The organism is Flavihumibacter sp. ZG627 (assembly GCF_000814325.1).
Taxonomy (GTDB): domain Bacteria; phylum Bacteroidota; class Bacteroidia; order Chitinophagales; family Chitinophagaceae; genus Flavihumibacter.
Genome location: NZ_JPHF01000003.1, coordinates 1 through 461,373, shown reverse-complemented (window position 1 = coordinate 461,373; position 461,373 = coordinate 1). Strand labels below are relative to the sequence as shown.

The 461,373-nt window shown below is 44.2% G+C and carries 438 protein-coding genes, 2 tRNA genes and 1 pseudogene (1 of these 441 only partly in view); 187 read left to right on the top strand and 254 right to left on the bottom strand.

Annotated elements, in window-relative coordinates:
- Nucleotides 1-1,406, top strand: the 3' portion of a protein-coding gene (lysS, locus tag HY58_RS09005; protein WP_039130700.1) for a lysine--tRNA ligase. It extends 112 nt beyond the left edge of the window; only the last 1,406 of its 1,518 coding nucleotides appear in the window; its start codon lies beyond the left edge, outside the window; the stop codon is at nt 1,404-1,406.
- 50 nt (nt 1,407-1,456) lie between these two features.
- Here lysS and HY58_RS09000 read toward each other — a convergent pair whose 3' ends face one another.
- The 6 genes from HY58_RS09000 to HY58_RS08970 all read right to left on the bottom strand — a co-directional run bounded on the left by HY58_RS09000 (nt 1,457) and on the right by HY58_RS08970 (nt 7,395).
- The gene (locus HY58_RS09000; RefSeq protein WP_039130698.1) at nt 1,457-2,278 is read right to left on the bottom strand and encodes an NAD(P)-dependent oxidoreductase; all 822 of its coding nucleotides are present in this window, start codon (nt 2,276-2,278) and stop codon (nt 1,457-1,459) included.
- Between the two features lie 605 nt (nt 2,279-2,883).
- Nucleotides 2,884-3,870: an aldo/keto reductase gene (locus HY58_RS08990; RefSeq protein WP_039130691.1), complete on the bottom strand. Its 987-nt coding sequence runs from the start codon at nt 3,868-3,870 to the stop codon at nt 2,884-2,886.
- A gap of 107 nt (nt 3,871-3,977) precedes the next feature.
- Nucleotides 3,978-4,688: an LPS export ABC transporter periplasmic protein LptC gene (gene lptC, locus HY58_RS08985; protein ID WP_052323977.1), complete on the bottom strand. Its 711-nt coding sequence runs from the start codon at nt 4,686-4,688 to the stop codon at nt 3,978-3,980.
- Nucleotides 4,681-6,042, bottom strand: coding sequence for a hypothetical protein (locus HY58_RS08980; protein ID WP_039130690.1), 1,362 nt, complete (start codon nt 6,040-6,042; stop codon nt 4,681-4,683). Before HY58_RS08980 ends, lptC begins: the two co-directional genes overlap by 8 nt.
- Nucleotides 6,020-6,745: a type III pantothenate kinase gene (locus tag HY58_RS08975; RefSeq protein WP_039130688.1), complete on the bottom strand. Its 726-nt coding sequence runs from the start codon at nt 6,743-6,745 to the stop codon at nt 6,020-6,022. Before HY58_RS08975 ends, HY58_RS08980 begins: the two co-directional genes overlap by 23 nt.
- Before the next feature lie 5 nt (nt 6,746-6,750).
- The gene (locus HY58_RS08970; protein ID WP_039130685.1) at nt 6,751-7,395 is read right to left on the bottom strand and encodes an LON peptidase substrate-binding domain-containing protein; all 645 of its coding nucleotides are present in this window, start codon (nt 7,393-7,395) and stop codon (nt 6,751-6,753) included.
- A gap of 68 nt (nt 7,396-7,463) precedes the next feature.
- Between HY58_RS08970 and HY58_RS08965 the strand changes: the two genes are divergently transcribed.
- On the top strand, nt 7,464-8,327 hold the full coding sequence (locus HY58_RS08965) for a glycosyl transferase (RefSeq protein ID WP_039130682.1): 864 nt from the start codon (nt 7,464-7,466) through the stop codon (nt 8,325-8,327).
- A gap of 6 nt (nt 8,328-8,333) precedes the next feature.
- Here the strand turns inward: HY58_RS08965 and HY58_RS08960 are convergent, their stop codons facing one another.
- Nucleotides 8,334-9,227 (bottom strand): glycosyltransferase family 2 protein, encoded by an 894-nt coding sequence (locus HY58_RS08960; RefSeq protein WP_052323976.1) that lies wholly within the window; start codon nt 9,225-9,227, stop codon nt 8,334-8,336.
- 106 nt (nt 9,228-9,333) lie between these two features.
- Between HY58_RS08960 and meaB the strand changes: the two genes are divergently transcribed.
- A complete protein-coding gene (meaB, locus tag HY58_RS08955; protein ID WP_039130678.1) occupies nt 9,334-10,221 on the top strand; it encodes a methylmalonyl Co-A mutase-associated GTPase MeaB in 888 nt (295 codons plus the stop codon).
- A 179-nt stretch (nt 10,222-10,400) separates the two neighbouring features.
- On the opposite strand, the gene HY58_RS08950 is transcribed toward meaB, so the two are convergent.
- The 4 genes from HY58_RS08950 to HY58_RS08935 form a co-directional block, all read right to left on the bottom strand.
- The gene (locus HY58_RS08950; RefSeq protein ID WP_172644627.1) at nt 10,401-11,795 is read right to left on the bottom strand and encodes a TolC family protein; all 1,395 of its coding nucleotides are present in this window, start codon (nt 11,793-11,795) and stop codon (nt 10,401-10,403) included.
- A 38-nt stretch (nt 11,796-11,833) separates the two neighbouring features.
- Nucleotides 11,834-13,069, bottom strand: coding sequence for an HlyD family secretion protein (locus HY58_RS08945; protein ID WP_253271534.1), 1,236 nt, complete (start codon nt 13,067-13,069; stop codon nt 11,834-11,836).
- 154 nt (nt 13,070-13,223) lie between these two features.
- Nucleotides 13,224-14,909 carry a peptidase domain-containing ABC transporter gene (locus HY58_RS08940; protein ID WP_039130677.1) on the bottom strand — a complete coding sequence of 562 codons (1,686 nt, stop codon included), beginning with the start codon at nt 14,907-14,909 and terminating at the stop codon, nt 13,224-13,226.
- 206 nt (nt 14,910-15,115) lie between these two features.
- Nucleotides 15,116-15,334, bottom strand: a complete 219-nt coding sequence (locus HY58_RS08935) for a hypothetical protein (protein ID WP_039130675.1) — start codon at nt 15,332-15,334, stop codon at nt 15,116-15,118.
- Nucleotides 15,335-15,527: 193 nt separating this feature from the next.
- Between HY58_RS08935 and HY58_RS08930 the strand changes: the two genes are divergently transcribed.
- On the top strand, nt 15,528-16,124 hold the full coding sequence (locus tag HY58_RS08930) for an N-acetyltransferase (RefSeq protein WP_052323973.1): 597 nt from the start codon (nt 15,528-15,530) through the stop codon (nt 16,122-16,124).
- Between the two features lie 107 nt (nt 16,125-16,231).
- Here the strand turns inward: HY58_RS08930 and typA are convergent, their stop codons facing one another.
- Both typA and HY58_RS08920 read right to left on the bottom strand, forming a co-directional pair.
- Nucleotides 16,232-18,046 (bottom strand): translational GTPase TypA, encoded by a 1,815-nt coding sequence (gene typA, locus HY58_RS08925; RefSeq protein WP_039130672.1) that lies wholly within the window; start codon nt 18,044-18,046, stop codon nt 16,232-16,234.
- Between the two features lie 145 nt (nt 18,047-18,191).
- Nucleotides 18,192-19,319, bottom strand: coding sequence for an acyltransferase family protein (locus HY58_RS08920; RefSeq protein ID WP_039130670.1), 1,128 nt, complete (start codon nt 19,317-19,319; stop codon nt 18,192-18,194).
- A gap of 145 nt (nt 19,320-19,464) precedes the next feature.
- Here HY58_RS08920 and HY58_RS08915 point away from each other — a divergent pair, with 145 nt between their 5' ends.
- Nucleotides 19,465-20,454, top strand: a complete 990-nt coding sequence (locus HY58_RS08915) for a carboxylesterase (protein WP_039130667.1) — start codon at nt 19,465-19,467, stop codon at nt 20,452-20,454.
- Nucleotides 20,455-20,462: 8 nt separating this feature from the next.
- Here HY58_RS08915 and HY58_RS08910 read toward each other — a convergent pair whose 3' ends face one another.
- The gene (locus HY58_RS08910; RefSeq protein ID WP_039130664.1) at nt 20,463-20,807 is read right to left on the bottom strand and encodes an NINE protein; all 345 of its coding nucleotides are present in this window, start codon (nt 20,805-20,807) and stop codon (nt 20,463-20,465) included.
- Nucleotides 20,779-21,144, bottom strand: a complete 366-nt coding sequence (locus HY58_RS19190; protein WP_082022121.1) for a DUF2752 domain-containing protein — start codon at nt 21,142-21,144, stop codon at nt 20,779-20,781. Before HY58_RS19190 ends, HY58_RS08910 begins: the two co-directional genes overlap by 29 nt.
- Here HY58_RS19190 and HY58_RS08900 point away from each other — a divergent pair.
- Nucleotides 21,143-22,186, top strand: a complete 1,044-nt coding sequence (locus HY58_RS08900) for a 3-oxoacyl-ACP synthase III family protein (protein ID WP_039130660.1) — start codon at nt 21,143-21,145, stop codon at nt 22,184-22,186. The genes HY58_RS19190 and HY58_RS08900 overlap by 2 nt on opposite strands.
- Before the next feature lie 2 nt (nt 22,187-22,188).
- Here the strand turns inward: HY58_RS08900 and HY58_RS08895 are convergent, their stop codons facing one another.
- Entirely contained in the window at nt 22,189-24,600 is a 2,412-nt protein-coding gene (locus HY58_RS08895) for a glycoside hydrolase family 127 protein (protein WP_039130658.1), read from the bottom strand.
- A 128-nt stretch (nt 24,601-24,728) separates the two neighbouring features.
- Here HY58_RS08895 and HY58_RS08890 point away from each other — a divergent pair, with 128 nt between their 5' ends.
- Entirely contained in the window at nt 24,729-26,045 is a 1,317-nt protein-coding gene (locus tag HY58_RS08890) for a Gfo/Idh/MocA family protein (RefSeq protein WP_039130656.1), read from the top strand.
- Here HY58_RS08890 and HY58_RS08885 read toward each other — a convergent pair.
- On the bottom strand, nt 26,042-26,959 hold the full coding sequence (locus HY58_RS08885; RefSeq protein WP_039130653.1) for a dihydrodipicolinate synthase family protein: 918 nt from the start codon (nt 26,957-26,959) through the stop codon (nt 26,042-26,044). The two genes, HY58_RS08890 and HY58_RS08885, sit on opposite strands and share 4 nt — an antisense overlap.
- A gap of 93 nt (nt 26,960-27,052) precedes the next feature.
- On the opposite strand from HY58_RS08885, the gene HY58_RS08880 reads away from it, so the two are divergent.
- The 3 genes from HY58_RS08880 (at nt 27,053) to HY58_RS08870 (ending at nt 32,353) form a co-directional block, all read left to right on the top strand.
- Entirely contained in the window at nt 27,053-28,054 is a 1,002-nt protein-coding gene (locus tag HY58_RS08880) for a 4-hydroxyproline epimerase (RefSeq protein ID WP_039130650.1), read from the top strand.
- Nucleotides 28,055-28,145: 91 nt separating this feature from the next.
- On the top strand, nt 28,146-31,409 hold the full coding sequence (locus HY58_RS08875; RefSeq protein WP_082022106.1) for a beta-L-arabinofuranosidase domain-containing protein: 3,264 nt from the start codon (nt 28,146-28,148) through the stop codon (nt 31,407-31,409).
- A 26-nt stretch (nt 31,410-31,435) separates the two neighbouring features.
- Entirely contained in the window at nt 31,436-32,353 is a 918-nt protein-coding gene (locus tag HY58_RS08870; RefSeq protein ID WP_039130649.1) for a diacylglycerol kinase family protein, read from the top strand.
- 12 nt (nt 32,354-32,365) lie between these two features.
- Here the strand turns inward: HY58_RS08870 and HY58_RS08865 are convergent, their stop codons facing one another.
- The 13 genes from HY58_RS08865 to HY58_RS08805 all read right to left on the bottom strand — a co-directional run bounded on the left by HY58_RS08865 (nt 32,366) and on the right by HY58_RS08805 (nt 43,762).
- Nucleotides 32,366-34,624, bottom strand: a complete 2,259-nt coding sequence (locus HY58_RS08865; protein WP_039130646.1) for a patatin-like phospholipase family protein — start codon at nt 34,622-34,624, stop codon at nt 32,366-32,368.
- Nucleotides 34,625-34,666: 42 nt separating this feature from the next.
- Entirely contained in the window at nt 34,667-35,740 is a 1,074-nt protein-coding gene (locus tag HY58_RS08860) for a COX15/CtaA family protein (RefSeq protein ID WP_039130644.1), read from the bottom strand.
- Nucleotides 35,741-35,797: 57 nt separating this feature from the next.
- Complete coding sequence (locus tag HY58_RS08855) at nt 35,798-36,631, bottom strand: universal stress protein (RefSeq protein ID WP_039130641.1); 834 nt, start codon at nt 36,629-36,631, stop codon at nt 35,798-35,800.
- A 74-nt stretch (nt 36,632-36,705) separates the two neighbouring features.
- A complete protein-coding gene (locus tag HY58_RS08850) occupies nt 36,706-37,905 on the bottom strand; it encodes an FAD/NAD(P)-binding oxidoreductase (RefSeq protein ID WP_039130638.1) in 1,200 nt (399 codons plus the stop codon).
- Nucleotides 37,906-38,020: 115 nt separating this feature from the next.
- Nucleotides 38,021-39,268, bottom strand: coding sequence for an MFS transporter (locus HY58_RS08845; RefSeq protein ID WP_039130635.1), 1,248 nt, complete (start codon nt 39,266-39,268; stop codon nt 38,021-38,023).
- A gap of 2 nt (nt 39,269-39,270) precedes the next feature.
- A complete protein-coding gene (locus tag HY58_RS08840; RefSeq protein ID WP_039130633.1) occupies nt 39,271-39,789 on the bottom strand; it encodes a DUF6691 family protein in 519 nt (172 codons plus the stop codon).
- A 14-nt stretch (nt 39,790-39,803) separates the two neighbouring features.
- On the bottom strand, nt 39,804-40,373 hold the full coding sequence (locus tag HY58_RS08835; protein ID WP_039130631.1) for a YeeE/YedE family protein: 570 nt from the start codon (nt 40,371-40,373) through the stop codon (nt 39,804-39,806).
- A 52-nt stretch (nt 40,374-40,425) separates the two neighbouring features.
- Nucleotides 40,426-40,722 carry a thioredoxin gene (gene trxA, locus HY58_RS08830; RefSeq protein WP_039130630.1) on the bottom strand — a complete coding sequence of 99 codons (297 nt, stop codon included), beginning with the start codon at nt 40,720-40,722 and terminating at the stop codon, nt 40,426-40,428.
- 3 nt (nt 40,723-40,725) lie between these two features.
- Complete coding sequence (locus HY58_RS08825) at nt 40,726-40,974, bottom strand: hypothetical protein (RefSeq protein WP_039130627.1); 249 nt, start codon at nt 40,972-40,974, stop codon at nt 40,726-40,728.
- Between the two features lies 1 nt (nt 40,975).
- On the bottom strand, nt 40,976-41,281 hold the full coding sequence (locus tag HY58_RS08820; RefSeq protein ID WP_039130624.1) for a rhodanese-like domain-containing protein: 306 nt from the start codon (nt 41,279-41,281) through the stop codon (nt 40,976-40,978).
- 1 nt (nt 41,282) lies between these two features.
- Nucleotides 41,283-41,567: a rhodanese-like domain-containing protein gene (locus HY58_RS08815; RefSeq protein ID WP_039130623.1), complete on the bottom strand. Its 285-nt coding sequence runs from the start codon at nt 41,565-41,567 to the stop codon at nt 41,283-41,285.
- Nucleotides 41,568-41,588: 21 nt separating this feature from the next.
- Complete coding sequence (locus tag HY58_RS08810; RefSeq protein WP_039130621.1) at nt 41,589-43,004, bottom strand: rhodanese-like domain-containing protein; 1,416 nt, start codon at nt 43,002-43,004, stop codon at nt 41,589-41,591.
- Between the two features lie 116 nt (nt 43,005-43,120).
- Nucleotides 43,121-43,762 (bottom strand): Crp/Fnr family transcriptional regulator, encoded by a 642-nt coding sequence (locus HY58_RS08805; RefSeq protein WP_039130618.1) that lies wholly within the window; start codon nt 43,760-43,762, stop codon nt 43,121-43,123.
- Nucleotides 43,763-43,827: 65 nt separating this feature from the next.
- Between HY58_RS08805 and HY58_RS08800 the strand changes: the two genes are divergently transcribed.
- Nucleotides 43,828-44,445 (top strand): ribonuclease HII, encoded by a 618-nt coding sequence (locus HY58_RS08800; RefSeq protein WP_039130616.1) that lies wholly within the window; start codon nt 43,828-43,830, stop codon nt 44,443-44,445.
- Here the strand turns inward: HY58_RS08800 and HY58_RS08795 are convergent.
- The 3 genes from HY58_RS08795 to HY58_RS08785 all read right to left on the bottom strand — a co-directional run bounded on the left by HY58_RS08795 (nt 44,440) and on the right by HY58_RS08785 (nt 47,099).
- Nucleotides 44,440-45,036, bottom strand: a complete 597-nt coding sequence (locus HY58_RS08795; RefSeq protein ID WP_072037600.1) for a GNAT family N-acetyltransferase — start codon at nt 45,034-45,036, stop codon at nt 44,440-44,442. The genes HY58_RS08800 and HY58_RS08795 overlap by 6 nt on opposite strands.
- A gap of 3 nt (nt 45,037-45,039) precedes the next feature.
- A complete protein-coding gene (locus tag HY58_RS08790; RefSeq protein ID WP_039130613.1) occupies nt 45,040-45,654 on the bottom strand; it encodes an L-threonylcarbamoyladenylate synthase in 615 nt (204 codons plus the stop codon).
- A gap of 407 nt (nt 45,655-46,061) precedes the next feature.
- Nucleotides 46,062-47,099, bottom strand: coding sequence for a 2-oxoacid:ferredoxin oxidoreductase subunit beta (locus HY58_RS08785; protein ID WP_039130612.1), 1,038 nt, complete (start codon nt 47,097-47,099; stop codon nt 46,062-46,064).
- 93 nt (nt 47,100-47,192) lie between these two features.
- On the opposite strand from HY58_RS08785, the gene HY58_RS08780 reads away from it, so the two are divergent.
- Entirely contained in the window at nt 47,193-48,212 is a 1,020-nt protein-coding gene (locus HY58_RS08780) for a LacI family DNA-binding transcriptional regulator (protein ID WP_039130609.1), read from the top strand.
- Between the two features lies 1 nt (nt 48,213).
- Here the strand turns inward: HY58_RS08780 and HY58_RS08775 are convergent, their stop codons facing one another.
- Nucleotides 48,214-48,558: a carboxymuconolactone decarboxylase family protein gene (locus HY58_RS08775; RefSeq protein ID WP_039130607.1), complete on the bottom strand. Its 345-nt coding sequence runs from the start codon at nt 48,556-48,558 to the stop codon at nt 48,214-48,216.
- A gap of 72 nt (nt 48,559-48,630) precedes the next feature.
- On the opposite strand from HY58_RS08775, the gene HY58_RS08770 reads away from it, so the two are divergent.
- A complete protein-coding gene (locus tag HY58_RS08770; RefSeq protein ID WP_039130605.1) occupies nt 48,631-50,784 on the top strand; it encodes a S9 family peptidase in 2,154 nt (717 codons plus the stop codon).
- Nucleotides 50,785-50,863: 79 nt separating this feature from the next.
- Nucleotides 50,864-53,278 carry a hypothetical protein gene (locus HY58_RS08765; RefSeq protein ID WP_172644626.1) on the top strand — a complete coding sequence of 805 codons (2,415 nt, stop codon included), beginning with the start codon at nt 50,864-50,866 and terminating at the stop codon, nt 53,276-53,278.
- A gap of 72 nt (nt 53,279-53,350) precedes the next feature.
- Here HY58_RS08765 and HY58_RS08760 read toward each other — a convergent pair whose 3' ends face one another.
- Both HY58_RS08760 and HY58_RS08755 read right to left on the bottom strand, forming a co-directional pair.
- Nucleotides 53,351-53,668, bottom strand: a complete 318-nt coding sequence (locus HY58_RS08760) for an RNA-binding protein (protein WP_039130600.1) — start codon at nt 53,666-53,668, stop codon at nt 53,351-53,353.
- A gap of 188 nt (nt 53,669-53,856) precedes the next feature.
- Nucleotides 53,857-55,089, bottom strand: a complete 1,233-nt coding sequence (locus HY58_RS08755; protein ID WP_039130597.1) for a TCR/Tet family MFS transporter — start codon at nt 55,087-55,089, stop codon at nt 53,857-53,859.
- Nucleotides 55,090-55,221: 132 nt separating this feature from the next.
- Between HY58_RS08755 and HY58_RS08750 the strand changes: the two genes are divergently transcribed.
- The 4 genes from HY58_RS08750 to pgl all read left to right on the top strand — a co-directional run bounded on the left by HY58_RS08750 (nt 55,222) and on the right by pgl (nt 60,362).
- Nucleotides 55,222-56,514: a sugar MFS transporter gene (locus tag HY58_RS08750; RefSeq protein WP_039130595.1), complete on the top strand. Its 1,293-nt coding sequence runs from the start codon at nt 55,222-55,224 to the stop codon at nt 56,512-56,514.
- Between the two features lie 84 nt (nt 56,515-56,598).
- Nucleotides 56,599-58,026: an NADP-dependent phosphogluconate dehydrogenase gene (gene gndA / locus HY58_RS08745; RefSeq protein ID WP_039130593.1), complete on the top strand. Its 1,428-nt coding sequence runs from the start codon at nt 56,599-56,601 to the stop codon at nt 58,024-58,026.
- A 34-nt stretch (nt 58,027-58,060) separates the two neighbouring features.
- Entirely contained in the window at nt 58,061-59,584 is a 1,524-nt protein-coding gene (gene zwf, locus HY58_RS08740; RefSeq protein WP_082022105.1) for a glucose-6-phosphate dehydrogenase, read from the top strand.
- A 40-nt stretch (nt 59,585-59,624) separates the two neighbouring features.
- Complete coding sequence (gene pgl, locus HY58_RS08735; RefSeq protein WP_039130588.1) at nt 59,625-60,362, top strand: 6-phosphogluconolactonase; 738 nt, start codon at nt 59,625-59,627, stop codon at nt 60,360-60,362.
- On the opposite strand, the gene HY58_RS08730 is transcribed toward pgl, so the two are convergent.
- From HY58_RS08730 to HY58_RS08695, 8 genes are all read right to left on the bottom strand, one after another.
- Nucleotides 60,359-60,778, bottom strand: a complete 420-nt coding sequence (locus tag HY58_RS08730; RefSeq protein WP_039130586.1) for a Dabb family protein — start codon at nt 60,776-60,778, stop codon at nt 60,359-60,361. The two genes, pgl and HY58_RS08730, sit on opposite strands and share 4 nt — an antisense overlap.
- Before the next feature lie 38 nt (nt 60,779-60,816).
- Nucleotides 60,817-64,143 carry a VCBS repeat-containing protein gene (locus tag HY58_RS08725; protein ID WP_052323971.1) on the bottom strand — a complete coding sequence of 1,109 codons (3,327 nt, stop codon included), beginning with the start codon at nt 64,141-64,143 and terminating at the stop codon, nt 60,817-60,819.
- 52 nt (nt 64,144-64,195) lie between these two features.
- Nucleotides 64,196-65,542 carry a vanadium-dependent haloperoxidase gene (locus tag HY58_RS08720; RefSeq protein WP_052323970.1) on the bottom strand — a complete coding sequence of 449 codons (1,347 nt, stop codon included), beginning with the start codon at nt 65,540-65,542 and terminating at the stop codon, nt 64,196-64,198.
- On the bottom strand, nt 65,526-68,858 hold the full coding sequence (locus HY58_RS08715) for a VCBS repeat-containing protein (protein WP_039131128.1): 3,333 nt from the start codon (nt 68,856-68,858) through the stop codon (nt 65,526-65,528). The genes HY58_RS08720 and HY58_RS08715 overlap by 17 nt, the downstream gene beginning before the upstream one ends.
- 89 nt (nt 68,859-68,947) lie before the next feature.
- Nucleotides 68,948-70,828: a RagB/SusD family nutrient uptake outer membrane protein gene (locus HY58_RS08710; RefSeq protein WP_039130582.1), complete on the bottom strand. Its 1,881-nt coding sequence runs from the start codon at nt 70,826-70,828 to the stop codon at nt 68,948-68,950.
- A 9-nt stretch (nt 70,829-70,837) separates the two neighbouring features.
- Complete coding sequence (locus HY58_RS08705; protein WP_216593785.1) at nt 70,838-74,110, bottom strand: TonB-dependent receptor; 3,273 nt, start codon at nt 74,108-74,110, stop codon at nt 70,838-70,840.
- A 493-nt stretch (nt 74,111-74,603) separates the two neighbouring features.
- Nucleotides 74,604-76,400 (bottom strand): acyl-CoA dehydrogenase family protein, encoded by a 1,797-nt coding sequence (locus HY58_RS08700; RefSeq protein WP_039130580.1) that lies wholly within the window; start codon nt 76,398-76,400, stop codon nt 74,604-74,606.
- A 36-nt stretch (nt 76,401-76,436) separates the two neighbouring features.
- Nucleotides 76,437-76,877: a MarR family winged helix-turn-helix transcriptional regulator gene (locus tag HY58_RS08695; RefSeq protein ID WP_039130578.1), complete on the bottom strand. Its 441-nt coding sequence runs from the start codon at nt 76,875-76,877 to the stop codon at nt 76,437-76,439.
- Nucleotides 76,878-76,985: 108 nt separating this feature from the next.
- Between HY58_RS08695 and HY58_RS08690 the strand changes: the two genes are divergently transcribed.
- The 3 genes from HY58_RS08690 to HY58_RS08680 are packed head-to-tail and all read left to right on the top strand — an operon-like array spanning nt 76,986 to nt 80,058.
- Nucleotides 76,986-77,816 carry an alpha/beta fold hydrolase gene (locus tag HY58_RS08690; RefSeq protein WP_172644625.1) on the top strand — a complete coding sequence of 277 codons (831 nt, stop codon included), beginning with the start codon at nt 76,986-76,988 and terminating at the stop codon, nt 77,814-77,816.
- Nucleotides 77,813-78,961: a glycosyltransferase gene (locus HY58_RS08685; RefSeq protein ID WP_039130575.1), complete on the top strand. Its 1,149-nt coding sequence runs from the start codon at nt 77,813-77,815 to the stop codon at nt 78,959-78,961. Before HY58_RS08690 ends, HY58_RS08685 begins: the two co-directional genes overlap by 4 nt.
- 17 nt (nt 78,962-78,978) lie before the next feature.
- The gene (locus tag HY58_RS08680; RefSeq protein ID WP_039130572.1) at nt 78,979-80,058 is read left to right on the top strand and encodes an ABC transporter permease; all 1,080 of its coding nucleotides are present in this window, start codon (nt 78,979-78,981) and stop codon (nt 80,056-80,058) included.
- 14 nt (nt 80,059-80,072) lie between these two features.
- On the opposite strand, the gene HY58_RS08675 is transcribed toward HY58_RS08680, so the two are convergent.
- Together HY58_RS08675 and HY58_RS08670 are read right to left on the bottom strand one after the other, a co-directional pair.
- A complete protein-coding gene (locus HY58_RS08675; RefSeq protein WP_039130570.1) occupies nt 80,073-80,492 on the bottom strand; it encodes a hypothetical protein in 420 nt (139 codons plus the stop codon).
- 100 nt (nt 80,493-80,592) lie between these two features.
- Nucleotides 80,593-81,072 (bottom strand): Lrp/AsnC ligand binding domain-containing protein, encoded by a 480-nt coding sequence (locus HY58_RS08670; protein WP_039130567.1) that lies wholly within the window; start codon nt 81,070-81,072, stop codon nt 80,593-80,595.
- Between the two features lie 766 nt (nt 81,073-81,838).
- Between HY58_RS08670 and HY58_RS08660 the strand changes: the two genes are divergently transcribed.
- The 6 genes from HY58_RS08660 (at nt 81,839) to HY58_RS08635 (ending at nt 85,133) form a co-directional block, all read left to right on the top strand.
- Nucleotides 81,839-82,489 (top strand): porin family protein, encoded by a 651-nt coding sequence (locus tag HY58_RS08660; protein WP_052323968.1) that lies wholly within the window; start codon nt 81,839-81,841, stop codon nt 82,487-82,489.
- Nucleotides 82,490-82,508: 19 nt separating this feature from the next.
- Nucleotides 82,509-83,207: an OmpA family protein gene (locus tag HY58_RS08655; protein ID WP_052323967.1), complete on the top strand. Its 699-nt coding sequence runs from the start codon at nt 82,509-82,511 to the stop codon at nt 83,205-83,207.
- A 43-nt stretch (nt 83,208-83,250) separates the two neighbouring features.
- Nucleotides 83,251-83,589 (top strand): hypothetical protein, encoded by a 339-nt coding sequence (locus HY58_RS08650; RefSeq protein ID WP_039130563.1) that lies wholly within the window; start codon nt 83,251-83,253, stop codon nt 83,587-83,589.
- A gap of 285 nt (nt 83,590-83,874) precedes the next feature.
- Nucleotides 83,875-84,585 carry a tRNA (guanosine(46)-N7)-methyltransferase TrmB gene (gene trmB / locus HY58_RS08645; RefSeq protein ID WP_039130560.1) on the top strand — a complete coding sequence of 237 codons (711 nt, stop codon included), beginning with the start codon at nt 83,875-83,877 and terminating at the stop codon, nt 84,583-84,585.
- Nucleotides 84,566-84,778: a DUF5522 domain-containing protein gene (locus tag HY58_RS08640; RefSeq protein ID WP_039130559.1), complete on the top strand. Its 213-nt coding sequence runs from the start codon at nt 84,566-84,568 to the stop codon at nt 84,776-84,778. The genes trmB and HY58_RS08640 overlap by 20 nt, the downstream gene beginning before the upstream one ends.
- Nucleotides 84,753-85,133, top strand: a complete 381-nt coding sequence (locus tag HY58_RS08635) for an MGMT family protein (RefSeq protein ID WP_039130557.1) — start codon at nt 84,753-84,755, stop codon at nt 85,131-85,133. The genes HY58_RS08640 and HY58_RS08635 overlap by 26 nt, the downstream gene beginning before the upstream one ends.
- A gap of 7 nt (nt 85,134-85,140) precedes the next feature.
- On the opposite strand, the gene HY58_RS08630 is transcribed toward HY58_RS08635, so the two are convergent.
- From HY58_RS08630 to HY58_RS08560, 15 genes are all read right to left on the bottom strand, one after another.
- On the bottom strand, nt 85,141-85,608 hold the full coding sequence (locus HY58_RS08630; RefSeq protein ID WP_039130556.1) for a hypothetical protein: 468 nt from the start codon (nt 85,606-85,608) through the stop codon (nt 85,141-85,143).
- Nucleotides 85,609-85,646: 38 nt separating this feature from the next.
- Nucleotides 85,647-86,195, bottom strand: coding sequence for a DUF420 domain-containing protein (locus HY58_RS08625; RefSeq protein ID WP_039130555.1), 549 nt, complete (start codon nt 86,193-86,195; stop codon nt 85,647-85,649).
- A 10-nt stretch (nt 86,196-86,205) separates the two neighbouring features.
- Nucleotides 86,206-86,925, bottom strand: a complete 720-nt coding sequence (locus HY58_RS08620; protein WP_039130554.1) for an SCO family protein — start codon at nt 86,923-86,925, stop codon at nt 86,206-86,208.
- Nucleotides 86,926-87,007: 82 nt separating this feature from the next.
- The gene (locus tag HY58_RS08615) at nt 87,008-87,463 is read right to left on the bottom strand and encodes a cytochrome C oxidase subunit IV family protein (protein WP_052323966.1); all 456 of its coding nucleotides are present in this window, start codon (nt 87,461-87,463) and stop codon (nt 87,008-87,010) included.
- 21 nt (nt 87,464-87,484) lie between these two features.
- Nucleotides 87,485-88,156 carry a cytochrome c oxidase subunit 3 gene (locus HY58_RS08610; RefSeq protein WP_039130552.1) on the bottom strand — a complete coding sequence of 224 codons (672 nt, stop codon included), beginning with the start codon at nt 88,154-88,156 and terminating at the stop codon, nt 87,485-87,487.
- 50 nt (nt 88,157-88,206) lie between these two features.
- Nucleotides 88,207-88,776, bottom strand: a complete 570-nt coding sequence (locus HY58_RS08605; protein WP_039130550.1) for a cytochrome c oxidase subunit 3 — start codon at nt 88,774-88,776, stop codon at nt 88,207-88,209.
- 11 nt (nt 88,777-88,787) lie between these two features.
- Nucleotides 88,788-89,720, bottom strand: coding sequence for a heme o synthase (gene cyoE / locus HY58_RS08600; RefSeq protein WP_039130549.1), 933 nt, complete (start codon nt 89,718-89,720; stop codon nt 88,788-88,790).
- A 94-nt stretch (nt 89,721-89,814) separates the two neighbouring features.
- Nucleotides 89,815-91,647, bottom strand: a complete 1,833-nt coding sequence (locus HY58_RS08595) for a cbb3-type cytochrome c oxidase subunit I (protein WP_039130548.1) — start codon at nt 91,645-91,647, stop codon at nt 89,815-89,817.
- A gap of 29 nt (nt 91,648-91,676) precedes the next feature.
- Complete coding sequence (locus tag HY58_RS08590; protein ID WP_039130546.1) at nt 91,677-92,744, bottom strand: cytochrome c oxidase subunit II; 1,068 nt, start codon at nt 92,742-92,744, stop codon at nt 91,677-91,679.
- 76 nt (nt 92,745-92,820) lie between these two features.
- Nucleotides 92,821-94,038, bottom strand: a complete 1,218-nt coding sequence (locus HY58_RS08585; protein ID WP_039130543.1) for a hypothetical protein — start codon at nt 94,036-94,038, stop codon at nt 92,821-92,823.
- Nucleotides 94,039-94,081: 43 nt separating this feature from the next.
- Nucleotides 94,082-94,738, bottom strand: a complete 657-nt coding sequence (locus HY58_RS08580) for a cytochrome c (protein WP_039130541.1) — start codon at nt 94,736-94,738, stop codon at nt 94,082-94,084.
- Between the two features lie 21 nt (nt 94,739-94,759).
- Nucleotides 94,760-95,353 carry a DUF3341 domain-containing protein gene (locus HY58_RS08575; RefSeq protein WP_039130538.1) on the bottom strand — a complete coding sequence of 198 codons (594 nt, stop codon included), beginning with the start codon at nt 95,351-95,353 and terminating at the stop codon, nt 94,760-94,762.
- A gap of 42 nt (nt 95,354-95,395) precedes the next feature.
- Entirely contained in the window at nt 95,396-96,835 is a 1,440-nt protein-coding gene (gene nrfD, locus HY58_RS08570) for an NrfD/PsrC family molybdoenzyme membrane anchor subunit (protein WP_039130536.1), read from the bottom strand.
- Between the two features lie 114 nt (nt 96,836-96,949).
- Entirely contained in the window at nt 96,950-100,105 is a 3,156-nt protein-coding gene (locus HY58_RS08565) for a TAT-variant-translocated molybdopterin oxidoreductase (RefSeq protein ID WP_039130533.1), read from the bottom strand.
- A gap of 63 nt (nt 100,106-100,168) precedes the next feature.
- The gene (locus tag HY58_RS08560) at nt 100,169-101,398 is read right to left on the bottom strand and encodes a c-type cytochrome (RefSeq protein WP_253271533.1); all 1,230 of its coding nucleotides are present in this window, start codon (nt 101,396-101,398) and stop codon (nt 100,169-100,171) included.
- A gap of 222 nt (nt 101,399-101,620) precedes the next feature.
- On the opposite strand from HY58_RS08560, the gene HY58_RS08555 reads away from it, so the two are divergent.
- From HY58_RS08555 to HY58_RS08545, 3 genes are all read left to right on the top strand, one after another.
- Nucleotides 101,621-102,553, top strand: a complete 933-nt coding sequence (locus HY58_RS08555; protein ID WP_253271532.1) for a phosphoribosylglycinamide formyltransferase — start codon at nt 101,621-101,623, stop codon at nt 102,551-102,553.
- Between the two features lie 47 nt (nt 102,554-102,600).
- Complete coding sequence (locus HY58_RS08550; protein ID WP_052323965.1) at nt 102,601-103,368, top strand: hypothetical protein; 768 nt, start codon at nt 102,601-102,603, stop codon at nt 103,366-103,368.
- An 84-nt stretch (nt 103,369-103,452) separates the two neighbouring features.
- The gene (locus HY58_RS08545; protein ID WP_172644624.1) at nt 103,453-103,992 is read left to right on the top strand and encodes a hypothetical protein; all 540 of its coding nucleotides are present in this window, start codon (nt 103,453-103,455) and stop codon (nt 103,990-103,992) included.
- Here the strand turns inward: HY58_RS08545 and HY58_RS08540 are convergent, their stop codons facing one another.
- Nucleotides 103,993-104,202 carry a DUF2892 domain-containing protein gene (locus HY58_RS08540; RefSeq protein ID WP_039130528.1) on the bottom strand — a complete coding sequence of 70 codons (210 nt, stop codon included), beginning with the start codon at nt 104,200-104,202 and terminating at the stop codon, nt 103,993-103,995.
- 232 nt (nt 104,203-104,434) lie between these two features.
- On the opposite strand from HY58_RS08540, the gene HY58_RS08535 reads away from it, so the two are divergent.
- Together HY58_RS08535 and HY58_RS08530 are read left to right on the top strand one after the other, a co-directional pair.
- Nucleotides 104,435-105,634: a dipeptidase gene (locus HY58_RS08535; protein ID WP_039130526.1), complete on the top strand. Its 1,200-nt coding sequence runs from the start codon at nt 104,435-104,437 to the stop codon at nt 105,632-105,634.
- Nucleotides 105,631-107,448 (top strand): ABC transporter ATP-binding protein, encoded by a 1,818-nt coding sequence (locus HY58_RS08530; RefSeq protein WP_039130523.1) that lies wholly within the window; start codon nt 105,631-105,633, stop codon nt 107,446-107,448. The genes HY58_RS08535 and HY58_RS08530 overlap by 4 nt, the downstream gene beginning before the upstream one ends.
- Here HY58_RS08530 and HY58_RS08525 read toward each other — a convergent pair.
- The 6 genes from HY58_RS08525 to HY58_RS08500 are packed head-to-tail and all read right to left on the bottom strand — an operon-like array spanning nt 107,445 to nt 114,221.
- Nucleotides 107,445-109,451 carry a thiamine pyrophosphate-dependent enzyme gene (locus tag HY58_RS08525; RefSeq protein ID WP_039130520.1) on the bottom strand — a complete coding sequence of 669 codons (2,007 nt, stop codon included), beginning with the start codon at nt 109,449-109,451 and terminating at the stop codon, nt 107,445-107,447. The genes HY58_RS08530 and HY58_RS08525 overlap by 4 nt on opposite strands.
- A gap of 8 nt (nt 109,452-109,459) precedes the next feature.
- Nucleotides 109,460-109,801 carry a phage holin family protein gene (locus HY58_RS08520; protein WP_039130517.1) on the bottom strand — a complete coding sequence of 114 codons (342 nt, stop codon included), beginning with the start codon at nt 109,799-109,801 and terminating at the stop codon, nt 109,460-109,462.
- Between the two features lie 37 nt (nt 109,802-109,838).
- Nucleotides 109,839-110,342 (bottom strand): DUF4251 domain-containing protein, encoded by a 504-nt coding sequence (locus tag HY58_RS08515; protein WP_052323964.1) that lies wholly within the window; start codon nt 110,340-110,342, stop codon nt 109,839-109,841.
- 32 nt (nt 110,343-110,374) lie between these two features.
- Nucleotides 110,375-111,655 (bottom strand): pitrilysin family protein, encoded by a 1,281-nt coding sequence (locus tag HY58_RS08510; protein ID WP_039130515.1) that lies wholly within the window; start codon nt 111,653-111,655, stop codon nt 110,375-110,377.
- Between the two features lie 59 nt (nt 111,656-111,714).
- On the bottom strand, nt 111,715-112,953 hold the full coding sequence (locus HY58_RS08505) for a pitrilysin family protein (protein ID WP_039130512.1): 1,239 nt from the start codon (nt 112,951-112,953) through the stop codon (nt 111,715-111,717).
- Between the two features lie 53 nt (nt 112,954-113,006).
- Nucleotides 113,007-114,221, bottom strand: coding sequence for an aspartyl protease family protein (locus tag HY58_RS08500; RefSeq protein WP_253271531.1), 1,215 nt, complete (start codon nt 114,219-114,221; stop codon nt 113,007-113,009).
- A gap of 75 nt (nt 114,222-114,296) precedes the next feature.
- Between HY58_RS08500 and mqnC the strand changes: the two genes are divergently transcribed.
- Nucleotides 114,297-115,421 carry a cyclic dehypoxanthinyl futalosine synthase gene (gene mqnC / locus HY58_RS08495; protein WP_039130508.1) on the top strand — a complete coding sequence of 375 codons (1,125 nt, stop codon included), beginning with the start codon at nt 114,297-114,299 and terminating at the stop codon, nt 115,419-115,421.
- A 24-nt stretch (nt 115,422-115,445) separates the two neighbouring features.
- On the opposite strand, the gene HY58_RS08490 is transcribed toward mqnC, so the two are convergent.
- Genes HY58_RS08490 through HY58_RS08475 form a run of 4 tightly spaced genes read right to left on the bottom strand, consistent with a single transcriptional unit; the run spans nt 115,446 to nt 118,277 of the window.
- On the bottom strand, nt 115,446-116,642 hold the full coding sequence (locus HY58_RS08490; RefSeq protein ID WP_039130505.1) for a DUF3570 domain-containing protein: 1,197 nt from the start codon (nt 116,640-116,642) through the stop codon (nt 115,446-115,448).
- Between the two features lie 33 nt (nt 116,643-116,675).
- The gene (locus HY58_RS08485; RefSeq protein ID WP_039130504.1) at nt 116,676-116,897 is read right to left on the bottom strand and encodes a DUF4266 domain-containing protein; all 222 of its coding nucleotides are present in this window, start codon (nt 116,895-116,897) and stop codon (nt 116,676-116,678) included.
- The gene (locus tag HY58_RS08480; protein WP_253271530.1) at nt 116,894-117,850 is read right to left on the bottom strand and encodes an FAD:protein FMN transferase; all 957 of its coding nucleotides are present in this window, start codon (nt 117,848-117,850) and stop codon (nt 116,894-116,896) included. Before HY58_RS08480 ends, HY58_RS08485 begins: the two co-directional genes overlap by 4 nt.
- Nucleotides 117,837-118,277 carry a thioredoxin family protein gene (locus tag HY58_RS08475; RefSeq protein WP_039130503.1) on the bottom strand — a complete coding sequence of 147 codons (441 nt, stop codon included), beginning with the start codon at nt 118,275-118,277 and terminating at the stop codon, nt 117,837-117,839. Before HY58_RS08475 ends, HY58_RS08480 begins: the two co-directional genes overlap by 14 nt.
- Before the next feature lie 112 nt (nt 118,278-118,389).
- On the opposite strand from HY58_RS08475, the gene HY58_RS08470 reads away from it, so the two are divergent.
- A complete protein-coding gene (locus HY58_RS08470; RefSeq protein ID WP_253271529.1) occupies nt 118,390-118,692 on the top strand; it encodes a hypothetical protein in 303 nt (100 codons plus the stop codon).
- 43 nt (nt 118,693-118,735) lie between these two features.
- On the opposite strand, the gene HY58_RS08465 is transcribed toward HY58_RS08470, so the two are convergent.
- The 4 genes from HY58_RS08465 to HY58_RS08450 all read right to left on the bottom strand — a co-directional run bounded on the left by HY58_RS08465 (nt 118,736) and on the right by HY58_RS08450 (nt 126,168).
- Nucleotides 118,736-120,646: a SusD/RagB family nutrient-binding outer membrane lipoprotein gene (locus tag HY58_RS08465; RefSeq protein ID WP_039130502.1), complete on the bottom strand. Its 1,911-nt coding sequence runs from the start codon at nt 120,644-120,646 to the stop codon at nt 118,736-118,738.
- Nucleotides 120,647-120,676: 30 nt separating this feature from the next.
- Nucleotides 120,677-123,802 (bottom strand): SusC/RagA family TonB-linked outer membrane protein, encoded by a 3,126-nt coding sequence (locus tag HY58_RS08460; protein WP_039130499.1) that lies wholly within the window; start codon nt 123,800-123,802, stop codon nt 120,677-120,679.
- A 46-nt stretch (nt 123,803-123,848) separates the two neighbouring features.
- Nucleotides 123,849-125,060 (bottom strand): ROK family protein, encoded by a 1,212-nt coding sequence (locus tag HY58_RS08455; RefSeq protein WP_039130497.1) that lies wholly within the window; start codon nt 125,058-125,060, stop codon nt 123,849-123,851.
- 478 nt (nt 125,061-125,538) lie between these two features.
- Nucleotides 125,539-126,168, bottom strand: coding sequence for a T9SS type A sorting domain-containing protein (locus HY58_RS08450; RefSeq protein WP_039130495.1), 630 nt, complete (start codon nt 126,166-126,168; stop codon nt 125,539-125,541).
- A 102-nt stretch (nt 126,169-126,270) separates the two neighbouring features.
- On the opposite strand from HY58_RS08450, the gene HY58_RS08445 reads away from it, so the two are divergent.
- On the top strand, nt 126,271-126,729 hold the full coding sequence (locus tag HY58_RS08445; protein ID WP_039130493.1) for a methylglyoxal synthase: 459 nt from the start codon (nt 126,271-126,273) through the stop codon (nt 126,727-126,729).
- A 6-nt stretch (nt 126,730-126,735) separates the two neighbouring features.
- Here HY58_RS08445 and HY58_RS08440 read toward each other — a convergent pair whose 3' ends face one another.
- Nucleotides 126,736-127,077 carry a DUF3817 domain-containing protein gene (locus HY58_RS08440; RefSeq protein WP_039130490.1) on the bottom strand — a complete coding sequence of 114 codons (342 nt, stop codon included), beginning with the start codon at nt 127,075-127,077 and terminating at the stop codon, nt 126,736-126,738.
- 71 nt (nt 127,078-127,148) lie between these two features.
- On the opposite strand from HY58_RS08440, the gene uvrB reads away from it, so the two are divergent.
- Both uvrB and HY58_RS08430 read left to right on the top strand, forming a co-directional pair.
- Entirely contained in the window at nt 127,149-129,185 is a 2,037-nt protein-coding gene (gene uvrB / locus HY58_RS08435; protein WP_039130488.1) for an excinuclease ABC subunit UvrB, read from the top strand.
- Between the two features lie 14 nt (nt 129,186-129,199).
- Nucleotides 129,200-129,943 (top strand): ParA family protein, encoded by a 744-nt coding sequence (locus HY58_RS08430; RefSeq protein WP_039130485.1) that lies wholly within the window; start codon nt 129,200-129,202, stop codon nt 129,941-129,943.
- 31 nt (nt 129,944-129,974) lie between these two features.
- On the opposite strand, the gene HY58_RS08425 is transcribed toward HY58_RS08430, so the two are convergent.
- A complete protein-coding gene (locus tag HY58_RS08425) occupies nt 129,975-130,247 on the bottom strand; it encodes a DUF4242 domain-containing protein (protein WP_039130483.1) in 273 nt (90 codons plus the stop codon).
- Between the two features lie 69 nt (nt 130,248-130,316).
- Here HY58_RS08425 and HY58_RS08420 point away from each other — a divergent pair, with 69 nt between their 5' ends.
- Nucleotides 130,317-130,661, top strand: coding sequence for a hypothetical protein (locus HY58_RS08420; RefSeq protein ID WP_052323963.1), 345 nt, complete (start codon nt 130,317-130,319; stop codon nt 130,659-130,661).
- 3 nt (nt 130,662-130,664) lie between these two features.
- Here HY58_RS08420 and HY58_RS08415 read toward each other — a convergent pair whose 3' ends face one another.
- On the bottom strand, nt 130,665-131,228 hold the full coding sequence (locus tag HY58_RS08415) for a DUF4256 domain-containing protein (RefSeq protein WP_156123628.1): 564 nt from the start codon (nt 131,226-131,228) through the stop codon (nt 130,665-130,667).
- Nucleotides 131,229-131,500: 272 nt separating this feature from the next.
- Here HY58_RS08415 and HY58_RS08410 point away from each other — a divergent pair, with 272 nt between their 5' ends.
- Both HY58_RS08410 and katG read left to right on the top strand, forming a co-directional pair.
- Nucleotides 131,501-131,830, top strand: a complete 330-nt coding sequence (locus HY58_RS08410) for a hypothetical protein (protein WP_039130478.1) — start codon at nt 131,501-131,503, stop codon at nt 131,828-131,830.
- A 146-nt stretch (nt 131,831-131,976) separates the two neighbouring features.
- Nucleotides 131,977-134,223: a catalase/peroxidase HPI gene (gene katG / locus HY58_RS08405; protein WP_039130476.1), complete on the top strand. Its 2,247-nt coding sequence runs from the start codon at nt 131,977-131,979 to the stop codon at nt 134,221-134,223.
- Nucleotides 134,224-134,278: 55 nt separating this feature from the next.
- On the opposite strand, the gene HY58_RS08400 is transcribed toward katG, so the two are convergent.
- Entirely contained in the window at nt 134,279-135,352 is a 1,074-nt protein-coding gene (locus HY58_RS08400) for a serine hydrolase (RefSeq protein WP_039130474.1), read from the bottom strand.
- Nucleotides 135,353-135,455: 103 nt separating this feature from the next.
- Here HY58_RS08400 and HY58_RS08395 point away from each other — a divergent pair, with 103 nt between their 5' ends.
- Complete coding sequence (locus HY58_RS08395) at nt 135,456-136,139, top strand: GNAT family N-acetyltransferase (RefSeq protein WP_039130470.1); 684 nt, start codon at nt 135,456-135,458, stop codon at nt 136,137-136,139.
- Nucleotides 136,140-136,143: 4 nt separating this feature from the next.
- Here HY58_RS08395 and HY58_RS08390 read toward each other — a convergent pair whose 3' ends face one another.
- From HY58_RS08390 to HY58_RS08155, 50 genes are all read right to left on the bottom strand, one after another.
- On the bottom strand, nt 136,144-137,280 hold the full coding sequence (locus tag HY58_RS08390) for a M48 family metallopeptidase (protein WP_039130468.1): 1,137 nt from the start codon (nt 137,278-137,280) through the stop codon (nt 136,144-136,146).
- A gap of 87 nt (nt 137,281-137,367) precedes the next feature.
- Nucleotides 137,368-137,562, bottom strand: coding sequence for a hypothetical protein (locus tag HY58_RS08385; protein WP_039130465.1), 195 nt, complete (start codon nt 137,560-137,562; stop codon nt 137,368-137,370).
- 53 nt (nt 137,563-137,615) lie between these two features.
- Complete coding sequence (locus HY58_RS08380; protein ID WP_039130462.1) at nt 137,616-138,617, bottom strand: peptidyl-alpha-hydroxyglycine alpha-amidating lyase family protein; 1,002 nt, start codon at nt 138,615-138,617, stop codon at nt 137,616-137,618.
- Between the two features lie 29 nt (nt 138,618-138,646).
- Entirely contained in the window at nt 138,647-139,519 is an 873-nt protein-coding gene (locus tag HY58_RS08375) for an NmrA family NAD(P)-binding protein (RefSeq protein ID WP_052323961.1), read from the bottom strand.
- Nucleotides 139,520-139,591: 72 nt separating this feature from the next.
- Complete coding sequence (locus HY58_RS08370) at nt 139,592-139,951, bottom strand: cupin domain-containing protein (RefSeq protein WP_039130457.1); 360 nt, start codon at nt 139,949-139,951, stop codon at nt 139,592-139,594.
- A gap of 73 nt (nt 139,952-140,024) precedes the next feature.
- Nucleotides 140,025-140,435, bottom strand: coding sequence for an NAD(+)--rifampin ADP-ribosyltransferase (gene arr / locus HY58_RS08365; RefSeq protein WP_039130455.1), 411 nt, complete (start codon nt 140,433-140,435; stop codon nt 140,025-140,027).
- Between the two features lie 204 nt (nt 140,436-140,639).
- Nucleotides 140,640-141,005, bottom strand: coding sequence for a DUF2200 domain-containing protein (locus tag HY58_RS08360; protein WP_039130452.1), 366 nt, complete (start codon nt 141,003-141,005; stop codon nt 140,640-140,642).
- Between the two features lie 31 nt (nt 141,006-141,036).
- On the bottom strand, nt 141,037-141,426 hold the full coding sequence (locus tag HY58_RS08355) for a DUF1801 domain-containing protein (RefSeq protein WP_039130450.1): 390 nt from the start codon (nt 141,424-141,426) through the stop codon (nt 141,037-141,039).
- Nucleotides 141,427-141,447: 21 nt separating this feature from the next.
- Nucleotides 141,448-142,614 carry a P1 family peptidase gene (locus tag HY58_RS08350; RefSeq protein WP_039130448.1) on the bottom strand — a complete coding sequence of 389 codons (1,167 nt, stop codon included), beginning with the start codon at nt 142,612-142,614 and terminating at the stop codon, nt 141,448-141,450.
- Nucleotides 142,615-142,648: 34 nt separating this feature from the next.
- Nucleotides 142,649-143,425: an alpha/beta fold hydrolase gene (locus HY58_RS08345; protein WP_039130446.1), complete on the bottom strand. Its 777-nt coding sequence runs from the start codon at nt 143,423-143,425 to the stop codon at nt 142,649-142,651.
- An 11-nt stretch (nt 143,426-143,436) separates the two neighbouring features.
- Complete coding sequence (locus HY58_RS08340) at nt 143,437-145,263, bottom strand: sulfatase-like hydrolase/transferase (RefSeq protein WP_082022100.1); 1,827 nt, start codon at nt 145,261-145,263, stop codon at nt 143,437-143,439.
- Between the two features lie 10 nt (nt 145,264-145,273).
- Nucleotides 145,274-145,642, bottom strand: a complete 369-nt coding sequence (locus HY58_RS08335; protein ID WP_039130444.1) for a DinB family protein — start codon at nt 145,640-145,642, stop codon at nt 145,274-145,276.
- A 68-nt stretch (nt 145,643-145,710) separates the two neighbouring features.
- A complete protein-coding gene (locus HY58_RS08330; protein ID WP_039130442.1) occupies nt 145,711-146,163 on the bottom strand; it encodes a nuclear transport factor 2 family protein in 453 nt (150 codons plus the stop codon).
- Nucleotides 146,160-146,720, bottom strand: coding sequence for a dihydrofolate reductase family protein (locus HY58_RS08325; RefSeq protein ID WP_039130439.1), 561 nt, complete (start codon nt 146,718-146,720; stop codon nt 146,160-146,162). Before HY58_RS08325 ends, HY58_RS08330 begins: the two co-directional genes overlap by 4 nt.
- A 383-nt stretch (nt 146,721-147,103) precedes the next feature.
- Nucleotides 147,104-147,616, bottom strand: coding sequence for a hypothetical protein (locus HY58_RS08320; protein ID WP_052323959.1), 513 nt, complete (start codon nt 147,614-147,616; stop codon nt 147,104-147,106).
- 96 nt (nt 147,617-147,712) lie between these two features.
- Nucleotides 147,713-147,985, bottom strand: coding sequence for a hypothetical protein (locus tag HY58_RS08315; RefSeq protein WP_039130437.1), 273 nt, complete (start codon nt 147,983-147,985; stop codon nt 147,713-147,715).
- A gap of 84 nt (nt 147,986-148,069) precedes the next feature.
- Complete coding sequence (locus HY58_RS18835) at nt 148,070-148,315, bottom strand: hypothetical protein (RefSeq protein ID WP_052323958.1); 246 nt, start codon at nt 148,313-148,315, stop codon at nt 148,070-148,072.
- A 103-nt stretch (nt 148,316-148,418) separates the two neighbouring features.
- Nucleotides 148,419-148,898 (bottom strand): hypothetical protein, encoded by a 480-nt coding sequence (locus HY58_RS19475; RefSeq protein WP_156123627.1) that lies wholly within the window; start codon nt 148,896-148,898, stop codon nt 148,419-148,421.
- 449 nt (nt 148,899-149,347) lie between these two features.
- Nucleotides 149,348-150,112, bottom strand: coding sequence for a type I methionyl aminopeptidase (gene map, locus HY58_RS08305; protein ID WP_039130435.1), 765 nt, complete (start codon nt 150,110-150,112; stop codon nt 149,348-149,350).
- Nucleotides 150,113-150,151: 39 nt separating this feature from the next.
- Nucleotides 150,152-150,610 carry an SRPBCC domain-containing protein gene (locus HY58_RS08300; RefSeq protein ID WP_039130432.1) on the bottom strand — a complete coding sequence of 153 codons (459 nt, stop codon included), beginning with the start codon at nt 150,608-150,610 and terminating at the stop codon, nt 150,152-150,154.
- A gap of 12 nt (nt 150,611-150,622) precedes the next feature.
- Nucleotides 150,623-150,853 carry a DUF4287 domain-containing protein gene (locus tag HY58_RS08295; protein WP_039130429.1) on the bottom strand — a complete coding sequence of 77 codons (231 nt, stop codon included), beginning with the start codon at nt 150,851-150,853 and terminating at the stop codon, nt 150,623-150,625.
- A gap of 126 nt (nt 150,854-150,979) precedes the next feature.
- On the bottom strand, nt 150,980-151,324 hold the full coding sequence (locus HY58_RS08290; RefSeq protein WP_039130427.1) for a hypothetical protein: 345 nt from the start codon (nt 151,322-151,324) through the stop codon (nt 150,980-150,982).
- A 53-nt stretch (nt 151,325-151,377) separates the two neighbouring features.
- Nucleotides 151,378-151,554 (bottom strand): DUF5615 family PIN-like protein, encoded by a 177-nt coding sequence (locus HY58_RS20010; RefSeq protein ID WP_371197898.1) that lies wholly within the window; start codon nt 151,552-151,554, stop codon nt 151,378-151,380.
- Nucleotides 151,544-151,765, bottom strand: coding sequence for a DUF433 domain-containing protein (locus HY58_RS08285; RefSeq protein WP_039130424.1), 222 nt, complete (start codon nt 151,763-151,765; stop codon nt 151,544-151,546). Before HY58_RS08285 ends, HY58_RS20010 begins: the two co-directional genes overlap by 11 nt.
- 79 nt (nt 151,766-151,844) lie before the next feature.
- Nucleotides 151,845-152,333, bottom strand: coding sequence for a GNAT family N-acetyltransferase (locus HY58_RS08280; protein WP_039130422.1), 489 nt, complete (start codon nt 152,331-152,333; stop codon nt 151,845-151,847).
- 5 nt (nt 152,334-152,338) lie between these two features.
- The gene (locus HY58_RS08275; RefSeq protein WP_039130420.1) at nt 152,339-153,352 is read right to left on the bottom strand and encodes a methyltransferase; all 1,014 of its coding nucleotides are present in this window, start codon (nt 153,350-153,352) and stop codon (nt 152,339-152,341) included.
- Nucleotides 153,353-153,363: 11 nt separating this feature from the next.
- Nucleotides 153,364-154,176 (bottom strand): class I SAM-dependent methyltransferase, encoded by an 813-nt coding sequence (locus tag HY58_RS08270; RefSeq protein WP_039130417.1) that lies wholly within the window; start codon nt 154,174-154,176, stop codon nt 153,364-153,366.
- A 179-nt stretch (nt 154,177-154,355) separates the two neighbouring features.
- The gene (locus HY58_RS18820; RefSeq protein WP_052323955.1) at nt 154,356-154,904 is read right to left on the bottom strand and encodes a cupin domain-containing protein; all 549 of its coding nucleotides are present in this window, start codon (nt 154,902-154,904) and stop codon (nt 154,356-154,358) included.
- A 183-nt stretch (nt 154,905-155,087) separates the two neighbouring features.
- Nucleotides 155,088-155,645, bottom strand: a complete 558-nt coding sequence (locus tag HY58_RS08260; protein WP_156123626.1) for a protein-glutamine glutaminase family protein — start codon at nt 155,643-155,645, stop codon at nt 155,088-155,090.
- Between the two features lie 531 nt (nt 155,646-156,176).
- Nucleotides 156,177-156,437: a hypothetical protein gene (locus HY58_RS08255; protein WP_052323954.1), complete on the bottom strand. Its 261-nt coding sequence runs from the start codon at nt 156,435-156,437 to the stop codon at nt 156,177-156,179.
- A gap of 22 nt (nt 156,438-156,459) precedes the next feature.
- On the bottom strand, nt 156,460-157,032 hold the full coding sequence (locus HY58_RS08250; protein ID WP_039130412.1) for a dihydrofolate reductase family protein: 573 nt from the start codon (nt 157,030-157,032) through the stop codon (nt 156,460-156,462).
- Nucleotides 157,033-157,049: 17 nt separating this feature from the next.
- Complete coding sequence (locus HY58_RS08245; RefSeq protein ID WP_039130409.1) at nt 157,050-157,511, bottom strand: VOC family protein; 462 nt, start codon at nt 157,509-157,511, stop codon at nt 157,050-157,052.
- Between the two features lie 17 nt (nt 157,512-157,528).
- Nucleotides 157,529-157,975 carry a GNAT family N-acetyltransferase gene (locus tag HY58_RS08240; protein WP_039130406.1) on the bottom strand — a complete coding sequence of 149 codons (447 nt, stop codon included), beginning with the start codon at nt 157,973-157,975 and terminating at the stop codon, nt 157,529-157,531.
- A 35-nt stretch (nt 157,976-158,010) separates the two neighbouring features.
- Nucleotides 158,011-158,601: an HD family hydrolase gene (locus tag HY58_RS08235; RefSeq protein ID WP_039130403.1), complete on the bottom strand. Its 591-nt coding sequence runs from the start codon at nt 158,599-158,601 to the stop codon at nt 158,011-158,013.
- 39 nt (nt 158,602-158,640) lie between these two features.
- Entirely contained in the window at nt 158,641-159,150 is a 510-nt protein-coding gene (locus HY58_RS08230) for a nuclear transport factor 2 family protein (protein ID WP_082022099.1), read from the bottom strand.
- Nucleotides 159,151-159,290: 140 nt separating this feature from the next.
- On the bottom strand, nt 159,291-159,749 hold the full coding sequence (locus HY58_RS08225) for a hypothetical protein (protein ID WP_039130398.1): 459 nt from the start codon (nt 159,747-159,749) through the stop codon (nt 159,291-159,293).
- A 31-nt stretch (nt 159,750-159,780) separates the two neighbouring features.
- A complete protein-coding gene (locus tag HY58_RS08220; RefSeq protein ID WP_039130396.1) occupies nt 159,781-160,224 on the bottom strand; it encodes a VOC family protein in 444 nt (147 codons plus the stop codon).
- 313 nt (nt 160,225-160,537) lie between these two features.
- On the bottom strand, nt 160,538-160,894 hold the full coding sequence (locus HY58_RS08215; RefSeq protein ID WP_039130393.1) for a type II toxin-antitoxin system HigA family antitoxin: 357 nt from the start codon (nt 160,892-160,894) through the stop codon (nt 160,538-160,540).
- Between the two features lie 3 nt (nt 160,895-160,897).
- Nucleotides 160,898-161,191: a type II toxin-antitoxin system HigB family toxin gene (locus tag HY58_RS08210; protein ID WP_039130390.1), complete on the bottom strand. Its 294-nt coding sequence runs from the start codon at nt 161,189-161,191 to the stop codon at nt 160,898-160,900.
- 190 nt (nt 161,192-161,381) lie between these two features.
- On the bottom strand, nt 161,382-161,864 hold the full coding sequence (locus HY58_RS08205) for a DUF1772 domain-containing protein (RefSeq protein ID WP_039130388.1): 483 nt from the start codon (nt 161,862-161,864) through the stop codon (nt 161,382-161,384).
- A gap of 63 nt (nt 161,865-161,927) precedes the next feature.
- Complete coding sequence (locus HY58_RS08200) at nt 161,928-162,776, bottom strand: helix-turn-helix domain-containing protein (RefSeq protein ID WP_052323952.1); 849 nt, start codon at nt 162,774-162,776, stop codon at nt 161,928-161,930.
- 85 nt (nt 162,777-162,861) lie between these two features.
- A complete protein-coding gene (locus HY58_RS08195; RefSeq protein ID WP_039130386.1) occupies nt 162,862-163,128 on the bottom strand; it encodes a hypothetical protein in 267 nt (88 codons plus the stop codon).
- A 111-nt stretch (nt 163,129-163,239) separates the two neighbouring features.
- Nucleotides 163,240-163,743, bottom strand: coding sequence for a hypothetical protein (locus HY58_RS08190; protein ID WP_039130383.1), 504 nt, complete (start codon nt 163,741-163,743; stop codon nt 163,240-163,242).
- A gap of 171 nt (nt 163,744-163,914) precedes the next feature.
- On the bottom strand, nt 163,915-164,955 hold the full coding sequence (locus tag HY58_RS08185) for a serine hydrolase (protein WP_082022098.1): 1,041 nt from the start codon (nt 164,953-164,955) through the stop codon (nt 163,915-163,917).
- 17 nt (nt 164,956-164,972) lie between these two features.
- Complete coding sequence (locus HY58_RS08180; protein WP_072037598.1) at nt 164,973-166,292, bottom strand: serine hydrolase; 1,320 nt, start codon at nt 166,290-166,292, stop codon at nt 164,973-164,975.
- 446 nt (nt 166,293-166,738) lie between these two features.
- Entirely contained in the window at nt 166,739-167,824 is a 1,086-nt protein-coding gene (locus HY58_RS08175; protein WP_072037597.1) for a two-component regulator propeller domain-containing protein, read from the bottom strand.
- A 195-nt stretch (nt 167,825-168,019) separates the two neighbouring features.
- Nucleotides 168,020-168,844: a CPBP family intramembrane glutamic endopeptidase gene (locus HY58_RS08170; RefSeq protein ID WP_172644623.1), complete on the bottom strand. Its 825-nt coding sequence runs from the start codon at nt 168,842-168,844 to the stop codon at nt 168,020-168,022.
- A 180-nt stretch (nt 168,845-169,024) separates the two neighbouring features.
- Complete coding sequence (locus HY58_RS08165; protein ID WP_039130377.1) at nt 169,025-169,324, bottom strand: HigA family addiction module antitoxin; 300 nt, start codon at nt 169,322-169,324, stop codon at nt 169,025-169,027.
- 9 nt (nt 169,325-169,333) lie between these two features.
- Nucleotides 169,334-169,615, bottom strand: a complete 282-nt coding sequence (locus tag HY58_RS08160) for a type II toxin-antitoxin system RelE/ParE family toxin (protein WP_039130376.1) — start codon at nt 169,613-169,615, stop codon at nt 169,334-169,336.
- A 286-nt stretch (nt 169,616-169,901) separates the two neighbouring features.
- Entirely contained in the window at nt 169,902-170,591 is a 690-nt protein-coding gene (locus HY58_RS08155; protein ID WP_156123622.1) for a hypothetical protein, read from the bottom strand.
- Between the two features lie 163 nt (nt 170,592-170,754).
- Between HY58_RS08155 and HY58_RS08150 the strand changes: the two genes are divergently transcribed.
- Complete coding sequence (locus HY58_RS08150; protein ID WP_039130371.1) at nt 170,755-171,819, top strand: IS110 family transposase; 1,065 nt, start codon at nt 170,755-170,757, stop codon at nt 171,817-171,819.
- A 1,296-nt stretch (nt 171,820-173,115) separates the two neighbouring features.
- Here the strand turns inward: HY58_RS08150 and HY58_RS08140 are convergent.
- The 5 genes from HY58_RS08140 to HY58_RS08120 form a co-directional block, all read right to left on the bottom strand.
- Entirely contained in the window at nt 173,116-173,421 is a 306-nt protein-coding gene (locus HY58_RS08140; RefSeq protein WP_039130367.1) for a helix-turn-helix domain-containing protein, read from the bottom strand.
- 252 nt (nt 173,422-173,673) lie between these two features.
- Nucleotides 173,674-174,972 carry a site-specific integrase gene (locus HY58_RS08135; RefSeq protein WP_052323950.1) on the bottom strand — a complete coding sequence of 433 codons (1,299 nt, stop codon included), beginning with the start codon at nt 174,970-174,972 and terminating at the stop codon, nt 173,674-173,676.
- Nucleotides 174,973-175,336: 364 nt separating this feature from the next.
- Nucleotides 175,337-178,771 (bottom strand): FAD-binding and (Fe-S)-binding domain-containing protein, encoded by a 3,435-nt coding sequence (locus tag HY58_RS19865; RefSeq protein ID WP_253271527.1) that lies wholly within the window; start codon nt 178,769-178,771, stop codon nt 175,337-175,339.
- 6 nt (nt 178,772-178,777) lie between these two features.
- Complete coding sequence (locus HY58_RS08125; protein ID WP_039130364.1) at nt 178,778-179,227, bottom strand: cold-shock protein; 450 nt, start codon at nt 179,225-179,227, stop codon at nt 178,778-178,780.
- Nucleotides 179,228-179,294: 67 nt separating this feature from the next.
- Complete coding sequence (locus HY58_RS08120; protein ID WP_072037596.1) at nt 179,295-182,147, bottom strand: glycoside hydrolase N-terminal domain-containing protein; 2,853 nt, start codon at nt 182,145-182,147, stop codon at nt 179,295-179,297.
- Between the two features lie 964 nt (nt 182,148-183,111).
- On the opposite strand from HY58_RS08120, the gene HY58_RS08115 reads away from it, so the two are divergent.
- Together HY58_RS08115 and HY58_RS08110 are read left to right on the top strand one after the other, a co-directional pair.
- A complete protein-coding gene (locus HY58_RS08115; protein WP_156123621.1) occupies nt 183,112-183,621 on the top strand; it encodes a hypothetical protein in 510 nt (169 codons plus the stop codon).
- Between the two features lie 37 nt (nt 183,622-183,658).
- Nucleotides 183,659-184,057 carry a GreA/GreB family elongation factor gene (locus tag HY58_RS08110; protein ID WP_039130359.1) on the top strand — a complete coding sequence of 133 codons (399 nt, stop codon included), beginning with the start codon at nt 183,659-183,661 and terminating at the stop codon, nt 184,055-184,057.
- Between the two features lie 66 nt (nt 184,058-184,123).
- On the opposite strand, the gene HY58_RS08105 is transcribed toward HY58_RS08110, so the two are convergent.
- The 3 genes from HY58_RS08105 to HY58_RS08095 form a co-directional block, all read right to left on the bottom strand.
- Nucleotides 184,124-185,857, bottom strand: a complete 1,734-nt coding sequence (locus tag HY58_RS08105) for a glycoside hydrolase domain-containing protein (RefSeq protein WP_082022095.1) — start codon at nt 185,855-185,857, stop codon at nt 184,124-184,126.
- Between the two features lie 82 nt (nt 185,858-185,939).
- Nucleotides 185,940-186,257, bottom strand: coding sequence for a carboxypeptidase-like regulatory domain-containing protein (locus tag HY58_RS08100; protein ID WP_039131073.1), 318 nt, complete (start codon nt 186,255-186,257; stop codon nt 185,940-185,942).
- Nucleotides 186,258-186,462: 205 nt separating this feature from the next.
- The gene (locus tag HY58_RS08095) at nt 186,463-186,885 is read right to left on the bottom strand and encodes a carboxypeptidase-like regulatory domain-containing protein (protein WP_039130357.1); all 423 of its coding nucleotides are present in this window, start codon (nt 186,883-186,885) and stop codon (nt 186,463-186,465) included.
- Nucleotides 186,886-187,016: 131 nt separating this feature from the next.
- Here HY58_RS08095 and polA point away from each other — a divergent pair, with 131 nt between their 5' ends.
- Together polA and HY58_RS08085 are read left to right on the top strand one after the other, a co-directional pair.
- Nucleotides 187,017-189,848, top strand: coding sequence for a DNA polymerase I (gene polA / locus HY58_RS08090; RefSeq protein WP_039130354.1), 2,832 nt, complete (start codon nt 187,017-187,019; stop codon nt 189,846-189,848).
- Nucleotides 189,849-189,869: 21 nt separating this feature from the next.
- On the top strand, nt 189,870-190,478 hold the full coding sequence (locus HY58_RS08085; protein WP_039130350.1) for a YdeI family protein: 609 nt from the start codon (nt 189,870-189,872) through the stop codon (nt 190,476-190,478).
- Here the strand turns inward: HY58_RS08085 and HY58_RS08080 are convergent, their stop codons facing one another.
- Complete coding sequence (locus HY58_RS08080; protein WP_039130348.1) at nt 190,479-192,017, bottom strand: carbon-nitrogen hydrolase family protein; 1,539 nt, start codon at nt 192,015-192,017, stop codon at nt 190,479-190,481. It abuts the gene before it with no gap.
- 50 nt (nt 192,018-192,067) lie between these two features.
- Here HY58_RS08080 and HY58_RS08075 point away from each other — a divergent pair, with 50 nt between their 5' ends.
- Together HY58_RS08075 and HY58_RS08070 are read left to right on the top strand one after the other, a co-directional pair.
- Entirely contained in the window at nt 192,068-192,721 is a 654-nt protein-coding gene (locus HY58_RS08075; RefSeq protein WP_039130345.1) for a DsbA family protein, read from the top strand.
- A gap of 9 nt (nt 192,722-192,730) precedes the next feature.
- Nucleotides 192,731-193,657 (top strand): 1-phosphofructokinase family hexose kinase, encoded by a 927-nt coding sequence (locus HY58_RS08070; RefSeq protein WP_039130343.1) that lies wholly within the window; start codon nt 192,731-192,733, stop codon nt 193,655-193,657.
- A gap of 45 nt (nt 193,658-193,702) precedes the next feature.
- On the opposite strand, the gene HY58_RS08065 is transcribed toward HY58_RS08070, so the two are convergent.
- The 3 genes from HY58_RS08065 to HY58_RS08055 all read right to left on the bottom strand — a co-directional run bounded on the left by HY58_RS08065 (nt 193,703) and on the right by HY58_RS08055 (nt 198,861).
- Nucleotides 193,703-195,067: a vanadium-dependent haloperoxidase gene (locus HY58_RS08065; RefSeq protein ID WP_172644622.1), complete on the bottom strand. Its 1,365-nt coding sequence runs from the start codon at nt 195,065-195,067 to the stop codon at nt 193,703-193,705.
- A gap of 97 nt (nt 195,068-195,164) precedes the next feature.
- Nucleotides 195,165-195,812 carry a response regulator transcription factor gene (locus HY58_RS08060; protein ID WP_039130341.1) on the bottom strand — a complete coding sequence of 216 codons (648 nt, stop codon included), beginning with the start codon at nt 195,810-195,812 and terminating at the stop codon, nt 195,165-195,167.
- A 43-nt stretch (nt 195,813-195,855) separates the two neighbouring features.
- Nucleotides 195,856-198,861, bottom strand: coding sequence for a sensor histidine kinase (locus HY58_RS08055; RefSeq protein ID WP_039130338.1), 3,006 nt, complete (start codon nt 198,859-198,861; stop codon nt 195,856-195,858).
- A gap of 43 nt (nt 198,862-198,904) precedes the next feature.
- Here HY58_RS08055 and HY58_RS19460 point away from each other — a divergent pair, with 43 nt between their 5' ends.
- Entirely contained in the window at nt 198,905-199,108 is a 204-nt protein-coding gene (locus tag HY58_RS19460) for a hypothetical protein (protein WP_156123618.1), read from the top strand.
- A gap of 94 nt (nt 199,109-199,202) precedes the next feature.
- Here HY58_RS19460 and HY58_RS18815 read toward each other — a convergent pair whose 3' ends face one another.
- Genes HY58_RS18815 through HY58_RS08035 form a run of 3 tightly spaced genes read right to left on the bottom strand, consistent with a single transcriptional unit; the run spans nt 199,203 to nt 200,608 of the window.
- Nucleotides 199,203-199,688 (bottom strand): DUF6265 family protein, encoded by a 486-nt coding sequence (locus HY58_RS18815; RefSeq protein ID WP_052323947.1) that lies wholly within the window; start codon nt 199,686-199,688, stop codon nt 199,203-199,205.
- 2 nt (nt 199,689-199,690) lie between these two features.
- Entirely contained in the window at nt 199,691-200,191 is a 501-nt protein-coding gene (locus HY58_RS08040; protein ID WP_039130333.1) for an SRPBCC domain-containing protein, read from the bottom strand.
- Between the two features lie 12 nt (nt 200,192-200,203).
- Entirely contained in the window at nt 200,204-200,608 is a 405-nt protein-coding gene (locus HY58_RS08035; RefSeq protein WP_039131065.1) for a VOC family protein, read from the bottom strand.
- A gap of 135 nt (nt 200,609-200,743) precedes the next feature.
- Here HY58_RS08035 and HY58_RS20005 point away from each other — a divergent pair.
- The 3 genes and pseudogenes from HY58_RS20005 to HY58_RS08025 all read left to right on the top strand — a co-directional run.
- A pseudogene (locus tag HY58_RS20005) lies at nt 200,744-200,914 on the top strand (LytTR family transcriptional regulator DNA-binding domain-containing protein); the annotation flags it as partial.
- 37 nt (nt 200,915-200,951) lie between these two features.
- Nucleotides 200,952-201,584 carry a DUF5606 domain-containing protein gene (locus HY58_RS08030; protein WP_039130331.1) on the top strand — a complete coding sequence of 211 codons (633 nt, stop codon included), beginning with the start codon at nt 200,952-200,954 and terminating at the stop codon, nt 201,582-201,584.
- Nucleotides 201,585-201,603: 19 nt separating this feature from the next.
- On the top strand, nt 201,604-203,325 hold the full coding sequence (locus tag HY58_RS08025; protein ID WP_039130329.1) for a M3 family oligoendopeptidase: 1,722 nt from the start codon (nt 201,604-201,606) through the stop codon (nt 203,323-203,325).
- A gap of 216 nt (nt 203,326-203,541) precedes the next feature.
- Here the strand turns inward: HY58_RS08025 and HY58_RS08020 are convergent, their stop codons facing one another.
- The gene (locus tag HY58_RS08020; RefSeq protein ID WP_039130327.1) at nt 203,542-203,970 is read right to left on the bottom strand and encodes a Fur family transcriptional regulator; all 429 of its coding nucleotides are present in this window, start codon (nt 203,968-203,970) and stop codon (nt 203,542-203,544) included.
- 6 nt (nt 203,971-203,976) lie between these two features.
- Nucleotides 203,977-204,639, bottom strand: a complete 663-nt coding sequence (locus HY58_RS08015) for an SCO family protein (protein ID WP_039130324.1) — start codon at nt 204,637-204,639, stop codon at nt 203,977-203,979.
- Between the two features lie 101 nt (nt 204,640-204,740).
- On the opposite strand from HY58_RS08015, the gene HY58_RS08010 reads away from it, so the two are divergent.
- The 7 genes from HY58_RS08010 (at nt 204,741) to HY58_RS07980 (ending at nt 210,278) form a co-directional block, all read left to right on the top strand.
- Complete coding sequence (locus HY58_RS08010; RefSeq protein WP_039130322.1) at nt 204,741-205,133, top strand: MerC domain-containing protein; 393 nt, start codon at nt 204,741-204,743, stop codon at nt 205,131-205,133.
- Between the two features lie 66 nt (nt 205,134-205,199).
- Nucleotides 205,200-205,796, top strand: a complete 597-nt coding sequence (locus HY58_RS08005) for a NifU family protein (RefSeq protein WP_039130320.1) — start codon at nt 205,200-205,202, stop codon at nt 205,794-205,796.
- A 233-nt stretch (nt 205,797-206,029) separates the two neighbouring features.
- On the top strand, nt 206,030-206,536 hold the full coding sequence (locus HY58_RS08000) for a DinB family protein (protein WP_039130317.1): 507 nt from the start codon (nt 206,030-206,032) through the stop codon (nt 206,534-206,536).
- 122 nt (nt 206,537-206,658) lie between these two features.
- Nucleotides 206,659-207,399 (top strand): 5-oxoprolinase subunit PxpB, encoded by a 741-nt coding sequence (gene pxpB / locus HY58_RS07995; RefSeq protein ID WP_039130314.1) that lies wholly within the window; start codon nt 206,659-206,661, stop codon nt 207,397-207,399.
- Complete coding sequence (locus HY58_RS07990) at nt 207,386-208,363, top strand: biotin-dependent carboxyltransferase family protein (RefSeq protein ID WP_039130312.1); 978 nt, start codon at nt 207,386-207,388, stop codon at nt 208,361-208,363. Before pxpB ends, HY58_RS07990 begins: the two co-directional genes overlap by 14 nt.
- A complete protein-coding gene (locus tag HY58_RS07985; RefSeq protein ID WP_039130310.1) occupies nt 208,360-209,109 on the top strand; it encodes a 5-oxoprolinase subunit PxpA in 750 nt (249 codons plus the stop codon). Before HY58_RS07990 ends, HY58_RS07985 begins: the two co-directional genes overlap by 4 nt.
- Nucleotides 209,106-210,278, top strand: a complete 1,173-nt coding sequence (locus HY58_RS07980) for an NRAMP family divalent metal transporter (protein WP_253271526.1) — start codon at nt 209,106-209,108, stop codon at nt 210,276-210,278. The genes HY58_RS07985 and HY58_RS07980 overlap by 4 nt, the downstream gene beginning before the upstream one ends.
- Nucleotides 210,279-210,296: 18 nt before the next feature.
- Here the strand turns inward: HY58_RS07980 and HY58_RS07975 are convergent, their stop codons facing one another.
- Both HY58_RS07975 and HY58_RS07970 read right to left on the bottom strand, forming a co-directional pair.
- Nucleotides 210,297-210,707 (bottom strand): OsmC family protein, encoded by a 411-nt coding sequence (locus HY58_RS07975; protein WP_039130308.1) that lies wholly within the window; start codon nt 210,705-210,707, stop codon nt 210,297-210,299.
- 56 nt (nt 210,708-210,763) lie between these two features.
- A complete protein-coding gene (locus HY58_RS07970) occupies nt 210,764-211,885 on the bottom strand; it encodes a saccharopine dehydrogenase family protein (protein WP_039130304.1) in 1,122 nt (373 codons plus the stop codon).
- A gap of 45 nt (nt 211,886-211,930) precedes the next feature.
- Here HY58_RS07970 and pnuC point away from each other — a divergent pair, with 45 nt between their 5' ends.
- From pnuC to HY58_RS07955, 3 genes are all read left to right on the top strand, one after another.
- Nucleotides 211,931-212,554 carry a nicotinamide riboside transporter PnuC gene (pnuC, locus tag HY58_RS07965; protein ID WP_039130302.1) on the top strand — a complete coding sequence of 208 codons (624 nt, stop codon included), beginning with the start codon at nt 211,931-211,933 and terminating at the stop codon, nt 212,552-212,554.
- A gap of 110 nt (nt 212,555-212,664) precedes the next feature.
- A complete protein-coding gene (locus HY58_RS07960; RefSeq protein ID WP_039130299.1) occupies nt 212,665-213,234 on the top strand; it encodes an AAA family ATPase in 570 nt (189 codons plus the stop codon).
- Between the two features lie 36 nt (nt 213,235-213,270).
- On the top strand, nt 213,271-214,947 hold the full coding sequence (locus HY58_RS07955) for a glycosyltransferase family 39 protein (protein WP_052323946.1): 1,677 nt from the start codon (nt 213,271-213,273) through the stop codon (nt 214,945-214,947).
- Here the strand turns inward: HY58_RS07955 and mtgA are convergent, their stop codons facing one another.
- The 3 genes from mtgA to HY58_RS07940 are packed head-to-tail and all read right to left on the bottom strand — an operon-like array spanning nt 214,948 to nt 216,969.
- The gene (gene mtgA / locus HY58_RS07950; protein WP_082022092.1) at nt 214,948-215,646 is read right to left on the bottom strand and encodes a monofunctional biosynthetic peptidoglycan transglycosylase; all 699 of its coding nucleotides are present in this window, start codon (nt 215,644-215,646) and stop codon (nt 214,948-214,950) included. It lies immediately after the preceding gene.
- A gap of 59 nt (nt 215,647-215,705) precedes the next feature.
- Nucleotides 215,706-216,305: a hypothetical protein gene (locus tag HY58_RS07945; RefSeq protein WP_156123617.1), complete on the bottom strand. Its 600-nt coding sequence runs from the start codon at nt 216,303-216,305 to the stop codon at nt 215,706-215,708.
- A 22-nt stretch (nt 216,306-216,327) separates the two neighbouring features.
- Nucleotides 216,328-216,969 (bottom strand): LysE family translocator, encoded by a 642-nt coding sequence (locus HY58_RS07940; RefSeq protein ID WP_039130295.1) that lies wholly within the window; start codon nt 216,967-216,969, stop codon nt 216,328-216,330.
- 89 nt (nt 216,970-217,058) lie between these two features.
- Here HY58_RS07940 and corA point away from each other — a divergent pair, with 89 nt between their 5' ends.
- Complete coding sequence (gene corA / locus HY58_RS07935) at nt 217,059-218,189, top strand: magnesium/cobalt transporter CorA (protein WP_039130293.1); 1,131 nt, start codon at nt 217,059-217,061, stop codon at nt 218,187-218,189.
- 6 nt (nt 218,190-218,195) lie between these two features.
- Here the strand turns inward: corA and HY58_RS07930 are convergent, their stop codons facing one another.
- From HY58_RS07930 to HY58_RS18810, 3 genes are all read right to left on the bottom strand, one after another.
- A complete protein-coding gene (locus HY58_RS07930; RefSeq protein WP_052323945.1) occupies nt 218,196-218,651 on the bottom strand; it encodes a GNAT family N-acetyltransferase in 456 nt (151 codons plus the stop codon).
- Entirely contained in the window at nt 218,648-220,177 is a 1,530-nt protein-coding gene (locus HY58_RS07925; RefSeq protein WP_039130291.1) for a GH3 auxin-responsive promoter family protein, read from the bottom strand. Before HY58_RS07925 ends, HY58_RS07930 begins: the two co-directional genes overlap by 4 nt.
- Nucleotides 220,178-220,246: 69 nt before the next feature.
- A complete protein-coding gene (locus HY58_RS18810) occupies nt 220,247-221,458 on the bottom strand; it encodes a glycosyltransferase family 2 protein (RefSeq protein ID WP_052323944.1) in 1,212 nt (403 codons plus the stop codon).
- Nucleotides 221,459-221,509: 51 nt separating this feature from the next.
- On the opposite strand from HY58_RS18810, the gene HY58_RS07915 reads away from it, so the two are divergent.
- Genes HY58_RS07915 through HY58_RS07905 form a run of 3 tightly spaced genes read left to right on the top strand, consistent with a single transcriptional unit; the run spans nt 221,510 to nt 224,884 of the window.
- Complete coding sequence (locus HY58_RS07915) at nt 221,510-222,286, top strand: inositol monophosphatase family protein (protein ID WP_039130288.1); 777 nt, start codon at nt 221,510-221,512, stop codon at nt 222,284-222,286.
- 11 nt (nt 222,287-222,297) lie between these two features.
- Nucleotides 222,298-223,332 (top strand): thiamine-phosphate kinase, encoded by a 1,035-nt coding sequence (gene thiL, locus HY58_RS07910; protein ID WP_039130287.1) that lies wholly within the window; start codon nt 222,298-222,300, stop codon nt 223,330-223,332.
- A gap of 22 nt (nt 223,333-223,354) precedes the next feature.
- The gene (locus tag HY58_RS07905) at nt 223,355-224,884 is read left to right on the top strand and encodes a S41 family peptidase (RefSeq protein WP_039130285.1); all 1,530 of its coding nucleotides are present in this window, start codon (nt 223,355-223,357) and stop codon (nt 224,882-224,884) included.
- Here HY58_RS07905 and nagA read toward each other — a convergent pair.
- From nagA to HY58_RS07890, 3 genes are read right to left on the bottom strand one after another with little or no spacing between them, the layout of a single operon-like run.
- Nucleotides 224,870-225,940 carry an N-acetylglucosamine-6-phosphate deacetylase gene (nagA, locus tag HY58_RS07900; RefSeq protein WP_052323943.1) on the bottom strand — a complete coding sequence of 357 codons (1,071 nt, stop codon included), beginning with the start codon at nt 225,938-225,940 and terminating at the stop codon, nt 224,870-224,872. The two genes, HY58_RS07905 and nagA, sit on opposite strands and share 15 nt — an antisense overlap.
- Nucleotides 225,937-226,794 (bottom strand): nitrilase family protein, encoded by an 858-nt coding sequence (locus HY58_RS07895; protein WP_039130282.1) that lies wholly within the window; start codon nt 226,792-226,794, stop codon nt 225,937-225,939. The genes nagA and HY58_RS07895 overlap by 4 nt, the downstream gene beginning before the upstream one ends.
- Before the next feature lie 22 nt (nt 226,795-226,816).
- Entirely contained in the window at nt 226,817-227,293 is a 477-nt protein-coding gene (locus HY58_RS07890) for a regulatory protein RecX (RefSeq protein WP_039130279.1), read from the bottom strand.
- 118 nt (nt 227,294-227,411) lie between these two features.
- On the opposite strand from HY58_RS07890, the gene dnaN reads away from it, so the two are divergent.
- The 4 genes from dnaN to HY58_RS07870 all read left to right on the top strand — a co-directional run bounded on the left by dnaN (nt 227,412) and on the right by HY58_RS07870 (nt 230,596).
- Nucleotides 227,412-228,527, top strand: a complete 1,116-nt coding sequence (gene dnaN / locus HY58_RS07885; protein WP_039130277.1) for a DNA polymerase III subunit beta — start codon at nt 227,412-227,414, stop codon at nt 228,525-228,527.
- Between the two features lie 13 nt (nt 228,528-228,540).
- Entirely contained in the window at nt 228,541-228,942 is a 402-nt protein-coding gene (locus tag HY58_RS07880) for a putative signal transducing protein (RefSeq protein WP_052323942.1), read from the top strand.
- 73 nt (nt 228,943-229,015) lie between these two features.
- Nucleotides 229,016-229,834 carry a sterol desaturase family protein gene (locus tag HY58_RS07875; RefSeq protein WP_039130276.1) on the top strand — a complete coding sequence of 273 codons (819 nt, stop codon included), beginning with the start codon at nt 229,016-229,018 and terminating at the stop codon, nt 229,832-229,834.
- A gap of 42 nt (nt 229,835-229,876) precedes the next feature.
- Entirely contained in the window at nt 229,877-230,596 is a 720-nt protein-coding gene (locus HY58_RS07870) for a 3-deoxy-manno-octulosonate cytidylyltransferase (protein WP_039130274.1), read from the top strand.
- 18 nt (nt 230,597-230,614) lie between these two features.
- Here HY58_RS07870 and HY58_RS07865 read toward each other — a convergent pair whose 3' ends face one another.
- Together HY58_RS07865 and HY58_RS07860 are read right to left on the bottom strand one after the other, a co-directional pair.
- Nucleotides 230,615-231,124 carry a DUF2480 family protein gene (locus HY58_RS07865; protein WP_039130271.1) on the bottom strand — a complete coding sequence of 170 codons (510 nt, stop codon included), beginning with the start codon at nt 231,122-231,124 and terminating at the stop codon, nt 230,615-230,617.
- A 140-nt stretch (nt 231,125-231,264) separates the two neighbouring features.
- The gene (locus HY58_RS07860) at nt 231,265-233,379 is read right to left on the bottom strand and encodes a SurA N-terminal domain-containing protein (RefSeq protein ID WP_039130270.1); all 2,115 of its coding nucleotides are present in this window, start codon (nt 233,377-233,379) and stop codon (nt 231,265-231,267) included.
- Nucleotides 233,380-234,000: 621 nt separating this feature from the next.
- On the opposite strand from HY58_RS07860, the gene nadA reads away from it, so the two are divergent.
- Together nadA and HY58_RS07850 are read left to right on the top strand one after the other, a co-directional pair.
- Nucleotides 234,001-235,014, top strand: a complete 1,014-nt coding sequence (gene nadA / locus HY58_RS07855) for a quinolinate synthase NadA (protein WP_039130268.1) — start codon at nt 234,001-234,003, stop codon at nt 235,012-235,014.
- Between the two features lie 206 nt (nt 235,015-235,220).
- Nucleotides 235,221-236,363, top strand: a complete 1,143-nt coding sequence (locus HY58_RS07850) for a DEAD/DEAH box helicase (RefSeq protein WP_052323941.1) — start codon at nt 235,221-235,223, stop codon at nt 236,361-236,363.
- An 88-nt stretch (nt 236,364-236,451) separates the two neighbouring features.
- Here HY58_RS07850 and mnmG read toward each other — a convergent pair whose 3' ends face one another.
- Together mnmG and ybeY are read right to left on the bottom strand one after the other, a co-directional pair.
- Nucleotides 236,452-238,320 carry a tRNA uridine-5-carboxymethylaminomethyl(34) synthesis enzyme MnmG gene (mnmG, locus tag HY58_RS07845; protein ID WP_039130266.1) on the bottom strand — a complete coding sequence of 623 codons (1,869 nt, stop codon included), beginning with the start codon at nt 238,318-238,320 and terminating at the stop codon, nt 236,452-236,454.
- Between the two features lie 162 nt (nt 238,321-238,482).
- Complete coding sequence (gene ybeY / locus HY58_RS07840; protein WP_039130264.1) at nt 238,483-238,950, bottom strand: rRNA maturation RNase YbeY; 468 nt, start codon at nt 238,948-238,950, stop codon at nt 238,483-238,485.
- 28 nt (nt 238,951-238,978) lie between these two features.
- Between ybeY and HY58_RS07835 the strand changes: the two genes are divergently transcribed.
- From HY58_RS07835 to HY58_RS07825, 3 genes are read left to right on the top strand one after another with little or no spacing between them, the layout of a single operon-like run.
- The gene (locus HY58_RS07835; protein ID WP_253271525.1) at nt 238,979-239,236 is read left to right on the top strand and encodes a FeoA family protein; all 258 of its coding nucleotides are present in this window, start codon (nt 238,979-238,981) and stop codon (nt 239,234-239,236) included.
- 43 nt (nt 239,237-239,279) lie between these two features.
- Complete coding sequence (nadD, locus tag HY58_RS07830) at nt 239,280-239,849, top strand: nicotinate (nicotinamide) nucleotide adenylyltransferase (RefSeq protein WP_039130262.1); 570 nt, start codon at nt 239,280-239,282, stop codon at nt 239,847-239,849.
- Nucleotides 239,850-239,870: 21 nt separating this feature from the next.
- Nucleotides 239,871-240,851: a serine hydrolase gene (locus tag HY58_RS07825; RefSeq protein ID WP_253271524.1), complete on the top strand. Its 981-nt coding sequence runs from the start codon at nt 239,871-239,873 to the stop codon at nt 240,849-240,851.
- A gap of 15 nt (nt 240,852-240,866) precedes the next feature.
- On the opposite strand, the gene dgt is transcribed toward HY58_RS07825, so the two are convergent.
- On the bottom strand, nt 240,867-242,081 hold the full coding sequence (dgt, locus tag HY58_RS07820) for a dGTP triphosphohydrolase (RefSeq protein WP_216593784.1): 1,215 nt from the start codon (nt 242,079-242,081) through the stop codon (nt 240,867-240,869).
- Between the two features lie 219 nt (nt 242,082-242,300).
- Between dgt and HY58_RS07815 the strand changes: the two genes are divergently transcribed.
- From HY58_RS07815 to HY58_RS07805, 3 genes are read left to right on the top strand one after another with little or no spacing between them, the layout of a single operon-like run.
- A complete protein-coding gene (locus HY58_RS07815; protein ID WP_039130259.1) occupies nt 242,301-245,606 on the top strand; it encodes an exodeoxyribonuclease V subunit beta in 3,306 nt (1,101 codons plus the stop codon).
- A 17-nt stretch (nt 245,607-245,623) separates the two neighbouring features.
- On the top strand, nt 245,624-248,482 hold the full coding sequence (locus HY58_RS07810; RefSeq protein WP_172644621.1) for a PD-(D/E)XK nuclease family protein: 2,859 nt from the start codon (nt 245,624-245,626) through the stop codon (nt 248,480-248,482).
- A 44-nt stretch (nt 248,483-248,526) separates the two neighbouring features.
- Nucleotides 248,527-249,774 (top strand): chromate transporter, encoded by a 1,248-nt coding sequence (locus HY58_RS07805; RefSeq protein WP_039130254.1) that lies wholly within the window; start codon nt 248,527-248,529, stop codon nt 249,772-249,774.
- 69 nt (nt 249,775-249,843) lie between these two features.
- Here HY58_RS07805 and HY58_RS07800 read toward each other — a convergent pair whose 3' ends face one another.
- The 13 genes from HY58_RS07800 to HY58_RS07745 all read right to left on the bottom strand — a co-directional run bounded on the left by HY58_RS07800 (nt 249,844) and on the right by HY58_RS07745 (nt 263,719).
- On the bottom strand, nt 249,844-251,451 hold the full coding sequence (locus tag HY58_RS07800; RefSeq protein ID WP_082022090.1) for a lipopolysaccharide assembly protein LapB: 1,608 nt from the start codon (nt 251,449-251,451) through the stop codon (nt 249,844-249,846).
- Between the two features lie 17 nt (nt 251,452-251,468).
- A complete protein-coding gene (locus HY58_RS07795) occupies nt 251,469-252,305 on the bottom strand; it encodes a universal stress protein (protein WP_039130250.1) in 837 nt (278 codons plus the stop codon).
- 9 nt (nt 252,306-252,314) lie between these two features.
- Complete coding sequence (locus tag HY58_RS07790) at nt 252,315-253,694, bottom strand: HAD-IB family phosphatase (protein WP_039130247.1); 1,380 nt, start codon at nt 253,692-253,694, stop codon at nt 252,315-252,317.
- A gap of 89 nt (nt 253,695-253,783) precedes the next feature.
- Complete coding sequence (locus HY58_RS07785) at nt 253,784-255,166, bottom strand: HAMP domain-containing sensor histidine kinase (protein ID WP_039130245.1); 1,383 nt, start codon at nt 255,164-255,166, stop codon at nt 253,784-253,786.
- A gap of 1 nt (nt 255,167) precedes the next feature.
- Nucleotides 255,168-255,878 (bottom strand): response regulator transcription factor, encoded by a 711-nt coding sequence (locus HY58_RS07780; RefSeq protein WP_253271523.1) that lies wholly within the window; start codon nt 255,876-255,878, stop codon nt 255,168-255,170.
- A 66-nt stretch (nt 255,879-255,944) separates the two neighbouring features.
- Complete coding sequence (locus HY58_RS07775; protein WP_052323938.1) at nt 255,945-257,057, bottom strand: DUF389 domain-containing protein; 1,113 nt, start codon at nt 257,055-257,057, stop codon at nt 255,945-255,947.
- Complete coding sequence (locus HY58_RS19455) at nt 257,057-257,197, bottom strand: hypothetical protein (protein WP_156123616.1); 141 nt, start codon at nt 257,195-257,197, stop codon at nt 257,057-257,059. The genes HY58_RS07775 and HY58_RS19455 overlap by 1 nt, the downstream gene beginning before the upstream one ends.
- 8 nt (nt 257,198-257,205) lie before the next feature.
- Nucleotides 257,206-259,002: a chloride channel protein gene (locus tag HY58_RS07770; protein ID WP_039130240.1), complete on the bottom strand. Its 1,797-nt coding sequence runs from the start codon at nt 259,000-259,002 to the stop codon at nt 257,206-257,208.
- Between the two features lie 14 nt (nt 259,003-259,016).
- A complete protein-coding gene (locus HY58_RS07765) occupies nt 259,017-260,162 on the bottom strand; it encodes a methionine aminotransferase (protein WP_039130238.1) in 1,146 nt (381 codons plus the stop codon).
- A 23-nt stretch (nt 260,163-260,185) separates the two neighbouring features.
- On the bottom strand, nt 260,186-261,109 hold the full coding sequence (locus HY58_RS07760; RefSeq protein ID WP_039130235.1) for an AraC family transcriptional regulator: 924 nt from the start codon (nt 261,107-261,109) through the stop codon (nt 260,186-260,188).
- Between the two features lie 22 nt (nt 261,110-261,131).
- A complete protein-coding gene (locus HY58_RS07755; RefSeq protein WP_039130232.1) occupies nt 261,132-261,521 on the bottom strand; it encodes a RidA family protein in 390 nt (129 codons plus the stop codon).
- Between the two features lie 147 nt (nt 261,522-261,668).
- Complete coding sequence (locus HY58_RS07750) at nt 261,669-262,751, bottom strand: mannose-1-phosphate guanylyltransferase (RefSeq protein WP_039130230.1); 1,083 nt, start codon at nt 262,749-262,751, stop codon at nt 261,669-261,671.
- Complete coding sequence (locus tag HY58_RS07745) at nt 262,751-263,719, bottom strand: SIS domain-containing protein (protein ID WP_039130228.1); 969 nt, start codon at nt 263,717-263,719, stop codon at nt 262,751-262,753. The genes HY58_RS07750 and HY58_RS07745 overlap by 1 nt, the downstream gene beginning before the upstream one ends.
- A gap of 223 nt (nt 263,720-263,942) precedes the next feature.
- On the opposite strand from HY58_RS07745, the gene recQ reads away from it, so the two are divergent.
- Together recQ and HY58_RS07735 are read left to right on the top strand one after the other, a co-directional pair.
- A complete protein-coding gene (recQ, locus tag HY58_RS07740; protein WP_082022089.1) occupies nt 263,943-266,231 on the top strand; it encodes a DNA helicase RecQ in 2,289 nt (762 codons plus the stop codon).
- 104 nt (nt 266,232-266,335) lie between these two features.
- Nucleotides 266,336-266,408: transfer RNA gene (locus HY58_RS07735), tRNA-Phe, on the top strand.
- Between the two features lie 66 nt (nt 266,409-266,474).
- Here the strand turns inward: HY58_RS07735 and HY58_RS20000 are convergent.
- Nucleotides 266,475-266,636 (bottom strand): type II toxin-antitoxin system PemK/MazF family toxin, encoded by a 162-nt coding sequence (locus tag HY58_RS20000; RefSeq protein ID WP_172644620.1) that lies wholly within the window; start codon nt 266,634-266,636, stop codon nt 266,475-266,477.
- A gap of 429 nt (nt 266,637-267,065) precedes the next feature.
- On the opposite strand from HY58_RS20000, the gene HY58_RS18805 reads away from it, so the two are divergent.
- Complete coding sequence (locus HY58_RS18805) at nt 267,066-267,632, top strand: hypothetical protein (protein ID WP_052323937.1); 567 nt, start codon at nt 267,066-267,068, stop codon at nt 267,630-267,632.
- Between the two features lie 116 nt (nt 267,633-267,748).
- Here HY58_RS18805 and HY58_RS07725 read toward each other — a convergent pair whose 3' ends face one another.
- Nucleotides 267,749-269,113 carry a vanadium-dependent haloperoxidase gene (locus tag HY58_RS07725; RefSeq protein ID WP_039130225.1) on the bottom strand — a complete coding sequence of 455 codons (1,365 nt, stop codon included), beginning with the start codon at nt 269,111-269,113 and terminating at the stop codon, nt 267,749-267,751.
- Between the two features lie 236 nt (nt 269,114-269,349).
- On the opposite strand from HY58_RS07725, the gene HY58_RS18800 reads away from it, so the two are divergent.
- The 5 genes from HY58_RS18800 to HY58_RS07700 all read left to right on the top strand — a co-directional run bounded on the left by HY58_RS18800 (nt 269,350) and on the right by HY58_RS07700 (nt 274,366).
- Nucleotides 269,350-270,492, top strand: coding sequence for a sensor histidine kinase (locus HY58_RS18800; protein ID WP_082022088.1), 1,143 nt, complete (start codon nt 269,350-269,352; stop codon nt 270,490-270,492).
- 6 nt (nt 270,493-270,498) lie between these two features.
- Nucleotides 270,499-271,647, top strand: a complete 1,149-nt coding sequence (locus tag HY58_RS07715; protein ID WP_082022087.1) for a sensor histidine kinase — start codon at nt 270,499-270,501, stop codon at nt 271,645-271,647.
- Nucleotides 271,644-272,351 (top strand): LytTR family DNA-binding domain-containing protein, encoded by a 708-nt coding sequence (locus HY58_RS07710; RefSeq protein ID WP_039130221.1) that lies wholly within the window; start codon nt 271,644-271,646, stop codon nt 272,349-272,351. Before HY58_RS07715 ends, HY58_RS07710 begins: the two co-directional genes overlap by 4 nt.
- 539 nt (nt 272,352-272,890) lie before the next feature.
- Entirely contained in the window at nt 272,891-273,664 is a 774-nt protein-coding gene (locus HY58_RS07705; protein WP_039130218.1) for an AraC family transcriptional regulator, read from the top strand.
- Between the two features lie 75 nt (nt 273,665-273,739).
- Complete coding sequence (locus HY58_RS07700) at nt 273,740-274,366, top strand: NAD(P)-dependent oxidoreductase (RefSeq protein ID WP_039130216.1); 627 nt, start codon at nt 273,740-273,742, stop codon at nt 274,364-274,366.
- Between the two features lie 69 nt (nt 274,367-274,435).
- On the opposite strand, the gene HY58_RS07695 is transcribed toward HY58_RS07700, so the two are convergent.
- From HY58_RS07695 to HY58_RS07685, 3 genes are all read right to left on the bottom strand, one after another.
- Nucleotides 274,436-274,762, bottom strand: coding sequence for a YegP family protein (locus HY58_RS07695; RefSeq protein WP_039131027.1), 327 nt, complete (start codon nt 274,760-274,762; stop codon nt 274,436-274,438).
- 60 nt (nt 274,763-274,822) lie between these two features.
- Nucleotides 274,823-274,896, bottom strand: a tRNA-Val gene (locus HY58_RS07690).
- Nucleotides 274,897-274,916: 20 nt separating this feature from the next.
- Nucleotides 274,917-275,933 (bottom strand): LLM class flavin-dependent oxidoreductase, encoded by a 1,017-nt coding sequence (locus HY58_RS07685; protein WP_039130214.1) that lies wholly within the window; start codon nt 275,931-275,933, stop codon nt 274,917-274,919.
- 138 nt (nt 275,934-276,071) lie between these two features.
- On the opposite strand from HY58_RS07685, the gene HY58_RS07680 reads away from it, so the two are divergent.
- Together HY58_RS07680 and HY58_RS07675 are read left to right on the top strand one after the other, a co-directional pair.
- Complete coding sequence (locus HY58_RS07680; RefSeq protein WP_052323935.1) at nt 276,072-277,637, top strand: peptide ligase PGM1-related protein; 1,566 nt, start codon at nt 276,072-276,074, stop codon at nt 277,635-277,637.
- Between the two features lie 217 nt (nt 277,638-277,854).
- Entirely contained in the window at nt 277,855-279,246 is a 1,392-nt protein-coding gene (locus HY58_RS07675) for a multicopper oxidase family protein (protein WP_052323934.1), read from the top strand.
- On the opposite strand, the gene HY58_RS07670 is transcribed toward HY58_RS07675, so the two are convergent.
- Nucleotides 279,243-280,070, bottom strand: coding sequence for an aldo/keto reductase (locus tag HY58_RS07670; RefSeq protein ID WP_039130211.1), 828 nt, complete (start codon nt 280,068-280,070; stop codon nt 279,243-279,245). The genes HY58_RS07675 and HY58_RS07670 overlap by 4 nt on opposite strands.
- Nucleotides 280,064-281,047 carry a phytanoyl-CoA dioxygenase family protein gene (locus HY58_RS07665; RefSeq protein WP_039130210.1) on the bottom strand — a complete coding sequence of 328 codons (984 nt, stop codon included), beginning with the start codon at nt 281,045-281,047 and terminating at the stop codon, nt 280,064-280,066. Before HY58_RS07665 ends, HY58_RS07670 begins: the two co-directional genes overlap by 7 nt.
- A gap of 150 nt (nt 281,048-281,197) precedes the next feature.
- Here HY58_RS07665 and HY58_RS07660 point away from each other — a divergent pair, with 150 nt between their 5' ends.
- From HY58_RS07660 to HY58_RS07635, 5 genes are all read left to right on the top strand, one after another.
- The gene (locus HY58_RS07660; protein ID WP_039130208.1) at nt 281,198-282,058 is read left to right on the top strand and encodes an AraC family transcriptional regulator; all 861 of its coding nucleotides are present in this window, start codon (nt 281,198-281,200) and stop codon (nt 282,056-282,058) included.
- A 15-nt stretch (nt 282,059-282,073) separates the two neighbouring features.
- On the top strand, nt 282,074-282,697 hold the full coding sequence (locus HY58_RS07655) for a GNAT family N-acetyltransferase (RefSeq protein ID WP_052323933.1): 624 nt from the start codon (nt 282,074-282,076) through the stop codon (nt 282,695-282,697).
- A 12-nt stretch (nt 282,698-282,709) separates the two neighbouring features.
- A complete protein-coding gene (locus tag HY58_RS07650) occupies nt 282,710-283,921 on the top strand; it encodes a M48 family metalloprotease (RefSeq protein ID WP_039130204.1) in 1,212 nt (403 codons plus the stop codon).
- A 15-nt stretch (nt 283,922-283,936) separates the two neighbouring features.
- The gene (locus HY58_RS07645) at nt 283,937-289,384 is read left to right on the top strand and encodes an AAA domain-containing protein (RefSeq protein WP_039130201.1); all 5,448 of its coding nucleotides are present in this window, start codon (nt 283,937-283,939) and stop codon (nt 289,382-289,384) included.
- Between the two features lie 792 nt (nt 289,385-290,176).
- A complete protein-coding gene (locus HY58_RS07635) occupies nt 290,177-291,004 on the top strand; it encodes an AraC family transcriptional regulator (protein WP_039130198.1) in 828 nt (275 codons plus the stop codon).
- A 9-nt stretch (nt 291,005-291,013) separates the two neighbouring features.
- On the opposite strand, the gene HY58_RS07630 is transcribed toward HY58_RS07635, so the two are convergent.
- A complete protein-coding gene (locus HY58_RS07630) occupies nt 291,014-291,664 on the bottom strand; it encodes a metal-dependent hydrolase (RefSeq protein ID WP_039130194.1) in 651 nt (216 codons plus the stop codon).
- A 152-nt stretch (nt 291,665-291,816) separates the two neighbouring features.
- Here HY58_RS07630 and HY58_RS07625 point away from each other — a divergent pair, with 152 nt between their 5' ends.
- On the top strand, nt 291,817-293,130 hold the full coding sequence (locus HY58_RS07625) for a hypothetical protein (protein ID WP_156123614.1): 1,314 nt from the start codon (nt 291,817-291,819) through the stop codon (nt 293,128-293,130).
- A 54-nt stretch (nt 293,131-293,184) separates the two neighbouring features.
- Here the strand turns inward: HY58_RS07625 and HY58_RS07620 are convergent, their stop codons facing one another.
- The gene (locus HY58_RS07620) at nt 293,185-293,571 is read right to left on the bottom strand and encodes a hypothetical protein (RefSeq protein ID WP_039130189.1); all 387 of its coding nucleotides are present in this window, start codon (nt 293,569-293,571) and stop codon (nt 293,185-293,187) included.
- Between the two features lie 93 nt (nt 293,572-293,664).
- The gene (locus HY58_RS07615) at nt 293,665-294,714 is read right to left on the bottom strand and encodes a trans-acting enoyl reductase family protein (protein WP_039131019.1); all 1,050 of its coding nucleotides are present in this window, start codon (nt 294,712-294,714) and stop codon (nt 293,665-293,667) included.
- A 63-nt stretch (nt 294,715-294,777) separates the two neighbouring features.
- On the opposite strand from HY58_RS07615, the gene HY58_RS07610 reads away from it, so the two are divergent.
- Nucleotides 294,778-295,209 (top strand): hypothetical protein, encoded by a 432-nt coding sequence (locus tag HY58_RS07610; RefSeq protein WP_156123613.1) that lies wholly within the window; start codon nt 294,778-294,780, stop codon nt 295,207-295,209.
- A 6-nt stretch (nt 295,210-295,215) separates the two neighbouring features.
- Here HY58_RS07610 and HY58_RS07605 read toward each other — a convergent pair whose 3' ends face one another.
- Nucleotides 295,216-295,578: a hypothetical protein gene (locus tag HY58_RS07605; RefSeq protein ID WP_039130184.1), complete on the bottom strand. Its 363-nt coding sequence runs from the start codon at nt 295,576-295,578 to the stop codon at nt 295,216-295,218.
- Nucleotides 295,579-295,777: 199 nt separating this feature from the next.
- Here HY58_RS07605 and HY58_RS07600 point away from each other — a divergent pair, with 199 nt between their 5' ends.
- The 9 genes from HY58_RS07600 (at nt 295,778) to HY58_RS07560 (ending at nt 303,781) form a co-directional block, all read left to right on the top strand.
- Complete coding sequence (locus HY58_RS07600; protein WP_039130182.1) at nt 295,778-296,128, top strand: single-stranded DNA-binding protein; 351 nt, start codon at nt 295,778-295,780, stop codon at nt 296,126-296,128.
- Between the two features lie 71 nt (nt 296,129-296,199).
- The gene (locus tag HY58_RS07595) at nt 296,200-298,434 is read left to right on the top strand and encodes a helix-turn-helix domain-containing protein (RefSeq protein WP_039130180.1); all 2,235 of its coding nucleotides are present in this window, start codon (nt 296,200-296,202) and stop codon (nt 298,432-298,434) included.
- Between the two features lie 29 nt (nt 298,435-298,463).
- Nucleotides 298,464-299,801, top strand: a complete 1,338-nt coding sequence (locus HY58_RS07590; protein WP_039130176.1) for a M24 family metallopeptidase — start codon at nt 298,464-298,466, stop codon at nt 299,799-299,801.
- A gap of 128 nt (nt 299,802-299,929) precedes the next feature.
- Nucleotides 299,930-300,262 (top strand): helix-turn-helix transcriptional regulator, encoded by a 333-nt coding sequence (locus HY58_RS07585; RefSeq protein ID WP_039130173.1) that lies wholly within the window; start codon nt 299,930-299,932, stop codon nt 300,260-300,262.
- Nucleotides 300,263-300,305: 43 nt separating this feature from the next.
- Entirely contained in the window at nt 300,306-301,163 is an 858-nt protein-coding gene (locus tag HY58_RS07580; RefSeq protein ID WP_039130172.1) for an arsenite methyltransferase, read from the top strand.
- 10 nt (nt 301,164-301,173) lie between these two features.
- Nucleotides 301,174-301,614: an arsenic resistance N-acetyltransferase ArsN2 gene (gene arsN2, locus HY58_RS07575; RefSeq protein WP_052323931.1), complete on the top strand. Its 441-nt coding sequence runs from the start codon at nt 301,174-301,176 to the stop codon at nt 301,612-301,614.
- 27 nt (nt 301,615-301,641) lie between these two features.
- On the top strand, nt 301,642-302,697 hold the full coding sequence (gene arsB, locus HY58_RS07570; RefSeq protein WP_039130169.1) for an ACR3 family arsenite efflux transporter: 1,056 nt from the start codon (nt 301,642-301,644) through the stop codon (nt 302,695-302,697).
- A gap of 1 nt (nt 302,698) precedes the next feature.
- Nucleotides 302,699-303,094: an arsenate reductase ArsC gene (locus tag HY58_RS07565; RefSeq protein ID WP_039130166.1), complete on the top strand. Its 396-nt coding sequence runs from the start codon at nt 302,699-302,701 to the stop codon at nt 303,092-303,094.
- Between the two features lie 69 nt (nt 303,095-303,163).
- Nucleotides 303,164-303,781 (top strand): thioredoxin family protein, encoded by a 618-nt coding sequence (locus HY58_RS07560; protein ID WP_039130164.1) that lies wholly within the window; start codon nt 303,164-303,166, stop codon nt 303,779-303,781.
- A gap of 4 nt (nt 303,782-303,785) precedes the next feature.
- Here HY58_RS07560 and feoB read toward each other — a convergent pair whose 3' ends face one another.
- On the bottom strand, nt 303,786-305,897 hold the full coding sequence (gene feoB, locus HY58_RS07555) for a ferrous iron transport protein B (protein ID WP_039130162.1): 2,112 nt from the start codon (nt 305,895-305,897) through the stop codon (nt 303,786-303,788).
- Nucleotides 305,898-305,977: 80 nt separating this feature from the next.
- Here feoB and HY58_RS07550 point away from each other — a divergent pair, with 80 nt between their 5' ends.
- Nucleotides 305,978-306,562 (top strand): N-acetyltransferase, encoded by a 585-nt coding sequence (locus HY58_RS07550; RefSeq protein WP_039130159.1) that lies wholly within the window; start codon nt 305,978-305,980, stop codon nt 306,560-306,562.
- Here HY58_RS07550 and HY58_RS07545 read toward each other — a convergent pair.
- From HY58_RS07545 to gcvT, 5 genes are all read right to left on the bottom strand, one after another.
- Nucleotides 306,537-307,274 carry a 2-phosphosulfolactate phosphatase gene (locus tag HY58_RS07545; protein WP_039130157.1) on the bottom strand — a complete coding sequence of 246 codons (738 nt, stop codon included), beginning with the start codon at nt 307,272-307,274 and terminating at the stop codon, nt 306,537-306,539. The genes HY58_RS07550 and HY58_RS07545 overlap by 26 nt on opposite strands.
- A gap of 44 nt (nt 307,275-307,318) precedes the next feature.
- The gene (locus HY58_RS07540; protein WP_039130154.1) at nt 307,319-307,789 is read right to left on the bottom strand and encodes an SRPBCC family protein; all 471 of its coding nucleotides are present in this window, start codon (nt 307,787-307,789) and stop codon (nt 307,319-307,321) included.
- Between the two features lie 9 nt (nt 307,790-307,798).
- Nucleotides 307,799-308,803, bottom strand: a complete 1,005-nt coding sequence (locus HY58_RS07535; RefSeq protein WP_039130152.1) for a polysaccharide deacetylase family protein — start codon at nt 308,801-308,803, stop codon at nt 307,799-307,801.
- A gap of 38 nt (nt 308,804-308,841) precedes the next feature.
- A complete protein-coding gene (locus tag HY58_RS07530) occupies nt 308,842-309,927 on the bottom strand; it encodes a mechanosensitive ion channel family protein (protein ID WP_052323930.1) in 1,086 nt (361 codons plus the stop codon).
- 188 nt (nt 309,928-310,115) lie between these two features.
- Nucleotides 310,116-311,201 (bottom strand): glycine cleavage system aminomethyltransferase GcvT, encoded by a 1,086-nt coding sequence (gene gcvT, locus HY58_RS07525; protein ID WP_039130149.1) that lies wholly within the window; start codon nt 311,199-311,201, stop codon nt 310,116-310,118.
- A 168-nt stretch (nt 311,202-311,369) separates the two neighbouring features.
- Here gcvT and HY58_RS07520 point away from each other — a divergent pair, with 168 nt between their 5' ends.
- The 3 genes from HY58_RS07520 to HY58_RS07510 all read left to right on the top strand — a co-directional run bounded on the left by HY58_RS07520 (nt 311,370) and on the right by HY58_RS07510 (nt 315,486).
- Nucleotides 311,370-312,368: an NAD(P)H-dependent glycerol-3-phosphate dehydrogenase gene (locus tag HY58_RS07520; RefSeq protein WP_039130147.1), complete on the top strand. Its 999-nt coding sequence runs from the start codon at nt 311,370-311,372 to the stop codon at nt 312,366-312,368.
- 9 nt (nt 312,369-312,377) lie between these two features.
- Nucleotides 312,378-314,639, top strand: a complete 2,262-nt coding sequence (gene ggpS, locus HY58_RS07515) for a glucosylglycerol-phosphate synthase (RefSeq protein ID WP_039130143.1) — start codon at nt 312,378-312,380, stop codon at nt 314,637-314,639.
- A 133-nt stretch (nt 314,640-314,772) separates the two neighbouring features.
- Entirely contained in the window at nt 314,773-315,486 is a 714-nt protein-coding gene (locus tag HY58_RS07510; RefSeq protein WP_039130141.1) for an HAD-IIB family hydrolase, read from the top strand.
- Here the strand turns inward: HY58_RS07510 and HY58_RS07505 are convergent.
- From HY58_RS07505 to HY58_RS07495, 3 genes are all read right to left on the bottom strand, one after another.
- Entirely contained in the window at nt 315,458-316,144 is a 687-nt protein-coding gene (locus tag HY58_RS07505) for a response regulator transcription factor (protein ID WP_039130137.1), read from the bottom strand. The two genes, HY58_RS07510 and HY58_RS07505, sit on opposite strands and share 29 nt — an antisense overlap.
- Before the next feature lie 120 nt (nt 316,145-316,264).
- The gene (locus HY58_RS07500; protein WP_052323929.1) at nt 316,265-318,547 is read right to left on the bottom strand and encodes a PspC domain-containing protein; all 2,283 of its coding nucleotides are present in this window, start codon (nt 318,545-318,547) and stop codon (nt 316,265-316,267) included.
- A 28-nt stretch (nt 318,548-318,575) separates the two neighbouring features.
- On the bottom strand, nt 318,576-318,944 hold the full coding sequence (locus tag HY58_RS07495; protein ID WP_039130134.1) for a PadR family transcriptional regulator: 369 nt from the start codon (nt 318,942-318,944) through the stop codon (nt 318,576-318,578).
- 459 nt (nt 318,945-319,403) lie between these two features.
- Here HY58_RS07495 and HY58_RS07490 point away from each other — a divergent pair, with 459 nt between their 5' ends.
- The gene (locus HY58_RS07490; protein WP_039130131.1) at nt 319,404-320,696 is read left to right on the top strand and encodes an OmpP1/FadL family transporter; all 1,293 of its coding nucleotides are present in this window, start codon (nt 319,404-319,406) and stop codon (nt 320,694-320,696) included.
- An 18-nt stretch (nt 320,697-320,714) separates the two neighbouring features.
- Here the strand turns inward: HY58_RS07490 and HY58_RS07485 are convergent, their stop codons facing one another.
- Nucleotides 320,715-324,251, bottom strand: a complete 3,537-nt coding sequence (locus HY58_RS07485; protein ID WP_039130129.1) for an amidohydrolase family protein — start codon at nt 324,249-324,251, stop codon at nt 320,715-320,717.
- 40 nt (nt 324,252-324,291) lie between these two features.
- On the bottom strand, nt 324,292-325,236 hold the full coding sequence (locus tag HY58_RS07480; RefSeq protein WP_039131008.1) for an isopenicillin N synthase family oxygenase: 945 nt from the start codon (nt 325,234-325,236) through the stop codon (nt 324,292-324,294).
- 41 nt (nt 325,237-325,277) lie between these two features.
- Here HY58_RS07480 and HY58_RS07475 point away from each other — a divergent pair, with 41 nt between their 5' ends.
- Genes HY58_RS07475 through HY58_RS07450 form a run of 6 tightly spaced genes read left to right on the top strand, consistent with a single transcriptional unit; the run spans nt 325,278 to nt 331,766 of the window.
- Nucleotides 325,278-326,318, top strand: coding sequence for a DUF3089 domain-containing protein (locus HY58_RS07475; RefSeq protein ID WP_172644619.1), 1,041 nt, complete (start codon nt 325,278-325,280; stop codon nt 326,316-326,318).
- Entirely contained in the window at nt 326,315-327,964 is a 1,650-nt protein-coding gene (locus HY58_RS07470) for a glycosyltransferase family 39 protein (RefSeq protein WP_039130126.1), read from the top strand. Before HY58_RS07475 ends, HY58_RS07470 begins: the two co-directional genes overlap by 4 nt.
- Complete coding sequence (locus HY58_RS07465) at nt 327,957-328,634, top strand: glycosyltransferase family 2 protein (protein ID WP_039130124.1); 678 nt, start codon at nt 327,957-327,959, stop codon at nt 328,632-328,634. The genes HY58_RS07470 and HY58_RS07465 overlap by 8 nt, the downstream gene beginning before the upstream one ends.
- The gene (locus tag HY58_RS07460) at nt 328,631-328,987 is read left to right on the top strand and encodes a DUF2304 domain-containing protein (RefSeq protein ID WP_052323927.1); all 357 of its coding nucleotides are present in this window, start codon (nt 328,631-328,633) and stop codon (nt 328,985-328,987) included. The genes HY58_RS07465 and HY58_RS07460 overlap by 4 nt, the downstream gene beginning before the upstream one ends.
- Complete coding sequence (locus HY58_RS07455; protein ID WP_039130121.1) at nt 328,984-330,168, top strand: glycosyltransferase family 2 protein; 1,185 nt, start codon at nt 328,984-328,986, stop codon at nt 330,166-330,168. The genes HY58_RS07460 and HY58_RS07455 overlap by 4 nt, the downstream gene beginning before the upstream one ends.
- A complete protein-coding gene (locus HY58_RS07450; protein WP_039130119.1) occupies nt 330,165-331,766 on the top strand; it encodes a hypothetical protein in 1,602 nt (533 codons plus the stop codon). Before HY58_RS07455 ends, HY58_RS07450 begins: the two co-directional genes overlap by 4 nt.
- A gap of 30 nt (nt 331,767-331,796) precedes the next feature.
- Here HY58_RS07450 and asnS read toward each other — a convergent pair whose 3' ends face one another.
- On the bottom strand, nt 331,797-333,233 hold the full coding sequence (asnS, locus tag HY58_RS07445; RefSeq protein ID WP_039130115.1) for an asparagine--tRNA ligase: 1,437 nt from the start codon (nt 333,231-333,233) through the stop codon (nt 331,797-331,799).
- An 80-nt stretch (nt 333,234-333,313) separates the two neighbouring features.
- Between asnS and HY58_RS07440 the strand changes: the two genes are divergently transcribed.
- From HY58_RS07440 to selD, 4 genes are all read left to right on the top strand, one after another.
- Nucleotides 333,314-334,300 carry a 2-hydroxyacid dehydrogenase gene (locus HY58_RS07440; protein WP_039130111.1) on the top strand — a complete coding sequence of 329 codons (987 nt, stop codon included), beginning with the start codon at nt 333,314-333,316 and terminating at the stop codon, nt 334,298-334,300.
- 189 nt (nt 334,301-334,489) lie between these two features.
- Complete coding sequence (rho, locus tag HY58_RS07435) at nt 334,490-336,187, top strand: transcription termination factor Rho (protein ID WP_039130109.1); 1,698 nt, start codon at nt 334,490-334,492, stop codon at nt 336,185-336,187.
- 58 nt (nt 336,188-336,245) lie between these two features.
- Nucleotides 336,246-337,346, top strand: a complete 1,101-nt coding sequence (mnmH, locus tag HY58_RS07430) for a tRNA 2-selenouridine(34) synthase MnmH (RefSeq protein ID WP_039130107.1) — start codon at nt 336,246-336,248, stop codon at nt 337,344-337,346.
- Between the two features lies 1 nt (nt 337,347).
- Entirely contained in the window at nt 337,348-338,403 is a 1,056-nt protein-coding gene (selD, locus tag HY58_RS07425; RefSeq protein WP_039130104.1) for a selenide, water dikinase SelD, read from the top strand.
- Nucleotides 338,404-338,406: 3 nt separating this feature from the next.
- On the opposite strand, the gene HY58_RS07420 is transcribed toward selD, so the two are convergent.
- From HY58_RS07420 to HY58_RS18795, 4 genes are read right to left on the bottom strand one after another with little or no spacing between them, the layout of a single operon-like run.
- On the bottom strand, nt 338,407-338,646 hold the full coding sequence (locus tag HY58_RS07420; RefSeq protein ID WP_039130101.1) for a 4a-hydroxytetrahydrobiopterin dehydratase: 240 nt from the start codon (nt 338,644-338,646) through the stop codon (nt 338,407-338,409).
- 11 nt (nt 338,647-338,657) lie between these two features.
- Nucleotides 338,658-339,296: a GNAT family N-acetyltransferase gene (locus tag HY58_RS07415; protein ID WP_039130099.1), complete on the bottom strand. Its 639-nt coding sequence runs from the start codon at nt 339,294-339,296 to the stop codon at nt 338,658-338,660.
- Between the two features lie 27 nt (nt 339,297-339,323).
- Nucleotides 339,324-339,758, bottom strand: coding sequence for an IPExxxVDY family protein (locus tag HY58_RS07410; protein WP_039130096.1), 435 nt, complete (start codon nt 339,756-339,758; stop codon nt 339,324-339,326).
- A 14-nt stretch (nt 339,759-339,772) separates the two neighbouring features.
- Nucleotides 339,773-341,413, bottom strand: a complete 1,641-nt coding sequence (locus tag HY58_RS18795) for a M20/M25/M40 family metallo-hydrolase (protein WP_052323926.1) — start codon at nt 341,411-341,413, stop codon at nt 339,773-339,775.
- A gap of 154 nt (nt 341,414-341,567) precedes the next feature.
- On the opposite strand from HY58_RS18795, the gene HY58_RS07400 reads away from it, so the two are divergent.
- Nucleotides 341,568-345,329: a DEAD/DEAH box helicase gene (locus tag HY58_RS07400; RefSeq protein ID WP_039130094.1), complete on the top strand. Its 3,762-nt coding sequence runs from the start codon at nt 341,568-341,570 to the stop codon at nt 345,327-345,329.
- Between the two features lie 81 nt (nt 345,330-345,410).
- Here HY58_RS07400 and HY58_RS19445 read toward each other — a convergent pair whose 3' ends face one another.
- Nucleotides 345,411-345,584, bottom strand: coding sequence for a hypothetical protein (locus tag HY58_RS19445; protein WP_156123612.1), 174 nt, complete (start codon nt 345,582-345,584; stop codon nt 345,411-345,413).
- 86 nt (nt 345,585-345,670) lie between these two features.
- Here HY58_RS19445 and tatC point away from each other — a divergent pair, with 86 nt between their 5' ends.
- The 4 genes from tatC (at nt 345,671) to HY58_RS07380 (ending at nt 349,096) form a co-directional block, all read left to right on the top strand.
- The gene (gene tatC, locus HY58_RS07395) at nt 345,671-346,525 is read left to right on the top strand and encodes a twin-arginine translocase subunit TatC (protein WP_039130092.1); all 855 of its coding nucleotides are present in this window, start codon (nt 345,671-345,673) and stop codon (nt 346,523-346,525) included.
- A gap of 49 nt (nt 346,526-346,574) precedes the next feature.
- Nucleotides 346,575-347,027: a ribose 5-phosphate isomerase B gene (rpiB, locus tag HY58_RS07390; RefSeq protein WP_039131000.1), complete on the top strand. Its 453-nt coding sequence runs from the start codon at nt 346,575-346,577 to the stop codon at nt 347,025-347,027.
- Between the two features lie 33 nt (nt 347,028-347,060).
- The gene (locus HY58_RS07385; protein ID WP_039130089.1) at nt 347,061-348,617 is read left to right on the top strand and encodes a M28 family peptidase; all 1,557 of its coding nucleotides are present in this window, start codon (nt 347,061-347,063) and stop codon (nt 348,615-348,617) included.
- Nucleotides 348,618-348,715: 98 nt separating this feature from the next.
- The gene (locus HY58_RS07380; protein ID WP_156123611.1) at nt 348,716-349,096 is read left to right on the top strand and encodes a hypothetical protein; all 381 of its coding nucleotides are present in this window, start codon (nt 348,716-348,718) and stop codon (nt 349,094-349,096) included.
- A gap of 156 nt (nt 349,097-349,252) precedes the next feature.
- On the opposite strand, the gene HY58_RS07375 is transcribed toward HY58_RS07380, so the two are convergent.
- The 3 genes from HY58_RS07375 to HY58_RS07365 all read right to left on the bottom strand — a co-directional run bounded on the left by HY58_RS07375 (nt 349,253) and on the right by HY58_RS07365 (nt 351,283).
- Nucleotides 349,253-350,227 carry a deoxyhypusine synthase family protein gene (locus tag HY58_RS07375; protein WP_039130083.1) on the bottom strand — a complete coding sequence of 325 codons (975 nt, stop codon included), beginning with the start codon at nt 350,225-350,227 and terminating at the stop codon, nt 349,253-349,255.
- Between the two features lie 103 nt (nt 350,228-350,330).
- Nucleotides 350,331-350,783 carry a hypothetical protein gene (locus HY58_RS07370; RefSeq protein ID WP_156123610.1) on the bottom strand — a complete coding sequence of 151 codons (453 nt, stop codon included), beginning with the start codon at nt 350,781-350,783 and terminating at the stop codon, nt 350,331-350,333.
- A 53-nt stretch (nt 350,784-350,836) separates the two neighbouring features.
- Nucleotides 350,837-351,283 carry a hypothetical protein gene (locus tag HY58_RS07365; protein ID WP_039130079.1) on the bottom strand — a complete coding sequence of 149 codons (447 nt, stop codon included), beginning with the start codon at nt 351,281-351,283 and terminating at the stop codon, nt 350,837-350,839.
- 338 nt (nt 351,284-351,621) lie between these two features.
- On the opposite strand from HY58_RS07365, the gene HY58_RS07360 reads away from it, so the two are divergent.
- A complete protein-coding gene (locus HY58_RS07360; protein ID WP_039130076.1) occupies nt 351,622-352,233 on the top strand; it encodes an ACP phosphodiesterase in 612 nt (203 codons plus the stop codon).
- 1 nt (nt 352,234) lies between these two features.
- Here HY58_RS07360 and HY58_RS07355 read toward each other — a convergent pair whose 3' ends face one another.
- The gene (locus HY58_RS07355; protein WP_039130073.1) at nt 352,235-353,530 is read right to left on the bottom strand and encodes an acetyl-CoA hydrolase/transferase family protein; all 1,296 of its coding nucleotides are present in this window, start codon (nt 353,528-353,530) and stop codon (nt 352,235-352,237) included.
- A 119-nt stretch (nt 353,531-353,649) separates the two neighbouring features.
- Here HY58_RS07355 and HY58_RS07350 point away from each other — a divergent pair, with 119 nt between their 5' ends.
- The 5 genes from HY58_RS07350 to HY58_RS07330 all read left to right on the top strand — a co-directional run bounded on the left by HY58_RS07350 (nt 353,650) and on the right by HY58_RS07330 (nt 358,568).
- Nucleotides 353,650-354,213, top strand: a complete 564-nt coding sequence (locus HY58_RS07350; RefSeq protein WP_039130071.1) for a DUF2911 domain-containing protein — start codon at nt 353,650-353,652, stop codon at nt 354,211-354,213.
- A gap of 10 nt (nt 354,214-354,223) precedes the next feature.
- A complete protein-coding gene (gene asnB, locus HY58_RS07345) occupies nt 354,224-356,086 on the top strand; it encodes an asparagine synthase (glutamine-hydrolyzing) (RefSeq protein ID WP_039130069.1) in 1,863 nt (620 codons plus the stop codon).
- A gap of 81 nt (nt 356,087-356,167) precedes the next feature.
- Nucleotides 356,168-357,307 carry a cystathionine gamma-synthase gene (locus HY58_RS07340; protein ID WP_039130066.1) on the top strand — a complete coding sequence of 380 codons (1,140 nt, stop codon included), beginning with the start codon at nt 356,168-356,170 and terminating at the stop codon, nt 357,305-357,307.
- Nucleotides 357,288-358,127 (top strand): TIGR02757 family protein, encoded by an 840-nt coding sequence (locus HY58_RS07335; RefSeq protein ID WP_253271522.1) that lies wholly within the window; start codon nt 357,288-357,290, stop codon nt 358,125-358,127. The genes HY58_RS07340 and HY58_RS07335 overlap by 20 nt, the downstream gene beginning before the upstream one ends.
- Nucleotides 358,128-358,136: 9 nt before the next feature.
- Nucleotides 358,137-358,568 (top strand): hypothetical protein, encoded by a 432-nt coding sequence (locus HY58_RS07330; RefSeq protein WP_039130064.1) that lies wholly within the window; start codon nt 358,137-358,139, stop codon nt 358,566-358,568.
- Between the two features lie 4 nt (nt 358,569-358,572).
- On the opposite strand, the gene HY58_RS07325 is transcribed toward HY58_RS07330, so the two are convergent.
- Together HY58_RS07325 and paaZ are read right to left on the bottom strand one after the other, a co-directional pair.
- Nucleotides 358,573-359,352, bottom strand: a complete 780-nt coding sequence (locus HY58_RS07325; protein ID WP_039130061.1) for an enoyl-CoA hydratase/isomerase family protein — start codon at nt 359,350-359,352, stop codon at nt 358,573-358,575.
- 25 nt (nt 359,353-359,377) lie between these two features.
- On the bottom strand, nt 359,378-361,423 hold the full coding sequence (gene paaZ / locus HY58_RS07320; protein WP_039130059.1) for a phenylacetic acid degradation bifunctional protein PaaZ: 2,046 nt from the start codon (nt 361,421-361,423) through the stop codon (nt 359,378-359,380).
- A gap of 101 nt (nt 361,424-361,524) precedes the next feature.
- Here paaZ and HY58_RS07315 point away from each other — a divergent pair, with 101 nt between their 5' ends.
- Nucleotides 361,525-361,989: a hypothetical protein gene (locus HY58_RS07315; RefSeq protein ID WP_039130056.1), complete on the top strand. Its 465-nt coding sequence runs from the start codon at nt 361,525-361,527 to the stop codon at nt 361,987-361,989.
- 20 nt (nt 361,990-362,009) lie between these two features.
- Here the strand turns inward: HY58_RS07315 and HY58_RS07310 are convergent, their stop codons facing one another.
- Entirely contained in the window at nt 362,010-362,474 is a 465-nt protein-coding gene (locus HY58_RS07310; RefSeq protein WP_039130053.1) for a DinB family protein, read from the bottom strand.
- 5 nt (nt 362,475-362,479) lie between these two features.
- Nucleotides 362,480-363,061 (bottom strand): adenylate kinase, encoded by a 582-nt coding sequence (locus HY58_RS07305; protein WP_039130052.1) that lies wholly within the window; start codon nt 363,059-363,061, stop codon nt 362,480-362,482.
- A 134-nt stretch (nt 363,062-363,195) separates the two neighbouring features.
- Here HY58_RS07305 and msrB point away from each other — a divergent pair, with 134 nt between their 5' ends.
- Entirely contained in the window at nt 363,196-363,759 is a 564-nt protein-coding gene (gene msrB, locus HY58_RS07300; protein ID WP_253271521.1) for a peptide-methionine (R)-S-oxide reductase MsrB, read from the top strand.
- Between the two features lie 106 nt (nt 363,760-363,865).
- Nucleotides 363,866-365,797: an alpha/beta fold hydrolase gene (locus HY58_RS07295; protein WP_039130047.1), complete on the top strand. Its 1,932-nt coding sequence runs from the start codon at nt 363,866-363,868 to the stop codon at nt 365,795-365,797.
- Between the two features lie 308 nt (nt 365,798-366,105).
- Here the strand turns inward: HY58_RS07295 and HY58_RS07290 are convergent, their stop codons facing one another.
- Nucleotides 366,106-366,693: a YceI family protein gene (locus tag HY58_RS07290; protein ID WP_039130997.1), complete on the bottom strand. Its 588-nt coding sequence runs from the start codon at nt 366,691-366,693 to the stop codon at nt 366,106-366,108.
- A gap of 114 nt (nt 366,694-366,807) precedes the next feature.
- Here HY58_RS07290 and HY58_RS07285 point away from each other — a divergent pair, with 114 nt between their 5' ends.
- Entirely contained in the window at nt 366,808-369,990 is a 3,183-nt protein-coding gene (locus tag HY58_RS07285; RefSeq protein WP_216593782.1) for a hypothetical protein, read from the top strand.
- 53 nt (nt 369,991-370,043) lie between these two features.
- Here the strand turns inward: HY58_RS07285 and HY58_RS07280 are convergent, their stop codons facing one another.
- On the bottom strand, nt 370,044-370,382 hold the full coding sequence (locus HY58_RS07280; protein WP_172644618.1) for a response regulator: 339 nt from the start codon (nt 370,380-370,382) through the stop codon (nt 370,044-370,046).
- A 205-nt stretch (nt 370,383-370,587) separates the two neighbouring features.
- Between HY58_RS07280 and HY58_RS07275 the strand changes: the two genes are divergently transcribed.
- The 3 genes from HY58_RS07275 to HY58_RS07265 all read left to right on the top strand — a co-directional run bounded on the left by HY58_RS07275 (nt 370,588) and on the right by HY58_RS07265 (nt 371,631).
- On the top strand, nt 370,588-370,857 hold the full coding sequence (locus HY58_RS07275; protein WP_039130041.1) for a YtxH domain-containing protein: 270 nt from the start codon (nt 370,588-370,590) through the stop codon (nt 370,855-370,857).
- Between the two features lie 65 nt (nt 370,858-370,922).
- Nucleotides 370,923-371,264: a phage holin family protein gene (locus HY58_RS07270; protein WP_039130039.1), complete on the top strand. Its 342-nt coding sequence runs from the start codon at nt 370,923-370,925 to the stop codon at nt 371,262-371,264.
- The gene (locus HY58_RS07265; protein ID WP_039130036.1) at nt 371,257-371,631 is read left to right on the top strand and encodes a hypothetical protein; all 375 of its coding nucleotides are present in this window, start codon (nt 371,257-371,259) and stop codon (nt 371,629-371,631) included. The genes HY58_RS07270 and HY58_RS07265 overlap by 8 nt, the downstream gene beginning before the upstream one ends.
- Nucleotides 371,632-371,642: 11 nt before the next feature.
- On the opposite strand, the gene HY58_RS07260 is transcribed toward HY58_RS07265, so the two are convergent.
- Complete coding sequence (locus HY58_RS07260) at nt 371,643-372,080, bottom strand: response regulator (RefSeq protein WP_039130033.1); 438 nt, start codon at nt 372,078-372,080, stop codon at nt 371,643-371,645.
- An 81-nt stretch (nt 372,081-372,161) separates the two neighbouring features.
- The gene (locus tag HY58_RS19175; protein WP_039130031.1) at nt 372,162-372,326 is read right to left on the bottom strand and encodes a DUF1328 domain-containing protein; all 165 of its coding nucleotides are present in this window, start codon (nt 372,324-372,326) and stop codon (nt 372,162-372,164) included.
- A gap of 122 nt (nt 372,327-372,448) precedes the next feature.
- On the opposite strand from HY58_RS19175, the gene HY58_RS07250 reads away from it, so the two are divergent.
- The gene (locus HY58_RS07250) at nt 372,449-372,772 is read left to right on the top strand and encodes a hypothetical protein (protein ID WP_039130028.1); all 324 of its coding nucleotides are present in this window, start codon (nt 372,449-372,451) and stop codon (nt 372,770-372,772) included.
- Here HY58_RS07250 and HY58_RS07245 read toward each other — a convergent pair.
- On the bottom strand, nt 372,747-374,039 hold the full coding sequence (locus HY58_RS07245) for a CHASE3 domain-containing protein (RefSeq protein WP_256381575.1): 1,293 nt from the start codon (nt 374,037-374,039) through the stop codon (nt 372,747-372,749). The two genes, HY58_RS07250 and HY58_RS07245, sit on opposite strands and share 26 nt — an antisense overlap.
- 303 nt (nt 374,040-374,342) lie before the next feature.
- Between HY58_RS07245 and rpoN the strand changes: the two genes are divergently transcribed.
- The 4 genes from rpoN to HY58_RS07225 are packed head-to-tail and all read left to right on the top strand — an operon-like array spanning nt 374,343 to nt 380,706.
- Nucleotides 374,343-375,752, top strand: a complete 1,410-nt coding sequence (rpoN, locus tag HY58_RS07240; RefSeq protein WP_039130024.1) for an RNA polymerase factor sigma-54 — start codon at nt 374,343-374,345, stop codon at nt 375,750-375,752.
- A gap of 36 nt (nt 375,753-375,788) precedes the next feature.
- A complete protein-coding gene (locus tag HY58_RS07235; RefSeq protein WP_039130021.1) occupies nt 375,789-377,276 on the top strand; it encodes a sigma-54 dependent transcriptional regulator in 1,488 nt (495 codons plus the stop codon).
- On the top strand, nt 377,276-379,246 hold the full coding sequence (locus tag HY58_RS18790; RefSeq protein ID WP_052323925.1) for a PAS domain-containing protein: 1,971 nt from the start codon (nt 377,276-377,278) through the stop codon (nt 379,244-379,246). Before HY58_RS07235 ends, HY58_RS18790 begins: the two co-directional genes overlap by 1 nt.
- An 8-nt stretch (nt 379,247-379,254) precedes the next feature.
- Nucleotides 379,255-380,706, top strand: coding sequence for an ATP-binding protein (locus tag HY58_RS07225; RefSeq protein WP_039130019.1), 1,452 nt, complete (start codon nt 379,255-379,257; stop codon nt 380,704-380,706).
- Between the two features lie 3 nt (nt 380,707-380,709).
- On the opposite strand, the gene amyA is transcribed toward HY58_RS07225, so the two are convergent.
- Genes amyA through HY58_RS07210 form a run of 3 tightly spaced genes read right to left on the bottom strand, consistent with a single transcriptional unit; the run spans nt 380,710 to nt 384,316 of the window.
- Complete coding sequence (amyA, locus tag HY58_RS07220) at nt 380,710-382,188, bottom strand: alpha-amylase (protein ID WP_039130016.1); 1,479 nt, start codon at nt 382,186-382,188, stop codon at nt 380,710-380,712.
- Nucleotides 382,189-382,197: 9 nt separating this feature from the next.
- Nucleotides 382,198-383,400: an FAD-binding oxidoreductase gene (locus HY58_RS07215; RefSeq protein ID WP_039130013.1), complete on the bottom strand. Its 1,203-nt coding sequence runs from the start codon at nt 383,398-383,400 to the stop codon at nt 382,198-382,200.
- A gap of 4 nt (nt 383,401-383,404) precedes the next feature.
- Nucleotides 383,405-384,316, bottom strand: a complete 912-nt coding sequence (locus tag HY58_RS07210; protein ID WP_039130011.1) for a YihY/virulence factor BrkB family protein — start codon at nt 384,314-384,316, stop codon at nt 383,405-383,407.
- A 182-nt stretch (nt 384,317-384,498) separates the two neighbouring features.
- Here HY58_RS07210 and HY58_RS19440 point away from each other — a divergent pair, with 182 nt between their 5' ends.
- Complete coding sequence (locus tag HY58_RS19440; protein WP_156123609.1) at nt 384,499-384,648, top strand: lmo0937 family membrane protein; 150 nt, start codon at nt 384,499-384,501, stop codon at nt 384,646-384,648.
- A 72-nt stretch (nt 384,649-384,720) separates the two neighbouring features.
- Nucleotides 384,721-385,245 carry a lipocalin family protein gene (locus HY58_RS07205; RefSeq protein WP_052323923.1) on the top strand — a complete coding sequence of 175 codons (525 nt, stop codon included), beginning with the start codon at nt 384,721-384,723 and terminating at the stop codon, nt 385,243-385,245.
- Between the two features lie 53 nt (nt 385,246-385,298).
- On the opposite strand, the gene HY58_RS07200 is transcribed toward HY58_RS07205, so the two are convergent.
- Nucleotides 385,299-385,640, bottom strand: a complete 342-nt coding sequence (locus HY58_RS07200; protein WP_052323922.1) for a hypothetical protein — start codon at nt 385,638-385,640, stop codon at nt 385,299-385,301.
- 18 nt (nt 385,641-385,658) lie between these two features.
- On the bottom strand, nt 385,659-386,117 hold the full coding sequence (locus tag HY58_RS07195; RefSeq protein ID WP_039130008.1) for a PA2169 family four-helix-bundle protein: 459 nt from the start codon (nt 386,115-386,117) through the stop codon (nt 385,659-385,661).
- Nucleotides 386,118-386,307: 190 nt separating this feature from the next.
- On the opposite strand from HY58_RS07195, the gene HY58_RS07190 reads away from it, so the two are divergent.
- Together HY58_RS07190 and HY58_RS07185 are read left to right on the top strand one after the other, a co-directional pair.
- On the top strand, nt 386,308-386,799 hold the full coding sequence (locus tag HY58_RS07190) for a hypothetical protein (protein ID WP_039130006.1): 492 nt from the start codon (nt 386,308-386,310) through the stop codon (nt 386,797-386,799).
- 10 nt (nt 386,800-386,809) lie between these two features.
- Nucleotides 386,810-387,376 (top strand): hypothetical protein, encoded by a 567-nt coding sequence (locus HY58_RS07185; RefSeq protein WP_039130004.1) that lies wholly within the window; start codon nt 386,810-386,812, stop codon nt 387,374-387,376.
- A gap of 88 nt (nt 387,377-387,464) precedes the next feature.
- Here the strand turns inward: HY58_RS07185 and HY58_RS07180 are convergent, their stop codons facing one another.
- Nucleotides 387,465-388,178 carry a hypothetical protein gene (locus tag HY58_RS07180; protein WP_052323921.1) on the bottom strand — a complete coding sequence of 238 codons (714 nt, stop codon included), beginning with the start codon at nt 388,176-388,178 and terminating at the stop codon, nt 387,465-387,467.
- A gap of 96 nt (nt 388,179-388,274) precedes the next feature.
- Between HY58_RS07180 and HY58_RS07175 the strand changes: the two genes are divergently transcribed.
- On the top strand, nt 388,275-388,607 hold the full coding sequence (locus HY58_RS07175; protein ID WP_039130003.1) for a hypothetical protein: 333 nt from the start codon (nt 388,275-388,277) through the stop codon (nt 388,605-388,607).
- An 11-nt stretch (nt 388,608-388,618) separates the two neighbouring features.
- Here the strand turns inward: HY58_RS07175 and HY58_RS07170 are convergent, their stop codons facing one another.
- The gene (locus HY58_RS07170; RefSeq protein WP_039130002.1) at nt 388,619-388,960 is read right to left on the bottom strand and encodes a DUF3127 domain-containing protein; all 342 of its coding nucleotides are present in this window, start codon (nt 388,958-388,960) and stop codon (nt 388,619-388,621) included.
- A 128-nt stretch (nt 388,961-389,088) separates the two neighbouring features.
- On the opposite strand from HY58_RS07170, the gene HY58_RS07165 reads away from it, so the two are divergent.
- Nucleotides 389,089-389,556 carry a hypothetical protein gene (locus tag HY58_RS07165; RefSeq protein ID WP_156123608.1) on the top strand — a complete coding sequence of 156 codons (468 nt, stop codon included), beginning with the start codon at nt 389,089-389,091 and terminating at the stop codon, nt 389,554-389,556.
- A 48-nt stretch (nt 389,557-389,604) separates the two neighbouring features.
- Here HY58_RS07165 and HY58_RS07160 read toward each other — a convergent pair whose 3' ends face one another.
- Nucleotides 389,605-390,708, bottom strand: coding sequence for a hypothetical protein (locus HY58_RS07160; RefSeq protein WP_039129998.1), 1,104 nt, complete (start codon nt 390,706-390,708; stop codon nt 389,605-389,607).
- A 92-nt stretch (nt 390,709-390,800) separates the two neighbouring features.
- Between HY58_RS07160 and HY58_RS07155 the strand changes: the two genes are divergently transcribed.
- Nucleotides 390,801-392,648, top strand: coding sequence for an amidophosphoribosyltransferase (locus HY58_RS07155; protein ID WP_039129997.1), 1,848 nt, complete (start codon nt 390,801-390,803; stop codon nt 392,646-392,648).
- A 155-nt stretch (nt 392,649-392,803) separates the two neighbouring features.
- The gene (locus tag HY58_RS07150) at nt 392,804-393,301 is read left to right on the top strand and encodes a histidine phosphatase family protein (protein ID WP_039129995.1); all 498 of its coding nucleotides are present in this window, start codon (nt 392,804-392,806) and stop codon (nt 393,299-393,301) included.
- On the opposite strand, the gene HY58_RS07145 is transcribed toward HY58_RS07150, so the two are convergent.
- Both HY58_RS07145 and HY58_RS07140 read right to left on the bottom strand, forming a co-directional pair.
- Nucleotides 393,282-394,199: a DMT family transporter gene (locus HY58_RS07145; RefSeq protein WP_039129992.1), complete on the bottom strand. Its 918-nt coding sequence runs from the start codon at nt 394,197-394,199 to the stop codon at nt 393,282-393,284. The two genes, HY58_RS07150 and HY58_RS07145, sit on opposite strands and share 20 nt — an antisense overlap.
- A gap of 13 nt (nt 394,200-394,212) precedes the next feature.
- Nucleotides 394,213-395,253, bottom strand: a complete 1,041-nt coding sequence (locus tag HY58_RS07140) for a glycosyltransferase (protein ID WP_052323920.1) — start codon at nt 395,251-395,253, stop codon at nt 394,213-394,215.
- Nucleotides 395,254-395,445: 192 nt separating this feature from the next.
- On the opposite strand from HY58_RS07140, the gene HY58_RS07135 reads away from it, so the two are divergent.
- On the top strand, nt 395,446-395,691 hold the full coding sequence (locus HY58_RS07135) for a hypothetical protein (RefSeq protein ID WP_156123607.1): 246 nt from the start codon (nt 395,446-395,448) through the stop codon (nt 395,689-395,691).
- A 170-nt stretch (nt 395,692-395,861) separates the two neighbouring features.
- Nucleotides 395,862-397,043 carry an NADP-dependent malic enzyme gene (locus tag HY58_RS07130; RefSeq protein WP_039129988.1) on the top strand — a complete coding sequence of 394 codons (1,182 nt, stop codon included), beginning with the start codon at nt 395,862-395,864 and terminating at the stop codon, nt 397,041-397,043.
- A gap of 18 nt (nt 397,044-397,061) precedes the next feature.
- Here the strand turns inward: HY58_RS07130 and HY58_RS07125 are convergent, their stop codons facing one another.
- Nucleotides 397,062-398,327, bottom strand: coding sequence for a pyridoxal phosphate-dependent aminotransferase (locus HY58_RS07125; RefSeq protein WP_039129985.1), 1,266 nt, complete (start codon nt 398,325-398,327; stop codon nt 397,062-397,064).
- Between the two features lie 81 nt (nt 398,328-398,408).
- The gene (locus HY58_RS07120; protein ID WP_039129982.1) at nt 398,409-399,329 is read right to left on the bottom strand and encodes a pirin family protein; all 921 of its coding nucleotides are present in this window, start codon (nt 399,327-399,329) and stop codon (nt 398,409-398,411) included.
- Here HY58_RS07120 and HY58_RS07115 point away from each other — a divergent pair.
- Nucleotides 399,319-402,387, top strand: coding sequence for a DEAD/DEAH box helicase (locus tag HY58_RS07115; protein WP_082022085.1), 3,069 nt, complete (start codon nt 399,319-399,321; stop codon nt 402,385-402,387). The two genes, HY58_RS07120 and HY58_RS07115, sit on opposite strands and share 11 nt — an antisense overlap.
- A 158-nt stretch (nt 402,388-402,545) precedes the next feature.
- A complete protein-coding gene (locus HY58_RS07110; RefSeq protein WP_052323919.1) occupies nt 402,546-403,895 on the top strand; it encodes a cystathionine gamma-synthase family protein in 1,350 nt (449 codons plus the stop codon).
- A 161-nt stretch (nt 403,896-404,056) separates the two neighbouring features.
- On the opposite strand, the gene HY58_RS07105 is transcribed toward HY58_RS07110, so the two are convergent.
- The 4 genes from HY58_RS07105 to HY58_RS07090 are packed head-to-tail and all read right to left on the bottom strand — an operon-like array spanning nt 404,057 to nt 410,298.
- Nucleotides 404,057-407,185, bottom strand: coding sequence for an efflux RND transporter permease subunit (locus HY58_RS07105; protein WP_039129978.1), 3,129 nt, complete (start codon nt 407,183-407,185; stop codon nt 404,057-404,059).
- Between the two features lie 9 nt (nt 407,186-407,194).
- Nucleotides 407,195-408,262, bottom strand: a complete 1,068-nt coding sequence (locus HY58_RS07100) for an efflux RND transporter periplasmic adaptor subunit (RefSeq protein ID WP_039129976.1) — start codon at nt 408,260-408,262, stop codon at nt 407,195-407,197.
- Nucleotides 408,263-408,274: 12 nt separating this feature from the next.
- Nucleotides 408,275-409,639, bottom strand: a complete 1,365-nt coding sequence (locus HY58_RS07095; RefSeq protein WP_039129974.1) for a TolC family protein — start codon at nt 409,637-409,639, stop codon at nt 408,275-408,277.
- Nucleotides 409,636-410,298, bottom strand: a complete 663-nt coding sequence (locus HY58_RS07090; RefSeq protein WP_039129972.1) for a TetR/AcrR family transcriptional regulator — start codon at nt 410,296-410,298, stop codon at nt 409,636-409,638. The genes HY58_RS07095 and HY58_RS07090 overlap by 4 nt, the downstream gene beginning before the upstream one ends.
- 282 nt (nt 410,299-410,580) lie before the next feature.
- On the opposite strand from HY58_RS07090, the gene HY58_RS18785 reads away from it, so the two are divergent.
- Entirely contained in the window at nt 410,581-411,186 is a 606-nt protein-coding gene (locus HY58_RS18785) for a TetR/AcrR family transcriptional regulator (RefSeq protein WP_052323918.1), read from the top strand.
- Between the two features lie 67 nt (nt 411,187-411,253).
- The gene (trxA, locus tag HY58_RS07080) at nt 411,254-411,619 is read left to right on the top strand and encodes a thioredoxin (protein WP_039129971.1); all 366 of its coding nucleotides are present in this window, start codon (nt 411,254-411,256) and stop codon (nt 411,617-411,619) included.
- 15 nt (nt 411,620-411,634) lie between these two features.
- On the opposite strand, the gene HY58_RS07075 is transcribed toward trxA (HY58_RS07080), so the two are convergent.
- From HY58_RS07075 to HY58_RS07060, 5 genes are all read right to left on the bottom strand, one after another.
- On the bottom strand, nt 411,635-412,114 hold the full coding sequence (locus HY58_RS07075) for a GNAT family N-acetyltransferase (RefSeq protein WP_052323917.1): 480 nt from the start codon (nt 412,112-412,114) through the stop codon (nt 411,635-411,637).
- Between the two features lie 98 nt (nt 412,115-412,212).
- Nucleotides 412,213-412,470, bottom strand: a complete 258-nt coding sequence (locus HY58_RS07070; protein WP_039129970.1) for a hypothetical protein — start codon at nt 412,468-412,470, stop codon at nt 412,213-412,215.
- A 120-nt stretch (nt 412,471-412,590) separates the two neighbouring features.
- The gene (locus tag HY58_RS19435) at nt 412,591-412,851 is read right to left on the bottom strand and encodes a hypothetical protein (RefSeq protein ID WP_156123606.1); all 261 of its coding nucleotides are present in this window, start codon (nt 412,849-412,851) and stop codon (nt 412,591-412,593) included.
- Nucleotides 412,796-413,152: a hypothetical protein gene (locus HY58_RS07065; protein ID WP_039129968.1), complete on the bottom strand. Its 357-nt coding sequence runs from the start codon at nt 413,150-413,152 to the stop codon at nt 412,796-412,798. Before HY58_RS07065 ends, HY58_RS19435 begins: the two co-directional genes overlap by 56 nt.
- A gap of 71 nt (nt 413,153-413,223) precedes the next feature.
- On the bottom strand, nt 413,224-413,676 hold the full coding sequence (locus tag HY58_RS07060) for an Hsp20/alpha crystallin family protein (RefSeq protein ID WP_039129966.1): 453 nt from the start codon (nt 413,674-413,676) through the stop codon (nt 413,224-413,226).
- A 250-nt stretch (nt 413,677-413,926) separates the two neighbouring features.
- On the opposite strand from HY58_RS07060, the gene HY58_RS07055 reads away from it, so the two are divergent.
- From HY58_RS07055 to HY58_RS07045, 3 genes are read left to right on the top strand one after another with little or no spacing between them, the layout of a single operon-like run.
- On the top strand, nt 413,927-415,060 hold the full coding sequence (locus HY58_RS07055) for a lipase family protein (protein ID WP_052323916.1): 1,134 nt from the start codon (nt 413,927-413,929) through the stop codon (nt 415,058-415,060).
- Between the two features lie 9 nt (nt 415,061-415,069).
- A complete protein-coding gene (locus HY58_RS07050) occupies nt 415,070-415,702 on the top strand; it encodes a phosphoribosyltransferase (protein ID WP_039129963.1) in 633 nt (210 codons plus the stop codon).
- An 18-nt stretch (nt 415,703-415,720) separates the two neighbouring features.
- Nucleotides 415,721-416,626, top strand: a complete 906-nt coding sequence (locus tag HY58_RS07045; RefSeq protein WP_039129961.1) for a YafY family protein — start codon at nt 415,721-415,723, stop codon at nt 416,624-416,626.
- A gap of 38 nt (nt 416,627-416,664) precedes the next feature.
- On the opposite strand, the gene HY58_RS07040 is transcribed toward HY58_RS07045, so the two are convergent.
- Entirely contained in the window at nt 416,665-417,252 is a 588-nt protein-coding gene (locus tag HY58_RS07040; RefSeq protein ID WP_082022084.1) for an RteC domain-containing protein, read from the bottom strand.
- 256 nt (nt 417,253-417,508) lie between these two features.
- Here HY58_RS07040 and HY58_RS07035 point away from each other — a divergent pair, with 256 nt between their 5' ends.
- Entirely contained in the window at nt 417,509-417,685 is a 177-nt protein-coding gene (locus HY58_RS07035; RefSeq protein WP_156123605.1) for a hypothetical protein, read from the top strand.
- Nucleotides 417,686-417,791: 106 nt separating this feature from the next.
- Here HY58_RS07035 and HY58_RS07030 read toward each other — a convergent pair whose 3' ends face one another.
- The 3 genes from HY58_RS07030 to HY58_RS07020 all read right to left on the bottom strand — a co-directional run bounded on the left by HY58_RS07030 (nt 417,792) and on the right by HY58_RS07020 (nt 422,441).
- On the bottom strand, nt 417,792-418,901 hold the full coding sequence (locus HY58_RS07030) for an EamA family transporter (protein WP_072037595.1): 1,110 nt from the start codon (nt 418,899-418,901) through the stop codon (nt 417,792-417,794).
- Nucleotides 418,902-418,905: 4 nt separating this feature from the next.
- Complete coding sequence (locus HY58_RS07025; protein WP_172644616.1) at nt 418,906-419,376, bottom strand: Lrp/AsnC family transcriptional regulator; 471 nt, start codon at nt 419,374-419,376, stop codon at nt 418,906-418,908.
- 125 nt (nt 419,377-419,501) lie between these two features.
- Nucleotides 419,502-422,441 carry a gliding motility-associated C-terminal domain-containing protein gene (locus tag HY58_RS07020; protein ID WP_039129953.1) on the bottom strand — a complete coding sequence of 980 codons (2,940 nt, stop codon included), beginning with the start codon at nt 422,439-422,441 and terminating at the stop codon, nt 419,502-419,504.
- A 253-nt stretch (nt 422,442-422,694) separates the two neighbouring features.
- Between HY58_RS07020 and HY58_RS07015 the strand changes: the two genes are divergently transcribed.
- From HY58_RS07015 to HY58_RS07005, 3 genes are read left to right on the top strand one after another with little or no spacing between them, the layout of a single operon-like run.
- Nucleotides 422,695-423,429 (top strand): hypothetical protein, encoded by a 735-nt coding sequence (locus tag HY58_RS07015; protein WP_039129951.1) that lies wholly within the window; start codon nt 422,695-422,697, stop codon nt 423,427-423,429.
- Between the two features lie 20 nt (nt 423,430-423,449).
- On the top strand, nt 423,450-424,904 hold the full coding sequence (locus tag HY58_RS07010) for a S8 family serine peptidase (protein WP_052323915.1): 1,455 nt from the start codon (nt 423,450-423,452) through the stop codon (nt 424,902-424,904).
- Nucleotides 424,905-424,935: 31 nt separating this feature from the next.
- A complete protein-coding gene (locus HY58_RS07005) occupies nt 424,936-425,787 on the top strand; it encodes an alpha/beta fold hydrolase (RefSeq protein ID WP_039129948.1) in 852 nt (283 codons plus the stop codon).
- On the opposite strand, the gene HY58_RS18780 is transcribed toward HY58_RS07005, so the two are convergent.
- On the bottom strand, nt 425,765-426,559 hold the full coding sequence (locus HY58_RS18780; protein WP_052323914.1) for a LuxR C-terminal-related transcriptional regulator: 795 nt from the start codon (nt 426,557-426,559) through the stop codon (nt 425,765-425,767). The two genes, HY58_RS07005 and HY58_RS18780, sit on opposite strands and share 23 nt — an antisense overlap.
- 51 nt (nt 426,560-426,610) lie before the next feature.
- Nucleotides 426,611-426,778, bottom strand: a complete 168-nt coding sequence (locus HY58_RS19430; protein ID WP_156123604.1) for a hypothetical protein — start codon at nt 426,776-426,778, stop codon at nt 426,611-426,613.
- Between the two features lie 30 nt (nt 426,779-426,808).
- On the opposite strand from HY58_RS19430, the gene HY58_RS06995 reads away from it, so the two are divergent.
- The 6 genes from HY58_RS06995 (at nt 426,809) to HY58_RS06970 (ending at nt 431,266) form a co-directional block, all read left to right on the top strand.
- The gene (locus HY58_RS06995) at nt 426,809-427,384 is read left to right on the top strand and encodes an HD domain-containing protein (RefSeq protein ID WP_039129945.1); all 576 of its coding nucleotides are present in this window, start codon (nt 426,809-426,811) and stop codon (nt 427,382-427,384) included.
- A 79-nt stretch (nt 427,385-427,463) separates the two neighbouring features.
- Nucleotides 427,464-428,087 carry a class I SAM-dependent methyltransferase gene (locus HY58_RS06990; RefSeq protein ID WP_039129943.1) on the top strand — a complete coding sequence of 208 codons (624 nt, stop codon included), beginning with the start codon at nt 427,464-427,466 and terminating at the stop codon, nt 428,085-428,087.
- Between the two features lie 269 nt (nt 428,088-428,356).
- Nucleotides 428,357-429,022 carry a hypothetical protein gene (locus HY58_RS06985; RefSeq protein WP_156123603.1) on the top strand — a complete coding sequence of 222 codons (666 nt, stop codon included), beginning with the start codon at nt 428,357-428,359 and terminating at the stop codon, nt 429,020-429,022.
- 103 nt (nt 429,023-429,125) lie between these two features.
- Entirely contained in the window at nt 429,126-430,136 is a 1,011-nt protein-coding gene (locus tag HY58_RS06980; RefSeq protein WP_039129939.1) for a type IV toxin-antitoxin system AbiEi family antitoxin, read from the top strand.
- Between the two features lie 179 nt (nt 430,137-430,315).
- On the top strand, nt 430,316-430,840 hold the full coding sequence (locus HY58_RS06975; protein WP_052323913.1) for a CHRD domain-containing protein: 525 nt from the start codon (nt 430,316-430,318) through the stop codon (nt 430,838-430,840).
- Nucleotides 430,841-430,915: 75 nt separating this feature from the next.
- Complete coding sequence (locus tag HY58_RS06970; protein ID WP_039129937.1) at nt 430,916-431,266, top strand: hypothetical protein; 351 nt, start codon at nt 430,916-430,918, stop codon at nt 431,264-431,266.
- Here HY58_RS06970 and HY58_RS06965 read toward each other — a convergent pair.
- The 5 genes from HY58_RS06965 to HY58_RS06945 are packed head-to-tail and all read right to left on the bottom strand — an operon-like array spanning nt 431,256 to nt 434,121.
- A complete protein-coding gene (locus HY58_RS06965) occupies nt 431,256-431,603 on the bottom strand; it encodes a DUF3024 domain-containing protein (protein ID WP_052323989.1) in 348 nt (115 codons plus the stop codon). The two genes, HY58_RS06970 and HY58_RS06965, sit on opposite strands and share 11 nt — an antisense overlap.
- Nucleotides 431,604-431,613: 10 nt before the next feature.
- Complete coding sequence (locus HY58_RS06960; protein ID WP_039129935.1) at nt 431,614-432,273, bottom strand: response regulator transcription factor; 660 nt, start codon at nt 432,271-432,273, stop codon at nt 431,614-431,616.
- A complete protein-coding gene (locus HY58_RS06955; protein WP_039129932.1) occupies nt 432,270-433,049 on the bottom strand; it encodes a sensor histidine kinase in 780 nt (259 codons plus the stop codon). The genes HY58_RS06960 and HY58_RS06955 overlap by 4 nt, the downstream gene beginning before the upstream one ends.
- Complete coding sequence (locus HY58_RS06950) at nt 433,025-433,666, bottom strand: hypothetical protein (RefSeq protein ID WP_039129929.1); 642 nt, start codon at nt 433,664-433,666, stop codon at nt 433,025-433,027. Before HY58_RS06950 ends, HY58_RS06955 begins: the two co-directional genes overlap by 25 nt.
- Before the next feature lie 11 nt (nt 433,667-433,677).
- Entirely contained in the window at nt 433,678-434,121 is a 444-nt protein-coding gene (locus HY58_RS06945) for a hypothetical protein (protein WP_039129927.1), read from the bottom strand.
- 231 nt (nt 434,122-434,352) lie between these two features.
- Between HY58_RS06945 and HY58_RS06940 the strand changes: the two genes are divergently transcribed.
- A complete protein-coding gene (locus HY58_RS06940; RefSeq protein WP_039129925.1) occupies nt 434,353-435,600 on the top strand; it encodes a hypothetical protein in 1,248 nt (415 codons plus the stop codon).
- Between the two features lie 21 nt (nt 435,601-435,621).
- Here HY58_RS06940 and HY58_RS06935 read toward each other — a convergent pair whose 3' ends face one another.
- Nucleotides 435,622-437,013: a hypothetical protein gene (locus tag HY58_RS06935; RefSeq protein WP_039129921.1), complete on the bottom strand. Its 1,392-nt coding sequence runs from the start codon at nt 437,011-437,013 to the stop codon at nt 435,622-435,624.
- Nucleotides 437,014-437,165: 152 nt separating this feature from the next.
- Between HY58_RS06935 and HY58_RS06930 the strand changes: the two genes are divergently transcribed.
- The 14 genes from HY58_RS06930 to HY58_RS06865 all read left to right on the top strand — a co-directional run bounded on the left by HY58_RS06930 (nt 437,166) and on the right by HY58_RS06865 (nt 454,287).
- Nucleotides 437,166-438,158, top strand: a complete 993-nt coding sequence (locus HY58_RS06930; protein ID WP_082022081.1) for a LamG domain-containing protein — start codon at nt 437,166-437,168, stop codon at nt 438,156-438,158.
- Between the two features lie 62 nt (nt 438,159-438,220).
- Complete coding sequence (locus HY58_RS06925) at nt 438,221-439,006, top strand: hypothetical protein (RefSeq protein WP_039129916.1); 786 nt, start codon at nt 438,221-438,223, stop codon at nt 439,004-439,006.
- Nucleotides 439,007-439,077: 71 nt separating this feature from the next.
- Nucleotides 439,078-439,497: a hypothetical protein gene (locus HY58_RS06920; RefSeq protein WP_039129913.1), complete on the top strand. Its 420-nt coding sequence runs from the start codon at nt 439,078-439,080 to the stop codon at nt 439,495-439,497.
- A gap of 172 nt (nt 439,498-439,669) precedes the next feature.
- A complete protein-coding gene (locus tag HY58_RS06915) occupies nt 439,670-440,314 on the top strand; it encodes a vWA domain-containing protein (protein WP_039129910.1) in 645 nt (214 codons plus the stop codon).
- Nucleotides 440,315-440,386: 72 nt separating this feature from the next.
- A complete protein-coding gene (locus HY58_RS06910; protein WP_039129907.1) occupies nt 440,387-441,388 on the top strand; it encodes a YafY family protein in 1,002 nt (333 codons plus the stop codon).
- 13 nt (nt 441,389-441,401) lie between these two features.
- Nucleotides 441,402-441,929, top strand: coding sequence for a thermonuclease family protein (locus HY58_RS06905; protein WP_039129904.1), 528 nt, complete (start codon nt 441,402-441,404; stop codon nt 441,927-441,929).
- Between the two features lie 219 nt (nt 441,930-442,148).
- Nucleotides 442,149-443,186 (top strand): hypothetical protein, encoded by a 1,038-nt coding sequence (locus HY58_RS06900; protein ID WP_039129901.1) that lies wholly within the window; start codon nt 442,149-442,151, stop codon nt 443,184-443,186.
- A gap of 386 nt (nt 443,187-443,572) precedes the next feature.
- Nucleotides 443,573-445,027, top strand: a complete 1,455-nt coding sequence (locus HY58_RS06895; RefSeq protein ID WP_039129899.1) for an N-6 DNA methylase — start codon at nt 443,573-443,575, stop codon at nt 445,025-445,027.
- Nucleotides 445,024-446,262 carry a restriction endonuclease subunit S gene (locus HY58_RS18775; protein ID WP_052323912.1) on the top strand — a complete coding sequence of 413 codons (1,239 nt, stop codon included), beginning with the start codon at nt 445,024-445,026 and terminating at the stop codon, nt 446,260-446,262. Before HY58_RS06895 ends, HY58_RS18775 begins: the two co-directional genes overlap by 4 nt.
- A gap of 4 nt (nt 446,263-446,266) precedes the next feature.
- Complete coding sequence (hsdR, locus tag HY58_RS06885; RefSeq protein WP_039129897.1) at nt 446,267-448,720, top strand: EcoAI/FtnUII family type I restriction enzme subunit R; 2,454 nt, start codon at nt 446,267-446,269, stop codon at nt 448,718-448,720.
- 61 nt (nt 448,721-448,781) lie between these two features.
- Complete coding sequence (locus HY58_RS06880) at nt 448,782-450,101, top strand: SIR2 family protein (RefSeq protein ID WP_052323911.1); 1,320 nt, start codon at nt 448,782-448,784, stop codon at nt 450,099-450,101.
- Nucleotides 450,094-452,247: an ATP-binding protein gene (locus tag HY58_RS06875; protein WP_072037593.1), complete on the top strand. Its 2,154-nt coding sequence runs from the start codon at nt 450,094-450,096 to the stop codon at nt 452,245-452,247. Before HY58_RS06880 ends, HY58_RS06875 begins: the two co-directional genes overlap by 8 nt.
- 289 nt (nt 452,248-452,536) lie before the next feature.
- A complete protein-coding gene (locus HY58_RS18770; RefSeq protein ID WP_052323910.1) occupies nt 452,537-453,799 on the top strand; it encodes a PD-(D/E)XK nuclease family protein in 1,263 nt (420 codons plus the stop codon).
- A gap of 110 nt (nt 453,800-453,909) precedes the next feature.
- Entirely contained in the window at nt 453,910-454,287 is a 378-nt protein-coding gene (locus HY58_RS06865; protein WP_039129896.1) for a hypothetical protein, read from the top strand.
- 139 nt (nt 454,288-454,426) lie between these two features.
- On the opposite strand, the gene HY58_RS06860 is transcribed toward HY58_RS06865, so the two are convergent.
- Complete coding sequence (locus HY58_RS06860; protein WP_156123602.1) at nt 454,427-454,627, bottom strand: helix-turn-helix transcriptional regulator; 201 nt, start codon at nt 454,625-454,627, stop codon at nt 454,427-454,429.
- A gap of 132 nt (nt 454,628-454,759) precedes the next feature.
- Nucleotides 454,760-455,749: a YafY family protein gene (locus HY58_RS06855; protein ID WP_039129889.1), complete on the bottom strand. Its 990-nt coding sequence runs from the start codon at nt 455,747-455,749 to the stop codon at nt 454,760-454,762.
- A 72-nt stretch (nt 455,750-455,821) separates the two neighbouring features.
- On the opposite strand from HY58_RS06855, the gene HY58_RS18765 reads away from it, so the two are divergent.
- The 3 genes from HY58_RS18765 (at nt 455,822) to HY58_RS06840 (ending at nt 459,034) form a co-directional block, all read left to right on the top strand.
- Complete coding sequence (locus HY58_RS18765) at nt 455,822-456,487, top strand: ADP-ribosylglycohydrolase family protein (RefSeq protein WP_052323909.1); 666 nt, start codon at nt 455,822-455,824, stop codon at nt 456,485-456,487.
- Between the two features lie 2 nt (nt 456,488-456,489).
- Complete coding sequence (locus HY58_RS06845) at nt 456,490-456,921, top strand: ADP-ribosylglycohydrolase family protein (protein ID WP_039129886.1); 432 nt, start codon at nt 456,490-456,492, stop codon at nt 456,919-456,921.
- 583 nt (nt 456,922-457,504) lie between these two features.
- Complete coding sequence (locus HY58_RS06840; RefSeq protein WP_039129882.1) at nt 457,505-459,034, top strand: hypothetical protein; 1,530 nt, start codon at nt 457,505-457,507, stop codon at nt 459,032-459,034.
- A 79-nt stretch (nt 459,035-459,113) separates the two neighbouring features.
- Here HY58_RS06840 and HY58_RS06835 read toward each other — a convergent pair whose 3' ends face one another.
- Together HY58_RS06835 and HY58_RS19995 are read right to left on the bottom strand one after the other, a co-directional pair.
- Nucleotides 459,114-460,637, bottom strand: a complete 1,524-nt coding sequence (locus HY58_RS06835) for a DNA recombination protein RmuC (RefSeq protein WP_052323908.1) — start codon at nt 460,635-460,637, stop codon at nt 459,114-459,116.
- A gap of 425 nt (nt 460,638-461,062) precedes the next feature.
- Nucleotides 461,063-461,269 carry a type II toxin-antitoxin system HicA family toxin gene (locus HY58_RS19995; RefSeq protein WP_039129879.1) on the bottom strand — a complete coding sequence of 69 codons (207 nt, stop codon included), beginning with the start codon at nt 461,267-461,269 and terminating at the stop codon, nt 461,063-461,065.
- Between the last annotated feature and the right edge of the window lie 104 nt (nt 461,270-461,373).

The window sequence follows — 461,373 nt, the reverse complement described above, 5'->3', positions numbered from 1 at the left end:
ATATCAGGGAACACTATAAAGGAGAAGAGAATAAAGCTGATTTCACTGAGGTTTGCCTTGCAGGCCGCATCATGAGCATCCGCGACATGGGTAAGGCAAGCTTTGCCGTGCTGCAGGATAGCACAGGCCGCATCCAGATTTATGTTCGTCGCGATGATATATGCCCCGGCGAAGACAAGAGCTTATATGACAATGTTTGGAAACACCTCGCTGATATAGGCGACATTTTCGGGATAAAGGGTTTTGTATTTACAACAAAAACCGGTGAAACATCTGTTCACGTTCAGGAATTAACTCTCCTCACAAAAGCCCTGAAACCACTGCCGGTGGTGAAAGAAGCCGAGGGACAAACATTTGATGCCGTTACAGATCCGGAGTTCAAATACCGCCAGCGTTATGCCGACCTTGTCATCAATCCCCAGGTTCGTGAAACGTTTGTGAAGCGAACCAAAATGATCAATACTATCCGCGAGTTCCTTAATGAACGTGGTGCACTGGAAGTGGATACACCTGTTCTCCAGGCCATTCCAGGCGGTGCAGCGGCACGCCCTTTCGTTACCCATCATAATGCCCTGGATGTTCCATTCTATTTACGTATTGCCAATGAGCTCTATCTCAAACGTTGCATAGTTGGTGGGTTCGACTGGGTTTATGAGTTCAGCCGAAACTTCCGCAATGAGGGCATGGACCGCACACATAACCCTGAATTCACTGTGCTTGAGTGGTATACAGCCTATAAGGACTATTTCTGGATGATGGAAACAACTGAACAGTTGATGGAGAAATTGGCAATTGCACTGCATGGCACAACAGAACTTACTGTTGGCAGTAAGTCTATCAGCTTCAAAACGCCCTTCAAGCGCATATCTATATTTGATTCAGTAAAAGAAAATATAGGTATCGATATCAGCGAAATGGATGAAGCAGGATTACGTGATGTTTGTAAAGAACTCAAAATAGAAGTAGCACCTAATATCGGCAAAGGAAAATTAATAGACGAGATTTTTGGCGCTACCAGCGAACATACCTACATACAACCAACCTTTATAATGGACTATCCTGTTGAGATGAGTCCGCTTACCAAAAAACATAGAAGCAAAACCGGATTGGTAGAACGCTTCGAGCTGATGATCAATGGAAAGGAAATTGCTAATGCCTATTCTGAATTGAATGATCCCATTGACCAGCGTGAAAGATTTGAGGAGCAGGTGAAACTGATGGAGCGGGGTGATGATGAAGCCATGTTCATTGACCAGGATTTCCTGCGTGCCCTTGAATATGGCATGCCACCCACTGCAGGTATAGGGATTGGAATTGATCGTCTCTGCATGTTGCTAACCAACCAGCCGAGTATACAGGATGTATTACTCTTTCCTCAGATGAGACCTGAAAATTTTGAAGATTAATAAAAAGGGCGCCTCTGATTTAGGCGCCTTTTTATTGCTAACCGGGTTTTTTATACAAATAGGTCGTTCATCAGTTTGTGGTTGGGATTAACAGCATACTTGCTGAAATTATTCACACCTTCGGCCGAAAGCACTTCTTCATCAATGAAAAAATTGCCGCTGCATTCGTGTGATGGTCGCTGCAATATATACCAGGCCGCATCAGCCACTATCTCCGGGGTCCGGCTGCGTTGGATAAGAAAATCACCGCCCAGCAGGTTTTCCACAGCCGCAGTGGCAATGGTTGTTTTGGGCCATAGGGCGTTTGCAGCGATCCGGTGAGGCTTCAGTTCTTCCGCCAGGCCAAACACCACCATGCTCATCCCATATTTACTCATCGTATAAGCCAGGTGCGGCGCAAACCAGCGGGGATCCATATTAAGGGGCGGAGACAGGTTGAGTATATGCGGATTATGCGCATTTTTAAGGTGAGGGATACAAGCTTTAGACACCAGGAAGGTTCCCCTTACATTGATACCATGCATCAGATCCCATCTTTTGGCTTCAGTTTGTTCTGTTGGGGTAAGACTGATAGCACTTGCATTATTAATAAGGATATCAATCCCACCAAATTCCTTAACAGTTGCTTCCACCGCCTGCTGAATACTTTCTTCATAACGAATATCGGCCTGAAGGGGAAGTACTTTCCCTGCCCCTGCCTTTTTGATTTCTTCCGCGGCAGAATAGATCGTGCCGTCAAGTTTTGGATGTGGTTCCACGGTTTTTGCGGCTACAGCAATATTGGCTCCTCCCGCCGCCAGCCGAAGTGCTATTGCCTTCCCGATTCCCCGGCTACCACCTGTTATAAGTACGTTTTTGTTTTGAAACTCCATGTTTTACTGAGGTTTTTGAAGGTTTAACGGATTAATTTTATCTAAAAGCTAACGGAAGTTAGGCGAGTTCTACCAATTTTCACCTCGTAATTCTACGATTTTGCGGGTATTTACCGAAGAGAGAAGATTAAGCATTACTGCTCTTGTTACGTTAGGGTACTGTTAATACTTTTGTTATGTCAGTTGATCGATAACAAATCAACCAGATCCTAAGAAAAAACCATCCCGATGTAAATCGGAAATCCAAAAGATCCTAAACCGAAGAAAGAAGAACCAGATCCTTTAAAAAACCAAAAAGTCCAAGAGTCCGAAAAAAACCAAGTCCTAGTCCAAACCGTTTGTAACTTAAGTCCAAAAAGTTTCAAGTCCAAAGTCCAAAAGATCCAGATCCAAAGAAAAACCAAGAGTCCAAAAATCCGAAGAAAGACCAAATGATTGATTATCATTTAACTGACAGAACGTTTTTAAAATCCTATTTCACGCGATCCAATTCCTAAAGAATGACCGACCGTAAAATTTGTACCTATCGATGACCTAAACCAATGGCTCTGAATCGTACAAAAGCATTAAAGCCCCCGCAGCTCACGCCTTGGGGGCTTTTTAATTTATGCCAGGTTAAGGAAAGGCTTATTCTGAAGAATATCCTCAATTTTCTGCATTACCTCATCAGTAAGAAGCGGCAATATTTCAAGGGCCTTCAGGTTCTCTTCGAGTTGTGGAGCACTGGTTGCTCCCAGTATGGCAGTAGTCACATTTGGATTCCTGATAGTCCAGGCAATCGCCATTCCGCCTACAGATATGCCCAATTCTTTAGCCAGGCCATCCAGCTTACGAAGCTTACCGATCTTCTCTTCCTGTAGCCAGCGGTCCTTCAGCCATTCAAAGCCCTCCAGCCCAAGTCTTGACCCCTCAGGAAAACCAGATAGATATTTTCCCGTAAGAAATCCTGCCGCCAGCGGGCTCCAGATGGTAGTGCCCAATCCCACATTGCGGAATACGGGTAAATAGTCCATCTCCATTTTATAGCGTTCAAACATATTATACTGGGGCTGTTCCATCACCGGCCCTATCAGTCCATATTGCTGCGCCACCCGGTGGGCTTCCATGATCTCGGCTGCACTCCACATACTGGTTCCCCAATAGAGCACCTTGCCCTGGGTTATGAGATTGTGCATGGTCCACACCACCTCTTCAATAGGCACCGCAGGGTCGGGACGGTGGCAGAAATAGAGGTCAAGGTAATCTGTCTGCATCCGGCTAATAGCCTCATGGCAGGCTTCAATAATGTGCTTCCGGCTCAGCCCCGTCTGGTTAGGTTTGCTATCTTTCCGGCTGCCGAAGAAAACCTTAGAAGAGAGAATATAAGAGGTCCGGTCCCAGTTCTTTCCTTTCAGCACGCGACCCATCATTTTTTCACTTTCGCCATGCGCATAGCCCTCCGCGTTATCAAAAAAATTGATGCCTCTGTCATAGGCAATGCCCATCAGCTCATCGGCTTTGCTGTCATCAATTTGCTTATGGAAACTAACCCAGCTTCCAAAACTTAGAACACTTAATTGCAGGCCGGTACGGCCCATGTAACGGTATTGCATACATATTTTTTAGTTGCTGATAAAGTGATTAAAATCGGCGATTTGCAGGTATAAATCCGGAGGATGAATATACGAATGAAAATGAGTTCGCTGTGTGACGCTGATCACTATTGCCTGGCACTGTCCCTTGCGCGCCGTTGTGCTTCGCGGGCCGAATCAACCGGGGACCGCATCCTGGGAACCGGGCGGAACGGGGGTGGCGGAACATTTAGTTGAAGACTGTCAACCCCACCATCGCCAGGCGCTGTCATTGATGAGTCAATTACCGGCGTAGTTGCGAATCCTCCCTTGGGTACCAGCAACTCTCCTGTTACCTGGGTTATAACCCACCAGTTAAAAGCCTGGTCGGCTTCAAGACCGTTTCCAAAGATTATCTTATCGGGCTGGTGGATCTGGACCGGCTTATCGGTATAGAATTTCTCCAGATTCTGGTCCCACCATAACTCCTGGCATTTCAAAGTATCCTTCTTGTCATTAAAAACAATCACACTGTCTCGCAGGAAAACCTTGTTATCACTTTCTTTATAACGACCATATTTTGCATCCAGCTGGCTTTCCACCTTAAGCAGACTGTCCTTAAAGAAATCAACATGAAGCGTATTGGGAAATTCAATGTATGGACTGTCGGTCTGGTAGCGGTTCATAACAGGGGCGGTTAGCCGCGCACGCATCTTTCCCCCCTGGCTGAGATAACTCTCAATGAATTTTGCCTCCTCCACCGCAATGCGCTTGGTGGTTAGGGCATTGATCTCTTCTTCGCTGTTTTCACAGGCGACGATAAAAAGGAAGCACAGAATATAAGAGAGATATTTAATCATATTTACGCTTCACGAACCAGAGGTCACTCAGGGTGAAGCCTAATGATATCCTGAATGTATTCTCCTGGAGATAAGTGGATGTGTTTCCCCTTCTTCCATATTCAAGGGCGAGATTAAGATTGGTATACTGCTCGCTGAAACGGTTTGGCCTTACCGGAAATCCAAAACCAGCAGTTACTGCATATTGATTCAGGTCTTCATCACGCACCTTAATATAATCAGTTCCAAAATTGAAACCTGCCCGGTAGGTTACCCTTCCCCAGTAATTAGCGCCAAATGGATTGGGCGTTAGTTGTCCGCCTATCCTGATCATGTTATTAGAAACCACAGAGTCTTTTTCGCCATAGATCCTGAAATCATCCCAGGCCGTGGTAGTATACTCGGCTCCGATCATCCATTTGTCCTGGCGATCGAGTGTGAAACCAACAGAATAGGTTGCGGGAAAACTGACCTTACCTGCAACATCAGCTTCTTTATAAACACTATCAGTGGAAAAGGTTCCACCCGATCCATCGTATTCAAAAGTTTCATTGGTGATATCGCGGGTGGCGTTGAAATCCTGTTTCAGAGTTGCCGTTGCACCCAAAACCAACCTTGTTTTTTTGTCGAGTTTAGCAATGTACTGAACGCCACCATTCAGGAATACACCACCGAAATTGATCTTGGTCTGGTAGTTCCCTTTGCGGTAGAGGACTGAATCATTGAGGAAGCTTTTCCTGGTGCTGATATCCTTGGTGCCGAAATGGTATCCCACATTAGCCCCGATACTAAAATTGCCAAAGCCTTTTCCCAATCCGGCAAAGGCCTGGTATGAGCCACCTGTTCCTTCATTAAGGGTAAGGGTGGAATCAATCGGATTTCCGGTTTCAGGGTTGAATTCGCGGCCGGATGATGTAATCTTGTAGTTGATCCTGCTAACCGGACGCAATCCCAGTACCATCCCAAAATTATTCTTCCTGCTCAAGGGGATTCCCAACTGAATATAGGAGATATTGGCGAAACTTGCTTTGTACTTATCGGTCCGGTTCTGCTGGCGCAAACTCTGGTTATCTACCTGGAACCCAAGATCGAAAGAGGTGATCCTGAGTTTGCCATAACTGGCAGGGTTGAAAGTGTTCAGGGTCTGTGGCTTCGGGTAGCGAAGTTTGAGGTCAAAACGGGGGTCATAATCCACGAAGCCGGTAGTGATACCGCCCATTCCTCTTGTGGCAACAGGAGTGCCTGGAACCAGGTTACCCCAGCCATAACGGGAATAGGGAGAGTTCTCCTGTGCACCCGCCATAAGTCCGCTTAAAAGCAAAACAGTAAAAAACAGCTGGGAAATTGGTCTTTTAATTACACTCACTGATCGCATACAGTCCTTTAAATATTAAATTCTGGTCGGCAAATATCTTGTTTTTTAGATGCGGCACAAAATAGCCCGAATTACCCCCGGTTAACAGCACGTTAAAGTTCCCATACCTTTCTTTGTAGGCATCTATGAATCCGTCAATTTCCTTAGCCATCCCGAGGATCACCCCGCTGGTAATATTTGTGACAGTATCATAACCCACCAAAGGGAAATTCCAGTCTTCTTTCACCAGTGGCAATTTTGCCGTATAGTCGCTCAGACTGCGGAAACGCATATCCATACCCGGTGATATTCCTCCACCCAGGAATTCATGGTTACGGTTCACGAAATTGTAGGTGATGGCCGTTCCCAATGCTATCGCCAGGTTGTTCCGCTGCGGGAAAAGATTCACGGCAGCAGCAACGATGGCAAGCCGGTCGGCCCCAATGGTGGATGGTTTCCCAACCGGCGTAGTGAAAGGAAGCCGAGTAAGGTGGCTGAGTTTATGAAACCTCGACGCCCCTTCCAATTCCACTTCCACCTGCGGGTCATGATCCATTACCGACGACAAAATAGTTCTCTCTGGCTGGAAGCGCGCTAATGCCTGCCGGATCGTTTCCGCCCCGGTATTTTCCAGCAGGATAACTTCCTGCAGATCAGCCCCCTTAAATACAGCATATTTTTGGCGAGTATTTCCAAAATCAAAACAGAGCGTGGTAGCAGCCATTTGGTTTACACATCTAAATCGAGCGAAGATAGGTTTTTAAAATGGCCGTTGAGCTTCACTTTTTCTTTAAGCTGTTCCATTTCGGCAATCACCGGTAACACTTTCGCGAGGTGTCGCTTAAGATATTCCTGCCGCTGGAGCTCATGGAGTAATCCCAGCAACTCATATTCCTCTTCAATTGAAAGTCCGGCGTGATGTGCCACATCGTAGCTGATCAATTGGTCGTCGGGCTTTTTAAAATCCTTTTTGACTTCCAGCAGGCGGTGCAATTCGCGGATACCAGCCAACACCACTTCCATCAGCGGCCGTTTACCCTTACCCCCGATATTAGGAGGGTAATTGACAATAGCACCCGTGTAGAGTTTGTCAGGAATATCCTTCACCTGCTCGAGGATGCGGAATACCTTCACCCCTTCTGTGCGGATATCCATTTCGCCCGATTCATAAATTTTGGTCACTTCGGTTACCCGCATCAGTGTACCCACCTCCTGTACTTTCTTTTCTAGAACGGTGGGTATGCCGAAAAACTTCTTGCCGTCAACACATTCGTTTATAAGCTGCTTGTAGCGCGATTCAAAGATGTGGAGGTTAAGTTGCTCTCCGGGGTAAACAACGATGGCCAGGGGGAATATAGGAATGAAATTTGTCATGGATCAGCATTCACGGTTGGTCTTATCTTCGCCTTATAACAGGTAACTATTACGCCACAATAAAGTTTATGAAAATTACCGGATTTACTATCATCAAAAATGCGGTCATCAACGATTATCCCATTACGGAAGCCATCCGGTCGATCTTACCGATAGTGGATGAGATGATTGTTCTGGTAGGCGACAGCACAGATGATACCGAGGCCCTGATCCGCTCTATCAACTCCGATAAAATTCGCATTCATCATTCTGTTTGGGATAAGAGCCTTCAGAAAGGTGGTTTCGTGCTGGCCGATGAAACCAATAAAGCGTTTGATCTGGTGGGTGCCGACAGCGACTGGGCATTCTACATCCAGGGCGATGAATGCATCCATGAAAAATACCACGCTTCCATTCTGGATGCCGCCAAACGGCACCTGGCTGACCACCGCGTGGATGGACTGCTATTCAATTACCTTCATTTTTATGGCACCTATGACTATGTGGGAGACAGTAGAAAATGGTATGATAAAGAAGTGAGGCTGATCCGCAATGATAAATCGATCCGCGCCTACCGCGATGCCCAGGGTTTTAGACGAAACGGTGAAAAGATCAGGGTAAAACCCACTCAAGCCTGGGTATATCATTATGGATGGGTGAAGAGCGAGGAACAGATGAGGTCGAAAGTGGCGAATATGGTCCACTATTGGGAGGAAATGGGCAAAAAGGGAGGGGCACCAGAAGAATTATTCAACCCAAATGACTTCGAATCACTTGTCAGATTTGAAGGCACCCATCCTGCTGTGTATTTGGAAAGAATTAGAAACAAAAATTGGCAGGTGAACTTCGATATCAGTAAAAAGAAATTTTCTTTCAAAGACTGGCTTCTTTATAGGTTGGAGAAAATTACCGGTAAGCGACTTTTTGCCTTTCGGAATTACGAGATCATCTGATCGAGGCTAATATTCCCTGAAGAGCAAATCAATTCGCTTGAAGAAATTTTTGATTCTTAATGTAACAGGTAAGGCGTAATTCTTTAATGGCCCGTCAAACTTTTCTCCTCTTCTGAGTATATAGCGGGTAAGGGTACTCGAAGTAAAACCCCATTTGGCAATGAACTGATAGTAGCCCCGATTTTTTTTTACCTTTTTGGTCGAAACAGAACCGAAATGATATACCCTACTTGCAGCCACCCCCTTGAAATAACGAATTCCCGCATTCCATAGTTTCATTGAAAAATCGGGATCTGAATACATGCCCGGACTAAATTCCGTGCTGTAACCTCCCACTAAGTCCCAAAGGTCCCGATGTATGATATTAGGCGGCCAGGTGGCACCCTGCCAATCCTCCATCGGTAATTTGTCAAATTCCTTCAGCAAGGCCTCTTCCATGAAATCTTCTATACCCTCTCCGTAGTCACCCTTGATGGAGCAATTGCTCTGCGGATTGCGCTCAATGGCGGTTCCTGAAATAAAGTAAAGTTTCCCTTGCTGGCCCTGAACCTCTTGCATCAGGGCGGCATCCCAGCCCGGACATACATACATATCATCATTTAAATAGACAATATGTTCAGTTTCCACTAAGGTACGGGCAATGTTTAGGGCATAACAAACGCCAACATTTTCCTTAGTCAACAGATAGCTCAATTCTGGTTGAGACTGCACCCACTCAAGTGAACCATCCTTCCCCTCATTCAGGTGAATGATAATTTGCATTTTCAGGGAAGAGTTTTTTCGGATGCTCTCAATGCAGAGCTTCAGGAAAGGAAGGTTATTCCAAGAGGGTATGATCACCGAGTAAACGGCCTCGGAGATGACCACTTTCCTGGTCCTAAGAGAAGAATAGTTGAACATGTTCCCACTTTGATCTGGAGCAATATTAGAAATAATTTTCTAAGTTGGCAGTCCAGTCATCAGAATTGAATTCCTGGTCTTATCTTTCAAGCCAATCTGGCAGCTTATGTTGAAAGGAATTCTTACAGGCGATTTTAAACTGATAGCCCGAAGCATCTCCATGATTGAGAACGAAGTACCTGGATATGAGGACCTTATGCAATCGCTGCCGCATTTCAATACTCCGGTCATAGGCATTACCGGTCCACCGGGGGCTGGCAAAAGCACCCTTGTCAACGCTCTCATCAGCATAATGGTGGATGCAGGTAAGAAAGTTGCCGTTCTCTGCGTGGATCCATCATCCCCATTCAATATGGGCGCGTTGTTAGGTGATCGCATACGCATGAATGACTGGTACAATCACCCCTCCGTTTTTATTCGTTCACTCGCAACCCGTGGATCTTTGGGGGGATTGCATCCTCATATCATTGAGATCACTGAATTACTTAAAGTTGCGCCATTTGATTATATAATAGTGGAAACTGTTGGGGTGGGACAAAGCGAGGTAGAGATTGTTGGTCTGGCAGATGTTACAGCTGTGATATTGGTACCTGAAGCGGGAGATGAGATCCAAACGATGAAGGCGGGACTGATGGAGATCGCAGATCTGTTTGTAGTAAATAAGGCTGACCGTCCCGATGCCGATCAATTCGTCCGCAACCTTCGGAGCATGCTGGCACCCACATTCAGCCGCCATAAAAACGCAGTGGAGGTGATCAAAACCATTGCTTCTGAAAAAAAAGGAACGGAGCAAGTGCTGGCAGCAATTGAAGCTGTATTACTTCACCATGAGCAAACAGATAGAAAAGCCTGGCTGCTTGCCGAAAGGGCATACCACCTTATTGAGCGTAACCGGATGAAGGATATCAATAAGCAGCGGCTTAAGGAAGCAATTGAGGAGCTCCAGGAAAAGAACGCCTTTAATCTATACAAATTTGTGATGCAATTTCATTGAGGCAGACAGCTATTCGACCGCTAAAGAAGGCATTTAACCTTTACTTAGATTAATAGTGGTCGCCTCCTGGTCGCCTCTTTATCTCCATCCGGTCCCCATCTGATAAGTATATCCAACTCCGGATTTTTTGAACACTGGAGAACTCTAATATGCGGCGCCTGGTTGATTGTGGAAGTAGATTACTGCAACCCGCCCGCGGCCCAGTTTAATGCAGCGAAGGCCTGGTAAAACTTCACTTTAAGTTCCAGTAGCTTCTGCTTTGCTTCTAACAATTTGGTTTCGCGGGAGTTAAGTAAGAACAAGGTTGTTTCACCCAGGGAAAATTTCAGCTGCTCTGCCTCAAAAAGGCGTGAGTAGTTGCGGTAAGCATTTTCGTAAATGGCTATTTGCTTTTGCAGGTTGAGCACCTCACTGTAATGGAATCGGATCTTATTCTCAAGATTCAGTTCTGTGAAGCTGCGATCAAGTTCGGTGGATTTAATCTTGATCTTTGCAGCACGATAATTACCGATTCCACTTCTATTGGGAATGGGGATAATTGCATTTACCCCAAACTTGTAATTATTCACAAATAGATTAGCCTTAAAGGCATTAGTCACATTATATCCTTTTTGCAGAAAATTATACTTCAGGTCAACTTTTGGGAGAAGGCTTTGAAATTTTAATCTTCGTTCAACTTCCAGGGATTGCAATTTATAATTGATTTCCTGCAACTTAGGATGGCCAGTAAGCGCTTCTGCGATCCAGTTATTGAGTTGGTCCACTTCATATTTTGCAATAGGTTGCTTTGACCATAAGGTATCGGGAATAACCCGCTCGTTGAGGTAAACGGGTTTATCATCTTCCATCCATAAAAATGTTGACAATTCCAATGTTGATTTCCTGAATTTCAACCATGCTTCTTCCCGTTGTTGCTGAAAGGCCTGCAATTGCACTAGTGCTTCTGTAGTATCAACAGCTGCACGATCGCCCTGTTCAAATGAAACACGCACCAGCTGGTATCTGGCTTCATTCAATAAAATAGTGGTATCCAGTACCTTCAGTAACTGGTGATCGCGGGCCCAGGCCCAATAGGCATTATATGCATCCAATAAAAGATCGTTGATCAAAACACGTCGTTCAAAAGCTGACTGCTGAGTAAATAGTTTTCCCTGCTCAAGAGCGGCACGGCGCTTATCCAATACAAGGTCTTTTAATAATGGTAAACTGATGCCAGCATAACTCGTACGGGCAAGCGATACTTCAGGATTAGTAAAATCCCCCCTATTATTCTCCAGGCCGGCATAAACTTCTAGGCCAAACCAGGTAGGTATACCAAGCTCTGCATTAGAATAATTGTAATAGTTCTTTCCATCAAATGTTTTTTGATCGTTGCTTAGAAATACCTGCGGATCAAATTCTCCTCGTATAGCAACAAGTTGCGCTCTTGCAGCATCTACCAATAAGCCGGCCTGCTTAGCAACAGGATGATGCTCTTTCACAATATTGATAAAATCATCTTCCGACAATACAGGCAAAGAGTCCTGCGCCTGCAAGAGCTTGCCTGCAGTTGTGCAACAAACGAATAAAGTCAATAAGCCAGTTTTCAAATTATGTACTGCATCCTTAATCATCAATAATTATTTTCTTTCCCTTCTTTTGCGTTTGATGTTGTTTGAGGGCGATAATAATCAGGCGGGAAACCATTGATCTGCCGCCATAATTCATACCATACCGATACATCTTTCAAGAGTGTAAAGTTTACCGCACCTGTGCCGAGTTTCATGTTTGCGGGCCAGGGTCGGTCATTCTTATCTTCTGCTACCAAAACCCGAAACATACCATTGCTGCTAAGATTCGATTCAATGGCTACAATTTCACCACCATAGGTTCCATAAGAAGCTTCGGGCCATCCACTGAAAATAATTGCCGGAAATCCATCGAACATAAACCGTGTTTTTTGTCCAGGGGTAAGTAGTTGCAGATCCATTGGCTTCACCCACACCTCAACCGCCAGCTGATAATTTTTAGGGACTATTTCAACAATCATATCACCTTCCTTCAGCATTTCATTAATACCGGCCTTCATTGCTTTAATTACCTGTCCATCCTGCGGCGCAAGCACATAATACTGTCCATTACGGATCCTGTAATTATCATATTGATTTTGCAACTTCGCCACTTTCCCTTGACCACTGGAGATCTGAGATTGGGATTGAAACCGATCACCTGAAGCCTTTGCAATCTTCTCCGCATATTCCTGAATTGCTGCGCTACGCTCCAACTGTAAAATGAGCAGATCCTGTTTGCTATTGTTGAAATCGTTTTGTGCTCCAATCAATTTCGCATTCACATTCTGGTGCATCACTTTTCTTCGTTCAAACTCAGTTAATGGAATAACTCCCTGCTCATACATTTTCACTGCACCCTCCAGTTGGCGATCGGCAACATTCATTTCGTTCATTGCCGCGCTAACTTTCATACTATCGCTCTGTACTTTGCGGTTGGTCTGGATTATCTTATTATCAATTGAATTCAGTTTCAACTCTCTTTCATTCTCGAGTGCCTTAATCTGCTGATCTGTACTTTTTACTTTTCCTTCATAAAAATCAATGGTCATTCGCTCTGCAGATAATTGCTGTTCGGTACGCTGCAAAAGATTCGGATCGAGGTAATCATCCTTTATTTCTGCCAGCTGCACAATAGTATCCCCCTTATTAACAAAGTCGCCCTCCTTCACCCACCATTTTACAATACGTCCACCGATAATATTATTAATCTGTTGTGGTCTTTGTTCCTGCCTTAATGTTGTAACCGCTCCAGTACTGCGAATATTCTGCGTCCATGGCAAAAACAAGATTATGATCACGAATAGGATTATGAGAAAAAAGTAAAGCCGGATATTACTCACCTTGTTTTGCCGGTAAATTTTTCCAAAGGATTGTAAGGGCTTTCCAACCTTGGATTGTATATCAGGAGTTAATAATTGAAAGGCCATATTCTGCTATTATAACTGGTTAGTATTATGGTGTTGCTTTCTTAATAATTGTTCCATCCTGCATGGCAAGTACCTGATCACATTTCCTTGAAAAATCTTCATCATTGCTGATTACGATCACTGTGGTTCCAGGGATCTGGTGCAGTAAATAGTTTTCAACTTTTGCCTTGCTTTCTGCATCAAAGCCCAGCCAGGGCTCCTCCAGTAATAATAATTTAGGGTTGGATATGAGCGCTCTCAATAAAAGTACTTTTCGGATAACGGCACTGGACAATCGCTTTCCGGCAGCATCAATTGGGGTATCGTAACCTTTTTTCAGAGAGGAGATAAAATCACTGATTCCGAGTTGAGTTGCAAGTATTGTAATTTCAGACGTAGTAACTGCAGTATCACCCAGCGTTATATTCTCATAGAGCGTTCCCTGGAATATATCCTGCTGATGAAAAAGAATTCCTGTTTCTGCCCGCAAGAAGGCTGGGTTATAATTACCAATTGGAATATTGTTGATACTTATTCTCCCCCGAAAATCGTTATAAGCGCCGGTTAATAATTTCAGTATGGTTGACTTACCTGAACCATCGCCTCCTGTAATACAGACCTTTTCACCTGAATGAATATCAAATGATACCTGTTGCAAAATAGAGGTCTCATCGTTATAACTGAAACTGAGATCGCTGACTGAAACGGACATACCCTGCTGTAATTCGTCGGGTCTTAGTGACCCTTCAGCTTCCAATGGCTTATCAATCACCTTACCTAGTTTCTCAACGCTGGTGAGGATATCGTAAATTTTATCAAGGCTGCGGATAAGTTTTTCAACGGATGCCAGTACTAATAATATAACGATCTCAGCTGCCGCAAACTGACCAACGTTAATTTCATTACTTACCAACAGAAATGCGCCCACTATCAGCATACCAGCAGTGATAATAATTTTAAAACCGATAAGAGACCAATACTGCATCAACAAAATTCGGAAATGACTTGTGCGCGCATGGAGATAACCTGTTACCAAGGCGTCTGTTTTATCAACGGGCAATGATGACCCCCGTGAAAACTGGAATGATTTCAACACCCTGGCTATTTCTTCCAGCCATCCTGCTACCGCATATTTATTTTCGCTTTCATCGAGGCTTGTGGAAAGCCCTCTTGCGTAAGTGACCCGAATAATTATAAATAGAATTAGTAACACTAATAAGCTGAAAATGATAAAGACATTTGCATAAAGTGATAGAAGTATGAGACCAAAGATCACCTGGATCATGGCTGCGGGTATATCCAGAAGGATCCGGCTTAAACTTTTTTCGAGATTAATGGTGTCGAAGAAACGGTTAACAAATTCAGGGAGATAATACTGATCAATCCTTTTCAGATCGAGACGTGGAATGCGCCAGGCAAATTCAAATGAATAACGGGTAAAAATGCGTTGCTGGATCTTTTCTATGATCTTCATCTGGTTTACCTGTAATAAGCCAGTTAAAAACACACTGATCACAACAAGTACTATGAGCACAATAATAGAGGTAGACATCCGGCCGGCAAGAACAAAATTGATAATGGCCTGCACACCTAACGGAACGGCTAATTGCAAAAGTCCGGCGAGTATCGCATAAAAATAAATAGACCCTATTTCCTTTCTTTCCAGGTTTAGTACCTGCAATAAGCGTTGTAAAGGACGCTTTAGGTCCTTCTCAGCTAGATCATTTGCCATTTTGGTTTCCGTTATGTGAAAGAGAGTTAAATGCTGCAGCCTGATCCTTTGAACAGGCAATTAAGTGTTCCGATAAAACAGGGAAGCCCACAAAAAGTTCAAAACTACAGCTGATTTTGCTTGTTTTAACAAAATAATCCCAAGTCTTAATGCCCCTCAATTAGGCTTCATTTTGTAATTAAATTACAGCAGGAAGGCGGGGAAATCTAGAACATATCCCGGTTTGCCTTATACCAGCGAAAACCAAGTATACCAAGAATAGCGAGGGGCGTAGCAGCCAGGTAAATGATACCGCCATTAAGTGCTTTTGCCGGCTTCTCGCCAAGCTGTTGGGCTGTTTTAGTACATATAGAACATTGTGCCTGACTTTCAAGGCCAGTAGATAACAAAAAAATCATCAGGATGGAAACAACAGCACGTATCATTATCAGGGATTTGTACAAAATTACGGGTTGCCAGACAATAGTAATGCGATTGTTGAAGGCAACAGTCCCGGCCTGGCTTTATGAGGTAATGAATGCCGTATAGTTAATGCATAAATTTCATATATTACTATACTTAGTCGGCGAAAAGCCGTCTGACGCTTGTCCTGACAGGCGTCAGACGCATATATAAATTATGGACATTCGAAAAATTAAAGAAGAAGAATTGGATGCTGCATCGCTATCGTTGGCTAATGCATTCTTCATGGACCCATTACAACGGTATGTTTTTCCTGATGAAAATGATAACCGCGAAAAATCGCCGCTGCATTTCAAAGCAATTCTGAATTATGGCTTCCTGTTTGGAGATGTGTATACAACAGATGACATCGGAGGAGCCGTTGTTTGGTTGCGTCCCGGTGAAACGGATGGCAGTCCGGATATGGCGGTTGCTGCTGGCATCGATAAACTTCCTTATTTACTTGGGGCTGCCGAAATGGATCGCTTCTTTAACTCAATTGCATTTGTGGAAGCATTCCATAAAGAAGATATTTCTATCCCTCATTGGTACACGATGGTGGTGGGTGTTGACCCGGTTCACCAGGGCAAGGGTTATGGCCGGAAATTGCTTGATCCGGTTATAGAAAAAGCTGCTGCTGATGGCATTCCGGTTTATCTCGAAACTGCACAACCAACGAATGTCTCATTTTATCAACACCTTGGCTTCCGAATTCTCCGCGATCTTATTGAGCCGGTTAGCGGACTCAGACTTTGGACCTTTCAAAAAGATTAGCCGTCAATTAATTAAAAAAGTCGCTGCGATTGCTCGCAACGACTTCAATTATATAGATAATTCCTGTTCATGTTCGAACATCCTCCGAACATGTGTCAGACACCTAATTACCCAACTTCTTCCGTCTTCGCCATTTTCTGGATGCGGTTTCGATCATTCTCATCGAGATAGATCTTACGCATACGGATATTGATTGGCGTTACCTCGATGCACTCGTCATGCTGGATGTACTCCATGCATTCTTCAAGGCTGAGCTGTGTTTTGGGTGCAATTCTTGTTGCATCATCACTTCCGCTCGCACGGTGGTTGGTAAGCTTTTTAGGTTCCGTAACGTTAACTACAAGATCGCCGGGTTTGATATTCTCCGCAACAATCTGTCCAGCGTATACATCCTCTCCCGGATCAACGAAGAAAGTTCCGCGATCCTGAAGTTTATCAATGGAATAACCGGTTGTCTTTTCAGTATTCTTAGAGATCAAAACACCATTGTTACGACCAGGTATAGGTCCCTTCCATGGCTTATACTCAATGAAACGGTGGTTCATCACTGCCTCACCTGTTGTTGCTGTAAGCATCTGGGTACGAAGGCCGATTAGTCCGCGTGAAGGTATTTCAAACTCAAGGTGTTGCATATCACCCTTGGTTTCCATCACATGCATTTCGCCTTTACGACGGGTAACCAGGTCGATAACTTTGGAAGCAAATTCCTGCGGTACATCCACTACCAACATTTCATATGGCTCACATTTTTTGCCATCGATCATTTTCAGGATAACCTGGGGCTGACCAACGGTGAGTTCATATCCTTCACGACGCATGGTTTCGATCAATACACCAAGGTGAAGAATACCGCGACCATAAACCTGGAAGCTGTCTCCACTATCGGTATCGAACACACGCAATGCGAGGTTCTTTTCTGTTTCTTTCATCAGGCGGTCACGGAGGTGACGGGAGGTAACAAACTTACCATCCTTACCAAAGAAAGGTGAATTGTTGATGCTGAATAGCATGTTCATGGTTGGTTCATCCACGCTGATAACGGGCAATGCTTCCATTGTTTCCTGATCAGAAATGGTATCACCGATATTGAAATCTTCCAATCCCACAACAGCACAAAGATCACCGGCAAGAACCTCGGTTACCTTACGCTTGCCCATGCCTTCAAATACATAGAGTTCACGAACGCGTTGCTTCTTAAAGGTACCATCAGCCTGCATAAGGGCGATGGGCTGGTTTTCTTTTATGCTTCCACGTGCTACTTTTCCAATGGCGATCCTGCCAAGGAAAGAGGAATAATCGAGGGAAGTGATCTGCATCTGGAGCGGACCGGCCTCAACTTTTGGTTCTGGTACATATTTAAGTATACCATCCATGAGTGGGGTGATATCTTCACTCTGTGTAAGACTGTCGTTGAACCATCCGTTCTTACCGCTACCATAGAAGGTAGGGAAGTTAAGCTGCTCTTCTGTAGCATCGAGGTTAAAGAAAAGGTCGAATACTGCATCATGCACCTCATCGGGGCGACAGTTTGGCTTATCTACTTTGTTGATCACAACAATTGGGTGCAGGTTAAGCTGTAAGGCTTTCTGCAATACGAACCTGGTTTGTGGCATTGGTCCTTCAAAGGCATCTACGAGGAGAATAACCCCATCAGCCATTTTCAGAACACGTTCTACCTCACCGCCAAAGTCGGCGTGGCCCGGAGTGTCAATTACGTTGATTTTCACATCTTTATAAGTTACGGCTGCGTTCTTACTAAAGATGGTAATGCCTCTTTCACGCTCAAGGTCGTTACTATCCATGATCAGGTCACCTGTATCCTGGTTTTCGCGGAACACCTTGGTGGTGTGGAGGATGCGGTCAACCAGGGTAGTCTTACCGTGGTCAACGTGTGCAATGATTGCTATATTTCTGATGTCCATTTTCTAATTACTTGAAGATTAAATGGTTAGATGGGGCCACCATTCAACCAAAGCCCTAAGGGCGCGCAAAGGTAAGCCAAAATGACGGGCTGGCAAGCAGTATTGAATAAAGAATTTGTTATATAAGAGCGAATTATTACCCTTATTATACCCTCACATAAATCTTCCGCTTGTTCATCCACCAACCCACCAGCCAGCAGACCATCATGATGAACAGGGCAAAAGCAAGGGATCCGGTATAAGGACCTAAATAACTAAATAGCTTCTCGTATAAATGATTGTAATAGGGTTTGCCATCGCTGGTTTTAAAGAACCAGAGAAGAATCGCAATAACTTCTGAAAGTAGGTATATAAAGAGTGGGTTCTTGCCGAAGACAGTAAAAAAACTTGTCCAGCCCGCCATCTTCCTGAATTCAATAATATAAATAAGGACAGCAAGCAATGCCAGGTCGATCCCAACAGTTAACATCACATAGGAGCTGGTCCATAGTTTTTTATTGATGGGAAAGAAGGGATCCCAGCAATAGGCAACAAAGAGAAAAAGAGCAGCGGCCAGCAGCAGCATAGCTACTGTTTCCCACACCTGTCCTTTTTTCCTTACCAGTTCACCGGCCCAGTAACCAAAAACAACATTGGCGATTGAAGGCAAAGTTCCAAGTAATCCTTCCGGGTCAAAGGCAATGCCATCACCATGATACATATGCTTTTCGCCGATAAGCCACTTGTCAAGCCGCAATACAGCATTACCTTCCAGGCTGTAGGGGTCCGTTCCCGATCCGAATTGTACCATCAGAAACCAATAAAGCAATAATAAAATAATAGTGATGATGTATGTTGCTTTTGGTTTCAGGTAATAAATTAACAGGGCTGTGATACCATAGCAGAGTGCGATCCGCTGCAGTACACCAAATACCCTCGTTTCGGAAAAAGGAAAAGCAGAAAACTGATTGCCATCCCATCTCACAAAGGGAAACCAGTACATGAGATAACCAAGGAGAAAGATGATAGCAGTACGTTTGAGAATTTTTGTTAGAACAACGGATTGCGGCATTCCTTCCCATTTAGGAAAAACAAAGGCCATTGCATTGCCGACGGCAAAGAGGAATGATGGAAATACAAGGTCTGTAGGGGTGAATCCGTGCCAGTTTGCATGCAGCAGGGGTGCAAGTGTTGTTTCATAATTGCCTGGCGTATTGACAATGATCATGAAGCATACGGTCATACCCCTGAATACGTCAAGGGCGAGGAAACGGGGGGCAGCTATCTTGCTCATTTGGTTTTGGCGGTTTATCCGAATTTAACAAGTTTATTGCCGATAGGAGATTCATCGGCTGCCAACATCCTGCTTTATTTTTTTACAAAGCTATTTACCATGCATTTACAATTCGTAGTTTGGGGTACAAAACTGATTTCCTTCTATGAAAAAGAAATGGCTGCTTGCTTTACCCTTAGTAATTATTATTGGTTATATGGCTGGGCCATCTCCTTCAACACCTGAATACAAAACAACCTTACCTGTTATTCCTGGTGAAGCCGCAGACCTGGAGATGTATCTCAATGAACATGAAAGCCGCCATCGGTTGAAACCGGATAACCATGCAAGAATTATATGGAACAACGATTCGCTGAAACAGCCAACAGAATATGCGATGGTTTACTTGCATGGCTTTAGTGCCTCACAATTTGAAGGTGCTCCAACCCACACCAATATTGCCAGAAAGTTTGGGGCGAATCTATTTCTCGCCAGGCTTGCAGAACATGGAATAGATACTATTGATCCGCTTGTTAATCTCAATGCCGATAAATACTGGGAATCAGCCAAAGAAGCGCTGGCAATAGGGAAACACCTGGGCAGAAAGGTAATTCTTATGGGTACATCCACCGGTGGCACCAATGCCCTTCAGCTTGCAGCAACCTATCCCGGTGATGTTCATGCGCTGATACTATTATCCCCCAATATTGCCATCAATGATCCGAATGCTTGGCTGTTGAATAATCCCTGGGGATTAGAGCTGGCTACTGCAGTTACGGGTAGCCGCTACCGGGAGTCGTCTGATAAAAGGGAAGAGTATAAAAAATACTGGAACAGTCCCTACAGACTTGAGGCTACTGTAGCGCTGGAAGAGATGTTAGAAACCAGTATGACAAAAGAGACCTTTACAAAGATCAACCAGCCCCTGCTCCTTCTCTATTATTATAAAGATGAAGAAAACCAGGACCCGGTGGTAAAGGTCTCTGCAATGCGTGAAATGTTCCGGCAGGTATCAACTCCCAATTCCATGAAACGCGAGGTTCCAATGCCAGAAACCGGCGATCACGTAATTGCCTCTCCGTTCAAATCAAAAGATGCTGCGGGGGTAGAAAGAGAGATAGAAGATTTTATTAAGACAACTGTTATTAAAAACTGATCAATGTTTTACACTACCATTCTTGATGCTTCATACATCTGCTCCAGATTATAATCTGTTGCCAGCTTCTTATAATTGACAACATCAACGATGGTTCCTATCAAACAGAGGCCACCGGTAAACAAGTATAGTAAACCCATACCAACCTGGCCGATAACAAACCTTTGAACACCGGCAATAACGATGAAACCAAGGCAGGTAAGTAGCAAGATATCCTGGGGCTTTTTGCGCTTGCCCTGGTATAACATGAAGAACTGCTGTTGCTGTGATGCGGTCATGTTCTTGGTTAATTCATTTATACCTGCCATTTCTTCGGGCTGCAGGTCAGTCAGTCCCGCCAGATAATTTTGCATGAATAAGATTTTTTGTTGTTGGTTGTATTAGTGAATAAATGCGATGTAATATAATAATTAGCGCGGGAATGCCCATCCAGTGATAGTTCCATGAAACTTCCCATTGGAGGTGCATGGCTGCATGGATGCTACGGCCTATTCCACAACCGGGACAATTATCAAAGCCCAGCCAATGAAAGGGACAATAACCTGATTGTTGCTGACCGGGATCAACCATAAAATACAGCCATAACAAGGCACTGAGCCAGGCCAGTAACTCATTGTTTTTCCATATCTTCTGAATGATCATGATGCTATGAAAATACTCTATATTTTTGAACACTAAACCGCTTGCCATGTTGCGTTCAAAAATTTCAGGTATAGGGATGTATGTGCCTAAGAATATTGTCACTAATAATGATCTGAAAAAATATATGGATACCAGTGATGAATGGATCCAGGAAAGAACTGGAATTATTGAACGGCGTTATGCAGATCGAACGGGTGAAACAACCACTACAATGGCTGTAGAGGCAGCTTCCATCGCTATTGAACGTGCCGGCATCACCCCACAGGATATTGATTTCATAGTTTTTGCAACTCTCTCACCCGATTATTATTTCCCGGGCTGCGGTGTATTGTTACAAAGGGCCATGAAGATGAAAGAGATCGGGGCGCTTGATATACGCAACCAATGCAGTGGATTCGTTTATGCATTATCGGTAGCAGACCAGTTTATCCGTACAGGTACCTATAAAAATATACTTGTTATAGGAAGTGAGAAGCATTCTTTCGGGCTCGACTTCTCCACCCGTGGCCGGAATATCTCTGTCATTTTTGGTGATGGCGCAGGGGCAGTAGTATTGCAACCAACAGAAGAGGAAGGCCGTGGTATTCTCAGCACGCATTTGCATAGTGATGGCGAGGGCGCTGAGATACTTGCCATGTATAATCCAGGTACTCATGCCAATCATTGGGGACATTATGCCGATTTCAAGGATGCTCCCATCGCAGAAATGTTCATGAGCCATGAGATGATTGATAACGCGCAGAACTTTCCCTTTATGGATGGACCCTCAGTATTTAAAAAAGCGGTGGTAAAGTTTCCGGAAGTAATAATGGAATCACTTAGTGCCAATAAACTGAATGCGTCGGATATATCTATGCTGATACCTCACCAGGCCAACCTTCGAATTGCGCAATTTGTACAACAAAAACTAGGGCTCCGTGACCACCAGGTATATAATAATATCCAGCATTATGGCAATACCACAGCAGCTTCCGTTCCAATAGCACTTTGCGAGGCATGGGAAAAGGGTAAGATCAAAGAAGGCGACCTTGTTTGCCTGGCTGCCTTTGGCAGTGGGTTTACCTGGGCAAGTGCATTGCTCCGTTGGTAGTACTATTTAATGATCCATTCATGGATACCCGCTGAATGTGCTTCCGGTAATTGTATCTCCATTCGCAGGGCGTTGGTACGCACAGGTTTGAAGCGTATGCTGTTATAAATATCCTTACTGATCGAATCCATGCTTACCGTTTCAACAGGCAACCATTTTTCATTCTGCAGATATAGCAACTTATAAGATCTGGGGATTCTGCATCCGCCAAAAGGTTCATCATCAAACCAGTAAACAGTCGACTCGGCTATGGTATAGGTGCTGTCAAAATCATACTGAACCCATTCTGTTGTATTTTGCCGCGGCCACCAATGAAGGTATCCCCCATTATGATCCTGAGAGTTTTGGGGTTCATACTGATCATTCAGTGTGCGTAACATACGGGCATTACCTACTGAGCTGCTGGATCTGCTTTTAGTTGCTATGCTGGGTGCAGGCTTAGGTCTGGCAGCCGATTCATTGAAAGGGATCCATACCTGCATCTCCGTGGCACCCCGATTATTCCAGGCATAATAAGGTATTGCCATAACTGTTTGGGCAGATCGCAGCAGCTGGTATGAATCAACCTGTCGTTTTGTTGCTGTACCATTTGCTGTGAGAACCATAACACCATTCAGGAATTCTGGCTTGAATGCATTTTCAAAAGTTGCCTCCTTATCGATGACGATATTCAGCACAGAACTATCTTTATTATCCGTTCCCTCCAGACAATAAACCAATGGACCTCTTTGAAGGGCATAACGATTATTATCGTCTTTAACTGAGGGATGAGCCAGTACCTTTTCAATCTCCATTGGCAATAGCAGCTCAACCACATCACCTTTTCGCCATTCCCGATTGAGCTTCACATATCCATTTTCAATTTTATAGTCAACCAGCTTACCATTTATACGGAGGGGTATTGGGCGTTTCTGCTGGTTAAGAAATGTATATAGATTACCGGGCACAGCATCCTGGCTTGCCCAGCCGGGTATCCTTACAAAAAGAGCAAAGGAGCTTTTTTCCTTTTCGGGTTTAACCTTGATCTTCACCTGACCATCCCAGGGATAGTTGGTCTGCTGCTCTATTGAAACCTTGCCTGCAGGCAATTCAATGGTAGCTTTATTTGCAACATAGAGATTTACGTAGAGATCATTTTCCTTTTGTGCATATACATATCCGGGAATGGAAGGCATGAACCGGGTCATATTGGAAATGCAGCAGGCGCAGCTGAACCATTCACTCCGTTGGTGCTGGCCCATGGAAGCGAGTGGATTGGGATAAAAGAATCTATCTCCACTTAAGGACACTCCGGAAAGCAATCCATTGTACAATATTCTTTCAAGGACATCTATATATTTTGCGTCACCATTCATCAGGAACATCCTGCTGTTCCAGTATACATTGGCAATTGATGCACAGGTTTCTGCATAAGCCGACATATTGGGAAGATGGTATGCGTCGCCAAAAGCTTCACCATTACCTGTTGCACCTATTCCGCCAGTCAGATAGAGCTTATGGTCTATAACATCCTTCCAGATATCATTGATTGCATTAACATACTGCCGGTTGCCAGTAAGGGCCGCCACATCAGCCATACCAGTATACATATATGCTGCGCGTACGGCATGACCAACTGCCACATGCTGGTCGGTTACCATTTTGTGGCTCTGGCTATATTCAGCTCCCTTGATTTTTCCATCACCCCTAATATCCAGAAAAAACTTAGCCAGCTCGAGGTATTCTTTTTTCCCTGTAACACGGTAAAGTCGAGCAAGGCCCATTTCCACCACCTGGTGACCGGGGAAAAATGCAGCTTTGCCCTTACCGAAATCTTTAACCAGCAGATCAGCATTCCGGAGAGCAATTTGTAACAATGATCTTTTGCCTGTTGCAAGATAATGAGCTACTGCCGCTTCATACAAATGGCCTGAATTGTAGAGTTCGTGGCTCAGGTCAGGATCCTTCTCCCAGCGATTCTCGCTGATCCATGGATGCAGTTTTTCAGGCTTCATTGTCCTGAAAGTATAGAGATAACCGTCCGGCTCTTGGGCGTCGCCTATTATCTGGATAAGCGTGTCAAGAATTCTTTCGAGCGCCTCGTCAGGTCTTACCTGCAGCGAGTATGATGCTCCTTCAATTACTTTATAAAGATCAGTATCATCGAAGGGAAATTCGGTAATTTTTCCTACAGGCATTTTACCTGCGGCTTTGAGAAAATTATCGATTCTCCCTGTCTCATGAATTTTCTGCAAAGTATAAGGAATGGTAATAGTGCGGTTAACCTCAATCTTAGGTGCCCAGAACTGGTCGGTAAAATGAACACGGGTAAAGTCTACAGGCTGAATAAGATAATCACCAGTTTGTTGCTGCGCCGAAAGGTTATCTCCAATAAAAGACAACAACATCAATAATATCGTACACTGCTTCTTCATATGGCATGCTTGGTTAATTCAGAAATCGGTATAAATGTACGTATGACATTTATAAAAATCAGATACATTTTCAATCCTTATTGATATTGTATGTAAATTAAGTGTCAATTGGATAAATAAACCACACTATGCCAAATCAACGCCGCAACTTTCTGCGAAATTCTGGTGCACTACTTTTAGGAACAACTGCGCTCCCCGCTTTTGCTAATGATATATTTACGATAGGCCTTTCCAGAACCAGCCCTTCCGACCAACTGAATATCGGACTTATTGGTGCCAATGGAATGGGATGGAGTAATCTGACGGCTTTACTTAAGATCCCGGGAACAAAATGCGTAGCAATTTGTGATATTGATGAAAATGTGATCAGGCGAAGGGTGGCAGAACTCGAAAAACTCAATATGCAGGTGAAGACCTATTCTGATCACCGGAAGCTACTGGAAAATAAGGATGTACATATTGTAATTATTGGCACACCCGATCACTGGCATTGCATACAGATGGTTGATGCGTGTGCGGCAGGCAAATATGTATATGTTGAAAAACCATGTGGCAACTCAGTTGAGGAATGCCTGGTAATGGAGTCAGCCCAGCAAAGGTATAAATCCATAGTTCAGGTGGGTCAGTGGCAGCGTAGTGCGCCCCACTTCCAGGATGCCATTAAATTTGTTCATAGTGGTCAGCTGGGAAATATCAGAACAGTAAAGTCATGGGCTTATATGGGTTGGATGAAACCTGTTCCCATCAAACCTGATGGAACTGTACCTCCCGGGGTTGACTATACCCGTTGGCTTGGCCCCGCCACTCAAAGGCCTTTCAACAGCAACAGATTTCATTTCAACTTCAGGTGGTTCTGGGATTATGCAGGGGGACTTATGACTGACTGGGGCGTGCATATGGTTGATTATGCATTATTGGGAATGAAAGCAGGATTTCCGAACCAGGTTATGGCCTCAGGAGGTAAGATGGCCTACCCCGATGATGCATCCGAAACGCCTGATACCCTTGCTGCTGTTTTTGAATTTGATAAATTCAACATGGTATGGGAACATGCCACGGGAATTGATCTTGGTCCATACGGACTTACACACGGCACTGCTTTCATAGGAAATAACGGCACTTTAGTACTTAACAGGGAAGGATGGTATGTAAATGCAGAGAAAGGAAAAATGGAACCTGTTGTTTTACAAAAGGACCAGGGTGGTTCGCTCGAAAAACATATGCAGAATTTTGTCAGTGCCATTAAAGCTGGTGATCCAGGTTTGCTAAACACATCTATCCAGCAAGGTTCTCATACCGCACAGGTTTGCCAGTTGGGAAATATCGCTTTCCGCACAGGGGAAAAACTTCAATGGGATCACAAAAAACACAAGTTTGATTCTGCTTCAGCCAATAAATTATTGAAGGCACAATACCATAACGGGTATAAGCTCCCCTCCGCTTAAAGGTTCATGTAATCTGGAAGTAGAGGACGGTTGGCAAGTGCCTTATCTATGATATGCTGCACCCTTATCCGCTCATCGCCATGAAGTATTTGACGGGGTGCCCTCACATATTCCGAACCGATGCCGGTAGAGGCTGCGGCAAGCTTAATATATTGTACCAGCTTGGGATGAATGTCGAGCTCCAGCAATGGCATGAACCATCGATAAATATCGAGAGCTTCTTTAATTTTTCCCGCCTTCACCAACCGGAAAATAGCAACTGTTTCCCTTGGGAAAGCATCGGTTAATCCCGCTACCCATCCATCAGCACCTGACACCAGTGCTTCAAGTGCAATAGTATCTACACCACATAAAATACTGAAACGCTTATCAAAGCGGTTGATCATCCTTGTTATATTGGTAATATCACGGGTTGATTCTTTTACTGCCTGGATATTTTCATGGGCAGATAGCTCTTCAAACATATCAAGGGTTACATCGATCTTATAATCCACCGGATTATTATAGATCATTATGGGCAGGGAGGTACTGGCTGCCACAGCCCTGAAGAAGGCGACTGTTTCAGCATCATCAGACCGGTAACGCATAGGCGGAAGCAGCATAAGCCCGCTGGCACCGGAGGCTTCTGCATCTATGGCGAGATTTACGGCATCCCTGGTGCGTTGCTCTGCAATGTTCACCAGAACAGGAAAACCCGCGGGGGCTATATTTTTGGCATAGAGCAGCAATTCTTTCTTTTCATCATTCAATAAGGTACTTGCCTCACCCAGTGAGCCGCCAATGATAACACCATCTGCCCCGGCTGCAATCTGCGCCTCGAGGTTCGTTCCGAAAAGTGAGAGGTCAATATTTTCGTCTTTATCAAAAGGGGTTAGCAAAGCGGGAAATACACCAGACCATGAAAATGAAGCCATAGTTTTAATTTTTCAAAATTGAATAAAGAATATGCCCGGATATATTTAAACGGGCAGATTAAGGTAAATTAACTTCTGTTTATTCAAGCAATAATGAAAAAGACTTTTTTTTGTATAGATGCACACACTTGTGGAAATCCTGTTCGTCTTGTTGCCGGAGGAGGACCAATTCTTAAGGGAAATTCGATGAGTGAAAAGAGGCAGCATTTCTTAAGAGAGTTCGACTGGATCCGCAAGGGGCTTATGTTTGAACCACGTGGACATGACATGATGAGTGGATCGATACTCTATCCTCCACATGACCCCGATAATGATGTTGCCGTCCTTTTTATTGAAACCAGCGGTTGCCTGCCTATGTGTGGTCACGGTACCATCGGAACCATAACCATTGCTATGGAAGAGGGCCTTATCATTCCGAAGACACCTGGAATAATCAGGATGGAGGCTCCTGCAGGGTTGATAAATATTGAATATAAACAGGAAGGAAACAAGATCAGATCAGTTAAACTCACCAATGTACCTGCCTATCTTGCGGCCACTGAACTTATTGTTGATTGTCCAGGGCTGGGAGAACTTGTAATTGATGTTTCATACGGGGGGAATTTTTATGCAATTGTAGATACCCAGAAAAATTTTCCCGGTTTGGAACATTATTCTGCGGATAAACTAATATCGATGGCACGTACTTTACGGGAACGAGTAAACGAAAAATATGAATTTGTTCATCCTGAGGACCCAACCATCAATGGTTGCTCGCATATATTGTGGACCGGAGCCGTTTTAAACCCGGCTTCAACTGCTCGCAATGCAGTGTTTTATGGTGATAAGGCTATCGACCGCAGTCCCTGCGGAACAGGCACTTCAGCAAGAATGGCACAATGGTACACTAAAGGGAAACTGAAGAAAGGGGATCGGTTTGTACATGAAAGTATAATCGGATCAACTTTCACCGGAACCATTGAAGAAGAAACAAGTATAGGAGGGATGCCAGCTATCAGGCCTGGAATTGAAGGCTGGGCCCGAGTGTTTGGATACAATACCATAACCATCGACCCCTCCGATGATCCCTATGCTTTCGGCTTCCAGGTCCTCTGATTTTTACACAGTGTCTGACACATGTTCGTGATATGTTCGAACATATGTCCTAACGTCCTCCCAACATGTGTCAGACACCTATCAACATAGTATGAAAAAAATAATTTCTTCTATTGCTTTAATTTTTGTGGCAGCCAGCCTGCAGGCTCAGTCATATATACCCGTAAAGAATGATAGTCGCTATAAAGTGAAACCGGTAGTGCCGGTTAAAGCTTATGGATTCAACCTGGGAGATGTTCACCTAACGGAAGGAAGTCCTTTTTATCATGCCATGAAACAGGATGCGGGCTATCTTCTTTTCCTGGAGCCCGACAGGCTTTTACACCGATTCCATTTGAATGCTGGCCTCCCACCCAAGGCCGCGCTTTATGCAGGATGGGAGACTGAAGGTCTTTCGGGTCATACCCTTGGCCATTATCTCTCAGCCATCAGTATGATGTATGCATCAACAGGAAAGGAGGAATTCAGGAAGCGGGTAGACTATATCGTTAGTGAACTTGCACGTTGTCAGCAGGCGAGAGGCACGGGTTTTGTTGGCGCTATGCCCGGCGAAGACAGCGCCTGGAGTAAAGTTGCGGCAGGTGATATCCGCTCAGGGGGCTTTGATCTTAATGGACTCTGGGCTCCATGGTATGTTGTACATAAATTGATGAGTGGTCTGGTAGATGCATACCTCTATACCGGCAACAGAAGCGCATTAGCGATTGCTGAGGGGATGAGTGACTGGACTGGAAACATCCTATCCGGACTCAGTGAATCGCAATTGCAGAAAATGCTGCGTTGTGAATTTGGGGGAATGAACGATGTGCTTGCACAGCTCTATGGCATCACAGGAAATAAAAAACACCTGGAACGATCCTATAAATTCTATGACGATTTCGTTATGAAACCTCTTTCAAAAAAGATCGATCCAATGCCTGGCAAACACAGTAATACCAATGTGCCCAAAGCTATTGGCAGCGCTACGCAGTATATGTTGGGAGGCAGAAAAGCTGATAAGACCATCGCAAGCTTTTTCTGGAATACCATGGTGAATAATCATAGTTATGTAATTGGCGGAAATAGCAATTATGAGTATTGTGGAGAGGCAGGAAAACTCAATGACCGGCTTAGTGACAACACTTCTGAAACATGCAATACCTATAATATGCTGAAGCTCACCAGGAGCCTTTTCAGCATGCAACCATCAGCAGAGATGGGCGACTATTATGAACGCGCGCTTTATAATCATATACTGGCATCACAGAATCCGGAAACCGGCATGATGTGTTATTTCGTTCCACTGCGAATGGGAACTAAAAAACAATTCTCCGACTCTCTCCAATCCTTCACCTGCTGTGTGGGCAGTGGGATGGAAAACCATAGTAAATATGGAGAGGGTATTTACTATAACGGTGCTGATGGCAGCCTTTTTGTGAATCTATTCATCCCCTCAGAATTAAACTGGAGAGAGAAAAAGATAAAACTCAAACAGGAACACCATTTTCCTGAGTCAGACAGCCTGCAATTTATAATTGAAACAAAATCTGCTAAAAGTTTCGCTCTGCGAATCCGCAAACCATATTGGGCAAATAACGCAGTGCTTCGAATCAATAATATACCAACAGAAATCATTACTGATTCCAGCGGATTTATCACTATAAACCGCAAATGGAAAAATAAGGACCGGGTTACGCTCGGATTGCCAAAAAATCTTCATACCCAAAGCATGCCTGATAATAATAACAGGATCGCTCTTATGTATGGTCCGCTTGTTCTGGCAGGTAACCTGGGAACAGAAATGCCAGACCCTGTTTTTGGATCACCAGTTCTGCTAACCGCTGATAAAAATGTCAACAATTGGATACAACCTGTGGCCGGCAAGCCTTTGCATTTCAAACTCCAGGGCGTAGGTAAGCCAGGAGACGTAGAGCTGATTCCCTTTTACAAAATGTATAAAGAGTATTATTCAGTGTATTGGGATTTTTTCACGCCTGCCGATTGGACAGCCAGGCAGGTTGAATATGAAGCCGAAAAGAAAAGGCAACAAAATATTGCAGAGCGCACCATTGATGTTTTCCGCATTGGAGAGATGCAACCCGAGCGAGACCATAACCTTCAGGCGAGTGAAAAAAGTTATGTAAGTGATGCACTTGGAATAAATGGAAGGGAAGTTCGGGCCGGTGGATTTTTCTCTTTTGATATCAAAATTGATCCTGCCATTCCAAATAATTTAATGCTGACATATCTGGGTGATGACCGCGACAGGAAGTTTGATATACTTGCTGATGGTAAGCTTATTCATACTGAAACATTAACAGGTGGAACAACAGGTAAATTTTATGACCGGGAGTATACGCTTCCTATAGAGATAAAATCAAGTAAAAACTTAATAAATATTAGAATAGAATCCAATTATGGGAAAACTGCAGGGAGGGTATTTGGTGTACGCACGGTTAGAGGTCAGATGACACAACAGGATCTGTCTAAATTCAATCAATCGGACAGTGTATTGTTGTTTGCATATTTCAAAGGGAATGGTGAAGATGGTTTGCATCTTGCCGCAAGTGCTGATGGCTACCAATGGATAACGTTAAAGAACGACAGTTCTTTCCTGCAGCCAAAGGTTGCTGGTGATAAACTTATGCGCGATCCATGTATCACAAAGGGACCGGATGGACGCTATCATATGGTGTGGACAGTGAGCTGGAAGGACAAGGGGATTGGCTATGCCAGTTCAACTGATCTTCTGAACTGGTCAGAACAAAAGTTTATTCCTGTTATGGCTCATGAGCCGGCAGCAGAGAATTGCTGGGCGCCTGAAATACTCTTTGATGCAGATAAAAAGCATTATATGATTTACTGGTCAACAACCATCAAAGGCAGATTTCCGGAAACAGAAAAGCAGGGTGATCATAATCATCGTATATACCAGGTAAGCACCAAAGATTTTAAAACCTTCAGCAAGGCAAAACTTCTTTATGATAAAGGTTTTAATGTGATAGATGCTAGTATAGTGCGAAACAACAATGAATATGTGATGTTCCTGAAGGATGAAACCCTGAAGCCTGTTGCGCAAAAAAACATTCGTATTGCAAGGAGCACCCGGGCGGATGGAGGGTTTTCATCCCCTACTACACCAATAACCGGTAAATATTGGGCAGAAGGACCCACTGCAGTAAAATTTAACAACAGATGGCTACTTTACTTCGATAAATACACCCAGAAATCTTATGGCCTGCTTGAATCCATCAACATGATGAACTGGAGCGACAATTCAGGTAAATTACAATTCCCCGAAGGCGCGCGGCATGGTACTGTTTTTGCCATCAGCAAAGCAGAATTTAAACATATCATAGAAAACCGAATCCCCTAGCTTTGTTGGGGTCAATAAGAATGCCAATGCCAACAACCATTGCAGATAAAAAATTTATTTTTCTTGTCAATCCTATTTCAGGTACTAAGCCTAAAACTGATCTGGGTGACAAGATATTAAAGGGTGCTGCCATGGCAGGTGCGCATGCCATAATATTACCAACTGTAGAGGGTGGTGATTACCAGTTTGTACGGCAAAAGATTGAAGAAGAAAACTATACTGACGTGGTTATATGTGGTGGTGATGGAACGGTGAACCAGGTAGTGGATAATCTCAGAAATATGAATGTACGATTTGGTATCATTCCACTTGGGTCGGGAAATGGACTTGCTTATTCTGCTGGAATTCCAAAACCAACCAATAAAGCCATTGAACTTGCCTTTTCAGGCAAGGCCAGGTTCATTGATGCATTCATGGTGAATGATCAGTTTGCCTGTATGTTATGTGGACTTGGTTTTGATGCTAAAGTGGCACATGATTTTGCACAACAACCTTCCCGTGGACTATTAACCTATACACAGCAAACACTAAAGAATTTTTTTACCGCCAACTCCTATCATTTTGACCTGGTTGTGAATGACCATGTAATCCAAACCGATGCATTTTTCATAAGCATTGCCAATAGCAACCAGTTTGGAAACCAATTCACCATTGCTCCCAAGGCCAGCCTGAATGATGGGTTACTTGATATTGTTGTAGTTCCGAAAATGAATAAAGCCATACTTCCATTCGCACTCATACAACAGGTAAGCGCTGGACAATTTACGGGGGTAAAAGAAGAGACAGAAGGAACTATTCAGTATTTCCAGACACCAAAACTTCAACTCCGCAATCGTGATGGCGCGCCATTACATATTGATGGAGAGCCAAAAGAAACATGTGAATATTTGAATATTAAAGTTCTGCCCCGCTGTTTTTCGCTTATACAACCCGTCATAGGCTGAGCACAATAAAGATCACTTTTCTGATAACTGCATGTCAGCAGAATCATGCTTTAGAAGGCCCTGGAAGATTCGGAAACTATTCCTGTTATAGGTATTCTCCAGCGCGTTTCGTATGTCTTGTTTCTCCCGTTGAGTAAGGTGAAAATTAAGTGCTGCTTTCATGTCTTCCTTTTCTGGCAAATATTGGAACCTTACACGCTGCAGCTTCCCTCCCATCATTGCTGCAGTATAGCTTAGGTTATCGAATTGGTTATACTGTTGCATCTTGTACCAGTTATATTGTAAAAGAAGCATAGGTTTTGTAACGATTTCTGAAATGTCTTTCGACTCAAACGGATATTCCCAACCGCCGCCTTTTCTGTCATTGATCTGTAACAATACTACTCCCCTCGTATTATTTTGTATCCAGTCGCGGAATATATATGTGAACCTCAATGCCAGTTCCATTCCATAGTTATCTCTCAGGCCTGCATCCATTACGTCAATCTTTGGTTCGGTGGGCAACCATACGTTGGGGAGAACATAAGGAAATGTGGCATTCATCCTCAAGGCTGTGAGTAACCGAAGGTTCATGGGATCCTGTTTAGCAAACAGCGCGGCAAAATCAATGGCGTCCGGATCGGCTGCATCATGCATACTTGTATCGCCCCCGGGTCGCATCAAAAAACTAACCGGGAGTGTACTGAGAAGCATTTTCCTGCCATCGCGGGTGATTACGGAATTGAAGAGCATCAATGGGATACGGGCTTCTCGCTCATCCGGAGCCAGGTCACTTAATTCTTTATCGAGAAGAAAGCGGGTATTAATGTTAAGCTGTTGTTCAAAAGAATAAGCCCTGTCTTTGACATACTCATAATCGCCTACCCTGAATTTCTGTGCTGGAGCCGCCAGGTCGCGCGCTACAAAGGAAGAAAAAATAGGATTCAACAAGTCTTTAGAAATATCATCAACATATTTATTATCAAGCAGATCAATGGGCTTACCCAATGCCCTCTCATGCCATAAAGCTCTGAAATATGCAGCCCCCAGCATGCCGCCTGAAGCACCTGTTATCATAAAGGTTTGCTTCATGAATTGACCTCCGCTCAAACTATCCAGTTTCTGCATCACTTCCATGGTAAACGTCGCGCTTCTTGTTCCTCCGCCACTAACATTTACCAGGTAGAGATAGGGTTTTTCTATGCCCTGCTTTGCCTTCCATTTTTCAAGTACCGATAACATCACTGCTTTATCGTCATTTATTTTAGCAGGACTGGTTAGTTGACGGAGATTTTCAGGATCATACGCTGCACGTGGAATGGACCTGCGATAATCCAGACCATATGCTTTATTTGTTGGATCAATTATACCATTACGGTAGAGAAAGTTCAATACCAATATCAGTATAACGGCAAAGGGTACACTCCAGCTTTGAAGAAAATAGGAAAAGGCTCCCACTACTGCAACCAATATTGCCAGAAATAAGGTGATACTTGCTGCAGCAGGCAACTGGAACACTTCGTAATCAAGCAGAAATCCAACAACCATCAGGAAAACAAAAGCTATAAATATGGAGAGTACGGCTGCAAAATGGTGACGGTTAAAAATATTCTCCAGGAAGTCCTTACTATAGTGTGAAACATTTCTTACAGCCCGGGGTTCGAATCGGCCGCTTAAGTAGGTAGTCACTTTAATCAACCTGCTTCCTCCACTATTAAGAACGATATGTGGTTTCAGTCCCCTGTGAAAAGGAAGTGGAGACGGGTCGAGATTGATCATATTGCGGGCAATATGAATATCAGCACCAAAAAAATACCCGAAAGATATCAGCACTATTATGACCACTCCTATCAGAAAACCGGAAATGAGCATCAGTACTTCCCCCCAACCCAGAAGTTCTTTATTGATTTCAAAATCCACCGCCCGAACAAAATAAAAAACAAGGAAAAGAACTGGTATCACCGCATTATTAATACAGTATTTCAAAAATGGTCGGGTAGTAGTAGCAAGAAAACGAAAATGCCTGCTGAACAGTATGAAGGTGGTAATGTTCCAGCTCATAATGAAGATGCCAATAGTAACACCAACAATTCCTGCACTTACAGTATTGACCTTGCCAAGGTATTCGGGTGAGAGATAAAGGGAGTTGACGCCATATGCCGCCATAAAACTTCCATTCACAGCGCCAAACAATACCATCCAGAATAACAGCAAAACCTGGAACTTCTTAAAATGAAGCAGGATGAGCTGAACCGGGAAAGAATAAAATATGGCTTTCAGTCGCGGCTTCATACATGTCAAGTTACATCTATAAACGTGTAGACAAGACCGAAATTATGCCTGCTGCCTCTGTTTATGGAAAAGATAAAGAAGGCTTACCATGGAAAGCAATAATATCATGGCCACTATCTGGTGAAGTTGGGCCATCCATTCAAAATTACCCCAGTGATTTGGGATGATATCCTTACTGGTTAATACAGAAAATATGCCGAGCAATACCTGGATAACAGTAAGTATGAGCGGGAAACGTTTCCATCGCCCTATTAGTGGCGTGATCTCTGCCTGGCTCATTTTCCGGTACCATATGATTACCAGGATTACAATGAGGTATGCCAGGTTTCTATGAATGAAATGAATAGTAATCGGGTTATCTATGAGGTTTAGCAATAGAGGATTATCCTGCCAGAGAGTAGCAGGCAGCCAGTCTCCATTTATTGTTGGCCATGTTGGGGCCACGGTAGCTGCCCTATGACCTGCCATCAATGCACCATATATCAACTGAACCGTCATCAATACAAGTAATACTATGGTCAATTTTTTAATTGGTGGGGATAAAATTCTCTGTTGTGCAGGAATCAGTAATTGAAGTGCAAACCACCATGTGTAACAGAGTAATAACAAAGCCAGAATAAAGTGAAGTGCCAGCCTGGTTGGCTTAACATAAACAGCATCTCCGGTTAAACCACTAGCAACCATGATCCAACCTACCGCTCCCTGAACAGCGCCTAGAATAAAGAGTACCAGCAAAGGATTTACCATATCCTTGCGGAGGTACTTTTTTGCGGTCAGCCAAATGAAGCCCACAAGGAATACGATTCCTATTAGTCTTGCCCAAACACGGTGAAACCATTCCCAGAAATAGATAAACTTAAAATCCGAAAGAGTAAAATCGGTGTTTAGCAGGCGGTATTGAGGTGTTTCCTGGTATTTCCTGAACTCAGCCAACCAGTGTGCTTCATTCATAGGAGGAAAGCTACCGGTCACCACTTCCCATTCTGTGATCGACAAACCCGAGCCTGTAAGCCGCGTGATCCCACCTAATATCACCTGAACAATGATCATAACTACCCCAATAATCAACCAGGTAGCTACTGCCCGGTTACCCTTCCTGTACTGCTGCGTTTCCATAAGGATGCAAAAATAGGGAGATGTTTGAAGTTTGTAACCGGGTGTTGAAGCTGCGACTTACTTATGTTTTGTTGGAAGTGCCAACAAGGGAATACGGATGCCGTCAGCCACTTTGGAAGTGATGCTATAATTGAAAAGCTTTTCCAGCACAGTACGTTCATGTACAAACATCAGCAATGCGGCTTCTTTGCGTTCAGCTGTGAACTGCACCAGGTTTTTCCACATGGGCAGGTCATTCTTTTTTTCCACCAGGTGCGCCTTAATTCCAGGATATTCCTGTATGGCTTTATCGAGTTCTTCCTGGTCGGTTGAGGGGAGGGAAGTCATGGTCACTACTTCTGCTTCTGCATGTAACCAATCGGCCCATTTGATAATTTGAGAGGCAAGTGTTGCCAGCTCTTTCAGATTTACTGCTGCAATCAATTCCTTGAATCGTACCGGGTTCCAATGAGGGGGAACAGCCATAACAGGGAACAAGGCATGGTTGATCATGGTAGCTGTATTGGAACCCCAGAATCTTTCCATTGCATTAGTTGCACCATGGGTGCCCATTATAATAATGTCTGACCGCTCCAGCAACATATGGTTGATGATACCACCATTGATCATAACACTCTCTTTCACCAGGGTGGTTACTTCAAGTTTATTTCGACCTCCGCAACATGCTTCCATTTTATCAAATACCAGTTCTGACAAACGGGTATGTATTGCACCAAGGTCAACATGATGAGGATCTATATTCCACTCCTTCGGATAATCATGCGCCGCTTTAAAATTCAGGATATGCAAAACTTCTACATTCAGGCCTTTGCCATCAGCAATATAAAATGCCTGTTCCAATGCAGCAATCGCATTGGGGGAAAAATCAAACGGGACTAATATATTCGCCATAGTGCTGCTTTTAAAAATTCATCCCACAGTGGGTACTGCAGGATGAACTTAACAACAAGATACGCAAGAAATGCTTAAGCAGTTCCCTTTAAAATTTTATTCCAATACAACCAGGGAAGTATATAACGTTTAAGCACCCACATGCTCCAACGAGGCTTAGACTGGTCAAAAGGAAATGTTTCCATAACCTTATTATCATAACCGAATTCTGCAAGGATCAATTTACCATATCCCACTACCAGCGGGCAGCTGCCATAGCCACTGTATGCAGCAGGCATTTGTTGTCCATCTATTAACGCCAGAAGGTTTTTGACTACCACCGGAGCCTGTTTCCTGACAGCTGCACCAGTTTTGGAATTGGGTGCACTCATCGCATCACCTATTCCGAAAATATTCTTATAGCGTGTATGCTGAAGCGTGAATTTGTCAACATCAACCCATCCTCCTGCATCGGCAAGTGGACTTGCTTTCACGAAATCTGGCGCGCTCTGTGGCGGAACAACGTGGATCATATCAAAATGTTTTTCCACCATACTAACAACACCTTCCCCATCAACCACTTTAAAAGTCGCAGTTTTCTTGTCACCGTCTATTGCAACAAGATCATGTTTAAAGTTTAGTTTAATACCATATTCATTCACCTTCTTCATGAGTTCATCTGCGTACTTTTTTATGCCGAAAATCACACCACCTGCAGTAACGAATTCTACGTTCACCTTGCCCTGAAGGCCATGCTTACGCAGATAATCAGCCGCCAGGTACATGATCTTTTGTGGGGCTCCACCGCATTTCACAGCTGTACCCGGACTGGTAAATAGAGCTGTTTGGCCGGGCTTTAATTGTTGAAGACACTCATAGGTATAAGTGGCGTAGTCAACTGAATAGTTACTGGTAACACCATTTCGGCCGAGGGTCTGTTTCAGGCCCTCAATATCTTTCCAGTTGAGTTGGATTCCAGGGGCAACAATGAGGTAATCATAGGTGATTTCAGCCCCGCTTTTCGTAGTTACCTGGTTAATTTCCGGCTGGAAACTTTCTGCTGCATCACGGATCCATTTTACTTTATCCGGAATCACCGATGACTCTGAACGGATGGTATCATGAATATTAAATACTCCTCCCCCAACGAGGGTCCAGGCGGGCTGGTAATAATGTTTATCAGATGGCTCGATGAGGGCGATTTCCAGATTGGAACGCTTCCGCAGCAATTGGGCTGCAACTGAAATTCCGGCATTTCCGCCTCCAATTATAAGAACCTGATGATGCTGAGACATAACAATTAAATTTATATGTCAAAGGTAGTCCCGGAGCCAGGCGCCCTTCGTGATTACAGTCACTTAAGGGTATGATATTAACCATGATAAATATCAGCCGGTATGGCAACTAAGATCAGTATATTTCAAGACATGGCGTCTCCTTCCAGATCGTTTTGTTGGTGCAGCACATCCGGAAATGACTCATTAAGCCTGCAGCAGCAGTAATAATAGCCACCAAAATCAGGGTAGTGGGTATGCCAGCCACTGCAGCAGTAAATCCAGCAACCAATGCACCGAAAACATAGCCGCTATCGCGCCAGAACCGGAAAATGCTCAAGGAGGCAGCCCTTTGGGTAGGGTGGCTGTGGTTGGCGATCATTGATAGGAAATTAGGGTAAACGAGTGCTGTTCCCAGCCCCAGTAATATCATACTTAACGCAACAAGAACTGTAATTGGAGCGACCACTAATATAAGGATACCGGCAGCCTGCATCAACATGCCAGTGCTGATGAGTTGTTTTTTGCAATGCGTATCACCCAATTTGCCTGTGAAAAGTTGGGCCAATCCCCATACTGCCGGATATAATCCGGCAAGCATACCAGTTTCAGTAAGGCTGAATCCTTTATTGATTAGTAAGACAGGAAGCAAGCCCCATATTACCCCATCATTCATATTATTGACAAGACCATTTATGGTAACAGTCCCTATGGTCTTATGCCTGTAGCTGGTATCGATAAACACGTTCTCCAGCAATGGTATCCTGCTTTCTACCGACTCCTTTTTCACATGATGTCCCGTATCACGAATCCATATCAAGGTTATAAGCAGCCCAAGGAAAGAAAATATTATCCCCGGTATGAAGGGTGCAGTTTGATAGCCATATTCAGTAGCGAGCCAACTGGCCAGGTATGCAGCCAATCCTACTGATACATATCCCGCAAATTCATTGATACCCATTGCAAGGCCGCGGTTTTTCTCTCCCACCAGGTCAACTTTCATAATAACGGTAGAAGACCATGCCAGCCCCTGGTTTAGTCCCAGCAGGATATTTGCTACCACTACTATACTCCAGCTTTCAGCATAAATAAGCAGGAATGGTACCGGTATGGCCAGTATCCATCCCACCAGTAGCAGCATCTTTCGGCTATACTTTTTGCTTAGTGATGCCATCGCCAGATTGGCAAATGCTTTTGCTATTCCGAAGGCGCCAATAAATGAAAGCAAGACCACCTGGCCTTGCTTTTGAAAAACTGTTTCAGCGAAACCCGGCATCACGGCTCTCTCAAGACCAATCATGGCGCCTACAAATGCATTCACCAGAACCAGTAAACTGAATTGCTGCCAGTTTTGTCTTAAGCCATGCCGGATTTCAATTGACATAATTAGTGGGGTAATTTATCACGAAACTTTCCATAAATCCAGGTACCAGCAATTGCACTGATAAGTGTAACAATAATTACTGTTGCGCCTGTTCCGATCTGTGCAAATAGTGGTCCGGGACAAGCACCGGTTATTGCCCAGCCGAAACCAAAGATCAAGCCCCCATAGATCTGTCCCTTGTTGAATTTCTTATCATGAAACTCTATCTTTTCACCATGTATGGTTTTAATATTAAACCGCTTGATAATAAAGATGGAGAGCATACCAACGGCAATGGCAGATCCGATGACACCATACATATGAAAACTCTGCAGACGGAACATTTCCTGGATTCTAAACCATGAGATCACTTCAGCCTTTGTAAACACAATTCCGAAAATTACTCCAAGTACCAGATACTTAATATTGCTGTACCATGGTTCCTGCCTTTTCGTATCATTGACGCACATGGTATCAAGAGAACGAACTTCAAAATCAGTATTGGGTGTTTTTGCTTCTACAAATGTTGTATTAGTTGACATAATAATATGCTGGGTTATAGTGAAAGAATGAATGGAAGTACAAGGTTTGCCATGATAAATCCACCTGCCATAAAACAACAAGTGGCAATTAAGGAAGGCATTTGAAGGTTACTAATCCCCATGATTGCATGACCTGATGTACAACCACCTGCATACCTTGTTCCAAAGCCAACTAGTAGTCCACCTGCTACCATCATAATGAATCCTCTTAATGTAAATAGTGCCGGCCAGTTGAATACATCAACCGGTACCAGGCCGGTATAATTGGTGATACCATATCCTGATAATTCATTGGCAAGATTAGCATGCACTTGTATTGGCTCCGGGTTCCATAGGAATGCTGCTGTGAGAATGCCTCCCAGCAGGATGCCTACCACAAAAAACATATTCCAGAGTTCTTTCTTCCAGTCATACTGGAAGAATGGAATTTTGGAGGGGAAACATGCAGCACAAACATGGCGAAGAGAAGAGGAAATGCCAAATGATTTGTTACCCATGATCAGTAAGGTGGGAACTGTTAATCCAATGAGTGGCCCGGCTACATACCAGGGCCATGGCTGTTTGATCCATTCTATAAAATTCATATATTATCTGTTTTATGTTTGTTGTTGATGATATTATTCTGCTTATAAAGACTTACCTGTATTTCTCAAGTACCTGTTCAAGTTGTTTTGCAGGAACTACTCCACTCTGCCGCCATTTTACCTGCCCTTTTTGAAATACCATAAGAGTGGGTACGCCCTGAATTCCAAACTGCCTTGCAGCTTCAGGATTCTTGTCAACATCCACTTTAATGATGGTTACTGCACTGCCAACACTTTCTTTAACATTCTTCAGTATGGGTGCCATCATTTTACAGGGACCGCACCATTCTGCAAAGAAGTCAACCAGCACCGGCTTTTCTGATTGTATTATTTCCTGAAAGGTTGCCATTGATTATTGTTTATCGCTTTTTATTTCTTCATATTGAACAATCTCATCTTTTCCGCTTTTGATATTCCTGGGCGCAGCACATACGCCACCAGCACAGCAACCAATATTAAATATTGACATGCCCAGGAGGAATATCCCGGCAACAGCCAACAAGGGCTCCTTTTCTATTACCGATTGAACTAGTGCATAAGCACCTATGGCAAAACGCAGCCAACGCATCCAATTCCATCCCGTCAAAATTGTTTCTCTCATGCTAAATTTTTTGTTTAAGTGATATCCATGCTCCTCCATTATATGCTTCAATACCTGCCTGCTTTAATTGTGTAACAGCAACACCACTTCGTGCCCCTGATCTGCAAACAGTTATTATTGGCTGTGATTTCTTCTTCAGAACCGGGAGTTGAGATTTCAATGAGTCAAGCGGAATATTCACTGAATCTTCTAAATGTCCAGCCATGAATTCTCCGGGAGTGCGTACATCAATAATAACAGCACCCTTTGCTCTTAAAGCCTTAAAATCAGTTCCTGAACCGAATATCCTTTTTATAAAATCAAACATATCATTTCTTTAATGATTGAGCCATATCTTCCAATCCTCCTCCATTATACACTTCCAACACGCCGAGTTGTTTGAGTATAGCCTGTGCAATACCAGACCGGTTGCCCGAACGGCAATACAAGATCAATGGCTTTGACATAGACCCTAACTCATCTGCACGTTGCTGTACCTGGTCAAGAGGTATGTTGATGGCACCGGGATGATGTGACAAATTAAATTCCTCCTCGCTGCGTACATCAACAACAGTAGCATTCTGATCTCTTAATAATTCCTTTATTGTTTTCATTCCACTAATTCGATTTAATTTTTAAAGCAATGTTGAGGGGCATACATAATCAGTTACTGCAAACTTTCCCGTCTCTTTTAGTTGCTTGAATCCGCCTTTTACATCTATCAGGTTGTCATATCCACGAGCGCGAAGAATTGAATTAAAAATCATTGACCGATACCCTCCGGCACAATGAACATAGTACTGTTTGTTTTTGTCTACCTGCAGCATGCTTTCATTGACAAAATCAAGGGGTGCGTTTTCTGCATCAGCGAGGTGTTCGCTCTGGTACTCACTGTTTTTCCTGACATCAAGGATATTAATCTTCTCATGGCCTGCTATCTCCGCCAATTCTTCTGCTGTTACAGATTTTATACTATCATATTCCTTACCTGCTCTTAGCCATGTTTCAAATCCACCTTCGAGGTATCCTATAGTATAATCATATCCTACGCGTGCAAGTCTGGTAATCACTTCTTCAACACGGTCGGGCTCAGCCACAATCAATAGCTCCTGTTTTACATCCGGTATCAATGCACCTACCCAGGGAGCGAAATTGCCGTCAATTCCAATATTGATGGAATTGGGAACAAAGCCCTTCGCAAATACTTGTGGATCACGTGTATCAAGGATAAGAGCGCCGGTTTCATTGGCTGCAACTTCAAATCCCTCCGCGCTAAGCGCATGCTGTCCGCGTTTCAGCACCTCGTCTATGCTATCATAGCCCTGTTTATTCATCATCACGTTGAGCGGAAAATAGGCTGGAGGAGGCATTAGTCCGGTAGTAACCTCTTTAACAAATTCTTCCCTCGTCATATTCGCCCTGAGAGCATAATTACTTGCTTTCTGGTGACCAAGAGTATCTGTTGTTTCCTTACTCATATTCTTACCACATGCACTACCTGCGCCATGGGCGGGATAAACAATGATATCATCAGCAAGTGGCATGATCTTATTCCGCAATGAATCATAAAGGGTTTCCGCAAGTTGCTCCTGCGTCATATGTGCTGCCTTCTGGGCAAGATCGGGCCTTCCCACATCACCTATAAATAAAGTATCGCCGGAAAAAAGGCCAATATCTTTTCCCTGCTCGTCTCTTAAAAGATAAGAGCAGCTTTCCATCGTATGGCCTGGAGTATGAAGTACAACGAAACTAAGCTTCCCTACCTTGAACACTTCGCCGTCGTAAGCAATATGTGCATCAAAGCTAGGGCTTGCAGTTGGTCCATAAACAATTGTTGCTCCTGTTTTCCTTGAAAGATCAAGATGACCACTCACAAAATCAGCGTGAAAATGGGTCTCAAAAACATACTTGATCTTAGCGCCATCCTTGTCTGAACGATCAATATAGGGCTGCACTTCGCGAAGCGGGTCTATCACAACAGCTTCGCCATCGCTCTCCACGTAATACGCACCCTGTGCCAGACATCCGGTATAAATTTGTTCAATTTTCATACTGAAAGTGTTTTAGCCTTTGATATCGCAAAATTGCAGTGGATATACAGGGTTATCTATGACTTTTGTCACATACTATGGCGGAGGGGGCGGTAGAATGGATTGAAATCATCATATCATATCGATCCCAGGCTGATAATCTCAATAGCATTGCGGTGAAGACGCACCTTTCCCATTTGTTCCATTTTCTTGAGCAAGCGGGATATTACTTCTCTGGAAGAATTTAGCTCATCAGCAATTTCCTGATGGCTGAGCTGTACTATATTGTTTTTGAGTGTTTGCTGGTGTTTAATCAGGTAGAATTCCAGCCTTTCATCCATTGCCCGGAATGCTATGTGATCAATGGTAACCAGTAATTCCTCAAATCTGGATCTATAAGTCTCCAGCACAAAATGATACCATGACTTATATTTACTCATGAATTCATCCATGTAAGAAAGTGGTAGTGCAATTACTTCGGTATCCTTAACTGCCTTGGCCATTATCTCACTGGTTTCACGTTTAGCCGCACATACCATGCTGAGTGCGCAGGCTTGTCCCGGTTTAAGGTAATACATGAAATATTCATTACCCGCATCATCCTCCCGGTAAACTTTCACGAGTCCATCAATTATCAGCATGGTACTTCTGAAATACTGACCAGTCCTCATCAATTGCTCTCCTGCTCTGAAAGTACGGATCTCACTATTCTTCTCGATATCCTCCTTTAGTGCTTCTTCAAATTCAGGGAAGGTTTGGTCAATGGCGGTGTTGGACATATGTGGACAGTTTTTGCGTGACATTGAAATTACAACAAAAGATTCTTTCTACATTTGAGCGCAAGATGGCACTCAAAAAGTACTACCAGGATCAACTGCTTGAAGCGGGCTGCGATGAAGCAGGAAGAGGCTGTTATGCAGGCCCTGTTTTTGCCGCGGCGGTTATACTTCCCCGTAATTTCAGGCATCCCCTTCTAAATGATTCAAAGCAGGTGAAGGAAGATCAGCGATATATGCTCCGGGAAGTGATTGAAAAGAAAGCCATTGCATATTCTGTAGCGTCAGTGTGCGAAGAGGAAATTGACCGCATCAATATTCTGCAGGCCTCCTGGCTGGCCATGCACCGGGCTATTGAAGCATTACACCCCACACCCGGCCTTTTATTGATTGACGGTAATATGTTCAGGCCTTATGGCAGCCTTCCATATCATTGTATTGTAAAAGGGGATGCCACTTATACCTCCATTGCCGCAGCGAGCATTCTGGCCAAGACCTACCGCGATGACCATATGATACGGCTGCATGAGCAGTTCCCTTCTTACAATTGGAAACAGAATAAGGGATATGGAACACCAGAACATCGCATTGCAATTGAATCTCATGGCCTTTGTTCCTACCACCGCAGAAGTTTTAATATACTTCCGGTTCAGAAAGAATTTTGTTTTGAAGGATTATCATCATAACATTTCGAGCAACCTCCTACGCATAGCAGGCCATTCGGATTTTATCACACTATAATACACCGAATCACGTCTTCGCCCACCGGGCATACTCATGTGACTACGCAATGTTCCTTCTTCAATCAGTCCAAGTTTTTTCATAGCGGCCCTGGATCTTAGGTTTAATGCATCCGTTTTCAGTTCCACTCTTTCAAACTCCATAGAATCAAATGCATACTGCATCAACAGTAATTTACAATGAGTATTGATACCTGTTCCCCGGTAAGTGTCCCCATACCAGGTCCACCCGATTTCGACTCTTTTGTCGGGGAATGAAATATTCCCCAGGCTTGTACTCCCGCAAATAGTGTCTTTATCTTTTAAAGACACAACAAAGGGAAATCTTATTCTTTGCTGGTAATGGAACTTCGCCTCGTCTATCCAGCCATCCATTCCTTCCCTTTCATTAAGGTAACGGGTGAACCAGGTAAAAAGGGATGGTTCCTGTGCTATCGCAAAAAGTTTTTCAGCATCGTCATCTTCAAGTTTACGCAACAATACCCGCTCGGTCATTAGCATGAGGGAAGGTGGAAAGTATGTTTCGAAGTTTTGCATGTATTATTCTGTTTCTTCCCAAACACCTGCACCCTGCCTGAGCACTACAGGGGGCTCCTGGGTGCAATCAATAATAGTGGAAGGTATCCAGCCGCCAATTCCACCATCCACTACCAGGTCAACGAGGTTGCCAAAGTTTTCCTGCATAAGTTCAGGATCAGTATACTCCTCGATCATCTCACCCGGCAAAGAGGCACTAAGAATAGGCCTTCCCAATTCTTTTATGATAGTTCGGGCGATATTGTTTTCGGGTACCCGAAGGCCGATAGTATCTTTCTTGCTCTTCAAAAGCCTGGGCACTTCCTTACTTGCTGGTAAAATAAAAGTGTATGGACCTGGCAAATAGCTTTTTAATATGCGGTAAAGAGGTGTGGATATGCTTTTCGTATACTGGCTCATGTCACTTAAGTCATAACAAATGAACGATAGTTGGGCCTTCTGGGGCGCCACTTGCTTGATGCGGCATATTCTTTCGATGGCCTTAGGTTGAAAGATATCACAGCCAATTCCATAAATGGTATCAGTGGGATAGATGATCACCCCACCTGCCCTCAGCGTCTCTATAATAGTATTGATAGCCCTGGGTTGTGGATTATCAGGATGCACGTGAATAAGCATGCCCTAAGTTAAGCATAAACAGGAAGGTTGAGCAGCAGGGCTTTCTATATAGATTAGGTCAGGTTTTGTAACTATGCTAAAAAAAAGATAATTTATTTTTAATAACACTTGCAATATCAATAAACAGGTTATAAATTTACGCCATCACCTTTTCCTCTCCTGACCACTATCCAGTAAAAGCCATCCCGATCAAATTCTCCCTTTGAATTTTTCATTGATGTCCGCCTATGGCGTGATAAATTGTATTGATTAATTGAAAACCAATATATCACCTCTTTCTTTTTGTGGTTTCAGAGGTAAGCACAGGCCGGCGATCTCAATCGCTGGCATTTTTTTTGACTTTATAAGGCATAAAAAAGGGCAAACAGGTAACTAACCTATCTGCCCAACCGATTTATATCTACAAATTAGCTGATTGTCCAAACTTCCCTACCCCGGAGCAGTTTATCAAGGTCGCCCTTGCCTCTCTGGGCAATGGTATCGTCGATCTGCATAGCCATTACATCTTCATAACAGGCTCGCTCCGTTTCAAAAAATACCCCGAATGGCCTTGGCATATGTCCTTCAATTCTTGGATTATCAAACAGACGAACCAGCAATTGTGCTTTAAAGAAATCGCGTTCATCATGTATCCAGCAATCATCGGCACTTGCCCCCTGGGTAAGTTCTACAACTACCGGTTTCAATCCATCAAGCTTTATTCCCTTTTCTTTGTTAGCGCCAAAAAGCAGCGGTTTACCCTGTTCAAGGAAAAGACCATGTTCGGGTTTGGTTGATTTCTCGGTAAAGATCTCAAAGGCGCCATCATTGAATATGTTGCAGTTCTGGTAGATCTCCAGGAAAGACGACCCCCTGTGTTTATGACTTCTTACCAGCATATCCTGCAGGTGTTTAGGGTCTCTGTCCATGCTCCTTGCAATAAAGCTGGCATCGGCTCCCATGGCCAGTGCCAGCGGATTGAAAGGATGGTCAATAGACCCGAATGGAGTACTCTTGGTAACCTTTTGTTGTTCGGAGGTTGGGGAATATTGACCCTTGGTTAATCCATAAATCTGGTTATTGAAAAGCAGAATGTTTACATCAAAATTCCTGCGAAGCAGGTGTATGGTATGGTTACCACCGATGCTCAATCCGTCTCCATCACCCGTTACAATCCAAACGCTAAGTTCAGGGCGTGCAGCTTTTAATCCACTGGCAACCGCGGTAGCGCGGCCATGGATGGAATGCATTCCATACGTATTCATATAATAAGGAAAGCGGCTGCTGCAGCCGATCCCTGAAATGATCACAATATTTTCCCTGGGAACACCAATACCCGGCATGATCTTCTGAACCTGCGCAAGAATGGAGTAATCACCACAACCAGGGCACCAACGTACTTCCTGGTCAGTGGCAAAATCTTTGGCTGTCAGGGCCGGTGAGGGTGTTGCTTCAGTAGTACTCATAAAGTCAAATAATAAACAAAGGTAGGGAGAACCCCGGGTTCACGACGCAGCTGATTGGCCAATTATCTTTACATTTAATCGATCATTAATAGCATGATAAATAAGAAATTACCCACTATTAAAGAAATTGCCGAGCAACTGAACATTTCTGTTTCAACAGTTTCGAGGGCATTGCATGATCACCCCAGCATAGGTTTGCGTACACGCACAAGGGTTCAGCAGCTGGCCGCAGAACTAGGATATGAACCTAATCAGACGGCTATTTTCTTTAAACAGCGTAAAACATTTACCATTGGTGTTGTACTCCCCTTCCTGATTGAAGATTTCTTTGCCGGTGCTATTAGTGGTATCGAGGAGGTTGCCAACAGTCAAAAATATAATGTGCTTATTGGTCAGAGTCATGATGATGTGGAAAGAGAGAAGACAATAATCACGGCCATGAAAAACCAGCGGGTTGATGGTATCATCGTTTCACTTTCAAAACACACCCGCAATCTCGACCATTTCACTGCTCTCGAAAAGTACCAGATCCCGGTAGTATTTTTCGACAGGGTACCTGCTTCAAACCAATATAATAAAGTTGCCTTTGATATGCCACAAGGCACACACCAGGCAATTACCTACCTGATGGAAAAAGGCCATCGCCGCATCGGTATTATCAATGGTCCTGTTGAAATGAAATCCTCCAAAGAACGCACTGACACCTATATGGAGGTGATGCAGAAAAAAAGGCTGAAGATAGACCTGAGCCTGGTGGCATACTGTGATCTTACCAAGGAAGGAACCGCTGAAGCCATGGAATCCCTGTTAAGCCTCAAACAGCCCCCCACAGCCATTCTGGCTATCAATGACTATGTTGCACTGGATGCCATCCAGTATTGCAAAAAGAAGAAGATCCGGAATAACAAGGATATCTTTTTCGTAAGTTATGCTAACCTGCCAATTACGAACTACCTCGAGAATCCACCCATGGCTTCAATTGAGCAATACCCTAAAAAACAAGGCGCCAAAGCGGCTGAACTTTTATTGAATCAACTCAATAATACCGGTGATGAGCCCCTTCCCCCTGAAAATATTCAGATCCAGGGGGAGTTGGTGGTGCATAAGCGATAACTCAGGCTGTTTGCAACTCTTCCCAATATTCCGCTGCTCTCCTTGTATGCGGAATAACAATAGTTCCTCCTACTATATTAGCAACAGCGAAGATCTCATAAAGCTGTTCTGTGGTGATACCTAACTCATGACATTTGCCAACATGATATTTTATACAATCATCACAACGTAACACCATACTAGCCACCAGTCCAAGCATCTCCTTTGTTTTCTTATCAAGGGCGCCCTCATCATAAGTGTTTGTATCAAGGTTCCAAAGCCTTTTCATCACAAGGTTATTCTTGCTGAGGATCACCTCGTTCATCTTCTCGCGATATTCGTTGAATTCTTTTACCAGCTGACTCATGTTTCAATTTTTAACCCTGCAAATCTAAGGAACTGCAAGCTGCTGTTTCGTATATTAGACAAAAGCGCGAATATGAAATTCACCATCCTGCTATCATTTCTTTTCAGCTTAAGCTTTGCGTCGGCACAGAGCAGAAAGCCTGACAGTTCTGCTGTTCTGCTCACTGATATGCTTCGGATAAGCCAGCCCGCTAATATTCAGTTGTCACCTGATGGTAAACAAGCCTATTTCACGCTAACCAATATCGAATCGGAAGCTGATAAGAAATGGGAATATCAATATCGAACACAAGTATGGATGGTAAATACAGATGGCAGTGCTGCCCCCCGTCAGCTTACCGCGTCAAAAGAATCATCTTCCCAAATGGCAGTTAGTCCGGATGGGAAAAGGATCGTGTTTACCCGCCAGGTGGATGGAAAATCTCAACTATTCCTTTTACAAATGGATGGTGGAGAAGCTATTCAGCTTACCCATAACAGATATGGAGCATCCTCACCTGTTTGGAGCCCTGATAGTAAACAGATCGCATTTGTTTCATCGGCTAGCTTAACGGAACTGGCCACTGATTCTCTTTTCAATCCGGGTAAACAATCACCGGAATGGTCAATCGAAAAGCCGGGATTTAGCAATAATGATTTTCTGGTAGCGGGCAATAAAACTGCTGACCCTGATGGATCCTTCGAAGAGGTAAGAGCCTGGCTCAAAAAGAATGAACAGGACAAGAAAGCCAAGGTCATAAACCGCTTGCAATTTCAGGGCGAATCATCTACCAGCGGCGAAATGAACCGGTCGCATGTTTTTATTATTTCCGCCAGTGAAAATGCCCGTGAACAACAGCTCACCAAAGGTTTTAATTCATTTAATAATCCACAATTCCTGACAAATGTGAAGCTAATTGTGGAAGGTGGAATTGGTGGAAGCGCCCATCCCGACCGTTCCTTAGCCACAGCCATTTACCGGGTGAATTCAGATGGCAGTGGGTTCTCACCTCTTCTTGCAAAAAATGATTACCGTTTTACCGGTGCCCGGGTTTCCGCTACAGGTAAGTGGATCGCTCTTCAACATGGTGGTGTTGGCTATGTTACTATCCCGACGCTTGCCATCCTGCCTGCCGATGGGAGTGAAAAAGACCTCATAAATATTTCTGTTGACCGTAATGCCGGTGGCCTCGCCTGGAAAGGAGATGAATTGTTATTTGCTAATATTCCGGGCAACGGTGGCGTGCGCATATTGAGATACGACCTAAAAACCCGAACTCAACAATTCCTGGGAAGTAATGAGGAAGGCATAGGCTCATTTGATGTGGCAGGTAACCGGTTGGTTTATGTGAAGACCATGGTAAAAAATCCCTTTGATATTTATGTTGCTGACCAGGATGGCAAAAATGAGAAGAGGATAAGTAATTTCAACAGCAACTGGGTTAACAGGAAATCTATTTCAGAGCCGGTTAAACAAAGTTTTGTAAATGACAAAGGACTCACAGTTGAATACTGGATCATGAAACCGGCCAATTATATTGCAGGCAAAAAATATCCTCTCCTGCTACAGATCCATGGTGGGCCGGCTGCTATGTGGGGACCCGGCGAAAGTTCCATGTGGCATGAATTCCAGTACTGGAGTAGTAAGGGATATGGTGTTGTATACAGCAATCCCCGCGGATCAGGTGGTTATGGCCTTGACTTCCTGGTTGCCAATAAAAACGATTGGGGCAAAGGTCCAATGAGTGATGTACTTACGGCGCTCGACAAAACAGTTAGTGAAGGGTGGGCTGATACCAGTAACTTATATATTACTGGAGGATCCTATGCCGGATACCTGGTAGCATATATTATAGCCCACGACAAGAGGTTCAGGGCAGCCTGCAGCCAGCGCGGGGTTTATGACCTGGAAACTTTTTTTGGGGAAGGCAATGCATGGCGGCTGGTACCCAACTATTTTGACGGGTATCCCTGGGAGCCGAAGACAAGGGAAGTTCTTGAGCGCGAATCACCCATCAACTATGTGGGGAACATCACTACACCTTATATCATTTTCCATGGAGAGAATGACCTTCGTACCGGCGTTATTCAAAGCGAACAAATCTATAAAAGCCTTAAAGTTTTGGGGCGACCAGTGGAATATGTGCGGCATCCGGGTGCTACGCATGAGATCACCCGAAGCGGAAATAACCGGCAACGAATGGACCAACTATTGAGGACCTGGGAGTTTTTCGAAAGGTTTAGATAAAAATTACTTCTGCTGAAGGTGGGCCTCGCCGGTTGCGTAAAAATTTAGGATATTGCCGACTATGTTGAAGCGTACAGATATGAAAAGACGACAAATTCGGGCCACTGTTCTAATTACAATGTTGGTTCTCTCAGCAATATTGGGCCAGGCGCAAAAATATGATTCGGCATTGGCCCAACTCGACGCAAATTACCCTCAGGAAAAGCTATACCTGCATTTTGATAAATCAGCCTACAATCCCGGTGAAACCATCTGGTTCAAGGCCTATGTACAGGTAGGAAATAATGCTTCCCCCTTTAGCCGCAACCTCTATTCTGAATTACTGAATGAAAAGGGAGAGCTATTACAAAGGCATATTACGCCAATCATTAAGGCCGGGGCAGCATCTTCCTTTGAAATTCCGGCAAGTATCACCGACTCCATTGTATACGTTCGTGCTTATACCCGATGGATGCTGAATTTCGACTCTGCTTTCCTCTATACAAAAACAATTCCCGTTCTCTCAGTGAGGAATTCTTCCATTGCAGTAGCAAAAAAAACTGTTGCTGTTACAAAGCTCAACTTTTTCCCTGAAGGGGGCGATCTGGTGGCGGGCGTACAATCAAGAGTAGCGTTCAAAGCAACGGATGGAAATGGTATCCCTGTAACCATTGCCGGAGATATTACAGATTCAAAGGGAAAAAAGCATGCAAGCTTTACTACCCAGCATGATGGGATGGGCAAGTTCAGTATCACTCCTGATTTAGGGGAAACCTATACGGCATCCTTCAAAGACCCCACTGGAAAACTCCAGCAGGTAAAACTACCTGCGATACAGAAAACCGGGTTGGTACTTGAAATAAACAATGTTGATGGCGGACTTCAATTCACAGTGAGGCGAAATGCGGCTGCCACTGAAGTGCCTTCCGTGGTACTGGTTGCGCAGTCGCAACAGCAATTGCTTTACCAGGCCAAGGTAAATCTTACCCGCTCTGCAGAGGTGAAAGCAGTAATCCCCGGCGAGATACTTCCCACGGGCATAACACAGGTTACTGTTTTTAGTGAGGAAGGAAAACCACTGGCAGAAAGGATCGCTTTTGTGAATCACCAGGATTACTATTTCATCACCGACCTCAATATTCCATTAAAAGGAACAGATAAAAGGGCAAGGAATGTGATTCAGATCGATGTTCCGGATACTGTTGAATGCAATCTGAGCATATCAGTTACCGATGCAACTATCAATCCACCACATGAAAGTGACCAGGATATTTACTCTCACCTTCTGCTTGCCAGTGATATCAGGGGATATGTTCATAATCCGGGGTACTATTTTTCGAGTGAATCAGAATCGGTGTCACGAAACCTTGATCTTGTAATGATGACAAATGGCTGGAGGAGATTTAAATGGGAAGATATTCTTGCAGATAAATGGCCTGTCATTAAACATCCGGTAGAGGATTACCTTACTATTAATGGGGCGGTAATGGGGCTCTCGAAATCCGAATTAACCCAAAAGGAACTCACTGGAATTTTTACCCTTAAAAATGGCAGCCAGCAGGTGATGGTGATTCCGGTGAGCACCGAAGGTAAATTCAGTATTCCTGGTTTGATCTTTTATGATACAGCGAAAATGTACTACCAGTTCAATAATGACCAGAACAAAATTTTAAGCTCAAAGGCACTTATTAATATAAAAGGTGATTTTTTGCAGGTAGCACCTTCGTTCAAAGCAGCAGCAGCCTGGACCCCCAGTTGGGGAAGGCAGGACAGCAGCTTCTACCGCCTGAACCGCGACATGGCCCGCAAAAATATAATGCAGGAAGAAGAACGCCGCAAAGTGCAGACCCTGGCAGGGGTAACGGTTGTGGCCAGAACAAAATCGAAGAAGGAAAAGATGGATGAAGAATATGCAAGTGGATTTTTCAAAGGCCAGGATGGTTATACTTTTATCATGGAAGATGATCCCACAGCAAATTCGGCAATGTCTGTATTCCAATATCTGCAAGGAAAAGTAGCTGGATTACAGATCACCGGGGCCGGGCAAAATACCCAGCTAAGCTGGAGAGGAGGTTCGCCATCTTTATTCCTTAATGAAATGCAATCGCAGATGGATGTGCTTCAAAATACCTCGATGAGTGATGTTGCTATGATCAAAGTGTTCCGGCCACCATTTTTTGGGGGCACAGGCGGTGGTGGTGGCGCCATTGCGGTGTATACAAAAAAGGGCGCGGCGGCAAATGATAATGTTAAAGGATTGGATTTTACAAATGTGCCGGGCTACTTGCCGGAAAAACAATTCTATTCGCCCGATTACTCAAAGGTAGAACCGGAACATAGCAATGAGGATAATCGTCCTACCCTGTACTGGAATCCAAATGTTTTCACAGACAGGAATAACCGAAGAATTTTTTATGACGTTTACAACAATGATATCAGCAAGAGGTTGCGCATAGTTGTAGAAGGTGTGAATGCACAGGGGAAGCTTACAAGAATTGAGAAAATCATTGAATAAAAAAACAGGCCATTCCAAAAAAGGAATGGCCTGCTAAATTTTTGGGAGATGACCCTCAGGTCATCTTCGATCTTACCAACGGCTTCCGCTGTTGCTGAAAGAACGACGTTGACCGCCACCACCACCGTTACCAGTGTTGCTGCGCTCTTCGCGGGGCTTAGCAACTGATACGCGGATAGCGCGACCTTCAACCATACCACCATCCAGTTCAGCGATTGCTTTCTGGGCAGCTTCGTCATCAGACATTTCAACAAAACCGAAACCACGGCTCTTGTTGGTGAATTTGTCCATGATTACACGGGCAGAGGTTACTTCGCCATACTCAGCGAAAAACTCTCTAAGATCTTCGTCTTCAACATTGAAGCTCAGATTTGAAACGTAAATGTTCATACTAAAATAAAAAAATAAATAAAAAATGAGCGAAACGATTCGGGCGGGAAAATTACCAGATAGCAGAAAATGCGTAGCAGAATAACTCGATCCAAAGCCGGGATCCTTAACTCAATAACGACGCAAATGTACAGCTTTAATGTTGCGCCACAAATTTATTCCTGTTAATCAACTATTAAGTGTAAGTGCTACCTATGCTTTTTCTGTAACATAATGGTACTATGCAAACTTCTGTAGGCCAGCGCAGCGCTTATTAATACCAACAGGGCGGCCATGGCGAAGGGTGCTCCCGGAAAACGAAAGGACGTCCCCGGCCTGGTGAAATAGGAAAAGAGATTATTCATCAGTGGGGGTCCTACTATTGAGGTTGCACTCATCAGTGCGGTAAGCGCACCCTGTAACTCTCCTTGTTCATTGGCGGGCACGCTTGAAGAAATGATCCCCTGCATAGCTGGACCAAAAATACCTCCCAGGCAATAGACCACTGTAAAAACAAACATCATCCAGCTACTCCCGGCAAAAGCAAATAGCAGAAATCCAACACTATAAAATAAGAGACCAATATAGACACTTCGTTCATTACCCAGCCGGGGTATTGCAATTCTGATCAGACCGCCCTGTACAATGGCGATCATCAATCCGATCAACCCTAATGAATAACCGATTATCTTTTCGGTCCACCCAAACTTTTCAATGGTATAAAAGGTCCAGGTGCTCTGTACCGCATGAACAGCAATATAAATTAGCGTGAGCGAAGCCACCAGTCCGGAGATTGCCGGATATTTTTTTAACTGCCTGAAAGATCCTACCGGGTTAGCTCTTTTCCATTGAAAGGGCCGGCGCTTTTCAACGGGTAATGATTCAGGCAGTACAAAATAACCATAGATCACATTAAGCAGACTTAATGCAGCGGCGGCCAGAAAGGGAAGTCTTGCGCCATGCTCACCCAGTAAGCCTCCGATCACCGGGCCTATGATGAAGCCCATCCCAAAAGCCGCACCTATCATTCCGAAATTCTGTGCCCTGTTTTCCGAAGTACTAATATCTGCAACATAGGCAGAGGCCGTGGTAATGCTGGCACCAAAAATACCGGCAATGATACGCCCCAGAAATAGCCAGCCAATGGTTGGTGCAAATGCCACGAAAATATAATCGATTCCAAAACCCAATAAGGAAAGAAGGAGAACAGGTCTCCGTCCATATCTGTCACTCAGATTCCCCAGTACCGGGGCAAATACAAATTGCATGATGGCATAGGCAAAGCCCAGCCATCCGCCATACCTGGAGGCCTCACTCATATCACCCTTAATCAGGTTGGTGATCAGTTGAGGTACCACCGGTATAATGATACCAAGGCCTATCACATCGATAAGAATCGTTACAAAAATAAATCCCAGCGCCGCTTTCCTGTTACTTGCCATAAATCTTGTTAACCCCGCATATAATCATTCATATCCGGAGGCCCGCAAAAATATGCAATCGATTGACCCGCCTTCTTATCAATTTATGAACACCCGATTGCCTATTTTGGGAAAAGAATAAAACCAACACTGATGTCCAACACCAAATCAGCCTCTGCCAGCTATGCCATCGTAATCATAGGGATTCTGTTTTTCTCATTTGGCTTCATAACCTGGTTGAATGGTACGCTTATACCTTTTCTGAAGCTCGCATGCCAGCTGGAAAATGATATACAGGCCTTCTTTGTAACCTTCGCCTTTTATATGGCTTATTTTTTCCTGGCGCTCCCATCGGCAGCGATTTTAAAAATTTCGGGTTACAAAAAAGGTATGGCATTAGGGCTGGCGGTTATGGCAATTGGCTCCCTTATTTTTATCCCGGCAGCAAATAGCAGGAGCTTCCCCCTCTTTCTAACTGGCCTCTTTATCCAGGGTGCAGGACTAGCCTTATTGCAAACAGCGTCTAATCCTTATATCAGTATTATTGGACCCATTGAAAGTGCAGCCAGGAGAATCAGTATTATGGGGATCTGCAATAAGGTTGCCGGGGCATTGAGCCCTATCATACTGGGCGCCATTGTACTGAAGAATGCTCAGGCCATCGAAAACAAAGTTCTTACCGAAACAGATCCCATCCTGAAAGAGCAACTGCTCCAGGAGTTGGCTTCACGTATAATCACACCCTATATCATTATAGCCATTTGCCTGGTAGCCCTTTCCTTACTCATCTACTTCTCCCGTCTTCCGGAGATCGGAAAGGAAGCGACTGAACAAAATAGTTCTTCTACAGCACGAGCATCTGTGTTTTCCTATCCACACCTATTATTAGGAGTAGCCTGCCTCTTCCTTTATGTTGGCGTGGAGGTACTTGCTGGAGATGCCATTGGCACCTATGGGAAGTCCATGGGCATGAGCCTCGACCAGACCAAATATTTTACCACATTCACACTGCTTGCTATGTTGCTCGGATATATCATCGGCATTTTCACCATACCCCGTTATCTCAGCCAGCAGAAAGCGCTGCAGGCTTCAGCTTTATTGGGACTTATCATATGTGGCGGGATCTATTTTTCAGACGGCTACCTTTCAATTACACTGATCGCTTTACTTGGATTGGCCAATGCCCTGATGTGGCCAGCCATTTTTCCGCTTGCCATTGATGGCCTTGGTAAACATACACAGGTGGGATCTGCCCTGCTTATCATGGGTATTGCCGGGGGAGCGCTGCTCCCGTTATTGTATGGCTTCCTGAAGGATAGCCTCAAACTTCCCAATAACCTCTCCTTTTTTATGGTTTCCTTTCCCGCCTATGTATATATACTTTATTATGCCCTCGCTGGACACAAAGCCGGAAGGGGTTCGCTTGCTACCATTCCACGATCCTGAATAGAAAAGGGGAATAGGTAACGTAAATGCGCCACCTTAAATGGACGCGGCTTCTTACCTTTGCGGCCAATCCAACCAACTGCAATGGACCAACAATATGATTTCGGAATGGTGGGCCTTGGTGTAATGGGCCGCAATCTCCTGCTGAATGTTGCCGATCATGGCTTCAAAGCCATCGGCTTTGATAAAGACCCCGTTAAGACAGCTGATTTTGAAAAGGCCGCCACGGCCGGCACCATCGTGAAAGGTGTTAATACGCTGGAAGAGATGGTTAACCAACTGGCCACTCCCCGCCGGATTATGATACTTGTTCCTGCAGGAAAGCCTGTAGACGATGTTATCGAAAGTCTTCTTCCATTGGTTGATAAGGGGGATATAATAATTGATGGTGGAAACACTTATTATACGGATACACTTCGGCGTTACCAATACTTAGCCCCGAAAGGAATTCATTTTATCGGCATTGGGGTTTCCGGCGGTGAAGAGGGCGCGAGGTTTGGTCCTTCCATGATGCCGGGTGGGGATATTACAGCCTGGGAACATCTTAAGCCTATCCTACAATCCATTGCTGCAAAAGTGAATGGCGAACCCTGCGTGGATTATATGGGAAATGGTGCAGCCGGGCATTTTGTTAAGATGGTGCATAACGGAATCGAGTATGCGATCATGCAACTAATTTGCGAGATCTATGATATACTCCGCCGCGGGGCGGGTAAGAACAATGAAGAGTTACACCAGTTGTTCAGCAGCTGGAATGAAGCGGAGCTCAAGTCGTACCTTATAGAGATCACCGCTGATATTTTCTCCATGAAAGACCCGGAGACCGGTAACCATCTTGTTGATATGATTCTTGACAAGGCCGGATCTAAAGGAACCGGTAAGTGGACTTCACAGATTGCGATGAACATGGGTGTTGCCATCCCTACAATTGATATGGCTGTGACTATGCGAAATCTTTCAGCCCTTAAGTCGCAAAGAGTGGAAGCTGATAAGATACATGGCGACAAACAAGCTGGAATAACTTCCGACCCTTCTGAAATGCTTAATGCCGGCACTCTTGAAAATGATTGCAGGGGGGCACTATATACAGCCATCATTATGAGTTATGTTCAGGGAATGGCCATGTTACATACTGCTTCAACAGAACTGGAAATGCAAATTCCGCTTCACAATGCAGTTAAGGTTTGGCGGGGAGGATGCATCATACGCTCCACTTTACTGGAAACATTTTATGAAGCTTATCTCCGCAACCCGCAAATACCCAATTTGCTCCTTGATGAAACACTTGCAAAGCTTGTAACGGATAATATCCATGCACTAAGAAGGGTAGTATCACAAGCTGCACTGAATGGTTTTCCTGCTGGTGCACTTATGAATGCATTGACCTATTATGATGCCTATACAACAGGAAGATTACCGCTCAACCTGCTTCAGGCCCAGCGTGATTATTTTGGTGCACATACCTATGAAAGAACTGATAAGGAAGGCAAGTATCATACGCAATGGACCTGATCAGAAACCAAAAACGAAAACCAGAAATTAAATTATGTCTGCTGCTCATAAACGCCCGTCTGCTTCACTGATCTTCATTTTTGGAGGCAGCGGCGATCTTAACCACCGCAAGCTTTCCCCCGCGCTCTACAATCTTTTTATTGATGAGTGGATGCCTGAAAAATTTGACATCGTCGGAATTGGTCGCAGGCCCTATGACAACAGTTCCTACAGGAAACATCTCTTTAACGGGATACAACAATTCAGCAGGCGCAAGGACGACCAGGGCGGCAAATGGCAGGTATTTTCTGAATATGTTTCTTACCTGCAGATGGATGCGGAAGTGGAGGAAGATTATGAGAAGATTGCCGCAATTGTTAAAGAGAAAGAGGCTGCATACGGGGAGCATCCAAATGTGATTTTTTATCTGGCAGTAGCACCGCAGCTGGTACCTGGAATCGTAAGCAAGCTAGGGCCGCTCAATATATGTGCCGATACAAAGTGCACGCGTGTGGTGGTTGAAAAACCCTTCGGCCATGATATTGCTAGTGCGCTTGAGCTCAACCGGCTATTGGCAGGTATGTTCGATGAAAAACAGATCTACAGGATAGACCATTACCTTGGAAAAGAAACAGTTCAGAATATCCTTGCGCTCCGTTTTGCCAATGCCTTATTCGAACCCATATGGAACCGTAATTATATTGATCATATCCAGATCACGGCAGCTGAAACGGTTGGTGTTGAAGGAAGAGGAGATTTTTATGAGAGTTCAGGAGCCTTGCGTGATATGGTGCAGAATCATATCCTGCAACTATTGTGCATGGTTACCATGGAGGCACCTGTGAATTTCAATGCTGATGAGATTAGAAATAAGAAAGTGGATGTATTGCATGCGATGCGGAAAATAAGTCGGGAGGATGTACACCACTATGCAGTACGCGGTCAGTATTCGGGGGGGTGGATGAAAGGTGAACAGGTTTTAGGTTATCGTCAGGAGAAGAATGTTGCACCTGATTCAGCAGTGGATACATTCGCAGCTGTTAAATTTTATATCGATAACTGGCGTTGGCAGGATGTTCCCTTTTATGTTCGCACGGGCAAAAGGATGCAGGATAAAGAGACGATTATAACGGTACAATTCAAGGCGGCACCCAGTTATGCCTTCCCGCCTGAATCGGCCGAAACATGGCGTTCCAACCGGCTCACCATCAGTATAGCACCTGATATGGATATACGCCTTCGTTTCCAGGCCAAGCGTCCGGGGCAGGACCTTACGCTAAGCCCTGTAGATATGATCTTCAGCTATAATGATGCTTATGAAGAGCATGAGCCGGAAGCCTATGAAACACTTTTGTTAGACGTAATGGAAGGAAATGCCACGCTCTTCATGCGCGAGGACCAGGTTGAAGCTGCCTGGAAAGTGATCATGCCCATATTGGAAGCATGGCAACAAAGACCGCCGGTTGATTTTCCGAACTATGCCCCCGGGTCATGGGGACCGGAAGATGCCGAAGCGCTTATTGCGCGCGATGGACGGAATTGGGTGACATTGCCTCCGCCGCATCAGGAAAGCAGGTAACGCACTAAAAAAACAGAGGTAAATAACCAAAAGACAAGCCATGATTTCCCCAGCCCTGCATATACTCCCGGATGCCGAATCAGTAGCTCAGCATGCAGCACAGTTTATCACCGAACGGATCGAGCAAACATTGCGGAGCCGCGACCGGTTTACTATGGCGCTATCAGGAGGCAGTACACCAAAACGATTGCATGAAATATTGAGTACTGAGCCCTACCGTTCCCGGATCGATTGGAGCAAGATCCATATTTTCTGGGGTGATGAGCGCTACCTTCCTTTTGAAGATGAAAGGAACAATGCCCGAATGGCCTATGATACGCTTCTGAATAAAGTGAACATTCCTGCAGAACAGATCCATATAATGCGGACCGACCTGCCTGATCCCCGTGAATCATCCAGGCAGTATGAGGCGGTATTACATCAGTATTTTGACGGGAAAGAACAAAGCTTCGACTTATTGTTGCTGGGGATGGGGGATGATGGACACACTCTTTCACTTTTTCCTGGCACAGAGGTGGTGCATGAAACCGAAAAATGGTGTACCTCCTTTTTTCTCAATCAACAGGATATGTTCCGTATTACACTCACCAAAACCATCGCCAACAAATCAGCCTGCATATTATTTTTGACAACAGGCGCCAATAAGGCCATGGCATTGAAAGAGGTATTACAGGGCGATACTAATATAAACCTCTATCCATCACAAGTGATCCAACCGGAATACGGCGTAACACATTGGATGGTTGACAAGGCCGCTGCAAGCCAGCTGCAGGACTAAACTATGCTTTGTTCTACGGAATCGTACACGATTACCTTTTCCCAGAGCATACTACAATCTTCAATAAATTTCAGGTGAACAGGGTCGGTTTGGTAACTGGCCTGGTCTTCATTATTGTCGAATACCAGAAGCCAGGAAACAGCATAAGAACGATCAATAACTTCACGGTTGGTAGGTGCCGGAACGCCAATATGCGACATCGCTATTGTTTTAACCGATGAAAGTTTTTTCAATCCTTCCAGCAACTTCTTTTTATCATCGGCGCTGTCCGGATTTTTTAACCAGAAATAAACGTGGTGGATGAATTTGTGGCGAAGCTTGTTCTCCCACGATGCAGCAGAGAATGCTCCTATTCCACCCATTACAGTAGCCTTACCAGTTTCGGAAATAAATTCCCGCCTTGTTTGGGTTTCCATGTTGTTGCTTGCTTTTAGGGAAATTAAGCTACGAAAAATCAGTGGAAAACTCGAAGTGAGTCATTATTAATACCTACCAGGATGGAAATTTTTCCTGCCTGATTATGAATTTTCCTTATATGTTTAATATTACCATCCAGAATAAACCCCGATTTCACGGGGCTTATAGCCATAAGTTTGCCTTTCCCCAGGCCCTTCAGTAATAAACCATAAGAAGCATCGAAGCGTCCGGCACTCACTTCAGCCTGGTACTCATTACCGCCAATTAGCAAGTCGATATTTCCATCTTCATCAATATCCAGGCACTCAATAGTATTAATAGGTGCTATCTGTGCTTCAACGGGCAACTCATGACTTAAAAATTTCCCATTGCCGAGATTCTCTATCCACACACTCATTGCTGTTTCACTTATTAATTCAATCATTCCCTCCTTGTCAAGAGCCTCCAGAATTTCTTTCATATTTGCCCTGGCAAAGTCCTCATTCAGTAAATACTTCTTTTTAATGAAAAGCATTTCTTCAGCCAACTGGGTTCTGTCAATTCCAGGGTAGAGATCATATTGTCCTTTATCATTTTTTATATAGTAGGCAGGAATGAGATCAATTGAACCATTATGGTCAAAATCATTAGCATACAATTTCATAGGACGTTCCTTATTGAAGCGCCATTTATTATTCGAGCCAAGATTTCCTGCAACAAGGTCAATGTCGCCATCATTATCAAGGTCAACTGCCTTTAATGACCGCCACATACCATGCATAGTTGACAGACCTGTTATATCTTCTTTGACCTCGCTGAATTTTTCGTTTCTGTTCATAAAGAAGCGAACAGGCATCCAGTCACCGCAGATTATCAGATCTTCTCTTCCGTCCTTGTCGAGATCTGCCCATTGTGCTGCTGTTATTAGTCCTGGCTTAACCAGATCTTTACTAAGCGCTTCTGTTACATCCACAAATTTTCCCTTATCATTCCGAAGCAGGTATGAACGCGCAGGTGTTGGATATTGATCAGGTATCACCCTCCCTCCTATGAAAAGATCAATGTCGCCATCCAGATCAAAATCTGAAGCCTCAGCTACCTGGGAGAGGCTGGAAATATCTGGCGGGATTGCATTCTCCGAAAAACTGAAATCACCTTTTCCATTATTCAGGTAAAGCTTTGGAACATTTAATGAAGAGCTATGTCCATATTCAGAGCTCCCGGAAAGGAGCAGGAGATCAATGTCTTTATCGCCATCAGCATCAAAGAATATTGCAGCGGCATCCTCTCCGATCTTCTCTCCGGTTCCCAAATCTTTGCCTATATATTTTCCATCGCTACCCTGAATAAAGATACGTCCCCACTGATAAGCTCCCCCACCCGCGAATATATCATCAAGCCCATCACCATTTACATCGCCTACGGCAAGTGCTGGTCCAAGCTGAGAGAATTTCTGGGGGATTAATTTCTGTCGGCCAAAATCAAAAAAGGAATTTTCCTGGTGACGGAATGCAATAGCATATTTGTCTTCCTCAAAAATAGTTTGTGCAGGCATGCCCTGCTGCTCAACAAAATCCCGTGCATCCTTAATATTCAAGACAATGGTCTGATTAACCTTTAATTCTTTTAAAACCTGTTGTTTTTGATTAGGCCATACAATCTTAAGTGAATCAATCAGCTTTACAGAATTCACTCCGAAATGTAGTCGTTGGTCAACAGATGAAAGATATCCCCTTACCGGACTCTGTTCAAGCAGTTGAATATTTGATCCCGTATAGCAATAAACTTTGGCACCCAAGCCTGTTGTGTTGAGTTCATTTCCTTTCAACTTCAGAGTAATAAAATTTGATAATGAATCTGAAATAGAGTGCCTCGCCTCATTACGCCAAATAAATGCATGCTGATTCATATTGTTCACCACAAGATCAAGATCTCCATCATTGTCCAGATCAGCATATGCAGCACCATGGGAAATGGATGGACTGGCCATACCTGCAGTTTGTGTAATATCCCTGAAGCCAAGATTGCCTGTATTCCTGAATAGGTAATTATTAATTTTGACAGCACCATAGGAATCAAGTTCTTTTAATAACCTGGTAGTATCGTTATTCGGGCTTGCATCTTCTCCCGTCATTACCTGCTGACGACCGTGTCGGAAAAATAGAAAATCATTATTGGTCAGATCCTTTGAGAGCCCGTTGGTAATATGCACGTCTTTCAACCCATCGTTATCAAGATCAGCAAGCAATACGCTCCAACTCCAATCGGTTTCTGCAAGTCCGGTACTATTCCCTATCTCACTAAAAAACGGTTCTGGTATACTATCAGGCTTCCTGTTTCCATGATGGAGCTGTACCATATTCCTTGCAAATTGTGGCTGAAAACCTCCCATCTTCTGCTCCATTTCATATCGTTCTGGATTAGCACCAGCAAACATGGTCTTCTTGCGATAATTGGTTTCGGGCTGCATATCCAGCACTACCACTTCTGGAAGAAGATCGTTATTCAGATCAGCAATATCCACCCCCATGCTATTATAGCTTTGGTGACGCATTGAGCGGGATATTGTATTTGTAAAACCTCCTTTCTGATTGTTTAGCCAGAGGAGGTCATTGCTTATGAAATCATTGCCCACGTAAACATCCTGCCAGCCATCTCCATTCAGATCACTTATTGTCAATCCTAATCCATAAGCAACATCTTTCACCCCCGCTTCTTCCGATGCATCCTGGTATAAAGGATGGCTGCCACCAGGGGTTGTACCGATGTTCCGGTAAAACTTATCCGTTGCCATCCTGTTTCCTTTGGTATCCTGAATGAAATTATTGGGTTCATCATGAAACACATTGTGATTCATCAGGTACATATCAAGATCACCATCCTGGTCCTGGTCAAAAAAAGCTGCCTGTGTAGAATAACCAGGGTCATCCAGGCCGTAAGCCTTAGCCTCTTCGGAAAAGCGAAGAGAACCTTTATTTATATAAAGAAGATTCCTTCTGCTTTCGGCATTACTTGCATTGGTAACACACAGATAAATATCCTGCAGCCCATCATTGTTAATATCAACCACACTAACACCGGTACACCACTTCGAAGTTGTGAGCCCTGCTTTCTCCGTTACATCCTCAAACTCCATTCCTCCTTTATTGATATATAATTTCGAAGGCACCTGTGCACCAGCAAAAAATATATCTTCCAGTCCGTCATTATTGAAATCACCTATACCAACGCCAGAACCAATATAGATGTATTGGTTAATAATGAAATTTGTAGAATCATTCTCAACCAGCTTGTTATTGAAATTGATATTCGATTCAGATGACTTAACCTGTGAGAAATATATTCCATCTTTTGGTGCGCGTTCGCGCTGATCACATCCTCCCATGATGATACTTAGGCACAGTGAACCAAGTATCGAAAAAAAAATTAGCCTTCTATTAATTTGATGTACTTGCCTGTTCATTTTTGTTTTTCTCAGTTGCGATTTTTTTTATCACCCATTCCCCTACTCTTGCACCTTGGATATTCCCCTGCTCAATTGCGTCCATATAATGAATGCCACCATAAAACCTCGAAACACCAGCTTCCTCTGCAGCCTCTTTAAAAGAGCGAAAACTTCGGGCAGGTAGTCCATAAGGAATTTCCACGCTGTCTGTATAGGAAAAATTATCACCAAAGAAATTTGTTAGAATGACTGCAGAGGCCGTGGATATGGTGCTATGTCCACTAAGGTATTCTGGAAAAGGTGGTGTCTGAAGCAGCGGTTCCCAGGAGGGATCCAGATGTTTCCGGATCACTGTTTCTGGTCTTATCCGGTTGCTTCTGTATTTTTCATCCCAACAAGCCATAAAAGCATCCATCAGACCAATAGAAACGGTGGAAAGTACCTGAAGGGTTTCACTATAATCCATGGCTGCTTTCCGGCAGGCAATTCCACTAATGCCTAACCAATGCGCGCCGGGTGAAATTTTCTTAAACGCATACTGAAGATGCCCCTTATCATTCACCATGAACGGGTTACAGTCCCAGAAAGCAGCAATTGCCTGGTGTTCCTGATCAGCTTTTTTACTTTCAGTATATACAGCATTCATCAGGTTATAAAATTCGGAACCTGGTTTGGAATCATAATCTGCGGGTGGTACTGGTTTGAATTGTGATGCCGAATCGAGCGTAAAGGGTCTGACAGTATTAAAATTCGGTTCAACCGCTGCGATAAAAGCGGGCGGGGTAGGATACCAACTACCCTCCTTTTTTTGAGGAGTATATCTCGACAGGTTACTGATTTTATTATAACGGTCAGCCTTAGCATAGGCTAAAATTTGTTTGCTGATAACATTTGCATAGCCTGAGGAGTTAAGAATTATTTCTTCATCCCAACCTTCCGAACGACAAGAATCCAGGAACTTAAATTTATAGATTTCAATCTCCTTTCCGGATGGCTGCAACCGTTGCGCTGTTTCCATGATAGCAAGAATGGATGCAAGCTGGTGATTGATAGGCTTAAGTGAATCAGGATGTTCCATTGCCGGATAGTCATTTAGCCTACCCTGCATTTTTACCAATCGTTTATCATATTCTGACATTACCTCGTAACCGGATAGCAGGCTATAACTGAAAAATCTTGCAGCAAGGGGTGGATTGGTAATATCGCGCACCATAACATCTGTCATCTTACTGATCACCCTGCTGATTTCCTCTCCTTTTAATTCAGGTTGTTTTTTGCCGGAAGAACAGGATAATAGCAACAATATAAAAAATGAAAGGACTTTACTGTTTCTCAACATTTCTATTCAATTTATATGCCTTCATTTCTGATTGATTTATTCCAAAAAGAAAGCTGTCATTTACTTTCACAACTGATCTGACATCACCCCATAATTTAAGATTGGACTCGTGCTGGGGAATATATTTAAAGGCCGCGCCTTCTCCTTTCAGGAGTATTCCATAATTGGCGTCCATTTTACCAAACCGAAGCCTTGCTTTATTGATATTTCCACAGAGTAGTATATCCATGATGCCATCATTATTATAATCAAGTGTGTTAATTGTATTCACAGGTGAAAACTGTACCTGTACTGGAAGTTCTGTCAGATTTAAGGTACCCTTTTCATTACTTAAGAAACAGGTGGTAGCAAGATGATTGGCAGTTAGTTTCTTTACATCCTTCATTTCTTCCTTCGTGAATATATCGTTCATACCTGCATCGGCATAACTTTTATAATCAGGAAACCTTGTCCGCATCATGCTTATCTGATCGAGTAATTCATCCCTTGTAACATAGGGATAGCTTTTATGCTGAATGTAAAAATTCAATATTGGATCAATCGAACCATTATTATCGAAATCCTTATAATATAGCTCAGCAGGTTCATCATCTGAAACGCGGCATTGCATATTTAGTCCCGCATTACCTGCAACAATATCAGGTTTATTGTCATTATTCAGATCAGTTACCAACAATGTGTTCCACCAACCTTTAAATTCCTTACCCAGAATTTCTTTGGTCCTGTTCTCCAGTTTATTGTTGTTATTGATATAGATAGTCAGGGGCATCCATTCACCAGCCAATACAAGATCATTCTTACCATCTGCATTTATATCTGACCAAACAGCATCTGTAACCATGCCAATATTCTTCAATTCAGGGGCTATGGTGCTGGTCTGATCTGTGAATACACCTTTACCATCATTGATCAAAAGATAGCTGGAAGGAGTTTCAGGATAATTACCCGGAATATTTCGGCCCCCCAGAAAAATATCAGGCGATCCGTCTCCATTAAAGTCGGCTATCGCAGCACAGCTTTTTGATACAAGCATTTCAGGCAATACATTGGTCGCTTTCTTAAAGTTTCCTTTCCCGTCATTCAGATAGATCCTGTCCTGGAGTGCTGCATCTTTGGGTGAATAATTATGATAACCCCCGCTTACAACATAGAGATCTGCAAATCCATCCATATTCAGGTCTGCAATTACCGCATCAGCATCCTCACTATTCTTATCAACATCAAAAGCCGCCTGTTTGCTTGCACTGAATTCTCCCTTCCTGTTTTGCAGGTACAAGATTCCTGAATATCCGTTTCCGCCTCCTGCAAAAATATCTTCGAGCCCATCGCCGTTTACATCACCCACCGCCATAGATGGACCTGAATGAGATAATGGATTGGTCAATAAAGGCTGTCTTTTGAAATCATTTATATCGTTTGAGTGATGGGTGTAATTGAGGGGCGACTTAATCTCAGCAAATACTGGCTTAAGTGAAACCGGCTTGTCAATTTCCTGCACGGCATTTTTCTCTTCGAGCACAATTGTTTGACGGGATTTTACATTTGTCAGCTTTTGGGTTTTACCACCCAGCCAGATAATTTTTATTGAATCTACTGAACTGCTTTCAGCTAATCCAAAATGAAGCAGGGCACTATTGGTGGACTGGTAGCCACGGGCCGGCATTTGTTCCAGGTATTGCTTTATTCCCTTGTTATAAAGTACAACCTTTGCTCCAATACCATCCGTATTTCCAGGCTTCCCTTTTAGGCGGACAGAAAGATAATGTGAGCTGCTATCACTTGCTCCATTCCTGTAAATAGAAGCAGGAGTATTTACATTGTTAACAACAATATCAAGGTCACCGTCATTATCAAGGTCTGCATACGCTGCGCCATTACTGTTTGTTGCCTGGCTAAATCCCCAGTCTTTACCCATGTTCGAAAATCCAAGATTACCATTATTACGGAATGCATAATTGACAATATTTGAAGATGGCATTTGCTGCAATATCTTCAACACATCTTCCTTACTTAATCTTCCCTTTGCTGCAACATAATCATTCATGAACTTTAGAAAATCCATATTGGTATAATCCCTGAGATAGCCATTTGTAATAAACAGATCTTTCCAGCCATCATTATCAAAATCAGCAACCAGGGGTGCCCAGCTCCAGTCTGTGTTTGAAATACCAGCCAGCTGACCAATTTCACTGAAAGTACCATTCCCATTATTCAGTTGCAGAACATTGCGCATATACTGGTAGTGGAAACCCGAACGAACGATAAGGTCAAATTTCTCATAATTATCAGGTGACAATAAGAGTTTCTGCCGGCGATTATCCTCGGGTAACATATCCAATACCAGAATATCGGGAAAGCCATCATTATTTATATCGGCCACATTGTTACCCATGGAGGATTGCGAAGTATGTCCAAGCATGGAGAACTTTTTATCAGTAAAAGTTCCATTGCGGTTATTGATGTAAAGGAAATCCGGGACATTATAGTCATTCGCGATATATATATCCTGCCAACCATCTCCATCGATGTCAGCTATTGCGGCACCCAGACCGTAGGTCAATACCGAGCTGCTGATGCCAGCCTGCCGCGTTATATCAGTGAATTTGTTTTTTTCATTGCGGAACAACCTTACTCCAATGGAAGGATCTTCTTTTGCAAGGAGAGCTGCTGTACTTGACTCATCCAGCACAGGCATATTGTTTGGATTATGGTTAAGAGATAAGAGGTCAAGGTCACCATCTCTATCATGATCGAAGAAAAAAACCTGTGTTGTATAGGCTGTATCTGCCAACCCATATTGAAGCGCCTCTTCACTAAATTGCGGAATCCCTTTTGCATCATTGCCATTATTTATGAAAAGCTGGTTGGCCCTGTTGTCGGCCCTCACCTTTCCTGAATAACTAATGTGAATATCGGGTTTCCCGTCACCATTAACATCCGCAATTGTAACACCCGTTCTCCAGGGTGCCTGCCTTGTAACTACACCTGAAGGAAGAGTAATATCGTCAAATTGCATATTACCCCGATTAAGGTATAGTTTACCCGGTGTCATATTCCCATTGAAAAAAATGTCCTCCAGGCCATCGCTATTCAGATCACCCACAGCAACACCGCCACCATTATAAAAATACTCATAGAGTAATACATTTGTATTGCCAGCTTCGGTAAGGTTGTTACTGAACATGATGCCCGTGCTATCAGGCGACAGTAATGTAAACAGAGGATTACCTACCTTCTCATTGCCCTCCGGAGAATTATCGTTGGAACAGGAATTGAGAAAAAGGAGAACAATGCTTAATGGCAGAAGGTGTTTCAAAATGCAAAGGTTGTGACTTACAAAAAGTTTATGCCAGTATAAATATACTGGCATAAACTTTTTGATATGAACAGAAATCTTAAAAAATACTAGTCATTATACCCAGGGTTCTGAATAAGTTTATCATTCTTATTCATTTCGTCGCGGTGAATTGGGGTAAAATACATTTTATCGGCCCAGCTCCGGTTTTCATGGTTTATGTCTTCAACAGGTGTGTAGGAATAATCATAAATAGATTCATCATGTTTATAAGTACCGGTAAGTGATTTGCCTGGTTTGAATTTACCAACCACATTAATGAAATGTATTTTCCGGCCGAGTGTTGTGGGAGCTATCATCCACCTGCGAGCGTCATGATAACGTTGCTCCTCAAATAACATCTCGATCCTGCGCTCATTGCGGTAGCGATCCATCAGGGCAGTACCTGATTCAGTAACCGCTGGCATGCCAGCCCTGAATCGAATCTTATTCATCCAGTTACGGGCTTCTTCTTCTTCACCGAGTTCAAGGCATGCTTCCACATAATTAAAAACAGCTTCTGTATAACGGAAGAAAGGCCATGGGATAAATTGCTTGGTATTGTTTTCAACAATAGCCGGATCCGGATCAATGAACTTTCTCATATAATAGCCGGTACGGGTACCATTCCAGTCTTCGATTGAACTTCTCCTTGTATCAAGGCCCTGGAAAGTAATTGTTGCGCCACCAACTATGAGGTCATATTGCCCTGTCTGAATTTGGTTAGCGGGATCAACATCACCAGAGATAAGGTTACGTGGTTTCCAGTCTGAACCGTCAAACATGATACTTGCATAAAAACGAGGATCCCTGTTCTTGTAAGGGGCTGCTTTATGAGCAGGCGAACTCCAGGAAAATTTAGTGCCATCCATCATTTCATACTCATCAACCAGTTCGCCGATGGGTGTATTACCAGCCCAGTTATGGTAGCCGTTAGGTCCGTTGAACAAGCCTGCATAAGGCCCACCCCATTCGTCTTTATCAGGAACATTATAACGTGCAAACAGAAGTTCAGATGCTGCAGTACCATCAACCCCGGGGGCAGCACTTCCTCCGCCCATTGAAATGGATATATAGTTCATCCTTCCCTCCTCTGCTGAAACTGGGGCATCAAGATTGAACTTATAACCACTTGCTGCATCGATCACAGCCCTCGCAGCTACTTTGGCAGCCTGCCAGCGTGAAGCCTGGTCACCGCTTGTATAGCCAATTAATTCCTTGTTTGCAAAACCTGAAATGACGGAAGATTTTGCTGATGCAGTAGGTATATCATGAAGGTCACTCGCAGCATACAATAACACCCTTGATTTAAGTGCCATTGCAGCCACTGCAGTAGCACGACCTTTCTGCATACTCAAACCTGTAAGTTTACCAATTGCCAGTTCGCACTCACTAACTATGAAATCTATGGTTTCAGCATATGAGCTTCGGGCAATTGTATAATCTTCATCCAGCCCATACACTTGTGTAACCAGTGGAACGCCACCATAATACCTAGCCAACTGGTGGTAATAATAAGCACGCAAAAAATGGATCTCTCCCTGTAGTCGCTCATTGAGCGCTTCGTCGATGGTAGATGTTTCCAGGTTCTGAAGAGCAACGTTACAGGCCCTAATACGGGTATACATCGAGCTCCAGGCATATGTGCCGCTCAGTCGACCTGTATTACTCGCACTTGCGCTTCCTTCAGTAACGGTATTGATACCACGGCCGGTATGAGTGAATACTGCTTCATCAGTATAGGAGGCGAGCATTTCTTCTTCAAATCCTCCAGCCCCAAGTCCATTATAAATTTCATTTACAAAAGCAGTGGCCAATGGACCGTCATTCCAAACAGCAGATGAAGATACTTCGCCCAGCGGCTGGGTGTCAAGGAAATCCTTATTACAAGAGCTTATTGCTATCAACGAGGCAATTAAGCATGCATTAGTGATTTTATTTATGATTCTCATAGTTCTTATTTAAAAAGTTACGGAAGCACCAAGGTTTAATACCCTTGCCTGTGGATAATACTGACCACTGCCGCTTACTGCTTCAGGATCATAAATTTTCATCTGATCCCATGTGATCAGGTTAATACCATTCGCATATATGCGGAGGTTACTTATACCCACCTTATTAATGATGCCAGTTGTAACATTATAACCAAGTTCAAAATTCTTAAGACGTAAATAATCATTTTCCCGTAGCCAATAAGTGTTATTTCCTGCACCTGAACCCGAATAATAAGTATTATCCCTGTTATCGATCCTTGGATGAACACTGCTTGGATTTTCAATGCTCCAGCGATTGTCGAAGGTGTATTGCAGATAATTTCCGATATCACCAGATTCGGTGCCGATGAAGAGAAGTCCCCCTCTTGCACCCTGGAATAAAATGGAGAGGTCAAAATTCTTGTACTGCAACCCTGCATTGATACCATAAGTGAAACGTGGGTCACGATTCTTATCCAGCCTTACCTGGTCATCACCGGTGATCTTTCCATCATTATTAACATCCCTGAATTTCATATCCCCGGGACGAAGATTAGCTCCACCTACTGCACTATAATCAATATTGTTAGCTGCAAGATCCTTTTCATCGCGGAATACACCAGCATATTCATAAACAAGGAAAGCTGCTCCATTACTTCCAAAAGTGCTTCCTGTAGATCGCTGCCATTCAGGCACACCCGGCGCTTCACTCCAGAACACGATCTTGTTCTTCGCATATCCTCCATTCACACCAACATTATAACGCAGATCACCAATGGAGTTGTTATAACCAACTTTGAATTCCCAGCCTTTGTTATCAAGTTGACCGATATTTGTTGGTGGCAGAAGGTTTGAAATTCCGGATGTTCCCGGAACAGCACCGCTGGCGCGGATAAGCGCATTCTTACGCTGGTTCCTGAAAACATCGAACTCGATATTCAGCCTATTGTTGAATAAGGTTGCCTCCAATCCCACGTTGGTATTATTACCAACTTCCCAGGTAAAGTTTGGATTGGGCATTTTTGTTTCATATAGGGCTCGGGCAACCTCATCATCTATAATGAAGCTACTGAAACCATAAGTAGCAAGGAATTGATACTCTGCCAGCGATCCATTAATATAAGGTTCAGCACCCATTTGCCCCCAGGAAGCACGAAGCTTCAGGTTATCCACGAAACTAACATTCTCGCGGAAGAAATCTTCTTCAGAGATTCTCCATCCTACCATCACACCGGGGAAAAAACCAAAACGTTTATTTGGAGGGAAAATATAGGAACCATCATAACGCCATAAAAATTCTGCCAGGTATTTTTCCTGGTAGTTATAGCCTACACGTCCGAAATAGCTGAGACGGGCACGCTCATAGGCACCACCGCTCACATTTCTTTCTTCATCACCCCCCGCAAAGAGCTGGTCAACCGCTGTAGATATAAAATATCTCCGGTATGCATTGAAGAATTCTGAATTGATTGTTTCACGTTGTACTCCTGCAAGGAAATTAACGGTGTGATCACCGAAGACGCGATCATAGTTAAGGAGAGCTGAGAGGTTGATATTGAGGCTGTTCTCAGCATTCTGACGCAATCTTGGATCAGTAAAGGTAGAACGGAGTTCTTTGGTCAATTTAGGTGTTGTGCCATCATCTTCATAGGAAACTTTATCCCATGAATAGAGATACCATGGTGTTTGCCATCTTTTGCCACTCATAAGATATTTATCAATAGCTGCGGCACCGGTGAGTTTCAATCCCTCAACACCCGGAATCAATAATTCAAACTTTCCATTAGCCTGGAAATAATCACGTTTGTCTTTATCATAACCAGTAGCATTAGTAGTGATAACAATAGGGTTCTGGCCATTTTCAATATCACGACCAGGTAATCCATTAGGCCAGATCTCGGGCTCATTGGGTTTTCCCCGCATCAGCATCCGGAAAATAGAACCCGCACTTTCTGTTGGGAAAAAACGATATTCTTCCCTTGCAGTCACACCCAAAGTTGTGCTCAGGTATTTGTTGATTTTTGCATCCAGGTTGAAACGAAGATCATACTGCTGGTAACCTGTTGCGGAATTCTTATAATAACCATCCTGGTTCTGGTATCCTACGGATCCAAAATACCTTACGTTTTCATTTCCTCCATTAATTTGAAGGTTATGACGCGACTGTGGTGACCACTTTTTTAGGGCATCACCGAACCAATCCGTATTTGGATGTCCCCATGGATCAGATCCATCTCTATACTTGACAATGTCATCAGGGAAAAATCCTACCGGAGAAGTAACTGTTGCGTTATTATCTGTGCGTACATAAGTTCCTGTTGTATTCAGCGCCTGCCATGCTGCAGCCCACTGGCTGGGGGGAACATTCTCAAATACGGCAAGCTCATTCCGGAGTTCTCCATACTCAATGGCATCTGCCATTTCGGGAATTCTGGTTGCCTGCGCCCAGCCCTGGTTAAAATTATAGGTTAGCTGGGGCTTCCCTGATTTACCCCTTCGCGTTGTTATCAGGATAACACCGTTTGCAGCGCGGGATCCGTAAATGGCAGCAGAAGCATCTTTCAGAACTGATACGCTTTCAATATCAGCCGGGTTAAGACGCTCAAGACCACCTGCCCTGTCTGGCACCCCATCAATTACGATAAGTGCTGAAGTGTTACCTAATGAGTTGGTACCACGGATACGAATAGCCGATCCATCATACCCCGGTTCACCACTACTGTTAACAGCTGTGATGCCCGGCAGGCGGCCGGCAAGTGTATTGGACAGGTTCATAACCGGCGTCTTTGCCAGTTCGCTACCCCTTACCTGAGCTACCGCACCGGTTACCGTTACCTTTCTCTGCGTTCCATAACCTACAACTACCACATCCGATAACTGGGATGATTCAGGTGTTAAGGTAATGGCTACTGTATTTGAACTGTTAAGCGTATACTCCGTGGATTTGAAACCAACATAACTGATTAGCAAAACCGACTGACCATCGGGTACAGTAAGTTTGAAATTTCCATTATCATCAGTAGTAGTTCCAATGGTGGTTCCTTTTACCATTACGCTCACATTTGCCACAGGCGCCCCCTTATCATCAACTATTCTGCCACTTATCTCACGATCAGCATAATAGGGAGTCTCCATCGGAACCTCTGGAGTAGCATAATTAAATAATGGTGTGGCAATGGCCATACCGCAGAGCGCGATCATCATGTGAACGCTTCCTCTCTTTTTAACAAACAGGGGATGAAACAAAAAACTTTTGTTCATGAATGATAGTTGACTTGGTTAATAAATACTGGGGGAAGAGTTGGCACCTGCCCCGCAACAACTACGGTGTACTGTAAAATGAAATATGACCAGGGGAAATAGCAGATGGAGTTTTAAAGACATCACTCCTTATATGGCGGAGCCATTTAAGCAATCGTTTCATAATAGCAGTTTTTGGTCTTAAATTTTCCGGATTCCGCGCTTGACTTCAGAACCCGGCTTAAAGCTAGTAGAAATAGTTAGGGACAACCTCCCCAATTTTATCTCCAATTAACTCGAAATTAACATTATCGGTATTAGGTAATTTGCTTAACTAATGCAATTTCTTAAACATCACCTTTGATAAATACCCCTTCCTCCAATGTTAATGCTATCCCAATAATAACATATTTTTTTTAATAGTCAACTTTACACTTAAAAATATTTTTGGGTAATGGGTATAAAAAATCCCGGTGGGTCACACCGGGATCTGTCAGAAATGTAACTAAACCAACTACATGGGATATTTATTTTCTCCCAGGATTTTTGCTGATATCCGGCGACGCGCCTCCTTGCTGTTGAAAGAGGAAACTTTGGTAAATCGCTTCAGTCCAAGCAGCATCATTCTTTGTTCATCCCCATCGGCAAATGCATTGATAGCATCTTTGCCATGTTTATTGATACGGTCGGCGGCATCATAGAGATAGGTGCGCATGATATCCAATTCCAGCTGGCAGGCTGCTTCACCTCTTTGCTCTACAAGTTTCATGACCCTTAACAATGCACTTTCGGCATTAAATGTTTCAATGGCCATATCTGCAACCTGCATAAGCACTTCCTGCTCGTCCTCAATTTTCATCATCAGTTTCTGTACGGCAGCACCCGCTGTCATGAGAATTGCTTTCTTGAAATTATTGACCGCTTTTCTTTCTGCTTCAAAAGGCGCTTCTTCAGTTGATCCAAAATCAGGAATACTCATCAGTTCCTTCATCACATTCATAGCAGGGCCCATCAGATCAAGCTTTCCTTTCATGGCCCGCTTCAATACCATATCTACAGTAAGTAATCTGTTGATCTCATTTGTGCCTTCATAGATCCTGTTGATGCGGCTGTCGCGATAGGCCTTGGAGATCACATATTCATCACTGTAACCATTTCCTCCATGGATCTGCACGCCTTCATCCACAATGAAATCCAACATCTCACTTCCATATACTTTGAGCATGGCACACTCAATGGCATATTCTTCGGCAGCCCCAAGTAGTGCTTCATTGAAAGGCTTGCCACTATCCAGCAATTCATGTTCTTTATTATCGATCCATTTGCTGGTGCGGTATAATGCACTTTCAGCTACCCATATACGTACTGCCATTTCAGCGATCTTATGTTTGATTGCACCGAAATTGGCTATCGGCTGTTTAAACTGTTCGCGGGTATTGGCATATATAATAGAAACATTGAATGCTCTTTTGGCCCCACCTAATGCTGCCGCACAAAGTTTCAATCTGCCAATGTTCAGGATATTGAAGGCGATGATATGTCCTTTGCCGATTTCACCCAATACATTCTCCACCGGTACTTTACAATCCTGGAAATAGAGTTGTACGGTTGAGGAGCCTTTGATACCCATCTTATGCTCTTCCGGCCCCTGGGTGAATCCTTCCATGCCGCGCTCAACAATAAAGCCTGTGAACTTATCTCCATCCACTTTCGCAAATACAGTATAGATATCTGCAAAGCCGCCATTGGTGATCCAGCATTTCTGTCCATTGAGCAGGTAATGCTTTCCATCCTCACTGAGTCTTGCGGTTGTCTTGGCACTCAGGGCATCAGAGCCACTGTTGGGCTCAGTAAGTCCATAGGAACCCTTCCACTCACCCGAAGCAAGCTTGGGAATGTATTTTGCCTTTTGCTCAGGTGTGCCAAAATAAAGTATTGGCAAAGTGCCTATACCGGTATGGGCGGCAATAGCCACCGAAAATGAAAATCCACCCCCCAGGCCTTCGTTAACCAGCGTTGAGGTGATGAAATCCTTGCCGAGTCCGCCAAACTCTTCCGGAATGGAAGTGCCCAGCAAGCCCTGTTCCCCTGCTTTGTCAACCAGCGAAGGCATTAGCCCCGGCTCCAGTTTATCGATCCTGTCAAGAATGGGCATCACTTCCGAGTCAAGGAAACTAACGCACATCTCTTTCACCATCTGCTGCTCTTCGTTGTAATCCTCCGGAATGAAGGTCTCAAACGCTGCGCTTTCTTTGATCAGCCATTCTCCTCCCTTAAGGATGGTGGCTTGTTGTTGGGCGGCATTGCTCATTTTTGTTTTTTTATGTGGTTTGGTAAATTGGGAGATCTATTTCAGATTATCATACACGATCTGCAAAACCTGCTTACAAATTTCAACCTGGTCGGCCGGCACCCCCTCCAGCGCATCATTTAATGTCTCTTCCGCCAGTTCCATTGATTCTATCTCCAGCTTTCTCGCCTCGGCAGTGAGGAAGATCATGTTCATGCGCCTGTCTTCCTTGGAAGAAACCCTCTTTACAAGCTTCAGTTTCTCCAGGTTGTCGACCAACCGGGTGATACTCGGCTTATCCCTGAATGTTGCATTGCATAGCTCCTGCTGACTAATGCCATCCTGTTTCCATAAATGATACAAAACACTCCATTGCTCAATAGTAAGGTTCAGGTCGGCCGAATTGAATTTCTTCTGCAAACGCCTCGCTATGGCAGTGGATGCTTTACCCGTGATAAAACTGTATAACTCTCCCTTTTTGAATTGGTTGTTTGGCATATAGTTAGTTAAACAACTATTCAAATGTAATAGTTTAAATTCATATCTGCAAGTTCTTTTTGTTGCTTTTGATCACTGGGTTTCTCCGTCAAAATGGAGCTATATTGTATGGCAGATTTGCATCTCATGTACCTCAATCACCAGAATAATACCATTCATTATATCCGTTTCGGTAGCGGCGCAAAACTGCTTTTCTGTCTGCATGGCTATGGCGAAAACAGTGAAGAATTCAGGGCCCTTGCAGAGCAATTGGATAAGGCCTATACAGTTATAGGTATCGATCTGCCCCTGCATGGTAAAACTGTATGGCGGCAGGCCGAATTCCTGCCTCCCGACCTGCAACTGATCCTGCTTTCCATTGCAGAAAAGGAGATGCCCGGTACTTCCCAATGGGCCCTGGCAGGTTATAGTATGGGGGGAAGACTTGCGTTAACACTTGCCCAGCATTATACAAGCAGTATTACGAAACTGATATTACTGGCTCCTGATGGACTCAAGCTCAATTTCTGGTACTGGCTCACCACCCAAACCCGGGTAGGTAACCGGCTTTTCCGTCAAACGATGAATAACCCCACATGGCTTTTCCGCGCAATGAAATGGGCCCGTAAGGCTGGGCTACTGAACCAAAGCATCTTTAAATTCAGCCATCGCTACCTCGATGACCCCGAACAAAGAAATCAACTATATGAGCGATGGACGCTATTCCGGAATTTCCGCCCCGATACAACCCTGCTAAGCCATCTGTTGAAATCATCAAAACTGCCTGCCTTGTTTTTCTTCGGCAATTATGACCGCATCATTACAACCCGCCAGGGCGAGCGGTTCCTCCAAAAGAGCGGCACCCAGGCAAGGCTATACATTATTGAAGCAGGACATCGTTTGCTAAAGCCAGCTTTTGCTGCTACCATTGCAGAAAGAATTTATCAGCAACCGGCATGATGATTTTCGTATATATTACTGCGTTAGTACTCCTGGCTGCGTATGCCCTTCTGATTCAATTCTATTTCAGAAGCTGGAAAGATATGCAGGCAGAACCAGTGCCGCCAGCCCTAACCAGCTCACCACATACCAGGGTTTCCGTAATTGTTCCCGCCAGAAATGAAGAAAGGGATATTGCCTCCTGTATTCAGTCGATATTGCAGCAACGCTATCCATCCTCATTGATGGAATGCATTATTGTTGATGATCATTCAGAGGACAATACCGCCCGCATAGTAAAACAGTTCGACTCGCCTATTCTGCACCTGATCTCATTGCATGACCAGGGGATTTCACCATCCACTAATTCATACAAGAAAAAAGCACTGGAAACAGGAATTGCTGCTGCCGGGGGAGAACTTATCATTACCACCGATGCGGATTGTACCAGGGAGCAGGACTGGTTAAATCATATGGTTGCACATTATGAGCAAACCGGCGATCAGTTTATTGCTGCTCCGGTAAAAATCAGCCATAGTGGGGGATGGCTTTCCGTTTTCCAGGTACTTGATTTCACGAGTCTGCAGGGTATTACGGCAGCATCGGTTCACAGGGGTTTTCACAGTATGTGCAACGGCGCCAACCTGGCATACACAAAAAATGCATTTTATACTGTTGAGGGTTTCCGTGATATTGATCGAAAGGCTTCCGGTGATGATATGCTGCTTATGCACAAAATAACCAGGAAGTTCCCCGGGAAGGTTGGTTACCTGAAAAATAAGGCAGTTGTTGTTACTACAAATCCACAACCAACCCTTCGTGCGTTCTTCCAGCAACGCATCAGGTGGGCCAGTAAAGCACAGGATTACAAGGATAAAAATGTTTTTCGTGTATTGCTGCTCGTTTACACAATGAACCTGCTACTCCTCACAATTATGGTAGCTGGATTTTTTTCAATCGGCCAGGCAATGATCGCGGTTGGATTTTTATTACTGAAGACGCTGGTGGAATGGCGGTTCATGTATTCAGTTTCCAGTTTTTACCATCAACAAAATCTTATGATCTGGTTTCCGCTCTTCCAGCCAATCCATATTTTATATACTGTTATAGCAGGCAGCTTCGGCCAGTTCGGACAATACGAATGGAAAGGCAGGCGGGTCAGCTAATTCTTTATTTTTACCCAATGCAATCAAACAATGAAAATCATATTATCCGTAAACTGCTTAAGAACAAAGGAGCAGCATTTGGTATGGTTCTGATTGTTAATTCATTCTTCCTGGCCATTTTTGCTTATTGGCTGGCGCCCGATGGGAGTCCCGATGCCAATCGTATGATCGTTGAGATCGGTGGTCGTAAACCTGGATTCCGGCAAACATTTTTCCTGCAGCCTAAGGAAACAGACGAAAAACCAAACTGGTTCAGTAAAACAATTTATGGTGAGCCCGATAAACACCTATATATACCCATCGACTCTTTCACAGTTGCCACAAATAGTATTACACTACATAAATTCATTGATGAGGGATTATCAGAACCCATGGAGATCAGCCTGCAAAATTTAACCCAGCCTGTAGAAACATATATCATCACTAAAACCTTTCACCTCGGAACAGATAAATATGGACGTGATATAATGAGCAGGCTCCTGATTGGTGTTCGTGTAAGCCTGCTTGTGGGTGGCATTGCTATGCTGCTTTCCCTAACAATCGGGCTTATATTGGGGGCACTTGCCGGTTACTATGGAGGCAAGGTTGACAACTGGATCATGTGGTTCATCAACGTTATCTGGAGCATCCCCACGCTCTTGTTGGTTTTCGCTATTACACTATTGCTGGGGAAGGGTTTCTGGCAGGTGTTCATAGCAGTTGGACTCACCATGTGGGTGAATGTGGCGCGAATTGTTCGAGGGCAAATGCTGGCTATCCGGAACCTCGAATACGTTGAGGCGGCGCGGGCTTTAGGTTATAGTGATATGCGCATCATCATAAAACATATTCTTCCCAATATAATGGGACCGGTACTGGTGGTTGCGGCAGCAAATTTTGCCTCAGCAATTGTTATTGAGGCCGGACTCAGTTTCCTTGGGATGGGCGTTCAACCACCACAACCCAGCTGGGGCGGTATGATTAAAGAGAACTACAATTTCATCATAACAAATAACCCGATGCTTGCACTGGCACCGGGCTTTGCTATTATGTTACTGGTATTAGCATTTAACCTGCTGGGAAATGGCATCCGCGATGCACTGGATGTAAAAACCTAGCTCATTAACATGCATCAACTCTTCCTGGAATACAAATAAAATCCTGACACGCTATTACTTGGTTTAGACACCGAGGTAACAGTAACGGTTACCCGACAAGGAGTTGCAGCGGGCGTGTTCTTAATCTGGAATGTGGTTGTTTTGGAACTCGTTGTTTTTGTTTCCGTAAAAAACGCAGTCCCTGAACCATCCGGCCTTGCCGTTACTTCTATCCGCACTCCCTGGGGCGGCATCTTTGAATTAACGGTAACGGTCAGGGGAAAATCTGGTCCAACTCCCGGAGTTTCCAACTGGCCATTAATGGCCGGACTGGTTGTAATATTCAGGTTCTCCTCCGGCGTTGTGCCACCGCCTCCGCCGCCCTTACTGCAGGATGGTAATCCTAATAGAGCCAGACTTGCAACAATCAGTAAAAAAGGAAATATTCTTTTCATTCGATAGCATTATCGTTGTTCAATTTTAAAGATAACGGATATGTATTTTCTACACAATAATTGTTGAACAAGTCAACTGTATTCATAACCGTTGGCTCTTTTATATCTTAGTCTCACCCCTCACCTGAACATTCCGGTTCAGACTCTCATCAAGTGAAATAAATGTTTCGGTCCGTTCTATGCCCTTGATCTTCTGCAACTGGTCATGCAATACATTCCGGAGATGATTTATATCCTTGCAGATGATCTCCGCCAAAATACTGTAATTTCCTGTCGTATAATTCATGCGCACGATCTCCGGGATCTTTCCCAGCTCACGCGCAACCGTATCATACAAGGAGCTCTTTTCAAGATAAATACCAATAAAGGCAATTACATCATATCCCAGCAGTTTAAGGTCAACACTGAGTCGGGAGCCTTTGACCACGCCCATCTCCTGCAATTTTTTGATGCGTACATGGATGGTACCACCAGAAACAAAGAGCTTTTTACCGAGATCCGCATAAGAGGTCTCCGCATTCTCCATCATCTCATGGATGATCTGGTAATCCAGTTTATCTAAATTTAATTTCACAGCCATTTTCGGTCATTGTTTTTGATGATTTCTACCACAATATAGTAATTTTTAGATAATTTCGATAGTTTTCAATTATTGATTGAATTATTTGCAAGGAATACTCATTTCTCTGTATGTTTGCATTATCGAAGTTCTTATAGACACTGTGGGATGATGAAATTTTTCGGCAGACATGCCCTCTGGTCTCGGGGGTGGGGACAATCGGATAAAGTTTGCTTCGGCAAAACTAACGACCCCGTGGAGGTTCGACTCCTCCTCCTACAGCAACCGTGTACCTTTTTTGTTCTTAATACTGTGGGGTGATGAAATCTTTGGCAGACATGCCCTCTCGTCTCGGGGGTGGGGATTCCAGGATAAACTTAGCATAGAGCCGACTGGTATTGCTGTTCCGGGTAACCGGTACTGTAATAAAGCCGACCAGGGTTGACCACTAATCTTTGTGCTACGGCTAACTGCCTCGTGGAGGTTCGACTCCTCCCCCTACAGCAATTTTTCGCTTAAATCCCGCCCCTATGGTGGGATTTTTTTGTTTAAGCGCCAGGGTTTTTTTCTCATGTGTGTGTTTACAGCTGTTAGGTAGCCCCTCTTGTTAGGAGGGGCTTTTTTGTGCCTTAATAATTCATTTTCAACTAAATAGCGGGTCAGGATAACCCCATATTACATTTATTCTTATATGGGAACAGAATAATATTGACTATTAGCCGGTGAGAAGTTGAGGCTAGGATGGCATAGTTTTTTTCCCACTCCTGTATAACTAATTAATGACCACATGAAAATGAGTAAGATGATCAGGCCGGTAATTATAGGCATCACAGCGGCACTGACCCTTGGAACAACAGTAAAAGCACAGGACAATGTATCTCTCGGACCAACAGCCGGATTTGGCCATACATGGCTGAGTAACAGCACGAACAGCAAGTACCAGCCAGCCGGAAATGTTGGATTGGCACTGGTTGTTAGTACAGAAACGCGTTTCGGATTTGGTGCCGATGTTAAATGGTCCATTGAAGGGGGAAAAACTTCCACAGACAATTCAACAACCACCACCCGCCTCGATTATATCAGAGTTCCCATTAAAGCCATGTACTTTTTTGGAGAACTGGGTAACAGGGTAAGACCTAAAATTACCCTCGGACCATCTCTTGGTTTCCTGGTTGGTGGCAAGCAGAAATATGAGGTTAGTGATGCTCTTCAAACAGAAGTGGATTCAAAAGACATCGCCAATTCCTTTGATATCGGACTGAACGGATCTGTTGGTCTGAATTACCGCCTTGTGAATAAAACCTGGCTGAACCTCGACCTCAATTATTACCATGGTTTCTCTGATGTAATGAAAGCCGATAACCTGGATATGAAAAACAGGAATCTCGGACTAAACGTTGGCGTAACCTTTGGAATCGGTAAAGTAAGACCTGAATAATATTAATAAATCGAAACCCATGACAATCATTCAAACATGTATAAGCAGGAACCTGGGAAGGTTCACGCTTGGAATAGCCCTACTTGCTTCTGTAGCAACGGGTTGTAAATCAATGAATAAAACCCAGAAAGGGGCTGTAATAGGTGCTGCTGCCGGCGGTGCCGTTGGAGCTGGTGTTGGTAAGGCTGCAGGGAATACCGCAGTTGGTGCAATTATCGGTGCGGCAGTTGGTGGCGTAACGGGAGGAATTATTGGAAGGCAGATGGATAAGCAGGCCAAGGAAATTGAAACAATTCCAGGTGCTACAGTGGAACGGGTTGGTGAAGGTATTAATGTTACATTCGACTCGGGCGTTCTTTTTGGATATGATCAATCCTATCTGACAAATGCAGCTGAAGAGAAAGTTGGAGAACTTGCCAATATCCTTCACAAGTATCCAGATACATATATCCTGATAGAAGGGCATACAGATTCAAAAGGAGGAGCCAGCTATAATATGAATCTGTCAGAAAAAAGAGCCGCTGCCGTTTCTGCCTACCTGGAATCAAAAAAGATTACAGCTAGCCGACTAAAAACGGCCTGGTATGGAGAAAATCAACCAAAATTTCCAAATGATTCAGAGGCGAACCGTGCTAAGAACCGTCGTGTTGAATTCGCCATATATGCCACAGAAAAAATGGTGGAAGATGCTAAAAAGGAAGCAGGTACAGGACAATAGTTCTATACTCATCTAATTAACTGACAATAAAAATTGTACGATCATGAAAAAGATTGAAATGGACAAGATAAGCAGCAAACTGGGCGTATTCAGATTTGCATCTATCAAAGAAAAGATCGATAAGAGTTTTATCCGGCCACTCAGAACCATGATCCGTACAATACAGATGGGACCTGATGGCACCCTTAGTGCATGGTGCGAAGATGAGGATTTCATTATCCAGAATCAACAAAGACCGATCAACATCCTTGCCCGATTCGCTAATAAGGAAAGTGGCGACTTTATGGTAATTGAAGGCCATTCGCGCATAGCTGCATTAGCTCCGGGTAAAGGTGCTTTGCTCCATATCATCCCCTCTAATACCAATATTTTCGAAAGGTAGTTTATACCCTTTCTGATTGATATAAAACGGCCGTCTCATATCCTTGAGACGGCCGTTTTATTAATCAATATCTGAAAGATGTATGGAGTATTTACCTTCTTAGGGTTATTCTTGGGTCTTTCTGGGGTTATCCTAGGCTTTTGAAGGCTAAAAACCCTAGGATAACCCTAGGATAACCCTAGGATAACCCTAGGATAACCCTAGGATAGAACCAGACCATTATGAGGTTTACACTCCTTTTAATCAGCCCTGTTTCAGTATTTGCTTCTGCATATCTTTGCGCGCATGGGTCAAAAAAAATTACTGCGGTTTGAGGCGATCAAGGGATTCCCCAATGTTCTACAGAACCCTGAAGGAATGGGTGGCAACTGGCATAAACAATTCGGTAATCATCATCCTATAACCTTAGAACTTGCCTGTGGAAAAGCAGAATATACCGTTGGTTTAGCGGCAATGTATCCGGAGCGGAATTTTATAGGCGTTGATGTGAAGGGAAACAGGCTCTATGTAGGTGCTAAAAACTCGATTGCTGCCAATATCAGCAACTCAGCTTTTCTGCGTACGCAGATTGACCGCATAGCTACTTACTTCAATAAAAACGAGGTAAACGAAATATGGATAACATTTCCAGATCCCCAATTAAGGCGGTCAAGGGCTAAAAAACGGTTGACACACCCGAAATTTCTACGATTGTATCAACAATTTCTGTCGCCCGGCGGTTTAGTTCATCTAAAGACCGACTCTCCAGTATTATACCGATTTACCTTAATGGTCATCGACCTTCATCGGCTGGAGATGGTTGAACATCAGGATGATATCCATTCATGGGATGGCATCACTCCTGAATTGAAGATCAAGACGCATTATGAGGGCCTGGATATAGCGGGAAGTAATCGCATACATTATATTTCATTCCGGCTACCGGAACAGCCGCTGCAGGATCTGGATGATGAACTGCAGGAATTGGTTAAGAAACATGAAGAAGCAACTAGTTGAAGGAATAGATTTCTATTATAATGCTGAGGGATTTGTAGTGCTCACAGAAAAATATCACCTTGAGAAGGGATTTTGTTGTGGCAATGGTTGTATGCATTGTCCATATAACTATGACAACGTGGAAGAGCCCCGCCGAAGTCAGTTAATCCGCAAAAAAACAGAGAGACATGCCCAGGAAAAAGAAGGAGGTTAAAGCAGTTTTACCCTCCGGAAAAGCGGAAAGCTCTTTTTTTGAACAGGTATATGACCTGGTAGAACAGATCCCCCTGGGTCGTGTTACCACATACGGGGCCATTGCCAGGGCTTTGGGATCAGGGTTATCAGCCCGCATGGTTGGTTGGGCACTAAACGGATCATTCACCAGTACACGCAGGATACCCGCCCAACGTGTTGTGAACAGAAACGGGCAACTCAGCGGAAAGGCCCATTTCGCAACCTCCACTCAAATGCAGGAACTCCTCGAAAGTGAGGGTATAGTTGTTGAAGACGATACTGTTATGGATTTTAATGAAAGATTCTGGGATCCCACCAACCTGGCAGAGGACTGATGCTCTCCTAAATGCCCGCCACATCCTGGTCTGATAACCTCAGCTGCAACATCACCTTTTGTTTGAAGGGATTAAGTCCGCCGAAAATAGCAAGTATCATTATGGTCAATCCCAGGAATGACCAGTTAGCAGTTATGACATAAGATACCATACAGAAAACACTTGCACCAAGTAACAGGTACCATTGAAGCATAGCTGCACTTTTGTAGGCTGCCAGTTTTATCCTCACGGCATTATCATCAGAACGGATAGATTCAACCCTGCGGCGAAATAGCTGCATTCCAACTATAACTGCTGCAAAGGAATAAATAACAGTTATTACCTGCAGCATCCGGTCCACTGAAACAGAAGCAATGGGCTTAAGCAGGTTAAACTGAATCAGTGCAATCCCAAGGATACCAATCCCGATCTGGGCATAAAGAAGTATCCTGTATAGCTTTTGCAATTCATAAAATGGAGAAGACCGAACTGTCATCCCGTGAATTTATGTTAAATTAAAATATAAAACTGCGGTCAGGCATTGGCGTAGTAAGGGCTGATCATTAGATATACTATCACCCCTGTCAATGCAACATAGAACCATATAGGCCATGTTATCCTTGCAAGTTTGCGATGTGCAAGCCATTCCGCTGTTAGCGCACGATATGCTGTGAAAAGGATAAATGGCAATATGATTGCGGCAAGTATAATATGGGTGATAAGAATGAAATAATAAACCGGCCTTATCAGACCCTGCCCACCAAATTTAGTATCGCCGGCAAAAAGGTGATGCCCGATATAAGATACCAGGAACAATGCGGACAATACCATCGCGGTGAGCATTATCTTTTTATGCAGGGAATATTTTCTCTGTTTAACCGCCACCAGTCCGGCCACAAGTAAAACAGTTACCATTGAATTTATCACTGCATTTATTTTGGCGAACAGGTGCACGTCAAAGCCCAGATCTACTTTTAATTCTACCCTTCCAAGCATAACCACTGCTGCAAAAACTACAACGGAAACAATGCCGATAAGTATTCTGGCCTGTTTATCATTTTTCTCAATTAATGCCGGTAACATAGTATTACAATTAATTTCCAAATAATTTACGCTTCTTCTTTTTATCCTTTTCCAGCATGAGCTTTACTATATCTCCTGCAAGATCCTGCATGGCCATACTGTCGAGTCCATTGTAATAACCTCTTACCACGCGGTCTTTATCGAGCAAAACAAATCGTTCGGTATGGATAAAATTTGAATCCACGCCTTCTCCATCCAATGCGGATAATTTCACTTCATTCAGGGCGAAATCATAGATAGATTTCTTATCGCCGGTAAGCATCCACCATACATCATGGTTAACGCCATATTTATCGGCATACTTCTTAAGCTGGGGAACAGAATCGCGCTCAGGATCTACACTAAAAGAAAGGAATTGCACAAAGGTGGTATCAATTTTCCGGGTTACCTCTTTAAGTTGAAGGGTATTCTGGAGGCGCAGCATATTATGGGTGAGGATGGGACAAATGGAAGGGCAGCGGGTAAAGAAAAAATCAGCTACGATTACTTTGCCGTTTACATCGCTCAGACTAACAGTATCACCCAACTGGTTGACCAGTGACAAATCAGCCACTTTATGCCAGACGGTGTCGGTGATCTCCTTTCCTCCATCCACGCGTGTTAATACAGTATCAATATAATAACGACGGGGCATATCAATTGCACCCACACTATAATAATCCACGATAAAGTAACAGATCACGGGAAGAACCAGCGCTATCAATATTCCCACTAATGCTTTCTTATTCAAGACCTTATTTTATTGATGATTGGATCCTATTAAAAAACCATCCGCAGGGCGGATGGTTCAATTCTGTTAAGAACATTAGCCCTTATTCAACTGAGCCTTCCTTCTTGGCATCCTTAGTTTCGCCAGCACCATGCGCAGGTTTCTCTGCCTTGGTCTTGCTTTGCTCATAGTGGTACGGATCATATGTATTCTTAAGATTCTTATATGAATTTCCATCGTAGAGGAACGCAACCAGGAACCACACAAACAGTAGTAGCGGCACCACGATCGTCATGATCATATTTCTCAACTCATGCTTGAGGTGCATAAAGTATGCAACAATGTAAAAAGCCTTTGCAAGCATCAGCACACATATAACTCCTTTGATGAGTAAGCGGAAGAATTCGCCGTCTATATACATCAGCCAGAAACCCAGGGCAAGTTCAATCAGGGTGATAACTGAGAGGATCACGGTAACGCGCATCACTTCTTTGCGGGATGCTTCCCGGTCAAATTCGTGGTGATGGGTTACTTCCTGAAGTTCGTGAAGATTATCCATGATATAATTGTCTTTATTGGGTTAAACAAGGTAAAATACAGTAAATACAAATACCCATACCAGGTCTACAAAGTGCCAGTACAGTCCGGCCTTCTCAATCATCAGGTAATGACCTCTCCGCTCAAATACATCATTCAGCGTCATGATCAGCATGATAATATTAATGATAACCCCGCTAAATACGTGGAAACCATGGAAGCCTGTGATAGTAAAGAAGAAGTTCGTAAAATTGGTTGATGCTTTGGTGCCATCAATGTTCAGGAAGGGATTACTACCCCACCATGCACCTTCATGGAACATATGCGTCCACTCCCATGCCTGGCAGCTAAGGAAAGCGATACCCCCGATAATTGTCAGAATCAGGTTTCTAACCACGGCTTTCTTATCCATAGCATGACCAGCCTGCACCGCTAATACCATAGTAACAGAACTGATGATCAGGATAAAGGTCATCAGGCTCACAAACATCAATGGAAGTCCTGAACCTAATCCAGGGAATGATTGGAAAACTTCATTGGGGTCGGGCCATGAGTTGCTGGAAAAACGGATGGTGCCATAAGAGATCAGGAATGCACCAAAGGTGAAAGCATCACTCATAAGGAAATACCACATCATCAGTTTACCATACTCCACGTTGAAGGGACTTTTACCGCCACTCCACCATTTTTGTTCTGCAGGTACTGCTTGTGCCATGTTCAGTGTTTAAGATTGGTTCGCAAATTTAATCGGATATACGGAATTAACTATTGCATTAGCATAAAAAATACCAGCAGGTAGAGCCATAAAAAGTCTACAAAATGCCAGTATGTGCTCATTACCTCTACCGGAACGGCATTATAATTTCGCATCCTTGTGCTAAATGCTTTAAAAAACATAATTATAAGTGCTATCACGCCGCCTAATACGTGAATTCCATGAAGGCCCGCGATGATATAAAGAAATTGTCCTGCCCCAGACCCTGCAAAGGTGATGCCCGTTGCCCAGATCTGGCTGAAGCCTATAACCTGCATTATTATAAATGCCACCCCAAGGATAGCTGTAAGCGTTAGTAAGGAACGATACTTCACCCGTTCACGCTGTTTAAAAGCCCTGAGAGCCATGAACATGGTTAAGCTGCTGATCACCATAACCGCAGTGGAATACCAGAAGATGTGTGGCATTTCGAAGGTGGTCCAGCTAGGCATGCTTCTCTTAACCACGTAGGCACTTGTAAGCCCGGCAAACATCATTATCATACTACCAATTGCCACCCATAGGGTGAACTTACTTGGATGTATCCTTTTTCTTTGTTCCATAGCTATATTAGTACTCATTCTCACTGTATTTATTGCCCTATCTTATCGGCCAGCAGTGCAAAAAACACTACCATTAAATAAAAATAACTTCCAAACATTACTCTGCGCGCAGCTTTCACTTCCATATCATAATAAAGCCGAACACTCAAGTAAACCATCCCCAGGTTAGCTACCAGCACTATCAGCAGGCTCACCCAACCGGTAAGTCCCGTGAAATAGGGTAACAATCCAACCGGTATCAGCAATACCGAATAAATGATCGATTGTATCGCTGAATACTTTGTAGGCCCTTCCACCGATGGCAGCAACTTAAATCCTGCAGCCTCATAATCGCGGTGTGCTATCCAGGCAATTGCCCAGAAGTGCGGGAACTGCCAGAAGAACTGTATCGCAAACATGGCCCAGCCACCGAGATCCCTTGTACCGTGCTCACCTATCCAGAGCGTATCATTGCCTGCTGCAAAGCCTATTAGGCAGGGCAATGCTCCGGGAAAAGCCCCCACCAGCACCGATATCGAATTCACCTTCTTTAAAGGCGTATAGATAAAAGCGTAGAGGAAGAGGCTGAAGGCTGCCATGCCGGCTGATAAGCCGTTGAAATAATACCAGAGCAAACCAACACCAACAACACCACTCAATACGGCAAAGATCCATCCTTCTGTTTCCGACATCCTGCCAGATGCAATAGGCCTTTTAGCAGTACGCTTCATCAGGGCATCAGTATCTTTCTCTACTACCTGGTTGATGGTATTGGCACTTCCTGTTACAAAGAAACCAGCCAGGAATAGGATACCTATCATGCTCCAGTCAAATGCCACCACTTTTGGTGCCAGCAGGTAACTGATCACTGCCGAAAACACCACCAATATTGTCAAAGAGAACTTCACCAGCAGCATATAATCACGCAACCGTGTACTAATACTGTACCTCTCATCTCGTTTCACCGGATCTGGCTGCTGCATCAATCTTTATTAAACAAACTATCCCTGCTCTAAAAAAAGGCCCCGATAAAACATCAGGGCATTTTATGTTGTTCTAATTTTTTATTTGACCCCTTTAGTGAGCACCCTCAGGGCTTTCAGTCTTTGAGACTGGTTCAGTTTGGGGGATGAAATCGCGACCATCCTTACCATAATCATAGGCCCAGCGATGAACTTCAGGAATCTCACCTTCCCAGTTACCGTGACCAGGGTTGATTGGTGTGGTCCATTCCAAAGTTGTTGCCTGCCATGGATTCTGTGTAGTTACCCTTCTTCCTTTAAACATGGAATAGAAGAAGTTGAATACGAAAAGTAACTGGATGGCGAATACAACAATAGTTACAATTGAGATAAACCTGTTCAATCCTTCAAACTGGTTGAATGACGCCCATCCGCTGAAATCGAGGTAACGACGTGGAACGCCTGCAAAGCCCTGGTAGTGCATGGGCCAGAAGATCAGGTATGCACCCACCAGCGTTATCCAGAAATGGATATAGGCCAGGGTATTATTCATATAACGCCCGAACATCTTGGGGAACCAATGGTACAATCCGGCAAACATTCCAAAAAATGCTGATACACCCATTACTATATGAAAGTGTGCGATAACAAAATAGGTATCGTGCAGGTGAATATCCAGTGTTGAGTTGCCAAGAAATATTCCGGTAAGTCCACCTGAAATGAACATGCTTACAAACCCAATGGCGAAAAGCATACCCGGAGTAAACCGCAGGTTACCTCGCCATAATGTTGTTAACCAGTTGAACACCTTGATGGCTGATGGCACGGCAATAAGCAGTGTAAGCAAAACGAACACGGAACCAAGGAATGGGTTCAATCCGGTTACAAACATGTGGTGTGCCCATACAAGGAAGGCGAGTACACAAATGGCGAACATGGAAGCCACCATCGCCATATAGCCGAAGATTGGCTTTCTTGCATTGGCCGACATAACATCTGAAACCAGTCCCATCGTTGGAAGGATGATGATATATACTTCAGGGTGACCCAGGAACCAGAACAAGTGCTGGTAAAGGATTGCACTTCCCCCTTCATTTGGCAGTGCTTTCTGGGTTGATGCCAGGAAGATATCAGAAAGGTAGAAGCTGGTACCCGCATGGCGGTCAAATAACAGGAGAATGAATCCTGAAAGCAACACCGGGAAAGAGAGCACACCCAATACGGCGGTAAAGAACAGCGCCCAGATGGTAAGCGGAACGCGCGTCATGCTCATTCCTTTAGTACGCATATTCAGGATAGTAGAAATATAGTTAAGGCTTCCGAGTAGTGAGTTTACAACGAAAAGTGCCATACTGATAAGCCATAGGTCCATACCGATCTTTGAACCTTCAGAAGCATCTCCAAGTGCGCTGAGTGGTGGATAGGAAGTCCATCCTCCACTAGCCGGACCGGTCTGAACAAAAAGGGATGAAACCATCAGTACACTGGCAGCGAAGAAGAACCAGTAACTCAACATGTTCATAAAGGGAGATGCCATATCGCGTGCACCCACCTGCAGAGGAATAAGAAAGTTGGAAAATGTTCCGCTCAGTCCGGCGGTCAATACAAAGAATACAAGCACTGTTCCGTGCATGGTGATGAGGGCATAATAGAACTCGGGTTGTATCTTACCACCAGCAGCCCACTTACCCAGGATTGTTTCCAGGAAAGGGAAGGATTCGTTGGGATAACCCAGCTGAAGGCGGAACAATACGGAGAATAATCCACCAATGATGGCCCAGATGATACCAGTTACCAGGAACTGTTTAGCGATCATTTTATGATCCTGGCTGAAGATGTATTTGGTGATGAAAGTTTCCTTATGATGATGACCATGGTGTTCGTCATGATGAACCTCATGGGTCGTGATCACCTCTGATTGTCCGTGCAAATTCACTTCTTGGCTCATGTTAATCAGTTTATGAAATCGGTACGATCTTAATTAGATAATGTTTTCTTTATTTCTGTGGCGGCCGTTACCGTGCTGTCAGACGCAGGAGCTGCCGGGGTGGCGGGTGCCGTTTCAGCAGGAGGGTTTGACATAACATAGTTAGGCTTCTGCTTGGCCAGCCAGAGCAGGTATTCTGCAGGCTCCACCACTTTAACGATACCCTTCATGGAATAGTGACCCTTACCACACATCTGGTCACAGGAGATCTCATATTCGAAATCAGGATTACCGGTTTTCTCTTTCATCTGTGCAGTTGTATACTTCGGCGTGAACCACATGGTAGTAGGTGTGCCGGGAACTGCGTCCATCTTCATACGGAAATGTACCAGACCAACATCATGTACTACATCGCGACTGTTGATCACCAGTTTCACCGGCCTTCCAACAATCATATACATTGCTTCATTGGTAACGATATCATCCTGCGCAGCCCTATCTTCCCAAAGCAGACCAAGCTGGTTGAGTTGACCTTCGTTGATATTCTTATAGTATTTCTTACCGAATACTTTGTCTTTTCCCGGGTAACGGTAGATCCAGCCAAACTGCTTACCTGTTATTTCGATCACGTTAGCCTCTTTTGGAGCATCACCAGTGATTTTGAACCAATAGAAAAGACCAAATCCAACCAGCACAGTCAATGCAATAGCCGGAACAACAGTCCAGATGATCTCCAGTTTGTTATCGTGGGGGAAGTAATAAGGTTTTCTCTTTTCAGAGTACTGGTACTTGTAAGAGAACCAGAAAAGAAGGATCTGCGTTATAATGAATACTACGCCTGTAATGGCAATAGTGATATAGAGCATCGTATCGATCTTCTCTCCATGGTCTGAAGCAGCTTCTCCAAGGATCTTGCCTTTGAAAAGTTCATTACACCAATACACCCCTATCAATCCAAGGATGAGAAAGGCCAGCAACAGGAAACCATTGATTTTATTATTCTGCTCAAAGGTTTTCTTCTCCCCCTTCAGCACGGATACATACTCGCTGGCTTTTGCGATCTGGAAGACCACGATAAAACCCAACAACAGGATCGCTATGATTAATAAAGTTGACATGTTTTATACCGTGTTTATACAAAGTTTTGAATGAATGCTTGTACTATCAGCTTTTGTTTAAAGTTAACCCTCTTAATCAGGTATGGTGAATTATGCTCTCCTTGAGGAAAGGGTGATTTTTTACCACCAGTGAACGTTTGGTAAGTGCATTTCCCGCACTCCACATGATCAGGCCGATGAATCCGGCTGCCACACCAAAATCAAAGAGGTTAAGCTCCACATGATCTTTTGAAATACTTCCGATCACCATCTGGTAAAAATCGATCCAGTGACCAAAGAGGATCAATACCGACATGAATACCAAAAGCGTATAGTTGCGTTTAGAACTTCTTCTCATTAGGATAAGGAGTGGCGCCAGGAAGTTGATGATCAGGTTAAGAAAGAAAATTCCCCTGTATGGTCCCTGCACCCTGTGTTTGAAATAAACAGTCTCTTCCGGAATGTTGGCATACCAGATCAGCATGAACTGGCTGAACCAGAGGTATGTCCAGAAGATTGAAAATGCAAACATGAATTTACCTAGGTCATGGAGGTGCTCCTGGTTTACCAGTTCGAGGTATCCATGGTTCTTCAGGTAAATCACGAAGAGGGTCATCAGGGCAATACCTGCTACAAATGATGATGCGAAAGTATACCAGCTATACATGGTGCTGTACCAGTGTGCGTCGATACTCATGAACCACAACCATGGAACAGTTGATGCCACTGTTAATGCAAACCATACGAGGTATAGTGAACCCCATACTGTAGTTTTATACACATAGCGTTTGCCTTCTTCTTTAGTAAGTGGGCCGCGCTCATCAAGTTCAGCGCTGATTTTTCTCATTCTCGCACCAAGGAGAATCCAACCGGCAATTGTCAATACAGTCCAGACAATAAAAAATGTAGGATTAAGGAATGCTTTTTTTCCAAGTATAAGTTTATCGTCACCCGGAGTAAGCCAGTGGTAAATATGATGTTGGTGACCAAGAACCAGTGCAATGAGGATTACAAAAGAAATAATTCCTATTGGTATAACGGCAACGGATATAGCCTCACTTACACGTCGGAAAGATAATTGCCATCCACCCATGGCGAGCGTTGTTGCGCAGATAAAAAACATCGCGGCGTTTACAACCAAAAGAAAGTAAACACTGTTGTAAAGCAGTACTCCCCAAAAACGGGCATTCTGGTGCTCATCACCCGCGCCATAAAGGAAGTAGCCTATGAGGATGGAAACCAATCCAACCGCCATGAGGATCATCGACCACATCTTGTACTTCGCGGGTATTTCAAACTGTTCTCTGAAAGACATTCTCAATAATTTATCGTTTGGTCAATTCGGTTGTCAGTATCAGTTATTTAGCTGCTGTAGCTGTTGAATCTGTTGCCGGGGCAGTTGCATCTGCCGGCGCGGTTGCCGGCGTTGCTTCGCCTTTTGCTTCACGTTGCTTTGCCTTGATATAATGAACTACTTCCCAACGCTGTTTAGGTGTAAGGTGTGTAGCATAAGATCCCATCAGGTTCCTTCCATAGGTAATGGAATAAAACATGGTACCTTCTGACATTGCTTCATAAAGCGGGTCACCAACAAGTGTTGCCGGCTTGGCTGCATAGGGACCATCACCGCCCTTGTACAATGGACCATTGCCATCAAGCTTGGTGCCATGGCAAATACCACAGTTGATAAGGTAAAGCCTTTCAGCCTCAACAGTCTGCAATGTATCAAGATAGGGAAGCGGGTTGCGAAGGGAGGAAGATGTAATATATCTTCCGGTGGTATCAGCAAGGTGCTGATAGATAACATCCGCACTTCGGCTAATTGTACCTGCTACGGGCCTTGCATTATAATTTATGCCTTCGGCCTGTAGTTCACGGGGATCAGAATATGTTTCTACTGCCCTGCTAAATTGCATATCAGGCATATAAGCCTTGCCCGGTGTGCGCTTTATATCGCTGCATGCAGAAAAGACCAGTGCCCCTAAACAAACAGCTATGATTGATATCTTATTCATCTCTGGTAAGTACTTTCTTTGTTATGCTAAACTTTTTTCCGCTTTATTCTCAAACAACTTCTCGTCCTTGTCATAGCGACCCAGCCACCAGTCAGCCTCGGCAACCTGCACATTAATTTCTTTCGCTCCTACTGAAGCCAGGAAGGCTTTAGCATCTTCTTCGTTGGTGCGGCTGGTACATTCAAGAACCATTACAAAAAGGTCATCGGTTGCTCTTTCATGGAAATGGTGCTTTTTCACGAATGGAGCTAGTTGGCAGAGATAACAGAATGTAAGTACCATACCCACGGCCGAAAACAAAACAGTCAATTCGAAAGTAATGGGAATGAATGCCGGCAGAGGGAAATTGGGCTTACCACCAATATTCAATGGCCAGTCGCGCGTGAATACCCATCCCATGAATGAAAGGGCAGTTGCCGTTCCGGTAATGCCATAGATAAATCCAGCGGTATGCAGGCTGGTATCCCGGAGGCCCATCACCTGGTCGAGGCCATGGATCGGGAAAGGCGTGTAAACGTCATGGATCTTGTATCCTGCCTTGCGAACTTTTTTCACCGCAGGAAACAGAACCGCTTCGTCATCGAAACTGCCTACTACAAATTTTTTTATTGCCATCTTGTAAAAATTCGTTGTTAATGTCTTTGAACTTACCTTCTCTTAGTGAGCATGCTCATGCGCAAATTTCTCTGGTGTTGCCCTCTCTTCTTCCACCATATTTTCCTTAAAGCTCTCACCATTCTTTTTCAATATATGCTTGATCTCTGCAATTGCGATTACAGGGAAATATTTAGCGAACAGGAAGAAACAGGTAAAGAACAATCCAAAGGTTCCGAGGTAGAAGCCAACCTCCCAGATAGTTGGTGCATAATAGGTACTCCAGCTACTTGGAATATAATCCCTGTATACAGAAGTAACGATGATCACGAAACGCTCAAACCACATACCCACGTTTACAATGATACTCATGAAGAATGTGAAGAGCAGGTTCCTTCTTAGTTTTCTGAACCAGAAGAACTGTGGTGCAAGAACGTTGCAACCCATCATGAGCCAGTAACTCCAGCCATATGGTGTGCTTAGATCCCAGCGGTTCTGGAAGGCAGCCATTTCATAAACGTTCTGACCATACCAAGAAATGAAGAGCTCTGTTATATAGGCAACACCTACAATTGATCCTGTAAGTACGATCACCTTGTTCATCACTTCGATGTGTTCCATGGTGATATAATCTTCCAGGTTCAGCACTTTGCGTGTTATGATAAGAAGTGTTTGTACCATCGCGAATCCAGAGAAGATCGCACCTGCCACGAAGTATGGTGGGAAGATGGTGGTATGCCATCCCGGGATTACAGAGGTGGCAAAGTCAAAGGATACGATTGTGTGTACAGAAAGTACAAGAGGTGTGCTTAGTCCGGCTAGTACCAGCGACAAGGCCTCGTGACGTTGCCAGTGCTTGGTAGAACCTGTCCAGCCAAAGGAAAGAACTCCGTACATATGTTTTCTCCATTTCTCACGGGCACGGTCACGTACTGTTGCGATATCGGGCAAGAGACCTGAGTACCAGAAAAGGAGTGAAACAGTGAAATAAGTTGAGATCGCAAATACGTCCCACAATAGTGGAGAACTGAAGTTTACCCATAATGGCCCGCGGGTGTTGGGATAAGGAAGAACAAAGAAGGCCATCCAAACACGACCCATGTGAAAAATAGGAAACTGACCCGCACACATAACCGCAAAAATGGTCATCGCTTCTGCTGCACGGTTCACCCCTGTACGCCATCCCTGGCGGAACAGGAGAAGGATCGCGGAGATCAATGTTCCTGCGTGACCAATACCAACCCACCATACAAAGTTGGTGATATCCCAACCCCAGCCAATTGTCTTATTCAGGTTCCACTCCCCGATACCATAAACAACTTCACGGTAAACAGAATACACCCCGAATAATAACAAGAGTACTGAAATGGTGAAGCCAACCTTCCATAGAAAAGATGGTTTCATCTCTATGGGGCGAACGATGTCTTGCGTAACATCATGATAGGTCTTAGTACCTGTCACCAGTGGTTCCCTTACCTGCGATTCGTATCTTAATGATGCCATATCGTATAAGCGTTTAGCTTCAAGGTTTTACCCTTTCTGCTTGTTGGTTTTAAAACTTCTTCTTTATATATAAGGTTGTTCGCCTTTTGACCCTTCAACCTCTGACTAATACTATTAGTGCGCTGCCTCCGGTTTGCTTCCTGCTGCAGGTGCTGCATGTGTTTCTGCAGCATGTTCGGCATGAACACTAAGCGTATCAGTGTTACGAACTTTTGCAAGGTAACTTACATTCGGCAAAACGTGGATCTGCTCAAGTACATAGAATAAGCGATTCTTGTTATCAGCACGCTCCTTTGAAATTGCACTATTCTTGTTGTTCACGTTTCCGAAAACAATTGCATCAGCAGAACATGCCTGCTGACAGGCAGTTTTTACATCCCTGTCTTCGAGTGGACGGCCGGCTTTCTTTGCTTCCAGTTTACCTTCCTGCAAACGCTGAACACAGAAAGAACATTTCTCTATCACACCACGACTTCTTACAGTTACATCCGGGTTCAGGACCATACGTGTAAGATCATCATTCATCATGTTGATAACGGTATTAGAACCGATGGCGCCATCCATATTGTCGCCAAAGCTATCAGCACCTGTATAATCAGCCCAGTTGAATCGACGAACTTTATATGGACAGTTGTTGGCGCAATACCTTGTTCCGATACAACGGTTATAGGTCATTTGGTTCAACCCTTCTGAACTGTGGTTGGTAGCCGCAACCGGACAAACGTTCTCACATGGAGCATTGTCACAGTGCTGGCAAAGCATCGGCTGGAAAACGGTCTGGATACTTTCCGCATCATTGATATTACCTGCAAAATAACGGTCGATCCTCAGCCAGTGCATATCATGTGCCCGCAGCACCTCCGGCTTTCCAACAACAGAAACGTTATTCTCGGCAGTACAGGCCACTACGCATGCGCCACAGCCATAGCAGCTGTTCATATCGATATTCATACCCCACTTGATACCCGGCTTATCAAAAACAGGATATAGGGTACCATCTTTTTCATAATTCTCCAGTCCACCCCATGGCTCAAGTTCCTTGGCACGGCCATCGAGGATCTTGGTTGGATTTTTCTTGAATTCATCAAGTGTAATTTCCTTCACCACTTCATGACGACCTTCATAGGAAGAGTGCGTCTGCGTGGTTGCCACTTTATATTTTGCAGCAGTTTTCTCAATTGCAGCATCTGCATAATTAATTACAGTTGTTCCATTGAAAGAGGCAAACTGAAATACATTTTTACCTACACCTGTGGCGGCCCTTCCAATTTTCTCACTGCGGCCATAACCTACTGCGATAGCAATGGTATCGGGATGCATACCTGGTATAAGGAGTACAGGCAATTCAACTTCTGTATTATTACCTACTTTAACCTTGAGAACGGGTTTCTCAGGGAATGCTTCGTACTGGTCGGCCTGCGTATTATTGGTGAGATCTATATCAAATAGTTCCTTTCCTTTAACCGGGCTCATCATCACATAGTTGTCCCATGTTGCACGGGTAATGGGATCCGGCATTTCCTGCAGCCATGGGTTATTGGCGTGACGGCCATCACCAATGGATGCTTTCTGATAAAGAACAACTTCAACTTTACCACCTTTTTTTGCACTTGCAATACTTGTTACTGCTGCAGCAACGCCACCGCCATTGAATCCACCACCACCAGCAGGAGCTGTTGCTGGTTCAATTACCCCATCCTGCATGGCTTTCAGGTAGGTCTCATTACTGCCAAGCTTCGTGGTCCAGAAATTTTTATGGTAATCGGCATAAGTGGTTGCATTTCCTGACCACTTCAGCAGGCTATCCTGCCACTGCCTTGTTTTGAATAAAGGAGAGATGGTTGGCTGCATCAGGCTGATATAACCAGCCTTTGGTTCAGCATCACCCCAGCTTTCGAGGTAATGGCTGGAGGGCAGAATATATTTACAGAGTTCAGTTGTTTCATCCATCTTCTCATTGAAGGAAACAGAAACACGAACTTTCTTTAATCCGCTGATGAACTTAGCCGCATCATAATAATCGTACGCAGGGTTCACGTCATAAATAAGAACAGCACCAATGGTACCGGAATTCATTTCGTTTACCAGTGTAGCCATTTCCGAATCGATCCCTGCCTTGTTCTGCATGGGAGCGCCCCAGTTTATAGTGGTTCCGTTGGCGCCGATAGCCTCATTGATGGCATTTACAATAACCTGAACATTTACATCATTACTACCACTTACAACAAGGGCCTGTCCGCGATTAGCTGCAAGATCTTTTGCAACCTTTGCAATACCCTGCTTCAGCTTATCGCCAGTAACTCCTGAAACAGATCCTCCATTCAGTAAAGCGAGGATGGAAGCAGCAACGGCACCTGTTTCTGAAGGGCGATGGGTGAAGCGCTCATCCGCATTGGCGCCTGTCATGCTAAGCATTCCCTCAAACTGGTAATGCTTGCTCATGGAGATATTCTTCTCATCGATCTTGCGCCCCTTTGTATAGGCACGTGCAAATTCAACAGGATTCAGCCATGTTCCAAGGAAGTCGGCACCCAGGCTAACGATAACTTTTGCCGTATCGAAATTATAAGAAGGGATAGCGCGTCTTCCATAGGATGCTTCGTTAGCCAGCAGCATTCCGCTGTAGGAAATCGCATCGTATTGTACATGACGACCACCAGGGTACTTAGCGAGGAATTCAGTAATGACCTGTTTTGAAGAGGGAGAATTAACTGTACTTGTAAGCAATACTAAAGGAGCAGCTCCTAATGAAGCCATTGCCTCCCCCACCATTTTATCAAAAGCATCAAGCGTACTAACTTCTTTGCCATTGGCCATCGGAAAACGCAGACGTGCTGTATCATACAGATCAAGTACAGATGCCTGTACCTGCGCTGATGTGCCGCCCTTGGTCCAGGTGCTCAATTCATTCCCTTCGATTTTGATTGGACGACCATCTCTCACTTTGGCCACCACAGGAATAGCATCACCTCCTGATACATAAGTGGTTGCGTAGTAGTTAGCGATGCCGGGAGTGATGTCCACAGGACGGTTCACGAAGGGGATCGCTTTCTTTACAGGCATTTCACAACTGGCTGCCAATGCTGCAGCTGCGGTGCTGAAACCCACGTATTTAAGGAAATCGCGACGGGGAGTCTTAGCATCTCCTAAGCCTTCAGCGTCAAAACTCTCAAAGGGTAATTCTTCCCTGAATTCGTCCTGTGCGCTCTTTTGATGGGCTTCTGAGTTATTTAACTCACCGAAACTTTGCCAGTACTTTTTTTGCTCCATATACCCAAACCCCTGAAGGGGCTCTGATTTTTTGGTGATGAAAAATGGTTTATTGCAATGCTCTTAATAATGACATTTCTGACATTCTGTACCGCCAATGCTCTCAACAGTAACACTGTCCATGCTTCCGTTCTTAAGGTCATTGTGGAACTTCTCGTAAATGCTGTAGAATTTGTTGTCGGTGAACTGCACCTTGGTTTCGCGGTGACAGTTAACACACCAACCCATACTAAGGTCTGTGAACTGATAAACTTCGCCCATTTCCTGAACCTCACCATGACATGTTTGGCAGGCAACTTTCCCTGCATTCACGTGCTGGGCGTGGTTGAAATAAACATGATCAGGGAGGTTGTGGATCTTTACCCATTCAATTGGTTTGGGCTCGTTTACATATTTTTTCTGGTCAGGGTCCCAACCAGTATAAGAATATAGCTTTTGGATCTCTTCGGTACCATTTACTTCGGTGCCGTCTTCGCGGTAGAGCTTCTCACCTGCATACTCATTGATTGCCATATGGCAGTTCATACAAGTATTGAGGGATGGGATATTGGCATGCTTACCTTCCTGTGCTCCACCATGACAGTATAAGCAGTTGATCTGGTTGGTACCGGCATGCACCTTGTGCGAGTAATAAATAGGCTGTTCAGGCTGGTAGTCTTTTGACCGGCCCAGCCCAATAGCACCCTGAATGGTATAATAACCGCCAACAATAAAGAGGATGACTGCAAACAGGGCGATATAGGCCTTGTTTCTGTAGAAAGGAACCGGCTCATACGAGGGAATGCCATCCTTCTCATCACTAAGGCGCTTCAGGTTAGAATTTACCTGCATTAAAACCAAAACAATGATTGCCAGGATCAATGTGAGTATGCCGAAAAGAAGGCTGTTATCCGATTGCTGGGCCTGTGTTGCGGCACTTGTATCACCCGGAGCAGGCTTTGCGGTAGCCTTGGCAGCTTCCGTGTTTACATAGGTAATCATTGCAGCGATCTCTTCATCGGTGAGGTTGGGGAAGAGGTTCATCGCTGTTTTGTTCCACTGGTTATAGAGGTCAGTGAAGTATTTATTACCCGTTGCCAGTACCGCCTGGTTGTTTCGGATCCAGGCATAAAGCAGCTTCTTATCGGGAACACGCTCTTCAATACCAGCCAGTTTAGGGCCGGTCAGGTCTTTTCCTACAGCGTGACAGGAAGCACAGTTCTGCTGAAACAGCGCTTTACCATCCTGGGCCAAAACTTGCTTATCAAAACAAACAACAGTGAGAAGAAGTACAGAGAGAATTATTTTCTTCACAATCGATCTATAGGCTATCATAAGCTGGAAATGTCGTTGGTAATGTTAAAATGCTGCGATTCGGTGGCAAAAATATGACACGTTATTGACAATATATCAACATCCCTCTTTTTTTTTTAGCCGCATAGGGCTTGCATTTCAGCGAATTGTGCAATTATACAGATACACATTTACTATCATCCGTAAACAGTTTTGTTCAAACATTTCTACTTAGTTTGCGACATGTTTCAAAAATTTCAAGAGAAGTGGAAGGTGGGCCCTGCCCAGCTATTCATCATCCTCCTGACCTTTGCCCTGGGTGGCACCCTAACCGGAATGATAGGCCGAAGAATAATGAACCTCATACCCGTTGATGGGATAGTTTGGGTCATTATATATATTATGGTGATGACGCTTATCTGGCCGTTAATGGTTATTGTGGTAAGCATACCCATGGGGCAGTTTGTCTTTTTCAGGAACTACCTGGCCCGTATAGCCGACCGGTTTACCAGGAAGCAAAATAACCTGCCTGTTTCTCCAAACTTAAATTCCCCCTCCACCCTAGTTCCCTCATCAACTGAAAAATCTTCCCCCGTTAACCTGGCTATTTTTGCCTCAGGCACCGGTACCAATGCACGAAAGATCATGGAGCACTTCGCCAACCATCCCTACATAAAAGTGGCGCTGGTTATCAGTAACAAGCCTGCGGCGGGGGTACTTGACGTAGCGAAAGACTTCGGGATCCCCACCTTCCTGATTGAAAAGGAAGAGTTCTTTCGCGGTCATTCTTATATTCCTTTGTTCAGGGAGATTGGGATCGACTTTATTGTTCTGGCAGGATTTCTCTGGAAGATACCGCCGGCACTTGTAGCGGCTTACCCATCCCGGATGATCAATATACATCCCGCCCTGCTTCCCAAATATGGTGGTAAGGGTATGTATGGAAGATTTGTTCATGAAGCGGTGATAGCAGCAGGTGAGAAAGAATCTGGTATCACCATCCATTTTGTGGATGAACAATATGACCATGGCAGCACCATCTACCAGGCCACCTGCCCGGTAGAGGCTGGCGATACCCCCGATAGCCTTGCCGGGAAAATACATTTGCTTGAACATGAGCATTTCCCACGGGTGGTAGAAGAGGCTATTCTTTCACAACTCGTTAAAAATCATTAACGCTGTTTGGAGTACCGCTAATTGGTCGTACCGTTGTAAACCCAATCATGAGACCCCTCTTCCGCATAACCCTGTTAATCATTCTGATGGCGGCTTTCAGTCCCATGCAGGCACAGGTTCGGGTGAGCGGTACCGTTTTTGAAATGAACAGGACCTTCCCCCTTCGCTCTGTGAGTGTTCTAAGCACAAAGGGTAGAGGTACCACCACTGATTCATTGGGGCGATATTCTATAGTGGTAGCCGAAGATGATTCTCTTTACTTCTCCTACCTTGGTAAGCCCACCCCCAAATATGCTGTCAACACGATTCCTGCTGTTCACCAGTTTGACATAGCCCTTCATGTGAATGTTACCACCCTGAAAGAGATCAGGGTTATGCCACGTGATTATAGACAGGATTCCATGCAAAACCGGCAGGACTATGCCAAGGTTTTCGATTTCAAAAAACCTGGGCTGGGGCTTAGTTCCTCCGCTCCCGCCTCTGGCAATTTCGGGGTGGGATTGGATCTTGAACAATTGATAAATGTGTTTCGATTCCGCCGCACCCGAAGCATAGCATCTTTCCAGCAGAGATTACTTAGGGAAGAACAGGATAAATATGTGGAATACCGATTCTCAAGAGCCAAGATTCGCAAGGTGACGGGATTGATGGGTACTGATATAGACACCTTTACCAGATATTATTCACCTCCTTACGACTTTGTAACAGAAGCTTCTGAATACGAATTGCTCGAGTATATGAAAAAGGCAGGTGAGCAATACAAAAGAATAAAAGCCATGGGCGGAAAAATCTATGGCCGCCGAGAAGAATGGTAATTCATCTTATTGCCTATTGACTATTCCTTATTGCCATTTGCCATTAGATTTCCGACCTTCATTCATAAACTATTCTTCCTCACTATGGACCAATTGACTCTCGGCATCGGCACACGGTTACAGCACACGCAGCAGGGACCTGGTGTTATTGTAGGCATCCGCTATGCGACCTATCTCATCTCCTTTATCCATCATGGTATTAAAGAAGTAGAAAAGAATGATCCCCATCTTGAAGAGATTATTCCTGAAAATGTGTCAGAAGAAATAGAGACCCACTCAGAGATTGAGCGATCCCTTCTAAAGATACTTCGGTTATGGAATGGCGTTGGAGAAGTGGTTCCACTTGGTGACAGATGGAAAGGAGGCACAATGGTACTTCAACCCGGTGACAACTCACTCAAGCCAAAGGATATTCCTATTGATGTATTCTTTCACAAGATCGTTATGCTCCGCGACCGGCTTAGGGTCATGGAACAGCAGATCAATGCCCACAAAATATTGAGCGATGAAGACAAGGTGAACCTGCAACAATATATCACCCGCATCTATGGCTCCCTAACCACTTTCAATGTACTTTTCCGTAACAAGGAACAATGGTTTGTGGGCGACAAAGGCAGTGAGTGACTAAACCTTACGTGTACCGCAGGTATTCATGCCAACCAGGGTATAAAGGGGGCAAAATCCTACCAGACTTGTGAGCACAAATACCACCCCAAGCACAAGCAATACTATACCCCAGGTACCGGTGACGATGCCTCCAAAATACAGGTATGCAAATACTGCTGCCAATACCAGGCGAATAATGCGATCCGTGTTTCCCATGTTCTTTTTCATGCTGTTTGATTTAGTTAAATAATCGGATGAGCAGGGCAATTGCAAGTGCAATTCCTAAACAGGCCAGGCATACAGCCAAAAGCTTTTTCCACATATCCGGTAATATTGCTTGTGAATGTACTGCTAATACATACCAAAAAAACTGATCTCCGTCATTTATCCATATGAACTATGCTCCACTCATGTTGTTCTCCATCAGTTGAATTAGGTAAATTGAAGTACAATCACCCATATGATCCCATCTAAAAAATATTGGATAGCAGCTCTTTTTTCATTCTGTACAATTAAGGTAATTGGCCAGAAGAATTTTCATGAGAAAAGCATTGTAATAGATACCCACAATGATGTTCTAAGTTCCGCCACGTTAAAAGGACTTAATATCGAAGATGACCTTTCAGGTAAAACTCATAGTGATATAGCGCGTTTTCACAAGGGAGGGGTTGACATCCAGATCTTCTCGATCTTTTGTGATGAAAGATATGGCAAGGGTACCGCCTTCAAAATGGCCCTGCGGGAAATTGATTCATTGGATGCAATCGTTGCCCGCAACCCGTCGAAACTGGTTGCAGTTAATAATAGTCGCGAGCTCCGGGAAGCCGTGAGGGCAAAAAAACTCGGCGTAATGAAAGGAGTGGAAGGCGGTCATATGATAGAAGATAACCTGCAATACCTTGATAGCCTCTTTAACAGGGGAGCCCGGTACCTCACCCTCACCTGGAACAATTCCACATCATGGGCCAGCTCTGCCTGGGATGAAACCAATCTGGATGCGGGCAAACCAACTACTATTACACAAAAAGGACTGACAGATTTCGGTCGACAGGTGGTTCGGCGAATGAATGAACTTGGTATGATGGTAGACCTCAGTCATGTTGGCATCAGAACATTTTACGATGCTCTTGAAACAACCACAAGGCCGGTTATCGTTTCCCACAGTTGTGTACATGCGCTTTGTCCTGTTCCCCGTAATCTCACTGATGAGCAGATCAAAGCAATCGCCCGGAACGGAGGTGTAATTCATCTGAACTTTTACAGCGGTTTTTTAGATAGCAACTATAACAGGAACAAAGATGCATTCCAGCAAAGGCATAAAAAACAACTGGATTCACTTAAAGCCCTTAATCTTCCGTCTTATCAGGTTGATGAGGAGATCAGTAAACTATTCCCAGTTGAAGCAGAAGAGTTACGCCCTTCCATGAATCTACTGATGGAGCATCTCGATCATATTGTAAAACTGGTGGGTGTAGATCATGTGGGATTGGGATCTGATTTTGATGGCATAGATTCTGCACCTCAGGATCTTGATGGTGTGGAGGACATGCCATTGATAACTTCTGCCCTTCTGGTAAGAGGTTATTCAAAAAAAGATATCAGAAAGATATTAGGTGGCAACTTTATCCGACTGCTTAAAAAAGCTGGTCCCGCATCATGAAAATATTATGGACATATCTAAAGCCTTACAGGGGGTGGGTGTTTTTGGCCCTGGGCCTTGCGGCTATTGCCCAGATACTTTCGTTATATGACCCTATCATCTTTGGTAAGGTGATTGATATCTATGCCCTCAATCCCACTAATCTTCCGGAAAAGGAAAGGATCAGTGGAGTCACCTGGCTGCTGGTGATTGCTGTAGGAGTGGCGTTGCTCGCGAGGATAGCCTCTACCTTCAAGGATTATGTGGTAAGATTAGTAGTGCAGAAATTCGGGATGCAGATCTTCAATGATGGCCTTCGCCAAACATTGCGGTTACCTTACCAGGGATTTGAGGACCAGAGCAGTGGCGAAACACTTTCCAAACTTCAGAAGGTGCGCAATGACACAGAACGTTTCATTAATTCCTTCATCAACATCCTGTTCTCTTCTTTTGTAGGCATTGCCTTTCTTATCTGGTATGCTATTACAAAACACTGGGCTCTAATCCCGGTTTTTCTTATAGGTGTGGTATTATTAGGAGGGCTCACGAGCCTGCTTAGCCGAAAAATAAAAACCATCCAAAGGGCAGTGGTGAAACAGACCAATATGATGAGTGGAAGCATCACAGAATCGCTCCTTAATATTGAGCTGGTGAAAAGCCTTGGACTCACGTATTCAGAGATCCGTCGCCTCCGTGAAAAGACACAGCGAATCTTTGATCTGGAAATGGAAAAGACGAGGAAAGTGCGGACTTTATCTTTCCTGCAAGGCACCACACTGAACCTGCTTAAACAGTCCATTCTCTTTATTCTCCTATGGCTGATCTTCCGCAATGTTCTGACAACAGGCGAACTCATATCCATGCAGTTTATCTCCACTGGTATAATCGGCCCTTTGCAGGACCTGGGTAATATTATACTTCAATACCGTGAAGCAGAAGCCTCGCTCCAGGTGTTCAATAACCTGATGATGAAGGAGCCGGAGTACAGGCCGGAGGAACCCATCGATGTTGATGCCATGGAAAGCCTCCGCTTCGAAAACGTAACCTTCCGACACAAAAACGCTTCACAGAATGCAGTGGAAAATATTTCTTTCTCCATCAAATTGGGTGAAACCATTGCATTCGTGGGGCCCTCCGGTTCGGGGAAATCCACACTTGTTAAATTGCTGGTTGGATTATACTCACCGGTTGAAGGAGATATCAGGATCGATGATATATCGGTGAGGAATATACGCTATAACAGGGTAACGCGTCAACTTGGATTCGTTACACAGGAAACACAAATGTTTTCAGGAACCATCCGCGACAATATGCTCTTTGTAAAACCGGATGCCACTGATGAACAGATACTAGCTGCCATGGATAAAGCTTCCTGCACAAACCTCATCACAAATACAGAAAGGGGACTCAGTTCGGTACTTGGTGAGGGGGGTAAAAGGGTATCTGGCGGGGAGAAACAAAGGCTTGCCATTGCGCGCGCATTACTTAGAGAACCACGCCTGCTCATCTTTGATGAGGCCACCTCAGCACTCGATTCCATAACTGAAGAGGAGATCACCGCAACCATCCGCGAAATATCTGCGGAGAAAAAACAGATGACAATCCTCATTACACATCGGCTATCCACCATCATGCATGCCGATACTATCTTTGTACTTGAAAAAGGCCGGATCACTGAACAGGGACGGCATTCAGAATTACTGGAACAAAAGGGATTATATTATGCCATGTGGCGTCAGCAGATCGGCGAACGAGCGCCTTTACCAATTGAAGAACAGCATGTAATTGAAACAGAAGCAGACATTCCGGTTCCGGGCGAATCGGTGGAAGGTTAATAATTCAGCAACTTTTCCACCACCTTCCCCAGCCGCGATTTTGCAAGGAATGATTTTTCCAGCTCAAGGTTGAAAGGCACCGGCGTATCCAGTGAAGCACAGCGCATAACGGGTGCATCCAGTTGTTCAAAACAATGCTCACTTATCCAGGCGCTGATCTCACCTCCAATGCCACCGGTAAGTGTATCTTCATGTAGAATGACCACCTTACCTGTACGACCAACCGAATAGGAGATGGCTTCATAATCAAGTGGTAGTAGTGTGCGCAGATCAAGTATGTCATAACTTATTTCAGGATGCAGCAGTGCATATTCCATGGCCCAATGAACACCTGCACCATAAGTGATGATACTAATTTCTGTTCCTTCCTGTACAAGTCTTGCTTTTCCAATTGGTGTTTCATAATAACCTGTTGGCACTGGTCCGCTGATACTCCTGTACAATACTTTATGTTCAAAGAACATAACGGGATTGGGGTCATTAATAGCAGCAATCATCAGACCTTTAGCGTCTTCAGGGGTGGAAGGATATACAACTTTTAATCCGGGGGTATGAACGAACCAGGCTTCATTGCTCTGGCTATGAAAGGGACCTGCACCCACTCCCGCACCTGTAGGCATCCTCACAACCACATCGGCATGCTGGCCCCAGCGATAATGCAACTTGGCAAAATTATTAACGATCTGGTTCAATCCTACACTTACGAAATCGGCAAACTGCATCTCCACCATGCTCTTATATCCTTCCAGTGATAACCCTAATGCAGTACCGAGGATGGCGCTTTCACAAAGGGGTGTATTTCTTACCCTGGCCTTGCCAAATTCCTGTACAAAACCATCCGTGATTTTGAATGCACCGCCATATTCAGCAATATCCTGCCCCATCAGCACCAGATTCTCATGGCGTTTCATAGATAAATACAATCCTTCTTTTATGGCATCAATAAAACGCAGGTCCTTTGAATCCTTTTCTTCACCGGGACTTTGACTAACCGATGCTTCTTGAATGTCATTCTCAATTCCTTCATCCGAATAAACATCCCTCAGTTCTTCATCCGCATCAGGAATCAATACGGGTGCAGATGCTGCTGTTGCCAGCTCCTTATCGATAGAATCCTTGATTTCGGCTTTCATAGATTCGATAGCTGAATAAGTAAGGATATTCTGCAATATCAGCCACTCTTCAAAATTCTTCACGGGGTCACGCGATGCCCATTCTTCAAACAAATGAGAGGGAACATATTTTGTACCACTTGCTTCCTCATGCCCACGCATACGGAAGGTCATACACTCAACCAGGTAAGGCTTCTGTTCACGGATGCAATAATCACGAATGCCGGAGATGGTATCATATACTTCCAACAGGTTATTGCCATCTATACGAACTCCCTCCATTCCATAACCTTTGGCTCTACTTACCAGGGTCTCACATTTATATTGCTCATTAACCGGCGTACTTAATCCATAACCATTATTCTCAATTATAAAAATTACTGGCAGGTCCCATACAGCAGCTACATTCAAAGCCTCATGGAAGTCGCCTTCACTTGTTCCGCCATCGCCTGTAAACGCGAGGCTTACCTTCTCCTGCTCTCTTAACTTATAGGAAAGTGCAACGCCATCAGCGATGGCCAATTGTGGCCCCAGATGGGAGATCATTCCACAGATATGATGCGACCTGCTTCCAAAATGAAAACTCCTCTCCCTCCCTTTGCTATAGCCCTCTTTGTTTCCCTGCCATTGCATGAAGAGTTTACCCAATGGCATATTGCGGGTGGTAAAAACGCCAAGGTTTCTATGCAGCGGCATTATCCATTCATCAGGCTGGAGGGCAAGTGTAGCACCAACAGAAATAGCTTCCTGCCCAATACCACTGAACCATTTGCTGATCTTACCCTGTCGAAGCAATAAAAGCATTTTCTCTTCGATCATCCGTGGAAGCAGAATGCTTTTATAAAAGCGGACAAGTGTATCGCTGCTGAGATCCTTTCTATCAAAAATCATGATGCTGATCAGTCTTTGGTGCTCATGGAAGTAATAAGTGATGTTGTAACGGAAAGAACAATGCTAAAGAGCAGGGCTGTCCAGAAGCCATCGGTATGGAATCCGTCAACCAGTTTATCGGCCAGGAGAATGATCAGTGCATTGATAACAAGCAGAAATATACCCAGCGTTATAATGGTAATAGGAAGCGTAAGTAATACCAGCAAGGGTTTTATCAATGTGTTGAGAATGGCGAGAACAATGGCAAGTATAATGGCGGTAACAAACGAATCCATTTGTATGCCAGGCAACAAGTAAGATAATCCGAATGCAACGATGGCTGTAATCAGCAGGCGAATCAGAAAATTCATGGTGGTTGTTTTGCCTAAGTTAAGGCTTAAATAACATTCATTTCACAATAGGAATGGTGGATAGTTCTCCTATATATGAAATAGCCTGCCGGCTAACAGAAACTATGCGCAGATCAGCTGATCCATTTGGAAAAACTGTCAGGTATATATCCTGGATATCATTGGCACTGGCGTCTTTGGGCTTTATGATTATTTTAATGCTTTCCCGTTTTCCTTTTTCCGTTGAATAATTGAATTCTGTTGTTTTGAATTTCATTCCCACATCACCACTACCTATTGGTGCCTGGTAGGCGCGGCCGAAATAGGGAAGATCTGCTTCTACCTTATCTTTTGTAACATCGAGCGTGTAGGTACCCGTTATGATCCGGGAACGGCCTCCCGCTGGTTGTACATAACGTGCATTGAATCGGTAGTTCTGTGCATCCAGCATTTCTTTCACCTCCGCCTCCGACAACGCACTGGCCGCCTGTTTGCCTGTAGAGCATGCAATAGAAAAGACCCCCATCGCAAGCAGGAAAATCAACAGATGTATTCGCTTCATATAATGATGTTTAGATAACAACAAGTTACACCCTAAACTACCACCAGCTCATAAAAATCCTTTGGATCTAGATATTTATTGGCCAATACCTGCAGCTCAGTAGCAGGAATAGTTTTGATGGTCTCAATGGTTTTATAGAAAAAGCTTTCATCAAGATCATTAAGAATAATATTCTTCCATCTTCCAATTATATGGAAGGGGCCATCAAGGTCACCCAGTATAGTACCCATAAGATAATTGCGCACCAGCATCAGTTCATCGTCCTCAACCAGTTCATTTCGCAACAATTCCATCTCTTTATATACTTCGGTGATGGTTGCTTCTGATACATCCCGGCCAGCTTCAGTTGAAACCATCCATGCTCCCTGCTGTATATGGTTTTGCAGGTAACTATAGATGCCATAAGTATAGCCTTTGTCCTCCCGGATATTATTCATCAGCCTTGCTCCAAAAAAACCTCCAAACAAAGCATTCAGCACCTGTACACCAAAGAAATCCGGATGATGACGGTTAGGGAAATCCCTGGCTAATCGGATTGCACCCTGCACGCCGTTGGGGTCATTGATGATGCGATACTTTTTTTCTTCGGCAGGCTTGCTTGTATGAATGCGCTTCAGCGTTTCATTATTATGAAGCGGAAGATCTCCGAAGCTGGCATCCAGCAACTCGAAAATATTTGGTGGAAGTCGACCCGCAACGAAAATGATGCATTTCCCATTCTTATAATACTTGTCATAGAATGCCTGTAACGAATTACGGTCCAATGCTGCAAGGTCTTCAAATCGACTATACCTTCCATATGGATGATCAAATCCAAAGAGATATTCATCAATCAGTCGATTTGCTACGAAATCATTCTTCTTAAGGTTCACTTCCAGCCGCTGGCGGTTGTTTTGCTGGTATAAGGCAAGTTCTTCCTGGGGAAAAACAGCATCTGTTACGAGCTCCCTTACAACAGGTAATAACTTGTCGAGATGCCGGGTTAAACTATGCAGGTTAATGGTGGCTGTTTCATTATAACAGGCCCGACTAAGCGCAGCACCATAATAATCAAAATGCTCATTGATCTCAAAAGCTGTTTTCTTACTTGTCCCGTTCTTAAGTAGAAAATTGGTGGCAGGAGCAACCAGATTCTGTTCCTCATACCAGTTGCCGGCCCAGAATACCCACTCAACCTGTATCACTTCTTCTGCACCTGCATTCACTGCATATACTTCCACACCATTCCGTAACACATATTTATCATAAGGCTTTAAACGCAGGTCAAATTCTACGGCATCTTTAATCGGTGGTGCTATTTTGCGATTGATCATTTTCTTGTTTTAAACTTCTGAATTCTCTCTCCATCCCTCCATCCCTCCATCCCTCCACATCATCCTTTCGCCCTGTAGTACAGTGTATGGCTGTTTGTTTCTTCAAATATTTTCCTGCTCTCCTGCAGGATGTCATCGGCTGTTACCGCAAAGTATTGCTCCAACTCTGTATTCATCAGATTGGCATCTCCCAATAATTCATAATAGGCAAGACTAGCAGCACGGTTCATTACCGTCATGTCTTCAAAAGCCATCGTGCTTTCCGTTTTGTTCTTGACCTTCTCCAGTTCAGCAACCGTAACACCAACCTGCTGCAACTTCTGCAGTTGTTCCATCACGGCCGCTTCCGCTTTCTCGGGTGCTACCCCTTTTACCAGCTTCCCATCAATACAAAGCAACCCACCATCCGATGACCCGAAATGATAGCAATCCACATTCGTGAAGAGCTGCTGTTCCTTAACGAGCGATTGGTACAATCTCGATGATGCCCCACTTCCCAGAATATCCGTGATCAGATCTACCGGGTAATATCTTGGGTCCATTCGTGAAGGCATATGCCATGTCTTTAAAAATGCATCCACAGGAACTTCTGCTGTTATATCCATGCGACGAGCCTCGCGCTGCTCGGGCTCAACCGGCACATTGCGCTCATATCGCTGGCCTGCGGGTATATCGCCAAACCACTTCACCGCCAGTTCATAAACCTGCTCGGTAACTATATTACCTGCAACAACAAGTATCGCATTAGCAGGTGTATAGTGCTTGAAGAAAAACTTTTTCACATCATCGAGACTTGCCTGCTCTATATGTTTTAGTTCTTTCCCAATCGTCATCCATTTATACGGATGCTGTTCATAGGCCATCTCGCGCATCTTGAACCACACATCACCATAGGGTTTATTTATATAGTGTTCCTTGAACTCTTCACAAACTACCTTGCGTTGCACATCCAGACTTTTTTTACTGAAGGCCAGGCTAAGCATGCGATCACTCTCCAGCCAGAAAGCCGTTTCAATATTTGCCGCCGGCAACTGGCAATAATAATTGGTGAGATCATTTGTGGTATATGCATTGTTCTCTCCGCCAGCCTTCTGCAACTCATCATCATACTCGGCAACATTAATACTGCCGCCAAACATCAGGTGTTCGAATAGATGCGCAAAACCGGTCTTTGAAGGATCCTCATCCCTTGAACCAACATCATATAAAACGTTCAGCACTGCCATTGGAGTAGAGGGGTCTTCATGCACCAAAACCTTTAACCCGTTAGGCAATACAAATCTTGAAAACTGGATCATATTCTAATGATGCGCTGTTTGAAGCGCGACTGCAAATTTACAGGGGAACTGGCTCACTTCTTCTTCAAAATATTACCTACCCTCATAAAGAGTTCCTCGAGATCGCCATCCTTCTTGCGAACCACCAGGAATTTAAGGCGAACACCCGGCTGCTGTAACATATTACGATATACCTGGATATTCCTCGACATATTATTCTCAATGGCTATAATGATATCTCCCTCCATAAAACCCGCCGCCTCGGCAGGAGACCCTTTCATGATATCTGTTACTGTAACCTGTCCATCTATATAATAGAAGCCCAGTCCGGTATACGCGTAATCAAAAGGCTCGCGGAAATGCTTGTTGGGCATGAGGTAGATATCGCGTCTTTCATAATTGAGGATCACATTAAACCTACGCAACAGGTCATTACCGATCAACCCTCCCAGGTAGGGATAGGAGGTGACATTAAACTCATCTTCGAAGATAAAAGTGGGAATCTTTCTAAACCGGTAAGGTCCGATCCTGAACTCTTTAAGGGTTGTTAATTTCATGGTAGTCTTACCCCCGAGCCCTTCCGCCTGTGTAGTCAGTACCCTCTTTTTCTTGCTGAAAAGACTACTGTCATTTACAAAGTCTTCCGTGAAAAGCAGGCAGAGCCCCGCTCCTGTATCAAAAAAAAACCTCGAAGTGACATCCCTTTCTTCCTTCAGGCGATTGGTCACCACTGGTATAGTTGCCAAAGTTGGCTTTATCAGGTGGCCGCCTTTCGGATATTTCATATACCCCTTGGTATAAATAAACAAACGGGTGGTGTCATAGTCAACTTTTACAATATATCTGGAGAGGAAACTATATCCAATAATACCATCGATCCGCTCTCCATATACGCTTGTAAGGATATCATAATCATTGATATGAAAATTAAGGCTGTCTACCTGCAACCCGGGAAAATGTAGCGTATGGTTGTTGGCAAAACGAACAGTTTTTAATCCGGCTATTCCCCTGATCGTGCGGTCGCTGGCCTCTGTCGGGATATTCAACTCCCGCACAGTGGTGGAATCAAGGGAAATGCCCCCACTACCGGTATCCAGGATAAAATTCAACGAGTCGGGATAATTGTCAAGCTTTGCGCGGAGCATGACCACCCCACCACTATACTGGCGGAAAGGGAAGCTTGTAATTAATTTGGATGGTGGCTGCGAAAAATACTCCTGCGCAGCCGCTGGCTGGCCTCCGGTACAGAATAGGATCAGGTGGCAAAATATGGCAAGTAAATAACGCACTATATGAATTTACAATCTTAAACCACGTTTTGTGCGCCACTGGTCATAAATTTGTGCCTCAATCACACCAGCACCATGGAATTATCCGAGCTCTACCGCAAAGCACTCAATTTTGAATTTCTTTCTGTTGAAGAAGGTGTACATCTTTTCCATCATGCTCCATTGGCAGAACTGATGCACGTGGCGGATGAGCTCAGAAAGTTACAAGTGCCCCATGGTAAGGTGACGTGGATCATCGACCGCAATATGAACACCACCAATGTTTGTATCGCCAACTGTAAATTCTGCAATTTCTACAGGGTTCCCGGCCATCCTGAAGCTTATATTACTGATATCGAGACCTATAAAACCAAGATCGCAGAAACCTTCCGCTACGGTGGAGAACAATTGCTGCTGCAGGGAGGCCACCACCCTGACCTGGGACTTGATTATTATGTGAATCTCTTCCGCCAGCTGAAAGAGCTTTTTCCTGATCTTAAGCTTCACACGCTTGGACCACCAGAGGTGGCGCATATAGCCAAAATATCAAAAAAATCACATGCTGAAGTGCTTACCGCTTTGAAAGAAGCGGGGATGGACTCACTCCCTGGCCCGGGTGCGGAAATCCTTATTGACAGAGTTCGCAGGCTTATCAGCAAAGGGAAATGTGGCGCGCAGGAATGGCTTGATATCATGCATGAAGCGCATAAGATCGATCTCACTACTTCAGCCACCATGATGTTCGGACATGTGGAAACAATTGAAGAGCGAATGGAACACCTGGTTAAACTCCGCGAAGTGCAATCACGTAAACCTGCGCACGTAAAGGGTTTCGTGGCCTTCATACCATGGACCTTCCAGGATGTTGATACCCTGTTGGCTCGCATCCGCGGCGTCCAGAATCTTACCACTGCAGAAGAATATATCAGGATGATAGCGATCAGTCGCATCATGCTTCCAAATGTGAAAAATATCCAGGCCAGCTGGCTCACTGTCGGTAAAGATGTTGCACAGTTATGCCTGCACGCAGGAGCCAATGATTTCGGTAGCATCATGATTGAAGAGAATGTAGTAAGTGCTGCAGGGGCACCACACCGCTTTACCTATAAGAGTATTCAGGAAGCTATCCGTGAAGCCGGATTTGAACCCCAGCTCCGTAACCAGCAATATGAATTCAGGGAACTCCCCGAAATGATCGAAGAACAAATCATTAACTACTAAATCTTACCTCTTACCTCTTACTTCTTACTTGTAGCGCAGGTGTAACGAAACTATATTCGCCTGCAACGTATTGCTTCTGGTATAATGGCCATATCTCAGCTCCAGCATATTGAAGTGCTGCCACCCGAATAATCCCCCCGGAGGTGAAAGCCTTATCCCGGCACCATAGAAATGACTATTGAATGCAGACAGGTCAGGGTTGCTGGTGAAGAACTCCGATCCCACTTTATGCTCCCGGTATGGCTTGTAATAATCTACTTCCGTCTGACGGTAATAACGGTAAAACGGACTCAAAGAAAAGAAGTTGTTGAGCTTGATAGCCGTTTCAATATTGGCCGTATGTGCCTTAAGTCCCCAGTCATCAAAATAATACCGGTAATAGCTTCGAATAATTAACTTATCACCAAAAAAGTAATTAGCCCTGGCTCCTATCGGTACCTTAAACCGACTCGAGGGTAAATGCTCTACTTGCACAGCGCCACCTTCTGTATATACGCGGTTGAATGGCAGGGAGAGAAAACCATCCTGCTGAACCAGGTCCAGCAAAAAAGCCAGTTGCAGGCGCTGGTTCACGATCTGCGACCACGACAATGCAACACTATAACTATTACGTGCAGCCGAACCACGCTTTTGGGCATTGGGATCCTCGCTTCCCCTTAACTCAACCGGGTATATCAGGCTGACACGGTCCATATAGGCCTGACCTTTAGCATTGAATTCACCCATCCTGTCTTTAGTCTTTTTAGTTACATGCGCATTTAGGCCAATTGAGAAATAATCATATTCGGAAGAAGCAGAAACACCGACGCCAAATTCTGTACCCTTCTTTTCATTCTCCCTGCTGAATGAAAAAGATGGATATACCCTGTTGTCGGCATATGAAGCAGAGGATATCGTCTTTGGATCTATCTTATCGGATGATGCCGAAGTATAGTTATCAATTCCGACTTCGCCTGTCCACACCTGCTTACGATCTTTTCTGTCGTAACGGATTAGTTTTATATCTAAGGTATTGGAGATATCAGTAAGCTTCTGTGAACCAATGCCGCCGGTAACCGCAGCCCTTTCACCATCCTGGTGGTAATAACTGGATACCAGATTGATTTCATCAATTTTTAGTTTTCGGGAACGGTACGATGAATCATTTGCAGGACCCTGTTGCGAAAATGCAGCCAGCAAACCAAGATATAATCCAATAACGGTGAGACAGATCTTCTTCATAAATGTTTTGCTTGAACGTGATACCAGGGATGATTAATTACAGCCACAGCCACCACCCGACTTACCGGCATTTGCTCCGGATGCACCTTCACGGTAAGACTGGAAGCTGAGTTCCGTTCGCTCGATCTTACGATTTGCCAGTATCATTTCAGCGTCATTAAGCCTGCTTTTCTGGTATTCCTTTACTGCTGAACAACTCGTGAACAATGAAAGGGTAATAGCCATTGAAAGTGTAAAAATGATTTTCGGTTTCATATAACGGTTATGTTCTTTGAGGTGTATACTTTTTGCTGCTCATCAATGATGATACAGGCCATCTGATTCATCTGGTTAATAAGATCAAGTCCAACCTTGATACCCATCACCATCACGGGAGTGGCCATTGCATCCGCCAGCTCGGCAATCGGACTGATTATGGTTACACTTTTTATTCCGGTTACCGGGTATCCTGTTCGGGGATCTATGGTATGAGAATAGCGTTTACCCCCAATAGTTATAAACTTTTCATAGTTGCCTGAAGTTGCTACAGACATGTCCGTGATGTTAATATAGGAGAATGGATTACCGGCACTGTCAGGATCTGCGATACCAATGGTCCATGGATTTCCATTTGGTTGGTTTCCCCAGGTAGTGAGATCACCGGATGCATTAACAATACCGCTTGTTACCCCAGCGTCTGCCAGTACACGCTTAGCACTGTCAGCAGCATAACCTTTCCCAATACCGCCGAAGCCTATCCGCATACCTTTTTCTTTAAGAAATATTGTTCCCGCAACATCATCCAGGATTATGTTATGGTAACTTATAAGACGCACCATTTCTTTTGCTGTATCCCGATCTGGAAGCTCCTTAAGGCTGGTATCAAAATTCCATAACCGCTTGTCTATTGATCCATAGCTTAAATCAAATGCTCCCTGCGTAAGTACGGAAATCCTCTGAGCCCTTTGCACCAGTTGAAATAATTCTTCATTTACTATTACCGGTGCAATACCCGCCATTTCATTTACCTGGTTGGTCAGGCTATTCTCATCGAAAGTTGTTAGCAGCTTTTCAATCCGACGGATCTCAGATACAGCCAGCTCGATGAGTTCTTCTGCCACCGCTCTGTTTCTGGCTTCAACGCTAATATCAAACCTGTTCCCCATGAGTTTCAGGGAACGCCTGAAGAGGTTCCTGTCAATTGCCTGGAAAGTATCAGTGAGCTGCAAGGCAAGCCTGGTTTAACTCTGCAACAAAAGATTTCGCATCACCTTGGGGAAGGCCCTCCCATTTCTTCAGGACCTTTCCATCCGCAGACAATAACAGTGTAAGTGGAAAGTCTCCTTCAGTATTGTACTTCTCAGCAAGATTATTATTATGCTCCTGCTGGTCTTTTGGCAACTGGAACTTCTTTCCCCTTGGAAAATCTGCATTCACCAGGACCAGCTTTTCATCTGCAAATTTTTTAAACCTATCATCCGCGAAAATCTGTTTCTTCAAACGGATGCAGGGAGCACACCAGTCTGAGCCGGAAAAATTCAGCAGGATCAGTTTATTTTCCTGCCTCGCCTTCACCTGCGCCTTATCCATATCATGACCCCAATCTGTAAAGGAATAAAGGCCTGCCATTAAAGCTAACAATATGATCAGTCTCATCGGATACAATTTGGTATAAAATTGGAGGAATTATAGGTACAACCGATGTGATAAATATCACGTCTATAAGCGGAGCGGCCAATAAAATATAAAATCCCGCATATTTAACACGATGCCAACAATGAAACTTACCCAACCCTCACTGGCGCTTTGCCTGCTGCTGGATGCAGTGGGATATTTCACTTACGCGATGCCCTTCCTGGGCGAGTTTGGTGACCTGGTATGGGCGCCCATATCCGGACTGATCTATTATAAACTCTTTGGGGGATGGAGAGGTGCACTTGGGGGATTTTTCTCCTTTGCAGAAGAGATACTTCCTTTCACTGATTTCATCCCGACATTCACACTGGGTTATATCGCACAACGACTGGGCAAGAAAAAACCACAGTCGGGGATGGTAACTGTGGCGAAATAATACATAAAAAAGAAACCCGGCGATCTGCCGGGTTTCTTTTTTATTAAGGTTGTTTAGCCCACCATAATGGTGTCAGCACTTCGTCGGGTCCGCCCAGGAATCCTACTGCCTGTGCATAGCCGGCAGCATTGCTTGCCGGAAGGCTGGAAGGATACTTAAGACGTTGCGGGAAGAAACGCTTGTTGGATGTCATATAATTAGCAGCCGTAAGATCAGGCATATTCACCAACGGATTCTCTATTGCCGGGTTCTCAAAGAACGGCAAACCTAAACGACGGTGATCACTCCATGTTTCCAACGGCAACCATGGCGTCTGGGCAATGAACTTCTGCGTAATGATCTTTGTCAGCAGGTCATTCCTCACCGTACCATTCTTATACAGATTGTTTACAGGATACTTGATCTCAACTGTACCAGGCGTATTAGTATACCCATCTGTAAATTTCATGGTATGGGTAGCCGGAGGCTCAACAGTATGTGCCCAGCTTACAGATGTACCAGCATTGTTATAATCGGTAGAAGCTTTATAGGTAGAAGCAAAACCGGATACACCCCAATATGCAAAACTTGCATCAATACCGGCTTCATAAGCTTCCTGGCCGCCCATTGGAACCGTCCAGCCCCTTACAGCTCCTTCAGCAAGCAGGAAATAGGTTTCCCATGGAGCAAAGAAGATACGCTTGTTGGTACTGTTTCTGAATTTGTTGGCGTGACGTGGAACAGCACCTGTATATGCCCTGATCTGGTTCTTCGAACCTTTCACACCCCAGTCGCCATTAACAGGAGCATTCCAGGTATACTTGGCATCCAGGGTTTTCACAACCGCACCCGCTGCATCAACAAGGTTACGTACTGTTGTTTCAGCAGTATTATCCCATTCAGGGTAACCGTTGAATTCAGGATTAGTAAAATCACCCGGAATGATATAAGCCTTATATGCACGGGGATCAATAGTGTTTGGTAAACCATCCAGCCAATATCCTGCTGTAGGATCATTGGTCATCATCGTGAAATGATCCTGGAATTTTAAACCCACATAATCAGCAGGTTTAATATTAGCATGCATCGCTGCCGGAACCTGGTCTGCAGTTTTCACTCCACCCAAGCCCTTTACCAGGTTATTCATGGTAGCGGAAAGCATAAAGGAGTTCCACTGCCTTGTCATCACACCTGTTAGGGCATTCCAGCTATTTGGCATTTCTGCAACCTGAAATGTTTCCCCACTAGCTGTAAGTAATGGTAAAGCTGCTGCTGCTTCAAACTCTGCTTTTGCTTTCGCCGGATCCGCCTCCGAAAGGCGCATAGCAAGACGAAGGCGCATGGAGTTTGCATACTTTTGCCATTTCGTATAATCAAAACCGTAAGCCTGATCAAACTTGCTTTCCGGCTTCGCTGCTTCCAGATCAAGCTTTGAAGAAGCATCCTTTAATTCCTCCAGCATAAAATAATACACGGTCTTTACATCAGAGAATTCGGGGTTAACTCCCTGGAAGGCATTAATGGGAATTGGCCCAAAATTATCAGTAAGCTCACTCATAAGGTAAGCTCTCCAAATCCTGGAAATCTGTAGCAGATTATTTGTATATGGCTTAATATTACCATCCGCAATTTGCTTCTCAGCAACCTGCACGCCTGAGTTGATGGCATTCAACCAGCCACCCATGTATCCGCCCCCATAATAATCACTTGACCAGCCATCATTGTAGCCACCAGACGATATTCCTCCGCCAAATTGCTGCCTTCCCGCTATCTTCCAGTATAAAACGAAAATACGTTCAGCAATATGCGGATCCATCTGGCTTCCTATCAGCGCATTGTTGATAAAATATTCCACCTGTACCTGGTCTTCCGTTACCAGTTGAGGATCCGTATTGACCTCTTCAAACTTGCTGCACCCGCTGAAAAGGGTAGCACCAAGCAGGAGGCCTGCGGTATATTTAATAAATCTTTTCATATCAATTTTTTGAATAATTATTGTCAAATTTTAAAACCCGAGTGATAAAGTGAACAGGAATGAACGCATCGTTGGGAATGCTCCGCTTTCAAAACCAACAGCATTAGTGCCGGTTGCAAAAACAGATTCCGGATCGATACCATTCAAATGACTCGTGATCATCCATACATTATTACATGAAGCCTGAATCTTTGCCGATTGCAAAGGCGACTTACCAAGCAAACTCTTGGGCAGACTATAACTCAACTGTACATTTCTAAGGCGCACATTGGTTGCATCATAAAGATATGCTTCTCCAACACCCAGATTGTTCAGGGTTGCCAGCGTTCTCCAATAAAGCTGCTGTGAAACACTGACAGTGTTTTTTGAAGGTGCACCATTAGCATCCAGAATCACACCATCAGCGACGAAATCTTCTCTTTTCCCCCCGGGTGCAGTAACAGCTGAAACACCACTTGACTGCAGACTAACATTGGAAGCAGAAAATATCTCACCGCCAATACGCGCATCAATCAGGAAGCTGAACCCAAAATTCTTGTAGCTGAAAGTGTTTGTAACACCCAACAACCCTTTCGCCTGCTGGTTACCCAGTTTAACGATCTGAGGATCACGCTGTGGAAGACCAGCAGCAGTTAAGATCGGCTGACCAAAAAATGGACTTGCCTCATCTTTAACCCTCAACAAACGGGTGCCAAAAATATCACCATATAATCCACCTGCTTCTGCCCTGATAAACAGATCATCAAAAGCCCCGAGTGCATATGTATTCACCCCTTTATCTCCGGCAATATCAATGATCTTGTTTTCATTCTTGGAATAGTTGGCCATGATGGTCCACATGAGCGACTTGCTATTGGTAAGTATCCTGAAGTCAGCCATTAATTCAATACCCTTATTTTGGATATCACCGGCATTCACCATCATATTATTATAACCACTCAAAGGATCCATTGGGATCGCGATCAACTGGTTGGTAGCATTGGACTTGTACCAGGAGAAATCTAATCCTAAGCGATTATTAAAGAATCTCGCTTCAGCACCGAATTCCAGTGATTTTATCAATTCACTCACTACATTCGGATCGCGGAGTGTTCCGTTTCTCCATGCCGTGGTGTGAGAAAGAGGACTTTGCCCGATTACATATCCATTATACAAGCTATAGGGCTCAAGGTCATTACCCACTTCTGCATAGGATCCGCGAAGCTTAACATAACTCAGCCAGGAAGGAATATTTGATCCCATCTTTTCCATCATGTCGGTAAGCACATAGGAAAGACTGAATGATGGGTAGAAATAAGAACGGTTTGCCTTGATCATAGCAGAAGACCAGTCATTCCGGAATGTCGCATCCAGGTATAGATAACCATCATAATTCACACCTACAGAACCATACAGTGAGTTGATCTTTTTATGATAAACACTTTGTCCGACACCTGGAGCACTGCTGCCATTTCCAAGTGAGAACACATCAGGTACAGCAAGTGATCCCACGTTTACATTTATGGAATTTGATTGTCTGTCCATCAGGTTACCACCCAGCGTTACAACGCCACCAAATTTACCAAACACATCATCTTTTCTTGCATTAACAAGGAAGCTGTAGTTGGTTTCTTTAAAGGTCTGTTTACCTTCTGAATAAGCATTTGCCCTGTTACTTCCTGCATACACTTTTGATTGTGTACTGGTGGTATAAATATCTGCACCACCCTTAACTTCCATATCCAGCCAGTCAGTGAATGCATATTTTACAGACCCGTTGAGGAGGAAACGATCACGTGCATCTCTGTTAAGATTATATGCTGAGTTCCAGTATGGGTTATTCTGCCATCCTGGTGCACCGGGATACCAGATCATCTTACCAAACTCATCTTTGGCTGCATTGAAATCACGGATATCCAGACTGCGCGGAAGTGTGTAGAGGGTAAAGATATTGCTCACATCCCGGCCATTGATCGGCCTGTTAATACCAGTAGTATTATTGTAGGCAATCTTCATGTCTGTTGTCCAGCGATTATCCTTTCCAAACCTGCTAACAGCACGTGTTGTAAGATTTGTTCTTTCGAGTTTGTTATTAGGAATAATACTCTTATCATCCCAACGGCTGATGGAAGAATAAACAGATGTAGCACCAAATTGCTGCTGGAAAGAAAGATTATAATTCTGCGTTGTTCCGTTTCTCAGGAAATTATCAACGTTATCATGACCAATGGTGAGAGGTGCCTGTGAGCCATCCCATTTTGTAACTGACTGTCCTTCTGCTTTCGGTCCCCAGCTTAGTGTGCTTGTAGGATCAAAAATGCCATCCAGACCCTGTCCATAGGTGTCCTGCATTTCGGGACGAATGAATATGCTTTCAATGCCCTGAGTGGTAGAGAACATAATTCCCAGACCATTCTGTTTTTTACCAGACTTGGTCGTAATAAGAATAACACCATTACCTGCGCGTGAACCATAAAGCGCCGCGGCAGATGGTCCTTTCAAAACAGACATGCTTTCAATATCATCTGCACTGATATCCCCCAGACCGTTACCACGATCATAGCCCGCGCTCCAATATCCATTCTCGTTAGTACCAGTAAAGTTGTCAATGGGAATACCATCTACAACAATCAAAGGCTGGTTTGTTCCGGTAAGAGAATTATTACCCCTCAGTACGATCTTGGAAGATCCACCGGCACCATTGCTTGAACGCACAACCTGCAAACCGGCAACCTTTCCGGATAAAGCATTGGCAAGGTTTGTTTCCTTGGTATCGGCAAGCGTTGACCCCTTGATCTCCTGCACCGCATAGCCAAGGGATTTTTTCTGACGCTTAATACCAAGTGCTGTTACTACAACCTCGTTCAGGTTGCCACTACCGGCTTCCAGCACAACGTTATAAACACTTTCAGCCCCAATAGCAATTTCCTTGTTACTGAAATTTACAGAGCTGATCAACAGAACAGCATTAGACCTCGATATGGCGATCGTGAAATTACCATTATCATCAGTTGAGGTTCCATTGGAGGTTCCCTTTTCAAGAATAGAAGCGCCTGCTACAGGGGCTCCCTGGTTGTCTCGGACTGTCCCGCTAACAGTTTTTTGCTGCGCCATTGTTACGGCCGCGCAAAAACTCAACATCAGGAACAACAACAACCGTTGAGTCGTTCTTTTCATTTGCAGATCATTTTGATTTTATAATTAGTAAGTGGTCACTTTTTTTTTACTGGTTTATTACATGATCAGCCAGTATGTTTTCAGTTGGGTCTTTCTCAAAATTCTCAACTACTAATGCGGCAGCGCCAATAAGCTCTGCCTCGGTATTGAAATTGGACACTGTTATTGTTGTATATGCTGCAAGCCTTGGAATACAATAGCGGTTCACTGCCTGCTGAACAGGTGCCAGCCAGAGATGCCCTGCCGATGCACCCCTTCCACTTAATACTATCAACTCCGGATTGAGTATGTGAATTAAGATGGCAATCCCTCTTCCTATGTTATAAGCTATCTCTGATAATAGCTCTACAGCAAACTGGTCTCCTTTTACTGCCGCACCAATGATGACACTGCATGCCTCTTCATAATCATCCGGAATTTTTTTCAGGATGGACACCCTGCCATTCTTAAGACCCTGTTTCATTTTTTCGATCACCTCAAGTAAGGAGGCCTCTGTTTCGAGACATCCGCTTTTTCCGCAACTGCAGAGCTTATTATTATTAAATAACGGCATATGGCTGAATTCTCCTGCAAAGCCATTATATCCACGGAACAATTCGCCATTGATGATCATGCCTAATCCCACACCCCAGTTAGTATTAATGACCATCGCATTATTCTTTCCGCGTGCAGCCCCCAGCTTAAATTCTGCAAGAGCAATCAAACTTGAATCATTGTCGATGAATACCGGCAATCCTAACTCCTCTTCTAAATGTTTAACAATGCTCTTTCCCTTATTATCGAGATAGGAATAATTAATGCCCTTTCTTACATCAACAAAACCAGGCATACCAATTCCTACCCCGATTATTTTATTATAGGAAATGCCGGAGGCATCGCAATAGGATTTTATATAGCGAGTGAGTTCTGCAAGGGAATCGGCGTGCTGCTTGAGGTCTATCGGAAATTTATCTGCCTTAACTATCTGTGCATTCTGTAAATCAACCAAACCAATCTTCGTGATCAACTGGTCCATGGCAACGGACACAACATACATCTTACCTGCCACCAGAGAATACATCAGTGGCCTGCGTCCTCCGGTTGAAGGTGCATATCCTTTCTCTTCTACAATCCCCTCCTCTACCAGCTCTGTCAAAATCCTCAGCGTCAGGGGCAGACTTCGTTCAATCCTGGTACTGATCTCCGTTCCCGACAATACGCTGCCAAAACAAAGCTCCTTGAGGATCTTTTTCTTGTAATAATCGGTTTTACTGGCCATGCAATCGTTTGAATTCTACATCAATGTTACATAAACTTTTTAAATATTTTAATTAGTTAGCGAATTAATGTTAAAATTTCATGAACTTTTCAAGCAAACGATAAGAAGTGGGGCAATAATGTTGAAACAGCGAGGGAAGTCTGGTAGATTTACAATAGAGCATCCGGGATTTTGTTAAATGAGAGGAGAATAATTATTTGAGGTTAAATCGCCTGATAATGCAGAAAAGTCTTTATGCATAAAATTGCCCTTTCAAGCCAGGATGTTTGCAGATAACTGAATAGGAAAATAAAAAAGGGAGTGGATAGATAGCTCATACCTTAACCAGTTTGGGTTATGGGCATAAAAAAAGGGGTCAGAATAGAAATTCAACCCCGTTTTTAAAATCCAATATCCTATGAAAAACCAATACAATAATAGAGGTTTTCACTTATATACGCAAGTTTTTTTAAAAATTGCGTAAAACCACGCATTACGCTTAATTTTTTACCAGCTTTTCTGTCAATACTCTTCCACTTTCTTTTTGGGTAAGGGTAATAATATACATGCCTTTTTCAATATTTGACATATCCACTGTTTGTAAACCAGCCTGTAATTGTGTATTGATCCTTACCTTACCTCCCGCATCCGTTATCAGGAGATCGAGCGGCTGCTCCGATCGCACGATCAGCATATTATCAACAGGATTGGGATAAAACCTGCAGGTCATATCTCCTGCAAACATTGCCGTCACAGCTTTTGAATACTGATGTAAACCAGATTCCATCAACCACTTTACCCGATAGGTATTTCGACCCCGATGCGGCTGCTCATCAATAAAACGTCCATAGCTCGTCTCACTTTTCAACACAGCCAATACTTCAAATTTATTCATAGTGGGAGACATCCTCTCGATGCTATAAAAACCTCCTTTATCAGCATGATTAATTGTCCATTGTAATTGAACTTTGCCAGAACCAGCGGCAATGGGCTCATCCAGACGTACCACCACTTGTCCCGCTGCCGCTGAAAGCAACGCTGGTGTTGGTGTACCAATATTGGTCTGGGCAGCCAGCCAGCCACCAGGGCATAGCAAAGCCGCCAGGAGAAAATGGGTTAGTAATCGCATATTCTGTTCTGGCCTGTGAAGATGTGGAAAAAATGTGAACAATTATTGTGCCGAATGCCATTTTAACAAGATCTTTATCGCAAACCCTAAATTGGTTGCTCAATGATGCAAAACAGGAAGTTCACCAGCCGCAAGCGGATCGCCATGGTGGCACATGACAAAAAGAAAAAGGAAATGATGGATTGGGCGGAATTCAATAAGGTCATCCTAGCCCGGCATGAACTGATGGCAACAGGAACAACAGGCAGATTGCTGGAAGACAGCCTCGATCGCCCGGTAAAGAAATTACTAAGCGGGCCGCTGGGTGGCGATCAGCAGATCGGCGCGATGATCGCAGCGGGAGATATTGATATCCTGATTTTTTTCTGGGATCCCATGGAGGCACAACCACACGACAGTGATGTAAAGGCACTGCTTCGGGTAGCCATAGCCTGGAACTGCGTAGTGGCCTGCGACCCAGCCACAGCAGATTTTGTACTCAGCTCGCCACTCATGCAAACTGATTATGAAGCCGTGATCCCCGATTATTCCGGTTACCTCACACGGCAGATTGAAAAATGACCCCCATCAATCTTCCGTCATCCTGATTCCGTCCTCAGTTTTAATGTCGCCACTTTTCGTTTTGCGCAAAAACACCTTATCGAATACAAAGGGACCAAATGGAAGCAGCGCCGCCAGGAAACTCAGGAAGCTTATCTTGAACGACCACTTGTTTTCCTGTCCCGCCATAAAGGCCAGGTAGCAATACCAAACAAACAACACCCCATGGATCCAACCCGTGTAGGTCACGGCTTTGGGAATGCCCATCATGTATTTCATCGGCATGGCAATGCCCAACAATAATAAAAAGGAGATCCCCTCCGCAATGCCCACCTTCCTGAACATTTCCAGTGTACTGCTTTTAGCCATCGGTAAAATTTGTGAGCGCAAAGATAGGCAGCCCAATTCCGATTCCCTTCTCCCTCCCCTATCTTTGTAAAATGCCTTTCCGCCTCCACGCACCATATGAACCTGCGGGCGACCAGCCCGATGCTATCCGAAAACTTACTGAGGGACTAATTGAAGGGGAAGAACACCAAACCCTTCTTGGCGTCACCGGCAGCGGTAAGACCTATACCATTGCCAACGTTATCCAGAATGTTCAACGCCCCACCCTTGTGCTGACGCATAACAAAACCCTTGTTGCCCAGCTATATGGTGAGTTCAAACAATTCTTCCCCGATAATGCCGTCGGATACTTTGTTTCTTACTATGATTACTACCAGCCCGAAGCATATATGCCGGTGTCTGATACTTATATCGAAAAGGATCTCGCTATCAACGAAGAACTGGATAAACTTCGCCTGCAGGCTACTTCACAATTGCTCAGCGGCCGGCGTGACATAATTGTGGTGGCATCAGTGAGCTGTATATATGGTATGGGAAACCCAACTGAATTTGAGAACGGCATCGTCCGAATTCATGAGGGACAAACAATTTCCCGCCAGGGCTTCCTCCATAGCCTCGTTAACTCCCTCTACACCAGGACGCTGACGGATTTTACCCGCGGAACATTTAGGGTTAAGGGGGACACAATTGATATCAACTTACCCTACCTCGATATCGGCTACCGCATCGCATTCTTTGGCGATGATATTGAAACCATCGAGAGCTTTGAGATACAGACAGGCAAACGAATTGGCAGACTCGAGAACGCTGCAATCTTCCCCGCCAATCTTTACCTCGCACCCAAAGACCAGATGCAACAGGTGCTCTATGAGATACAGGATGAAATGACGGCACAGGTAGATTATTTTAAATCGCAGGGTAAATTCATAGAAGCGCAGCGTATAAGCGAGCGCGTTAACTATGACCTTGAAATGATCCGCGAACTTGGATACTGTAACGGGGTGGAGAACTATTCAAGATTCTTCGACCGTCGGCACCCGGGAACAAGACCTTTCTGCCTGCTTGACTATTTCCCCAAAGACTTCCTCTGCGTGATCGATGAAAGCCACCAGACCATCCCTCAGGTGAGTGGTATGTATGGGGGAGACAGAAGCCGCAAACTCAACCTGGTGGAATTCGGATTCCGCCTGCCATCGGCACTGGATAACAGGCCGCTGAATTTTCACGAGTTCGAATCACTGCTCAACCAGACAATCTATGTTTCGGCTACTCCCGGTGATTATGAACTTGAAAAGACAGGAGGCGTTGTAGTGGAGCAGGTAGTTAGACCAACCGGATTGCTCGATCCGCCCATCGAGATCCGCCCCAGTATCAACCAGATCGATGATCTTCTCAATGAAATCGATCTCCGCATCAAAAAAGGTGACCGTGTATTGGTGACAACACTCACAAAGCGGATGGCAGAAGAAATGGATAAATACCTGCATCGGCTTAACATTAAATCAAAGTATATCCACAGCGAAGTGGATACCCTTGACCGCGTTGAGATCCTTCGCCAATTGAGGCTTGGCGAGATCGATGTACTTGTGGGTGTAAACCTCTTAAGGGAAGGCCTTGACCTTCCGGAAGTTTCTCTCGTGGCAATCCTTGATGCCGATAAAGAAGGCTTTCTGCGAAACGAAAGATCCCTCACACAAACGGCAGGGCGGGCTGCACGTAACGTAGATGGACTGGTGATCTTTTATGCCGATACCATGACGGAAAGCATGCAGAAGACGATCGATGAAACAACACGCCGTCGGGAAAAACAAGTGAACTATAACCTCGAACATGGCATCACCCCACGAACCGTGATCAAATCAATTGAACAGGTTATGGCACAAACCTCAGTACTTGATATCAAGGGATACGACGTGAAGAACCCTTATGCGCTTGCGCCAGATGGCGAGTTGGTGGCTGTTGCGGAAGAGCAGGAGCAGTATAAAACAATCCCACAGTGGGAAAAAGCTATTGCGAAAACGAAGAAGACCATGGAGAAAGCAGCACGCGATCTTGATTTCATGGAGGCGGCAAGACTTCGTGATGAGATGTTCCGGATGCAGAAGGAGTTGGAAGAAATGAGGAAATAATATATATTTCAAATATGATCTCCATTGCACTCTACAACCTGAAAGGCGGTGTGGGTAAGACCGCAACCTGCGTTAACTTATCTTATCTCGCAGCACAAGATGGCTATAAAGTATTGCTATGGGACCTCGATCCGCAAGGCTCTACCTCTTTCTACTATAATGTACAACCGAAAGTAAAAAGTGGAACACAAAAACTGTTTAATGAACAGCTCGACCTTGGAGACCTGATCATGACAACCGATTATGAAAATATCGAGATCATTCCGGCCGACCTCACAGCCCGCAATCTGGAAATTATCATGGAAGAAATGCGCAGCTCAAAGCGCCGTTTCAAAACTATCCTATCACAACTCGAAAAGGAATATGATTTTGTATTCATTGATTGTCCGCCCGGATTTTCCGTGTTATCCGAAAACATTTTCCATGCAGCCGAGATTATCCTGATGCCAACTATCCCAACAACTTTGTCTGTGCGGACCTATGAATTTGTAAAAGAATATTTCAAGGAAAAATCATTGGATGAAAGTAAGCTGATGTGCTGCTTCACCATGGTGGACATTCGAAAGAATATGCACAATGAGATCATGGAAGAACTTGTGCGCGACAAAAAATTCTTCAGCAACTATATTCCCTATCTCTCAGATGTTGAAAAAATGGGCAGCTACCAGGCCCCATTACACGCCTTCTCTCCTTCCTCCTATGCTGCTAAATGTTATTCGGACCTATGGGAAGAATTGAAAGAAGGCGTGATTGCCTGAGCCGCATTATGTGGCAATATACCACGGGAAATTACTCAGCTGTAGTTGGATCAATGATTGAGAAAACCTGGCTCACAGAATTTGCAGGAAAGCCTCCCTGTTTCGCATGTTCCCTCACCATCTCTTCATTGGGTGCATTGTAAATACAATAGATCTTATCTGTGGTCACATAACTATGCACCCACTGGATCTGTGGACCCAGGTTGCTTAAAACTCCGCAGGATGTTTGGGAAATTGATTTCAATTGTTCCGGGGAAAGCTTACCGGCACCGGGTATTTCCCTTTCAATTACATATTTAGGCATGTGGTATATTTTTCCTAATTTAACCAATTATTCGCATGTTTTATTTCTTTAATCCGACTTATTTATTCGGTGCAGCGTATAACTGAAATCTTCAATATCGAATGTCGGCCACTCAGAAATGCAGGCCTGCGAGATGACCTTCAACTGAACAAATTCACAACCGACCTTTTCAGGCAATACAAAAAACAACTCGGTGCCTTACGATATTTCCTGCTTATTGAAACACAGAAATTAGTTGTTCCGGAAAGAGTGAGAGAATTACTAAAGACCAGTAATCTAACTCTTCTCACACCCCTGATCCCTTTGTATAAAATAACCAGGCAGCTTAAACTGGATCTCCTGCTAAAATCTTTCCTGTATCCCTCTGCCTACAGAAGCCAGATCAATGAATTGGATATGGCTCCGGAAATTTAAAGCCTAAACTTTCAAACTCCCGCGGAATCCTCTCGCTGCATAATAAGAAGAAGCTCCGTTATGGTATACAAACACAGTAGCATAGCGATAATCACAAAAGAGAGCACCACCCAATTTCCTGATCGTCTGAGGCGTTTTGATCCAGCTCGATGTCTTGGCATCAAAAGTTCCAAACTTCTGCAAGGCACGGTATTCTTCCTCCGTTAAAATTTCAATGCCCATTGATTCGGCCATTTCCATTGCGCTACCTTCAGGCTTGTTTTCCTTCCTTGCCGCCAGCGCCTCATCATCATAACAAAGACTCCTCCTATCCTTTGGCGTTTCAGGTGAACAATCATAAAAAATAAATTCGCCCGTCCCTTTATCCTCTCCAACCACATCGGGTTCACCACCCGTCCTTTCCATTTCATTGAGCGACCAGAGTTTATCGGGATGAGCCGCCAACTTAGTCTGGACCTTAGTCCAGTCAAACCCCGCATGCCTATTCACATTTTTCTGAAAGCGAGCCTTCAATAATTTAAGCAGCTCTTCACTTTCCTTTGCTGATAACTTTTTACTTTTCCCCATATGCAAAAATTGATTGAGACAGAAACTAACGTATTGCAATGAACGAAATCATTCTGGCAATAGGATGATTTATTTTGCTGACAATACAATGATCTTCTCCAATACTTTCAGATCAACATCAGCAAGCTTATTAATATAAAGACACTCAACACCAGTCTTATGCTTCCCTAATTTTGTGAGCAGGTCGGCGTGCTGCTGAATATCAATAAATTCATAATAACAGGGTTTGATGCAAGGTAGGAATTACTTAATTTCCCTGCAATATCGCTCCAATGTCACCCTCACCCGCAATAGACAATACCGTTCTCCGCCAATGGGTGGAACAAAAACTACCTGCTGAAACCGTCAGGACCATGCTCGAGGAAAGCGGAATGGATGAAGAGACCATCTCCCAATATCTCCACCAATTCAAAAAACTGCGCGGCGAAAAAAGACAATTCACCGGCTTTATTATCCTGGGTATCGGAAGTTTTCTGGGTTTACTTAGCACAATCATCTCCCTCATCAATCCTATCCCAGAATTATTCAACGTTGTTCTTTACGGATTTACTTCGGTGGCATTGGCAGTTATCTTCCTGGGCCTCTATTTCATATTCGAATGAATTTTAATTGAACCTCCTCCCCATAAAAACTTTAGACTTTTCCTTCCGTACAGTGAACAAAATCAGGAGGCCAATCATTAAGAATCATATTATTTAACCTCTTAGGGTTGTACTTTTGCACAGAAAACAACTAATAATAAATATATATGGAAAGTTACGCAGCTGATAACACAACAGCCTTGCAGGTGAATGATGAAACCCCTAAATGTCCCTTCCTGGCCGGAGCACCTAAGCAAACTGCTGGTAATGGAACCCGCAACCGCGATTGGTGGCCTAACCAACTAAAATTGAATATTCTCCGACAGAATTCTTCACTGTCGAACCCAATGGGTGAATCTTTCAACTATGCAAAAGAGTTCCAGGAGCTGGACCTCGCCGCCGTTAAGAATGACCTATATGCACTCATGACAAATTCACAGGACTGGTGGCCGGCCGACTATGGCCACTACGGCCCATTCTTTATCAGGATGGCCTGGCATAGCGCGGGCACCTATCGTATCCACGACGGTCGTGGTGGTGGCGGCGCCGGTTTACAGCGCTTCGCTCCACTCAATAGCTGGCCCGATAACGCCAATCTCGATAAAGCACGCCTCCTTCTTTGGCCCATCAAAAAGAAGTATGGTAAAAAACTTTCCTGGGCCGACCTCATGATCCTCGCCGGTAACTGTGCCCTCGAATCAATGGGCTTCAAAACATTTGGCTTCGGCGGTGGCCGCCAGGATGTTTGGGAACCCGCAGAAGATGTTTACTGGGGATCTGAAAAAGAGTGGCTGGGCGATACCCGTTACAGCGGCGACCGCGAGCTGGAGAACCCGCTGGCAGCTGTTCAGATGGGATTGATCTATGTGAACCCCGAAGGCCCTAATGGCAATCCTGATCCCCTTGCAGCAGCCCGCGACATACGTGAGACATTTGGCCGAATGGCAATGAATGATGAAGAAACTGTAGCGCTTATTGCCGGTGGACATAGTTTCGGTAAGACACATGGTGCTGCCGATCCCAGCAAATATGTAAGTAAGGAACCCGCCGCGGCAAGCATTGAAGAGCAAGGGCTTGGATGGAAAAATAGTTTCGGTAAAGGATCCGGTGGCGATACCATCACCAGCGGACTGGAAGGCGCCTGGACTACCACACCTACCCGTTGGAGCAATAACTTTTTCGAGAACCTTTTTGGATTTGAATGGGAACTGACTAAGAGCCCTGCAGGTGCTCACCAGTGGAAACCCCAGGGCAATGCCGGTGCAGGTACTGTTCCTGATGCGCATGACCCAGCCAAACGCCACGCACCATTCATGCTGACCACTGACCTGGCGCTGAGAGTAGATCCCGTGTACGAGCAAATTTCAAGACGCTTCCTCGCAAACCCGGAAGATTTTGCTGATGCCTTTGCACGTGCATGGTTTAAACTTACTCACCGCGATATGGGTCCACGCGCACGCTACCTCGGACCAGAAGTTCCTGAAGAAGTGCTTATCTGGCAGGATCCCGTTCCGGCAGTAAATTTTGACCTTGTTGATGATGCAGATATCGCCTCACTCAAGCAGCAGGTACTCGCTTCGGGACTCACCATTTCACAACTTGTATCAACAGCCTGGGCCTCTGCATCCACCTTCCGCGGATCAGATAAGCGCGGTGGTGCAAATGGTGCCCGCATTCGCCTCGCCCCACAGAAATACTGGGAAGTTAATAACCCGGCGCAGCTTACAAAAGTGCTCGAAGTACTGGAAGGAATCCAGCAGTCTTTCAATAATTCCCAATCAGGAAATAAGCGCATATCCCTTGCCGACCTCATCGTGCTGGCAGGATCTGCCGCCATTGAAAAAGCTGCACAGGATGGCGGCCATGCCCTGACTGTTCCTTTCACTCCCGGCCGTACCGATGCCAGCCAGGAACAAACTGACGTGGAATCTTTCTCCATCATGGAGCCGGAAGCAGATGGTTTCCGCAACTACCTGCGCGCTCGTAAAACCGCTTCGGCAGAAGAATTGCTGGTGGATAAAGCACAGTTGCTGACCCTTACAGCACCTGAAATGACAGTATTGTTGGGCGGACTTCGTGTTCTCAATACCAACTACAATCTTTCTCCACATGGAGTTCTTACCAGCCAACCAGAGGTACTGACCAATGATTTTTTCGTGAACCTGCTCGATATGGGAACAACCTGGAGCTCCATTTCAGACGCCCAGCAATTGTTTGAAGGCCGCAACCGTTCAACTGGAGAAGTTAAGTGGACTGCAACACGCGTAGACCTGATTTTCGGATCCAATTCTGAACTGAGGGCCCTGGCAGAAGTTTATGCATGCGAAGATTCCAAAGAGAAATTCGTGCACGACTTTGTTGCTGTATGGAATAAAGTAATGAACCTCGATCGCTTTGATCTTGCAGTAAATTAATAAATACAAGTAAAAAATGCCGTCCCAAAATTTTGGGACGGCATTTTTAATTCTATTACTTCCTTTTGTATGTTTCAAGGGCCAATTCAGCAATATCCCTCGTAAGCTGGGTGGGCGAATTACAATCGCAGTTGCTAAATCCTATTACATAAATATCCTCTCCTGGTATATAAACCCCCATGGATTTAAATCCAAATATACTGCCACCATGTTCTCTCGTTGGTGCCCCCTTTATTTCTTTAATATGCCATCCATAACCATAGGTGAATTCTTCACCATTGTTAAGCTTGTATGTTCTAAATGCCTTAATAGAATAGGCTGAATCGAGAAGTTCATTTCTGTTTAATGCATTTTGCCACTTCAACATATCAGTTGATGTTGACATCAATGATCCGGATGAAAAAGGAACACTATAACTTATGATAGTCTTATTTACATAACCATAGGTTTTCTTGTGATACCCGAAAGCTCTTTTCTTTATCAATTGCCTGTCAGTTGCGTAAAACGATTGCGTCATCCCCACTTTTTCAAATATCCTTTTCTCAATAAAATCTTCAAACGTTTCCCCCGAAACCAATTCTATAATGTGGCCAAGGATAACATAACCGGAATTATTATATTCAAACTTCTCCCCCGGTGCAAAATCTGAGGGTTCATTCTTAAAAAAATCGACCAGCATTTTTGGTGACATTTCCTTTTGAGCAATATCTGATATGGATTTCATCTTCGTAAAATCCTTAATTCCGGAAGTATGCGTTAACAAATGATGCAGCGTTAATTTTTCGCCTGAGGGATAATCTGCTATGTATTTTGAAACCGGGTCCTGCAGCTCCAATTTATTACTCTCTGCTAACATCAATATAGCAATAGCTGTAAACTGCTTTGTCATAGACCCTAACTGAAATACATACTCCGGATTTAAATCAACATCAAGCTCCAGGTTGGCTTTTCCGAAAGCTTTTTGATAAACAGGTTTTCCATCTTTTGCGACCAAGAATACGCCCCCAGGTCCGTTTTTATCGTTGAATACATTTAGAATTAAACTATCTACTGCCGACTCAAAATTTTGCGCATATCCTTGCTTAAACAATATTAGAAATACTATCGCCAGTGTGATTATTTTCTTCATGTGAACAATGATGTTGGTAGTTGATTAGACGCATGGATATCATCCTGGTTACAGCTTGCTCCCCAAAATCTTTAAATGAACAAGGAGAAGTATATTTGGGGGGATGAAGGAGTTCCTCGATAACCCCGTTTACTATGCTTTGCTTTCCGGTGATGCAGGCAAAGCCTTGGGTGAGGGACAGGTAAAATATTTTGATAAAGAAGTTTCTCCTTTTGTGGGTTTTCCTGAATCCTATACAGATGGCTTCAAAGACTTGCACCAGCAATTGCCTTCAGACCGGAAAATACTTTATGCAACCCGCAATGAAATATCTACACCAAAGGGCTGGGAATTGATTCAATTTGTTCACGGTGCCCAGTTTTTATACCTGTCTGAAAAGGGATTTGATGATATCTTTTCTGAACTGGTCGCCCTTGGGCAACAACATGTGGATCAAATGGTAAATCTTGCAACACTTACCAAACCGGGTCCTTTTGGCAAAAGAACCATTGAGTTTGGCAACTACTTTGGAATAATCCATCATGATGAGCTGGTGGCTATGACAGGCAGACGACTTCATGTTTATGATCATATAGAAATAAGTGCAGTATGCACCAACCCCGATTATGGTGGTAGGGGATATGCACAGCAACTGATAAAACACCAGGTCAATAGCATACTTATTGAAAACAGGGTTCCGTTTTTACATGTTCGTGCTGATAACAAAAGAGCTATCGACCTATATGAAAGATTGGGGTTTACAAGAAATGGTGTTATGAATTTTTACTTCTTGCGAAGAATTCCATGAGAAACTATCGGCTATCATTAATTTTTAATTGATCAATTTTATCCTTGATCATCGTGTTACCGGGGCTTCTTAACAAAGCATCTTCATAACTTTTAATTGCCTTTCCCTTTTCATCATTAGCCAGATAAGCATCACCCAGACCTAAATATGGATTGAACTTGTCGGGATACTCGCGAACAGCCAACTTGAAAGCTCCGATTGATTTCTTAATTTCTTTCTTTTTCAAATAAAAATAACCTACATAATTCAGGACATCCATTCTGTTCGCTTCAGGAATCATTCTTTTCAGCGGTATATATAAAGAATTAATAGAATTGATGTTTTCATTTTCCATTGCCTTTGCAAAGGGAATAAATTCCTCCGATCCCAGAATCTTATAAAAATATAATCGCACTCTGTAGGGAGGGATATTAACTAACTGCTCCCGCCTGATTAATTCATTCAGATAAACTGTATCCGCATATAAATCATCAGGTCTTGGAGCCAGGTAATTTTGTTCTTCCCAGCTTCCCCTGTAAATGATATAGTCAACAATATGCTTCATTGTCATTTGTATATGCCTGGATGTATCAATATCCCTTCCAATATTATCAGTTCGATACTGGGTTGGATATGGATAGAACACCCTGAAATCAACGTCTCCCAGCCTAGAATCAGACGTACGAACCAATGATCCTACACGAATATTCTCTCTTTCAAGGATCTGCTTTGTGAGCGAGTCGTTAGTGTTGATACTTCCCCATATACTTATTGCCATATTCGGATAATCTATATCCAATAGTTGAATTACATTAAGAAATTCCTTGTTTAATTCTCCAGCAGGTGCGTAGTTGGTGAAGACATCCCTTTTGACAAAATGTAAATCTCCGAAGATCAGCAAGGCAGTTTGGTTTTTTTCCAGAACCTCATGCCTGATGATATTAAAACAATGTTCATCGTTGTTCTCTTTACTCCCAAAAGAACGATCCCCAAGGAGCACACGGATTCTTTTATTTTCCGGGAGTCCACTGTTTCGTTGTCTTACTTGTCTGAAAAACGCTTCATATATCGGGTTGTCCCACACGAGGATCTGGGTTGTTTCACGCCAGCATTTTTTAAGTAGACTATCAGGTACATCCTTATTATTTACAAAATCATCCATTACCTGCTGGTATTCTGATGCCCCAAACTCAACAACAATATTATTTACAACATCGGGGAACTGCTTTTCATTTAAGAGCGTATATAACTACTGAAAAGTTAATGCACTGTTATGTTGTCCTTCGCCAATCGCAACAATGGGTTTATCTTTATAGAGCTGAAGGACTGCTGAGTTAACCGCATCAAATTCATATTCTGCCTTGTGAATAGTATTTTGTGAATCAGCCTTTGAAACAACTAGCACAAAGAAAAGTAGCAGCGTACTTAATTTTACGTTAAGCATATGCAGTTATTTTAAATAACCCTATACTGAAATTTAAATATTTCCTCTGGTAATTAAAACAAATCCTTTCTCCTGAATTTCAAAACCTTTGACGCACGAATATCTCCCACGTAAATATTGCCCTTGCTATCTATTGCTATATCATGAAACCATGAACTTGTTCTTCCACCTGACCCCTTTGCTCCAAAATGAGTACTGACTTTTTGCGCTGAGTCAAACATAAATATAGTGGAGCCTTTCACAGTGCTGTCCTCCATTATAGTTGGATCATAGTCAATAACATAAAGGTTACCTTTATAGTCAAGAGTAAGAGAGGGAAGTTGCTCCACATCCTCATCATTTTTCAACTCTTTTAAAAAATTACCCGAGCTGTCAAATAATTGTACTCGGTTATTCTGCCTGTCGGCAACATAAATAATATTCTTCTCACCAATTGTTATACCATGCGGTATGTTGAATTCCCCCTCGCATGTTCCGTATCTACCCCATGATTTGATATATTTTCCAGTGGGAGAAAATTTGACTACCCTACTGTTACCATAGCCATCGCTAACATAGAAATAACCATCATCAGCAACAGCTATATCAGTGGGAAGATTGAAATGCAAAGAATCATTGCCCGGTTGTTTCACGACACCTAATTTCATAAGCAATCTTCCTTCCTTAGTAAACTTGAAAACCTGGTGCAGGCCAACATCCGTTACCCAGATATTATTCTCTTTGTCAACCGTTAAACCATGGGGCATAATAAAATAGTTGCCACCCCATGTGTTGACAACCTTGCCGGACTTATCCAACTCCATGATTGTATTGGCTGAAATAACGGAATCGGGGAAGGGTTCGGTCCATTTACGACCAGCACGGTGAAAGATAAAAAGATGATCGTTCTTTCCCACACCGATACCGGTAGGTTGACCAAGCTGGATATCTCCTGCTTCCGACCAGTTCTCCACCAATTCGAATCTTTCAGATCCAACAACATCTTTAATCGTATCTGATTTCCCTCTGCAGGATACTACTGCAAGCAATACCAATAAAAAGAAAACATACTTCATAATGTTTTAATTGCAGTGATAACCAGCTATTACCTTTTAGCCAATACTTCCTGAACAGTAGTCCACCGAATACCCTGGTACCGATCATTATCCAAAGCTGAAAATTTAGGCTTGCCGGAAAGCATATTGTGTAAGTATTGCATGCCCTGCCAGGGAGGAAAGACCTCTTCCTTTTTGGGAATAATTGTTCGGGTAATATTAATCATTGTCTTAAGGCCACCCAAACCTCCTACCCTTAATAATTTAAATCCATTTCCAGTTGCCGCTGTTACTGCATCCTTCAATCCTTCTGCATTAACTACATCACCGGCAATACGAAGATAACGTGGTGTTGCCTCATCAACAGCAGCACGTCCAGTGTATTCAGCAGTATTTTCCAAAGTGGTAAAATCAAGGTTCTGGTTGGCATCACCCCAGTATATAACGCGCTTAAGTCCAAACAGAATTAATGGAGCCTCACCAGTAAGCAGATCGGTGAACATGCCATTCAGAATAGATGTTGCCTCAATCGGTGTTTTGTCCAGTTGCTCATTGAACTTTCTCCGCAAATCCAGGTTACGGTTACTCCCGTCAGGTAATTTTGTATAATTAATACAATAATCAGAAGGAATAAAACGAGGAACGCCTGCATCAATAGCGGCATGAAGAAGATTCATTTGCAAATCAATCATTACATCCTCCAATCCGTTTAAAGCTGAAACAATGCAATGCGCACCTGTGCATGCTCTAACTAATTGAGATGGATCATTAAAGTCCACCTCACATAAAACAACACCCTGCTTTTCTAACTGGGATGCGCTAGTTGAATTAGTTTCTTTTCTTACCAATGCAATTACCCGATGATTGGAATTTAATAAATGATGGGCTATTCTTTGACCTAATTGTCCTGTAGCGCCGGCAATTATGATAGTCTTTGTTTGCGGAAGAGAACTTTTTGTTTATTTTCCGGAACCAATGAGTGTTGCATACATCCATTAAATTGAATCCAGCTTCTCCCTTGTCAGATTGGATATTTGATCACCGGTGTTTATTGTGGTACCAGGTTCAAACAACATTATCGAAACTTCGCTCTCAGCTACGGGTCTGTGTTCTACTCCTCTCGGCACTACCAGGAATTCATTTTCATTGATCTCAATAGTCTTGTCTCGATACTCCATTCTAAAGCTTCCCTTCAACACATAGAATAATTCATCCTCATTATCATGCTTATGCCAAACAAACTCGCCTTTAAATTTCACAAGCTTCACATGCTGACCATTCAGTTCTCCAACGATCCTTGGGTTCCAATGATCCTGAAACAGGGATAGCTTCTCTGCAATATTTACTTTATCCATCTTGCACTTGTGAATGTTTTAGTATCAAATATCAAAATACCTTCCTCATTTTCGTTCATTTGTCCAGCTTGTATTAATCAATTGCCTCAATTCCCAATTCCTTAAGCCGATCAAGATGATCTTTCATAGCCTTAAGCTGCTCCGGCGGGTGCCCTTGCCAACCATTTACCTCACCTATAACCCGAAGCGGATCCCTTGATCTGTAGGATTTAGTTGGATTTCCCGGGAACTTTTTGTCCGTCAAATTGGGATCATCCTCAATAGGACCGGTAGGCTCAACAATATAGATTCTTCCGGCACCTTCACCGATACTAAGTTCTGCTCCCCAGATAGCAGCATCCAATGTGGCAGTTAAGTAAATAAAAGAGGCCTTTTTTCTCGTTCCATAGTTTGAATTAAACCCAGGTTCGATCAGGTCCCCAATATTCAGGTTTGCCTTCGTTCCATGATAGAACTTCTCATCATTCATTTCTCCAGTCTTCATAACGCATTTCAAACTTTATTTCATCTTTACTCTCTTTGATAAACGTACTCATGTCTTTTGATCCAATTTTGTTCCCCAACAAAACGGATCTCTATCTTTCCCTAGATATTTACCATCTTCAGAAACCATTACTGTGTCTGCGGAGTTTGCATTGGTTTCTTTGGGGAAATGTGTCTCATATTAAAAGTAAGCTGACTTTATTCATTAAACTTTTCGCAGGATCTTCTCCATCTTTCTTCCTTTCGCCAGTTCATCCACCAGCTTATCAAGGTAGCGTGCTTTTTGTGTTAAAGGATTCTCGATTTCCTCTACCCGGTACCCGCAGATCACACCAGTAATTAGGCTGGCACCCGGATTTATTTTTGCTTTTTGAAAGAAGGTCTCAAAACTAACTTTCTCATCAATCAACTCCTGTATCATTTTGTCATTGAAACCCGTCAACCACTCTATTACCTGGTGCAATTCTTCCTTCGTTCTGCCCTTCCGCTCAACCTTTGTAACATAATGGGGATACACCGAAGCGAAACTCATTTTCGCAATGCGCTCATCATGTTCGGGAGTTGTTTTCATATATTACTGGTTAACTTTAGTTTATTGACAATTAAAGCCTTTCAAGTCTTCCCTTCCTCTTGACGATGTTTTTATAGTCCCACTGTATAACCCTAGACTTTTCTAACCATCGTTTCAAATCGCTCTCCATTATTTCTGAAACCTTATTATAAAATATGGAGGCGTCTTTAAATTTCTCTCCCCTTACATCAAGGTTCTCTTCGTCAAAGTCGGCGCCACTCCAGAACATCAGCCTTACCCCACCTTTCTGTTTGCTATAACCAACAATAGGATTACCCTCTAAAAACCAGACAGGATGGGCATGCCAGATCTTATTCTCCGTACCAACCAGTTCCTTATCTATAATATTTGCCAGCTTATCACAAATATCCTTATCTGCCGGAGTTTGCTGCTCGTTATACGCTGAAATTTCCTGCCTCATTATATGCTGATTTTGGAGTTTCTACTTTATCCTTTTATACTTCCTTAATAAATCAATAACCAGTTTATGGGGAAGCGCATGAGATTTATTGCCGTTGATTCCCTCCATTGTCTCCGCTGCAACCATTGCGTTAATAATTGACTCTTCCACCGACTGTATCGTTGCTTCAAAAAAAGGATCCATGGCATCATTTGGCAGTACTTCAAGTTTTGCATAGTCGAATCTGTTGAACGCCGCTGGGTTCGCAGTAGAGAATGCAATAAATATATCTCCCGATCCATTCGTTCCATACCCTCCCACATTTCCTATGCCCAGCGGAACCCTTTGTGCCAGACGCTTTAACTGGTGAGGAAGAAAGGGCGCATCCGTAGCAACTACCACAATAATTGAACCATCTCCTTCCTGCCTGTAAGATTGAGGAGGTAAATTGAATTCGTTATTCAAGGTGTCCATTAACTCCCTGCCTACAGGAACACCAGTAATTACCAATGATGATTTTCTTCCAAAATTGGCTTGTACCAATACACCAATTGTGTAGGTTGAGTCTCCAAGTTTTATAATGCGGGAAGCAGTTCCGGTGCCACCCTTGAACCCAAGACACATCATTCCGGTTCCACCACCAACATTTCCCTCTTTAACTAGACCTGCAGAAGCAGTATTCAAAGCCTCATAAGCGTGACTTTCCTTTACCTGGAAACCATAGATATCATTTAAAAACCCGTCGTATGTTTCTGCCACCACAGGGTAAGTGTACCAGAAATCCTCTTTATACCAATGATTCTCAACAAACCATTTCAACACAGCATCCCTTACTACACCAACACTGTTAGTGTTTGTGATCATGATGGGCGTTTCTAAAAATCCTGATTCTGTGATCCATGTTGTTCCCGTCATTTCCCCATTTCCGTTCAACGAATACCAGTTAGCGTAAACAGGATTATTATTTCTGCCTCTTGGTAATATGGCTGTAACACCCGTCCTCACCGGGCCCTTGCCAAGTATATTCTTCCCCTGCCCGGATATAATAGTACTATAGCCCACTTCAATTCCCTTTACATCAGTAATTGCATTGTACTTTCCAGTGGTACCATTAAAAGGGATTCCAATATCTCTTGCCCTTGGTTTTTGTGCATTGAGGGATGCGTGAACAAGTAGCAGAAGGCAAAATGATGGTAATAATCTTATCATTCTTTTAGGATTCATTGCAATTAATTTTCTCCTGCTATTTATCCAGGAACTTTTCAATCATCGGTATAACAAGGTCGCTTTCTTTAAAGTCAGGTTTTAATGTTGTTATTTCCCCAATGTATTCTCCATGACCACCTGGAATTATTGCCAATGCTGAATTCGCAATTTGCCGGTGCAGCTCAATAGCATGCTCGGGTTTAATAATATCTTTATCGCCTGTAATGATAAGGGTTGCTGCTTTAATGGATTTTATTTCTTCCTCTGGTATATCTTTAAAATTGACCATTCGCTTTACGTCCCTGTCATGCATAATTTGTAAGCCACTCGGATCAGTAGCAACAGCGAGGTACCCTTCTTTAAGCTGCTCCGGCATATTCTCCAGCTTTGCCTGTTCCATAAATTCCCAAAACCATTCTGGAACGCCGTTTCTTTTTGCCAACGCTGAACCTACAATTAAATGATCAACTACTTCAGGGTGGCGAATAGCTATTTGTAAGGTTGTGGTTCCCCCATTGCTGAAACCAAAAATATCTGCCTTGCTTATGTTCATGTTTTTGAGAAACCTGGCAACATCATCGGCATCCTGCTCAAAAGAAAGATCTGCATTTCTATCACTTGTTCGTCCGTGAGCCTGTAATTCCACCGCTATCAGTTGCCGGCTTTTAGCAAGTAATGGTATGATTTTACCAAAATTTGTCTGGATGGTGGAGCCGCCGCCATGTATCAAAACAAGGGGTTTCCCCTGGCCATAAATCTCATAATACATTCTTATTCCATGCACATCAGTATAACCATTCATAAAACCATCCATTATCCAACTATTTATTTTGTCCTCTTCTTATTGTTTGTGTATTCGCCGAAGCCTTTAATCATTCCTAACACACAATCACAAGGCGTGAGCTCTTTATCTGTGCTGCTATTACATTGTTTCTTAACCAAATCCGGCCTGTTCTTGTTTACCCATTCCCTTGCCTTATAGTATTCCGGAAGGTCATTTGATGATGTTGTCACAGAAACAATTTGGTCATTCCTGAATACAACATGAAATGTATCGGTAACATTAAAATCAATAGCAAGAGCACCCATTAAATCATCTTTCACCATAACCGGAAATACAACTGTACTATCATTTCTGACAAAAAAATGTGAACGCTCTAAAACCTTATAATTGGCACATGCTGCCCATTTCTGGTAAAATAATATCCCTGATCTCGATTTCTTCGCAGCGGAAAGCAGGGACCCTAAACTGTCCTGATTAAATGAATAGAAAGCATCTATGAATTTATTTCCAAGTGCCAGGTTAGTTGGCCTGGATTGGATTTGCAAACTTTCTCCTGGAGGAAGTACCGTTTTTTCCCACTCACCATATTGTATTTTCAACCGATCAAAAACATCCTTATACTTTTCTTTCAGATCATTTTTTTCAGCCTGGTCTTTTGAAACATCAAAAAGATATTCCCCCTTCTCATCTTGTATATACTTCCAATTGCCATCCCGAATGGCTTTCTGCTTCCTTCGCTGCGATGTTCGCCAATAAAAGGTTCTATCCTTAACCTCTGCCTTTCCTAAACAAATTGGCATCAGGTCAATCCCATCTAATGGAAAAGCTTCCGTAGCCTTTGCACCACCGGCAGCTAAAATGGTCGCTGTCCAATCCATTGTAATTGCTGCCTGCTCCGTAATCGTCCCGGCCTTGATCTTTCCCGGCCACCTTACAAAAGCAGGCACCCGGATCCCTCCTTCCCATAATGACATCTTGGATTGGGAAAGCCCTCCATTATCAGAAAATCTTTCGCCGCCATTATCATTGGTAAAGATTACAATGGATTTATCAGCCAATTTTGCATCCTCAAGACTCTTCATCAGGATGCCAATGCCATCATCCAGACTCTTCATCATGGCGGCATATTTTGCCGGGGAGCCATTGCTGGTAAAGTCTACCGAATCTTCATAAGCTTTATCTCCAGGGCCCTGCCATGGCCAATGCGAAGCATTAAAATGAACTGCAAGGAAAAAGGGTTTACTGTGCGATTTCTCCAAAAATGCTACAGCTTTTTGCGTAAACAGATCGGTCAGATAGCCTTCCATATGAACAGGTTGATCATTTTCATAAAGATCATGTGCACGTTGACCGGTGTGACCACTTTTATGGGAGATATAATCCGCCGCTCCTGCAAGGAAACCGAAAAAGTAATCAAACCCATTCCTGCCTGGACTATGTTGCGGTTGAAAACCAAGATGCCATTTGCCGATTAATGCAGTTTCATAGCCTGCGCTTTTCATTAAAGATGCAATTGATGGAGTTTCCGCAGTTAGCCCTACAGCACTATCTTCCCTGCTTTTAACCAATGGTTCTTTTAATCCAACAGGAATTCTTGCGGGATAACGTCCTGTCATAAACGCAGTTCTCGTTGGCGTGCAAACGGGCGCGGCTGAATATGCATTCACAAATTTGATCCCCTGCCCCGCCAGCTTGTCGAGATTTGGCGTTGCATAGTCTTTGCGTCCATAGCCACTTAAATCTCCATATCCCAGGTCGTCCGTCATTATATAAATGATATTCGGTCTTTGGGAATATGATACTATCGGTACTATAATTAAAGGGAGCAGAATAGCCTTACGCACAAAATAATAAGTCTCCTTAAACATAGATTACCATTTAAAATGTCTTTTCATCTGCTGAAGGACCATATATAGATGGAACCGCAATATTATTCAACCGCATATAAACAATCAATTGACCCCGATGATGCACCCAATGATTCAGGGTAGAACTAATATTTTCAATCAGGGGGAGCTGATCAGAATTTGTTCCCCATTTCTGGAAATTTATTTCCCGCGTTTTTATCATCTCCGTGATCCACATAGGAATTTCAGCAACTAACAAACTTAGGTATCCAAGTGTCATGGATTTCTCATGTGGCTTCCAGTCAAAAAGCCTCTCTGGAATTCTTTCAAGACATTTCCTGGTGGCAGGAACTTCAGTATTAAATTCTGAAATGAACTGACTGATTATTGTGTTGCTCATGTTAATAGATTAATTGTTCTAAATCATGATGCAGGATCGGTTTATTATCACCAATAAGATACTAATAATTACTGGCAAATTATGGAAGCATGCCTTGCTATCTGCTGCCAGCTCCCACTCTTCTTCATCCAAATGTTCGTGAACCGTCTTTTGTAATGCTGTCCCGCCTTTGCACCGGGAATGTCATTTCTGGAAACAAATGTTTTATACCCCATTGTAATAGTGATGTTGTCCTGAAACTGAATTCTCTCAATAACTCTTTCAAAGGAACTATAGTTGATCATCCCTGCTTTCTGGATCATTAAAACAGTATCCCTGTTTCCTGAAATATCATTTCTTGGATTGTTAACTAAAAATTCGGGAGCCCAAACTTGTTTGAGTGTATTTGTATCTGCATTTAGAATGGCTGACACTACTTTCTGCTCCAATCTCCGGATCTCAGCTTCAGTGCTATCGGTTTTTTGTGCGTTGCATAATACTGTAAAAGCAGTAATCACGATGAGAAGGATAAGCTTTTTCATAATACAACCTTATCAGGTTTATAATAAAGAAATACTACCCCCGATCCAATTGCCTTGGTTCTTAATAGCTTAAGCTTAATACGGTCTTTTATATCTTGAAACAATTGCAAGCCACTCCCTGCAATAACCGGATGAACAGCAAGCTGGTATTCATCAATTAAGTCGAGATGCATGAAAGCGTTTATCAGGCCGGGACTGCCAACAAAAATATCCTTACCTTCTTGTAGTTTAAGACCAACAATTTCTTCCCGAATAATTTCATTTTTAAGCATGGTGTTTTTCCAATCAACTTGTTGTAGCGTGCTGGAGAACACAATCTTTGGTATATTATCAATCAGTACCGCAAAATCATCTGTAGGTTTATTACCGGTTGGTTCCTTTACTACGGATGGCCAGTAACTTTCCATAAGCTGGTAAGTGATCCTTCCATATATAAGGATGCCTGCATTTCTTAAAAGGTTATTATAATGCTCATGCAATTCATCATCCGCAACCATCCCGGTATGGTCGCAAAACCCGTCAAGGCTCATATTGATTGCTGCAATGATCTTTCGCATAAAATTATTTTGAATAATGATGCTTAGCAGAAATAGCAATCGGGACCCCAACGCAGAAATAAAGAATGAGGATCGAAACAATCGCTTTATTTAAATCAAATGCAGGCGGCTGGATCTTGCTTAGGGGGATTACAATCCTGGTAGTAACTAACCAGGCAATGACTGCGATGATCAAGGAACTAAACCAAATGCTTTTTTGCAGGAACCTGATTCTTGTATAACAAAGGAAGTAAGTAACCACACAGGCAAACACGATCAAAAAATGAAATGCCAGGCCAAATCAGGCAGCAGCTATATCAAGACATCCTGCAATAATGGTTGCTATAATAATCTGTTTCCACATCCTGAAAAATTTGGTTTTCCAAAAGATGCATTAAAAATATTCACTTCATCGCCCTCCAATCTTCCCAATTAATTTCTCTTCCCGGATAAGCAACTTTTTTGAAAGGCCAATCTTTCGCAATCCATTGTTTAACTGAATTAAAGAGTATTGCATCAAGCCCCTTATCAAGCATGCTTGTCCTCGCCCACATGGTTATGTTAGCGTCATAATCACCCTTTGTTGTCGGATTAATATAAAGACATCCGATCACCTGGCTCTCATCCAAACTGACTATTGTATAGGCAAACGACCTTCTGATCTGAAACTCTTTCTGGTGCCATCCCAGGTCAATCAGGTTTTGCTCAAGCGTTAATTGATGCGTGGGCCATGTTGTGGACGCATAGCTTTTCTGCAAATGCTCAACACTGGTCATTACAGCTTCATAATCTTTTACGACATCATTTACGGTAAGCATCCTCGCCCGGAAATGAGCGGTTTCCAGTTTTTCAGGAACTTTAAAGTCTGCTGGAACAAATGGCTTTGGTTGTGATTTCACAGTTGTAGATAATCCCATTAAAAGGAAGATTAAAAATAAAGGTCTACTTATCATTAATATTCATTTAAAATCGATTCAACCTTCTAATCCCCAAAGCACCAGTCTTAAATGCCTTTATAAACTCTTCACCTCATGCGCAACAAATTCTTCTATCTCATCAAAGAGATTGCGCTCTCTTTTCTTATCTTTCGTTTGCTCCTCGTACTTGTTGGTTAGCTTAAGTGCCAGATTGTACATTTCATCAGTGGCAGTCCGATCTAAAAATTCAGCAAATTTCTTAGGCTGTTTATCTTCCTCAAGGTCTCTCAGATAGCATAAAGCCTCTACAACTTCAAAGTGCGTCTTCTGCCAGCTCTCAAATCCATTTGGAAAATCAGGAATTGCCATAATCGTTAATTTTTATCTGAATAAGATAAATTTAATCCTTTTTAGGAAGAATAGCATGCAGCAACCCCACGTTATCGTTAGATTTTAATTCCCGCGCATTTGTGCGAGGAAGAATTTAATAACAGCTAAATTGATATCAGATGTAGTCCAGTGCCCTACATTCTCGTAAGTGTTAAAAATCGCATTTAGGTTCTTCTCCGAATATATCTGCTGACATTTAATATATCTTTCCTGCACACTCTTACCAAGATTCTCATTAATGATCTTTCTTTCTTCTTCGTTGTATGCGTCATCAAACTGAACGGCATCATTGTCATCCAATTTCCCCATGTAAATGAATTGAGGGATTTGCTTATATGCATCAAGGTAAAAACCATACCCTGATATAGAAGAAAAATCGTTTGTCCCAATAGGGTAGTTGAGCTTAACTCCATTAATATCGTTTTTGAGGGAGCATTAGCTTTCCATTAAATCCACCGATAGCCAATGCTTTTACCTTATCCGGATGTATAAGCGAAAACCGATTGGTAAAAGTACCAGAGGCCGAAAACCCATTCATAAATATTTTGCTATCAACAGGTATATCCATAGTGCTTAATACCTTCTGCGCATCAGCAATCATTCCCAATAATTGTAAGTCGAGGCGCTTTAAATCCGTTGCTTCTTCCAGCATTGCGTCTCTGTCCAATGCATGGGTATACATTAATGGCTGGGATGCTGGTCGGGGGAAAATAGGAACCAGCAAGGGTATGCGTAATTCAGTAGAAAAATTATTTCCAACAGAACTCACCGATGCTAAATCAATGGCGTATTTTTTATGTACTTCTACGCTGTCAGAAATTTTCCCGGTGTTATTGGGTTCCACGAGTAGAATGGTCTTCTTATTTAGCTGCGTTCCTTTCGGGATAAACAATATATATCATGATGAAATCCCTTTGCAGGATTTTTCGTTATCATTATTATACTGTCACTTTTAATACTGGTTGTTTCTGCATTTTGAGCAAGGGAAATAAAATGCAAAAATGTCAATGTGAATAGGAATATACATCGCATAAAGATTAAGGATTCATCCTGCAACCAATGGGTATGCATTACTGGGCCCTTCCCTGGTACCACATAATTTTCAACCAGTAATCGCTCCCCATCAGGTTCTGCAACCAGCTCTTTAAAGATCAATGTTTCCCCAATACAATTCTGGATCTTGGGCGGGTAGGTGATATTCATACGTTCCAATTTAACTATGGAAACGAAAATAATTACCATGCGCTACAGGCTGAAGCAAATAGCGTTGATCCGTTATATGTATGTAATGTATTGCTTGAAATCCTATTTCAATTGCTAATCGATTGGACTTGGATCACGCTAATTCCAAATCTCATTCATCTCAGTAAGAATAATGGGACTTCCATCAGTAACAACAATCGTATGTTCATGCTGCGCCATAAAACCCCCTTTGTCACCAACCAGTGTCCAACCGTCTTTAAGAGTAGCAGTATAGGTTGAAATGGTGGATATAAATGTCTCTATGGCTACAACAGAATTCTTCTTAAATCTTGTTTTATTAAAACGATCCCTGTAATTGGCTATTTCGCCCGGCGCTTCATGAAGGCTTTTTCCTATTCCATGCCCTGTCAGATCCTTAATTACTTTAAATCCATGTTTCTTAGCTTCTGTTTCAATGAGATGACCTATATCCGATATGCGCACCCCGCCTTTGATATTGTTAATCGCTTTATACAAAATTTGCTTAGATGCGTCAATAAGCTTCTGATGTCCGTTAACATCTTCACCCAGTACAAACGATCCTCCATTGTCTGACCAATAACCATTAAGCTCAGCCGAAACATCAATATTTATCAGGTCGCCCTCTTTCAGTATTCTTTTGTCAGATGGGATGCCATGGCAAAATTCGTTGTTCACGCTTATGCATGTCCAGCCCGGAAACTTATAGGTTAAAAACGGAGCGGAATTTGCCCCGTAATCGGAAAGTATCTTTGCCCCATAATTGTCTAACTCCTTAGTCGTCATACCCGGTTGGGCATAGTTCCTCATTTCCTTTAACGTATATGCAACTGCTTCGCTGGCATTTTGCATTCCGATAAGTTCAGCTTCTTTTGTTATAGACATACTCCAAAGATAACCATTTGACTTACCTGAACCATTTTATCAATTCCAGTTATCGATCTTAATATCATCGGGGGACGGCTTGCCTTTGCCTGTTTCAACTAGCTCCTTCAGACTCAACATGAAAACGCCCCATTTCATACTGCAGTGTGCCATAAATTCAACTTCCTCCTTCCAGTTTCTGTGGGCAAAAAGAACAATGGTATACTCGCCTTCCTCATGCAGATCGAATATCACATCGGTGCCGATCCACTCTTCCGGACCGGCAGTGAAATTCCAGTGCACTTTCTTCCCGGGGGCCAGCGCTTTAACTACCATGTTCATACTACCAAGTTCTATTCCTTCGGGGGAAACAAATCGTACTACAATTGTTTCACCTGGCTGTGATATACCCGAAGTATCTTTTGTCCACCAGCCCGCAATACCTTCTACAGTTGATAATGCCTTGTACACTTCCTGGAGTGGGGCCTTAATGCCTACACGATGAATGATGCCTGCCATTGTATGTAGTTTTTATTTACTGCTTTCTTTCTTCATTCCTTTAAGCAATGCATAGATCGCCATTGAATGACCATGCCCTAATTCAAAGTCCTCTTTAAGCCATGATACAATTTCGGTTGCCTTTAATCCGGGCTTTAATTCTCCATTCCTAGTGAAGCCCTTCTTCTCTGCTAATTTTTTGAAATCTTCAGGACCTTTACCAGTCTTTTCTTTAATGTTATTAAGGTATGCTTGAAATGACATGGCAGTTTCTGTTTTGAATATTTAGAAATCTATTTCATGTCAAATCTAAAATATGCCCGAAAAATCTATGAGGTGTGATTAAGACATTGTGCGAGGTGTTTTGCGACTTGTGATAACGTTATGCAATCAATGTATTTTCTCCAGTAATACTACTGGTCTGTGGGCGTAGGAAGTCCACTTACTTGCGATATAGGCATAGTTGCCCGGATAGTTTTCAAGATTGATTTTGTCCAGATTGGTTGCAACATGTTTATGAATTTCTGATTTCCAAAATTCGTAGCATTCAGCAGGTTGAATCCAAAGTAGCTTTTGGCCAACATCGGCAACAATAAAATAAACTTCTCCCTGTTTTAATAAGTCCCTGATAATAGTAGGAGTCAAATAATCAATCCGCTGCGATTCCAGTTCATTCTCGGATGTCCATAATATTTCTAAGGGAATTTTGGTAACAATTCTGTCGCAAAGATTCATAATTCAAAATGTGGCTCTATAAATTTTATGAATATGCCCGGTCGTTGAATAAATCACTCAATAATTTCTAAACACGAAATGTTGTTGTTGTTCTTATCATATATGAATGAGAAAATTAATTGCGCTTTCTCTTGTAGTAAATTACTCAATTTGGACGTCCTTCTATTGCCAGTTTTTAATAAGATTACTTTGGGAGGGTGTCCATGAAGGGTTGCAATTTCACGAAGCAATTCTAAGTACGTGTTCTCGTTCAGCTGCAAAAGATAAGGCTGCTTTTATATGCTCCTCATTAATTTCAGGATAATCTTCAATAATCTCGTTAAATGACATTCCAGAAGCCAACCAGGTTAAGATATCAAATACAGTAATGCGTGTATTTATAATACAAGGTTGACCGAAACGTTTTTCTGCCTTGATCTCTATGTATTGTTGATAGCTCATTATATAAAAGTAACATATTGACTGCAATAGGCAAATTCTGGAGTTAATTGGACTGCCTGGGTACTTTCTGCTATATTCCTTAATGATCAGAAAGCCTATAAATGAATTCCTCTATCTCCTCCTGCCGCGCATTAGCAAATCCCTTATCCATTCCCACTTTTACAAAACCGCATTTCTCCAGAACTCTTTGTGATCCATAATTGTCAAATGCAACTCGACCATAAATGGGCCTGGACTGTTCAATTTTCAAAAATTCCTTTAGTGCATATGTTGCAACTCCCTGTCCCCAGAATCTTCTGTCGATCCAGTACGTTATCTCCGCCTCGTTATCCATTATAAACTTGGCCAGACTACCGGCGATCACCCCATCTACTTTTATGGTGCGCATATTAATAGTTGGGTCTGCCAAATGCCTGGTATGCTTCTCTATGTAAGCTGTTTTGTCGTGGGAATCCTTTGGCATGAAGGCAGCTAAATAATTTGCTTCTTCGTCAAGCTGGAATTCAAAGAATGCATGTAAATCATCCTTTTCTGTTTCATGCAATGTGATATTGTTCCGGCTCTCCATCAATATTATTTTCTAACTCCTTCAATAATACTGAACGGAGACATAGTAGGTATTATTCGCGTTACCTTTAGTCCGGCTTTATCAAACAACGCTATGTATTCCTTTTCTGTTCTTTCACAGCCTGGCAAAAACTGTAACATTTGTAAATCCAGAAATTTTGAAAGGGATGGCTCATTTCCTTCTGGTACTACCATCTCTACAACCAACACCTTACTGCCCTCAGCCATTGCATTACAGCAATTCTGGAGAATGGTTATACATTGTTCATCATCCCAGTCGTGAATAATATGTTTCATTATATAAGCATCACCACCTGCAGGTACAGTCTCGAAAAAATTTCCTCCTTCTATTTCACACCTGTCCCTGACGCCATGCTGCTGTAATAGCTTTTCCGCCTCTGCCACTATTGCAGGCATATCATACAGCAGGCCTTTTAACTTCTCATGTTTGCCCAGGATAGTTGCTAATAAAAATCCATGTCCTCCACCTATATCTATCAATTTTGTAAAGGAAGAAAAATCATAGGCATTCAAAACCGCAACACTCGAAAATGAACTATTACTGGTCATGGCATCATTGAATACCTTTCCCGCTTTCTCATTGCTCCAGAAATAATCAAAGGACGACATCCCGAAAACTTTTTCAAAAGAAGGTTTGCCTGTTCTCACACTGTATGGAAGCTCCGCCCAGGTCTGAAATTGCCAATCACAGTTTATCATTTCAGCAAAAGCACGTAAACTACCTGGTGCATCACTAAGCAATGGTTCGGCTAATGGTGTTAGTGAAAATTTTTTATTGCAGTCTTCACTAAAAACACCAATGCTTGCACATGCTCTCATTACGCGGTAAAGCGAACGGGCATGAACACCTCTTTCCTGCGCCAACTCCTCCGCGGTTTTTGGCCCCTCCTTTAACAGGTCAGCAATTCTTAACTCGGCAGTAACGCCTATTGCACGCGAGGCTGCAAAACCAAAAAGGATTTGCAGCAATTGGGCGGGAGGGGGAAGCTCATTTGTCATGGCTTTAATTCTTATACCTGTACAGTTACTTTTAAGTATGTAGCCGGAATAGAGGTTAGATTTTTGTCTTCGCTTTTGTTCTGGCTGTTGAATAATGTTTCCAATTCTTCCTGTAACTGGGAAGCAAGCCCATTTTTTTCAGCAGCTTCAAATGCATTCATGGTGGGACCATAATATGTCTTAAAAATATTCACGAATGCCGATGGTGAATACGGTGCTTCAAATGTGAAAGTATCTTTTACGCAGCTAATATTTTCTTTTGGTACACCTGCCTGTTCAAAACGTTTAATAACCTCCTCTTCCTTGCCCCATAACATTGGACTGATAAATCCTTCCGGCGGCGGAGGTGTATAGGAAGAGCTGATCTTTAATATTTGCGCCACCAGTGTGGGATCTCCCGGGATCCAGTTGCCCATCACTATTTTGCCTCCAGGCTTGGTTACCCTTACCATTTCCTTTGCCACATCATATGGCTTTGGGGCGAACATGGCACCAAAGATGCTTACGACCATATCAAAGCACTGATCATCAAGATCCACCAGGGCAATAGCATCACCTTCCTGGAATACGCAATTGTTCAATCCCTCCTTCTCTGCCCTGCGGTTTCCTGCATCTACAAGATTTCTCGCGATATCAACCCCTAAAACATTCGCCCCCAATTTTGCTTCCGGGATGGCCGTTGTGCCATCGCCACAACCCAGGTCAAGGATTCTTAGATCTTTAGTAACACCTAATGATGCTACCAGGGCTTCTCCACTTCCGCGCATTGTTTCAGCAAGCTTGGTGAAATCACCTTTTTCCCAAAGCATTTTGTTTGGATTCATAATTGACTATTTTATTGGGGGTTAGATAAGGCCGGGATTCAGATTTGCCCTGAAGATATGCATTTTTTCAATTATATATTTCGTGGTAGCTAACTAATCTTACCCATCGCAAAAATTAGCGTATGTTTTGCCCGGAAAGGGAATCTGGAATGTGAATTTCATGACTGAATTAATTAAATCTAATCCTTATAAATCATCCCCCATTTTTTTGCAATTGATCTGCGCTCTTCCATTGTTTTTCTAATAAAGGGTTGTCCGATAGGTGTTCCTACTTCTCTGAAAAAGCCTTCAAATCCGGATGGAGTATAACCAAAGCGCATTTCAATAATTTCATGACCGTTATTTTGCAAACCATGCCAAACCCCTTTTGGCACAAATGCGATAGCGCCTTCTTTAACTTGATACTGCCTTTCGCCAAGGGTGAACAATCCCGTCCCCCTGTGTATAAAGATCAATTCATCTTCATTTAAATGTTTATGAACAGGTAATGCATCCCCAGGCTTGAAGGATTCTGAAAGGAAAGAAATAGATTTGGCGCCATGTGTCCTTGCTATTTTTATTTTCACGATTGCTGTGCCGTCCCTCATCTGAATGGCTTCTCCCTCCTCCTCGTTTACAATGAGACCATTAACGTTGGGACTGTCTGATGCAATTGATTGTAGGGGAAGTAGTAAGGAAAATAGAACGCCATAGCTTCCCTGCTCTAAAAATTGTCTTCTTGAATTCATAAAATGTCATTTAGAAGAATTATTATGAGTTCTATGCTCTAATACATCACCCGGCTGGCAATCCAATGCCTTACCACAAAGTTAAATCCACTTTTTCTGACAGCGCATTGTTCACGTAACTGATATTTGTAATCCGGTTGGCAACATCACTGTTATAGAACAGGTATGCCTATATGCGAAACATTAAAACGGCCTTTGCTTCTTTAATTTCTCAAACGCCCGTTCCGTGTTCTTTAAGCGCGACTTATTGAATATTAATGCTGCACGACCATTAGGCCTCAGGCTATTTATGCCGGCAAGACATTGAATCATCCATTTCCTGTTTTGCCTGTTTCGGCTATTCCATTTCGACTCTCTTATATTACTGGATGGGAAAATATACCACGAAGATTGACGGGTAAAATAATAGCTATGCGGTACTAACGTAATCGACGCCGCCCAGTCATCAATAGGCCTCAAAAAGCTGGCAGTTGCCGGATCAAGAACAAAGTCCTTTACTACTCCCTCATGCTCTATTGCCAGTACCGTGGCAACATGATACTTCCAGTTTTGCTTTAACTCACCGATATGCTTCCTTAAATAGGCGCCGCTAAATGCCCAACCCTTATAGTTCGGAATTCCCCATTCATCCAATAAAACACATACGGCATCTGCTCTTCCCTCACATCCATTATTCGCATCGCCCCAACGGAACAGCGGGTGCTGTTGAAAAAAAGAAAATAACTCCTCCGCCTGTTTCATATCAACAGTTTCCCGGATCAAAACATCCGAATATCTATAATCAGAGAGCGCGGGAATTATTGTTTCTCCTATCAATCTTTGTTGGGTTTCTCGGTAATACAATATGAGTGAATGAAGACTATCATATTTTGTTTATCAAATTCATACTCATCACAGGAAGAAACAAATGCAACCCGCTTTCCATCCCGCTTAAACTCCGCCGTACCAAAAATAGCAACACAATTGTCGTTTTTGATCAACTGAAGTTGCCTGAATTCTGTTGTAACACTTTCAAAATAAGCAGATACTCCTTTACAAAAAACTGTATTGCAATCATTGATGTGTTTCTTTCATCATTACTATGCCATTTCCAGATTATATTTCCATTCTTTTCTTTAACCCTCCATCACCCCCTCATGGACCAGTTCGCTCACGATAAGAGTCCGGGTCTGAGATTGAGCAGTGGTCGCCGAACCATAATCGAAGGATACGCCCAAACGCAATACCACATTAGATTTTAGTCCATATTGTCAGGTAAAATCGATGTTTTTACTAAACAGGGCGGATATAAAAAATGTCATTGTCCTTATCTTCTGTCCAATTATACTCTATATGAAAGGCTACCTGCCTTGCGAATTCTATTCCATGTGTATCGCTTAAAAATCCTAAGGTCATATCCATTCCTGCGCTTACTCCCGAGGAGGTATAATACTTATCATCTACTGTCCAACGCGATTTTCTGATCCAATTAACAACCGGCCCGAATACATCTAATGTTTCAAAGTCGTCAAAGAGTAATACGCCTACTTTCATGATATCCGTTTATTAAAATAAATTACTCCCTGTCAACAGTATAATTCAGCTCCGTTACCCCGCAGGCAAATTGTTTGGTATTCAGGAGATTCAGTTTTATTCTGTCCTTGATACCTGTAAACAATGGAATGCCTTCACCAAGTATTATCGGATTTACAAATAGCCAATAGCCGTCAATTAAGTTCAGCTGAATAAGTGCATGTGTGGCGGTGGGACTGCCAAATAGCAGGATATCTTCACCTGCCTCTTGCTTTATTTCATTTATTTTTTCCACGAGGTTATCACTAATAATTGTGGTGTTTGCCAAATCCGCATCCTTCATCGTTCTGGATAAAACAACTTTATGAACCTGGCTATACCACCTCGAATGTTCAATGTCGTGCCTGCTAGCATTGGGCTTATCTGCTGCAGTAGGCCAGTAACCCTCCATCATCTGAAAAGTTACACGGCCATATAAAGAAGTGTCACCCCCACTTATCCGCTTTCCCACATAAGAAAATATTTCTTCGTCAGCTTTTATCCAGTCCATTTCTCCGTTAGGTCCTGCAACAAAGCCGTCAAGCGATATGTGCATAAAAGAAATTAGTTTTCTCATATGGCGTAGGTTTTACTTTAAAATTCCGCAATGATAAGTTTTTTCATCCCCATCATTCTCTTGAATGCTCCGGGCTTTTTGGTGAGTTCTTCCCAGTTTTCAGGACACACCTGCCAGCTCAATCCATATTTGTCTTTAAGCCACCCACAAACACTTTCTTCACCGCCATTTGCTGTTAATGTATTCCAGTAATAGTCAATTTCTTCCTGGTCTTTACAAGGGATCATAAATGAAACAGATTCATTGAACTTGAATTCTGGTCCGGCATTGATGCCAATAAATCGCATCCCCAGGATCTGAAACTCAACTGTAAGGACTTTCCCTGCAAATTCCTTCTGAAACTCAGCGAGCCCTTCAGCTTCCGTCAAAGGATAATAAGTTGTGTTAATGATTTTCCCGTCTTTGAAAACCGACAGATAGTATTCAGCGGCTTCTTTTGCAATGCCATCAAACCAGAGGTTCGGAATTATATTCTGCATACTATTTAGTTTTATGTCTATTTAGAATAAACATTCTTATTGTGAAGTTCCATCCATTTTGTGGGATCAGCAATTTCAGTCCATCCAAACTTTCGATATAATTCATGTGCGTCCCCGGTGAGTAAGATCCATCTTCTTAAATCCTGTAATGTTGGATAGCTCATTATAACTTCCATCAGCCATTTTGAAAGCCCCAGACCCCTATACTCTTCCAGCACATACACGTCACCCAAATAGGCAATGGTTGAATAATCTGAAATTATTCTGGCAAACCCAATCTGTTTATCATCCAGGTAAACGCCAAAACACAATGAGTTCATTATGGCATGCTCAACTTTGTTCCTGGGAATGTTGAGGCACCAATATGCTTTGGTCGATAGGAACTCATGGATTGCATCAATATCCAGCTTTTCCTTTTGGGTTGAGATGCAGAAATTGTCTTTGCAAATAGTAAGTTCATCCATATGAAATTGTCAAACCGGTTATTGCTGGTAGTTAGTTATTTTTTCAGAATTCCTTTTGAAACACTTTCATTAAGCAGATTCTCTGCATAGCTCCAAATGGTTGACGACCCCTCTTTGATTGCACTTTTTTTGTCGTAAACTTTCTGATATGGTACGTTGAATTCCTTCCATGTACCCCCATTATTTGAAATGTTCTGTAATAATGGTTCAAATCTGTCCATTGATCTTGCAAATTTTGCCTCCTTACTCAACCCTTCTTCAAACTCTTTCCAGATTGCAATATATTCCTCGCCTTGTTCTGTTGGTAAAAGCCCAAATATTCGTTTTGCTGCAACAAGTTCTTCTTCAGAATTTGTGTGGCTCTTTGTGTTATCATAAATAAAAGTATCGCCAGCATCAATTTCCACAATGTCGTGGATTAAAACCATTTTCAAAACTTTAAGGATGTCAATGGGTCTATCAGAATGCTCTGCCAGCACAATCGTCATCACGGCTAAGTGCCAGCTATGTTCTGCATCATTTTCTGGTCTTTCACTATTAAACAATCTCGTCTTTCTTTGAATGTATTTTAACTTATCAATTTCCTTTATAAATCTTACTTGCTTTAATAAATTGTCTGTCTGCATTGTTCCGTAAATTTTGAGAGAATTTGATCATGGAATCTCTTATTCTAAATTTTCCCGATGACCATAACTGATGATTCTCGTGATCTTCCACACTCCATTTCTGCTCTGCCAGAGATTAACAAATTTTGCTTCGCTGCTCAACTTTTCCTGTTGACCTTTTTCCGTAACATAGAACCGATGAACGCCCGTTTGAACAGCTCCAAAATCCTTTATCGGGTACACTTCCATACTCCCGGCTACCAGCGCTCTCCTTAATTTCCGATCACTTGTAAAGGCTTTCTTAAAGGCCTCGATGTTTTGAGAATAGTTTGTTATGCCACCAAGATCATGGTAAAATTCTAACTCTTCGGATAGAAAGGATTGTAAAACGATAAAATCCCTATTATTAAATGCGTCAAACATTGCCCGATCCAAAGATGCTATGGTGTTATACAATTCCGATGGTAAGGGAGAAGCTATATTTTCTCTACTGTTTTTTTTGCTGGTGCTACAAGAAATTGTCAATAGTAGCAATAAACAAAAGCAACGAAATGTTCTGAGATCTTTCATAAATCCATTAAATAATTTCCTACTGTTCCCCCACTTTTGGTCGAATTAAAATAACTCTGCATTTGCTATTTACTTGACCACCATCGCGAACGTTCTTTATTTTTTACTCAGTAAAATATTCACCCGCAAAATAGCATGACTTATTTTTCACAAATTTCTTTCAGCTTCTCCAGTGCTTTTGGATATGTCTGGTTCATATAATCTAAAAAATCCTCTGTGGTATCTAAATCAACAGTAACGGTTGTAGTGCCATTGTTCTCTTCGAAGGTATAGTTCTCAAATCCGTTTGCCCATTTTTCCACTTCCGGGCCTTCCGTAACTTCCTTGCCATCCTTCATAAGACCATAATGCTGGATGGAAACAAATCTGTTGGGAATGTTTTCAGCTATCCGGGAAACCATGCCTCCCTTTTCTCCCTTATCATCTACGCCAATAAACAACATTTTATTTCCTTTGTCCCAACTTCCTTCATAGGTAGATGTCGGGTTAAACAATGCGGTCCATTGCTCATAAGTTGATTTACTGTTAATGCCAAGCATAGAATCATATGCTTTGGTAACAGGCGCATTGATGCTTACTTTGTATTGTAACTTTTTCATGGTCACTTAGTTTAAAGTTTATACCTTTTTTCTACTGTACTTGCCCTTTATACTTTGGATCATAGTCCACCATCCATTCGATACCATATTTATCTCTAAACATACCAAAATATGACCCCCATGGACTATCTGCAATAGGAACCTCTACCGATCCGCCTGCCGAAAGCCCATTAAATAATTTATCAGCCTCGTCTTTACTTTCTGCACTTATTGAAATTTTACTTCTGTTCTCATTCTCGTTTACTTTTCCCATAATTTCAGGCACATCGTTTCCCATCAACACATTGCTTTTACCGATAGGCAAAGCAATATGCATTAGTTTATTTTCTTCTTCTTTTGCTATAGGGAATTCAGGGCTTGAAAAATCTTTGAAGCGGACAATCTGTTTAAACTCTCCACCAAACACTGATTTGTAAAATGTAAATGCTTCTTCTGCATTTCCATTGAAGTTAATGTGAGGATTGATAAGTGCCATGGGTCTACTTTTTTAGTTACAATCCAAATGTACTTCTTAGCTGGAAAACAGATAGGCTATGAAAGCGTCAAAAAAGAGGTAATCTGCGTCAGGAGGCTCTACACAATTAGCCTTAGCGGGAAGGGATTGACGAAAGAATTTCGTTAAGATACTCAATGGGATTCAAATAATACATTTTCTTCCAACCCTGAACACTCTTATCAATTCTCCATGGATAGGGTACTAATGTATTGATGGTATAATGTAGGTGGGGGGGCTTACCTGCTGCATTTTCTTGTCGCTCCATTCACAGGCATGGCGTTCCTACTATTCACTAGTAAGGCTGTATTAATACTTCGGTCGGAATATGCAATTTGTCATGAAGCTGACGTATCATTTCCAGCGATAATTTTCTCTTTTTGTTTAAGATTTCACTCGCTCGACTCTTAAGTCCAACCACTTTGGCTAAGTCCGCCTGATTATATCCCAATTGCTCCATGCGAAATTTGATGGCTTCTATAGGGTCTGGTAGTCCAATCGGAAAATGCTCATCCTCGTATTTTTCAATCAAAATACTCAACACTTCCAGTTCGTCTCCCTCTGTGGTATTTTTTTTTGCGTCAAATAGCATTTCCAGTCGCTCCATTGCCTGAGCATAATCCTTTTTGGTTTTTATTGGTTTAACTGTCATTGCTTAAAATTTAGTGGCGTCGATTTTGTCATACTCGGCATGTGTCCCGATGAAACGTATCCACACCATTTGATAATCATAGTTTATTTTCACAATTAGCCGGTAGTGATTGCCTTTGATGTTGAAAACCACCCGGTTGTCCGCTACAAAGCTGGCAGAAGGATATTCGGCCTTGATAACTTTCGTGTTTTTCCATTCCGCTTTGCTCGCCTCCAGGTACCATACTTTTAACTGCTGCTCACAGTCAGAATGCTTTTCCCAGAACTTCCGTAGAATTTTCTTGGCAATAACTCTCAACCTTTAGCTTTTGTCAAAGATACACAATGTTCCCATATTGGGATATATGTATTTGAAAACATCAAAAATTGTGAAGTCAAAGCGCTTGATGCCCAACATTTCGGGTATTCTAACGGCTATTAAGGTAATCGCATGTTAATAGCATGTTTTCCGTTTCAGATACTAATAGTAATCTGATCTCTTTCTGTAATTAACCAAGTTTTTGTGGTCTTGAACTGGCTTTATCCAACGCTATGAAAGTACAGACAAGGCCAGCCAACGTTAACAAACACCTTACCCAACCCATTCTTCCCCATTCTGATGCTGCTTTTTTGAGTGTTTCCGCATCGGGAAGGGGTTTTGAAAGAAACATAATTTCATTGCGGGGATAAAAATAGGTAAAGGTTAAAACCATTGATGAAACATAACAAATTAAAGCAATCCCCAAAAACAACCGAATGGAAGGAAAATTCCAGAATAAGATCAATGCCAACACATTCAAAAGCATGTTTGCTGGGTCTACCACCTGAAAGAAAGTCCCCGGATTGGCAACAACAAAAAAGTCCCTCGTCGCTGTTATGGATTGTGGGATATTGCTTTCCCAGTTGGCTGCATTAACTATGGAATTATAGATAAGGGTAAAAAACAATCCGCTTGAAAATGCAACGCATGCGTATAGAACTTTTTTTCTCATATTTTGTCATTTCTACAAAGCTATCTAGGAGAAAAGAGCCCTGATAGTAGAAAAACGACAAAATCAAATACTGTCCCAATCCAGTTGAAACTGTAAATGTTCGTCAGATAATTCTCTTTGTAAGATCGTAGGTGTGACCCTGGCAAATTCCTTAAAATCTTTGATAAAGTGTGTTTGATCGTAATATCCTAATCCATATGTCAGATCTGTCCAGGAGATGATCGGGCTGCTTTCGAGAATTTTATATGCATTATGAAATCTGGCTATTCGTGCATACATCTTGGCAGGCATACCTAATCGTTCTTTGCATTTCCGCTCAAAACTACGGATACTCATACAAGCCATTCCTGCAATCTTGTCCATATTCGTATTGTAGTTTGCCAGGAGATGTTGCAGGGCAAAGTCAATGGGTAACGCTTCTTTTACCCGGGATAGTTTCCGGAGAAAATATGATTGTATAATACTATCCAATTCGTTTAAAGAAATAGTATCGTGAGACTTATCTAAAAGTTCTTCTATCTCCCTGCCTACAACTTCTCTGGCACTGTAACCATTGTCAAATATTTCCGTCATCGGGATATTCAAAAACCGGTTTAGTCCTCCAGGCTGAAAAATAATTGATACCGTTTTATGGCTTTCTTCAACCAATAATTTGAAGGGAGTGATTTGTGCTCCTATCAATGTACAAGAGGTAACAGTATTGAAATTGTTCTCGCCTGATCTTTTGGATTTAAGCCGGGTATAAAGATTGATGAACATTGCCTGGTCGGGCGAGGGCATATAATTACCCTCAATACTAACCGGACTATCGCCAAAATCAGCTTCTATAATAACGATATTCCGGATCAGCGAACGTAATGCTGGATGAATAATGCATTGTTCTGTACGGATAGTTGGCGTTTGGTTGTTCATCTTTTGCTGTCGATACTTGCACCGAATTGTCGCCACAAACTTTCCTGTACTGTATTAAACATGCTCACTGTTTTCTGGTCTTTGCTTATATATCTACAGGCATAGACATTGTAATCGGGTCTATCACGGTGTGACTGGCTTTCAAGTGAGCATTGGCTGGATCATTTATTATGGCACCAAGTTTTTCAATGTCAGTTACTTCAATTACTAAAACCACTGAATTAGGATCATCTGCATCCTGAAAGGTTTTAAAACTTGAAATTGCTGGAGCAAATATGTTTACTCTGTCTTGATGGCCTTTAAGCCATGTGTCAAAATTACCTACTTTGTGACGAGCTACTATAGTTGGCATAATATCGATTTAATATGATAGAATTATTAAAGTAGAATGTTTTACACCCTCTATTAAAATAGACAATTTGCCTGAATAATGCAAGTAAAACGACGTTCAGGCCTGCTATTCTCAGCAACCGTCTTTGCGAGGGGCACGTTTGTAAATTATTTTACCATCTCGTTCCACATAGTCGCCCGATATTATTGAATATGAATACTTGGGTGCGTACGATACATTATTGCTCCTTATAATTATCTTGTCGTTAACTTTCAGGCTACGTAATTGCAGAAATTCATTAGTCTCTTCCAGCCCGAAACTAATTATATAATCCTCACCATTGATCCTGGCCATCACTCCGAAGCCTAATCGTGAGCCCGGCGGAAGAGAAAGAGAGGTTACAACAGCCTCCATATTGGTGAAAGCGTTTATATGCTTACTTATTTTAGCCGCATCGGCAAGCACTTTTTTACCTTTACGAGACGCTTCCCACTTTTTGAACCTGATACCATCAGGGGTTGCCTCCCATTTGCTCAATTCGGATTTCATTTCAGCAGCAGGGAGTGGCTTGGGCGCAAATACTAGTCCGCTTACCACAACCAGTAGTAAGATCAGCGCATAAATTAGTTTTTTCATATTTTTTAAGTTGGTGCCTCAAAAATACTTTGATTAATTCCTGGATATGTTCATATCAAAACTTAGGAAAAAACTGGAATTTGATCCGAATATCAAGATTGTTGTTATACGCGGCAAAGGGTATAAGCTTGAAATCAGTGCTTAAGAAAACAATGGCGGATAATATAATGCCTATTTTCTGAAATAATACGCTGACAAAGCCCCTACAATAGCTCCCGGATTGGCCTCTTCCGTATTGGTTAATATAATGATGGATAAATCATCATTTACAAAACGGGCATAATTGGATCTGAACCCAGCATTAGCACCACCATGCCAAATGACCTTGTGTCCGTTGCGTTCATCAATATACCATCCGAATCCATAGTGAGCCTTAGATTCAAGGCTGCCAGATGCTTTTATAAATGGCTGCCAAAGCAATTCCCAGTTTTCTTTTTTCAATATCTTATTTTTATCCCTCAATACTTTATCCCATAGTATCATATCGGTGCTGGTAGAAAGAAAACCACCGCTGGGCCGAATGGCAACCATGGCTGTGGCATTAACCAATGTGTCTTTCTTATGCATATACCCATTAGCCCGGTTAGGAATAATTTGATAAAAATCAGTGAGGTAACTATTACCCATTCCTGCTGGAATAAATAACGCAGAATGAATATAATCCTGCCAGGGCATTCCACTTACTTGCTTTATGATTTCTGCCAACATATAATATCCTGTATTACAATATTGGAATTTTTCGCCTGTTTTAAAATCGAGCGGTAAGTTATATGCCGACTTTATAAGGTCTAAATCAGGTTGTATTTTAAAATTGTCATACGCAGGTGGTTCACGTTTCAAGCCTGATGTGTGCGTCATCAGGTTCTTTATCGTAATAGGCCTCCATGTTTCAGGTGCATCTGGAAAATACTTATGTACGCCATCATCAATATCTAGTTTTCCTTCTTCCATCAATTTCATGATAGCTGTTGTGAAAAACTGTTTACTAATTGAACTAATTCTTATTACACTTTCGGAGTTTACCGGCACGTTTAATTCAACATTGGCTAATCCATAACCTTTGTTTGTTACTGTCTCTCCGTTTTTTATGATAGCCAGGGAAAGTCCAACAATTTTTTGCTTCTTCATCATTTGCGTAACAATTATATCAGTACTGTCAACTTGTGCAAATGATAGACAAGGTAAGAGGAGAAAAAGCAGCAGTTTGTTCATTTCAGAATTTTTTATATTTATTCACTCGTTCGCAGATCAACGATCTTGTTTTCTTTGTTGAACTGTATCATTAACCCTAATATCTCTTTACTAAATAATAGCCTGTAACGATACTCTCTGGAATCATTACCCAATTCTTTCCTGGATAGCAACTCGGATTTTAAGAATTTACCCTTTGATTTGAAATAATCCGAACCTCTTTCCTGCATTGTGCTATCCATGATCTCCCGTGCTAGTTCTGCCGCGAGCTGATCTGCACGCAATTTTTTTTCTGTCACATTTATTATAAACTCGTTTACCCGTTTTGTGACACCAGGCTCTGTATCCCTTATTGTTTTTAAACTGGCAATGCTTAACTCAGGTTGATATATACGTAATACTCTTGTTGCGATTTTATAGGTACTGGCACGTTTAAGATTTGCAAATACCACCACTGCTATTTTCTGTTCGGGATAGCGTTTGATAGTGCATTCAAATCCCTGCCAGCTACCATTGTGTTCCAATATTCGTTTGTTATTTACAGAATCAATTGACCAGCCAAACCCATAATTTTCATTTGTTCCATCATTGAGTTTGGTAGGCGCCCACATCATATTGTAATATTCTTTCTTCAGTAGTTTCTCCGCATTTAAAGCTGCTTCCCATTTAGCCATATCCAATGCTGTTACATACATTGAACCATCTGCGGTGGTATTGAGGGTAGGAGATACCCACTCCTGGTTTTTTAAGCTATCATTCAACAACCGATACCCCGCAGCCCTGTTTGGTACAATATCCTCTTCGGTGATGATCCTGGCGGTCGTCATACCCAATGGCGTAAACACCCGTTCCTTTAAATATTCACCATAAAATTTACCTGCCGCTTTACCGATAATGATACCAAGGGTGGCATAACCCATATTACTGTATTGCTGTTTTTCACCTGCTTTAAAGATTAATGGTCTTTTTCTAAACTCCTGATACAAACTATCCTCGGTATAGTTAGCCCAGTAATGCAAATTATTGGTATAGTCGCCAAAGCCGCTGGTATGATTTAGCAGGTTGCGAACGGTAATAGAATCCCATCCTGAAGGTGCATCCGGAAAATATTTAGTGAGCTTATCGTCGAGGCTAATTTTACCATCCTGTACCAGGAGCATTACAGCAAATGCCGTGAACTGTTTGCCTACAGAGCCCGCCTGAAAAATTGTTTCAGCTTTTACAGGCACTTTATGTTCCAGATTAGAATAGCCATAGCCTTTTACAAAATCAATTTTTCCATCACGTACTACAATAAGTGAAAGTCCCGGGATGCGTTGACTTTTCATTTCTGCATTTACCAGCGAATCAACTCGCATGTTTGATTTTGATGGTATTTTGTTTTGTGCAAAGCTGTTGACGCATTGCAAAAAGAAGAAAATGAGAAATAGTCTATTTTTCATTCGTTAAAGTTATTGGTTATTAAATATTTCTTGATTTGGGTGTAGGTAACAATGTCCAAATGTTTGGGGCTCCTGAAATTCTTTTGAATTCGGCTAAGCAAAGCATGTATTTGAGCTAACGCGGAATAATCGACCCGCGGAGATTGTTCGCCGGGAGTGATGGTTTGAATTACCAGGTAACGTTTGCGCAATGTGCAGTTTTCAATGTGTATCATCTAACGGTTTGCGTATTAGTGATAGTGGGGGAATTTGAAAAATGCCAGCCTAATATTTGCACAAAAGTTCAATAGGATTACAAATGTTTAATATACAACTTTTAGCGCCAATATTGACAATACGATGTTGTGCGTTCGTACTTGGCCTTAATATATTCTATCAAAAGACTTGCCATTGAAGCGGTAAACACCATTCCCTCCGAACCACAATTCTCCTTGTTTGTTTTTATATATGGTAGAAATGAATGTAGGTCCAAGCCCATCCTTTTCAGTAAAATTTGTAATTGAGGTGCCATCATATTTCCAGACTCCAGAATCTACTGTACCGATCCAGATAATTCCCTCAGCATCCTCTCCAATAGAATAAGCTCTCTCAAGTGAATTTCCTTTGGTGTCTTCCTTTGTCAGTTTGTGTTTCGTTGTGAAATTGATAGCTTCTTTCCCATCATATACCAAAACACCGCTTCCATTATTCGCCATCCAAAGATTTCCTTTGCGGTCTTCTATGAAGCCCCGGATATGCAGACCTCTTTCTTCTTTGGTCAATCCGAAAAATTCATCATTTAATATTTTAAAATCTTTGCCATTGTATCCAATCAATGCTTTGTAGGTTCCAAACCAGATCGTACCATTTTTACCTCTTACGAAAGGCGTCGAAATTGAATACTGAAACCCATGCACATCGTCGGATCCTGGTATTACAGGGAATGTGCGATAGGATAGTTTTTTTCCGTCATACTGGTACACGCCGGAGGCTCTTTCAAGATCGTTGTAGCCGGATCCTATTTGGTCAGCTTTAAACCAAATATCTTTATCGCCTATTTTCCATTCTCCTGTTGAATCGTAATTTCTTTCTTTGTAAACAGATATTTTCTGTCCATCATAAACACTTAATCCTTCACCACATTCAAACCATATTAAACCATTCTTATCTTCATAAATATTTCTTACCTGGTTGTGACTTAACCCGTCTTGTGTTGTGAAATATTGGAACATGCCGTTATGAAGTAAACACACGCCTTCTTTGTCACTACCAAACCAAATGTTTCCTCTACTATCCTCTAAAAAGGACCGAACTCCCGTTGTGTATTTCAACCGTTCGATGTTAGTCTTAGCCTGCACTTTTTGATTTTCTTTATTTGGTTGACTTTGACTATTGCACGAGATTGTTACAGCTATTAAAAATGTCCAACCAAGGATAAAGATGTTTTGATTTCGTGATTTCACTTTCATAGTCACGGTTTATTTAGTATGACGCACAACGTTAAGGTTTTGGCGAAGGCAGGGAGCTTCTTATTCGACTGCCCATACAAATGTTGATTAAAAATAAAATGTTCATTGATAATTCTAAAGCTGAATAGATAACGTCCAGTCGACAACTGATGCTAATTAGCGGTTTGAAGACGATAATACTTGCGTCAACACTGCTTATGCCAATGCATTGTTAGTGGTAGTTTTTCGTCTCAAGTATACTTCCATTGTTAACAACCCAAGAACGAGAATTGCTATAGATGGAAGTATGATTGTTAAGTCCATACCATAAAAGGTCGTTGTCACTGTGTCTGTAGGTGTAATCGTCCATATGGAAGTAGGATTGTCTTTTGCACCAAAAGCGGAAGTCGTCAAATTTGCTGCATAATGAATTCCAGTGGACATAGCAATACCTTTTGAATAGATAGCTGCTATTCCGAATATTAAGCCCCAAACTGCTGGTCCTAAGAAAGAACTGGCTATAGTCCATCCGTTTACGATGTGATACAAAGCAAAGAGAATAGAAGTTATTACGATAGAAAGTCTTATGCTTGTCTTATCTTCTAGAATTTGAAGTGGATAAGCCCTAAATCCTAATTCTTCCATGAACGCTAAAGGGATTAATGGGGTGGTGACTACCAGAAAATACCAAATATTACTATTCTGATTAAGCTTAATTCCAACATTTGTAAAGTACATCACACCTGCTGCTAAAAGTCCCATGATAGAAACACCAACCAGAACTCCAACTAAAAACCGAATGATGGTCTTTCTATCAAAATAGAGCTCTATTGCTGAAAACTTTTTCTTGTCAAATGTCAAAAACAACCAAGTCGCTACAAAAGCAGCAAGTGTCCCGATTATTCCGTGAGAAAGTCTTTCAGCGGACGATGGAAGAAAATTTTTGAAAAAGGAAAGAACAACGAAAAGCGCTGTAAATACTAAACAAAATAAGGTCGCCTTAAATATAGCTTTTGCTTTACTTGATAGTCTGTTTTGCATGTTCTGGTGTCTCGCTAAATTACCGCTAACGTTCCGGGGTTTGGCGAAGGCAGGGGAATAAAATTCCATCTGCCTGCACTTGGTCGTATCTTTTTCTTTATTACGGCCAATGTACGAAAGCACAATAGAATTACAAAAGCCTAAGGCTTATTCCCAAACCCAACTTTACCAAAGCCCTTGTTATGCGGCCTTAGTTTTCGCTGATGGAATGGATTTCAATTGTTCTTTTAGTGCGAGTTGTTCTTCTTCTATGTCGAAATCATCTTGAAGACCTAACCAAAATTTTGGAGAATTACCAAAATATTTGCTGAAACGTAAAGCTGTATCAGCGGTAACACGTCTTTGACCTTTGATGATTTGGGAAATACGAGTTTGAGGAATGGAAATGTCTTTAGATAAACGATAGGCTGTAATTCCTAAAGGAGTCAAAAACTCTTCTTGAAGAACTTCACCCGGATGAATATTTTTAAGTCTGGCCATGATATTACTTTAATGATAATCCAAAATTTCTACTTCAAATGCATTTCCACTTTGCCACTTAAAAATGATACGCCATTGATCATTTATTCGGATGCTATAAAATTCTTTCATGCGTCCAGAAAGTTTCTCCAGGCGATTGCTAGGAGGTACTTTCAAGTCAATGAGATTTGTTGAGTTATTCAACATTCTCAATTTTCGGCGTCCAGTTTCTTGAATTTCTCCAGGTAATCCCCGTACTCTACGTCCATTCCATATTTTCTCTGTATCTGTATTACCAAATGAAACTATCATAATGACTTATGGCGATAGTGTCGCCAAAGATAAGTAAATAAAATGATCTGTAAGAAATTTTGCTGAGAGGGTTCTAATGCCGCATAACGTTAAAGCATTTGTGTTTCTGGCGGAATTTGAAATCTGTTTCCTCGGTACAAATGCCGATGTAAAATACAAATGTTCATTGTTTATTCTATTGCTCAATTTATAACGTCCGGCTGGGGCAGAAGCGGATAGTAGCACACAGTTGAAGCGGCGTTATCAGTCCGCCGACATAACACAAATGCAATGTTATGTGCTGTATTTACTCTGCCCATAAAAGAAAATTTATTATTTGGTACTTCCTTTTTTCTTCTTGGTTTTGGGAACCCTGAAACAAAGGCGAGAAGCCGCTATTCTTTAGTTTGTCATTGTCGGAAAGAACGGATGTCGTAATAACATCCAAACGTTTATACAAGTCTGGATGTATAGATTTTGAAATCTTGTCGACTAGTTTGATATAAATATTTAAGTTGGAAATGGATGTCTTTGGTGACAGTTGTAAATGAATGTCATTAAGTAGAATGGCATAAATGTCAGGATAGAATTTAAATGTCTGCAACGATAGAAGCGATGACAAATATGCCTTAGGTTGTACATATTTTTGATTTTTGTCCATTTCAATTAAAAATGTCGAAAGCTTCGTATTTAAAACTGTGTCGTAAGTTGCTTTAAGTTGTCGTAATGAATTTTGTAGTTCATTGGAAAGTCTAAGTTCTCTTCTAAGATTACGGTACTTAGGTAATAAGTCAGTTTTTAGATTCGTTATGTAGTTTGTCGCTAAAATGATGTCTGCATTCAAGGCTGTGTCAGCCAGACATTTTTTAAACTCCTCTTTTGTCAGTATTGTACTGTCACATGAATTTGCTACAAAAATTTGTCCGTATGAGTTAACACTGAGGATAGTGAAGAATAGAATAAATAAAAATAGTAAGTGTCTCATGATATAGCGCATAACGTTAAGGGATTGGCGAAGGCGGGCGCCAGTTACTTTTTTTATTCATTTGAGTGTTAGCAGCCCGCTTTTGCCAAGCATCTATGTAAAAGCGATAATCTAAGCTGCTCGATATTTGATGTGGTTTAATTGACATTATTCCTTAACCACTAAAATTAGAACCATGCAGTCTCAAATTATCGCTACTCCAAAGTTATTCATTGGAGTAGATGTACACAAGAAAACCTGGAGTGTTCACATGAGAACTGATATCAGTGATCATAAGGGATTTTCCATGCCTGCTAATCCTGACATACTTATCGATTATGTTCTCAAACATTTCTCTAACCATGAAGTTGCGATCACCTACGAAGCTGGTTGTTGTGGGTTTAGTGCCGCCAGAGCATTTCTAAACCTCGGTTGGTCCGTTACCGTTGTTAATCCAGCAGATATTCCCCGAATGGACAAACAATGCTACCAGAAAACTGACAAGATCGATTGTCGTAATCTTTCCAAACAACTTCAACAACAGCAACTTAAAGCAATCTATATTCCTACTGAGGCTGAGGAGCAACTCAGAAGCTTACTCCGGCAACGTAACCAAATTGTGCAATTACTTCGGAAAACTAAAAACCAAATAAAAGCATTGTTATTATTTCATGGCACCAAGGTGCCGGATGAATTTGACAACCCAAACTGGAGCAAGGCTTTTATACTATGGATGCAGCAACTTCCTTGGGTGCATATTACTGGTTTGCAAACAATGCAAAGTAAACTTAGGGTATTGAAAATTTTACAGCAAGAGTATCTGCAAACCAGTAATGAACTCAGGGCATACTGCAGGAAAATCCATACTAAAGATTATTACCTGCTGAAATCCATTCCTGGCATCGGTGGACTACTGGCTGCTGCTATACTTGCAGAACTGGGCGATATCCGCAGATTCAACAATGAACGACAGTTTGCAAATTGTATTGGCATAGTACCTGGCATCCATCAAAGCAGTGAAACAAATAGTACAATGGGTATTACACCGAGGTGTAAACCACTTTTACGATCCTACCTGATTGAAGCAGCCTGGGTCGCCATCAGAACTGATCCCTCGATCCAGACGTATTACCGCAAACATGCCGCCCGAAACTCAAAATCCGTAATTGTTAAGGTAGCACATAAAATGTGTCGCCGTATTCTCTCCGTAATCAAAACTGAAACCCCGTACCAAATAAGTTATAAACCAGAATATAAATAATTAATAACCCTAATTCTTTAAAGCTAATTCAATCTTGTGGGTCGACTACAAAACATGGTTGGTAGCGCATATTTAGTAACTACATTGCCAAGCAGGTAGCGGCCCATATATTCTTTACAACCAAAAAGATGTCGGTAGTCTCGAAATTTTCGGGAACTACATATAGGAGGCGGAGCTTAAAGAATAAAATCTTGTCGCACAATTGTGCTCATGTATTTTTGGAGCATTTAAATAACTCCATGCAGCTTCAGAAAAATCCATGAACTCAATTGTGCCTAAAATACTATTATGCAGTAACTTTATTACCATACAAGCAGTTTCAGAACGCTTTACATAGGATACCATGTTATGCGCCGGCCGCTTAATCTTTTACCGCTTTGTTTTATTTGCCGGTTTCCGGTCGGGGGCTGGCCACTCGGAGTATCCAACCGTGTACACCCAACCGAGATTGCGGAAATCCCATTTCCGCGATCGGTGCATCATATCAGTATTTCAAATCCAGGGCAACCTTGTTTATTCATTTTTATTTCAGGTGTATTCACCATCTATAAACCGTGATTTGTGGATCGTGAAGCTGCCAATTTCCTTGTAGCTTTGACTAGCCTGCGGGCCTCGCCGCTTTGCGAGCAAGCTCACAGTCGCTCCACCCGCAGGCTAGCTCACCTCACTAATTATTTACCAGTTTTTCTCTTCCTTATCCCTGGTATTGAACACTGATAGGAACTGGAAGATCTTTGCAATACTTAACGCTTTTTATTGTTACACTGGAGGACTGTTCCAAGGACAGCCCCACGACTGGCGCATAACGTTTGTATTTGTGCATTAGGCGAATTTGAAATCTTTTAATTTATTCGCAAATGCGAATCCAAGGTATTGCGATTTGCGCAATAAAATTGCAGGTTTTGGTTTTGAAAAAATCTGGATGGAGCAGTGTTATTTTAGTTGCATTCATTGATCTCCCCCCTTTCCTAAAACCCGTTACAGGGAGCCAAAACCTTAACCAGGGAGCGGTAAAATCACCCATTTTTGCTCACTCCATTTGTACTACCCCCTTTTTTTGCTTTGTCAAAATACAGCCCGCGCTCGTTTTGATACCTCCTGCGCACTAATTTCTACCTCCTGCGAATTTTATTTGGATTCCTTGCTGCCACAGGGTATTGTTGTTATTGTCAAATAACATTCAATTATTCTGAATCATTTTTTATGCAAAAACAATTCTTTACCGTCACCAGTTTCTAAGCGGTGGACTGTCACGAATGGACAAAATCACATTCTTCTGGCTTGACGTAACTATCGTCAAAGTTTGATAGATAACTTTATTGTTCCACCCAAACCTATTTCAACAATTTTTTGAAGCGTCGAAATACGAACTTCCTTCACATCGTTTTCAATTTTTGAAATATAAGATTTTGTCGTACCGACTTTCTCAGCTAGTTCTTCCTGTGTCATTCCTTTTTCAAGTCTAGCTTCGTGAAGTAACGCGCCGATTTTAAAGTTTTCATAACCGGCCTCAAGATTTTCACGTTTGGCAGTTCCACGTTTACCGTACTGTTTATCCTTGAACTGGTCAAGGGTAGTGATGTTACTTTTTTTCGCTTTCATACTCTCTCTTTCTAAAAAAATAGGGTCCGACGTTTCTGCCTTTGTCCACTATGCAAAGTTACTAAAATGTTGTACTAAAGTGAAACATAATATTTTCTTCCGGGATGCTGAGGTTTTTTGTTAATGGCAATGAAATTGAAGCATTTGCGCAGGAAAAGCGGTGTTTGCGCTTTTTAGATTTTGGTTATTCAAGCGTTAATGTGTTGCACAATCCGGATTGAGAAATTGCGACAATGCAGAGAATGGCGGGGGCTAGTCTTTCCACTCCTTGCCCTTGAATAATTCATCCAGCGGATTGATCATCGTTACCAGGTCACGCCGGCGTACATGCAGATAACGCTCCGTCGTCTTGATGCTGAAATGGCCCAGCAATTCCTTGATATACCTGATGTCAATTCCCTTCTCTAATAAATGCGTCGCAAAACTATGGCGCAGTACATGAAAACTGACATCCTTGCGAATGCCGGCCCGCTCCTTCGCTTTTTGAAATATCATCTGCGCCGATCTCGTCGAGTAGGGCTGCCCGGGTCTTTCGCCCTCAAATAAATATACCCCGGGCCGCGGATCGGCCTGCTGCAGGTAGGCCCTTAATACATCCAGCAATAACACACTTAATCCTACATAACGATCCTTCTTGCCCTTCGACTGCTCAATTCTTATCTGCATCCGGCCACTATCTATATCCGAAAGCCGCAAACTAACTACCTCGCTTACCCGCAAACCCGCACTGTAGGCGGTAAATAGTAAGGCCTTATGTTTCAGATTGGTTACCGACGAAAACATCCGCTCTAACTCGCCTTCGCCCAACACATTTGGCAACTGATCCGGCTTCTGCGGCCGCGGGATCTCCCAGAAAAACTTCTCCCGGCCTAATACCTGTTCATAATAAAACTTCAATGCATTTAGTCGGCTATGCGCAGTATGCTCACTTAATCCCTGCTTCTCTAACAACTCTACCATATATGACTTTATGCCCTCCTCATTCACCTCCTGCACCGTGCGGTCTCCCAGGTATTTCATGAAGATCCGCAGCTCATTCATGTAGGTCCTGATGGTGTTGGCACTATAAGCTTTTAATATTAGTAATTGCTGGAATTTAGCAAGTTGCTCCTGGTTCCCTGGATTGATATGAACCGGTAGAGGTGCCGCCTGCCGCAGGGGTAACTGGACTGCTTCACTTTTAGTATTGTTCTTCTGTTCCCCCGCATCCTCCTTTTCCTTTTTCTCCCCCCGATGCATGAAACCTCTTGTTGCTTCGGCAATGGCATTGTCCTTATTTACCAGCACTGGCTCTTCGGGAATCCTGCCGATCTTGTCGCGGATGAATCGCTTTAAGATACTGTTGTCGATCTGCGCCTTCCCCTCCAGCTGCTCCAGGAGCTGCTCATAATTTGCCCGGCACAGTGGAATGCAATTGCATCGATGCTCCTTACTCCATAACACGCCCTCCAACGCCCAAACCAACTGATTCAATGTTTCACTCTTGCGGTAATACAAACCCACACATAAATAACCACCATGCCCCAATGGCCTTAACTGTACCTTCTCCATAACGCACATTTTCCTGTTCACACTTCAGATACCTTCATTGCTTCGCCACCCCGGTCACATTCTTCTTAAAAAAAGGATTCAGGTTAGCACGAGCACAGCCCAAAATAGACAACTGATTCCAATTAAACAATAACCAGTTTGTGGTATTTCTGCACATCATTCTTGGCAGCCGCTTCCATTTCAGATTGGGTGAAAACACGGGATAAAAAAAGCGACTGCCCACTAACGTTAGTGGAACAGTCGCTCAAGTATCTGATTTAGGGTTAAGATTATTCGGGGGACTATATTACCTGGAATTTACCCGCGTTGAGTCGAAGTATGCATATTTGAAACGCTTAGCTATGCCTGGATCTCTTCACTTCCATCACAACAACGCATCATACAATACCTCAACAGGATGTAATGCCTTCCTTCCCGTGCCGTCCTTGATCTGGTGGCGGCAACTGGTGCCGGGCGCGGCTATGATGGTATCGGCCGATGAACTGCGTACCGCCGGCAATAATACCAGCTCGCCTACCTTCATCGATAATTCATAATGCTCTTTCTCATATCCGAAACTTCCTGCCATGCCGCAGCAGCCCGATGGAATGGTCTCCACTGTATAGTTCGCCGGTAAGCCCAACAACTGCACCGAGGCCGCTACCGTTGATAACGACTTCTGCTGGCAATGCCCATGCAACTTCACAGATCGCGGCTCTTTGGTGAACAACTCCGACCTGATATTTCCCTTGCCGATCTCCCGCGCAATGAACTCATCTATCAACAGGCAATTGGCCGATAATCGCTTCGACGCCTCCAGCAATTCATCATCCACCAAATCAGGATACTCATCCCTGAAGGTCAGTATCGCAGATGGCTCCACACCTATCAACGGCGCTTCCTCCGTTACCAGCCCTTCCAGCATCCGCACATTCTTATTGGCGATCTTCTTTGCATGCCGCAACAACCCTTTCGATAACCAGGCCCTCCCACTTTCTTCATGCTCAGGCAATATAACCTCATAGCCTAAACGCTCCAGCAACAATATCGCCTTGATGCCTATCGCCGTATCATTGTAATTCGTGAACTCATCACAGAAAAAATATACTCTTCTCGGTTCGCCCGATGGTGTGGCGGGGGAAGAAATACTGTTATTGGAATTTGCTCCGGCATTGGAACTTGGCCCTGAATGGGAACCTGCTACTTCATTTGCTGCTGTACCTGAATTAGCCCCCATGCCCGAATCGGCCGCTGTACCCGGATTGGCAGCCGTCTGGCTCGCAGCAGCAAGATCACCCGCCGCTGAGGCCGGGTTTGCTGTTGTTGCCTCATCAGGTGTAGTGCTGTCATTGGCCGTTATTGCATCAACCGGAACGGTCGCATGATCTGGCGATTCCGCCTCTATCAGCGAGGCCGCATCTGCTCCTTTATGGAGATCATTTTTTACTGACGCGGTTTGAACTGTACTATAACCTTTATCCTCAACTGCCTGCTCTCGCAGTATCTCTGTTTCCTCAGCCGTCTGCCCTTGCTGTATCTCCTTTTTATCTACCGCATGGGGACTCCCCTTCATAAACGTCATCCCGCCCGGTGCCTGGTTGGCCAATGCAGCCTCCTTAATGGTAGACGCAAAATCGATCTCCAGCTCGCGGTTCCGCAGATGCTTGCGATGCCAGCGCCGAAGCGTAAAAGAATGCAGCGTAGGCATAGATCGCGCCACCGCAAAACCCGAGAGCTGCTTAACCCAACCCGAGATCAGCCCATTGGTCATGATGAAATTATAGACCCGCGGTACCAACGCACCCAACATAGCCGATCGCGTGAAATTGGCTATCAGCCTCGATCGCATCGGCACGCCATTGGCATCATAATACTGTTGCAGGAACTCGGCCTTCAGCTTCGCCATATCCACATTGGAGGGACATTCACTTTTGCAGGCCTTGCAACTCAAACACAGATCCATCACCTCCTTGATCTCCGCATGATCAAAACGGTTAGGCTTATCCGAATGCGTCAGGAACTCCCTTAATATATTCGCCCTCGCCCTCGTCGTATCTTTTTCATTTCGGGTAGCCATATACGATGGACACATGGTTCCGCCCGATAAATGACTCTTCCTGCAATCGCCCGATCCATTGCACTGTTCCGCATGCTGCAATACATCCTGGTTATGATAACGGAACACCGTCTTGAAGGCCGGCGTCTTCTGCCCCGGCTCATAACGTAGCATCGTATCCATCGGTGGCGTATCAACGATCTTGTTCGGATTGAAAATATTCTCCGGATCCCAGCTCCTCTTGATCTCTTTCAACAACCCGTAATTCTTTTCACCCACCATCTGCCTTATGAACTCGCCCCTCAATCTTCCATCTCCATGCTCACCACTCAGCGAGCCATTGTATTTTTTCACCAGCGTGGCGATCTCTTCCGCGATCACCCTGAACAACCGGTTTCCTTCTTTCGTCTTCAGGTTTATGATGGGTCGCAGATGCAACTCACCCGAACCCGCATGCGCATAATGCACCGAGTACAATCCATGCTTCTTCAGTATCTCATTGAAATCCCTGATATAGGCGGGCAGGTCCTGCACATCCACCGCCGTATCCTCAATTACCGGCACCGCCTTATCATCACCGGGCAGGTTGCTGAGCAGTCCCAGTCCCGCTTTGCGCAGGGTCCAGATCTTCTTGGTATCAGCGCCGAATAATAGGGGGAAATGATACCCTAAGCCCGCAGCACGCATTTCCTGCTCCACCTTCTCCGCGATGTCAACAACCTCCTCGCGCGATTGTCGCGCAAATTCTACCACCAGTATCGCGCCGGGATCACCCTTCACGAAGAAGCGGTTCTTCATCTGCTCGCGGTTATTTTTGGTGCAGTCCAGTATATAATGGTCGATCAGCTCACTGGCACTGGGATTATATTTTAACGCGATAAGATTTGCATGCAGCGATTCATCTATACTATTGAAATGTACACATAGCAATCCCACTTCTTTGGGAGGCAGGGGTACAACATTTAATTTTATCTCTGTGAGGAAGGCAAGGGTGCCCTCCGAGCCTGCTATGAGCTGGCAGAAATTGAAATCAGCCTCTCCCGCAGTAAAGGGGGCAGTATCTAAAAGCATGTCAACGGCATAACCCGTATTCCTGCGTTCTACTGATTTCCTGGGAAACTCTTTTCTTATCTCTACCTGGTTATCGTAATTGCTTAACAGCGTTCTCACGGTCCGGTATATCCGATTTTCTAAAGCATCGCCTTCACATTTCTGGTGGAACTCGTCAAGATTCATCGCACCAAAAACTGCTTCACTCCCATCACTCAGCAATGCCTTCACTTCTAACAGGTGCTCACGCGTACTGCGGTATACAACCGAGTTGGAGCCACAGGAATTATTTCCCACCATGCCGCCGATCATCGCGCGGTTGGCAGTGGAGGTCTCGGGACCAAAAAACAACCCATGGGGATGCAGGTACATATTGAGCTCATCACGCACCACACCGGGTTGCACGCGCACCCAGTTTTCGGCAGTGTTAAGCTCCAGGATCTTGTTGAAATATTTGGAAACATCCACCACGATACCGCTCCCAACCACCTGCCCTGCCAGCGATGTGCCGGCGGTGCGGGGGATCAGGGAGGTCTTGTGGAGCCGGGCAAATTGAATGAGCGCCCGGATATCATCTTCAGTTTTGGGAATGGCAACGGCCAGTGGCATCTCACGGTAAGCAGAGGCATCCGTAGCGAAGAGGGTCCGCATCGCTACATCATGATACAACTCTCCCGCTAACTGGCGGCCCAGCTGCTCCAGTGCTTGGTTCATATCACCCTATACCTTTTTTACGTTGATGGCAACGGGACCTTTCTGCCCCATTTCAACCTCAAACATTACCTTATCGTTCTCGGAGATTCTTGTTTTCAGGCTGTTGATGTGAACAAAAACCGATTCACCGGTCTCTGAATCCTTGATGAAACCAAAACCCTTCGCGTCATTGAAAAAAGCCACCGTGCCGGTTCTTTCTCCATTGATCTCAACATCTTCATGTTTGGGTACACCGATCTGGATATCTTCTGCATTATACACCCGCTTCTTATTGGGATCGGGGGGTGAATTGGAGATATTTCCGTTCTCATCGATATAGGCCATCATATCATCCAGGCTTTTGCCCTTTGATGTGTTGGCTTTGCGCTCAGCGCTTTTCTCGGCTTTTTCCTGCCGCTGTTTTAGTCTTTTCTTTTCTTTTTCTTTTTTACTAAATGAATCCTGGGATCTAGCCATATTTTATTTTCTGATTATGTGATTTCTATAAAGGTCGGTTTCCATTTTGACTAAATCGCCTAAAAAATCAGATAATCCGGTATTTCTTTCCGTTTTTAACAATAAAACCGACCTCCCGCGCTCCCTTTTCCGCGCCAGCAACCAGTTTCCCCTTTTCATCCACGATCTTCATCCCCCCCGGCAAAATCAACCTGCAAAGCGAACCCTTCACCCCACCAGCTCTTCCTCCCACCCCAACACTTGCCCCAACACCAACCCCTCCTGCTCCACCGGCACTCCCCTCCCCACTCCTCGCTGCCCGCTTTCCAGACTTCTTCTTTTCCCCATTGCCTATTGCCTGCTCTTTCCGAACTGCCTCACTATCAGCCTTTCCAACCTTACTACTCGCTGTCCGCTCCCCAACCCCCATCTTTTCCCTATTGCCTATTGCCTTCACCGCCTTCCTGACTTCCCCCCTCACCAGCTTCCCCTCCCTCCAGTCCATATCCACTTCAAATCCACCCCTTGCTTTTAATCCTTTTATGCTTCCATTCACCCAGTCGGCCCCTTTGGGTAATGCCGGCAGGAAACGTATAACTTCTTCAGTACCATGACTTTGCAGCAGCATCTCTGCGATCCCCGCCACCGCCCCAAAGTTCCCGTCTATCTGGAACGGCGGATGCGCACAGAACAGGTTGGCATAGGTTCCCCCCCCGCCGCTCATCTCGATTCCCAGTCCCTTCGTGGGTTTCAGCAGTCCCCTTACCAGCGCCGCCGCATGGTCACCATCTCCAAGTCGGGCCCAGAAACTGATCTTCCAGGCCTTACTCCAGCCGGTGCCATCATCACCCCGTTGCAGAAGCGTTTGCCTGGCCGCCGCTGCCAGGGCCGGAGATTCCCATGGCGTGATCTCATCATAGGGATGCAATCCATAGAGATGCGACACATGGCGGTGCCGCGGTTCCGCGTCAGCATAATCCTCCAGCCACTCATTGAGGTCGCCCTTCGCCCCAACCTGGTTGGGCGCCAGCCGGGGGACCAATGCTTTCAGCTCCGATCTCCAGGCACTATCCACCGCCAAAATCTTACTGGCCCTGATGCAGGAATTGAAAAGCTCGCGGCTGATCTGCATATCCATGGTTGGACCCATAGCTGTTTGTCCGCGGAAGCCATCGGGCAATATATAAGTGTTCTCCGGCGAATTGGACGGCGCCGTCACCAGCCAGCCATTTTTGGGCTCTTTAATCAGGATCCCCTGCAGAAATCGGGCGGCTCCTCTCAGTACCGGGTAATATTTGCGCAGGAAAGCAGTATCGCGATTGAAGCGCCAGTGCTCCCAGATATGCTCGCATAGCCATGCGCCACCCGTTAGCGTAGAGCCCCATTCGGCTCCCTCGCCGGGTGATGTGTATTTCCAGGGATTGCTGATCACATGTGCCACCCATCCCTCCGCGCCATAATAGGCCCTGGCGGTTTTTTGCCCATTTTCCACCAGTTCCGCAGTGAATCGGTGCAGCGGTTCGGCCAGTTCACCCAGATTGGTGGTTTCCGCAAGCCAGTAGTTCATCTGGATATTTATATTGAGATGATAATCGCCATTCCATGGCGTCTGGTATTCCGTGGCCCAGAGCCCCTGCAGGTTGGCCGGCAGCAATCCCGGCCGGGAAGATGATATCAAAAGGTATCGCCCGAAATTATAATAGAGCACCGGCAACTGCCTGTCCGATCCCCCGCCGGCATACCGCACTAAACGTTCCTGCGTAGTAATTTTGCTTAATCCTCCAAAACGCCCACTCACTTTTTTACTTTCAGTTCTGCTCTCTATTCCATTCTCCATTCTATTCACTGTTAGATTCTCCTTACTATTAACTATTCCATTCTCTTTTCTATTAACTCTTCTATTCTCTTCTCTATTCTCTCTTCTATTCTCTGATCCATCCCTTGCATTATTCCTAACCTCCTCCAGCATCTTCCAACGATTACGGTTGAATAAATTCTGGTAAAAAGAAGTACTATTTTTTATCGCCCGATCATAACCGTTTGAAATCGCTTGTAGACTCTTCTCAATTATTTGGTTACCGGAATCTTTATTCTGCTTTACTTCGCCACTATTCAAATATCGCGTAGCCATTTTCATCGGATCCTCTGCCGATAACAAGCCCGTTTCATTATAAAAATTTGTAGCCGCCGAAATCCGGATCCAGCATTCACTCGCATTCTCTATTACAAGCCCACTTTCTTCCTGCCTGATACTTCCATCCCGAACCGTGGGCACCGCAATGGCGGCAAAACGCATACCCGCGTCTTTACCTGCCGGCAATTGTCCCTCCACCAGGAGTCGATTGTCCTTTGCCGTAACCCTTGCATTTTCAGCGCGATACATCGATAACCGGAAATTCAATGCGCCTTTTCGCGAACTGCTCAGCTTCATCCATATTATATCATTCACAAAATCAGTGAACAGCTCTTCTTTGATGGTTGCGCCGTTTCGTGTATAGGTGGTAGTTGCAATCGCCGTTTCGATATTCAGTACCCGCTCATATCCCGAAACTGGCAAAAGGCTATCGCGCCAGTCAATAAACAGGTCACCCAGCGCCTGGTAGCATCCATATTTTTCCTTCGCCCCGCTTCCATAACCCGATCCCACGCCCTTCGATACAAAATGTTTTTGTAAAAGCGCTTGTGCCTCACGGTTATTACCCGCAAGCAGCAGGTCCTGTATGGGCTTCAGATAAAACCTTGCACTATCGTTATCGGCATCCTGCGGCCCACCCGACCAAAGGGAGATTTCATTCAGCGCGATCCGCTCCCTTCTCGTTCCGCCATACATCATCGCGCCCAGCCGGCCATTGCCCAGTGGCAGACTCTCCGTGAATCCCGCCGCCGCCGTATCAAAGCGGATAAGAATATCCTCTTGCTGCGCCGATAAGTTTACACTCATCAAAAAACAGGCAACTAAAAAAAAGCATCTCATACTTGAAACACTGTTCCCGCATATTGAAGTAAAAACAGATTTAAACAAATCGTTAGTCTGCATGAATCCTAAAAATTAGATGTGCTTCTAAGTTAGGGATTGGTGTCCGTGCAGGCTGTCAATATAATACCTGTTATAGAGCCAATCTTAACATAATACCTATGTTACCAATCTGAGAATCACCGTTAAGTTGCCAAACATAACATCACGCTTATGTTGCTAAACTAAGAGTCACCGTTAAGTTCCCAAACATAACATCACGCTTGTGTTGCTAATCCCAACACCATAGGCAAACTTATCATCCCACTGTGCACCCGCCAGAACCTTCCGCAGTTATACTATTGAATTATCACACAATTTATATTGCCCAATATATGGATCAGAAAATGTACTTATTGCATCCTATATGCGTCAGTTTATATCAGATTATATTGATCTATATATAGAATATTAACTGCACATATTGCATCATATATGAGTCAATATAAAATTGACCTTTTTCGAATATACACTCCCGGATAATTACGATTTGTAAGCAGCTCAGGAAAAACCCCGCAGCAACCACAGCAGTGAACCACAGCAGTAAACCACAGCAGTAAACCACAGCCGCAACCACAGCAGCAAACCCCTAATTTCATCAGTAATCACTCCCGACCCCAAGCAACCCGGCAACCCAATAGAAAAACCAATCTTAACAATACTGAAATGAATCCATTCAGTTAATTGACTATGTTTGCCATAGTGAAAAAAATCTTCCACATATCACTTCCTCTTTATTACATGTCCAACTTCAAGGACTTTAATACTATTACCCCGGCATGCTAATGCATTGACCCGGGGCTCGTCATTTTATTTCAACATCACAAGATTTTAAAGGCATCCGATTGCGGTATCTCCACGAGATAGCCAACATACTTTAATTCCATTCATCATGACAATGCTATTCATGCTGGCAGGACCGGTTATTGCCATTATTATCGTGCTTACAATTATCCAGAGAAAGAAAGCACGTCATAAGGCAGCGTTCGCAGCAAAACTAAAAGCACTCACTTCAAGCCACGGTCTTGAGCTTGACCTCTTTGAACAATTCAACAACCGACTGATCGGTCTCGATCACCAGCAGGGTAAACTCCTGTTCATCGAATTCCATGGCAGCAACTGGAACTTCAATATGTTTCATGTAGACCAGATCAAAGCCTGTGCAGTATTGCGTTCGGCGGCATCAATTTCAAGTGAGGGCACAGCAACAGCAAACAACTATTCTATTCCCCCCATAGGCCTTCAATGCCATATGGAAGACGGCTCCATAGTAACCCTGCCTTTCTATTCAACACATACCGATACATTCCATGACGCAACAGCGCTCACCAGGAAAGCTGCCTACTGGAGAAGAAAGATCAACGGCATGCTCACCAAACACGGGGAACCTGAATTTTTTTAACACATCCCCCAATCAATTCATAACAAAAAATACAATCATGAAACAAGAACAAAACGACACCATCATCATGCTCAAAGAAGATGTAGCAGTACTTAACAGCTTACTGGAAAAAAATAGCCAGCTGCCTGAAGCTGAAATCATTCGCGAAAAGATAGCTAAGGCAACGATCCTCGACAACTATAATTTCCCGCGCGACGTAGCTCGATTAAACACCGTCCTCACTATCCGCGATAAAGTAGTGCGCCAGAATTTCCAGTACGCTCTCACCGTTCCGGAACCCGGCACTGTACACTATTCATCCGACAGTATCTTCCGCCCACTCGGCGCAGCACTACTGGGAATGAGAACAGGCGATGAACTCGCCTTCCCAACACAAAAAGGAACCCGCTATTTCTTCGTTATGGAAATGGAAAACCCGGTAGAGTCAATTTATTAAGTCATTGCGAAACCACGCAAACAAAAGATTTAATGCATAATAGAGCCGATATGAGCACCATCAATATCAGGGACCCTGTATTTTCAACAGATCCCTCCTCGCCTCCTTCAACATCGAAGCAGCAGGAACCGTAGCCAGCGCTTCAATCTTGAAGCGCTTCAATATCGAATCCAGCATCTCGATCTTTCCCTTCTTCCCCTCCCGCGTCCAACGCTCACGAAGAATACGCATCTTCTCGAAATCCTGTATCCCCTCGCGAAGTTTTTCAAATCGTACAGAAGTCTGCGGACCCGGATATACCTGGTAAGTATCACCCGCGGGCCATGAACCGAAACGGCTGTCGCGCAAAGGATCGGCAGGCCAGCTATTATAAGCCCAGCGCAGGTATCCGGTGAATCCCTTCGCCGCCGCATACCACCCGATCCACGACTGCTCCGCCGCAGGTGAAAATGTAAAATTATTGGGATACTGCTCCACACAGCAGGTATAATACGTAGATGGTTTACCCGCCGCAATGCGCGCACGCAACACTTCCTCAGGGAAATCCCAACGGGAAGCCAGACAGTAATCAAAAAGATCTTTCTCGATCTCCGCATGATAATCCCCCGCCAGCGCAATTTTCCACGAAGGATCTATTTCCTTCAGCATGTTGATCGCCTGCTGCATATCTTTCAGCGGCCGCTCATCCATCGCAATACTCGTAATAGAAAACCATCCCTTCTCCTTGAGATGACGCGTAAAATCTTTTAACATCGGCCGCCATGTTGCAACATATGCCTCACTCCCTATCGGAGTGGTCACACTGCTATCCTTTCCACTCGCCTCATCATAATAGCGAACCACCATCTTCCAAGGTATCATCGAATAACAATTGATCCGCTTATCAATGCCAGCATCCATTACAAACTGAACATACTTATCAAAAAGACTATAATCAAACTGCCAGCTGCCATCGGTTTTCTTTATCCACTTTATCAGCGATGGATAATCATCATAGGTCTGGTGCCCCCATGGCTCCTCAACTATACTCGCAGTAATATTTTTTTGTCCCGCTTCCGCCAGCATCCTGAAATATGGTCGCAACAAATCAAAATGTTTATCACTCCAAAGTTCCACATCATGCACTCTCGCCACCGCAGCAGGATGTTGCCATAGGTCGAGATCAAAACTCCAGTCGCTGGCTGGTGGAAGAATGCCATCCATCACTTCCAGGCTTATGCGAAGTTTCTGCTTCATCACCTTCACCGTGCCGGTATAAATACCAGGCTCAGCGCCCAACGGCACATCCAGTGAAACCCATACCACCTGAAGCTTTCCGTTCAGCTTATCCAACCCGCTTTCATAATCTATCCTATCGCGTGCAAGAGAAGAATCTTTCGCTTCCGGCAATGGTGCACCACATCCCCCGGCATACTCATCTGTCATCACCGGCTGCACCATTCCAAACCTGAAATTCTCTGAAGAAATATTCGATTGTCCCGTCCTTATCAGATCACTGAAACGCAGCTTCAGTCCACCATTCGTTTTACCCGATTGCACCAGCACCTGCACATGCACCCTTTCACCCCTCCATGCTGCTACCGACCAGCGCTGCTCCGGAATGGATTGCAGTATTGTATCAACGCCATAACGTATATCGCTGTCACCAAATCCAACCATTAATTTTTTGGGTGCGGATTGCGAAACAGAAGTCCCCTGCGAATTTGAACCCAATTGCGAAACAGCATTACCTTGCGCAAAAACTCCCGGCGCAAATAAATTAGTACAGCAAACAACAATTATTAAAAGTGATCGGATCATAATCTTGCATTATAACCCTTGAATGTAGCACAAAAAAAAGCAGCACTCACGTGCTGCTCTTTATTTTTTCATAGCGGAAATACTATTGATCAAGTTTGATCTCGCCAACATCTGTAGGCTGTGCATCTTTTACACTAACACCATCCTTAGCAGTGCTCTTGTAAGGAGCCTTTGCTTCAATGATAAGACGGTAATCTCCCGGCTTAACATTCACGATCTCAAAAGCACCATTCATGATATCTGCTTTCAATGTATCAGTAGCAGAAAGTGCCCACGCCTTAACCGCACCATCAGCAGGTGTAACTGTTCCTTTGATAGAACCTGTCTCCAGACCCTTAAAGGCAAATAATCCTGCTGTCATAACACCCAGTGCAAGCACTGTCATTTTCATGTTTTTCATATGTTCTCTTTTTGTGGTTGAAAGAGCGATTGCATAGGTACTAAAATCACAAGCCCTATGCAATCGCATTTTATAAGCTCAGCTAATTGCTGATATAAAAACTTCTAATACTTGTGTGCTCTTCTCTATTCACCGTTGCCTATTATCTTATCTATTACTATCTATTTTTCTCTTCCCTTCTATTCCCTATTGCCTATTGCCTTCCTTACTGCTTCGCCGTCTCTTTCTTCAGCGTATCAACTACAGGCTTCTTCATCACACTATCCTGAACCGGCTGACCTGAAACACTGTCCGGAACTGGCTTTGTTGCTGCCTCCAGAAGCGCAATCATACCAACATCCACAGGCTGCGCATCAACAACACTAACGCTGTCTTTGATCGTATGCCTGTATGGAGCCTTAGCCTCGATCACTAACTTGTAATCTCCTGGCTTCAGATCATTGATCGTAAAGTTTCCGTTCTCAAGAATTGAACGTACTGTATCGGTACTTGAAACTGCCCATACATTAGCTACATTTTCAGCCGGCGTTACTGTCCCTTTGATAGATCCGCCTTCTATATTTGCGAATGCAAATAATCCCGCGGCCATTACACCAAAAGCCAATGCCGTTGCCTGCATCTTTTTCATAAACTATTTTTTTTGTTGGTAGAATATTGTTGCTATACCCCCATATCCAATGACCGTGCCAGTAATGTCTTAGAGAAATGTTAATGCATCGATTTATATTTAAGGAGCCTTTGGGCACTATCTTTGCAACTATGGATAAAAGACTGTTTCTGCTAGACGCCATGGCACTGATTTTCAGAGCATATTATGCTCTGATCAGGAGCCCTCGTATTACCTCCCAGGGTAAGAATACAAATGCACAGTTTGGTTTTACCAACGCTCTCCTCGAACTAATTAATAATCGTCATCCTTCTCATATGGCCGTCTGTTTTGATACACAGGCACCAACAGAAAGACATACTGATTTCACCGAATACAAAGCAAACAGACAAGAGGCTCCCGAAGATCTTCTTCTCGCTATCCCCGATATCAAACGCATCATCAAAGGTTTCAATATTCCCTGCATCGAAATGGATGGATTTGAAGCCGATGATGTTGTTGGTACGCTCAGCAAACAGGCCGCCGCGGCAGGTTACGAAGTATTCATGGTTACACCCGATAAAGACTATGGCCAACTTGTTTCTGATAAAATAAAAATTTATAAACCCGGTTACCAGGGCGGTGATATAGAGATCATGGGGCCCGAAGAAGTGTGCGCTAAATGGAATATTAAATCGGTCGACCAGGTGATCGATGTACTTGGATTAATGGGTGATGCTGTTGATAATATTCCCGGTATCCCCGGCGTTGGTGAAAAGACCGCCGCTAAATTATTGGCTGAATACGGAACCCTCGAAAACATTCTCGCCAACGCTGATTCTATCAAAGGCGCACTGGGCGAAAAGATCCGCAACGGAAGGGAATCCGCAATCGTTTCAAAAAAACTCGCCACCATCATCACGAATGTTCCTGTTGAATTTCATGAAGGCGATTTTAAACTGAAAGAATGGAATCGTGATGGACTGCGTGAGATCTTCACCGAACTTGAATTCCGCACCGTCGCGAAAAGAATTCTCGGTGAAGAAATATTAACCAGCACACCATCTGCACCACAAGGTGTTCAGACCGATCTTTTCGGAAATGCTGTTGCTTCTAATAATAATGGACCGCAAAATGTTGCTGCCAATACGGATGAACTCGCAGAGGAGATGGCACTGAAGATCGATAAGAACATAAATAATACGCCACATAATTATGAACTGGTTCAGGGCGCTGATGCTATTAACGCCTTAGTGAAAAAACTTTCCGCATTCTCTGAAATTTGCTTCGATACGGAAACTACAAATATTGATGCGAATGATGCTGAACTGGTTGGAGTCTCATTCTCCGTTAAACCGCATGAAGGTTATTATATTCCCTGTCCACCCGATATGCAGGCTACAAAACTTATCCTCACGCAACTCATGCCGCTGTTTCATGATAGCAGCAAGGTTTGGGTGGGACAAAACATTAAATACGATCTGCTGGTATTGAAATGGTATGGCGTTGAGCTTAGTGGAAATCTTTTTGATACCATGCTGGCGCATTATGTTATTGAACCCGAAGGCAAACGTGGCATGGATCTCCTCAGTGCCAAATACCTCGGTTATGAACCCGTTCATATTGAAGAGCTGATCGGTAAAAAAGGTAAGGGCCAGGGTAACATGCGTGATGTTGAACTGGAGAAAATTAAAGAATATGCTACCGAAGATGCAGACATCACCCTGCAGCTCAAACAAAAGTTCATGCCCCTCCTCAAAGAACTGGAAGTGCAGAAGGTTTTTGAGAAAGTAGAGAACCCTCTTGTGAAAGTGCTCACCGATATGGAGTTTGAAGGCATCCGCGTTGATACCGATTTCCTCAACGAATACTCCAAAGAACTGGAGCGCGATGCAAAGCAGGCTGAAGAACGTGTTTACCAGCAGGCAGGCATCCGCTTCAACCTCGCTTCTCCCAAACAATTGGGTGAAGTGCTTTTTGAAAAACTGAAGATCGATCCCAAAGCAAAGAAGACAAAAACAGGTCAGTATGCTACGGGTGAAGATGTGCTCACCAAACTCGCATTGCAGAACCCCATCGTTGATGATATCCTCGCCTTCCGCGAACTCACCAAGCTTCGCTCCACCTATGTGGATGCACTACCGTTGATGATTAACCGCAAAACAGGAAGGGTGCATACTTCATATGCCCAGGCAGTGGCGGTAACGGGTCGTCTCTCAAGCAATAATCCCAACCTGCAGAATATCCCCGTGCGTACCGACCGTGGCCGGGAGATCCGCAAAGCCTTCATCCCACGCGATGAAAATCATATCCTGCTCTCGGCCGATTACTCGCAGATCGAACTGCGCATCGTGGCAGCAATAAGTGGCGATACCAATATGTGCGAGGCCTTCCGCCAGGGTAAGGATATCCATACCGCCACCGCCGCCAAGGTATTCGGGATTGATGAATCCGAAGTGACCAAAGACCAACGTCGTAAAGCCAAGAGTGTAAACTTTGGTATCATCTATGGACAGGGGGCTTTCGGCCTTGCCGATAACCTCGGCATCAGCAGAACCGAAGCAAAGGAGATCATCGATAATTATAAAAAAGAATTCAGTGGCCTCACCCGCTATATGGATGAAACGGTGAACTTTGCAAAAGAGCATGGTTATGTCCAAACCCTGATGGGTCGTAAACGGTGGTTGCGGGATATCAACTCCTCCAATTTTACCGTCCGTGGATTTGCTGAACGCAACGCCATCAATAGTCCCATCCAGGGCACTGCGGCCGACATGATCAAACTGGCGATGACGGCTATGCACGCTGCCATCAAAAGAGAGCGACTGAAAAGCCGCATGATTCTTCAGGTGCATGATGAACTTGTTTTCGATGCCCGAAAGGAAGAAGCTGATATGCTGATGCCGCTGGTCATTGAGTGCATGCAGAACGCGCTGCCTCTCCCCAACGAGGTGCCCGTTGTTGCAGAAGTTGGTAAAGGCTATAACTGGTTGGAAGCACATTAGGAAGCATTTAAAACCGTCCATATGGTTACAACCGATCCTCGCATTGATGCCTATATAGAGCAGGCGCAGCCTTTTGCCAGGCCCATCCTGCAACATCTGCGCTCGCTGGTGCACAAGGCCTGTCCGGATACTGTCGAAACCATTAAATGGGGCTTCCCGCACTTCCTCTATAAAAAAGAGATCCTTTGCAGCATGGCTTCCTTCAAAAAACATTGCGCCTTTATTTTCGGGAAAGCCTCTCTCATGAAAGATCCTATCCTTATAGAAAATGCCCGTGCCGAAACCGCCATGGGTCATCTCGGTAAGATCATGTCACTGAAAGATCTTCCCGCCAACAAGCAAATGATCGCTTATCTCCACGAAGCAATGGAGCTCAATGATAAAGGCATCAAACTCCCGAAAAAATCTACCGTCCCAAAAAAGGAACTGATGGTGCCTAAAGAACTTAAAGAGGCTCTTTCAAAAAATAAAAAAGCCTTTGACGTATTCGACAAAGCCAGCTACAGCCACCGCAAGGAATTCATTGAATGGATCTGTGAAGCCAAAACAGAAGCAACCCGCAATAAGCGCATTAGCAAGACCATCGAAATGCTTGCTGAAGGCAAATTGCACAACGAAGATTATAAGTAGTTACTCTTTTTTGCTCTCCCCTTTTATCAGCTTGAGCTCATACAGATCAAGTCGCCTGTCTTTCATGGTGGTCACACTTCCATACTCATGCAATTCTGCCAGCAGCGTAAGATCCACATCTGATATTACGATCATCTCTGTATTGGGTGTAGCCTCTGCTTTAATTCCATTCACAGGAAACGCAAAGTCGGAGGGCGTTAGTACCGCGGATTGTGCAAACTGCAGATCCATATTATGCACCTTGGGAAGATTACCCACCGTACCGGCTATCGCAACAAAGCATTCATTCTCGATAGCCCTCGCTGCGGCACAATAACGGACGCGGTTATACGCATTTTGAGTATCGGTAAGAAAGGGTACAAACAATATCTGCATACCCTGCTCCGCCAGTAACCGCGCCAGCTCCGGAAACTCCACATCATAACAGATCAGCACGCCAACCTTGCCCGCATCGGTTTCTATCACCTGCACTTTATCTCCTCCCTTAATGGCCCACTCATATTCTTCTGATGGGGTGGGATGGATCTTATCATACTTGTCGATCTTTCCATTACGATGCAAAAAATAAGAAGTGTTATAGAGATCTCCCTCCCGCTCCTCGGGCATACTTCCGCCGATGATGTTTACATTATAGGAGATGGCAAACTTCGACAACGCCGCAACTATATCGGGTGTATACTTGGCAAGCTCACGGATGGCGGCATGCCCCGGAAGGTGATTGAATGGTTCCATCAGCGGCGCATTGAAGAACTCGGGCAGCACCACGAAATCAGAACTGTAATCACTTACCGCATCAACAAAATATTCTACCTGTCCCAGCAGATCCTCCAGCGTTTTGTACTGCCGCATCTGCCACTGTACCACACCTATCCGAACAAAATCTTTACGCAGACCTATCTTCCCGCTATTGGGTTCATAGAATACATTGTACCATACTAACAGGGTGGCATAACCGCGGGACTCATTGTCTTCCGGAAGATAATCGCGAAGCACTTTCTTGATCTGGAAATCATTCGCAAGCTGGAAACTCAATGTGCTGTCATGAAGCTTTCGCGTCCTCACTTTTTCTATATACTCCCGCGGACTCATACTGTCTGCATGCTTGCCATAACCCGGTATTCTTCCCCCTGCTACAATGGCCCGAAGATTCAGCTTTTCACAAAGTGTCTTTCTCGCATCATATAACCTGCGTGCCAGTCGCAGCCCCCTCGATTCGGGATTGATGAACATCTCTATTCCATACAACACATCGCCCTGCGGATCATGTGTATCAAAGGTGAAATTTCCTGTCACCTGCCGGTAGCTATGGTTATCGCCAAATCGGTTGAAATTCACGATCAGCGTCAGCGCACAGCCCACCACCTTTCCATTGAGGGTAACACAGATCTGCCCCTCCGGAAATTTCTTCAGCAGCTTCTCCAGTGAAGACTCTCCCCAATACTGTCCCCCCATACTTGCATAGGCCTCTATCATCGAATCTTTCAGCTCCTGGAAATCAGCGATCGTTAGCGCCCTTACTTCTATTGTTGGATTATCCATTATGCAAACCTAAGCATATTAGAATTTGATTATTACTGTTAATTTGCACTATGACTCCTACGATCTACTACTGTTATGATGCGTATTGTGGCTGGTGCTATGGTTTCAGTCCCGTGATGAAAAAAATGGCAGAACTTTATTCCGACCAGATAGCTTTTGAAGTATTGTCGGGTGGGATGATACTCCCCGAAGAGCCTCGCCACATCAGCGTTGTAGCGGGCTATATAAGCGAGGCCTATAAGGGCATTGAAGAGCTTACCGGTGTGCGTTTCGGTGAAGATTATCTCTGGCATATCTTTAACCCATCTGAAAGCGATTGGTATCCCAACTCAGAGAAGCCGGCAATTGCTCTCTGCATTCTTAAGGAATATTTCCCCGACAGGCAGGTTGAATTTGCTGCCGACCTCCAGTATGCGCTGCACTTTGAGGGCCGTGATCTGTGCGACAATGAAGCTTACCGTCACCTGATAGAAAAATACAATTTCGAGGCGGAGGATTTCTTTAGCCGCCTCAACAGCGAAGAATACCGCGAGAAGGCCTATTATGAATTCCAGCTCGTAAAGCAACTTCAGGTGAACGGCTATCCCAGCGTGCTGGTGCAGGTGAGTGAGAGCAAGTTCTTCCTCATAGCCAGAGGCTATACCGACCAAACCACCATGATCCAACGAATCGAGGCGGTGATGGCGGACCTTAATAAAAATTAAGTAACCGCCATGATCCTCACCATTACCGTTAATCCCGCGGTTGATAAAAGTACCTCCACTGAAAAGCTGGTGGCGGAAAAGAAAATGCGCTGTACGGAAATGGTGGTGGAGGCTGGCGGTGGTGGCATCAATGTAAGCAAGGCCCTCTCGCGGCTTGGCGCTCCCAATAAGGCCATCATCACCAGTGGTGGCATCAATGGCATGCAGTTAGAGAAATGTCTGCAGGAGGCGGGTATTCAATATTTCGCCGTTCCCATCCATGGCGATACAAGAGAAAATGTGGTGCTCCTGGAAACCAGCAGTAACAGCCAGTACCGGCTTGTACTACCCGGACCAACCCTTTCAGCCAAAGTGGAAGACGCTATCCTCGATGCACTGGCATCCATTCAAGAAAAGCCGGAGATGATCATTGCCAGCGGTAGTCTTCCTCCCGGATTTGCTCCCGGCTTCTATGCACGTGTAGCCAGCTATTCACAGCGAAATGGAATCAGGTGCATCATTGATTGTTCCGGTGAGCCCTTATTGCTGGCTGCAAGGGCGGGCGTTTATCTCCTTAAGCCCAATCTAAACGAACTCAGCCAACTTGCGGGCCGCGATCATCTTGAAACCGACCAGGTGCTGGGTGCCGCAAAACAATTGCTGCATGAAGGCCGCTGTGAAGTGGTGGTGGTATCCATGGGTCCACAGGGTGCACTGATGGTAACCCCCGGCAGTCATTTATTGGTACCGGCTCCCACGGTGAAAAAGATCAGCACTGTGGGAGCCGGTGATAGTATGGTGGCGGGAATGGCCTACCAGCTCATGAAAAATGAATCACTCGAAAATATGATCCGATTTGGCATCGCCTGTGGAACAGCCGCTACCATGCAGCCCGGTACAAAACTGTTTGACCCCGCCGATGCATATCGCCTCTATGGATGGCTGCAACAACAATAGTAGCCGCCCGCCTTTACAATATCCCGTTTCTGAATCAATCTTCATCTACTTCATGAACTGAAGCGTGTTCAGAACATTCTGAGCAACCTTCATTCCCTGTAGCCGACCTTCAACACAGGAACTGGTGTAATGTATACCCGCATATACCCTTGCCTTGCCAATTTCAACAGCCATATCCGTGAAATTATCATAGTGCCTTGGAGCAAATCCTTTATAATCGTAGGTATGATTGGAAAACGCAAAATCATGACCAAACAGGTCGCTGAACATCACCTCTACAGCACCCCCGTTAGTTGAATGGCCCGATAAATAATCCGGATGGCCAGGTGTATTGAATAATGGATTCCATCCTGTATGACCAAGCACCTCCCTGATATACCTGATAGGACGTTCTACATTGTATTGATACTTTGCGTGCCAGCATCCCACCTGCGCATCGGCAGAAGCTATCCCTGATTTCGCATAGGCCAGCGCAGCCTTGTCGAGAGCAGAGCCATCAAGATCTAACAACTGCATCAGAATAGCTATATAATGCGATCCGCCCACATAACCGGGAACATCAGCATAATACCATCCTATGGCAGTTTGTTCCTCAGTTAGTGATTGTGAGATATCATAAACTTCTTTCACCATGGCATAGTATTCTGATGAGGGATCTTCTGAATAGGCAGGTGGAGGTGGTGGTGCTGATCCGGCGAGGCTGCCCGGCACAAGCACACGGAATAGCCCCCAATAGGGACCAATAGCCCCAGGGAAATTTGGTGGCGTTGGCGCCCACAGTCCCGGGCCCACAGGTGGCTGATAGGGATCACGTGGTGTAAAACTTCCATCTGTAACCGCCCAGTCCAATACTTCTTTGGCTACCGCACGGCCAAAAGCTACTGACCTGGCAAGTATATCCGGATGCACATCTGAAAAACCGGCTGCGATTGAATTCTCCAGCGCTGTTATAGCATTCTGCTGGGCTGGCGTTGCATTGGTGAAGATATTCCTGTTCATATAGGCCAGTGCCGCATTGGCTGAACTCGGCCAATGATAGGCCTTACCCGGTTCTGCTTCCGGCATATCAGGATTAAAATCAGTGAGCTGCCCAACCAGGCTCTGGTAGGCTGGCATGCCGGGAACAACTGCCTCATACAGGGCAATGCCGCAATAGGCAAAATTTGAAGCGGGACGAGGAAATCCGGTTGCCCCTCCTGGTACCCGAACAAGGTCAAGCTGCATCTGAATCCAGCTTTGTACCACCTCAGAAGAGTAGGTTTTGGTTTGCTTTAAATGGCCAGAGAGGTCACTGTTCTTGCCAAGCTCCTTTTGCGAGGCCTCAACATCAAACTGGTCTTTCTTACAACTGCTTATCATTAATAAGAAGAACAGAATGGGGAGAAGAGAAAAGAAGGAATACTTTTTCATGTTGATAGGTTTAGAATGAACAATAGGAAGGGCAGTCACCACACAAAGTGTGAAATTGTCCTCTTTATTACCATCACCCATTGGGTGAATTCTTATGTCAGGAGAGCCCTTGTTGTATCGCTTTCATAATGGCTTCTGTTCTGCCGGCAACATGTAGTTTCTTGTAGATCTGCTTAACATGACTTCTTACCGTTTCATAGCTTATATAAGCAAGGGCGGCAATTGATTTGAAATCATGCCCCTCTATCATAAGGTGGAGAATATATTTCTCTCTTTCACTGAGGTGATAATTTATTCCATCAGGTGAAACGAGGATAACATTGTGATGGGTGAAAAAGCGCAGCACTTTGCTCGCTACCGATGAACTCATGGGAGCACCTCCATTATAAACTTCATTGATAGCTTCCAGGTATTTCTGCGGTGGATCTGTTTTGAGCAGGTACCCGCTTGCCCCTGCACATATTGCCCGGAAGATCTTATCACTGTCATTGAACACTGTCTGGATAAGCACCTTCACCTCAGGAAACCGCTCCCTGATCCTGCGTGTGAGCTCCACCCCGTTTATTCCCGGTAGCTCTATATCCATCAACACCACATCAGGCTTTATACCATTGAGATCACGCTCCCAGTGATTGCCATCGGCATAAGCACCACAACAGCAGTACCCTGCCGAACCATTCAAAATGATCTGCATGGCATCACGTACCATCTTGTTGTCTTCGTATATGAGAACGCGGATTTCCATGGTTAATAATTTCCAGCTTATAATTTCAATTCGCAATACCCCATCAGGTGATTCTCAAATGAAGTGTAATGGTTGTTCCTTTTCCCGAACCAGAATTTATCATTAATTCTGCACCCATCTCCTCTGCCCTCTTCTCCATATTATTCAAACCGTTGCCTTTTATCACTTCAATCTCATTAAATCCTTCACCGTCATCTTCCAGTACAAACTCCAGTTCCTTGTTTTGCATGCCCACCATAAAATGAAGCGAATGACAATTGCTGTATTTTACCGCATTGTTTATCGCTTCCTTAAAAAGAAGATAAATATTCTTCCGCGCCAGCATACTGAGTTTGATCTTCTCAACCTCCGTATCAAGTTTCATCACCGTGGTGATCTGCTTCACCGTTGCTATCCCCACTGTATACTCCTTTAACCGTTTCATTAATTTAGACAGGTCATCATTATCGGGATTCACTACCCACACTATATCATTTAACCGGTCGGCCATTTCCAGCGATGACTCCTGTATGGTTTTAAGTGATGCTTCTGCCTCAACCTGCTGACTGTTCCTGATTTGTTGGTGCGTTAGATGACTATAGAGATATATGCCGCTGAGCGTGGCACCGATATCATCATGCAGGTCGCGCGAGATCCTTGTTCGCATTGCCATCAGTTGCTTCATCTGTTGCATCCTGAATGCATAGAACCTATACCCCAGTATTGCCACAAATAAAAGTATGCTGGTTATGAACCACCATTCCTGCCAGACCGGCCGCATGATCTGGAAACTACACTGTGCCACCTCACTCCATGGCGCCGCACCATCACGCGCGCGTACACTGAAAGTATAACTGCCCGCGCCAAGGTCTACAAATGTCACTGATTCATTGTTGCTGCCTGTTGTCCAGTTGGCATGGATCGGCTCCAGTTTATAGGAATATTTTATATCAGGATTATCGGTATAGGCCAATCCCGCAAAATTGATTTTTATCGTGTTATCTCCATACCGCAACGAGGGTTTGTTGGGGAGATCAAAATAGCCCGCGCCGCCAGTTCCCAGCGCCTGCAGTTTTCTTCCATCAGCACCGGCATAAATGGCCTCAATAACTACCGATACCGGCATAATATTCATCTCTACGGTTGCCGCCTCAATCATTAATAGATTATTCAATGTTGAAGACCATATCAGCCCATCACCATCAGCTAATACTTTTCCGAGGTCCCAGCTATTTGATCGCAACCCCCTGGCCTTGCTGTAATTATAAACTGTCCATCGTCCCGCTTCATTTTTCCATAACAGGTCAAGCCCCGATGGCGTCTGCACCCAATGCCTGCCCTTCCTGTCGGTTGCCATGGAAGTCACCAGGTTTCCCTGCAAACCCTCCTTCCTGCTCACACTGTCAACCAATTTCAGCGTTCCCTTTTCATTGAATAGGTACTCCTTTAATCCCCTCCCCTGCACCGCCATCCAGATGCTGCCATCCATGCCCGCATTGCTATATATGGATACATATTCCCGCTGTGGGTATGAAAGTAAAAGTCTGAAACTATTGTCAGGCATTAATTCAAATAAACCCTGCTGTGGTATGAATAAAAGATTTCTCCCGCCTCCTGCCTGGCTGAGCTGCATATTCATTGGACCACTCACAAGTTTAGATGGCAATGGTATCTTTCTGAATCCTGTTTCATCTCCTTCCACCAATATCGAATCAAGCGTGATGAGCAGCTTTCCATGCAGGCTGTCATAGATACAACTATTGAAATAATTGGGTGCAAAACTTTCCAATAAATTACTATGATCTTCAACGCGGCCATCTTTATATTGGAGCAATAATACATTTCGTGTGAGCATCCATGTTGTATTCTTTTTATCATATGCAACATGATCCACCAGGTCGCCTCGCTCGGGGAGAAGGCTCGTCTTCAGCGTGCCGCGATCCAACAGCCGGTAGCGACGGCCATCTGATAACAATATATTTCCTGTATGCAACAGCGTGGCCGAAGCAGTAATATCAACCACCGAATCCTGCTCCCTAAAAACCTCCCTGTATGATGTTTCCTGCAGCTTAAGCAGTCCATGTTGCGTGGCCATCCAGATATTGCCCGATCTGTCTTCCATGATCCCATTCACCTGCCCATAAACAGCGGGCAGACTGCTTTGCTCCTGCTCCCAGTTCCACGGCGTTGATATCCTTATGACATTTTCCTGACCCTTACTCGTATTCCAGAGCCGGTTCTGCGAATCAATAAAATAATTGAAATGACCTACGCCGTTAGCATGGTTCACGATGCTTACCAGGCCGTCTTCTTTTACCTGGTAAAGTGATCGTCTCGTATTTACATATACCTTCCCACCATGTTGAACAAGGCGGTTATAATAGGGGTCGCCAAAGGGCTTTCGCTCTATCATCTTCCAGCTCCTGTCTTTCCGGCTCAGTACAATACAGTCGGGATAACATAAAACAAGTCCTGATGTTGTTTCCACCGCCATACGGCAATGCCGGTCGTGATAACCGGGAAATAAGCTCAGCTTTATCCAGCTGCTGTCATGAAATCGATATACCCCTACATCGGTATGTGCCCATATCTCTCCCTCCGAAGTTTCCCAGATCGCTGAAACAAAATTGATGACCGCACCATCATTGGTACTATATACTTTAAACCGCTCTCCCAATAGTTGCGCCATGCCATATCGCGTGCCTACCCAGAGCCGGTGCCGACTATCCTGGAATACACAATCCACCCTTAAAGAGGGTAGTCCATGCGACATATCATAATTCACAAAACGCCTTCCATCGAAGCGGCTCAGCCCATTAGGTGTACCCGCCCAGATAAATCCATAGTGATCCTGGTAAATGCAAAAAACATAGGTAACCGGCAGACCTTCATTAACTGTATATAAAGTGGAATGGAATTGCCTGGCAGCCGCATCCTGCGCCCAGGCCAGGAAGAAAAAACAAAGCATAGCCCGGAAAATCCTTTTCAGGATCACTGAAAATAGCGGCTTCTGGGGATAAGGTCTTTTCAAGGCCAGGGGTTGTTGTTGAATATATGAAATTTTATTCACATATCAGGTTCATCACTTCGAACCTTTCCCAAAACTTTGGAATATGAAAAAGCTTCTTTTTTGCTGTATTTCTCTTCTCTTCTTTTCAGCATTCCTGCTTGCACAAACACCTTCTCAGGATGACCAGATGAAAGCTTTCCGCGACTATATGACACCGGGAGAATGGCATAAAAGCTGGCTAAAGATGATGGTGAATGGAACCCGGCCAACCCCCTCTAAGAGTAACGCATTAAGACCATGGAGATAAAACTCACCCGTTCATAAATAAATTATTTGGGTGCACATGACATTCTGATCTGACTTTGCATGGCGTCGTTGACGGGATCTGTTGACATATGGCGCTATTTTAATCGTTTGAAATAATAGTTGACTCGCTTGCCGGGATCCTGCTCTCCACCATCCACCCATGCATGGAGTGAATCAATGCTGATGAATTCATACACAATTCTTTTCGGGTAATCATGGGTGGGATTCTCGAATACGTATTTATTTTTTTCAGCCCTGGTGAGGAAAAATGCAACAGGTTTCTTTTCATTCTGGTCTTCTACCGTTGCCACATAAACGATCTGCTGCTGCTTCCTTCCCAGGTTGATGCGTTCGCTTACAATTGTATCGCCTCCCTTAATGCTGTAGACGTTGCCCATCAGGTTTTCTGCACCGGTTTTTTTCCACTCTTCATAACGCTCCCCCTTGGCAGTACTCCTTGCCCATAAGCCTTCAAGATTCAGTAAACGCGTGATATCCTTTTTTGTCTGCCTGACCCCTTCGCTTTCTAGTATATTAAATGATGCAAAAAAAAGGCAAGTCAAAATAAGGATCGTTTTCATATTCAGGAGTTGAGCATATTCTGCAGGTTCACATCACGGTTCCTGAGGTCAAGGCCTCCCTCTAAAATGCTTTTAAGGTTGGTCAGGTAAAAGGTCCATCCCAAAGAACACCCCTCATGGTACATAAACTTCGAATCTTCATCAGTTGGAATATTATCCTGCTCCAGTTCCACGATCTGCTCATCACCCGCAAGCAAAATGCGGACGGTGCAGTTGCCCGCCTTGCCAAAACTGAACCGGAATATATCATGGCCATTAGCTTCCAGAACAGTTCCCCTTTCAACAGCTTCATCTGAATAACCATGCCATAAGAAAGTATAACGATCACCAGTACCTGCTGCAATATGAGGCTCAAGGGCTACACCCTCCTTATTAACGTATTCGCATAAACGAAGAAACCAGCTTTCTATTCCAGCCCTGGTTGCCCAGGCGGCATAGATCTGCTGGCGTGTTGATCTTACATTAATGCGCACAATGAACCGGCTCCAATCCTTTGCAATCATATGGCTTCGTTTTTATGGCTGGGACTGACCTACAGGTATCGAATGTAAAGCTACCCTATTCCCTTCAGAATCGATGAAAACAGCCATATAACCGATCTCCGGACTCACCTCGGTTTTTGGCACCACGATCTTGCCTCCCGCCGCTTCTATCCTGTCTAGCACCAGCTGTACATCAGGATTGGCATTGAGATAAACCAGCACCCCATTTTGCTGGGGCTGGTAAAATTCAGGCGCATGCGTGAGTGCACCACTAATACCTCCACCCATCGGATCCTGCACAGGAAACATCCGCATCTGCATGCTCGGAAAATTCATTGGCACCATCTCAATATCCAGGATGGTTTCATAAAACTTCTGCGCCCGATTGATATCAGTGGTCGGAATCTCAAACCAACTGACGGAATGTTGTTGTACCATATTTTTATTTTGAAGTTGCACAAGTTTTTTGATACTACCTCCATAACCCAATGATGGCCCCCATCAATACCAACATGGCCAGGTTAGCTGCCATCAACAATGAAAAAAGGGCCGTGAAACCGAGAACTTGACCCGGCACAGTTTTTTAGACTGATTCGTAAATACCTGGCCAGTATCAATGCTATCCGGAAACTCAGATCACAAGGCAAAGGCAAACTCCTCGTGGAGGCGGAGCCCAACGCCCCTGAAGAAGTTATCGTGAGCAGCCAACAGACCGCCGGGTTCAAGGAATGGATGGATGCCTGATTTGCATTATCTTGCACCTCCCCAATAATTTTCATTTATGGAATACAACAGAATCATTGCCGTTACCGGGTTGCCCGGATTATTTGAACTTGTTGCCAGCAAAACCGATGGCGCCATCGTTCGTTCCCTTGACGATAAGTCTACCAAATTCGTTTCTTCCCGTGTACACAACTTCTCTCACCTGGAGAGTATCGAGATATATACCGTTCGTGATAACGTGAACCTGGTGGAAATTTTCCAGGCGATGGAAAAAAGCAAAACAAAGCTTCCTGATGGAAAAGATGCAGGCGCTCTTAAAGACTATTTCGGCGAAGTATATCCCGATATGGATTTCGAGCGCGTATACTCCAGCGACATGAAAAAGATGGTTAAATGGTTTGAGTCGCTCCAGAAATCTGGTGTGGAGATCAAGCTGAGTGAGCGTTCTGAAGAAGAGGCAGAAGAGGAAGCAGAATCTGAAGAAGAAGTTGCTGAAGTAACAGAGGCAAAGCCTAAGGCAGCTAAGAAGAAAGCAGCTCCTAAAGCTGAGGCTGCCACAAAAGAGAAAGCTCCTGCAAAAGAAACTGCTGCAGCAAAAGAGAAAGCTCCTGCAAAGAAAGCTGACGCTGAAGACACAGAAACAGAAGATACTGCATCTGCCAGGCCGAAGAAGGCCGCTAAAAAGAAGTGAGAAGTATAACAACGGATATATGAATCCTACCGCCCAATTAACACCCCCCGAGAGGCATTTCCTGCCTTCGGATTTCTCTATAACCACATGGGAGGCGCTGGAACCTTATTTCCGTGACCTCGCAGAAAGGCCAATCCTTTCCGGCGCTGAGCTTGAGCAATGGATGAAAGATTGTAGTGAACTGGAAGCCGTGGTGAGTGAAGACGCCTGCTGGCGTCAAATTCGCATGACCTGTGATACAGAAAACAAAACCCTCGAAGACGCTTTCACCTATTTCGTGATGGAGATCCAGCCTAAGATCCAGCCCTATGCCGACCAGCTGAATCGCAAACTGATCGACAGTCCATATAGTAAAGAACTCGACCCCCATCAGTATTTCACTTACCTGCGTAGTGTAAAGAAATCGATCGACCTTTTCAGGGAAGATAATATTCCCCTCCAGGCCGACCTCAGCGTTATGGCACAGCAGTATGGGGTGATCTCTGGTAAGATGTCGGTTACCATCCAGGGTAAGGAATACACCCTTCAACAGGCTAGTAAATTTCTTGAAAACCCTGATCGGAAAATCCGTGAAGAGGCATACCGCCTGATACAGGATCGCCGTTATGCCGATCGTGAACAGCTTAATGAACTCTATACTACCCTGATTCAGAAAAGGCACCAGGTTGCGCTGAATGCAGGATTCGCCAACTACCGCGATTATAAATTCGCGGAGATGGGTCGCTTTGATTATACCAAGGAAGATTGTTTCGCCTTCCATGAAGCAGTGAAACAACATGTTGTTCCACTCGTTGCCGCCATCTACGAAAAGAAAAAAGCTAAGCTGGGCCTCGATACGCTCCGCCCCTGGGATACAGAAGCCGAACCGGAAGGCATAACACCATTGCGGCCCTTCAATACCGGCGAAGAACTGTTGGAAAAAACCATCAGCTGTTTCCGGAAGCTCAGACCTTTCTTTGCCGATTGCCTCGTCACCATGCAGAAAATGGGTCGCCTCGATCTGGAAAGCCGCAAGGGAAAAGCACCAGGTGGATATAATTGTCCGCTCGCTGAAACCGGCGCACCTTTCATCTTTATGAATGCCGCCGGACAAATGCATGATGTTACTACCATGGTACATGAAGGTGGTCATGCCGTCCACTCCTTCCTCGCGCACCCACTTGAACTAAGCGCCTTCAAGGAGTACCCCATGGAAATTGCTGAGGTCGCCAGTATGAGTATGGAACTTTTCAGCATGGACCAGTGGCATAGCTTCTTCGATGATGAAAAAGAACTCCTGCGCGCAAAGGAGCACCAACTGGAAAGAGTCATTACCATCTTCCCATGGATCGCTATCATCGATAAGTTCCAGCATTGGGTATACGAATTCCCCAATCATACACTTGAAGAAAGAGCTGAACGCTGGGTGGCTATCAATGATGAATTTGCTACAGGGGTTATTGATCTGTCGGGACTGGAAGAATACCGCAAATACAGTTGGCAAAGGCAGTTGCACCTCTTTGAAGTTCCATTCTATTATATCGAATATGGTATTGCACAGTTAGGTGCAATCGCCATGTGGATGCAGTACAAGGAAAACAAGGAGCTGGCGCTTGACAATTATATGAAGGCATTATCACTTGGTGGAACCCGAACCTTACCCGAATTATACCAGGCAGCCGGAATTTCTTTTGACCTTAGTCCCGACCGTGTTAAAACATTGATGGATTTTGTGGGCCAGGAGATGAACAAACTGCCATAAAACTTCGAAAAATACCCAGTTTAGGGTATGTATAAAAGTTGCTGGATTTAATTATTCGCAATATATTTGTACAGGAAAACACTTAGAAGCTCAGCCGATCAAAAGCAGCTTCTTTTAAAATAGCTACTAATCAGAGCCTTAACCAAAAGTCCCGGTGTGTCTACATCGGGGCTTTATTTTTCCCCAAATCTTACCTCTTACCTTACCTCTCACCTCTTACCTCTTACCTGTTTCACATTTCTTACAGACCCCCGACACAATCACCTCCACCTGCCTGGTTTCGTAGCCCTTAGGCAATGAGATCTCAGGAATGGTAACCTCATCGAGGCAAACTGTATTCTCACATTTCTCACAAACAAAATGCACATGATTATCGTGGTGATGACCTTCTTCACATTCGTCCTTACATAGCGCATAACGGATACTGTTATCGGTAGTGGGAATAGTATGGATAATTCCCTTGTTCAGAAATACCTGAAGCGTGCGGTAAACCGTTACCCGGTCAAACTTCTCACCGGTTCGTTTCTCAATATCACCGTGAGCAAGCGCGCCCTGCTGACCAAAAAAAAGCTCCAGGATCCTTTGCCTGCTGCCGGTTACACTCAGCTGGTTACGTTTGAGAATATTCAATATGGCTTCTTCCATATAGGTTTATTGCGGATTGTTATTGAATAGGCTATTGGTGAACCTTGGACCGGTTGCTGCCGGTTCCTCCAAAAGTTCCGGTATATCTTTTATCAGTGCTTCCACTTCTTCAGATTTAAGTCCATCATAAATACGCCTCACCCGTCCTGTTTTATCTACCAGCGCGAAGAACTGTGTATGGATGAACTGGTCTTCTATCTTTTCATTATTATTCTCCGGATCATCAAGGAGGTAGCTCACCCTGGCAGCATAATACAGACTGTCCTTTCTTCCTGTCAGGAAATGCCAGTTTCCTCCATTCACTCCCAAACTATCGGCATACACCCGCATCCTCCCAACCGAGTCTGTTTCAGGGTCAACTGAGTGGGATAATATCATGAAACCCGCATCCCCCTTGTATTTATCAAAAACCTGTTTCATGTTATTGTTCATCTTGGGGCAGATACCCGTACAGGTGGTAAAGAAGTATTCAGCTACATACACCTTCCCCTCTACATCGCGCTGGCTGAACTCCTTGCCGTTCTGGTCGAGGAACCTGAAAGGCTGCACATAACTCAGAACGGGCATCTTCACATCGCCAAAACCGGGGATAAACCGGGTCATGGCATACATAAATCCAACACTAAGCAGAACAAAAAAAGCTACGTAAAACAGGGTTCTCTTATTCATGATATACAAATTTACACCTGGCGGGGCTATTTAGTTCCAATACTCTGCAAAAGAAGAAATATTTTGCAACAAAGTTGCATCTTATTATTTTTGCACTCCTCATGTCATTTAAAATCAATTGGGACGCCCTTGGAATAACCGCCTCTCTGGCCTGCGCCATTCACTGCGCGGTACTGCCTTTGGTGCTGTCCAGCCTGCCTGTTTTTGGCATCAATATCATAGATAACCTGGCTTTTGAATACCTGATGATCGTGCTGGCATTCGCCGTGGGCAGCCATTCGCTCTATCATGGCTACAAAAAACACCATCACCGGCTTGCCCCCTCAATTCTCTTCTCCCTGGGCATTCTTTTACTGCTCGCCAAACAAACCTGGCATGAGCTCCAGCTCTGGTTCCTGGTTCCGGCGGTCATACTTATCGTTTATGCCCATTACCGCAATTTCAGGCTCTGCAGAATGGCAAATCATTGCCATGAGGGCGACTGTAACCACTAAGTTTTCCTTAATTCACAAACATTAGCTGCTACGAATCGTTATTTTTGCATGTAAATCAGTTGAATTATGATTAAGACCGGAAATCCTGTTATCAGTATCTATACAGAAATGACGCCTAACCCGGAGACCATGAAGTTTGTTGCCAACAAGCTTCTCTATCCAGGTAAAAGCATCGACCTCCCCGATATGGAAAGCGCTAAACCTTCACCTCTGGCAACAGAGTTGTTTGGTTTCCCCTTTATCAGGAGTGTATTCATCGCCAGCAACTTCGTGACACTTACCAAAACAAGTGAAACAGAATGGAATGATGTGATCCCTTCCATCCGCCAGTTCCTCAAAGATTATCTCGAAGAGGGTAAGGCTGTGGTGAACGAAGAAGAAATTGCCAATATGAAACCCCAGGGCAGCAACGAAGTGCTGGCCGATGATGATGATGTGGTAAAGCGTATCAAGGAATTACTAGAGAACTATGTTAAGCCGGCAGTTGAAATGGACGGCGGCGCTATCCAGTTCAAGAGCTATAATGATGGTGTTGTAAACCTGATGCTCATGGGTAGCTGCAGTGGATGCCCTTCCAGTATGATCACCCTCAAGGCCGGCATCGAAGGCATGATGAAGCGCATGATCCCTGAAGTGAAAGAAGTGGTTGCAGAGGCGGAATGAGCCAGGGGAATGGTCAATAGAGAATAGATAGTAGAGAAGTACTTATGCGTGAATGATTATATAGTGGATGGCCACCCTTTTGGGTGGCTTTCTCTTTGTACAATACAAGCGCCGTTCATGTGTGAACCATGCTAAAACAGCCCGTTTTACACAGGAACCACACATACTTCACACATGGTTTAGACTTAGACCGGGCTCCCACCACCTTAATTTTTCCCACTTATCTTTAGGTTATGGAAAGTCAGAACTTACCGGAACGCTGGCTGCGCGGACCAGTAGAAAATATCATCCCTTTGCTTCAACCTGTAGCCCATGCCCTTCTTCAGGCGCAGGATGAGATCAATGCCATGATCGCTGGCTTGCCGGAGGATATGCTCTGGAAAACGCCGGGAGGAAAAGCATCCATAGCTTTTCACCTGAAACATATAGCAGGTGTGCATGACCGTTTGCTTACCTATGCCGGCGGAAACCAGCTCTCTGACCAACAGATGCGGTTCCTGAAATCAGAAGGAATCTCTGACCCCACCATCACATTGTCAACGCTGCTTTCAGATTTGAACAAACAGTTTGACACATCACTCCAGGCCCTGACAAACTTTACCACCGAATCACTTACCGAACCAAGAGGTGTAGGCAGAAAACAATTCCCCTCCACGGTAATCGGGCTTCTCTTTCATATTGCTGAACACACCATGCGCCACACCGGCCAGCTCCTCGTCACCATCGCCGTTTTAAAGTAGTTCCCTTCCATCCCTCCATCCCTCCATCTCTCCATCCCCCTCCATCTCTCCATAATCTTTTGTACCTTAATTCCCCGTAACCCAATCTATTCACTATTGCCTATTGCCTAGCAACGTCCCCATTGAACCATTTCTCACTATACCCCCTTTCCGAATCTGCCATCACCCTGCAGTATGGTGAAGAAATTGCCATTAACCGGCACCGTGAGCTGCTGCATCTTATGCAACAGATCCAGGACGATCCATTCCCCGGATTCAGGGAGGTTTCTATAGCCTTTCACACGCTTACCATTTTCTTTGATCCCTTTACTGTTTTTGAAAATGTAAAGCAATCACCTATAAATTATATCAGTGACTGGCTTAATAAAAAAGCCTCCTGGCTGGGGAATGATATACCTGACGCCAAAGCATCGGCCACCATCACCATCGCCAGCAGAGAGCAGCTTATTCCGGTGTGCTATGAAGAGCCCTTTGCCTTTGATCTCGATACGCTCGCTGCCTACCATGGCATCGATCCCGAAACGGTCATCAGTATGCATACCAACCAGAGCTTTTATGTTTTCATGGTAGGCTTCACCCCTGGATTTCCTTATATGGGTATCCTGCCACCTGCGCTCGATACTCCCCGGAAAGCAACCCCCTCGCTAATGGTGCCGGCCGGATCTGTTGGTATCGCAGGGCAGCAAACCGGTATTTATCCCTTCACCTCCCCCGGTGGCTGGAATATCATCGGCAGAACACCTATCAAACTTTTTGACATCAATGATAATGATCCCTGTCTGCTGAAAGCAGGCGACCGCGTGCGTTTCAGCAGGATCGACAGGAACACCTTCAACTACCTGAATCAATATGAGGATAGTTAAGTCTGGCATTGCCACCTTGCAGGACCTGGGCCGTTTCGGCTACAGGAATTTCGGCGTCAGCCATGGCGGAGTCATGGACAGTAGCGCTGCAAGGCTTACCAACATGCTTGTTGCCAACCCTGTTGACGCAACTCTGGTGGAGGTTCTGGCCGGCGCCTTCAGCATGAGCAGCACTAAAAGCCAGCTCATCGCCCTTGGCGGAAGAGGTTTCAATGCCTTCGCAGGTGAACAGACTCTCCCTTTCTGGCAGCCACTTATGCTGCCTGCGGGTGAAACGCTCCGGCTTATTCCGGCCGGCGGTGGCATAGCTTATATTGCCATCCATGGTGGTATCAGGACAACGCCCGTTCTTGGAAGCAGAAATACCAACCTCGTTGCCGGTTTTGGTGGTATAGAAGGCCGGCCACTCCGCGCGGGTGATATGTTGCCGGTTGCTGTGATGAAAACAGAAGTAGGCGAAAAGATCATCCGCCAACTGTCCGAACCTGCACAACATTCACATCTTCGCTTATCGGGTAACGTTATACCGGATTATTCAATTAATACCATCCGTTTCTTTACCGGGCATCATTATTCCTCCTTCACCCCTGCTGCCCGAATACTTTTGGAGTCTGATACCTTCGAATTAACGGGGATGAGTAACCGCATGGGATACCGGTTCAACGGTGCCGCTCTTCAGAATATGTTCCATAATGAACTGATCTCTGCCGCAGTGGTTCCGGGAACCATGCAGGTGAGTCCCGACGGTCAATTACTGATCCTCATGGCCGACGCTCAAACCACCGGTGGCTATCCCTGCATCGGTCAGGTTATCGGTGCCGATATACCCCTCCTTGCTCAGCATGGTGCCGGTAGCCGCCTGCAGTTCAAATGCATCTCCCTCAATGAAGCGGAACGAATTCTTCTTGAAAGGGAAGCAAATTTCCGAACCCTCCAGAATGACTATGAAATGCATTTTGCATGAGTAACAATTCTATTGATATCAATTGCGACCTCGGCGAGGGAACAGGTAATGAAGCAGCCATCCTTCCCTTTATCAGTTCAGTCAATATTGCTTGTGGGTTTCATGCCGGCAATGCCATTACGATGCTGGAAGTTGTGAGGCTGGCAAAAAAACACGGCGTGGCCATCGGCGCACATCCCTCCTGGGATGATCGTGAACATTTTGGTCGCCGCAATATGCAGCTCCCGGCAAGAGAGCTCTATGCCATCCTCCTTTACCAGCTTGGTGCCCTCGCCGCTATCTGCCATTCAGAATCTATTCCACTTCATCATGTAAAACCGCATGGTGCGCTGTATAACCAGGCCGCAACTGATGCGGAACTGGCAAAAGTCATCACTACCGCTATCCGTGACTTCAATCCCTCCCTCATTCTTTATGGCCTCTCGGGAAGCGTACTGAATGCTATCGCCGAAAAGGCCGGGCTACGTGTTGCTGCAGAAGTATTTGCCGACCGCACTTATACTAGGGAAGGATTGCTTACGCCGCGTACCATGCACAATGCCGTGATCACAGAAACCGCCAAAGCCACTGCCCAGGCGCTCCAGCTGGTGACACAACAAGAAGTGACAACAATCGACCATACCCTCATCCACCTCAAAGCCGGTACCATCTGTATTCACGGTGACGGCGCCCATGCGCCCGAATTCGCCCGTGCTCTCCACCAGGCAATGGAATCAGCATCAATAAGCATCAAACCGCCCGCATGATGAATAGCCGGAAAAGATCAGGCGTCTTCTGGGGCGCGGCAATGCTGATGGCTACTTCGGCTATTGGTCCGGGTTTCCTTACACAAACAACAGTTTTCACCCAACAGCTTCTCGGCAGTTTTGGATTCGTGATACTGGTGTCAATACTCCTTGATATTGGCGTACAACTCAATGTTTGGCGAATCATCACCATGGCCAATAAGCCCGCACAGGAAATTGCCGAGTCCGTTATTCCCGGTATGGGAAAGCTTTTGACAGCGTTGATTATTTTCGGTGGACTCGCATTCAATGTTGGCAATATTGCCGGTACAGGACTGGGGCTTGAGGTAATAACAGGAATGGATACCCGCATTGGAGCTGTACTGAGTGCAGTCATTTCTATTCTTCTCCTTACCAGTACCAATGCATCCCGCATCATGGACCGCTTTGTGCAGGTGATCGGATTCGGGATGATAGCCCTCACGCTTTATGTTGCCCTTGTTGCTGCACCTCCCTATGCCGAAGCGCTTCACCATAGTTTTCAACCAGAAACTACCAGCTTCACCGCTATCATCACTATTGTTGGTGGCACCGTGGGTGGATATATCTGCTTTGCCGGCGCTCACCGCCTGCTGGAAGAAAAGATCCCCGAAGAGAATAAAGTAGCAGCGGTAAGCAGCGCGGCAACAAGAGGAATACTGGCGGCATCTGCCATGCGTATCATCCTCTTCCTGGCTGCTTTCGGCATAGTGTCAAAAGGAATAATACTTGACCCCTCCAACCCCGCCGCAGATGTTTTCAGGCAGGCTGCAGGTACTGCGGGATATCGCCTATTCGGTATCGTTATGTGGAGTGCTGCAATCACTTCCGTGATCGGCTCTGCCTATACTTCCATCTCCTTCCTTAAAACATGGAGCCCATGGCTGCAAAAAAATCATCGGTCACTGGTAGCCATTTTTATCGCCACCAGCACCCTCATCTTCCTGCTGGCAGGAAAGCCCGTGAAGTTGTTGGTGATGGCAGGTACCATCAACGGATTCATACTCCCCGTTTCATTACTCATATTGCTGGCAGCAGCACATAAATATAAAAATGCCAACGGCTACCAACACCCGAAATGGCTTACCATCATCGGGGTGCTGATTGCGTTGGCATTATCGGCCATGGCCCTCAGGGTTATCTTCGAATGAAGACCGGCACAAAAATTATTACAACAGTGTTGCTTCCGAACTGATCGCTGTATTCAACAGCTTGGAAATAGGACAGTTTTCTTCGGCATTCTTCACCGCCGCATCAAACTGTTCCTTGCTCATTCCAGGTACTTTTCCCTGAACAGTCAGATGTGATTTTGTTACTGCGCCATTCTCAAAAGTGATCTCACATTTTGTTTCAAGCTTCTGCGGTGTAAATCCCGCTTCGCCAATTACAAAACTGAGCTTCATGGTAAAACAGCCCGAGTGTGCTGCTGCTACCAACTCTTCCGGGTTAGTGCCTATTCCACTTTCAAAACGTGAACTGAATGAATATTGTGTTTCACTCAAAACACCACTCTGCGTTGTGAGATGACCATCACCTTCTTTTCCGGTGCCGTTCCAAACGGCAGTTGCATTACGAATCATAGTATTAATTTAATTGATAAAATTTTTTCGGGCGGGGCATTAAAGATAATCCATCCTCACCACTTAGTCCACATCACACCCCGCTGCTTCAGGTAGTTAAGCACAAAATCAAAACAGGCCTCCTGCTTACCCACCAGTTCAGGCGGAAATACGCCCTTCTCAACAAATAATCCTCCGGCTACCAGCTCCGCCGCCGCCGTACAGGTATAGCCAGTGGTTCTGCTCATAGAAGAGGTTTTGGTAGCAGCATCATAACGGTCCAGCATATTATATTCTACCCTTTCTGGCTTACCGCCTTTCATGCCCTCAACAATCACCCGCATAATGGTGAACTCTTCTTCTTCCTCGCCAAGTTTCCACTCCCTGAAAAGGATCTTCGACGAAAAATCGATCGGGCGCATACTCACACCATTGATATCAACAGGCGTTTCATCAAAGAATCCTCCCTGCTGCAGTGCAATAATAAGATCCACATGGCCGGGATAGCGCAGGGTCTGCTCTTTCAGGTTGGGGATATGTGGCATCGTGAAGAGCAGGCTTCTCAAACCATCTGTATTGAAGGCTTCCAGGGTTCCTATCTCCCCGAAATCCATATAGCTCCTTTCCGACAACGCCGGCCTCACCACTATATGCCCGTTCTCCTTTAACCTTGCAGGCCTGGTATACTCCTCAATAACATCAATGGGCGAAAAGGGTGCCTTGTACTCAAATGGCTTACGCCTGATCTTTGGCAGTCCGCCAACATAACACTCAAACCGATCTACCTCCATCGTTTCATTATACCTGCCGACAATTAAATTACTCATGCCCGGCGCCACACCACAATCGGTGATGGCTGTTACACCCCTTTTCTTTGCAAGGAGGTCGAGCTGCAAGGCATCCTCGGGGAAAAAGGAAATATCCACAACGTTCTTACCACAGTCTATCACCGCCTCCAGCGCCCGGTAGCCCATGAACCCCGGCACTGCCAGCACTACCAGTTCAAAAGGTGAAAGCCAATCGCTATAACTGCTAAATGCAGAAAGATCCGCAATAGCCGTTTTGATCTCCCTGTTCCTTTCCTGCAACCGGTGCAGATTTACAGGAGAGAGGTCAAAAGAGGTCACATCGTGACGGGCAGAAAGGTCGAGGGCCATGGTCCTACCTACCATCCCGGCCCCAAGTACAGCGATTTTCATGGAAACAATTTCCGGCAATCTAAATTTTCTGTTGCATTTTTAAGAATGATCCTTTCCATTTGGCAACAATTTATTGAGGGACTCCAGCAAACAGGCTGGCTCGAATTCATCGCAGTAATCGCAGGTATCGCAAGTGTATGGTTCAGCAGGAAGGAGAATATCCTGGTTTACCCGGTTGGTCTCATTAATACCATCATCTATATATACCTCAGCATCAAAGGCCACCTTTATGGGGAAGCAAGTGTGAATCTCTATTACACCATCATGAGCTTTTATGGCTGGGCCCTCTGGGCCAAAAGAAATGAACAGAAAGAACATGTTTTACATATAACCTTCTCTTCAAAAAAAGAACTGTTGCATCAAGCACTCTTCTTCGCTGTTTTCTATGCCGGCATATTCCTGGCACTGAGCTGGCTCAAAAAAGCCTTTGCACCTGAAGCAATTCCATGGGCCGATGCACTCGCCAGCGCCAGCGCCTATACAGGCATGTGGCTTATGGCCCGCAAAAAAGTGGAGAGCTGGCATTGGTGGATCGTTACCAATATTGCCTCAATACCACTGTACTTTGTCAAAGGATATGTTTTCACCAGCTTCCAGTTTTTGGTATTGCTGATTCTTGCAGTAGCTGGACTGATCTCATGGCGTAAGAAGGCACAACAAGTGGCATGATATTTATATGATTGTTCGTCAGCCGTTTAAAATTGAATTTCTATGACAATAGTTATTAGAGATTTTCTCAATTTTACCCAACACGTCCTTCTCATATTCATTTTTCCGAAATGATTAAAAAAATCGTGATCATAGGACCTGAGTCAACTGGTAAAAGCTCACTCTGCAAAGCCCTTGCCGACCATTTTGCAGATAACTATCTTACAGACTGGTGCCCTGAATATGCCCGTGAGTATTTGATTGAGAATGGAATGGACTATACCTATGAGGACTTGCTCACTATTGCCAAAGGTCAGCTGGCATTGGAGGATGAACATGCCCATGCATTACAGACCGCATTGAATAAATCAGGAGATACCACCAAAGAAGCAATTCTTTTTGTAGATACGGACATGATGGTGATGAAGGTTTGGTCCGAATATGTTTTTGGAAAATGCCACTCCTTTATCCTCGACCAGATCGCAGAACGTAAGTATGATGGTTATCTGCTCGCGAATACAGAACTGCCCTGGACCCGCGATGCACTTCGTGAATATCCAAGTGAGGAAACACGTCAGAAGCTATTTTACATGTACCTCGATATGATGGTGAACCAAAACACTCCCTGGGATATTGTTGGCGGAATCAACCACGATCGTATCGCCAATGGTATTGCAGCAGTGAATCGCCTTCTTATTTGAGTTTCCACACTACTTTTGCTGCACATCATCTTCAACATGCTACAAGATATAAGGGATTCCATCCGGCAGCATCCAAAAACATGGTTCTATACATCATGGCTCCTGCTGAACCTGCTTCAAAGCTATGGCACCGAACTGCTGGATGATGAGGCCTATTACTGGGTTTTCTCCCGTTATCCTGATTGGGGATATTTTGATCATCCGCCCATGATCGCCATACTTATCAGGGCCGGTTATGCGCTTTTCCCCAACGAACTGGGTGTTCGTTTATTCATGGCCCTGATGAATACCGCCACACTCTTTCTTATTCACCAAATGCTGCTGAAGAACCAGCAGAAACTTTTCTATACCATCGCCTTCTCAATGGGCGTGCTGCAGATAGGAGGCATCCTCGCCGTTCCTGATATTCCGCTCACTTTTTTCACAGCCCTTTTCTTCTGGCAGTACCGGCGTTTTCTTGCAGTGGCATCCCTTGTCAATGCCCTACTTCTTGGATTGATCATGGCGCTTATGCTCTATAGCAAATACCATGGCGTCCTTATCATATTCTTTACCTTCCTGAGCAACCCGAAACTCTTTCTGCAATGGAAGGCCTGGGTTGCTGCCGTGGTAGGGGCACTGCTTTTCTCTCCCCACCTCTGGTGGCAATACACGCATGATTTCCCCTCGGTGATGTACCACCTCAAAGAAAGAAATGCACCTGAATACAGTTTCGCCTTCAGCCTCGATTATCTTACCGGACAAATATTGCTTGCGGGCCCACTTATCGGATGGCTCCTGCTCTATGCAGCAGGGCAATTTCGTTCTAAAGACCTGTTCGCAAGAGCATTGCAATTCAGCTTATGGGGCATCTATGGATTTTTCCTGGTCAGCACTTTAAAAGGCCGCGTGGAAGCTAACTGGACAGTTCCGGCACTTGTTCCACTCCTCATCATTTCCCATGCATGGCTTACTGATTCGGCTAAACATGCACGTTGGGTCTATAAACTGATGCCTCCGGCTCTTGCCCTTGTCATATTGGTAAGGCTCTATATGATAACGGATATAGAACCGCTGACCAGTGTTTTCAAAGATGAGATGCATGGTAATCCATCCTGGGCCACCACCATAAAAGAAAAAGCAGGCGGCCTGCCCGTGGTTTTTCTGAACAGCTATCAACGCCCCAGTAAATACTGGTTCTATACCGGGGATACCAGCTTCGGATTAAATACTACCCGCTACCGGCGTAACAATTATAATTTCTGGCCTATCGAAAAAGAATGGCAGGGAAAAACTGCCTATACTGTGGACCGGCTGCTGGAGAGACTTCCTGATGCAACTCCTATTGAAACAAGAAAGGGTCTCACTTACGGAAAAGCCATCCCCACCTTTCAAAGCAATTCCTGGTTACGCTTCCAGGCTATTTCAGATGATCTCAGTATAACAGATGGCAAACTTTCACCATTCAATTTTACTGTATTCCCCACCAGTAGTGCCGATTCACTGCTTACCGGAACAAGGCCTCTGGAAGTTGTGCTTGACGTATTTGGAAAGGATAGTATGATTGCCCGGCTTCCCCTCCGCTTCACCAATAAAGAAGGAAACTGGTATGGCAGCAGTAATGATTCTCTTTCTCTTGCCCCGGGTTTTTATCGCGCCAAGATCGGTGTTGGCACTGTACTGCCGCTTTTGTATAGCCAGAACAGTGCTTCGGTTAAGCTTAGGGTTAGATGATCAGTCAATCACTGATTTGATGCCCGCATCTGTTGATAAATTGCTCATATTACGCATGATGGCTAATCCTCGGGCAGTTACATAAGGAGTAGCGGGCTTCACACAGAACTTTTTTGGATTGGGAAGACAGGCTGCTATTCTCGAAGCCTCTGAGCGATTTAATGATTCCGCTGATTTCTTATAATAGGATTGAGCTGCTGCTTCAATGCCAAACACACCGGGGCCCATCTCTATCACATTGAGATACACTTCCAGGATTCTTCGCTTGCCCCATATTTTTTCTATCATGAAAGTAAAATAGGTTTCCATCGCCTTCCTTATCCAGCTTCTTCCCTGCCATAGAAAAACATTCTTTGCTGTCTGCTGGCTGATGGTGCTGCCCCCGCGGATCTTGTTGGGACGACGTTCATTATGGTCGAGAGCCTTCTCGATCTGCTTCCAGTCGAACCCCGAGTGCACCGGAAACTTCTGGTCTTCAGAAGCGATCACCGCCAGCTTTGCATGCCTTGATATTTCAGTGTAATCAACATAATCGCGCTTCATTCCATACCCGCCAAACCAGTTGCCGATCTGTGTGATCGTCAGTGGCGGGTCAATCCATTTAAGCACGATGATATAGAAGAATTGCCAGATGAAGAGGAAGAGCAATAATCTTTTTATGAATCGCCAGCTGCGTGGTATTATGCCTTTTGTTTTCACGTAGGATCCTGATGTTTAGAAGTGCGCAAGATAAAAAAACCAGTAGTAAATGAAAGCGCCTATTTGTCGGTCATTTTTACATACACGATCTTATACTGTTTACCCTTTCTCTGTTTGCTTTTATAAAGCCGGTTAAGTATGAACCCTCCGGCAAAAACCCCTACTGCGGTTCCCAGTGAACGCAGGTTAGCAGGGGCATCAATGGGTTCATCCAGATAGGCTCCGTTAATTATATTCAACAAAGCATAACCTCCTGCCCCGATCATGAAGATGCTCCCATTACGAACATAGCGGAAGCTTTCTTTCTTCATGGGAAATATGCTGAAGATCTCCTGGTAATGCAACTTATGAATATAGTATCCCGCAGTATCAACACGGGTTGTTCCCAATGAGGTCATATAGGTTTGCACCTGCCACTGCCTTACAAATACAGAATCATTTCTCATACTCTCAATGAAGCCGCTGATACGCTGTCCGTTCACATGTTGAAAATCTATCTTACTTCCCTTGAAGTAAGATCCCACATGCCGGCCATTAGGTCTTTTCAGTGATATGAAATCTTCCATCTTTCCAAGGCTTCCTTCCTTAGCAGGCTCCTGTGCAAACAACACGATGGTGCTGCCCATCATCAGCCATACTATCAATAATTTTTTGCTCATTGTATTGTTTTAACCCATATGCTCATCCTACTTTGTCAGAAAGAAAGGCTACTCCCCAGAGAAGTGCTACACCAAAGCCAACCAGTATCAGTCCCGATATTTTATTCACCAGCGAAAGATTGTGCAGGGTAAGCTTTTTGCGAAGCTTTCCCGCCATCAGCACTTTAAATATATCTGCCACTATATTAACACCCATGCAGGTAAAAAATATCACCAGCCTTTGTGCCCAGGTATGCGTCACCGCAAAAGCAGTGGCATTGATCAGCCAGAACAATATCACACTGGGATTGAGGGTATTGATCAGGAAACCCGAGGTAAATATCCTGGCAATGTCGCGCTTGCGGAATCTTTGCTCAATGCCCGCTGCCTCTGTGGCCAACTTCACACGCTTGAGAAAAACATAAAATAATCCCATTCCTATCAGGAAGAAGCTGCCTATATACCCTATCATCTGCTTATACTCCAGCAACGCCTTTACCCATTCTGAAAATGCATTGCTGATAAATACCAGTAATATATCACTCACCCATACGCCCGCAACAAAACTGATACCCCCCTCTTTCCCATTATTAAGGCTTTGTTTTATAATGGTAAAAATGACAGGGCCTACAGACAGGGCAAGTATGCAGCCCAATGCAAGTCCTTTGATAAATGCTTCAGTCATATCCTTTCGTAGCCGTAAAAATAAACCATACCAACAAACCACCGAACTTTATGCTGATACAGCAACAGCATAATTTGTAAATTCATCCCATGATCAGGGAAACAATTGAAGAAGTAATTACCAAACCAACAAAACGCTATCTGCGAAGGCTAGGCCTCAATACCTTATTTGGTACCACCAGAACTAAGGAAATTCTTCATGTTAATCCCACCATCATCCCCCACCGTGAAGAAGCCCGGGAGGTAAGGGCCTATGTTTATGATTTTGACGCCTCGCATTTTGAAGAACACGAGTTCAATGCTGTTGAACCCTGCTATCGTTTTCGCCATAGTAACAGAATCAGTTGGATCAATGTTGATGGTCTTCGAAAAGCAGACGTTGAATCGGTTTGTCTCCATTATGAAATTCACCCGCTTCTCATTGAAGATATTCTAAGCATCAACCAGCGTCCCAAAATGGATGAGGTGGAAGGCGTTCTGTTCTGCCTTTTGAATATGCTTTATTTTAATGATAATGCAGGCACGGTAGAACAGGAACAGATCAGCATTGTACTGGGAAAGGATTTTGTTATCTCCTTCCAGGAAGATGCCTCACGCGATGTATTCAATCCGCTTCGTGAAAAATTAAAACTTGCCAGCTCAAAAATCCGGCAGCGTTCTGCCGATTACCTCTGCTACAGTATGCTCGACCTGATCGTTGATAATTATTTCTCCGTGATGGAAAAACTGGGCGACCGCATTGAAGACCTGGAAGAACAGGTTATCCATAACAGCAATAGCAGGTCATTGGCGAGGATCAGCTCTCTCCGGAAAGAACTTATCGTACTAAGACGTAATATCATCCCGGTACGCGACCTTGTAAGTGGTATCATCCGCAGTGAAAGCGATCTGCTTGATGATCGTACTACTAAATATTTCAAGGATGTTTACGATCATATTATGCAGGCACAAGACCTTGTTGATAACTATCGTGATATCATGGTCACCATGCAGGACCTCCACATCAACAATGTAAACCTGCGTATGAATGAAGTGATGAAAGTAATGGCTATTGTTACCTGCGTGCTGGCGCCAGCCACTGTTATCGGGGGAATTTTCGGAATGAACTTCGACAAGATACCATACCTCCACAACGACAATGGATTCTATATCGCAGTACTGCTCATGCTTCTAATTCCAGTTTACATGCTATGGCTGTTCCGCAAAAGGGGATGGTTCTAAAATAGATTATTGCGGCTTTTGAGGCAGGTCAAACCGATAGAAATAATCAGACTCCCTAACCCATCCATTCTTTTCATACAAGGCCTGCGCTTCACTGTTCCAGTCACTGGTTTGAAGCATCAGCCATTTTGATTCTGTATTGATGCCAACATTTTTGGCCGCCTCCAGCAGCTTTGTGGCAACACCCTTTCCCCTTTGTGATTCAATCACAAACAGATCGTTCAGCAACCATGCCTTACTAAGAGAAACGGAAGAAAATATAGGATATAACTGGGTGAACCCTATCTGCTCGCCCTCTTCCATCGCAACCAGAATTACGGACTCTCCATTTTCAGTGCGTGATTGTAAAAAATCAATTGCCCCCTCCAGGTCTGCTGCCTGTTTATACCACTGACGGTATTTATCAAACAGGTACGCAACTGTTGGGATATCATCAATTGTTGCCTGGCGTATAGTGATCATGATATGGTTGTTTTGGAGAGAAAAGCTTTCCAGTCCTGCAGCATATTTCCTTTCAGCACCCGTGGAAATTTATGCTGACCGCCTATCTTTCCCTTTGACTCTAAAAAATCCATGAATGTTTGCTCGGGCAGAACATCGAGGTATACTTCTTTCAAAGCACTGGCGCGCTCCACTGCATAGTCATCATTGAGTTCTTTAAGGTGCTGGTCGATCTTATTACGCAATAATGCTGCATCAACATGGTCATCTGAAGCAACGTACCAGTGATGGGCGAAAAAACTGCCATGAGGAACGCCAGCCACAGTGAACTCAGGAATAGAAACATTCAGTTCCTCTGTTGCCAGTTGCAAAGCCTTGCTCATATTATCAACACTAAGATGTTCTCCTACAAGGCTCAGGAAATGTTTTGTTCTTCCCGTTATCACGATCTCGCATCTTTCTGCATCAACAAAACGCACGGTATCACCAATAAGGTAACGCCAGGCTCCTGCTGAAGTGCTGAGTAATATCGCATAATCACGACCCTCTTCCACTTCATGTATCATGTAGGTAGTAGGGTTCTCTACCAGGTTTCCATCAGAATCAAAATTCTTATCATCAAAAGGAACGAATTCAAAAAAGATATGATCATTGATGGAAAGCTTCATGCCCTTTGCATTCTGCCTTTCCTGGTAGGCAATAAATCCTTCTGAAGCAAGATAGGTTTCAATATAAGTGAGTGGCTTTGCAAGCAATTTTTCAAATCCCTTCTTATAAGGTTCAAAAGAAACGCCACCATGTACAAAAAAAGAAAGGTTAGGCCAGATATCATGGATTGTGGCCAGCTTATACCGCTCAACGATCTTCTCCATGCACATCTGTATCCATGCCGGTACACCCACAACAAAACTTATGTCCCAGTTGGGTGCCTGCTCCACGATCTCTTCGATCTTATCATTCCAGTCGCTCATCTTGGCGATCTTCTTTCCCGGCTTATAAAACGGCGTGAACCAGAAGGGCACTTTCTTGGCGGTGATGCCACTGAGGTCGCCCGCATAATATCCTTTGCCCTGCTGAAGCTCGGTGCTACCTCCCAGCATCAGCCAGCCCTTCCTTAAATTAGCAAAGGGGATATCATCATAATGACGAAGAGAAAATAATTGCTTGATCATAACCATTCGGTTACCACTCAGGAGGTCTTCTGTAACGGGAATATATTTACTGGCACTCTCTGAGGTTCCCGAAGAAAGCGCATAGTATTTGATCTTGCCCGGCCAGCAAACATCACGCTTGCCTTCCAGGGTCTTGTTCCACCACTGCTTGTAAATGGCGTTATAATCATGGGTAGGAACGAGCTGCTGGAATCTTTTCCCGATATGCTTACTCATAAGGATCTCATCAAACCGGTAGTGCTGACCGAATTCGGTTAATTTGGCCTTCTTCAACAATTTCTTCAGCACTTTCAACTGCTGGCGCCTTGGTGAACTGGCCGGAAGATGAAGTGCCTTGGCAATCGTTTTAGGCAGGGTAATCTCAATCAGCGTCATTACTCGTTTTTCGCTCTTTTTGGGTGAATGACAAAAGTAGTTAAACGGATGCCAATATTCTCAAATTGGTTATACGACCGGTTCCCTTTTTAATCCAATGGCGTGGCCGCTGCTGTTCCTGTCATCACTTCCCACCATACTGCCTGTTCCCATACAATGAAACCGAACAGGCATCCCTCCTGATAAGCGACGGAGATAATCTAACGCTGCCGACATAGGAAAGCGCATACCCGCGCATATCACCAATCCATAGGCAGCTTGTTGCTGAAGCCCATCCACAGAAGGCCGCTGATCACCGGGAACAGGCAATGCTGCTTTCACAGTACCCTCAGGTAAGCCATCTAACACTTCTTTAATACTGTCCGCATCTCCCACTAGCGTCCACTGCATCACCTCCTCTCTGATCTTTCTTGCCACCCCTTTTTTCAAAAGCCCCTTATGAATTCCGGCCCGGGCCATCAGCATCCGCATATTTATCGCCTGCTGTAACATCAATTGCCATAAGCGAGAATGCTTTCCATAATGCTTCTCCACAAATAATTGCATCGCACGGTAAAAATGCCGGATATAAGAAGGGTCCTTGCTACTGCTCTCTCCCTTGAAATGGATAATGCCCGGGTTGGGAAGGTAATAATTTATATAGCCGCCACTTAGGATGCGATAGCTCCAGTCAATGTCTTCGCCATACATGAAGAAGCGCTCATCAAGTGGCCCGATCTTTTCGAACACCTCGCGTCGCAACATCATATATGCTCCCGCCAATACTTCCACCTCCTGCACCGTTTCTGCAGATAGATGACCCTGGTAATAGCCTGAAAAAAAACTACTCCGCGGGAAGATCGTTGATAGTCCACTCAGCCTGAAAAAAGCATTCATGCTGGTGGGAAAACCCCGCTTTGACTCAGGAAGAAAATGACCCCTCCCATCAAACATCCGCATACCGATAGCTCCTGCATCGGGGTGACTCTCAAAAAAAGCAATACTCGTTCTGAAGGCCTTCTCTGTAACCAGCGTGTCCGGATTCAGGAGCAGCAGGTATTGGCCACACGCTATCTGCAAGGCCTGGTTATTGGCTTTCGCAAAGCCCTGGTTACCGGCATTTCGAATGAACTGAACACGGGGAAACTTTGCAGGCAGGTACTCCATACTACCATCAGTAGATGCATTGTCAACCACAATCACTTCCATCTCCAACGCCTCACCTGCAGCTTCTACCGTAGCGAGGCACTGCTCCAGGAAAAAACAGACATTATAATTAACGATGATAACGGAAAGCTGCATATACGAAATTATTGGAAATTTTATTTCGCCTGAGCTACTTAGCTTTGCCCGATGTTACAGGAAACTCTTATTAAAGCCACCAGGGCCGGCGCGGCTGTTCTGGAAAAATTTTTCAGCAATAAAGATCTTATTATTTCCAATAAAGAGGGCATCAATAACCTCGTAACGGAAGCCGACCATGCTGCCGAAAAAACAATCATCGAAACCATCCGCGAAGCCTTTCCCGATCATTATCTTCTCACAGAAGAAAGTGGTGAACTCCCCAGCGGTTCCAATTATAAATGGATCATCGATCCTATTGACGGAACGGTGAATTTTGCCCATGGCATTCCAATCTGCTGCGTAAGCATAGGGCTTGAAAAAGATGGGAAGATGATCATGGGGGCAGTATACAACCCGCTGTTCAATGAGTTTTACCTCGCCGAACGCGGCAAGGGCGCTACTCTCAATGGGAAACCTATTCATGTTAGTAGTATGGATGAAGTGATAAAGAGCTGCCTCGTCACCGGCTTTCCCTATACCTATCTCGATTTACCAAATGGTCCGCTTCAGTGTTTTGAGCGATTCATCCGCAAGGGTGTGCCGGTACGTCGACTGGGCTCTGCAGCCATCGACCTCTGCTGGGTGGCAGCCGGCAGGTTTGACGGATTCTATGAGCATAAACTTCAGGCCTGGGATAGCGCCGCGGGATTCCTGATGGTGGAAGAAGCGGGGGGGAAAGTGACCGATTTCACGGGCAAACATTATTCTCCTTACCAGCCCCATCTCCTTGCTACTAATGGAAAGATCCACGATGAAATGCTTAACTGGATAAACGATCGCCTCTAAAACCCCCTACCATGGAACAACGCACAGAAATATCCTCTCTCGGTGAATTCGGACTCATTGATCACCTCACAAAAAATATTGAATTCCAGAATGCCAGCTCCATCCTCGGTGTGGGTGATGACGCCGCCGTGATCGACCACTATGGCAAGCAAACCGTTATTACCACAGATATGCTGGTTGAAGGAGTTCATTTCGATCTCATGTACACACCCCTCAAGCACCTCGGCTATAAAAGTATCGTGGTGAACCTGAGTGATATCTACGCCATGAACGCGCATCCAACCCAGGTAACCCTGAGCATCGCCGTTAGCAACAAGTTCAGCGTGGAGGCCCTCGATGAATTCTATGAAGGCGTATATGCCGCCTGCGACAAATATGGGGTAGACCTTGTTGGTGGTGATACCAGCACATCAAGAGGCGGATTTGTTATCAGCGTTACCGCCCTTGGTGAAGTTGTTCCAGAACAGTTTGTGAAGAGATCCACCGCACAGAAGGGTGACCTGATCTGCGTTTCAGGCTTTCTGGGAGGCTCCTTCCTCGGACTCACCCTGCTGGAACGTGAAAAAAAGATATGGCTTGAAAACCCACAGATCCAACCCGACCTTGAGAATGAAGATTATATCGTGGGCCGTCTCCTGAAACCTGAGGCTCGTCGTGATATCATTGCCTTCTTCACCGACAAAGAGATCAAACCCACAGCCATGATGGATATTAGCGATGGACTGAGCTCCGACATATTGCATATCTGTACACAGAGCGGGCTGGGCTGTATGCTCTATGAAGAAAAGATACCCATCCATGAAGACGCGCGGCAGGCGGCTTTTAAATTTGGACTCGATCCAACTGCCTGCGCACTCAGTGGTGGCGAAGACTATGAACTGCTATTCACCCTCCCGCAATCTGAATATGATAAGTTGGTGCTGAATGAACAGATCAGCGTTATCGGCTACATGACCGAAGCGGAAGCCGGCTCTCATATTTTAACAAAAGGCGGTAACAAGTTTAAGATAACAGCGCAGGGATGGAATGCATTTAAAGAACAGTAGCTATTATCTTTATAACATGTTGATGAGAAGGATCGGCCTGGGAGGAGTTTTTTCCTGCTTGATTTTATTGACTTTATGTTGCGCCGGATGCGGAACCTTGCGGCCTGCGTTTTCACCAGAACAGAAGTATCCGGTGGAAGCGCTTGAACGCGATTATACCCTCTTCCGAAATATCCTCAATGAATCTCATCCCAGCGTAAGTTGGCATACACCCGCCGACAGTATGGAATATTATTTCAACTGGGGGAAAAGCCAGCTGAAGGATTCGATGACTGAACCGCAGTTCAGAGCAGTACTCACTTATGTGATCGCAAAAATTCGCTGCGGTCATACCAGCACCCGTTACTCCCGTCAATACCTTAAATGGCTCGATACCGCCCGCCTTCCCCTTTTTCCTATTTCTATCAAAATTCTCGACGATACGGTTTTGCTTAATAATACCCTGCAGCGCAGTAATATAAAATTACCTCGTGGCACCATCCTCACCGAATTTGACGGACAGCCTTTTCTGCAAGTTGTAGACAGCTTGCAGCAACACCTCTCCATTGATGGTTATAATAAAAGTTACCTCGACCAGACGATCAGTAACCGCGGTGCTTTTGGGGGATGGCTCAGACTGGTCCAGGGCTGGAAAAAAGAATACAGCATGGGCTATATTGATAGCCTTGGGCAGCAACAGTATACCAGCATCCGACTAGTGGACCCACCTAAAAAGGATACTACCAAAAAGCATGTGCTGCCTGCCATCAAAGAAAAACTTAAGAAACGCGAACGCCGTGAGGAAAGACTCTACTATGCCCGATCGATGCAGATCGATACCGGTCTGTCCACCGGCTATATGACCGTTAATACTTTTAATGGCCGGAATAAATTCAAGCCTTTCTTCAAAGAGAGCTTCAGGGAACTCAACCGTCGGAATATCCGGCACCTTGTAGTTGATATTCGTAGCAATGGCGGGGGAAATGTGAACCACTCCAACTTCCTTACACGAATGCTTATCAATAAACCTTTCCGGGTAGGAGATTCACTCTATGCCATTAACAAAAGAAGTAAATACGGTAACCATATCCGTTATAACGCCATCACCGGAATTTTCATGAGTGTCATCACACGGAAAAGAGCCGATGGCAAATATCATTTCGGATATTTTGAACGCCATGTTTTTAAGCCAAGAAAAAAGGATCATTATAACGGCAACGTGTATGTGTTAACGGGTCCAAATTCTTTTTCAGCTGCTGCATTGTTTGCCGGACAATTGAAAGGCCAATCCAATGTAAAGCTGATTGGTGAAGAAACTGGTGGTGGAGCCTACGGAAATACAGCATGGTTTATTCCTGATGTTACTCTTCCGGAAACCGGCATCCGATTCCGTTTACCCAGGTTCCGGCTGGTGATCAATAAAGATGCGGTTAATAGTGGCGGGGGAGTAATGCCTGATATTCTTGTTAAGCCAACACGCGAAACTATTCTGCAGAACCGCGATCCTAAAGTGGAGCGTGTAAGGCAAATGATTCTTCAATCCTCTCTCAGCAAAGCACTACAATATAAATAATGCATCGGCGCGGTAACCCGGCGCAATCCTTCCCCATTCCTTATCCATTCCCAACACTTTTGCCGGATAAAGCGATGCCATCCTCAATGCTTCTGAGACATCAATGCCAACCTTCTCAATACAATAATTTACAGCACTGGTCATGGTGAGTGCTGAGCCCGATAATGTTCCATCAGGCATTACATACCTGTTGCCATCAAGACGATGACGGTAATGCCCTTCCGGATTTTCGGTTACAGCATCCGTTATGATGAATAACCTGTCGCCCATAATTTTCTTTGCAAGCCTGATGGCAACAGGATCCACATGATATCCGTCGGTAACAATACTGCTCATCACCCGCGAATGATCCATGATAGCACCCACCAGTCCGGGAGCCCGGTGTTGAAGGGGCGACATGGCATTGAACAAATGGGTACAGGTACTCACCCCCTTCTCAAATGCAGCCATCGCTTCTTCATAGCTGGCATTACTGTGACCCGCAGAAATAATGATCTCCGCTTCCTTTAAAATTTCCAGTCCCTCTTCAGTAAACAATTCTGGTGCAATGGTCATAAACCGAACGATACCTCTTCCATATTCTGTAATGGTTCGGATATTGCTTACCGTGGGTTCCTGCATTTTATTTATATCATGCGCGCCACATTTTGCCGGATTCAGGAATGGACCCTCCAAATGCAATCCAGCCACCCCGCTTCCCCCACGGCCCCAATATTCACGAACAGCATCAATGGCTGCAAATACAATCTCATTGCTGTTGGTAGCAACAGTTGGTAATATTAGTTTGGCACCGCCCGCTCTTGAATAATCTACAGTTGCCTCCAACGATTCCACGGAGGGGTGTTCGCCGAACAACATGCCGTTACCCCCATAAAGCTGCAGGTCTATAAATGCGGGGACCAGACTATTGCCCTGCAAATCTTTTTCTGCAGCAGCCTCACCCTGCTCAGCAACAGAAACAATTCTGTCATAGTTTGTAGTGATCACCAGTTCATTATGCCAGCTATCGCCGGTGAAAATATTTCCATTAAAATATCTGATGCTGTGCAGGCTCATGGCTGTTCTTCGTTTTGAATGATGAACGCATCAGCATCCTGCAGAAAAGGAAGTTTAGTCCGGGTTTCATCAAGCTGCTGGCGCGAAAGCGTAATTGTGTGGATATGCTCCTCGTGTGATTTCTGATAGAGTACTTCACCCATTGGGTCTACCACCATACTGTCGCCGCTGTGGTAGATGCCATTCCCATCTTCGCCCACCCTGTTCAATCCCACAACATAACACTGGTTCTCAATGGCTCGGGCTGTCAGCAGCGTTTTCCAGGCATGGTTACGGCGCTCGGGCCAGTTGGCCACATTTATCAGTATATCATACTCCGGCACCCGCTGATCATTGCCCTCTTCCGCTATCTTATCGCCTTTTAGTGTTGGCATATGGGTTCTGTTCATCTGCTGGCGGGCCCATACCGGAAAGCGCAGATCATAACAGACCTGCAGGTTGATCTTCCATCCCTTTACGGAAGCAATCAGTCTACGGTGCCCCTGGCTGAAATGCTGGTCCTCCCCCGCAAAAGCAAACCGATGTCGTTTATCATAATGCCCATACCGGCCATTCGGTAACATCCAGACCAGCCGGTTATAATAATGACCTTCCTCCTCTATGATAAGGCTGCCGGTCAGGATGATCTTTCTCCGCTCCGCTACCCGCCTCATCCAACTAACGGTTTCGCCATCCATCGTTTCAGCCAGCTCCCCGGGCTTCATCGAAAACCCGGTTGAAAACATCTCGGGCAATACCACTATTTCCATTTTCTCCTTCACCCCGGCAATCTTCTCCTCAAACCGCGAAAGGTTGGCTGCCTTATCTTCCCAGGCAAGATTGGCCTGGATAGTCGTAATTGTTAGCGTGGACATACCCGAAATTAATTTATTGCCCTTATTTCCCCTGCAGACTTTTCATCACCCGACTAACCGTCTCCCATTCATATCCTTTGTACAACAAATAGTCCTGTGTTTTCTTAATCCTCGCAATATGCTCTTCTCCTGCAAGATTCTCCCATTTTGACAGGGAAAGCTTTTCAATCGCGGCGGCATAATCATCCTCACTGATCTCCTTCAACGCCTTCTTTATACAATAATCACTTACCTTCCTAAGCTTGAGCTCACTCTTGATGCGGTTCCTTCCCCATGATTTCATCCTGAACTTACCCCCCGCAAACTGAATAGCAAAGCGCTCCTCATTGAGATAATCTTCTTCTATAAGTTTTCCCAATAGCGCTTCCACATCATCTTTCCGAAGTCCGAAGCCATAAAGTTTCTCCTTTACTTCCTGGTGACTCCTCTCCTGGTAAGCGCAGTAATGCCGCGCCTTCTGTAGCGCCTCTTCAGCTGTCAGCGTTTTCTTAAATGCCATCACACAAAATTGAGGCTTATTATCATGTGGAAAACACCCTATTTTGTGGGTGGAATCTGCATTCAGCAATTTCCCTCATTTTCCTTAGTTTCGTCCCTATTAAATCAGAACCCGTTTTATGAAGTTCATCGTTTCCTCATCGGCCTTATTGAAGCAGCTGCAACAGATCAGTGGTGTTATCAACGCCAATACAGTTTTGCCTATCCTGGAAGATTTTCTTTTTGAGATCGATAAGAACAAAATGACGGTGGTTGCCACCGACCTCGAAACCGTTATGCGGGTTCAGATGGACATAGAAGCGAAGGAGAGCGGACGTGTTTGTATTCCCGCAAAGATCCTGATCGATTCACTGAAGAATATTGCTGATCAGCCACTGACCTTTACTATCGACAAGAATTTTGGTATCGAGATCACCAGTGATAATGGAAAGTATAAGGTGATGGGCGAAAACCCTGATAACTTCCCCAAGGAGCCTGCAGCTGATGATACTACTTCCTTCGAAATGATCAGCAGTGCACTGGTTACCGGCATCAATAAATCACTGTTTGCCGTTAGCAGCGATGACCTGCGCCCGGCTATGACAGGCGTTTATTTTGAACTCGATAAAAACTTCCTTCAGTTTGTTGCCACCGATGCGCATCGCCTGGTTCGTTATAAGCGCACCGATGTGAAATGCCCCAAGAGCGATTCTTTTATCGTTCCTAAGAAGCCGCTCAACATCCTGAAAAGTGCATTGCCTGATAATGATGACACCATCACCCTCAGTTATAATAGCAACCATCTCTTCGTTACCCATGGTAATACAGAGATGAGTTGTCGCCTCATAGACGCTCGCTTCCCTGATTATAAGGTTGTCATCCCGGCCGACAATCCTTACAAAATGGTGGTGACCAAAGCCGATTTCCAGGGTGCCCTTCGCCGTGTAAGTGTATTCAGTAACAAGAGCACCAACCAGGTAGTACTCAATATTACCGGTAGCGAACTGCAACTGGCAGCACAGGATATCGACTTCAGCTTCGAGGGTAATGAGCGCATGAAATGCCAGTATGATGGTGAAGATCTTCAGATCGCCTTCAATGCCCGCTTCCTGATTGAAATGCTGAATGCGGCTGATAGTGAAGAGGTTCGTATGGAGCTTTCTACCCCTACCAAGGCGGGTATCATTAAGCCAATGGAAGGAGACGAGAACGAAGAACTCCTGATGCTCGTTATGCCGCTGATGCTGAACGCCTGATTCTCCATTTAAAATGGAATTCCAGCAAGTCAGATCTTACGACAATTATATTGCAGCCAACCTGCAACTGAACCTGCTGAAAGAGCAGGGCATCTCCTGCTACCTGAAAGATGAGATGACCATCACCATTGATCCGTTGCTTAGTCCCGCTATAGGGGGTATGAAACTGATGGTGGCTTCTCCGGAGGCCGATCGCGCCCTTCAGTTGCTGGATGCTGCCGATGAAAACTACCTGCAGAATGTGGCTTGTCCCTCCTGCGGACAAACCGCGCTGGAAAAAATCACCCATGTGGTGAACCCGGCAGGGTTTTGGTCCCAGCTAAAAAATAAGCTGATCAATGGCTCCGTTGTTTCCCTTTCCACACGCTACCAGTGCAAGGCCTGTGGAGCTTCCTGGTCGTCTATCCCGGCATGATTGCGGTCAAGATTACCGGGCTTTAACAACTGGTTTCCGATTCCTTTGCTAAATTACTTTGCTATCTGACAATATGGAAAGATTCATGGCTTACTGGAGTACGATCTCAACTGCCGACCGTGTGATCATACTGATGGGCGGGATGATATTCTTCTGGTTGCTGGAAGGATATTATCCGCTGAAGCGTTTCCGTTTCAACCGCTGGAAACATGCTGGCGTTAACCTCGTCTTCCTCGGGACAACCCTTGTACTTAACCTGATCTTCGGGATCTTCACCATTAAAATCTGCGACCTGGTGGTGGCGAAACAATTTGGCCTCCTTCATTGGATGCAATTACCTCTATGGTCAGAAATATTGATCGGATTGATGATGATGGACCTCTTCGGCCAATACCTTCCGCACTGGCTCATGCACAAAGTCAAGTTCATGTGGAAATTTCATATGGTACATCATAGCGATACAAAAGTGGATGTTACAACCGGCACCCGCCATCACCCCGGTGAATGGGTATTCCGTGAAGCTTCCACCATTATAGGAATCCTCGTTCTGGGAACACCAGTAGGCTTGTATTTTCTTTATCGCGCATGTGCCGCCCTCTTCACACACTTCAACCATGCTAATATCCGCATACCACTGTGGATCGATAAACCCATCAGCTGGATCTTCGTTTCTCCCAATATGCATAAGGCACACCATCATTACCAGCGCCCTCTCACTGACACCAACTATAGTAATATATTTTCATTGTGGGACAGGCTATTCGGAACTTTCGCCTATGTTGATCCCCGTGAGTTGAAATATGGTCTCGATGTTCTGGAAGATAGTTCCGATGAAGATCTCGGCTTCCAGATCAAGATCCCCTTTAACAAGCATATCAAGACCGATTATTAAGCGCGGGCAATCTCTATCTTTGTTTATTTCAAAATCTTTAAGATGGGCAAAACCATTGCAATGATCCCTGCGCGTTATGCCGCTACCCGCTTTCCGGGTAAGCTGATGAAAATGCTGGGCGATAAAACCGTGATCCGCCGCGCCTATGAGAATACACTGGCAACCGGACTCTTTGACGAAGTATCGGTTGTAACTGACAGTGATATTATTTACGATGAGATAAGTAGTATCGGCGGGATGGTTCGACGAAGTACCAAAGAACATGAAAGTGGAAGCGACCGCATTGCCGAGATCATTATTGATATGGACGTTGATATCATCCTGAATGTACAGGGCGACATGCCCTTCGTGAAGAAAGAACCACTCGCTAAACTGCTTGATGTTTTCAGGGATCCGGCTGTGCAGGTGGGCTCCCTGATGCAGGAACTCCATGAAGAAGCATCCATAAATAACCCGAATGTGGTGAAGGTGGTTGTTGATAGAAATATGAACTCCCTCCTTTTCAGCAGGAGCCCCATACCCTATCCCCGAAGTGTTGACCCTCCCATCACCTGGTATGAACATGTTGGCGTTTATGCTTACCGGAAACAGGCGCTGCTGAATTTTACTCAATGGCCGATGACACCGCTTGAAGCCGCCGAAAAAATCGAATGCCTGCGCTACCTCGAATATGGTATCCCCCTAAAAATGGTGGTGACCGGCTATATGGGCGTCAACATAGATACCCCCGAAGATATGGAGCGCGCGCAATTACTCGTCTGACATCCGTCCTGACAGGCGTCAGACGGGTTTTTTAAAAACAGGTACCGTACTGCAAGGCTCTCCATACATGATGGTCTTCGCCACCGGGCGCAACAGGCGGGTGATCTCGAGGTAAGCAAAATCACCAATAGGTGTTTCGCCACATCCCTTGACCACAACTCTTTTGTCTGCAAATTCGGTCGCATCTATAGCGCGAAGATTTCTCAGGAAAAGTTCTTTGTGAAATTCGGCTGCCGTTCCCAGAAAAATATCTCTTGCATAGGCTCCGGCCGCGGCCGCAACCAGCATATAAGCCCAAACAGGAATAATTGCGTCTGCACTGCAGGTAACAGCAAGGTATTTGTCCTTGAACTGGGCCCAGTCATATTGTTTCATAGCCTCGCGAAAATCCTTCTCCTTCAGGATCAATCCCATGAAAAGATGATCCTTCATATCAAACACCGCGATCTCCTGCCTTGGATAATAGTTCTCCAGGTCAAGACTGATCAAACCGCTTTCAGCCACTTTATTCACGATCACTTCGCTCATACTTCTTGTTTTAATATTCTACATCGCGAAGTTACGACAAAACAAAAAAGCGAGCCCATGAGGCCCGCTATCAGGTTAAGTGTCTGACACATGTTCGCAACTTGTTCGAACGTCACCCGAACATGTGTCAGACACCTTTACTACAGGAATTTGGAACGCTGGTCTTTTACCTTAGCCGATTTACGAAGTGCCTCAACAGCGCGGAAACCGGATGCCTGACCCATTTGCTGCATCATCGCCTTGCGCTGCTCATCAGCATTCAGTCCGCCATCTGATACGGCACTGATATTTTCAGTTTTGATAACATAAACAGCAGCATTACCCGAAATGGGTGCAGAAGCCTTGGCCTGATTTGCTTTATTGAAAGCTGCACCAATCACTTTTGGCTCTTGTCCCACATTAGGAATAAAAGGGGATGCGAAACGAACACTATCTGAACGCATCACCATCTGCTGGGTACTGGTAGCCACAGCCTCCAGACTTGAAACGGATCCGATCTTTTTAGTAATAACATCTGCTTTTTTCTTATTGCGTAAAATGAACTCTACCTGTGGTCTTGCTTTGGCAACACTCATCAAACCTTCTTCATTAATTTCAGTTACCATGGCAACCACATACTTATCATCAATGTTGAATGGCTCTGATACCTCACCCACACCCGCCTCATTTACCCAACGAACAAGCTGACGGCTCGATCCAAGTCCGGCAACCATCATATCATTTGGTTTGATATCAGTTGCAGACATTTTAGTGAGTTTGCTTTTTGTAACAGACTCTTCAAATGCTTTTGCTGTGCGGCTTTCACCTGCAAACTGGTTGGCTGCTCCCGATGCTGTATTCTCTGTTTCCACACTCGGCAAAATAGAACGGCTAAGGTATGCAACCTTATAAGCCGGTTCAAAATTCTTCTGGTTGAGTATCTCAATATAATGATACCCGAATTCTGTTTTCACCACTTTTTTATCTCCGGTATTGCCATAAAAGATTGCTTCCGCAAATTCCCTTGCAAGCGTTCCGAATTGTTGCGAACCAAAATCATATTCACCACCCTTATCCCTGCTTCCCTGGTCATCACTCAGCTGGGCAGCAAGCGCAGCAAAACTTGCACCGGCGCGTATTGCCCCTTGTATACTATCGATCTTTACTTTAGCTATGCTGTCTGAAAGTCCGGCCTGAGTACTCACAAGTATATGGCGAACTTTCACACTGTCGGGCATATTGCGCTTTGCTATCATTTTTGCCAGCACCACATTTCCCCCATCTATATATGGACCATAAACAGATCCTTCAGAAAGGGAACGAATAGTATCAGCATTGGGAACCTGCATCTTGGAACGAAGAACATATCCATCATAAACAGGTATCTCACTATTATTCCTAACCAGGAAAGCGGCAGGATCGGTTGCTGTTTCAAATTCGCCTCTCAGGTTGGCAAGTGTTGTAAATACAGCTGCTGAATCAGCAGTGGTAGGAGCCGCACTGAAACTTACATAACTAATGCTGCGACTTGCTTCCTGTTTAAATTCTTCTTTGTGATCATTGAGGTAGGCGCTAATATCCGAATCCGAAACTTTTACTTCGGCCGTACTATCACTTATAGTAGTATATGGTATGGAAACATAACTGATGGCAGCCATCTGGCTATTGTCGGCGATCATTTTTTCACTCATCCACTTTGGAACATAATAGGTGTTGCCAATCAGGGATGCATATTTTTCGCGAAGGCGGGCATCTACGAGTGCAGGCAGATACTGGTTGCTGAAATTTTCCGCCATCGGGTTGTCTTTCTGCGAACGCAGGTTGGCAATGGCAGCCTTTGCAGCATTGGCATCATAGATACCCTGCTCATTAGTGAACTGCTGACGAAGGTCCTGCGGAGGATTAGCACCGAAGAGCATATCATCAAGTTCTTTTGGAGTAACCTTCAAACCCAGTTTCTTATATTCAGTTGAAAGAACATTTTCTTCGATCATCTGGTTCCAAACCTGCTCCTGGATATTCTGACGCATCATTTCGTTAAGGGGATACCCGCTTTGCTGGTATTGTGTCTCAACCTGGCTAATCCGCTTCTGGAATGCTACATAATCAACATCTTTCCCATTAACTGTCCCTATAGTGGTGCTGTTACCACCAAACATTCCACGGCCGCTGCCGCCAACAAATGCGTCCATAAGCAGGAATCCTAATAAACTCAGCGCAATTACAATAAATACCAGCCACGCTGCCTTGTCCCTGATAGTCTGAATGATCGACATGATTCTTCTTAATTAGTATATTATATAGTTATCCAAAAATGAGGAGCGAAAATAAGGAAATTCGCCATATGAACAAATTGTGGAAAAGCGGCTGTAATTCGCTGCATATCTGCATTTCAGGGAAAGCGTCCTAAGCTCGCGGTAGTTCCACGGCTTATACACATGCCAATATAAAAACATAAACTGCCGGCACACTCATTCACAGGCATTCGTTTTGCATTAGCTTGTTTTCTGTGAAACCTGTTTTCACAACGGTTTGTTAATACACCCTCTTTTTAGTGGATAAAGCCACTTTTTCTATTCCGATGCGGGGGAGAATATGCTAACAATTACCAACCAACCCTATTACCCTTCCAACTCGTCTTGACAACAGCCGGTTTATACCCGCTCCATTAACAGGAGGGTATCAAAAATTTTGTACAGTATGTTTTTCATCCACAGCTGTTGACAAGCATATAAAGTTCAATAGCATGGCGGAGTTTTATTGTTTGAATTTTGTGGATTACTGTGGATAAGCTATTACTTTTGGTATAACCAAGTGATTATTATTTTCTTATCCCCATATCCACAGCCCTAATAGTAATAGGTTTATTTTATAAATAATTTATTATAGTATTTATTATGTCAGTTATCAACATTGAAAATGCTAAAACAAATATTGGCCAGGTAGGATTTCTTGATGTTGAAATAGATCCCACAATGGATCTTTTCCACGAGATTGAGCGATTGAAAAAAGAAAAAAATGCAATCGTACTTGCACACTACTACCAGGAACCGGATATCCAGGATGTTGCCGATTATATCGGCGATAGTCTTGGTTTGGCTCAACAGGCGGAAAAAACAACTGCCGATATGATTGTTTTTGCCGGCGTTCACTTCATGGCCGAAACAGCGAAGATCCTCAACCCAACAAAAAAAGTTGTTCTGCCTGACCTGAAAGCAGGATGCTCTCTTGCAGATTCAGCCCCCGCCGATCTCTTCCGCGCTTTCAAAGAGAAACATCCGGATCATGTGGTGATCTCCTACATCAACTGCACCGCCGATATTAAAGCTCTTAGCGATATCATCTGCACCAGCAGTAATGCGCAGAAAATTATTGAGAGTTTACCCGCCGATCAGAAGATCATCTTTGCTCCCGATAAAAACCTCGGTGCCTGGCTGATAAAACAAACGGGGAGGGATATGCTTCTCTGGAACGGTGCCTGCATAGTGCATGAAATATTCAGCCTCGAAAAAATAACACGACTCAAAATAAGACACCCGGAAGCAAAACTGATTGCTCACCCGGAGTGTGAAGACCCTTTATTACGCATTGCGGACTTCATAGGGAGCACAACGCAGCTCCTGAAGTATACACAGCAGGATGATGCCCGATCGTACATTGTAGCCACGGAAACGGGCATTTTGCACCAGATGCAGAAATCAAGTCCAGATAAAACTTTTATTCCCGCTCCTCCCGATAATAGTTGCGCCTGCAATGATTGTCCATACATGAAACTCAACACCCTCGAAAAACTCTATCTCTGCATGGAATATGAAGTTCCTGAGATACTCATGGATGAATCCCTCCGCCTGGCTGCAAAGAAGCCGATCGATCGTATGCTGGAGATCAGCAGGGCGGCTGGACTTATATAAACTTTTCGGTTAGCCCGCGGCGTTAAGAGCCGCGGGTACCCTGTTAAGCTTATTTATAAATTATTTTTTGTAGGTTTGCAATTCTTAACATCGCTCCCGCTGTATCGCGAAACTCCTCCTTCGCATCTTTTGGTTCGTATGTAAGGCGGGTAAAGTAACATCCCAACTGTTAGCCTTACCGATTTATTAATTAAAATATTTTTGTCTTGAATTTTTCGCAATTAGCGGTCATAGAGCCCGTTTTAAAGGCTTTGACCGATGCTGGTTATACCCAGCCAACCCCTATCCAGGAGAAAGCTATCCCCGTCGTATTGAAACGTAAGGATCTCCTCGCCTGTGCCCAAACCGGCACCGGTAAAACAGCAGGTTTTGCAATCCCCGTTCTGCAGCTTCTGCTGGAGGACAAACAATCAGGAAAGAATTTTCGCGGTATCCAGGTGCTTGTACTCACTCCAACACGTGAACTCGCCATCCAGGTGGAAGAAAGTTTCCGAAATTATGGAAAATACCTAGGTTTCAGCAGCATGACCGTTTTCGGTGGTGTTTCACAGGTTCCACAGGTAGAAGCACTCCGCCGGGGTGTGGATATCCTTATTGCAACGCCAGGTCGTTTACTCGACCTTATAACGCAAAGGATTATTTCGCTTGAGCATCTCCGTTACTTCATTCTTGATGAGGCCGATCGTATGCTTGATATGGGCTTTATTCATGATGTTCGTAAAGTGATAAAAGTTATTCCACGGCATAGGCAAACCCTTTTCTTTTCGGCTACCATGCCAAAAGAGATCAGGCAGCTCGCAGATACTATCCTCACATCTCCCGAAAGCATTGCAGTTGATCCGGTTTCATCAACCGCCGACCTCATCATGCAGAAAGTTTTCCATGTTGAAAAAGACGATAAACGTGACCTGCTGATCAAGGTGATAGAAACAGAAAAGATACCTTCAGTTCTGGTTTTCACCCGTACAAAGTATGGAGCCGATAAAGTTGCCAAACACCTTTTAAGGTCTGGTATATCAGCTGCGGCTATCCATGGTGATAAATCACAGGGGGCACGCCAACAGGCACTTAATAATTTCAAGGAAGGCAGGATCCGTGCACTGGTTGCTACGGATATTGCTGCCCGTGGAATTGATATTGATTCCCTTGCATATGTTATCAATTTTGAAGTACCTAATATACCAGAATCCTATGTACATCGCATAGGCCGTACCGGTAGAGCGGGTGCAAGTGGAACTGCCTATTCTTTCTGCGACAGGGAAGAAAAAGCGTATATACGTGATATTGAGAAACTAATAGGTAAAAAGATACCCGTTCAACAGGCCGATCGTTCGCGCGTGATGGCATAATCTGTAGAACCAAGTAAAGCGGGCAGATCGAAAGACAGGAAACAGGAGATAATATCAAGTGATCCGGACTTTCTTTCTGTTCGTTTTTTTATCTTCCCATATACACCATCAGGATCTGTACATCACTGGGATTGATCCCGCTGATACGGCTTGCCTGGCCTAGTGTACGTGGACGGATCTTCTTAAGTTTTTCCCTTGCTTCATTGCTGATAGCAGCCACGCGAGTATAATCAAATGCATCAGGAATTTCCAATGATTCCATCTGGTTCATTCTTTCTACCAGCTCCTTTTCTTTTCCGATATATACATCGTATTTAAGTTGTACTTCGGCCTGTTCCAAAGCATCAGTTCGCTGGCCTTCCATAGCAGCGGCCAGGCGGGGAATGGATTTTATCATTTCCGTCAACCCTATATTTGGACGGAGAAGTAATTGGGATGCCCGCTGTTTTTGGGTGAGTGCAGCCGACTGGTTCCATTCGAGAAAGGCATTTGCTTCTTCAGGTTCTACAGCAAATTCCAGCAAGATCTTTTTAACGGCTTCCGTACCTTCTCTTTTGGCAATGACCCCATCCATTCTTTCCTGGGAGGCCAGACCCAAGCGGTAACTCATTTCTGTGAGGCGTAGGTCGGCATTGTCCTGCCTTAAGAGTGTACGGAACTCTGCCCTGCTCGTAAACATGCGGTAAGGTTCTTCTGTGCCCTTGCTGATCAGGTCATCTACCAGTACACCAATATATGCATCACTTCTCTTGAGAATGAAAGGAGCTTCTTCCCTCGATTTCAGGTGCGCATTCATTCCAGCTACGAGTCCCTGGCAGGCCGCTTCTTCATATCCGGTGGTGCCGTTTATTTGTCCCGCAAAAAACAGATTTGAAATCCTTTTGGTCTCCAGTGTATAAGTAAGTTGTGTTGGGGGGAAGAAATCATATTCGATGGCATAACCCGGGCGGAACATACGGGCGTTCTCAAATCCGGGTATAGAAGTTAGTGCCTTGTATTGTACATCTTCCGGAAGGGAGGTGGAAAATCCATTTACATAGATCTCAACCGTATTCCAACCTTCCGGTTCTACAAAGATCTGGTGCCTTTCACGATCGGCAAAACGATTGATCTTGTCCTCAATACTGGGACAATACCGTGGACCTACCCCTTCGATCCTGCCCGTAAACATAGGACTCCTGTCAAAACCCGTCTTCAGGAGTTCATGGGTTTTGTTATTCGTATAGGTAATATGGCAGCTTCGCTGTTGGGAGGGTTTAATGGTGTCTACATCCAGGTAAGAGAAGCCCACTATTGTATCATCCCCGGGCTGCTCTTCCATTCGTGAATAATCCAGGCTCCTGCCATCAATCCGTGGAGGAGTACCTGTTTTGAGACGATCTGCTTCAAAGCCAAGCTCAACCAATTGTTCTGTTATGCCGGTAGCTGCTTTCTCTGCTACCCTCCCGCCACCAAATGTTTTCTCGCCAATATGAATCACACCATTCAGAAAAGTTCCACTGGTAACGACTACTGCCCGGGAGGTAATTTCGTGTCCTAATCCCGTTATTACCCCTTGAGCCCTGCCATCACGAATAATAAGTCCCTTCACCATATCCTGGTAAAAATCAACATTACGGGTCTGTTCCAGCATTTCCCGCCATGTAGAGGCAAATAACATCCGGTCGTTCTGGGAGCGGGGACTCCACATTGCCGGTCCCTTTGAGCGATTCAACATCCTGAACTGGATCATGCTCTTATCGCTCACAATTCCGGAATACCCCCCTAGAGCGTCGATCTCCCGCACAATCTGGCCCTTGGCAATACCACCCATGGCCGGATTACAGCTCATCTGGGCAATGGTCTGCATATTCATGGTTACTAATAATACCTTACTACCCATGTTTGCCGCAGCCGCAGCCGCTTCACAGCCGGCATGACCAGCACCCACCACAATAACATCGTAAACTGGAAACATCCAAAAGATTTAAGCTGCAAAGGTAGGGAATGGTCAGCGTTACCTCTATTGATTAAAATAACAACCTCTATCACTAATGTTACCTCTTACCTCCTACCTCTTACCCTTCGGGGGTTCCACGTGAAACATTCCTAACTCGAACTAAGAACCAAATCTTACTTCTTACCTCTTGCTTGATCGGGTTTCACGTGGAACATCCATATATTCCTTCAAACACTCTTCCTCCTTCTTCCTCATTAAAGCCGCATCTTTAGCGGATTTATCCTTATACCCACAGAGATGGAGGGCTCCATGAAAAATTACCCTATGTAATTCCCTTTGGAAGGATTCATTATGGGTTCGTGCATTTTCTTTTACCCGGTCGATACTGATATAAATCTCTGCTGTAGTAGGTTCCCCGGGTGCTGAAAGGTCAAAACTGATGATATCGGTATAATAGTCGTGTTTAAGATGGGTGCGGTTTATCTCCAGCAGGTATTCGTCACTACAAAAAATATAACTAATTGACTCCAATGGTTGTTTCTCTTTACGGAAGAGTTGTTGGATGAAGGCCTTGCAATCAAGGCGACGGGTAAAGCGGAAATCGCTTACCAGGTAATGAAACTGAATAATATCGGTAGCTTTGTCCATTCTTTCCAAAAATCGTAAAACATTTCCAATGGCAGAGCATAGTTTTGAAGCAGTTATGATGAAACGATTGTCTGATATAGGAGTTGGTCGCACGGTGATCATCAAAAGCTTTGAGAATAATGATATTTTCCTGAAACTAATGGAAATGGGCTGTGTACCCGGGGAAAGAGTGAGGGTTGAACAAAAGGCCCCACTGGGTGACCCTATCGCTATTACGGTATCGGGTTATAACCTGAGCCTGCGGTTAGATGAAGCCCGGAATATATTCGTAGAAGAGGTCGCCTGACCTCTTTTTTTGTGCCTTTCGCGGAGCCTTGTTATATTGTCGTATGAAAATTGGTCTCTATTTCGGCTCCTTTAATCCCATCCATACCGGTCACTGTATCATTGCCAATCATATGGCAACCAATACCGACCTGCAGCAGGTATGGCTGGTGGTGTCACCCCAGAATCCCTTTAAGCCATCGGCTGGATTGCTCAATGAATACCACCGCTTACATCTTGTCCAGAAGGCAATTGATGGGGTGGAGTGCCTGAAAGCTTCCGATATTGAATTCCACCTTCCCCGCCCCTCCTACACCATTGATACCCTGACCTACCTGGCAGAAAAATTCCCCCAGCACCAATTTGCCGTGGTAATGGGAAGTGATGGACTTCAAAATTTACACAAATGGAAGAATGCCAGCACCCTTATGGCGGAAGTGGAATTCTATGTGTATCCCCGCCCCGGATTTTCGGTCAATACAGACCTTCCTGCCCGAATACACCATGTGCAGGCACCCATGCTCGATATCTCAGCAACCGCAATAAGGCAACAGATTAAGAGCCGTAAGGATATCCGCTTCCTGGTACCGGAGCCAGTGAGAGAAGAAATTGAAAAGAATGGATACTATAGATAAACGATTGCAAATCAACCGTAAATGAGAATAACGATGAGTAAACGATTAAAAACAGGCTGCTATTCTCCTGCCCTTAAGGTGATTATCCTCCATTTGATTCTGCTTGGGATCATTCTCCCGAATGGCGCTGCGGCACAGGTGGACCGGAAATTGCAGAAAGCCATTGAATCATTGGTTGAGGGTTTCAAGGGTACTGTCGGTATCTATGTAAAACATCTTCCATCAGGAAGGAGCGCCCAAATAAACGCCGATACCCTTTTCCCCACCGCAAGTATGGTCAAGATCCCGATCATGATCGGCATAATGGATAAGATCCACAAAAATGAGCTGCAATACCACCAACCCCTTGTTTATAATGACTCCCTCCTCTATGCAGGAGAAGATATCCTTGGCTCCTTCAAATCAGGAGAACCTATACAACTTGCCAAAGTCCTGATGCTAATGATGACAACCAGTGATAATACCGCAAGCCTTTGGCTTCAATCAATGGCAGGAACCGGAACCCGTATCAACCAACTCTTAGACTCAATGGGCTATTCCGCCACAAGGGTAAACTCCCGCACTGAAGGCCGGCGGGGGCACTGGGAGCAATACGGGTGGGGACAAACCAGCCCCCGGGAAATGGTCCGGCTCCTGGAACAGATTTATCAGCGCAAAATGATCAACGATACCCTTTCAGAACGAATGCTCCGGCTTATGGGAAGAAATTACTGGGATGAAGAAGCCATATCCATGATTCCACCCGAAATCTTTGTTGCGTCAAAAAATGGCGCAGTTGATGCTTCCCGCAGCATAACCATGCTGGTAATGGCTCCTCATGGTCCCTACCTCTTTTCTGTCATTACAAAAAACCAACCCGATACCAGCTGGAAATCAGACAACGAGGGCTGGGTGATGGAACGTAAACTTTCCTCTCTGCTCTGGAAACATTTCGAGCCACGTTCAAAATGGAAACCACTTATGGACGTAAAAGGTAATCCCGCCGAAGTGAGGAATGATTGATGCAGGCCAGATATATTATGTATGCGTAGGCAAGGATATACCCCGCAGGTTTTTATACAGCTCCATGGCATAGGAATCGGTCATCCCCGAAATGAAATCAATAACCGACAACGCTTTTTCATAGCCGCTGCCACCCGGCACTACATACTGTTGAGGCAGCAATCTGAGTAACTTTTTTTCGCGGTGACTGGCACTCTCATGCAGCACAGCCGGGATAAAAGATTCAAGCAGCGCACTCATCACCTCATAACCCGCCAGTTCAATTTTCACCACGGTCTCATGGTTATAGATCTTCTTCACTGTAACCTGGTTAATATCGTCCAAAGCCTTTGCTGCAGCGGGTTCTATCGCATCAATCAAAGATCGGTTATAGGTTCCTGTGAGTATCTCATTGCGGTTCGCAATGAAACTATCCACGCAACTTAACGCAAGGAAATTGATGCATTTAGCACGCAGGTAGGCCAGCTGCTCACGTGGATCATTTTCCAGTTCCAATAATGTTTTATGGATCCGCTCCATCTGGTTGGAAGCTGCCGTTTCCAGCAATGCTACAAACAATGAAATGGCAGTATTGCTGTCAATGATACCAAGACGATGAGCATCTTCCCAATCGATCACCCGGTAACAGATATCATCTGCCGCCTCCACCAGGTACACAAAGGGATGTCTCTTAAAAGCCAGAGGATCAATTGATTGTGTTAGCATTCCAACTGCCATAGCCACTTCTTCAAAAGCCTTGCGATCGGCCTGGAAAAAGCCATACTTTTTCATGTGTAACTGCTCTTTATTGCTTGCCAGTGATTCGCATGGATATTTGGCAATGGCCGCAAGGGTACTATAGGTGAGCTGGTAGCCTCCTTTTTGCCGGTTGGCATAATGGTGTGTCAATATCCGGAAAGCGTTGGCATTGCCCTCAAAATGCGTAAGGTCGCTCCATTCCGCTTCACTGAAATGTTGGTGAAGCGGTTTGTCATCTAACAAAGTTCCGCCATGCTGAATAAAATAAGAAGATATGGCGGCCTCACCCGAATGCCCGAAAGAAGGGTTGCCAATATCATGCGCCAGGCAGGCTGCGGCAATTACACTGGAGAGATCAGCTTCGTAGAAATGCTTTGCCGCCGCATCTAAATTTGTACCCTCAGCAGCCACCAAACCCTCTCCAACCAACTTGCCCAATGAACGACCAACACTGGCCACTTCAAGCGAATGTGTGAGGCGGTTATGTACCAACACTGCCCGGGTAAGGGAAACACCTGGGTCTTATCCTGCAAACGCCGGAAAGCAGCGGAAAAGATCAACCTGTCAAAATCACGTTCATATGGTGTGCGGGGTTGCGCTGATATATATCCCTGGCCGAACCGACCATGCGAAAAGCAATTATTCCAGTGCATCATTTCACAAAGGTATAGTTGCTGACAGCTTTTTAAATCAATAAGTTTGACCTGCATTATGAAAGAAGAAAGCTTCTCCCCACCACTCCATATTTATCGCGCATCCGCAGGCTCCGGCAAAACATTCCTGCTGGCATCCGAATACCTCTGCCTGCTATTTGAAAGGCCGGAAAAATACCGCGAGATCCTCGCCGTCACCTTCACCAACAAGGCAACCGAAGAAATGAAACACCGCATCCTCGGTGAATTGAAAAAGATCGCCCTCGGTGAAGAAACAGGATATGCCACCATTATAAAAGATCGCTTTCCCGCTTATAATTCAGGTCAGCAACTTGCCTTGCAGGCCGACCGGATTTACCGGACTATCTTACACGACTATGCGAAATTCTCCGTTAGTACCATCGATAGTTTCGTACAACAGGTGATACGGTCTTTCGCCTATGAAATCGGACTGGATGCAGGATTCGAATTGCAGTTGAACCAGGACCTCGTGAAAGAGGAACTTGCCGACCGACTCTTCGAATTACTGGAAACCAACGAAGAGCTGTTGCAATGGGTGCAGCAGATCGCAATTGACAGAATTGAAAATGGAGAAAGCTGGGATTTCCGTTCTACCCTGCTCGACTTTGCCAGTGAGATTTTCAAAGAGAGATTTCATCACTTTGAAGCCAATATGCAGCAACTCGAACAGCCTTCAAAAGCTTTCGAAACACTGAAGAAAAAACTACAGGCGGTTATCAAGGAAATGGAATCGCCCATGAAAGAGTTTGCCGCCCAAGCCAATGCCATACTATTGAATAGCGGATTGCAGGCAACTGATTTTTCTTATGGGAAAAACGGGTTTATTAATTATTTCAATCGCATAGAGAATAAAAAAGATTTCAACCCGGGTGCCCGCTGCCTGGAAGCAGTGGATGATCTTAAAAAATGGACCACAAAATCAACTCCTGCCTCTGTTCTTTCACGGGTGGAAGCTATCTACCCAGCCCTCAATGAATTGTTATCACAATGTATTCAACACTACCAGCAACACAATGTTGAATACCGTACAGCCCTTTCTGTATTGCGTCAATTGAATAATCTGAGCCTGCTACAAGTGCTCGCAGCGCAGCTTGCAGACTACCGGAGAGATAATAACCTCCTGCTGATTTCTGATACACAGCAATTGCTTCGCGAACTGGTTCGTGATAATGATGCCCCATTTATATACGAAAAAATTGGTAACCGCTACCAGCACTTCCTCCTCGATGAATTCCAGGATACCAGTACATTTCAGTGGGATAATTTCAGGCCACTGGTGGAACAGTCTGTATCAACAGGTCACTTCAACCTGGTAGTGGGCGACGTGAAACAGTCGATCTATCGGTGGCGCAGCGGCGACTGGCGATTATTGCAGGAACAGGTGAAAAAAGATATCGGCGCTGCTAATGTGAAGGATGCCAGCCTGAAAGAAAACTTTCGGAGCAGAGAGAATATTATCCATGTCAATAATTTCATTTTTCATATAGCCCCATTATTACTGCAGGAAAATTTCAATGTTGAAATGGCAGTTGTACAGGATAGCGCCATACTTGCCCGCCTGCATGTAAACGGATACTTCAATATTATCGCCGAGGCATATGCGGATGCGACCCAGCAAATTCCTTCGCCATCCAAGCCAGGTGGCAATATAGAGATCAGGTTCTTCCAGAAAGAAGACAGCCGCTCTCCCAATTCATGGAAGCCCACTGCCGATGAATGGCTATGCAAACATATTGACATACTGATAACCGACAAAGGAATAAGGCCAGAACAGATAACCATCCTTACCCGAAATAATAACGATGCGCGGCGACTGATAGATTTGTTACTGGTATACCAGCAATCAGCGGAAGCCCGTGCCCGTTATGGCCTCGTTTCTGCTGACGCGCTTTTGGTGAACGCATCCCCCGCCATCCAGTTATTGGTGGCCGCCCTTCGTTTCCTGGTCAATGAAAAGGATGAACTGGCCCGCGCCGAACTGGTGCAGGCCAATGCAATAAGGCTGGGACTTGACATTAGTAATACCGACTGGTACAGGAAAGATTTTAACCACGCGCTTCAGCAATTACCGGAAGCTTTCCGTCATAAGAAAAGATATCTTTTGCAAACAGCACTCTATGAGTGTGTGGAAGAACTTATCACTATTTTTAGTATTGACCATTGGACCAGCGAACAGGCCTATATACTTGCATTTCGGGATATGGTAAATAATGTAAGTGCAAGGGGCAAACCCGATATCCGTGAATTCCTTCAATGGTGGCAGGAAGAAGGTGAGCAAAAAGCATTGCCATTGTCAGCCGCGGCCAATGCTATCCAGGTGATGACGATCCATAAATCAAAAGGTCTCGCTTTTGATGTAGTTATTATTCCTTATGCCGATTGGAAACTCACGAATGATAAAGGTATGCTCTGGTCAGAATGGGGACCCGATGAATCGGGTATTGAATGGGTTCCTGTTCTTTTGAAAAAAGACCTCGATCAAACCCGGTTCGCCTATGATTATTTCGAAGAACAGTTGATGGCGAGAATGGATGCATTGAACATGTTGTATGTGGCGCTTACACGTACCCGTCAGGCCATGTATATTATGGCACCGGCACCTTCAGTAAAAAAAGACAATGAAGTTGGAATGAAAACTATTGCTGACCTGCTTTGGCAGTGCCTTCATCCCACTGAATATACCCTGCCTGCAACCCTTACAGATTACGCCAAACAATTCACAGCATCAGAACTGATCGTGGAAGGTATCGTGGAGCCTGTTGAGAAAAAAGACATCTCAACCGAAAGCATTCACATTGATCCGGTTACCATACACGCCTCTTTGCTGCAGGATTTTCGTGAGCCGGCAACACAGGAACTACTTCTTCATTCAGCAGTAACAGAACAACAACAGATCGGGCAACTTGCCCACCTCGCATTAGCAAGAGTAAAGACGCTGGATGAATTAGATATTACACTGGAAAAAATGCAACTGGATGGTGAACTAACCACACAGTTACTACCCGCCGTAAAAGAGAGGGTGGCGGTGGCATTGGAAAATGAACAACTCGCCCACTGGTTCGGCGCCGGTTACGAAGCGCTTAATGAAAAAGCCATCCTGCTTAAAGGAGGCGCAGTAAGAAGGCCCGATAAAGTGCTGGTAGGTGCCAATGAAACCATTCTGCTTGATTTTAAATTCACGCAAGAGGCTTCTCCTTCACACGGAAGGCAACTACAGCAATACCATGACCTCCTTGTGGAAATGGGCTATCCCTCCGTTCGATCCTTTATTTACTATGGGTATAACCGTTCCCTGGTACCCCTTGCGCAACTGGCAGTACAGCAGGGGCAACTATTCGGTTAATGATAAATGTTAGCAACATGTTTCTTCAGGAAGTAGCAACTGACCTATATAATAAATTCGGGAAAGACCTCAGTCGGCTTGCGCTGGTTTTTCCCAACAAGCGTCCCTCGGTTTATTTCCGGCAGCATCTGGGAAACCTCATCGACGGACCCATATGGAGCCCCGACCTCATGACCATTCACGAGTTTATCCAGCTTTCTACCCGCCAACTTACGGCCGACAGATTACTTCAGTCTTTCCTGTTGTATGAAGCTTATGCCACCGTTATGCTGGAAAGCGGCGACACGAACATTTCTACCTATGAAAAATTCTTCTCCCTTGGCGAAATTCTACTGAATGATTATACCGAGCTGGAGTCAAATGTGATCAGCCATAAAGATCTCTATACAACCATGGCAGATCTTGCTGCCATTGACCAGGGATTTGATTACCTCACCGAAGAACAGAAAGAATACCTGCAAAGATTCTGGAAGAATTTTTCCATGGAAAAACTTAGCCGCCAAAAAGAAAAGTTCTTACAGCTCTGGCAGCAGTTACCCGCCATCTTTGAAAAATTCGCTAGCCTTCTTGTAGAAAGAAATCTCACCACCACCGGAAACATCTATCGCAACCTCGTAAAGGATTCATACGATAATAAAGAGTTCCCCGGCAATTATGAGAAGCTTGTCTTTATAGGATTCAATGCACTTAACCGCGCCGAGCTTCAACTTTTCAAAAAGTGGAAGGACGAGGGCCTCGCGATTTTTTATTTCGACGCAGATGTCCATTATACAGAGGATCCTTTGCAGGAAGCGGGACTATTTCTTCGCCGAAACCTGCAGTTGTTTGGCAACGAATTAGCAACTTCAAACGGCATCAACAATTCAGTCCGACCCATTCATATTATTGCAGCAGAAGGTAATGCTGCACAGGTAAGGGTATTGCCCCAACTGCTTGAGTCAATCCCCGACATAAAGGAAAACCCGGAAAGAGTTGCCGTTTTCCTGGGTGATGAAAAACAGTTATTACCAGTACTTCATGCTTTACCCGCCTCAGTTCCGTTTATCAATATCACTATGGGATATGGGCTGGCACAATCACCCGTTTTTTCATTGGTGCATATCATCATCCGAGTACAGGAATCCCTCGCCCAGAACAAAGGCAAAAGGATTTATTATCAACCCTTGTTACAGTTGCTCCAGCACCCCTACCTCTATGAGGTAACTGATGCCATAAACCTGGCAGCGGAAATCAATGGCAGAAGCCTCGTTTCCATTCCCCGCGAAAAATGGATGCATATAGAAGAGAAGCGGCTTAAGCATATCCTGGAGGTGGTTGAAAAACCGATTGATATAATTGCGTTGATCAAACTGGTGCTCGAAATACAGGCAAAGGAAACCACTACCACAGTAATGGCGGCACTTGAAGCACAGCTGCTGACCGCAACATATCTGCAACTCAACCGCCTCCATGATCTACTCCTGCAATTCACCCATCCTCTTAGCCTATCCTTTATTGGTGAAACCCTGATGAATATACTGCGTGCGCAATCGGTACCACTAGAAGGCGAACCGCTCAAAGGTTTGCAGGTTATGGGATTGCTGGAAAGCCGGGGACTTGATTTCGACCATATAATAATGCTGAATGTAAATGAAGGTGCCCTTCCAAAAAAAGCAGTGGCACCAACATTTATTCCGGATAGTATAAGACGAGCATATGGGCTGAGCGTAATGGAGAAACAGGATGCTATTTTCGCCTACGTATTTTATAGACTCCTTCAGAGAAGCAAGTCGGTCCGCTGCCTTTACAACAATACAATAGACGATAAGGGTACGGGAGAGCAGAGCCGCTTTCTTACTCAACTGGAATATGAAACGAAAATCCCGATCATCAGATCTGTTGTTCAGCTTGATATAGCTCCGCGGGCCAAGGATCCCATCACTATACAAAAAGATGCAGCCATTTTGCAGAGCCTGCGTAAGTATACAGCAACGGCACTGAGCCCTTCTGCTATCAATACCTATCTCGAATGCCGGCTTCGGTTCTATTTCCAGAACCTCGTGGGCATCAAGGAGCCCGAAGATTTCCAGGATGAAATTGATGCACGTATGTTGGGAAATATCCTGCATAGCGCTATTGAATTTTTATATATCCGTTTACAGGAATCCAAAGCTGGCGATAAATGCGTGCTTCCAGCAGATATTGATACAATGCTTCAATGGGTGCCCTGGGCCATTGGAAGAGGCTTCGGTGAATGCCTCGCAGGTGATGCAGATTTTGAAGTGGAGTATTCCGGAAGTTATAAGGTGATCCGTGAAGTTGTGCGCATCTATGTACAAGAAGTATTGGCTAACGATAAACTATATGCGCCGTTCCAGATCTGGAATCTGGAGGAAAGATTCGATACCACCATCCCCATACTAATAAAGGGAGAAACCTGGAAAATAAAACTGGGAGGTATCATTGATCGGGTGGATATCAAAAATGGCATCTACCGTATAATAGATTATAAGACGGGAAAAGATACCAAGGACTTTAAAGGCGTATCCTCATTCTTTGACCGGGAGGGCCGGGATAGAAACAAAGCTGCCTTGCAAACTTTTCTTTACACATATGTTTTGAAGAAACAGTTCGATTCGGATATACCGGTAGTAGCTGGCCTTTATGATGTAAGGAATATGCGAAAGGATGCAGGAAAGTTTGACTGGCGTTTTCGCGACACCAGTTCAGGTAATGATCCCCTCGATCACGGCGCTGTGGCCACCATGGTTGCAGATACCATGGATGGACTGGTTCCTGTGATCGAAGAAATATTCAATGCAGATATTCCATTTGACCAAACGAACAAAATTGAAAAATGCCAGTATTGTTCCTATGCAACGCTTTGTGGCAGGTAATAAAACAGCAACATGCTAACATATAATTGAATATTTTTAATCCTATGGTCTTACTGAGGCATATCCCCTTTCTCAAAGCAGTGCTGCTGCATAGTCTTACCGCTTTCGGAGGACCACAGGGCCATTTTGGGATGATGCTTAAAACTTTTGTGAGCCAGAGAAAGGATGTTTCCAAAGAAGAGCTGATGGAATACAATGCCTTTTGCCAGATGCTCCCCGGCGCCTCATCCACACAGGTTCTTACACTGGTGGGATATAAAAGAGGGGGCGTGCCACTCGCCGTGCTAACCCTACTGGTATGGATCTTACCAGCCTCTGTGTTAATGGGGGCCCTTTCTTTTCTGGTTCGCTACTTTGATGAAGCTACCATGAAGCATGATATATTCAAGTACATCGCTCCAATGACAATTGGCTTTCTCGCATATGCCTCAGCGATAGCATTCAAGCTTTCGGTAAAAAACACCATCACACAAATCATAATGGTGATGAGCGCCATTCTTAGTTTCGTATTCTTTAAAGTTCCTGTCATTATTCCCTTGCTTATTGTAGTTGGGGGATTTGTTACCAATCTCAGCGACCGCCGGATTCCGCAGGTAGGCGAAAAACCACGCAAGATCAAATGGGGCAATATCTGGCTCTTCGCCTTTATTTTCCTGGCAGCAGGAGTACTCAGTGAACAAGCTCGTAAACACGACTGGCCCAACAGGCGCCCCATCAACCTCTTTGAGAACACCTATCGTTTCGGCAGCCTTGTATTTGGCGGAGGCCAGGTGTTGGTGGCCATGATGTATGAACAGTTCGTGGTGAGGCCACAGAATGAAAAACTCCTTCAACGCAATCCCAATGTCGTTAAGATTGAGCGGGCCGACTTTTATACCGGCGCCGGATTGGTTAGAGCGATGCCCGGCCCCGTCTTTTCTATTGCTTCCTTTATGGGCGGTATGGCCATGAGCGACCGGGGAACGCGCTGGCAGATAACAGGCTGTGTAATTGGTACAATTGCCATCTTCCTCCCCAGCGCCCTGCTGGTACTCTTCTTCTTTCCCGTATGGAACAACCTTAAAAAATACGCAATCTTCTTCCGGGCACTGGAAGGCATCAATGCAACAGTTGTCGGATTCCTGATCGCCTCCACCCTTTACATGTTCAAAGACATTACAACCACTGAATGGGCCGACCATGGTTGGATCAATATACTCGTTATAGCAGGCACCTGGCTGGCACTTTCTTTCTCGCGGATACCCTCCCCCGTTATAGTGATATTTTGCGTGGCACTTGGCGCAATTCTATAAAAAAATGCCCCTCCTGAACAAGAGGGGCCACACCCAAAAAACCAACCTTTCGGTTTGAGAAAACTAAGACTATTTTGGTCCCCCATCGCTGATCCACTTTTTCAGGATACCAGCAAAACGTTCTGCATCTGCATTATCTGGTTGTACTGCAAGAATCTTTTCAAACCATCCTAAAGCCGCAGGATAATCCTTTTTCACATTCGCCTCATAAGCTCCCAGGTAACCATAGGCCTGCAACAACAGGCTCTTATTCTTTTCTACATCCTTTTCAGCGATCTCTATCACCTTCAGGTAATCCTGAATGGCCAAACCCAGCTCCATAGTAGTGTCTATCTGTGCCCTGCTCTTTGCACGCCAGTAGAATCCATATACCTGGTCAGGATACTTCGCTGTATACAAGCCAAAGACACTGTCTGCTGCATTGTATTCTGCAGCAGCATAATGTGCCAGTCCCCAGTTATAGATATCCAGGTTATTCGGATCTTCTTTTGTTTCAAAGATCTTTCCCAGCCAGCGCGCTTCCCCACTCCGGTTCTCTTTCTCTTTATACCAGTTGGCGAGCTGCTGCATATATTCAAGTTTGTATTCAGTAACAGTGTCCATCGCAATGGCACGCTCCCAACTCTGAAGGGCTAGTGAATCATTGCCTGTTTTTGTCAGCAACTTTGCCTGCAGATCATAATCCTTAGCAACAAGATTGCTGTCAACTTCTTTACTGAAATAGGTCTGCAGATATTCCAGTGCCTTTGTAGAATCTCCACTCGCATCATAACTATAGGCAAGCAATTTATAAAGGCGTGGTTTTGTTTTTTCTCCTTCTTGTTGAAGGATAGCATTGGCGCCACTGATTGCTTCCGAATATTTTGATGACGCAAACATCAGGTCGGTGGTCATATACTGATGCTCAACGGTTTTGTCTGTATTCGCAACATAAAGATCAAGGTATTCTTTTGCCTTGTTCACATCACGGAAATAGTAGTAATAGTAAAGTTCATAATAAGCGGCTGCATATTTGGGATCAGCCTCAATGGCCTGGTTGAAATATTTCAGGAACATCTCTGTATTCTTCTGGGTCAGATAGATTTTGCCAAGTTTGAAAGCCGCCTCAGCATATTTATCATTTTTGATCAGTGCTTCCATATAAGCCTTGGCCGATTCACTTCCCTGCCCAAGTTTGCGATATGCATCACCTTTTATTGACAAAACTTCTGCATCTGTCTTTTTTTCTTTTATCTCATTCAGCACCTGCAATGCGTAAGCAGCATCACCTTTTTCGTTCTCCACCTGTGCCTTTGCAACAGCTTTAATAACGGCCTCATCCTTACGCTTGCTTTCCTTTAGTGCAGCATCAAATTGTGCCCTTGCCTCTGCAAGTTTATCCTGGTTCAACAGCAAACTTCCATATGCCACCCTGTTGAGTGGATGTGCCGCTGCAAGGCTTGTAGCATTAGGCTCCAGCAAAGACTTTGCTTTTTCAATATCATCATTCTCCAGGTATACCTCTGTAAGCCAGTAATAGGCTTGCTTTTCATCATCCTTTTGCTGGATCACCTGTTGGAGCACCTGCTCCGCACTCTGGTATCGATCGTAGTACAGCAATTGTTTTGCTTCTTCAATTGATTGTCCCATTGCTGTGATGGACAAAGTTGTTAATCCGAAAAAAAGTAGTTTTCTCATTTATATTCTGTTTTGTTTTATACCGCCATCACCGGGATTCGCGATGCGGAAAATAAAAAGCGTGAAAAAATATTATTTAAAAAGCCGGGTAGCTCTGCCTCCTTGCCAGGTTGAACCACAATAAGATCGGCCTTAACCTGCTCTGCATAATGTAACGTAGTATCCGCTATATTATCTCCATTCACAGGATGGCATTCTACTGATAGGTTGGTATTATCCCGCAAAAGCTGGTATGCTTTCATGAGATAATGATTTTCCTCATGGTTTGCTTCCTTATCTTCCTGCAATGCCACCAGGTGTATGCGTGCATCCTGGTATTTTGCCAGGTAGGAAGCGAACATGATCTTGCGAAGTGGTAACGCATTGGTTACTGGTAGCACGATGTTGTGGATAAAACGCAGGCTTTCAGGGTCGGGCATATTTAATACAGGACATTGTACCCTTCCTGCCAGCCGGTCAATATTTATCCTTGTAAGCAGTTTGCTCCAGGGATATGGTCGGTGATGCGTCAGCACAACAAGATCAATATGATGACGAAGCGCATACTCGCGGATCTGCTTCTCTTCATTTCCCTGTACACAATGAGTAAAGAGATAACGTCCTTTTTTTACCTGGCTTATAAAACTGGTCTGCCATTGCATCAGGGTATTGGAAGACTCGGCTACATAGTGACCACGTGTGGCAATTGTAAATTGTGAATTAACCAGTACAGGTAGTATCGATGGTTTCACAATATGCAACAGGTGAACATCACAATCCATCTCGTTGGCAATGGGAATGATATTCTCGATCACACTCCGGGACGTATCCGAAAAATCAATGACTACAAGTATTTGTTTTAAAAGTTTTTCCATTATAATTTTTTAAACAGCGTATCCCAGCATTTCTGCGAAAGCAGGTTCAGAAATCTCCCTGTCAGCAACATAACTGAGGAGCTCATTTGTTGAGCAGAACGCTATGCCCATTCCAGCTTGTTCAATCATGCACCTGTCTGCCTCACTATCACCAACAGCAATACAATTTTCGAGTGAAATGTCATAGCGCTTTGCGAGGTAACGCAATGCATTTGTTTTACAGATCGGGTGTGTACAGATGCTTTCATCTGTATGATAGAAATAGGATGGGATACGCACCTCGCCGGTAGCCACGCCTTCAAAGTATTCCAGTTGGTTGGAGAGTGAGAAATCCGCGCCTATTGTATTCTTCACATAGTCGGTGGCTATATGGAAACTATCACTTACTATTCCTACCAGGTAACCTCTTGCCTTCAACTCTTCCACCACTTTTATAATATCTGATACGATAGGAATTGATGAAGCTGTTTGTAACAGGTCCGCCATGCTGATACCATCCATTAACAATGAAGCGCGTTTAGTGAATGCCGATGCATCTGTTTCTTTTAGACGCAATTCATCAAGCTTTTTCCTGAAGCCAAACCTATCGGCACAGGTTTCCAGAAATGAACCGCGAAGGATAGTGTTATCCATATCGAATACAACCATTTTGCGGAGATTGCCCACCTCATCAACTACTACGGATTTCATTTCTGAGGAGATGAGGTTTACAAGTTCAAGCTGGTTGAGATTTACCATCTGATTATTATGACGTAGTGCCTTTACGATAATGGCTCGAGTCACCTCCCTGCTCATTTTGCCCAGCGCCTGCCATGGTTTGCTCTTGTTTTCAATATGCCCAATACAAACTTCTGTTATGCGAGCCTGCATCAGGAACATATCTATCAGTATACCGATATCAACTCCATAGTCACTAAAAAATTCAATTCGCTGGAAATGTTTTTTTCTGCCGGCGATCATACCGCTGAGGGGCTGACTGAAATGTGCAAGCCCGGGGTAAAAAATGCTGAGCAGGGGCTTGGCCACCAACTCCGTAACCCGACCTGCATTGCGCGAGAATGTTGCTTTCACAAAATCAGCCTGGTCTTTAATAATGGGTTCCGTGAGCAACGGTAGGGTCATATCAGGGTAAGGGTCGATATCACCATCCAAAAAAACCAGGATATCATTGGTAGCAGCCTGGATACCCTCCTTCATTGAAGTTCCCTTACCGCGCACAAGGCTATTGATAACAACCGCTCCAGCAGCTTTGGCCCTGGCCACCGTGTCATCAATTGAGTTGTCATCCACTACAATTACTTCAGAAACAGCGGGATGGCGAAAGCAGAATGATACCACATTGGCAATCGTTGCTGCTTCATTTAATACCGGGATGATAACTGTAACCATAGATGAACATATTTAGAATATCAAATATGGTTCAGGGTCATTAAGACCCGATTAAAGCCCCATTAAAACAGCATTAAAACAGCAGAATATCAGGTGAAACTTCCGGCGGCAGGCAGTTTTACACGGAAAACCGTACCCTCCTGGGAGGAAGACCTTACTTCTATATTTCCTTTATGGATACCGATAATTCTACGGGCAAGCGCCAGGCCCAGCCCAAATCCCTTTTGCATTCCCGAATTGGGTGACCGGTAAAATGGCAGGAAAATATTTTCTATTTCCTCCTCCTCTATCACATCTCCCTGGTTAATTACTTCTACCACCAGTTCGTTTTTCCCAAATAACAGATTGACCTTACTGGTATGGTCCGCAGAATATTTGCAACCATTTTCAACAATATTCTTCAGGGCACTGAACAGGAGGTCGGCATTACCAAACACGAGTCCGCTTTTTTCGTCATCAGGGAATTCGTCAAAATGCAGATGCACAACATATTCCGCAGAGATCTTCTGAACAGCACTTGTAACTTTCAAGAGCACTTCATCTATCCTCACATCATGTAATTCAATGCTACCCTCCTGCCCCGTTTTAGCAATCTCCAAAAGGCTCTTGGTCAGCTGCCGCATCTGCTGCACATCTTCCTGGACAGATTCAAGCACATCATGGTACTCTTCTTCTGAACGCTTCTTCTGAAGTGTAACTTCCAGTTGGGAAGAGATCGAGGTAAGCGGGGTAGATAATTCGTGCGAAGCGTTAGAAATAAATCGCCGCTGTATGGTAAAGGATTCCTGCAAACGGTTCAGCAAATCATTAAAGGTTTTCGCCAGTTGAAATAATTCATCCTGACCGCTTCCAGCATAAATACGGTGTGATAGATTGTGCGAAGAAATATTCGTAACCTCATCAATTATATTGGATATAGGTTTTACAAGTTGTCGCGAAAAAACATAACCAACCAACATACTCATTGCCATCCCTCCAAACAAACTTGCAAAGAGGATCTTCTGCAACTGGTTCAGCCACAACCTCCCGTCACTGTCAAAAGCAGCTACAACAATTATATATCGCTGCCTGCTATCTTTATGCACCTGTGCAAAAGCATCACGGTTGCCGATCGTAAATGAAAGTTCCTTTTTTTCTTTTATCTCATTCAGCATCGATTGAGGCAGATAAAAATCATCAGTGGCATCTGTATTGAAAACATATAGCCGCTTATGATCTTCAGAAAAAATATGGATCGATTTGGAGGTAAAGAATCGTGCATTGCTGCGGTCAATTCGCTGTAGAAGACTCTGGCTTGAATCGCCCAAAATGGAAAACAATTGTGATGCATTGTGAGCCCGTCCGGAAAGACGTTGCTTAAATACCGCCTTGCGTTGAACAGAAGAAAGATAATAAACCGTATAGGCCGTCAATAGTAACAATGCTGTTACAAGCACGGTAAAGAGTAATGTTATTTTTGTGCGGATAGTCAATTCAGCTGTTTTCTTTCAGCACATAACCCATGCCTACCTGTGTGTGGATCAGCTTCTGATCATAGTCGCGATCAATTTTTTTGCGAAGGAAGTTTACATACACATCAATTACGTTGGTTCCGGTATCAAAGTCAATATCCCACACATTCAATGCTATATCAGCTCTTGATACCACCCTGTTCTTGTTTTTGATCATATACTCAAGCAACTGGAACTCTTTAGCTGTAAGTTGTATTACGTTGCCGGCCCTTGAAACTTCCTTGCTGTCCATATTGATCACCAGGTCATTTACACGTATAGTGTTGCCAACAGGCGCCTGGTGCTGGCTCCTTTTGAGCAGCGCCCTGATCCTTACCACCAGTTCAGCAAAGTCAAATGGCTTTACAATATAATCATCTGCGCCGGTATTGAAACCCTCGATCTTGTCTTCGGTACTGCTGAGTGCTGTTAACATGAGAACCGGAACCCTTTGGTTCACTGCGCGGATATGGCGGAGTAATTCATAACCGTTCTTGCCGGGAAGATTGATATCTGCAATAACCAGTTCGTAAGTATGGGTATCAAATAATTTCTGACCGATGTTGCCATCGTAGGCAACATCAACCTGGTACTGTTGTTCCTCCAGGCCTTTTTTAAGGGTCTCGGCAATCTTCTTCTCATCTTCAACAAGAAGAATACTGATATCATGCATGCTTTCCGGGTGCTGGTTCAATGGTGAAATTAAGCCTAATCTCCCGTTGGAAGGAGTTCATTGAATTAGAAAACGATTAAAATGAATTTAGTTTTTTAATTGGGTAGTGATTTCTACATTATTGGTCTGTAACCGCGCTTTTAACCAGTTTTCCAATTGAGTGCTTTCCCCGTTGGTCAGTCTTTTATTGAGTGCTACCAATACGAGTGTAGTACTGTCCGTTTTTCCATCAACCCGCCTCAGGACTGTTGGCTCAACTGCTATTGCAGTTATTTGTGGTAATAAAGCATTTGCTTCTTTAACGATAGCCGTTTGTGCAAGGTCTTGTTCCCTGTATTTCATAAGCTCTTTTTCCAGTAACGCCATCTTCTCTAAGTTCTTCTCCTGCTCAGTGGCAGTGCTCTTGTTTATTGTAATGGCGCTTCGGAGCATATCGATCCGGAGACTATCTGTTATGCCTGTTTGCCTCAACTCCAGTGAAGCGCCCTGCAACTGGTATGCGGCAAGTTTTTCTTTTTTTAATCCGATCACACTATCAGGAACAAAAGATCCCACATATACAAGGCTGATCTTTTTTTGGGAAGGATCTACTTTTTGTCGCAGTAGTTGCGCATTATCAAAAACCATTTCTCTTTCAATAAATCGTAGCGCATTTTTTTGAAAGATATTTTTCTGCACCACCCGGTATGCGAAATAGATACTCGGAATAAGCGTGAGCATCGTAACCACCATTATTGAATTACGGACCCTGGTTCGTTCTTTCTGGTTGATATAGCGAACCGCGGGAAAGCTGAGGAAGCGAACAATTAAAATTGTAGATAAGCCAATAAAAACACTGTTTATTACGAAGAGATAAAAGGCTCCAAGGAAAAAGGTCCATTGACCATTCGCAATTCCATAACCCGCCGTGCATAAAGGTGGCATAAGCGCAGTGGCAATGGCCACACCCGGAATTACATTGCTTTTTTCTTTTCTCGTGCCCGCAACTACTCCTGCCAATCCGCCGAACAATGCAATCAATACATCATACACTGTAGGCTGCGTGCGTGCCAGAAGCTCTGACTGTGCATCGCTGATGGGACTAACAAGGAAATAGATCGTTGACGTTGCAATACTGATCACTGCTGCAACAGAAAGGTTCCTGATGGCACGTTTCACCAGCTGGAAATCATTGATGGCAATGCCAAGGCCAAAGCCCATTATTGGATCCAGAGATTGGTACCTTTTATGTCTACACCCTTCCTGAATGAATCAATAATATCCTGCGCATTCGCAGCATCACTATGGAGATTGAAGCGGTCCCAGATAAACCAACGCAGCGCTCTTGTTAACCTGTTCATTAAAATGATTATTGATGATCAGATTCTGACTCATATATATCAGCCTGGTTTGCCAGGGCCTCACGATATTTTTCAAATATCCTTGTTTTAGATAAGAAGCCCAGGAACTGCCGTTCTTTGTTGAGTACCGGCAGGTACCAGCTTTGCGTAATATCCATTTTTTCCATCACCTTTTTCATTGACTCCTCTTCCTGTATGGTGGCAGCCGCCTTCCTGACTATAGATTTTATTGCGATCTGCTGGTGATTTACGGGCTCAAATATTTTTTTCTTAATATCATTGAGTTCTATGATGCCCACATAGCGGTTGTCCTTATCCGTTACAGCAAAAATATTCCGGTCGCTTTTGTTTATAATAACAATCAGGTCGGCCAGGTTATTGTCAATGCCAATACTGTCATATTTATCCTGGATGAAAGAGCCGGCTGTGAACTGATTAAGGATATTGTCTTCTTTGCGGTGGGTAAAGATCTGTCCCTCTATCGCCAATTGCCTTGTTTCCATGGAATATGGTTCAAAATGTTTGACGATAAAAAAGGAAATCGCAGATACGATCATTAGGGGAATGAATAACTCATATCCGTTGGTGATCTCTGCAATCAAAAAGATTGCTGTGAGTGGACAATACATCACCCCACTCAGAACACCGGCCATACCTACCAAACTGAAATTACCTTCAGGCAATTGTAGCCATTTTGTATTATTGGCCATCCTCGAGAGAAAGAATCCGAGATAAGCCCCAACAAATAGGGATGGAGCAAAATTTCCACCATTTCCACCTGCCCCAAGGGTGATACCCGCAGCTACCGGCTTTAATAATATGATGGCGCCAACAAATGCGAGTAATGTCCAGTCGTTCAGATACTCTCTGGCGAAAAACTTTTCTGCAATCTGCGTTGCCTGATCATTGGCAAGCATAGATACCGTTGCATAGCCTTCGCCAAAAAGTGGGGGAAAAAGAAACAGGATAGCCGCGAGGAGTATTCCGGCCACCGCTGCACGCGCATAAGAGTTACGCGTCATATGATGAACCCCCTTCTCCGCCTTCTTGAATAGCCTTGAATAATAGAGGGAGATAAATCCTGCCGCAAAGCCCAGTAAAATGTAGAAGGGAACATTATTATAATCAAAAGCCTCACGCAGGCGAAAATTAAAAAGGAATGATTCCTGGAGAATGATGCGGCTGCATAAGGCACCAGTAACGGAGGCAATCATCAGTGGAATAAAATAGCTAACAATAGTTTCCGTGAGCAGAATTTCAATGGCGAATATAACACCCGCGATGGGGGCATTAAATACAGCCGCAATACCCGCTGCAGCGCCACATGCCAGCAACAGTGATCGCTCCCGGTACTCCATTCCATGGATACGCGCCGTGTTTGAGCCTATGGCCGAACCCGTAGCCACAATGGGCGCTTCGAGGCCCGCTGAACCACCCAGACCAACCGTAATGGAACTGGTGATGATATGCTTGTAGGTATCTGATAAAGGAATGAAAGCGCTTTTGCGGGCAATGGCACGTAACACCATTCCAACCCCTCTTTCGATATAGCCATTGAAGAACCTGTTGGTTATAAAAACAGTGATCAGCAATCCAATGATGGGGAAAACAAGATATATATAGTCGTGCTGAACAGGGCGGTTGATCCATGCCTGCAGAAAATGAACAATTGTTTTAAGCAATACCGCCCCCAGTCCCGCAATCAGTCCAGTGATCACTGCAGCATACATCATAAACTGTAACCTGTTGGTTTTCTGACGGAGCCTGTTCAGGAATTGCTGGTATAGGAGGACGATCTTTTTCAATGGAACATTTTTCGTTAAAGATTCCGCAATCTCTCTGCGGCTTTTTCAAGGGTAGATTCCTTTTTTGCAAAACAGAATCTCAGTAATTTCTGGCTAACCCTCTGCTGGTAGAATGCCGAAACCGGAATGGTGGCCACGCCATACTGTTCGGTCAACCTGATTGCAAAGGCAGCATCCTCTTCGTCAGTGATCTGTTCGTAGGAAGCCAGTATAAAATAACTGCCGTAAGAAGGTAGGAAACGAAACCGGGTATCTTTCATGCACTGCAGAAAATGATCGCGCTTCTGCTGGAGGAAACCGCCAAGCTCCTGGTAAGCATCACGATGTTGAAGATATTCGGCTATTCCTACCTGTGAGGGTGTATGGCAGCTGAAGCAATTGAACTGGTGTATCTTCCTGAACTCGCGGGTGAGTTCTGCCGGCGCAACACAATATCCCAGCTTCCACCCCGTACAATGGTATGTTTTTCCAAAGGAGAAACATACAAAACTTCTTTCCCTCAAATCAGGATACCTTAACATGGAGAGATGGCTCCTGCCATCAAAAATCAGGTGCTCATATACTTCATCACTGATTATGAAAAGATCCTTTTTGCGAATAAGTTTTTGTAGTTCAGTGATATCATTTTCTTTAAGTACTGCACCACTGGGGTTATGTGGCGAGTTAAGTATGATGGCCTTGGTGCTGGCACTGAGCGCTGCATTCACGGCTTCCCAGTTTATGGAGAAGTCAGCAGGATTCAGCGACACCAGTATTGGCTTCGCACCATTCACCACAATATTGGGAATATAACTGTCGTAGGCAGGCTCCAGAACAATCACTTCATCACCGGGAGAAAGAATAGCCGTGAGTGCCGAAAAGATCGCATAGGTGCCCCCTGGAGTAATGGTGATCTCCTGGTCAGGATCCACCCCTGCCCCGTAGAGGTATTGAATCTTTTCTGCAATTGCTTCGCGCAATGGCATCCATCCCGGCATCGGCGCATATTGGTTATAGTTATTCAGCATGGCCTTGCTCACAGCATCAACCAACTGCTGATTCATAGGGAAATCAGGAAAGCCCTGCCCAAGATTTATAGCATCATGTTTTGCAGCCAGTGCACTCATCGTGGTAAAGATGGTGGTGCCTACTTCCGGAAGTTTTGAATTTAACGCAAGCATGCGTCAAAGATAGCCTTCGACAGTTACATGCGGGTCAATTTGGCTTGCTCCCGATAGTCGGAAGGACTCACACTTGTTTGATGGCGGAAAAACTTGGCGAAATTACTGTTATCCTTAAAGTGCAGATAATAGGCGATTTCCGCAATGGTCATATCAGTGTTTTTCAGGAGTGATTGCGCCTCCAGGATCAACCGTTCCCGTACAAGCTGGGCGGCGGTTTTGCCGGTCTGCTGTTTCAACAGGTTGCTCAGGTAGGTGGGATGAAGGTGCATCTTGGTGGCAACGTATTTCAGCGTAAGGGGCTTGTCCATTTCGCCCTTGTTCAACTCCATGAAATAATTATTCAGCGTCTGCAGGAAATTATTCAGCGTGGTTTCCTTTCCACTAACCGGCAGGTTATTATCAATACCAAATGCAGCCTTGCATTCATATAGGAAGAGGTTAATGTGATGGAAAAGCATCTTCATCCGGTCAGGGTAATCACTGTGCAACAGCGCATACATTTTATCGAATTGCGTCTTCAATATATCTATGGTGCTTTCTTTAGGCGTTACCACCATTCCATTTTCGGTATGGAAAAATCTGAACTCCCTGAAAATATATTCTCCCTGCGGATACTGGAAAATATAATCGGGCGTAAAAAATAGTATATAGCCCTGCCAGTTTTCAATATTCGCATATTGCCTGATATGCCAGGGAGAGGTGAAATAGATAGAGTTCTTTTTCATCTCGTATACTTCATTGGAAATACTGAGATTAAATTTCCCACCCGTTACAAACCCGATCACAAAGGCATTCAGGCGGAAAGGATTTGAAGTGCCGTCCTGTATAGTGTTTGGAATATCTTCGAACCGCATCAGTTCAAAATGCGGGGAAATGGGATCAATATTACTTGTTCCAAGAAAGGATTCAACCAGATTTTCATAATAGGTAATCTGTTTCTGCATCTGATAAGGGTTTTGAAAAAAATTAGCTTGTGAGGATAGCGGAGGCTTCTATCTCAATGAGATACTCTGGTGCTATCAGGGCCTTCACCTCCACCATGGTGGTACAGGGCTTAATTACAGAAAAGAATTCGCCATGGGCACGGCCATATTCTTCCCATAAACTGATATCTGTAACGAACATCCGGGTCCTTACAACATCCTTAAGTCCCGAGCCAGCCTGTTCCAAAACCTTAGCGATCTTCTCGATAATGTGTTTAGTCTGCGCATAGGCGTTACCCACACCAACAATTTCATTGTGCTCGTTAACGGAAACAGTTCCCGTTACTTCAATGATGTTTCCAATTTTGACGGCCCGGCTGTAACCAACAATTTCTTCCCAGGGCGCCCCCGATGAGTAGTTATACCTTGTCATTACAATATATTTTTATCTGTTCAGCTTTTCCGACGGCTGGGGTGGGTTTCCGGCGCATTACCGGTATAATTACAATATTACTGGTAAAAATAAAATACCCCATGTTAAATCCATGAGGTATCCTTAAAAATTGATGAGTGGCAGCCGTCAGAGGAACTTTTCCCCTTTTTTGCGCTTCACCTCCGCCACATATTCTTTGATCTCCTGCTCCCGGTCTTTCTGACAGATCAGCAATACATCCCTTGTATCCACCACTATATAGTCTTCCAGTCCCTGCAGCAATACCAGCTTCTCATCAGGTACATGCACCATATTGTTGCGGGCTTCAATCACCATTACATTATTTCCCGCTACGGCGTTTTCGTTGGAATCTTTATTGATGTTCTCGTAGGCGCTGTTCCAGGTTCCAAGGTCACTCCAGCCAAAAGAGGAAGGAATAACATATACATTATTGGCCTTCTCCATGATGCCAAAATCGATGGAGATATTGGTGCACTGCGGATAGATCGCTTCCAGGGCCTTTTTCTCTTCCGGACCATTGAACTTGTCCTTATCAGCCGCAAATACTTCATGCATCTCAGGGAGGTAGTGTTCAAATGCGGTCAGGATATTTTTCACCTGCCACACGAAAATGCCTGCATTCCAAAGAAACTCACCACTGGCTACAAATGTTTTCGCCAGCTCCAGGTTAGGCTTTTCCGTGAAAGTCTTCACCTTATATACATTATCACTCACTGCATGCTGCTCAAACTGGATATAACCATAGCCCGTATTTGGCTGGGTAGGTTGAATGCCAAGGGTGATGAAGGCATTGTGCTTGTTCACAAAGCTCAGGGCCTCCATGCATACTTTACGGAACGCGATATTATCCAGGATCAGGTGGTCTGATGGCGCTACTATTAGTGATGCCAGTGGATCTTTCTGCATCAGCTTGAAGGAGATATAGGCAATACAGGGAGCAGTATTTTTGCGGGATGGCTCTCCTAAAATATTTTCAACCGGCAAACCAGGAAGCTGCTCGGCAACAATTCCGGAATACTCCTCAGAGGTAACCACGAAAATATTCTCCACGGGAATGAAATCGGCAAAGCGGTCAAAGGTCCACTGGATCAACGTTTTTCCGGTATTCAGGATATCGAGGAACTGTTTCGGGTAATGGGTACGGCTCATGGGCCAGAAACGGCTTCCGATGCCGCCGGCCATAATGGCCACATAGTGATGTTTATTCATTAGATAAGCCCTTCTTTTATTAGATCGTGCAAATGTATGATACCAAGGTATTGTTTATTGGTATCTGCTACCACCAGTTGGGTGATATCATGTTTTCTCAACAAATCAAGTGCGTCAATGGCCATCGCATCCCCAGCGATACTCTTTGGATTTGGGGTCATGATGTTTTCTGCCCGAATGGTCTTGAGGTCCGGATCTTTTTCCAGCATCCGCCTAAGGTCACCGTCGGTCACCACCCCAAGCACCTCATTTTCCGGTGTCAATACTGCTGTAACACCCAACCTGCTGCCCGAAATGGAAATGATTACCTCCTTAAGGTTGGCATCTGGTAAAACAGACGGTTTCTGGTTGTTAACATACAAATCGCGTACCCGCAGGTATAACTTTTTGCCGAGGTTGCCGCCGGGATGGAACTTGGCAAAATCCTGTCCATTGAAGCCCCTCAGTTCCATCAGGCAAACTGCCAGGGCATCGCCCATCACCATCTGCGCCGTTGTAGAACTGGTGGGCGCCAGGTTATTGGGACAAGCCTCCTGCGAAACAGTTGTATTCAGCACCATGGTGCTTTGCCGGGCAAGGAAACAATCTGCCCGACCCACCATTCCGATCAGGATATTGCCGAAATTTCTTATCAGCGGAACCAGCACCTTGATCTCCGGACTCTCCCCGCTTTTGCTGATCACCATCACAACATCAGCCTCCTGTACCATGCCAAGGTCGCCATGGATGGCATCGGCGGCATGCATATAAAGGGATGGGGTTCCGGTGGAGTTGAGGGTGGCAACGATCTTCTGTGCTACGATGGCGCTTTTGCCAATACCACTTACCACAAGACGGCCTTTGCTTTCATAAACGGCCTGCACCGCATTTACAAAGTCATCGTTCAGAAACTCCTGTAATCCCGCTACCGAGGCTGTTTCCAGTTCAATGGTGCGGCGGGCAATTGCTTTTATCTGTTGAGAATTCATATTGAAGCGGCACAAAAATAGGAGATTTGGCGAACCCCTGCCCGATATTAACAATTTCAGCCTGTTTTCCTGCTCCTATTTAAGTAATTTCGCGGTCCGTCAAAAAGTGGTTAGTTAGGCAACTAATAGGGAGCTGAACCGGGTTGGTTCATCACTCTTATTGCCGCTTTTTTTCGGTAACTTATGAGCGTTCTGCACTTATGTGAGTTAGAAAACAAATGCAATGGCAACAACAACAAGATCCCGGAAAACCGATGCAGTGAAGCCGGCACCAAAAAAAAGCACTGCTAAAACAAAATCCAAAGCCACCGCTAATACGGTTCCCCTCCAGGATTCCCTGCAGGAATATTTCGGATTCAATAAATTCAAAGGCGATCAGGAAGAGATCATCTCCTCCCTGCTGGCCGGTAAAGATACTTTCGTGATCATGCCCACCGGAGGAGGCAAAAGCCTCTGCTACCAGCTTCCCGCCATGATATTGCCGGGAGTGGCCATCATCGTTTCTCCCCTCATCGCTCTTATGAAGAACCAGGTTGACCTGGTCCGCGGATATAGTGATAATGACAACGTGGCGCATTTTCTGAACTCCACCCTCAATAAAAAAGAGATCCGCGAAGTACATGATGACCTCCTCAATGGTCATACGAAAATGTTATATGTAGCACCTGAAACCCTCACCAAACAGGAGAACCTCGAATTTTTCAGTGACCTCCCCATTTCATTTTTCGCCGTGGATGAGGCACACTGTATCTCCGAGTGGGGCCACGATTTCAGACCCGAATACCGCCGCCTCCGTGAAATGATGGACCAGATCAGTGAGTCTGTTCCCGTCATCGCACTAACAGCCACGGCTACCCCCAAAGTGCAGAGCGATATCGTCAAGAACCTCGGACTAAGAAAGCCCGAGATCTTCATATCCTCCTTTAACCGCGATAACCTCTATTACGAGATCCAGCCCAAGATCAATAAAGACCAGACCATCCGCAACATGGTCAAATACATTGTTCAGAACAAGGGCAAAAGTGGAATCATCTATACACTAAACCGTAAAACCACCGAGGAGCTGGCCGGCGTGCTGGTGGCCAACGGAGTGAAGGCGGTTGCATATCATGCGGGACTCGATTCAAAGCTCCGCGCACAGCGTCAGGATCTTTTCCTGAATGAAGACACCCAGGTGATTGTTGCCACTATTGCATTTGGAATGGGCATCGACAAACCTGATGTGCGTTTCGTTATGCATTATAATATTCCCAAGAGCATCGAAAACTATTACCAGGAAACCGGTCGAGCTGGCCGCGATGGACTGGAGGGTGTTTGTATCCTCTATTATTCGCATAAGGATGTTTCAAAACTCGAACACCTGATGCGCGATAAGCCACTCAGTGAAAGAGAAGTGGGTGCACAGCTCATCAATGAAACTGTTGCCTATGCCGAAACCGGCGTGTGCAGGAGAAGGGTGCTGCTGAATTATTTCGGCGAAGACTGGCAGGTGGAGAACTGCGGACATTGTGATAACTGCCGCAACCCCAAAGAATATGTAGAGGCGAAGGAAAATGCAGTGAAGGTGCTTAAGCTGGTGAAGACCCTCGACGAAAGATTTGCTACCGATTATACAGTGAATATTATAATTGGAAGATTGACACCGCAAAACCAGATGTACCGACATAACGGACTGGATGCGTTTGGAATTGGTAAAGACCAGCCCGATCATTACTGGGCTACCCTCATTCGCCAGTTATTACTTGCGGGATATCTTTCTAAGGATATTGAAGAGTATGGTGTATTGAAACTCACCAAAACCGGTGCAGCCTTTATTAAGAAGCCGACGAGCTTCAAGATCGTGATGAACAATCTCTTCGAAGATGCCAATGCCGATGATGAAGAAGGTGGCGATGCGGGTGGTGGAGCAGTGGCGGCAACCGATGAAAAATTGTTTGAGATGTTGAAAGAGCTTCGCCAGAAAGAAGCTAAGCGCAAGGGCCTGCCTCCCTTTGTTATTTTCCTGGAGAATTCATTACAGGATATGGCAACCCTTTACCCTACAACTGTTGCGGAACTCGACAAATGCCAGGGCGTTAGCAAAGGGAAAGCCCTTCGTTATGGCAAGCCCTTCGTGGAGCTGATAGCCAAATATGTTGAAGAGAATGATATTGAGAAGCCCGATGATTTCGTGATGAAAAGCGTGCTGAACAAAGGGGGACTTAAAGTATATATCATCCAGCAAACAGATAAGCGTATTCCGCTGGAAACCATTGCAAGAAATAAGGAACTGAAACTTGATAGTCTGTTGGAAGAAATGGAAACCATCGCTGCCAGTGGTACGCGGTTGAATCTGGATTACGCCATTGACGAGATGCTGGATGAATATGACCAGGAAGAGATCCTCGATTATTTCAAGGGATGTGAAACATCCTCCCTGCAGGTGGCGCAGGAAGAACTTGCAGACAGCAATTTCACCTGGGAGCAGCTTAAGATCATGCGGATCAAGTTTTTGGGGCAGTACGGTATGTAGACAAATAAAAATTTGTTGATAACCCGTGGTTTTTTGTTGAAATCCCCCTATTTTTGCGTCCCGATTGAGAAGTAAATCTTACTTCTTACATCTTAAATGTCTCCGGTGCGGTAGCTCAGTTGGTAGAGCAAAGGACTGAAAATCCTTGTGTCGCCGGTTCGATTCCGGCCCACACCACAGATAAAAGACTTACAGCAATGTGGGTCTTTTTTTATTCCCCAAACTTTCTTAATTATAATGGCTCTATTGAAACATTGTTTGCAAAACTTTGAGGATATCTGAGGCTGTTTTAGCATCAAGAGTACGCAGTTTCCTGTCCAGTCGAATTTTATCAACCGCCCGCAGCTGGTCCAGGGCTATATCTCCCTGTTGATTTTGAAATTGACTGGTGACGGCAAAAGGCAACCATCCCTTCGCATAATGCGGGAGGGCCCTTATGTGGAAGCCTTAAAAACCGGCAACTGAATATTCATGGCACAAACCTCGTTTTTGGGAATATTATTTCGCAGCCGCTTGCATCTGTAGAAAGTGTAAATTAATTACATATATTTAAATTGTTAAGGATTTTCAAGTTCCCACGTATCCCTCTTTTGCCGTTTCTCTCATATGGCAATCTCCCAATATCGGGACCACCAATCATAGGGATTAGACAGGGACCCACTTTCCATAGTTCACATGGCTATTAGAATGCCGTGATTAGCGGGTCTATGACCTTTCTATAGCGGATCTATGGCGGACCTTTAACGGTACCGTGACGATACCGTGACGATACCGTGATGTTACCATGGGAGGTTCTTTGTTGATTATTTTAAAACTATTTAAAAATGATTTTTTATGGCCTCAACCAAACACAACATTTTATTAAGGCACTTCACAGGCGGCATTAGTGATACCCATTACCTCATGAACAGGGGCGGTAAAGAAATATGGATCCGCAAACCTAACCGCAGCCTACAGGTGAAAACTCAAAAGCAAAAGCTTTCTCAAAGCAATTTTAAACGGGCCCAGCAATACGCCTCCGATGTCAATAAAGACCCTGTAAGAAAAAGTTTTTATACGCCCTTTCGCAAAGACGGCAAAACGGAGTATAACCTGGCCTTGTCCGATTTTTCAATAGCTCCCGTGATTCACTCCTATGATCTTCATGCATACAGAGGAAAGGAAGGTGATATCATTGAGGTGGACGCTTCCGATAATATAAAAGTGATCGCTGCCTGGTGTGTGATATATACTTTTGACGGCAGTATCATTGAAGAAGGAGCCGCACAACTGAACCCCTTTACAGGTCTGAATTGGGAATATACGGTGAAGAATACACATCAGCTGCAACCTGATAATATCATCCTTTTCAGCGTGTTCGACTTTGCCGGAAATGAAACCAAAAAAGTATTAAGGCAGTAGTAAAAAAAGGGCCATCTCAGAAATTATTTGAGACGGCCTTTTTTTTCGGGATCATTGCATCCCGGTTCAAGGCTAAGGTTTAGTGGTAATAAACTAAATGTTCAGAGGTAAGCAACTTATTTTCGGAACCGAAGTGTAGAGATAATATTATGTGCCACTTTTCTTCCCTGCCAGAAACCAGCTTCAATGGAAGGCCTGTAGTGGATTCCACCATAGAGTCTAGACCATCCTGCTTCTTCACCGGCCTCTCGGAATGAACTGAAATGGCGGGGTTCTAATGCTCCGCCCGGTGTAGCCATTCCATAAAATGTACTATCTGTAAAGGCATAATCTTCGCCGAAAATATGGGCCATTGCTTCCGCATTGGCAGCTGATAATGTTGCATGGGCCGCAGGGTATTCAGGATGTGGTGCCCCCAGTAAATTATTCGGCGCAATTCCAAGTACGGATACATAATTAAATGGTCGCGCAAGCAGGTACTTAAACTTGTCCTGCCAGCTGCTGATGGTGATATCCACATCAATTATTCCACCAAGCGCATAGGCGAGGGCCGCAACATCAAGCGATGGTTTTTCCCTTGAAAGCACCTGCCGCAATATGCTAACATAGTGCCCGGGGGTACTGGTGCCGGGAAAATCTCTCCACCAGAATGCCTTGAAATAATTGTCTGTTCCGATCTCCGGCCTTGCATTAACCACTTCCATGGTCATGGCGGGTAAATTGGCATAGTCTGGAGCTGGTAGTCCGGCTCCATCACCACTGCTGGCAACCATCCGCCGTAGGTCTCCTATATATTGCACCGTATGCACCGGTATGATGGCGGGTGGTGTCCAATAGATACCTCCAATCTTAGTGGGGTCCAAAGGAATATAGGGATTATTAATATTCTGATGACCATCGGTATTTGCCCAACTCATCACCGCCTCGGCAACTGCTTTTCCAAAGTTCACAGAGCGCTCAATGATAGCAGCATCTGTTTCTGCACTGTATTCCGCAAGCAGACTTTGTTCCAGACTGTCCATAGCAGGCTTATGCGCATCTGTGGCATTGGGGAACATACTCCGGTTGATATGCGCCAGGGCAGCATTGGCACTCGCTGCCCAATGATAGGCAGCGCCCGGTTCAGTGGTTGGCAGGCCATTTAACCCATTAAGCTGGGAAGCTATCGACTGGTGAGCCGGCATCCCCGGAACTACCGCCTCATAGAGCGCAATTCCACTGTAAGCATAATGACGTGAATAGGCCACATTTCCTACCAGCGGAGGATAGTACCTCATCTGCCTTACCTGCATGGTCATCCATTTAATGGCCACGTCAGAAGAAAATGTTTTGGTCTGCTTCAGGTGACCCATGAGTTCACCATTACGCGCAGAAAGTGAAGAGGCATTTTCTTTTACTGCCAGCCCATCTTCTTTCTGGCAGGAAAAAAGAAGAACAGTGAATCCGGTTATAAATGCCGCCTGGAGGAAATACTTTTTCATAATCAAAGATGTTAAGGTTAAACGATGAAGAATAACCAAGATAGAATCGTTTTTTCGCTCCATCCGGCTCCAATCGCTGAACGTGGCGATTTATAGAAATAAAGCAGAAGCCCTGTGGTGAGTGGCTTTTAGCTGTATAATGCGTCATTCGTCGGAAATATCCGCATTCTGTCTGTTTCCATCCCTGGCCTTAAAATCATTGTCCTAAATTGATTAAATTGTATCAGGCGAGAACCATGAATTCTTTTTTATATAATGAGTTTTTATTCTCCTCCCGCTACAGGGTATGGAGGCATCTCCTGTATTGGTCATTTCATATTTGTTTATGGGCCGCCTTCTGGATACTCATGGACGTGCCCTTGTCTTATGGAAGGCAACTCCTCAATATGGCCATGTGGGTGCCGGTGTTTATATTCTTTAGCTATCCCCTTGTTTATATCGCCGTTCCCTATTTATTACTCAAAGGAAAATTGCTGGAATTTTTCCTGGTGCTGCTGGCGTGGGGAGGAGCAGGACTCTTTATTGACTCGGGATACCGCGCTTATGTATTGATACCTGCACAGGAAGCAATGGGATTGGATAATATTCTTCCTCGCGGGCCGCTTGCTTTCTGTTACCTCTGTATGACAACATCCGCCGCCAGTCCGATGGTGATAAAGTTTTTCAAGATGCTGACGTTACAGCAACGCGAATGGTTATACGCAGAACAGGAAAAGGTAACCGCCGAACTGCAGTTACTGAAAGCCCAGGTTCATCCTCATTTCCTCTTTAATACGCTTAATAATATCTATTCCTTTTCGATGGAGCAATCTCCAAAAACCCCAACACTCATCGTTAAGCTTTCTTCGCTCATCAGCTATATGCTCTACGACTGTAATGCAGAAGAAGTAAAACTGGAAAAGGAAATAGCGATCATGAAGAATTATATTGACCTTGAAGCAGAGCGCTATGGCAGTAAAATAGAATTAAACTGGTATGTTAGGGATGACGGACACGATACCCGTATAGCCCCTTTGATGCTCCTGCCTTTTATTGAGAATGCCTTTAAGCACGGCACCTCCGAACAGTTGGAAAAATCATGGCTTAGCGTTGATATCAGGGTGCAGGATGGAATACTTCGATGCAGTATCGCCAATAGTAAAAATGAAGACCAGCCCTTCCGTCAAAATGGTATCGGGATCGCTAACGTAAAGAAAAGACTTGCAATTATTTATCCGGCTAACTATGAACTGGAACTGAATGATAAAGGAAATTCATTTGAAGTGTTCCTGCAGATCAATTTAACGGGTATGATACTGCCTGGAACAGAATCTGTAACATCAAAATTCACAGCACCGGAGAAACAATACAAAATGCCTGAACCGGCATGGTTGAATTAAAATGGTATGATGCATCTATTGCTCAAAAGAGTTAATACATTTCTTTATAACGATTTTGTTTTTTCAGATCGTTATCGGGTTTGGCGTCATGTCATTTATTGGAGCTTTCATATAATAATATGGGCTATTTTCTGGAAAATTATGATCCCACAGGATGGTCCTTTTTCTCAGCAGCTTTTTAAAATGCTTTTATGGCTTCCGATGTTTATCTTTTTCAGCTATCCGATGGTTTATTACGCCATACCCCGAATATTACTAAAGGGAAAATTATGGCAGTTCCTTTTATTGGTGCTTACCTGGGGCGCTCTTGGACTTTATATGAACGCTGTTTATCGCACCTATGTGGTTGTTCCCGTGCTGGAGCTTATGCAGATTCCGGTTAAATCACTAAGGGCTGCACTTCCCCAAAGTTTTCTTTGTATGACCACCTCAGCAGCCAGCCCCATGATCATTAAGTTTTTTAAATTATGGACAGCTAAACAACGCGACCGCATGCAGGTTCAACAGGAAAAGATCAGCACTGAGCTCCAGCTGCTGAAGGCACAGGTTCATCCGCATTTTCTGGTCAGTACGCTCAACAATATTTATACCTGCTCCATTAACAGGTCATCCGATACCCCAACACTGATCCTGAAACTGTCTTCTCTTTTAAGTTATATGTTATACGATTGTAAATCGGAAGAAGTAAGGCTTGAAAATGAGATCGCGATTATGCGAAATTATATTGACCTTGAATCAGAACGATTTAACAACAGGATAGAGATCTCCTGGAGTGTTGAAGGCAATATACGAGACCAGTTTATAGCTCCCTTACTTCTGATGCCATTCCTTGAAAACGCATTTAAATATTGTGCAGCACCATATATCCAAAAACCCTGGCTGGCTTTTGATGCTTCGGTAAAAAATGAAACCCTTCGATGTAAGATCGCCTATAGCAAAGACGAAAACATCAGGCAGCCAGAGGCTGACACCAGCATTCAGAATGTGAAGAAAAGACTTGGATTTATTTATTCTGACCGATATGAACTTAAGTTAAATGATGAAGGTTCTTTCTTTGTAGTATCACTTCTAATAAGGCTAACGGCCATCCAGCCTGCATATATGCCTTCGCCGATGCCAGAAGCAGCCGTAAACATTCAAATGCGTCCTGCATGAAACTCCGATGCCTGCTGATAGATGATGAGCCGCCGGCACTGCAGGTACTTTGCAGGTATATTTCCGCCATCAATGGGCTCGAAATTGCCGGACAATGCCGTAATGCCATCGAAGCATTGGAAGTATTACATCAACGCACCATTGACGTGATCTTTCTCGATATAAAAATGCCCAGTATCATTGGCACAGAATTCCTGAAAAATCTTACGCATCCGCCCAAGGTCATTTTTGTAACAGCCTATCGCGATTATGCCGTTGATGGCTTTGAACTGGATGCGGTAGATTACCTGGTTAAGCCTGTTTCTTTCGAGCGCTTTTTTAAAGCGATCACCAAACTGAACCGGATCATGGGTCTCGAAGCACCGCTGGCCACCCAGAGCGATGCGCCAAAAAATCCAGCCTTTGTTTACCTCAAAGTGGATAAGGATATGAAGAAGGTTTTCGTGAATGAAGTGACCTATATCGAAAGCCTGAAAGATTATGTGATGGTTTATATGGCAGGCAACAAACATTTCCTGGTGAAGCAGTCCATCACAGCCATGGAGAACCTGTTATCGGAACATAAGTTCATAAGGGTTCATCGCTCCTATATTGTTTCGCTCGATAAAATATCAGGATATAACGGCCTTTCCGTTCAACTGGGCGAAAAGGAAATTCCCATAGGCCGTTTATACAAACACGCGGTCATGGAAAGTCTTCAGTAAGTCTTTGCTCTACCCAAGCACTAACCTTGCTCCTGGTCCCCATCTGGTCCCCATCTCATCCCCACCTGGTTATCATCTGGCACCAGAAATAAATCCTTTTTTTTAAAAAAACTAATTTAGTACTACAGGGGATGGAGCTAGCCCCTTGATAAGGCAGGTTTCCACATAATAGAAGGCTCGTTGACGCTTTGAAGAATACTTATTGACTACTAAAAGACGCTTCAAAAGCGCTTCAAACACGCTTCCGCCACCGTTCAATCACCCTTTTGACGCGCTTCCCGCCCGATTTCATCCCGCTTGGAGACGGCTTAGAGTCGGCACTTCGTCGGCTTTTAGACGGAATCAAACTCCGCTCGCCAGCCGCTTCTCTGATCCTAAAAAAAATACAACTGCGAAGGTAAATACAGCTATACAAAACCTGTTATGACCCATTTTCCTAAACTTCGTAACTAACTTAAAATGCAGCGTAAATAGCACTAAAACTGGTGTTAATAGTTATAGCCTCCGATCAAAAAACCGCATATTTGCAAATTACCACCATGGATTTCCAAAGTATAATACCCGATAAGCGTATCTCATTATTTGTAAAGAATATCTGGGTTTTTGAAAGTGGTGACGACAGTCTAAAAACCAGCCTGCCTTTTTTTGCAGATGGTTATCCCGGATTGATGTTCCAGAACACAGCGCATGGGTTGACCGTAAGGCCACATAATAAAGAAATGCCTGAGATTTTTTTGTATGGACAAACAATTAAGCCGATTGAGCTTGAAATTTCTGGTGCATATAATCTCATTATTTTCCAGTTGTATCCTTTTGTGCCGAGAACATTTTTCAATATTGACCCCAGGAGTATAATTGACAATTGTTATTATCTCGAAGATGTGAAGAAAATCAATATAGCATTGCTTACCAGGAAACTTTTGGGAGCTAACAATAATGAGCAAAGGATTGAGATGATGTCAAAAATGTTGTTGTTATATTTTGAGGAGAGAAAGCAGAACCTCGATTATAAAATAAGGCAGGCCATAGAGATGATCATTGCAAGTAAAGGGCAGGAGAGTATTCAATCTGTTGCTGAGAAAATCAGGCTTGCGATCCGTACGTTTGAACGAAGATTTCTTATTGAAACGGGTTTATCACCAAAACAGTTTGCCCGGATAATACAGTTCCAGTCATCACTGAAACAGTTAACTGTTAAAGACTATAAGAGGCTTACTGATATAGTTTATGAGAACGGCTTTTCAGATCAGTCACATTTTATAAGGGTATTCAAAGCGTTCACTGGTAAAACTCCTAAAGCATTCCAGCTTTGAACAACTGACGCATTTGTTCTATTTTTTGCAACAAGCCGGTTTCAACTTTGCTGAATACATTTAAAACAAGTCAAAATGAAACTGGTAATTTTTGGTGCTACTGGCTCCGTAGGAAAGGAGCTGGTGAAACAGTCTTTATTTAATGGTCATACTATTACGGCGTTTGTACGCGATCCGGCAAAGCTCGAACATCTTCGCAACGAGAGATTAACAATTTACATGGGCGATGTACGCAAACCGGAAGAAGTAGAAAATGCTATTACGGGCCATGATGCTGTTCTTTGTGCGCTGGGTGATGGCAAGGCTGGAAAGATAAGGGCGGTGGGAACAAGCAATATCATTGAGGCCATGAAAAGTTCGGGAATAAGGCGGCTTGTATGCCAAACCACACTTGGGATGGGTGAGAGTTACGGCAACCTTAATTTTATCTGGAAACATATTATGTTCGGTATGCTGCTCCGGAAGGCATTTAAAGATCACAATCTGCAGGAAAACTATGTTTTGAAAAGCGGGCTTGATTATACCCTTGTAAGGCCCGCCGCATTAATGGATGGTGCCCTTACCAATTCCTATAAAATTGGCTTTGATGGCAAATACAAAGCGCTTAGCCTTAAAATTTCAAAGGCCGATGTAGCTGATTTTATGATACGCCAGTTGCTTGATAAGGCATATGTACGGAAGGCTGTTAGTATTTCAAACTAGGCATCTGCCCGCCGAAACTGGCCGTTAGGCCAGAGTAGGCGGGCAGATGCTGTTACGGGTAACTTTATATTACTCCATTTCTGTAGGTGCCTCAGCCGCATTCTTTTTCACTGATTCTATTCCGTTATCACGGCTCGATGCGGTTTCATACATTTCACTGTTTCCAATTACTTGTCCATTACCAGCCTTCAGTATGAAATAATGTTTGCCATTGGCGGCAGTTTTGCGTTCATAACGGGCATCATTAGATGCATTTGACTTAACTGATTCAATCCCGTTATTGCAAGCGGGTAGAGTGGTGTAACCTTCACTGCCGAGTATCCTTTCACCATTGCCTGCTTTCAGGCTGAAATAGAACTGATCGTCTTTTCCTTTTTTAATGACAAATTTTCCCATAGTGATATAAATTATTGAATAATTAAAATAAGGGAAAAGAATTGATCTTTCTAATTTAAGTGGAATGTGGCGGATTCGAACCGCCGACCCCTACCATGTCAAGGTAATACTCTAACCAGCTGAGCTAACATTCCGGGTATGCAAATTAATAAACTTATCCAGCACCTTGGCTGAAGATTGATGCCACCAGTTCCATCGACATTTTTCTTGCCCCCATATCATGTACATAGGTAGCCGCCATGATCTCATCCACACCGGTCTTATCAAGGAAAGCCTGCAATGATCCGGAAACAGTTGTTTTACTCCCTCTGAATGAATAAGTGAGCATATGCATCACGGCATTTCTTTCCGGCTCAGTCCAGATGCCTTCCATACTTCTGACAGGCGGCGCCAAAGGCCTGCGGTCATTACGGAATAATCCCAGTGCTAACTGGTAAAATGAGCTGGCGAGGAACTCTGCTTCTTCATCGGTTCCGGCCGCAATGATATTGACACAAGCCATTGCATAAGGCTCTTTAAGAAAGGTCGAGGGTTTGAAATGGCTGCGATAAACCTGAAGGGCGTCCATTAACTGGGCTGGCGCAAAATGGGAGGCAAAGGCAAATGGGAGGCCAAGCATACCTGCCAGCTGTGCGCTATAGGTGCTTGACCCCAGAAGCCATACCGGAACTTTTGTTCCCTGTCCGGGTATAGCCCTCACTTTTGCCTGGGGATCTGCATCACCGAGGTAATTGATCAGCTCAACCACATCCGACGGAAATTCATTGATATCCCCTTTTAGACTTCTTCTCAACGCATGAGAGGTTACCGGGTCAGTTCCCGGCGCACGGCCAATGCCGAGGTCAATTCGCCCGGGATATAATGTTTCGAGCGTTCCAAACTGCTCTGCAATAACCAAAGGTGAGTGGTTGGGCAACATGATACCCCCCGACCCCACCCTGATGCTGTTTGTTCTGCCTGCAACATACCCGATCAATACCGACGTAGCTGCCGAGGCTACACTTTCCATATTGTGGTGTTCCGCAAACCAATAGCGCGTATAACCCAGCAGCTCAGCCGTTTGCGCCATCTCCAGGCTTCTCCTGAAGGCATTACCGGCATTCATATCGCCCTGGTGTATAGTGGCAAGATCAAGTATTGAAAAAGGTATAGATGATAATTTCCTGTTCATTGTTTTGAAGGTTTCGAAGTACAGTCTTAAACAAGATATCCCTCACATTGTTTTCAGGCATTAAAACTTGACAATCACCTGTGGAGTTCGTAATGTGGAATGCGCTCTTTTTTGTAACTTCTAGGCAAACTAACGCATATGTCGCCTTCTGCCGGTCACCTGGGTAAAACCTTTGTTAAATGCGATGACTGCCCTCCTCCCGGAACACCGGAAGAGAATGCCGCGTTCTCCGATATCCAGCAAAAATTCGGCAAGCAATTCGAAAGCATTTTTCCCGATAAACTTGCGCCACGAACCGTAATCATCATCCCATCACTCACACTCGACCAGGACATCCTTTCAAAGATCAAAGGTGTGGTGCATTATGAGGAACGCATGTTATGCCTTCTGATGTTATTGCGCATGCCTAATACAAATCTTATATATGTAACCAGCATGCCGGTTGCCGATACTATTGTAGACTATTACCTGCACTTGCTTCCGGGTATTACAGGTCACCATGCTAAGAAGCGGCTTACCATGCTGAGTTGTTATGACGCGTCCATTAAACCACTCACACAAAAAATTCTAGAAAGACCAAGATTGCTGGAAAGGATAAAGAAGTTGGTTCCAGATAAAGAAGTGGCACATCTAACTTGTTACAATGTAACTAACCTCGAAAAATCTCTTTCAGTACAACTCGGTGTTCCATTGTTTGGAACTGATCCTGATAAATTATACGAAGGCTCCAAATCGGGCAGCAGGAAGAGTTTCAGGGCGGCCGGTGTTCTGTTACCTGAAGGTTATGAAGACCTTCATACCAGGCAGGATATTGCTGAAGCACTTGCTAAACTTAAACGCAGAAATCCATCACTTCGCAAAGCGGTGATCAAAATGAATGATGGATTTAGCGGTGATGGCAATGCGGTTTTTAAATATGCTGATCTCGTTATTGATGATGCTTTGGAAAAAAATATCGAATCAGTGCTCACAAAGCAGATGAGTACAGTTGCCAAAGATCTAAGCCAGGCTATGTTTTTTGAAAAGTTCCAGGAGATGGGCGGCATCGTGGAAGAGTTCCTGGAAGGCGAGATCAAAATGTCGCCATCCGTGCAATGCGTTATCAATCCCACCCGCGAAATAAATATTGTGAGCACGCACGACCAGGTTCTTGGTGGTGATGATGGACAGATTTTTATTGGTGCAATCTTCCCTGCCGATGAAACCTATAACGTTACGCTTGCAGAAGAAGGATTGAAGATTGCAGTTGTTCTGGAAAAGAAAGGAACCCTTGGAAGATTCGCTATTGATTTTATTTCGGTGAAACAGGCAGATGGATCGTGGAAACATTATGCCATCGAAATAAATCTGAGAAAAGGCGGCACCACCCACCCTTACCTGATGCTACAATTTTTAACCGGAGGCAAATATGATGCAAAGAGAGGAGCATATATAACCGCCAGCAATAGCAAGCGCTACTATTTCGCATCCGATAATGTAAGCAGCGAAAAATACAAAGGACTAACACCTGATGACCTCATTGATATCGCCATGTACCACGAACTCATGTATGATGGCGCCGCCCAGGAGGGTGTGATGTTTCACCTGGTTGGTGCTCTTTCTGAATTTGGAAAACTTGGACTTGTATGCGTTGGAAGCTCACCCGAGCGAGCAAAAGCTTTCTATGATAAAACACTGGCCATTCTGGATCATGAATGTTGCTGAACTATTTTTTGAGCTTGTGTTTTGACATATGATCTAAACAGTTCTACTTAATAAACAATGACTTTTGTCACATAAGAATAATATAACGCTCATTAATTTTAGAAAATTATATATATATCTTTAGGATAATTGTCCCGATATCCTGTCAGATACACTCTCCAATTCCTGCTTTATATCAGCCCATTAGAAAACATTTAATAACCCTAAACTTTGTTTTATGAAAAGGAGAGATTTCGTTTCATTACTTTCTGCCGCTGCAGGATCTTCAATATTATGGGGTTGCCGTAAAGAGCAATTGGGCATCCAGGAAGCTGGGATTGACATGATGTCCGCCAGGGGAGGTGGAACAATTGCAACTCGCTATCCCTTAAAATTTCCAACAACAGTAACGCCTTCTGCGCTTACATTAGAATCCAAACTTGCCACCAGTGACCTTGGAGGTGGGATGATCTCTAATGTGTGGGCATATAATGGCCAATTTCCAGGGCCGCTGATAAGAGCCAATAAGGGTGATAATGTAAATATCCAGCTGAAGAATTCACTGCCGGAAGAGACCATAACCCATTGGCATGGAATGATCGTTGATCATCATAATGATGGCCAGCCGATGAGTTCTATAATTCCTGGTTTTACCTATAATTATAGTTTTACTATCAACCAGCGGGCAGCATTGAATTTTTATCATCCCCATCCGCATATGCTTACCGGTAAACAGGTTTACCTTGGACAAAGCGGAGGGTTCATCATTAATGATGCAGAAGAAGCAGCATTGAATTTACCCTCAGGGCCTTATGAATTGCCGTTGATTATCAGAGATGCTACGCTTGACGGAAATAATAACCTAACCTATAAACCATCCAGTGGTGGAATGATAGGAAAGATCCCCTTGGTGAATGGCACACGTAGCCCATACTTAAATGTTGAACGATCAGTTTACAGGTTCCGCGTTTTAAATGGAGCCAATGCAAGAATATTTGGTTTGGTACTCAGTAATAATGCCACCATGCGACTGATTGGTAACGATGGCGGGCTACTGGCCGCGTCTGTTGATTTGAACAGGATTGATATGGCCAATGGTGAGAGAACTGATATTCTGATAGATTTCAGGAATTATCCCAACGGAACTACAATTATGTTACGCGATTTAAGAAGCGGATGGGACTTGCTTGAATTCAGGATCAATAGTATAACAATATCGGGGGAACTTCCTGTAACCTCTTCTGTGATAACAGCTTTAACCAACCCGGTTACAACCAGGCAGTTCAGTTTTGATGGTATGAGTAAGATTAATGGTAGGGAATATGATATGGAGCGCATTGACTGGTCAGTACCATTTGGTGTAACCGAAAAATGGATATTTAAAACCAGTGGAAATGCTCCCCATCCTGTTCATGTTCACGGAGCATCGTTCCAGGTCGTTTCAAGAACCGGTGGAAGAAATCAATTGTTTCCATGGGAATCAGGATGGAAAGACACCGTTTTGCTTGAAGACCGGGAGACAGTAGAAGTACTTGTGAGGTTTGATGCATTTAAAGGTGTATACCTGATGCATTGTCATAAACTTGAACATGAGGACATGGGTATGATGGCAAACTTCGAAGTAATCTAAAACATATCCATAGGGTTGTCACATATCCGGAAGTTTTCATTGAAACCGTCCATGAGTGCAACATCGTCTTCAGAGATTTTGAATGCAAGCGACTCAAAGTTTTCTTTGAGTCGCTTTTTGCTTACAGATTTTGGAATCGTGGATATTCCATGTTCAAAATTCCATCTCAATACTATTTGTGCGGGTGTACGATCATATTTTTCGGCCAGCGCAATAAGCCTGGGGTCCCCAAGTTTAAGACCTCTTGTAAGAGGTGAATAAGATTGCAACTGTATGTTTCTGTTTTGGCAGTATTGCAGGAGTTCACCCTGGAATAACCATGGTGTAAATTCAACCTGGTTGAGCATGGGAGTGATAGTGGCGTATGTTTCCAGTTCATCCAAAAATTCTATAGAGTAGTTGGCGACACCTATGGCCCTTACCCGTTTATCATTGTATAGTTTCTCCAACGCCTTCCAGCTTTCTTTTCTTTGACCCTTTACCGGCCAGTGTACCAGGTACAGATCTACATAATCCATTTGCAATTTTACCAGGCTCTTTTCAAAAGCCCGGAGGGCAGCATCATAACCATGATCATCATTACCGAGTTTTGTTGTCACAAAAATATCTTCCCGAGGAATGCTGCTGTTCCGCAATGCATTCCCGATTTCATTTTCATTGTCATATAATGATGCTGTATCAAAAAGCCGGTAACCAATTTCCAAAGCATCCTGAACAGCCTGCTCCGCTTCATGGCCATGCATATCATAAACACCAAGGCCCAGCAACGGCATTCCAATGCCATTGCTGAGCGTGGTGTATGGTTGGTTTGTATTGCTTACCATTTTTCTATTCCCAATAGTTTCTTTCCCAGCCCCGTCAATTCTGCCGTACCATATTTTGTTTGTTCCCAATTACGTGGATCACCAGGGAAGGCATAACCCTCGGGTGCGATCCTGTCTCTCCAGGAGGCTATCCTCCACTGAAGTAATGCTTCATTATCTTCTTCGGCCGGCATCATGGAAATGTATTGTGCAATCCGAACTTTGTTCTCACTGTTATTGGGCCTGATGCCATGTGGTTGCAGGCTATTGAATATCAGCAGATCACCGGCCTGCATTTTTACCTTTACGGGTTCAAAGCCTGTTGTATCGGGCCTGAAGCGATTCCTGTCTTCCGGTTGGCTAAGCTTCCATGTATCATAGGTTCGGAACAGCTCCGGTATGCACTGAAAGCCTCCCATATTCTCATCATCCTGGTCGGCCAATGCCAGCACCCCCTGCACATTCACCGGCTTTGTTTCCGGATCATAATCCCAATGGATAAAGCCCTTGTATTCAAACCCCGGACGAATAGGAAAATTCAGGTTTGCCCTGTCGATAGTGACCCATAATTTTTCTGTTCCCCATATATCAACGAAGGCATCATAAACCCGCTGCATCTGTCGGTTATTCCAGAGTGCCTGGTTATTATATACTTCCACCATACCCGTATTGGTGAGCTCTTTCATTTGCATCTCTGCCCGGGGGGCTGTATACCAGGTTGAAGGGTCATCAGCTTTCTTCTCTTCAAACTCCCAAAGAAACGCTGCTGTTGCCAATGCCTGCTCTCTCGGAACCGCATTTTTGATAACGATATAGCCATTGTGGATCCAGAAATTCCAATCGTCCTCACTCATCACCCGCAGTGGTTTTCCATTGCTCCGGTCGTTCAGTTTTACCGCACTGCTTTTGGCGGTGGATGGATTGCCGGGTATGTCCTTATGGGCATTACCTGCTGCCATGGTGGGCGCCATGGTTGGTGTCATTGTTTGTTCTTGCATATGGCAATTTTTAGTTGGTTAAATACAGATCAAAAGTACTTTCCTTCAGAAGCCATTTTCAACCATTCCAATGGCCGGTTTTTGCACTGTATTGATATAATTATTGTAATTTGATCAATGCGCATGCATACCGGTACCAAAACCAGTTAAATGAAAGTTCGGCTTGAAGCCATAAAACCTGATGAGGACAGTTCCTTCAAAATTCTCCTGACCCCCCGGCTGAATGAACTTTTCTACTGGCATTTCCATCGCGAATACGAGATAGTATATGTAGAGGCCGAAAGCGGGATCAGGCATATAGGTGATCATATTTCACGTTACCAGGAAAGTGACCTCGCGCTTATTGGTCCGGATATCCCCCATCTCAATTTCGACTATGGCGTAAAGGCTACGGTGGAAACAGTAGTAGTGCAGATGAAAGAGAATTTCCTGGGAGAAGCATTTTTTTCACTCCCGGAGATGAGTGCTGTGAATGCACTTTTTGAGAGAGCAAGGTCGGGACTTGCATTTTATGGCAATACAAAAAAACTTGCGGGAGAAAAGCTGAAAGGGATCAGTACGTTATCTCATTTTGATCAGCTTATTACTTTATTACAGGTCTGTCAAATTCTTGCTTCCAGTGAAGAGTACATTGATCTTGGGGCCAGGCCTATTGCAAAGGCATCGGTATTAAAAGAGCAGCAACGCCTTCATCGTATATACCATTATATCGAAACACATTACCAGGAACCGATCGATGTTAATGAAGTGGCTAAACTGTCAAACCTTACCACCGCCGCGTTCTGCCGCTATTTTAAAAAATCAACCCATCTCACCTTCACAGATTTTATCAATCGCTACCGGATAAACCAGGCAAAAAAAATTCTGCTCCAACAGCAATCAGTAACCGAAGCTTGCTATGCGAGCGGATTTGAGAATCTGTCTTATTTCAACCGTACTTTCCGGAAGTTTGCAGGAGAAAATCCAAGCGCTTTCCGCAAACAACAAGCCAGCCGTATCAACACATTATAAAAGCAGCACAAACTATTGTATTCAATTAAAGCATATCGCATAGAAACAGACCGTCTGGTACTCCGACCCTATAGGATTGCTGATGCCGCCATGGCTGATCAGGCCATCCGTGCCAGTCTCCCTGAATTAAAACAATGGCTGCCCTGGTCAGTGAAAGAACCCATTTCAATGCCCGAGCGCGAGGCTCTGTTAAAAAAATTTCATCTTGATTTTGAAGAAGGAAAAGATTTTGTCTTTGGCATTTTCGATAAGGATGAAAAAACGCTGATTGGCTCAACGGGCCTGCATACCAGGCTGGATGCAGATTCGAGGGAGATCGGTTACTGGATCAATAGTCTTCACCACGGTAAGGGCTATGCTACAGAAGCCGTGAGGGCATTGGTGAAAGTGGCGTTTATGGTGGAAGACTTATCACGGATCGTCATCAAGTGTGCGGATAGTAATCTGGCCAGTGCTGCCATCCCCCCAAAGCTGGGCTTTAAAATGATTGAAAGAACAAAGGGTGGCGCGGCAGCAACCAGCGGTCACCCCTTATTGATATGGGAAATGCGAAAGGATGATTTTAGTAACGGCTCCTTTGCAGAAATGGAAATTCTTGCATTTAACAGGAAAGGAATTAATTTGTTCCTTCATCCATAATCCAGGCCTAATATGTTATCTGCCTTATCCTATCACCAGAAGGTCAAAGACCATTTCAAAGCTCAGCAAAAGACATGGGATTATTTCGCCGGTGCAACCAACAAGGAAGAGCAACTGCAGCAGTTCAAAACAGCGTTACTCAGGAATACCTATAAGTTCGATCCTTCCAGTGAGCCATTCATATATGACAAGGTCAATATCATAAAAGATAAACTTGGCTTGCAGCAGCTCCCGGTAACAGTATACCAGGCAGCGAATACTGATGAACTCAATGCAAGTATTGTTTATCTCAACAACGAAGCCCATATCGTTTTCAGCGGCTCAATTATTAAGCTGCTTGATGATGAAGAGTTGCTCGCTGTTCTGGCACATGAGCTAACCCATATCAAACTCTTTACGCTACAGGATGGTCAGCTTGAAGTGGCTGATCGTATCATCACCGCCATAGCAAACCACCAACAGAGTGAACCCGCCTATTATGAAACAGCCAGGCTCTACCGTTTGTACACTGAAATATTCTGCGACAGGGGCTCCTGTATGGTGCTCGGGAAAACCGGGCCGGTGATCAGCTCACTGGTGAAAACATCTACCGGTCTCGATAAAGTGAACCCCGAAAATTATCTTAAACAGGCCGACGAAATTTTCTCTGCCGATAACAATACCAAAACAACTGGTATCAGTCACCCCGAAAATTTTATCCGTGCCCGCGCAGTGCAGTACTGGCATGAAAAAGGTGATGCAGCAGAAGCTGTTATCAACAGTATGATCGAAGGAATGAGTGAGCTCGACCAGCTTGATATCTTCCGCCAGAAAGAACTCTCCCAGCTCACCAGGAAAATATTGCAGCTATTCCTGAAACCAAACTGGTTTCGTACCACAATGGTGAGCAGCCTCGCCCGGCAATACTTCTCGGATTTTTCATGGGATGATGCTGTATTAATTGATGAAGCCCTCATTGAAAGAATCAGTAATGATCACAGCAGTATTAAAGAATACCTGGCCTATCTCCTCCTTGATTTCGCTTTGGCCGACCCTTCCCTTGAAGAGATCCCACCCGGCAGGGCGCTTCAGTTTGCGGAAGAGATCAGGATCGTTGACCAGTTCAATACTATCCTGAGTAAGGAATTGAAGCTCAGTGATAAGAAATTGCAGCAATACAGGGAGAAGGCACTAATGGCATATAACCGCCTGAAAGAAAACGAAGGTGAACATATTTACCATTAATTATCCAGTACCGCTATGGAATTACAAAGACTACCATTTCGAAAATTCCTGGAAACAGCATTTGACCAGGGCATCTATGCTACCGATGATGTGATCGCTTTTGTGATGCCACTCTTCCGTGAGGTGCTGGCAATTCATGAAGCCGGACTTGTGGCGCCATTTGGCCACGAAGATTCATTTTTCATTTCCGGTAATGCCATTGATGTTGACGAATCCTATTGCCATAAGCCGTTACGGGCTTTGAATAAAGTAAAAGCAGTTTTCGCAGAACTGCAATCTCATAAGTTTGATATTGTTGGTCATAAAACCGTAGAAACAAATATCAATGATGGTGAGATTAGGGTTGGTAATAGCGAAGTGCATTTTAATATTAACGAGCCACTTTGTAACCCGGCCTATATTCCAGGTTACAAATGCTTTGAACATTTACTCGGGCATCATGATGAGATGACTGATATTTTCTGCCTCGGACTTGTATTGGGAAGTATGGCCCTTGGGCTTGATCTCCATGATAAGGATGACCTCGAAACCTTTGCCAGCTACCGCAATAATCCTGTTTACCACAATCAAAGGATCCATCCCACCATCTCTGCGCTTATCACGGAAATGACGGCACTCGACAGGCAGAAGCGCGCCGCCGATCTTTATGATATAATCCACCGGCTTCATCATTACCGCGACTTTGATCCCGAAAAGCAAACCGACCTCAGCACCGTGGCCGGATGGATCAGCAAAGACCTCTCTGAAAGAAGCCAGTTCATTTTGGGCAAACTTCGTAACCGTCTTTTTGATAACAGCAGGCGTAACCGGTTGCTTTATTATAAACCCAATGCACGGTTTGTAAACCTTACGGTAAGCAGCGTTCCCATGGTGCTGCATTACCAGAGCATCCGTGCCGATCTCCTCTTTACCTGGAACAGTGAGCTCTCTTCAAAAGTTGCCGGAATGAAGGAGATCATCCTCAATAAATACCTGCGCTTTGAAGACCATGCTTACCTGCCCTCCGCGCTTGATAAGATAAGGGTGGAAAGCCAGCGCGATGTGCAGGAATATGGATTCAGCCAGCTTAAAATGGTGATCGCTTTTTTAAACTGGCATAACCTGAAGGACGATATTAACGAAAGAATCCAGAGTCCCCTTTTGCTTGTTCCTGTTGAACTGAAGAAAGTAAAACGCATAAAGGAAGATCATTTCGTTATGAAAGTCCTTGACAGCGAGGCGGAGGTGAACCCCGTTCTGGCAAATCAATTGAAAGAACTCTATGGTATCAGTCTCCCTGATTTTATTGACCTGGAAGAAATGAGCCTCGATACTTTTTACCAGATCCTTAAGACCCAGATCGATGCCGCCAACCAGGGCATTCAATTACGCTATATCGATAAACCAAGGATAAAACTGGTGCACAGCATAGCCAGGCAAACTATCAGTAATTACAGGAAAAAATTACGACGCCAGGGTTCTACTATGGATGGATACAGGAATATGTCTTACAGCTACCAGCAGGAAGATTATAAACCACTTGGACTGGAAATATTCCGCAATAAGATCGAACACCGGGCAAGCTTCCTTGAGTTCCTTGTTAATGAGGATATCAGTTTAAGATCACAGCAACTCACGGGTAGCAATACCCGCGAAAGAACACTCTTCGAAATGACCGATAGTGAGAGTAATCCTTATAGCTGGGATTTTGATACCTGTAATATGGTACTCGGTAATTTCAACTATAAGAAGATGAGCCTGGTTCGCGATTACAACCATGTGATCGATAATAAAGTGGAGCATCATGTTTTTGAATCACTTTTCAGCAACCAGCCCAGGCCGATCAATGATCATTCTTTTGATCCGAATGATCCTTCCCTTTGGCACCATGTGATCACCGCTGATCCAACCCAAACAAGGGCCATCATACAAAGCAGGTCTGGCAAAAGCTATATCATCCAGGGCCCTCCGGGTACGGGGAAGAGCCAGACCATCACCAATCTGATTGCTGATTTCGTGGCAAGAGGTAAGAGTGTATTGTTTGTGTGTGAAAAGCGCGCTGCACTTGATGTGGTCTATCATCGCCTCAAGCAAAACGGCCTCGATGAACTCTGCTGCTATATACATGACAGCCAGGGTGATAAAAGGGAATTCATTCGCAGCCTGAAGAGCACTTACGATGACTTCAGCAAAAACAGGATGGATCTGAAAACTGTTAAAGCAAACAGGCAATTATTGCTTGGTAAATTGCAGGACCAGTTGCAGGTGCTCCGTCAGTTTCACCAGGCAAGCACAACCGAACCAACCGCTGCCGGCCTTGAAGTAAGGAAACTTATTGAAAGATTGATCCAACTGCAACGATCCATTATACCTCTTGACGCCAAACAGCAGGAGCTGCTTCCCTCCTATAACGACTGGCTACAATTTGGCAATACCATCCAGGAGTTGGGAAGCACTATGGAAGAGGCGGGTGCTGAAGGTTCTTTTGCTGCTCACCCATTGAGTAAATTGAAAGATGTGGTTTTCCTCCACCAGCAACCGATGCACCTGCTCGATACCGTACTCGGCCACACGAAGAACTTGCTTGGAGAAATCAACACAGTACTCAGTAATTGCAACATTTCTCCTGAACATAGTGCCAACCTGAATCAGGTTAAGAACCTCGTGCAGGATGCTATCCTGCTCTATCCGCTTGCGGAACATAATAATCTTTCATTGGTTGATGCCACAACTCCTGAGGCAAAAGCCTTTGAGGCCCGGATAAATGAGTATGAAGAACTTAAAAAGCAATTCGTGGGCATTAGCTCACAAAATGAAAACTGGATTAATAAATTTTCTGAACAGGATGCCATTAACGCCATACCGATCGCAGAAAAGAATGAAGATTCATTCTTTGGTTTCCTCAATGGCAGTTGGCGAAAACTAAAAAAGCAGCTCGCACAGAGCTATGATTTTTCGAAGCACCAGGTTAAGCCCTCCCTGTCATCTATTCTTAAGTTGCTGCAATCGGAATATGAACTTTCCAAAGCTGTTTCGGATACAAGCACACGCATCAGGCAGGATTATCATCTCCACAGTATTGAAACCACATGGCTTGGTATTGATATTCTGCGCAATAAAAAAGGAGATAAGGAAATTGATTACCTGCTTGCGCATCCCGATGCAAATACTATTGTAAGCAGGCTGCATAAACTAAACAATACAATCCACCAGCTGGAACTGCAGTTGCAATATTTGAATGCCGATATGTCCGGATCAACCATAGCTGCTATTGAAGATGACCTGGAGAATATATCACTGAATGCTGCACAGTTACAAGACCTGTTGCCGGTTCTCAAACAATTCACTACGCTACCGGATTCAGTTAAGAAATTTCTTCGCACTGTTCCGCTTTCACCGGTGCAGGCTGAGGCTGCTATAGCGCACCAGTGCCTGCAACAGTTTTACCAGCAGCATCGTGGCTTTGCAGATACAGATGTAAAGGTGATTGAACAGTGTGTACAACAGATCCGTCAGCTCTACAGGCAATTACTGAAGAGCAATGCCGACCTTATTCGTGCTTCCATACGGCAGCGGTTTTTTGACCATATGGAACTGAGTAGTACTTCTGTTACACAACTCAGTGCTGAACAGAAACAATTCAAAAAGAATTATAACGAAGGCCGGAAAATACTCGAGAATGAATTCGCTAAAAGCATGCGATACAAAAGTATTCGCGAACTCAGTGCAAGGGAGAGCGGGCTGGTATTGAAAGATCTGAAACCGGTATGGCTTATGAGTCCGTTGAGTGTTAGTGACAGCCTCCCTCTTGATACCGCATACTTTGATGTTGTGATCTTTGATGAAGCAAGCCAGATCACCCTTGAGGAAGGGATACCTGCATTATACCGTTCGGCACAAACAATTATTGTGGGCGATGACAAACAGATGCCACCAACAAACTTCTTTACAGCTAAGGCGGAAGACCCTGATGATCTGGGATCGTTTGAAGAGGAAGAGGATGAATTGCTCAGTGCCGATGCCGACAGTCTGCTGGTTCAGGCCACCCGAAAACTTCCGGGAACAATGCTGAGCTGGCATTACCGAAGTCATTATGAAACATTGATCAGTTATAGTAACCATGCTTTTTATGAAGCCGGACTACTCACCATTCCAGACCGCACTATCCACCACAATGATAAAACAGCCATTGAAGTGGCCTCGGCAAATGAGGCTGCGGCCAATGTTGATCGTTTATATGACCGAAGTATCAGCTTCCATTTTCAGATAAATGGTATTTATGAAAAAAGGACCAACCAACAGGAAGCATCTTATATCGCCCAACTGGTGAGGGAGTTGTTAAAGAGAGGATCCAAAGAGAGTATCGGTATTGTTGCTTTCAGCCAGGAGCAACAACATGCCATTGAAGATGCACTTACAGCGCTTGCACAGGAAGACAAGGATTTTGAACGGCAGCTTGAAGAAGCATATATAAGAACAGAAGACGACCAGTTTGTGGGACTCATCATCAAGAACCTTGAGAATATCCAGGGCGATGAACGTGATATCATTATCATGAGTGTTTGCTATGGATATGATGCGAGGAAAAAAATGTTGATGAATTTTGGTCCCATTAATAAGAAAGGCGGAGAGAAAAGATTGAATGTAATATTTAGCAGGGCAAAAAAACATATGGCTGTTGTGAGCAGTATACGGCATCACGATATAACCAATGAGTATAATGAAGGTGCGAATTATTTTCGTCGCTTCCTGCACTATGCAGAAAATGTAAGCAGCGGAAATATGCAGGCAGCAAGATCTATTCTTGACGGATTGGTGGTCAATAAAAATGACGCCCCTGCTAGCATTGAAACAAGTGTTGTGCTGCGTGAACTAAAGCTGTCACTGGAGCAATATGGTTATACTGTGGATGAGCAGGTTGGACAATCGGATTTCAAATGTTCCCTTGCCATAAAAGTTGATCCCGCAGATGCGGCTTACACGCTGGGAATTTTGGTTGATGATGACCGGCATTATGCCAACAGTAATTTAATTGAACAGTATTTCCAGCGGCCGGAGATCTTGCGAGCATTTGGGTGGCATTATGTACAGGTTTTTGCCAAGGACTGGTTAAGACAAAAAGAGAGAGTGTTGTCACAGATATTGAGGATCATCCGCGAAGCACCTATGGATGCGGCAGAGGCAACGCCAATTGACCCATCCGCCCTATCTGTGCCAGTGTTGGAAGAAGAAGCACATGCTACAATGGCCGTTGGTCTGCCGGGTTTTGAAGACATTCAATTTGAACGATGGTTGTTTTCCGATGTTACCAGCAATAAATTCTGGGAAGTTGGTACTCGTAGTAACAAGTTGGTGATCCGTTATGGAAGAATCGATACAAAGGGGCAGGTACTGGTAAAAACTTTACCAGATGCAGAAAAAGCATTGGCAGAAAAGCAAAGACTTATAAAGGAAAAAACCAGCAAAGGATATAGTCCCGCATAAAAAAGGGCAGATGATCACTCATCTGCCCTAGGTTGGCGTCCACGGATATATCACAAAGTGGCAATATCAATCCATCCTTCCAAAGGCTTGATTGATATCTTTCATCTCGATAAGTTTTATAGCTGGAGTGATATTCTTTTCAGCGCAATAGTCGTTTAATTCCTGCTCAATGATCTCGGGCATAAGAATTCTTGTTTAATGGTTTGAAAAATTCGGGAAACGGAAGCCGTTTTAGAAGGGGGGGATGGTGTTTAAAGATAGCAAAAAACAATTGATCCGCCTATAATTACGATCCGTGTATGGAGAACTTGCCGAAGGTTTCAACCTTCCGCAAATTTGCTGGTATCCCTGGCGACTATCAAGCTAATGTGGACGCAAATCTTTCGCGGCTGTTTCCATTTTTCCTTAGTGCAAATTATGGCTGGGAAAAGGAAATTATTATTACAACCTGCGGCAGGAAAGGACTGACCAAAATCCTTTATCACCAGCTAACCATTTGCCGATGTTGTTTCAAAGACCATACGCAACGGAAGCCTGCTAAACCAATTGACAAAAGGAACATGGGTGCATAAAATGCCCACTGGCTATTGGGCCATGGGCTTTAATGGCAAGCCACATGACCGCGCTGGCTGTAAAGTTTAATCGCATCGGGGTTATCATAGGAGAGCCAACTGGTGAACGAATTGATTTCACAGGTGAAACCATTGGCTTTTCCCCATCCGGTTCTTGCCTACCTGAAGGAACTGGTTAAAATATTCAACTAAAGTTTTGTACTTTTTCGGAAAAGGTTAGCTGAAAACAAGAAACTATATACCACACCCTGCTTTGCAGGATATTGTAAGCACCATCAGGATCGTTCATGCGAATGTTCCCGATGAGCAGGTTGGTATTGCTTGTCCCTATCCACCCACACCGCAACACTGCCTTTTTTTCTATATTGATGACCTGGTGGAGATGCAGAAGGAAGGCGAACAGGGTTTTCTGTTACAACCCCGCAGTGTGATAGTAGGGCCACAGATCACCCGTGTAAATCTGATCGTGGGAAAAAGCCATAAAGCTGTTGCGGTGGGCTTTCATCCGGGTGGACTATACCGGCTGCTTGGATTACCGATGACGGAACTTTATGATGATGGATTTAATGCAGAAGAAATATTAGGTGCTGATGTTCGTATTGTAAATGATAAACTAAGAGAAGCTGCCGGCTTCGATGAGATCAAAGATATTATTGAAAACTTTCTTTTAAAAAGACTGCATTGGCTGAAAGAGGCCCTTCCCTTTGACCTTGCGATGCAGGAACTGTTGCTGCACAATGGTAACCAGGGGATGGATAGTATCGCATCCCTTTCCTGTTTAAGCCTCCGCCAGTTTGAAAGAAAGTGCAAGGAGAGGATCGGCCTCTCCCCAAAATTCTTTGGCCGCCTTGCCAGGTTCTCCAAAGCATACCGGCTAAGAGAAATGCAACCAGACCTTAGCTGGACGAATATCACCTATGAATGCGGCTACTTTGACCAGATGCACCTGATCCGTGATTTCAAACAATTTGCAGGTGTTACTCCCCGCTTCATCGAAGACACCCTCGCGCATACGCCCATTCGCATGCAGGCTAATATTAAAATTTAATTGTCTCCCTCAGATAGCTTTTCGATTTCTGTCGGCCCAATAAGCCCAGGCAACCAACAGCCACTGGCTCAATCCCACAATGGCAATGGGTTGCACATCTGTTGGAGGAGGTCCGAATATATTCAGGAGATGTACGAGAACAAGAAAGATAACCAGGCTATAAAATGCTATGGCGCCTGTTTTATTTATGGCACGGCTAGCCCGGGTATATAATAAAACACCCACTCCGAAAAAGATCAGCTCGATGGAAAGTACAAGCCATTTCTGGTGCCATAGTCCCAGCCCGGTTTTATAATCGCTACCCGGTATGAGGGGAAGGTCGGGAATATGTACAAACCAGTCGAGCACCCAGTGGCTTATTACCAACGCAGCAAGCAGAACTGCCACCTTTAGATTCTTATTAAAAAGATAACTCACCACTGCAAAAAGCAGGGCCCATCCGGCAACCGCCAGGAGGCTATGTGAAATGGGATAATGGGTGAACGAGAGGGGAATGGGACTATTGGGATTGGTAGCGAGCTCAACTTTTTCAAGTCCGGTTAATAGCAGCAGCGGCCATATAAGGTCAAGCCATTGTGCTGCCAGGAAATAGGTGCCAAGACCGGGTTTGGATTCAATTTTTTTAGCGGCGAAAGCTGCTGCGAAGTGGCCTATGAACATATAATTGAGTTTATGGGTTCCCTCAAATTCCGTGTTTCAATATACCCCTTTATGGGTATTTTTTAAGGTGATCAGCGTATTTGGATAGCCGTTACTTCCTGATTTGGAAGATTTTTTTAATATTGCGCCCTCATCCTAAACCCTTCGAACTTATGAATCGTATAACACTGCTATTGTGTGCAGTACTACTCTCTATGACCCTCACCGCCCAAAAGCGGATCGTAGTAAATGTGCTGCCGGCTGATGCCACTATTTCTGAAGTTGGTCCGGGCGGCGTTGAAAAACCCCTTGGAAGTGGAACTGCACAGATCAAGACCGAAAAAGACGAACCAATTAAACTCGTATTTCGCAAGCCGGGTTTCAATCCCATTGTAAAAACCTATATCAAAAGAAAAGGAGTTGATCTTCCTAAAACAGAAACATTTGTTCTAAAGGATCGCCTGGTTAAAATAATGGCGCAGCCCTATGATGCAAAAATTATCCTGAATGGTATTGAGATGGGATCAGGTCAGGTGAATGCCATCATCCCAGAGAACGGATCGGTTACTGTTGAGATAAAGAAGCCTGGATTCTTCACTAAAACAAAAACCTATTTTAACAAATCTGGGATGGATCTTCCTCCTGCTGATGAAGTTTTTGTTCTGGCTGATCGAGCTCTCCAGGTGAAATTGACGCCAGCGGATGCACAGATATTTGTGGATGGAAAAAAAGTTGCTGATGGTAGTGGTGAGATTGTGATTCCTGCAAAAGCATGTGTTTCTGTTGAGTTTATCAAAGAGGGATTTGCCACCATTCAAAGGAGCTATTGTAATAAAGAAGGAATGCCTGAATCGCCACTTTATGATAATATTGTTATGAAGGATCGCGTGGTTCAGATCAATACTACTCCAAATGATGCAACTATAAAAATGGATGGCCGCCAGGTTGGAGCGGGTGAGTATGGTATTAAGATCCTTGAAGGCGCCTGTGTAGAGGTGATTGTAGAAAAGGCAGGATATGTTGCCATCACCAAAAATTTCTGCAACCAGCGTAATATGCAGAGTCCACCGGTGAATGAACACGTTGTTCTGAAAGAAGATGAGGCTTATAGCTCTTCAATTCAGAGTGACCAGGCTAATGTGAACTTTAGTATCAGTGTGGGATCTGGCCGGTCAGAAGAAGATGCATGGAAAGTAATGAACCAGATCGTTACCAATTATTTCGATGTTATCGAAATGTCTGATAAGGAAACAGGATATGTTCGTACTGCCTGGAACATGAAGAATTTTCCTAACAATACTATTCGCACCCGCATCATAGTGAAGCCTGGAAATACGGGAAGTTCACAGTATGTTGTGAAGATCCAAAGTGAGGCATCCGGTGCTGCCAATACTGCCGCCAAGGATGATGAAAAATTTCGCGAATGGGGTCGTATCCTGAATACATACAAGGATATAATCAGTGAAATGCAATCAAGATTAAGATAGATTTTGAATGATATAAAAAAACAAGCGCGTTAAGGCTTGCTTTTTTTATGGTGATTATTTTACTCTTACACTCCTGAATGTTCCGTTCAGAACTTTCTTCGTGATAGTGGGATCATCAAATTCATCCTGGGGAAATTCAAGGTTTTCTATCTGCCCGCTAATAGTTTTATCCGATGCGTTGTAATTGAGCACCAGTCTGCCGGCAGATGGCAGCAGGTGGATAACCGTATTATCATCACCTGTTTCAATTCTCAGGGCTGTCCTGATAAGTTCGTTTGATGCGGGGAAGTTGTAGATACCTGACACTGCTGTAAAATTTTCGGCATCCTTAAAGGCAAAACTTATTCCGAATGGCACCGTATGCACAGGATTGTCACTGCTTTTGGAGCAGGCCATTGTTCCCAGCATGATAGCCGAGGGTGTTACGAGTTTTACTTGCATGAATAAGGTATTTAGTGGGCGCAAAAATGCTTTACCCCTATCGGTTATGCGGTACCGTTGGCATTTATTAACCAGCTTTTAACGCATATTACCCTATAACCAGGCGCTGCCCGGTATTTCATCAATGAGGCCTGATCCATAACACCCGGCAGGTGTTTGATAGCCGTTTGAGAAATTTCCTTCCAATACTTTTTTTGCAATGATAAGACTGCTATGGGCAGTGAGCGTATAACCATCAGCACAGGTAAGCATTGCCGTGCTGGAAGAACCCTGGCTGTTGCGAACCTGTCCCCATACATAACTCCTGCTGTTGCTCCGTGTTTCGGGTGATGGCCCTGCAGGTTTTTTATCTATCCATTGCTGCGCTTTCTTTCTTGCCCATCCGGTACGCAATGCCCAGTTGTATAATTTCTGCAACTTAAGGATCCGGTGAATGCGTGGAGGGATGCCTGTGTACACAATGATATTGGGAATGCCGGTAGTATGGTAGGCAGTTGATACATCGCCCCATGGAATACTCATGACAAGTTGTGGTCCTTTCCCAAAATCAATATGACGTGAATGATTGCCCAGTGGATCAGAAATGATCTTGCCGTTGCTACGGATGGCTCCACCTTCTCCGAGCGACCTTGCCATAGTGGTAGCTGTACCATGGGAGATGCCCCCTCCGATGCTGGTAAAGGCGAGCTCAAGATGGGTGGCATCAGAAAGCTGGTCGCGCAGGCGCTTTGCCATACAGTCGGTGGGAACTACATCAAAGCCGGTTCCGGGCATTATCATGATGCCGGCTCCCCTGGCTTTTCCGTCGAGCGACCTGGCATATTCAAAAACGGGGATTTCGCCTGTTATATCGAGGTAGTGGATGCTATTTCGCAGGCAGGCCTCAACCATGGGCCTGGCTGTTTCGCTGAAAGGACCAGCAACATGGAGCACAACACTGATATCTTTGAGGAGATTATCCATCTCATCAGCATTTGTAAGACTACCGGTTCTATATGGGAGGTCATATTGTGAGGAAAGTTCACGTATGGCCGATTCGTTACGGCCGGCTAAAATTGGACTCAGGCCATGGCGTTCGGCATATTCCAGAATCAATCGCCCGGTATAGCCGTTGGCTCCATAAAGCAATAAGTTTCCTGTCATTCCTGTAAGGTACAACAGCCCTGTATTTTTCGTACCTTTTATGACCGGTAAAATATGATTGTTATGAAAAAGAAAAACACGAATTGCCTTAAATATGCGATCTGGATTGATCTCCAGAAAGCCATCATCGCCTGCTTAGACGAAGAAGGAAACCTTACAACAGAATCAGTGCAATCTGAAATTGAGAAGCAGATCAGATTTGCCGGGGAGAGTTCCAATAAAAGTCGCCTATTCGGCGCCACTCTTAATAATGAGAAGCATGCCCAGAATAAACTTAATCAACAACGAAAAAGTTACCTGAAAAGCGTTGCCGCTAAAATTACCAAAGCAGAATCAGTGATCATACTCGGTCCGGCTGATACCAAGTATGAACTTCATAAAGAAATTGAAAAACGCAAACCGCTTGCCAATGCCCGTGTTGAACTTAAGAGTGCCGACAAGATGAAGATCCATGAGATCAAGGCGATATTAAAACCCCTGAAGCCAAGGTCATGATCTTTCTTATTTCTTACGCACCACAAGGTAGTATTCATCAGGAAGGGGTATATAACCATAATCATAGCAAAAGCATAGGGGCCCCAGGGGGTCATTCGATAAGTATTGTGTAAAGTATTTGAACTGGAATCCTTGTTCCAGGAGAATTTCGCGGCTAACTTTCTTAGAGTCTTCGCCTGATGCAAGCGTGGTGGCAAGTATTCTCCTGTTGCGTACCAGGGCGTGATTGATATTACGCACCTGGTTGTATTCATCTCCTGTCCGACGGTTATTGAAGGCGTTTCGGCAACTGTCGTCGCAGAACTTTTTGTCGATCCTGCCTTTCAACAGGGCATTGCACCAGAGGCAATATCTTTTGTCTGTTTCCATCTTTTATTTTTCCTGAAAACTAGGATTCTCCTATTTTCACCACAAGCGTTTTTCAACGGTTTATTAGCGGTTATAATCACTTATTTTCCGGCAATGCTTTCTCCTGCTCTCCATCTTTACATTGTTCAACTGGCGCCGGGTGAACAACAATTAATAGTTAACCGGCCTTGTATTTTACCAGGCCCAAAAGAAAGGAGTTATGAGTGAGAATAAAAACAAAGTGTTGCTGGTGGGCAACCTGGGATCAGATCCCGAGATTAAAATGACTGCTACCGGAAAAAAAGTAGCCAGGTTCAATATGGCAACCAGTGAGTCATACCTGAATGCACAGGGTGAAAAAGTTACAGAAACACAATGGCATCACCTGGTAGCTTGGGGCAAGATGGCAGATAAAGCTGAGCATGAACTGCATAAAGGTTGCGAGGTTACGCTGGATGGTAAGCTTATCTACCGGAATTATGTTGATAAGGACGGGGCCAAGCGATACATTACAGAGATCTATGTGTATGAAATGGTGGTATTGCAGGATCGCAGCAAGGCAGAAATCTGAAAAACCGGAGAGGTATGTCTGTGCCCTGTGGTGCAGCATACCTTTCATAATCCGTAGCTTTACAGAACCTCATGCAAAAGGATCCTGCCAATATATATTTCGAGCTGGCCAGCCGCTTTGTGCTGCATACCGATAAACATATCTTTCTTACGGGGAAGGCAGGAACAGGTAAAACAACCTTCCTTAAATATATTAGGGCTAACTGTTCGAAGAAGATGGCTATTGTTGCTCCAACAGGTGTGGCGGCAATTAATGCAGGTGGTGTAACCCTTCATACATTTTTTCAGTTGCCCCTTGGCGCTTATGTTCCACAGGGAGGCATACCTGATAGCGGCGATCAGCTTTTTAATAATCGTCAAACGCTGTTACGAAACCTTCGATTGTCACAACAAAAGAAGGAGCTCATACGCGAGCTTGAGTTACTGGTGATTGATGAGGTGAGTATGATGCGGGCTGATATTCTCGATGCCATTGATGCAGTGCTCCGGCATGTGCGTAAAAAGCCCTACCAGGCTTTTGGTGGTGTTCAGGTTTTATTTATTGGCGACCTCTTCCAGTTACCACCAGTTATAGCCGATCGGGAGTGGCATTATCTGAAACAACATTATGCCAGTCCATTCTTTTTTGACGCCCAGGTAATGCAATCCGCTGAACCGGTTTACCTGGAACTGAAGAAAATATACCGACAGAGCGAACAGGCTTTTATCAGCCTGTTAAATATGGTCCGTAATAACAGGCTCGATAAGGAAGGCATGGAATATTTGAACAGTCGCTATCGTCCCGGCTTTGAACCTTCTCACGAAGAGCAATTCATTACCCTTACTACGCATAATGCAAGAGCGGATGCCATTAACCAGCAGGCCCTCCAGAGACTTGGCGGAGCGGCTATTTCATTCAGAGCGGAGATCAGTGGTGAATTTTCAGAAAAGGCCTACCCCGCTGACCTAGACCTCCACCTGAAGCCAGGAGCGCAGATCATGTTTATCAAAAATGATAAAGGAGAGGAGCGCCGCTATTACAATGGAAGGATCGGAAAAGTGCATGATATCACCGATGAGCGTATCCGGGTTTCTTTCGCCGATGATGGAAGCATAATTGACCTTGAAAAAGAGGTATGGAGAAATATCCGCTACCAGTACGATAAGGCAAAGGATAATATTGATGAGGAAGAGCTGGGAACTTTCTCACAATATCCAATACGGCTGGCATGGGCTATAACCATCCATAAAAGCCAGGGACTAAGTTTTGACAAAGCTATCATTGATGCGGGTGCTGCTTTTGCGCCAGGGCAGGTTTACGTTGCATTGAGCAGGCTAACTAATATGGAAGGACTGGTACTCCGGTCAAGGGTACCATACGGGGCTATCAATACCGACCCCCGTGTACTTGCCTTCTCATCAAGTGAAAAAGCGACTGATGCCTTGGAGGAAGAACTGGCCCGATCCGAAAAACATTATATAAGGCTATCACTACTAAAGGCATTTCACCTTGAATCACTCCAGGAGATGGCAGATAATTGGGTTCAGGAGGCAGGCAGGAAAAGTTTCACTACCAAAACCGGTGCATTAGAATGGGCACTCCACTTCCACAACCAGGTAAATGAACTTATGCCGGTAGCTGCTAAAACAGTTGGGCATCTTGAATCTCATCTGCAGCTAGGGCATACCGTTGGTTATAATGAATTGGTTGAAAGAACCCGCGCCGCATCAGGCTATTTTGTTACTGCTTTGATGAAGATCATTGAGAATCTCCGAAGCCATATAGAAGGTGCTAATAAAGCCTCACGTGCCACTAAGTATCTGAAAGAATTAGGCATTATGGAAGCCGCTTTATTGTTGCGTGTTGAACAATTGAAAAAATCGGCCGAAATAACCGCCGCACTTGCCTCAGGCGCCTCTGATAATAGTCTGTTAGGAATGATCTCATCAAAGCCCGAACCCGTAAAGGTTACCGCTACGAGGACAAAACAGGTTAAAGGAGGAACCCAGCGAATCAGCCTGGAAATGTTCATGGCTGGTAATAGTATTTCAGAAATTGCAGAAAGCCGGCAGCTTGCATACTCCACCATCCATGGCCATCTATCACGATTCGTGGCACAGGGCGAGCTCCCGGTGGAGCTGCTGATTGAAAAGGAAAAACTGGCCACCATATTGCAGGCTGTTGAAAAGGTGGAGAGCCGTCAATGGGCACCGCTCCGCGAAGTTTTAGGAGATGAATTCAGCTACCCTGATATACAGGCTGTGCTGGCTCATCTGAATTATCTGGATACTGTAAAGGGAAATCAAACTACCGAAGCTTCCTTATGAAGACTTATTTTTAGGAATAACTAACTGCTATGCGTACATGCATTCTTGCCCTTTTCAGCTTTTTACATTTACAGGCACATAGCCAGGTGATACCACTGCGCGAACAGGCTAATGTGATAAATGAGATCCTGGGAGAAAGACTTAATAACCTGCTCCCTTCCCTTATGCTGGAAACGGGTATTGATATGTGGGTGCTGGTTTCGCGTGAATACAATGAAGATCCCGTATTGGAAACAATGCTGCCGGCAGAGTGGATGTCGGCCCGCAGACGTACTATCCTGGTATTTTACCGAAATGCACAAAAGGGTAGTTACGAGAAACTTGCTATTGCAAGGTATAATGTTGGAGAGCATATAAAGGCATCATGGGATATGCAGAAATTTCCTGACCAATGGGATGCACTGGCAGATATTATTCAAACAAGGAAGCCGGCTAAGATTGGTATCAATACCAGCAAGCATCACGCTCATGCCGATGGACTCGATCATACAGATCACCAGGAGATGATGGCTAAAATACCTGCAGCCTTCCGGAACAAAGTAGAGTCTGCGGAAGATCTTGCCATCCGCTGGCTCGAAACCAGAACAGAAAGGGAGATGTCGATATATCCGCAGCTGGTAGCCATAACCCATCGAATAATTGATGAAGGCTTTTCAGAAAATGTTATAACCCCCGGCATTACTACTACCGATGATGTTGTATGGTGGTTCCGCGAAAAGATCCGGGGCATGGGGCTGGAAACATGGTTTCAACCCTCCGTGGCTGTGCAAAGGAATGACCCTGAAAATTTTGAACACCTGCGTAGCTTTTCAAATCGACCCGCAGGAGAAATTATAAGGCCCGGTGATCTTCTTCATGTAGATATTGGCATCAGCTACCTGCGACTGAATACCGATATTCAGCAACATGCATATGTACTGAGGGCGGGGGAAACCAGTCTGCCCCCATACCTTAAAGCCGCCTTCGCTAAAAGCAATCGCTTACAGGATATACTGACCTCAAATTATGCAGAAGGAAAAACAGGAAACCTGGTGCTGGCAGCATCCCTGGAGCAGGCGAAGAAAGAAGGCATAACCGCGTCCATATATACCCATCCACTGGGCTATCATGGGCATGCGGCCGGTTCTACCATTGGCTTGTGGGACCAGCAGGGGGGCGTTCCCGGGGCGGGAGACTATCCCCTACACAATAGAACTGCCTGGTCTATTGAGCTGAATACGGCCACCGATATCCCGGAATGGAAAAAATCCATTCGCATCATGCTGGAAGAAGATGGTTATTTAGACAAACACGGGTTCCGATACATTAATGGTCGCCAGAAGGAAATCCATCTAATCCCAAAACCTAAAGATTCTCGCGGTAATTAAACTCCTTTGACATCTTATTGAAATGCCCGACAGCTGGGGCATTTTGTGTTCATTATATCCAGTTAAAAAAATGCCGGGAAACTTGCTCTGTATCTACTTAATCGTATATTTACGATATAAAATTAAATATGGCAGTTCACAAGAAAGAGGCATTTTCCCAAGCAGAACAGGACCTGGCAGCATTTGCCAAAGCCCTTGCCCACCCGGCAAGAATCGCCATCCTTAAAGTACTTGCCGAAAAATGTGAATGTATCTGTGGCGAAATAGTGGAGATCCTGCCATTGGCTCAAAGCACTGTTTCACAACACCTGAAGGAATTGAAAGAAGCCGGACTGATAAGCGGTTCGATTGATGGCCCTCGCAGTTGTTATTGCATTAACTATGAAGCATTCAAAAAAATGGGATCATCCTTCCAGGGATTGATGGATGCCATGAAAGATCCTGGAACCAAATGCTGTTGATCGAATAATCAAACCTACATTTTAAACTATAAAGCCTTGACAAATGAAAAATGACCTTGAAATCAAATCCATCGTAAAAGAAAAATACGGTGTCATAGCAGAACAGCCTGCATCCCAGAATGCTGCCTCCTGCTGCGGTGCAACCTCATCCTGCTGTGGTGATGATGTATATCATATCATGGCCGATGATTATACAAAACTTGAAGGCTATCATGAAGGCGCCGACCTGGCGCTCGGTTGCGGATTGCCAACAGCATTTGCGAAGATAAAGGCCGGCGATACAGTTATCGATCTTGGAAGCGGTGCCGGCAACGATTGCTTTATTGCCCGCGCGGTAGTGGGTGATAGTGGAAAAGTTATTGGTATAGAGTTTACCGAAAAGATGATTGAAAAAGCAAGGGCAAATGCCGAGCAACTCAACTATAATAATGTTGAGTTCAGGTTGGGCGACATTGAGCAGATGCCCGTGGGCGCCAACAAAGCTGATGTTGTTGTTAGCAACTGTGTGTTGAACCTTGTTCCAAATAAACCCGCCGTTTTTAAAGAGATTTACCGGGTATTGAAACCAGGCGGACATTTTTCTATTTCTGATATCGTAATAAAAGGAAATATGCCTGAGAAGTGGAAAGCAATTGCTGAATTGTATGCAGGATGTATTTCAGGCGCCATTCAGAAAGATGAATATATAGATATCATTGATAAGGCGGGTTTTACCAACCGCACGGTACAAAAGGAAAAACTGATCTTTATTCCGGAGGATATACTTTCTCAATATCTTAGTCCCGATGAAGTGCTTGCCTACCAGTCAGGCGATGTGCAAATTTTAAGCATTACTGTATATGCTGAAAAACCGCTGGAAGCAAAGGCTCCCTCTTGTGAACCCGGATCAGGTTGTTGTTAAATTTTATTCAATGTCAACAGATATTAAAATCAGGACTGCAGTACCAGGTGATTACGATCCGGTCTGCAGTTTACTTAATAGCGAGCAATTACCCACCAGTGATTTGAGACCTGATCTTGATCATTTCTTAATTGCAGAATTAAATGACATTCCGGTTGCTGTTTTGGGCCTCGACCCTTATGGGAAAGACGGATTACTTCGATCTATGATCGTGAAGCGGGAATTCAGAAGGCATGGCATCGCTTCTAAACTGGTGACAGAGTTAGAGTCATACGCAAGGCATCAGGGTATTGAAATGCTATACCTGGTAACAAATACTGCTGAAGATTATTTCAGCAGGAAGGGATTCAACATCATTACCAGGACTGATGTTCCGGATACTGTGGCCGTATCGGCGGAGTTCAATGGCCTATGTCCGGCCTCATCTACCCTTATGCGTAAATCGATTTGACCCTGATCTAAATATTCTTTACTGCTTATGTCTAAACAGCTTTCTTATCTCGATAAAAATCTAACCCTCTGGATATTTCTGGCGATGGCTATTGGAGTGGGTATCGGATATTTCTTTCCATCCTCTACAAACTTCATTATTCAGCGTTTCCAGCAGGGCTCAACCAATATTCCCATTGCAATAGGCCTGGTGCTGATGATGTATCCGCCACTGGCTAAAGTAAAATACAGTGAGCTGCCGAAAGTATTCAGCCAGAAAAAAATCCTGACCCTTTCCCTGATCCAGAACTGGCTGATAGGTCCACTGCTGATGTTTGTGCTGGCGATCGTTTTCCTGCGTGATGAACCGGAGTATATGACCGGACTTATCCTCATCGGTATTGCGAGGTGTATTGCCATGGTAATTGTGTGGAATGATCTTGCCAATGGCGACCGACTTTATGCAGCCGGATTAGTTGCTTTCAATAGTATATTCCAGGTATTTTTTTACAGCGTTTATGCATGGGTGTTTATTACAAAACTCCCACCATTGTTCGGTTTAAAGGGATATGAAGTGAACATCACTATCGGCCAGGTAGCAGAAAGCGTATTTATATATTTAGGCATACCCTTTCTGCTGGGAATGTTTTCACGGATCCTCTTAACCAGGTGGAAGGGAGTGGACTGGTATGAAAATAAATACCTGCCTTTTATTAGTCCGATTACACTCGTGGCATTGCTTTTCACTATTGTTGTCATGTTTAGTCTCAAGGGTAACCTTATTGTTCAGATCCCTCTTGATGTGGTGAGGATCGCCATTCCGTTGACGATCTATTTTGCCATCATGTTCTTTTCTGCTTTTTATTTATCGAAGCGTGCGGGGGCGGATTATCCGCGATCAACATCATTGGCATTTACGGCGGCTGGAAATAATTTTGAGCTTGGTATTGCAGTAGCCATTGCTGTATTTGGTATAAACAGTGGTGCGGCATTTGCGGCAGTGATCGGACCGCTCATTGAAGTGCCTGTTCTGATTTTGATGGTAAGGTTTGCATTAAGGCAGCAACCAAAATTTATTGAACCTGTTTGCGAAAAAACCAACTGATATGGAGAAGAAAAAATTATTATTTGTTTGTGTTGAGAATTCAAACCGCAGCCAGATGAGCCAGGCTTTTGCCCGTATAATTGGCGGGGATGCAGTAGAGGCGTATAGTGCGGGTAGTAAACCCAGTGGCATCGTGAATCCCAAAGCCATCGCGGCAATGAAAGAACTTGGCTATGACCTGAGTACACATGATTCAAAATCATTGCAGGAAGTAGAGAAGCATGCACCATTTGATGCGGTTGTAACGATGGGCTGTGGTGATGCCTGCCCCTGGATGCCTGCCAGGCAGTTCATTGACTGGCAGATACCCGACCCCAAACACATGGAGCCGGAAGCATTTAACGAAGTGCGCGATTATATTGCTTCCAAAGTCCGCGAGCTGATAGCTAACCTTTGAACAATTAACAGTTGCTTGCTGTCATTTAAAAGCAATGAATTATCATTGCGATAATTGAAATGTAGAGATATGGCGGTAATTTCTGATGAGATCATTGATCTGTCCCTTGATTATAAAGAATATAAGTTGTTGTTAGATGGCCTGATGAAAGATGGAAAAACCACGGGAGAAAACCAGGATGAGTGGTTGGTGGATTATTCGAGACTGAATCTTCAGCGCATGACCCGGCTTGATAAAACATGGAAACCTTCGGATAAGATCGAGAAGAGGATGCTGGCGATGGAGACACCGCTGATATGGCTCACAATAACAGAGGGCTGGTGTGGTGATGCGGCACAGATCGTTCCAATTCTGGAAAAGATCGCGGCCATAAATCCACTTATCAGTCACCGCCTTATTTTGCGCGATGAAAACCCCGGCCTTATGGATCAGTTCCTTACAAATGGCACCCGGTCAATTCCCAAAACGGTAATTCTGGAACAGTCAACCCACCGTGTTCTGGGAAGTTGGGGTCCTCGCCCTGCAGGGGCGGTTGATCTGCTGAGAGACCTTAAACAGCAGAATGCACTTCCCAAAGAAGAGATGTATAGCCAGTTGCATGGCTGGTATGCAAAAGACAAAGGTTCACATACGGCAAAGGAATTCGTTGACAGCGTTGAGTTTGCGCTGGTAACTGCAGAAAGCTGAACGATTAGCTGGCAAGATTATATACGATCCAGCTCATGAGATAAGCCAGCACGGTCATGTAAACCAGTTGGATGATGGGCCATTTCCAGCTTCTTGTTTCGCGTTTCACAACTGCAAGCGTACTCATACATTGCATGGCCAGTACATAAAATACCATCAACGATAAGCCAGTTGCCAGTGTGTAAACCCGGCTCCCGTCTGCGTGCCTTGCCTGCTGCATTTTCTGACGAAGCAAGAGACCGCTTCCATCATCACCTTCACCCACACTATAGAGAGTAGCCATAGTGCCCACAAATACTTCGCGGGCAGCAAAAGAGGTTATAAGTGCAATGCCTATTTTCCAGTCATAGCCCAAAGGTGTTATAACTGGTTCAATACTTTTACCAAGAATGCCAGCATAAGAATTGGCAAGTCTTGCGGCGCCCTCTTCGCGGTTTAGTTCAGTGATACGATCCGGTTGCTGTTGTTTAAGCACTGCATATTCTTCGGATACTTTTTCCATGCGCTCTTCGGGACCATAACTACTGAGTGCCCATAAAAGAAGGCTGATGATCATGATCACTTTACCAGCATCGAAAACAAAGATTTTAGCTTTCTGGATCATCGTGGTGAAAATATTCTTCCAGCGTGGAGCCCGGTACATTGGTAACTCCAGTATGAAGAAACTCTTTTCCTGGATGCGGATAAACCATTTTGCAATATAGGAAACCAACATGGCCATCACTATCCCAAGCAGGTAAAGTCCCATCATCACCAAACCCTGCAACCCAATGACACCCCACACCATTTTTTGTGGAACCACAAGCGCGATCAATATTGTAAAGACCGGAAGCCTTGCACTGCAACTCATAAGTGGAGTTACCAGGATGGTCAGCAATCTTTCCTTTGTATTCTCAATATTCCTGGCACTCATGATAGCAGGTACCGCGCAGGCGAATGCACTGATCATAGGCATTACACTTTTACCGTTGAGTCCCACTTTGCGCATGAGCTTATCTGTGAGGAAACTTATCCGCGCCATATAGCCGGTATCTTCCAGGATTGTTATAAGTCCAAACAATATCATGATCTGTGGTACAAAAACCAGGATCCCGCTAAGACCAGCAATCAATCCATTAATGAGCAGGTCGCTCCACCATGCTTCAGGCAGAATATTTCCCACCCATTGGCCGAAGCTGCCAAATGCCCATTCAATGGCATCCATGGGATAAGTGGCTATTAGGAATACACTCTGGAAGAGGAGGAATAAAACGGCCAGCAGAATTACATAACCCCAAACCCGATGCAGTAGAATATTGTCAAGTTTTTCGGTGAACAGACTTTTTTGTAAGGGGTCTGGTTCCGACACCGTTTGCTGCATAATGCTTTTGATCCGGGAATAGCGTTGCAGGATTTCTTCTGCCTGTGTTTTCGTGGGATTAAACAGGTTATCGGTCTCTGCTTTTTCAACTTTTTGCTGCAGATCGGTGCTTAAACTGAAATGTTCATGGTTAATGAGATAATGAATGGCTTTATAATCGCTGAGACCCGATACCAGCTCCTTTACTTCAGCTACCGCCCTGAGATTCAGTTCCTGGTTGGGAATAAAATCGCGCAATGGTGCTTTATATTGCTGCTTTGCAGTAGCCGCCATAATTTTAAGTAGCGATGGAATGCCTTTGTTCTTTCGGGGATTCACCGCCACTACAGGCACGCCCAGTTCTCGCTCCAATCCATCTATATCTATATTTATTCCCTTACTGCGGGCCATGTCCATCATGGTAAGTGCCACCACAACCGGGATCTTTAGATCTATGATCTGGGAAACAAAAAGCAGGTTTCGTTTAAGATTGCTGGCATCTGCAAGCAATACGAGCATATCAGGCATTACTTCTTTGTCTTGCCCCATCAGCACCTTATAAGTCACCCATTCATCGCCCCGCCTTGGATAGAGGCTGTAAGTGCCGGGCAGGTCAATGATCCTGGCTTCGAGACCATCGCCAAGAGAGCATCTGCCGGTCTTTTTGTCGACCGTCACCCCCGGAAAATTACCTACTTTCTGGTCTAGTCCTGTCAGTGCGTTAAAGAGTGAGCTTTTTCCGCTGTTGGGGTTACCCACTAATCCGATTTGAATCATTCCTTTTCCTCTTGTAATGGACAAAAGTACCAAGCTTCGCGTGAAAGAGGTTACGATTTCCGGAACAGTATCTTTACAGTATGAACCTGATGCAATGCAGCCTGCTGCTTTCCAGTAATTTTTCAGAAGATCCCTTATTCCGGTATGCGTTTACTGGCACGACGGCACAACGATACAGGGGTATGGAAGCCTATTTTAGTGCCGCACTTGATTATTGTCTTGAATTTGGCGAACTAACCATGGCTCCTGGTAATTCAGCACTCCTGGCCTGGATACCAGGAACTGCATTTCCCGCCCATATTGATGACAATCGCATTAGCAGCCAGCCACCTTATGTTGGGGAAGCTTGGAGAAAATTTAACCTGCATGAAGAGACCCCTGAAAACATAATTGACAAGAATGCAAGGAATTTCGGGTATCTGTGGATACTGGCGGTTGATTTCTCTGTCAGGGAAAGGGGACTTGCATCGCAGCTCCTTTATTCCTGCTTTGATCAGATGCGGGAAGCGGGGCTGGATGAATGTTGGCTCAGTACAGAAAATGAAAGCAATATTTCCTTTTATACAAAAAAAGGGTTTGTACTTGTTGCAAGTGCGATAGCTAAAAGCGGATTGAAGACCTTTGTTTTCAAGAAAGAACTCAATCTTCCCGCGTCTCTACAATAAGACGGCCATCGCGATAGATGGGAAGGATATTGGCACCATCGGGCGTCAGGCAATAGCGGATATCCTTTTCCAGTCCAAACCCGGTGAGGCGATGATAGTGGGAAGCGTTCTTTTCTTTCATGAATTCATAGAGGTCGTCCTTGGCATCGTGGTAAAGGCTTTCTGCCATTTGCGATGAATCGCAATTGATGTCGAAATGCTCTTTAATGCGGGAGATGACTGCGCCTGCAAAAAGAGTGTCTTCAATATTGAAGCGGTCTTTCCAGGCAGCACAACCGAGAATTACGTTTTTCTTCTCTTTCACCAGGTAATCACATACCGCACTAAGGTTGGGGAAGGAGCCTGTAATGATTGAAGGAGCCCCGTTATTCAATGCCATATGGAGCAGCTTTGTGCCATTTGTAGTTGTAAGAACAAGGATTTTGTTCTGAATGAATTCCCGCGGATATTCAAAAGGCGAATTACCATAGGTGAGCCCAGGTGCTACTTTACCATCGCGTTCGCCTGCTGTGATGGCTCTAAGCTGTCCTCCGAGTTCTATGCAACGTGGAACCGAATCTACCGGTATCACGAAATTGGCGCCGTTGTAAAGTGCTGTAGCGATGGTTGATGTTGCGCGCAATACATCAATTATGACAACGATACTGTCTCGTACATCATATAGATGCAGTAGGGCGGGTGAAAGGGAAGTGTGTAAACTGGGCTGATTCATGGGTGGCAAAAATAGGAAGATTGTGCTGCCTTCAACACCAACTACTATAAATATTGCTTCCAGCCCTCTGACTCGGCTACTTTCCGGAGAGCATCATTGCGCGTTTCCAGGAGTCTCACCAGGTATTTATTCAGGTATACCCGGTCGGCAACCCTACCAATGATTCCATATGGCAGTTCATAGTGCATATAATCAATCATCAGGGTGCCATTGTCAATAGCTTTAAAATGGTGATCATGTTTAAGACTCCGGAAATCACCATCGGTCATCTCGTCGGTAAAATGCTCTGGTCTTTCCAATGCTGTTATTTTTGACCGGAGGACGCGGGTCTTTCCCAGGTGCCTTGCTTTCCAGGTGACGGTTTCACCTGAATTAATAAGCCCGGTGATTGTTCCCGATACGGCCTCCTCACGGGTATGTGCAAGTGTTTTTTTATGAAGGTCTATTGATCTCGCTAAGTCAAATACGCGTTCAAGAGGGGCCTTGATAAAAGTGGTAAGGTGTATGGTTGGCATCAGGATAGGTTATTTGGATTTTGATTTTTGCCGACGTTCCATTATTTCGCGCCAGGTTGTAATGATGATCCCTTTTTCTTTTATAAATTTCTTTACTTCAGGATCTGTCATAGCCAGCAGGTCAGCCTGCCTGGTTGGTCCGCTATCGCTGATATGTTTGAATACTTCGGATGGCTCTGTGCAGTGCATGATCATCATGGTGAGTCCGGGTTTGCACTCTTCCAATGCTTTGATATAATTTTTCCGCGCATGTATTTTCAGTGCTTCGGTGCTCTTTAATGCATCGGCACTGATATCCCAACCATAGCTGCTATTATGCAGATCATCCAATACGGGCAGTCCTGCGTTCCAGAGTGTTTGAGCAAGTTGTTTGATCTGTTGTTCCTGTTTAACGGCCATGGGATTTGTTTTACGGACCAGGGTATTGTGGCCTCCCGGAAGCATAACGGGTATATGTTCGCGTATACCCGTTTGTATATAAGCCAATAAGAATGAAGGAGTGGCAAAAAGAGTGCCCATATGGCTATCGAGATGTGTGGGTTCAAACCCCATCTGGCGTGCACGCTTTATCTGCGCATCCACTTCCTGGTTAACCTCTTTTACATTGGATTTTGTAACAACGGCTTCAACAGTAGGATGCATGGCACCGGTGGACGTATCAGTTAATCCGGGTACTGCAGGTGCACCACTAAGTGCCCCCCATTTATAATGTTCCCATTCAGAAGTTAGTGTGAGGTGCAATCCTGCATCTGTGTGTGGATTTTTCTTCAGCCACCCAACAAAATGAGGTACCCAGGGACATGGCATCATAATGCTCACAGAAGAAGCGACACCATCCGTGAGTGCTTTGATTGCGCCCTGGTTTGAATCAAAACTCATTCCTGCATCATCAACATGTAGTATGATCACTTTGGCACCCCGGGGGAATCCAAGTTTATCAGCATAGCTACTGTCATGTTGAGTAAAACCGGTACTACAGGCAAGTACCATAATAATGAGGAACAGTAATCTCATGGCTGCAAGGTTTCCTTAAAAATAAGGAAGGATTTGCATTATGAAAGCAGCTGTTCTTCAACAGATTGTTCTTTGGTTTGGTTTTCCAGGAATAGTGTTTGTGTGGGATAGGCAAACTGAATATTCTCCTTCTCAAAAGCCTCGAAAATATATTGTAATACCGCCTGCTGCGCATCCATATGAACCATATAATCAGCACTGTCAACAAAATAGACCGTTTCAAAGTTTATGCTGAAATCCCCAAAGGAGGCGAGGTGGGCCCTGTCAAAACTGAGTGTTTCCTGTCGGCGAACGGCCTCCTCCATGATGGAAGGGATTTTTTTAAGCTGTTCGGCACTGGTCTGGTATGTAACACCTGTTGAAAAGGCAATCCTCCTGCGCTGCATACGCTTGTAGTTGTGGAGCGCGTTTCCGGTGAGCTTTGTGTTGGATAATACCACCTCTTCCCCCGAAATACTCCTGATCCTTGTGGTGCGGATACCAATGTATTCCACAGTACCTGATTTACCTTCTGCATTAACAAAATCACCGATCTCAAAAGGTTTATCAAAGAAAATAACGAAATAACTGAAAAGGTCACCGAGTATATTCTGGGCAGCCAATGCAATAGCAATACCTCCGATACCCATACCAGCAAGAATGGTTGCAACATTATAGCCCATGTTGTCAAGCAATAATACAATTCCCATGAACCATACGATAGCTTTCAGTACAATGATCACACCACCCATCTGCCGGATCCTTTCAGGTGATTCCAGTTTGCGCTCCATGTACCTCTTCAGGGAAGCTGTAAGAATATGATTGATTATCCTGACAATATAATACACGCTTATCACTGCAATGGCTACCCGCAGTATGCTAGCCACCTTTGGGTGTAGTGTGAGCTGGTTGATTATATTGTAATTGATAAGAAGGTATACGAAGGGAAGGACAAATTTCTCTACCGCTTCAAATGCCATATCATCTAACTGGTTATCAGTGCCGGCAACAAGTTTCTGTATTTTTCGTATAACGAATTTTTTAAGAAGCCTGATAATGATCCAGGCAACAAGTATGCCGCCAAAGGCAATGATATATTGTAAATAGGTATTACCCCAAAATGATTGGTTCAGTATATCATTCATGGTCAGAATTTTTTTTACTACTTATAATTGTGCTGGATGAGCAGTTGTGCAGGTAAGAAAGCAGTGGTTGCAAAATTACGGAAAACCCTTTATACGGCTGCTTTTGAGCAGTGAGGGAACTATTAAATTTATATTAAAAAAGCCGCAGTTGATCATCACTGCGGCCTCCTCTGTAAGTGTTTGAGTGATTATTGAAAGGGAAGCTTTACAACTTTCGCTTTTAATTTTTTATCTCTGATTAAAATATAGATTTCATTATCTGTATGGGTGTTTTCTGTGGTTACATAACCCATACCGATGGCTTTTTGCAGTGAAGGTGCCTGGGTTCCGCTGGTTACCTTTCCGATGATATTTCCTTCAGCATCTGCAATTTGGTAATCGTGGCGCGGAATTCCTTTGTCTATCATTTCAAACCCAACAAGCTTTCTTTTTACGCCCTCTGATTTTTGCTTTTCCAGTATAGAACTCGCAGTGAAGTTCTTGGTGAAGCGAGTGATCCAGCCAAGGCCCGCTTCCAGGGGAGAAGTTGTATCATCTATATCATTGCCATATAAACAGAATCCCATTTCAAGGCGTAGTGTATCACGGGCTCCCAAACCGATCGGTTTAATACCCGCTGTTTTACCTGCTTCAAAAATGGCATCCCAGATAATATCGGCTGCACCATTAATGTCTTCAAAATAAATCTCCACACCCCCGGCACCAGTATAACCAGTTGCACTTATAAGAACATTATCAACACCGGCAAATTTTCCCTTTGTAAATGTGTAATATTTGAGATTTAGGATATCCATCTCAGTTAGTGGCTGTAGGATCTTTGTTGCATTAGGACCCTGAACCGCGAGGAGGCATGTTTTTTCGGAAATATTATGCATCTCCACCCCTGCAGTATTAAGAGCACTTATCCAATTCCAATCTTTTTGAATATTACCGGCATTCACTACCAGCATATATGATTTATTGGGTTCGAGGCAATATACCAGAAGGTCATCAACGATTCCGCCTTCATTGTTGGTAAGGGCGCTGTATTGAGCTTTACCGGCAGAGAGTTTCGATGCATCGTTTGTAGTGATCCGCTGGATCAGGTCAAGAGCGCCTTCTCCTTTCAGGATGAATTCGCCCATATGGCTCACATCAAATACACCCGCATTGTTGCGAACAGCTGCGTGTTCATCATTGATGCCAGTGTAGGATATAGGCATATTAAACCCCGCAAAAGGGGCCATTTTTGCACCTGCGGCGAGGTGCTTCTGCGTAAAAGCTGTGTTCTTCATATAGCTGCATTTGTAAGGCTGCAAAAGTAGCGCAAAGCGTTGGTATGAGACTGATGATATGAAAATACCATTAAAATATGCTTCATAACACACTGGTTACTGGTTAGTTATAGTATCTGTAGTTGAGGGGGGATTTTCTGACCCGTACATAGAAGTTACCTTTGTGCCATGCCCCATAAAAAACGTATTACCATAATCGGTAGCGGCAGTTGGGCAACAGCGTTAGTGAAGATCTTTTCTGAAAGTGGGTTCTATGTCACCTGGCAATTAAGGTCACAGGAAAACGTAGATTTTATCCTCGGCCATGGCAGGCCCCCACATTATCTCAGTTATGTTCAGTTAGAACTAGAACGCATCAATCCTGTAACGGATCTGATGGAGGCCCTTGAGGCCAGTGACAATATTTTATTTGCTGTTCCATCTGCCTTTCTGGAAAGCACCATCTCCGTGTGGGAAGGTGAATTTCCAAAACATAAACAATTGCTGGTTTCCATAAAAGGAGTTGTTCCTTCTACAGGAGATTTCCCATCGGTATACCTGGCACGCCGGTTCCAGTTATCGGTATCTGAAATCATCGTGCTCGGCGGTCCATGCCATGCCGAAGAGATTGCCATGGGCCGAAGAACGTTCCTGACCATCAGCGGTCGAAATGATAAAGCTGTTAGTGAACTGGCGGCAGAAATAACATGCCATTACCTGCGTGTTATCACCAATCCGGATCCGATGGGGGTAGAACTTGCAGCTATCATGAAGAATGTAGTTGGCATTGCAGCAGGACTGGTTCGGGGGATGAATTATGGTGATAATTTCCTGGCCGTTGTTATTAGCAATGCAATGAGGGAAACCAATATGCTGCTGGATGCACTGGATCCCGGCAATCGCGATCTTAACGATTCTGCGTACTTCGGCGACCTGCTTGTTACAGCATATTCACCCTTTAGCCGCAATGGCAATTTCGGACAGTTGATCGGCAGGGGTTATTCTGTAACAATGGCAAAAGCTCAGATGCAGATGACCGCCGAAGGCTATCCGGCAGCAGAAGGGTTGTACCGGCAGGCAATCGGAGCCGGACTGCAATTACCACTTTTATCAGCTGTGTATAGAATTCTGTATAAACAAGCGGCCCCTTTCAATGAGATAAAGCTGCTTGAACATTATTTACGTTAAAAAACTATTATGCTATTACTTGCAACAGACCTTGATGGAACATTTTTAGGAGGAAAGAGCGCTGACAAACAACAGCTATACCGGGTGATCCGTGAAAATCCCTCTATCCGCCTGGTATTTGTTACGGGAAGGGGACTGGAGACGGTAATCCCACTTCTCAATGATCCTGTTATACCCAATCCCGACTATATTATATGCGATGTGGGATCAACTATTGTTCATGGCCGAACACTTGAGCCCATTCAGCCCATCCAGGCAGAGATTGAAGGGCGCTGGCCCGGGTCTCTGAAGGTTGGCCATCGTATGAAAGATGTCAGGGGACTTAAGCGACAGGAAGTGCCGATGTCAAGAAGAAGTTCATATTATTTTGATTCAGAAACTGACCTGGAGACCATCCAGGATTCAGCAACAGATCTGGGCTGCGATGTTTTAATGTCTGGAGGTATATTCCTTGATATCCTTCCTCCTGGGGTGAACAAAGGATTTACACTCCAGCAGTTGATCAGGCTTCTCCATGTTCCCGAAGACCAGGTGCTGGTTGCCGGCGATACACTTAATGATCTTTCACTTTATGAGACAGGCTATAAGGGTGTTGTGGTTGGTGATGCGGAGCCAGCGCTGATAGAAGCTACCATGGGCAAAAGCCTTATCTACCATGCAAAAAGAACAGGATGTGGCGGAATACTGGAAGCCTTCAGAGCCTTCAGTGCCTTTAATCAATTTGATCCAGCCGCCGAAGAAGACAACCTTGTGCATGGAGAAGGAGAAAACCAGCTACTGATGGTATACCATCGCCTTCCATTTGAGACGCAGGTTATTAATGGGATAAGTCATCGTACCGCTCCCAAAAGCCCTAACGGAATCATTCCATCACTGATGGGCTTTTTTGATCAGGGCCGATCGGGAACATGGATCGCATGGGAAGAAGTTGAAAAGCAGGGGCAGGAACTAAGGAATATATATATTGATGAGGAGCGATATCCAAACCTGCTTGCTGGAAGGATAGGTCTTACGAAAAAGGAGGTGGAGCTATTTTATAAAGTGTTCTCTAAAGAAGCTTTCTGGCCAACCATTTTTTCCTTCATTGATAAAGCCAGCTTCAACCATGATCACTGGGATCATTACCTCAGAATCAACAGGCTCTTTGCTGAAAAAACAGCCATGGAAGCTGATCATGGCGCAACAGTATGGGTACATGATTATAACCTATGGATGGTGCCGGGTTACCTTCGCCAGTTGAGACCCGACCTGAAGATCGCATTCTTTCACCACACCAGTTTTCCCCCCGCTGATATTTTCAATATAATTCCCTGGCGGGGCGATATTATCGGTAGCCTGATGCAATGTGATTATATTGGATTTCACATACCGCGTTATGTAGAGAATTTTGTTGATGTGGCCAGAAGTATCCTGCCGGTAGAAGTTCTTGAGGAGCAGAACTGCACTGAAAGATTTCTTACCTACAGTTGCCCCCTGGGTGTTGAAAAGATGCCCCGCCTTATAGCTGCTGGTAACAGGGAGGTGAGGCTTGGAGCCCACCCGATTGGTGTGAACACTTCTTATATACGCGAATTATATGAAAGGCCCCAAAACCGCCTGCTGGTTGAACAGTTGCGTAAGCAGGTAGGTGATAATAAAAAGATTGTGCTGAGTGTAGAGCGGCTCGACTATGTAAAGGGTCCTCTGGAAAAGATCTATGCTTTTGAAGAATTCCTGGAACAATATCCTGAATTCCATGGAAAGGTTGAGCTGATCAATATTTGTACTCCTCCGGCAAGAGGTATGAAAATATATGATAAAGTACAACAGGAACTGGAGCAGGCAATTGGACGCATCAACGGTAAATATTCCAGGATAGGGTGGACGCCCATCCATTTTTTCTTTCGCGCCTTCCCCTTCGAAGAACTGGTTGCCTATTATGCCGTTTCCGATGTCGCCTGGATCACACCTTTACGGGACGGACTTAACCTGGTGGCAAAAGAATTTGTTGCCGTACAGGGATTAAAGAAAAAAGACAAAGCTGTGCTGGTCCTCTCGGAATTTGCTGGAGCCTCAGTGGAGATGGGTTATGCACTGCGAACAAATCCTTATGATAAACGTTCGTTGAAGGAGGTATTGTTACAGGCACTTCTTATGGAAGAAGGAGAACGTGAAATGAGGATGAGCAGGTTATTTGATTCGGTAAGCTATTATGATATTGAATTCTGGAGTAATGATTTCATGTCTGAATTGGCCACTGTTTCTAACCCCGAGCTTCAAAGAGCTTCTTAAAACCTTCTGAAAAGAAAGGCAGTATGAAAATCTGATTAAAATATATACTCTAAATCGTTGAAAACTAGCGCAATACAATAAATGAGGATTCAGGGCGTTAGTTTGCACGGGAATGAAATTTTAAATTTGCTACATGTTATTGCTCGCAACCGATCTCGATGGTACCCTTTTAGGAGGCCATGAGGATGAAAAACTTAAACTGTATAAGATCCTGAATGAAAACCCTGGTATTAAAGTGGTTTTTGTTACCGGAAGAGGGTTAGACTCCGTGAAACCCTTGTTGGATGATCCTATTATTCCAAATCCTGATTATATTATATGTGATGTGGGTGCAACAGTAGTTGATGGCGCCACACTCAAACCCGTTGAACCAATTCAGTCTGAGATAAATGACCGCTGGCCAGGCGCTCTTAAAGTAGACCTTTATATGAAGGAGGTTCCTGGATTAAGGAAACAGCTTGTGCCAATGGAAAGACGCTGTTCTTATTATTATGATGAGGCCGTAGACATGAAGATGCTGGAAGAAAATGCAAAAGAACTTGGATTGGATGTTATCGTTTCTGCAGGCAAATTCATTGATATTTTACCAGGTGGTATTAATAAAGGTTTCACTTTGAGGAAATTGATGGAAATGTTGAATGTACCCGAGGGTGAAATTATTGTGGCGGGCGATACTCTTAATGATCTTTCATTATTTCAGACAGGATATAACGGTGTTGTTGTTGGGGGTGCTGAGGATGTTCTTAAGGAAGCCACAGCCGATCAGAAATCAGTTTTTCATGCCACCAGCAATGGTTGTGGTGGAATCATTGAGGGATTCAGGTTCTTTGGTCATCTTGAGTATTAATATCTGCTATGCCATGTTGTATGGCGAAAATTACCAAGCCCACCCGGCTGATCACTCCAAGCTTATTGAATAATGCATCCCTGTAACCGTCTACAGTCCGGTAGCTGACAAACATCAGATCTGCAATTTCGCGGTAGGTTAACTCCTGGCAAACCAATTTCAGGAAAATGGTTTCGCGTTCGCTTAATTTGCTGATAAGGTCTCCCTCTAAAACATTATCACCCGGCTTCATCATCTTGGCTGCCATTTCGGGCGACACATGCTGATTCAGGCAATAGCCGATATCACGAATTTCAATCAGTGCCTGCCTGAATTGGTCGGGCCGGCTGTCTTTTAGAATGAATCCACGCGCGCCAAAATTGATCATTCGGATAATGGCCACATTCGAATCAACCATGGTGAGTACCATTGTACGTGTTTCCGGAAGATTTTTACGAATCCAGTCTGCAGTTTTAAAACCATCCATTACTGGCATATTGATATCAAGCAGAACAATATCAGGCTTTTCCGCATTTTCAAGTTGGGATATGAAGTCGGCGCCATTATCAGCTTGAAGATAAACCTCAAATCCATCAAATGTATTTATAAGCTGGGCCATGCCATCCCGCAGCAGGCGATGGTCATCGATCATGGCAATTTTTTGGCGGGGTCCTTGCATGATATTAAATTAGGTATTTCCCTTTCTACTTCAAAAAAAGATCCCCGGGCAAAAGCCCGGGGAGTTCCAACTTCAACCCCGCCTTCCTTCCAAAAGGATGCGGCGGCCGGGTTGATTGTATTAGCGAAGAAAAGTGCTGAGTACCAATAACGGTGAGGCATCAATGTCATCAGTTATGTTGCGGATCCTTTGAAGTTTACCGCCGAATGAACTACGGTTTTCTTCATCATCATTATTGATTCCGGAAATTCGTGTTTCCGTACGGATAACAGTTGTATCAACTTTTTCATTCTTTTTTTCAGGTCCCTTGTATTGATAAACACTATCCTTTTGACGGAATTTTCCTTGTCCCTCAATGATTACACCATCATCATCAATTTTCATTTTGAACTCACCTTCTTTAAGTTCTTTTTCGATCTCCTGTTCGGTAGGTTTATCAGTTCTTTCCAATCCTTCGCGGGTCATAATATATTCAACATCAGAGGTCCAGCCATATGAGTCATCCCAATTCTCGTCCCAGCTTACATTGAATCCACGGCGGCGGTTTGTGTTCACAGAGAACCACTCGTAATCTTCAAGACTTCCGTCAAGCTCTATCTTCTTACCTACAGGCACTTCAATAACTATCAAAACCTGTTGGTTACGGAACTTGTCCTTATTGGTGATGGCAAATCCCTTGGGCAGCTGGAGGATGCTATCCTGCTGGTTGATGGGGAACTCGATCTTTTCAGCCAGCTGTCTTGCTTTCATATTGGTATTGCTCCTGCTGAAACGGATTGAATACATGTGGAAGGCGGAGTCCTTGCTTTTTACCACGTTCACCCGAACAGTTTTCAGCATAAGGCTATCGCGACTGATTCCATAGAAAGGCGCATCATCATCCAGCTCAATACCAAACCAGTCATCTCCATAGTAACGAATATTGTTACCAACAGCTTCCACATGTAATTTATTGGCGGTAGGCTGCGTCATTGGGACAGGGTTTTCAACCCCAGCGCGGGTTTTGAAGTTGCGAGCAACCATTCCGGCCAGGAAAACAAAACTGAAGAGGCCTATGATCCAAAGACTTCCAAAAATATATCCCAGGTAATTGTTCGTGCTTTTAACACCCATCACACGGCGGATCAACCAGGTTAAAAGTGCTACTGCTGGTACCCCAAGGAAGAGAATCATACTGCTCCATGCAAGGGTATTCTGCCAGAATCCTTCAAGGAAGAAATCCTTAAGCGGATAAACTGCTATACCACTGAACATGATTCCCATTAGGGCAGCAAATAAAGAGATAGCGATGATTGCAGCTATGAACAGGAAGAAAGCTTTGAAGAGTATCCCGATCACATTTCCCAGGCCGCTGCCTGCCCTTCTTGCTACAGGGGTGGCTTCGGAGGCGAAACTGCGGGCACGCTCACCTGCTTCTGCAGAGAAACTGCGGCTTTTGCTGCTGAATTGTTGGGCAGTTTCCTTTACTTCAGCGCCCCAGTTTTGTGCCTTGCTCTTAAAATTTTCAAGGTCGCTTTTAACTGTATCACGGATCGAATTCAGGTCTATTCGTTCACCTTTCATTTCCAGCTTTTCAGCTGCAGTAGTTGCAAATGGAACAGCTATCCAAAGCACCAGGTATACAACAAACAGCGTACTTCCAAGTCCACCTGATATAAAGCGCGGGCCTTCCATGAAATCCCAATCCCAGAAGAAGGCGTTGAAACTTCCGCCTACAATACCTAATATAAGTGGAAGGGCGAAGATCAGACGGGGAATCCAGGGAGCAATGTTGAAATATACCGCCAGTCCACCTGCTACGCCGGCGATGACTTTATCATCGGGGTTACGGTAAAGGCGCTTGGTGATATTTGAGCTGAGCGACTGTGAGGGAACAATGATCCAGAGGAGAATATATACCCAGAACAGAGCCCCTGCAAGCAGAACAAAGATGATCCGCATAATTACCGGGTCAATACCCAGGTAGTTGGCAAGACCGCTACACACACCGCCGAGGATCTTGTCGTCAGCGTTGCGATAAAGGCGACCACGGGCCATAGCTGCCGTGCTTCCGGAATAACCTGCGCCCGCACTACCATGGCTGCTGGTTGATTCTGTTCTTGTATAAGAAGCGCTGCTTCCCAGGGTGTTGTCTGCATCGGCGGCCTCAAAATCTTCAGGACGTCCCATAGAGGCTATGATATTGTTCACATCCTCATCAGTGATACATACAGCACCTTTTTTCAGGCGGTCGGAGAAAAGTTCGGCAATACGACCTTCAATATCATTGATGATCTCATCGCGCCCATCTTCATTCGAAAAATAACTACGCAGGCTCTCGGTATAGTTCTTCAGCAGGTCGAAAGCGGTCTCCTCAATTGGGATCACCCGGCCATGGAAGTTTATATTGATGACCTTTTTCATAATTGATAAGTATTAGCAGGTTGAAGTTTTAGTTGGTTGTTGGGTTCTCGGGAACCGAGGGTAATGATTCGGATTTGGAAGTAAGTGCTTTCACGCCGTTTGCCAGTTCTTTCCAGGTGCTTTCGAGTTCCTGGTAGAATGACTCTCCCTTTTCTGTGAGGGAGAAATACTTGCGGGGTGGCCCCGAATTGCTTTCTACCCATCGGTAAGTTAACATGTCGGCATTCTTGAGGCGGGTTAGCAGTGGGTATAGGGTGCCTTCCAGAATCTGGAGATTGGCCGCCCTCATTTCGTCCACGATATCGCTCGGATAGGCTTCGCCGCGGCGGATAATGGAGAGGATACAGAATTCCAGTATCCCCTTCCGCATCTGGCTTTGTGTGTTTTCTATATTCATGGCGCTTTTGGGTTTTTTGGGCTGGTGGTCTGTCAGTGGTTTGATAAGGTTTAATGTTTGGATAAGGTGCCGCTGACTAAACCACCAGCCCGTTCTCTACCTTTGACAATACAAATATAAGAAAGGTTTTAGTACTATGCAAACTAAAGTACCTATTTAAGGAAGGTAATTTTCATAGAAAGATAATGGGTGATGGGTGAAATTCAATACCAGAGCGGATTATGATGTTTTTGTTGCTGACCAATTATTTTTTTGTCATTAGGATAAATGGTGTTTACAAATGATGATTGGTTTTGTTTTAAGGGATTTTGTTCGTGTTTAGACCTTGAATTCCTGAATTTTCTCATCCCTCTATATGATATCGACCCCATGTGATAACTATCACATCCAGCCCTCATATGTCAGAATAGCTTTATACACTGCCCGCATTTGGCAGCGTTCACTTAATATATTTTGGTTATGAAAAAGTTACTGGTATTAGTTATAACAGGCATTCTTCCCATTATTGCCATATCCCAGTCAGGGCATATTATGCAGGGCATTGGCGCCTTCAATATGTCAATGGGAGGTGCCGCTACAGCTCAGCCCCTAGATATCAATGGTGCCTTGCACTGGAACCCGGCCGCAATAGCTGCCTTTGATTCTAAGGTGTTTTCGGCCAATGCAGGACTATTCTTTTCTTCCCCCGAATTATCATCAACTGTTCCTACCCCTTCCGGACCCTTCAGCGGGGTTACAAAAGACGATAAAGGCATTTCCATTATGCCTGCCATTGCAATGGTATGGGGAAAGAAAGATAGCAGGCACACATTTGGCGTCCATGCATTTGGTGTTAGCGGGTTTGGTGTTACTTTTCCCGAAAACAACAGCAATCCTATTAATATGCCACAGAACAAGGGTGGCTTTGGGCGTATTGAATCAAACTATATGCTCATGCAGATCGGATTCACGTATGCCTATGAATTATCGGAGAAATTTTCTATAGGCCTTGCCCCAACATTTAATTATTCAGCGCTGGAACTTGCTCCCAATCCACTCGCTTCCCCCAATAGGGAAAAAGGATACCCTGCTGCTGATAATGCGTATGCTCTGGGATTTGGTGGTCAGGTAGGTGTTTTTTATAATTCCGGTATAGGTATAAAGTTGGGCGCTTCTTACAAGACCCAGCAATGGTTCAAGGAGTTTGAATTTGAAGACAGTTACCTGGATGGAACTGCGGCTCCAGGTGTAAACTTCAAAATGAACTATCCCGCGATCTTGTCGGCAGGAATAGGATATTCAAAGAAAGAAATTGATTTTGCGCTCGACTACAGATATGTAGATTACAAAAATACAGAAGGCTTTGAGGCCAGTGGCTGGACACAAACTGCATCGGTTGCTGGTTTTGGCTGGAAGAGCATGTCGATAGTTTCTGCGGGATTGCAATATAAGGGCATAAATAAGTTTCCGCTAAGGGTAGGATATACATATAGTTCGAACCCCATTGATGAGAAACTCGCGTTTTTCTCCACACCGGCCACTGCCATTATCAAGCATGGTTTCCAGCTCGGGTTTGGTGTTGAATTCAATCAACAGCTAACCCTTAATGCCGTTTACCATCATGGAACGAGCGGTGGTGCTACCAAAGGAATGTTACTCAGCCCTATGATGATTAGCGAATCGAATCAATATGGTGCCATCAACGGTAGTGAAGTTTCCTACAAAATGACAACAAACCTGCTGATGTTTGGCATTAACTATTCATTTAAATAATGCAGAACCCGCAATAGGCTATTCGTTTATTCCGGTATTGCTAACGGGCCTGGAATAATCAAACTCACGCCGGTCTAACTTACGTTGGGCCGGCATAATCTCATCTGCAGTATTTCCATCATAGAGGCGGCCATTCTTCATTACATATTTTACGGAATTTGAATGGCGGATATTTTCTAGCGGATTTTTATCAAGTATAACCAGGTCGGCAAGTTTTCCGGGTTCAACCGTGCCAAGGTTGTCGTCCAGACCAAGTGTTTTTGCACCCAGGATCGTTGCCGTTTTTAAGGCATCATGATTTTTCATTCCTCCACTTTGCATGGCCCAGAGTTCCCAGTGATAACCTAGTCCCTGGAATTCACCATGGCTGCCGATTCCTGCCAGTGCTCCCTGTTCCACCATCGCCTTCATATTCCGGGCATGTTTTGGAAACACATGTTCCTCGGGCATAAACCAACCCTGTACCCGACGCGTTTTGCCAGCAAGTTCTTCATAGGGCATGAAATGCTGCATCTTTTTTTCGTGGTAAGGGTTCTCAGTCTGGAAATAATAGTTTTCAGCAAAAGGCCCTCCATAGGAAACCAGTAGTGTAGGAGTAACAGCCATCTGCGCCTTCGCAATTGTTCCTGTTACATCTTTATACAAAGGGTAAACAGGAATTGCATGTTCATGACCCGGGTATCCGTCAAGAAGGTTGGTCATATTAAGCTTATAATTTAATCCACCTTCAGTTGTTGGATGGAGGCGCTGGTTTTTAGCGGCCATGATGATCCACTGACGCTGCTGGCGATTACCGGTTAAATACATCTTGATGTATTTGGTGTGGTAATATTTACTATACTGCTGCAGGATGCTTTCTGCCTGTGCAGAGTCTTTTACATTATAAGACCAGAATCCTACTCCAGGACCCGTTGAATAAACTCTTGGTCCGATCATATATCCTGCATCTACCATATCGCTGTATGTGAGCACATCGCTGGTGCTTGTTTGTGGGTCCATGGTAGTGGTTACGCCATAGGCCAGGTTGGCCGCATAAATCCAGATCTGGTTTTTATGGATACTCCAGTTGGGCCACATATGTGCATGCGTGTCTACAAATCCAGGCAAAATGGTCTTTCCACTGCAATCCACTTCTTTCACACCGGCAGGCAATTCCAATGTGCCTGTTTTTCCCACAGCTTTTATGCGGTTGTTCACTACCAGAATATCCCCCCCTTCAATGATCTCATCTCCTTTCATAGAAATTATACGGGCGTTTTTCAATACAATTGCACCAGCCGGCATATCGCGTTCAAAAAACAATTTTATGGGTATTTCATCCGGTTTATAAGAGGGATCTTCTCTTTTCTTTGCCATCATACTGTCGGCAAGCGGGCGGAGGGTATCTTTCTTTGCCGGGCTGCTATCCAGGAGTTCAGGCTGTACATTTTTAGCAAGAGCAGCCTTGAGATTTGATGTATCATTTTTTGCCCTCTCAAGTGAGTCGGCAATTCTTTTTGCCTCCGATTTTTTGAAAGCCTTTACACTGTCTTCAAAAAACTGTGCTTTATCTGTATCATAAACAAAATGGGTACTTCCGAGGCTCCAATGTATTTTTTTTCCATTGGCCGACCAGGTAGGGAATTCACCACCAATGGTGGTTATCTTCTTCGCCGGAAATTGTGCGTTGGCAGGATCGGCTACATTGATAGTTACTGTTTTTCCAGTTTGGGGAATATTCACAAGGTATAGCTCGTTGTTTATCTTGGCATATGCCTGTGCTCCTGCAGGTGCCATCTCAATAAACGCAGCACTGGAGGGCATGGTAAGCTCCATGGCTTCAGCCGCAGCTTCTGTAAGAATACATTTATCCAGTACCGGTAAACCATTCGTGAATTCACTCATTCCATAGGTAGTGATGCCGGTAATTTTTGCATGGATCTTTTCATCTGACCCATCCCACTGTATAGATAGAAGCTGTCCGCCCTGGTTTAGATAGATACGATTATCGCCTTTTACAAAATGTGGATTATATCGGCCGCCGGCCTGGTCAATTACTGTTAATTCGCCACCATTTGCTGGTATCCAGCAAAGATCATCCTCAGCGCCATTATAGAATGGTGAGATGGATTGTTTATAGCTCTCAGCGCTGCTGCGAAGGAATACGATTCGGTCGCCCGCCTGGTTGAATCGAACAAACTGGTACATTCCGGGTTGCTTTGTCAGTTGCTGAATGCTTCCTTTTCCAGTCATTGGAACCTTATATAAGTGACCACCCTCAGGGGTCCAGCTACTGAATACAATGCTTTTGCCATCGGGAGACCATCTGGGTTGAGCTTCTGTGAAATTATTACTGGTCACACGTTTAGGATTACCATTTGGATAATCCATTACATAGAGCCTGTTGAGTGCGGTGAATGCCAGTTTCTTCCCATCCGGAGATGGAACGGCATCACGTATCTGGGTAATCTGGGCATGCGAACTGTCTGAAATCGGGTATTGAAAATCGAGCTGGGCCCCCAATTCAAGCTCTGTGTCAACCCGAAATGGGATCTCGGAAATGGTGCCACCTTCGAGAGCAATCCGCTGGATCTTCCCCCCGAATGAAGCAATCAATGCTTTATTGTCTGGCGTAAAAGCCATTCCGGGCATAACCCCCATAGTGGCAATTGATTCCTGCTCATCTCGCTGCACCGGGTAGGCAAGCCATTTTTCATCACCTGATTTAAGGTCTCTTAACACAAGACCGGTCTTGTCTTCATAACGACTTCCATATACCATCCACTTACCATCTTTTGAGAGAACGGGGGTGAATGCCGACCCATATCTTGATGTTAATGTGTTGATTTTTCCATTGTTACGATCATAGACGCCAAGCTGGTATTGTGGCATCGGTGCATTATACGTCCAGGCGCCGGTACGTCGGGAAAAATATATAAAACGACCATCGGCACTCACCGCCGGATCAATTGTTTTAAGTGTTGGTGGCGCATCGATCAGTTGAACGCCTGCCCCGCCATCTTTGTGAACCATGAAAAGTTGCACATTCATTCTGCCTTTCGCATAGATGATATATTCACCATCAGGAGTCCAGGCGGCACTTGGGATATTCATATTCATATCCTTGGTAAGCTGCATGGTGTCTTCTTTAGAGGGGTCTATCCACCATACATTTTCGCCTCCATTGCGGTCGGAGGTAAATAGGATTTTTTGTCCGTCCGGACTATAGCGGGGATGCGTATCAAAGGCCATGCCTTTAGTAATGGCGGTGGCTTTTCCGCCGGCGATGGGAATGGTATAGAGATCACCGAGGAGGTCGAATACTATGGATTTTCCATCTGGACTAACATCCAGCGACATCCATGTTCCTTCATTTGTATTAAGCCTGATTTTCCGCGATGCTTTTAGTGGCAATCCCTTAAATAACGAATACCTGGCAGTGTCTTTTTTGGTGGTATCTGCAATCTGAGCAGTCTGCTGATAAAGCGGGCTATTCGTTTGTGAAAATATTGCAGGTGCGCTTAAAAGCGAACCCGATACGAGGCCAATGACTGCAAGGTTCTTCCGGCTGTACATAATGGTAAAGGTTTAGCCGAAGAAATTACGAAGAAAACCATTATTTTTTCAAACCTATCTCACGTAATCTTTCATCGAGGTATTCCCCGGCTGTAGCATCCGGAAAAGCTTTTGGGTGATCCTCATCTATGCAACCCTCCAGGCAGGCGAGGCTCATTTTGCTTTTTGGATGCAGGAAGAAGGGTATGGAGAACCGGCTGGTATGCCAGAATTCGCGTGGGGGGTTTACCACACGGTGAGTTGTGGAACGAAGGCGGTTATTAGTGAGTCGCTGTAACATATCCCCCACGTTTACTACTATCTGTTCAGGTAATGAAGTTACACCCACCCATTCATTTTGCTTCGTCAGTATCTGTAGTCCATCAGCGCTGGCACCAACCAGTAAGGTGATAAGATTTATATCCTCATGTTGCTCTGCGCGAATGGAAGATTTGGGCTCATTAAGTATTGGGGGATAGTGAATGGCACGGAGGATGGAATTTCCATTATGAATATGGTCATCAAAATAGTGCTCATCCAGTCCAAGATAGAGAGCAATTGCCTGCAGTAATGCCTTTCCTGATTTTTCGAATGCCCGGTAAGCCTTGTTAAAGGTTTCTGAGAATCCTGGAACCTCATCTATAAGAACATTATCGGGGTATTCTGCTTTTACAGGATCATCGTCAGGCACGGTTTGACCATGCTGGTAGAACTCTTTCAGATCAGGCGCCTCACTACCTTTTGCATGCTCCCTGCCGAATGATGTATAACCTCTTTGTCCGGCCAATTCCGGGATCTCATATTGTTTTTTCCTATCTATGGGAAGTGAAAAGAACTGTTGAACCTGTTTATACATTTCAGCGATAAGGTCATCAGGGATGCCATGGTTCTTCACTGCCACAAAGCCAACTTCTTCGTACGCTTTGCCCAGTTGCTGAACGAATTGCTGCTTTAATTGAGGGTCACCGCTGAGGAAATCAGCGAGGTTTACAACAGGAATGGCCATATGCATCGTTTTTACGGTTAGAAATGTGCTTATTTTGGGGAGTGAAAATAGTTAAATCCATTTTAAATACCGGCAAAGTAGTTGCGGCCATAATATTGTTGAATGGCTGCACACCAAGATTTAAAGTTGCAGAAACCGAACTCTCAGAAACCCGGTCGGAAGTAAATTATAGCAATCTTGATTCATGGGCTGCTCACCCTTCAAAAGCCGACCTATCAGATAGTGTACCCCAGCCCTTACGGGCAGGTTTTAATCGTGATACTACTGTGGATGTTTTTTTTGTTCATCCTACCTCCTATAGTGAAAAGAAATTAATGGGATGGAATGCAAATATTACTGATGGTGATTTGAATGAAAAAACTGACCGGAGTAGTATTCTTTACCAGGCATCGGTCTTCAACCGCTACAATGTTTATGCACCCCGCTATCGCCAGGCACATATATTCAGTTACTATACAAAAGATACCGTTAATGCGCGCATGGCGCTGGATCTGGCATATGAGGATGTGAAGAAGGCATTTGAGTATTTTCTGAAGTTTGAGAATAAAGGTAAGCCCCTGATCATAGCATCTCATAGCCAGGGTACCACCCATACAAAGCGGTTGCTGAAGGAGTTTTTTGAAGGGCAATTACTCCAGCATCAATTGGTGGCAGCTTATATCATTGGTATCCAGGTTGAGCCTGGTTATTTCAGTGAGCTAAAGCCCTGTGCCGATTCAATTGAAACGGGATGTTTTGTAACCTGGCGTACCTTCCGAAGGGGCTATGAACCCGACTATGCAGCCGCAGCCAGGAAGTCATTGGTAACCAATCCACTTACCTGGACTACCGATACCGCCTATGCGCCTGATACCTTGCACCGAGGAGCCGTGTTGTATAAGTTTAATGAAGTCTTCCCCCTCGTAAATGATGCACAGATCTATAAAGACCTGCTATGGGTAAGCTGGCCTGATTTTCCGGGAAGTCGCTTATTCCGTCGAAAAAATTATCATGTGGGGGATATTAACCTGTTCTATATGAATATCCGGACCAATATTGATCAGCGGGTGGAAGCATTTAAAAGACGCTTAAGTAAAAGATGAGAAACTCGATCAATACCCCATCCCGGTTTCAGGATTATTTTGATAATAAATGGCTGTTATGGACTTTATTCCTGCTTGCAGTTATATTGAAATCAGTTCTGCTCAGAAGCTATCTCTATATTGATGGTGACCGTGGCTTGCAGGTAGTTGCGGCCCTTGAACTTGCAAAGGGGAATGGTTATACTATTCCGCTGGTAGATCTGAATAATATAAACCAGGTTACGAATCGCGTGTTACTGGAGTGGCCGCCACTTTATAGTATTATTCTTGCGGCATTATTGACAATAACCGGTGGTGATCTGATAACCAGTTCAATGGTAATAGAAATAACCGGTGTGATTCTTTACCTGGGAGCAATATGGTGGCTGGCAAAATTCATTTGCCTTCCCCGAATGGTACAAATGATGCTTGTTTGGTTCAAAGCTACCGAAGTGTATGAAGGTATGTACTATTCCTTTCCCACCGATATCATTGCAACAGCCTGTCTTCTATGGGCAGTCTATTACTTTATGAAATGGCTTGATCAGCAATCTCTTCATTATATATTTATTGTGGCGGCCTTTCTTTCCGCTGCATTTCTTTTCAGGTACATCTACATCACTTCCTTATTTGTTTTACCTGTATTACTGATATGGAACGGCTGGAGAAAAAATGATAATACGTATGTTAGGGCGGGCCTTATGATGGCATTGTTGGTAAGCCTTTCTATCATAATATATCTTGGTTTCAATAAAATCAATACGGGTTCTTTTACTTATCTTGAAGAATGGAAGAAAGGGTTTTACCCGGCTAAAGCATTCAACCTGGTTCCATTATTCTGGCAGGCTATTACGCATGTAACATTTTTATGCATGCAGTTTTCAATACTATTTGATACCCCCTTTTCATTATTTCATTCCTTTCTTAAGAGGACCTCGGAAATTATTCTTGTTTTGATGATCATCACCTGGATAACCCGCACCAGAACTTACGACCTTTTGTTACAGAGAAGGAGGGAACAGCAATATTTTCTTTCATCCGGATTAATCTGCATCCCCTTTATGGTGGTACTGGTAATATTGAGTATCCATATTGATTTCAGTGATGAAGATGGCGGAGGTTGGTCATACCTGATAGAAGATCGTTATTTTCTTTTCCCGCTTACGCTAATACTATTTGCCATTGCCTGGAGGCTGTATATGCGCCAATGGAACCGCTCTGGAATGCAGCGGGTACTTAAGATTGCGTTTGTTTCTGCTCTTGCTTTTCAGGTAACACATACGATTTATATAGTTGCCAAAAGGGCAGTTCTGATTAAAACAGAAGACCCATTCTTACCAGACGGAGCAGTGGCTGGTTGGTCATCTTATAAGGCATTGATTGATGAGGGGTACAAAAATGGGAATGATGTTGTATTGTTCTCACTTGGGTATGGCGATGCCTTCTTCGCCGCTCAGGAGAAAGTGAAAGTATTCCGGCTTATTCGCGACCTGAGACCAGATTCCAGAATCAAACTAATGAGGCCAACAACTGTGGTATTATCATTGCCCTCAAGAGATATAAAATTCTTAGCCCCATTCCTTGATCGCTATGGCTTTCAGCCCAGGAAAGTGTTTTCCAATACTGTACATTTTATCACCCATCTTAAACCAGTGATAAATGATTAAGGTATTTATAGTCATACCAGCGTATAACGAACAGCAAACGCTGTCCGCGGTCATCGAAGGCATTATGGCCTCTGTTGAATACGAACTGGTTATAGTAGACGATGGATCAGATCCTCCGCTAGCCAACATAATTCATCAACCCGGATGCCATATAATAAGGCATGCGATAAATCTTGGACAGGGAGCAGCATTACAAACAGGAATATGTTATTCATTACAAAAGGGTGCAGACATTATTGTAAGTTTTGATGCGGATGGTCAACATGATCCCCTCGATATTAAACCACTGGTGTCAGCAGTATTGGAAGGAAAGGCAGATGTGGTGATGGGATCAAGATTTGCAGGTGAAGCACCTCAGATGCCATTCATGAGAAAAATCCTGATTCACTTTGCCAGGATATTCCATTTTTTGTTAACCGGACTTTGGATGAGTGATGCGCATAATGGTATCCGTGCGCTAAGCCGAAAGGCCGCTAGCAAGATTCAATTAAAAGAGAATAGGATGGCACACGCTACCGAGCTTATTCTTGAGATTAAAAGGCACAGTCTGAAATGGATGGAGTTGCCCGTAACAGTACACTATTCGGCATACAGCAGGAAAAAAGGCCAGTCATCCGCAAACAGCATACGTATCTTATTTGATGTAGTTTTACACAAACTATTCCGATGACGGGTATCCAGATTTTGTTGATCACAGGTGTGCTGATGATTACACTATATTTCTTTCAGCGTATGAAGAAAGCAGTATTTAGTGTGGTTCTGGTAACGCTGATGGGTGCATTGGCGATCTTGTTAATACTTCAACCGGAGCTTACAAATCAGATAGCCCACAAAATTGGTGTGGGAAGAGGAGCCGACCTTGTTTTCTATATATGCGTTCTCATATTCTGGTATGTGGTGATGCGTTTATATGCCAGGATAAGGAAACTTGAAGAACATATTACCGAGTTGATCAGGAACCAGGCTATTGCCAATGCAAAAGTTGAACCTACTGATTCTTTTGAAACAAATCAGGCTAGATGACACCAGTATCCCTATCCATTGTAATGCCATGCCTTAATGAAGCATTGACCCTGGCAACCTGTATACGAAGAGCTAAGGAATTTCTATCAACTTTACCGTTACCATCCGAAATAATCATTGCCGATAATGGCAGTACTGACGGATCTGTTGAGATATGCCGGGCGGAGGGTGTCAAATGCCTTCAGGTTTCGGTGAAAGGATATGGCGCCGCATTACACTATGGTATAATGGCATCATCAGGGTCGCATATAATTTTTGGTGATTCAGATGATAGCTATCATTTCGATGAGTGCAAACCTTTCTATGATAAGTTTATGGAAGGTGCCGACCTGGTTGTTGGAAACAGGTTCAGTGGCGGTGTTGAAAAGAATGCAATGCCATTTTTACACCGATACCTTGGCACTCCGGTTATTTCCTATATGGGAAGAAAATCTTTTGCCGTTCCTTTTCGCGACTTTAATTGCGGGCTCCGTGGCATTACACGTGCCGCCTATCTTTCCCTGGGCATGCAGGCCCGGGGTATGGATTTCATCACAGAAATGCTGGCAAGGGCGGGGTATCGGAAAATGAATATAGCAGAAGTTCCTGTGAAACTTTATAAAGATGGCAGAAACAGAGCCCCGCACCTTAAAACCTGGCAGGATGGATGGAGACAATTCAGGCAGATAATTATGCTGTCACCAAAATGGCTCATGCTAATGCCGGGACTTCTCTTTCTTGTGGCGGGAATATTTTTATTTTTCGCGCTTCTGTTTTCCAGAATTACTATTGCCTCAATCAACCTCGACATACACACATTCTTTTTCGGATCCGTTTTTATATTGCTGGGCTTACAACTCCTTCAGTTCTATCTCCTTCTTCGTTTTTATGGAAATCGAATGCAGTTTCATTATCTCTCCAGGCTCGAGGAGAAAATGATCAGGGCATTCCGGTTTGAAAGAGGACTAATAATAGGTGGATTGATTTTTTTGATTGGCCTGATACTTTCCCTTATTGCAGTTATTGAATGGGCCCGGCAGAACTATGGTGATCTTGATCCCATGCATACATTTCGGCTTATAATACCAGGCGGCCTCGGAATAATGGCTGGAATGCAGATAATGATATTTGCAATTCTCCTGAATGCGCTGGTTACGTTTAATGTAAAATTTGAAGATATCAAGCAAAACTGGATCCATTGAAGAAACTAAGTTTTCCAGATAGCATTCCCTTATACCTGAAATGGATACTTGCAGGTTACCTGTCAATCGCCATAATTTTCTTTTTCCCCCTCAGATACATGATGAACCTGGATGCGGTCTCCTATCTCAGCATCGCCAAAAGCTATGGGATGGGGCATTTTTATGATGCTGTTAATGCCTATTGGTCGCCCCTGCTTTCATGGGTACTTGCGCCATTCACACACTTAAAATTTGAACTCCTTTTTATCTTCAAAATCTATAATATACTGGTAGGATCCGCTGGCATAATTGCCTGCTGGATGCTATTGAACATTCTCAGCATACATGAAAGTACCAAGGCCGTCTTCCTTTCTGTTATTGCAACTATTATCCTTCGTTTTGTATATGATGTCACCTCCCCTGATCTGAGCTCTGCCGTCCTTTTATTGTTTTTTGCGTACTACTGGTTGAAAGGTTATACTCTTCAGAAACCTTTCATCACGGCTATTTGGTTAGGCGTACTGTACCTGGTGAAATCCTATAATTTTTATTTTATTAGTGGAGTGATTGTATGGTCATTATTGGAGTCCGTTTTTTCAGAGCCCAATAATTACCGGAATGCAATAAAAAAATATCTGCTTGTATATGTCTGTTTTTTCTTCCTTGTTTCACCATGGTTATATGCACTTTATTCCAAGTATGGGTATCTCATGCTTACCGGTTCCGGCGGATTTAATCATGGAGGGATGATGTACGACAATTGGCAGTTCTTACTGGAATTTGTACCACCCGTTAATAATAACGAAGCAGTAATAGCCTGGCAGGATCCTATACTGGCTTCGGGGTTCAGAGATTATAATGCTTTCGGCTCATGGAATAACTTTCTATTCCAGGTCAATGTAATATGGAAGAATCTTTTATCAATAATAATCACAAGATCCAGTACAAGGTTGGTATGCTTAGCTGGCGTAGTTTCATTATTGGTAGCATACTACCGCACTTATAGAATTCCCAGAATGAATTTTTTAGGAAGCAGTTTTTTGAAGCTCCTTTTCTTTTTTTCGTTAAATATTGCCGGCTACCTTTTTTTGTTCATTGAAGACCGGTATTTGTGGATCAACATTTTGATTTCTTTTATAGTATTTGCCCATTTGGGTGATCAAGTGATTTCCAAATGGTTGGAAAATACGAACCCATCAAAATTTAACTGGAAACTGGTTTTTACGGTAGTTGCAATTAATATTGTTTTCCTCAGGTATTTAAATCACGCGAACTTCTTTGTACCGCAGCCATATTACAAGTTTTACTCCATGAAGGAATATAAACTGGGCAAGGAGTTCTCAGCAGGGCATTATAAGAATAGCCGTATGGCAAAATGGCCCGATAGTTCCGATTATCAATTCTTCGGATCGGTTTATGTAGCCTATTTCGCAGAAGGGAAGCATTATTTGTCATTACCTGCCCAGGTAGAAATGGCGAACCAGCTGATCAGTCAAAATCAGATTACAATCGTATTTGTTCCATCTTCTGTGGCTGTTCCGGAGAGTCATGTTATTTCAAGTTGGAACAGACTCAGGGAGCCAATAATGGGTTGCGATGTTTACCTTAAGCCGCACTAATTTACCTTAATGACGCCTAACCTGGCAGTATTAAAACTCAGCACTCTTTGGCGTACGCGGGAAAGCGATTACATCCCGGATATTACCCATTCCAGTAACAAAGAGCACCATGCGTTCAAAACCAAGTCCGAAGCCCGCATGCGGCACTGTTCCGAATCGGCGTGTATCGAGATACCACCAGAGTTCATCCACAGGGATGTGCATCTCTTTCATGCGCGCCTCTAGCTTTTCCATCCGCTCCTCCCTTTGTGATCCGCCAACAATTTCACCAATGCCCGGCGCCAAAATATCCATTGCGGCTACCGTTTTGCCATCATCGTTCTGTCGCATATAAAATGCTTTGATATCCTTTGGATAATTGGTGACGATAACTGGTTTTTTGAAATGCTTTTCCACCAGGTAACGCTCATGCTCACTCTGCATATCAATACCCCATTTCACCTCATACTGAAATTTCTTCTTTTTATAAGCGGGCGATTGAAGCAGAATGTCAATTGCCTCTGTATAAGTGATGCGTTCGAAATTATTATTAAGAACAAATTCTAATTTCTCGAGAAGTGGCATGTCAGTACGCTTGTCGGCAGGAAGTTGTTTTTCTTCTTCAGCAAGTCGGTTGGCAAGAAACTCCAGATCTTCCCGGTTGTTCTCCATCACAAAGCCAATGATGTATTTGATAAATTCCTCAGCCAGATTCATGTTGTCTTCGAGATCAGAGAATGCCATTTCTGGTTCAACCATCCAGAATTCAGCCAGGTGACGCGTAGTATTTGAGTTTTCAGCACGGAATGTTGGTCCGAAAGTATAGATATCCCCAAAAGCTGTGGCACCAAGTTCTCCCTCCAACTGACCGCTGACAGTAAGGTTTGTGCTCTTTCCGAAAAAATCTTCCCGGAAATTAATGCTGCCATCATCATTGCGTGGTGGATTGTCAAATGGAAGAGTGCTCACCCGAAACATTTCACCAGCACCCTCAGCGTCACTGGCGGTAATTATAGGCGTGTGCAAATACAGAAAGCCTTTCTCATGAAAGAATTTATGTATGGCGAATGCTATTGAATGGCGAACCCGGAAAATGGATCCGAATGTATTGGTTCGGAAACGCAGGTGCGCCTTCTCACGTAAAAATTCCAGACTATGTTTTTTTGGCTGAAGGGGATACTTTTCAGGATCGCTATCACCAAGTATTTCAACTGCCGATGCCTTAAGCTCGAGCTTTTGTCCCTTGCCCTGTGATGGGATTACTGTGCCTGTAACCTTTAAAGAGGCACTGGTGGTAATGCGTTTCAGAATTTCATCATCAAATTGTCCGAGGGTGACCACTATCTGTAAATTAGTATTGGTTGAACCATCATTTAGTGCAATGAACTGGTTGTTGCGAAAGGTTCTTACCCATCCCATAACTGTAACTTCCTGACCTGAAGGATTCCAGGTAAGCAGCTCTTTTATCTTTACGCGCTTGTTGAACATAGCCTTTGTTTAAGGAGGGCAAAGATAAGCCGATTCGTAGTTTGGGCAGTTCATATGTATTTTTATAATCAACATTTATCATGAGAATAGCTTTTTTTTCAACCCAATCATATGACAGGCAGTTTTTCAATCGCTTCAATACCCTGCATGAAATAGTATACTTAGACGCACCCCTGAATGCCCAAACGGCTGCCCTGGCGGCGGGAACAGCTGCTGTATGTGTTTTCGTCAATGATAAACTTCAAGCCGATACCCTTGAAATGCTAAACCTCCATGGTATAAGACTTATCGCTTTACGCTGTGCCGGGTATAATAATATTGACCTTGAATCAGCTCAAAAATTAGGTATAACCATCGTACGGGTGCCAGCCTATTCACCGCATGCTGTTGCAGAACATGCCGTTGCACTTATAATGACACTTAACAGGAAAACGCATAAGGCATATAACAGGATCAGGGAGGGTAATTTTTCCCTGGAGAAGCTGGATGGTTTTGACCTTTACGGTAAAACAGTTGGTGTGATCGGAACTGGGCGAATAGGCGAGTCATTTGCCAAAATCATGCTCGGTTTTGGTTGCAGGGTGTTGGCTTTTGACATTATACCCCATAAAGATTTGCAAGCAAGGGGGGTGGAATACATGTCTCTTATTAACCTGCTTTCTGAAAGCAAGGTCATTTCTTTGCATTGTCCGCTTAATGACCAAACTCATCACCTTATTAACGCTGAAACCTTATCGGTAATGCAACGCGGCGCCATGCTCATCAATACCAGCCGCGGCGGCCTCATAAATACCGCCGATGTTATTGAAGCTTTAAAGAAAGGACATTTGGGCTATCTGGGCATTGACGTATATGAGCAGGAGGAAAATCTCTTTTTCTATGACCGCAGCGGAGAACTGATTGATGATGATGACATACTTCGATTGATAAGCTTTCCTAATGTATTGCTAACCTCACACCAGGGCTTTTTCACGGAGGAGGCACTCATCCAGATTGCGATTACCACACTGGGTAATATCACGGATTTTGAAGCAGGAAAGCCTTTGGAGAATGTGGTAAGTGGATAAGAGACCAAAAAAAAACAGGATTTTTTTTTGGATATGGCCTTTTTAGCCTAAAATTGCAATTGGAACCAAGCTGATCAGTTCATCTTCCAGCTCACCGACTCGTCACTTGTAGTACACCCAATCAATAATTCATTCCATTTTTCAAGAAGTAAGGCTGATTGAAATCTCACAAAACGCACAAGTCTTAGTATGTATGACATTCTGCAACTGAACGACATGCTCGTTCCTGAGTTGCTCGATATTGCGGAGCAACTTAAAATTCCAGGTGCAAAAAAACTCGATAAACAGGAACTCGTTTACAAGATCCTGGATAAGCAGGCAGTTACTGCCAGTGAAGGGAAAGGCACAGATTCCGGAGCTTCCAATAAGAGAAAACGTATCGTTAAAGCAACTACAGCTAATTCTACGGAAGAGGCAGAAGTTATGAGCGAAGAAGATCTCAAACCAAGGCCGGAAGCTAAAAAAGTAATAGCCAAAAAGGAAGAAGTTGTTGCTGATGCAGCCCCTGCACGCGCGGCGGAAAAACCCGCAGTTAAAAGAGGTCGTAAAAAGGCAGAAGAACCAACCCCGGAACCTGCATTCAATGAAAAGCAGGAATCGCGTGAAGCAGCTACTGTTGTTGCCGAACCTGAGGCGCCTGAGATAGCACCTAAAACTGATGAACCTGCCCCCGTGGCGGCTCCCGCTGAACAACAACAGAATCGTCCCCACCAGTCGCAGCCTCAGCAAATGCAGCAACAACGCCGCGACAGAGATTTCTTCAATATTGAATTCGATGGTGTGATACCAGCCGAAGGTGTATTAGAAATGATGCCGGACGGGTATGGTTTCCTTCGCAGCAGTGATTATAACTACCTCTCCTCTCCCGATGATATTTATGTATCACCCTCTCAGATAAAATTATTCGGGCTAAAAACAGGCGATACCGTAAATGGATCTGTTCGCCCACCGAAAGAAGGAGAGAAATATTTTGCCCTGTTAAAGGTTGAAACAATTAATGGACGCACGCCTGAAGAAGTGCGCGATCGCGTTCCGTTTGATTACCTCACACCACTATTTCCATTTGAAAAGATGAATCTTTTCACTGAACCAAATGGCTATAGTACAAGGATGATCGATCTTTTCACTCCAATTGGTAAAGGCCAGAGAGGACTTATTGTTGCACAACCCAAAACTGGTAAAACAGTTCTTCTCAAAGAAGTTGCCAACGCTATCTCCGCGAATCACCCCGAATGTTACCTGATGGTAGTTCTTATTGATGAACGACCAGAAGAAGTAACAGATATGGAACGAAGTGTAAAAGCGGAAGTAATAGCTTCAACATTTGATGAACCAGCTGAGAAGCACGTAAAAGTATCTACTATGGCATTGCAGAAGGCAAAGCGATTGGTAGAGTGCGGACATGATGTTGTGATTCTCCTTGATTCAATAACCCGTTTGGCGCGTGCACATAATACTGTAGCACCATCGTCCGGAAAAGTATTAAGTGGTGGCGTAGAAGCTAACGCTATGCAGAAGCCTAAGCAATTCTTTGGCGCGGCTCGTAAAATCGAGAATGGCGGATCACTCACTATTCTGGCAACAGCATTGATCGATACCGGTTCCAAGATGGATGAAGTGATTTTCGAAGAGTTTAAAGGTACCGGTAATATGGAACTTCAGCTTGATCGTCGCCTGTCCAACCGACGCGTTTACCCGGCAATTGACCTTGTAGCATCTTCAACCAGGAGAGACGATCTGCTTCTTGACCGCGATGTGCTGCAACGCATGAACCTGTTGCGGCTTTATCTCAATGATATGAATACAGAAGAAGCAATGTCGGAATTACTTAAACGTATGAGGGGAACAAAAAGCAATGAAGAATTCCTCGCGAGCATGAACAGATAATCATGATCTTTTAAATATTCAAAGCTGGCCTTCTGAAGGTCAGCTTTGTTGTTTAGCTATGGCAGTAAAACCTATTGTAATTGAATCGTTTCTTGAATTGGCAGCCAGCCATCCTGTTCTGGATGTACGCAGCCCATCAGAATTTAACCATGCTCATATACCGGGCGCTTATTCCTTACCGTTGTTTACAGATGAAGAGCGTAAGGTTGTTGGCACTGCCTATAAACAGCAGTGTCGCGAACAGGCAATAAAGATCGGGCTGGATTTTTTTGGCCCTAAGATGCGGCCCATGGTTGATGAAGTGGAGAAACTGCTTCAAGCTCATCATTTTCAGCAGGCAAATATCAATCCCATCAATAATTCAAATGATGTTCCTCAAACCGTACTTGTCCACTGCTGGCGGGGCGGAATGAGATCGGGCGGAGTAGCCTGGCTACTTGATCTTTATGGTTTCAGGGTTTATACCCTTATAGGTGGTTATAAATCATTCAGGCATCACATTCTTGAACAATTTGAATTAGAGGTTGATTTAAAAATTCTTGGCGGGTACACTGGTACTGGCAAAACAGAAATTCTTCAGAAATTGGAAAGGCTTGGAGAGCCCATTATAGATCTGGAGGCTCTCGCCATGCACAAGGGTTCTGCCTTCGGGCATTTGGGGCAACCCGAACAACCTTCCCAGGAAATGTTTGAAAACCTCCTGGGGATGAAATTGCTCCAATGGCATAATACAAACGAAACAGCGGGCAAAGCTATCTGGGCAGAGGATGAAAGCCTCAGGATCGGAAACCTTTTGATACCACAGCCTTTTTACAAACAAATGCGAAGCTCTCCCTGTTATTTTCTTGATGTTCCTTTTGAAGAACGACTTGATTTTATCGTTAAAGATTATGGCAAAGCAGATCGTGATAAACTTATAGGTGCAGTCCTGAGGATCCAGAAAAGACTTGGCGGACTGGAAACTAAAACTGCCATAAACAGCCTGATAGAAAATGATATCAGGTCCTCATTTGCCATCCTTCTGAAATACTACGACAAGTGGTACCTGAAAGGCCTCGATAGCCGCGAGCCGGGCACACCTGTAATAGCCCTTAAAGGATCTGCAGTGGATCATGTTCGCAATGCGCAATTATTATTGAATCAACTGAAACAGAATTGACATGTATGAAACCAGTTATTCTCTTACACAATATTCTCATGGTGCAGGCTGTGGATGTAAAATATCACCCCAGGTATTAGAGCAGATTCTTCATTCCGAACAACCTGATCAAAAATTCCCGGAATTACTTGTGGGTAATCATTCCAAAGATGATGCGGCTGTATATGACCTGGGAAATGACCAGGCATTGATATCGACCACCGATTTTTTTATGCCAATTGTTGATGATGCATTTGATTTTGGACGCATCGCTGCCGCAAATGCTATCAGTGATGTTTATGCGATGGGGGGAAAACCAATCATGGCCATTGCCATTCTTGGATGGCCGGTAGAAAAATTACCCGCTTCACTCGCGCAAAAGGTATTGGAAGGCGCAAGGTCGATATGTGCAGAAGCAGGAATACCATTGGCCGGGGGACATAGCATTGATTCACCCGAACCACTTTTTGGCTTATCTGTGAATGGACTTGCCAACCATAAAGATCTTAAGCAGAACAATTCTGCCCGTGTCGGAGATCTGTTATTCCTTACTAAAGCCCTGGGTACCGGTGTTCTTTCTACCGCAATGAAACGCAATCTGCTTGAGCCTGACCATTTCCAACCATTTATTGACCAGTTGGTATTACTGAACAAACTGGGTGCAACAATCGGGAAAATTGAAGGGGTTCATGCCATGACCGATGTTACTGGCTTTGGACTACTGGGTCACTTACTGGAAATGGCAGAAGGCAGTGGGCTGTCGGCAGAAATTTATTACGCTGCAATTCCCACCCTGCCTGGCGTTAAAGAATATATTTCCAAACGAATTATTCCGGATGCCACCTTCAGAAACTGGAACAGTTACAGTTCCCATGTAGGTTTTGCAAAAGGTGTGAATGTTATGGAAGCTTTCAGTCTGTTACCCGATCCGCAAACCAATGGGGGCTTACTCATTTCTGTTGATCCGAATATGGCTCACAAAGTTCGTGAACAGTTGTCAGAAGCCGGTCTCATTCAGTACCTGGAACCCATTGGGAGAATGGTATTAGCAGGAGATAAAAGGATTATGGTACAGTAATGATCATGACGACTTGTATATTTTATCAATTGCAGCAGCAAGCTTTTTGTCCTTTTCTGTTACAATATTCCCAGCACTATGGGTACGCAGCCATACTTCCACAATATTCCAAACATTTGTCCATTTTGGATGATGGTCCATTTTCTCTGCTTCAAGCGCAACCCTTGTCATAAAGGCGAATGCTTCTGAAAAATCTTTGAATTCAAATTTTCTATAGAGTTGATCATCTGTTTCGTTCCACATAAAAAAATTTATTAATTAAAAGAAATGACTGACTTCTGCAGCAGGTGTTGGTTATTCCCTATTCTTCGGAAAATTAATTTTCTTTCAGCCCGAAATCCGCTTTTAAGAATTGCTGTACGCGAAGAGAGGTTTTCTTTTCTTACTATGGTTATCACTTTCCCCTTCCCTTCCTGGTAAACCTTATTCATTCTCGCAGTCAGCAATACTTTCTGCAAACCATTGCCCCGGTGTTCCGGCAGGCAAAAGGCATCGAGGAGATAGGCTTCATCTTCATCAGGAACAAGCCCGTGGTTCTTTATAAAACCGGGTAATTCAATTGAGTCCATCGACATCCATGCAAAGGCAACCAGTTCGTCCCCTTTATATGCTCCAAAAACAGAATATCCACCGCTATTGATTCGGGCGGTAAACCTGCTGATATTATTATCGGTAAAATGCATGGAGGCAGCACTCTTCAAAGCTTCAAGGTCAATTTCGCGGATCAGGTAACCAGTGGGACTATTCAATGACCGGATGCTATTCAGCTTTTTTCCATAAACAATGAATGATTCAATATAAATGGAAAATTTCTGTAAGGCAGATTTCAACAATACTACCGGAAAGTTAAGTGCCCCGTATTGCTTAAAACTATTACGGAATTTTTGAAGCATCCCTCAATTTCGGCAAATAAAGTTGGACTAGAAAATCAGGTGTTCTTTGTGCTTGATCTTTTCATTGGTAAGTTCAGTTACCAGTTGTACTGCATTGATTGCACGGATATTCTGGATAATCTCCGCTATGAATGTTGCGCCCACCTCATCACCCTTTATCAGCCATAAAAAATCCAGGTGTCTGAACTCGGGCAATAAATACTCACCGTCATGATGATTCTTATATAGATAGTGGGTTAGATATTGGTTGGGTTCTGCATACTGGTAAATTGGAAAATAGTAATTGCGGTTCTTTTTGTTCATCTGGATCTCGATCTCATTGTTAACCCTGAACTGAAAACGAAACCGTTGGTTAAGTTGCCAGCAGAATTGATAGTCCCGGATCGGCGCAACGATTCCCAGCAAATGGGCATCGCAGAAAAAATCATCTGCCGCACCGGACATATCTAGTTTCAATTTCATATTTATCCCGGTTGTCAAAAACGAATATCGGCAGAAAGCTCGTTATCTCCCCTTTTATAACGCACACTGGTGCTGTCACCTTTTTTGAATTTGGAGAGAGCCTGCATATATGATTCCACACTGCTGGTTCGGTGTTCCCCTAATTGAAGAATAATATCCCCGGCTTGTATGCCCCCTTTAATTGCAGGTCGGCCATCGCTAACGCCATCAACCCTTACGCCATTTCCGCTATAACTGTAATCGGGCATTATGCCAAGGCTCACACTGAATCTTGTGGAAGTAACAGTTTGCTGTTCACGTGTTTTTGTAAATACAAGTTTGTTCTGGACAGGTGTTTTCTTCATTACATTTTCAACCAGCTGGAGAATTCTGTACTGCCCTTCATAGTTGATCCTTTCGGCATCATCTCCTGGCTTGTGGTAATCAGTATGTAATCCGGTGAAGAAAAATAAAACAGGAAGATCTTTTCTGTAGAACGAAGAATGATCGCTTGGGCCTGTACCACTACTGTCGAATTTGATCTGGAAATACCGGGTATCACTGATTGAACTAAATGTGGACGCCCAGGATGGAGAAGTGCCTATTCCTCCCACAGTAAGCGTCCTGGAGCTATCATTAAGCCGACCAACCATATCCATATTTATCATATAGCTGACCTGGCTTAATGGAATAGTAGCATTTTCGGTAAAAAATTTTGATCCAAAAAGTCCAAGCTCTTCGGCAGAAAAAGCAATGAATAAGTAATTCGCGCTGCTTTTCTTCTCCATTTTCAGCTTACGGGCAAGTTCAATAAGCGCTGCCGTTCCACTCGCATTATCATCGGCACCATTATGTATTAAACGCTCATTGGTGCGAAGCATAGAATTACCATCTTCTCCGTAACCAAGATGATCATAATGAGCTCCCACAATCACTGTATACGGAGCATTGTTGTTAATGAAGCCAATTACATTATTACCTGTGCGCTCTTTAATCCTGAAACCAGTCTTCATTTTGATTTCAAGCGTGGCAGTTTCATCGTCAAAATATTTCTTTGAAACATTCTCTGAAACATAGATCACGGGAAGGGGTAGTTGATCGCCTCTTTGCTTGGGATTGAAAACCTGGCTGCTGTCATTATAGAGCAATAATGCCGTAGCTCCTTTTTCTGCAGCATCCTTAGCCTTCAGGAGAATATTTGCCTCAGCGTCAAAATGAGGGTTATCCTTGTTAGCATCCCTTTCAGCACCAAGATCCAGAAACCATGGAACGCCTTCTTCTCTTAAAGCAATGGAAGGCATCGCTTCAATGATTTTTTCAGGTGATAATGCATAGGGGAAGTAATCTTTCTTGTTGATCTCATGTTCATCAATGAAGAGGTAACTATCACCTGAATAATCCTTCCCATCATTTATGGGGAATGGCTGAAACCAACCATCCTTATCTCCTTTTGGCATTAACCCGATTTTCTGGAATTCGTTGCTAATATATGTTCTTGCCAGCTCCTCTCCGGCAGTGCCGGCTCTGCGGCCTTCCAACCTGTCGTCTGACAGGTATTTAACATGTTTTTGTAAGTTACTAATGACAAGCTTATCTGATTTTTTCAGCTTCTGTGCCTGTACCTGGTAAGTGTTCAATATGCTTGCTGCAATCGCAACACGGAGAAAAAGATTCATAGAGATCAATTCTTTAGAAACAAAGGTATCATTGCGAAGGCGAATACCATGCCGTAAAAACAATAATTAATATGGTTATCTGCCACTCTTTCCGTTACTTTTGCAGATTGGCCTGCCCACAACCAAGCAGCAGTCCCGATAAAAGAATATACGAATGGCTTTACCGCACCTTATTAAATATGTTTATACCAATGGAACCGATGAAGTTATCAGGAGAGGAAAAAAAATCCATGCCATCGGCTATGTTGAACTGGTAGAATATGATGAATTACTGGGATCTGTTACCTTCAGGGTAAAGGATGACAGCTATGCTACATTCTATAAGGTGTATGTTCAGAAATTCTCAGACCCAAAGAGTTTATCCGTTAGATGCAGCTGCCCTTATAACCTTGGCGATATCTGTCGCCATGAAGCCGCAGCACTGATACAGTTACAGGAACTGCTTGATAAAAATCTCTTGTTGGCCGAGGAAGTTGTTTATGATCAGCGTCATACGGTTATTAAGATGAAGTCCATCGATCTGAAAACGATCCGACTCCTGAGTGGACAGGAAACATATAATGAAGCGGAACAGTATTTACGTACATCAAAGGCTAATATTGAATCTGCTGCCGATGAAGTGGTGAAGGCAACAGTTGATCTGGTAGGCCGCCAATATAAAGTGGTGATCCGTAAGAACGAAGAACGCAACTTTGATACCAGTTGTGATTATGTTGATACTAAACATCCACTTTGCCTGCCAAAGGTTATTGTTTTTCTTCAGTTACTAAACTCATTTGGCCCTAACTATTTTGATTCAATCAGGAATTGGGATAAAGAGAAGAATAAATTACTTGAAGCCTACGGATATAGCCTAAGTGATGACCTGAAGGGTAAATTTGAATTTGCATATAAAGAAGGCAAGCCTTTCCTTAGGGTGCTTGACAACTCCATTAAAAGGATCAATCCTTTACAGGCCAACAAACCTAAACCAGTGGAAGTTGCTGTTCTAACAGAAGAAGCCGAGCAGGAACAAAATGATAAGGAAGAAGCTACTGCCCAACGAATCGGCATTGTATTGAATCTCCATCCGCGTTCTTATCCCGGTTTTTTACTGGAAGCAGTACAGGGAGAAGCAGATGAACAACAGCAAAAGCTTCTCGGTAAAGTTGAAAAAATAGATCTGACCAAATATGTAAATGCTGAGATATACCCTGAGTCGGATCGTGCCCTTATTCCGGCGCTGCGCAGGATGCAGGAAACAGAACTCACCAAATATCTTAACAGGAATTCACCTTTTAGCGGTATCTGGGAAAATATTATTCATCATGAAAGTGATGACCTTCCCGCAGAAACAAAACACCTGGTTGTTGAGTATATGCAGCCGAAATTGCGGAAACTAATGAATGAGGTGGCCGATAGCCCATTTATTTATATGCTTCCGCCCAACAAGGTTTTCAAGACCGATAACCTGCAATCTATCGGAATAGTGACAGAACCCCTCATACCTTATTTCCGGGTTCAACAGAAGAAGACCCAATATGAGATAACCTGTTATGTAAAGATCAATGGGAAGGAACTGAAACTTACAGATAATCAGATCAACAGCAACCTTTTATTCCTGTATAATGAAAATCTTTACTGCTGGCGTAATGAGGAAGATGTGAATCGCGTGGAAACCTTTATGCCGAAGGGAAGTATCACTATTACAAAAAGCACCTGGCAGATGCAACTCAAACAGCTTGTTCTGCCGTTAGCAAAACATTATCAAGTTGAGTTTGATGCTGCTATCATATCTTCTTATAAGGACGGAGATCCTGAGCGTATCCTAATGCTCCAGGAAAAGGGCGATTACCTAGTTTTCCAGCCCATATTCTCCTATAAAGGCTTCGAGACCAAACCAGGCGATAAGGATGAGATCATTGTTCCGGACGGCGATAAGGTAATGATCGTACATAGAAACAAAGAAGTAGAATCACAATTTCTACAGAAGCTGGAGGCATTACACTCCAATTTTATCCGTCCGGATGGCTCACAGAACCTGGTCCTGAAGGGTGCAGATGTACTCCGCAATAACTGGTTTTTCTTGTTTGTGGACGCCATGAAAGACATGAAAGTGCCTGTATTCGGATTTGAAGCACTTCGGAATTTTCGATTTAATACAGCAAAGCCACAAACCAGGATACAGATCAGCAGCAATACTGATTGGTTTGATGCCAAAGTGGATATTGTTTTCGGCGACCTGAAAGTGACCGTTGCAGAAGTGAAGAGAGCGCTGGCCAACAAGCAGCAATTTGTTCAATTGGAGGACGGGTCTCTTGGAATTTTACCGGAAGAGTGGATCAAGAAATATTCCTTATTGTTTCGTATTGGTGAAGGAAAAGCACAGAGTCTGCGGCTATCCAAATACCATATGAGCGTCATTGATGAACTCTACAATGAGCGCAATGAAGAAGAGTTGTTCATACAACTGGAAGAGAAATATGATCGGCTGCGAGGCTTCAAAAGTATCCGCGAAGTGATGCCGCCAGAGCACTTGCTGCCCATTCTACGGCCTTACCAGGCCTTCGGTTTCCAGTGGATCAATTACCTAAGTGAAGTGAATTGGGGTGGAATCCTGGCTGATGATATGGGTCTTGGTAAAACGGTGCAGGCATTGAGCTTCCTGCAGCACTACCGCGATACACACCATGAATTGAAAGCTCTTGTTGTTTGTCCCACCACCCTTATGTTCAACTGGGAAAACGAAATCCGGAAATTTACCCCAACTCTTACCTATCATATACATCATGGTGGCGAGCGCTCTCGTAATAAAGCGATGCTCGCTGAAAAGAATGTTATTATCACCACCTATGGCACACTGAGAAGTGATATTAAAATGCTGGTGGAAATGGAATTTGATTATGTTGTTCTGGACGAATCACAGGCTATCAAGAACCCGGCAAGCAAGGTTACAAAAGCAGCTTCTCTGTTGAAAGCAAAACATCGTTTGTGCATGAGCGGTACTCCGTTACAGAATAATACGTTCGACATATACGCCCAGATGAATTTCCTGAATCCGGGTATGCTGGGTAGTATGGAGTTTTTCAGACAGGAATTTGCTATCCCCATTGATAAATTTGGCGAGCCCGACCGGAAGGACCATCTCCGTAAGATACTTTTCCCTTTTATTCTGCGCCGTACAAAGGAACAGGTGGCAAAAGACCTTCCAGAGAAAGTGGAAACCATCCTTTGGTGTGAAATGGAAGATGAGCAGCGTAAAATCTATGATGCCTACCGTAATGATTACCGCGATAAGATCCTTGGCACCATTGAAGCACAGGGAATGCAGAAATCTCAGCTTACCATTTTACAGGGATTAATGAAACTTCGCCAGATCTGTGATTCTCCCGCCATACTGAATGAACAGGATAAGTTTGAGAACCATTCTATCAAGCTGGAAGAGCTTGGTCGGGAGATCAGTGAGAATATCAGTAACCACAAGGCCCTCGTATTCTCACAGTTTCTGGGAATGCTGGCGCTTATCCGGAAGAAACTGGAGGAGCTTGGTGTGGATTATGAATACTTTGATGGCAGCACATCTGCCATCGATCGCGAAAAGGCCATCCAGCGGTTCCAGAAAGATGATAACTGCCGTGTATTCCTTATTTCATTAAAAGCTGGTGGGGTTGGCTTGAACCTTACGGCAGCAGATTACGTATATATTGTTGACCCATGGTGGAATCCTGCCGTTGAGCAGCAGGCTATCGACAGAACTCATCGTATAGGGCAAACGAAAAACATTTTTGCCTACAGGATGATATGTAAGGATACCATTGAGGATAAGATATTGCAATTGCAAGACAGGAAAAGAGTATTGGCACGAGACCTGATTGCCGATGACGAAGGATTTGTGAAGAACCTCACAAGAGAGGATGTAGAGTACCTGTTCAGCTAATAAAAAAGCCCCGCCGGTGCAGGCGGGGACGGGCACATACAAAAAGTGGTTTCAGAGGTAAGTGCCAGATATGTATTTGGGTTAGTATCTTGCCGACCGTCTGGCATAACCTGGCCTGTTCTCAATGGGTGATTCACCTTTGAATAGAACGCAACAGATGTATCTTATGAAATGGAAAAGATGTATGCCAGGTCGATAGCTATCCTTGTTGATCTTGATAGCGTGAGTATCGTAGTACATTGTATTACGTTTCATTGATACAGGTTTTTTGGTGTTGAATTACGATTAAAACGAATATACACTTATTTTATTGCTGATAATTAGTACAGAACACTTAAAGTATGGCCAAATCATTGTTCAGAAGAAAGTCGGGAACCGAAGCTGAGATGTCTTTTGTTGATCACCTGGAAGCGCTGCGCTGGCACATAATGCGCTCCTTACTTGCCATCATGGTGGGAGCAATTATCGTATTTGTTTATATGGATTTTTTCTTCGGGCGGGTTGTGATGGGCCCAACAAATAAAGATTTCATTACATACAAAGCTCTATGCTGGTTTAGCCACAAAGTGGGACTTGGAGATGCTATGTGCCTTGCTGATATTAATCTGAAGCTGATCAGTACAGAAATGAGCAGCCAGTTCATGATGAGCTTTACCATCGCTTTTGTTGGCGGACTTATAGTGGCTTTTCCATATGTATTCTGGGAGTTCTGGCGCTTTATCAGACCCGCGCTTACCGATAAGGAATTAAGTCGCACCCGCGGAGTTATCTTCTGGGTTTCATTTCTATTCTTCACAGGGGTTGCCTTCGGATATTTCCTGATTGCTCCTTACACCGTCAACTTTTTTGCCGCCTATACTTTAAGTCCTGATATCCAGAACACATTTACGGTTAGTAATTATATCGACAATATAGTATCCCTTGTTTTAGGCACCGGCATTGTATTTCAATTACCATTAGTTGTTTATTTCCTTGCCAAGGTGGGTATAGTAACAGCTTCATTCCTGCGTACATATCGCAAGTTTGCTGTGTTAATAATACTGATTATTGCCGCGGTAATTACCCCTCCTGATGTCATCAGCCAGCTGATAGTAACAGTTCCCCTCTGGTTTCTTTATGAAATAAGCATAAGCATTGCTGCAAGGGTCAACAAAGAAGATCTTGCTGAGCAAAACCTTCCCGAGGAATGGAGTTGAAAGGCCGGCAATAAATCCGAAATTTGAATTCACTAAAATATTCATCCTGATGTCAGATTTCTCTAAGCAGTTACCAGTTGCCATTGGAAGTGATCATGCCGGTTTCGAGTATAAGGAAGCCATTAAGAAGCATCTTGAATTGGCAGGCTGGCAGGTAAGGGACTTTGGTACCCGTAGTACTGATTCCGTTGATTATCCTGATTATGCACACCCCACTGCAGCCGCTGTTGAAGCCGGCGAAGTTACATTTGGAGTGCTGATCTGCGGTAGTGCAAATGGTGTTGCCATTACGGCAAATAAGCACCAGGGCGTGCGTGCAGGGCTTTGCTGGGATACTGAAGTTGCTAAACTCGTGCGCTTGCACAATGATGCTAATATAATTTGCCTTCCCGCTCGCTTCATTGCTTTGCAATATGCCATTCAAATGGTTGAAACTTTTGTCAATACCTCATTTGAAGGTGGCCGTCATGGAACAAGAGTTGGTAAGATGGCCTGCATGTAATCATTCCATAACAGATAATTCATTTTAAAACACATGAGAAATTTTTTTCTACTGCTGGCGCTGTTTCCGGCCACACTGGGCTTAGCTCAGAAAAAGGCAAAGTCACCTAAAAAGGTAAAGGTTGAGAAGATCGCAGCCTCCATAACAGAGGCAGAGCTTAAAGAACATCTTTACGTTATTGCCGGTGCAGAAATGGAAGGTCGCGAAACCGCCACTGAAGGCCAGCGTAAAGCAGCTTCATACATCGAGCAGCATTTTAAAAGCATAGGTCTGCTCCCTGGCAATAATGGAACTTATCAACAAACTTTTCCGGTATTTCGTGATTCACTTATTAATGCATCGCTAACTGTGAATGGCAAAGCATTTGATCTGAACAAGGATTTTCAGCCAACACTGCAACTTACAAGGCCTGGAAGCCAATATTTTTCTGAAGTTGTATTTGCGGGCCATGGCATCGTTGATCCCGATGCAGGTATCGATGATTACGGATCAATAGATGTAAAAGGGAAGGCAGTTCTTCTGCTTGACGGCGCACCCTCCAGTTACAAAACAACGAAGCGTGGATGGCGCGCTCCTAATGGTCTTTATGGAAAATATAATAGTGCCATGAGTAAAGGAGCCTCAGCTATCATCATTATTGGTAATGGTTTTCCGCGACAGGCATTACAGCCAAACGGCAATATGTACACGAATCTGTATGCTGACAAACAACCCGCAAGTCTCTTTACTGTTTCAACAGACCTTGCAACAGCAATTGTAGGCGAAAGCCTGAAAGATCTGATTGCCAGGGGAAAAGATGCAGCCATTGCGCCTGCTGTATTTAAGGCTAATACAATGCTCGAATTGCAAAAGAAGGTTAGCCAACTTGAAAGCACTAATGTGCTCGGTTATATTGAGGGCTCAGACAAAAAAGATGAATGGCTGATCCTTACGGCACATTATGATCATCTAGGTAAAAGAGGCGACGTCATTTACTATGGTGCCGACGACGATGGATCCGGTACTGTAGGGATAATGGAAATCGCCGAAGCTTTTGCCATGGCAAGGGCCGGGGGTAATGGTCCACGCAGGAATGTTCTGGTGATGGCAGTTAGTGGTGAGGAGAAGGGTCTCTGGGGTTCAGAATATTTCAGTGAAAATTCACCCGTGCCGATGGACAAAGTTACTGCTGACCTGAATATTGATATGATCGGTAGAGTTGATACCGAAAGAAAGTCAGCTGATACCCTGAACTATATCTATGTGGTTGGTGATGATAAGCTTAGTACTGAATTAAAGCCTATCAGCGAAATGGTGAATAAGAAGTATGTGAAACTAAGCCTTGATTACAAATACAATGATCCCGCCGATCCCAACCAGATCTATTTCAGAAGCGACCATTTCAACTTTGCAAGAAAAGGTGTACCGGTTATATTTTATTATGATGGAATGCTTCAGGCCGATTACCATAAACCAACTGATACACCAGACAAGATCAATTACAAATTATTGAAGAAGCGCGCAGATCTCGTTTTTTATACGGCATGGGAAATGGCTAATCGCGATAGTATGATCAAACGCGACCTTGAACTGCCTGCCATGGCGCGATAGTTCACTTTAACATTCTTTTGCCTTTTATTGGTTAAACCAGGTTCTTCAGGCATGGTCCTAGCATTGTATAAACATTCCATACTAAAAACACAATGACTATGACCAGAAAACCATTATTAAAAAGAATCATGCTGATGGGTTTAACCCTCGGTGCCCTGGTAATTGCCGGTTCCAGCTTTGCCCATGAAGGAAATGGTCCCGGTCATGATAAGTGGAAGAACGGAAAAGGAAAAAAGAAAGGTCATTATAAGGATAACCATAATGCCCGATATGAAGACGGCAGGTACGGGCGTGGCTCTTGTGATGGCCGTCACGATGATCGTCGTGATGATCGCCGATACGGAAAAAATGACCGCCGCTATGAACGTCGAGATGATGGCCGGTATGAGCGTCGTGGCGACCGTAGGGTTGACCAGCGAACAGACCGCAGAACTGACACCCGTCGCCCTTTTCCAGGCATTTTCGATAAAAGATCTTAAGTTGATCCGTACCCCAAAACAAAAGGCCGTCTCTAATGAATGAGACGGCCTTTTTAATTGCTGACTATTGCCGAATAACTTCCGAAGGATACTAAAACAATTGACGGCACCCTGACATCATCGTGACGGCACCGTATCGGCACCGTAAGACCATAATTACCATCCAAGTATATACGCAAAAATCAACGGAGCAACAATCGTTGCATCACTTTCAACAATATACTTAGGCGTATCAATGCTTAGTTTACCCCAGGTGATCTTTTCATTTGGAACAGCACCAGAGTAGGAACCATAAGAAGTTGTTGAATCACTAACCTGGCAGAAATAACTCCAGAATGGTACATCATGCCATTCCAGGTCCTGGTACATCATGGGAACAACACAGATCGGGAAATCTCCAGCAATTCCACCACCCAGCTGGAAAAAACCAACACCCTTTCCTCCGCTGTTATGCCTGTACCAATCGGCCAGCCAAACCATATATTCAATACCACTCTTCATGGTAGTTGCTTTCATTTCCTGCTTAATAATATAAGAAGCGAAAATATTTCCCATTGTACTGTCTTCCCATCCGCCCACAATAATGGGAAGATTTTTTTCTGCCGCAGCAATCATCCAGCTGTCCCTCGGATCAATTTCATAATCATCTTTCATCACGCCGCTGTTAAGAAGCTTGTACATGTATTCATGCGGAAAATATCGCTCTCCTGCTGCATCTGCATCTTTCCAAAGCTTAGCAACATGATGCTGTATCTTCCTGAAAGCTTCCTCTTCAGGAATGCAGGTGTCAGTTACCCTGTTCAGGCCCTTTTCCAGCAGCTCCCACTCTTGCTGCGGCGTGAGATCGCGGTAGTTGGGGATTCTCCTGTAATGAGAATGTGCTACCAGATTCATGATATCTTCTTCAAGGTTAGCACCTGTACATGATATTATATGGACTTTATCCTGGCGAATCATCTCAGCCAGTGAAACACCCAGCTCAGCAGTGCTCATCGCCCCCGCCAGCGTGATCATCATTTTCCCACCTTCCAACAGGTGTTGTTCATAGCCTTTCGCAGCATCTACAAGTGCCGCCGCATTGAAATGGCGATAATGATGCTGTATAAACTGCGAAACAGGACCTTTACTCATGATTATATATTTATGGAAAGCAAAGGTAAGGGAGATGGCACACAAAATGACCCCGCCTTACGGGGCGGGGCCAGACTTTCCAACAAAACCTCAGAGAAAAAAATTATTTCTTTATTCTTGAATATTCGGTCCATTCGCCTGCATTCTCACTTTTCAAGATCAACTGATGGGTCGCATTATGCATGGTAATGAAATAACGAGTTCCATCATTGGTAGCCATCTCAAACAGGCTGGTGATCCAATAGTCCGAATAGGAATTTTTGATTTCATTCATCAGCTGGATGGGCAGCTGGGTGGACAGGATGTTACGATATACTCCTATCAGTTCTCCCTCATCATTGAGATAGGCAAACATGACCTGACCATTGAGCGTGAATTGCGCTTTGTTAAGATCATTTGTCCGGGACCACGTAATCTGTTCTGCTCCTGAAAACTCTTTCTTAAAAGATTCTGTTACTCTCCAGTTTGTTTTCTTTACTGGATCTGAAATACTACCAGCAAAGCTGGTTGTTGCGATGATTAAGGTCAATACCACAACGGCTGTGATACGGTTCATTGTTATAAGGTTTAATAGTTTGTTACCTATGGGACGCAATGCCCATTAAAAGGTTACAATTTGTTTTTAATTTTTTTGGATACACTTAGATTTCCACTTCCATTAGCTGATATAATCATGCTTGATTTTTCACTGTTCAATGTTACATGATAAGTAGTGCTTCCGTTGGACATATGTTCAATTACATTTCCAACTACATGCTCAGGATAACGCTCGCCAATTGCTTTTGTTATCATGATTGGAAGATTCTCTTTGCTGATGTAACGCGCTGTGGCAACCAGTTCGCCATCAACATTGTAAAATGCACTGAGTTCGGTATCACGAAAGTTAAATGTTGCCTGGTACAAACCAGCCTCATCAAGTGATTTCCACTGAACGTTCTTTGCATCTGAAAATTCGGAACGAAATGCCTGGAGAACTTTTCCTGTAATAGGATCTACATTTGCAAAGCTTGAAAATGTAACGAAAGCAGTTGCTGCGATTACGATGATCTTTTTCATAACTTAAAAATTGAAAGGTTTAATGATTAATGTCGTTTGATTGTTTGACGATGTAAAAGTAATTAGGTTACACACTGAGGTCAAGCAAATAGTGATTGGTGGCATCCATCATCAAAGAATTCAAAAGAGCCTGATAAGATTAGCTGATTCAGGCAGCCCAAAATCTGTTTGAATCATTAGCATTTAAGCACACTGATAAAATTTGTTAAGTAAAAAATAAATCCCGGTTAAGCGATGGTTAAATTAGAGAAGTGGAAATCGTTTTTTAAAAATGACTACAATAGTTCAGGTTTTTACTTCCTCCATCTCATTAATTTGATTTTGTAAATTAGTTTTTAATGAACTTACTGGCGCATGCATATCTATCATTTCGTCAACCGGAATTACTGGTTGGCAATATGATCAGCGACTTTGTTAAGGGCCGGAAACGATTTGATTTCCCTGACGGAATACAAAAGGGGATAGCGCTTCACCGGGCGATTGACAGTTTCACCGATGAACACCTTGTTAATATCGAAGCGAAGAGAATATTCAAACCAGCAGTAGGTTTATACGGGGCAGCTTTTTTAGATGTTGCATATGACCATTTTCTTGCCGCCGATAATCTGGCCTTTCCAGCAGGTTCTCTTCCTGATTTTACGCAATGGGTTTACAAAACGATAGGCGGTTACCAGCACCATTTTCCCGAATCATTTGCCGGAATGTACCCCTATATGAGGGAACAGGATTGGCTTTCCAATTACCAATTCAGGTGGGGGATTGAAAAAAGTATGCAGGGGCTGGTGCGCCGGGCCCGTTACCTTGAGGATGCAAAACCTGCCTTTGATGCATTTGAAGCAAATATTGAACAACTGCAAAATGCCTATCACCGGTTTTTCCCTGAACTCCTGCTTTTTGTTACTAATTACTACAGAAATCATCTGATTAGTTCCCCGGGAATGCCTTCCTGATTTAGAAACCAGGAAACACCCGGAAACGTTCATGGCACGACCTTTCCAGAAATTCCCGGTCGTCGGGATGTGAAATACCAATAAGCGCTTCCGCCCGCTGCCGTAGGTTCTTCCCATATAAGTAAGCCACCCCGTACTCGGTCACTACATAATGTATATGTCCACGGGTAGTCACAACTCCCGCCCCCTGTTTAATGAAGGGAACAATTCTCGGCTCTCCGTGGGCCGTTCGCGAGGGAAGGGCTATAATGGGCTTACCCCCCTCGCTAAGCGCTGAGCCCCGCATGAAATCCATCTGTCCCCCTATCCCTGAATATTGATACGTGCCAATGGAGTCGGCACATACCTGGCCTGTAAGATCTATTTCAACAGCGCTGTTGATTGCTACCATTTTAGGATTACGCCTTATTACAGCAGTATCATTCACATAGTCGATATCGAGAAAGGCAAATGCTGGGTTGTCATCTATATAATCATATAGTCTCCTGGTTCCCAATGCAAAACCGGAAACCGATTTATTTGGATGGATAAGCTTATAACGGTTATTGACGATATCTTTCTCAATCAGGTCTATGATTCCATCACTACACATCTCAGTATGTATTCCAAGGTCGCGATGATTGCCTAGGCATTTCAGAACAGCATCGGGAATAGCCCCAATACCCATCTGCAAAGTGCTCCGGTCGTCAATCATTTCGGCTATATATTTCCCGATCTGCAGTTCTGCCTCTCCTCCTTTCTCCCCGAATATTGCCTCATGAAGCGGGTCCTCAGAATAAATCATCGCAGAAAAACGATTAACATGAATCATCCCGTCCCCATGTGTTCTGGGAACATTTGGATTCACTTGTGCTATCACATGCCTTGCAGTATTGACCGCCGATCGGGCTACATCTACCGAAGCGCCAAGGGAACAATAACCATGCTTGTCGGGCACCGAAACATGAACCATGGCCACATCAATAGGCAGGATGCCCTGTTTGAATAATTCAGGTATCTCACTCAGGAAAACAGGAACATAGTCTGCCCGGCCTTCTTTAACAGCTTCCCTTATACTCGCAGAAACAAAAAGTGAATTGATATGGAAATGCCCGCTGTATTCAGGCTTGTCAACCACCATATCGCCATAAACACTAATATTGACCAGCTCAACATTCCGCAGCCTTTCCTTTTGGGCGGCAAGCTCCCGCATCAGGAATGATGGTGTTTGCGCGCTTCCATGAACAAAAACACGGTGGCCCGATTGTATCACAGCTAAAGCCTCAGCAGCAGAAACAAAATGAATGGGAGGAAGCATTAAAAGTTTTGGACAAAATTAAACTTTAGCTTCCATCAACATTCTTGACTTATATCATGTGATGATATGCAGATTATTAGCTTACTGCTTTATTTTTGATACTCAATCAAGTTGTGAACATGAAAAGAATGATGCTGGTTTTAAGCCTTACTCTTATATCGATGACCATAATGGCACAGTCGCGTTTCCCTGCTGTTGACAAATCTCCTATGGATATGAGCTACTATCCGGCCAATTATCCCATCCTCAAAATACAAGACAAAGCCTCGGAGCCTCTGCTTGCAAGGGTGTTGTATAGCAGGCCGCAGAAAAATGGAAGGCAGGTTTTTGGGGAGCTCGTTGAAAATGGTTCAATATGGAGGCTGGGGGCAAATGAAGCCACCGAACTTGAGCTCTTCCGCGATGCCAGAATAGGCACACACCGCGTAAAGAAAGGCCGGTATACGCTTTACGCTATCCCCACGCAAAACAGGTGGACGCTTATCATCAATAAGGAAAATGATGTTTGGGGCGCTTTTAAATATGACCCTAAAAAAGATGTTGCAAGAGTAGATCTTCCCGTAGTTCGTAATGGTGATGTGCTGGAGTCTTTCAGCATGTATTTCGAAAAAGTCAGTAATAATATTAACCTTGTTATTGGCTGGGATGATGAATCGGTAAGAATGCCTATCAGCTTTTTCTGATATTTACAATATGTGTGGAATTGCTGGTATTATAACAATGGCAGATTCTCCCGGCTACCGGGCAGATCATTACCGTGATATCAGAAAAATGACCCTCTCATTGGAACACCGTGGCCCCGATGGCGAGTCTTACTGGACCGATACCTCCCAGCAGATCTGGCTCGGGCATCGTCGACTTGCAATTATCGACCGCACAGCGGCAGCCGCTCAGCCAATGCATTACGGCGGGCGCTATTCAATTGTCTATAATGGGGAACTGTATAATTACCTTGAACTGAAGAAGGATCTGCAGGGGGCGGGACAAACATTTAACGCGGCCTCAGATACAGAAGTCATACTTGCTGCCTTTGATCATTATGGCGAAGATTGCCTCAGGTATTTCGATGGTATGTTCGCTTTTGCCATCTGGGATGCAGTAGATCAGCATCTCTTCCTGGCTCGCGACCGTTTTGGGGAAAAACCGCTTTTCTTCTACCAGGCAACTGATGGAAGATTCCTTTTTGCTTCTGAAATGAAGGCGCTTTGGGCAATAGGAGTACCCAAAATACCGCGCGATGACCTGAGCATTCTATTCCTTGCAACCGGAATGAGCAGTTTTCCATTAGATAATTCCGGCAGTTTCTATAAAGAAATAAACCAGGTGCCCCCTGCACATTCTTTATCGGTAAAACTTGTTTCAGGCCATATATCTGGACCAGTAGCTACCCGCTATTGGGATATTGATACTACTCATAACTCAATACTATCTGAAGCAGATGCAATAGAAAAAGTAACAGAATTTCTCCGGCAATCAGTACAGATGCGACTTCGATCAGACGTTCCGGTTGGAACCTCTTTAAGTGGAGGCATCGATAGCAGTTCTATTGCCGCAATGGTGGTCAGTGTAAAAGGTCAGCACTTCAAATCGTTCTCAGCAGTTTTCCCCGGATTTGAAAAAGATGAAAAGAGCCTGATCGATCTTACCAGCAATTGTCTGCAAATCGAAAATTACCAGGTCTCCCCCCACGCCGGGTCACTATCAGACCTTTTTGAAAAACTCCTGTATCACCAGGAACAGCCGGTCTCTTCAGCAAGCGTGTTAGTACAGTACCAGGTTTTTGCTCTGGCAAAACAACGTGGTATAAAGGTTTTACTCGATGGGCAGGGAGCTGATGAACTTTTTGGTGGATATGAAAATTATATCCACTGGTTTCTGCAAGAACAGTTTAGAAACGGGAACTGGAAAAAAATGCGAAGAGAGCATTTATCATTCCGCAATCATGGATCAAAGCATGGATGGGGACTGGGAAATTATATCGCCGCTTTGTTTCCGCAAGCGGCGCAGTACCAGTTATTGGCTGCACAAAAAACAGACATACTTGGGATCAGAAACCTAAATCCCGATTTTGCCGACGCACATTTTTCTTCTGAGGAATTGTATAAACCACTGGCAACAAAGCTTGAGGATATTCTATATTTTGACATTACAATGGGTCGCCTTCCTGAACTGCTTAGATATGCTGACAGAAATAGTATGGCCAATGGTTGCGAGGTAAGACTGCCCTTTCTTCAACCCGCTCTTGTTGATTTTGTTTTTTCATTGCCGTCTGATTATAAACTCCGGAATGGATTTACAAAATGGATTCTTCGTTCAGCCATGAACGATAGACTGCCTGCCGATGTCTGCTGGCAAACAAAAAAGATCGGCTTTGAGCCACCGCAACACCAATGGATGCAGGATCCCCGGATGCAGGAAAAAGTACATGAGTCAAGGAAAAAGCTGGTGGCCATGGGTATCATGCAAAAAAAAATACTTACACAGCCACTGAATCCAACAGCCGCCAATGCAAGGAACGACCCCGATTGGCGGGGGCTGGTGCTGGCGTCTCTGTAACATTCAGGGTGCCCGCAATGATGGTTCTGGCTTTTGTTCTAACTTTCACGCCCATAGATTTACATTAATAACAACGATATTATGAAGATTGCCACAAAGTTCATTCATGCGGGTATGGAACCCGACCCTTCCACAGGCGCTATTATGACACCAATTTACCAGACCTCAACCTATGTTCAGGAATCTCCCGGCATCAATAAGGGATTTGAATATGCCCGCTCCCAAAACCCAACGCGTAAGGCATTGGAAGAGGCATATGCACAAATTGAAAATGGCCGCTTCGGACTCGCATTCAGTAGTGGAGTTGCTGCCACAGATGCCGTTTTAAAACTTTTGGTTCCGGGTGATGAAGTGATTGCAGGAAATGATATGTATGGTGGAACGTACCGTTTGTTTACAAAGATCTTTGAACCATTCGGCATCCGTTTCAGGTATATTGATATGAGTAACTTGCAAGAGGTGAAAAACAGCATCAGCGCAAGTACAAAACTGGTTTGGGTAGAAACGCCTACCAACCCACTGATGAATATTGCTGATATAGCTGCTATTGCAGAGATTTCTAAGAGGGCAAAGGCTCTTCTTTGTGTTGACAATACTTTTGCATCTCCATACCTTCAGAATCCACTTGACCTCGGTGCCGATATTGTAATGCATTCAGCCACAAAATACCTCGGTGGTCATAGCGATGTGATACAGGGAGCCCTGATGATGAATGATACGGCTTTGCGCGAACGGCTCTATTTTATTCAGAAAAGTTGTGGAGCGGTACCCGGACCGATGGACTGTTTTCTGGTGCTGCGAGGCATCAAAACCCTTCACCTTCGTATGCAACGTCATTGTGAAAATGGTGAAAAAATTGCTACCTGGTTACGCCAACACCCAAAGTTGGGAAAGGTTTTCTGGTGTGGATTTGAAGATCATCCCGGCTATGCAATAGCCAGTCGCCAAATGAGAGGCTTTGGTGGCATGATGAGTTTTGAATTAAAAGACGATAGCATGGAAGCCGCAAAGAAAGTTCTTTCCGGAACCCACCTGTTCTCTCTCGCTGAAAGCCTTGGTGGCGTTGAATCGTTAATTAATCACCCCGCATCAATGACACACGCCTCCATACCCAGGGAAGAACGTATTAAGAACGGGCTCTCCGATTCACTTATAAGACTCAGTGTAGGTGTAGAAGATGCAGATGACCTCATCGAAGACCTTGAAAAAGCAATCGGATAATAACAACCCGAACAATCCAGGAAACCCATCCGACGCCTGTCCTGACAGGCGTCGGATGGGTTTCCTGGATTTCCTTAACCGGAAGGTGGAAGAATACAACCAGCCAGCTTTTATTAAGGATGACCCCATTTCTGTGCCCCACATGTTCAGCAGCAAAGCTGATATTGAAATCGCAGGACTGTTTGCAGCAGTATTTGCCTGGGGAAACAGAACCACTATCATCAATAAGTCAAAAGAGCTGATGCGGCTCATGGATAATGCGCCACATGATTTTGTGCTGCACCATAAAGATGCTGACCTGAAAAGGCTGCTTTCCTTTAAACATCGCACCTTCAATGCTACAGATCTTTTGTATTTTATTGATTTCCTGCATAATCATTACAAGCAGCATGATTCGCTGGAGCCCGCATTCCTGAAAGGATTTTCTCCAACAGACAAAGACACAACCGGCGCGCTGAATGGATTCTATACCTATTTTTTCGGGGGAGCCGATGTGCCCCACCGAACCCGGAAACATATTGCAGCACCATTCCGGCATTCTTCCTGTAAACGAATTAGTATGTACCTGCGCTGGATGGTACGAAACGATAAAAAGGGTGTGGATTTTGGATTGTGGACGGGTATATCGCCAGCTGAACTTGTTTGCCCGATTGACCTTCATGTTGCACGGGTAGCATATAGGTTCGGGATTCTTTACCGGCAACAGATCGACTGGCAGGCTGCACTGGAACTAACAAACTGCCTGCGCAACTACGATCCTGAAGATCCTGTGAAATATGATTTCGCTCTTTTTGCACTGGGCGTAGTAGAGAAATTCTAACTTTAAGATATGATTGACGATCAGGATATGTTGGCCAAATTGGAACAGTTTTCAGACGAGAATTCAAATCGTAGGGAGTCTGATGGCTCAGAAGCTTTCCCAGCTGATTCTGAGGCACTTGCTGAAATATTACAGGAACTTGAACTCACCACCAATCACGAAGCGTTACAGTTGGAGAAAATCAAAACATGGTCCGATTTGAGAAATAGCCTTGCGATTTGGGTATCAGGAATGATCAACCGAAGTTTCGAGGAACTTATTTTTACGCTGTACCGGATAGATATAAACGAAAACAAATTAAAATTTCTGCTCAGCGAAAAAGTAGGAGAAGATACAGATTATATTATAGCAGATCTTATTATAGAGCGGCAGTTACAGAAATTGCAAACACGCAAACAATTCCGGCAACCGCCACCCGAAAATGAAGAAGATAGCTGGTAACCTTTTAGGCTTTTACCTTTGTTTTGAACTTTTCAATAGCCGTTCTTGAAAATTCTCCCAGTATGAGTCTGCCACTGATAGCTGCACGCTCAGTGAGCAATTGATCCCAATGGTCTGTCCCTTTCCAGAAGATTTTTTTCAATTCCTGCATTGCATCCGGTGAAGATGCAGCCAATGTAGATGCCAGTCGCGCAATGGACTCATCCATGCTCTCCAAATTAGGATGGAGTTCGGCATAAAGTCCTTTTCGCCTTGCCCAGTCTGCATTTCGCCACATGGTGGCATCAATCGCAAGCTGTGAAAAAGCAGAAGCCCCTATCTTTCTTTCTACAGCTGGACCAACCACAAATGGTCCTATTCCCACCGCAAGTTCACTAAGTTTTATTTCAGCACCTTCTGCAGCAATGGCATAGTCAACAGCTGCCGCTAATCCAACTCCGCCTCCCACACATTTTCCATGAATCCTTCCAATAACCAGTTTGGGACATTTGCGCAGTGTATTTATCACCTGGGCAAAGCCGCTGAAAAATGCGAATCCCTGCTCCGGTGTACTAATAGCATTAAGTTCATCAAAGGAAGCACCTGAACAGAAAACAGTATCGCCACCTGACCGCAACACAATTACGCGTGTACTATCGTCATTACCCGCCGCGTGTATCTCAAGGGCAAGTTCCTGTAATAATTTCCCCGGCATTGAATTGCTCTGGGGGTGATAAAACTCAATTGTTGTGATGTCTTTTCTTGTATCGCTTTTAACGTAACCGCCCTTTATTTCATGGATCATATAGCAATATTTAGGGGTTCTAAAGTTAATTTTTTTTCTGCACCATTGTTAGTATGGTAGCAATGGCAACCTGCTCACCGGTCTGGTCCATTACCTCTACTAACCATTTAACGATGCCTTTGGGTATATCAGTATCCAGTTTTTTTTCCTGTTCAATTTTTTCTTTACAGGTGAATCTAACCATGATTGTAGCCCCCGCATAAACAGGCTTCACAAAGCGCAGCTCATCCAGGCCATAATTCAATAATACCGGCCCCCGCGCACTGCTGTCAACAAATAATCCCGCAGCCGCACTAAGAATAAAATAACCATGTGCCACAGGCTTTTCAAAAAGCGTACCCTCAAGTGATGTATGATCTGTATGGGCATAAAAATGATCCCAGCTCAGGTTGGCAAAATTTGCGATATCCCCTTCAGTAATGGTTCGTCTCCCGGTTATCAATTGCTCTCCCACTTTCAGATCCTCAAAATACTTACGGAATGGATGCACATCGTCATGAAGCCCTGCAGCGCCCGCCTGATATTGATTGGTGATGGATGTTATCATATCGGGCGAGCCCTGTATAGCCACACGCTGCATATAATGCTTCACACCCCTGATACCACCCATTTCCTCTCCTCCTCCCGCGCGCCCCGGACCTCCATGAACCAGCAGGGGTAGCGGCGAACCATGTCCTGTAGACTCCTTTGCACAATTTTTATCAAGTACCAGAATCCGGCCATGCCAGGCTCCGGCACCCATAATATACTTACGGGCAAGAGCACTATCAGCGGTCACAATCGAACTTACCAGCGAACCTTTACCCATTCGCGAAAGTTCAATGGCCTCGTCATCATTTTTATATGGCATAATGGTGCTTACCGGACCAAAGGCTTCCACATCATGTGAGGCCGTGTTTTCAAATGGGTTCTCATTAATGATGAGTAAAGGGCTGATGAACGCGCCTTTAGTTGCATCTGCATCTACAACCTCCACACTGTCAAGCGATCCGTAAACAAGCTGTGAGCCCGCAAGTAATTTTGTTACCTGTTCAATTACCTCCTGCTTCTGTGTTTGTCCCGCCAAACTACCCATCCGAACGTTTTTGTTCAATGGGTTCCCAATTGTGGTTTGTTGTAATGCCGTGGCAATGCCTTTCCAAACATCTTCCATTTTATTCTCCGGCACAAATATGCGTCGGATGGCAGTGCATTTTTGTCCCGCCTTAACTGTCATCTCCTTTCGAACCTCCTTGATGAATATATCCCACTCAGGTGATCCTGGCATTACATCCTTACCCAGCACAATACAATTAAGTGAATCTGCTTCCATATTGAAAGGCACACTCTCTCTCAATATCGCGGGATGTGATCTCAACATTAATCCCGTTGACGCAGATCCTGTAAATGTTACGACATCCTGACTTTGAACATGATCCAGTAAATCACCAGCACTACCACAGATAAGCTGTAAAGCTCCATCAGGCAGAATACCGGAATTGATTATTTCCCTAACAACAGCTTCCGTAAGATAGGAGGTTACGGTTGCCGGCTTAACAATGGCGGGCATACCCGCCAGCCAATTGACAGCAACTTTTTCAAGCATCCCCCATACCGGAAAATTGAAGGCGTTGATATGTATTGCAACACCTTCTTTTGGAACAAGTATATGTGTTCCCATAAAACTGTTCTCTTTACTGAGATTATGTGATTCGCCATCCACCGCAAAGCTTTCATTGGGGAATCGCCTCCTTAAGGAAGCATAAGAAAACAGGTTTCCTATCCCCCCTTCAATATCTATCCAGCTATCGGCCTTGGTAGCGCCGGAGCGAAAACTGATATCATAAAATTCCGGTAAATGCTGCTGCAGGTGCAGAGCAACTGCTCTTAACATTCTTCCTCTTTCGTGAAAGCTCATCTTCCTTAAGGCTGGATTACCAACCTTGCGGGCATATTCTGTCATGGCTTTAAAATCCAGACCCTTGGAGCTGGCAGCAGCAAAGGGCTCGCCAGTAACTGCATTGTAAAGCAGCTGACCATCGCCATCGCCGGTGATCCAGTTGCCACCAACATAATTCCCCAGTTTATTCATATAGCAAGCATTTAATGGTGCAAATTAGCTGAAAAAGAATTTAGCCGTTGGTGGGTGAACACAAAACATCCCCCATATTTGCATTAACAAATAACCGGTATATGAAGCAATTAACCATTCTTTTAGCCTGTTGCTGCCTTATGGTAGCGTGTAATGATGGTGCAAACGAATCAGAGGAAAGAAAAGATGGTTTTTCAGAAACAGCAAAGACGCCTGAAGACAGCCTGTATAAATTGGTTATGGAAGGCCATGATATCGGAATGGCAAAAATGGGAAAGTTGAGAGGCCTTCAGCAACAGGCGCAACGCAGCCTTGATAGCCTTAATAAATTGTCATCTTCCGAAAATAAGGCACAGTGGCAACAAACGCTTATGGATATCCAGGAAGATCTCAACTATGCAGAATACAGTATGAATACATGGATGGAAGAATTCAACACCGACTCTGCAAAAGATAATCCTGAACTCCGGTTAGAGTACCTCAGGACCGAACAGGATAAAGTTGAAAAAGTAAAAAACAATATTCTCTCCAGCATTCAACGCGCCGACTCCATCTTCAAAAAATAGGTGAACTATTCAATGCGATTCTATGCATCAATCCCAAATTGCCGGAGATGATGCAGGGCATGTTTATGCAGCAGTTGTTGCTGGCCATTAAAATCAAGAGGCCCAAAAAACGGGTTGATAATTTCTTTTGCCGGATCCTCTTTATATGATTCAATAAATGCTTTGAATGCACGTCTTAACTCGCTTACAGCCGTTTCCATATCTGCCAGCCGGGGAGCAGGTGGCATATCTTTTATCAATGGGTTCTTAGTATTTTCCTGGAATGGCATATCACTGAACAGAAATGCTTTCATATTAGGAAGCTTTTCTTCCGGGGTCAGTTGGGGTACCGGGATCTTTCCCGCCGCCACCAGTACAGCATCAATAAAATGCTCCACCATCTGCTGTGCGTTCATAAGTCCCCATTTGCCAGGGGCATCAGGAGGCAACGTTAGCAACAGCCGGGGGAATTCCTCAATAAGGAATTGCAGTTTTGGATTATGCATATGCCTTAGGCTACTTTGCGTTTTTCTATCTCTTCGCATAATGCATCGAAGATCTCATCCACCGTGCCTTCTCCCTTCACACCAACAACCTTATCAAATTCACGGTAATGATCTGCCACAGAAGATGTCTTTTTATGATATTCGGCTATGCGGGCCCTGATCACCGATTCATTAACATCATCCGTTCTTCCACTCGTTAGTCCGCGGTTCAAAAGTCTTTTAATTAGCTCCTCCTCTGTTACCTCCAATGCCAGTACTACATTGATACCTTCCCCCTTTTCAGAAAGCAGGGTGTCTAATGCCACACTTTGAGCCTTTGTACGGGGGAAGCCATCAAAAAGAAATCCTTTAGCCTCCGGATTATTATCCAATGCCGACCTGATCATTCCTATCACCACTTCATCGGGCACCAGTTCACCGCGATCCATTAAAGTTTTAGCTTCCATTCCAAGCTTCGTTTGGTTGGCTATCTCACTACGCAGGATATCACCCGTTGAAAGGTGCTTCAATCCATAACGGGAGATCAGTCTTTCTGACTGTGTGCCCTTTCCACTTCCGGGAGGGCCAAATAGAATTAAGTTGAACATGCTTGCTTTGTCCTGATGAGGTTCAAATTTAAGGCTTGTGTGTTAAAAATACCCCATAAAATGATTTCAATCGATTGACAAACCAATCCGATGCAACTTTGCCTGCGTAGTTTTGTTACAAAAATATGTCAATTATGATGCGATATTGTGCCCTCTTATTATGCCTTGTTGTATTCCAGCAATGCAGCTTCTCGCAATCATCACCTAATAAAGAAAAAAAGTCTATGGATAGCGCCCGTAATAATCCTGTGTATGACAGGAACGCCACAGAAAAGTTGAATCTGAGCGAAGAGGAGTGGAAAAAAATCCTTCCACAGGAAGTATACCAGATTGCCCGCCAGAAAGGCACTGAAAGGCCCTGGACCAGCAAATTTGAAGACTCCAAAGAAGTTGGAACTTATTATTGTGCCGCTTGCGGTAATGCCCTGTTTAAGAGCGATACCAAATTTGACAGCGGCTGCGGATGGCCAAGTTTTTACCAGCCAATCTCCAAAACCAGTATCATCTATACTCCTGACAACTCACATGGAATGCAGCGCACAGAGGTCACCTGCGGACGTTGCAAAAGTCATCTGGGCCATGTGTTTGAAGACGGCCCTCCTCCTACAGGCCTCCGCTATTGTATAAATGGAGTTATTCTTGATTTTGAAAAAGCAAAAGACGCAGAGAAGACTTATAAAGGAAACAAAGGCGAGTAAAAAACCATTATCTTATATTATGACAACCGGCCTATTTAAATGATGGGTAAACTTAATATGATTAAGATTGTAGCGTAACTTAAGGGTCTTAAAAACACCTTAGCTTATGCGGAATTATATTTTACTTCCGGCACTGGTTGCGACACAGTTCTTCTGCGTTTCCCTTTCTGCCCAACAAAAGGCCTCCCGGTCTGCCAAAGTGAAACAGTATACTATTGAACAGTTTTACAAAACAGTCAATTATAACAGCGCCTCTTTCCATGATGATGAAAAACAAATAGTTCTTAGTGAAAACAGCACGGGAATTTTCAACGTTTACAAAATGGACCTGGCTGCTAAATCACTTAGTCCGGTGACCAAATCTGCAAAAGAATCTTATTTCTCACTCGGATTTGTTCCGGGTACAAATGATCTCCTTTATACTGCTGACCAGGGTGGAAATGAAAACAGTCATATTTATCTGCTTAAGGCCGATGGAACCACTAAAGACCTCACCCCCGGCGATAAAGTAAAAGCCGGCTTCAATGGCTGGAACAAAAGTCGGGATGCTTTTTACTTCAGCACCAACCAACGGGATCCTAAAACCTTTGATCTTTATAAAATGCAAAAGGGTAGCTGGGAACCCACTCTTATCTACAAGAATGACTCGGCACTTAACACAGGGGATATCAGTAAAGATGAAAAATGGCTCACGCTCGTAAAAGCAATTACCACCGACCAGTCCGAACTATACCTGGCAGAGCTCGCATCGGGTAAACTAACCAAAATTTCTGTCGATACCGGCGTTGCCAACTATTCTCCAACAGGATTTGATCCTGATAACAGTGCATTTTACTATTCTACCAACGATGGAAATGAATTCACTTACCTGGTAAAATATGACCTCGCAACAGGCAATCGTTCCAAACTCCTGACAACTAATTGGGATATCGAGGGAATGAATATCAGCCGTAATGGAAAATACCGGGCTGTTTACCTTAATGAGGATGGCCGGATGAATTGCCGTTTGTTCGATCATAGGTCCGGTAAGGAAATAAAACTTCCTAACGTACCAGATGGAGGTGTCCGCTACCTAAGCTTTTCACCATCTGAAGAAAGAATGCTGCTGGGAGTAGCCGGTGACCGCAATCCGCTCAATATATGGTTCTATGAACCGGCATCAAATAAACTTGAGCGACTCACCCGCTCGCTTAACCCTGAAATTGATCCTGCTGACCTGGTAGATGCCGAAGTTGTAAGGTTCAAGTCATTTGACGGACTTGATATCCCCGCCATATTTTACAAACCTCATGGTGCTTCTGCCACTAATAAAGTGCCGGCATTGGTTTGGGTTCATGGTGGGCCAGGTGGACAAAGCATGGCGGGTTATTCGCAATCAATCCAGTATTTCGTAAACCATGGTTATGCGATCCTCGCAGTCAACAACCGCGGCAGTAGTGGATATGGTAAATCATTTTTCGCGATGGATAATCAGAATCATGGTGACAAAGACCTCAAAGATGTGGTATGGGGTAAGAAATGGCTTGCCCAACAATCCTATATCGATCCCTCTAAGATCGGAATCTATGGTGGTAGCTATGGTGGCTTCATGACCCTGGCCGGATTGATCCAGTACCCCCAGGAGTTTGCTGTTGGAGTGAATCTTTATGGTGTTACCAACTGGATCAGAACCCTCCGCAGCATACCGCCTTATTGGGAAAGCTTCCGGAAAGCACTCTACCAGGAAATGGGTGATCCGTCAACGGCAGATAGTGTTCGTCTTCGTAATATTTCACCGCTTTTCAATACCGAAAAGATTAAAACACCCTTGTTGGTATTACAGGGATCCAATGACCCCAGGGTGTTACAGGTAGAAAGTGATGAGATCGTTGCAGGTGCAAGAAAGAATGGTCAACCCGTAGAATATATACTCTTCCCGGATGAGGGACACGGCTTTATGAAGAAAGCAAACCAGATGAAAGCAGCAGAGGTTACGCTTGATTTCCTCGAAAAACACCTCAATAAAAAAGGAAAGACGGGTGATAAAAAAGCGTTTTAATACTATTTATCGACAAATTAATCCGGTTGAGCGAATGCGTTCTTTTGCTTAAAAAAGAGTTTGCATATTTGTTTCAGCAAGCGGGCAACCAGCCGCCTGCAAGCTGAAAGAGGAAGCCCCTAACCCTAAATAAAGAGATTTTTCGTACGGTTGTTAATATTTGATTTGGACATTATCTGGAAAATTTTACGGTTCGCGTGAAAGAGAAAGCCCCTCCTGGACGAGGGGCTTTTCTTTGTCTGACACATGTTCGCATGATGTTCGAACACTTGTTAGGAAGTTGCCTTAACATGTGTCAGACACTTCGTTTACTTCACTTCATCAAGCTCCACCTTTACGCTTACTTCCACATCTTTCCCAACAACAAGTCCACCGGTTTCAGTTGCGCGATCCCATTTCAGACCATAATCAAAACGATTGATGGTAGTCGTGGCCTTGAAACCAGCCTTGGTTCCACGCGCGCCCGCAAGCTGTCCCCCATAGGTTACATCAAAAGTTACCGGCTTGGTAACATCGCGGATGGTAAGATTTCCGTTCAGTTTGTATTTGTTACCACTCACAAGTTGCATAGAAGTGCTTTCAAACTTAATGGTGGGAAACTTTTCTGCATTAAAAAAATCATCACTCTTCAAATGACCGTCGCGACGCTCATTATCCGTATTGATGGAATTCACATCAATTGAAAAATTAACCTTGGCATCAGTGAAATCAGGCTTGGTATGCTCAACAGTACCATCCCACATTTTAAAAGTGCCTTCCGCTTCGGCTACAACCATATGGCTAACCGAAAATCGAACTACAGAATGCCCTTTGTCGAGTTTCCACTTGGTTTGCGCCATTGAGCTGCTCACAAAAAATAAGCCGGCGATTGCCAGCAGTAAATTCATTTTCTTCATGTAAACGGGTTTTATTATTGTTTCAACACTAAGATATACCATTCATAAAAATTTGAGTGGTAAAAACCCAATATCAAGTAAATTTCCTCTTACAAAACTTTGCACATGACACTCATGAGAAAAACTCTACTGGCAGGATGCCTGCTGGTAGCAACCGCTTTTTCCGCCTCCGCACAGCGGAAAAAGACTTCTGAACCTGTTCAGCAGGCAGGATTCGATATAAACCAGTTTAAAAACTGGAAACCGCGAAATATCGGTCCGTCAGGAATGAGCGGTCGTATCACCGCCATTGATGCCGTCATTGATAACCCCTCAACTATTTATATCGGTGCTGCATCTGGTGGTGTTTGGAAAACTGATAACGGAGGGGCCGGATGGAAGCCGGTTTTTGATGAGCAGCCCATACTCAATATTGGATCAATTGCTATCCAGCAGAGCAACCCCAACGTGGTTTGGGTGGGCACTGGTGAGGGTAATCCGAGGAACTCCATTAATATAGGTGAAGGCATGTATAAAACCCTTGATGCTGGTAAAACCTGGCAGAAAATGGGACTGGAGAAAACGAGGAATATCCACCGTGTGATAATTGACCCGGTTAATCCCAATACCGTTTATGCAGGGGCAATTGGAAATCCTTATGCCCCTAACCCCGATCGGGGGGTTTTTAAAACTACCGATGGTGGTGCAAGCTGGAACAAAATCCTCTTTACCAATGATAGTACAGGTATCGGTGATATGATCATGGATCCTTCTAATCCCAATAAATTGTTTGCCGCCATGTGGCATCATTACCGCACACCATGGAGTTTTCATAGCGGCGGTAGCGGTAGCGGACTTTATATGACATTGGATGGTGGAGGCAAATGGAAAAAACTGGGTAAGGAGAATGGTCTTCCCGAAGGTGATTACGGACGAATTGGACTGGCTATATCACGCAGCAATCCCGACGTTGTTTATGCTTTGATTGAGGCTACCAAAAACGGATTGTATCGAAGCGATGATGGTGGTTACAATTGGAAACTTATTAATAGTAACCCCCAATGGGTTACAAACCGTCCTTTTTATTTCCAGGAAATTGCCGTAGATCCCCTGAATGAAAACAGGCTCTGGCTCATTTACCAGATGATCGGAGTTAGTGAAGATGGTGGTAAAGACTTCAAAGTGGTTATTCCTTATAATGGAATTCATCCTGACCACCATGCATTCTGGATCCACCCAAAAGATAATAAATTTATCATTGATGGGAATGACGGTGGAATAGGAATCAGTCGCGACCTCGGCAAGACCTGGATCTTTGATGAAAAGATTCCGGTGGGACAATTCTATCATATCAATGTTGACAACGAAATTCCTTACAATGTAATGGGCGGTATGCAGGACAATGGCTCCTGGCGTGGCCCCGCGTACACATGGATCAATGGGGGCATCCGAAATTATTACTGGGAAAGTATCTGGGGCGGTGATGGTTTTGATATGATGCCCGATCCTGACGACGCAAGCTGGGTTTATGCTATGAGCCAGGGTGGAAACGTGGGCCGGTACAACACCAAAACCGGAGAAAGCTGGTTTGTAAAACCTGCTAACCCTAACCTGCAGACGCAATTAAGGTTTAACTGGAATGCAGCAATTGCACAGGACCCATTCGATAATAACACGATCTATTTCGGTAGTCAATATCTGCATCGAAGTGCTAATAAAGGCAATACCTGGGAAACAATTTCGGGCGACCTCAGCACCAATGATTCAGCTAAGATCGACCAGAATAAAAACGGGGGATTAAGTCTTGATATAACCGGCGCTGAAAACCATTGTACTATTCTCACAATCGCTCCTTCCGCTAAAGAGAAAGGAATTATCTGGGTTGGAACCGATGATGGAAATGTTCAACTTACCAGAGATGGCGGGATAACCTGGACTAATTTCAGTAATAAGATCCCCGGCTTGCCCAAGGGAGCATGGATACCACAAATACAGGCAGGCCGGCATAATGCCGGCGAAGCTTTTGTTGTAGCCAATGATTACCGCCAGGGCGATTTCCGCCCTTATATATTCCGCACTACCGATTTTGGCAAAACCTGGACAAAACTGCTGGATGAAAAAAAAGTGATGGGTTATGCATTATGCGTTTTACAGGATCCAGTACAGCCAAACCTCATCTTTGCCGGTACCGAGCAGGGCCTTTGGGTAAGTCTAAATAATGGCAATACTTGGCAGCAATGGAAAAATGGATATCCCTCCGTGTCTACTTATGACCTTGCCATTCAGGAAAGAGAGGCCGACCTGGTAATCGCTACTTTTGGCCGGGCCCTCTGGGTGCTTGATGATATCAGGCCACTACGTTCTCTGGCAGCTGGTAATGGATTGCCGGTAAAAAAGGTGCTTACAGTATTTGAAGCCCCTCTGGCCTACCAGGCAGAATTCCGTAATGCTCCCGGCTATGAGTGGAGTACATGGGGACTATGGGACGCAGAAAACAGAAGGAGGGGAGCAGCCATAACATATCATGTTGATAAACGAATGCTTGATACAACAGCCCGCAAAAAGGCTGATACAGTGCAGGTTAAAATTTATGATGAGAATAATGAACTTATCCGAAATCTTAAATGGAAAGCCGATTCTGGGTATAACAGGAGCTACTGGGGTATGGAAAGAAAAGGCAGCCGCAGACCCGGTTCACTTAAACCAACAACCAATGCACCTGAACAGGGGGGCGACGACGTGCTTCCGGGAACATATAAGGTAGTTATAGAACTGGCCGGGCAAAAAGACAGCACAAGGGTGAGCGTAAACGCTGATCCGAGAATGGGAGACCGAAAAGAAATTTTGCTGGCACAACAAAATCTGAAACAAAGATTGCAACGAAGTGCCGATAAATTAATTGAAGGAATGGACAGACTAACGGAGGCAGAGGAAATTACCAAAAAAATGGATGCCCAATTAAAAGATATTACAGGAAAAGACGCCGACACCCTCAAAAAAGCAGGTAAAAAGATACAGGATGATATAAAGAAATTAAGGGAATTCGTAAATGGAAAGTCAATAGAAAGACAGGGATACGGTCGTCCGCAGCAGCCTCCAACCCCCATGTCGGTATATCAACAGGCAAACAGGTATATAAGTGCCAAAGCGTTGAAACCTGGAGCCGATGAAGAAAGAATGGTAACAGAAGCGGAGCAGGAAATCGGAAATGCAGTAGAAAAAATCAATCTGTTTTTCAACAATGATTGGAAAAACTACCGGAAACTGGCAGAAGATAATCCGGTTAAACTATTTAAAGATTACAGTGAGATAAAGTAAATGTTCTTGCGTTCAGGAAAAAGGGAGTGTCTGGTTGGCCAGGCACTTTTTTTTTAAAGATTCAGTGCGTTAAGTTGTTGCTGGGAAAAGGGCTTTTCAATAACTCTAAGACGATCCGGATGAGAATTGTCAGGTACAGTGGGGTGAAATGCGCTGATGAGGAGAATATTTAGATTAGGGTTCTCATCAAGAAGCATAGGAGCTTTCTCCCAACCCAATCCATCAGGTAAGTTATTATCAAGAAATAGAATATCAGGATTCCATATGTTCACCTTTAGCAGGCCCTCTGATAAAGTATTTGCAACAGAGACTTCATATTTTTTTTTGGTAAAATAGATCTTGAGTAACATGCACAGATCTTCCTCATCATCAACGATCAATATCTTTTTCAAAATATCCATATTTATTATAGACTAAATACAATGCCATCCATTTTTATGGGAAGATCCTGTAATTCAGCACCTTAATGGGAAATAAATTGCCCGCTAAGGTGCAGTTGCTGAAATTGTAATTTCTAAGATAATAACAATTACCGTGGCACGAAGTTTTTACCCGTACTGTAAAGGATTAAAATTTTCACTATTAAAATTTATCACTATGACTACTACATCAAAAATTGTACTTGGAGTATTGGGAGCTGCGGCTGCCGGAGTTGCTATCGGAATGCTCGTTGCACCTGAAAAAGGTTGTGACATGAGAGAGAAAATCGCTACAGGTGCCCGCGATTGGGCAAGCGAATTCACTGATTGGCTTACAGCACGTCAGAAAGACCTTAAGGACATAAAGAACACCGTTGCTGCCCACGCAGAAGATGTTGCTGACCAGGCTGGTGCAGAGTGGAATAAGGCGAAGAACACAATGAGCTGATAACATAATACCGCACGGAATAGCATAATTCTGTGCGGTACTTTTTCCATTCAAACATTATCGATATGGAAGCAATTAAATCCACTGCCGAAGATCTACTGGATCACGCTGGTAATCTATTAGAGTCTTATTATAAACTTACCGTCGTCAATGCCACAGAAAAAGCTACTAAAGCAGCTTCAGCAGGTTTCGTTGCGCTGGCAGTTGCATTTTTTGGCCTGATCATATTTTTTTTCCTTGGGATTGGATTAGCATGGTGGATTGGCGAAACCATGCAAAATATGAAAGCAGGGTTCTTTATAGTGGGTGGTGCATACGCACTCATCCTTATGATCTTTATCCTGTTACGTAAGCAAATGGTATTTCCCATGATACGAAACACTATCATAAGAAATGTATATGACTAATAATATTACAGACTATAATTCCCTGCAAGAGGAAAAACAAAGGCTTCAGGCACTTGTTTTACATCAGCGGGGCCAAATCAAAGCAGATCTTACAATGATTCGTGAACAGGCTCAGCCTGTTACCAATCTTTTCAGTTCCATTGCGTCTGTAACTAATAAACCCGCAGCTCAGCCCCTTCTTAAATTGGGAGTTGAAATGGGAATAGATGTGCTACTTAGGAAAACATTATTCAGAAATGCAGGCATGTTTAGTAAGTTACTAATGCCCATAGCAATGAGAGTTATGTCGTCAAACATCCTCTCGGGAAAAGCAAAAATTTGGGCCCAGGCAATTACTGACAAGATCTCAGAGAAATTCCGGAAATAATTCCGGAATTTTTATTGCGGCCTCCTGGCAGTCTTAAACCAATAAGTTCTTATGTCCTCAATGGTTTGAAGTAAAGATTCAAACCCCACTGGTTTTACCACATAGGTATTAGCTCCTAACTCATAGCATCGGCTGATCTCCTGCTCATTCTTGGTAGTTGTAAAAACGATAACAGGTATCTTCTTATAACGGGGATCCTCCTTGATCTCTTTCAAAACTTCTCTGCCATCTTTCTTGGGCATATTAAGATCCAGCATGATAAAACAAGGTAACGGGCCTTCAGTTGAACTAGCCCCCGGGTGTATACGCTTCAAATGATCCATCAGCTCCACACCGTTCTCTACAAATGTTAGCTTCTCCTTAAATCCCTTTTCTGTAAAAGCTGTCTCCAGCAGATAACGGTCATCTGCATCATCCTCAGCTACCAGTATATAAATCTTGTCTGTCATAAAATTTAAAAAAAGGCACCTGAGCGCCTTTTTATGTTAAAAACTTTATCCAGTGCAGGCGCAGCCTGAATTGGGTATAATTTACCCCTTTTTTAGCATTCCCATGATCAATGATACCAGGAAGATTACTATAAAAATATAGAACAGGATCTTAGCAATACCTGCAGCTCCGGCAGCAATTCCTGTAAATCCAAAAACAGCTGCTATCAAAGCGATTACGAGAAAAATAAGCGTCCAGCGTAACATAACTTATAGCTTTAAGGTGAATGAATAATTATTTTCTTATATGTTAAAGAACCGTGCCAGTTGGGAACTGGTAATAATGGTATGGTTTTTCTATTTGTAATACACACCTAAAAACAGTTGCAATGGAAAACAACATCCATGTGAAATTAGAATGCAGTATTACAGACCCTCGCGCACTTTGTTCCCTTATGGAATTAATGATTGAAAAAATGAAAATGATTCAATCACTTGCCAGTTCAGTTCAAAGAATGGAACTTAACCTTTTTGATGATAAGAATACGAATACACAGGAACCCGACAAGGTTGCAATGTTCCGTCTTGTTAGTAATGAAGGGCATATTACAGAGTCATCCAGGTCAGCGCGATGGGATGATGCTGTGTTGAATACAATCGACAAAATCAGGGAGAGGGTTTCGAAGCTCAGTCCCTGGGAAACAGCAAAGTAAAAGTTGCTCCTTCCCCTGGTTTCGCGTCTGCGAGGATAACACCATTGTGGTTGGCCATTACCCGCTGGCAAATGGCCAATCCAATGCCCTTGCCACTGAAACTTTCCTGGGTATGTAACCGTCTGAAAATTTGGAAAATTTTATCACGGAATTCATTATCAAAACCAATTCCATTATCCTTAATCGTTATTGCAGTATAGGTTTTATCAAGATGAGGAAAGGTATTACCCAGCCGGCGGCCTTCTATTTGTTCACTATAAATGATTATTGCAGGCGATTGACCCGTTTTTGAATATTTTAATGCGTTATCTATAAATGCCCTGAACATACTCCTGACCTGCGCGGGATAAACCCATAGTTCAGGCATATTCCCGATTGTTATCATTGCATTTTTTTGTGAAATACTATCCCTGAAATTATCCCTCACCTCCTCAATTATTTTCTTTACGGATACCAGTTTCTTTTCCTCTCTTGAATCTATCAGATTCATATAACCTGAAACATCTTCTAGCATTCCCTGTAACCTCCTCGCGGAAACATCTATCCGCTGTAGTATTTTTTTGCCATCTTCATCAAGCTTCTCTTTTTGTTTGTAGATTAGTCTGTCGGAGAATGTGCGGATTTTTCTTACAGGCTCCTGAAGGTCATGTGAAGCCGCAAAGGCCAGCTGGGTTAGTTCAGCATGACTTTGTTTCAATGCCATCAGCTGGAGTTGTAATTCTTCCTGGTATTTTAACCGCTTAAAAAATTCACGCAGCAGTAGAATGAACAGGATCAGAAAAGCCAACCCAACCAATCCGAAAACCCAACGGAACATAGTAGGTGCCATACGCTGGTAAATATCTTTTTGCTGGTAATTATCTACCAATTGTTTCTGCTCATATTCCATCATCTTGTTCATGCCCAGCTTAAAGCTCTCCATAAGATTGCGCCCCTGCATCATATGATCATTCTTAACTGAATCATAAGCTTCTGCATTCACCATATGAACTGATGATTCTAATACCTGGATCCTCATCCTTGCGGCATTTTGAATTAGCCCCATTCTCGTTCTTTGTACATCATTATCTGCAACTAATTTTTTTACCTCTTCAAAGGTGGCGGGAATTTCATTTTTGGCAATAGTAAGGGGCTCCAGGTAAATACTATCACGGGTTATAATATATCCGCGTACCGCCGTTTCAGCCTCTTTCATCAGGCTGTTTAAACCCTCCATCTTATTCATGACCCTAAAGGTTTTTTCTACCTGGTCTGAATAGGAAATCATAGTGTTCAGCCTTTCGTAACTGGAAATAGTAAAAAATATCAGTACTGTGAGGGTAAGAATAAACCCAATTAGAAGATATATAAAGCTCGGATTTTTCATTTTTTGACTAATAATCCCCGTATTGGGTAATTTATTTCACTTATTATTTATATTTATGTAGAATCAATTTGGAGTAAATTTTTAGTTTAATTTTTTATTTGCTGATATTCAGATAGTTATAATTTTTCTCAATTTGGGGAGCTTATTTCAGGTTTTTGGCGTCTGGATTGTTTTATATATCAGGTAACCTTCAAATGAACGTTTATGATCCGCCAGCAACAAAACCAGCATCAGACATTAAAGATATTGCCTCAGCAGATTCAACTGCTCAATCTTTTTCAATTAAATACCCAGGAGCTTCAGATGCATATTCGCCAGGAAATGGACCAGAATCCATACCTGGAGGAAACCCTTGATCATACCGATGAGCGGCTGGGTGATACATATGACAGGGACGCGGCACAGGATTATAAAGACTGGGATGAATATGCCTACAATGATGTTCCTGATTATAGCGTTGAGTACGCCAATTATTTCAATGCAGAAGCCATGCCCGAAAGGCCAATGGCAGATGTGGTTGATTTCAGGGAAGAAGCACGCAGACAATTATCTATGCGTGTGGTGGATGACAGATTGCTGAGCCTGGCCCATTACCTGATAGATTGCCTCGAAGAAACCGGATTACTCCAAAAAGACCTCGAAGCAATTGCAGATGATTTCAGCTTCTCCCATTTTATGACAACAGAAGAAGAAGTGGAAGCTGCCCTTAAGCTGATCCAAGCCCTCGAACCTGCAGGTATTGGTGCGCGTGATATAAGGGAATGCTGGCTGTTACAATTATCACGGATGAACCAGAAAAGACCCGACGTAAAAATTTCAACCGCGCTTTTAGAGCGTTTTTATGATGACTTTAAAGGTCGCCGTTTTGAAAAGATAATGGATGCACTTAACCTTGATGAAGAAGAGTTTCGCATGATCGTTCAATTCCTGGGGGCCCTCTCCATGCGGCCTGTAGCAGAAACTGTTACCTCCATTTCTCCTAAAGACAATATCGTTCCTGATATACAGATTAGTTTAGATGCCGATAGCTTCAACATTACTGTTTGCGGTATTACAGCAGAAAATTTCAGGGTGAGCGATGCGCTCCAGGAGACCATGCAGGCTACCAAAGACAAAGGCGCCCTCCAATACCTCCGCAGCAAACTCCAGTCAGCAAACTGGCTTCTGTATGCTATCAGGCAGCGCAACGAAAGCATGATGAAAATTACCAAAGCAATCATCCAATACCAGAAAGCATATTTCGAAGATGGCGATGTTAATAAGCTTCAGCCAATGATTCTAAAGAATATAGCTGACCAGGTTGGACTCGATATTTCAACTGTATCAAGGCTTACCAGCAATAAATATGCTGACACCCATTTTGGAACAATTCACCTGAAAGACCTGTTTACCGAAGGTATTATCAACAAAACCGGTGAAGTTATCAGTAACAGGGTTATTCGTCATGCCCTGGAAGAAGTGATAAGCAATGAAGACAAAAGCAATCCATATACCGACCAGCAATTGGTAGCAATCCTTATGAACAAAGGCTATAAAGTGGCCAGGAGAACTGTTGCCAAATACCGCGACCTGTTGCAGATCCCGGTAGCACAGGTTCGGGCCATGTGGGCATAAGATTCGCATTACCATCAGATAATATATAAATCAATCATGCAGAAAATATTGGTGATAGACGATGACCGGGATATGTGTATGTTGCTGAACAGATTTCTGACAAGGCAGCATTTCGAAGTAACGGAGATGTACAACGGCAAAAAAGCGCTTGAATTCATGAGCCAGCAGAAACCTGATCTCGTACTCTGCGATTTCAGGCTGGAAGACATGGATGGAAAACAGGTTCTCACCAAAACCCGGGAAATGTATCCGGGCATTCCCTTTATTGTTATCACCGGCTATAGTGATGTAAAACTGGCTGTAGAAATCCTGAAAATGGGAGCCTATGACTATGTCACTAAACCGGTTTTCCCAGATGAAATATTAATTACCATCCGCAAAGCCCTTGATGCGGCCTCAAGAAACCATGTTCCTCAGTCGTCAGAAGAGTCAAAACCATCAATACCAGGCGCGTTACCGCGTCGCCAGGGTATTGAACCGCCAAAAGAAAAATACATTTTCGGAAATACCCCGGAAATGAAAAATATATTGAAGCAGATAGAACTGGTATCGCCTACAAATTACAGCGTCATCATTTATGGAGAGAGCGGTAGTGGAAAGGAAGCCATCGCCAGTAAGATACACGAACAAAGCAAAAGAAAAGATAAACCCTTCATAGCAATAGACTGTGGTGCCATGTCTAAAGAATTGGCGGCAAGTGAATTATTCGGCCATGAAAAAGGCTCCTTTACAGGTGCATTAAACCAGAAAGTAGGAAGCCTTGAACTGGCAAATGGCGGAACAGTATTTCTTGACGAGATCGCCAATCTTCCCTATGATATCCAGGTTTCATTACTGAGGGTAGTACAGGAGAGAAAGATCCGTCGAGTTGGAGGAAATAAGGATATTGAACTTGACCTTCGTATAATTGTTGCGAGTAATGAAAAATTATGGGATGCTGCGCGTAACGGAAAATTCCGCGAAGATCTCTACCATCGTTTTAATGAATTTAGTATTAACCTGCCCCCACTTCGCGAGCGAGCAGAAGATATACTACTTTATGCCCGTCATTTTCTTGCACTCACTAATGCAGAACTTGGAAAAGGTATCTCTGATTTCAGCAGGGAAGTACAGCAGGTGTTTATTCAATATCCCTGGTTCGGAAATCTTCGCGAATTAAAGAATGTTGTAAAACGAGCAGCTTTGCTCACCGATGGTGAATTCGTTGAAGTGCAGGCACTGCCATTCGAAATTATCTATCACGATAAACTGAATTTCTCAACACAGGTGCCCGATAGCCCGTCTAATTTCAATATGTACCAGGCTGCACCCGAAGCGGTAGCCCCGGTACAGGCTGCTCCTTTAAAACCTGTACTGAATGATCTATCCCTTAAATCTGCGAGTATAGATGCTGAGTATGAAATGATCGTAGAAGCGTTGAAGCAATCCAACTTCAACAAAACCAAAGCTGCAAGATTGCTCAATATTGATAGGAAAACCCTTTACAATAAAATGAAGCAATACCAGCAATTCAACAATCTGTAATGCAAAATGAAAATGGCAATATCTCCATCAGGCAACTGAGAGATCTGCTTACAGCCGATGAAAACAGTGATGGATTGGTGCAACAGATAACAGACCTTTTTCCTGCACTTATATATGTTTTTGACGCTGAGAGCCGTAAACTCAGGTATATCAACAGGCATATCACTGACCTGCTGGGCTATGCATGGGAAGATATCAGCGAGTGGGATAATGATTTCACGAAGATGATCTTTGATGATGATCTCACCCTGGTGCAGGAGGAACTGGAGAAATATTATAAGCTGGAAGATAATTCCAGCTATTCTTATAATTGCCGGTTAAAGCATAAAGAAAGAAAATTTCGGTATTTCCGGACTGTCGGAACCGTGCTCCGTCGAAACGAAAAAGGTAGCCCTTCCTCCATGTTATTCATGGCTCAGGATATAACCGAACAAATGGAAATTGACCAGGAACGCGCCGCCGCTCGCAAACTTATTGAAGATGCAGAGCGCATGTTGAATGTTGGAACCTGGAGCTGGGATATCCAGACTGATAAAATGGAATGGTCAGAAGGGATGTATAACCTCTTGGGATACTCAAAAGAAGAGAGACCGGAAACTACAGGTGAGCTTCTTTATAGTCATATTTGTGAAAGGGATAGAGATGATATCCGCTCAAAAATTACTACCACCTCCAATCTTAAAGAAGAATTTAAACTGGAGTTTTCCCTTGGTCGAAAAGACGGGAAACGTATATTTATAACTTCTGTTGCCAAGCCAGTTGTGAATAATAAAGGCGAGGTCGAAAAACTTACTGGTTTTTTTCGTGACATCTCAGATCAATATTCCCAGAATATTGAAAGCAAAGCAAGCCTGGAATTGCAGAAACAAACGGAACTTCTTTTGAATTATGGCGTATTTGTTTGGGATCTGAAAACAAATAATGTTTCGCGGTCTGAAGGATTAAGAGCTGTTTATGAAGATGATAGCGATGGGAAAGATCTGAAATTTGAAGACTTCCTTAAATCAATTCATGATGAAGATCGTGAGAGAGTAGAAACGGTAATAAGGGATGCAATCGAAAATCGATCCGACTTCGAAATTGAATTTGCTACTTACACAAGAAAGGGGCACCTGATAACGGTAAATAGCCGGGGGCGGGTTGTTGTTGATAACGCCAATGTTCCCATTAAAATTATTGGCAAAACCCGTGATGTCACCCGGGTAAAGCATGTAGAGAATGAATTGCAGCGGAATGTTCGTGAATTGAACCGTTCTAATAAAGAGCTGGAAGAATTTGCCTATGCAGCTTCACACGATCTGCAGGAACCACTCCGGAAGATCACCACCTTTGGGTCACGGCTCCGCGAAAAATTCGGAGATATTCTAGGCACAGAAGGGCAAATGTATCTTGACAGGATGGAAGCAGCATCCGGCAATATGCGCAACCTCATTGAAAACCTCCTGGAACTTTCCCGTGTATCAAGAAGTAATCATGCATTTGAATATATCGATCTTTCACTGGTTGCACGTGAAGCTATCCTCGATCTGGAAATTCCTATAGAGGAATCAGGGGCCATAGTAAAAGTAGAAACCCTGCCAGAACTTGAAGCTATCCCATCGCTTATCCGGCAAATGTTTATAAACCTGCTGGGTAATGCACTGAAATTCCGTAAACCCGATGTAGTCCCCCAAATCAGAATCAGTGCTTTTAAGATAAGTCGAAAAGATAAAGAATTGCATCTTTTACCTACCGACAAAAATTATTACCAGATCGATGTAGAAGATAATGGTATTGGTTTTGACCAGGACTATGAACATCGTATCTTTCAGATATTTCAACGGCTGCATGGTAAATCAGAATACCCGGGATCTGGCATTGGTCTTTCCATTTGCAAAAGAATTGCAGAAAGACATAATGGTCAGATCTTCGCAACGGGAAGGCCAGGTGAAGGAGCCACCTTTAGTTTTATCATACCAGACAAACAATAAGTTTCTGAATGCCCTATACTAAGATGAACACCAGGATATTGATCGTGGATGATGATGAGGATGACTTTTTTATTACAAGTGATTATCTCAAGGGTATTCCGGAGGCCAGTTTGGAAATTAAATGGGCCAGTCAGTATAACATGGCCTTGGAGTTGATGGTGAATCATGAATACGACCTCTATTTTGTGGATTACAGGCTTGGTGCAAAAACCGGGGTAGATCTTTTAAAGGAGGCAATTGCAAGGAAATGCGAGGAACCTATCATCCTGCTTACAGGAAAGGGCAACCGCGATATCGACCGCGAAGCAATGCGGATAGGTGCTTTTGATTACCTGGTGAAATCTGAACTGAATAGCGAAAAACTGGAAAGAACAATTCGTTATGCGCTTGAAAGATATTCTTATATCAAAGCCATCAAGCGTAATGAACGAAAATTCAGAAATATTTTTGAGCAATCCATGGATGCCGTATTTATTGCAGGTATGGATCTGCGTTTCCGCGACGTCAACAAAGCCGCCACTGATCTCCTGGGATATTCCATGGAGAATCTGCTCAATACGCCATTGCAGGAGATGCTATACGAGCCGCAATCAGGTGAAAAAATCATCCAGTTGATACAGGCCGGCCATACCATTAATGGCCATGAAGTAGATATTGTAACGGGAACGGGCGACCGCAAAAGCTGCATTCTCTCCGCTTCTGTTGAAACTGATATCAATGAAGGAAAATATATTCATGGTATCCTGCATGACATAACCAATCTGAAAAAGGCAGAATGGCTCACGCTTCAGGCCGAAAAGCTTGCTGCCACCGGGCGCCTCATCAGAACCCTGGCGCATGAAGTGCGTAATCCCCTTAATAATATAGCGCTGTCTGCTGAACAACTTCAACAGGAAAACTGCGACGAAAGTTCTAAAATTTACCTTGATGTGATCAGGCGCAACAGTACAAGGATAAGCAATATTATTTCCGAATTACTCAACAGTTCAAGACCATCGGAGATTGATCTTCGCGTGGGAAGTTTGCAACTTTTGGTAGATGATGTGCTGACCGATGCTGCCGATACTATTAAATTAAAACAGGTACAGATAAGTTCCGAAATTGAAGAAAAGCCATTGCTTGTACTAACGGATAAGGATAAACTAAAGATCGCATTCATGAACATAATCGTTAACGCCATTGAAGCGATGGAAGAAAGAGCTGCCGACCGGCAAATATTTATCCGTATCTACCACAAGGATAAATATGTAATTACTGAGATCACTGATAACGGTTGCGGTATGTCACAGGAAAGCCTTAGCAGATTATTTGAACCTTACTATACATCAAAACGTAATGGCATGGGATTGGGCCTCGCCTCCACTATGAACATCATACAAAGTCATAAAGGATTTATTGAGGTCAAATCGGTTGAAGGAAGGGGAACAACCTTTGTTGTTAACCTTCCAATCCAGGATTAATACTTATACCCACACTGAAACAGATCCGGCCTGGCAATGAAACTCTGCACCTCCCTTTTCATTCAAAACCACTTCCTGCGTGCACTTCCCAAGCGCATCTTTCATCTTCCTTCCTGCATGCTGTTCGCCCATTTCCATATACTTATAACCATCGCTTCCATTAGAAAGAACTACTGCCAAACCTGAATTTTTATCGTCAGGAATTCCCGTCCGTATCCAACCAATACAATTTGGATGATCGAAATAATCACGCTGTTCTCCAAAAGCATTCTTCTCCCTTAAAGGTAGCATAAATTCCAACTCTTCAACACGGGCCAGCCATATCTCGTAATCATTGCCATCATCACCTTTATCAACATAATGCGCTCCAAAAAAAGCAGGGTAGAAAAGACAAGGAATACCATCTTTCCGTAACAGGATCAAAGCATATGCTATAGGTTTGAACCAGGCTTCCACGGGACTTTCCAGCTCCTGTAATGGTTGGGTATCATGATTGTCAACCAGCGTGATGGCAAGGTGTGGAATTTCCTTAACCAGCGTATTATCGAAGATATGACGCATGTCAAACTTATTTCCTAGTTGAGATGCCACGAAAAAATTATGATGCAATGGAGCATCAAACAACTGCACCTTACCATGCGTAGCATCAATATATTGTTTTAGTGCCTGTACATTATGAATATTCCAGTATTCACCAATCACCAGTAACTCCTTTGGACTTACCGTCTGTACATGGTCAACCCACTCGTTGATGATTTTGGGGGTCATATGCTTAACTGCATCCATTCTGAATCCATCTGCATGCGTCAGTTCCAGGAACCATTTACCCCAGTATTTTAATTCTTCGCGAACAGCGGGATTGCGGAATTCAATATCAGCACTCATCAGGTAATCATAATTCCCCAGTTCATTTTCTGTTAAGTCCTCCCAGCCCTCCCCATATTCATTCTGTATTGTATATACCCCATCCTCATTAATATCATGTGCCCAATCAATGCCAGTGAAGCAGGTATGATCCCAGATGAATTCAGAGTATTTGCCACCTCTTCCGGGAAAGGTGAATTTCGTCCAGGCTTCTATTTCAAAGGGGTCACTGATGAATTCTGTCCGATTGGCAGGATCCACTTTTCGTACTGTAAGTTTTTCCAGATGATCAGCTCCGGCCTTGTGGTTGAAAACGACATCTGCAATTACCGCAATGCCATTATCATGGCAAACCTTTATGGCATTAAGAAGTTCTTCTTTTGTTCCATACTTCGTTCTTACTGAGCCCTTCTGATCAAATTCTCCAAGGTCAAACAGGTCGTAAGTATCATATCCAACTGAGTAACCGCCAGAGGCACCCTTATAGGGTGGGGGTATCCAAACGGCATTAATTCCTTTTGCGCGAAGTTCGGGTGCCTGCTCAGCAAGATGATTCCAGAGTGATCCATCAGTGGGATAATACCAATGGAAATATTGTAGTAATGTTATGGGCTGCATGGTAGAGGTTTATCGGTTAAATGAAAAAATTGAAAGGTCGGGGTGTGGAGTGCCTTTAATTGCTGCTGTGATCTGTTCAGCAGCTATCTGGCTGAAAGTAATTCCATTTCCGCCAAATCCAAGGGCAAAATAGGTATGGGGCCGCTGACGTATACTCCCTATATAAGGCAGCCCGTCTTTGGTGGAAGCAAATGTGCCGGCCCACTGAAAATCCGGTACAATGGGTATAGCAGGAAATTTCTTGTTGAAATCTTTTACCAGCTTTTTTGTTTTTGCCGCAATTCGCGCATCTCTTTTATCAGGTGAATAAAAATCATCATCAAGGCCTCCTATAAGAATCCGGTTGTCAGTTGTTGTACGCATGTAGAGATAAGGCGTGGCCGTTTCCCATATCAGGCAGTTGCGATGCCAGAACTCCTGTCCCGGCATAGGCTCACTTACCATAGCATAGGTAGAATGAAGGGTCTCTACTTTCTGTGGAATGTATTGCTGCGATTCATATCCACAGGCTATTATTAAATGCCGGCATTCGATCTTATTTCCATTCTCCGTTTTCAGGGTCACCGTTTTCTTATGATGCACTATTGATTCAACCTTTGTATTATCATAAATGGCGGCCCCCTTCTTAATGCAATCTCCCAAAAGATGATGTGCCAATCGATAGGCATCCATTTCAGCACCCACACTTGAATACAATGCCGCAGGGGCTTTAAATCCCATGGTATCTTCTACTTTCTTCTCGTCCCAGTATTGTAAACGAAAACCATGGTCCTTTCTTAACCTATACTCGTTTTTTAGATCGCTTACATCTTTCTGTGCAGAAGCATACTGCAGGCTGGGTCTTTTTCTGAAGCCAGCTTTGCCCTCAAAACGATTGCATATATTTTCCAACGCATCAATTGCTTCAGAACAATATTCGTAACTCCTTACTGCATTCTTCTCACCCACTTTTTCTTTGAGTTCATAAAGTGGCGTATCAATCTCATATTGTAAAAGGGCAGTGCTGGCCGCGGTACTGCCCATGCCTGCATGGCGCTTATCGATGATGGTAACCCTGAAACCCGCCCGGCATAAATGCCATGCTACAAGTGCACCGGTAATTCCGGCACCCATTACCGCTATTTCTGTTTTTTCGTTTTGTTGCAGGGAGGGATAACTGCTTAACAGGCCATTCTTCATCAGCCAGTAAGCACTGTGTGATCGCAGATCCATCGGTTTAGGTTTTGTTGATCTCTTTGGTTTCGCTTTTTATAATAAATACCGCGGTTTCATCGGGTATTATACCGGAGCCATAATTCAACGCATATAATTTTGTGAACGTGGCACCGAAATACAAGATCATCGATGAATAATAAACCCATGCCAGGATGATCATGATGGATGCTGCAGTACCATAGGTGATCCCAAAATTTGAATTCCCCAGGTATAGCCCGATCAGTGATTTGCCTGCCAGGAATAATATTGCCGTAAATCCGGCTCCCAGAAGCGCATCCTTCCACGATATGGTTGCATCAGGCAGCACCCTGTATATGATGGCAAACATGGCACTTATCACCACAAAAATGGTAACGTTATTAAAAATGTAAAATACCACCAGCGCCGTCTCAGGAAATATCGAAGCAAGCTTTTCATTGAAAAGATCCAGTACTGCATTTACAATGAGGGCAACAAGTAGAATAAAACTCGTGGCTACCACTAATGAAAAAGATGTAAGACGGTTTATTAATATTCTTACCCAACCCTTTTTCGGTTTTGCCCTTATCGACCAGATATAATTGATAGATCCCTGTATCTCCGTAAATACACCGGTTGCCCCGAATATCAGTATCACAAATCCAATTATAGCTCCTGTTACACTATTATCATTCTTTTCAATACTGCTGATTATATGCTGGATCTGGTAAGCGGCCGAATTCCCCACCAACCCTTTGATCTCCCCGAATATCTTCCCCTGTACCGCTTCCTTGCCATAAAATATTCCCGCAAAGGAAATCACCAGTAATAACACAGGCCCCAGGGCAAATATGGTATAGTAGGAAAGAGATGCGCTCAATTTTAGTGCATCATCTTCAATAAATGACTTGCCCGATGAAACCAGAAGTTTGAAAAAATTGCGGATTCTTTTCATCAGAAATTGTTTAGAAGAAATTGTGCCGCCAATCCCATTATAATTTACACATTATATTTCCCCTTTATGGGGAAACTAATAACCAATAATGATCCGCTTTCGATAGTACCCCGATAGTTTATGGCAGGGCATTGTTTTTTTCATGAAAGGATAAACAATCTTTTCACCTAAATTTTTTTGTTATGAACAACATACTATATCTAATCGCTGTCATCCTAATCATTGGATGGTTACTTGGAATCTTTGTTTACAGTGCTACTGGTGTAATTCATATTTTGTTGGTACTGGCTGTAGTGTCAATCCTTCTGACGCTTATTCGCCGGGGAGCATAGCGCTCCGGCTCCATATATCACACGCATAAGGCCATTCTATGGCCTTTTTTTATTTAATCTCAATCAACATATATGAAAGCAATATTGATGATGGCTGGTATTCTTACTGCCGGAACCGAGCTGCATGCCCAGGGAAAACTACCCGTGGCAGATAGCATATCTCTTCATCGTTTAGAAGGCAAATGGTATGAACTGGCAAGCATTCCTAAAATTGGCAAAAAGGACTGTAGTTGCACCACTGCAGAATATACATATAGAAGCGGTGAACTTTTGATGACAAATACCTGCGTTGCCAAAGATGATGGTGAAGTGGAAAAGCGTGATCGTACTGCCCGACCCGTACGCGGATCTAATAACAGTAAACTGAGGATTAGGGGTGGACTTTTCGGAACCCGTCTCTGGGTTCTTGAAATGGATCCTGCCAATCAATGGGTGATGCTCGGCCAACCCAACAGAAAATCATTACAGATACTCACACGTGAACCATCAATCACTGAAAATGGTTACCAGGAATTGCTTAAAGGCCTGGCAGATAAATTCAGTTATGATACTTCCCGGATTAAAAGAACCACACTAACCTGCCCGCAAAATAAATAAACTAAAAGGCCGTCTCCTTAAAGACGGCCTTTTAGTTTTTAAAAGGTGACAATCTACTCTTCTGTAGCTGTCTTTTTCTGAATATCCTCAACCTTAGTAAAAAAGGCGCCGAATTCCTCACTGGCGTAAGTGCCATATGCGTCTGATATAGTGCCTTTCCGACCATCATTTGTTTCAATGATGTAAAGGATGGAATTGTCCTCGGGATCACTTACTCCCTCAAAACGAAAGAAGTTCACGATACGTACCTGCTCTGGTTCGTATGATTGTCCGCTGTCTGCATGTTGCAGTAATCCATCCACAACCTGGAAATTTGCGCTATATCCATCTTCTATGGCCTTCTCCATGCAGTAGCTAAGACTACGCATTGGAACTGAGGCTGAATCCGTTTTCATTTAGTTATGCTTTAATGATTAAGAAATAACCTTATGAAGGTCGCGGTACTTCTTGATCACATCATGTGAAGTACGTAGATTCTGCTGCTGGCTGGTGATCATCTGACGTATTTCTGTACTCATGTCAGCATCAGAGGCCAGGGCTTCTTCATAAGCCTTCTGTGCGGCATCTTCGCCAAATTCGCAAAGTTCCAGAACAGATTTACGCTCTTCTGTACTAAAGGCACTCTTTACATCCATCCATGCGCGGTATACCTTACCTGATACTGTAGTACCATCAGCAGGTGTTTCGCCCAATTGAGATACAGCAACGGTAAGTTCTCTTACATAATCGCGGCTCTGGTTGGCCATCTTTGTAAAGATCGCCTTAAGATCCACATCAATACCATCTGTTTCAGTCATTGCTTTTTCATATCCTTCCACCCTGTCATTGTTGATGAGGATCAGGTCATTTAATACTTCTGCTAAGTTTGCCATAATAACAATTTTAATAGTAATTGAATAGTAGTCAGTATATCTATAAAAAAGCCGTTCCACTGTGTATATGGTCGGTACAGCCACTTGTAGTTGGGGCGTATTTGAGGCGCATTTTCCACGATACAAAGCACTTATTAAAACAATCCCACATTGGTATTCTTTTTTTATGCAATCATCAAAATAAATCACGATGACCAACTATACTACTCTCCAGCAACTGATGAATAGTTTCCGCCAGGGACTCTTCTTCAATCTCAGTAATTCTGAGTGGAAACTTCCCAACGGTATTGCGCGGTTGCTGGAAGTGGATGAAACAGGTTGCTGCTGGTTTCTCTTTCATGTTAATGCTGAACAGGCAGTTAACTACGACCAGGAATTTCCCGCACGAATCCGCCTCTATGAAAAAGGTCGCGATTGTTATGTGGAAGCAAATGGCAAGGGCGTAATTCTCACTGATCCTGAAGATTGGGCTGCCTGCTCCAAAATATCTTATGGTATGGCACAGGCATTGCGTTACCATGGATTGATAGTACGGTTCAGGATCCAGCATGCCACAGTTACAGAAACAGGGAGAAGCTCAAGAAGGAATTTCCTTCAAAGGATTATGGACGACATCAATGTTTGGGCTTCAGGTAGAAGCATCGCTGAAAAAGTTTATCCAGCCTCTGTATTGTCGCATTAAAACCTAGCCCATGTCAGCAAATATTATCAAACACCTCGAATCGTATATGGGAACTGCTATTAGTAATGTAGACCCCAATACGCAAACGGTGAATAAAGAAAAGGTTGATAGTAATTTTGACCTCATCGCGCAGGCTGCAATTCCTGCAGTGCTGGCGGCTTTTTATAAATACAGCAGGAGTGAGGAAGGAGCTGAATACCTGGCTAAAGACAGAGCTATAACTCCATCCAGAATTTTTGCTGACCACGATGATGAAATTGCTTCAAGAATAGCTTCATTCTCTAAAATTGAAAACGGTTTTGCTGCGAGGATTGTGAATGATCTCACTGCAGAAACGGTTCGCTATTACCGTAGTGAAATGAAGGATGATATCAGTGCTGATAAGGTGCAGTTATTTTTCGGATCAATTCGGGAAAACATCTTAGGGGCATTGCCTGCAGACCTTCAACTGGGTAATCTTCTCAATGATGATACAATTGATGATAATACAAATAAAATGAAAGGTCCGGCAAGCGGACTTGCTCAATCTATTCAAAACGCATTTTCCTCCGTTGGAACTAAACGGGAGGAATCATAAAATTCATAAGGACGGTCGGTTTATATGGTTTGGTTGTTTGGTTGCGCTTAGGCGTATACAGCCCGGGGATGAACCGGGCTGTTATTTTTTAATCCTCCTTACTCCAAACTTCATAAATAGGATCTCCCTTTGAACTTTTACCTCTGTGGTGCCAGGCATTACCTTTTACCTCTCCTTCAAAACTAAGCTGCATTCCCACCCGGCTGCTGTCTCTTGAAAAGAATTCTATTGATTCTGTATACCTGCCATCTTTGAATGTATAGGTTCCACCTCCGGTACCAAAAAATTCACCTGTTGCAGTATTGATTGCCGCCCACTGAAATCTCGTTCCAGTCAAAATCTTGATGGTCTTGCGCGCACTAGGCGGAATATCATGTAGCTGTCCATTCTGCTCTCTTCCACTGATCCTCCAGGTGGCATTTAAAGCTCCTCCTCCTGCATCAATCCGCTGCCATGCAGCAGGCATAGAAGAACCGGTCAGTTGAAGTTTATCATCAGCAATTCCTACATTAATTTTTGAAACGCTACCTACACTTGCTTTATCTGTTGTATTGAATTCAGATTTTAACTCAACGTCATTTGTCCCACTCCAGGTTCCTCCATTCGACTGTATAAATTTCTTCCCTGCAAGATCATACTCCGTATGTGTGTAATGTTTATTGGTTATCAGCAGTATATGCGTTTTACCATTCAATTCTGCTTTCCAGGCTCCTCTCAGGGCGACGGTTTCCTGCGCTGCTGTGACTGCTACAATAAATATCATGCAAGCCAATGCCAGTAAGCTTTTTGTAAAAAGTTTCATGACAAACAATTTTATTAAATCTACGAATAATATAAAGACACTAACTTTATAACACTGACAACGGGATTGATTTTTTGCACCACAAATCAAAAAATTATGACGATAGAAATTCACACCCCACATGAGGGGTTGCAGGAAGCGATTGTGAAGCAGGCAAAGCAGGCCATGATTCGCTTATCCCACAAGTTTAAATCTATTGCCCGCATGGAGTGTGTGTGGAGAGAAGACAACCTGATTACCCCTCCCGATAATAAAGTTTGTGAGATCAGAGCAAGCGCATATGGCGAAAATCTTTTCACCCATGCGCGTGCTGATCAATATGAATTGGCTACAAATGAGGCTATGGAACATATTAGTCAGCAGGTGATTCTGCTGGCCTCCAAAGAGAATGAACTTCCTGATAAAATAACCACTACGGTTAAGGTTTAAAGGCCTGCTGATCAAAATGGAAGATCATCATCCGGCATTGGGTCAATGGTGCCGGTCAATGGCGGTGGTGCCGCATTGTTTTCCGAATTTCCCTGTCCAACAACTTTCCATGCTTTTACATCCGTATACCATTTCCCATTGTATTCTCGGCTTTCAACATCAAAGGATACCTGAACGGGGTCGCCTATGCGAAACTGGCTCATATCGATCTTATCACCCCATACAGCAATACATACTTTTTTAGGATATGTATCTCCTGTTTCAAGAATAAATTCCTGCTTCTTCCAGGGACCATTTTTCCCCTGCCCTGTTTGTGTTGCGAGTAGCTGTATTATTTTTCCGTTGAGATCCATCTTAATTTTTGGGCAAAGAAAAGGAAAAGTTCCATGATAACCCCGCCATAGAATTCCATCTGACGAATAAAATTACTCATGCCCTGCATCAGCGTAATTGTTGTAAATTCAAAGGAAGAACCTGCACCATGAACCGAGAATTGTTATTACAGCAATTGCTGGATGCAACCTACGAAAAAGGAAGTATTTCCTTATACGATTATATAGCAGGCAAATGGCCCGATGATACTGAGCTCTTTAAATCAGCAAAATCTTTCGGCGACCAACTCGTCACCGAAAAACTTGCACACTTCACCGATGAACAAAGAACCATCCTTGCCATTTCTAATTTCGGCAGATACTGGACCCTGATGGGGGGATACCCGGCCTTTCTGAAAGACAATGAACATAAATTAAAGGAACATCACCATCACCTCCACGATGGTATCCAAGAGCACGATGTTGAAAACGGCCACGATCTCAAAGAAGACCTTCGCATAGCCAGGCTGCGCTTTACCAAATACCGTATTATCACCTATTGGTGGAGCTTTGCCTTTTCTATTATTAGTTTTTTCCTCTCTGTAATCAGCCTTTACCTGATTTTATCCCGCACCTGAGTTTGCCCGGTAACCTCAAAACCCTTCCTGTATTGCAGGTACTATCAATCAATCTTTGCGTAAACCCTTAATGATAACATTTCCACTTCCTTCTACACTGCATGGGTAAAGAAAAGCCATTTCTGCCCTTTTGGGATTATCTATTACATTAAAGAATTGATCAATAAACCGGAGTGCGAATTTTCGGTAACCAGCCGACAAGCCGGGAAAATCCAGGTACAGTGCTTCGATCTCTTTTCGCCTGTTCCGGAAGAGTTCAAATACAGGTTCTAATGGCTCTAATGATGGGAGACAGGTACCCCGATAAATTCTGACCTTCACAGAACTCAAATTCAGCAGTTCGGGGGGTTCTGCATATGGGGCATCCACCATGCCGCTATGATCAAAATCATAGGCAATCGGAATAGGGGAGAGAGTGGGTGCCGCACTTACAAGTTCTATATTATGCCGATGCTGCACTCCCCAATCGGTATTGGAAGCGAAATACTGAAAAACGGCCATCAGGTTAAAATCGGATGGCATCAGGAATTGGGGGGATAACCCATTCTGCTCCACAAGCTTTAGCCCATTTCGATTGGCGGCTTGCTCGGCAGGCTCCAGTAGGAACCCCGTAAGCGGATTAGCCGGTTTCAGGAATTTGATTTTATCGTCCGGCCCCCTTAATGTTACCTTAACCAGCCGCGCCCTAAGGCTGAAAGGAGTCAGCAGATTATAAACCCGGTATAATAGGTATTCGCGCAGAATCAGTTCCTCACTGGTACAGGTTATTACCAGCTTCAGTTTGTTCTGTCCCGCCATCAATGTACCCCGGGTCTTGGTATCCTTGTCAATATTCAGCAGTAACGGAGGATTATAACAGATATTCTTCAATTTTCTGAAATGCCCCCGAACCCTTACCCGGGCTGGAAAACTTGCTGGCGGCTGTCCCGGAATCGCATATTTCAACATGATCTTATGATAGGCTGGCTCCTCGCCACGGTCGCGCCAAATGGCATCAATATCGCCGGTAATAACGAGGTCAAGTATAGAATCTGAGCGGAATAATTGTTTCGGTAGACTATCCTTTTGCTGACCGGCAGCAGCATACACTGGCAGCATGAAAAATACTGCCGCGAAAACAGCCAGGGTTGCCGTCAAAAGGTTGCGCCGCAAGGTAAAGGGTTGTTAAAGTAAGGTACAACAAAAGCATAAGATGCCCTGCCCCTCCCTTAAATTTCCCTAACTTTGCGGCCTCAAATCTTCCCATGAGCGATGCAATTAAACACGAGTGCGGATTAGCCTTCATTCGTTTGCGAAAGCCCTTCTCTTATTACCTTCAGCAGCACGGTACTGTGATGTATGGCCTTAACAAGCTCTACCTGCTGATGGAAAAACAGCATAACCGCGGTCAGGATGGTGCAGGTATCGCCGCGGTGAAGCTCAATGTGGAGCCGGGCTATCCATTTCTTCATCGCCTCCGCAGCAGCGCCACACAGGCTATCGCCGACCTCTTCCGTCAGATAGGCGAAGAAGTGGCCGACCTCGAAAAATACCAACCCGATATTCGCAAGCATCCCGGCCTCCTCAAAGGCCATGTCCGCTTCCTGGGCGAACTGATGCTGGGCCATCTACGTTACGGAACGCAGGGAAAGAACAATGTGGAATTCTGCCACCCCTTTATTAAGCGTCATACCATCCAGAGCAGAAACCTGGCCCTCGCCGGTAACTTCAACCTGGTTAATACAGAAGAACTTTTTGGATTGGTAAACATCGACCCGGGCGTATTCCAGAAACAGAGCGACCTGGCCGCCATGATGGAAGTGGTTCACCACTTCCTGGTACAGGAAGATGAACAAACTCCAGGCAACCCCGATATCAGCACCGTCCTCAAAAAAGCCACAAAATTATTTGATGGTGGCTACCATATCGGCGGACTGGTAGGCAATGGCGACAGTTTCGTTATGCGTGATGCACACGGTATCAGACCCTCTTATTATTATATTTCTGACGACCTCATCGTTGCCGCCTCCGAACGCGCAGCCATCCGGACCACTTTCAATGTTGCCGAGAATGAAGTGAAAGAACTGATGCCCGGACAGGCATTGATCGTGAAGTCAGACGGAAGCTATTCCATAGATCAAATCCTCGAACCTAAAGAACGCAAGGCCTGTAGCTTTGAACGTATTTATTTCTCCCGCGGTAACGACGAAAAGATCTACCGCGAACGCAGCCAGCTCGGCTATAACCTCAGCGATAAAGTACTTCACGCCATCGACCACGACCTCAAGAATACCATCTTCTCCTTCATCCCCAATACCGCCGAAGTTGCGTTCTATGGTATGGTGAAAGGAATGGAGCACTATCTCAACAAGATCAAAGTGCAGCGAATCATGTCGTGGGATAAAGACTTTGACGAGGACAAGCTCACGGAGATGATCAACCGTAAGATCCGGATGGAAAAGATCGCCATCAAGGATGTGAAAATGCGCACGTTCATCACCGAAGATTCTAACAGGAATGAAATGGTGCAGCACGTGTATGATATCACCTATGGAACAGTGCGACCTAATGAAGATACCCTTGTTGTAATTGATGACTCTATTGTAAGGGGTACTACTCTTAAAGAGAGTATTGTCAGGATGCTGGCAAGGCTGAAACCTAAAAAAATCATCGTGGTTTCTTCTTCGCCACAAATCCGGTACCCCGACTGTTACGGCATTGATATGAGTAAGCTGGGTGATTTTATTGCCTTCCGCGCTGCCATCGCACTGCTCAAAGACAGGGGAATGGAGGGATTACTGACACAGCTCCATGATGAAGCCCGCGAGCTGGCACGTACCGGCGAACTCCACACTAAGAATATCGTGAAGGAGATATACCACCCCTTCAGTGCAGAAGAGATCGCTGCCAAAGTTGCCCAACTGATCACCCCGCCGGAGATCGGGTTCCCGGTAGAAGTGATATTCCAGACAATTGAAAGCCTTCATGCAGCCTGCCCCACCAACACGGGCGACTGGTATTTCACGGGTAATTATCCCACCCCAGGAGGAAACAGGGTGGTTAATAAGGCATTTCTTAATTATATGGAAGGCAAAAACGAGAGGGGATATTGATTTACGTCAACGTTTAGACAAGATTGCTCTTTATTATTGAACTTACCATGACTCTGGCAATGTTTTTGTTGCTAAAATGCGACCAACCGTTTTTATTATCCAACCTATGACCAGCCAGGGCTTGTCCCAGTCACAAAACCCAGCTACTTTTGATTATGAAAACACTTTACGTAGTGCGCCATGCCAAAAGTAGTTGGGGTGACTTATCACTCTCTGATTTTAATCGTCCTTTGAATGATCGTGGGCAGCGTAATGCGCCGGAAATGGCGCAGCGCCTGCTTAAAAAAAAGATCCACATCGATGCATTTGTCACCTCTACTGCAAAACGCGCTCTCCAGACCGCATCCCATTTTATCAAGGCATATGGCCGCTCGGTTGAAGAGCTTCAGTTAGAAGAATCTTTATACCATGCTCCGGCCAGTCAATACTTTGCTGTGATATCGGCTGTTGATGATCGTTATGATTCAATTGCAGTGTTCGGTCACAATCCCGGTATCACCGAATTTGTGAACCAGCTCACTGATTCCCGTATTGACAATATGCCCACCTGCTCCATATTTGCTGTGGATATTGATACAAAACACTGGGCCGATTTTGAAGCGGCCAGGAAGAAATTCCTCTTCTTCGATTCGCCTAAGCAGGGCGAGGATTGAGAACAGGGCGCTTCTTTCCTACCAGCCAAACACCCGCAAATATTAATATCGCTGCTGCAATTTTGGTTGCAGTCAGTTGCTCTCCCATAAGCCATACAGAAAGTATAGTGGCGAATACCGGCTGCGTATAAATATAGGCTCCCGTAGCACCTGCCCCCAGTTGATTTATTCCGTACAAATTAAAGAGATAAGCCAGGAAGGTGGCGGCAACTACCACCATAATTATTGAGGCCCACTCCAACTCTCCGAATTGCTTCCAATCCACTTCTGTTAAGGAGCTCCACCCAAAGGCAAGCATGAAAGGCAAGCCGAGTGTGAAGATCCAGCGCAGTACATGCAGCGGCCTGTATTCTTTCATCAGCGGCTTCACCAGGCTGAAATAAAACGCATAGGAAATGGCATTGATGATCACCAGGATATTTCCCAGCACTATATCTTTTGCCTCTGCCGTTCCCTCTTTACCCGTTACCAGTATCAACGCCCCGCCAACACCCAACGCCAGACCTAAGATCTTTAATAAGGTGAGCGATTCTTTGTCGAGCCAGGCTGCCACAAAAGTTATAAATATCGGTGTGCCCAAAGCCAGCAGGGCTGCATGGATGGGAAGTGTTAACGAAAGCCCCTTAATGAAAAGTATCTGGTTGATCACCACCCCCGTGAGGGAACAGAGTAAAAATCGGGGGAGGTCCTTTTTCTTTATCCCGGCAAAAGAAGGTTTGAACAACAGCAGCATCCAGAATAATAATACACTGATTCCAACCCTGAGCAGGTTGATAGCTGCAGGAGCAATAAAACCATTGGTGAGATGGGGCACCGCAATGAAATTGATCGCGAAAAAAATATTGGCGGCCAGTACGGCCATGTGTGGTTGAATGCTTCGCGAAACTGATGCGGTCATGGTCGCAAAGATATTACCTGCCCGGCTGCAGGATACTGGCCAGGTCAAAATCTTTCTGCAACATCATTCGCACTCTTTCCGCGGAGGCGAGGAACCTGACGAGGTACTCCTGCTCTGTTTGTCCCGGCGTTGGTACCACCACACAATCCTTGCCCAGTGGAAGCAGGTCCATCATGGAACTATACCCACTCCGGCAAACTATCATGGAGGCATTGGCTACCAGTTGGGAAAGCGCGTCGCCGTTTACATGGTTGTAGATGGTAAGATTGTTTTGGTGGCTGATCCTTGTTTCGCCTCCCGGCAAACCCTGCACCATAACCATACACTCACCCGGGTTCTTCTCCCACTGCTCCCTGATTTTCTTTTCCAGCAGACTGCGCTGGGGCTCCGGACCTGAAAGTATAGCCAGCAATTCAATTTTTCCATCGGCCATAACTGGCTTTAGCCGGCTTAGCGGCCCCATGTAGCGGACAGGAATAGCCGGCATCTTTTTGGGGTGGGATAGCTTTCCACCTAGCGATGGCTCTGATTCATAATCGGGCACCCAGCATTCTGTAAAGCGATCGATCCATTTGTATAGGCGGCGCTGAACCAGCCTGTCAGCGATGGACCCGAATGCCGTTTTGACCAGTAGCTGATGGGTCAGAAGGTAGGATGGTATAGTGGGATGCCATAACCCATACCGGTTGTCACTGATGATGTGGTCAAAGGATTCATGACGCAGCAGGTCAGTCAGCCATTGCCGCTCCAGCTCAATGGTGCGCACAATGCGGGGTAATGAAAGCGCCAATCCGGCTATGGTTGCGGCTCGGTTTTTGTGATATTTTATTTGGTATCCGGGTATGGAAAGAAAGGGTAAAGAAGGAAAAGCTTCCTGGATCACAGCCCGCTGGGCACCTTCCGCCGCCACTGTAATTCGTGCATTATATCGGTTGATGAGGGCATCAATTAAAGGTATACACCGCGTTGCATGTCCCAACCCCCAATCCAGTGGGGAAACCAGGATCCGGGTATTTTGTGCAATATTTGAAGGGAAATTTGAAAATTGAGTCAATACAACATACTATTTTCTTTAGAAATTAGTTTAAATTGAAAATCTAAAATATGAAGAAGACGCTGTTTTACGTCGTTCTCGTTATTCTGATCAGTAGTGTTGCAGTAAGCTGCACCAGCGGAGCCAAGATAGGTGGTAAAGGCTGCGGTTGCAACATGAACAAAGGTTATGTTGGTTATTAAATCTGATGTAATGAAAACACCTAACCGTGATTTGCTTGTTTTGGTTAAGCATGCTCTCGATGACAACGAGGCCATGGAACGGGAATTGAACCGCCTGAATGGCTTATTGATGGATGTAGAGACTTCTGCAACATTTTCACGTGTTTTTGAAGTGATCGATTGTAATAAACTCAAAGTTTTTTGCGATACCAAACGCATCATGCAAACCATCTCCCAGGGTGAAAAAGGTTTTGTTTTTTTATGTAACAAGAATTGATTCCAGGCATGTGAAATATTTAGGCCGTCCTGCGACGGCCTTTTTTTATTGGCCCAATATCCCGCTTCCTCAAACTTCATCTTCACTTTCGGTATGCTTAAGTGAAGTATCATTTGCTTAACTACATTTGCAATGGCAGGCGTTCTTCATTGGCTCAAAAATGATTCATCATGAAAGATTATTTTGAAGCATCCCTCCAACTGCACCAACAACTAAAAGGCAAGATCGCTATCACAAACAAGATGGAAATTGAAACCATCGACCAGCTTTCGATGGCCTACTCGCCGGGTGTGGCACAACCCTGTCTTGCTATTGCGCGTAATCCTTCTGACGTTTATACCTATACGCTGAAAGGCAATATGGTAGCCGTTATCAGCGATGGTTCGGCTGTACTTGGATTAGGAAATATAGGCCCCCTGGCCGCCATTCCTGTTATGGAAGGGAAAGCAATGCTCTTTAAAAAATTCGCCGGCATCAATGCTTTTCCCATCTGCCTCAATACCCAGGATACAGAAGAGATCATTCGTACCATCCGCAATATCGCACCCGTGTTTGGTGCCATCAACCTCGAAGATATTTCAGCTCCCCGATGCTTTGAGATCGAAGAAAGTCTGCAGGACCTGGGCATTCCTGTTTTTCATGACGACCAACATGGAACGGCCATTGTTGTTCTGGCGGGATTGATAAATGCGGCTAAGCATATCGGTAAGAAATTCGAAGATCTTCGTGTAGTCATCAATGGGGCAGGAGCGGCAGGTACTGCCATCGGCAAAATGCTCAAATGTATTGGTTCGGGTGCCGGTGAAGATTGCTCGCCGGTAAGGGATGTTATCATTTGTGATAGCAAAGGAATCATCCATCGGTCAAGGCCCGATCTGAATAAAGAAAAAATGGCCCTTCTGCAGTTTTTCAATCTGGGCAACCTCAAAGGCGGCCTCCACGATGCGTTGCAGAAAGCTGATGTATTTATTGGTGTGAGTAAACCCGGACTCCTGCATGCCGATGATATCAGGATCATGGCGAAGGATCCTATCATCTTCGCGCTGGCTAATCCTACTCCCGAGATCTTCCCCGAAGAAGCCTTCCAGGGTGGCGCCGCTGTTGTTGCAACCGGCCGCAGCGATTTTCCCAACCAGGTGAATAATGTGCTTTGTTTCCCCGGAATATTCCGCGGCGCCCTCGATGCCGGCGCCTCGCGAATCACTATGGCGATGAAACTGGCTGCGGCGCATGCTATCGCCTCCTGCGTGGAAGACCCGATGCACGACGCCATCATCCCTTCCCCCCTCGATCCCTCCGTGGCCGCAAGGGTAGCCGAGGCCGTCAAAGCCGCCACCCCCTTACCCGTCTGACGTCTGTCAGGACAGACGTCAGACGGGTAAGGCCAGTTTACTTAACGCATCCTTCAGCAATCCCAGCATGCCGTCGATCTCTTCCTTGCGGCAGGTGCCTACACTGAGGCGGTACCATGGGGAGGTCTTGGCAGCACCGAAAGCATAAAAGGGTACCACCGCCAGCTTGGCTTCATTCAGCAGGTAATCGGATACATCAGCTTGCTTCTCAAGCAGCTTGCCCGTTGCCGTGGTCTTTCCCACCAGGTCTACCTTTATTGTGAGATAGATCGCCGCCTGCGGAGTGATGGCATCAACGCCAAAACCCTCCGCCTTCAGTGCCTGCAATCCATCGAAGATCCTTCTCAGGCGCTCTTCCACTTCCCCCTTGAAATGAGAAAGATACTGGTCGATCTCGGCAGACCTTCCCAGGAATTTCGCCATGGCTTTTTGCTCCGCCATCGGTGCCCAGGCACCCACATGGGTCAGGATAGCCTTCATTATAGAGATGACGGTAGCGGGACCGAAACTCCATCCCACCCTTACTCCCGTTGCGGCGAACACCTTTGAAATGGCATCGATATAGATGGTATAGTCGCGCATTTGAGGGCGCAGACCTACTGGATTATAATGTTGGATATCGCCATAAGTGAGATGCCAGTACATCTGGTCATACATCACATAAAGTTTTTTCTCTTCGGGCTTGCGGGAAGCATTTTCTGCCAGCACCAGGTCACAGATCTTTTCCAGTTCTTCTTTGCTGAAAACGGTTCCTGTAGGGTTCTGTGGCGAGCAGAGCGCCAGCAGGCTGGCACCCTTAAGGAGCGGCGCCAGAGATTCGGCCGTAGGCATAAAATTATTTTCAGGTCCGGCTTCCACCACCACATGCTCAGCTCCCACGAAATGCGTATAATGGTTGTTGTTCCAGGATGGAACCGCATAAACTACTTTATCGCCCTGGTCGAGGATTGCCCTGAAAAGCGCATAGATCAACGGCCTTCCACCCGCTGCCACCAAGTATTCTGCCGGCGTATAATCAAGTCCCTCTCTTTCTTTTGTGAATTGGGCGATGGCCTCCCTCAGGTCGAGGTTGCCTTCGGCGGCAGGGTAGTTGGTGAGATGAGCACGGTATGCTTCCACGATCTCGTCTTCCAGGGCCTTGGGAATAGGAAAAACCTGCGGGTCAAAATCTCCCACGGTAAAATTGAAGATCTTCTCTCCGAGGCGGATCTTCTCACGGATCTCACCACCAAGCTTCACGATCTCGGAGCCGATCAGGGTCTCCGACAGGTAACTAAGTTTCATTGCAGGCGTTTTTTATGCGCTGCGAAGGTAGGAACAGAAAACGGAAGAAATATGCCGCCACCCAGATTTTACAAACAACTGTTAGTCTGAATCAATAAGCGGTACATCGCCAAAGGCTCCGGCCTGGTAATCAAGATATGCCTGCCTGATCTCCTCGTCGGTATTCATTACAAAAGGACCCTGCGAAACAACCGGTTCATGCAGCGGCTCAGCGTGACCAAATATTACAACTGCCTCGGTTTCCCCATCAGGATTGCTAACCACCAGGTCCCTCCCCCCGTAATTGAATTCAACCAGGTGGCGGGCACTCGCTTCGGCTCCATTCACATTCACCCCACCACGAACTACATAAAAGAATATAGTATGCGTTTCGGGAACATCCAGCTCCAGCTTCCCGCCCGGCTTCATCCACCATGTTTGGAGGGTGATACCCCCGGGCGAGGCAAAGGCTGGCTGAAGCGGAACCTCCACATTTTCCTTGAGTGCCGGCATGGAGGTTTCAGGTTCCAATACCGGTCCGCTCACAAGCTGGATCCTCACCTTTCCATTATCATATAACTCTTCGGGGATCTCCTCCTTTTGTTTGCCTTCATACCATGGACTGGTCATTTTCCGCTTCGCGGGAAGATTAACCCAGAGCTGCAGAATCTCCAGCGGACCGCCATCGCGCTTGAAATCGCGGGATGATACCTCTGCATGGATCAGTCCCCTTCCCGCCGTCATCCACTGCACCCCGCCAGCATTGATAACACTCTCATGCCCCCCGCTATCATAATGGGTGATATCACCGTCTAGTATGAACGTTACTGTTTCCATGCCCCGGTGCGGATGCGGACCGAATGGTAGTCCGCGGTTATTGGGCTTATACACCTGCGGACCATGATGATTGAGGAATAAAAATGGATCGAGGTAATCGACGGCGGCTGTTGGCAGCGCCCGGAAAGTTATCAGGTCACCAATAGGCGATGTAACCGCCCGATGGATCTGTTTAATGCTTCTCATAAACCTTAAACAATTCCCCCCACAACTTGGTTCTCTCCATTCCTCCATCCCTCCACTCCATCTCTCCACCCCTCCATCTCTCCACTTCCCCTCCATCCCTCCATCTCTCCATCTCTCCACCTCCCTCCATCTCTCCACATCCCTTACCTTCGCGTTCCTTATGTCAAAACCGGATACCAGAACAGCACTATTCCTGAAGCCCCAACGGCTGCGGAACCGATGGTCGCCCCTGGAAGCTTTCCATATTACACGCACTGTTCGCGGGTCCGATTATGCCAAAGAAGGCCTTGATAAACAGGTAGTACAAAAGCATTTTACGGCCTTACCCTCAGCCCTCCGCGATGCACTAATTGCCCTCGGTGATGAATCCCTGAAACAAACCATCCAGGAGTATACACGTACCCATGCCCGGCAAAAAGCAGGCATGTCGCTGACAGCCTATATTGAACGAACCTTTATCAGGCATGTTCACCAGCTTTTTTCGGTGCTGCTTTCATCAGCGGAGCCACTTAAATATTATCACCAGATCATCAATCCCGATACTGGCAACCCACTAATCGTTTCCTGTTCTTTATCTACCCTGAAACCACAGCTTTCGTTTAGGGTTGACCGTGATAGCGATGACCGCCTTTCGCTGCACACCATAATTACGATCGGCGAAGAAACACTTAGCCTCGAAGATTTTTCACGCGAATATTTTTTCATCCTTAAAGAGAAAACATACTATCTCCTTTCCATGCAGGATTACCAGACCCTGCAATGGCTTGCTGCCAATGACCCATCCCTATATGCAGAAGATACGGCCTCCTTTTCCGAACATGTCTTGAAAAGATTACAGTCCGACTATAGCATTGAGATGGGATCGCTTCTCAACAAACACCTTGTAGAGACGGCACCAGTCAACGCGATCTACCTCAGCGAGATCAGCGGCAGCTTCCTCATGCTTACGCCCCGCTGGAACTATGAAGGTTTCTGGGTGGAGGGTCCATGGCAGCACAGTGAAGAATTCACCCGTAGCGGTGATGTATATGTGGTGATGCGGAACCGCGAAAAAGAACAGGCATTCCACGATAGCATCCAGGCCCTGCATCCTAATTTCAGTCGACAGCTCAACGGTGTTTTTAACCTGCCCTTCGCCGAGGCAAAGAAAAAACATTGGTTCCTCAAAGTCTATCATAAACTCCTCGAAGAGGACGTGACCTTATTGGGAATGGAACTGCTCCGCCACTTCCGCTATTCCCCTTTTGCAGTAGAAACGGATATTCGCATAAGCAGTACTGTTGGAACAACCCTTCATCTTGAAATGAAGGTCAGGTTTGGAAAGGAAGAAGTTCCGCTGGCTGAACTCCAGAAGCTACTTCTGTCGGGCGTTAAGAGCCTGCTCCTGAAGGACCATTCTATTGGCGTTCTCGACGACGAATGGATGAAACGATACAGCACCATTATCAAACATGGAAAGATAAACCGCAATGAACTGGTGGTGCCGCAATGGATCGTGTTGGGAATTGGCAACCCCCTTAATGATGCTGTTGATGACAACAACTCGAACCTGGCGCAGAAAGCAATTCCTGAAGCCTGGTGGAAGAAATGGCGGCAATGGCAGCAGTCCAACGATAATGTGTACACGCTGCCGGCAATTATCCGGGCATCCTTACGGCCTTACCAGCAGAAGGGATTTGAATGGATCTGCCTGCTCTCGGAGATCGGCGCCGGCGCCTGCCTGGCCGATGATATGGGACTGGGAAAAACACTGCAGACAATCTGCTTCTTGGCCTGGCGCGCAGCCTTGAACCCGCCCGCCAAGCCCGGAACGGTTTCACTCATCGTTTGTCCCGCAACCCTGCTTCACAACTGGCGCCTCGAGCTAGAAAAATTTGCCCCTGAATTAAGTTCCTACATATACCATGGGGGCAGCCGCAGCCTCGATGTGTTTTTTGAAAGCGGCGCAAAGGTCATGATCACTTCCTATGGCACGCTTAGGTCCGACAGTGAACGTTTTTCTGCCATCCAGTGGGATACCGTGGTTCTGGATGAAAGCCATACCATCAAGAACCCAACGGCGCAGGTTACACGAGCTGTTTACCAGCTACCTGCTGCCGCCCGCATTGCACTGAGCGGTACACCGGTGATGAACAACACCTTCGATCTCTATGCACAGTTGCATTTCCTGGTGCCCACACTTTTTGGCGCACAGGATTTCTTCCGGAAGGAATATGCGCATCCTATCGACAGAGACCACGACGAAGAAAAGATCAGGGCCCTGCAGCAGATCACCGCACCATTTATTCTACGCCGCACCAAACAGCAGGTGGCAACTGATCTGCCTCCCAAAACAGAATCAGTTCTATGGTGTACCATGGGGCCCGACCAGAAAGCTTTATATGAAGAAACATGTTCACAGATACGCGATAGCATATTCCTGAATATCAAATCTGAAGGGCTTGGTAAAAGCAAGTTGTCGATCCTTCAGGGTATGCAAAAACTTCGGCAGATATGCGCATCCCCACACCTGCTCAAGGATGAGCCAGGTAGTTCACAATTAAGCTCGGTGAAACTGGATCTGCTGATCGATGAACTGCAGTCTAATCTCCGGTCAAATAAAGTGCTGGTGTTTTCCCAGTTCAAAGGGATGCTCCACCTTATTGGTGATGCCTGCCGCAAAGCCGGCCTTTCATATTATCATTTTGATGGAGACACGCCGCCGGCAAAACGCAGTGATCTCGTAGCCCAATTCCAGGAAGAAGGCAATGAGGTCAATATTTTCCTGATCAGCCTCAAAGCCGGCAATACCGGACTCACACTTACGGCGGCCGATTATGTTTTCCTCGTGGACCCCTGGTGGAACACCGCAGTGGAGCAGCAGGCCGTTGACCGTGCATACCGGATAGGGCAAACAAAAAATGTATTCGCCTACCAGATGATCTGTAAAGACAGCATCGAAGAAAAGATCGTGGCCCTCCAGCAACGCAAACGCAGCTTGTCAAATGCACTCGTTACAGAAGAAGAAGGTTTCATCAAACAACTAACCGAAGAAGATCTCGCCTACCTCTTCTCCTAAATCTTACCTCTTACTTCTTAAATCTTCCCTCCAAATCTTACCTCTTAACTCTTACCTGTCTCCACCTCTTACTTCTTACCTCACTATCACTTCCCCGTGTGACCTAAGTCATCCTTTATCTCCCCTCAAAGAAAGAAGTTTGTAACAAATTCCCGATCATGGATCATAGAAGAATTCCGCCCGTTCAGGGCGAGGAAAATATGGCACCCGAAACAGCGATGCTTGGATATGGATATTACCCCGAATGGAGTGAAGGCGCCGTCAAATGCCCCAACTTCCAAACCTCCACCTTTGTATTCCCAACAGCAGAGGCGGGGAAGACCTATTTCGAAATGGCCATGGGAAAACCAGGCCATGAAAACGATACAATGGGACTCATTTACAGCAGGATCAACAACCCAACGGTCGAGATCCTGGAGAACAGGTTAAAACTGTGGGACAAAGCAGAAGCCGCTGCCGTCTTCTCCAGTGGCATGAGCGCCATCTCCACTACCTTATTGACCTTTCTTCGTCCCGGTGATCTGCTGCTCTACAGTAATCCTCTCTATGGCGGAACCCATAAATTCATACATAGCATATTACCCGCTTTTGGTGTGGAGATTTTGGGATTTCAGCCAAACCAGACCCGCGAAGAGATCATATCAATGATTGATGCTTCAGGCCTCGGCAAAAAGCTGCGAATGATCTATGTTGAAACGCCTGCCAATCCTACCAACCACCTAATCGATATTCGGATGGCTTCGGATATTGCTGCCAGTTATACTGCAAAAAATCTTGCCGATGCAAAAAGTCCTGAAATGGCAAGACGGGTTCTGACCGTGGTTGATAATACCTATATGGGACCAATATGGCAACACCCGCTCCAACTGGGCGCTGATATCGTTCTGTATTCTGCCACTAAATATATAGGGGGACATAGTGACCTGATTGCAGGTGCTGCAACAGGATCTGCATCCCTTATGACAGCAGTAAAAAGGATGCGAACCGTAATGGGTACCAATACCGATTCACATACTGCATGGCTATTACTGAGAAGCCTGGAAACGCTCATGATCCGAATGAATGCCGCAGAGGCAAATGCAAAGGAAGTGGCAGCATGGCTGGTGAAACATCCGGCTGTTGAAAAGGTCATTTACCTGGGCCATCTTAATGAATCTGACGGCAACCAATACGCGATTTATAAATCACAATGCAAAGGTGCTGGCGCCATGATCAGCTTTGTTGTGAAAGGCGGTGAAAAAGGAGCCTTCCGTTTCCTTAACCACCTTCATCATATTAAACTGGCGGTGAGTCTTGGCGGAACAGAAAGCCTTGCTGAACATCCCGGTACCATGACCCATTCTGATGTTCCCGAAGAGGAGAAGTTGTCACTGGGTATTGTACCCGGACTCGTCAGGCTTAGCGTTGGCGTTGAAAGGGCGGCTGATCTGATCGCCGACCTCCAGCAGGCTCTTGAACCGGAGCATGTTCATTTACATACAGACCCCGCTTTCGGACATATTCTATAAGGTCCCTACCCGATGGTTTATTAATGATAAGGTCGATTGATTGAAAAAGCCGTGCGTATTTCCATACGTCACGGCTTTTCAAATCTTACCTCTTAAATCTTACCTCTTACCTGTCTCCACCTCTTACCTGTCTCCACCTCTTACCTCTTAAATCTTACCTCTTACATCACCATGAGTTCCTCCACATTCTCTCTCTTCCTCCCCCTATTGATCCTTGCCATAAACCTATCCGCCATCAGGTAAACCACCGGCACCACAATAAGCGTCAGGAACATGGAACTTACCAGTCCACCGATGATCACCCAGGCCAGACCATTCTTAAAACTTGCTCCCGCACTGGCAGCCAGGGCCAGCGGCAACATCCCTATCACCATCGCAATGGTAGTCATCAGGATGGGTCTTAACCTTGCATTGTTCGCAAGGATAACAGCCTCTCGGGTACTATGTCCTTCCGCCTTGCTCTGGTTGATAAAGTCGACCAGTATAATAGCGTTCTTCGCCACCAGTCCGATCAACATGATGATACCCAGAATAGAAAATATATTCAGTGTATTGTTGGTGAGTGCAAGTGCAAGCAAGGCCCCAATGATGGATAATGGAATGGAGAACATCACCACCAGCGGGTAGATATAGTTGTCATACAATGCCACCATGATCAGGTATACCATGATAATAGAGATCAGCAATGCCACTCCCAGTGTGGAGAATGAATCACCCTGGTTCTCTACGTCACCACCCATTACATAGCTAACACCTGCAGGCCTTGGCAACGCTGCGATCTTTTCGGTGATCTCGGTTGCAACGGTTCCTACCGATTTACCAATTACCTGCCCCTGTACCGAGACAGAACTGTTCTTGTCGCGGCGCTCCAGCCTACTTGGACCAGATTTTTCCGAGATCGAAGCAAACTGGTAAAGCTTCACCTGCTGACCGCGGTTATTGATAAACGTGAGATTGGAAACATCATTGATATTCTTACGGTCAAAATCATCAAGTCCCACCCTGATATCATATTCATATGCACCCTTCCTGTATTTGCCATCATCATTTCCGGCAAAGGCCGTTTGCATGGTTATACCAACCTGGTCCAGACTCAATCCCAGTGCCGCCATCTTATCACGGTCAACCGATACATTGATCTCCGGGTTTCCATCTTCCACACTCAGCTTCACTTCCTTGGTTCCTTCTGTTGATTCCACTACAGTCCTGATAGATTTCGCATAGGCCATTACACTATCATAATCAGCGCCCAGCGCAATGATCTCCAACGGCGCTCTTTGTGCCGTACCTAATATGCTAACGGGAATGGTCTTTACTTTCACCCCCGGCACAACCTTTTCGAGTGCCAGTTTTGTTTTCGCTGCATATACATCAGAAGCATCTTCGCGCTGGTCAATCGGCACCAGTTTGATAGTGATCTCTGATTTGTAGGATGTTGCATTGCTCGCCCCAAAACCATCTTCACTGCTTTGTCCAACAGTAGTGATCAAAGATGTTATATCAGGATTCTTACTCAGATATTCTTCCGCTTTCTGTGTGGCATAGTTGCTCTGTTCTACAGATGCATCCTTGGGAAGTTCAAGCTGCACGATGAATTCGCCACGGTCGCCCTGCGGAATGAACTCGCCCCCAATATATCCTTTCCCCACCAGCATAAAGGAAGCCACCAGCATTGCAATCACTACAGATAGTGTGATGGCCTTATGGTCGAGCGACCAGTTTAGAATGCCCGTGATCCATTTGGTAAAATGTTCCAGTTGCTTCTCGAACCAGAGAATGAACCTTCCAAAAATATTCTTGCCGCTGATATGTTCCAGCTTACCAAAACGCGATGCCAGCCATGGCACCAATGTAAATGATGCGAGCAAACTCATTAGGGTGGAGATGATAACCACCACGGTAAATTCGCGGAGGATATTAGATACCAGTTCATTCGTTAAACTGATCGGGAAAAATACCACCACAATTACGAGGGTGATGGATGTAACGGTAAAGCCTATCTCCTTAACCCCTTCAAAGGCAGCACGCACGCGGTTCTTACCCATCTCCATATGTCGCTGAATATTCTCCAGCACCACGATGGCATCATCCACGAGGATACCCACCACCAGCGAGAGGCCCATCAATGACATCAGGTTCAGCGAGAAGCCCATGAGCTTCATCCCGATAAACGTTGCGATCAGTGATGCGGGGATAGAGATCATAACGATCAGGGCATTCCGGATGCTATGCAGGAATAATAGCATCACCAATGCCACCAGTATCACCGCCAGGAAGAGATCATGTATAACCGCATCGGCAGCTTCCAGTGTAAACAATGATGTATCATTCGCCACCTTCATATGCAGATCATTCGGCGCATATTCTTTTTCCAGCTGCGCAATGGTTGCCTTCACTTCTTCACTCACATTCACCGCATTGGCATCACTCTGTTTTTGAATCAGCATGGCCACAGCAGTTTGCTGGTCCACCCTTGCAAGCTGTGATGTTTCTTTTACGGCCTCCTGTATATCGGCAACATCTTTCAGGCGTATAGGTGCACCGGCAGAACTGGTTGCAACCACTGCCTCACGGAGTGATTCAATTGATTCATATTTTCCCGCAAGGCGTATCAGCACCTGGTTCTCTTCTGTTTTTACCTTACCTGTTGGGAAGTCGAGATTCGATTGCATGATGGCCTGCTGCACCTGCAACAACGATAGATTATAGGCTGCCAGTTTATCGGAACTGATATCAACTTTCACTTCCCTTTCCTGTCCGCCGATCAGCGTGATCTGCGCCACACCATCTATCCTCGACAACCCCGGTGCTACCTTATTATCAAGCAGGTCATAGAGGTCCTTTCCATCCATCTTCGCCGTAGCGGAGAGGGTCATGATAGGAAGGTCTTCCAGGGAAAATTTGTTTAGGGATGGTGGTTTAACATCATCGGGCAACTCACTCAATATGCTGTTCACCTTTCTTTGTGCATCCTGTAAAGCGATATCCGGATTTGCACTGCTGTTAAGCTCTACCGTTACCAGGCTCAGCCCTTCCGACGAGCGCGCCGTCAGTTTCTTGATCTTCTCCATGGATGCAACCGCATCTTCGATCTTTTTGGTGACGGTGTTTTCAACTTCTCCCGGTGAAGCGCCTGGATAAATAGTTACAATGGTAACCACCGGAGGCGAGAACTTTGGAAGCAGCTCATAATTGAGCGATTTATAACTTATGATCCCCAGCAGGGTGAGTACTGTAAACAGCACCACCACAATGGTGGGTCTTTTGATGGATAATTCTGTGATCTTCATGGTGACTCCTTATTGAATGATGATGGCTGTTCCGTTCTTCAGGTTTATCTGTCCGCCGCTGATAACCTGCTCGCCTTCCTTAAGACCTTCCAGGATCTCTACCTGTTCGCCCAAAATGCGGCCCGGCTTTACCTTACGCAGTTCAGCCTTACCATTGCTGGCAACATACACCTCGTTGCTGTTAACGCTTCCCACAAAAGCAGTACGCGGAATCAGCAGTGCCGGATTGTTTTCAGCAAACCGGAATTTTGCTCTTCCGTACATGCCGGCGCGGATGGCATTGCCATTGATATTTGTGAGCTCCAGCTCCACGGGGAAGTTGAGGGATGCATCTCCCATCGGCGCGATATAACTAACGGTTGCGTATAACTGCTTATCAGGAAATACATCCGACATAACCGGAACCTTGTCTTTTACCTTCAGTTTCACCACCTGGTACTCGGGTACATTGATGCGAAGCTTTAGTTTGGAGATATCCACTATCTGGAACATTTTGGTTCCGGGTAGTACATAGGCTCCCTTCTCTACAAACTTACTCTGGATGATTCCACTGATCGGCGCCTTCAGGTAGCTGTCGCGCAGTTTTCGTTGCTGTATCGCGAGTTGCGTATTGCTCTGTGTTGCCTGTAATTTAAGGTCCTGCAATTGCTGATAGGTGATGCCTCCATTCTGGTAAGCGCTGTCATAACGGGCAAGGTCATTCTGTAACTTGGCCCTGTTATTGGCACTGATCTGAACATCGTTGTTTACCTGCTCATTATCCAGTACGGCAAGCAATTGTCCCTGCCTTACATAAGAACCTATATCCACTTTGAGGGATGATATTCTTCCATTCGACTCTGCCGCAAAATCAAGCAGCTTATTGGGTTGAAAAATACCATTGGCTTCAAAGTCTATCACCATTGGCTGCAGCTTTACAGAATCTGTACTTACCATAACAGAGGAATGCGTCTGTTGCACCAGTTCTGTTTTGGACGCATTGGAGGCCTTATTGCTTTGGAGCTTTCCGATCACCAGGAATAAAGATCCCAGGATGGCAACGCTCCATATACCCGCTTTAACTAATTTCCTTTTCATATAACTGTTAGTTTATTGTTGTGTTAGTGATTTAATATTTCCATTGGATCGGAGTAACTCTATCTGTGCCAGCTTGAACTGGAGCAGCGCCTCCGCATGGTTATTTCGCGATTGGGTTAAGGATGTTTCTGCATTCAGCAGGTCGGTTAGCGTAGCAAACCCGAGGCGATAATTGCTTTGCGTGGTCTCATACACATCGTTTGCCAGCGCCACATTCTTTTCCTGCAGGCGGATGGTATTGATGCTGTTGGCGATCTGCATTTTCGCATTGCGCTGGTTCAGTGTAAGCAGGCTCTGCTTCTGCGAAAGGTCTTCCCTCAATTGCCTGATCTGGATATTGCTCTGTGCAATTCTTGCCTGCCTGGCATTACCATCAAAAATGGGAACGGAAAGCCTGATACCTACCGCTGCTACATCATACCAGGTAGCAGTACCCGAAGATTTTACCAGGTCAAATTTGTTGCTGATGCCATTATAGCTGTAGTTTCCAAAAAGCGAAAGCTTGGGATAGTATTCTGATTTATATGCTTTCTTCTGCAGGTGGAGCAACTCTTCCTGCTTCTTCAATAGTTTAAAATCATTCAATTGCTTCACATCATTGTATTCTACCTGCAATACTGAGTTGAGTTCTGATTCAATGGAATCTAATGGCGGCGTTGCAAAACTTGCTGCATCATCCATCTGCAATCCCATATAATATTTCAACTGGTTCTCTGATTGGTAGATGGAATTATTGAAGAGGTTGGCATTGCTCTCGAGATTGGCGATGTTCACGCGCAACCTGTCCACATCAATGCGCTTGGCCAGTCCGGCTTTGAACTGCGCTTCTGTTGTTTGCAGTATACGCCTTGAACTAACCAGGTTTGAGTCAACGATGCCGCGCTTTACCCTGTTCACCTGGAGCTGATAGAATGCTGCGGCTACCGATTGTATCACCTGCTCTTCGGTGAGGGCTGTCTGCATCTTGTAATACTCTTCACTTTTCTTAGCTGCCTGCAATCCGGTAAAAACCGACTGGTTGAATAGCTCCTGTTTGAGCTCACCAGTGATACCAACATTATGTGTGGTACCCATCTCAATGGTGGAAACTGTTCCTGGGGCACCGGTCAGTTCGCCGGGCAGCACAATTATAGGCTTGATGAAATTGTTGGAATAACTGCCGTTCAGGTTTACCTGTGGCAGGGCCTGTGCCTTTACTTCACGGGTCTTCTGGCGGCCACCCTCTTCGCCCAGCACTGCTTTCTTTAATTGCTGGTTATGCTGCAGGGCCATATTGATGGTTTCCTGCAGGGTTAAGGGTGCCGGCTCCTGCGCCTGCGTGGCTGTTGTGCCGAGCAGTGCCATGAACAGAGCCGTTGTGGTCAATAGAGATCTCATACGATTGCTTGATTTATATATTGAGGTGTGTAAAAAGAAGTGGATTGATTGGCCTGGAGCTGGTAGTCGAGCATCAGTCTCTCCAGGGCAGGGATCTTTGATGGCAGGATGATGCCATAAAGGAACAGGAAGCAGCTCTGCCGAAATACTTCCTCCTTGGAATAGTCGGTACTGAGTTGTTCGCAATAGCGGAAGTCGTTGTAAAAATGCTGCTGCCAGAGTGTTACCAGCAGGCCGGGATGGATATTACCCCGGTAGATTCCCTGCTGAATGCCCGATTCCAGGTTGCGGCGGAGCAGGTCGAGCAGTAGCTGCCTGACTTCCGTGCTGATACTGGTCCAGAGAAAGGGATAATGCTTCTGCAGGTCAGCAAAAAACACGGGCGACCATTTCTTGTAAAATGTTGCCATGGTGATGATATAGCTTGTGAGCTGCTTCAGGGTATTGCTTTCTGATAAGCTGACCTCCCTCAGTTGATGGGTCAGGGTTTCACCCATTTCAGCCACCACACGTTCCACCAGTTGCTCCCTCGAGGGGAAGAACCGGTAAAGGGTTTTCTTCGAAACACCCATATGCTGGGCCAGGTCGGCCATCCTGAGCTGCTGGATCCCCATCAGGGAGAACAGGCTGCTGGTGGTGCTGAGTATTTTCTGTTCCATGACCTTTCGACTAAATTGATTTAAAAGTCAAAAGTACTAGACATTTCGACTAAAACGAATGAATGGTCGAAAGTTTATTGTTAAGGAACTGTAAAAGTCTTGGGTTTCAGCCCTGAGGGCTTTAACTCATTCAGCTTCGGTTATAATCTATAATATTGTTTATCAATGCAATAGGGAAGAAATCTTATCGAACACCAGGAACTTCCCAAGTTTCCTTATTGCCGCTTCCTTCAGTCCGGCTTTAAAATTGTAATTTGCACATTAGAACAAATTCGACCAGATATGTCAGTTAGTCAAGTAGAACGGGACCCGGTTATTATGGCCGAGATACTCAATGAGGGGCGGGAATTATTTAAGCGTTATGGCTTCAAGAAAACCACCATGGAGGATATCGCCAAAATGGTGGGTAAGTCGAAGAGCGCGCTCTACTATTACTTCAAAACCAAGGAAGAGATCTTTGAGGCCATCATCATGCACGACATGAAGCTGCAGCACCAGAAAGTTGCTGCCGCAGTAAAGGAGTCCATTACCGCCCGCGATAAGTTCCGCTCTTTTGTAAAGGGGATGTTCGCCAACGTAAAGGAAAAAGCGGAAGACTATTCCGTATACCGGGCTGAATTGTTTGAAAGCGCCAAAAGAATACTTGAGCTTACCGAAGAAAAGGATCGCTTCGTGGAACACCAGCTCAAGGATATTTTACTCTTTGGTATAAGCAACGGCGAAGTGAAACAGCTACAGTCAATGGAAATGGAAACCTGGGTTAATATGATCCACTGGGGACTCAAACAGGTTGGCATGAAAATTTTTATGAATAACCAGAACGATTATATCCTGGATCATCTCGATTTCCTGGCAGATAGTCTGTTTGATGGTATAAGCATCAGGTGAGTAAAGGTGACTTTACGCACATAGTATCGCTTTTCCATAACCTAATTTTGAATTAAAATATTTGACAATGGCAACAGTAAAACTCACCACAGAAGAATTCAAGAAAAAGGTCTTTGATTATGAAAATGCTACAGAATGGAGCTATGCGGGTGAACTGCCTGCCATTGTAGATTTTTATGCCGACTGGTGTGGTCCATGTAAAATGGTAGCACCTATTCTGGAAGACCTCTCCAAAGAATATGATGGCAAACTTATCATCTATAAAGTGGATACAGAAGTTGAACAGGAACTCTCCGCCGTTTTTGGCATCCAGAGTATTCCCACTATCCTTTTTATCCCCGTTAACGGACAGCCAATGATGCAACCAGGTGCACTTCCAAAAAATGCCTTTAAGCAGGTGATAGAAGAAGAGCTACTTGTGCAGCAATCATAAACAGTTTCTTAGATATTAGTTGATCCGGCTCATAAGGACTTCGTCTACAAAACGATTCTCGGATTTCAGGTAGGTATATTTTCTCATGATACCTTCTTTTTCAAATCCGACTCCTTCATAGAGCCGGATCGCTTTTTCATTATCAGTAGCGGTAGATAACTCAATTCTTCTTATACCATTCCGGTCGCAGAGTGCTGTGATCTCTTCCAGCATCTTTCGTCCATGACCTTTACCCATCTGATCAGGATGGATAGCCACACCCCCCAGGTAAACGATATGGTCATTGCGATATTCCTGGTGAACCAGCTTGCACATGCCAATAGCTATTCCCTCCACTTCATATATGTAAACAATATTTTTCAGCATCAATGCATCGTACACCGATTGAAAAGCCGCCAGGCTCATCTGTTCATACAGCAGGTAAGGATTGATATCGGGGTGCATATACAATCCGAAAACAAATTGCAGGTCCTCGTATTTGGCATGTCTTAGCATACCCTAAATCTCGTTTAAAATTTCCACTGCAATAAATAAGAAAAGCCACCTGATTAAAGGTGGCTTTTGCTACACAAACTATCAAGAGAAAAATTGATCTATGCCGCTATTGTTTTCAACAACATTCTACCAATGGCATCTTCAATTTTTGGATGTATTTCTTCTGATGCACTATCCATCACTATAACTTTCCCCATTTCAGGCTCATATCCGAAGATATGAACTGGACTACCGTCATAGCTTACCCGAAAACGTGGCTGCTCATTGGCAGCTATATATGGCTTTGCAACAATTTCTATAGGTGTTCCGTCAACTACCAGTTCAAAATTTAATGCTTCCGTTCTTTGCTTTCTCATATTCTGCTTTTTTGATGAAACAAATAATTACACTGGGGTAATTCAAGAACGGTGCCACGCCATGCCATAAATGTTAAAGCAGCCGTAAAACGGCTGCTTCATTAGGAATACTTTAACGGGTTAGTTTGCCGGTTTCAACACATTTTTTGAGGTCAAATCACTGATGATCAGCTTGCCATACTCATGGCCGAGCCTCTCCGAAGATTCGGGGTCAAAACTCTCCGTTTGCGTGGAATATATAAGACTCATATCTGAGAGATCGTAAAGATTTGTCTCCCAGAAATATTTTGTTGTACTGGTATAATATCCCGGCGTATAAACACGATCATAAATGGTACGATAGTATCCCCAGAAACGATTCTGGAACTGCTTCCACACCATCAGCCCTTAGTTTTTCCAGCGATGATTTTTCATCTGATCCTTCAAATTCTTTTGGACCATATGTTGCAAAAGCTGACACTGCCTTAAATCCTCTTGTTTGCAGATCCTCTACAATATGCTGCTCCATTTTTTGCCTGAAATCACGTTCTGATGAACCCGTTAATCCCAGTATCATGATCTTGCTGAAACCCCTTGGAGTTATATCAGGAGGCGTCCATGAACTGGTGATGCGGGAAGTGGAACAGGCAAACAATAAAATCATCATTATAGATGATAGTTCTAAATATAGAATGCGTTTCATAAAAGTATTTTTATTAAAAAGGCCCTCAGCAATTGCTGAAAGGCCTTAAGCAATTCACCATTACACCAAAACTATTTAACATCGATGTGCTTTCCTATCTGAGGCTTTTTAGCTTCCTCTTTTTTTGGTAGAACCAGTTTCAATAAACCATTTTCATAAGTCGCATCGATCTTCTCAATGAGGACTTCCTCTGGAATGGTGAAACTTCTGCTAAAACTACTGTAGCTGTATTCCCTGCGGGAATAACGTGTTTCCTTCTCTTCTTTGTTTTCTTCTTTCTCTGCGCTGATGGTGAGAAGGTTTCCATCAATGTCAATATTGAAATCTTTCTTATCCATTCCGGGTACTGCCAGTGATACGAGATAATTGTCTTTGTTGTCAGTAATATTTACTGCAGGAACCTTCATCATCTTTCCCCATAAATTACTGCCAGAATTGTCGAACCACTCGTTCCAGGGCTTAAATAAATCTTCAAAAATGGATGGGACATTCTCTGTGCGGCGCATCAAAGATTTTGTTGTCATAACAACCCTCCTTTTTTATTGTGATATGGAATAAATTTCCTTCTAAAGGTAGCCTTTGATAATAGCCTGAAAAATGACTGCTGTCAATACAATGTATAATTCTCATCAGTTGTTTAATGATGTCACATTGAGTATGCCTCATTTTTTAAACAGCAGGAATTAATTTTCAACCTGTTTGTATTTGCAATACATTTAACCTGGTTAATGAACTGATGCTGTAGTATTATCGTATTCATATAAACAGCAGCAGATGAAAAAACGCCGTTTACTAATTTCTTTAACCGCTCTCAACTCTATTCCCTATTGCCTATTGCCTTTCATCTTTCTTTTGCTTGCCGGCCTTCCTTGCCGCGCCCAGCTACTTCAGCCGGGCTTCGATAAAGCCGAATACCTGGAGTTGATGAAGATCAGCGCGCGCAGCACTAATTCACCCGCTTATTATGATACCTTCCCTGCCCCGCAGGAGTTTCAACAGGTTTACAAGTCGTCCATCATGGGTCTCGACAATTACTGGGATCTCTGGTCAAACGGAAAGGGCAAAGCCGTTATCAGCATAAGGGGGACCACTACCAATGCCGTGAGCTGGCTCGCCAATGTGTATGCTGCCATGGTGCCGGCAAAAGGTGAACTGCAACTGGAAGATGATTTTCGTTTCAGTTACTCGCTGGCAGAAAATCCGCGTGCAGCCGTGCATGTTGGCTGGCTGGTGAGTACGGCCTACCTCGCGCGTGATATCGTCCCAAAAATTGATAGCGCCGTTAAAAGCGGTACCTCCGATTTTATCATTGTTGGCCATAGCCAGGGTGGCGCCATCGCCTACCTGCTTACCTCATATTTGTATGGCCTCCAACGGCAATCAGCTATCCCCTCAACCATCCGTTTTAAGACCTATTGCAGCGCGGCTCCTAAGCCGGGCAATCTCTATTACGCATACGACTATGAAGCGATGACCTTTGGGGGATGGGCTTTCAATGTGGTGAACGCGGCCGACTGGGTGCCGGAATCTCCAATCTCCATCCAGACCCTGCAGGATTTTAATAACACCAACCCGTTTGCCGACAAAAAAGCCCTAGTCAAAAAACAAAAATTTCCCAATAACCTGGTGCTGAAACACGTGTACAACCAGCTTAATAATCCATCACGAAGAGCGGGTCGACGCTACCAGAAATACCTGGGTAAGATGGCCTCCAAATTTGTAAAGAAGCAGATCCCTGGCTACCAGCCTCCGGCCTATATCAACAGCAACAATTATGTTCGCACCGGGCATATGATTGCCCTGGCTGCCGACGCCGATTATTACACGCGCTTCCCCGATTCAAAAGAGAATATTTTCGCGCACCATTTACACAATGCATATATGTACCTGGCGGCGAAGTTGCCCTAACTTTATGCCATGATATTTTCTAACCGGACGGAAGCAGGTCGGCTGCTTGCCCGCAAGCTGAAGAGGTATGCAGGTGCAGATGCAGTGGTGCTGGGCGTTCCGCGCGGTGGGGTACCCGTTGCGGGGGCGGTAGCTGCTGATCTTGGATTACCGCTTGATCTGGTGATGGTGAAAAAGATCGGCCATCCCCACCAGCCCGAGTATGCCATCGGGGCGGTGAGCCTGAGCGATCGTATAATTGTTCCGCACGACGAAGTGTCTTCTGAATATATCGAAGAAAGAACAGTAGCCATCCGGGAGAAAATGGCCGGTCAGTACCAGTATTGGCGGGGTGATAAACCTGCGCCCACGCTGCAGGGAAAGATTGTGATTGTGGTAGATGATGGTATCGCTACCGGCAATACCCTGATGGCGGCGGTGAAGCTTCTGCGCAAGCAGATGCCGGCGAAAATTGTGATCGCCGCGCCTGTATCCTCAGAACAGGCTGCCAGCCAACTGGCGGCGATGGCCGACGATCTGGTTACCGTTTATATCCCCCCTCATTTCCGTGGAGTTGGTGCCTGGTATGAGCAATTTGAGCAGCTTTCGGATGAAGATGTGCGCCAATACCTGGCGGCGTTTGAAAAGGGTTCCTTATCTTAAAGGATAAAACCTAAACCCATGTTGCTCCAGGGAAAGATCCGGCAATACAAGACCATCGTAGAAGCCTTGCAGCCCGGCAAGGGAAAGAGCCGGAAACAATTGATGCTTCGGCTGGAGGCGGAAGGATTTCTTATCAGTCCCCGCACCTACGACCGTCTGATGGAAGATCTCCGCTTTGAATTCGGGATCGCTATCCACTACGACCCAACAAAGAATCACTACCTGATAGCCAACGAGAGTCTGCCCGCCCTCGACGCTTTCCTGCAGTTCTGCAAGGCCGGCGAAGTGGCAGAATTCACGCAATCGCTCCTGCAATCCCCCTCCGAAACACTGAAACATATTTCTTTCGGCAACGGTTCCGAACTGCGCGGTATCCATCTCCTGCAGCCGCTACTGCAATCCATCACCAACCGGCAACCTATCCGCTTTCAGACGGAAAACCTGAAAGGGAGTATAAAACAAGTTGAGCTGGAGCCCTATATGCTGCGCGAGTACGGCTACCACTGGTTCCTGGTGGGATACCTGCGCGGTGAAGATGGTGCCGGCGATCTGCGCTGTTTTGCGGTGGATAAGATCACGGAGTTGGAGCCGCTGGCCGACCGCTTTGAACCCCGACCCGATTTCCCCTACGGCGATCTTTTCCGCGACCTGGTAGGAGTGGGCTTCGAAGGCGAAAAAGAAAAGCTGCACCTCCGTGTTTACCCACCCCACGACCGGCAGCTGCTGGCCTTCCCCCTGCACCCATCACAAAAGGTTGTGAAGGAAGGAAAGGAGTTTACTGAGGTGGAAATGAAACTGGTGGTGAATGAAGAACTGGAACAAAGGCTGCTTCAGCTTGGTGCGGCGGTGGAGGTGCTGGAACCCAAAGCCCTCCGAAAATCGATCCGCAACCAGCTAAGGGATGCGTTGAGGTACTATAAGTAGGTACCCGTAAACCCATCTGACATGTGTCAGGACAAGCGTCAGACGGGTTTAAGAACCTCTAACTGCTTATTAGCAAATTCGTGGTACTGTTCCAACGCCATCAGGGCGGCCAGCAGGGGATCATGGGAGCTCGAAAAATGGTCTTCCACATCATAAGCAGTACGCCATGATACCGGCACATCGGCTGCGGCGGCAGCAGCAAACCAGCTTTCATCTTTATCCTCCCTTCCCTCCCTGATATAGGAAACAAATTCGGGATACTGGCTTTCAAACTGTGCGAGTCGTCCCGCCTCCTGTTCCCAATAATCCTGCGCATCCACCGGATCGGGTGGGGCAAAGACCAACCCCTTGAACTGCAGTGTATACAATTCAATTCGCGAAGTGAAAAATGGCTTTATTTTTTTGAAGAAGTAGATCTCTTCTGCCAGCGAGGCCAGGGGATGTTTTGCAAGGCATTCCTGCAGTAGACTGAAATGCTGCACCGTGATCATGAACCGCTGGGCGATCCTCTCTGAGAGGGGCAGCGAATTATTCACCTCTTTGCCGAGGGCCCGAACATATTGCTCCATAACCCCGCGCTGGTGCTCGTTGGGCGCGAGAAAAATGATCTCGTTCGGGTCGTTCATCAGATGCTTGCTTTAACCTTTACTAAATACCTGAATGTCAAAATCTTTCAATCAGGCTGCGAAGCTAAGGCTAAAGGTGCAGGTTTATGCCGACCTTAGAAAATTTCCTGAATTATACCGCAGAAATAAGCAGTTTTTACCAGCGTAATACCGCAGAACTTGTCGAGTTCCAATCATTGTTACGCCATTCACCGACGTAGAGGCATCCCTTCCACAGGTACATGAATTGCAAACTCCCATTACTAAAATGCAGATCATGAAAACACAAAATCAACCTAAGGCAAGGCCGAATGATCCCGTTCCGGATAAAGGCCGCCCACAAAACAAGGAAACTCTCGATAGCAGGAAAAATGAAGAACAGGATTTCAAGGGGGACGATATTACCCACAACGAGAAACCCGTAAGAAGCGAGCGGAAGGAGAAAAAAAGCTAGGTAACTAGGTGTCTGACACATGTTCGGAGGATGTTCGAACATGTTGAGAATTAACTACCCGTCTGACATGTGTCCTGACACATGTCAGACGGGTAGTTAGAAACCCTCAGTATATCTCCGCCTCATCAAGGCAGGGAACAAGATCATTATTCCCTTTTTGGAAACCCTTTTCCACAGGAAGTTGATTTCTCCAAACAGCAGACTGGTCTCGTTTCTGAGAGATCAGCTCATCCGCAGATTCATGGCCTCTCAACAACTCCTTCCCATCGGAACCAGTTTCATCTTTCACTGGCAGCGCCTTCCTGTATTTAGCGAGATTGATCAGCAATACACTTCCGAGTATCACCGCCAGTCCGGTTACTTGCAAAGCGCTCATTGTTTCGCCCGCAAACAGCACCCCCAGCAGAACGGCTACTACCGGGTTCACATATGCGTAGGTGCTTACCTGGGTAACGGGACGAACCTTTAACAGCCATACATAAGCGCTATAGCCCGCCAGTGATCCGAAGGTGATGAGGTACGCTATCGACAACCACGCGGTATTACTCACGGCGGCAGGTTCAAATCCTCTCCATTCTCCCGTGATACCACTGCCAAGGGTAAACGCTATTCCCGCTGCCAGCATCTGCCAGGCAGAACTCACGGTTGCGGAACCCTTTGAATTATACTTGTTGTAGATGGACCCTCCGGCCCAGCTAACAGAACCCACCATCAAAACCAGGAGGGCCACCAGTGCAGCGCTGCTCAGGGTTCCGCTCACCACCTTCGCAGCCTGCTCCCAGAACAGGAGCAGCACACCCAGGAAGCCGATCGCGAGGCCCACCAGCGTGCTTTTGCTAGAAAGATTTTCCTTCCATTTGGGCTTATCGAGCACTACGAACCAGAGTGGGGCAGAGGAAACCAGTACCGCCACCAGGCTGCTCGGCAGCGTCTTTTCGGCCCAGATCACCGCCCCGTTTCCCACGAGGAGTAGCAGTAAACCGGTAATGATGGCCGGTTTCATTTGCTGCCAGTCGAAGATCCTTTCCTGTTTGTAAATACACCAGCCCATCAGCAGTAATCCTGCTATGATAAACCGGATGGCGCCCATCATCAGTGCCGGGATCTCGTGTACGGCCAACTGGATGAACAAATACGTTGAACCCCAGACCAGGTAAACCGTGAGAAAGGCGAGGGCTACGAGGAATGGGGTTTCTTTTGTGTTGCTTGCTTGCATTGGATCAGGTTTTTGGTATAACTATATCAGGTTGCTCTTTGACGGTTTCCAGCACGATGGTGGTTTTGGTGGATGCGATATTGGGGATCTGCTGGAATTTGGTTCGCATCAGCTCCATGAGCGATGCGGCATCTGTAGTGCGAACCTTCACCAGGAAACAATCCTCCCCGGCAATATGATGCACTTCCTGCACCTCGGGGATCGCCGAAAGAAGGTTGCCTGTATCCGAACAGCAGGAAAATCCCTGTGAAGTGCGGATGAAGATAAAAGCCAGCAGTTTTTGCTCCAGCGCGGCTGGATTAATGGAAGTCGTATACCGGCGAATAACATCTTTCTGCTCCAGCTTTTTCACTCTTTCGAGGATGGCGGAGGGAGCCATGGACAGGTCCCGGGCCAGGTCGGCATTCGAAACGCGGGCGTTACCCTGCATTTTATCCAGGATCTGAAGGTCGATATGGTCCAGGCTGATGTTCATTCTGACGATTTGATGGCAAATTACTAAAATTTCAGAATATTATTCGCCTTGGATGGATGTTCACAGAATAATAACATACCCGTCTGACATCCGTCAGGACGGATGTCAGACGGGTATGTATTCCCTCACCTCACCAGCAGAACCGATCCCTGCATCTTCCGGAGCGGTTCGCCGCGCTGAGAGTAGGTGCATCGCCATACATAGGTCTGGCTAGCCTGTGGCTGTCCCCCAAGTTTGCCATCCCAGCCTTTGGTAATATCATTTGTCATGAATACCTCCTGCCCCAGCCGGTTGTAAATGCGGAGCTCGAAGTGTTGGGGAGTGCCGGGAAAAATACCGCGGAAGAAATCATTCTTTCCATCGCCATTGGGACTAAATGCATTCGGGAAAAATAACTCACCCATCACCGTTATACGTGCCGTGGCTGTTGCCGCACAACCGTTTAAATCCTCAATCCGCAGACTAAAAACAACATCCTTATCGAGCAGCACGGAAACAGGATTCAGGGTCTGCGACGACAAAAGTTTATCTGCCGGCTCCCATGCAAATTGGCTTACCTCCCCCGAAACCTGCGCCAATAATTGCAGGCTGCTTCCCCTGTTCACTATTGTATCTGCGGGATAGAGTGTCAATAAAGGAGTATCAAAAACCCGAATACTGATACCCTCCGAGCCACTACCCGCACCAGTGCAGAAATCGCCCCCCGCCCATTCACAACTCACCAAATCGCCATCGTTCAAGTTCGCCGTTCGCCATTCCGACCCCGTTGCCCCGGCAACCGCCACCCCATTCACCAGCCATTGCACGGCGTCCGCCGGTACCCTGTTCTCCGTTTTCGCCACAAAGATCATCTCCTCACCACGGCACACGCTGCTGCTATTGGCACTGATCAGCAACCTGCCCCCCGCGGGCCTCACCGCAACCGCTATTTCGTTTGAAAATATATCCCCGCCACCCCCACATTCCGAGTTGGCGTTTATCATATAACTAACCCTGTCACCATCACGGAGCGAGTCGGTTTCGTAAAGGGCAGTACACGCAGCAGCCAGCACCCCATTCACCAGCCAGCGCGATCCACTCGTATCAGCCGATCCCGAAACAACAGCCCGAAAAGCAACCCGCTCCCCTTCGCAGACCGCCGCGGCCGGTCCCTCGATCTGCAGAACAGCACCCTGCCCGGGCACGGTCACAACAATGCCTGGGGACGCTACATATCCCCCCGGCAAACATCCCGAGGCATCCAGTAACCGATAATGCACCCGGTCGCCATTTTGCGCTTCCCGATGCAGGTATTCCGATCCGCCAACAGCAACCAACATATCATTGACAAACCAATGGAATCGCGGTGCCACACCAGCATTCTCAGCTATCGCAGTGAACAGTCCGGGCTCACAAGGACAGATCACCTCCGGACCATCAATCAACAAAACCGGCATCGGCAGATCAGGTTTTGTTTTTAGTGTGATGCTTGCCGTTACCACTGCCGATCCCTTATCACAAATACCTCCCGGCGTTACCGTGCAACTGACCTGGTCGCCTGCTTTGAAATTATTGGCCCCATAAGTAGCCTCGCTTCCAACCACCTGCCCGTTCAGTTTCCATTCATAACGGGGATGGCTACCCACATTGATGGCGGTGGCGCTGAGAACAACCGGACTGCCGGAACAAACGAGCTCCGGACCGATCTGCAAAGATGGCCGTGGCACAGTTCCACCCGGCGGCGACAGTTTCACCAGAAGAATATCAGCGCAGTCTCCCGTAGGGCTGGGAGTATGATAATTGGGAAGTGCCGCAGAGCAGGTTAATCCAGCCACCAGTACAGTTCCATCCTTATTTTCTACAATGGCCGAACCATTATCATTACCCTCACCACCCAGCGCTTTTTGCCACTCCATTTCGCCCAAGCCATCGATCTTAATGACCCATATATCATTATTCCCGAGGGTGCATGGGGCCGCACTATCCATTGATTCAGTTGTTCCGCAAAGCAGGAAACCACCGTCTATTGCTGGCGCCATATCGAACGCGAATTCATCCATCGGTCCCCCATAATTTTTCTGCCATAGAAGATTGCCGGAGCCATCTACCTTAACCACCCAGATATCAATATCAGTGGGCGCCCTGCCGGATCGGGTAAGATCGCCATCACGGGAATTCGTCATTCCGGCTATTACTGCTCCACCAGGACTGGCACAAACCGCCCAGGCGAAATCATGATTTGACCCTCCATATTTTTTCTGCCAGAGCAGTTCGCCCGCTTCCGAAAGATGCAACAACAGAAAATCTGAATCACCGTAGTTGAGTCCGAAATCGAAATCGGTAGACTCAGAAGAACCAACCACGTAATACCCACCTGCGGGCGCAACAGCCGCAGAAACCCCCTGGTCAGTGCGGCTTCCCCCAAAACTCTTCTGCCAGATAATATTTCCATTGGCGTCGGTCTTCACAATCCAGAAATCCTCCGCCCCATTATTTTTGGTAAGATCACCGTCGGAAGAAGTTGAATGACCAGTCAATAAAAACCCGCCTTCTGCACTAAGATCGAGTTCGCTGAGATATTCATTACCTGCGCCACCATATTCTTTCTCCCATAGCCATTCGCCTTTGCTGCTCAGCTTCACCAGTATAATATTGGAACTATTATCACCCAAAAGGCAATTGCTTGAACTATAGGTGCTGCCACCCACAACAAAGCCCCCATCAGGCGTTTCAACCACCCCGGCAGCAAACTGGTATTGCTGGTCGCCCAGAGAAATTTCCCATTCTATGACACCACTGGCATTGATTTTAAGCACCCATATATCCGGCGAGCCTTCCCCAAAATGCACCGACACATCATTGCTGCTATTTCCAACCGAACCTATGACAATATAACCCCCGTCTCGTGTGGCCTGCAGATCCCTTGGCTCATCGCCATAATTACTCCCATAACATCGCAGCCATTCCAGCGCCGGCGCTTGTGCATAGCCGTTGGCGACAGAGATCATCACCGTCAGCATTGCAAAAACGCCCACACGAACGCATTTATATATATATCGATTTATGGTGAAGAAGCAGTAGTTCATTAAAACCCGATTCATGATTATGGATGCCGCAATTCGAATACTATAAGAGAAGAATCATTAAAATAGGGGGGACGACTTCCTTAATTTACAAAAAACCCGCGGCATCTGCTAATAGCTATAAATAGCTATTGACGGGGGGGAGATGACGATATAACTTTATGCCCGATCCGGCCCCATCCAAAATTCTTCCGTCCCGCTCCGTGTACCCCATCCTAACTCCTGCCCACTATCACTAATCGCTAAACTCTTTTCCATGAAAAAGTTACTCTCCTTAGGATGTTTCCTTTTTGTGCTTTTATCTGCCTGCCAGAAGCAGGAACTGCAGCCCGATCCAAAACAAGCCGAAAGCAAAGACCTCTCTAAAACCCACGACAAGGCTCCAACCGAAAATGGTAAGACCGTCCGGATCCTATACATCATTCCGGACGACAGGAGCTTTAACCGCACTTACAATAATGCCATCAAAAAAGCCGCTGGAATAATTGATAGATGGTATCGGTCAGAGATGGACGGGTTGAGCTACCTAACTAATAATCCGGTTGTTGAAATATTCCAGAGTGATAAACCTGCTTCCTGGTTTGGATCTGATAACGGCGGTATCAGTGGAACCGATCCCTTTTTTTATTTTTTCTGGAACACGTTCACGGAGATGGAAAGCCTATTGGGTGCCGGTTGGTATAGCCCGGGCGCCACCGCCTATATGGTTTATGTAGATGCCTATGGACAAACGGGTGCCGGGTTTACAGGATTTTGCGCTTTACCGGAACATGACCTTCTCGGCATTGCAGGGGAAGATAATAATCCTCCTATTCAATGGACTGGCGGACAGGCGCATGAACTGGGACATGCTTTCGGACTTCCTCATCCTGATCAAACTCATCCCTCATACAATGAAACATTAATGGGCTTTGGCTATGCATCATTTCCAAACACCTTCCTGCTTGATTCTGATAAGGAAATTTTACTAGCGAGCGGATTCTTCAATTAATTCAATCAAAACCTTCAATCATGAAACTCACCCAATTCCTCCTTCTGATCCTTGCCCTAAGCTTTTTTTCCTGCAGCAAGGATATTAATACTGACGCCACTCCAGGCCAGGAACTTCTTTCCGAAACTGATTATCTGCCCGGCGAACTTCTGGTCCAGTTCCGGAAAGGAACGGATAAATCCAACGCCCTGAAAACCCTTGAAAACAGAAAAGGAAGAATAATCGAATACGTCTACACCAAAGCCATGGAACAGGTTAACGCGGAAGGTTTCTATGTGGTGAAAATGGAGGGCGATATACAGCGATCACTGCACTCACTTCGATCAATACCCGAAGTTGATCATGCAGAACCAAATTACATTGTGCATGCTCCGGAATTTATGGAACAAAGGAGCAGCGCAGCAATGCTACCCGCACCTGCCGCAACCGAAGAAATCAGTTTTCCCAATGACCCTTACTATCCGGGCCAATGGAATCTTCGCGGACCTTCTTCAACCCCCGCAGAGCCATTTGGCACAAATGCGGACGCCATCTGGCAAACCGGCAATCTTGGTTCTGGCGACATCCATGTGGCACTCATAGGAACAGGTGTTTTTTATGAGCATGAAGACCTGGCCGATAATATGTGGGTGAATCCAAATGACCCTGTAGATGGTGTTGATAATGACGGCAATGGGTATGTGGATGATTCAAGGGGATGGAATTTTGCTGACAGGAATAACCAGGTCTATGATAGCAGGTTTACCAATGAGCCCAACGGCGCGAGAATGGCCAGCATTATCGGTGCCATTGGTAATAACGGGAAAGGCGTTTCAGGAGTTTGCTGGAATGTGAAAATGATCCCGCTAAAAATATATAATGGAGGCCCCTCAATACCGGTTTCTGCTTTTGTACAGGCAATCGATTATTCCACTGCATTAAAAAACAGCGGGATAAATTTAGTGGCAATCAACAGTCATTATGAAACAAAAAAATCCACCCAGTTAGAAGCCTCCCTGCTGAGGGCCAACCAGGCTAATATTCTTTTTCTGAGTTCCGCCGGCTTGAGCAATATAACCAACACGGGGATTGATCTTAATAAAAAACCTGTATACCCCGCATGCTACACATTGCCCAATAATATAACCGTTACGGGCCTCAACCAAAACGGCAGTTTAAACAATAAGGCCAATTGGGGATCGAAATTTGTTCACCTGGCTGCACCGGGTGAAAATCTGATCGTTGCTACCGATCCGCTTAATGATCCATTCGGTGTTGAGGGTGATGGATATAATGATCATCCCTTCAGTTGGCCCGCTTTCGCAGTAGCGCATGTTACCGCTGCCTGCGTTCTGTATAAAGCAAAACATCCCAACTCAACGGCAGAAGAAATTAAATCGGCTATCCTTAATAGTGGCCTTCCCACCACCTCATTATCCGGAAAAACAATCACCGGGAAAAGATTATTCCTCGATCCCCTTGTTTTTGGTTTCTGAAAAACTCACTACCTTTTTGGAAACCCCCGCAATGGCCCAGGAAACAAAAGCAAATTCCTCTGCACAGGATCTGCCGCGGAAGCAGGCTCTCTCCTATAGAGAAAAGAACCCGGGTAATAATACCCTGGTTTTTTTTGTGCATGGAAATTCCTCTTCTGCAAACATCTTCAACCCGGTTTTTGAAAGCGATCTTTTTGACAATTATCATCTCGTAGCCGTAGATCTTCCCGGCCATGGCAATTCCCCTTCATGGGACCAATCCCATTATTCCCTTACCGCCATGGCCTATGAACTGGCACAGCTCATAAGAAATCAATGGCCCCAGAAACCCCTCTGCATGGTGGGCTTCAGCCTCGGCACCAACATTGTTGCTGAAATGCTGGCACATATAAAGGCAGCAGGTATAGTACTGGTTTCTCCAAGTGTTCTTGGTAGTGAAAGGGGCGTGAACGATGTGATGAATAATGCCATTAACGTGATACCCCTTTTCAGCGATGAAACATCCACAACCGAAGTGCGGAATTTTTTCACTGCCTGTTCGCATAATGCTGGCAGTGATACACTCGACGATCTCGTTAACCAACACCAAAAAACCGCAGCAGGCTTCAGGCCCGGTTTCATACACTCCGTAATGCAGGGCGATTTCTCCGACGAGATCCAACTCCTTAAACAGTCAGGCCTTCCCATACTGGTTATATTCGGCAAACAGGACTCTTTCTCCATGATCCATTATCTCGATGAAATCGGATTAAATGTATGGCGCAACGAAATCCAGCTAATAGATGACTGTGGTCATTTTATTCCCGCTGAATCACCCGAAGCACTCATTAAACTTCTGCATGACTACCTGCATCATCAGTTTAGAGATAACCATGCCTGTTAGCATAGTTGATCAGTTCACTGGCTGTACTGCAACGGGTTTTGGCGAGCATATTTTTCCGGTGATTAGAAACGGTAAAGACGCTAAGATTTAACTGGTTGGCGATTAGTTTACTCGACATCCCGCTTGCCATAAGTTTTAGAATATCCTGCTCACGGGCGCTCAGCAGTTCAATCGTATCATCAACAGCATAAACTGCCTTGTAGAGAAGATTATAAACGATCTTTCCATCCACTACCATGGCCTCTTCAATTGTCTGAACCACGCTGATATCATTCTTAAAATGCGTCACATCAAATACAACACCGATGGCCCCAAGTGGATGACCGGGCTTGTCGCTCGGCAGGTAAGAAGACCGCTGTACTATCGTAACATATTCCCCCACGGCATTCAGCATCCGGTAATTATAGGAGAATACGATCTCTGGATATTTTTCAGCCGCAAGTGTTTTTAAGAACTCCCGGTTGCGGGGGAATACTTTTTCGTTGATGGTCTTATAATCGGCAGGATGCCAGCTTTGCATAACAGAATCCAATCCTCCTGATTTAATCTTAGATGCTGAGTATCCAAACAAATTGATACATGCCTCATCAACATAGAGATAACTCCCATTTGTATAATCCACCATATAAACGACAGGGGCAAAACGCGATGGGAAACTATGCTCCTCATGGAACTTCCTTACAAGTCCGCTGGTTGACTCATCGAGCTGCAAACTCGTATTGTCTTTCATGAAAGCCAGGTAGCTTTCGAAACTATCCGCTTTAGAGGCCACTCGGTTAAGGTTTAATTGAGTGCCATCAAAATAAAAAATCTTTTTATATGATCACATTAAAAATGAATTAACGCCAACGCCCACCCCCGCAAATACACTGCACACATCTTCGTATATTCGTACTTGCACGCCCTGGTTCCAAACCACTGCCGTCATCCCGCTCTGCTTCCCTGTTTCCACCTGCAGTCCATACTGCACCCAATCCCAGATTCCGGCCACAGAGCACCAATTAAAACATAAACCCTTTATATGAGTATTGTATCAAAAGCAATTGTATTCGCCGCCCATCACCACCAGCACCAGCTAAGAAAAGGAACCCGTATCCCCTACATGAGCCACCTCATGAATGTTTGTAAAACCCTCGCCGAACAGGACTGTGACGACGAACTCCTTGCCGCCGGCCTCCTCCACGATGTAGTGGAAGACACACCCGTTACCATCCAACAGGTGGAAGAAGAATTTGGTCCTTATGTAGCCCTGCTGGTTCGCGGCGCCACCGAACTCGACAAACTGGAAAAGAAAGCCATCGAAAAAGAAAGTAGCTGGCAGGACCGTAAAACCGAAACCATCCATTTCCTCGAACACGATGCGACCATCGAACAACTGATCGTTTCCGCCGCCGATAAACTCGATAACCTCCGCTCCATCTATATGGACAAAAAGCGCACCGGGAAAGTAGTATGGGAGCGATTCAGTGCCAACAAAAAACAGCAGGACTGGTATTTTGGCGAGCTATCCCGCATTTTCATTAAGAGAGGAAAAGACCATGAAGTGCTGGCGCATCTGGGAAAGGAACTGAGTAAATTGCACAACAAAGTCTTTTAGGAGGTAAGAAGTAAGAGGTAAGAGGTAAGATGTGAGGTAAGAAGGCAGAGGGAAGATGTAAGATTTAAAGAGCAGCAACATGAGTATTGAGAAAGCATATAACCAATGGGCGGAACAGTACGACACCAACAAGAACAGGACCCGCGATCTTGAAGCGATTGCGTTACGTGAAGTGCTGGATGCGGTTGCTGAAGGTGATTGCCTCGAGATCGGATGCGGCACAGGAAAGAACAGCGTTTGGCTGGTGGAGAAATGCAGATCTCTCACTGCAGTCGATCTCTCCGAAGAGATGCTCAGCAGAGCTAAGGAAAAACTTGAAGGCAAACCCGTGCAATTCCTCCAGGCCGATATTACCAAGCCATGGCCTTATGCCGATGGCAGTTTTGACCTCGTCACTTTCAGTCTGGTGCTGGAGCATATAAATGACCTCGATCCTATATTCCGCGAGGCCGCCCGCTGCCTCCGCAAAGGCGGACAGATCTATATGGGCGAGCTCCATCCCTTCAAACAATACACCGGAACAAAAGCCCGTTTTGAAACGGAATCAGGAACATCGGTAGTGGAATGTTATATCCATAACAGCTCCGACTTCATCCATGCAGCACAGCGTGCAGGCATGAGCGTTAGTGCCCTCAATGAATATTTTGATGAGGGGGATAGGAGTTCTATTCCGAGGATACTGGCGATTCTGTTCACAAAATAATCCTGTTCACAAAATCGTGAACGTCGCATATTTGTGAACAGAAACCCCGGGTACAATTTTTACAGTAAGATCCGAAAGAGTATATGGAAAATATATACGTAACAAATTACAGCTCCATCCGCGAAGCACACCGCGAAAACTTCGACGCCCTTGAACGTGCTCAGAAACTATTCGGGGTCGAGTTTTTCCTGATCGGTGGACAAAGCCGCGATGTTTGGATCAAACACGAGATCCTCGATAACCGCGTCACCAGCGATATCGATTTTTCCGTGCGGGTGCCCGATCAGGAAACATGGAACAAGCTGGTGCATTACCTGCTCACCACAGAAAGCTTCACCCGCGACAATGATGTTCCCTATCGCTTCTACCATTTCGGGATGTTGCATATCATCCCTTTCGGCGGCATCGAAGAAAATGGTAAGGTGCTCATTCAGGAACCTGATAAAATGATCACCGTCAGCGGCAGCCAGGAGGCAGCCGAATATGCGGAAGATCTTGACGGTCCATTTAAAGTGGTGACCCTCCCCGGACTCTGCATCATGAAACTCTTATCCTACAACGAAAATCCCGAGGCCCGCGCGCAGGACTGGGACGATTTCGTCTTCCTGCTACTAAACTACATGCAGATCACCGCCGGCGACCAGCTCCTCGACGACCAGGATGACCTGATCTCCGACAACATGGACCTTTCCGTAGTAGCCGCCCGTGTACTTGGCCGCAATATGGGCGAACTGCTGATAGATAACGAATGGCTCCGCTACAAGGTGCTCGCCATCCTTCAAAAGAAACTCAACGGCCTTAGCCCCGAAGAGATCGACCGCATGTACCAGGCCGACGAAGACGATGAACAGTCCTTCATGGGAAAACTAGTCAAGGAAACGATGGATGGGATAATTGAAGAGCATGAAGATGCGCAGGAACATATCAGCCTCTGAAAGAAGAACCCCGCCTAAAACTTCCCGGAAAATGCTTTGAAATATAGCATTTGTTCATTAAATTTGATTGTTCATGATTCATGAACATTTAATATAATTGAACATGAAGGAGAAAGAAATATTGGAAACAGCCACCAGGGAGTTCACCGAACTCACCGGCGTGCAGGCCAGGATCCTTCATAAACCCCTGGAAAACAAAGGCAAAGACAAGACTACATTCCTGGAATTGAAATTTCCTAACCGGCGGAAAGACTTCCGGGTAGAACTCAAAAACGAACTCCGCGAGCAACAGATTCCCGACCTGCTAAAAATGGTGAACAAACAGCACCGTGAGTGGCTCCTGATTTGTCAATACATACCAGCCCCCTTGAAAGGCGAATTAAAAAATCTGGGCATCAATTACCTGGAAGCTGCCGGTAACTGTTTTATCAGGTATGATGATGTATTGTTTTATATCAATGATCGCCCGGTTACGGCTCAACGCACACCGGTAGAAGGAAAGCTCTGGAAACAGGCTGGCCTTCGTTTCCTTTTCGGAATCCTGGTAAAGCCTGACCTGCTGAACCAGCCATATCGTAGGATGGCCGAAATTACAGGTGTAGCACTGGGAAATATCGGGGCATTTCTGGAAGAACTTAAAGAAGAGGGCTTTCTTAAGGAAGGAGTAAAAGACAAAAAGCCTTTCCTCTTCCTGGAAAACATCCCGCAACTTCAGAACAAATGGGTAGAGCTTTACAATACAGTGTTGAAGCCAAAATTAAAAAGGGGAACATTCCGTTTCCTTGATCCGGACCACCAACAAAACTGGGAGGCGCTACCTGATCATGATTTTTATTGGGGAGCTGAACCAGCCGGGGCCAGGCTAACAGGCTTCCTGAAACCGGAGATCTTCACCATTTACACCAACCAGCCCACAACAACCATCATGCGCCAACTAAAGCTGGTACCGGATAATAAAGGGAATCTCCTGCTCATGGATAAGTTCTGGCATGAAGAACTTGATTATAAACAAGGCTTGGTTCCACCTTTACTAGCTTATGCTGAGCTGGCCACAAGCCTCGATAGCAGGAACAGGGAAACCGCCGAAAGGTTAAAGAAAAAATACCTTGACTAATAAGATCAATATCATAAATCCCGCCTTCGCCGAGCTGCTGAAAGCAATGGAACCAGTGTTTCAGGCCCATTGCAGGCGATGCTGGCGGGATTGAATGAATAAGAAAATTGTAATATATTTATATAGCAGGTAATCGGTACCCTACTCCCATTGCATTTTTCACCTTTAAAGGCCTTCATATGAAATCTTCATTATTACCGTTACTTGCTGTTATTGCAATTTCAGGATCAGTAGTTTCCTGTACCAAAACAACTACCGATAAGGATTCACTGATCACCTTATCCAGTCCGGAACTCTCGAAAAAAGGCGACAGGCTCAAAACGAAATACAGAACCGCAACCCTGCCCATGAGTGGGTTGCAGGAAGTGCCATCAAATCCCTCACCGGCTACAGGGGAGTTTACCGTGGTCTATAATACAAGGACCAAGATCCTTGAACTGGATATGACATGGCAGGGGCTCCTCAGCGATGCAACCGCCAGCCACATCCATGGGCCAGCGGCACCGGGAGTAAACGGTGGAGTAGTAATACCTTTGTTGGGAGTTCCTCCGGGCACAACTTCCAGCTCCTTTAGTGCCGATTTGTTAACCACCAATTTTGCCAGCTTCGTGGAAGCCGATTTATTGAATGGATTGTACTACATCAATATTCACACGCCTTCATATCCCGGCGGCGAAATAAGAGGGCAGATTTTGTTTGAATAAATAAGAACGATTTTGTGCTGCATATTTTTCAAATTATTTAGAGAGGGTTGAAAAACCCTTTCTTTTTAAATAAGTATGATTAAAAAAGTGGATCAAGTGAAAAAGCATTTTTCTCCAAAAAAGAGGGCATCCTTTTTAAAACGTAGATGGACTTTGCGCGCTGCTATCAATACCCGTGATTTATCCATATTGGAGGATAATAAGTACGGGCTTATGTACATCCATAAAATTGCGGAACAAGCTGGAATAGGCGCGGTAACAGAAGCCAGGGTAGCAGAATTGGTGCGCGTTTATTCAAAAGGAGGAAATTTAGTGCGTATCAATAAGAATGGTCAGGAAACCATTATCGAAAGTAAAAATCCCGGAAAACCTCTTTACGTAAAGTATAAACCAAATACAAAGCTTTTTCCGGTCCCTACCCCTTAAAACAACCATATTCATCTTTCTGTACCAACTCCAGGAATTTCTTTAATGACTTCACTTTCGGTTTTGGGTCGTAGGGATACCACTTCAGGTTGCTTCGCATCCAATATACTTTCCAGGAATCTTCTTTTTTGATGTAGGTAGCTTTTGCATAAGGCGATTCAATTTTTTGGCTCGGATTACTAAATGCTGGCCGGATCTCGTATATAATCACACTCTGTTTGTCAATAGAATAATTAATATCCAGCTTGTCCCGAATATCAGCTGCCGGCCGGATACTCTCTATATAATTTTCCATCAGTTCAATAATATCAACGGTATTCTCCAGGTTGAGTGCCATAAATGCAAAATTAAGGCTTAAATATCCCATGCTTAATCGCATACAGTACAATACCCACCCTGCTGCTTACACCCAGTTTCTGTAATAAAGAATCACGATAACTTTCAACCGTTCTGCTGCTGATATACATCTCGTCCGCTATTTCTTTGTACGACTTATCCGAACAGGCCAGTTTCATGAAATGGATTTCCCGGTCAGTAAAATGTATCGTATTATCCTTACCCTTGGCATGCTGATCAATATTGTTCATGTAATGCAACATCCGGCTGCTCACCAGTTCATTCATAAAGAAGCCATGATCGCGAACACTATTTAAAGCATCCCTGAACCCGGAAGGTTTACTGTCCTTGAGAATATATCCTTTAGCTCCCGCTTTGATGATCCGGATAATTGCGCTGTCAGAATCAAGCATGCTTAAAACCAGCACTTTTGAATCGGGGAGATTGATGCGGATCCAGTCGGCAGTTTCATAGCCATTCATTTCCGGCATGGTAATATCCAGCAGTATTATATCGGGAGCAGAGCGTGGCTTTAGTTTTTCTATGAAATCCTTACCATGGTCGGCCTCCAGGATCACTTTGTATCCATCGAAGGAATTGATAAGCGTAGACAAACTACTGCGCATCAACACATGATCATCGATTAGGGCGATGTAGGTGGTAGGGGTCATGGAAGATTCTCTCTTCCTAAATTAATAATAACCCTTGTTCCTTTCAAATCATTTGGCAGAATATTGAAGCTGGCACCGATCATCCTGGCCCTGTTCTCCATATTTTTTAATCCGGATCCACGCTCTTCACCGTTACCGGCTGCGTCCATTCCCCTACCGTTATCTTCAATGGAGATATTAATAGAATCCGGCAATTCATTTATACGAACAACAATTTCGCTTGCTTTCGCATGTTTAATAATGTTGGATATAGCTTCCTGGATGATGCGGAAAAGAATGAGGGACTGCGAATCGGTGAAGGAGATATCCTTCTCCGGTTGTTCGAACCTTACTTCGTAGCGTCCAGTCTTCCGCAGGTTATAAAGCAGTTTATGCACGGAACTGATAAAGCCCTCCCGCTGGATTAGTTCCGTATTCAGGTTATGACTAAGATTGCGGAGCTCGTTGATACTCCTCTCCAGCAATTCATCTGTGGGCTGGATGATCTCTTCGCTCAAAGGCAGACTGTTCAACTGAATCCTTACAACACCTAACAGTTGCCCGATATTATCATGTATCTCCTGGCTGATCTGGTTGAATGCATGCTCCTGTATTTCGATCCTGGTTTGAAGAAGAGCTTGCTGGTAGTCATGGGAAAGTCTCTCTTTTTCGCGGAGATAATTGTTATGGCGTTTTCTTTGAAGAATGACAAAGATTACCATGATGGCAATCAATAAGAAAAAGATGCCACAAACGATAAACAATGCTTTGTTCAGTATAGATAGATCAATCTGCATAAGCTTGCATAGCTGATCATTGAAAAATACACAAGGTTTAGTAAGAATCCAATTTGTCTGAAAATGGCTCCGAATGAGCCCCTATATTCCGGATTATAAGTAAAGTATTCAAAGAAAACGAACAGTATTGATTTGGGTATATACAGTAAAAGTATCGCCCACACAATCCAGAACATTGGGTGCTTCCAGATGGAAATAATCTGAGGCTCCTTAATAAACTGGATGAGATATATAGTTGAGGAGATTGCTAATAGAATGGCACCAAAAATATAATTGTAATTGGCGAATTTTTCCGTTCCCTGTATGAACAATATATTTCCAAGTGCGAAGCTTATGTAAGCCCCCATAAAAACTCGTATTAGAAGTTTCTGGGATTTTAATTGTAATGCCTGCCGGATCAATTCAAGTAATAGCAGGATGACCAGTGGCACTGAGATATTGTAAATGGAATGATTGGATTGGTTAAGATGTATCCTGTAATAGTAGCCCAGAGATTCAGCCACAACAATGATAGCCAATGACAATGTAACAAGCCTTAGGTATTTAGGATGAGAAGGGTGCAGCAAAAATAAGCTGCACCCGAAAGCTATCCATTCAAGGGTGAGGATAAAGTCCATAGGTAGTCAGCTTATATAATTGATTTACATGCGGGTGGGGGACAAATTTGACCTTCATTATAAGCTGCTCCAACCATAACTGAATTTTTCTTTCCCTCCAACAGATCAGTTTCATTAAGAGTACATACTAATATAACGGTTTGCTGACCAGGATATTTATCTTTAGACTCCTCCCCATCTATTTTGGGGTCATATACACCAAAGTAGATCCTTACTCCGAGCTCGCTGTCTTCCGCATCACCTCTATTTGCGTTGAAGAGTTTTTCAATTTCTGATTTTTTAAAATAGACTGCCTGTGAATCATTGGCAGGATCTAAAGCCCTGGGCTGACCTGTTAAAGGGTCTAATTTGAATGTCTTTTCTAAGAAATTTTTTCTCAACTTTTTAAGTTGAGCTAAAGAGATAAAATTTCCATCAAATCCTTCGGTTCCATCAGGAATAATTTGAATAGGCATAATATGGGGTTTTTAGAAAAATACTCTCTGAAAATCCTAAATGCAAGAGTTTGGATCATTCATTCTAAATGCAGCCATTAAATAATCAAAATTTCAGGCCTTGAGCGGGTATGATTATCCGTTAAAAAACGGAGGACAATTCTGAATCATACACCAATACATCTACATCTAACGATTGCCATCTTTGTAATAGCAGCGAAATAAAAACCTTAAACCTCTAAATGTAAAATCATGAAATCTAAAATTCATCCATCTGTTGGATTTCAAAGACATCTTCAATTAATAACTTTATTATTTATCAGCACAACAACATCTTTTGCACAGGTGCAACTTCGCTTTTCAGATGAAAAGATTGAAATTGTACGAAAACCTGATACAGATATTTTCAGAGTTATTAAGGTTTCGATCCAGGGGGCCACAAAAGAAGATTCTGCTACAGTATCAATTAGGAATAATCCGGATAAAGATTCTTATAAACTGGAACCGTTTGTGCAAGTATGGACTCCACGCGCTACTGAGTTCGAATTTTCTATTCCAATTTTAAGAGGAAAGATTAACAAACCCGATACCATTGATTTACAAATCGTTCATGGTGATGTTACAATTCAAAAATTAATTTACATTATCCCTAACAAAGTAGATGAATTTGAAGAAGTAGGTGAGGGGATTAATAATTTTAGAATAGTACTTGGTCACTCATTTGATTTTTTTGATAAAAATAATAGGTTGCTAAACTATGGGCGGTTTGAAGTTTTTCTTCCCAATTTGATTAGTGAAAAACAGGGAGTTCATTTCTATGTTGTACAAACTAATTTTAATTCCTCATCGTCAGTTAATCGGTATGGAGATTCAATTAATGTACTAGATGAAATGCCGCTAAAATTTGGTCAACAAAGCGATAGTGTTTTATATTTCCGGAATTTTTACGGAAGAAAAGCAGAGTCAACGTATAAAGCTTTTGGATTTGGATTTCAAGGATTAACACGGTTAGCAGGGAAGAAAAATAATTTCACAAATGGTACAAATATTTATTTGACTAGTGGGTTTGAATACATCCGTAGAGAAGTTGACATTAAATATAGTTATCAACTTCTGAGCTCAGATACCTTATTAAGAGCTAAAAATTACCCGAGCAGAAAGCAAACTGAAATTAAGCAACTTAAGTCTGTTTATCACGAAGGTTATGGAGGTATTGGTTTTTTAGTGAATAATCATAATAATGTTGCGAATACAAGGATTCGATATATGATGGGTTATTTATTCACAGTAGGTGAGCGTTCGAGCCTTGGAAATATTTTAAACGCTGAAGTGGGGCTTAGCCATTGGTTTAACATTGATGTAGTGGAGAGATTAACAAAACTCAACCTTAACTTGGGAATTGATTGGCGGCAAAGTTATAAGGACGGTTTTTTCTACAATGTATATTTATCAAAAACATTCTCATTAGGTAGCTTAAAGAATTTTTTGGTTGGGGGTTGATTATCGAGGGGGGCTCCCCCCTCACCCAATCCCCACCATAATCCTCTCCAACTCATCCTTCAACTCAGGATTCACCGTATAATGATAGGTCCGTTTATCCTCTTCAGACCTGGTTCTGATCACCAATGCCTTATCCGTCTGAAGAAGCCTTGACATCTTTTTATTGATCGCATTCAACGCATCACTTCTTTGACGCTTCTGGATTTCCAGTGATTTATTGGACACACCCAGGATAGCATTTATCGTATCAATATCACGAAGGCCACCTGTTCTGCTGGCGGTATATAGGCTCAGCAAAAGTGATCTGTCGCGCTCATCCAAAATTGCCAATGGATCTGGTTCGCTTTTTTCAAAAGGCTCCACCATTGGGCCTGAAACAACGGTAATTGCCTCCGGACTAGCAACTGCCCTCTTCCGTCTTCTATAATATAATAGAATGCCACCTGCCATCAACGGTATAAGCGACCAATACCAAATCCGCGAACTATCACCTGCAGATAAAGCGGAATAGATAGGAACCCCTGAATCCACGAAATCAGCCCGCGAAAACCCGATAGAGTCCATAAAATTCGAATGGTCGCCAAAGTAAAGCGTCGAATCAACAAAGTAGGCGATACTCTTTGTCTTGGTACTCCGCGAAAAACTGCTGAATTTTTTAATACCCTCCGCATTGGCATGTAGATACTGGTTATTGACAAAATCTGCAATGGAAGGAACACCATTACGGTAAGTGAGCATTCCCCATGGACTATGGCCCAACACCAGCAATGTTGTATCGGCTGTTTCCCCCATAACCTCCCAGTTTCCTTTTCGTATATCAAGGCACCAGGTTTTTCCTCCTATCTCTTTTTCCTGGATCGAATTATCCTTAAGGGCATCATTAATGAATCGGATACCCAGCATGTACAGCCTTGCATTTGCAGTATCCAGATAGAATAGATCTGAATTATCAAAAATATGGGGGATCTCCCTGTTCAATGGCTTGATTTCCCATTCATATTTATCCTTCGCATAATACCGCAAATGACCATTATTATTCCAGAGGCCATATCCACCGTAACTCCAGACCTGGCCATCCGCATAAAAGGTAAGGCAGCCCATATTATATCCTGTAAAAACGGTGGAATCAATTCGCCTCCAGGGATTTTCCACCGAAGCTGTATCCAGCGCATATACCCAACCGGTACCATTCACAAGCGCCAACAGTTCAGTATTTGTTTTTACTAAAGTAGCCCCTGCTTTTTCGAAAGGATAGGGTAGATCAAGGAGAAATGGATCATTGGAAAAACCCAGCGTATTCACCGGCCCTTTAACCTCAGCCAGTTTTTTAATGATCACCGGAACAGGATAATCTTCCCGGGAGAATCCCGGATTTGTCAATAACAGTAAAAATCCAAATAATAACAGGCGCATTTCGGCAATAATATTACTTAAATAATCGGTGAATGGATCGGTGAGCCGATTGGTGAGCCCTCCATCACCTATCTCCTCACTGATATCATCACTGATAATAGTGGCGTTGAATCCTGTCCGGATACTTTTGACCTACATTAAATTATTCTCCAATGAAATTAGGTATCCGGATTTTTTTGTCCATGTTTTTCTGCCTCGGATTATTAACTGCCTGTCAGAAAGAGTTTGACGATCATAGCAGGCTCGATAGTCTGCAGCAACAAAATGAAGAACTGAGAAACCTCGTGCTGGGTCTCCAGACAAGATCAGATTCAATCGTCAATGCACTTGAGGCCAGCCAGCAGGAGCAGGCCAGTTTAAAGATTGCCATTGATTCCATCAATCGAAAACTGGATTCTATGTTAAACAAGATCGGGGTGCTGAATGATTCACTGGTTAGACAGGGTGCCGACATAAACAATATGAAAAGGCAGTTGGAAGAGCTTACCCGTCAATACCAGGAATTACTCGCCCAGCTTAATGAACTGGCTACCCAATCCTGCACTATATACTCCGGCCTACTGGCCTATTATCCTTTTTCAGGAAATGTGTGGGATAGCAGTGGGAAACGATATGATGGTACCATCATCAACTCTGTTGGCTTCACTGCCGACCGGCTTAATCAGCCAAATGCAGCTATACAAATAAATGGGGGGAATGGCCACCGGATAACTACACCTGTTCCATTCAACTTTCAGCGTACCGACAGTTTCACCATCGCGTTCTGGTTCCAGGATGCAGGTAATACGAGCGGACGCATTGTTTCTACGGAGAATCCGGAAGGAAATTTCAGGATCAGTTCTTATAGGGAAGGACGTTATGCATTTCAGTATGGCGGTTATTATGTTTACGATACCGTTCAACTCAACACATGGAACCATGTAGTCTATTCCTATTCAGCCAAGACTATTAAACTGTATAAGAATGGCAAGCTGAAGTTTACAACAACCGATCCCGGATCCGAACCCCTGAACTATGGCAATGGACTTACCATTGGATCAAAAGCCGCCTCTGCCTATGATTCCTGGAATGGAAAGATTGATGAGATGCGGATTTATAACCGTGCACTCAATGCCCAGGAAGTAAACTGGCTTTATAGTCATTAGTATTTGTTCCTCTTTTGAGGATAAGTATGGATTTAATTCTTTAAAAAATAATAAAGACCATTATGCGAAAAGTTATCATTTCAATATTATTTCTTTCTTTGATAAGTTCATGTTCAAAACCAAGTGAACCTGATAATCCTACTAATGTCAAAGATCCTTCACTAATTTTTTCGCTGGCCATCAATAATGGAGTTTCAGACACAAGTAGCTATAAAAGTATCGTTGCCTTTAGAGACGCCCGACCAATTTACTTTAAAGAAGGATCGGTTAATCTCGCAGAATTTGCAACAGATAGGCATGAATATCCAAATACTCCTGCAATTGAAGTAAAAATGCCAAATGAGAAATTTTCTAATTCAATAACTGTTTTTCTAGAAGTAAAGAATAGCGAGACCAGTGGCAGTATTGATGGTTACTATGCTGGGGATACGGATCATTATATTAGAGGTGGGTTTTCAAATTATAGAGATGGATTTCTGAGACTATCTGATGATTTTTCATTTGCTTCAGAAAAAACGAGTTGGGATGAAATCGGGGGACATAACTTGTATTTCCCATCAGCTTCCTCTGATTGTATAAATTATAATCATTATAAAGGGCTAATTGGCAAAACATTTAACCTAAACACGTCAAATTTTTCCCGTATAGCAATTGTTTTGGATAATCGCGTAGGTAATATTTATGTTAATCAGGAAAGTACATTATCCTTAGAAATAAATGAACCTATAATATTAAATAGATGTAAACTCAACACAGAATTCACCATTCAATTTGGCCGGGGCTCGATTTTGAAAAAACTAAAAGTTTATAATCGTGCTTTAACCTCCAGCGAATTGGCTGCTCTATAAAAGTAATCCCCATTGCAAATAGGTTGCACTGAACCTACCTAAGTTTACCTCCAACCCCAAAACCCAGTACTATGCCGGAGCAAACCCATATCGCCCAAACCCAGGTAGATCAATTCCTGGAGGCCTTCCGTAAGCTCGATCTCCTGATGATTGACCTACTCCTTGATGAAAACCTTCTCTACCAGGAAATGCCCAAAGCCGTTTTCCTGAAAAAGCTGGGCCTCGCCTTCGCCATATTCCGCGATTGCGGCAATAGCCAGCTACTCGCCTTCCCCTCGCGCTGCACCGGCACCTGCGGCTCGGGGGAGGACATGCTGAATTTTTTCTTCGTGGGGGACAGCAGCCCGCATTATATGACCCTCATTATCCAGGTAAAGGAGGGAAGGGTGGCCGACCTCTTCGAATGCAACGGCATGGCCGCCAATGCCATCGTACCCCAATGTAATATTCGCGTATACATAGATGATCGCTTTAAAGATTTCCCGTTTTAATCCCGGCCTGTGCTCCCTACCCTAAACCACATCAGAACCATTAACCATTACCTTATTCCATTTACCGTAAATCTTAACTCTTAAATCTTACATCTTACCTCACCATGTCTGTTTCACCCTAAATCTTAAATCTTAACTCTTCCCTCTTACCTCACTTTAAACCCTCCATAACATGCCCAAAATCTTCAACCTCATCATCCTCGACGAATCCGGCTCCATGGCATCCATGAAACTCGGAACCATTTCCGCTTTCAATGAACTGATCCAAAGTATCCGTGCCTCGCTTAAGAAGAATACAGAACTGGAACAGTGGCTGCTCTTCTACACCTTCAACAGCAGCGGTATCAAAGAAAGGATCCCCCTACAGGTAGTGGATCACCCCCTCGAGCTCGATGAGGATTCTTACCAGCCCGATAATATGACCCCGCTCTTCGATGCCATCGGCCATGCCTGTAATAAGCTGCGCTATGCCATCGAAAAGGAATCGGAACCCAAAGTGCTGGTGACCATCCTGACCGACGGTGCGGAAAATGATTCCCGGGAATTCACCCTGGCAACCATCGCCAATATGACCGCACAACTCGAAAAGCAGGGCTGGACTTTCACCTATATGGGGGCCAACCAGGACTCCTTCTCGGTGGCCAAAAGCCTCAATATTAAAAATGCCTCCAACTGGTCGTTTAATGAAGAGGGATTGAAAAATATGATGCTGAAAGAGAACCATGCCCGCATGCGCTACTACGACAGGGCGGTACAAAAACAAGAAAATAAGGTAGAACCAAACTATTTCGATGATGACAAAAAAGAAACAGATTAAAATCTAACGGAGGGCTATGAACGAAGCATTTCAATTTGTACATTGGCATTCCTGAACCTTAACCACTCGTGGATGCCCCTAAACAAATCATTCCAGCGGCGAATAGAGGTATTGGATGCCTGTTTCCGTCGCAGGCAGCGAATCTGGACAATTGATGCCCTGCTGCAGGAAGTGAATGAGAAGTTGGAGGGAATGGGTGTATCAAAGATCTCCCGTCGTTCGCTGTACGATGACCTGAAAGAGATGTCGCTTACTTACGATGCGCCCATAGAAAAATACCAAAGCGGTAAGCTCACCTGTTACCGTTATAGCAATCCCGATTTTTCTATCCGCAACCTCCCCCTCAAACAGGAAGAAGTGGGCTACCTGCGCGATGCCCTCGATATCCTCCGCCAGGTGCAGGGCTTCCAGCTTACTAAAGAGTTGGAAACAGTAATTGCCAAGCTGGAGAACACGATTGCCACCAGTGTGGAAAAGCGACATCAGATCATACAATTCGAGGTCGAAACCCTTGCCACCGGAATCCAGTGGCTCGATGATCTCTTCAATGCCATCAAGGGTAAAACGGTGCTTGGCTTGCGTTATAAGCCCTTCAATCGGGAAGACGCAACCGATTATGAATACCATCCCTATCTTTTGAAGGAATACCGTAACCGATGGTTTGTGATCGGCAGAAAGGAAGGCAGGAGCAGTCCAACCATTTTGGCGCTGGATCGTATCATGAAGCTGAAGCCCATCCAGAAATCATTTGAACCCAACGACCTGTTTGATCCTGAAACCTATTTCAATAATGTAGTTGGCGTAACGCTGATGAAAGATGCGGTGACGGAGCAGGTGCGCATGCAGGTGCAGCCAGACCTCGCGCCTTATGTGCTTACCAAGCCTATCCATAGCAGCCAGCGATTAATAAAAACAAGTAGCAAAGGAGTAATTATCCTGGAAATAATGGTTGTGAATAACTACGAGCTTCGTTCATTGCTGCTTGGTCTTGGTCCCCGATTGAAAGTATTAAAACCAAAAGAGTTGCGCGAACAGATGAAAGCCATGTACCAGGAGGGACTGGAGGCATATTAATCACAAATAAAGCATGAGAAATTTCACCTACATATTTCTGTTCGCCCTGCTAAGCCTTGGTTGGATCAATAAAGAGAACACTATCCAGTCGGCAACCATATTCGGTAAAGTGATTGGGATTAAGGACGGTGATACTATCGAAATCCTCTACAACGGCAAGCCACTAAAAATCAGGTTAGCGCATATCGATTGTCCGGAAATAAAGGGAAGCCAACCATTTGGCCGTGCTGCAAAAGAGTATGTGTCAGACCAATGTTTCGGCCACCTGGTGAATATTCACCACAACAATGAATACGACCGCAATAAGCGACTCATAGGGGAAGTGATCAATCAGAAGGGGATAAATATCAATAAGGCATTGGTGAGTGTTGGCCTCGCCTGGCATTATAAGAAATATTCAACAGACGCCGATTATGCAAAGTTGGAAGAGTCTGCACGTATGCAGCAGATCGGAGTATGGAGCGAGCCAGCGCCAGTAGCGCCCTGGGAGTGGAGAAAACCTGTGGGGAAAAAAGTAGGGGAGAGCAAATATGAGGAATGAGTTAAGACAACGTGTAGGCCTAGCCGGTCATCGGTAAAGATTCTATAATGATGCACTGGGACAAGAAATTTGTTTTTTTTGCCACTGTAAAAATCTGTTGATCAGGCAATAATATAAACTTGTCAAATACTGATTCACATCACTTGACCATGGGAGTGAGGAGGAGAAGCTGTAGAACATCTAGAACAAAACCGAGAATTGTACAATCTTAAAAACGAAATGCGCAAATCAGTGGATTTATCTGAATTGACGCATGCGCTTATCAAATTTATTGAAGCTAATTCGCAAATTCAAAAGTTGGCGGTAATTTTAAAAAACATGAAAAATATTAACTGGGCTAATAGTATTGTGACTGCGTTTATTTCTATTGCAGTAACTGTAATTGGAGGACTCGTACTTTTTTATTTTCAAAATAAAGAACCGAAGCTAACATATACATCAGAAAAAATTATACCATTTGAATCACAGACTGAAAAGTTAACTATTTATCAGATTGTTATTGAAAATAAAGGCAGTAGCGTTGCAGAGGATGTTTCTTGTAAAGTTTCTATTGAGCCTGCATTAATTAAAGAATATCGAGTTAACTATGAAACTCCAATTGCTACCACCGATAGTCTTTTAAAGCAAGAAATTGACATAAAAATAAATTCACTAAATCCAAAGGAAAATTTGCGAGTTTCTATTTTAGCTACTACAATCAATACTTTTCCTGAAGAACCAATTGTGAAACTTAGAGCTAAAGGGATAAATGGTGAAAAGCAAGAATCTAAAAAACTTGAAGAGAAAAAAGACAGTGATTTATTGAGGTTGCTTCAATTGCTTGTATTGGCTTCTGCAATGGCTTCGACATTGACACTTATCATACGAAGAAGGTTTTCTGATGGCAATAAACATAAGGACAACCAAAATCAAGTAATTGCCTACTTATGCGGTATTCATGGCTTATCTGAGGAAGTAGATAGATTTTTGTCTTTATCAAAGGATACAAGTTACTGGGCTGAAATGGATAGATTAACTTCTCTTGCTATTGCCTCAAATGAATTTGTGAGGGTTCAAAAAACAATAGATGTAATTACAGACTTACTTGAGTATGCGGATATGGCTCAATCAAGTAAAGGAATAGGTTACTATAACATTGGCAGACTCGAAAAGTTCTTAAAAAATGACACTGCTTCTGAAACAGAGCTTAAGAAAGCAGAAAAATTAATTCCAAAACTTTTAAAAACTAGACTTAAACTTGACCCACTTTTTAAATAAAAACTACCGCCAAAAAAAGTATTTGCAAAAGAAAGGGTTGGACAATGTAATATCAGCAATGTGTAAGCATCAGCAGCGGTTCGGGCTCGTCGTTTAATGTTCAACTTTGGTTCATAACTTAAATAACATATTTTCAAATGGGCATTTGTATCGGGCTGGACAATCAATGAATTCCCTCCCTTCGCAAATACTCGAACGTTACAAGCAACCCTAACAGACCGAAAGGGCATCCATTAACTCACAGTAAAAAATACCAACAGCACATTTAAGACATTTGTTTTTGCCCAACACACAAGCCGACCCTTCGCATAACCAAAAAAGTTAAATTTTGCAAACGCACCCGACCAGAATACTAACTTTACAAACTGACAAAAAGAAAATAAAATATGTTTGAACAAACCTTTAAGAATATAGACGACATACTACACAAGGACGCAGGTTGTGGCAGTGAACTGGACTATGTTGAGCAGACTTCTTGGGTTTTGTTCCTTAAATATTTGGATGACCTTGAAAAGGACAAAGCCACAGCAGCCGAACTTTCGGGTAAGACTTACTTCAACATTATTGCATCCGAATTTCAGTGGCCAGTTTGGGCAACTCCCAAGGACAAAGACGGCAAACTTGACCACCACAAAGCTCTGACGGGTGACGACCTAAAAGATTTTGTTGACCTCAAACTATTCCCCTACCTCAAAAAGTTTAAGACCAATGCAGAAAGTGCAGACACAATTGAATATAAAATTGGAGAGATTTTTAGTGAACTAAAAAACCGCATACAAAGCGGTTACAATTTACGAGAAGTAATAAATCGCATTGACGAACTGCGTTTTAGGACACATGCTGAAAAGCACGAAATGAGCCACTTGTATGAGGACAAGATTAAAAATATGGGCAACGCGGGGCGTAACGGTGGAGAATATTACACGCCACGACCTTTGATTAAAACCATTGTAAAAGTGGTAGCCCCTGAAATAGGACAAAAGATTTATGACGGTGCAGTTGGTTCAGCGGGTTTCTTAGTAGAAGCATTTGAGTATTTAAAGCACAGCAAAAAACTTACGACTACCGATGTAGCGACTTTACAGAAAAAAACCTTTTACGGTAAAGAGAAAAAATCATTGGCTTACATCATTGGTACAATGAATATGATTTTACACGGTGTAGAAGCACCAAACATTGTGCATACCAATACACTTGCCGAAAACCTTGCTGACATACAGGAAAAAGACCGTTATGACATTGTACTTGCCAATCCGCCATTTGGAGGTAAAGAAAGAGCAGAAGTGCAGCAAAACTTCCCAATAAAAACTGGCGAAACCGCCAGTTTATTTTTGCAGCATTTTATTAAGATTATGAAAGCAGGTGGCAAAGCAGGTGTAGTAATTAAGAATACCTTTTTAAGTAATGCGGATAATGCCAGCGTGAGCTTGCGAAAATTGCTTTTAGAGAATTGTAACTTACATACTGTATTAGAGTTGCCAAGCGGGACATTTACGGGGGCGAGCGTTAAAACTGTTGTTTTATTTTTTGAAAAAGGTTCATCCACAAAAAAGGTTTGGTTTTATCAATTAAACTTAGATAGGAATCTTGGTAAGACAAATTCATTAAATGAGAATGATTTATCCGAATTTATAGAATTACAAAAATCAAAAGGAGAAAGTGAAAATTCTTGGACAGTAGATTTGAAAGAAATTGATAAAACCACTTTTGACCTTTCGCCTAAAAATCCAAATAAAAGAGCAGAAGATGAACTTAGAAAACCAAAAGTAATTTTAGAAGAAATGAAAGCCTTGGACGAGGAAAGTGCAGAGATTTTAAATTCAATTTTAGAACTCATATGAAACAACAAGGCTGGGAAATAAAGCAATTAGCAGATGTTGTAGATTTTCAACGTGGGCTTACTTATTCAAAAAATGATGAAGTTGATTTTTCGGACAATATTGTATTGAGGTCAAATAATGTTGATTTAAAAACCAACAAATTAGATTTTTCTGAATTAAAATACATCAATTCAAAAATTGTTATTCCCGAAAGCAAGAAAGTAACAAAAGGCTCATTGATGATTTGCACAGCTAATGGAAGTAAAAGCCATCTTGGCAAAGTTGCATTAATAGACGATGATTACGGTTACGCTTTTGGTGGCTTTATGGGTTTAATTAAACCAAAAGAAAATCTGAACTCTGATTTTTTGTTTCATATAATGACATCAGAAAGCTATAAAAAATTTATAGGTACTTTATCTGATGGTGCAAATATCAATAATTTGAAATTTGGAGATTTAGGGTGTTTTGAAATCCCCATTCCTCCTCTTCCAGAGCAAGAACGTATTGTGACAATCTTAGAAGAAGCTTTTGTCGCAATAGCAAAGGCAAAAGCTAAAACCGAACAAAACCTTAAAAACGCCAAAGAACTTTTTCAAAGTTATTTAGACGAGTTGTTCACTAAACTTTTTCAAACAAGCGAAAAGAAAATCATTTCTGATGTAGCTAAAGTTATAGGGGGTTATTCATTTAAGAGCACCGACTTTACAACAGAAGGCAAATATCAAGTAATAAGAATGGGCAATGTTCGCCCTGGGATTATAAGAGAAAATGAAAGTCCTGTTTTTATTGATAAACTGAATGAAAAAGCACTAACCAAAGCACTTCTTCTTCCAAACGATGTTATCATTACTCAAACTGGAACAAAGAAAAAAAGAGATTATGGTTTCACCGCAATAATTGAAAAGAAAAATTATTTGCTTAATCAACGAATTGCCTCAATACGTTTTTCGGATAAGTATCTGCCAAAATTCTTCCTTTACTTTTCTTGGACCAATCTTTTCAAAGACCAATATTTTGCAAATGAAACAGGAACAGTTGGACAGGGCAATGTTGGTATTGGGGCTATTACTGATGCAGAAGTTCCATTTATACCTGTGAAGGATCAAAAGAAAGTTATTGATAGAATTGATGAATTGAGAATTGAAACTCAAAAATTGGAAGCCATCTATCAAAATAAAATATATGACTTAGAAGAACTCAAAAAATCCGTTTTGCATAAGGCATTTAGCGGAGGTTTAAAACAAATGCAGTAGCAGTATGAACGAAGCAGACACAAGAGCAGAACTCATAGACCCCAAGTTAAAGGCTTGCGGTTGGGGCATTGTAGAAGGCTCAAAAATTCTTCGTGAATACAACATTACCGCAGGTAAAATTCAAACAGGTGGTGTAAGAGCAAAAAAACTCACTGCCGATTATGTGTTGGTATACAAAGGAATAAAACTGGCAGTAGTAGAAGCCAAAAGCGATGATTTAGAAGTAGGCGAAGGTGTAGCACAAGCCAAACAATACGCAGAGAAATTAAAATTAGAAACTACTTATTCTAGTAACGGAAAAGAAATTTATAGCATCTGTATGAAAACAGGTGAAGAAGGTTTGGTTGCCGATTATCTGACACCCGAACAACTTTGGAATAAGACTTTTGCTGTTCAAAGCGAATGGAGAGAGAAATTTTCTGCCATTCCATTTGAAGATGTTGGCGGAACAAAAGGAGCAAGATATTATCAGGAAATTGCGGTAAACAATACCTTAGAAGCAGTTGCCAATAATGCAGACCGCATTTTATTAACCCTTGCCACAGGCACAGGAAAAACATTCATTGCTTTTCAAATTGCGTGGAAATTATTTCAAGCACGTTGGAATTTAAAACGTGACGGAAGCCGCAGACCACGAATTTTATTTTTAGCAGATAGAAATATTTTAGCTGACCAAGCCTTCAATGCTTTTTCTGCATTTCCCGAAGATGCTTTGGTTAGAATTAGCCCGAAAGAAATCAGCAAAAAAGGAAGTGTTCCAACAAACGGAAGCATCTTCTTTACCATCTTTCAAACCTTTATGACGAATGCTAAAGTGGTTAAGAAAATAGCGCCAGCAGAGCCAAATTCTTTAGCAGCAGAACCTATTGTTGAATATGGTAGTGAACTTTACAATTTCGGACAATACCCAAAAGACTATTTTGATTTTATCATAATTGACGAGTGCCACCGAGGAGGAGCAAACGATGAAGGAAACTGGAGAGGAATTTTAGAATATTTTTCACCAGCCGTTCAGTTAGGTTTAACTGCAACACCTAAACGCAAAGACAATGTAGATACTTACAAATACTTTGGTGTACCCGTTTATGTATATTCACTCAAAGAAGGTATTAATGACGGTTTCCTTACGCCATTCAAAGTAAAACGTATCAAGACAACCCTTGACGATTATATCTACACCAGCGATGACCAAATAATTGAAGGCGAAATTGAAGAAGGTAAACTTTACACCGAACCCGACTTTAATAAAATAATTGAAATAAAAGCAAGAGAAGCAAAACGTGTTCAGATTTATATGGACGATGCCAACCAAAAAGAAAAGGCAATTATTTTTTGTGCTACACAAGACCACGCTGCCGCAGTTCGTGATCTGGTAAACCAATACAAGAAAAGCACCGACCCGAATTATTGTGTTCGTGTAACTGCCAATGATGGAGAAGTAGGCGAACAGTTTTTAAGAGAGTTTCAGGACAACGAAAAAACAACTCCGACCATTTTAACCACTTCGCAAAAACTCTCAACAGGTGTTGATGCAAGGAATATCCGCAACATCGTTTTGATGCGACCAGTAAACTCAATGATAGAATTTAAGCAAATTGTAGGACGAGGCACACGTTTGTTTGATGGCAAAGACTTCTTTACAATTTATGATTTTGTAGATGCTTACCACCACTTTGCCGACCCTGAATGGGATGGAGATGCTTTACCTTGTGAAGTTTGCGGACAATTAGTGTGTGACTGTCAAATTGGACCAAAACCACCGCCGCAACCTTGTAAAGTTTGCGGACAAGCACCTTGTGTTTGCGAGAAGAAACCGAAAGAACCTTGCGAAATTTGTGGTGAACCATTTTGCGACTGCAAAAAGCGACAAAAAATAAAAGTGAAATTGAAAGACGGAAAGGAACGTGAAATACAATCATTGATTTCTACTTCGTTTTGGAGTGCAGATGGCAAACCAATTTCAGCAGAAGAATTTTTGAATAATCTGTTTGGCGAATTGCCAAACCTTTTCAAAAGCGAAGATGAATTGCGGATACTTTGGAGCAGTCCAATTACCAGACGGACACTATTAGAGAAGTTGGATGCAGCAGGTTTTGGCAAAGAAGAACTGAACACCTTGCAAAAACTTATTGACGCTGAAAAAAGCGACTTGTTTGATGTGTTGGAATATGTGTTTAACAGCGATGTAAAACCAATGACAAGAGAAGCAAGGGTTGCAGCAGCACAAGCGACAATTTTCGCCTTGCTTGACAACAAACAAAAAGAGTTTATAGAATTTGTTTTGAGCAAATACATTGAGACAGGTGTAGAAGAACTAGACCAAGAAAAACTACCAATCTTGCTGACAAATAAATATCAATCGCTTGAAGATGCGAAAGAAATTTTGGGAGACGTGGCAAATATCAGCAGACTGTTTATAGAATTTCAACAGCATTTATACAAACAGAAAGCAGCTTAATGACAGGATACAACCGACACACAACCAACGCTTATTTATCCCACCCACAAATAACAGAAGTATGATAGACTGGAACAGTAACAACATTTTAAAAATCAACAATGACATTGACTGTTTCAGTAATGACAGCATTGATGAGACTAAAATTGATGACCTCAGAAAAAGAATTGAACCATGGTTGACAGCCATTTTTCAAAGTGAACATTTCTCTTTACTTATCGGAGCAGGTCTTACAATTGGCCTAACTTATCTTGCTGATGTAAAGGCACAAGGTATGGACAGAATTGAATTTGGTGTTAATACAAAAGAAATTAAGGAATGGGCTGATAAAAGTGCAAAGGAATTAGGGAGAGGATATGCAAATATTGAAGATGATTTTAGAAGTGCAATAGAGTTGTTGCAAGGTCTGAAAATTCAAGGTAGTGGTGACGCTGTTGCTCTTGAGAAAGAAATAAATGTTCAATTGGATAAATTTATCCGAAACATAATCAAGACCGAAAAAGAGTTTAACCAAAGCAAAAAACACCAAGACGCATTAAACACACTTAAATCTTTCCTTATAAGCTTTTCAAGTAGAACTGCAACAAGAGAGAGAACGAATATTTTTACAACGAATTACGATAGATTTATCGAACTGGCTTTAGACAATGCAGGAATTTTAACTATTGACAGATTTGTAGGTAAAATAAAGCCGATATTTAGGACAACAAAATTAGAATTGGATTACCACTACAATCCTCCAGGGATTCGAGGAGAACCAAGATATGTCGAAGGTGTCATAAAATACACAAAATTACACGGGTCAATTGACTGGAAATTTGATATAAACTCTATAACTAAATTACCTATTGAATTTGGTGTTGATGAGACCACGAACCAAATACCAGCTTCACCTAAAGATTTTTCTGTTATTTATCCGAACTCTTCAAAAGGAATCGACACTGCGTATTTCCCATATTCTGAATTATTCCGTGACTTTTCAACTGGTGTTTGCAGACCAAATTCTGTAGTGGTAACTTATGGTTATGGGTTTGGTGATACACATATCAATCGTGTTATTGAAGATATGTTATCACTACCTTCTACACATTTGGTAATTATTTCTTTTGACACAGCTTCTGGGCGAATTATGAGCTTTTACGAGAAAATGAATCCAGCACAGGTTACGTTAATAATTGGTAGTCATATCGGTAGTTTACAAAACTTAGTTGAAAATTATTTACCGAAAGCTGCTATTGACAGAATCCAAGAAAGACTTGTAAAAACATTAGAAAAAAGAGGTGTGACGGAACATTTCAGTAAAGCTAATGATGAAAATGAAAGTTCAAAAACAGTTCAAGCAACGCCAATAGCAACTCCTAAACCAAATGGCGATGAATAATTTCTACGACTTTGATGAAATCCGCAATCTTACAATTGGAACAATTGAATCAGTTTCACCGATTGAAATTAAAGTTTTATTGGAAGTTGATGCACCGCAAAATGTTGCAATAAACACAGGTGTTCCAACACATTTCCCAAAAATCAATGGCTATGTATTAATTCCTAATGAAACGGGAGCAATTGTAGGAGTAATAAATTGGATTGGAATTCAGCATTCAAATTATCCAATTCGTAAAGGATTCAAAGATTTTGATTTGATTGATTTACCATTTCCATTAAGAAAAATGGTTATCACTCCATTAGGTGTTTTGAAAAAGAAAAAGGATAGTACTTATGAAATCCAAAGAGGGGTTTATAGTTATCCTTCAGTTGGGGACAATGTCATTCTCCCAACAGATAAACAGCTTACTGCAATTGTAGAAAATCCTGATGGAAAATTTGAGATAGGTAAAGCACCAATTGCAAGCAATGCACCAATCAAAGTGAATCCTGATAAATTGTTTGGAAGACATTTAGCGATTCTTGGAAATACAGGAAGTGGAAAATCTTGTTCGGTTGCAGGACTTATTAGATGGTCACTAGCCGAAGCTGACAAGGTGAAGACTATTACTCAATTAAATTCAAGATTTATTATTCTAGACCCGAACGGTGAGTATTTTGATGCATTTAATGATTTAGGTTCAAAGAAAGTAAGGAAGTTTACGATAAAATTAGATGAATCTGACTCAAACTTTGAACAACTAAAAATACCTGCTTGGATGTGGAATTCTCAGGAATGGATTAGTTTTTCTCAGGCTGCTCCAGGTGCTCAAAGACCTTTATTACTTCAATCTCTTTTAGATTTAAAAAGAGGCAAACAGTTAGGTAATTCAAATATCATTAGAGTTCATAGTTTCTTGAATTCTAGTAGAAATTCATTACTTACTTTTTTAGGGAATCTTCCCACTACAGCGACTTTTCCTCAGTTTATGGGTATGGTTGGTATTTTTCAAAATATATCTACTGATTTAGACTTTCATTTATCAGAAATACCCGTAGATAATCAGCCATTATCAGATGCTTACAACCAGTTAAATACCGACTACAAGCGAACATTGACAAGTAGGGAATGGCAGGCAGGTAGATTCAATTCATTCTCGCATCAAGACATAAGTTCAATGATAACGGGAATTGATTCTGTTCTTTCTCATATTCAATTAGGCGACAATGAAACAAGTAAGATTAACCCAGATACCCCTATCAATTTTGAACTAAATGATTTGATTCCATATTTAGAACAGCTTGCGGAAAATCAAGGAGGAAATATTTTGCAATTTGTTCAAATGCTCTCATTAAGAATGAGATTTTTATTTTCTGATGAGCGATTAAACGGAGTTGTTCAACCTAAGGAAGACATAACACTTGTTGATTGGCTGAATCTATACATCGGTTCAAACGATGCGGAAAATGGTCAAATTACACTGATTGATTTATCCTTAATTCCCTCTGACATTATTCACGTTGTTGTTGCGGTTCTTTCTCGTTTGACATTTGAAGCTATTCAACGATACAGAAAAATTTATAAAAAGGAACTACCAACAACAATTGTATTAGAAGAAGCACATACTTTTTTAAGGGAGTTCAATAGCAACACAAACAATATTTGCTTAGAGACATTTGAGAGAATTGCAAGAGAAGGCAGAAAATTCGGACTAAGTATGGTTTTATCTTCTCAAAGACCTTCTGAACTTTCCCAAACTGTTTTATCACAGTGTAATACATTTTTACTTCATAGAATAGTTAATGACAGAGACCAAGACCTTGTAAAAAAATTGGTACCTGACAGTCTTAGCGGTTTGCTGAAAGAGTTGCCAATTCTACCTTCAAGAAAAGCAATATTAGTAGGTTGGGCTTTCCCTATTCCAGTTTTGGTTGAAATGAGATTTTTGGATAAAGAACACAGACCACAATCAAACGACCCTGATTTTTGGGACGTTTGGACAGGGAAGGAGAAAAGGGAAATTGATTGGACAAAAATTGCAAATGACTGGCAAGGCATTAAAACGACAGAAAAAAATATTGCAACACCAACAATTGACAAAGTTGACCACGAATCTAATAAAGTTGAACCCAAAACTAAAAAAGATGATGACCTGCCCTTCTAAGCCATACACATTTGCAAGCCGCACAAGGTACAGAAGAAGGCAAAGTTTGCAGAAGAGTGTGGCTTCCAACCGCACAGGGACACTGCAAACTCGACACGACAGCACTTCGACAGAAAGAAGGGCAGCTTGTAACAACGGGTTTAAGAAATTGGCGGTTCAGTGGTTAAATCAAGTTCAGTTTTTCAATCAAACTTTTGTGCAGGTTGACATTTTTGTGCTCCGAAATCGCCAACTTCCTAAACCTGTAAACAGTTATGGGCAAGGCTAACAGACCGCTACAGCATCTACAATGACAGATAATTTCACCATAGACCAAATCAGAGATGAGATAATAAAATTTAAAAACGACCCCGACTTTCAAAAGTTGGAGAACTTTTATTATTCAAAATCATTTTCAGAAATATTGGGAGTAAGCAGACGAGAAGTAAGTCATAGTGGCTTTCTTGCTTGGCTACTTGGCAATTTGGAAAGTCACAACTTAGGCGAATTTCCAATCAAAAAGTTTTTAGACATCATTCTAAAATTCAGTAATGACAAACTAAAAAGTAAGCATAGCGACCTATTTAATTCATTTGTAACAGAAGACTATTTAATTGAAAGACTATTCATCAAGTCTGAATATGCAATTAAAAATGTTGGTAGGCTTGATATTTACATCGAATTGACACTTTTAATCGCAGGAAAAACAAAGAACATCAAGTTAGTAATTGAAAATAAAGTTGAAAGTAGAGAAAATAATGATCAAACTAATAGCTACTTTAATTTCTTTAGCCCAACAGAAAATGATGACAATATTGTAATCTATGTTTATTTAACACCAATATCTACACTTGAACTCATAGAATTAACTGAACCTGAATGCAGCTGTAAATCGTTCATTCAAATTAACTATCAATCAATTGTTGATTACTTAATTGAGCCTGCTTTAAATCAAAACATTTCCACACGAACACATAATATACTAACGGAATATTTAAAATCTTTAAGCCAACCTTCAATAGACGAAGAAGCGGACGGACATAAACAAGAATTAATTATGGCACTTGGAAACGAAGAAAGAAAACTACTGTCAAGTTTTTGGGAGAAAAACCAAAAATTAATTTTAGCATCACTTTATGCAATCAGTTCTGACCCAGAACAAGAGAAAGACACAAGAGACAGCATACGTGAAGCACTTGACAGTTTATCTTCTGAAAAAGACAGAAGCACATATAACATTAAATATAAGGGTATTGTATTTAAACAAAACTTTAAAAAATCAGATATTGGACTTCAAACAATAAACTTGTTAAGTTCAAAAGGTTTAATTGACGACAACATTATCAATTATCTTAAAGAAGATAAAAGTTGTAGCTTTCTGCTATTGAAAAAGAAAGAAGACTTTACTGAAACAGAAATCAAATACAGAAAATATAAATCGAATGACGCACCCGAACTGATTTTTAACGGTGAAGAATTTTATGTGGCAAGAAATTGGGGGATTGGAAATATCCACAAACTCATAAATAAGTTCACTGCCAAATTTCCAGGACTTGAGTACGAAACAAATTAGTAGTGGACATAGAAACCCAGTCCATAACAAAGTAATACAAAATGCGGGTGTGAACGGCTTCGATTGGACATTTGAGCAAGGATGAACTTCCGTTCGTCGATTTAACCTTAATGCTAAAAATCCCCATCTTCGGTAATACCCAAAACGTTAACCGTCATTCTAAAAAGACGACTTCAAAAAAGGGGCAGCTGAAAACTGACCAGAGTAGGCAGAACATAGACAAAAATAAAATGGGATTATTTGACAACTTCTTGAAAAAGAAAGGTCTCCCTCGAAAAAATGAATTATCTCGACAGGGCTTAGGAAATGAAGCCCGACGCAGTGGTTATTTCACAACAAGGGTTGGACAAATACCAATTAAAGAACTGTTTCAGAGCAGTGACTATTTTGAGGTAGATATTTTTAAATGTATCAAAAATGCGTTCCAAGTAACCATTTTCAGAATTGAATTCAAAAAGAATCGCCATTCCTCTTACAAAGGCACATAAATGCAAAGGCTTTTATAATGGCGCGATAACTCAGGTGGTTGCAATGTTGGATTCATAATAAGAAGTTTGAAGGTTGGCTAATATCCTTTAATTATATACAACATTTCTGAAATTCTTAAGCGAGAGAATAAATAAGAAATTATGAAGTGGGTGGTGAAGGTGTGACACCACAAACCTTAAAAACATGAAGTACCTTTCGTGCTGCATTATCTGGCAATAGCCTGGCGCCACTTATAGCTTTTGATAATGTACTTGGTGGAATTCCAGCTGCAAGTTCTAATTGACGAAGATTAAAAAATTTTGCATCACGAATATATATTACAAGATTTTCGCTATTCATAGTCATATTTTGGGGTTTATTCTTTGTTATTGATTGGTGTATTTTTTCCATTATTACGATCCCTCTCCCAATTCTTCAATTCCCACTTCGCACTAAGTGGTCTGCTAGTGCTCTGGTTCCTCGCTACAAATGTTATAAGCGCTCCAACGCGCCCCTAACTCTTGTTTTAACATCCTCATTCAAACCCGCGGGACTGATCCCTTTGATCTTATCCAGGTTCCCCATTATATATTGCAACAACTCGTGCGATCGGTAAACCCTGATCCTTATGCGCAGTCCGCCGGCATCATGCACCAGTACCTCCTGCGAGCTATGTATTGGCTGCGATAGCACATAAGGCGCCTGCTCCGGCAAATAATCCAGGATCACTTCTTCTGGCTCCTGGTAATGCATCTGCGTAATGCCGAAAGAATAACGGAAATAATCAACCGAATTAAATCCCGGCTCCTGGTAAAACTTAGCGCGGCGGCCATCTATTCTATTGATCCTGTCCAGTCCCAACACAATTACCGATTCCGCCCGCTCAGAGTATCCCACCAGGTACCAGCGGTTGCGATACTCCTTCAACAGGTAAGGCGAAAAAATATGCTCCTTTTCCTGTCCCCCGTACGACTGGAATCCGATGGCAACCGCCTGTTTCTCCATGATTGCTTTTAGTAGTTGCATCAGCCATTCCGTTCCAGGCGATAAGGCCCCCGTTTCCATTTGTATGATCTCCGATTCTTCCTTGCCGATCACCTTCCCGATCCTATATCCCTCGATCATCTTGCCCACCGCTTTCTGAAACTGTTCATATAAAGATGTGCCCTTCAATTGTTGCAGCATTGCCGGCGCCAGGTCAATGGCCTCGATCTCTTCATGGGTTAGGGGAAACTCCCGGATACTGAACCCGGGCTGCGCATATTCATAACCGCCACGCTCTTTGTTGAAACGGATCGGCGCCCCATAAATATCTTTCATGGCACGCAGGTCTTTGTTGACCATCGACTCCGAGATCGATTGCCCCAGCTTCTCCGCAATCTTATTGCGCAGGTCGCCCAGTCCCGGGTAGCGCCGCATCGTATTCAGGAGGCAATCATCAATAACATGATATCTTACTAAAGCACTTTTATTTGCCGGCATATTCTTTCCGATCTGTTTCCCATCTAAGTTAATTGTAAATAGATTGCAAGTGAACCCGCTTTCTTTGCACCCATGTTCACCTCACCCGCTAAATTATCCCGCGCCGTCTGGGGCTTCATCATCGGCGATGCCCTTGGCGTTCCCGCTGAGTTTTGCAGTCGCGCTGAGCTGCAGCGCTCACCCATCACTGATATGACGGGCTACGGTACGCACAGCCAGCCGCCCGGCACCTGGAGCGACGACAGCTCCATGATGCTCTGCACCCTCGAGAACATCCGCGAGGGCGGCAGCATGGAAACCCTCGCCAATAAATTCCTCGCCTGGTATCGCGATGCCTATATGACCCCTCATGGCGAGGTCTTCGACATCGGCATCACCACCCGCGCCGCACTTATGAAATTGCAGGCAGGCATTCCGCATACAGCCTCTGGTGTTTCCGAAGAAAGGGTAGCCTGTGGGAATGGCACCCTGATGCGGGTACTACCTTTTGCTTTTTCAACGGCTTATGCCGCCAGGGATTCAGCCGCCCGATTCGCTATGGTCTCCGCAGCCGGCGCCATCACCCATGCACATGCGCTTCCGCATCTCTGTTCCTACTTCTATGCCGAACTCCTCCATCAGCTTAGCAATGATCTCCCCGCCGCCGATGCTCTTGCCATCACCCGGCAAACAGTTGCGTCCATCATTGCGGCAATGCCTGGTACAGCTGCTCCGGCAATGTCGCTATCACTACTGTAGCAATGTCTGATACAACCATTCAGGCATTGCCTGATACAGCCACTGCAGGAATTCCTGGTTCAACTGCCTCAGAAATGTCTGATACAACCGTTGCACCAATGCCTGATAAAACCGCTGCGGAAATTCCCGACACTGCATTCGCGGAACGTATGGCTTCCATCCTGGATAGAATTCTCCATACAGATTTTACCGCCCTCCCTATTTCGGAAATCCGTTCGGGAGGTTATGTAGTGCATACCCTTGAGGCTGTTCTCTGGAGCTGGTTAAATGGAACCGATTATCGCAGCATAACATTAAAGGCCGTCAATCTCGGTGATGATACCGATACTGTTGCCGCCCTCGCCGGCGCCCTGGCCGGAATCACCCACGGCCCCGATAAAGAATGGATGGAAGCTATTGTTGCGCCTGATAGGATTCATGCTTTACTTAAATAGCGGGCTCTTCCAAATCGCCATCTCTGATGAAAGCATGCATTATATTTTATCCGCCTGTGTTCATGTACTCTTTACCATCTCCGGCAGTAGGTCGGAATTTCCGACATACTGCAGGCTCATACAATTCGTATTCTCAATGGCTATTGAATGAATTAATTGCCTGGCTTAATACTAATAACTAGTGAAAGGAATTAAGGTATCTTCTTACCGGGTGTGCAAATTTTGCACATTGCTTTCTGCGGCCAGTTCACCCTCCTCGAAAATGTTTGAGATGTGCTTTGTAATCACAGATCACTGAATTTCACCGCCTTCAATTTACAGATCGTTAATATTATTGCTACTATATCTTTTTAGGCCCCTGTTTTATATTGATCCATATTTAGAACATTTTGCGCACTTATTGTTTCATATATAGATCAATATAATAACCTTCTTTTTCGGACCAATCGCTTTTACTACTTGCAGTTTTCTGTTCATTAATCCTTCACGCTTCAATTCTTTTAAACCCGTTGACTTTTCTGGATGCAATTAGACAAAATATTTTATGCAATTGCCCCTTGGCCACAGGGTGAAATTATGTTGGATGTCGATCACCAACACCACCTTTGACGGCAGTAGTTTAGCTGACCCCGCATCCGACTGGCATTTATTCCTGCCGTACCTTGCGCTAATGAAACTTGTTACGGACCTCTTCGACACCGATATGCCTCACCGGCCCGCTTTCAGCCTGTACAAAGAACTGCTGAACCTCGAAAGGGACTACCGCAACAACCAGCCTGTTATTCACCAGGTCAAACAGTTGATGGTGCAGTACCCCGGCATCCCCGATCCTGCCTGCCTGCTGGCTAAGGTCTATGCCGACCAGGGAAAAGAAGCCTTGTTCCTGAATCTGCTCACCGATCTGCGAAAACGTTTCCCGGATTCTCCCCTGGTGCTGAACACCCTGGCTACCGGCTGCCTCCAGAGCAATAGTTTTGATGAACTGGAACTAATGGCCAACCTCAACCTGCCCTTTGAAGCACAGTTCCCCAACCGGAAACAGGTGGATCTGCAGGAATGGTTCCGGTATGAACTGGCTTCCCTGCATTGGATGTTGGCCAACCAGGATCATGACGGGGCATATCAACGGATTCTATCCATCCTGCCAAAACTGGAAGAGGTTCCGCACGACCCCTTACTGTATGCCGAGATCGGGGAACTCCTGGAAGATCTGGTGGAGCAGGATGAAGCCACCTCCGTAACCCGCGACCTCCAGGAAATGCTGCAAAAGAAAAGCATGGCCGCACTCTATCACCCCCGCCCGCCTTTCCGTCACCCCGAAACCGCTATCCTGCTACGGCCCATGGTTAAGGCAGATATTCCTCTCCTTTTGCAATTAATGGAGCTGCCCAAAACCTCCTTGTTGGCGGACCTCCGGCAGGCTATCCGCGACAGCTACTTCAACCATGCCTATTACAAGGAAACCATCGCACCTGATTATTTTCCGGACCTGGTTTTGGTGGGCTTCACCGTTATGGTAGCAGTGGAAACCGATACCCCACCCGTTTCCGATACCCCTCCCGACAGCCTGCACGACTGGCTGGATTTCTTGCACAAGCCGGCGGATTTCATTGATTTTTGGCTGGGCGATTACCTCAATGAATTTTGTTTTCTGTTCGCCTGGAAATTAGGCCGCAACCACTTATCGCTGGTGGAAACTGCCTTAAGGGAACCCTTCCGGCACGAATGGGCCCCGGTTAGTCTCGCCACGGCACTTATCCTGACGGCCCTCAAAGAACCGCAGAAGAAACCGGAAGTCCTGGATATCCTGGAGCGCACCCTTATTTACTGGCTCAATCAACCAAGGCAAGAAAATCCGGAGCACCTGCTGGCAACCCTCCTGGAATATGGCATCATTAACGCCTACAGCCGTTTCCTACCCCTGCTGGAACAGGCAAGGGCAGAAGACCGGCTTGATCCGAAACTTTATGGGTCCACCATGGAGGCATTTATAGTGGAGAGTGAATACTGGGTGGAGGAGGACATTCAGGAACTCGGCAAATCGGCAATGAGCCTGCAGGATCAACTGGAATACTTCTTCAGCGAATTACCCGATAATCCTCTTTCGTCCTGATGATTACCTTCTTTTTTAATACCCCACTTAAAGCACAACTTTCGATTTGTAATATTTTCCTACACCCGCGAAACCATCGTTACTCATTCACAACCTTTTCTTCAATAGCCACCATTTTCTCCACTTCGCTCGCCGTACTTTTCACCCCACTCTCAATCTGCTCATCTTCAGTTATCGTCTCGTCTTCATTCATTTCCAGCACCTCACTCACCATCTCCGGCGGCAACTTCTTACTATTCTTAATCTCCAACTTCCTCATATCCTCTGCCTGCTTCAGTACTGCTCCCCGTCCACTCGTGAGTTTATTATGCGCCTGATTATAATTCAACTGCAATCCATCTATAGCTTTTCCAATGCGCTGGAAGTCCTCCACAAAACCCACGACCTTATCATAAAGTTTTCCCGCCTTTTCAGCAATAGCCGCCGCATTCTTACTCATACCATCTCTCTTCCAGAGATCATAGATAAGTTTCATGGCCACCACCAGGTTAGCCGGACTCACCATCAGAACATTTTTCCGGTACGCATAATGCTGCAGGTCAGGATCGCCCTGCAAGGCCGTGATATAAGCCGCTTCCACCGGCAGGAACATGATCACCATATCCAGACTGCCCTTGAACTGCGGATAGTTCTTTCCACTAAGTCCATCAATATGATTACGAAGCGATTGCTGCAGGCTCTTCAACAACAGCACCTGTGTATCGGGATCTTCTTCCCTGCATAACTGGTCGTAATGCGAGAGCGATACTTTTGAGTCGATGATCAGCACCCGCTCATCAGGATACTTCACGATCACATCCGGCCTGATCCGCCCGCCCGCTTCATCCTGCGCCGAGGCCTGCAGCTCGTAATGAACGCCTTTTTGCAGTCCGCTGTATTCCAGTATCGTCTCGAGGATCCACTCACCCCAGTCGCCCTGCTTTTTCGTATTACCGCTCAACGCCACCGCCAGCGATCGCGCTTCCTTAGCAAGCGTGCTGTTGAGTTCCATCATCAGGTTCACCTGCGCCCGCAGCGATATCCTTTCCTCGCTTTCCGTTTTGTAAGATTTCTCCACCTGCTCCTTAAAATCTTTAAGGTTTGTTTTCAGCGGCTCCAGCATCACACTCATTTCTTTCTGCTGACTTTCATTAAAGCTCTTCGTCTTCTCCGAAAGGATCTCGTGCGCCAGCAGGCTGAACTCCTTATGCATCTTATCCCTCAATTGCTCGAGGTCGGTTTTCTGTTCCCTATACAAGGTAGATTGCTGATCGAGCTCCGCCTTCAATTGCACACTGATCTTATTCACTTCAATCCATTCCCTTGTCTTATCCTGTAACTGCTGAATAAGCGATAGCTTTTCCTGTCGCAACATCTCCAACTCTCCATTTGCAATCCCATGCGCCATCTGCACCCGGCCCAATTCCGCCCGCGCCGTGTTCGCAGCATTTAGCAATTCAACGTGCTGGATCTTATGCTGATCCATTTCACTGCTGAGTTGCCGCCCGCGCTCGTTGAGTAATGCGTTCTGGGTGATGCCCTGTTGTTGTTTATTGTACAGCAGGAATATGGCCACCAGAGCAACCACGCAGATGATGACCAATACAATCGTAAGAAGATCCATAGTGTATGAGTTAAGACCTAAATATACGCGGGGATAATGCAACCTATTTGCAATTGGGTTTCCATTCTCAAACGTTATTTACAAATCGCAAGTAGGAACAACTTTACCTTTTTTAAGAGGCTGTGTTTTTATTGATACATTAATAGGTCAGTAAAGCTTTTATTGCATCATATATGGAACACTAAAAACATCTTCTTTTTCGAACACCACCTTTACCCTAAAATCAATTTGTAAAACAACGCATGAAACCAATGACTATAAACCAGGGCACCATTATGAAACATATGCGCCGGTGCGCCCTTTGACCTTCATTTCACGTGTATCGAAGAATAGGCTTCCTTAATTTCCGCGGACCAATGCGTTTTGGTTTATATAGTGAGAATTAAAAACCTAAAAATGAGTGTCCAAATTGGCACAAAATAATTTTAGTCTAAGTTGTTTTTATCAATGCCAGCTTGTTTAAGTACAGCAAGGAAGGTGCCTTTTTTCATATCCTTGCCACCATGTACCGGCACGATAACTGTTTTATTGGTAACAGGGTTGTAAAAGAGGTGGTGTGAACCTTTGGAGCGTTTGAAAATAAAGCCGTGTTGTTCCAAAATTTTGATAAGATACTTTGGGCTTAGGTTCATACCGTTTCAAGGGTTAAAGAATATTCCAAAGTATTGCTATCATCGGGAATGGCTTCCCCTCTTGCCTGCAATTCTTCAATATACAATTCAATGGCTTCTTTTGC

What these genes read in the sequence shown, in the direction of transcription:
- HY58_RS09000 (WP_039130698.1), bottom strand. Translation starts at nt 2,278, where the DNA reads ATGGAGTTTCAAAACAAAAACGTACTTATAACAGGTGGTAGCCGGGGA.
- HY58_RS08990 (WP_039130691.1), bottom strand. Translation starts at nt 3,870, where the DNA reads ATGCAATACCGTTACATGGGCCGTACCGGCCTGCAATTAAGTGTTCTA.
- lptC (WP_052323977.1), bottom strand. Translation starts at nt 4,688, where the DNA reads ATGATTAAATATCTCTCTTATATTCTGTGCTTCCTTTTTATCGTCGCC.
- HY58_RS08980 (WP_039130690.1), bottom strand. Translation starts at nt 6,042, where the DNA reads ATGCGATCAGTGAGTGTAATTAAAAGACCAATTTCCCAGCTGTTTTTT.
- HY58_RS08975 (WP_039130688.1), bottom strand. Translation starts at nt 6,745, where the DNA reads ATGGCTGCTACCACGCTCTGTTTTGATTTTGGAAATACTCGCCAAAAA.
- HY58_RS08970 (WP_039130685.1), bottom strand. Translation starts at nt 7,395, where the DNA reads ATGACAAATTTCATTCCTATATTCCCCCTGGCCATCGTTGTTTACCCC.
- HY58_RS08965 (WP_039130682.1), top strand. Translation starts at nt 7,464, where the DNA reads ATGAAAATTACCGGATTTACTATCATCAAAAATGCGGTCATCAACGAT.
- HY58_RS08960 (WP_052323976.1), bottom strand. Translation starts at nt 9,227, where the DNA reads ATGTTCAACTATTCTTCTCTTAGGACCAGGAAAGTGGTCATCTCCGAG.
- meaB (WP_039130678.1), top strand. Translation starts at nt 9,334, where the DNA reads ATGTTGAAAGGAATTCTTACAGGCGATTTTAAACTGATAGCCCGAAGC.
- HY58_RS08940 (WP_039130677.1), bottom strand. Translation starts at nt 14,909, where the DNA reads ATGGCAAATGATCTAGCTGAGAAGGACCTAAAGCGTCCTTTACAACGC.
- HY58_RS08935 (WP_039130675.1), bottom strand. Translation starts at nt 15,334, where the DNA reads ATGATACGTGCTGTTGTTTCCATCCTGATGATTTTTTTGTTATCTACT.
- HY58_RS08930 (WP_052323973.1), top strand. Translation starts at nt 15,528, where the DNA reads ATGGACATTCGAAAAATTAAAGAAGAAGAATTGGATGCTGCATCGCTA.
- typA (WP_039130672.1), bottom strand. Translation starts at nt 18,046, where the DNA reads ATGGACATCAGAAATATAGCAATCATTGCACACGTTGACCACGGTAAG.
- HY58_RS08920 (WP_039130670.1), bottom strand. Translation starts at nt 19,319, where the DNA reads ATGAGCAAGATAGCTGCCCCCCGTTTCCTCGCCCTTGACGTATTCAGG.
- HY58_RS08915 (WP_039130667.1), top strand. Translation starts at nt 19,465, where the DNA reads ATGAAAAAGAAATGGCTGCTTGCTTTACCCTTAGTAATTATTATTGGT.
- HY58_RS08910 (WP_039130664.1), bottom strand. Translation starts at nt 20,807, where the DNA reads ATGCAAAATTATCTGGCGGGACTGACTGACCTGCAGCCCGAAGAAATG.
- HY58_RS08900 (WP_039130660.1), top strand. Translation starts at nt 21,143, where the DNA reads ATGTTGCGTTCAAAAATTTCAGGTATAGGGATGTATGTGCCTAAGAAT.
- HY58_RS19190 (WP_082022121.1), bottom strand. Translation starts at nt 21,144, where the DNA reads ATGGCAAGCGGTTTAGTGTTCAAAAATATAGAGTATTTTCATAGCATC.
- HY58_RS08895 (WP_039130658.1), bottom strand. Translation starts at nt 24,600, where the DNA reads ATGAAGAAGCAGTGTACGATATTATTGATGTTGTTGTCTTTTATTGGA.
- HY58_RS08890 (WP_039130656.1), top strand. Translation starts at nt 24,729, where the DNA reads ATGCCAAATCAACGCCGCAACTTTCTGCGAAATTCTGGTGCACTACTT.
- HY58_RS08885 (WP_039130653.1), bottom strand. Translation starts at nt 26,959, where the DNA reads ATGGCTTCATTTTCATGGTCTGGTGTATTTCCCGCTTTGCTAACCCCT.
- HY58_RS08880 (WP_039130650.1), top strand. Translation starts at nt 27,053, where the DNA reads ATGAAAAAGACTTTTTTTTGTATAGATGCACACACTTGTGGAAATCCT.
- HY58_RS08875 (WP_082022106.1), top strand. Translation starts at nt 28,146, where the DNA reads ATGAAAAAAATAATTTCTTCTATTGCTTTAATTTTTGTGGCAGCCAGC.
- HY58_RS08870 (WP_039130649.1), top strand. Translation starts at nt 31,436, where the DNA reads ATGCCAACAACCATTGCAGATAAAAAATTTATTTTTCTTGTCAATCCT.
- HY58_RS08865 (WP_039130646.1), bottom strand. Translation starts at nt 34,624, where the DNA reads ATGAAGCCGCGACTGAAAGCCATATTTTATTCTTTCCCGGTTCAGCTC.
- HY58_RS08860 (WP_039130644.1), bottom strand. Translation starts at nt 35,740, where the DNA reads ATGGAAACGCAGCAGTACAGGAAGGGTAACCGGGCAGTAGCTACCTGG.
- HY58_RS08855 (WP_039130641.1), bottom strand. Translation starts at nt 36,631, where the DNA reads ATGGCGAATATATTAGTCCCGTTTGATTTTTCCCCCAATGCGATTGCT.
- HY58_RS08850 (WP_039130638.1), bottom strand. Translation starts at nt 37,905, where the DNA reads ATGTCTCAGCATCATCAGGTTCTTATAATTGGAGGCGGAAATGCCGGA.
- HY58_RS08845 (WP_039130635.1), bottom strand. Translation starts at nt 39,268, where the DNA reads ATGTCAATTGAAATCCGGCATGGCTTAAGACAAAACTGGCAGCAATTC.
- HY58_RS08840 (WP_039130633.1), bottom strand. Translation starts at nt 39,789, where the DNA reads ATGTCAACTAATACAACATTTGTAGAAGCAAAAACACCCAATACTGAT.
- HY58_RS08835 (WP_039130631.1), bottom strand. Translation starts at nt 40,373, where the DNA reads ATGAATTTTATAGAATGGATCAAACAGCCATGGCCCTGGTATGTAGCC.
- trxA (WP_039130630.1), bottom strand. Translation starts at nt 40,722, where the DNA reads ATGGCAACCTTTCAGGAAATAATACAATCAGAAAAGCCGGTGCTGGTT.
- HY58_RS08825 (WP_039130627.1), bottom strand. Translation starts at nt 40,974, where the DNA reads ATGAGAGAAACAATTTTGACGGGATGGAATTGGATGCGTTGGCTGCGT.
- HY58_RS08820 (WP_039130624.1), bottom strand. Translation starts at nt 41,281, where the DNA reads ATGTTTGATTTTATAAAAAGGATATTCGGTTCAGGAACTGATTTTAAG.
- HY58_RS08815 (WP_039130623.1), bottom strand. Translation starts at nt 41,567, where the DNA reads ATGAAAACAATAAAGGAATTATTAAGAGATCAGAATGCTACTGTTGTT.
- HY58_RS08810 (WP_039130621.1), bottom strand. Translation starts at nt 43,004, where the DNA reads ATGAAAATTGAACAAATTTATACCGGATGTCTGGCACAGGGTGCGTAT.
- HY58_RS08805 (WP_039130618.1), bottom strand. Translation starts at nt 43,762, where the DNA reads ATGTCCAACACCGCCATTGACCAAACCTTCCCTGAATTTGAAGAAGCA.
- HY58_RS08800 (WP_039130616.1), top strand. Translation starts at nt 43,828, where the DNA reads ATGGCACTCAAAAAGTACTACCAGGATCAACTGCTTGAAGCGGGCTGC.
- HY58_RS08795 (WP_072037600.1), bottom strand. Translation starts at nt 45,036, where the DNA reads ATGCAAAACTTCGAAACATACTTTCCACCTTCCCTCATGCTAATGACC.
- HY58_RS08790 (WP_039130613.1), bottom strand. Translation starts at nt 45,654, where the DNA reads ATGCTTATTCACGTGCATCCTGATAATCCACAACCCAGGGCTATCAAT.
- HY58_RS08785 (WP_039130612.1), bottom strand. Translation starts at nt 47,099, where the DNA reads ATGAGTACTACTGAAGCAACACCCTCACCGGCCCTGACAGCCAAAGAT.
- HY58_RS08780 (WP_039130609.1), top strand. Translation starts at nt 47,193, where the DNA reads ATGATAAATAAGAAATTACCCACTATTAAAGAAATTGCCGAGCAACTG.
- HY58_RS08775 (WP_039130607.1), bottom strand. Translation starts at nt 48,558, where the DNA reads ATGAGTCAGCTGGTAAAAGAATTCAACGAATATCGCGAGAAGATGAAC.
- HY58_RS08770 (WP_039130605.1), top strand. Translation starts at nt 48,631, where the DNA reads ATGAAATTCACCATCCTGCTATCATTTCTTTTCAGCTTAAGCTTTGCG.
- HY58_RS08765 (WP_172644626.1), top strand. Translation starts at nt 50,864, where the DNA reads ATGAAAAGACGACAAATTCGGGCCACTGTTCTAATTACAATGTTGGTT.
- HY58_RS08760 (WP_039130600.1), bottom strand. Translation starts at nt 53,668, where the DNA reads ATGAACATTTACGTTTCAAATCTGAGCTTCAATGTTGAAGACGAAGAT.
- HY58_RS08755 (WP_039130597.1), bottom strand. Translation starts at nt 55,089, where the DNA reads ATGGCAAGTAACAGGAAAGCGGCGCTGGGATTTATTTTTGTAACGATT.
- HY58_RS08750 (WP_039130595.1), top strand. Translation starts at nt 55,222, where the DNA reads ATGTCCAACACCAAATCAGCCTCTGCCAGCTATGCCATCGTAATCATA.
- gndA (WP_039130593.1), top strand. Translation starts at nt 56,599, where the DNA reads ATGGACCAACAATATGATTTCGGAATGGTGGGCCTTGGTGTAATGGGC.
- zwf (WP_082022105.1), top strand. Translation starts at nt 58,061, where the DNA reads ATGTCTGCTGCTCATAAACGCCCGTCTGCTTCACTGATCTTCATTTTT.
- pgl (WP_039130588.1), top strand. Translation starts at nt 59,625, where the DNA reads ATGATTTCCCCAGCCCTGCATATACTCCCGGATGCCGAATCAGTAGCT.
- HY58_RS08730 (WP_039130586.1), bottom strand. Translation starts at nt 60,778, where the DNA reads ATGGAAACCCAAACAAGGCGGGAATTTATTTCCGAAACTGGTAAGGCT.
- HY58_RS08725 (WP_052323971.1), bottom strand. Translation starts at nt 64,143, where the DNA reads ATGGGAGGATGTGATCAGCGCGAACGCGCACCAAAAGATGGAATATAT.
- HY58_RS08720 (WP_052323970.1), bottom strand. Translation starts at nt 65,542, where the DNA reads ATGTTGAGAAACAGTAAAGTCCTTTCATTTTTTATATTGTTGCTATTA.
- HY58_RS08710 (WP_039130582.1), bottom strand. Translation starts at nt 70,828, where the DNA reads ATGAGAATCATAAATAAAATCACTAATGCATGCTTAATTGCCTCGTTG.
- HY58_RS08705 (WP_216593785.1), bottom strand. Translation starts at nt 74,110, where the DNA reads ATGAACAAAAGTTTTTTGTTTCATCCCCTGTTTGTTAAAAAGAGAGGA.
- HY58_RS08700 (WP_039130580.1), bottom strand. Translation starts at nt 76,400, where the DNA reads ATGAGCAATGCCGCCCAACAACAAGCCACCATCCTTAAGGGAGGAGAA.
- HY58_RS08695 (WP_039130578.1), bottom strand. Translation starts at nt 76,877, where the DNA reads ATGCCAAACAACCAATTCAAAAAGGGAGAGTTATACAGTTTTATCACG.
- HY58_RS08690 (WP_172644625.1), top strand. Translation starts at nt 76,986, where the DNA reads ATGGCAGATTTGCATCTCATGTACCTCAATCACCAGAATAATACCATT.
- HY58_RS08685 (WP_039130575.1), top strand. Translation starts at nt 77,813, where the DNA reads ATGATGATTTTCGTATATATTACTGCGTTAGTACTCCTGGCTGCGTAT.
- HY58_RS08680 (WP_039130572.1), top strand. Translation starts at nt 78,979, where the DNA reads ATGCAATCAAACAATGAAAATCATATTATCCGTAAACTGCTTAAGAAC.
- HY58_RS08675 (WP_039130570.1), bottom strand. Translation starts at nt 80,492, where the DNA reads ATGAAAAGAATATTTCCTTTTTTACTGATTGTTGCAAGTCTGGCTCTA.
- HY58_RS08670 (WP_039130567.1), bottom strand. Translation starts at nt 81,072, where the DNA reads ATGGCTGTGAAATTAAATTTAGATAAACTGGATTACCAGATCATCCAT.
- HY58_RS08660 (WP_052323968.1), top strand. Translation starts at nt 81,839, where the DNA reads ATGAAAATGAGTAAGATGATCAGGCCGGTAATTATAGGCATCACAGCG.
- HY58_RS08655 (WP_052323967.1), top strand. Translation starts at nt 82,509, where the DNA reads ATGACAATCATTCAAACATGTATAAGCAGGAACCTGGGAAGGTTCACG.
- HY58_RS08650 (WP_039130563.1), top strand. Translation starts at nt 83,251, where the DNA reads ATGAAAAAGATTGAAATGGACAAGATAAGCAGCAAACTGGGCGTATTC.
- trmB (WP_039130560.1), top strand. Translation starts at nt 83,875, where the DNA reads ATGGGTCAAAAAAAATTACTGCGGTTTGAGGCGATCAAGGGATTCCCC.
- HY58_RS08640 (WP_039130559.1), top strand. Translation starts at nt 84,566, where the DNA reads ATGAAGAAGCAACTAGTTGAAGGAATAGATTTCTATTATAATGCTGAG.
- HY58_RS08635 (WP_039130557.1), top strand. Translation starts at nt 84,753, where the DNA reads ATGCCCAGGAAAAAGAAGGAGGTTAAAGCAGTTTTACCCTCCGGAAAA.
- HY58_RS08630 (WP_039130556.1), bottom strand. Translation starts at nt 85,608, where the DNA reads ATGACAGTTCGGTCTTCTCCATTTTATGAATTGCAAAAGCTATACAGG.
- HY58_RS08625 (WP_039130555.1), bottom strand. Translation starts at nt 86,195, where the DNA reads ATGTTACCGGCATTAATTGAGAAAAATGATAAACAGGCCAGAATACTT.
- HY58_RS08615 (WP_052323966.1), bottom strand. Translation starts at nt 87,463, where the DNA reads ATGGATAATCTTCACGAACTTCAGGAAGTAACCCATCACCACGAATTT.
- HY58_RS08610 (WP_039130552.1), bottom strand. Translation starts at nt 88,156, where the DNA reads ATGGCACAAGCAGTACCTGCAGAACAAAAATGGTGGAGTGGCGGTAAA.
- HY58_RS08605 (WP_039130550.1), bottom strand. Translation starts at nt 88,776, where the DNA reads ATGAGTACTAATATAGCTATGGAACAAAGAAAAAGGATACATCCAAGT.
- cyoE (WP_039130549.1), bottom strand. Translation starts at nt 89,720, where the DNA reads ATGCAGCAGCCAGATCCGGTGAAACGAGATGAGAGGTACAGTATTAGT.
- HY58_RS08595 (WP_039130548.1), bottom strand. Translation starts at nt 91,647, where the DNA reads ATGAGCCAAGAAGTGAATTTGCACGGACAATCAGAGGTGATCACGACC.
- HY58_RS08590 (WP_039130546.1), bottom strand. Translation starts at nt 92,744, where the DNA reads ATGTCAACTTTATTAATCATAGCGATCCTGTTGTTGGGTTTTATCGTG.
- HY58_RS08585 (WP_039130543.1), bottom strand. Translation starts at nt 94,038, where the DNA reads ATGTCTTTCAGAGAACAGTTTGAAATACCCGCGAAGTACAAGATGTGG.
- HY58_RS08580 (WP_039130541.1), bottom strand. Translation starts at nt 94,738, where the DNA reads ATGAATAAGATATCAATCATAGCTGTTTGTTTAGGGGCACTGGTCTTT.
- HY58_RS08575 (WP_039130538.1), bottom strand. Translation starts at nt 95,353, where the DNA reads ATGGCAATAAAAAAATTTGTAGTAGGCAGTTTCGATGACGAAGCGGTT.
- nrfD (WP_039130536.1), bottom strand. Translation starts at nt 96,835, where the DNA reads ATGGCATCATTAAGATACGAATCGCAGGTAAGGGAACCACTGGTGACA.
- HY58_RS08565 (WP_039130533.1), bottom strand. Translation starts at nt 100,105, where the DNA reads ATGGAGCAAAAAAAGTACTGGCAAAGTTTCGGTGAGTTAAATAACTCA.
- HY58_RS08555 (WP_253271532.1), top strand. Translation starts at nt 101,621, where the DNA reads ATGTTTCAAAAATTTCAAGAGAAGTGGAAGGTGGGCCCTGCCCAGCTA.
- HY58_RS08550 (WP_052323965.1), top strand. Translation starts at nt 102,601, where the DNA reads ATGAGACCCCTCTTCCGCATAACCCTGTTAATCATTCTGATGGCGGCT.
- HY58_RS08545 (WP_172644624.1), top strand. Translation starts at nt 103,453, where the DNA reads ATGGACCAATTGACTCTCGGCATCGGCACACGGTTACAGCACACGCAG.
- HY58_RS08540 (WP_039130528.1), bottom strand. Translation starts at nt 104,202, where the DNA reads ATGAAAAAGAACATGGGAAACACGGATCGCATTATTCGCCTGGTATTG.
- HY58_RS08535 (WP_039130526.1), top strand. Translation starts at nt 104,435, where the DNA reads ATGATCCCATCTAAAAAATATTGGATAGCAGCTCTTTTTTCATTCTGT.
- HY58_RS08530 (WP_039130523.1), top strand. Translation starts at nt 105,631, where the DNA reads ATGAAAATATTATGGACATATCTAAAGCCTTACAGGGGGTGGGTGTTT.
- HY58_RS08525 (WP_039130520.1), bottom strand. Translation starts at nt 109,451, where the DNA reads ATGATTTTTGATAGAAAGGATCTCAGCAGCGATACACTTGTCCGCTTT.
- HY58_RS08520 (WP_039130517.1), bottom strand. Translation starts at nt 109,801, where the DNA reads ATGAATTTTCTGATTCGCCTGCTGATTACAGCCATCGTTGCATTCGGA.
- HY58_RS08515 (WP_052323964.1), bottom strand. Translation starts at nt 110,342, where the DNA reads ATGAAGCGAATACATCTGTTGATTTTCCTGCTTGCGATGGGGGTCTTT.
- HY58_RS08510 (WP_039130515.1), bottom strand. Translation starts at nt 111,655, where the DNA reads ATGATCAATCGCAAAATAGCACCACCGATTAAAGATGCCGTAGAATTT.
- HY58_RS08505 (WP_039130512.1), bottom strand. Translation starts at nt 112,953, where the DNA reads ATGATCCAGTTTTCAAGATTTGTATTGCCTAACGGGTTAAAGGTTTTG.
- mqnC (WP_039130508.1), top strand. Translation starts at nt 114,297, where the DNA reads ATGGAATTATCCGAGCTCTACCGCAAAGCACTCAATTTTGAATTTCTT.
- HY58_RS08490 (WP_039130505.1), bottom strand. Translation starts at nt 116,642, where the DNA reads ATGAAGAAGATCTGTCTCACCGTTATTGGATTATATCTTGGTTTGCTG.
- HY58_RS08485 (WP_039130504.1), bottom strand. Translation starts at nt 116,897, where the DNA reads ATGAAACCGAAAATCATTTTTACACTTTCAATGGCTATTACCCTTTCA.
- HY58_RS08475 (WP_039130503.1), bottom strand. Translation starts at nt 118,277, where the DNA reads ATGAGACTGATCATATTGTTAGCTTTAATGGCAGGCCTTTATTCCTTT.
- HY58_RS08470 (WP_253271529.1), top strand. Translation starts at nt 118,390, where the DNA reads ATGCCAACAATGAAACTTACCCAACCCTCACTGGCGCTTTGCCTGCTG.
- HY58_RS08465 (WP_039130502.1), bottom strand. Translation starts at nt 120,646, where the DNA reads ATGAAAAGATTTATTAAATATACCGCAGGCCTCCTGCTTGGTGCTACC.
- HY58_RS08460 (WP_039130499.1), bottom strand. Translation starts at nt 123,802, where the DNA reads ATGAAAAGAACGACTCAACGGTTGTTGTTGTTCCTGATGTTGAGTTTT.
- HY58_RS08455 (WP_039130497.1), bottom strand. Translation starts at nt 125,060, where the DNA reads ATGGCCAGTAAAACCGATTATTACAAGAAAAAGATCCTCAAGGAGCTT.
- HY58_RS08450 (WP_039130495.1), bottom strand. Translation starts at nt 126,168, where the DNA reads ATGCGATTACTAACCCATTTTCTCCTGGCGGCTTTGCTATGCCCTGGT.
- HY58_RS08445 (WP_039130493.1), top strand. Translation starts at nt 126,271, where the DNA reads ATGATGCAAAACAGGAAGTTCACCAGCCGCAAGCGGATCGCCATGGTG.
- HY58_RS08440 (WP_039130490.1), bottom strand. Translation starts at nt 127,077, where the DNA reads ATGGCTAAAAGCAGTACACTGGAAATGTTCAGGAAGGTGGGCATTGCG.
- uvrB (WP_039130488.1), top strand. Translation starts at nt 127,149, where the DNA reads ATGCCTTTCCGCCTCCACGCACCATATGAACCTGCGGGCGACCAGCCC.
- HY58_RS08430 (WP_039130485.1), top strand. Translation starts at nt 129,200, where the DNA reads ATGATCTCCATTGCACTCTACAACCTGAAAGGCGGTGTGGGTAAGACC.
- HY58_RS08425 (WP_039130483.1), bottom strand. Translation starts at nt 130,247, where the DNA reads ATGCCTAAATATGTAATTGAAAGGGAAATACCCGGTGCCGGTAAGCTT.
- HY58_RS08415 (WP_156123628.1), bottom strand. Translation starts at nt 131,228, where the DNA reads ATGGGGAAAAGTAAAAAGTTATCAGCAAAGGAAAGTGAAGAGCTGCTT.
- HY58_RS08410 (WP_039130478.1), top strand. Translation starts at nt 131,501, where the DNA reads ATGTCACCCTCACCCGCAATAGACAATACCGTTCTCCGCCAATGGGTG.
- katG (WP_039130476.1), top strand. Translation starts at nt 131,977, where the DNA reads ATGGAAAGTTACGCAGCTGATAACACAACAGCCTTGCAGGTGAATGAT.
- HY58_RS08400 (WP_039130474.1), bottom strand. Translation starts at nt 135,352, where the DNA reads ATGAAGAAAATAATCACACTGGCGATAGTATTTCTAATATTGTTTAAG.
- HY58_RS08395 (WP_039130470.1), top strand. Translation starts at nt 135,456, where the DNA reads ATGAAGGAGTTCCTCGATAACCCCGTTTACTATGCTTTGCTTTCCGGT.
- HY58_RS08390 (WP_039130468.1), bottom strand. Translation starts at nt 137,280, where the DNA reads ATGGATGATTTTGTAAATAATAAGGATGTACCTGATAGTCTACTTAAA.
- HY58_RS08385 (WP_039130465.1), bottom strand. Translation starts at nt 137,562, where the DNA reads ATGCTTAACGTAAAATTAAGTACGCTGCTACTTTTCTTTGTGCTAGTT.
- HY58_RS08380 (WP_039130462.1), bottom strand. Translation starts at nt 138,617, where the DNA reads ATGAAGTATGTTTTCTTTTTATTGGTATTGCTTGCAGTAGTATCCTGC.
- HY58_RS08370 (WP_039130457.1), bottom strand. Translation starts at nt 139,951, where the DNA reads ATGGATAAAGTAAATATTGCAGAGAAGCTATCCCTGTTTCAGGATCAT.
- arr (WP_039130455.1), bottom strand. Translation starts at nt 140,435, where the DNA reads ATGAAGACTGGAGAAATGAATGATGAGAAGTTCTATCATGGAACGAAG.
- HY58_RS08360 (WP_039130452.1), bottom strand. Translation starts at nt 141,005, where the DNA reads ATGAAAACAACTCCCGAACATGATGAGCGCATTGCGAAAATGAGTTTC.
- HY58_RS08355 (WP_039130450.1), bottom strand. Translation starts at nt 141,426, where the DNA reads ATGAGGCAGGAAATTTCAGCGTATAACGAGCAGCAAACTCCGGCAGAT.
- HY58_RS08350 (WP_039130448.1), bottom strand. Translation starts at nt 142,614, where the DNA reads ATGATAAGATTATTACCATCATTTTGCCTTCTGCTACTTGTTCACGCA.
- HY58_RS08345 (WP_039130446.1), bottom strand. Translation starts at nt 143,425, where the DNA reads ATGGATGGTTTTATGAATGGTTATACTGATGTGCATGGAATAAGAATG.
- HY58_RS08340 (WP_082022100.1), bottom strand. Translation starts at nt 145,263, where the DNA reads ATGTTTAAGGAGACTTATTATTTTGTGCGTAAGGCTATTCTGCTCCCT.
- HY58_RS08335 (WP_039130444.1), bottom strand. Translation starts at nt 145,642, where the DNA reads ATGAGCAACACAATAATCAGTCAGTTCATTTCAGAATTTAATACTGAA.
- HY58_RS08330 (WP_039130442.1), bottom strand. Translation starts at nt 146,163, where the DNA reads ATGAAAAAGCTTATCCTTCTCATCGTGATTACTGCTTTTACAGTATTA.
- HY58_RS08325 (WP_039130439.1), bottom strand. Translation starts at nt 146,720, where the DNA reads ATGCGAAAGATCATTGCAGCAATCAATATGAGCCTTGACGGGTTTTGC.
- HY58_RS08320 (WP_052323959.1), bottom strand. Translation starts at nt 147,616, where the DNA reads ATGGGATTATCTACAACTGTGAAATCACAACCAAAGCCATTTGTTCCA.
- HY58_RS08315 (WP_039130437.1), bottom strand. Translation starts at nt 147,985, where the DNA reads ATGGCAATTCCTGATTTTCCAAATGGATTTGAGAGCTGGCAGAAGACG.
- HY58_RS18835 (WP_052323958.1), bottom strand. Translation starts at nt 148,315, where the DNA reads ATGGGGAAATTGGATGACAATGATGCCGTTCAGTTTGATGACGCATAC.
- map (WP_039130435.1), bottom strand. Translation starts at nt 150,112, where the DNA reads ATGTCTATAACAAAAGAAGCTGAACTTATCGGAATGCAAAATGCCAGC.
- HY58_RS08300 (WP_039130432.1), bottom strand. Translation starts at nt 150,610, where the DNA reads ATGGCAGGCATCATTCATCGTGTAGGCATTAAGGCCCCACTCCAGGAA.
- HY58_RS08295 (WP_039130429.1), bottom strand. Translation starts at nt 150,853, where the DNA reads ATGTCATTTCAAGCATACCTTAATAACATTAAAGAAAAGACTGGTAAA.
- HY58_RS08290 (WP_039130427.1), bottom strand. Translation starts at nt 151,324, where the DNA reads ATGAATCTTTGCGACAGAATTGTTACCAAAATTCCCTTAGAAATATTA.
- HY58_RS08285 (WP_039130424.1), bottom strand. Translation starts at nt 151,765, where the DNA reads ATGAGCTATCAACAATACATAGAGATCAAGGCAGAAAAACGTTTCGGT.
- HY58_RS08280 (WP_039130422.1), bottom strand. Translation starts at nt 152,333, where the DNA reads ATGGAGAGCCGGAACAATATCACATTGCATGAAACAGAAAAGGATGAT.
- HY58_RS08275 (WP_039130420.1), bottom strand. Translation starts at nt 153,352, where the DNA reads ATGACAAATGAGCTTCCCCCTCCCGCCCAATTGCTGCAAATCCTTTTT.
- HY58_RS08270 (WP_039130417.1), bottom strand. Translation starts at nt 154,176, where the DNA reads ATGAATCCAAACAAAATGCTTTGGGAAAAAGGTGATTTCACCAAGCTT.
- HY58_RS18820 (WP_052323955.1), bottom strand. Translation starts at nt 154,904, where the DNA reads ATGAATTCAAGAAGACAATTTTTAGAGCAGGGAAGCTATGGCGTTCTA.
- HY58_RS08260 (WP_156123626.1), bottom strand. Translation starts at nt 155,645, where the DNA reads ATGAAACAGGCGGAGGAGTTATTTTCTTTTTTTCAACAGCACCCGCTG.
- HY58_RS08255 (WP_052323954.1), bottom strand. Translation starts at nt 156,437, where the DNA reads ATGAAAGTAGGCGTATTACTCTTTGACGACTTTGAAACATTAGATGTA.
- HY58_RS08250 (WP_039130412.1), bottom strand. Translation starts at nt 157,032, where the DNA reads ATGAGAAAACTAATTTCTTTTATGCACATATCGCTTGACGGCTTTGTT.
- HY58_RS08245 (WP_039130409.1), bottom strand. Translation starts at nt 157,511, where the DNA reads ATGCAGAATATAATTCCGAACCTCTGGTTTGATGGCATTGCAAAAGAA.
- HY58_RS08240 (WP_039130406.1), bottom strand. Translation starts at nt 157,975, where the DNA reads ATGGATGAACTTACTATTTGCAAAGACAATTTCTGCATCTCAACCCAA.
- HY58_RS08235 (WP_039130403.1), bottom strand. Translation starts at nt 158,601, where the DNA reads ATGCAGACAGACAATTTATTAAAGCAAGTAAGATTTATAAAGGAAATT.
- HY58_RS08230 (WP_082022099.1), bottom strand. Translation starts at nt 159,150, where the DNA reads ATGAAAGATCTCAGAACATTTCGTTGCTTTTGTTTATTGCTACTATTG.
- HY58_RS08225 (WP_039130398.1), bottom strand. Translation starts at nt 159,749, where the DNA reads ATGAAAAAGTTACAATACAAAGTAAGCATCAATGCGCCTGTTACCAAA.
- HY58_RS08220 (WP_039130396.1), bottom strand. Translation starts at nt 160,224, where the DNA reads ATGGCACTTATCAATCCTCACATTAACTTCAATGGAAATGCAGAAGAA.
- HY58_RS08215 (WP_039130393.1), bottom strand. Translation starts at nt 160,894, where the DNA reads ATGACAGTTAAACCAATAAAAACCAAAAAGGATTATGCTCAGGCAATG.
- HY58_RS08205 (WP_039130388.1), bottom strand. Translation starts at nt 161,864, where the DNA reads ATGAGAAAAAAAGTTCTATACGCATGCGTTGCATTTTCAAGCGGATTG.
- HY58_RS08200 (WP_052323952.1), bottom strand. Translation starts at nt 162,776, where the DNA reads ATGAACAACCAAACGCCAACTATCCGTACAGAACAATGCATTATTCAT.
- HY58_RS08195 (WP_039130386.1), bottom strand. Translation starts at nt 163,128, where the DNA reads ATGCCAACTATAGTAGCTCGTCACAAAGTAGGTAATTTTGACACATGG.
- HY58_RS08190 (WP_039130383.1), bottom strand. Translation starts at nt 163,743, where the DNA reads ATGAAAAAACTAATTTATGCGCTGATCTTACTACTGGTTGTGGTAAGC.
- HY58_RS08185 (WP_082022098.1), bottom strand. Translation starts at nt 164,955, where the DNA reads ATGAACAAACTGCTGCTTTTTCTCCTCTTACCTTGTCTATCATTTGCA.
- HY58_RS08180 (WP_072037598.1), bottom strand. Translation starts at nt 166,292, where the DNA reads ATGCGAGTTGATTCGCTGGTAAATGCAGAAATGAAAAGTCAACGCATC.
- HY58_RS08175 (WP_072037597.1), bottom strand. Translation starts at nt 167,824, where the DNA reads ATGAAAGTGAAATCACGAAATCAAAACATCTTTATCCTTGGTTGGACA.
- HY58_RS08170 (WP_172644623.1), bottom strand. Translation starts at nt 168,844, where the DNA reads ATGCAAAACAGACTATCAAGTAAAGCAAAAGCTATATTTAAGGCGACC.
- HY58_RS08165 (WP_039130377.1), bottom strand. Translation starts at nt 169,324, where the DNA reads ATGGCCAGACTTAAAAATATTCATCCGGGTGAAGTTCTTCAAGAAGAG.
- HY58_RS08160 (WP_039130376.1), bottom strand. Translation starts at nt 169,615, where the DNA reads ATGATAGTTTCATTTGGTAATACAGATACAGAGAAAATATGGAATGGA.
- HY58_RS08155 (WP_156123622.1), bottom strand. Translation starts at nt 170,591, where the DNA reads ATGCGCTATATCATGAGACACTTACTATTTTTATTTATTCTATTCTTC.
- HY58_RS08150 (WP_039130371.1), top strand. Translation starts at nt 170,755, where the DNA reads ATGCAGTCTCAAATTATCGCTACTCCAAAGTTATTCATTGGAGTAGAT.
- HY58_RS08140 (WP_039130367.1), bottom strand. Translation starts at nt 173,421, where the DNA reads ATGAAAGCGAAAAAAAGTAACATCACTACCCTTGACCAGTTCAAGGAT.
- HY58_RS08135 (WP_052323950.1), bottom strand. Translation starts at nt 174,972, where the DNA reads ATGGAGAAGGTACAGTTAAGGCCATTGGGGCATGGTGGTTATTTATGT.
- HY58_RS19865 (WP_253271527.1), bottom strand. Translation starts at nt 178,771, where the DNA reads ATGAACCAAGCACTGGAGCAGCTGGGCCGCCAGTTAGCGGGAGAGTTG.
- HY58_RS08125 (WP_039130364.1), bottom strand. Translation starts at nt 179,227, where the DNA reads ATGGCTAGATCCCAGGATTCATTTAGTAAAAAAGAAAAAGAAAAGAAA.
- HY58_RS08120 (WP_072037596.1), bottom strand. Translation starts at nt 182,147, where the DNA reads ATGAGTGTAAACTTATCGGCGCAGCAAGAGGATATTCTTATCCGCTTT.
- HY58_RS08115 (WP_156123621.1), top strand. Translation starts at nt 183,112, where the DNA reads ATGACAATGCTATTCATGCTGGCAGGACCGGTTATTGCCATTATTATC.
- HY58_RS08110 (WP_039130359.1), top strand. Translation starts at nt 183,659, where the DNA reads ATGAAACAAGAACAAAACGACACCATCATCATGCTCAAAGAAGATGTA.
- HY58_RS08105 (WP_082022095.1), bottom strand. Translation starts at nt 185,857, where the DNA reads ATGATCCGATCACTTTTAATAATTGTTGTTTGCTGTACTAATTTATTT.
- HY58_RS08100 (WP_039131073.1), bottom strand. Translation starts at nt 186,257, where the DNA reads ATGAAAAACATGAAAATGACAGTGCTTGCACTGGGTGTTATGACAGCA.
- HY58_RS08095 (WP_039130357.1), bottom strand. Translation starts at nt 186,885, where the DNA reads ATGAAAAAGATGCAGGCAACGGCATTGGCTTTTGGTGTAATGGCCGCG.
- polA (WP_039130354.1), top strand. Translation starts at nt 187,017, where the DNA reads ATGGATAAAAGACTGTTTCTGCTAGACGCCATGGCACTGATTTTCAGA.
- HY58_RS08085 (WP_039130350.1), top strand. Translation starts at nt 189,870, where the DNA reads ATGGTTACAACCGATCCTCGCATTGATGCCTATATAGAGCAGGCGCAG.
- HY58_RS08080 (WP_039130348.1), bottom strand. Translation starts at nt 192,017, where the DNA reads ATGGATAATCCAACAATAGAAGTAAGGGCGCTAACGATCGCTGATTTC.
- HY58_RS08075 (WP_039130345.1), top strand. Translation starts at nt 192,068, where the DNA reads ATGACTCCTACGATCTACTACTGTTATGATGCGTATTGTGGCTGGTGC.
- HY58_RS08070 (WP_039130343.1), top strand. Translation starts at nt 192,731, where the DNA reads ATGATCCTCACCATTACCGTTAATCCCGCGGTTGATAAAAGTACCTCC.
- HY58_RS08065 (WP_172644622.1), bottom strand. Translation starts at nt 195,067, where the DNA reads ATGAAAAAGTATTCCTTCTTTTCTCTTCTCCCCATTCTGTTCTTCTTA.
- HY58_RS08060 (WP_039130341.1), bottom strand. Translation starts at nt 195,812, where the DNA reads ATGGAAATCCGCGTTCTCATATACGAAGACAACAAGATGGTACGTGAT.
- HY58_RS19460 (WP_156123618.1), top strand. Translation starts at nt 198,905, where the DNA reads ATGAAAAAGCTTCTTTTTTGCTGTATTTCTCTTCTCTTCTTTTCAGCA.
- HY58_RS18815 (WP_052323947.1), bottom strand. Translation starts at nt 199,688, where the DNA reads ATGAAAACGATCCTTATTTTGACTTGCCTTTTTTTTGCATCATTTAAT.
- HY58_RS08040 (WP_039130333.1), bottom strand. Translation starts at nt 200,191, where the DNA reads ATGATTGCAAAGGATTGGAGCCGGTTCATTGTGCGCATTAATGTAAGA.
- HY58_RS08035 (WP_039131065.1), bottom strand. Translation starts at nt 200,608, where the DNA reads ATGGTACAACAACATTCCGTCAGTTGGTTTGAGATTCCGACCACTGAT.
- HY58_RS08030 (WP_039130331.1), top strand. Translation starts at nt 200,952, where the DNA reads ATGGAATACAACAGAATCATTGCCGTTACCGGGTTGCCCGGATTATTT.
- HY58_RS08025 (WP_039130329.1), top strand. Translation starts at nt 201,604, where the DNA reads ATGAATCCTACCGCCCAATTAACACCCCCCGAGAGGCATTTCCTGCCT.
- HY58_RS08020 (WP_039130327.1), bottom strand. Translation starts at nt 203,970, where the DNA reads ATGGAAGAAGCCATATTGAATATTCTCAAACGTAACCAGCTGAGTGTA.
- HY58_RS08015 (WP_039130324.1), bottom strand. Translation starts at nt 204,639, where the DNA reads ATGAATAAGAGAACCCTGTTTTACGTAGCTTTTTTTGTTCTGCTTAGT.
- HY58_RS08010 (WP_039130322.1), top strand. Translation starts at nt 204,741, where the DNA reads ATGTCATTTAAAATCAATTGGGACGCCCTTGGAATAACCGCCTCTCTG.
- HY58_RS08005 (WP_039130320.1), top strand. Translation starts at nt 205,200, where the DNA reads ATGATTAAGACCGGAAATCCTGTTATCAGTATCTATACAGAAATGACG.
- HY58_RS08000 (WP_039130317.1), top strand. Translation starts at nt 206,030, where the DNA reads ATGGAAAGTCAGAACTTACCGGAACGCTGGCTGCGCGGACCAGTAGAA.
- HY58_RS07990 (WP_039130312.1), top strand. Translation starts at nt 207,386, where the DNA reads ATGAGGATAGTTAAGTCTGGCATTGCCACCTTGCAGGACCTGGGCCGT.
- HY58_RS07985 (WP_039130310.1), top strand. Translation starts at nt 208,360, where the DNA reads ATGAGTAACAATTCTATTGATATCAATTGCGACCTCGGCGAGGGAACA.
- HY58_RS07980 (WP_253271526.1), top strand. Translation starts at nt 209,106, where the DNA reads ATGATGAATAGCCGGAAAAGATCAGGCGTCTTCTGGGGCGCGGCAATG.
- HY58_RS07975 (WP_039130308.1), bottom strand. Translation starts at nt 210,707, where the DNA reads ATGATTCGTAATGCAACTGCCGTTTGGAACGGCACCGGAAAAGAAGGT.
- HY58_RS07970 (WP_039130304.1), bottom strand. Translation starts at nt 211,885, where the DNA reads ATGAAAATCGCTGTACTTGGGGCCGGGATGGTAGGTAGGACCATGGCC.
- pnuC (WP_039130302.1), top strand. Translation starts at nt 211,931, where the DNA reads ATGATCCTTTCCATTTGGCAACAATTTATTGAGGGACTCCAGCAAACA.
- HY58_RS07960 (WP_039130299.1), top strand. Translation starts at nt 212,665, where the DNA reads ATGATTAAAAAAATCGTGATCATAGGACCTGAGTCAACTGGTAAAAGC.
- HY58_RS07955 (WP_052323946.1), top strand. Translation starts at nt 213,271, where the DNA reads ATGCTACAAGATATAAGGGATTCCATCCGGCAGCATCCAAAAACATGG.
- HY58_RS07945 (WP_156123617.1), bottom strand. Translation starts at nt 216,305, where the DNA reads ATGAGCAAAAAATTATTGATAGTATGGCTGATGATGGGCAGCACCATC.
- HY58_RS07940 (WP_039130295.1), bottom strand. Translation starts at nt 216,969, where the DNA reads ATGACTGAAGCATTTATCAAAGGACTTGCATTGGGCTGCATACTTGCC.
- corA (WP_039130293.1), top strand. Translation starts at nt 217,059, where the DNA reads ATGATCAGGGAAACAATTGAAGAAGTAATTACCAAACCAACAAAACGC.
- HY58_RS07930 (WP_052323945.1), bottom strand. Translation starts at nt 218,651, where the DNA reads ATGATCACTATACGCCAGGCAACAATTGATGATATCCCAACAGTTGCG.
- HY58_RS07925 (WP_039130291.1), bottom strand. Translation starts at nt 220,177, where the DNA reads ATGACGCTGATTGAGATTACCCTGCCTAAAACGATTGCCAAGGCACTT.
- HY58_RS18810 (WP_052323944.1), bottom strand. Translation starts at nt 221,458, where the DNA reads ATGCAGCTTTCCGTTATCATCGTTAATTATAATGTCTGTTTTTTCCTG.
- HY58_RS07915 (WP_039130288.1), top strand. Translation starts at nt 221,510, where the DNA reads ATGTTACAGGAAACTCTTATTAAAGCCACCAGGGCCGGCGCGGCTGTT.
- thiL (WP_039130287.1), top strand. Translation starts at nt 222,298, where the DNA reads ATGGAACAACGCACAGAAATATCCTCTCTCGGTGAATTCGGACTCATT.
- HY58_RS07905 (WP_039130285.1), top strand. Translation starts at nt 223,355, where the DNA reads ATGAGAAGGATCGGCCTGGGAGGAGTTTTTTCCTGCTTGATTTTATTG.
- nagA (WP_052323943.1), bottom strand. Translation starts at nt 225,940, where the DNA reads ATGAGCCTGCACAGCATCAGATATTTTAATGGAAATATTTTCACCGGC.
- HY58_RS07895 (WP_039130282.1), bottom strand. Translation starts at nt 226,794, where the DNA reads ATGTCCACGCTAACAATTACGACTATCCAGGCCAATCTTGCCTGGGAA.
- HY58_RS07890 (WP_039130279.1), bottom strand. Translation starts at nt 227,293, where the DNA reads ATGGCATTTAAGAAAACGCTGACAGCTGAAGAGGCGCTACAGAAGGCG.
- dnaN (WP_039130277.1), top strand. Translation starts at nt 227,412, where the DNA reads ATGAAGTTCATCGTTTCCTCATCGGCCTTATTGAAGCAGCTGCAACAG.
- HY58_RS07880 (WP_052323942.1), top strand. Translation starts at nt 228,541, where the DNA reads ATGGAATTCCAGCAAGTCAGATCTTACGACAATTATATTGCAGCCAAC.
- HY58_RS07875 (WP_039130276.1), top strand. Translation starts at nt 229,016, where the DNA reads ATGGAAAGATTCATGGCTTACTGGAGTACGATCTCAACTGCCGACCGT.
- HY58_RS07870 (WP_039130274.1), top strand. Translation starts at nt 229,877, where the DNA reads ATGGGCAAAACCATTGCAATGATCCCTGCGCGTTATGCCGCTACCCGC.
- HY58_RS07865 (WP_039130271.1), bottom strand. Translation starts at nt 231,124, where the DNA reads ATGAGCGAAGTGATCGTGAATAAAGTGGCTGAAAGCGGTTTGATCAGT.
- HY58_RS07860 (WP_039130270.1), bottom strand. Translation starts at nt 233,379, where the DNA reads ATGTCGATCATTCAGACTATCAGGGACAAGGCAGCGTGGCTGGTATTT.
- nadA (WP_039130268.1), top strand. Translation starts at nt 234,001, where the DNA reads ATGTCAGTTATCAACATTGAAAATGCTAAAACAAATATTGGCCAGGTA.
- mnmG (WP_039130266.1), bottom strand. Translation starts at nt 238,320, where the DNA reads ATGTTTCCAGTTTACGATGTTATTGTGGTGGGTGCTGGTCATGCCGGC.
- ybeY (WP_039130264.1), bottom strand. Translation starts at nt 238,950, where the DNA reads ATGGACAAAGCTACCGATATTATTCAGTTTCATTACCTGGTAAGCGAT.
- HY58_RS07835 (WP_253271525.1), top strand. Translation starts at nt 238,979, where the DNA reads ATGGCAGAGCATAGTTTTGAAGCAGTTATGATGAAACGATTGTCTGAT.
- nadD (WP_039130262.1), top strand. Translation starts at nt 239,280, where the DNA reads ATGAAAATTGGTCTCTATTTCGGCTCCTTTAATCCCATCCATACCGGT.
- HY58_RS07825 (WP_253271524.1), top strand. Translation starts at nt 239,871, where the DNA reads ATGAGAATAACGATGAGTAAACGATTAAAAACAGGCTGCTATTCTCCT.
- HY58_RS07815 (WP_039130259.1), top strand. Translation starts at nt 242,301, where the DNA reads ATGAAAGAAGAAAGCTTCTCCCCACCACTCCATATTTATCGCGCATCC.
- HY58_RS07810 (WP_172644621.1), top strand. Translation starts at nt 245,624, where the DNA reads ATGTTTCTTCAGGAAGTAGCAACTGACCTATATAATAAATTCGGGAAA.
- HY58_RS07805 (WP_039130254.1), top strand. Translation starts at nt 248,527, where the DNA reads ATGGTCTTACTGAGGCATATCCCCTTTCTCAAAGCAGTGCTGCTGCAT.
- HY58_RS07800 (WP_082022090.1), bottom strand. Translation starts at nt 251,451, where the DNA reads ATGAGAAAACTACTTTTTTTCGGATTAACAACTTTGTCCATCACAGCA.
- HY58_RS07795 (WP_039130250.1), bottom strand. Translation starts at nt 252,305, where the DNA reads ATGGAAAAACTTTTAAAACAAATACTTGTAGTCATTGATTTTTCGGAT.
- HY58_RS07790 (WP_039130247.1), bottom strand. Translation starts at nt 253,694, where the DNA reads ATGGTTACAGTTATCATCCCGGTATTAAATGAAGCAGCAACGATTGCC.
- HY58_RS07775 (WP_052323938.1), bottom strand. Translation starts at nt 257,057, where the DNA reads ATGGGCTTTGGCCTTGGCATTGCCATCAATGATTTCCAGCTGGTGAAA.
- HY58_RS19455 (WP_156123616.1), bottom strand. Translation starts at nt 257,197, where the DNA reads ATGAACAGGTTAACAAGAGCGCTGCGTTGGTTTATCTGGGACCGCTTC.
- HY58_RS07765 (WP_039130238.1), bottom strand. Translation starts at nt 260,162, where the DNA reads ATGCTTGCGTTAAATTCAAAACTTCCGGAAGTAGGCACCACCATCTTT.
- HY58_RS07760 (WP_039130235.1), bottom strand. Translation starts at nt 261,109, where the DNA reads ATGCAGAAACAGATTACCTATTATGAAAATCTGGTTGAATCCTTTCTT.
- HY58_RS07755 (WP_039130232.1), bottom strand. Translation starts at nt 261,521, where the DNA reads ATGACAAGGTATAACTACTCATCGGGGGCGCCCTGGGAAGAAATTGTT.
- HY58_RS07750 (WP_039130230.1), bottom strand. Translation starts at nt 262,751, where the DNA reads ATGAATAAACATCACTATGTGGCCATTATGGCCGGCGGCATCGGAAGC.
- HY58_RS07745 (WP_039130228.1), bottom strand. Translation starts at nt 263,719, where the DNA reads ATGAATTCTCAACAGATAAAAGCAATTGCCCGCCGCACCATTGAACTG.
- recQ (WP_082022089.1), top strand. Translation starts at nt 263,943, where the DNA reads ATGGCAACAACAACAAGATCCCGGAAAACCGATGCAGTGAAGCCGGCA.
- HY58_RS18805 (WP_052323937.1), top strand. Translation starts at nt 267,066, where the DNA reads ATGGCCTCAACCAAACACAACATTTTATTAAGGCACTTCACAGGCGGC.
- HY58_RS07725 (WP_039130225.1), bottom strand. Translation starts at nt 269,113, where the DNA reads ATGAAAAAGTATTTCCTCCAGGCGGCATTTATAACCGGATTCACTGTT.
- HY58_RS18800 (WP_082022088.1), top strand. Translation starts at nt 269,350, where the DNA reads ATGAATTCTTTTTTATATAATGAGTTTTTATTCTCCTCCCGCTACAGG.
- HY58_RS07715 (WP_082022087.1), top strand. Translation starts at nt 270,499, where the DNA reads ATGATGCATCTATTGCTCAAAAGAGTTAATACATTTCTTTATAACGAT.
- HY58_RS07710 (WP_039130221.1), top strand. Translation starts at nt 271,644, where the DNA reads ATGAAACTCCGATGCCTGCTGATAGATGATGAGCCGCCGGCACTGCAG.
- HY58_RS07705 (WP_039130218.1), top strand. Translation starts at nt 272,891, where the DNA reads ATGGATTTCCAAAGTATAATACCCGATAAGCGTATCTCATTATTTGTA.
- HY58_RS07700 (WP_039130216.1), top strand. Translation starts at nt 273,740, where the DNA reads ATGAAACTGGTAATTTTTGGTGCTACTGGCTCCGTAGGAAAGGAGCTG.
- HY58_RS07695 (WP_039131027.1), bottom strand. Translation starts at nt 274,762, where the DNA reads ATGGGAAAATTTGTCATTAAAAAAGGAAAAGACGATCAGTTCTATTTC.
- HY58_RS07685 (WP_039130214.1), bottom strand. Translation starts at nt 275,933, where the DNA reads ATGAACAGGAAATTATCATCTATACCTTTTTCAATACTTGATCTTGCC.
- HY58_RS07680 (WP_052323935.1), top strand. Translation starts at nt 276,072, where the DNA reads ATGTCGCCTTCTGCCGGTCACCTGGGTAAAACCTTTGTTAAATGCGAT.
- HY58_RS07675 (WP_052323934.1), top strand. Translation starts at nt 277,855, where the DNA reads ATGAAAAGGAGAGATTTCGTTTCATTACTTTCTGCCGCTGCAGGATCT.
- HY58_RS07670 (WP_039130211.1), bottom strand. Translation starts at nt 280,070, where the DNA reads ATGGTAAGCAATACAAACCAACCATACACCACGCTCAGCAATGGCATT.
- HY58_RS07665 (WP_039130210.1), bottom strand. Translation starts at nt 281,047, where the DNA reads ATGCAAGAACAAACAATGACACCAACCATGGCGCCCACCATGGCAGCA.
- HY58_RS07660 (WP_039130208.1), top strand. Translation starts at nt 281,198, where the DNA reads ATGAAAGTTCGGCTTGAAGCCATAAAACCTGATGAGGACAGTTCCTTC.
- HY58_RS07650 (WP_039130204.1), top strand. Translation starts at nt 282,710, where the DNA reads ATGTTATCTGCCTTATCCTATCACCAGAAGGTCAAAGACCATTTCAAA.
- HY58_RS07645 (WP_039130201.1), top strand. Translation starts at nt 283,937, where the DNA reads ATGGAATTACAAAGACTACCATTTCGAAAATTCCTGGAAACAGCATTT.
- HY58_RS07630 (WP_039130194.1), bottom strand. Translation starts at nt 291,664, where the DNA reads ATGTTCATAGGCCACTTCGCAGCAGCTTTCGCCGCTAAAAAAATTGAA.
- HY58_RS07625 (WP_156123614.1), top strand. Translation starts at nt 291,817, where the DNA reads ATGAATCGTATAACACTGCTATTGTGTGCAGTACTACTCTCTATGACC.
- HY58_RS07620 (WP_039130189.1), bottom strand. Translation starts at nt 293,571, where the DNA reads ATGCAAGTAAAACTCGTAACACCCTCGGCTATCATGCTGGGAACAATG.
- HY58_RS07615 (WP_039131019.1), bottom strand. Translation starts at nt 294,714, where the DNA reads ATGACAGGAAACTTATTGCTTTATGGAGCCAACGGCTATACCGGGCGA.
- HY58_RS07610 (WP_156123613.1), top strand. Translation starts at nt 294,778, where the DNA reads ATGAAAAAGAAAAACACGAATTGCCTTAAATATGCGATCTGGATTGAT.
- HY58_RS07605 (WP_039130184.1), bottom strand. Translation starts at nt 295,578, where the DNA reads ATGGAAACAGACAAAAGATATTGCCTCTGGTGCAATGCCCTGTTGAAA.
- HY58_RS07600 (WP_039130182.1), top strand. Translation starts at nt 295,778, where the DNA reads ATGAGTGAGAATAAAAACAAAGTGTTGCTGGTGGGCAACCTGGGATCA.
- HY58_RS07595 (WP_039130180.1), top strand. Translation starts at nt 296,200, where the DNA reads ATGCAAAAGGATCCTGCCAATATATATTTCGAGCTGGCCAGCCGCTTT.
- HY58_RS07590 (WP_039130176.1), top strand. Translation starts at nt 298,464, where the DNA reads ATGCGTACATGCATTCTTGCCCTTTTCAGCTTTTTACATTTACAGGCA.
- HY58_RS07585 (WP_039130173.1), top strand. Translation starts at nt 299,930, where the DNA reads ATGGCAGTTCACAAGAAAGAGGCATTTTCCCAAGCAGAACAGGACCTG.
- HY58_RS07580 (WP_039130172.1), top strand. Translation starts at nt 300,306, where the DNA reads ATGAAAAATGACCTTGAAATCAAATCCATCGTAAAAGAAAAATACGGT.
- arsN2 (WP_052323931.1), top strand. Translation starts at nt 301,174, where the DNA reads ATGTCAACAGATATTAAAATCAGGACTGCAGTACCAGGTGATTACGAT.
- arsB (WP_039130169.1), top strand. Translation starts at nt 301,642, where the DNA reads ATGTCTAAACAGCTTTCTTATCTCGATAAAAATCTAACCCTCTGGATA.
- HY58_RS07565 (WP_039130166.1), top strand. Translation starts at nt 302,699, where the DNA reads ATGGAGAAGAAAAAATTATTATTTGTTTGTGTTGAGAATTCAAACCGC.
- HY58_RS07560 (WP_039130164.1), top strand. Translation starts at nt 303,164, where the DNA reads ATGGCGGTAATTTCTGATGAGATCATTGATCTGTCCCTTGATTATAAA.
- feoB (WP_039130162.1), bottom strand. Translation starts at nt 305,897, where the DNA reads ATGATTCAAATCGGATTAGTGGGTAACCCCAACAGCGGAAAAAGCTCA.
- HY58_RS07550 (WP_039130159.1), top strand. Translation starts at nt 305,978, where the DNA reads ATGAACCTGATGCAATGCAGCCTGCTGCTTTCCAGTAATTTTTCAGAA.
- HY58_RS07545 (WP_039130157.1), bottom strand. Translation starts at nt 307,274, where the DNA reads ATGAATCAGCCCAGTTTACACACTTCCCTTTCACCCGCCCTACTGCAT.
- HY58_RS07540 (WP_039130154.1), bottom strand. Translation starts at nt 307,789, where the DNA reads ATGCCAACCATACACCTTACCACTTTTATCAAGGCCCCTCTTGAACGC.
- HY58_RS07535 (WP_039130152.1), bottom strand. Translation starts at nt 308,803, where the DNA reads ATGAGATTACTGTTCCTCATTATTATGGTACTTGCCTGTAGTACCGGT.
- HY58_RS07530 (WP_052323930.1), bottom strand. Translation starts at nt 309,927, where the DNA reads ATGAATGATATACTGAACCAATCATTTTGGGGTAATACCTATTTACAA.
- gcvT (WP_039130149.1), bottom strand. Translation starts at nt 311,201, where the DNA reads ATGAAGAACACAGCTTTTACGCAGAAGCACCTCGCCGCAGGTGCAAAA.
- HY58_RS07520 (WP_039130147.1), top strand. Translation starts at nt 311,370, where the DNA reads ATGCCCCATAAAAAACGTATTACCATAATCGGTAGCGGCAGTTGGGCA.
- ggpS (WP_039130143.1), top strand. Translation starts at nt 312,378, where the DNA reads ATGCTATTACTTGCAACAGACCTTGATGGAACATTTTTAGGAGGAAAG.
- HY58_RS07510 (WP_039130141.1), top strand. Translation starts at nt 314,773, where the DNA reads ATGTTATTGCTCGCAACCGATCTCGATGGTACCCTTTTAGGAGGCCAT.
- HY58_RS07505 (WP_039130137.1), bottom strand. Translation starts at nt 316,144, where the DNA reads ATGCAAGGACCCCGCCAAAAAATTGCCATGATCGATGACCATCGCCTG.
- HY58_RS07500 (WP_052323929.1), bottom strand. Translation starts at nt 318,547, where the DNA reads ATGAAAAAGGTCATCAATATAAACTTCCATGGCCGGGTGATCCCAATT.
- HY58_RS07495 (WP_039130134.1), bottom strand. Translation starts at nt 318,944, where the DNA reads ATGAATATAGAAAACACACAAAGCCAGATGCGGAAGGGGATACTGGAA.
- HY58_RS07490 (WP_039130131.1), top strand. Translation starts at nt 319,404, where the DNA reads ATGAAAAAGTTACTGGTATTAGTTATAACAGGCATTCTTCCCATTATT.
- HY58_RS07485 (WP_039130129.1), bottom strand. Translation starts at nt 324,251, where the DNA reads ATGTACAGCCGGAAGAACCTTGCAGTCATTGGCCTCGTATCGGGTTCG.
- HY58_RS07480 (WP_039131008.1), bottom strand. Translation starts at nt 325,236, where the DNA reads ATGGCCATTCCTGTTGTAAACCTCGCTGATTTCCTCAGCGGTGACCCT.
- HY58_RS07470 (WP_039130126.1), top strand. Translation starts at nt 326,315, where the DNA reads ATGAGAAACTCGATCAATACCCCATCCCGGTTTCAGGATTATTTTGAT.
- HY58_RS07465 (WP_039130124.1), top strand. Translation starts at nt 327,957, where the DNA reads ATGATTAAGGTATTTATAGTCATACCAGCGTATAACGAACAGCAAACG.
- HY58_RS07460 (WP_052323927.1), top strand. Translation starts at nt 328,631, where the DNA reads ATGACGGGTATCCAGATTTTGTTGATCACAGGTGTGCTGATGATTACA.
- HY58_RS07455 (WP_039130121.1), top strand. Translation starts at nt 328,984, where the DNA reads ATGACACCAGTATCCCTATCCATTGTAATGCCATGCCTTAATGAAGCA.
- asnS (WP_039130115.1), bottom strand. Translation starts at nt 333,233, where the DNA reads ATGTTCAACAAGCGCGTAAAGATAAAAGAGCTGCTTACCTGGAATCCT.
- HY58_RS07440 (WP_039130111.1), top strand. Translation starts at nt 333,314, where the DNA reads ATGAGAATAGCTTTTTTTTCAACCCAATCATATGACAGGCAGTTTTTC.
- rho (WP_039130109.1), top strand. Translation starts at nt 334,490, where the DNA reads ATGTATGACATTCTGCAACTGAACGACATGCTCGTTCCTGAGTTGCTC.
- mnmH (WP_039130107.1), top strand. Translation starts at nt 336,246, where the DNA reads ATGGCAGTAAAACCTATTGTAATTGAATCGTTTCTTGAATTGGCAGCC.
- selD (WP_039130104.1), top strand. Translation starts at nt 337,348, where the DNA reads ATGTATGAAACCAGTTATTCTCTTACACAATATTCTCATGGTGCAGGC.
- HY58_RS07420 (WP_039130101.1), bottom strand. Translation starts at nt 338,646, where the DNA reads ATGTGGAACGAAACAGATGATCAACTCTATAGAAAATTTGAATTCAAA.
- HY58_RS07415 (WP_039130099.1), bottom strand. Translation starts at nt 339,296, where the DNA reads ATGCTTCAAAAATTCCGTAATAGTTTTAAGCAATACGGGGCACTTAAC.
- HY58_RS07410 (WP_039130096.1), bottom strand. Translation starts at nt 339,758, where the DNA reads ATGAAATTGAAACTAGATATGTCCGGTGCGGCAGATGATTTTTTCTGC.
- HY58_RS18795 (WP_052323926.1), bottom strand. Translation starts at nt 341,413, where the DNA reads ATGAATCTTTTTCTCCGTGTTGCGATTGCAGCAAGCATATTGAACACT.
- HY58_RS07400 (WP_039130094.1), top strand. Translation starts at nt 341,568, where the DNA reads ATGGCTTTACCGCACCTTATTAAATATGTTTATACCAATGGAACCGAT.
- HY58_RS19445 (WP_156123612.1), bottom strand. Translation starts at nt 345,584, where the DNA reads ATGAAACGTAATACAATGTACTACGATACTCACGCTATCAAGATCAAC.
- tatC (WP_039130092.1), top strand. Translation starts at nt 345,671, where the DNA reads ATGGCCAAATCATTGTTCAGAAGAAAGTCGGGAACCGAAGCTGAGATG.
- rpiB (WP_039131000.1), top strand. Translation starts at nt 346,575, where the DNA reads ATGTCAGATTTCTCTAAGCAGTTACCAGTTGCCATTGGAAGTGATCAT.
- HY58_RS07385 (WP_039130089.1), top strand. Translation starts at nt 347,061, where the DNA reads ATGAGAAATTTTTTTCTACTGCTGGCGCTGTTTCCGGCCACACTGGGC.
- HY58_RS07380 (WP_156123611.1), top strand. Translation starts at nt 348,716, where the DNA reads ATGACCAGAAAACCATTATTAAAAAGAATCATGCTGATGGGTTTAACC.
- HY58_RS07375 (WP_039130083.1), bottom strand. Translation starts at nt 350,227, where the DNA reads ATGAGTAAAGGTCCTGTTTCGCAGTTTATACAGCATCATTATCGCCAT.
- HY58_RS07370 (WP_156123610.1), bottom strand. Translation starts at nt 350,783, where the DNA reads ATGAACCGTATCACAGCCGTTGTGGTATTGACCTTAATCATCGCAACA.
- HY58_RS07365 (WP_039130079.1), bottom strand. Translation starts at nt 351,283, where the DNA reads ATGAAAAAGATCATCGTAATCGCAGCAACTGCTTTCGTTACATTTTCA.
- HY58_RS07360 (WP_039130076.1), top strand. Translation starts at nt 351,622, where the DNA reads ATGAACTTACTGGCGCATGCATATCTATCATTTCGTCAACCGGAATTA.
- HY58_RS07355 (WP_039130073.1), bottom strand. Translation starts at nt 353,530, where the DNA reads ATGCTTCCTCCCATTCATTTTGTTTCTGCTGCTGAGGCTTTAGCTGTG.
- HY58_RS07350 (WP_039130071.1), top strand. Translation starts at nt 353,650, where the DNA reads ATGAAAAGAATGATGCTGGTTTTAAGCCTTACTCTTATATCGATGACC.
- asnB (WP_039130069.1), top strand. Translation starts at nt 354,224, where the DNA reads ATGTGTGGAATTGCTGGTATTATAACAATGGCAGATTCTCCCGGCTAC.
- HY58_RS07340 (WP_039130066.1), top strand. Translation starts at nt 356,168, where the DNA reads ATGAAGATTGCCACAAAGTTCATTCATGCGGGTATGGAACCCGACCCT.
- HY58_RS07330 (WP_039130064.1), top strand. Translation starts at nt 358,137, where the DNA reads ATGATTGACGATCAGGATATGTTGGCCAAATTGGAACAGTTTTCAGAC.
- HY58_RS07325 (WP_039130061.1), bottom strand. Translation starts at nt 359,352, where the DNA reads ATGATCCATGAAATAAAGGGCGGTTACGTTAAAAGCGATACAAGAAAA.
- paaZ (WP_039130059.1), bottom strand. Translation starts at nt 361,423, where the DNA reads ATGAATAAACTGGGGAATTATGTTGGTGGCAACTGGATCACCGGCGAT.
- HY58_RS07315 (WP_039130056.1), top strand. Translation starts at nt 361,525, where the DNA reads ATGAAGCAATTAACCATTCTTTTAGCCTGTTGCTGCCTTATGGTAGCG.
- HY58_RS07310 (WP_039130053.1), bottom strand. Translation starts at nt 362,474, where the DNA reads ATGCATAATCCAAAACTGCAATTCCTTATTGAGGAATTCCCCCGGCTG.
- HY58_RS07305 (WP_039130052.1), bottom strand. Translation starts at nt 363,061, where the DNA reads ATGTTCAACTTAATTCTATTTGGCCCTCCCGGAAGTGGAAAGGGCACA.
- msrB (WP_253271521.1), top strand. Translation starts at nt 363,196, where the DNA reads ATGATGCGATATTGTGCCCTCTTATTATGCCTTGTTGTATTCCAGCAA.
- HY58_RS07295 (WP_039130047.1), top strand. Translation starts at nt 363,866, where the DNA reads ATGCGGAATTATATTTTACTTCCGGCACTGGTTGCGACACAGTTCTTC.
- HY58_RS07290 (WP_039130997.1), bottom strand. Translation starts at nt 366,693, where the DNA reads ATGAAGAAAATGAATTTACTGCTGGCAATCGCCGGCTTATTTTTTGTG.
- HY58_RS07285 (WP_216593782.1), top strand. Translation starts at nt 366,808, where the DNA reads ATGAGAAAAACTCTACTGGCAGGATGCCTGCTGGTAGCAACCGCTTTT.
- HY58_RS07275 (WP_039130041.1), top strand. Translation starts at nt 370,588, where the DNA reads ATGACTACTACATCAAAAATTGTACTTGGAGTATTGGGAGCTGCGGCT.
- HY58_RS07270 (WP_039130039.1), top strand. Translation starts at nt 370,923, where the DNA reads ATGGAAGCAATTAAATCCACTGCCGAAGATCTACTGGATCACGCTGGT.
- HY58_RS07265 (WP_039130036.1), top strand. Translation starts at nt 371,257, where the DNA reads ATGACTAATAATATTACAGACTATAATTCCCTGCAAGAGGAAAAACAA.
- HY58_RS07260 (WP_039130033.1), bottom strand. Translation starts at nt 372,080, where the DNA reads ATGACAGACAAGATTTATATACTGGTAGCTGAGGATGATGCAGATGAC.
- HY58_RS19175 (WP_039130031.1), bottom strand. Translation starts at nt 372,326, where the DNA reads ATGTTACGCTGGACGCTTATTTTTCTCGTAATCGCTTTGATAGCAGCT.
- HY58_RS07250 (WP_039130028.1), top strand. Translation starts at nt 372,449, where the DNA reads ATGGAAAACAACATCCATGTGAAATTAGAATGCAGTATTACAGACCCT.
- HY58_RS07245 (WP_256381575.1), bottom strand. Translation starts at nt 374,039, where the DNA reads ATGATTTCCTATTCAGACCAGGTAGAAAAAACCTTTAGGGTCATGAAT.
- rpoN (WP_039130024.1), top strand. Translation starts at nt 374,343, where the DNA reads ATGATCCGCCAGCAACAAAACCAGCATCAGACATTAAAGATATTGCCT.
- HY58_RS07235 (WP_039130021.1), top strand. Translation starts at nt 375,789, where the DNA reads ATGCAGAAAATATTGGTGATAGACGATGACCGGGATATGTGTATGTTG.
- HY58_RS18790 (WP_052323925.1), top strand. Translation starts at nt 377,276, where the DNA reads ATGCAAAATGAAAATGGCAATATCTCCATCAGGCAACTGAGAGATCTG.
- HY58_RS07225 (WP_039130019.1), top strand. Translation starts at nt 379,255, where the DNA reads ATGCCCTATACTAAGATGAACACCAGGATATTGATCGTGGATGATGAT.
- amyA (WP_039130016.1), bottom strand. Translation starts at nt 382,188, where the DNA reads ATGCAGCCCATAACATTACTACAATATTTCCATTGGTATTATCCCACT.
- HY58_RS07215 (WP_039130013.1), bottom strand. Translation starts at nt 383,400, where the DNA reads ATGGATCTGCGATCACACAGTGCTTACTGGCTGATGAAGAATGGCCTG.
- HY58_RS07210 (WP_039130011.1), bottom strand. Translation starts at nt 384,316, where the DNA reads ATGAAAAGAATCCGCAATTTTTTCAAACTTCTGGTTTCATCGGGCAAG.
- HY58_RS19440 (WP_156123609.1), top strand. Translation starts at nt 384,499, where the DNA reads ATGAACAACATACTATATCTAATCGCTGTCATCCTAATCATTGGATGG.
- HY58_RS07205 (WP_052323923.1), top strand. Translation starts at nt 384,721, where the DNA reads ATGAAAGCAATATTGATGATGGCTGGTATTCTTACTGCCGGAACCGAG.
- HY58_RS07200 (WP_052323922.1), bottom strand. Translation starts at nt 385,640, where the DNA reads ATGAAAACGGATTCAGCCTCAGTTCCAATGCGTAGTCTTAGCTACTGC.
- HY58_RS07195 (WP_039130008.1), bottom strand. Translation starts at nt 386,117, where the DNA reads ATGGCAAACTTAGCAGAAGTATTAAATGACCTGATCCTCATCAACAAT.
- HY58_RS07190 (WP_039130006.1), top strand. Translation starts at nt 386,308, where the DNA reads ATGACCAACTATACTACTCTCCAGCAACTGATGAATAGTTTCCGCCAG.
- HY58_RS07185 (WP_039130004.1), top strand. Translation starts at nt 386,810, where the DNA reads ATGTCAGCAAATATTATCAAACACCTCGAATCGTATATGGGAACTGCT.
- HY58_RS07180 (WP_052323921.1), bottom strand. Translation starts at nt 388,178, where the DNA reads ATGAAACTTTTTACAAAAAGCTTACTGGCATTGGCTTGCATGATATTT.
- HY58_RS07175 (WP_039130003.1), top strand. Translation starts at nt 388,275, where the DNA reads ATGACGATAGAAATTCACACCCCACATGAGGGGTTGCAGGAAGCGATT.
- HY58_RS07170 (WP_039130002.1), bottom strand. Translation starts at nt 388,960, where the DNA reads ATGGATCTCAACGGAAAAATAATACAGCTACTCGCAACACAAACAGGG.
- HY58_RS07165 (WP_156123608.1), top strand. Translation starts at nt 389,089, where the DNA reads ATGAACCGAGAATTGTTATTACAGCAATTGCTGGATGCAACCTACGAA.
- HY58_RS07155 (WP_039129997.1), top strand. Translation starts at nt 390,801, where the DNA reads ATGAGCGATGCAATTAAACACGAGTGCGGATTAGCCTTCATTCGTTTG.
- HY58_RS07150 (WP_039129995.1), top strand. Translation starts at nt 392,804, where the DNA reads ATGAAAACACTTTACGTAGTGCGCCATGCCAAAAGTAGTTGGGGTGAC.
- HY58_RS07145 (WP_039129992.1), bottom strand. Translation starts at nt 394,199, where the DNA reads ATGACCGCATCAGTTTCGCGAAGCATTCAACCACACATGGCCGTACTG.
- HY58_RS07135 (WP_156123607.1), top strand. Translation starts at nt 395,446, where the DNA reads ATGAAAACACCTAACCGTGATTTGCTTGTTTTGGTTAAGCATGCTCTC.
- HY58_RS07130 (WP_039129988.1), top strand. Translation starts at nt 395,862, where the DNA reads ATGAAAGATTATTTTGAAGCATCCCTCCAACTGCACCAACAACTAAAA.
- HY58_RS07125 (WP_039129985.1), bottom strand. Translation starts at nt 398,327, where the DNA reads ATGAAACTTAGTTACCTGTCGGAGACCCTGATCGGCTCCGAGATCGTG.
- HY58_RS07115 (WP_082022085.1), top strand. Translation starts at nt 399,319, where the DNA reads ATGCTTCTCATAAACCTTAAACAATTCCCCCCACAACTTGGTTCTCTC.
- HY58_RS07120 (WP_039129982.1), bottom strand. Translation starts at nt 399,329, where the DNA reads ATGAGAAGCATTAAACAGATCCATCGGGCGGTTACATCGCCTATTGGT.
- HY58_RS07110 (WP_052323919.1), top strand. Translation starts at nt 402,546, where the DNA reads ATGGATCATAGAAGAATTCCGCCCGTTCAGGGCGAGGAAAATATGGCA.
- HY58_RS07105 (WP_039129978.1), bottom strand. Translation starts at nt 407,185, where the DNA reads ATGAAGATCACAGAATTATCCATCAAAAGACCCACCATTGTGGTGGTG.
- HY58_RS07100 (WP_039129976.1), bottom strand. Translation starts at nt 408,262, where the DNA reads ATGAAAAGGAAATTAGTTAAAGCGGGTATATGGAGCGTTGCCATCCTG.
- HY58_RS07095 (WP_039129974.1), bottom strand. Translation starts at nt 409,639, where the DNA reads ATGAGATCTCTATTGACCACAACGGCTCTGTTCATGGCACTGCTCGGC.
- HY58_RS07090 (WP_039129972.1), bottom strand. Translation starts at nt 410,298, where the DNA reads ATGGAACAGAAAATACTCAGCACCACCAGCAGCCTGTTCTCCCTGATG.
- HY58_RS18785 (WP_052323918.1), top strand. Translation starts at nt 410,581, where the DNA reads ATGTCAGTTAGTCAAGTAGAACGGGACCCGGTTATTATGGCCGAGATA.
- trxA (WP_039129971.1), top strand. Translation starts at nt 411,254, where the DNA reads ATGGCAACAGTAAAACTCACCACAGAAGAATTCAAGAAAAAGGTCTTT.
- HY58_RS07075 (WP_052323917.1), bottom strand. Translation starts at nt 412,114, where the DNA reads ATGCTAAGACATGCCAAATACGAGGACCTGCAATTTGTTTTCGGATTG.
- HY58_RS07070 (WP_039129970.1), bottom strand. Translation starts at nt 412,470, where the DNA reads ATGAGAAAGCAAAGAACGGAAGCATTAAATTTTGAACTGGTAGTTGAC.
- HY58_RS19435 (WP_156123606.1), bottom strand. Translation starts at nt 412,851, where the DNA reads ATGGTGTGGAAGCAGTTCCAGAATCGTTTCTGGGGATACTATCGTACC.
- HY58_RS07065 (WP_039129968.1), bottom strand. Translation starts at nt 413,152, where the DNA reads ATGAAACGCATTCTATATTTAGAACTATCATCTATAATGATGATTTTA.
- HY58_RS07060 (WP_039129966.1), bottom strand. Translation starts at nt 413,676, where the DNA reads ATGACAACAAAATCTTTGATGCGCCGCACAGAGAATGTCCCATCCATT.
- HY58_RS07055 (WP_052323916.1), top strand. Translation starts at nt 413,927, where the DNA reads ATGAAAAAACGCCGTTTACTAATTTCTTTAACCGCTCTCAACTCTATT.
- HY58_RS07050 (WP_039129963.1), top strand. Translation starts at nt 415,070, where the DNA reads ATGATATTTTCTAACCGGACGGAAGCAGGTCGGCTGCTTGCCCGCAAG.
- HY58_RS07045 (WP_039129961.1), top strand. Translation starts at nt 415,721, where the DNA reads ATGTTGCTCCAGGGAAAGATCCGGCAATACAAGACCATCGTAGAAGCC.
- HY58_RS07040 (WP_082022084.1), bottom strand. Translation starts at nt 417,252, where the DNA reads ATGAACGACCCGAACGAGATCATTTTTCTCGCGCCCAACGAGCACCAG.
- HY58_RS07035 (WP_156123605.1), top strand. Translation starts at nt 417,509, where the DNA reads ATGAAAACACAAAATCAACCTAAGGCAAGGCCGAATGATCCCGTTCCG.
- HY58_RS07030 (WP_072037595.1), bottom strand. Translation starts at nt 418,901, where the DNA reads ATGCAAGCAAGCAACACAAAAGAAACCCCATTCCTCGTAGCCCTCGCC.
- HY58_RS07025 (WP_172644616.1), bottom strand. Translation starts at nt 419,376, where the DNA reads ATGAACATCAGCCTGGACCATATCGACCTTCAGATCCTGGATAAAATG.
- HY58_RS07020 (WP_039129953.1), bottom strand. Translation starts at nt 422,441, where the DNA reads ATGAACTACTGCTTCTTCACCATAAATCGATATATATATAAATGCGTT.
- HY58_RS07015 (WP_039129951.1), top strand. Translation starts at nt 422,695, where the DNA reads ATGAAAAAGTTACTCTCCTTAGGATGTTTCCTTTTTGTGCTTTTATCT.
- HY58_RS07010 (WP_052323915.1), top strand. Translation starts at nt 423,450, where the DNA reads ATGAAACTCACCCAATTCCTCCTTCTGATCCTTGCCCTAAGCTTTTTT.
- HY58_RS07005 (WP_039129948.1), top strand. Translation starts at nt 424,936, where the DNA reads ATGGCCCAGGAAACAAAAGCAAATTCCTCTGCACAGGATCTGCCGCGG.
- HY58_RS06995 (WP_039129945.1), top strand. Translation starts at nt 426,809, where the DNA reads ATGAGTATTGTATCAAAAGCAATTGTATTCGCCGCCCATCACCACCAG.
- HY58_RS06990 (WP_039129943.1), top strand. Translation starts at nt 427,464, where the DNA reads ATGAGTATTGAGAAAGCATATAACCAATGGGCGGAACAGTACGACACC.
- HY58_RS06980 (WP_039129939.1), top strand. Translation starts at nt 429,126, where the DNA reads ATGAAGGAGAAAGAAATATTGGAAACAGCCACCAGGGAGTTCACCGAA.
- HY58_RS06975 (WP_052323913.1), top strand. Translation starts at nt 430,316, where the DNA reads ATGAAATCTTCATTATTACCGTTACTTGCTGTTATTGCAATTTCAGGA.
- HY58_RS06970 (WP_039129937.1), top strand. Translation starts at nt 430,916, where the DNA reads ATGATTAAAAAAGTGGATCAAGTGAAAAAGCATTTTTCTCCAAAAAAG.
- HY58_RS06965 (WP_052323989.1), bottom strand. Translation starts at nt 431,603, where the DNA reads ATGGCACTCAACCTGGAGAATACCGTTGATATTATTGAACTGATGGAA.
- HY58_RS06960 (WP_039129935.1), bottom strand. Translation starts at nt 432,273, where the DNA reads ATGACCCCTACCACCTACATCGCCCTAATCGATGATCATGTGTTGATG.
- HY58_RS06955 (WP_039129932.1), bottom strand. Translation starts at nt 433,049, where the DNA reads ATGCAGATTGATCTATCTATACTGAACAAAGCATTGTTTATCGTTTGT.
- HY58_RS06950 (WP_039129929.1), bottom strand. Translation starts at nt 433,666, where the DNA reads ATGGACTTTATCCTCACCCTTGAATGGATAGCTTTCGGGTGCAGCTTA.
- HY58_RS06945 (WP_039129927.1), bottom strand. Translation starts at nt 434,121, where the DNA reads ATGCCTATTCAAATTATTCCTGATGGAACCGAAGGATTTGATGGAAAT.
- HY58_RS06940 (WP_039129925.1), top strand. Translation starts at nt 434,353, where the DNA reads ATGAAATCTAAAATTCATCCATCTGTTGGATTTCAAAGACATCTTCAA.
- HY58_RS06935 (WP_039129921.1), bottom strand. Translation starts at nt 437,013, where the DNA reads ATGCGCCTGTTATTATTTGGATTTTTACTGTTATTGACAAATCCGGGA.
- HY58_RS06930 (WP_082022081.1), top strand. Translation starts at nt 437,166, where the DNA reads ATGAAATTAGGTATCCGGATTTTTTTGTCCATGTTTTTCTGCCTCGGA.
- HY58_RS06925 (WP_039129916.1), top strand. Translation starts at nt 438,221, where the DNA reads ATGCGAAAAGTTATCATTTCAATATTATTTCTTTCTTTGATAAGTTCA.
- HY58_RS06920 (WP_039129913.1), top strand. Translation starts at nt 439,078, where the DNA reads ATGCCGGAGCAAACCCATATCGCCCAAACCCAGGTAGATCAATTCCTG.
- HY58_RS06915 (WP_039129910.1), top strand. Translation starts at nt 439,670, where the DNA reads ATGCCCAAAATCTTCAACCTCATCATCCTCGACGAATCCGGCTCCATG.
- HY58_RS06910 (WP_039129907.1), top strand. Translation starts at nt 440,387, where the DNA reads ATGCCCCTAAACAAATCATTCCAGCGGCGAATAGAGGTATTGGATGCC.
- HY58_RS06905 (WP_039129904.1), top strand. Translation starts at nt 441,402, where the DNA reads ATGAGAAATTTCACCTACATATTTCTGTTCGCCCTGCTAAGCCTTGGT.
- HY58_RS06900 (WP_039129901.1), top strand. Translation starts at nt 442,149, where the DNA reads ATGCGCAAATCAGTGGATTTATCTGAATTGACGCATGCGCTTATCAAA.
- HY58_RS06895 (WP_039129899.1), top strand. Translation starts at nt 443,573, where the DNA reads ATGTTTGAACAAACCTTTAAGAATATAGACGACATACTACACAAGGAC.
- HY58_RS18775 (WP_052323912.1), top strand. Translation starts at nt 445,024, where the DNA reads ATGAAACAACAAGGCTGGGAAATAAAGCAATTAGCAGATGTTGTAGAT.
- hsdR (WP_039129897.1), top strand. Translation starts at nt 446,267, where the DNA reads ATGAACGAAGCAGACACAAGAGCAGAACTCATAGACCCCAAGTTAAAG.
- HY58_RS06880 (WP_052323911.1), top strand. Translation starts at nt 448,782, where the DNA reads ATGATAGACTGGAACAGTAACAACATTTTAAAAATCAACAATGACATT.
- HY58_RS06875 (WP_072037593.1), top strand. Translation starts at nt 450,094, where the DNA reads ATGAATAATTTCTACGACTTTGATGAAATCCGCAATCTTACAATTGGA.
- HY58_RS18770 (WP_052323910.1), top strand. Translation starts at nt 452,537, where the DNA reads ATGACAGATAATTTCACCATAGACCAAATCAGAGATGAGATAATAAAA.
- HY58_RS06865 (WP_039129896.1), top strand. Translation starts at nt 453,910, where the DNA reads ATGCTAAAAATCCCCATCTTCGGTAATACCCAAAACGTTAACCGTCAT.
- HY58_RS06860 (WP_156123602.1), bottom strand. Translation starts at nt 454,627, where the DNA reads ATGAATAGCGAAAATCTTGTAATATATATTCGTGATGCAAAATTTTTT.
- HY58_RS06855 (WP_039129889.1), bottom strand. Translation starts at nt 455,749, where the DNA reads ATGCCGGCAAATAAAAGTGCTTTAGTAAGATATCATGTTATTGATGAT.
- HY58_RS18765 (WP_052323909.1), top strand. Translation starts at nt 455,822, where the DNA reads ATGTTCACCTCACCCGCTAAATTATCCCGCGCCGTCTGGGGCTTCATC.
- HY58_RS06845 (WP_039129886.1), top strand. Translation starts at nt 456,490, where the DNA reads ATGTCTGATACAACCATTCAGGCATTGCCTGATACAGCCACTGCAGGA.
- HY58_RS06840 (WP_039129882.1), top strand. Translation starts at nt 457,505, where the DNA reads ATGTCGATCACCAACACCACCTTTGACGGCAGTAGTTTAGCTGACCCC.
- HY58_RS06835 (WP_052323908.1), bottom strand. Translation starts at nt 460,637, where the DNA reads ATGGATCTTCTTACGATTGTATTGGTCATCATCTGCGTGGTTGCTCTG.
- HY58_RS19995 (WP_039129879.1), bottom strand. Translation starts at nt 461,269, where the DNA reads ATGAACCTAAGCCCAAAGTATCTTATCAAAATTTTGGAACAACACGGC.